The 461373-nt window shown below is 67.4% G+C and carries 399 protein-coding genes, 5 tRNA genes and 1 other annotated feature (2 of these 405 only partly in view); of the genes, 203 read left to right on the plus strand and 201 right to left on the minus strand.

All coding sequences use genetic code 11. The features are described 5' to 3' along the window. Positions 1-169 carry the beginning of a phosphomannomutase gene (locus H536_RS0102400; RefSeq protein ID WP_024348942.1) on the minus strand. The gene continues 1262 nt to the left of window position 1, outside the view, so 169 of the gene's 1431 nt are visible here — the first part of the coding sequence; it begins with the start codon at positions 167-169; its stop codon lies off the left edge, out of view. A gap of 231 nt (positions 170-400) precedes the next feature. On the opposite strand from H536_RS0102400, the gene H536_RS0102405 reads away from it, so the two are divergent. Continuing rightward, positions 401-1564 carry a glycosyltransferase family 4 protein gene (locus tag H536_RS0102405; protein ID WP_024348943.1) on the plus strand — a complete coding sequence of 388 codons (1164 nt, stop codon included), beginning with the start codon at positions 401-403 and terminating at the stop codon, positions 1562-1564. An 11-nt stretch (positions 1565-1575) separates the two neighbouring features. Here H536_RS0102405 and H536_RS0102410 read toward each other — a convergent pair. Next, positions 1576-1650, minus strand: a tRNA-Thr gene (locus tag H536_RS0102410). A 327-nt stretch (positions 1651-1977) separates the two neighbouring features. On the opposite strand from H536_RS0102410, the gene H536_RS0102415 reads away from it, so the two are divergent. Then, positions 1978-2053: transfer RNA gene (locus H536_RS0102415), tRNA-Phe, on the plus strand. A gap of 120 nt (positions 2054-2173) precedes the next feature. Here the strand turns inward: H536_RS0102415 and H536_RS0102420 are convergent. From H536_RS0102420 to H536_RS0102440, 5 genes are all read right to left on the minus strand, one after another. After that, positions 2174-4072, minus strand: coding sequence for a putative bifunctional diguanylate cyclase/phosphodiesterase (locus tag H536_RS0102420; protein WP_024348944.1), 1899 nt, complete (start codon positions 4070-4072; stop codon positions 2174-2176). Positions 4073-4078: 6 nt separating this feature from the next. After that, positions 4079-4903, minus strand: coding sequence for a substrate-binding domain-containing protein (locus H536_RS0102425; RefSeq protein ID WP_024348945.1), 825 nt, complete (start codon positions 4901-4903; stop codon positions 4079-4081). Between the two features lie 348 nt (positions 4904-5251). Beyond that, complete coding sequence (gene pcaF, locus H536_RS0102430; protein ID WP_024348946.1) at positions 5252-6460, minus strand: 3-oxoadipyl-CoA thiolase; 1209 nt, start codon at positions 6458-6460, stop codon at positions 5252-5254. A gap of 117 nt (positions 6461-6577) precedes the next feature. Then, positions 6578-7609 (minus strand): sodium:calcium antiporter, encoded by a 1032-nt coding sequence (locus tag H536_RS0102435; RefSeq protein WP_024348947.1) that lies wholly within the window; start codon positions 7607-7609, stop codon positions 6578-6580. A 79-nt stretch (positions 7610-7688) separates the two neighbouring features. Continuing rightward, positions 7689-8768, minus strand: a complete 1080-nt coding sequence (locus H536_RS0102440) for an endonuclease/exonuclease/phosphatase family protein (protein ID WP_024348948.1) — start codon at positions 8766-8768, stop codon at positions 7689-7691. A 361-nt stretch (positions 8769-9129) separates the two neighbouring features. On the opposite strand from H536_RS0102440, the gene H536_RS0102445 reads away from it, so the two are divergent. Next, a complete protein-coding gene (locus H536_RS0102445; RefSeq protein ID WP_035694423.1) occupies positions 9130-10149 on the plus strand; it encodes a PRC-barrel domain-containing protein in 1020 nt (339 codons plus the stop codon). A 237-nt stretch (positions 10150-10386) separates the two neighbouring features. On the opposite strand, the gene H536_RS0102450 is transcribed toward H536_RS0102445, so the two are convergent. After that, a complete protein-coding gene (locus tag H536_RS0102450; RefSeq protein ID WP_024348950.1) occupies positions 10387-11307 on the minus strand; it encodes a CHAD domain-containing protein in 921 nt (306 codons plus the stop codon). A 100-nt stretch (positions 11308-11407) separates the two neighbouring features. Then, on the minus strand, positions 11408-11884 hold the full coding sequence (locus H536_RS0102455) for a CYTH domain-containing protein (protein ID WP_024348951.1): 477 nt from the start codon (positions 11882-11884) through the stop codon (positions 11408-11410). 230 nt (positions 11885-12114) lie between these two features. Between H536_RS0102455 and H536_RS24890 the strand changes: the two genes are divergently transcribed. The 12 genes from H536_RS24890 to H536_RS0102515 all read left to right on the plus strand — a co-directional run bounded on the left by H536_RS24890 (position 12115) and on the right by H536_RS0102515 (position 21972). After that, positions 12115-12573, plus strand: a complete 459-nt coding sequence (locus H536_RS24890; RefSeq protein WP_156421782.1) for a twin-arginine translocation signal domain-containing protein — start codon at positions 12115-12117, stop codon at positions 12571-12573. Between the two features lie 152 nt (positions 12574-12725). Beyond that, complete coding sequence (lepA, locus tag H536_RS0102465; protein WP_024348953.1) at positions 12726-14537, plus strand: translation elongation factor 4; 1812 nt, start codon at positions 12726-12728, stop codon at positions 14535-14537. Between the two features lie 98 nt (positions 14538-14635). After that, positions 14636-14881, plus strand: coding sequence for a ribbon-helix-helix domain-containing protein (locus H536_RS0102470; protein WP_024348954.1), 246 nt, complete (start codon positions 14636-14638; stop codon positions 14879-14881). A gap of 2 nt (positions 14882-14883) precedes the next feature. Further along, positions 14884-15171, plus strand: a complete 288-nt coding sequence (locus H536_RS0102475; RefSeq protein ID WP_024348955.1) for a type II toxin-antitoxin system RelE/ParE family toxin — start codon at positions 14884-14886, stop codon at positions 15169-15171. Positions 15172-15680: 509 nt separating this feature from the next. Then, positions 15681-16010 carry a GIY-YIG nuclease family protein gene (locus H536_RS22340; RefSeq protein ID WP_035694518.1) on the plus strand — a complete coding sequence of 110 codons (330 nt, stop codon included), beginning with the start codon at positions 15681-15683 and terminating at the stop codon, positions 16008-16010. A 96-nt stretch (positions 16011-16106) separates the two neighbouring features. Beyond that, entirely contained in the window at positions 16107-16346 is a 240-nt protein-coding gene (locus tag H536_RS0102485; protein WP_024348957.1) for a hypothetical protein, read from the plus strand. A 332-nt stretch (positions 16347-16678) separates the two neighbouring features. Then, positions 16679-17527 carry a hypothetical protein gene (locus H536_RS24240; protein WP_155898359.1) on the plus strand — a complete coding sequence of 283 codons (849 nt, stop codon included), beginning with the start codon at positions 16679-16681 and terminating at the stop codon, positions 17525-17527. 880 nt (positions 17528-18407) lie between these two features. Then, positions 18408-19694 (plus strand): Hsp70 family protein, encoded by a 1287-nt coding sequence (locus H536_RS0102495; protein ID WP_024348958.1) that lies wholly within the window; start codon positions 18408-18410, stop codon positions 19692-19694. A gap of 136 nt (positions 19695-19830) precedes the next feature. Then, the gene (locus tag H536_RS22345; protein WP_024348959.1) at positions 19831-20163 is read left to right on the plus strand and encodes a hypothetical protein; all 333 of its coding nucleotides are present in this window, start codon (positions 19831-19833) and stop codon (positions 20161-20163) included. A gap of 54 nt (positions 20164-20217) precedes the next feature. After that, the gene (locus tag H536_RS0102505; RefSeq protein ID WP_024348960.1) at positions 20218-20643 is read left to right on the plus strand and encodes a GlcG/HbpS family heme-binding protein; all 426 of its coding nucleotides are present in this window, start codon (positions 20218-20220) and stop codon (positions 20641-20643) included. 191 nt (positions 20644-20834) lie between these two features. Then, the gene (msrA, locus tag H536_RS0102510) at positions 20835-21461 is read left to right on the plus strand and encodes a peptide-methionine (S)-S-oxide reductase MsrA (RefSeq protein WP_051141483.1); all 627 of its coding nucleotides are present in this window, start codon (positions 20835-20837) and stop codon (positions 21459-21461) included. Between the two features lie 46 nt (positions 21462-21507). Beyond that, a complete protein-coding gene (locus H536_RS0102515) occupies positions 21508-21972 on the plus strand; it encodes a DUF302 domain-containing protein (RefSeq protein ID WP_051141484.1) in 465 nt (154 codons plus the stop codon). A 22-nt stretch (positions 21973-21994) separates the two neighbouring features. On the opposite strand, the gene H536_RS0102520 is transcribed toward H536_RS0102515, so the two are convergent. Continuing rightward, on the minus strand, positions 21995-22669 hold the full coding sequence (locus H536_RS0102520) for an SDR family oxidoreductase (protein WP_024348963.1): 675 nt from the start codon (positions 22667-22669) through the stop codon (positions 21995-21997). 249 nt (positions 22670-22918) lie between these two features. On the opposite strand from H536_RS0102520, the gene dps reads away from it, so the two are divergent. Next, positions 22919-23419 (plus strand): DNA starvation/stationary phase protection protein Dps, encoded by a 501-nt coding sequence (gene dps / locus H536_RS0102525; protein WP_035694428.1) that lies wholly within the window; start codon positions 22919-22921, stop codon positions 23417-23419. 84 nt (positions 23420-23503) lie between these two features. Here dps and fsa read toward each other — a convergent pair whose 3' ends face one another. Next, the gene (gene fsa, locus H536_RS0102530; protein WP_024348965.1) at positions 23504-24157 is read right to left on the minus strand and encodes a fructose-6-phosphate aldolase; all 654 of its coding nucleotides are present in this window, start codon (positions 24155-24157) and stop codon (positions 23504-23506) included. 291 nt (positions 24158-24448) lie between these two features. Between fsa and H536_RS0102535 the strand changes: the two genes are divergently transcribed. From H536_RS0102535 to H536_RS0102575, 9 genes are all read left to right on the plus strand, one after another. Then, positions 24449-26641, plus strand: coding sequence for a primosomal protein N' (locus H536_RS0102535; protein ID WP_024348966.1), 2193 nt, complete (start codon positions 24449-24451; stop codon positions 26639-26641). Positions 26642-26664: 23 nt separating this feature from the next. Next, positions 26665-27264: a hypothetical protein gene (locus tag H536_RS0102540; RefSeq protein WP_155898360.1), complete on the plus strand. Its 600-nt coding sequence runs from the start codon at positions 26665-26667 to the stop codon at positions 27262-27264. Between the two features lie 125 nt (positions 27265-27389). Continuing rightward, entirely contained in the window at positions 27390-28370 is a 981-nt protein-coding gene (locus H536_RS0102545; protein ID WP_024348968.1) for a DUF808 domain-containing protein, read from the plus strand. 115 nt (positions 28371-28485) lie between these two features. Next, positions 28486-28881 carry an AGROH133_08824 family phage infection protein gene (locus tag H536_RS0102550; protein WP_024348969.1) on the plus strand — a complete coding sequence of 132 codons (396 nt, stop codon included), beginning with the start codon at positions 28486-28488 and terminating at the stop codon, positions 28879-28881. 213 nt (positions 28882-29094) lie between these two features. Further along, on the plus strand, positions 29095-29655 hold the full coding sequence (locus tag H536_RS0102555; protein ID WP_009208616.1) for a F0F1 ATP synthase subunit delta: 561 nt from the start codon (positions 29095-29097) through the stop codon (positions 29653-29655). Beyond that, positions 29655-31184, plus strand: a complete 1530-nt coding sequence (gene atpA / locus H536_RS0102560; RefSeq protein WP_024348970.1) for a F0F1 ATP synthase subunit alpha — start codon at positions 29655-29657, stop codon at positions 31182-31184. The genes H536_RS0102555 and atpA overlap by 1 nt, the downstream gene beginning before the upstream one ends. A gap of 67 nt (positions 31185-31251) precedes the next feature. Next, positions 31252-32121, plus strand: a complete 870-nt coding sequence (locus tag H536_RS0102565; protein WP_024348971.1) for a F0F1 ATP synthase subunit gamma — start codon at positions 31252-31254, stop codon at positions 32119-32121. Between the two features lie 21 nt (positions 32122-32142). Further along, positions 32143-33597, plus strand: a complete 1455-nt coding sequence (atpD, locus tag H536_RS0102570; protein WP_024348972.1) for a F0F1 ATP synthase subunit beta — start codon at positions 32143-32145, stop codon at positions 33595-33597. Positions 33598-33701: 104 nt separating this feature from the next. Further along, positions 33702-34106: a F0F1 ATP synthase subunit epsilon gene (locus tag H536_RS0102575; protein ID WP_024348973.1), complete on the plus strand. Its 405-nt coding sequence runs from the start codon at positions 33702-33704 to the stop codon at positions 34104-34106. 100 nt (positions 34107-34206) lie between these two features. On the opposite strand, the gene H536_RS0102580 is transcribed toward H536_RS0102575, so the two are convergent. From H536_RS0102580 to rsfS, 6 genes are all read right to left on the minus strand, one after another. Further along, positions 34207-34719, minus strand: coding sequence for an RNA pyrophosphohydrolase (locus H536_RS0102580; protein WP_024348974.1), 513 nt, complete (start codon positions 34717-34719; stop codon positions 34207-34209). 145 nt (positions 34720-34864) lie between these two features. Continuing rightward, positions 34865-35962 carry a divergent polysaccharide deacetylase family protein gene (locus H536_RS0102585; protein WP_244495400.1) on the minus strand — a complete coding sequence of 366 codons (1098 nt, stop codon included), beginning with the start codon at positions 35960-35962 and terminating at the stop codon, positions 34865-34867. Between the two features lie 194 nt (positions 35963-36156). Further along, positions 36157-37497 carry a S41 family peptidase gene (locus H536_RS0102590; protein ID WP_024348976.1) on the minus strand — a complete coding sequence of 447 codons (1341 nt, stop codon included), beginning with the start codon at positions 37495-37497 and terminating at the stop codon, positions 36157-36159. Continuing rightward, the gene (locus H536_RS23085) at positions 37487-39247 is read right to left on the minus strand and encodes a murein hydrolase activator EnvC family protein (RefSeq protein WP_162142642.1); all 1761 of its coding nucleotides are present in this window, start codon (positions 39245-39247) and stop codon (positions 37487-37489) included. Before H536_RS23085 ends, H536_RS0102590 begins: the two co-directional genes overlap by 11 nt. A 205-nt stretch (positions 39248-39452) precedes the next feature. Next, a complete protein-coding gene (rlmH, locus tag H536_RS0102600) occupies positions 39453-39935 on the minus strand; it encodes a 23S rRNA (pseudouridine(1915)-N(3))-methyltransferase RlmH (RefSeq protein ID WP_024348978.1) in 483 nt (160 codons plus the stop codon). A 112-nt stretch (positions 39936-40047) separates the two neighbouring features. Next, a complete protein-coding gene (gene rsfS, locus H536_RS0102605; protein WP_009208606.1) occupies positions 40048-40473 on the minus strand; it encodes a ribosome silencing factor in 426 nt (141 codons plus the stop codon). 604 nt (positions 40474-41077) lie between these two features. Here rsfS and H536_RS0102610 point away from each other — a divergent pair. Then, positions 41078-42694: a peptide chain release factor 3 gene (locus H536_RS0102610; protein ID WP_081651817.1), complete on the plus strand. Its 1617-nt coding sequence runs from the start codon at positions 41078-41080 to the stop codon at positions 42692-42694. A gap of 47 nt (positions 42695-42741) precedes the next feature. Here H536_RS0102610 and H536_RS0102615 read toward each other — a convergent pair whose 3' ends face one another. From H536_RS0102615 to H536_RS0102655, 9 genes are all read right to left on the minus strand, one after another. Further along, positions 42742-43530 (minus strand): SDR family NAD(P)-dependent oxidoreductase, encoded by a 789-nt coding sequence (locus H536_RS0102615; protein ID WP_024348980.1) that lies wholly within the window; start codon positions 43528-43530, stop codon positions 42742-42744. 67 nt (positions 43531-43597) lie between these two features. Further along, positions 43598-43966, minus strand: coding sequence for a DUF423 domain-containing protein (locus H536_RS0102620; protein WP_024348981.1), 369 nt, complete (start codon positions 43964-43966; stop codon positions 43598-43600). A 25-nt stretch (positions 43967-43991) separates the two neighbouring features. After that, positions 43992-44393, minus strand: a complete 402-nt coding sequence (gene mnhG / locus H536_RS0102625) for a monovalent cation/H(+) antiporter subunit G (protein ID WP_024348982.1) — start codon at positions 44391-44393, stop codon at positions 43992-43994. Beyond that, the gene (locus H536_RS0102630; RefSeq protein WP_024348983.1) at positions 44390-44764 is read right to left on the minus strand and encodes a cation:proton antiporter; all 375 of its coding nucleotides are present in this window, start codon (positions 44762-44764) and stop codon (positions 44390-44392) included. Before H536_RS0102630 ends, mnhG begins: the two co-directional genes overlap by 4 nt. After that, a complete protein-coding gene (locus H536_RS0102635) occupies positions 44761-45234 on the minus strand; it encodes a Na+/H+ antiporter subunit E (RefSeq protein WP_024348984.1) in 474 nt (157 codons plus the stop codon). The genes H536_RS0102630 and H536_RS0102635 overlap by 4 nt, the downstream gene beginning before the upstream one ends. After that, positions 45231-46931: a proton-conducting transporter transmembrane domain-containing protein gene (locus tag H536_RS0102640; RefSeq protein ID WP_024348985.1), complete on the minus strand. Its 1701-nt coding sequence runs from the start codon at positions 46929-46931 to the stop codon at positions 45231-45233. Before H536_RS0102640 ends, H536_RS0102635 begins: the two co-directional genes overlap by 4 nt. A 1-nt stretch (position 46932) precedes the next feature. Next, a complete protein-coding gene (locus tag H536_RS0102645; protein ID WP_024348986.1) occupies positions 46933-47310 on the minus strand; it encodes a Na+/H+ antiporter subunit C in 378 nt (125 codons plus the stop codon). Then, positions 47310-47729: a Na(+)/H(+) antiporter subunit B gene (locus H536_RS0102650; protein ID WP_005363582.1), complete on the minus strand. Its 420-nt coding sequence runs from the start codon at positions 47727-47729 to the stop codon at positions 47310-47312. Before H536_RS0102650 ends, H536_RS0102645 begins: the two co-directional genes overlap by 1 nt. Beyond that, the gene (locus H536_RS0102655; protein ID WP_024348987.1) at positions 47726-50083 is read right to left on the minus strand and encodes a putative monovalent cation/H+ antiporter subunit A; all 2358 of its coding nucleotides are present in this window, start codon (positions 50081-50083) and stop codon (positions 47726-47728) included. Before H536_RS0102655 ends, H536_RS0102650 begins: the two co-directional genes overlap by 4 nt. A 377-nt stretch (positions 50084-50460) precedes the next feature. On the opposite strand from H536_RS0102655, the gene H536_RS0102660 reads away from it, so the two are divergent. Beyond that, entirely contained in the window at positions 50461-52584 is a 2124-nt protein-coding gene (locus tag H536_RS0102660; RefSeq protein ID WP_024348988.1) for a S9 family peptidase, read from the plus strand. A 94-nt stretch (positions 52585-52678) separates the two neighbouring features. On the opposite strand, the gene H536_RS0102665 is transcribed toward H536_RS0102660, so the two are convergent. The 4 genes from H536_RS0102665 to H536_RS0102680 all read right to left on the minus strand — a co-directional run bounded on the left by H536_RS0102665 (position 52679) and on the right by H536_RS0102680 (position 55983). After that, complete coding sequence (locus tag H536_RS0102665; protein ID WP_024348989.1) at positions 52679-53635, minus strand: c-type cytochrome; 957 nt, start codon at positions 53633-53635, stop codon at positions 52679-52681. An 86-nt stretch (positions 53636-53721) separates the two neighbouring features. Next, positions 53722-54303 carry a c-type cytochrome gene (locus H536_RS0102670; protein ID WP_244495399.1) on the minus strand — a complete coding sequence of 194 codons (582 nt, stop codon included), beginning with the start codon at positions 54301-54303 and terminating at the stop codon, positions 53722-53724. A 77-nt stretch (positions 54304-54380) separates the two neighbouring features. Next, positions 54381-54983, minus strand: a complete 603-nt coding sequence (locus H536_RS0102675; protein ID WP_024348991.1) for a superoxide dismutase — start codon at positions 54981-54983, stop codon at positions 54381-54383. A 136-nt stretch (positions 54984-55119) separates the two neighbouring features. After that, positions 55120-55983 carry a branched-chain amino acid aminotransferase gene (locus H536_RS0102680; protein ID WP_024348992.1) on the minus strand — a complete coding sequence of 288 codons (864 nt, stop codon included), beginning with the start codon at positions 55981-55983 and terminating at the stop codon, positions 55120-55122. A 195-nt stretch (positions 55984-56178) separates the two neighbouring features. On the opposite strand from H536_RS0102680, the gene H536_RS0102685 reads away from it, so the two are divergent. From H536_RS0102685 to H536_RS0102695, 3 genes are all read left to right on the plus strand, one after another. Beyond that, positions 56179-56841 (plus strand): haloacid dehalogenase type II, encoded by a 663-nt coding sequence (locus H536_RS0102685; protein ID WP_024348993.1) that lies wholly within the window; start codon positions 56179-56181, stop codon positions 56839-56841. A 135-nt stretch (positions 56842-56976) separates the two neighbouring features. Then, complete coding sequence (locus H536_RS0102690; RefSeq protein WP_024348994.1) at positions 56977-57681, plus strand: L,D-transpeptidase; 705 nt, start codon at positions 56977-56979, stop codon at positions 57679-57681. Positions 57682-57844: 163 nt separating this feature from the next. Beyond that, complete coding sequence (locus tag H536_RS0102695) at positions 57845-59416, plus strand: FAD-dependent oxidoreductase (protein WP_024348995.1); 1572 nt, start codon at positions 57845-57847, stop codon at positions 59414-59416. Between the two features lie 42 nt (positions 59417-59458). Here H536_RS0102695 and H536_RS0102700 read toward each other — a convergent pair whose 3' ends face one another. Both H536_RS0102700 and H536_RS0102705 read right to left on the minus strand, forming a co-directional pair. Beyond that, positions 59459-59698, minus strand: a complete 240-nt coding sequence (locus H536_RS0102700) for an NINE protein (protein ID WP_155898361.1) — start codon at positions 59696-59698, stop codon at positions 59459-59461. A 111-nt stretch (positions 59699-59809) separates the two neighbouring features. Then, positions 59810-61480 (minus strand): helicase HerA-like C-terminal domain-containing protein, encoded by a 1671-nt coding sequence (locus H536_RS0102705; RefSeq protein WP_009208589.1) that lies wholly within the window; start codon positions 61478-61480, stop codon positions 59810-59812. Between the two features lie 199 nt (positions 61481-61679). Between H536_RS0102705 and H536_RS0102710 the strand changes: the two genes are divergently transcribed. The 7 genes from H536_RS0102710 to H536_RS0102740 all read left to right on the plus strand — a co-directional run bounded on the left by H536_RS0102710 (position 61680) and on the right by H536_RS0102740 (position 71942). Beyond that, complete coding sequence (locus H536_RS0102710; RefSeq protein WP_024348997.1) at positions 61680-62054, plus strand: hypothetical protein; 375 nt, start codon at positions 61680-61682, stop codon at positions 62052-62054. A gap of 179 nt (positions 62055-62233) precedes the next feature. Next, the gene (locus H536_RS0102715) at positions 62234-63961 is read left to right on the plus strand and encodes an HWE histidine kinase domain-containing protein (RefSeq protein ID WP_024348998.1); all 1728 of its coding nucleotides are present in this window, start codon (positions 62234-62236) and stop codon (positions 63959-63961) included. Between the two features lie 178 nt (positions 63962-64139). Continuing rightward, a complete protein-coding gene (locus tag H536_RS0102720) occupies positions 64140-65576 on the plus strand; it encodes a methylmalonyl-CoA mutase subunit beta (protein ID WP_024348999.1) in 1437 nt (478 codons plus the stop codon). Next, positions 65573-67735 (plus strand): methylmalonyl-CoA mutase, encoded by a 2163-nt coding sequence (gene scpA, locus H536_RS0102725; protein WP_024349000.1) that lies wholly within the window; start codon positions 65573-65575, stop codon positions 67733-67735. The genes H536_RS0102720 and scpA overlap by 4 nt, the downstream gene beginning before the upstream one ends. 94 nt (positions 67736-67829) lie before the next feature. Next, positions 67830-68876 (plus strand): magnesium transporter CorA family protein, encoded by a 1047-nt coding sequence (locus H536_RS0102730; protein WP_024349001.1) that lies wholly within the window; start codon positions 67830-67832, stop codon positions 68874-68876. 154 nt (positions 68877-69030) lie between these two features. Continuing rightward, entirely contained in the window at positions 69031-70968 is a 1938-nt protein-coding gene (locus tag H536_RS0102735) for a putative bifunctional diguanylate cyclase/phosphodiesterase (RefSeq protein WP_024349002.1), read from the plus strand. A gap of 251 nt (positions 70969-71219) precedes the next feature. Continuing rightward, positions 71220-71942 carry an N-acyl amino acid synthase FeeM domain-containing protein gene (locus H536_RS0102740; RefSeq protein WP_024349003.1) on the plus strand — a complete coding sequence of 241 codons (723 nt, stop codon included), beginning with the start codon at positions 71220-71222 and terminating at the stop codon, positions 71940-71942. Between the two features lie 54 nt (positions 71943-71996). Here the strand turns inward: H536_RS0102740 and pqqE are convergent, their stop codons facing one another. Genes pqqE through pqqA form a run of 5 tightly spaced genes read right to left on the minus strand, consistent with a single transcriptional unit; the run spans position 71997 to position 75221 of the window. Continuing rightward, the gene (pqqE, locus tag H536_RS0102745) at positions 71997-73139 is read right to left on the minus strand and encodes a pyrroloquinoline quinone biosynthesis protein PqqE (protein WP_024349004.1); all 1143 of its coding nucleotides are present in this window, start codon (positions 73137-73139) and stop codon (positions 71997-71999) included. Next, complete coding sequence (gene pqqD, locus H536_RS0102750) at positions 73136-73414, minus strand: pyrroloquinoline quinone biosynthesis peptide chaperone PqqD (protein WP_024349005.1); 279 nt, start codon at positions 73412-73414, stop codon at positions 73136-73138. The genes pqqE and pqqD overlap by 4 nt, the downstream gene beginning before the upstream one ends. Further along, entirely contained in the window at positions 73411-74184 is a 774-nt protein-coding gene (gene pqqC, locus H536_RS0102755; protein WP_024349006.1) for a pyrroloquinoline-quinone synthase PqqC, read from the minus strand. Before pqqC ends, pqqD begins: the two co-directional genes overlap by 4 nt. Continuing rightward, on the minus strand, positions 74181-75095 hold the full coding sequence (pqqB, locus tag H536_RS0102760) for a pyrroloquinoline quinone biosynthesis protein PqqB (RefSeq protein WP_024349007.1): 915 nt from the start codon (positions 75093-75095) through the stop codon (positions 74181-74183). The genes pqqC and pqqB overlap by 4 nt, the downstream gene beginning before the upstream one ends. 42 nt (positions 75096-75137) lie before the next feature. Beyond that, positions 75138-75221, minus strand: coding sequence for a pyrroloquinoline quinone precursor peptide PqqA (pqqA, locus tag H536_RS25470; protein ID WP_081451326.1), 84 nt, complete (start codon positions 75219-75221; stop codon positions 75138-75140). Positions 75222-75408: 187 nt separating this feature from the next. On the opposite strand from pqqA, the gene meaB reads away from it, so the two are divergent. Beyond that, positions 75409-76413, plus strand: coding sequence for a methylmalonyl Co-A mutase-associated GTPase MeaB (gene meaB / locus H536_RS0102770; protein ID WP_051141485.1), 1005 nt, complete (start codon positions 75409-75411; stop codon positions 76411-76413). A 108-nt stretch (positions 76414-76521) separates the two neighbouring features. Continuing rightward, complete coding sequence (locus tag H536_RS0102775) at positions 76522-77343, plus strand: NYN domain-containing protein (protein ID WP_024349009.1); 822 nt, start codon at positions 76522-76524, stop codon at positions 77341-77343. Positions 77344-77358: 15 nt separating this feature from the next. On the opposite strand, the gene H536_RS0102780 is transcribed toward H536_RS0102775, so the two are convergent. Beyond that, positions 77359-78360: an asparaginase gene (locus tag H536_RS0102780; protein WP_024349010.1), complete on the minus strand. Its 1002-nt coding sequence runs from the start codon at positions 78358-78360 to the stop codon at positions 77359-77361. 84 nt (positions 78361-78444) lie between these two features. Between H536_RS0102780 and H536_RS0102785 the strand changes: the two genes are divergently transcribed. After that, positions 78445-79191, plus strand: coding sequence for a DUF3750 domain-containing protein (locus tag H536_RS0102785; RefSeq protein ID WP_024349011.1), 747 nt, complete (start codon positions 78445-78447; stop codon positions 79189-79191). Positions 79192-79332: 141 nt separating this feature from the next. Continuing rightward, positions 79333-80757 carry a methyl-accepting chemotaxis protein gene (locus H536_RS23090; RefSeq protein ID WP_024349012.1) on the plus strand — a complete coding sequence of 475 codons (1425 nt, stop codon included), beginning with the start codon at positions 79333-79335 and terminating at the stop codon, positions 80755-80757. Between the two features lie 109 nt (positions 80758-80866). On the opposite strand, the gene H536_RS0102795 is transcribed toward H536_RS23090, so the two are convergent. Together H536_RS0102795 and pcaD are read right to left on the minus strand one after the other, a co-directional pair. Then, positions 80867-81937 carry a 3-carboxy-cis,cis-muconate cycloisomerase gene (locus H536_RS0102795; RefSeq protein WP_024349013.1) on the minus strand — a complete coding sequence of 357 codons (1071 nt, stop codon included), beginning with the start codon at positions 81935-81937 and terminating at the stop codon, positions 80867-80869. Further along, the gene (gene pcaD / locus H536_RS0102800) at positions 81934-82740 is read right to left on the minus strand and encodes a 3-oxoadipate enol-lactonase (RefSeq protein ID WP_024349014.1); all 807 of its coding nucleotides are present in this window, start codon (positions 82738-82740) and stop codon (positions 81934-81936) included. Before pcaD ends, H536_RS0102795 begins: the two co-directional genes overlap by 4 nt. Before the next feature lie 168 nt (positions 82741-82908). On the opposite strand from pcaD, the gene H536_RS0102805 reads away from it, so the two are divergent. After that, positions 82909-83859 carry a carbohydrate kinase family protein gene (locus H536_RS0102805; protein ID WP_024349015.1) on the plus strand — a complete coding sequence of 317 codons (951 nt, stop codon included), beginning with the start codon at positions 82909-82911 and terminating at the stop codon, positions 83857-83859. Positions 83860-83972: 113 nt separating this feature from the next. Here H536_RS0102805 and H536_RS0102810 read toward each other — a convergent pair whose 3' ends face one another. Beyond that, positions 83973-84755 carry an outer membrane protein gene (locus H536_RS0102810; RefSeq protein WP_024349016.1) on the minus strand — a complete coding sequence of 261 codons (783 nt, stop codon included), beginning with the start codon at positions 84753-84755 and terminating at the stop codon, positions 83973-83975. Between the two features lie 790 nt (positions 84756-85545). Between H536_RS0102810 and H536_RS0102815 the strand changes: the two genes are divergently transcribed. Further along, positions 85546-85989 (plus strand): c-type cytochrome, encoded by a 444-nt coding sequence (locus H536_RS0102815; RefSeq protein ID WP_024349017.1) that lies wholly within the window; start codon positions 85546-85548, stop codon positions 85987-85989. A 92-nt stretch (positions 85990-86081) separates the two neighbouring features. On the opposite strand, the gene H536_RS0102820 is transcribed toward H536_RS0102815, so the two are convergent. Both H536_RS0102820 and H536_RS0102825 read right to left on the minus strand, forming a co-directional pair. Beyond that, positions 86082-86498: a thioredoxin domain-containing protein gene (locus H536_RS0102820; RefSeq protein WP_024349018.1), complete on the minus strand. Its 417-nt coding sequence runs from the start codon at positions 86496-86498 to the stop codon at positions 86082-86084. Positions 86499-86587: 89 nt separating this feature from the next. Continuing rightward, positions 86588-87499 carry a class I fructose-bisphosphate aldolase gene (locus tag H536_RS0102825; RefSeq protein ID WP_024349019.1) on the minus strand — a complete coding sequence of 304 codons (912 nt, stop codon included), beginning with the start codon at positions 87497-87499 and terminating at the stop codon, positions 86588-86590. A gap of 241 nt (positions 87500-87740) precedes the next feature. Here H536_RS0102825 and H536_RS0102830 point away from each other — a divergent pair, with 241 nt between their 5' ends. The 8 genes from H536_RS0102830 (at position 87741) to H536_RS0102865 (ending at position 96732) form a co-directional block, all read left to right on the plus strand. Then, positions 87741-88160 (plus strand): hypothetical protein, encoded by a 420-nt coding sequence (locus tag H536_RS0102830; protein ID WP_155898363.1) that lies wholly within the window; start codon positions 87741-87743, stop codon positions 88158-88160. A gap of 154 nt (positions 88161-88314) precedes the next feature. After that, on the plus strand, positions 88315-89868 hold the full coding sequence (locus H536_RS0102835) for an ABC transporter substrate-binding protein (protein WP_024349021.1): 1554 nt from the start codon (positions 88315-88317) through the stop codon (positions 89866-89868). A gap of 257 nt (positions 89869-90125) precedes the next feature. Then, complete coding sequence (locus H536_RS0102840) at positions 90126-91424, plus strand: imelysin family protein (protein ID WP_081651791.1); 1299 nt, start codon at positions 90126-90128, stop codon at positions 91422-91424. A 146-nt stretch (positions 91425-91570) separates the two neighbouring features. Next, on the plus strand, positions 91571-93100 hold the full coding sequence (locus tag H536_RS0102845) for a di-heme oxidoreductase family protein (RefSeq protein ID WP_024349023.1): 1530 nt from the start codon (positions 91571-91573) through the stop codon (positions 93098-93100). Continuing rightward, positions 93097-94218, plus strand: coding sequence for an imelysin family protein (locus H536_RS0102850; protein WP_024349024.1), 1122 nt, complete (start codon positions 93097-93099; stop codon positions 94216-94218). The genes H536_RS0102845 and H536_RS0102850 overlap by 4 nt, the downstream gene beginning before the upstream one ends. Positions 94219-94277: 59 nt before the next feature. Further along, on the plus strand, positions 94278-95411 hold the full coding sequence (locus H536_RS0102855; protein WP_024349025.1) for a DUF1513 domain-containing protein: 1134 nt from the start codon (positions 94278-94280) through the stop codon (positions 95409-95411). 42 nt (positions 95412-95453) lie between these two features. After that, positions 95454-96035, plus strand: coding sequence for an NADPH-dependent FMN reductase (locus tag H536_RS0102860; RefSeq protein ID WP_024349026.1), 582 nt, complete (start codon positions 95454-95456; stop codon positions 96033-96035). Positions 96036-96117: 82 nt separating this feature from the next. Continuing rightward, complete coding sequence (locus tag H536_RS0102865; RefSeq protein ID WP_024349027.1) at positions 96118-96732, plus strand: glutathione S-transferase family protein; 615 nt, start codon at positions 96118-96120, stop codon at positions 96730-96732. Between the two features lie 6 nt (positions 96733-96738). Here H536_RS0102865 and H536_RS0102870 read toward each other — a convergent pair whose 3' ends face one another. The 5 genes from H536_RS0102870 to H536_RS0102890 form a co-directional block, all read right to left on the minus strand. Beyond that, complete coding sequence (locus tag H536_RS0102870) at positions 96739-97302, minus strand: sarcosine oxidase subunit gamma (RefSeq protein ID WP_024349028.1); 564 nt, start codon at positions 97300-97302, stop codon at positions 96739-96741. 61 nt (positions 97303-97363) lie between these two features. Then, a complete protein-coding gene (locus H536_RS0102875) occupies positions 97364-100345 on the minus strand; it encodes a sarcosine oxidase subunit alpha family protein (RefSeq protein ID WP_024349029.1) in 2982 nt (993 codons plus the stop codon). Continuing rightward, entirely contained in the window at positions 100342-100719 is a 378-nt protein-coding gene (locus H536_RS0102880; RefSeq protein WP_024349030.1) for a sarcosine oxidase subunit delta, read from the minus strand. Before H536_RS0102880 ends, H536_RS0102875 begins: the two co-directional genes overlap by 4 nt. Before the next feature lie 16 nt (positions 100720-100735). Continuing rightward, the gene (locus H536_RS0102885) at positions 100736-101989 is read right to left on the minus strand and encodes a sarcosine oxidase subunit beta family protein (protein WP_024349031.1); all 1254 of its coding nucleotides are present in this window, start codon (positions 101987-101989) and stop codon (positions 100736-100738) included. A 210-nt stretch (positions 101990-102199) separates the two neighbouring features. Continuing rightward, a complete protein-coding gene (locus H536_RS0102890; protein WP_155898365.1) occupies positions 102200-103129 on the minus strand; it encodes a hypothetical protein in 930 nt (309 codons plus the stop codon). Positions 103130-103359: 230 nt separating this feature from the next. On the opposite strand from H536_RS0102890, the gene H536_RS0102895 reads away from it, so the two are divergent. The 4 genes from H536_RS0102895 (at position 103360) to H536_RS0102915 (ending at position 106100) form a co-directional block, all read left to right on the plus strand. Continuing rightward, on the plus strand, positions 103360-103908 hold the full coding sequence (locus H536_RS0102895; RefSeq protein ID WP_024349033.1) for a DUF2380 domain-containing protein: 549 nt from the start codon (positions 103360-103362) through the stop codon (positions 103906-103908). 150 nt (positions 103909-104058) lie between these two features. Further along, positions 104059-104283 (plus strand): 30S ribosomal protein S21, encoded by a 225-nt coding sequence (gene rpsU / locus H536_RS0102900; protein ID WP_029702632.1) that lies wholly within the window; start codon positions 104059-104061, stop codon positions 104281-104283. Between the two features lie 180 nt (positions 104284-104463). Then, positions 104464-105366 carry a tetratricopeptide repeat protein gene (locus H536_RS0102905; RefSeq protein WP_228238072.1) on the plus strand — a complete coding sequence of 301 codons (903 nt, stop codon included), beginning with the start codon at positions 104464-104466 and terminating at the stop codon, positions 105364-105366. A 176-nt stretch (positions 105367-105542) separates the two neighbouring features. Then, on the plus strand, positions 105543-106100 hold the full coding sequence (locus H536_RS0102915; RefSeq protein WP_024349034.1) for a DUF992 domain-containing protein: 558 nt from the start codon (positions 105543-105545) through the stop codon (positions 106098-106100). Positions 106101-106193: 93 nt separating this feature from the next. On the opposite strand, the gene H536_RS0102920 is transcribed toward H536_RS0102915, so the two are convergent. The 5 genes from H536_RS0102920 to H536_RS0102940 all read right to left on the minus strand — a co-directional run bounded on the left by H536_RS0102920 (position 106194) and on the right by H536_RS0102940 (position 110315). Further along, positions 106194-107594 carry an NAD(P)(+) transhydrogenase (Re/Si-specific) subunit beta gene (locus H536_RS0102920; RefSeq protein WP_024349035.1) on the minus strand — a complete coding sequence of 467 codons (1401 nt, stop codon included), beginning with the start codon at positions 107592-107594 and terminating at the stop codon, positions 106194-106196. Between the two features lie 14 nt (positions 107595-107608). Beyond that, positions 107609-108037 carry an NAD(P) transhydrogenase subunit alpha part 2 gene (locus tag H536_RS0102925; protein WP_024349036.1) on the minus strand — a complete coding sequence of 143 codons (429 nt, stop codon included), beginning with the start codon at positions 108035-108037 and terminating at the stop codon, positions 107609-107611. Further along, positions 108037-109230, minus strand: coding sequence for a Re/Si-specific NAD(P)(+) transhydrogenase subunit alpha (locus H536_RS0102930; RefSeq protein ID WP_024349037.1), 1194 nt, complete (start codon positions 109228-109230; stop codon positions 108037-108039). Before H536_RS0102930 ends, H536_RS0102925 begins: the two co-directional genes overlap by 1 nt. A gap of 87 nt (positions 109231-109317) precedes the next feature. Beyond that, entirely contained in the window at positions 109318-109539 is a 222-nt protein-coding gene (locus H536_RS0102935) for an aa3-type cytochrome c oxidase subunit IV (protein WP_024349038.1), read from the minus strand. Positions 109540-109751: 212 nt separating this feature from the next. Next, on the minus strand, positions 109752-110315 hold the full coding sequence (locus H536_RS0102940) for a type 1 glutamine amidotransferase domain-containing protein (protein ID WP_024349039.1): 564 nt from the start codon (positions 110313-110315) through the stop codon (positions 109752-109754). 273 nt (positions 110316-110588) lie between these two features. On the opposite strand from H536_RS0102940, the gene H536_RS0102945 reads away from it, so the two are divergent. Next, positions 110589-110957, plus strand: coding sequence for a hypothetical protein (locus tag H536_RS0102945; RefSeq protein ID WP_024349040.1), 369 nt, complete (start codon positions 110589-110591; stop codon positions 110955-110957). A gap of 24 nt (positions 110958-110981) precedes the next feature. Here H536_RS0102945 and H536_RS0102950 read toward each other — a convergent pair whose 3' ends face one another. Then, a complete protein-coding gene (locus H536_RS0102950; protein ID WP_024349041.1) occupies positions 110982-111530 on the minus strand; it encodes a regulatory protein RecX in 549 nt (182 codons plus the stop codon). A 60-nt stretch (positions 111531-111590) separates the two neighbouring features. Beyond that, positions 111591-115049: an indolepyruvate ferredoxin oxidoreductase family protein gene (locus tag H536_RS0102955; protein ID WP_024349042.1), complete on the minus strand. Its 3459-nt coding sequence runs from the start codon at positions 115047-115049 to the stop codon at positions 111591-111593. Between the two features lie 378 nt (positions 115050-115427). On the opposite strand from H536_RS0102955, the gene H536_RS0102960 reads away from it, so the two are divergent. From H536_RS0102960 to H536_RS0102970, 3 genes are all read left to right on the plus strand, one after another. Next, complete coding sequence (locus tag H536_RS0102960; RefSeq protein ID WP_024349043.1) at positions 115428-116072, plus strand: TRAP transporter small permease subunit; 645 nt, start codon at positions 115428-115430, stop codon at positions 116070-116072. Next, a complete protein-coding gene (locus H536_RS0102965; protein ID WP_024349044.1) occupies positions 116069-118021 on the plus strand; it encodes a TRAP transporter large permease in 1953 nt (650 codons plus the stop codon). The genes H536_RS0102960 and H536_RS0102965 overlap by 4 nt, the downstream gene beginning before the upstream one ends. 96 nt (positions 118022-118117) lie before the next feature. Beyond that, entirely contained in the window at positions 118118-119131 is a 1014-nt protein-coding gene (locus tag H536_RS0102970; RefSeq protein ID WP_024349045.1) for a DUF4424 domain-containing protein, read from the plus strand. Between the two features lie 78 nt (positions 119132-119209). Here the strand turns inward: H536_RS0102970 and H536_RS0102975 are convergent, their stop codons facing one another. The 7 genes from H536_RS0102975 to H536_RS0103005 all read right to left on the minus strand — a co-directional run bounded on the left by H536_RS0102975 (position 119210) and on the right by H536_RS0103005 (position 127582). Continuing rightward, positions 119210-119923: a P-loop NTPase family protein gene (locus tag H536_RS0102975; RefSeq protein ID WP_024349046.1), complete on the minus strand. Its 714-nt coding sequence runs from the start codon at positions 119921-119923 to the stop codon at positions 119210-119212. A gap of 152 nt (positions 119924-120075) precedes the next feature. Then, a complete protein-coding gene (locus H536_RS0102980) occupies positions 120076-121197 on the minus strand; it encodes a TRAP transporter substrate-binding protein (protein WP_024349047.1) in 1122 nt (373 codons plus the stop codon). Positions 121198-121425: 228 nt separating this feature from the next. Further along, positions 121426-122544, minus strand: coding sequence for a TRAP transporter substrate-binding protein (locus tag H536_RS0102985; protein WP_024349048.1), 1119 nt, complete (start codon positions 122542-122544; stop codon positions 121426-121428). A 179-nt stretch (positions 122545-122723) separates the two neighbouring features. Continuing rightward, a complete protein-coding gene (locus H536_RS0102990; protein ID WP_024349049.1) occupies positions 122724-123881 on the minus strand; it encodes a winged helix-turn-helix domain-containing protein in 1158 nt (385 codons plus the stop codon). Between the two features lie 109 nt (positions 123882-123990). After that, a complete protein-coding gene (locus H536_RS0102995) occupies positions 123991-124662 on the minus strand; it encodes a spermidine synthase (protein ID WP_024349050.1) in 672 nt (223 codons plus the stop codon). 80 nt (positions 124663-124742) lie between these two features. Continuing rightward, complete coding sequence (locus H536_RS0103000; RefSeq protein ID WP_024349051.1) at positions 124743-126221, minus strand: protein adenylyltransferase SelO; 1479 nt, start codon at positions 126219-126221, stop codon at positions 124743-124745. A gap of 254 nt (positions 126222-126475) precedes the next feature. After that, positions 126476-127582 carry a TRAP transporter substrate-binding protein gene (locus H536_RS0103005; RefSeq protein ID WP_024349052.1) on the minus strand — a complete coding sequence of 369 codons (1107 nt, stop codon included), beginning with the start codon at positions 127580-127582 and terminating at the stop codon, positions 126476-126478. A 246-nt stretch (positions 127583-127828) separates the two neighbouring features. Between H536_RS0103005 and H536_RS0103010 the strand changes: the two genes are divergently transcribed. Both H536_RS0103010 and H536_RS0103015 read left to right on the plus strand, forming a co-directional pair. Continuing rightward, entirely contained in the window at positions 127829-128599 is a 771-nt protein-coding gene (locus tag H536_RS0103010; RefSeq protein ID WP_024349053.1) for a gamma-glutamyl-gamma-aminobutyrate hydrolase family protein, read from the plus strand. After that, a complete protein-coding gene (locus tag H536_RS0103015) occupies positions 128596-128964 on the plus strand; it encodes a thiol-disulfide oxidoreductase DCC family protein (protein WP_024349054.1) in 369 nt (122 codons plus the stop codon). Before H536_RS0103010 ends, H536_RS0103015 begins: the two co-directional genes overlap by 4 nt. Positions 128965-129485: 521 nt before the next feature. On the opposite strand, the gene H536_RS0103025 is transcribed toward H536_RS0103015, so the two are convergent. The 4 genes from H536_RS0103025 to H536_RS0103040 all read right to left on the minus strand — a co-directional run bounded on the left by H536_RS0103025 (position 129486) and on the right by H536_RS0103040 (position 132862). Further along, positions 129486-130532, minus strand: a complete 1047-nt coding sequence (locus H536_RS0103025; protein ID WP_051141507.1) for a nickel/cobalt transporter — start codon at positions 130530-130532, stop codon at positions 129486-129488. Between the two features lie 29 nt (positions 130533-130561). Next, positions 130562-131233, minus strand: coding sequence for a DUF1007 family protein (locus tag H536_RS0103030; RefSeq protein WP_024349056.1), 672 nt, complete (start codon positions 131231-131233; stop codon positions 130562-130564). 86 nt (positions 131234-131319) lie between these two features. Then, positions 131320-131838 (minus strand): L,D-transpeptidase, encoded by a 519-nt coding sequence (locus H536_RS0103035; RefSeq protein ID WP_024349057.1) that lies wholly within the window; start codon positions 131836-131838, stop codon positions 131320-131322. 88 nt (positions 131839-131926) lie between these two features. Then, positions 131927-132862: a LysR family transcriptional regulator gene (locus H536_RS0103040; RefSeq protein ID WP_024349058.1), complete on the minus strand. Its 936-nt coding sequence runs from the start codon at positions 132860-132862 to the stop codon at positions 131927-131929. 529 nt (positions 132863-133391) lie between these two features. Between H536_RS0103040 and H536_RS0103050 the strand changes: the two genes are divergently transcribed. The 3 genes from H536_RS0103050 (at position 133392) to H536_RS0103060 (ending at position 137867) form a co-directional block, all read left to right on the plus strand. Continuing rightward, entirely contained in the window at positions 133392-134525 is a 1134-nt protein-coding gene (locus H536_RS0103050; RefSeq protein ID WP_024349059.1) for a type III PLP-dependent enzyme, read from the plus strand. A gap of 142 nt (positions 134526-134667) precedes the next feature. Next, positions 134668-135273, plus strand: coding sequence for a GNAT family N-acetyltransferase (locus H536_RS0103055; protein ID WP_035694537.1), 606 nt, complete (start codon positions 134668-134670; stop codon positions 135271-135273). Between the two features lie 176 nt (positions 135274-135449). Beyond that, entirely contained in the window at positions 135450-137867 is a 2418-nt protein-coding gene (locus H536_RS0103060) for a PAS domain-containing sensor histidine kinase (RefSeq protein ID WP_024349061.1), read from the plus strand. Between the two features lie 62 nt (positions 137868-137929). Here the strand turns inward: H536_RS0103060 and H536_RS0103065 are convergent, their stop codons facing one another. The 3 genes from H536_RS0103065 to H536_RS0103075 all read right to left on the minus strand — a co-directional run bounded on the left by H536_RS0103065 (position 137930) and on the right by H536_RS0103075 (position 140996). Next, complete coding sequence (locus H536_RS0103065) at positions 137930-138907, minus strand: WD40 repeat domain-containing protein (protein WP_024349062.1); 978 nt, start codon at positions 138905-138907, stop codon at positions 137930-137932. Next, positions 138907-140046: a CobW family GTP-binding protein gene (locus H536_RS0103070; protein WP_024349063.1), complete on the minus strand. Its 1140-nt coding sequence runs from the start codon at positions 140044-140046 to the stop codon at positions 138907-138909. Before H536_RS0103070 ends, H536_RS0103065 begins: the two co-directional genes overlap by 1 nt. A gap of 101 nt (positions 140047-140147) precedes the next feature. Beyond that, on the minus strand, positions 140148-140996 hold the full coding sequence (locus tag H536_RS0103075; RefSeq protein ID WP_192844220.1) for a creatininase family protein: 849 nt from the start codon (positions 140994-140996) through the stop codon (positions 140148-140150). A 47-nt stretch (positions 140997-141043) separates the two neighbouring features. Here H536_RS0103075 and H536_RS0103080 point away from each other — a divergent pair, with 47 nt between their 5' ends. From H536_RS0103080 to H536_RS0103100, 5 genes are all read left to right on the plus strand, one after another. Further along, the gene (locus H536_RS0103080; protein ID WP_024349065.1) at positions 141044-141526 is read left to right on the plus strand and encodes a MarR family winged helix-turn-helix transcriptional regulator; all 483 of its coding nucleotides are present in this window, start codon (positions 141044-141046) and stop codon (positions 141524-141526) included. 94 nt (positions 141527-141620) lie between these two features. Continuing rightward, the gene (locus H536_RS0103085) at positions 141621-142640 is read left to right on the plus strand and encodes a LacI family DNA-binding transcriptional regulator (RefSeq protein ID WP_024349066.1); all 1020 of its coding nucleotides are present in this window, start codon (positions 141621-141623) and stop codon (positions 142638-142640) included. 52 nt (positions 142641-142692) lie between these two features. Beyond that, on the plus strand, positions 142693-143673 hold the full coding sequence (locus H536_RS0103090) for a 2-hydroxyacid dehydrogenase (RefSeq protein ID WP_024349067.1): 981 nt from the start codon (positions 142693-142695) through the stop codon (positions 143671-143673). A 137-nt stretch (positions 143674-143810) separates the two neighbouring features. Next, positions 143811-144272, plus strand: a complete 462-nt coding sequence (locus H536_RS0103095; protein ID WP_024349068.1) for a hypothetical protein — start codon at positions 143811-143813, stop codon at positions 144270-144272. Positions 144273-144598: 326 nt separating this feature from the next. Next, on the plus strand, positions 144599-145723 hold the full coding sequence (locus tag H536_RS0103100; protein WP_024349069.1) for an extracellular catalytic domain type 1 short-chain-length polyhydroxyalkanoate depolymerase: 1125 nt from the start codon (positions 144599-144601) through the stop codon (positions 145721-145723). Here H536_RS0103100 and H536_RS0103105 read toward each other — a convergent pair whose 3' ends face one another. From H536_RS0103105 to H536_RS0103120, 4 genes are all read right to left on the minus strand, one after another. Beyond that, the gene (locus H536_RS0103105) at positions 145724-146413 is read right to left on the minus strand and encodes a GNAT family N-acetyltransferase (protein WP_024349070.1); all 690 of its coding nucleotides are present in this window, start codon (positions 146411-146413) and stop codon (positions 145724-145726) included. After that, positions 146410-147327 carry an alpha/beta hydrolase gene (locus H536_RS0103110; RefSeq protein ID WP_244495396.1) on the minus strand — a complete coding sequence of 306 codons (918 nt, stop codon included), beginning with the start codon at positions 147325-147327 and terminating at the stop codon, positions 146410-146412. The genes H536_RS0103105 and H536_RS0103110 overlap by 4 nt, the downstream gene beginning before the upstream one ends. A 68-nt stretch (positions 147328-147395) precedes the next feature. Next, the gene (locus H536_RS0103115; protein ID WP_024349072.1) at positions 147396-147755 is read right to left on the minus strand and encodes a cell division protein ZapA; all 360 of its coding nucleotides are present in this window, start codon (positions 147753-147755) and stop codon (positions 147396-147398) included. 15 nt (positions 147756-147770) lie between these two features. Continuing rightward, on the minus strand, positions 147771-148055 hold the full coding sequence (locus tag H536_RS0103120; RefSeq protein WP_024349073.1) for a DUF4164 domain-containing protein: 285 nt from the start codon (positions 148053-148055) through the stop codon (positions 147771-147773). A gap of 316 nt (positions 148056-148371) precedes the next feature. Here H536_RS0103120 and tkt (H536_RS0103125) point away from each other — a divergent pair, with 316 nt between their 5' ends. The 8 genes from tkt (H536_RS0103125) (at position 148372) to H536_RS0103160 (ending at position 159307) form a co-directional block, all read left to right on the plus strand. Further along, complete coding sequence (tkt, locus tag H536_RS0103125) at positions 148372-150375, plus strand: transketolase (RefSeq protein ID WP_024349074.1); 2004 nt, start codon at positions 148372-148374, stop codon at positions 150373-150375. 145 nt (positions 150376-150520) lie between these two features. Next, the gene (gene gap, locus H536_RS0103130) at positions 150521-151537 is read left to right on the plus strand and encodes a type I glyceraldehyde-3-phosphate dehydrogenase (protein ID WP_024349075.1); all 1017 of its coding nucleotides are present in this window, start codon (positions 150521-150523) and stop codon (positions 151535-151537) included. Between the two features lie 388 nt (positions 151538-151925). Beyond that, positions 151926-152951: a TRAP transporter substrate-binding protein gene (locus H536_RS0103135; RefSeq protein WP_024349076.1), complete on the plus strand. Its 1026-nt coding sequence runs from the start codon at positions 151926-151928 to the stop codon at positions 152949-152951. 75 nt (positions 152952-153026) lie between these two features. Then, the gene (locus H536_RS0103140; RefSeq protein WP_024349077.1) at positions 153027-153626 is read left to right on the plus strand and encodes a TRAP transporter small permease subunit; all 600 of its coding nucleotides are present in this window, start codon (positions 153027-153029) and stop codon (positions 153624-153626) included. Next, complete coding sequence (locus H536_RS0103145; RefSeq protein ID WP_024349078.1) at positions 153627-154955, plus strand: TRAP transporter large permease; 1329 nt, start codon at positions 153627-153629, stop codon at positions 154953-154955. A 272-nt stretch (positions 154956-155227) separates the two neighbouring features. Further along, positions 155228-157033 (plus strand): potassium/proton antiporter, encoded by a 1806-nt coding sequence (locus H536_RS0103150; protein WP_024349079.1) that lies wholly within the window; start codon positions 155228-155230, stop codon positions 157031-157033. Positions 157034-157245: 212 nt separating this feature from the next. Beyond that, positions 157246-158439: a phosphoglycerate kinase gene (locus tag H536_RS0103155; protein ID WP_024349080.1), complete on the plus strand. Its 1194-nt coding sequence runs from the start codon at positions 157246-157248 to the stop codon at positions 158437-158439. Positions 158440-158533: 94 nt separating this feature from the next. Beyond that, positions 158534-159307 (plus strand): SGNH/GDSL hydrolase family protein, encoded by a 774-nt coding sequence (locus H536_RS0103160; RefSeq protein ID WP_024349081.1) that lies wholly within the window; start codon positions 158534-158536, stop codon positions 159305-159307. A 54-nt stretch (positions 159308-159361) separates the two neighbouring features. Here the strand turns inward: H536_RS0103160 and H536_RS23095 are convergent, their stop codons facing one another. Continuing rightward, on the minus strand, positions 159362-161347 hold the full coding sequence (locus tag H536_RS23095) for a sensor histidine kinase (protein WP_162142643.1): 1986 nt from the start codon (positions 161345-161347) through the stop codon (positions 159362-159364). Positions 161348-161878: 531 nt separating this feature from the next. On the opposite strand from H536_RS23095, the gene H536_RS0103170 reads away from it, so the two are divergent. Beyond that, positions 161879-162532 (plus strand): class I SAM-dependent DNA methyltransferase, encoded by a 654-nt coding sequence (locus tag H536_RS0103170; protein WP_024349083.1) that lies wholly within the window; start codon positions 161879-161881, stop codon positions 162530-162532. 93 nt (positions 162533-162625) lie between these two features. Here H536_RS0103170 and H536_RS0103175 read toward each other — a convergent pair whose 3' ends face one another. After that, positions 162626-163645, minus strand: coding sequence for a ligase-associated DNA damage response exonuclease (locus H536_RS0103175; RefSeq protein ID WP_024349084.1), 1020 nt, complete (start codon positions 163643-163645; stop codon positions 162626-162628). 135 nt (positions 163646-163780) lie between these two features. On the opposite strand from H536_RS0103175, the gene H536_RS0103180 reads away from it, so the two are divergent. Together H536_RS0103180 and H536_RS0103185 are read left to right on the plus strand one after the other, a co-directional pair. Further along, entirely contained in the window at positions 163781-164170 is a 390-nt protein-coding gene (locus H536_RS0103180) for a SpoIIAA family protein (protein WP_024349085.1), read from the plus strand. 3 nt (positions 164171-164173) lie between these two features. Continuing rightward, entirely contained in the window at positions 164174-164800 is a 627-nt protein-coding gene (locus tag H536_RS0103185; RefSeq protein ID WP_024349086.1) for a YitT family protein, read from the plus strand. Here H536_RS0103185 and H536_RS0103190 read toward each other — a convergent pair. Continuing rightward, positions 164785-166488, minus strand: a complete 1704-nt coding sequence (locus H536_RS0103190; protein ID WP_024349087.1) for a mechanosensitive ion channel family protein — start codon at positions 166486-166488, stop codon at positions 164785-164787. The genes H536_RS0103185 and H536_RS0103190 overlap by 16 nt on opposite strands. 168 nt (positions 166489-166656) lie before the next feature. Here H536_RS0103190 and H536_RS0103195 point away from each other — a divergent pair, with 168 nt between their 5' ends. Both H536_RS0103195 and H536_RS0103200 read left to right on the plus strand, forming a co-directional pair. Then, positions 166657-167505, plus strand: a complete 849-nt coding sequence (locus H536_RS0103195; protein ID WP_024349088.1) for a DMT family transporter — start codon at positions 166657-166659, stop codon at positions 167503-167505. A 39-nt stretch (positions 167506-167544) separates the two neighbouring features. Beyond that, complete coding sequence (locus H536_RS0103200) at positions 167545-170133, plus strand: ligase-associated DNA damage response DEXH box helicase (RefSeq protein WP_024349089.1); 2589 nt, start codon at positions 167545-167547, stop codon at positions 170131-170133. Positions 170134-170155: 22 nt separating this feature from the next. Here H536_RS0103200 and H536_RS0103205 read toward each other — a convergent pair whose 3' ends face one another. From H536_RS0103205 to H536_RS0103215, 3 genes are all read right to left on the minus strand, one after another. Next, positions 170156-170965: a transglutaminase-like domain-containing protein gene (locus H536_RS0103205; protein WP_024349090.1), complete on the minus strand. Its 810-nt coding sequence runs from the start codon at positions 170963-170965 to the stop codon at positions 170156-170158. Between the two features lie 203 nt (positions 170966-171168). After that, on the minus strand, positions 171169-172017 hold the full coding sequence (locus H536_RS0103210) for a universal stress protein (RefSeq protein ID WP_024349091.1): 849 nt from the start codon (positions 172015-172017) through the stop codon (positions 171169-171171). Between the two features lie 112 nt (positions 172018-172129). Beyond that, on the minus strand, positions 172130-173614 hold the full coding sequence (locus tag H536_RS0103215; protein WP_024349092.1) for a SulP family inorganic anion transporter: 1485 nt from the start codon (positions 173612-173614) through the stop codon (positions 172130-172132). Positions 173615-173692: 78 nt separating this feature from the next. Continuing rightward, positions 173693-173745: a sequence feature (sul1 is cis-regulatory element that is thought to sense ions involved in sulfur or methionine metabolism; They are found in Alphaproteobacteria), on the minus strand. Positions 173746-173871: 126 nt separating this feature from the next. On the opposite strand from H536_RS0103215, the gene pdeM reads away from it, so the two are divergent. Next, positions 173872-174591 (plus strand): ligase-associated DNA damage response endonuclease PdeM, encoded by a 720-nt coding sequence (gene pdeM / locus H536_RS0103220; RefSeq protein ID WP_024349093.1) that lies wholly within the window; start codon positions 173872-173874, stop codon positions 174589-174591. A 4-nt stretch (positions 174592-174595) separates the two neighbouring features. Here pdeM and H536_RS0103225 read toward each other — a convergent pair whose 3' ends face one another. The 4 genes from H536_RS0103225 to H536_RS22360 all read right to left on the minus strand — a co-directional run bounded on the left by H536_RS0103225 (position 174596) and on the right by H536_RS22360 (position 180820). Continuing rightward, positions 174596-175090 (minus strand): DUF3429 domain-containing protein, encoded by a 495-nt coding sequence (locus H536_RS0103225; RefSeq protein ID WP_024349094.1) that lies wholly within the window; start codon positions 175088-175090, stop codon positions 174596-174598. 51 nt (positions 175091-175141) lie between these two features. Then, positions 175142-175978: a TIGR02186 family protein gene (locus H536_RS0103230; protein ID WP_230785494.1), complete on the minus strand. Its 837-nt coding sequence runs from the start codon at positions 175976-175978 to the stop codon at positions 175142-175144. Positions 175979-176031: 53 nt separating this feature from the next. After that, positions 176032-176958 carry a sulfite exporter TauE/SafE family protein gene (locus H536_RS0103235; protein ID WP_024349096.1) on the minus strand — a complete coding sequence of 309 codons (927 nt, stop codon included), beginning with the start codon at positions 176956-176958 and terminating at the stop codon, positions 176032-176034. Between the two features lie 118 nt (positions 176959-177076). Next, a complete protein-coding gene (locus tag H536_RS22360; protein ID WP_024349097.1) occupies positions 177077-180820 on the minus strand; it encodes a peptidoglycan-binding protein in 3744 nt (1247 codons plus the stop codon). A 397-nt stretch (positions 180821-181217) separates the two neighbouring features. Between H536_RS22360 and H536_RS0103245 the strand changes: the two genes are divergently transcribed. The 3 genes from H536_RS0103245 (at position 181218) to H536_RS0103255 (ending at position 185165) form a co-directional block, all read left to right on the plus strand. Then, positions 181218-181688 carry a MerR family transcriptional regulator gene (locus H536_RS0103245; protein WP_035694435.1) on the plus strand — a complete coding sequence of 157 codons (471 nt, stop codon included), beginning with the start codon at positions 181218-181220 and terminating at the stop codon, positions 181686-181688. Positions 181689-181950: 262 nt separating this feature from the next. Continuing rightward, complete coding sequence (locus H536_RS0103250) at positions 181951-183747, plus strand: acyl-CoA dehydrogenase C-terminal domain-containing protein (RefSeq protein ID WP_024349099.1); 1797 nt, start codon at positions 181951-181953, stop codon at positions 183745-183747. Between the two features lie 209 nt (positions 183748-183956). Beyond that, entirely contained in the window at positions 183957-185165 is a 1209-nt protein-coding gene (locus H536_RS0103255; protein ID WP_024349100.1) for an acetyl-CoA C-acetyltransferase, read from the plus strand. A gap of 24 nt (positions 185166-185189) precedes the next feature. Here the strand turns inward: H536_RS0103255 and H536_RS0103260 are convergent, their stop codons facing one another. After that, positions 185190-185969: an EAL domain-containing protein gene (locus H536_RS0103260; protein WP_024349101.1), complete on the minus strand. Its 780-nt coding sequence runs from the start codon at positions 185967-185969 to the stop codon at positions 185190-185192. A gap of 150 nt (positions 185970-186119) precedes the next feature. On the opposite strand from H536_RS0103260, the gene H536_RS0103265 reads away from it, so the two are divergent. Together H536_RS0103265 and H536_RS0103270 are read left to right on the plus strand one after the other, a co-directional pair. Continuing rightward, positions 186120-188327: an FAD-dependent oxidoreductase gene (locus H536_RS0103265; protein WP_024349102.1), complete on the plus strand. Its 2208-nt coding sequence runs from the start codon at positions 186120-186122 to the stop codon at positions 188325-188327. Positions 188328-188589: 262 nt separating this feature from the next. Next, complete coding sequence (locus tag H536_RS0103270) at positions 188590-189585, plus strand: SH3 domain-containing protein (RefSeq protein WP_024349103.1); 996 nt, start codon at positions 188590-188592, stop codon at positions 189583-189585. A gap of 57 nt (positions 189586-189642) precedes the next feature. On the opposite strand, the gene H536_RS0103275 is transcribed toward H536_RS0103270, so the two are convergent. After that, complete coding sequence (locus H536_RS0103275) at positions 189643-191022, minus strand: L-serine ammonia-lyase (RefSeq protein ID WP_024349104.1); 1380 nt, start codon at positions 191020-191022, stop codon at positions 189643-189645. A 56-nt stretch (positions 191023-191078) separates the two neighbouring features. Continuing rightward, complete coding sequence (locus H536_RS0103280) at positions 191079-192143, minus strand: YihY/virulence factor BrkB family protein (protein WP_024349105.1); 1065 nt, start codon at positions 192141-192143, stop codon at positions 191079-191081. Positions 192144-192386: 243 nt separating this feature from the next. Between H536_RS0103280 and H536_RS0103285 the strand changes: the two genes are divergently transcribed. Then, positions 192387-193034 carry a LexA family transcriptional regulator gene (locus H536_RS0103285; protein ID WP_024349106.1) on the plus strand — a complete coding sequence of 216 codons (648 nt, stop codon included), beginning with the start codon at positions 192387-192389 and terminating at the stop codon, positions 193032-193034. Positions 193035-193098: 64 nt separating this feature from the next. After that, positions 193099-193803 (plus strand): thermonuclease family protein, encoded by a 705-nt coding sequence (locus H536_RS0103290; protein WP_024349107.1) that lies wholly within the window; start codon positions 193099-193101, stop codon positions 193801-193803. A 52-nt stretch (positions 193804-193855) separates the two neighbouring features. On the opposite strand, the gene H536_RS0103295 is transcribed toward H536_RS0103290, so the two are convergent. Next, the gene (locus H536_RS0103295; protein WP_024349108.1) at positions 193856-195520 is read right to left on the minus strand and encodes a lysine--tRNA ligase; all 1665 of its coding nucleotides are present in this window, start codon (positions 195518-195520) and stop codon (positions 193856-193858) included. A gap of 209 nt (positions 195521-195729) precedes the next feature. On the opposite strand from H536_RS0103295, the gene H536_RS0103300 reads away from it, so the two are divergent. Beyond that, positions 195730-196140 (plus strand): tellurite resistance TerB family protein, encoded by a 411-nt coding sequence (locus H536_RS0103300; protein ID WP_024349109.1) that lies wholly within the window; start codon positions 195730-195732, stop codon positions 196138-196140. Positions 196141-196150: 10 nt separating this feature from the next. On the opposite strand, the gene H536_RS0103305 is transcribed toward H536_RS0103300, so the two are convergent. Then, complete coding sequence (locus tag H536_RS0103305) at positions 196151-196978, minus strand: transporter substrate-binding domain-containing protein (protein ID WP_244495395.1); 828 nt, start codon at positions 196976-196978, stop codon at positions 196151-196153. Between the two features lie 249 nt (positions 196979-197227). Here H536_RS0103305 and H536_RS22365 point away from each other — a divergent pair, with 249 nt between their 5' ends. Next, positions 197228-199108: a glycosyltransferase family 2 protein gene (locus tag H536_RS22365; protein WP_024349111.1), complete on the plus strand. Its 1881-nt coding sequence runs from the start codon at positions 197228-197230 to the stop codon at positions 199106-199108. Between the two features lie 129 nt (positions 199109-199237). Here H536_RS22365 and H536_RS0103315 read toward each other — a convergent pair whose 3' ends face one another. Beyond that, positions 199238-199798 (minus strand): hypothetical protein, encoded by a 561-nt coding sequence (locus H536_RS0103315; protein WP_244495394.1) that lies wholly within the window; start codon positions 199796-199798, stop codon positions 199238-199240. A gap of 236 nt (positions 199799-200034) precedes the next feature. Between H536_RS0103315 and H536_RS0103320 the strand changes: the two genes are divergently transcribed. After that, positions 200035-200271: a hypothetical protein gene (locus H536_RS0103320; RefSeq protein ID WP_024349113.1), complete on the plus strand. Its 237-nt coding sequence runs from the start codon at positions 200035-200037 to the stop codon at positions 200269-200271. Between the two features lie 548 nt (positions 200272-200819). Then, on the plus strand, positions 200820-202565 hold the full coding sequence (locus H536_RS0103325; RefSeq protein ID WP_024349114.1) for a flagellin N-terminal helical domain-containing protein: 1746 nt from the start codon (positions 200820-200822) through the stop codon (positions 202563-202565). 152 nt (positions 202566-202717) lie between these two features. On the opposite strand, the gene H536_RS0103330 is transcribed toward H536_RS0103325, so the two are convergent. From H536_RS0103330 to H536_RS0103355, 6 genes are all read right to left on the minus strand, one after another. Beyond that, positions 202718-202792, minus strand: a tRNA-Gly gene (locus H536_RS0103330). A 147-nt stretch (positions 202793-202939) separates the two neighbouring features. Then, a complete protein-coding gene (locus tag H536_RS0103335) occupies positions 202940-203578 on the minus strand; it encodes a 2-dehydro-3-deoxy-phosphogluconate aldolase (RefSeq protein ID WP_009208474.1) in 639 nt (212 codons plus the stop codon). A 163-nt stretch (positions 203579-203741) separates the two neighbouring features. After that, positions 203742-204950, minus strand: a complete 1209-nt coding sequence (locus tag H536_RS0103340) for a cell wall hydrolase (protein ID WP_024349115.1) — start codon at positions 204948-204950, stop codon at positions 203742-203744. An 85-nt stretch (positions 204951-205035) separates the two neighbouring features. Next, positions 205036-206445, minus strand: coding sequence for a ribosome biogenesis GTPase Der (gene der, locus H536_RS0103345; RefSeq protein ID WP_024349116.1), 1410 nt, complete (start codon positions 206443-206445; stop codon positions 205036-205038). Positions 206446-206615: 170 nt separating this feature from the next. Continuing rightward, positions 206616-207713 (minus strand): tetratricopeptide repeat protein, encoded by a 1098-nt coding sequence (locus tag H536_RS25425; RefSeq protein ID WP_024349117.1) that lies wholly within the window; start codon positions 207711-207713, stop codon positions 206616-206618. Between the two features lie 118 nt (positions 207714-207831). Continuing rightward, entirely contained in the window at positions 207832-208407 is a 576-nt protein-coding gene (locus H536_RS0103355) for an NnrU family protein (protein ID WP_024349118.1), read from the minus strand. 217 nt (positions 208408-208624) lie between these two features. Between H536_RS0103355 and H536_RS23100 the strand changes: the two genes are divergently transcribed. Continuing rightward, entirely contained in the window at positions 208625-209026 is a 402-nt protein-coding gene (locus H536_RS23100) for an I78 family peptidase inhibitor (protein WP_162142644.1), read from the plus strand. A 50-nt stretch (positions 209027-209076) separates the two neighbouring features. On the opposite strand, the gene H536_RS0103365 is transcribed toward H536_RS23100, so the two are convergent. Further along, positions 209077-209997, minus strand: a complete 921-nt coding sequence (locus H536_RS0103365) for a DMT family transporter (RefSeq protein ID WP_024349120.1) — start codon at positions 209995-209997, stop codon at positions 209077-209079. Positions 209998-210063: 66 nt separating this feature from the next. Continuing rightward, entirely contained in the window at positions 210064-211620 is a 1557-nt protein-coding gene (gene guaA / locus H536_RS0103370) for a glutamine-hydrolyzing GMP synthase (RefSeq protein ID WP_024349121.1), read from the minus strand. 174 nt (positions 211621-211794) lie between these two features. Between guaA and H536_RS0103375 the strand changes: the two genes are divergently transcribed. Continuing rightward, positions 211795-212283 carry a YciE/YciF ferroxidase family protein gene (locus tag H536_RS0103375; RefSeq protein WP_024349122.1) on the plus strand — a complete coding sequence of 163 codons (489 nt, stop codon included), beginning with the start codon at positions 211795-211797 and terminating at the stop codon, positions 212281-212283. 54 nt (positions 212284-212337) lie between these two features. On the opposite strand, the gene H536_RS0103380 is transcribed toward H536_RS0103375, so the two are convergent. The 4 genes from H536_RS0103380 to H536_RS0103395 form a co-directional block, all read right to left on the minus strand. Further along, complete coding sequence (locus H536_RS0103380) at positions 212338-213009, minus strand: 5'-methylthioadenosine/S-adenosylhomocysteine nucleosidase (protein WP_024349123.1); 672 nt, start codon at positions 213007-213009, stop codon at positions 212338-212340. 49 nt (positions 213010-213058) lie between these two features. Then, positions 213059-213508: a TspO/MBR family protein gene (locus H536_RS0103385; RefSeq protein WP_024349124.1), complete on the minus strand. Its 450-nt coding sequence runs from the start codon at positions 213506-213508 to the stop codon at positions 213059-213061. Continuing rightward, complete coding sequence (locus H536_RS0103390) at positions 213508-214809, minus strand: RsmB/NOP family class I SAM-dependent RNA methyltransferase (protein WP_024349125.1); 1302 nt, start codon at positions 214807-214809, stop codon at positions 213508-213510. Before H536_RS0103390 ends, H536_RS0103385 begins: the two co-directional genes overlap by 1 nt. Positions 214810-215048: 239 nt before the next feature. Next, a complete protein-coding gene (locus H536_RS0103395) occupies positions 215049-216551 on the minus strand; it encodes a catalase (protein ID WP_024349126.1) in 1503 nt (500 codons plus the stop codon). Positions 216552-216662: 111 nt separating this feature from the next. On the opposite strand from H536_RS0103395, the gene H536_RS0103400 reads away from it, so the two are divergent. Further along, positions 216663-217565: a hydrogen peroxide-inducible genes activator gene (locus H536_RS0103400; RefSeq protein WP_024349127.1), complete on the plus strand. Its 903-nt coding sequence runs from the start codon at positions 216663-216665 to the stop codon at positions 217563-217565. A 74-nt stretch (positions 217566-217639) separates the two neighbouring features. On the opposite strand, the gene H536_RS0103405 is transcribed toward H536_RS0103400, so the two are convergent. Next, complete coding sequence (locus tag H536_RS0103405; RefSeq protein ID WP_024349128.1) at positions 217640-219004, minus strand: aspartate aminotransferase family protein; 1365 nt, start codon at positions 219002-219004, stop codon at positions 217640-217642. Positions 219005-219281: 277 nt separating this feature from the next. Here H536_RS0103405 and nthA point away from each other — a divergent pair, with 277 nt between their 5' ends. The 3 genes from nthA to H536_RS0103420 are packed head-to-tail and all read left to right on the plus strand — an operon-like array spanning position 219282 to position 220991. Continuing rightward, on the plus strand, positions 219282-219953 hold the full coding sequence (gene nthA / locus H536_RS0103410) for a nitrile hydratase subunit alpha (protein ID WP_024349129.1): 672 nt from the start codon (positions 219282-219284) through the stop codon (positions 219951-219953). Then, entirely contained in the window at positions 219950-220612 is a 663-nt protein-coding gene (gene nthB, locus H536_RS0103415; protein ID WP_024349130.1) for a nitrile hydratase subunit beta, read from the plus strand. Before nthA ends, nthB begins: the two co-directional genes overlap by 4 nt. After that, complete coding sequence (locus tag H536_RS0103420; RefSeq protein WP_029702657.1) at positions 220599-220991, plus strand: nitrile hydratase accessory protein; 393 nt, start codon at positions 220599-220601, stop codon at positions 220989-220991. The genes nthB and H536_RS0103420 overlap by 14 nt, the downstream gene beginning before the upstream one ends. Positions 220992-221066: 75 nt before the next feature. On the opposite strand, the gene kdgD is transcribed toward H536_RS0103420, so the two are convergent. The 3 genes from kdgD to H536_RS0103435 form a co-directional block, all read right to left on the minus strand. Then, on the minus strand, positions 221067-221957 hold the full coding sequence (gene kdgD, locus H536_RS0103425) for a 5-dehydro-4-deoxyglucarate dehydratase (RefSeq protein ID WP_029702658.1): 891 nt from the start codon (positions 221955-221957) through the stop codon (positions 221067-221069). A 57-nt stretch (positions 221958-222014) separates the two neighbouring features. Further along, positions 222015-222758, minus strand: coding sequence for a FadR/GntR family transcriptional regulator (locus H536_RS0103430; RefSeq protein ID WP_051141490.1), 744 nt, complete (start codon positions 222756-222758; stop codon positions 222015-222017). Between the two features lie 169 nt (positions 222759-222927). Continuing rightward, positions 222928-223917, minus strand: coding sequence for a 2-hydroxyacid dehydrogenase (locus H536_RS0103435; RefSeq protein WP_029702659.1), 990 nt, complete (start codon positions 223915-223917; stop codon positions 222928-222930). A gap of 193 nt (positions 223918-224110) precedes the next feature. Between H536_RS0103435 and H536_RS0103440 the strand changes: the two genes are divergently transcribed. The 5 genes from H536_RS0103440 to H536_RS0103460 all read left to right on the plus strand — a co-directional run bounded on the left by H536_RS0103440 (position 224111) and on the right by H536_RS0103460 (position 229217). Beyond that, complete coding sequence (locus H536_RS0103440; RefSeq protein WP_029702660.1) at positions 224111-225016, plus strand: dihydrodipicolinate synthase family protein; 906 nt, start codon at positions 224111-224113, stop codon at positions 225014-225016. Positions 225017-225137: 121 nt separating this feature from the next. Then, the gene (locus tag H536_RS0103445; RefSeq protein ID WP_024349134.1) at positions 225138-226121 is read left to right on the plus strand and encodes a Bug family tripartite tricarboxylate transporter substrate binding protein; all 984 of its coding nucleotides are present in this window, start codon (positions 225138-225140) and stop codon (positions 226119-226121) included. Positions 226122-226182: 61 nt separating this feature from the next. After that, positions 226183-226656 (plus strand): tripartite tricarboxylate transporter TctB family protein, encoded by a 474-nt coding sequence (locus tag H536_RS0103450; RefSeq protein WP_024349135.1) that lies wholly within the window; start codon positions 226183-226185, stop codon positions 226654-226656. After that, positions 226656-228176, plus strand: a complete 1521-nt coding sequence (locus tag H536_RS0103455; RefSeq protein WP_024349136.1) for a tripartite tricarboxylate transporter permease — start codon at positions 226656-226658, stop codon at positions 228174-228176. The genes H536_RS0103450 and H536_RS0103455 overlap by 1 nt, the downstream gene beginning before the upstream one ends. A 108-nt stretch (positions 228177-228284) precedes the next feature. Continuing rightward, the gene (locus H536_RS0103460; RefSeq protein ID WP_024349137.1) at positions 228285-229217 is read left to right on the plus strand and encodes an AEC family transporter; all 933 of its coding nucleotides are present in this window, start codon (positions 228285-228287) and stop codon (positions 229215-229217) included. Positions 229218-229237: 20 nt separating this feature from the next. Here H536_RS0103460 and H536_RS0103465 read toward each other — a convergent pair whose 3' ends face one another. Further along, complete coding sequence (locus H536_RS0103465; protein WP_024349138.1) at positions 229238-229561, minus strand: NIPSNAP family protein; 324 nt, start codon at positions 229559-229561, stop codon at positions 229238-229240. 297 nt (positions 229562-229858) lie between these two features. Between H536_RS0103465 and H536_RS0103470 the strand changes: the two genes are divergently transcribed. From H536_RS0103470 to H536_RS0103505, 8 genes are all read left to right on the plus strand, one after another. Continuing rightward, positions 229859-231487, plus strand: a complete 1629-nt coding sequence (locus H536_RS0103470) for a CHASE domain-containing protein (protein ID WP_024349139.1) — start codon at positions 229859-229861, stop codon at positions 231485-231487. Between the two features lie 308 nt (positions 231488-231795). Continuing rightward, positions 231796-232629, plus strand: a complete 834-nt coding sequence (locus tag H536_RS0103475; protein ID WP_024349140.1) for a FadR/GntR family transcriptional regulator — start codon at positions 231796-231798, stop codon at positions 232627-232629. 59 nt (positions 232630-232688) lie between these two features. Continuing rightward, on the plus strand, positions 232689-234002 hold the full coding sequence (locus tag H536_RS0103480) for an ABC transporter substrate-binding protein (protein ID WP_024349141.1): 1314 nt from the start codon (positions 232689-232691) through the stop codon (positions 234000-234002). A gap of 80 nt (positions 234003-234082) precedes the next feature. Then, entirely contained in the window at positions 234083-234979 is an 897-nt protein-coding gene (locus H536_RS0103485; protein ID WP_009208447.1) for a branched-chain amino acid ABC transporter permease, read from the plus strand. Beyond that, on the plus strand, positions 234976-235977 hold the full coding sequence (locus tag H536_RS0103490) for a branched-chain amino acid ABC transporter permease (RefSeq protein ID WP_024349142.1): 1002 nt from the start codon (positions 234976-234978) through the stop codon (positions 235975-235977). The genes H536_RS0103485 and H536_RS0103490 overlap by 4 nt, the downstream gene beginning before the upstream one ends. Further along, on the plus strand, positions 235974-236729 hold the full coding sequence (locus tag H536_RS0103495) for an ABC transporter ATP-binding protein (protein ID WP_024349143.1): 756 nt from the start codon (positions 235974-235976) through the stop codon (positions 236727-236729). The genes H536_RS0103490 and H536_RS0103495 overlap by 4 nt, the downstream gene beginning before the upstream one ends. Positions 236730-236732: 3 nt before the next feature. Next, positions 236733-237386 (plus strand): ABC transporter ATP-binding protein, encoded by a 654-nt coding sequence (locus H536_RS0103500; RefSeq protein ID WP_024349144.1) that lies wholly within the window; start codon positions 236733-236735, stop codon positions 237384-237386. Further along, positions 237383-239017: a class I adenylate-forming enzyme family protein gene (locus H536_RS0103505; protein WP_024349145.1), complete on the plus strand. Its 1635-nt coding sequence runs from the start codon at positions 237383-237385 to the stop codon at positions 239015-239017. Before H536_RS0103500 ends, H536_RS0103505 begins: the two co-directional genes overlap by 4 nt. 140 nt (positions 239018-239157) lie before the next feature. On the opposite strand, the gene H536_RS0103510 is transcribed toward H536_RS0103505, so the two are convergent. Continuing rightward, positions 239158-240153: a substrate-binding domain-containing protein gene (locus H536_RS0103510; RefSeq protein ID WP_024349146.1), complete on the minus strand. Its 996-nt coding sequence runs from the start codon at positions 240151-240153 to the stop codon at positions 239158-239160. A gap of 689 nt (positions 240154-240842) precedes the next feature. Between H536_RS0103510 and H536_RS0103515 the strand changes: the two genes are divergently transcribed. From H536_RS0103515 to H536_RS0103525, 3 genes are all read left to right on the plus strand, one after another. Then, complete coding sequence (locus tag H536_RS0103515; RefSeq protein ID WP_024349147.1) at positions 240843-241583, plus strand: ATP-binding cassette domain-containing protein; 741 nt, start codon at positions 240843-240845, stop codon at positions 241581-241583. 66 nt (positions 241584-241649) lie between these two features. Further along, entirely contained in the window at positions 241650-242648 is a 999-nt protein-coding gene (locus H536_RS0103520) for an ABC transporter permease (protein WP_024349148.1), read from the plus strand. A gap of 143 nt (positions 242649-242791) precedes the next feature. Continuing rightward, complete coding sequence (locus H536_RS0103525; protein WP_024349149.1) at positions 242792-243685, plus strand: NAD-dependent epimerase/dehydratase family protein; 894 nt, start codon at positions 242792-242794, stop codon at positions 243683-243685. A 99-nt stretch (positions 243686-243784) separates the two neighbouring features. On the opposite strand, the gene H536_RS0103530 is transcribed toward H536_RS0103525, so the two are convergent. Further along, positions 243785-245977, minus strand: coding sequence for a TonB-dependent siderophore receptor (locus H536_RS0103530; RefSeq protein ID WP_029702664.1), 2193 nt, complete (start codon positions 245975-245977; stop codon positions 243785-243787). Between the two features lie 286 nt (positions 245978-246263). Between H536_RS0103530 and H536_RS0103535 the strand changes: the two genes are divergently transcribed. From H536_RS0103535 to H536_RS0103565, 7 genes are all read left to right on the plus strand, one after another. Continuing rightward, positions 246264-247172: an ABC transporter substrate-binding protein gene (locus tag H536_RS0103535; RefSeq protein ID WP_024349151.1), complete on the plus strand. Its 909-nt coding sequence runs from the start codon at positions 246264-246266 to the stop codon at positions 247170-247172. Next, complete coding sequence (fhuB, locus tag H536_RS0103540) at positions 247169-249154, plus strand: Fe(3+)-hydroxamate ABC transporter permease FhuB (RefSeq protein ID WP_024349152.1); 1986 nt, start codon at positions 247169-247171, stop codon at positions 249152-249154. The genes H536_RS0103535 and fhuB overlap by 4 nt, the downstream gene beginning before the upstream one ends. After that, positions 249151-249927, plus strand: a complete 777-nt coding sequence (locus tag H536_RS0103545) for an ATP-binding cassette domain-containing protein (RefSeq protein WP_024349153.1) — start codon at positions 249151-249153, stop codon at positions 249925-249927. Before fhuB ends, H536_RS0103545 begins: the two co-directional genes overlap by 4 nt. Positions 249928-250090: 163 nt before the next feature. After that, on the plus strand, positions 250091-251296 hold the full coding sequence (exbB, locus tag H536_RS0103550; RefSeq protein WP_029702666.1) for a tonB-system energizer ExbB: 1206 nt from the start codon (positions 250091-250093) through the stop codon (positions 251294-251296). A gap of 4 nt (positions 251297-251300) precedes the next feature. Next, complete coding sequence (gene exbD, locus H536_RS0103555) at positions 251301-251768, plus strand: TonB system transport protein ExbD (RefSeq protein ID WP_024349155.1); 468 nt, start codon at positions 251301-251303, stop codon at positions 251766-251768. 4 nt (positions 251769-251772) lie between these two features. Further along, a complete protein-coding gene (tolA, locus tag H536_RS23105; RefSeq protein WP_155898369.1) occupies positions 251773-252699 on the plus strand; it encodes a cell envelope integrity protein TolA in 927 nt (308 codons plus the stop codon). Positions 252700-252820: 121 nt separating this feature from the next. After that, positions 252821-254566 (plus strand): ABC transporter ATP-binding protein, encoded by a 1746-nt coding sequence (locus H536_RS0103565; protein ID WP_024349157.1) that lies wholly within the window; start codon positions 252821-252823, stop codon positions 254564-254566. A gap of 58 nt (positions 254567-254624) precedes the next feature. On the opposite strand, the gene H536_RS0103570 is transcribed toward H536_RS0103565, so the two are convergent. Continuing rightward, positions 254625-255752 carry a siderophore-interacting protein gene (locus tag H536_RS0103570; protein ID WP_024349158.1) on the minus strand — a complete coding sequence of 376 codons (1128 nt, stop codon included), beginning with the start codon at positions 255750-255752 and terminating at the stop codon, positions 254625-254627. A 238-nt stretch (positions 255753-255990) separates the two neighbouring features. Between H536_RS0103570 and H536_RS0103575 the strand changes: the two genes are divergently transcribed. Both H536_RS0103575 and H536_RS0103580 read left to right on the plus strand, forming a co-directional pair. Beyond that, the gene (locus tag H536_RS0103575) at positions 255991-256839 is read left to right on the plus strand and encodes an SDR family oxidoreductase (RefSeq protein ID WP_024349159.1); all 849 of its coding nucleotides are present in this window, start codon (positions 255991-255993) and stop codon (positions 256837-256839) included. Positions 256840-256903: 64 nt separating this feature from the next. Continuing rightward, the gene (locus H536_RS0103580) at positions 256904-257869 is read left to right on the plus strand and encodes a glycosyltransferase family protein (RefSeq protein WP_244495393.1); all 966 of its coding nucleotides are present in this window, start codon (positions 256904-256906) and stop codon (positions 257867-257869) included. On the opposite strand, the gene H536_RS0103585 is transcribed toward H536_RS0103580, so the two are convergent. Both H536_RS0103585 and H536_RS0103590 read right to left on the minus strand, forming a co-directional pair. Beyond that, positions 257857-259050: a glycosyltransferase family 4 protein gene (locus H536_RS0103585; RefSeq protein ID WP_024349161.1), complete on the minus strand. Its 1194-nt coding sequence runs from the start codon at positions 259048-259050 to the stop codon at positions 257857-257859. The genes H536_RS0103580 and H536_RS0103585 overlap by 13 nt on opposite strands. Next, a complete protein-coding gene (locus H536_RS0103590; protein ID WP_029702670.1) occupies positions 259047-260093 on the minus strand; it encodes a glycosyltransferase family 4 protein in 1047 nt (348 codons plus the stop codon). Before H536_RS0103590 ends, H536_RS0103585 begins: the two co-directional genes overlap by 4 nt. A gap of 60 nt (positions 260094-260153) precedes the next feature. Between H536_RS0103590 and H536_RS0103595 the strand changes: the two genes are divergently transcribed. Then, a complete protein-coding gene (locus tag H536_RS0103595) occupies positions 260154-262235 on the plus strand; it encodes an HAD-IIB family hydrolase (RefSeq protein ID WP_024349163.1) in 2082 nt (693 codons plus the stop codon). Then, positions 262232-263095: a glycosyltransferase family 2 protein gene (locus H536_RS0103600; protein ID WP_024349164.1), complete on the plus strand. Its 864-nt coding sequence runs from the start codon at positions 262232-262234 to the stop codon at positions 263093-263095. The genes H536_RS0103595 and H536_RS0103600 overlap by 4 nt, the downstream gene beginning before the upstream one ends. Positions 263096-263131: 36 nt before the next feature. On the opposite strand, the gene H536_RS0103605 is transcribed toward H536_RS0103600, so the two are convergent. The 3 genes from H536_RS0103605 to H536_RS0103615 all read right to left on the minus strand — a co-directional run bounded on the left by H536_RS0103605 (position 263132) and on the right by H536_RS0103615 (position 265507). Then, positions 263132-264256, minus strand: a complete 1125-nt coding sequence (locus tag H536_RS0103605) for a glycosyltransferase (protein ID WP_024349165.1) — start codon at positions 264254-264256, stop codon at positions 263132-263134. A 241-nt stretch (positions 264257-264497) separates the two neighbouring features. Then, entirely contained in the window at positions 264498-265112 is a 615-nt protein-coding gene (locus H536_RS0103610) for a glycosyltransferase family 29 protein (protein ID WP_024349166.1), read from the minus strand. A 98-nt stretch (positions 265113-265210) separates the two neighbouring features. Next, the gene (locus tag H536_RS0103615) at positions 265211-265507 is read right to left on the minus strand and encodes an HNH endonuclease (RefSeq protein WP_024349167.1); all 297 of its coding nucleotides are present in this window, start codon (positions 265505-265507) and stop codon (positions 265211-265213) included. A gap of 267 nt (positions 265508-265774) precedes the next feature. Between H536_RS0103615 and dinB the strand changes: the two genes are divergently transcribed. Beyond that, positions 265775-266896, plus strand: coding sequence for a DNA polymerase IV (gene dinB, locus H536_RS0103620; RefSeq protein WP_024349168.1), 1122 nt, complete (start codon positions 265775-265777; stop codon positions 266894-266896). Positions 266897-267019: 123 nt separating this feature from the next. Here the strand turns inward: dinB and H536_RS0103625 are convergent, their stop codons facing one another. The 12 genes from H536_RS0103625 to H536_RS23110 all read right to left on the minus strand — a co-directional run bounded on the left by H536_RS0103625 (position 267020) and on the right by H536_RS23110 (position 277472). Continuing rightward, positions 267020-267844 (minus strand): manganese catalase family protein, encoded by an 825-nt coding sequence (locus tag H536_RS0103625; protein ID WP_024349169.1) that lies wholly within the window; start codon positions 267842-267844, stop codon positions 267020-267022. Positions 267845-267910: 66 nt separating this feature from the next. Further along, entirely contained in the window at positions 267911-268360 is a 450-nt protein-coding gene (locus H536_RS0103630; RefSeq protein WP_024349170.1) for a DUF2383 domain-containing protein, read from the minus strand. A gap of 362 nt (positions 268361-268722) precedes the next feature. Continuing rightward, positions 268723-268932 carry a hypothetical protein gene (locus H536_RS24245; protein ID WP_060576852.1) on the minus strand — a complete coding sequence of 70 codons (210 nt, stop codon included), beginning with the start codon at positions 268930-268932 and terminating at the stop codon, positions 268723-268725. 30 nt (positions 268933-268962) lie between these two features. Beyond that, the gene (locus tag H536_RS0103635; RefSeq protein ID WP_024349171.1) at positions 268963-270435 is read right to left on the minus strand and encodes a mannitol dehydrogenase family protein; all 1473 of its coding nucleotides are present in this window, start codon (positions 270433-270435) and stop codon (positions 268963-268965) included. A gap of 118 nt (positions 270436-270553) precedes the next feature. After that, positions 270554-271558, minus strand: coding sequence for an ABC transporter ATP-binding protein (locus H536_RS0103640; RefSeq protein ID WP_024349172.1), 1005 nt, complete (start codon positions 271556-271558; stop codon positions 270554-270556). Between the two features lie 12 nt (positions 271559-271570). Next, positions 271571-272401, minus strand: a complete 831-nt coding sequence (locus H536_RS0103645; protein WP_024349173.1) for a carbohydrate ABC transporter permease — start codon at positions 272399-272401, stop codon at positions 271571-271573. 13 nt (positions 272402-272414) lie between these two features. Next, positions 272415-273287, minus strand: coding sequence for a carbohydrate ABC transporter permease (locus H536_RS0103650; RefSeq protein WP_024349174.1), 873 nt, complete (start codon positions 273285-273287; stop codon positions 272415-272417). A 286-nt stretch (positions 273288-273573) separates the two neighbouring features. Beyond that, positions 273574-274908 (minus strand): ABC transporter substrate-binding protein, encoded by a 1335-nt coding sequence (locus H536_RS0103655; RefSeq protein ID WP_024349175.1) that lies wholly within the window; start codon positions 274906-274908, stop codon positions 273574-273576. Between the two features lie 256 nt (positions 274909-275164). Continuing rightward, positions 275165-275674, minus strand: coding sequence for a 2'-5' RNA ligase family protein (locus H536_RS0103660; RefSeq protein ID WP_024349176.1), 510 nt, complete (start codon positions 275672-275674; stop codon positions 275165-275167). Between the two features lie 86 nt (positions 275675-275760). Continuing rightward, entirely contained in the window at positions 275761-276111 is a 351-nt protein-coding gene (locus H536_RS0103665) for a hypothetical protein (protein ID WP_024349177.1), read from the minus strand. Between the two features lie 84 nt (positions 276112-276195). Then, positions 276196-276738: a sterol desaturase family protein gene (locus H536_RS0103670; RefSeq protein ID WP_024349178.1), complete on the minus strand. Its 543-nt coding sequence runs from the start codon at positions 276736-276738 to the stop codon at positions 276196-276198. A gap of 128 nt (positions 276739-276866) precedes the next feature. Further along, positions 276867-277472: a DUF2585 family protein gene (locus tag H536_RS23110; protein ID WP_024349179.1), complete on the minus strand. Its 606-nt coding sequence runs from the start codon at positions 277470-277472 to the stop codon at positions 276867-276869. Positions 277473-277665: 193 nt separating this feature from the next. Between H536_RS23110 and H536_RS0103680 the strand changes: the two genes are divergently transcribed. Then, positions 277666-278469: a fatty acid desaturase gene (locus H536_RS0103680; protein ID WP_202814795.1), complete on the plus strand. Its 804-nt coding sequence runs from the start codon at positions 277666-277668 to the stop codon at positions 278467-278469. Between the two features lie 45 nt (positions 278470-278514). Here H536_RS0103680 and H536_RS0103685 read toward each other — a convergent pair whose 3' ends face one another. The 7 genes from H536_RS0103685 to H536_RS0103715 all read right to left on the minus strand — a co-directional run bounded on the left by H536_RS0103685 (position 278515) and on the right by H536_RS0103715 (position 288126). After that, entirely contained in the window at positions 278515-279738 is a 1224-nt protein-coding gene (locus H536_RS0103685) for an MFS transporter (protein WP_024349181.1), read from the minus strand. A gap of 120 nt (positions 279739-279858) precedes the next feature. Next, positions 279859-283218, minus strand: a complete 3360-nt coding sequence (locus H536_RS0103690; protein WP_024349182.1) for a DEAD/DEAH box helicase — start codon at positions 283216-283218, stop codon at positions 279859-279861. 159 nt (positions 283219-283377) lie between these two features. Further along, the gene (locus H536_RS0103695) at positions 283378-284424 is read right to left on the minus strand and encodes an Ldh family oxidoreductase (protein WP_024349183.1); all 1047 of its coding nucleotides are present in this window, start codon (positions 284422-284424) and stop codon (positions 283378-283380) included. 3 nt (positions 284425-284427) lie between these two features. Further along, positions 284428-285297, minus strand: coding sequence for an ABC transporter permease (locus H536_RS0103700; RefSeq protein WP_024349184.1), 870 nt, complete (start codon positions 285295-285297; stop codon positions 284428-284430). Then, positions 285294-286103, minus strand: a complete 810-nt coding sequence (locus tag H536_RS0103705; RefSeq protein ID WP_024349185.1) for an ABC transporter ATP-binding protein — start codon at positions 286101-286103, stop codon at positions 285294-285296. The genes H536_RS0103700 and H536_RS0103705 overlap by 4 nt, the downstream gene beginning before the upstream one ends. Next, the gene (locus H536_RS0103710) at positions 286103-287131 is read right to left on the minus strand and encodes an ABC transporter substrate-binding protein (protein ID WP_024349186.1); all 1029 of its coding nucleotides are present in this window, start codon (positions 287129-287131) and stop codon (positions 286103-286105) included. The genes H536_RS0103705 and H536_RS0103710 overlap by 1 nt, the downstream gene beginning before the upstream one ends. Positions 287132-287193: 62 nt before the next feature. Next, positions 287194-288126: a fumarylacetoacetate hydrolase family protein gene (locus H536_RS0103715; RefSeq protein WP_024349187.1), complete on the minus strand. Its 933-nt coding sequence runs from the start codon at positions 288124-288126 to the stop codon at positions 287194-287196. Between the two features lie 238 nt (positions 288127-288364). Between H536_RS0103715 and H536_RS0103720 the strand changes: the two genes are divergently transcribed. Next, positions 288365-289045 carry a FadR/GntR family transcriptional regulator gene (locus tag H536_RS0103720; protein WP_024349188.1) on the plus strand — a complete coding sequence of 227 codons (681 nt, stop codon included), beginning with the start codon at positions 288365-288367 and terminating at the stop codon, positions 289043-289045. 7 nt (positions 289046-289052) lie between these two features. Here H536_RS0103720 and H536_RS0103725 read toward each other — a convergent pair whose 3' ends face one another. Continuing rightward, a complete protein-coding gene (locus tag H536_RS0103725) occupies positions 289053-289739 on the minus strand; it encodes a fumarylacetoacetate hydrolase family protein (protein WP_024349189.1) in 687 nt (228 codons plus the stop codon). 107 nt (positions 289740-289846) lie between these two features. Here H536_RS0103725 and H536_RS0103730 point away from each other — a divergent pair, with 107 nt between their 5' ends. Then, positions 289847-290563 carry a FadR/GntR family transcriptional regulator gene (locus H536_RS0103730; RefSeq protein ID WP_024349190.1) on the plus strand — a complete coding sequence of 239 codons (717 nt, stop codon included), beginning with the start codon at positions 289847-289849 and terminating at the stop codon, positions 290561-290563. A gap of 28 nt (positions 290564-290591) precedes the next feature. Here H536_RS0103730 and H536_RS0103735 read toward each other — a convergent pair whose 3' ends face one another. Continuing rightward, positions 290592-291575, minus strand: coding sequence for an ABC transporter substrate-binding protein (locus H536_RS0103735; protein WP_024349191.1), 984 nt, complete (start codon positions 291573-291575; stop codon positions 290592-290594). 116 nt (positions 291576-291691) lie between these two features. Between H536_RS0103735 and H536_RS0103740 the strand changes: the two genes are divergently transcribed. Then, positions 291692-292393, plus strand: coding sequence for a class II aldolase/adducin family protein (locus tag H536_RS0103740; RefSeq protein ID WP_024349192.1), 702 nt, complete (start codon positions 291692-291694; stop codon positions 292391-292393). Between the two features lie 4 nt (positions 292394-292397). Here H536_RS0103740 and H536_RS0103745 read toward each other — a convergent pair whose 3' ends face one another. Then, complete coding sequence (locus H536_RS0103745; RefSeq protein WP_024349193.1) at positions 292398-293624, minus strand: LysR family transcriptional regulator; 1227 nt, start codon at positions 293622-293624, stop codon at positions 292398-292400. Positions 293625-293875: 251 nt separating this feature from the next. Here H536_RS0103745 and H536_RS0103750 point away from each other — a divergent pair, with 251 nt between their 5' ends. The 6 genes from H536_RS0103750 (at position 293876) to H536_RS0103780 (ending at position 301466) form a co-directional block, all read left to right on the plus strand. Continuing rightward, positions 293876-295702 carry a thiamine pyrophosphate-binding protein gene (locus H536_RS0103750; protein WP_024349194.1) on the plus strand — a complete coding sequence of 609 codons (1827 nt, stop codon included), beginning with the start codon at positions 293876-293878 and terminating at the stop codon, positions 295700-295702. Positions 295703-295816: 114 nt separating this feature from the next. After that, the gene (locus H536_RS0103760; RefSeq protein ID WP_024349195.1) at positions 295817-296803 is read left to right on the plus strand and encodes a tripartite tricarboxylate transporter substrate binding protein; all 987 of its coding nucleotides are present in this window, start codon (positions 295817-295819) and stop codon (positions 296801-296803) included. A gap of 40 nt (positions 296804-296843) precedes the next feature. Further along, a complete protein-coding gene (locus H536_RS0103765) occupies positions 296844-297308 on the plus strand; it encodes a tripartite tricarboxylate transporter TctB family protein (protein WP_024349196.1) in 465 nt (154 codons plus the stop codon). An 18-nt stretch (positions 297309-297326) separates the two neighbouring features. Beyond that, a complete protein-coding gene (locus tag H536_RS0103770) occupies positions 297327-298868 on the plus strand; it encodes a tripartite tricarboxylate transporter permease (protein WP_024349197.1) in 1542 nt (513 codons plus the stop codon). Continuing rightward, the gene (locus H536_RS0103775) at positions 298865-300343 is read left to right on the plus strand and encodes an aldehyde dehydrogenase family protein (protein ID WP_024349198.1); all 1479 of its coding nucleotides are present in this window, start codon (positions 298865-298867) and stop codon (positions 300341-300343) included. The genes H536_RS0103770 and H536_RS0103775 overlap by 4 nt, the downstream gene beginning before the upstream one ends. Beyond that, on the plus strand, positions 300330-301466 hold the full coding sequence (locus tag H536_RS0103780; protein WP_024349199.1) for an AbrB family transcriptional regulator: 1137 nt from the start codon (positions 300330-300332) through the stop codon (positions 301464-301466). Before H536_RS0103775 ends, H536_RS0103780 begins: the two co-directional genes overlap by 14 nt. Positions 301467-301723: 257 nt before the next feature. Here the strand turns inward: H536_RS0103780 and H536_RS0103785 are convergent. Further along, positions 301724-301797: transfer RNA gene (locus H536_RS0103785), tRNA-Gln, on the minus strand. A gap of 809 nt (positions 301798-302606) precedes the next feature. On the opposite strand from H536_RS0103785, the gene H536_RS22375 reads away from it, so the two are divergent. Together H536_RS22375 and H536_RS0103795 are read left to right on the plus strand one after the other, a co-directional pair. Then, on the plus strand, positions 302607-303932 hold the full coding sequence (locus tag H536_RS22375; protein ID WP_244495397.1) for a Ppx/GppA phosphatase family protein: 1326 nt from the start codon (positions 302607-302609) through the stop codon (positions 303930-303932). After that, complete coding sequence (locus tag H536_RS0103795; RefSeq protein ID WP_024349201.1) at positions 303929-304696, plus strand: RlmE family RNA methyltransferase; 768 nt, start codon at positions 303929-303931, stop codon at positions 304694-304696. The genes H536_RS22375 and H536_RS0103795 overlap by 4 nt, the downstream gene beginning before the upstream one ends. A 31-nt stretch (positions 304697-304727) precedes the next feature. Here the strand turns inward: H536_RS0103795 and H536_RS0103800 are convergent, their stop codons facing one another. Next, a complete protein-coding gene (locus H536_RS0103800; protein WP_024349202.1) occupies positions 304728-306116 on the minus strand; it encodes an MFS transporter in 1389 nt (462 codons plus the stop codon). A gap of 193 nt (positions 306117-306309) precedes the next feature. Here H536_RS0103800 and H536_RS0103805 point away from each other — a divergent pair, with 193 nt between their 5' ends. Next, on the plus strand, positions 306310-307347 hold the full coding sequence (locus H536_RS0103805; protein WP_024349203.1) for an MBL fold metallo-hydrolase: 1038 nt from the start codon (positions 306310-306312) through the stop codon (positions 307345-307347). 67 nt (positions 307348-307414) lie between these two features. Here H536_RS0103805 and H536_RS0103810 read toward each other — a convergent pair whose 3' ends face one another. Then, entirely contained in the window at positions 307415-307654 is a 240-nt protein-coding gene (locus tag H536_RS0103810) for an excalibur calcium-binding domain-containing protein (protein WP_024349204.1), read from the minus strand. Between the two features lie 191 nt (positions 307655-307845). Between H536_RS0103810 and guaB the strand changes: the two genes are divergently transcribed. Next, entirely contained in the window at positions 307846-309351 is a 1506-nt protein-coding gene (gene guaB, locus H536_RS0103815; RefSeq protein ID WP_024349205.1) for an IMP dehydrogenase, read from the plus strand. Between the two features lie 54 nt (positions 309352-309405). Here guaB and H536_RS0103820 read toward each other — a convergent pair whose 3' ends face one another. From H536_RS0103820 to H536_RS0103860, 9 genes are all read right to left on the minus strand, one after another. Beyond that, the gene (locus tag H536_RS0103820; RefSeq protein WP_024349206.1) at positions 309406-309711 is read right to left on the minus strand and encodes a hypothetical protein; all 306 of its coding nucleotides are present in this window, start codon (positions 309709-309711) and stop codon (positions 309406-309408) included. Between the two features lie 133 nt (positions 309712-309844). Continuing rightward, positions 309845-310525, minus strand: a complete 681-nt coding sequence (gene rpe / locus H536_RS0103825; RefSeq protein WP_024349207.1) for a ribulose-phosphate 3-epimerase — start codon at positions 310523-310525, stop codon at positions 309845-309847. Between the two features lie 21 nt (positions 310526-310546). Further along, positions 310547-311488, minus strand: coding sequence for a CbbX protein (gene cbbX, locus H536_RS0103830; RefSeq protein WP_029702687.1), 942 nt, complete (start codon positions 311486-311488; stop codon positions 310547-310549). A 128-nt stretch (positions 311489-311616) separates the two neighbouring features. Beyond that, complete coding sequence (locus H536_RS0103835) at positions 311617-312039, minus strand: ribulose bisphosphate carboxylase small subunit (protein WP_024349209.1); 423 nt, start codon at positions 312037-312039, stop codon at positions 311617-311619. A 114-nt stretch (positions 312040-312153) separates the two neighbouring features. After that, complete coding sequence (locus H536_RS0103840) at positions 312154-313614, minus strand: form I ribulose bisphosphate carboxylase large subunit (RefSeq protein WP_024349210.1); 1461 nt, start codon at positions 313612-313614, stop codon at positions 312154-312156. A 174-nt stretch (positions 313615-313788) separates the two neighbouring features. Continuing rightward, entirely contained in the window at positions 313789-314871 is a 1083-nt protein-coding gene (gene fba, locus H536_RS0103845) for a class II fructose-bisphosphate aldolase (RefSeq protein ID WP_024349211.1), read from the minus strand. A gap of 34 nt (positions 314872-314905) precedes the next feature. Then, positions 314906-316906 carry a transketolase gene (gene tkt / locus H536_RS0103850; RefSeq protein ID WP_035694443.1) on the minus strand — a complete coding sequence of 667 codons (2001 nt, stop codon included), beginning with the start codon at positions 316904-316906 and terminating at the stop codon, positions 314906-314908. Positions 316907-316932: 26 nt separating this feature from the next. Then, a complete protein-coding gene (locus tag H536_RS0103855; protein WP_024349213.1) occupies positions 316933-317808 on the minus strand; it encodes a phosphoribulokinase in 876 nt (291 codons plus the stop codon). A gap of 55 nt (positions 317809-317863) precedes the next feature. After that, on the minus strand, positions 317864-318901 hold the full coding sequence (locus H536_RS0103860; RefSeq protein WP_024349214.1) for a class 1 fructose-bisphosphatase: 1038 nt from the start codon (positions 318899-318901) through the stop codon (positions 317864-317866). 129 nt (positions 318902-319030) lie between these two features. Here H536_RS0103860 and H536_RS0103865 point away from each other — a divergent pair, with 129 nt between their 5' ends. Next, entirely contained in the window at positions 319031-320023 is a 993-nt protein-coding gene (locus H536_RS0103865) for a LysR family transcriptional regulator (RefSeq protein ID WP_024349215.1), read from the plus strand. Between the two features lie 10 nt (positions 320024-320033). Here the strand turns inward: H536_RS0103865 and fni are convergent, their stop codons facing one another. Next, the gene (gene fni / locus H536_RS0103870; RefSeq protein WP_024349216.1) at positions 320034-321104 is read right to left on the minus strand and encodes a type 2 isopentenyl-diphosphate Delta-isomerase; all 1071 of its coding nucleotides are present in this window, start codon (positions 321102-321104) and stop codon (positions 320034-320036) included. 148 nt (positions 321105-321252) lie between these two features. On the opposite strand from fni, the gene H536_RS0103875 reads away from it, so the two are divergent. Then, entirely contained in the window at positions 321253-322209 is a 957-nt protein-coding gene (locus tag H536_RS0103875; protein ID WP_024349217.1) for a polyprenyl synthetase family protein, read from the plus strand. 109 nt (positions 322210-322318) lie between these two features. Here H536_RS0103875 and H536_RS0103880 read toward each other — a convergent pair whose 3' ends face one another. The 7 genes from H536_RS0103880 to H536_RS0103910 all read right to left on the minus strand — a co-directional run bounded on the left by H536_RS0103880 (position 322319) and on the right by H536_RS0103910 (position 331254). Continuing rightward, on the minus strand, positions 322319-323308 hold the full coding sequence (locus H536_RS0103880; RefSeq protein ID WP_024349218.1) for a phytoene/squalene synthase family protein: 990 nt from the start codon (positions 323306-323308) through the stop codon (positions 322319-322321). Position 323309: 1 nt separating this feature from the next. After that, positions 323310-324824: a phytoene desaturase gene (locus tag H536_RS0103885; protein ID WP_202814793.1), complete on the minus strand. Its 1515-nt coding sequence runs from the start codon at positions 324822-324824 to the stop codon at positions 323310-323312. Beyond that, the gene (crtY, locus tag H536_RS0103890; protein WP_024349220.1) at positions 324821-326005 is read right to left on the minus strand and encodes a lycopene beta-cyclase CrtY; all 1185 of its coding nucleotides are present in this window, start codon (positions 326003-326005) and stop codon (positions 324821-324823) included. The genes H536_RS0103885 and crtY overlap by 4 nt, the downstream gene beginning before the upstream one ends. Before the next feature lie 11 nt (positions 326006-326016). Beyond that, positions 326017-327294, minus strand: coding sequence for a glycosyltransferase (locus H536_RS0103895; protein WP_024349221.1), 1278 nt, complete (start codon positions 327292-327294; stop codon positions 326017-326019). Between the two features lie 206 nt (positions 327295-327500). Continuing rightward, on the minus strand, positions 327501-329060 hold the full coding sequence (locus H536_RS0103900; protein WP_009208337.1) for an ATP-binding protein: 1560 nt from the start codon (positions 329058-329060) through the stop codon (positions 327501-327503). 197 nt (positions 329061-329257) lie between these two features. After that, positions 329258-329941: a D-lyxose/D-mannose family sugar isomerase gene (locus H536_RS0103905; protein ID WP_024349222.1), complete on the minus strand. Its 684-nt coding sequence runs from the start codon at positions 329939-329941 to the stop codon at positions 329258-329260. After that, a complete protein-coding gene (locus tag H536_RS0103910) occupies positions 329938-331254 on the minus strand; it encodes a glycerate kinase type-2 family protein (protein ID WP_024349223.1) in 1317 nt (438 codons plus the stop codon). Before H536_RS0103910 ends, H536_RS0103905 begins: the two co-directional genes overlap by 4 nt. 218 nt (positions 331255-331472) lie before the next feature. Between H536_RS0103910 and H536_RS0103915 the strand changes: the two genes are divergently transcribed. From H536_RS0103915 to H536_RS24975, 3 genes are read left to right on the plus strand one after another with little or no spacing between them, the layout of a single operon-like run. After that, complete coding sequence (locus H536_RS0103915) at positions 331473-332894, plus strand: cytochrome ubiquinol oxidase subunit I (protein ID WP_024349224.1); 1422 nt, start codon at positions 331473-331475, stop codon at positions 332892-332894. A 13-nt stretch (positions 332895-332907) separates the two neighbouring features. Beyond that, positions 332908-333909 (plus strand): cytochrome d ubiquinol oxidase subunit II, encoded by a 1002-nt coding sequence (gene cydB / locus H536_RS0103920; protein WP_024349225.1) that lies wholly within the window; start codon positions 332908-332910, stop codon positions 333907-333909. Continuing rightward, complete coding sequence (locus tag H536_RS24975) at positions 333906-334058, plus strand: DUF2474 domain-containing protein (RefSeq protein ID WP_202814792.1); 153 nt, start codon at positions 333906-333908, stop codon at positions 334056-334058. The genes cydB and H536_RS24975 overlap by 4 nt, the downstream gene beginning before the upstream one ends. On the opposite strand, the gene H536_RS0103930 is transcribed toward H536_RS24975, so the two are convergent. From H536_RS0103930 to H536_RS0103950, 5 genes are all read right to left on the minus strand, one after another. After that, on the minus strand, positions 334055-335518 hold the full coding sequence (locus tag H536_RS0103930; RefSeq protein ID WP_024349226.1) for a UdgX family uracil-DNA binding protein: 1464 nt from the start codon (positions 335516-335518) through the stop codon (positions 334055-334057). The genes H536_RS24975 and H536_RS0103930 overlap by 4 nt on opposite strands. Before the next feature lie 103 nt (positions 335519-335621). Continuing rightward, a complete protein-coding gene (locus H536_RS0103935) occupies positions 335622-336866 on the minus strand; it encodes a putative DNA modification/repair radical SAM protein (RefSeq protein ID WP_024349227.1) in 1245 nt (414 codons plus the stop codon). Between the two features lie 203 nt (positions 336867-337069). Further along, positions 337070-337876 (minus strand): FAD binding domain-containing protein, encoded by an 807-nt coding sequence (locus tag H536_RS0103940; protein WP_024349228.1) that lies wholly within the window; start codon positions 337874-337876, stop codon positions 337070-337072. Positions 337877-338012: 136 nt separating this feature from the next. Then, positions 338013-340358 carry a xanthine dehydrogenase family protein molybdopterin-binding subunit gene (locus H536_RS0103945; RefSeq protein ID WP_024349229.1) on the minus strand — a complete coding sequence of 782 codons (2346 nt, stop codon included), beginning with the start codon at positions 340356-340358 and terminating at the stop codon, positions 338013-338015. Between the two features lie 94 nt (positions 340359-340452). Beyond that, positions 340453-340941 carry a (2Fe-2S)-binding protein gene (locus H536_RS0103950; RefSeq protein WP_024349230.1) on the minus strand — a complete coding sequence of 163 codons (489 nt, stop codon included), beginning with the start codon at positions 340939-340941 and terminating at the stop codon, positions 340453-340455. 560 nt (positions 340942-341501) lie between these two features. Between H536_RS0103950 and H536_RS0103955 the strand changes: the two genes are divergently transcribed. From H536_RS0103955 to H536_RS0104010, 12 genes are all read left to right on the plus strand, one after another. Continuing rightward, positions 341502-343403, plus strand: a complete 1902-nt coding sequence (locus H536_RS0103955) for an autotransporter assembly complex protein TamA (RefSeq protein WP_244877504.1) — start codon at positions 341502-341504, stop codon at positions 343401-343403. Continuing rightward, complete coding sequence (locus H536_RS0103960) at positions 343403-349678, plus strand: translocation/assembly module TamB domain-containing protein (RefSeq protein ID WP_024349232.1); 6276 nt, start codon at positions 343403-343405, stop codon at positions 349676-349678. The genes H536_RS0103955 and H536_RS0103960 overlap by 1 nt, the downstream gene beginning before the upstream one ends. A gap of 171 nt (positions 349679-349849) precedes the next feature. Then, positions 349850-350074, plus strand: coding sequence for a hypothetical protein (locus H536_RS0103965; protein WP_024349233.1), 225 nt, complete (start codon positions 349850-349852; stop codon positions 350072-350074). Between the two features lie 136 nt (positions 350075-350210). Beyond that, positions 350211-351572: an NAD-dependent succinate-semialdehyde dehydrogenase gene (locus H536_RS0103970; protein ID WP_024349234.1), complete on the plus strand. Its 1362-nt coding sequence runs from the start codon at positions 350211-350213 to the stop codon at positions 351570-351572. Positions 351573-351795: 223 nt separating this feature from the next. Next, positions 351796-353448 (plus strand): glucose-6-phosphate isomerase, encoded by a 1653-nt coding sequence (pgi, locus tag H536_RS0103975; protein ID WP_081651807.1) that lies wholly within the window; start codon positions 351796-351798, stop codon positions 353446-353448. An 8-nt stretch (positions 353449-353456) separates the two neighbouring features. Then, a complete protein-coding gene (locus tag H536_RS0103980; protein WP_024349236.1) occupies positions 353457-355943 on the plus strand; it encodes a glycogen/starch/alpha-glucan phosphorylase in 2487 nt (828 codons plus the stop codon). A 156-nt stretch (positions 355944-356099) separates the two neighbouring features. After that, the gene (gene glgC / locus H536_RS0103985; RefSeq protein WP_009208321.1) at positions 356100-357371 is read left to right on the plus strand and encodes a glucose-1-phosphate adenylyltransferase; all 1272 of its coding nucleotides are present in this window, start codon (positions 356100-356102) and stop codon (positions 357369-357371) included. Continuing rightward, positions 357371-358822, plus strand: a complete 1452-nt coding sequence (glgA, locus tag H536_RS0103990) for a glycogen synthase GlgA (protein ID WP_024349237.1) — start codon at positions 357371-357373, stop codon at positions 358820-358822. The genes glgC and glgA overlap by 1 nt, the downstream gene beginning before the upstream one ends. After that, positions 358819-360447, plus strand: a complete 1629-nt coding sequence (locus tag H536_RS0103995) for an alpha-D-glucose phosphate-specific phosphoglucomutase (protein WP_024349238.1) — start codon at positions 358819-358821, stop codon at positions 360445-360447. The genes glgA and H536_RS0103995 overlap by 4 nt, the downstream gene beginning before the upstream one ends. Positions 360448-360460: 13 nt before the next feature. Then, the gene (gene glgX / locus H536_RS0104000) at positions 360461-362515 is read left to right on the plus strand and encodes a glycogen debranching protein GlgX (protein WP_024349239.1); all 2055 of its coding nucleotides are present in this window, start codon (positions 360461-360463) and stop codon (positions 362513-362515) included. Positions 362516-362637: 122 nt separating this feature from the next. Next, complete coding sequence (gene mutL, locus H536_RS0104005; RefSeq protein WP_024349240.1) at positions 362638-364506, plus strand: DNA mismatch repair endonuclease MutL; 1869 nt, start codon at positions 362638-362640, stop codon at positions 364504-364506. 97 nt (positions 364507-364603) lie between these two features. Then, positions 364604-364816, plus strand: a complete 213-nt coding sequence (locus H536_RS0104010; RefSeq protein ID WP_024349241.1) for a DUF2093 domain-containing protein — start codon at positions 364604-364606, stop codon at positions 364814-364816. Between the two features lie 19 nt (positions 364817-364835). On the opposite strand, the gene lpxK is transcribed toward H536_RS0104010, so the two are convergent. From lpxK to H536_RS0104040, 6 genes are all read right to left on the minus strand, one after another. After that, complete coding sequence (gene lpxK / locus H536_RS0104015) at positions 364836-365864, minus strand: tetraacyldisaccharide 4'-kinase (protein ID WP_024349242.1); 1029 nt, start codon at positions 365862-365864, stop codon at positions 364836-364838. Further along, entirely contained in the window at positions 365864-367192 is a 1329-nt protein-coding gene (gene waaA, locus H536_RS0104020; protein ID WP_024349243.1) for a lipid IV(A) 3-deoxy-D-manno-octulosonic acid transferase, read from the minus strand. Before waaA ends, lpxK begins: the two co-directional genes overlap by 1 nt. Further along, a complete protein-coding gene (locus H536_RS0104025) occupies positions 367189-367962 on the minus strand; it encodes a lysophospholipid acyltransferase family protein (protein ID WP_244495391.1) in 774 nt (257 codons plus the stop codon). The genes waaA and H536_RS0104025 overlap by 4 nt, the downstream gene beginning before the upstream one ends. Before the next feature lie 54 nt (positions 367963-368016). Then, positions 368017-368253, minus strand: coding sequence for a DUF4170 domain-containing protein (locus tag H536_RS0104030; RefSeq protein ID WP_024349245.1), 237 nt, complete (start codon positions 368251-368253; stop codon positions 368017-368019). 110 nt (positions 368254-368363) lie between these two features. Further along, the gene (locus tag H536_RS0104035; protein WP_024349246.1) at positions 368364-369161 is read right to left on the minus strand and encodes a 3'(2'),5'-bisphosphate nucleotidase CysQ; all 798 of its coding nucleotides are present in this window, start codon (positions 369159-369161) and stop codon (positions 368364-368366) included. Further along, entirely contained in the window at positions 369158-370501 is a 1344-nt protein-coding gene (locus H536_RS0104040) for a TldD/PmbA family protein (RefSeq protein WP_024349247.1), read from the minus strand. The genes H536_RS0104035 and H536_RS0104040 overlap by 4 nt, the downstream gene beginning before the upstream one ends. Positions 370502-370620: 119 nt before the next feature. Between H536_RS0104040 and H536_RS0104045 the strand changes: the two genes are divergently transcribed. Beyond that, entirely contained in the window at positions 370621-372513 is a 1893-nt protein-coding gene (locus H536_RS0104045; protein WP_024349248.1) for a monovalent cation:proton antiporter-2 (CPA2) family protein, read from the plus strand. Positions 372514-372576: 63 nt separating this feature from the next. Here the strand turns inward: H536_RS0104045 and H536_RS0104050 are convergent, their stop codons facing one another. Beyond that, entirely contained in the window at positions 372577-372795 is a 219-nt protein-coding gene (locus H536_RS0104050; RefSeq protein WP_024349249.1) for a hypervirulence associated TUDOR domain-containing protein, read from the minus strand. Between the two features lie 176 nt (positions 372796-372971). Between H536_RS0104050 and H536_RS0104055 the strand changes: the two genes are divergently transcribed. Beyond that, positions 372972-374102: a DNA topoisomerase IB gene (locus H536_RS0104055; RefSeq protein ID WP_024349250.1), complete on the plus strand. Its 1131-nt coding sequence runs from the start codon at positions 372972-372974 to the stop codon at positions 374100-374102. 20 nt (positions 374103-374122) lie between these two features. Here H536_RS0104055 and H536_RS0104060 read toward each other — a convergent pair whose 3' ends face one another. The 5 genes from H536_RS0104060 to H536_RS0104080 all read right to left on the minus strand — a co-directional run bounded on the left by H536_RS0104060 (position 374123) and on the right by H536_RS0104080 (position 380128). Further along, complete coding sequence (locus tag H536_RS0104060; RefSeq protein WP_024349251.1) at positions 374123-374995, minus strand: patatin-like phospholipase family protein; 873 nt, start codon at positions 374993-374995, stop codon at positions 374123-374125. Between the two features lie 4 nt (positions 374996-374999). Beyond that, a complete protein-coding gene (locus H536_RS0104065) occupies positions 375000-376379 on the minus strand; it encodes a M16 family metallopeptidase (RefSeq protein ID WP_373279274.1) in 1380 nt (459 codons plus the stop codon). Further along, on the minus strand, positions 376360-377814 hold the full coding sequence (locus H536_RS0104070) for a M16 family metallopeptidase (RefSeq protein ID WP_024349253.1): 1455 nt from the start codon (positions 377812-377814) through the stop codon (positions 376360-376362). The genes H536_RS0104065 and H536_RS0104070 overlap by 20 nt, the downstream gene beginning before the upstream one ends. A gap of 109 nt (positions 377815-377923) precedes the next feature. Beyond that, positions 377924-378484 (minus strand): 16S rRNA (guanine(966)-N(2))-methyltransferase RsmD, encoded by a 561-nt coding sequence (rsmD, locus tag H536_RS0104075; protein ID WP_024349254.1) that lies wholly within the window; start codon positions 378482-378484, stop codon positions 377924-377926. 6 nt (positions 378485-378490) lie between these two features. Beyond that, positions 378491-380128 (minus strand): pseudouridine synthase, encoded by a 1638-nt coding sequence (locus H536_RS0104080; RefSeq protein WP_024349255.1) that lies wholly within the window; start codon positions 380126-380128, stop codon positions 378491-378493. 193 nt (positions 380129-380321) lie between these two features. On the opposite strand from H536_RS0104080, the gene H536_RS0104085 reads away from it, so the two are divergent. Beyond that, on the plus strand, positions 380322-380804 hold the full coding sequence (locus tag H536_RS0104085; RefSeq protein WP_024349256.1) for a nucleoside deaminase: 483 nt from the start codon (positions 380322-380324) through the stop codon (positions 380802-380804). A 69-nt stretch (positions 380805-380873) separates the two neighbouring features. On the opposite strand, the gene H536_RS0104090 is transcribed toward H536_RS0104085, so the two are convergent. From H536_RS0104090 to H536_RS0104105, 4 genes are all read right to left on the minus strand, one after another. Beyond that, complete coding sequence (locus H536_RS0104090; protein ID WP_024349257.1) at positions 380874-381557, minus strand: hypothetical protein; 684 nt, start codon at positions 381555-381557, stop codon at positions 380874-380876. Between the two features lie 181 nt (positions 381558-381738). Further along, a complete protein-coding gene (ileS, locus tag H536_RS0104095; RefSeq protein WP_155898372.1) occupies positions 381739-384738 on the minus strand; it encodes an isoleucine--tRNA ligase in 3000 nt (999 codons plus the stop codon). A 245-nt stretch (positions 384739-384983) separates the two neighbouring features. Next, the gene (locus H536_RS0104100; protein ID WP_024349259.1) at positions 384984-385964 is read right to left on the minus strand and encodes a bifunctional riboflavin kinase/FAD synthetase; all 981 of its coding nucleotides are present in this window, start codon (positions 385962-385964) and stop codon (positions 384984-384986) included. Then, positions 385964-386854: a TIGR01459 family HAD-type hydrolase gene (locus H536_RS0104105; protein ID WP_024349260.1), complete on the minus strand. Its 891-nt coding sequence runs from the start codon at positions 386852-386854 to the stop codon at positions 385964-385966. Before H536_RS0104105 ends, H536_RS0104100 begins: the two co-directional genes overlap by 1 nt. A 300-nt stretch (positions 386855-387154) precedes the next feature. Between H536_RS0104105 and groES the strand changes: the two genes are divergently transcribed. The 10 genes from groES (at position 387155) to H536_RS0104155 (ending at position 396745) form a co-directional block, all read left to right on the plus strand. Then, positions 387155-387451, plus strand: a complete 297-nt coding sequence (gene groES / locus H536_RS0104110) for a co-chaperone GroES (protein ID WP_024349261.1) — start codon at positions 387155-387157, stop codon at positions 387449-387451. 83 nt (positions 387452-387534) lie between these two features. Beyond that, positions 387535-389193 (plus strand): chaperonin GroEL, encoded by a 1659-nt coding sequence (groL, locus tag H536_RS0104115; protein WP_024349262.1) that lies wholly within the window; start codon positions 387535-387537, stop codon positions 389191-389193. Between the two features lie 133 nt (positions 389194-389326). Further along, a complete protein-coding gene (locus H536_RS0104120; protein WP_024349263.1) occupies positions 389327-389746 on the plus strand; it encodes an RrF2 family transcriptional regulator in 420 nt (139 codons plus the stop codon). 205 nt (positions 389747-389951) lie between these two features. Then, a complete protein-coding gene (locus H536_RS0104125; protein WP_024349264.1) occupies positions 389952-390722 on the plus strand; it encodes a sulfite exporter TauE/SafE family protein in 771 nt (256 codons plus the stop codon). Positions 390723-390817: 95 nt separating this feature from the next. Continuing rightward, positions 390818-391000: a CsbD family protein gene (locus tag H536_RS0104130; protein ID WP_024349265.1), complete on the plus strand. Its 183-nt coding sequence runs from the start codon at positions 390818-390820 to the stop codon at positions 390998-391000. 270 nt (positions 391001-391270) lie between these two features. After that, on the plus strand, positions 391271-391729 hold the full coding sequence (locus H536_RS0104135; protein WP_009208293.1) for a (2Fe-2S)-binding protein: 459 nt from the start codon (positions 391271-391273) through the stop codon (positions 391727-391729). 4 nt (positions 391730-391733) lie between these two features. Then, on the plus strand, positions 391734-393890 hold the full coding sequence (locus tag H536_RS0104140; protein WP_024349266.1) for a xanthine dehydrogenase family protein molybdopterin-binding subunit: 2157 nt from the start codon (positions 391734-391736) through the stop codon (positions 393888-393890). Positions 393891-393916: 26 nt separating this feature from the next. Then, positions 393917-394600 carry a hypothetical protein gene (locus H536_RS0104145; protein WP_024349267.1) on the plus strand — a complete coding sequence of 228 codons (684 nt, stop codon included), beginning with the start codon at positions 393917-393919 and terminating at the stop codon, positions 394598-394600. Positions 394601-394771: 171 nt separating this feature from the next. Beyond that, complete coding sequence (fumC, locus tag H536_RS0104150) at positions 394772-396160, plus strand: class II fumarate hydratase (RefSeq protein WP_024349268.1); 1389 nt, start codon at positions 394772-394774, stop codon at positions 396158-396160. A 204-nt stretch (positions 396161-396364) separates the two neighbouring features. Next, the gene (locus tag H536_RS0104155) at positions 396365-396745 is read left to right on the plus strand and encodes a DoxX family protein (RefSeq protein ID WP_035694448.1); all 381 of its coding nucleotides are present in this window, start codon (positions 396365-396367) and stop codon (positions 396743-396745) included. 441 nt (positions 396746-397186) lie between these two features. On the opposite strand, the gene hisG is transcribed toward H536_RS0104155, so the two are convergent. From hisG to H536_RS0104195, 6 genes are all read right to left on the minus strand, one after another. Further along, positions 397187-397888 (minus strand): ATP phosphoribosyltransferase, encoded by a 702-nt coding sequence (gene hisG, locus H536_RS0104165; RefSeq protein WP_024349271.1) that lies wholly within the window; start codon positions 397886-397888, stop codon positions 397187-397189. Beyond that, entirely contained in the window at positions 397885-399054 is a 1170-nt protein-coding gene (locus H536_RS0104170; RefSeq protein ID WP_373279275.1) for an ATP phosphoribosyltransferase regulatory subunit, read from the minus strand. The genes hisG and H536_RS0104170 overlap by 4 nt, the downstream gene beginning before the upstream one ends. Next, the gene (gene hisS, locus H536_RS0104175) at positions 399035-400597 is read right to left on the minus strand and encodes a histidine--tRNA ligase (protein WP_024349273.1); all 1563 of its coding nucleotides are present in this window, start codon (positions 400595-400597) and stop codon (positions 399035-399037) included. Before hisS ends, H536_RS0104170 begins: the two co-directional genes overlap by 20 nt. 433 nt (positions 400598-401030) lie before the next feature. Further along, complete coding sequence (locus tag H536_RS0104185) at positions 401031-401318, minus strand: GIY-YIG nuclease family protein (RefSeq protein WP_024349275.1); 288 nt, start codon at positions 401316-401318, stop codon at positions 401031-401033. A 391-nt stretch (positions 401319-401709) separates the two neighbouring features. Then, positions 401710-402354, minus strand: coding sequence for a DNA-3-methyladenine glycosylase I (locus H536_RS0104190; protein ID WP_035694588.1), 645 nt, complete (start codon positions 402352-402354; stop codon positions 401710-401712). 78 nt (positions 402355-402432) lie between these two features. Further along, positions 402433-402627, minus strand: a complete 195-nt coding sequence (locus H536_RS0104195; protein ID WP_024349277.1) for a hypothetical protein — start codon at positions 402625-402627, stop codon at positions 402433-402435. Between the two features lie 429 nt (positions 402628-403056). Between H536_RS0104195 and H536_RS0104200 the strand changes: the two genes are divergently transcribed. Together H536_RS0104200 and H536_RS0104205 are read left to right on the plus strand one after the other, a co-directional pair. Next, on the plus strand, positions 403057-403920 hold the full coding sequence (locus tag H536_RS0104200) for a L,D-transpeptidase (protein WP_029702714.1): 864 nt from the start codon (positions 403057-403059) through the stop codon (positions 403918-403920). Positions 403921-404068: 148 nt separating this feature from the next. Continuing rightward, complete coding sequence (locus tag H536_RS0104205) at positions 404069-404803, plus strand: L,D-transpeptidase (protein ID WP_228238449.1); 735 nt, start codon at positions 404069-404071, stop codon at positions 404801-404803. 64 nt (positions 404804-404867) lie between these two features. Here H536_RS0104205 and glcF read toward each other — a convergent pair whose 3' ends face one another. From glcF to H536_RS0104225, 4 genes are all read right to left on the minus strand, one after another. Beyond that, positions 404868-406211, minus strand: coding sequence for a glycolate oxidase subunit GlcF (glcF, locus tag H536_RS0104210; protein WP_024349280.1), 1344 nt, complete (start codon positions 406209-406211; stop codon positions 404868-404870). Between the two features lie 63 nt (positions 406212-406274). Beyond that, entirely contained in the window at positions 406275-407516 is a 1242-nt protein-coding gene (gene glcE, locus H536_RS0104215; RefSeq protein WP_024349281.1) for a glycolate oxidase subunit GlcE, read from the minus strand. Positions 407517-407518: 2 nt separating this feature from the next. Beyond that, positions 407519-409012: an FAD-linked oxidase C-terminal domain-containing protein gene (locus H536_RS0104220; protein WP_024349282.1), complete on the minus strand. Its 1494-nt coding sequence runs from the start codon at positions 409010-409012 to the stop codon at positions 407519-407521. A 79-nt stretch (positions 409013-409091) separates the two neighbouring features. Next, on the minus strand, positions 409092-410390 hold the full coding sequence (locus H536_RS0104225; RefSeq protein WP_024349283.1) for a DUF3422 family protein: 1299 nt from the start codon (positions 410388-410390) through the stop codon (positions 409092-409094). On the opposite strand from H536_RS0104225, the gene H536_RS0104230 reads away from it, so the two are divergent. The 6 genes from H536_RS0104230 (at position 410380) to H536_RS0104255 (ending at position 415158) form a co-directional block, all read left to right on the plus strand. Further along, on the plus strand, positions 410380-411330 hold the full coding sequence (locus H536_RS0104230; RefSeq protein ID WP_228238453.1) for a (Fe-S)-binding protein: 951 nt from the start codon (positions 410380-410382) through the stop codon (positions 411328-411330). The genes H536_RS0104225 and H536_RS0104230 overlap by 11 nt on opposite strands. A gap of 114 nt (positions 411331-411444) precedes the next feature. After that, positions 411445-412881, plus strand: coding sequence for a LutB/LldF family L-lactate oxidation iron-sulfur protein (locus H536_RS0104235; RefSeq protein ID WP_024349285.1), 1437 nt, complete (start codon positions 411445-411447; stop codon positions 412879-412881). Then, positions 412878-413552, plus strand: coding sequence for a LutC/YkgG family protein (locus H536_RS0104240; RefSeq protein ID WP_024349286.1), 675 nt, complete (start codon positions 412878-412880; stop codon positions 413550-413552). The genes H536_RS0104235 and H536_RS0104240 overlap by 4 nt, the downstream gene beginning before the upstream one ends. Before the next feature lie 135 nt (positions 413553-413687). Continuing rightward, positions 413688-414059: a VHL beta domain-containing protein gene (locus tag H536_RS0104245; RefSeq protein ID WP_024349287.1), complete on the plus strand. Its 372-nt coding sequence runs from the start codon at positions 413688-413690 to the stop codon at positions 414057-414059. Positions 414060-414189: 130 nt separating this feature from the next. Continuing rightward, positions 414190-414855 carry a LysE family translocator gene (locus H536_RS0104250; RefSeq protein ID WP_024349288.1) on the plus strand — a complete coding sequence of 222 codons (666 nt, stop codon included), beginning with the start codon at positions 414190-414192 and terminating at the stop codon, positions 414853-414855. Positions 414856-414945: 90 nt separating this feature from the next. After that, on the plus strand, positions 414946-415158 hold the full coding sequence (locus tag H536_RS0104255; RefSeq protein ID WP_024349289.1) for a hypothetical protein: 213 nt from the start codon (positions 414946-414948) through the stop codon (positions 415156-415158). Positions 415159-415271: 113 nt separating this feature from the next. On the opposite strand, the gene H536_RS0104260 is transcribed toward H536_RS0104255, so the two are convergent. Beyond that, positions 415272-416069: an SDR family NAD(P)-dependent oxidoreductase gene (locus H536_RS0104260; RefSeq protein WP_024349290.1), complete on the minus strand. Its 798-nt coding sequence runs from the start codon at positions 416067-416069 to the stop codon at positions 415272-415274. A 129-nt stretch (positions 416070-416198) separates the two neighbouring features. Between H536_RS0104260 and H536_RS0104265 the strand changes: the two genes are divergently transcribed. From H536_RS0104265 to H536_RS0104280, 4 genes are all read left to right on the plus strand, one after another. After that, positions 416199-416945, plus strand: coding sequence for a 16S rRNA (uracil(1498)-N(3))-methyltransferase (locus H536_RS0104265; protein WP_024349291.1), 747 nt, complete (start codon positions 416199-416201; stop codon positions 416943-416945). A gap of 130 nt (positions 416946-417075) precedes the next feature. After that, positions 417076-418449, plus strand: coding sequence for a glutamate--cysteine ligase (locus tag H536_RS0104270; RefSeq protein ID WP_024349292.1), 1374 nt, complete (start codon positions 417076-417078; stop codon positions 418447-418449). Positions 418450-418618: 169 nt separating this feature from the next. Further along, a complete protein-coding gene (locus H536_RS0104275) occupies positions 418619-419626 on the plus strand; it encodes a hypothetical protein (RefSeq protein ID WP_024349293.1) in 1008 nt (335 codons plus the stop codon). A gap of 111 nt (positions 419627-419737) precedes the next feature. Next, entirely contained in the window at positions 419738-421045 is a 1308-nt protein-coding gene (locus H536_RS0104280; RefSeq protein WP_024349294.1) for a hemolysin family protein, read from the plus strand. A gap of 100 nt (positions 421046-421145) precedes the next feature. Here the strand turns inward: H536_RS0104280 and H536_RS0104285 are convergent, their stop codons facing one another. Then, entirely contained in the window at positions 421146-421424 is a 279-nt protein-coding gene (locus H536_RS0104285) for a DUF1127 domain-containing protein (RefSeq protein ID WP_024349295.1), read from the minus strand. 175 nt (positions 421425-421599) lie between these two features. Between H536_RS0104285 and H536_RS0104290 the strand changes: the two genes are divergently transcribed. Then, entirely contained in the window at positions 421600-422553 is a 954-nt protein-coding gene (locus H536_RS0104290; protein ID WP_024349296.1) for a LysR family transcriptional regulator, read from the plus strand. A gap of 32 nt (positions 422554-422585) precedes the next feature. On the opposite strand, the gene H536_RS0104295 is transcribed toward H536_RS0104290, so the two are convergent. Then, positions 422586-423398: a pentapeptide repeat-containing protein gene (locus H536_RS0104295; protein ID WP_244877505.1), complete on the minus strand. Its 813-nt coding sequence runs from the start codon at positions 423396-423398 to the stop codon at positions 422586-422588. A 147-nt stretch (positions 423399-423545) separates the two neighbouring features. Here H536_RS0104295 and xseA point away from each other — a divergent pair, with 147 nt between their 5' ends. The 3 genes from xseA (at position 423546) to H536_RS0104310 (ending at position 427510) form a co-directional block, all read left to right on the plus strand. Next, positions 423546-425189 carry an exodeoxyribonuclease VII large subunit gene (gene xseA / locus H536_RS0104300; protein WP_024349298.1) on the plus strand — a complete coding sequence of 548 codons (1644 nt, stop codon included), beginning with the start codon at positions 423546-423548 and terminating at the stop codon, positions 425187-425189. A gap of 201 nt (positions 425190-425390) precedes the next feature. Then, positions 425391-426173: a glycosyltransferase family 25 protein gene (locus H536_RS0104305; RefSeq protein ID WP_051141492.1), complete on the plus strand. Its 783-nt coding sequence runs from the start codon at positions 425391-425393 to the stop codon at positions 426171-426173. Then, entirely contained in the window at positions 426170-427510 is a 1341-nt protein-coding gene (locus tag H536_RS0104310; RefSeq protein ID WP_024349300.1) for an O-antigen ligase family protein, read from the plus strand. The genes H536_RS0104305 and H536_RS0104310 overlap by 4 nt, the downstream gene beginning before the upstream one ends. A 107-nt stretch (positions 427511-427617) precedes the next feature. Here the strand turns inward: H536_RS0104310 and H536_RS0104315 are convergent. Continuing rightward, positions 427618-427694 (minus strand) — tRNA-His (locus H536_RS0104315). A 264-nt stretch (positions 427695-427958) separates the two neighbouring features. Next, complete coding sequence (locus tag H536_RS0104320) at positions 427959-428420, minus strand: phasin (protein ID WP_009208261.1); 462 nt, start codon at positions 428418-428420, stop codon at positions 427959-427961. Between the two features lie 322 nt (positions 428421-428742). Here H536_RS0104320 and H536_RS0104330 point away from each other — a divergent pair, with 322 nt between their 5' ends. The 4 genes from H536_RS0104330 (at position 428743) to H536_RS0104345 (ending at position 436678) form a co-directional block, all read left to right on the plus strand. Beyond that, on the plus strand, positions 428743-432756 hold the full coding sequence (locus tag H536_RS0104330; protein WP_060576850.1) for a PAS domain S-box protein: 4014 nt from the start codon (positions 428743-428745) through the stop codon (positions 432754-432756). 243 nt (positions 432757-432999) lie between these two features. After that, a complete protein-coding gene (locus tag H536_RS0104335; RefSeq protein ID WP_029702721.1) occupies positions 433000-434043 on the plus strand; it encodes a Fe(3+) ABC transporter substrate-binding protein in 1044 nt (347 codons plus the stop codon). 142 nt (positions 434044-434185) lie between these two features. After that, positions 434186-435877 carry an ABC transporter permease gene (locus tag H536_RS0104340; RefSeq protein ID WP_024349302.1) on the plus strand — a complete coding sequence of 564 codons (1692 nt, stop codon included), beginning with the start codon at positions 434186-434188 and terminating at the stop codon, positions 435875-435877. 144 nt (positions 435878-436021) lie between these two features. After that, positions 436022-436678, plus strand: coding sequence for a hypothetical protein (locus tag H536_RS0104345; RefSeq protein WP_024349303.1), 657 nt, complete (start codon positions 436022-436024; stop codon positions 436676-436678). An 88-nt stretch (positions 436679-436766) separates the two neighbouring features. Here H536_RS0104345 and H536_RS0104350 read toward each other — a convergent pair whose 3' ends face one another. Then, positions 436767-438728, minus strand: coding sequence for an acetoacetate--CoA ligase (locus H536_RS0104350; RefSeq protein ID WP_024349304.1), 1962 nt, complete (start codon positions 438726-438728; stop codon positions 436767-436769). A 189-nt stretch (positions 438729-438917) separates the two neighbouring features. Between H536_RS0104350 and H536_RS0104355 the strand changes: the two genes are divergently transcribed. Beyond that, positions 438918-440786, plus strand: coding sequence for an AsmA family protein (locus tag H536_RS0104355; protein WP_024349305.1), 1869 nt, complete (start codon positions 438918-438920; stop codon positions 440784-440786). Between the two features lie 88 nt (positions 440787-440874). After that, positions 440875-442071, plus strand: a complete 1197-nt coding sequence (locus H536_RS0104360) for a hypothetical protein (protein ID WP_024349306.1) — start codon at positions 440875-440877, stop codon at positions 442069-442071. Between the two features lie 33 nt (positions 442072-442104). On the opposite strand, the gene H536_RS0104365 is transcribed toward H536_RS0104360, so the two are convergent. From H536_RS0104365 to H536_RS24255, 8 genes are all read right to left on the minus strand, one after another. Further along, on the minus strand, positions 442105-442926 hold the full coding sequence (locus tag H536_RS0104365) for an ABC transporter permease subunit (RefSeq protein WP_024349307.1): 822 nt from the start codon (positions 442924-442926) through the stop codon (positions 442105-442107). 1 nt (position 442927) lies between these two features. Continuing rightward, positions 442928-443890, minus strand: a complete 963-nt coding sequence (locus H536_RS0104370) for an ABC transporter permease subunit (RefSeq protein WP_155898374.1) — start codon at positions 443888-443890, stop codon at positions 442928-442930. 2 nt (positions 443891-443892) lie between these two features. Next, complete coding sequence (locus H536_RS0104375; RefSeq protein ID WP_024349309.1) at positions 443893-445038, minus strand: ABC transporter ATP-binding protein; 1146 nt, start codon at positions 445036-445038, stop codon at positions 443893-443895. Between the two features lie 110 nt (positions 445039-445148). Then, positions 445149-446249, minus strand: coding sequence for a polyamine ABC transporter substrate-binding protein (locus H536_RS0104380; protein ID WP_024349310.1), 1101 nt, complete (start codon positions 446247-446249; stop codon positions 445149-445151). Between the two features lie 131 nt (positions 446250-446380). Then, a complete protein-coding gene (locus H536_RS0104385) occupies positions 446381-446893 on the minus strand; it encodes a GNAT family N-acetyltransferase (protein ID WP_024349311.1) in 513 nt (170 codons plus the stop codon). 34 nt (positions 446894-446927) lie between these two features. Beyond that, the gene (locus H536_RS0104390; protein WP_024349312.1) at positions 446928-447710 is read right to left on the minus strand and encodes an aspartyl/asparaginyl beta-hydroxylase domain-containing protein; all 783 of its coding nucleotides are present in this window, start codon (positions 447708-447710) and stop codon (positions 446928-446930) included. Positions 447711-447853: 143 nt separating this feature from the next. Beyond that, complete coding sequence (locus H536_RS0104395) at positions 447854-449272, minus strand: helix-turn-helix domain-containing protein (protein WP_024349313.1); 1419 nt, start codon at positions 449270-449272, stop codon at positions 447854-447856. Positions 449273-449390: 118 nt separating this feature from the next. Beyond that, the gene (locus H536_RS24255; protein WP_154653355.1) at positions 449391-449534 is read right to left on the minus strand and encodes a hypothetical protein; all 144 of its coding nucleotides are present in this window, start codon (positions 449532-449534) and stop codon (positions 449391-449393) included. 388 nt (positions 449535-449922) lie between these two features. On the opposite strand from H536_RS24255, the gene aceA reads away from it, so the two are divergent. The 9 genes from aceA to H536_RS0104440 all read left to right on the plus strand — a co-directional run. Beyond that, positions 449923-451227 carry an isocitrate lyase gene (aceA, locus tag H536_RS0104400; protein WP_024349314.1) on the plus strand — a complete coding sequence of 435 codons (1305 nt, stop codon included), beginning with the start codon at positions 449923-449925 and terminating at the stop codon, positions 451225-451227. 180 nt (positions 451228-451407) lie between these two features. Then, a complete protein-coding gene (locus tag H536_RS0104405) occupies positions 451408-451668 on the plus strand; it encodes an SMc00767 family acetate metabolism repressor (protein WP_024349315.1) in 261 nt (86 codons plus the stop codon). Between the two features lie 216 nt (positions 451669-451884). Continuing rightward, a complete protein-coding gene (locus H536_RS0104410; protein ID WP_024349316.1) occupies positions 451885-453426 on the plus strand; it encodes a glutamine synthetase family protein in 1542 nt (513 codons plus the stop codon). 3 nt (positions 453427-453429) lie between these two features. Next, the gene (locus H536_RS0104415) at positions 453430-454713 is read left to right on the plus strand and encodes an NAD(P)/FAD-dependent oxidoreductase (protein ID WP_024349317.1); all 1284 of its coding nucleotides are present in this window, start codon (positions 453430-453432) and stop codon (positions 454711-454713) included. A gap of 112 nt (positions 454714-454825) precedes the next feature. Further along, positions 454826-455215 carry a response regulator gene (locus H536_RS0104420; protein WP_024349318.1) on the plus strand — a complete coding sequence of 130 codons (390 nt, stop codon included), beginning with the start codon at positions 454826-454828 and terminating at the stop codon, positions 455213-455215. 117 nt (positions 455216-455332) lie between these two features. Then, positions 455333-456820: a glucose-6-phosphate dehydrogenase gene (gene zwf / locus H536_RS0104425; RefSeq protein ID WP_024349319.1), complete on the plus strand. Its 1488-nt coding sequence runs from the start codon at positions 455333-455335 to the stop codon at positions 456818-456820. Positions 456821-456831: 11 nt separating this feature from the next. Further along, complete coding sequence (gene pgl, locus H536_RS0104430) at positions 456832-457539, plus strand: 6-phosphogluconolactonase (protein ID WP_024349320.1); 708 nt, start codon at positions 456832-456834, stop codon at positions 457537-457539. 31 nt (positions 457540-457570) lie between these two features. Next, positions 457571-459388, plus strand: a complete 1818-nt coding sequence (gene edd / locus H536_RS0104435; protein ID WP_024349321.1) for a phosphogluconate dehydratase — start codon at positions 457571-457573, stop codon at positions 459386-459388. A gap of 77 nt (positions 459389-459465) precedes the next feature. Continuing rightward, a protein-coding gene (locus H536_RS0104440) for a polysaccharide biosynthesis protein (protein WP_228241185.1) crosses the window boundary here: on the plus strand, positions 459466-461373 show its 5' portion. Its footprint extends 54 nt past the window's final position; 1908 of the gene's 1962 nt are visible here — the first part of the coding sequence; it begins with the start codon at positions 459466-459468; its stop codon lies off the right edge, out of view.

The raw sequence follows: 461373 nt of genomic DNA on the forward strand, positions 1-461373 counted from the left end.
GACTGCTCGCCCGCAAATCGCGACCGAAGAACACCATCTGCTCGGCGCCCGGCCGATCGCCGTCCCGCACATGGCGCAGGAAAGCCAGCGTGTAGCCGAAGCTCGGCCAGCCGATGAGGTCGCTCACCAGCCCGCGCAGCCCGCTCGTTCCGAATTTCAGCGAATCCATCCGTCGTCTCCCGCTTGTCCGTCCCCCCGCGACCAGCCGTAACGACCCGGTCGCACAGCCATCGCGCACCCCCCTGTCCCGGCGCCAGCCTCGCTGCCTTCGATGGCGCGCGCAGCCCTTGCCCCTGCGACCGGTGTTTGCCCGGACCGACGCTCTGATCTAAGGGCGAGACCCGCGGCCCCGGCCCGCACATCCTGCCGCACAGCGGCGATAGCACGAGAAGGCCGTTTCGTGGAAAGACCCGCCGACACGACAAAGTCCCCGGCCCGCCCCAAGGTGGTGTTCATCATCACCGAGGACTGGTTCTTCGTCTCGCATTTCCTGCCCATGGCGCGGGCCGCCCGCGATGCAGGCTTCGAGACGGTGGTCGTCACCCGGGTTCGCAACCATGCCGGCCCCATCGAAGCGGTCGGCGCCCGCATCGTGCCGCTCGAGGCCGAACGCCGCGAGGTCGGCATCAAGGCCGTTGCCTCGGCGCTGTGGCGCATGACCAGGATTCTGAAACATGAGAAGCCGGCGATCGTCCATTGCATCGCCCTGCGCTCGATTCTCGTCGGCGGCGCCGCGGCCCGCCTCGCCGGCATCTCCCGCCGGATCTACGCTGTCACCGGCCTCGGCTATCTCGGCGCCCGCAGCGACACGGCCGGCCGCGCGATCCGCGCCGCCATCGCCGCCACCATCCGCGTCGCCCTCACCGGCAAGCGCACGCGATTCCTTCTGGAGAACACCGGCGATGCCGGCTTCCTCCGCCTGCCCGCCGATTCGCCGCGCATCCTCGTCGTCGGCGGCGCCGGCATCGATCCCGCCGCCTATCCGCAGGCACCGCTGCCTCCGGCCCCGCCCCTGAAGGTCGCCGTCGTCGCGCGCATGCTCTGGTCCAAGGGCATCGACACCATCGTCGAGGCGGTGCGCCTCGCCAGAGGCCGCGGCGTCGACGTAACCCTGTCGCTCTACGGCACGCCCGACCCGTCCAATCCGCGCGCCTTTTCCGCCGAGACGCTCGCGCAATGGTCGGCCGAGCCCTTCATCGACTGGCATGGCCGCACCGAGGATGTTGCCGCGGTCTGGGCGGACCATCACGTCGCCTGCCTGCCGTCGCGCGGCGGCGAGGGCCTGCCGCGCACGCTCCTGGAAGCCGCGGCCTGCGGTCGCCCGCTCCTGACCACGAAGGTGCCCGGCTGCGGCGACTTCGTGCGCGACGGCGAGGACGGCATCGTTCTGCCGGCCGGCGATTCGCAGGGCTTTGCCGCCGCGCTCGCCCGCTTCGCAAGCGAGCCGGAGCTCGCCGCCCGCATGGGCGCCTCCGCCCGCGCCCGCGTCGCCAGCGGCTACACGACCGACGACGTCGAACAGGCCGTGGCAAAGCTCTACCGCGACCTGGCCCAGACGATGTGATTTTGAAGAAATGGTGCTGCCGCGGGGATTTGAACCCCGGGCCTCTCCCTTACCAAGGGAGTGCTCTACCCCTGAGCTACGGCAGCGATGGGCGCTGTTTCCTTGATTTCGCCGCGCGCGTCAACCGTCATTTCGGCTCTTCCCGACGGATTTTGCACTGCAGCGTCTCCTCTCCCCATCGACGCCGCGTGCCAAAACCGGCGCGACCGTCGCCCCGCTGTCACGAAACCCTGTCCTCCTCGGACCGAACGCCCTCTCCGCGCCCTGTCGCTCAAGGGCCGGACGCCGGTTCGCAACGCCCCGCCAGACTTTTTCGCATTTGCGATGACAGAGCGCTGGACAGGGGCCGGGAGCTTTTCTATAAGGCCCGAGCTTTCGCCGGACGCCTCACGAGGCCGTCGCGGGTGGCAGGCGCCCAGGTAGCTCAGTTGGTAGAGCATGCGACTGAAAATCGCAGTGTCGGCGGTTCGACTCCGTCCCTGGGCACCACTTTTCCCAAAGCCATGATCTGAACGCCGCCAGCCGGTTCTCGTCGCGTCCGCCTGCGTTGCGTGCAGCCAGCAGCGTCCGCGTTGGTGACAGTCGTCGGAAGCACCGCCTGGTTCGGCGTCAGCTCGCCTGCGTCAGCTCGGGCGCGCACCGCGCGAAGGGCTGGGCCACGGTCTCCGGGGCGGCAGACTGCAGTTCGGCCGCCTTGGTCTTCCAGTCCGCCAGCAATTGCGCGATCGAAGCCGAGGGTACCGGCCGGCTGTAGAGGAAGCCCTGCACCTCGTTACAGCCCTGGGCGCGCAGCAATTCCGCCTGCTCGAGGGTTTCGACGCCCTCCGCATTCGAGACCATGCCCATCGCCGCGCCCAGATTGATCACCGCCGCCACGATGCTGTCGGCATCGAAACAGGTGCCGAGGTCGGAGGTGAACGAGCGGTCGATCTTGATCTTGTCGAAGGGGAACCGGCGCAGATAGCTGAGGCTGGAATAGCCGGTGCCGAAATCGTCCATGGCGATCCGCACCCCCATCGCCTGCAGCGCCCGCAGCGTCTCGATGGTCTCGTCCGTATGAGTGAGGAGCACGCTCTCGGTGATCTCGATCTCCAGCCGATGCGGCTCGACGCCCGCCTCCGCCAGCGCGCTGCGCACGGTCTCGACGAGATTGCCATGGCGGAACTGCACCGGCGAGACATTCACCGCAAAGGTCAGCTCCGGCCAGTCACCGGCCTGCCGGCAGGCTTCGCGGATGACCCATTCGCCGATCGGGATGATCAGGCCGGTCTCCTCGGCGAGCTGGATGAAGTCGTTCGGCTGGACGATCCCGTCCTCGCCCCGATACCAGCGGATCAGCGCCTCGACGCCCTTCACGCTGTTGGTCTTCAAGTCGATCTGCGGCTGGTAGTGCAGCTGCAATTCGTTGCGCGCGATGGCGTGGCGCAGCGCCAGCTCCAGCGTCTTGCGGGCCACCAGCCGGTCGTTCATCGCCTCTTCGAAATAGCGGAACGTGCCGCGCCCGTCGTTCTTGGCGCGGTACATCGCCATGTCCGCCTGCCGCAGCAGATCCTGCCCGTCGCGGTCTTCCGGGTCGCGGCGCAGCGCCACGCCGACGCTGACGCCGATCATCACCTCGTTGCCCAACAGGTCGAAGGGCTTCGACAGCTCCTCGATCAGGCGTTCGGCGAGGCGCGCCGAGCCGGCCGGCTGCGCGAAATGCTTCTGGATGATCGCGAATTCGTCGCCCCCCAGCCGCGCCAGGACATCGTTGCGCCGCAGGGTCGCGGTCATCCGTTCGGTAACCTGGCGCAGCAATTCGTCGCCGGCCGCATGGCCGAGGAGATCGTTGACCTCCTTGAAATGGTCGAGGTCGAGGCACAGCACCGCCATGCTGCCGTCCTGCCGGTCGACATCGGCGACCGATCGCACCAGCCATTCGTTGAACAGCGAGCGGTTCGGCAGCTGGGTCAGCGGATCGTGGCTGGCGAGGAACGAGGCGCGGTCCGCCGCCCGCCTGAGAAGCCGCAGCGGCAGCGTGCGCAGGGCGAAGAACACCCCCAGCGCACCGGCCGCGCAGACGAGGAACAGCAGGGCCGAGGTCTTGGCCAGCGCGACAAGGCTCTGGGTGATCAGGATGCGGCCGGCCACCGCCCCCGAATCATAGACCGGGTGGGCGGTCGTGACCGTCGGCCATGGCAGCGCCGCGGCGCCCATCCGGGTCACCTCCCCGCCCTCGGCATTCAGGAGGGTCTTGGTCATGGTCGCGTCGGTGAAGGCGATGATCTCGTCGATCCGCAGCGTCTCGAACTGCCACATCTGCGGATTACGCCCGACGATCTGCGACACCAGCCGAGAATTCAGCCGGGCTTCGGCGGCGAGGCTCCCCTCGGCATAATGCAGGCCGTAGTAGAAATGCAGCGCCGGCGGCACCACGGCGACGAGCACCGACACGACCAGCGCGAGGATGGTCGTGAAGCGCAGCATCGACGGCGCGATCACGTCCCGTTCGGTGGGCTGCGACATCATCGGCGGCTACTCGGCGGGCGTGTGGTCGTTCGCCGCCAGGATGGCCCGGCCCTCCGGCGAGAAGACGAAGTCGACAAACGCCTCGGCGGCCGGCGCGGTCTGCGCGGTGCTGACGATGTAGAGGCTCTTGATCAGCCGCTGGCTGCGCGGGTCGGTGGCGCCCGGCGTCGGCCGGATGCCGTCGAGTTCCAGCACCTTCAGCTTGCGGCCTTCCGTGGCGATCTGGCCGAGCGCGATGACGCCCACCGAGCCGGGCAGGCGCTCCAGCGTCTCGGCATTTTCCTGGTCGTTGGTGGCGCTGACGAGGCCCGGCCGTTTCAGCGCATCGTCGACCGCCGCGGCCATGTCGTCGGACAGGCCGCGCAGGATCTGCGTGTCGGATTCCGATTCCGGCCGCAGCACCACCCGGATCGCCTCGCCCGACGGCCATTCGCGCAGCGTACCGGCATAGATCTTCGCGAGGTCCGGCGTCGTCACCGCCTCAGCGTCGGTTCCGGTCGAGGTGACGACCGCCAGCGGGGTCGTCGCATAGAGCCGCGCGATGGCGCCCTGTTCCGTCTCGGCATCCTTGAGCGCCCGCGAGCTGACCGACAGGTCGATGGCCCCGGCCAGGAGCGCCTTGACGCCGCCGCTGCTGCCCAGGCTCGGCAACACGTCGATCTCGGTGTCGGGATGCGCCGCTTCGAATGCCTCGGCCAGGAGGCTCATCCCGCCCAGCGCGACGCCGGTGCCGCCGATGCGCAAGCTATCCGCCGAGGCCGCGGGGCCGAAGGCCACGAGGCCAAGCACGACCGACAGGCTGCGGATTCCGGCTTTCGTTACGTACTGCATCGGGCACTCCCCTGCGGCCATACTAAGGACGACTGAGTTATCGGGGAGTCTTACCACGCAGAATTGCATGCATCTGCAACCAACGACATAGTAATACTATGATATGATTGCGCCCAGAACATCGTCGCAAGGACCAGTTGCGCGGAAATCTGTTAAAAAACCTGCGCATGGACCGGGCGAATCTTTGTCGATCCGGCCGGTTTGATCCATGACGCTGCGCCGGGAGCACAGCCCGGCAATGGCCGCCAACATGCGGCCACCATCCGCGACGACCCGCCCCATGGGCCCCGGACATTGCCGCCGCGGGCGGAGTGCGACGGCGCATCCGCCGCCGCCGCTGTCGTACGGTCAGACCCGCTCGAGGCCGATGGCGATGCCCTGGCCGACGCCGATGCACATGGTCGCCAGGGCGCGGCGGGCGCCGGTCAGCGACAGCTCCAGCGCCGCCGTGCCGGTGATCCGCGCCCCCGAGGCGCCGAGCGGATGGCCGATGGCGATGGCGCCGCCATTCGGGTTCACATGCTCGGACTCCTCGGAAATCCCCAGTTCCCGCAGCACCGCGATGCCCTGGCTCGCGAAGGCCTCGTTCAGTTCGATCACGTCGAAATCCGTCGGGTTGAGCCCCAGCCGCACGCAGAGCTTCTGCGAGGCCGGCGCCGGCCCCATGCCCATGACCCGCGGCGAGACGCCGGCCGTCGCCCCGCCGAGAATGCGCGCGATCGGCTTCAGCCCATAGCGGCGCGCCGCCGGGCCTGAGGCGATGATCAGCGCCGCGGCGCCGTCATTGACGCCCGAGGCGTTGCCGGCGGTCACCGTGCCGCCCTCCTTGCGGAACGGTGTCGGCAGCCTGGCCAGCTTCTCCACCGTGGTGTCGCCGCGCGGATGCTCGTCGGTGTCGACCACCACCGGGTCGCCCTTGCGCTGCGGGATCGTCACCGGCGTGATCTCGCGGGCCAGCCGCCCCGAGGCCTGCGCCGCCGCGGCCTTGTGCTGCGAGCGCACGGCGAAGGCGTCCTGGGCTTCGCGGGTGACGCCGTAATCGGCGGCGACGTTCTCGCCGGTCTCCGGCATCGAATCGACGCCGTATTGCGCCTTCATCAGCGGATTGACGAAGCGCCAGCCGATGGTCGTGTCGTAGATCGCCGCATTGCGCGAGAAGGCCGTCTCGGCCTTGGGCATGACGAAGGGCGCGCGCGACATGGATTCGACGCCGCCGGCAATGGCGATCTCCATCTCGCCGGAGCGGATCGCCCGCGCCGCGGTGATCACCGCGTCCATGCCCGAGCCGCAGAGCCGGTTCAGCGTCACGCCCGGCAGGCTGGTGGGCAGCCCGGCCAGAAGCAGCGACATGCGCGCCACGTTGCGGTTGTCCTCGCCGGCCTGGTTGGCGCAGCCATAGAACACGTCGTCCACCGCCTCCCAGTCGACCGACGGATTGCGCTCCATCAGCGCCGCCATCGGCACCGCCCCCAGATCGTCGGCGCGAACCCCCGACAGGGAACCGCCGAAGCGGCCGAAGGGCGTACGGATATAGTCGCAGATGAAGGCGTCGATCATGTCAGGGGCTCCCAGTGTCGTTCGGCCGCTTTATGCCGGCTAAGCGCCGCCGAGGAAATGCCCCCGCCGGACGCCGCCCTCCGGCGCACGGTCCCGGCGCGCGGCACAGGCCGGCGATCACAGGAAGATCAGCACCACCGAGCCGGCATAGAGCAGCAGCACCAGCACGCTCTCGAAGCCGATCCCCGCCGGGCCGGTGCGCTCGCGCCGCAGCATGCCGAGCAGCAGCACGCCGGTCATCAGCATGGCGATGATCGCCGTGGTCCGGTCCTGCGGCTCCATCGCCGCATAGATCGAGCCGTCATAGAAGAAGTCGGCGGCGCTGAGGAACATCACCTCGAAGGCATTGCCGCCGATCACGTCGCCCACCGCCAGGCTCACCGCGCCGATCCGCACCGCGGCGATTGCCGTGACCAGTTCCGGCAGCGAATTGGCGACGGCCGAGAAAATCGTGCCGACCGCCGATTGCGAAAGGCCGGTGATGTCGACGAGGGCAAGGCTCGCCTCGCCAATGACGTAGCCGGCCACCGCGGTGATCCCGGCATAGAGCGCGAAGCGGCCCCACAGGGAGCGGCCGGATTCGCGATCCTCGCCCTCCTCCGGATCCGACAGCGATTCCCGCGTTTCCGATGTCTGGACCGGCTTCCACATCGGGTCGTCCTTGATGTCGGAAAGCAGCTTCAGGCCGAAGGCGTAGCTGATCAGGATCACCACCGAGGCCGGATGCACGCCCCAGATCGTCACCGGCGGCTCCGCCGAAGCGATCAGGGGGATGGTCAGCAGCACCACCAGAAGCACGCCCTGCGCCAGCCCGGTCACGCTGGCGGCGGCATGTTCGAGATTGGCCCGGCGATAGAACAGGTCGGCGATGGCGATGAAGGCCGTCTGGGCGGTCAGGCCGCCCAGCGCGTTGCCGACGGCGAGGCCCGGCGCGTCCTGCATGGCGGTGGAGATCGAGGTGATCGCCCCAGGTAGCGACGTCGCCGCGCCGACGAACAGCGCGCCGGCCACCACCTCGCCCATGCCCGTCCGGTCGGCCAGGGTGTCGGCCACATAGGACAGCCGGAACCCGGCAAAGCCGATGGCCACGGCCGCCGCGAGAAAGGCGCCGCCCACGAGCCAGATCGATGCATCCTGCAAGCCCAGCATGTGGCCTCCTTTCGTCGTGCCTCACCGGGCGGGTCCCGTGCGCCAGCGCCCCTCCGCGATTGCGGTCCCGCCTGGCGGCCTACATCTGCGCCGCGCGGTCGTGCGCGGCCTCGATCGCCCGGCGCAGTTCCTCCCGATCGCCGTCCTCTTCGGCGGGGGCGCCCTGCCGGGCCGCCATGTCGGGCGCCAGGCACAATTCGGCCATCACCGGGTAATGGTCGGAATCGACATTGGGCAGCGATGAGAAGCCGCGCAGGCCGATCGCGTCCTGGAACAGGATATGGTCGAGCGGCCAGGCGAGGATCGGGCTTTCCGCATCATAGGTCGCGACATAGCCGCGTCCGACCCGCGGATCGAGCAGCCCGCCCACCCGCAGCATGCGGCGGAAGGTGCGTTCCCAGGGCACGGCGTTGAAATCGCCGGCCAGGATCGTCGGCATGGTCGAATCGGCCGCCGCAAGGGCGGCCTGCGCCATCGTGCCGTCGCGCAGGGCGGTGGAATGCTCGAAGGATTGCGGCGGCCGCGGATGAATGCCGATGAAACGGACCGTGCCGGCCGGCAGCGTGACATCGGCGGTCACGCTCGGCGTGCCGGTCTCGAACCAGAATTCCACCGCCGGATCGGCCAGCGGATATTTGGAAAACAGATGCAGGCCGTAATATTCGACGGCCTGCGGCACGCTCTCGATGCTGGTCCGGTAGCGGTCCTGCAGGGCGGCCAGCTGGGTATCCCACCATTGGTCCGTTTCCAGGACCAGCAGGATGTCCGGGTCGGCGTCGGTGACCACGTCGCGGAAGGCCGCGAAGTCGCGGTTGCCCTTCTTGACGTTCGCCACCATCACCGAAAGCCCCGAGCCCGACGGACAGGTGGGGGAAGCGGCGGCCATGGGCGCCACGACCGGCATATAGACATGCAGCTTGGCGAGATGCAGCGCCGCCAGCACCCCGCAGATAGCCATGATTGCCGCCCCCGTTCGCCACCGCCAGGCCCTGGTGGCGCCGAGGAGGGCGATCAGCACGAGCAGCGCACCCCCGACATACAGGCGAACGAAATCGAGGTAGCGCACCCACCACGCATTGGTTTCCAGAAGCGGCAGCAGGGTCATCACGCCGAGCGCCAAGGTCAGGGCAACGGCAATCGTCAGACCGGTCTGTCTCATGGCGCGCCTTTCCCTTCGCCTCGGTTTCGCGGCCATTCCAGCTAGGACACGACCGAGGATCGGCGACCCTGCCCCTCGGAATCATGCCCGGCCCGCTCCGCCTCCTGTCCGGCGCCGGTTCGTCGCTCGGGTCGGCCGGCCCGTCGCTGCGCCGCCTAGAGCACGGGACGGCCGCTCCGGCCGCGCCCTCCCCGGACAGATCGCCCTGGGTCAGTGACGCCATTTTCACGTCGCGGCTACAAAAACCGAAAAACGAATAACGGAACAGACTGGTCCTGCCCCCGTTTTGCCATCATCCAGCAAGCGGGATCTCAATCGGAGATTTCGTTATGTTACCAATCGAATAGAAAGGTAATATTACATGCGTAATATTTTCGTCGTCACTCTTCTTGCAGGCTCGGCACTGACCGGAACCGCTTTCGCTCAGGACAACAACAGCGAGAACGCAAATTCCACCGCTGACGTTGTTGTCCAGCCGGATGCCCCCGCGGTGAAGGTCGACGTTCCCGAGCCCGACGTCCAGGTCAACCAGGCCGATCCCAACGTCTCGGTCTCGCAGCCGCAGCCGACCATTACGGTGAACCAGCCGGCGCCGACGATCAGCGTCGACATTCCGCAGCCGACCATCACCGTCCGCATGCCCGACCCGAATGTCGACGTCGAGATGGCGCAGCCGGAAGTCTCAGTCAGCCAGGGCGAGCCGCGGGTCTCCGTCGATGATTCCGGCAATGCCGCGGTCGAGACCTCGGACGATGGCGACGAGCAGGCCAATGTCACGGTCGACCAGGCCAACGCCAATGTTCAGGTCCGCCAGTCCGACCAGCGCCCGCAGATCCGCTATCAGAGCGAGGACGCCAAGGTCTCCGTCAACCAGGAGAAGGGCGAGCCGAAGATCATCTATCAGAACGCCGATGGTTCGCCGATGGACGGTTCGGAAGACACCGCCGCGGATCGTCAGCAGCAGGGCAACGCCGCCAGCCAGGACCGTCAGGAGCGTGTGACCGCCGAGGAGACGGCAGGCGAGCGCTCGGCGACCGACAACGAAACCATGGCGATCAATCCGGGCTCTTCGAGCGAGCGTGAGATGACCGTCGAGGAAGTCACCGATTACGACATCATCGGCGCCAATGGCGAAGTCCTCGGCGACATTCAGGAGATCGTGAAGGTCGACAACCGTCTCTTCGCCGTCATCGGCTCGGGCGGCTTCCTCGGCCTCGGCGAGAAGGAAGTGGCGATCCCGCTGTCCTCGCTGATGGCGACCGACCGCGGCATGATCGCGCCGAACGTCACTGAGAGCCAGATCGACGCGCTGAGCGAGTTCGACGACGATCAGTATCCCGAGCTCGAAGACGAGACGCGGATCACCGTCGGCCAGCAGTAAGCCTCGACGCTCCCGCATGAACGAAGGGCCGCCGGTTGATCCGGCGGCCCTTTTTGCGTCGGGCACGGATCGCCGGGTCGGGCATTGTCCTTCGAGCCGCGCCGCCAAACCGCCGACACCGGGCACCGCATGGCGCCCGGCCCCTACCGCGCAATGACGTCCGTCGGCCTCCACCCCCCGCTGCGATCACTCCGTCTGACGCAGGACCTCCAGCGGCGAGGCGACCGGCGCGCCGGGCTAGCTCGCCCCTCGAACTGGCCCGGCCCGGTACAGCCGCTTCACCCGCGTCTTCACGCCGTCCAGATCGTCGGCGAGGAGCCGCCGCGCCGTATCGAGCGCAGCGACGCGCAATTCCGCCTGCCGGCGATCGATCAGCGCCGCCAGGACGGCCAGTTCGCGCGGCGTGCCGAAGGCCTCCGGCGTCGCCGCGATCTCCTGGCGCATCACGGAATAATCATGGTCGAGGCCCAGCCCGTCGGCGACCGCCTTGGCGGCTTTGGTCAGCGGCGCGATCGCGTCCGGCCACAGCGGTGCGATCAGCCGCAGATGCATCCAGTGATATTTGACCCGCTTGCGCAGCTCGTGAAGGGCCTCGTCGTCGCCCTCCTTGCGCGCCGTCGCCAGCGCCGACCGCGCACGGTCATGGGTGCGGGCAAAGCCCTCGGCGATGATCGTCGCCGCGTCGCCCGCCCTGTCCTTGGGGGCGATGACGAAGCCGTCGAGCTTGTGGCGGGCCGCCCCGAGGCTGCGCGCCGCCGCCTCGATCGCCGGGCCGAGATCGCGCGTCGTCGCCGCCTCGCGCCGCGCCATCAGTTCGCTGCGCACATGCTCGAAGACGGCCGGCGCCACCTCTGCCCCGTAATGCTCCGCGAGCCGGTCGAGCGCCTCCACCAGCGCGCCGCTGTCGCGTGCCCCCGACAGGCTTCGCGCCAGGTCGCGGTAGCGGGCATTTTCCTTCGCATGGAAGGCCGGCCGCGCATCGCGGACCAGCCGCGTCAGCCCGCGCAGCTTCTTCAGCCGCTTGCGGGCCTCGTGCACGGCGGCATTCGGGTCGCCGTCGGTCGCCACCAGCACCCGCTCCGCCCGGCGCAGCTGCTCGCCGGCGATGCGCCGGAACTCGGCATCGAGCGGCGCGGCGGGGTCGAGCTTGTAGGCCATGGCATCTGCACCTTCGACTGGAATCTGCGGCGCACCGACCACGCCGGCCGCGCCTTTGCCAAGATGGCGCCGGGTTGCCGCCTGCCAAGCTGGCCCGGCGTCAATCCGGCGCCGACGGCATTCCCTCCAGCGCCAGCTGCGAGTTGAAATAGCGCGCGTCGCCCGTCACCTCGCGGCCGAGAAAATCCGGCAGCGGCGGCGCGTCGTCCATCGTCTTCAGCTCGATCTCGGCCATCACTAGCCCGTCCAGCGCACCGGCGAAGACGTCCACCTCCACCTGCCAGCCGCCCGCCAGCGGCACGATATGGCGGGTCTTCTCCACCAGCTTGCCGACCCGGCTCTCGCGCAGCTCCACCGCGTCCTGCAGCGGAATGTCGTATTCGAACTCGCCGCGCGACAGCCCGTCCCGGCCGGTCTTGATCGTCAGCCGCGCCGCCCCGCCATCGCGGATCCGCACCCGTACCGACGCGCCCTCCCGGCTGAACAGGTAGAATTGCTCGAGCTGCGCCGAGCCCGTGGCGAGCGCCCGCCAGCCGTCATGCGCCACCAGGAACTTGCGCTCGATCTCCTGCCCCATCAGCCGCCGCCCGCACGGCGCGGAACGCCGCAATTGCCGGCGCGACGGCCCAGAATCGACGCTCCGCCACACAACATTGCAGCAATCACCAACATTCCTCTGCGGAATAAAATGCCACCGCTGCGAGCATATCCGTCAGAATATGACATTTTTGACTGGACCATATCTCTCATACATCTATGTTTTCTTTCTGGCAGGGCTGCCTGGCCGACCGGATTGCCGCACCGGTCATGCTCGAAGCCGGCAGCGCGGCGCCATGCGGCGTCGACTTGGAGGACAGCATGCAATGGATGTTTTGGAAATACGGAGCCGGACGGCGTGATGCCGGTCCACCCGATGAGGACACCGTCGAGCCGTCGCGCCGCCGGTTCCTGATCGGTCTCGGCGTGGCCGGCGGTCTGGCGCTCGTCGCCCCGACGGTCATTCTGACGGCCCCTGCCGACGCGGCGGAGCCCGATCCGGATTCGGACCTGCCCGACGGGGAGGACGATGGCAGCTACGAGGTCGCCCAGCGCCGCGACGATCGGCGGCGCAGGCGTCGGCGGCGGCGTCGGCGGCGGCGGAACCGGCGCGAACGGCGGCGGGACCTGCGCAGGCGGCGGCGGCGCGAGCGGCGCAGGCGGCGTCGGCGGCGGCGGGATCGCCGCAGGGGCTGCGTGGATGTCGGCCCGGTCACCATCTGCGACTAGGCTGAACGCCCCATCCTGAGCTTGGCGGCGGCGGCACTTTCGGTGTCCGCCGCCGCGCCTTCGCGGCCACATATCCCCGCCCGCTGGCCGTCCATGCGAAACGGCGCTTCCAAGAACCGTTACAAATCTCTATATCGCGCGACATGAGCACCATGCCCGCGAATACGCCCCTCGACCACATCCGCAATTTCTCGATCGTCGCCCATATCGACCACGGGAAATCGACCCTTGCCGACCGGCTGATCCAGTCCACCGGCGGGCTGGAACTGCGCGACATGAAGGCCCAGGTCCTCGACTCGATGGATATCGAGCGCGAGCGCGGCATCACCATCAAGGCCCAGACCGTCCGCCTGCACTACACGGCGAAGAACGGCGAGACCTACGTCCTCAACCTCATCGACACGCCCGGCCATGTCGACTTCGCCTACGAGGTGTCGCGCTCGCTGGCCGCCTGCGAGGGCGCGCTGCTGGTCGTCGACGCGGCGCAGGGCGTCGAGGCGCAGACGCTGGCCAATGTCTATCTCGCCCTCGACGCCAATCTCGAGATCGTCCCGGTCCTCAACAAGATCGACCTGCCGGCCGCCGAGCCCGACAAGGTCAAGGAGCAGATCGAGGAGGTCATCGGCCTCGACGCCTCCGACGCGGTGATGATCTCGGCGAAATCCGGCCTCGGCATCGAGGACGTGCTGGAGGCCATCGTCCACCGCCTGCCCGCCCCCACCGAGGGCGACCGCAAGGCGCCGCTCAAGGCGATGCTGGTCGACAGCTGGTACGACGCCTATCTCGGCGTCATCGTCCTCGTGCGCATCATCGACGGCGAGCTGAAGAAGGGCCAGACCATCCGCATGATGGGCACCGACGCCCGCTACCCGGTCGACCGGGTCGGCGTCTTCACCCCCGCCATGGTCCAGGTCGAGGCGCTCGGCCCCGGCGAGCTCGGCTTCATCACCGCCTCGATCAAGGAAGTCGCCGACACCCGCGTCGGCGACACGATCACCGACGACAAGCGCCAGACGACGTCCATGCTGCCGGGCTTCAAGCCGGCCCAGCCCGTCGTCTTCTGCGGCCTGTTCCCGGTCGACGCCTCCGATTTCGACGAGCTGCGCGCCGCCATGGGCAAGCTGCGGCTCAACGACGCCAGCTTCTCCTACGAGATGGAATCCAGCGCTGCGCTGGGTTTCGGCTTCCGCTGCGGCTTCCTCGGCCTTCTGCATCTGGAGATCGTCCAGGAGCGCCTGTCGCGCGAGTTCGACCTCGACCTCATCGCCACCGCACCCTCGGTCGTCTACGACATCAAGCTCACCGACGGCTCGACCATCCAGCTGCACAACCCGGCCGACATGCCGGACGTGATGAAGGTCGCCGAGATCCACGAGCCGTGGATCAAGGCCACGATCCTCACCCCCGACGACTATCTCGGCAACATCCTGCAGCTGTGCCAGGAGCGGCGCGGCAACCAGACCGACCTCTCCTATGTCGGCAAGCGCGCCATGGTCTCCTACGAGCTGCCGCTCAACGAGGTGGTCTTCGACTTCTACGACCGGCTGAAATCCATCTCCAAGGGCTACGCCTCCTTCGACTACCACATGGCCGACTACCGCGAGGGCGACCTCGTCAAGATGTCGATCATGGTCAATGGCGAGCCGGTCGACGCGCTCTCCATGCTCGTCCACCGCAGCCAGGCCGAGCGCCGCGGCCGCGGCATGTGCGAGAAGCTGAAGGAGCTGATCCCCAACCACCTCTTCAAGATCCCGATCCAGGCGGCGATCGGCGGCAAGGTGATCGCCCGCGAGACCATCTCGGCCCTGCGCAAGGACGTCACCGCCAAATGCTACGGCGGCGACGCCTCAAGAAAGCGCAAGCTCCTCGACAAGCAGAAAGAGGGCAAGAAGCGCATGCGCCAGTTCGGCAAGGTCGACATCCCCCAGGAAGCCTTCATCGCCGCTTTGAAGATGGACAGCTAGGGCGGCGCATCACTGGCACCGGTCGCGGCCAGGCAGCCGGGCGACCGGATTGACAGATCGCGCCCGTCCCTCCCAGATGCGGGGCATGGAGAGATGCGATGGCGTCGGTGAAACTGTCCCTGTCTGATCCCATGAAGCAATGGGTGGAGGACCAGGCCAAATCCGGCCACTATGCCGACGCTGGCGACTTCGTGCGCGATCTCATCGACAGGGAAAAGCAGCGCCGGGACGCGATCGCGGCGATGCAGTGCAGGGTCGACGAGGCCCTCGCCAGCGGGATCGGCAACCGCTCCCCCGATGCCCTGTTCGCCGAAGCCGAGGCGCGCGCCGACCGACCGGACTGAGCATGGGCTTTCGGCTGACGCGTGCGGCGGAAGACGACCTCGTCGCGATCGCCGAAGCCGGCATCCGTCTCTTCGGCCACCGGCAGGCGCGCCGCTATCACGACGAACTGTTCGCGCGTTTTGCGCTGCTCGCCGCCAGTCCCCGAATGGCCCGTGAGCGTCAGGAAATCTCCCCGCCGGTCCGAATCCATCCCTTCAAGGCGCATCTCGTCGTCTACCTCGTCGAAGACGGCGACATCATCATATTGCGCATCCGCCACGCCCACGAGGACTGGCAGAGCGACGCGTGATGTTGCGGCCTGAACGTTGTACGATACCGCCGCCAGCCGCATGAAGCCTTCATAGCCGCCCTGAAGACGGCGAGCTGAGACGCCGGGCACCCCTCGTGGTTCGACAGGCTCACCATGAGGGGTTCCTGAACCGCCGCGTCTAGATGCCAGGTGCTGCCGCTTCCAGGCTCCCAAGCTCCCAACCACACCGGCACTCTGGCTCGCTGGCACGCTGGCAGCACCTTCGGCTTCCCGGCTCCTCGTCTATCGTCCAGACGCGAACCGCGCAGGCCGCTAGAGCCGGCACGCCATCCCCTTCACCCTCATGGTGAGCCTGTCGTACCACGAGGGTGACGCACCACCGCCCAGATCCCGATTGCCTCGCCCCGCCAGATCCCTCATCCTGAGCCTGTCGAAGGGTGAGCCTGTCGAAGGATGAGCTTGTCGAAGGATGAGCCTGTCGAAGGATGAGCCTGTCCAAGGATCAGCCCACCGAAGGCCGCACCCCGCCACCAGACCGGGACCAGCCCATGCCGCTCGAAGCCACGGTCTACATCCTGCGCTGCGTCGACGGCTCCTACTACACCGGCCTCACGAAACAGCCGGTCGAAGCCCGGCTGTGGGAGCACAATGAAGGCCTCTATGACGGCTACACGCGCAAACGCTGCCCCGTCGTCCTGGTCTTTACCGAAACCTACGATCGCATGCTCGACGCCATCGCCCGCGAGCAGCAGATCAAGGGCTGGACCCGCGCCAAGAAGGAAGCGCTGATCGCCCGGCGCTACCACTGCCTCCCCACCCTCGCCGCCACCCGCACCGGCCCGGACCTCCGCCGACAGCCACCCGCCACGCTTGACTGACGCAACGATCCGCCGCCCCCTGCACCCTCATGGTGAGCCTGTCGAACCATGGCGACAACGCACCAGCCTGCCGGCCAGCGATGAGGATACCCAACCGTGTTCGACATGATCGGCGACGTCGTCGGCTACACCACCGCTCGATACCTCCTGCCCGCCCTGAGTTTCGGCAAGCTCAGGGTCCAGACGCTCCGCAGCAGCGAGGGTGGCTTCAACTGGTTCGGCTTCCGACGCGAAACCGATGGCAGCATACTGGTCGAGTCCAACATGGCGGGCTGGTTCGGACTGTTCGTCTGGATCACCGCGCTCGTCGTGCTGATCGTCTTCGTTAAGGGTTGATTTGCGGGTCCCGGTACCAGAGCCACCAAATGAAACAGGTGCTTAGGGTGGTTGCGGACCGTCCGAAACCTCAAGAGGTCGTCTGTTCGCCTTCAAGATTCGTATGGATGGAGCGAGGGCGCAACTGGAGGCGCATTACTGGGGCACCCATTTGCCCGGCTATACGCATTGTATATCTGGATCTCTTCATTCAAGATCTAGGCAATTCATCATGCAACTTCGTAGTTGCGGATGAGTATATTCCGAACAGCAACCCTATATCATACTATCCACCAAATAATATCGATCAATAACAACCCACCATGCCGTAATATTAATCTGAGAGGCGGATCATGATCAGAATTTCTCTTAGCTACATTTACAATTTAGCAACTCGTATCGAACCACTCGGCGCCCTGACTGTTCAAGAGACACCATATCGAATTATTCAGCTTCCTGCACTGACGGCCCAGAACGCTATTCAAGAACTATATACAAACACGTTCTACGCCCCACACCTTCGCGTTTCGTACGGTTGGTCGCAAGACCTATTCAACCGGCTTCATTCCATAACCAGCGATCCAGATCTCGAACGAATGATTACGCATTTAGAGATGCTTGCACTTAAAACATCATTCGAACAGTATAAAGTAACACTATTGTCAGAACTCGCTATAATTCACGCATATTTCGTGTCTCAAAAGGGCGCCTACGACTCATGGTCTCTTCTGATCAATGGGGAAACCATGTTCCCTAATGATCTGGGAGTTAAAGTTCCTGATGCGATATTTGACGCACGTGAGGCTGGCAAGTGTCTCGCGTACGAGAATTCGACAGCTGCGGGGTTTCATGTTTTCCGCGTTCTAGAAACCGTCCTTAGGAGATACTACGCTCAAGAGGTAAGCGGTAAAGCGCCGCCGAAAGTTCGCAACATCGCTGTGTACGTGAATGCGATGAAACAGGCTGGGAAGGGCGACGAGAATATTCTCTTTTTGCTGCGGGAAATCTCCAACCGGTTCCGCAATCCCCTTATACATCCGGATGTGATCCTATCCACTGATGACGCAATCGCCATCTTTGGCTTGGTGGGGACTGCAGTGACTGAAATGCTTAAGTCGCTTTCAACCGTACCGCCGACGACCACTAGCCCACTTGCTGCACTTTACTCAGCGCCGGGCTCCGGGAAAGAGCCAGCTTCATAAAGTATAAATTTCTCGGCGAGAGGTTGCTACCAATTGCAGAGAAGTTACGGAACTTATTTGGATTACGCTTTGACAATGGCATCTGCCAGATCGGCACTTTGCAGCGCTTAAGCCTTCTTCGCCTAGGCAGATCACTGCAACGAGCCGTTGCACGCCCGCTAAACGCGGCTCCGGAGACGCAAGGACGTGCTGCATTTGATAATCCGGTTGGCTTACCCCACAAAAAACTTCTCCCCACCCTCCCCACCTCCCGCATCATCCTTTCACCGCCGGCCCGCGAAACGGGCGCGAATGATCACCGGGATCGTTCGGGGGCCAAGGGAGCAATCCTGGCGGGCGGTGCCGGTTCATGTCGCCTCCGGAGCGGCGGAACCGGGCCGGTGACGGCCGAGCCGGCCTTCCGTTCTGCGGGGAAGGCGGCACGTTGCCGGGCGGGAGGTCGTGCTCCTGCCGGCAGCTTCCCGGAACCCTTCGCCCCGGCTTAAGCCGGCGGCGGCGGGGGAATGGTTCGGCGGCGGACGGGTGACGAGACCCCGCCCGCGTTTCCGGCACCCACCGCGCGGCACGCCGGAGGCGGACCGTAAGACCAAGACATCGGAGGGTTCGCCTCCGGCGCGCCGTCGCCCGTCCCGCCCCATGGCGGAGCCCGGGGCGGCCAGACGATCCCGCCGAAACGGCCCCCGGCCGCCGCAGCGGGAGACGGGCCAGTCAGGCTCCGGCCCGGATCGGGCGCGGAAATGCGTCCGCGCGCCTTCATCTTGGGCCGCGCATCGGCTAGACACCGCGGCTTCCGATTCGCCGTCCCGCCCTGCCCCGACTGCTTTGCCTGCGCCCCGTCCCGTTCCGGGCGCGCGGGCGATTCCTTCCGCGAGTTTCACCAATGCCCCGCTTCCCCGGCCTCGATTTCGGCACCACCAATTCCACCCTGGCGCTTGCGGCGCCCGGCGGCGCGCCGGCGCTGGTGCCGGTCGAGGCGGACAGCCCGACCATCCCGTCGGCGCTGTTCTTCAGCCTCGAGGATGGCGGCACCTATTTCGGACGCGCCGCCATCTTCGAATATGTCGACGGCGCCGAGGGCCGCTTCATGCGAGCGCTGAAATCGATCCTCGGCACCTCGCTGATGGCCGAGACCACCCCGATCGGTCGCCAGCGCATGAGCTTCGAGGCGCTGATCGGCCGCTTCCTGAAACATCTGCGCGGAAAGCTGGAGGCCGAGGCCGCCCGCAGCGAGGGCGGGCCGGACGCCGTCGCCATCGACCGCGTCGTGCTCGGCCGGCCGGTGCATTTCATCGACGACGATGCGGGCGCCGACCAGACCGCCGAGGACCAGCTCGCCGCCGCCGCCCGCGCCGAGGGGTTCAGCCACATCGAGTTCCAGTTCGAGCCGGTCGCCGCCGCGCTCTATTATGAGAGCCGGATCGAGGCCGAGCAGCTCGCCCTGGTGGTCGACATCGGCGGCGGCACCTCGGACTTTTCGGTGGTGCGCCTGTCGCCCGAGCGCGCGAAATCCGCCGCCGGCGACCGGCTGGACGACATCCTCGCCTCGACCGGCGTTCATGTCGGCGGCACCGATTTCGACCGGGTGCTGTCGCTGGCCCGGGTCATGCCGGGTCTCGGCATGGGCAGCCACACCGCCGACGGCAAGCGCCGCATGCCGGTCTGGTACTTCAACGACATGGCCACCTGGCACCGGGTCAACACGCTCTATACCGCCAAGATCCTGCGCGACATTCGCGGTCTCGCCCGCGAGGCCGCCGAGCCGGAGAAGCTCGCCCGCTTCGAGCATCTGCTCGTCCACCGCTCGGGCCATCGCCTCGCCGGCGCCGTCGAGACCGCCAAGATCGCCCTCAGCGAGACCGATGCGACCACGATCCGGCTGCAGGAGCTCGGCCTGCTCCTGGAGGCGCCCGCCACCCGCGCCGAGTTCGAGGCCGCCTCCGCCGAGCTGGTCGGCCGGATCGGCGGCGCCATCGACGACGCGCTGACGACGGCCGGGGTCGGGCCGCAGGCGATCGAGACGGTGATCCTGACTGGCGGCGGTGCCCAGGTGCCGGCCGTCCGCGCCGCCGCCACCGCCCGCTTTCCCGCCGCCCGCATCGCCCAGTCCGACGCCTTCGGCTCGGTCGGCCTCGGCCTTGCGATCGACGCCGCCCGCCGCTTCGCCTGAGCCGGAACGGCCACCGGCGAGCGGCCGGCCGGCTGCGACCACAGGACGCGGTTTTCCGCCGGATTCTACCGGCCGGGTTGTGCCCGGTTAACGAATTCCGGCGATACTCTTGCAAGGAACAGACGCGGTGAGAGCTATGGGCAGTTTGCTGGCCAGATGGGGCAAGGCGACCGGCTTTCAGGGTCGCGACAAGCGCAGCGCCCGCCGGGTGCGCACGCGGCTGCGGCCCCAGCGCGTCCTCTCCATGCGCAACGCCATCATCGCCGATTGCGCCATGGTCGACCGCTCCGACAGCGGCGCCAAGCTGCAATTCATCGTCGATGTCGATCTGCCGCGCATCTTCCTCCTGCAGGATCTCGCCGAGGGGACCACCCACGAGGTCGAGTTGATCTGGAGCCGTCCGGGCCAGGCCGGCGTGCGCTTCACCCACCACCCGGCCCCGTGCGGCACGTCCTCCGCCAATAGGTGACTCCCTCCCCGCCTGTGCTATCTGCCGGGCGCAATCCATTTGGAGGGAAACACCATGCTGACACTCGACAAGGCCCGCATCATCATCGCCGAGGCCATGAAGATGGGCGCCGCCAAGGGCTTCAAGCCGCTGACCGTGGCCGTTCTCGACGCCGGCGGCGCGCTGATCGCGCTGGAGCGCGCCGACGGCTCGGCCCGCATGCGCCCCGACATCGCCACCGGCAAGGCCAATGGCGCCATCGCCATGGGCATGGGCTCGCGGGCGATCTGGCAGCGGGCCGAGCAGCAGCCCTATTTCATCCAGTCGATGAACGCCCTGGCCAAGGGCGTGCTGGTGCCGGTGCCGGGCGGCGTCCTGATCCGCGGCGAAGGCAATGTCATCCTCGGCGCCGTCGGCATCACCGGCGACACCTCCGACAATGACGAGGCCGCCGCCACCGCCGGCATCGAGGCCGCCGGCTTCACCGCCGACGGCGGCTGAGCCTTCCGTCCAGCGATTCCGATGCGGCGGGGAAATCTCGCCGCATCGACACCGCCCACCGATCTTTTTGTCGTCCCGCCTGAAACAATTCGCCCCGCCTCACCGAAGCTTGTGTTGAGCCCGCAGCCTCCGATCGCGCACCAATGGTGCCGACACGGGCGGCGGCCCCAGACCAGCAAGGGAACGAGACCATGGCAGGACGAACCGGATTCGCATTGGCGGGCCTCGCCGCCGCAGCCCTCGCGGCAGGCGCCAGCCTGATGCCGAGCGGCGTCGCCGCCCAGAGCACCGAGACCGCGATCTTCGCCGGTGGTTGCTTCTGGTGTGTCGAGAGCGACTTCGACCACGTCGCCGGCGTCCTCGACACCACCTCCGGCTATATCGGCGGGCAGAACCAGAACCCCACTTACCAGAACCACCCCGGCCACGTCGAAGCGGTGAAGATCACCTACGATCCGAAGCGCGTCAGCTACGATCAGCTGCTCAACGTGTTCTGGCATTCCGTCGATCCGACCGACGCCGGCGGCCAGTTCTGCGACCGCGGCCACGCCTATACGACGGCGATCTTCGCGACCGATCAGAGCCAGGTGCAGAAGGCCAAGGCCTCCAAGGCCGCCATCGCCAAGGATCTGCCGAAAGTGGTGACCCCCATCAACTCGGCCCCGACCTTCTGGCCCGCTGAAGGCTACCACCAGGATTACTACAAGAAGAATGCGCTGAAATATAAGTACTACCGCTTCAGCTGCGGTCGCAACGCCCGGGTCCGGGACGTATGGGGCGACAAGGCCTATCAGGGCATCAAGGACGCCATGGGCTGATCGCCCACCTGCGCCAAGCCTGTCACCCGTCTAGAGGATGAGCCCCATGCGATCTCCCATCGGCGCAATCGCCACCGTCACCGCCGCGCTGCTCGTCATAAGCATGCCGGCTAGGGCGGCGGATGACTGGGTGACGAAGCAGAGTGCCAGGTCGGTGGCGGACACGGTGTCCGCCCTGACCGCGGCGGTAAACAAGGCCGGTGCAAAGGTCATGGCGACCGTCGATCACCAGGCCAACGCCGCGACCATCGACACCGGGATCCCGGCGACGACACTGGTCATCTTCGGCAATCCGAAGCTCGGCACGCCGCTGATCGCCGAGAACCGGCGCGTCGCCATCGACCTGCCCCAGAAGGTACTGGTCTGGGAGGAGGACGGCGTCACCATGCTTGGCTATGTCGATCCGGCCGAGCTTGCCGAACGCTACGGCTTCGCACCCGACCATCCGTCGATCAAGGCTATGCAGGGCGCGCTGGACAAGCTGACGACCGCGGCATCGGCGGACCAGTAGCGGTCCGCCGCCCCGGCGCTGCTCAGCGCTTCATCGGCTCGATCCAGATCTCGCCCGTCAGCACGTTCTCCGGCTGCGAGATCGCGTATAGGACCGCACCGGCGACGTCGTCGGCCTGCATGGCGTCGGGTTTGCGCTGGTCGAAGAAGGGCGTGTCGACCATGCCGGGCTCGATCAGCGTCACCTTCACCCCGTCGTCGCGCAGTTCCTCGCGCAGGTTCTGGCCGTAGCCGGTGATCGCCCATTTGGTCGCGCCGTAGATCGACCCGGCAAGCACCTTGCGGCCGGCGATCGACCCGGTGAGGACGTAATGCCCCTTTGCTGCGACGACGGCATCATGAGTCGCCTTCACCGTGTACATGACGCCGAGCACATTGGTGGTCACCATCCGGTGCCAGTCCTCGACATCCCCCTTGGCCGTGCCGGACGAATTGGAACCGACCCCAGCATTCGCGAACACCACGTCGATGCTGGCGAAGCGCTCGAGCACCGCCGCAGTCATCGCCTGCTGCGCGGCGTAATCGCTGACGTCGCAGGCAACTGCCATCGCGTTGTCTTCGCCGAGTTCGGTGACGAGACCATCGAGCTTGTCCTTCGAGCGGGCCGCAAGGGCGACCCGATAGCCGGCCGCGACAGCACGTCGCGCCGTCGCGGCACCGATCCCGGTCGAGGCGCCAGTGATGAGCATGGTCTTCATTTTGATACTCCGTTGAATCCGTTCGGGTCGTTGCCGTCAGGGCAAGACCCGCATCGTCGCGGCAGTTGGGCATCGAACGGATTTTGGGAAGGGCGAGCGCCCGCCGAACGGCATCTTGAACGGGCGAAATCTCCTTGGCGGTTGGTCGCAGATGGAACCGTTATCGGCAGGATCGATTATCGAAGCGAACAACACATTTCGTCCCCCATCGCAGCGAGCGGCGGCGGGACCTGAGCGCAAGGAGCCACCATGGCCAAGACCACCAAGACGAAGATGCACAAGACCATGAACCCGATCTCGGAGAACATCCGCGGATCGATGGTCGAACTCCTGCAGACGCACCTCGCGACCGCCGTCGACATCACCTACCAGACCAAGCAGGCCCACTGGAACGTGAAGGGCATGAACTTCATCGCCGTCCACGAGCTGTTCGACGATCTGCACGAAGAGACCGAGGAATATGTCGACACCATCGCCGAGCGACTGACCGCGATCGGCGGCCAGGCCCACGGCACCGTGCAGGCGGCCTCCGAGAACTCGCTTCTCGACCCCTACCCGCTCGACCTCGTAAAGTCCGAGGATCACCTCAAGCGGCTGACCGAGAGCTACGCCAAGTGGAGCGCGGCCGTCGCGGAGGGCATCGAGGAAGCCTCGGAAGCCGGCGATCCGCTGACCGAGGACCTGCTCACCGCGATCGGCCGTGGCCTCGACAAGGGCATCTACTTCATGGAGAGCCATTTCCAGGCGTAAGCGCCGTCTGAGTGAGCGTGAAACACGAAAGGGCGGTGTCTTGCGACACCGCCCTTTCTCATATCGATGACCTGTGTGTTCGGATCAGGCGATCGTCTGGCCGGTCTTCTTCCAATCGGCCAGGAAGGCATCGAGACCCTTGTCGGTCAGCGGATGCTTCACGAGGCCCTTCAGGGTCGCGGGCGGGACGGTCGCCACGTCGGCGCCGAGCAGTGCGGCTTCACGAACATGGTTCGATGTCCGGATCGAGGCTGCGAGGATCTCGGTCTCGAAACCGTAATTGTCGTAGATCCGCCGGATGTCGGCGATCAGCCCCATGCCGTCGATATTGATGTCATCGAGCCGGCCGATGAACGGCGAGATGTAGGTGGCACCGGCCTTGGCGGCGAGCAGCGCCTGCACCGCCGAGAAGCACAGCGTGACATTGGTCTGGAAACCCTCGTCGGTCAGCTCCTTGCACGCCTTGAGCCCGGCGAGCGTCAGCGGCAGCTTGATGCAGACATTCTCCGCGATGCCGGCAAGGAGCTTGCCCTCGCGGATCATTTCGTCGGTCTCGACCGCGGTGACCTCGGCGGATACCGGACCGTCGACGATCTCGCAGATCTCGGCGATGATATCCTTCATCGGCCGGTCGGCCTTCATGATCAGCGACGGATTGGTGGTCACTCCGTCGATCAGACCCGTTTCGGACAGGTCCTTGATCTCGGAAAGATCGGCAGTATCGACAAAGAATTTCATGGCGCCCTCATTCGGCTCGGTGATCATTCGCGGGATGCATAACAGCCCGGCCCCGGTTCGCGCTACATGCGACCGGCTTCTTCTCTTCATATAGGGGCCGGCGGTCGGCCGAGAACATGCCGGGCGGACTTGCAGATCACCGTATCCGCCGCCAGTTGAGACGTGGCGCCGCCCTGCGAGCGCGGCTTTCCTTTCGAGGGGCCTCCCACCTGCATAGACTGGCCCGCGGCCGCAGCGATTCGAAACCTCGCAGCCCCGCCCACCCAAGTTCTTACGACCGGACGCAGTCATTTGAATCAGACCGGCCAGCTCTTTGCGACGACCACGGTGCCGGTTCTTGTCCCGCTGCCGGGCAATCGGCCGTACTCCTATGCGGTGCCGGACGGCATGTCCGTCCAGCCCGGGTCGATCGTCCAGGTGCCTCTCGGGCCGAGGCAGGTCGCGGGCGTCGTCTGGGATGGGGTCACCGACGATGTCGATCCGCGCAAGCTGCGGTCGATTACCAAGGTGTTCGATTGCCCTCCCCTCGACCACACCATGCGCCGGTTCATCGACTGGGTCGCGGATTATACGCTGTCGCCCCCCGGCCTCGTGGCCCGCATGGCCCTGCGCGCACCTGCGGCCTTCGATCCTGAGCCATGGATCGACGGCATCGCTCTCACCGACACACCACCAAGCCGCCTGACCGAGGCGCGCGAGCGGGTTCTGGCGACGGCAGCCGAAGCCCCGACCTGGGCACGGCTCGGCCTGGCTCATGCCGCGGGGGTCACCACGTCGGTGGTGGACGGGCTGATCAAGCAGGGCGTGTTCGAGCGCGTCCGCCTGCCTCCGCCCCCTGCCGTCGCAGAACCCGACACGACCTATGGCCGTGCCAACTTGAACGAGGACCAGAGAGCGGCCGCTGATGCGCTGGCGGCAACGGTCGCCGTCGATGGCTTCACCGCGACGCTGCTGGAGGGCGTTACCGGTTCGGGCAAGACCGAGGTCTATTTCGAGGCTGTCGCCGCGGCGTTGGAAAAGGGCCGCCAGGTGCTGATCCTGCTTCCGGAGATCGCCCTGACCCAGAGCTTCATCGACCGGTTCCATGCCCGCTTCGGAGCTCCGCCGGCGGAGTGGCATTCCGACGTCCCGCCGCGCCAGCGCGAGAAGGTCTGGCGCCAGATCGCCGAGGGCCGGGTCCGCATCGTCGCCGGCGCACGCTCGGCATTGTTCCTGCCGTTCAACGATCTCGGCCTCATCATCGTCGATGAAGAGCATGATCCGGCCTACAAGCAGGAAGATCGAACCTTCTATCACGCCCGCGACATGGCGGTGGTTCGCGCCTCGATCGGCGCATTTCCGATCATTCTCGCCTCCGCGACACCATCGGTGGAGACGCGCGTCAACGCGGCGTCCGGACGCTACGGTCATGTGCGCCTCACCGGCCGCTTCGCCGAGGCCGCGATGCCGGACCTTTCGCTGATTGACATGCGTAGCGCCCCCCCGGCCAGGGGCCGCTTCGTCTCCCCGGTGCTCGCCACTGCGATCGCGGAAACCGTCGCCAAGGGCGAGCAGGCGCTGCTGTTCCTCAATCGACGCGGTTATGCGCCGTTGACACTGTGCCGGGTCTGCGGCCATCGGTTCCAGTGCCCCGACTGCTCGACCTGGCTCGTCGACCATCGCCTGCGCGGTCAGTTGCAGTGCCACCATTGCGGTTTCGCAGTGCCCCGGCCCGAGGCCTGCCCGGAATGCGGGACGCTCGATCATCTGGTTGCCTGCGGCCCGGGGGTGGAACGCATCGCCGAAGAAATGCTCACCGATTTTCCGGACGCCCGGACGATCCTCCTGTCCTCGGACCTGCCCGGCGGCGCAAGGCGCCTTCGCCGCGAACTCGACGCCATCGCCGATGGGGAGGCCGACATCGTCATCGGCACCCAACTCGTCGCCAAGGGTCACCATTTCCCGATGATGACGCTCGTTGGGGCGATCGACGCCGATCTGGGGCTCGCCAATGGCGACCCGCGTGCCGCCGAGCGTACCTTCCAGCTCCTCCATCAGGTAACGGGCCGAGCCGGACGCAGCGGCGGGCGCGCCAGCCGCGGCATGATCCAGACCTGGCAGCCCGAACACCCGGTGATGCAGGCGATCGCTTCGGGCGACGCGAAGCGGTTCTACGAGCGCGAGGTCAACGAGCGTGAACGCACAAGCCTTCCCCCCTTCGGACGGCTCGCCAGCATCATCGTGTCGGCGAACAGCCGCAGGGAAGCGGAAGAATACGGCCGGGAACTGCGCCGCGCCGCGCCTCAGGATTCCGCGATCGAGGTTCTGGGACCGGCGGAAGCGCCCTTGGCCGTGCTGCGCGGCCGTCACCGGTTCCGGCTCCTCGTCCACGCGCCACGCAAGGCGCATATCCAGGGGTTCCTGCGGGCCCTGATCGCTGCCGCTCCCCGCCCGCGGGGATCGGTACAGATGCAGGTCGACGTGGACCCGCAAAGCTTTCTATAGGACAAGTGGAAGGACGAGCGGGCATGAGGGAGAGAACGATGCGCATGCGGGATGGTGGCACGAAGAAGATCATGGCGGTAGCGATGGCATGCGCGATCGGTCTGCCGGCTTGCGTGCCCGCACTGGCGCAGGACGCATCTTCCGAAAACGCTGTTCGCCTCGAGACATCGCCCTTTGCTCCGCCGAAGCCCGGACAGACGCCGTCGCTGAATGCCACTGAGACGCCACGCGTTCTGGTCCTCGGCCTGATGCACTGGTTTCCGCTGACCAGCCGCTGCACCTTCACCGACCCGAACCGTCATGGGGAAGACACGCTGGAGGGTGCGCCGGCGCCTTTCGTCTTCCTCACCATGGTCGATGGCAGCCAGGCCGGTCTCGAACGCGGCTATGTCATGGCCAACGGTCTCGTGCGTGAACTCGAGAAGGGCCGGACCGCCGCGACCAAGGATGGAGCCGTGGTCACCGTCTGGCGATCGGCCGGCGAACCGCGGATCAACGTCAATCTCGTCATCAGCGTCGTCCGCGACCGGGCCAACGAGACCCCGGAATTCGAGGGAAGCATGACCGTGTACTGGGGTGACAAGAAGGAACAGGTCGAGATCGTCGGCGAGTGCCGGAGCTAACGGGACCGCGCCGACCTGGACCCCACCACTGGACCTTTCCATGGAGCGCGCCAGCTTTGCGGCTTCGCGCCACGGCCGATCGGCTTCACGCGCTTGGATATTGATTCGGCTATGAGGCAGATGACGTGAGTATTGGACTGATCGCGCTGCTCGATGACCTTGCGGGTCTAGCCAAGGTGGCCGCAGCCTCGCTGGATGACGTGGCGGGTCAGGCGGCCAAGGCCGGCACCAAGGCCGCCGGCGTTGTCATCGACGATGCGGCCGTCACCCCGCGCTACGTCACCGGTTTCGCTGCAGAGCGCGAACTGCCGATCGTCGGCAAGATCGCCGTCGGTTCGCTAAAGAACAAGCTGATCTTCCTGCTGCCGATCGCCCTGGCGCTCAGCTACTTCGCCCCCTGGGCGATCACCCCGCTGCTCATGCTCGGCGGCCTCTATCTGTCCTATGAGGGGGCAGAGAAGGTCTATGAGGCCCTGTTCCCGCACAAGGCCCACGCTCACGAGGAAGAAATCGGCAAGGCCGTGAACGCGAAGACGCTGGAGGACCGCAAGGTCACCAGTGCCATCAAGACCGACTTCATTCTCTCCGCCGAAATCATGGCGATCACCCTCTCCGGCCTCGAGGTCGGCGGCTTCTGGACTCAAGTTGCCGTTCTCGCACTCGTCGGCATCGGGATCACCGCCGTCGTCTATGGCAGCGTCGCGATCATCGTGAAGGCCGACGACGTCGGCGTCGCGCTGGCGGGCAACCAGTCGGAATCGATCTTCGGCAGTCTCTTGCGCGGCATCGGTCGTGGCCTCGTGGTTGGCATGCCGTTCTTCCTCAAGGCCCTGACGGTCGTCGGGACCGCTGCGATGATCTGGGTCGGCGGTGGCATCATCGTGCATGGGCTCGAAGGCTATGGCGCGCCGTGGATCGGCCACACGATCGAACATCTGGCGGAAGTCGCTGCCCACGCGGTTCCGGTCCTCACCGGTGCCGTCCACTGGATCGTCTCCGCCACCGGCGCCGGCATCGTCGGCCTGGTGACTGGCGGGGCATTGATTCCCGTGATCGGCTATGTCGTCGCACCGACGTGGAAACGGCTGAACGGCCTCTTCGCCTGAGAGCACTCACCGGCCTTATCCAGGGTCCTCTGCACCGGCTCTTGACGGCCCTTTCACCTTGGCGGGTGCGCCTCTATAAGGCCGCGGGCCAGCCGATCCCGCCAATGGAGCCCCGATGGACTTCGCCCTGCCGCAGACCAACGCCGACATGCTGCCCTTCGGGGCCGCCTGCATCACCATCCTCATGGGCCTGGTCGCACTCTTTGCGCCACGAATCACGCTGCGATTTCTGCGGCTGGAGACACGTCAGACCCATCCGGAAGCACTGGCAGAATCACGCGCGACGATCGCCGGCTTCTGGCTGGGCGTCGGGATCGTCACGGTGGCCTTCTACAATCAGCCCTTCGTTCAGATGGCGCTGGGCGCCGGCTGGCTGTTCACCGGCTTCGGCCGCTTTGTATCGATCCTGTCCGACCGCGGCGCCACCCTGTTCAACTGGGTGTTCCTGCTCGTCGCGCTGGCACTGGCTGGGGCAGCGCTGGCGCCGGTTTTCGGCTTCATCCCCAACTGACGCCGGAATGCGCGAATTTGCGGCCCAAACCGCACCGAAGCCAAGTTGTCGCCGGGAAAACCCTATGCTAGAGGGTCCCCTGTCTTCGGAAGGACGGCGTGACTTGCTCGCGCGCCTCCCGGTATTCAATTAACGGTTTCAAGATTTTGGGGCGATCTCGCTTCGGGGCGCAACGAACAGCTTGAACGGAACGCGAAAGAGAAACGGTCGTCCGTGGCACAATCATCCTCTCCCGTTTCGGGGGTCGCAGACCGCTACGCCCAGTCCCTCTTCGAACTCGCACGTGACAACGGCGCGGTCGAAACCGTCGAGTCCGAGCTCGTCGCTTTTCAGGGACTGATCGACGAAAGCGCCGACTTCCGGCGGCTGGTTGAGAGCCCGGCCTTCACGTCGGGCGAGCAGCTCAGGGCGATCGATGCCGTCATGGCGTCGGTCCAGCCGAGCGAGCTCACCGGCAATTTCCTGCGCGTCGTGGCGGCCAACCGTCGCCTGTTCGCTTTTCCGGGCATGGTCCGCGGCTTCCGCAAGATGGCGGCCGATCACCGCGGCGAGATCGCCGCGGAGGTGACCAGTGCTCATCCCCTCACCGACGAGCAGCGCAGTCAGCTCGCCGAGGCTGTCGGCTCCTACGCCGGCAAGACCGTGACCATGCGCGAAAGCGTCGACCCGGCAATCCTCGGCGGACTCATCGTCCGGATCGGGTCGCGCCAGGTCGACACCTCGCTTCGCACCAAACTCAATTCGCTTAAGCTTGCACTGAAAGAGGTCGGCTGATGGACATCCGCGCCGCGGAAATTTCCGCAATCCTCAAGGACCAGATCAAGAACTTCGGTTCCGAGGCGGAAGTCTCGGAAGTCGGACAGGTTCTGTCGGTCGGTGATGGTATCGCCCGCGTCTACGGGCTCGACAACTGCCAGGCTGGCGAGATGGTCGAGTTCCCCGGTGGCATTCAGGGCATGGCTCTGAACCTTGAAGCCGACAATGTCGGCGTCGTCATCTTCGGCTCGGACCGGGCCATCAAGGAAGGCGACACCGTCAAGCGCACCGGCAACATCGTGGAAGTGCCGGTCGGCAAGGGCCTTCTGGGCCGCGTGGTCGATGGTCTCGGCAACCCGATCGACGGCAAGGGCCCGATCGAGTCCACCGAGCGCCGCCGCGTCGACGTCAAGGCGCCGGGCATCATCCCGCGCAAATCCGTGCACGAGCCGATGTCGACGGGCCTCAAGTCCATCGACGCTCTGATCCCGATCGGCCGCGGCCAGCGCGAGCTCGTCATCGGTGACCGTCAGACCGGCAAAACCGCCATCATTCTGGACACCTTCCTGAACCAGAAACCGGCGCATGACGAAGACCGCGAAGCCGACAAGCTCTACTGCATCTACGTCGCCGTCGGCCAGAAGCGCTCGACCGTCGCGCAGTTCGTTCGCACGCTCGAAGAGCGCGGTGCGATGGAGTATTCGGTGGTCATCGCCGCCACCGCGTCCGACCCGGCACCGATGCAGTACATCGCGCCGTTCACCGGCTGTGCCATCGGCGAGTTCTTCCGCGACAACGCGATGCACGCCGTGATCGCCTATGACGATCTGTCCAAGCAGGCCGTCTCCTATCGCCAGATGTCGCTGCTGCTGCGCCGCCCGCCGGGCCGCGAAGCCTATCCGGGCGACGTCTTCTACCTGCATTCGCGCCTGCTGGAGCGTGCCGCCAAGCTCAATGACGAGCTGGGCGCAGGTTCCCTCACCGCACTGCCGGTCATCGAGACCCAGGCCGGCGACGTGTCGGCCTACATTCCGACCAACGTGATCTCGATCACCGACGGCCAGATCTTCCTCGAGACCACGCTGTTCTTCCAGGGCGTCCGCCCGGCAGTGAACGTCGGCCTTTCGGTGTCGCGCGTTGGTTCGTCGGCGCAGATCAAGGCGATGAAGCAGGTTGCCGGTTCGATCAAGGGCGAGCTCGCACAGTACCGCGAGATGGCGGCCTTTGCGCAGTTCGGCTCCGATCTCGATGCCGCAACCCAACGTCTTCTCAACCGCGGTGCGCGCCTGACGGAACTGCTCAAGCAGCCGCAGTTCTCGCCGCTGAAGACCGAAGAGCAGGTCGCGGTGATCTTCGCCGGCACCCAGGGCTATCTCGACAAGCTCCGGGTCGACCAGGTCGGCGAGTTCGAAGAGGGTCTGCTGAATTCGCTGCGCAGCGAGCACAAGGCCGTTCTCGACCAGATCGCCACCGAAAAGGCGCTCTCGGACGACCTCCGCGCCAAGCTGAAGTCGGCGATCGACAGCTTCGCCAAGAACTTCGCCTGAGCCAGAAAACCTGCCTGAGCTTCGCCCATTGGGGCGAAGCCAAGCCAGCGGGAGATAGCGCCAAGCCATGGCATCCCTGAAGGATCTGCGGAACCGCATCGCGTCGGTGAAGTCCACGCAGAAGATCACCAAGGCCATGCAGATGGTCGCGGCGGCCAAGCTGCGCCGGGCGGAAGAGGCAGCGCAGGCCGCGCGGCCCTATGCCGACCGCATGGCAGCGGTCCTCGCCAACATTTCCGGCGCCATGGAGGGCGATGGTCCTCCGTTGATGGTCGGGAACGGCAAGGACGATGTCCATCTGCTCGTCGTCTGCACGGCTGATCGCGGCCTGTGCGGCGGTTTCAACTCGTCCATCGTCAAGCTGGCCCGCTCGCATCAGCGCGAGCTGGAGGCGGCCGGCAAGACCGTGAAGTTCATGGTCGTCGGCAAGAAGGGCTGGGACCAGATGCGCCGCGATCTGGCCTCCAAGGTCATCGAGCGCACTGACCTTCGCGAAGCCAAGCGTGTCGGCTTCGAGCACGCCGAGGAGATCGGCCAGACAATCATCGATCTCTACGAAAAGGGCGAGTTCGACGTCTGCTCGGTGTTCTACTCCGCGTTCCAGAACGTCGTGACGCAGATCCCGACGCGTCAGCGCCTGATTCCCGCATCGGTCGATACCGGCGCCGAAGAGAACGTCTCCACGATCTACGAGTACGAGCCTGAGCCGGGCGAGATCCTCGAGGACCTCATCCCGCGCAACATCAAGATTCAGGTCCTGCATGCATTGCTGGAGAACGCGGCATCCGAACAGGGTGCGCGGATGTCGGCGATGGACAACGCCACGCGCAACGCCGGGGACATGATCGACCGTCTGTCGGTCTCCTACAACCGGCAGCGTCAGGCGCAGATCACGACGGAACTGGTCGAAATCATTTCGGGCGCCGAGGCGCTCTAGGTATCTGAGAGGAGGCCACCGATGGCTGACAACACAAACACAACCGGCTCGACGGGCCGCGTCGCCCAGGTCATCGGCGCCGTCGTCGACGTGGAGTTCGACGAAGGCCTGCCGGCGATCCTGAACGCTCTCGAGTGCGACAACCATGGCAACCGCCTGGTGCTCGAGGTCGCGCAGCATCTCGGCGAGAACACCGTTCGCACGATCGCCATGGATCTGACCGAGGGTCTGGTTCGCGGCCAGCCGGTCACCGATACCGGCGGCCCGATCGAGGTGCCGGTCGGTGACGGTACGCTCGGCCGCATCATGAACGTCATCGGCGAGCCGATCGACGAAGTCGGCCCGATCAAGTACGAATCCAAGCGCGGCATCCACCAGGAAGCCCCGGCCTATATCGAACAGTCGCCGGAGAGCCAGATCCTGGTCACCGGCATCAAGGTCATCGACCTCCTGGCTCCCTATGCCCGCGGCGGCAAGATCGGCCTGTTCGGCGGCGCCGGCGTCGGCAAGACCGTTCTGATCCAGGAACTGATCAACAACGTCGCCAAGGCGCACGGCGGTTATTCCGTCTTCGCCGGCGTCGGCGAGCGCACCCGCGAAGGTAACGATCTCTACCACGAGATGATCGAATCCGGCGTGAACAAGGACCCGCACGAGAACAACGGTTCGGCCGAGGGTTCGAAGGCTGCGCTGGTCTACGGTCAGATGAACGAGCCTCCCGGTGCCCGCGCCCGCGTCGCGCTGACCGGTCTGACCATCGCCGAGCATTTCCGCGACCAGGGTCAGGACGTTCTGTTCTTCGTCGACAACATCTTCCGCTTCACCCAGGCGGGTTCCGAGGTGTCGGCGCTGCTCGGTCGTATTCCGTCGGCCGTGGGCTATCAGCCGACGCTGGCGACCGACATGGGCCAGATGCAGGAGCGCATCACGACCACCAACAAGGGTTCGATCACCTCGGTGCAGGCCATTTACGTGCCGGCCGACGATCTGACCGATCCGGCTCCGGCAACGTCCTTCGCCCATCTGGATGCGACGACGGTTCTCAACCGCGCCATCTCCGAAAAGGGCATCTACCCGGCCGTGGATCCGCTGGACTCCAACTCGCGCATGCTGTCGCCGATGATCATCGGTGAGGAGCATTACGATGTGGCCCGCCGCGTCCAGGAAATCCTGCAGAAGTACAAGTCGCTGCAGGACATCATCGCCATTCTCGGCATGGACGAGCTGTCCGAAGAGGACAAGCTGACGGTGGCCCGCGCCCGCAAGATCGAGCGCTTCCTGTCGCAGCCCTTCTTCGTCGCGGAAGTCTTCACCGGCGCGCCGGGCCAGCTGGTTCCGCTGGAAGACACGATCAAGTCGTTCAAGGGCCTCGTGGCCGGCGAATACGATCATCTGCCGGAAGCCGCCTTCTACATGGTCGGCTCCATCGAGATGGCCGTCGAGAAGGCTCAGCGCCTGGCTGCGGAAGCCGCGTAAGCCTGAACGACCGAACTGAAGGAAAGCGGGCAGCGTCCGCTTTCCCCATTCCATGAAGTGCTCTGCCGCCATTGTCGGTGCGGAGCCAGACAGGCAAGCGACAGATGGCTGACAGCTTCCAGTTCGAACTCGTCTCTCCCGAGCAGCTGCTCCTGTCGGAAGCAGTGACGGCGGTCAACGTGCCCGGCGCCGAAGGCTATTTCACGGTCATGGCGCATCATGCGCCGGTCATGACGACGTTGAAGCCGGGTGTCGTCGTTGCGACTCTCGAAGGCGGCGCGGAACAGCGGATCTTCGTTCTCGGCGGCTTCGCTGACGTCAACGAGAATGGCTTCACCCTGCTGGCCGAGCGTGCGACCCCGGTCGACCAGCTCGACAGTGCCGAGCTCGACGGCCAGATCCGCGACGCGGAAGAGGATGTCGCCGACGCCGTCACCCCGGAGGCGAAGGCCAAGGCGCAGCATTCCCTCGCGCAGCTTCGCGAAGCTCGGACCGCCGCCGGCGTCTGACGGCGACGACCAATTGATCGACAAAGGCCGGCTCTCAGCCGGCCTTTTTTTATGGCGTGTCGGCCCCGCGCTTTCCACGGCGCCGGTCACACGAGCCGATTCAGGCGGTGAAATCGCGGAACGCCTCGAAGACCCGGCCGTATACGTCGCGCTTGAAGGGGACGATCAGCTCGAAGACCTCGCTTGCCGGCTTCCAGGCCCAGTCGTCGAACTCGGCGGCGTGCCCATCAGGCGGCGGATTGATGGAGATCTCGCTTTCGTGGCCTTCGAAGCGGAATGCGAACCAGCGCTGGGTCTGGCCGCGATAGCGCCCCTTGAACGCGACGCCCACGAGCTGGGGCGGCAGATCGTAGTCGATCCAGTCCGGAGCCTCATGGAGCAGCGAGACCGATCGCATGCCCGTTTCCTCGAAGAGTTCGCGTTTCGCCGCTGGCAGGGGCTCCTCGTCCTTGTCGATGCCCCCTTGGGGCATCTGCCACAGTTGCGACGCGCCGGACATCTCGCCTTGGTCCTCGATCAACCGCCGGCCAACCCAGACGAGCCCTTCCTTGTTCAGCACCATGATCCCGACGCAGGGTCGGTAGGGCAGGTTCTCGAATTCGATAGGCTTCATCGTTCACCAGTGTTCGTTTGGCGGGAGCCATCGCTCCCCTCCCCTGCGATTATCGGGCAGGGTGCCATGCGAACAAGGGGAGCCGAGCCGAGCCGTGCGACGAACCCGTGAGTGCCACTCACCGCAGGCAGTCGAATCAACCGCGTCAGCGACGCTCGGGATCGTTGGCGAGGGCCGACAGGGGCACGATCTCGATCCCGCGTCCGCGTGCCTCGCCGATCCACTTCGCAATGGTGGCGACACTGACATCAAAGGCCGACGCAACGCCGATCGCGGTCCCTTCGGCGCGGGCGATCCGCTCCAGCGTGTCGAGCTGACTGCGGATATCCGCCGGATCCTGCGATCGGTCGATCGACAGGTCCGACACCGCCGCGGGCACGCTCTGCAGTTGCGCGGTGTCGGCCGCCACCGAACGCAGGGACGACGCGTCGTCGAAGAACATCAGGCCACGCCGGCCGAGTTCGGCGATCAACGGCTCCATGGCGGCGGGCTCGGCGACGAAGCGCCCACCCATGTAATTCATGATGCCGACATAGTTGGTGATGGTCGCAAGAGAGGCGTGGAGCGCGCTCAGGTCGCCGGCAGCGGCATCGTCGACAGTGAGCGTGTCCTCGCCCGGATCGACCTGCGGATAGCCGACAGGCTCCAGTGGCACCTGCAGAACCAGCTCATGGCCGCTGCGACGGGCCTCCTGCATCCACCGATCGAGACTGTTGCCGGATGGCGAAAAGCCGAATGTCACTCCGGGCGGCAGCGACTCGATGGCGTTCATCGTCCCCGTCTGGCTGATGCCAAGGCCACCCACGACGATGGCAATGCGCGTTCCGGGCTTTCCGCTCCAGGCCCCGGCGTAGACATCGTAGGGGCGCCGCCCGTCCGGCGCGCGCGCGGGCAGCGGCCCATAGGCGCTGTCTTCGATGAGCGCATCGTCGGGCATGTGGGCGGTACTGGGGTTCTGACGGAGCGACTGCGGATCCTCGACGCGAAAGCCGACACCGCCACGCGGTGGCGGTGCGGTATCCGAGCCGGAAATCACTACAGGGAGCTGTTCGCGCACGACAGGCGCCGGGCGCGCAGCAACGACGGTCGGGGCAGGTTCAGACGATGCCGCGACGGCAAAGCGATCCACCATCCGCGGTTCGGGTTGGCCGAACAGGGCGATGGCGGCGGAGCCGGCAATGATCGTCGTCGCCGCGCAGGCGAACCCAATGGTCGCGCCCGACAGCCGGCGCCGCCGGATCACGCCGTCGTCGAGGTCGAGACCGAGAGGCTGATAAAGGGGACCGCGCATTGATCTCGTTTAGCGAGCCAAGCTGGAACGGGGCTCGCGGGACGTAGCAGGACTACTGACCATCAGGCGATAGATAGCAGAAGGCCCGGCCGTCCAAGGGACGACCGGGCCTGTATTTCACCGGATCGCTGGAGGCAACGACCGGATCAGTTGGCCGCGTTGGCTTCCTGCTTGGGCGGGAACATCGCGTTCGACTTCACGCCGTTCAGAAGATCGAGGGCATACTGCAGCTGCAGATCGTCCTCTTCCTCCGGCGGCACGTAGTCGAGCGAACCGGAGCCCTCGTCGGTCTCCTCGTTGCCGGTGATGTGGCCACGCAGGGAGGATTCGCCCCGCGTCAGGTCGTCCTCGGCATCGAGGCCCATCTGCTCGCGGATTTCCGGCGGCAGCGGCTGCTCGACGGTGATGTCCGGATCGATGCCGCGACCCTGGATCGAGCGGCCGGACGGCGTGTAGTAGAGCGCCGTCGTCAGCCGCAAAGCACCGTTGGCACCAAGCGGGATGATGGTCTGCACGGAGCCCTTGCCGAAGGAACGCGAGCCGACGATCGTTGCGCGGCGCTGGTCCTGCAGGGCACCCGCGACGATCTCCGAGGCCGACGCCGAACCGCCATTGACCAGGACGACGAGCGGCTTGCCGTCGATCTCGTCACCCGAGCGCGCGTTGTAGCGGCGGGTCTCATCGGCGTTACGACCACGGGTCGACACGATCTCGCCCTTGCCGAGGAACGCATCGGACACCGAAACGGCCTCGTCCAGAAGGCCACCCGGATTGCGCCGCATGTCGAGAATGTAGCCCTTCACCTTGTCGGCGCCGATCTTCTCCTCGATGTCGGCGATGGATTCTTCCAGGCCGACCGTCGTCTGCTCGTTGAACTTCATCAGCTTGATGTAGCCGATGTCACCCTTCACCGAGTGGCGCACCGACGGCACCTTGATCTCGTCGCGCGTCACGGTCAGGCGTACCGGCTTATTGGCGCCTTCCCGGATGATGACCAGATCGACGCTGGTGCCGATGTCGCCCTTCATCCGGTCGACCGCTTCGCCGAGCGTCAGTCCGCGAACCTGCTCGCCGTCGATCTCGGCGATGAGGTCGCCGGCCAGGATGCCGGCCTTGTCGGCAGGCGTACCGTCGAAGGGAGAAACGACCTTCACCAGCTCGTCTTCCATGGTGACTTCGATACCAAGGCCACCGAACTGGCCACGGGTCTCGGTCCGCATGTCGGCGGCCTGCTCGGCGTTCATGTAGCTCGAATGCGGATCGAGCGACGTCAGCATGCCGTTGATCGCCGTCTCGACCAGCTTCTGGTCGTCCGGTTCATCGACATACTGGGCGCGAACCCGTTCGAACACGTCGCCGAAGATCGCGAGCTGCCGATAGGTGTCGGAACCTGCAGCATTCGCAGCACCGGCGTTCTGACCGACCACGGTCATTGCCGTTGCCCCCATCAGCGCCCCGGCAAAGAGTATCGAGAGCTTACGAATCATTCCTCGTCCTTCCAGAGGGTTGGTCGATCCACCAAGGTGACGGATCCACCGGCTTTCCGTCCTTTCGGAACTCGACGTAGAGCGCGGGCTCCGAGACACCGAATTCGGCAACTGCAATACTCGCCAGGCGCTTGGCCCCCATCGTCGCGACAGGTTCCCCGGCCGACACGAACGAGCCCGGTTCCACATCGATCCGGGCCATTCCGGCCAAGACCACATGATAGCCGTCGCCCGCATCAAGGATCAATAGTTGCCCGTAGGAACGGAAGGGTCCGGCGTAGAGCACATTCGCGTCTGCGGGGGCGGTGACGACGTCCTGCGCGCGGGCAGCGAATGATGCTCCGGTGGTTTCGCGGCCGATGTCGTCCTTCTCCCCGAATCCGATGAGCTGCTTGCCAGCTACCGGCCTCGACAATCGTTTTTTCATTGTCGAAAATGCGGCGGATGGCGCAAGTCGCGGCGCCTGACGGCGAAGTGACGCAATATCATAGCGTCCCGCGGACGACGGCCGGGCGACCTTGTCCGCGGACGTATCGAGCGCGGCAACCTCGACCGCCTCTTCGGCGTCCGGGTTCGAAGCGTCTGCGGCCGCTGTCTCCGTGTCAGCATCGGAGGACGTCTCGGCGGATGCGAGGGCAGGACCGTCCTGCGGCGCTTCGTCGCCAGGAAGCGGCACATCCGCCTGTGCAGTCACCAATGCCTCAGGATCGCCATCCGCGCCGATGCGCGCCGTTCGCCGCGTCTCGATGACGTCCTGCTCGCGTTCCAGCCGTTCGGCCTCCAGCCGGGTCGCCTGGCTGCGGGCCTCGGCCTCGGCTGCGACACGTGCCAGTTCTCGCGCTTTTTCCTGCGCAGCGCGACGCTCCGCTTCCGCCGCTTCGGTCGCCCTCGCCTGTTCGACATCGGCCTGCAGCGAGGCGATGAGATCCTTGAGATCGGTTGCCTTCGCCGCGAGATCGGCGGCACGCGCTGCTTCGGCTGCGCGACGATCGCGATTGGCCGCTTCCAGCCGCTGCTTTTCGGCGATCAGCCGTTCCAGCCGCTGCTCTTCCTTCCGATGGCGCGTGAGCTGTTCGGCGAAGCGCTGCTTCTCAGCGGAGATCTCGGCCCGCACGGATGCCAGCCGCTCCAGATCAGCGACCAGGGCGGTGGTCTGCTCGTGGATGGCCGGGACCACCGCGCCCAGCAGAATGGCACTGCGGACCGAGCCGAGTGCGTCGTTCGGCTTCACCAGCAACGCGGGGGGCGGCTTGCGTCCCATTCTCTCGAGCGCCGCCAGAACCTGTGCCAGAAGACCGCGGCGCTCGCGCAGCGACGCCTTGATCGTTCCCTCCTCGGTTGCCAGCCTGTCAACGCGCTCTTTCGTCGCCGCGATCTCCCGGCTGATACCCTTCTGGGCCTCGGCGGCCGAAATCATGGCAGCGCGAACACGACCCTGATCCTCGGACAGCGCGGCGATCTCCGCATCCAGCGACCTGATGGTCTCTTCCGACAGTTCGATGCTTTGCGACAGGGCGACGAGGTCGGCGGCAGTCTGGCGTCGCTGACGTTCCAGGACGTCGGAACTCGCCGGTTCGACCGAGCCGACCGCCATTGGATCGAGGTCCGAACGATCCGGCGAGGCTGCGCCATCTTCCGACAGAGCCAAGGATGGCAGCGGATGCAGCGCAGTCATGGCGCACAGCAGGGCAGCAGTGATGCGCCACCGCCGGTGTCTGCGTCCGTCGCCGCCTGTCCGCCCGTTGATCAAGACCGCCCTTTCCCGTGCAAATCGCAGGGATGTCATAGCTGATTTGGAGGATAGAATCAGGCCGTTAACAAGCAATCAACCATCGTCGGACGACAGGCTGCGAACGCCACCGTGCGGGCATATCCACAATCTTGGCTCGCACCTCCCGGCAGCTCCGGTTGAAGCCCCCCGGACCGCATCTCTCGTGCCTCTCCTGCCCCGAAGATCAGCTCCGGTGGTAGGGATGGCCCGCCAGGATGGTCGCCGCGCGGTAAAGCTGCTCGGCGATGAGAATGCGCGCGATCTGATGGGGATAAGTCAGGCGGCCGAGCGACAGCGTCAGATCGGCCGATGATCGGAGGGCCTCGTCATGACCGTCGGGACCGCCGATGAGGACCGCAGCGTCGCGCCGTCCCGCATCGCGAAAATCAGCCAATGCTGCTGCGAACTCTTCCGACGAAAGCGTTCGCCCCCTTTCGTCGAGAACGATCCGCACACTTGCCTCCGCCAAGGGCGCAATCAGCCGCGCCGCCTCGTCGCGCTTGCGTTCGGCCGTCGTGGACAGACGCGATTCGGGGAACTCGGAAAGGCCGGCATAGTCCAGCCCCAGCGCTCCGCCCGTCTTCTTGAGGCGATCGAGGTAGCGATCCGCGAGCTCACGCTCGGGACCGACCTTCATCCGACCGATGGCCGCAATGGTCAGCCGCATCGCCCGAGCTCCTTCTCGGCCGAAGCCTGCTCATCTTTATGTTCTGGCCTCGGGCAGCCTCGCCGCCGCGGTCCAGAAACTGCGGCGTCCCCTTCGGGGGACGCGCAGGGCTCTAGTGTACCGTCGAATCTCCAGCGTCGCCGACCGTCCACATCTTCTCGATATTGTAGAAGCTGCGGACTTCGGGACGGAAGATATGGACGATGATGTCGCCCGTATCGATCAGTACCCAGTCGCCATTCTGCAGGCCTTCCACCTTCATTTCGGACCCGAAGCCTTGCTGCTTGAGGTCGCGAAGGAGGTTGCCGGCGACGGCGCTGACATGACGGTTCGACCGACCGGAGACGATCACCATGTGATCGGCCAGTGCGGACTTGCCCTGCATGTCGATGGAGACGATGTCTTCGCCCTTCGAATCTTCCAGACTCGAGGTGACGAGTTCGATTGCGGACCGGCCAACCGTAGCATCGGTGGCGGGCGCGTCAGAAGGAGAGGTCTCGAAGACGTCCTTCGTTTCAGCCGCAGGTCTCAGTGTCAATTTCCCTTTCCACGGGCGCGGACCAGAGTCCCGATTGGCCCTGATCAGGTCTCATGTAGGCAGCCATCCGTGTCCGTTTCAAGACATCGGGCGCAATCAGCACAACTCCCGTTGCGGCAACAGCACAACGCAACACGGGTGCCAGCTCGTTCTCTGTCCCGGGTAGCAACGCGCCCGATCATTCGCTGTGTTTATGCGGGGCGACTGGGCGCACCCTAACGCACTACTGCACCCCATGGCCGGCACACCGCAGAACGAGCGACAGCGGAGCCGGGATACGCCTGCGCCCCGGTTGGCAGGGCCCGAACTATCGCCGACCTCGCAATCCTTCCATGACGACCCGTCCTGCCCTGCGGCTATCAGGCAATCGGCACGAGACCGATTGGAATTCCGCCACCGATACCTGCGCACCGATGCAGCGGGCGTGCAATTTGCACCGAAAGCGACTATCTGGCGGCATGCAGTTGCAGGAGCGCGCCACCGGCGACGTTCCGCGGGCAGAACCGAAGGGCGATCCGGCGTCCCGACGCGAGTGACCGCCAACCGGCGTTTGCCCCGCCGCCGCATGGCGCGGCAACACCATTTCGATCTGGAGAAGTTTCTCGTGAGCGCGACCGCCGATACCCTGCCGACCCGTGCCAATGCTTCGGCCACGCGATCCGATCATACGACCCGGCGCACCTTCGCCATCATCTCGCATCCGGACGCCGGCAAGACGACGCTGACCGAGAAGCTGCTTCTGGCCGGCGGCGCCATCGAGATGGCCGGTGCCGTCCGCTCCAAAGGCAACGGCCGGCGCGCCAAGTCCGACTGGATGGACATTGAGAAGAACCGCGGCATCTCGGTCACCTCGTCGGTGATGACCTTCGAGAAGCATGGCATCACCTTCAACCTGCTCGACACCCCCGGCCACAGTGACTTTTCCGAGGACACCTACCGGACACTGACGGCTGTCGACAGCGCGATCATGGTGATCGACGCGGCCAAAGGCATCGAGGCGCAGACGCGCAAGCTGTTCGAGATCTGCCGCCTGCGCGACATTCCGATCGTCACCTTCATTAACAAGATTGACCGCGAAGGCCTTGACCCCTTCGAACTGCTCGACGAGATCGAGGAGCAGCTCGCCCTGACCGTGGCGCCGGTGGTCTGGCCGGTCGGCCAGGGCGGCCTGTTCAAGGGCTGCTACGATCTGGCCGCCAACGACTTTCTCGTCGCCGGCAGCGACAAGACGGTGCATTTCGAGGGCGGCCTGGACGACCCCGGTCTCGCCAAGGTGATGCATCCCGACACCTATGCTAGCTTCCGCGATGCCGCGGAACTAGCGGCCGAGGGCTATGCCGATTTCGACCCCGTCGCTTATCGTCAGGGGCATCTGACCCCTGTGGTCTTCGGCAGCGCATTGCAGAACTTCGCTGTCGACCGCCTGATGGACCTGATCGCGGCGCATGCCCCGGCACCGCGGCCTCAGCCCTCCGACAAGGGACCCATCGCCCCGGAGGGCGACAAGGTCTCCGGCTTCGTCTTCAAGGTGCAGGCGAACATGGACCCCAAGCACCGCGACCGCGTCGCCTTCGTGCGGTTCTGCTCGGGCCATTTCAAGCGCGGCATGAAGCTCGACCATGTCCGCTCGGCCAAGCAGTTGGCCGTCTCCAACCCGATCTACTTCTTCGCCCAGGAACGCGCGCTGACGGAGGAGGCCTTCGCTGGCGACGTCATCGGCATTCCGAACCACGGAACGCTCCGCGTCGGCGACACGCTGACCGAAGGCGAGAACTTCCGGTTCACAGGACTTCCCGCCTTCGCGCCGGAAGTGCTCCGCCGCGTCCGGCTCGAAGATTCGATGAAGCTGAAACAGCTTCGCCGTGGCCTCGAGGATCTGGCCGAGGAAGGTCTCGTGCAGGTCTTCCGCTCGTCGATCGGTTCCGACTGGATCGTCGGCGTCGTCGGCCCCCTGCAGCTTGACGTGCTCGCCTCTCGCATCGCCGGGGAATACAAGGCGGATGTCAGCTTCGAGCCGGTGCCGTTCAACGTGGCGCGCTGGATCCGCTGCGAGAACGAGGCGACCCTGCAGGCCTTCGTCAAGGACAACGTCACCCATGTCGCGCGCGATCGCGACGAGCGGCCGGTCTATCTGTGCCGCGACGAATGGGACCTGCGCTACATCCAGGACCGCAACAAGGACATCGTCTTCGATTCCACCCGCGAGATCGTCGGACAGTAGCCGACCAGAGGCTCGCAAATGTCGTGAGAGGTGCGCCTCGGCGGGCCTCAGCCCATGAACTGGCCGCCATTCACCTCGATCACCTGTCCGGTGACATATCCGGACAGGATGGGACTTGCGAGAAACAGATAGGCCGGCGCGCAGTCCTCTGCAGTGCCGAGCCGCTTCAGCGGGATCGATGCCGCCGTTGCGTCGAGTTTTTCCTGGGTCGAGTAACGGCGGTGGAAGTCGGTCATGATGGTGCCCGGCGACACCGCGTTGACGCGAATGTGGTCGGGCGCGAGTTCGCGGGCGAGCGCACGCGTCCAGGTCGAGATGAACGCCTTCGACGCCGAATAGAGTGAGGAACCGGCACTGCCGCCGATCGTCGCCGAGATCGACGAGGTGTTGACGATAGACGCCCCTTTGGCCGCCTTCAGCGCCGGCAGCAGTGCGGTCGTGAGGGTGACGACCGAGCGGACGTTCAGATCGACGACCTGATCGTACTGGGCCTGCGTGACCTCACCGGCAGCAACCCGGCCGCCCATCGTGCCCGCATTGTTGACGAGAACGTCGATGCGGTCACCGACCTCCGCGAGGATGGCGCGCGCCAGCCTCTCGCCACCATCCGGCTGCGCCAAATCCCCAGTGAGCACTGTCAGCCGTGCGCGGTGCGCATCGAGCAGGTCTGCGAGAAGGTCGCTCTCCGCATGCTCCACGGTGCGGCCGACATGGGCGACAACTGCCGCACCCGTCGCAAGAAACGCCCGGGCGACTGCCGCGCCGATCCCCCGCCCTGCCCCCGTGACGACGACCGTTTGGTCGGCAAAAAGCGCTCTATCGAACCCGTTTGTCATGATCCTCTCCCATGAAATGGCCTGCGGCAGCTGAAACGGCGCTGCGACCTGCGCCCCGGTGCGTCGGCTACGATGTGGGGCGGCGTATCGCGAGCCCGATCCCGGCGGCGCCGACCAGGAGCCAACCGGCGATCAGCAGGGTTCCGCCGAGCGGCGCAGCATTGGCGAACAGTCGCTCGCCCCAGGCAATTCGGGCCGCCAGATCACCGGAAAACAGAAGCGTTCCGACAATGATCAGCAGGCCGGACAGCGGAGCGAGCCGCGGCATTCTGGAAACGAACGCTGCAAGGCCGAGAAGCGATGGCGCGTGGACGAGAGCAATCGCCGCGGCAGTTGCCGCCAACTGTGCGTTGCCACCGCCATGCGCCGCCACCGCAGCCCCGGCAACGCCTGCTGCTCCGAAGAGGCCGGCGAAGCCGACGAGGAGTGCGATCATAGGGACGCCTCTGTAAACCGACCTATCAGGCCGGCCCGCCGTGCCGGTCGGCAGGAACGGTTGGATGAGGCGTCTGGGACGCTTCCGTCGTCGGTTGGACCGGCGGCATTTCGTCGAGCACCGACTGGGGCCAGAGCTGATAGCCGACCGCATAGGACGCCTTGGCGAGAAGGTGGGCGGACAGCGGTGCTGTGAGCAGGAAGAACGCGACCGCAGCGAGCGCCCGAAGCGCGACCGGCGTCGAATCCGCAGTCAGCGCAAGTGCGATCAACAACATGCCCGATCCGACCGATCCGGCCTTCGAGGCCGAATGCATGCGGGTGTAGAGGTCCGGCAGCCGCAGGATGCCCAGCGCCGCGATGGCGGCAAAGGCGGCACCGGCCAGCATCAGGAGCGCGGAGACGATAAGGACGAGATCGGCGATCATTTCGTCTTCCCTTCCTCTAGCGGCTCGACGTGACGCGCTTGCGGATCGCGGAGCGGCAATGCCTCGAAGCGTTCTTCCTCGGTCTTTCCGCGTGCCTGGATGAACCGGGCGAAGGCTACCGTTGCGAGGAAGCCGACGAGGCCGAGCGCGATCGCGATATCCACATAGAGCGTGAAGCCCGTGTCGATGCCGATGACGGCGATGAAGCCGATGGCGACACTGGTCAGCATGTCGAGGCCGAGCACCCGGTCCGGCAGCGTCGGCCCCACCATGATGCGGATCACGGTAAAGAGAAAGGCGAGGCCCAAGAGCACCAGCGCGACATCCACGGAGATCGCGAAGAGGCCCACGGCGAAATCATGAAGGCTCATCGGAACGCCTCCAGGATCTTGGCCTCGAACCCGGTGGCGATATCCGTACGAGCCGCCTCAGGATCAGAACAGTCGATGGCGTGCACATAAAGGGTGGAACGATCCTCAGACACATCGACCGACAGCGTGCCCGGCGTCAGGGTGATGAGGTTGGCCAGCAGCGTGATCTCGAAATCGCTCTCCACCTTCAGCGGATAGGCGAAGATCCCGGGCTTCAGATCCATCCGCGGCTTCAGCACCAGGACCGCCACCCGCCAGGCCGACTTGATGAGCTCGACGAGGAACAGCAGGAACAGCGCGAAGATCCGGCGCGCGCGGCCGATATAGCCGACCGTGCCGACCTGTTCGCGGATGAGGTAGAGCGCGGCCGCACCGAGCGCGAAGCCGAACAGAAGGTTGATCAGCGTGAACGACCCGGAGACGATGACCCAGATCAGCGCCAGAACAAGATTGAAGAGCGAAAGCCTCACGACGCGCCTCCGAACACCGATTGCAGATAGGCAGACGGATCGAGGACGCCTGCCGCCGCCGCACTGGTCAGGTGCGCCAGCCATTCGGGCCACACACCGGCGGCAACCACGAACGCGGCCAGCGCCAGCAGCGGAATGAGCGACAACGGCTTGTCGCGTCCCGGCGCCTGGAATTGCTCCCTCTCGATCTGACCGGCCTCGGCATCGCTGCCTGCTGCGCTCATTGCCGGCAGCGGCCGCCAGAAAGCCAGGGCGAAGACCCGGGCACTGGCGATGGTCAGGAGGAAGCCGGACACCAGAATGGTCGCTGCAAGCCAAGGCAGATCGGCTAGGATCGTCGCGCGAACCAGCGCAACCTTGGGCCAGAACCCCGAGAACGGCGGCAGGCCCGACACGCCGAACAGGAACACCAGCATGAGAGCCGCCAGCAGCGGATAGCGGCGCCATAGCCCACCCATCTCGGCCAGAGACGAGGAGCCGTTCAAACGTGCCGCGACGCCTGCCCCCAGATAAAGCGCCGTCATCACGACGATCGAATGCAGCGCGTAGTAGATCGCCCCGGCAAGACCCGTCTGGGCCGCCGGGGCTGCAGCGGCGGTTGCGGCCATGGCAGCGCCACCGTCGGCCTGCGCGACCATCACGGACGCGACCTGCGGCACGGCGAGACCGGCAAGGATCGTACCAATGCCCGCAATCACCATGTAGTTCAGGAGCCGCCGGAGATCGGTCTGCGCAAGCGCGCCGAGCGCGCCCAGAAGCATCGTCAGGCCGGCGATCCAGGCGATCATCGGCACCAATACCTGATGCTCGGGCGGAAACAGCATAATCAGGACGCGCATGATGCCGTAGACGCCGACCTTGGTCAGCAGGCCCGCGAACAGCGCCGACACGACAAAGCGCGGCGTATGGTACGAGGCCGGCAACCACGCGTTCAGCGGGAAGGCCGCCGCCTTCAGCGCGAAGGCGACGAGATACATGACGGCGATGATGGTGACTGCGCTGTCCCCCTCCATCGTCGCGGCTTTCGCCGCGATGTCGGCCATGTTGAGCGTGCCGAACACGCCGTAGAGATAGGCGGTGGTGATCAGGAACAGCGTCGTGCCGACGAGGTTCAGGAAGCAGTATTTGGTCGCGCCGTCGAGCTGCTCGTGTTCGGAACCGAGGATCAGAAGCCCGAAGGATCCGATCAGCAGCACCTCGAGCCAGACATAGAGGTTGAAGATGTCGCCGGTCAGGAAGGCACCGGAGACGCCGCCGATCATCAGGAACAGGAACGGGTAAAAGCCGTAGCGCCGCTCGGTCGGGGAGATGGAGGCGACGGCATAAATGCCGCAGGCCAGCGCGACGAAACCAGTCACCGCAACGAACAACGCCCCCATCAGATCGACCGTGAAGGCGATGCCGAAGGGCGGCTTCCAGCCGCCCATCATCATGGTCTGCGTTCCCTCGGTCGCGACCTTGGCGAGAAGCGCGAGATCCACGGCGAACAGCAATGCGAGGCCGGGGATAGCAACCCAGGGCTGGCGCCCCGTGCGCTTGCGCATCATCAGGAGCCCTGCCCCGAAAATGAAGCAGATCACCACCGGCAGCACGATGAGATAGTCCGACGCGGCAACGGGCCCGGCCATCATCGCTTCGGCCTTCAGTGCCGCCAGTTCGCCGTATCCGCCCGTATCCGCGGTGCCTGTCGTCGCCATGTCAGTATCCCAGGGGCGGAAGCCCCTGGTCCTCGGGTTCTGCGATGCGCATCTGGTCGGTGTCGTCGGTGCCAAGGTCCTGATAGGCGCGATAGGTGAGCACCAGCAGGAAGGCGAAGAAGGAGAACGAGATCACGATCGCGGTCAGGATTAGTGCTTGCGGCAAAGGATTGGCGATCGGCCCATCCGGGGTGGCCAGTTCGGTCGGAATGATCGGCGGCGCGATCGGCCCGAGACGGCCGGCCGTGAAGATCAGGAGATTGACCGCATTGCCGAGCAGCACGACGCCCAGCAGCATGCGGATGATGTGCTTGGACAAGAGCAGGTAGAAGGCGACGGCAAAGAGACAGCCGACGACAAAGGCGAGTGCAGTCTCCATCAGTCCGTCTCCCTTTCCTCGAGGGCGAGCCCGATCGTACTGATCGCACCGACCACGACGAGATAGACGCCGATGTCGAAGAACAGCGGCGTCGAGATTCCGACGTCACCGCCGAGAAATGCCGGGAAGCTCCAGACGCCGGTCAGGAACTCGACGCTCACGACCATGGACACGACGCCGGACAGGACAGCGAGCATCAGCCCGCTGCCAGCGATCGCCATGGGATGGAAATAGAGAGCTCGCCGCACCGGCGCGACCCCGCAGGCGATGCCGTAGATCGCAAAGGCCGATGCGGCGATCAGACCGCCGATGAACCCGCCACCGGGCTCGTTATGGCCACGCAGCAGCACGAAGATCGAGAACAGCACCATCAGGCTGGTTAGATACGGCGCAGTAAAACGGAAGATGACCGTTCTCATGGCGTCACCTCCATCGGATCGGCGGGTCGCGGATTACGGCGCTTCACCCGGACGCGGATCAGCGCGAGGACGCCCAGCCCGGTGGTCATCACCACGGCGATCTCGCCCATCGTATCGATGCCGCGGAAGTCGACGAGGATGACGTTCACGATGTTGCGGCCATGGGCAATGGCGTAGCTGTAGCGTTCGAAGAAGTCCGAGAGGACGGAATCGAACGGCCGTTGAACGACTGCCAGCAGGAACAGGCCGAAGCCCGCGCCGGCCGCCGCTGCCAGCGCCGCATCCGGCAGCTTCTCGCGGGTCGGGCGATGATCGGTCGGCGACAGCTTCAACCGGGTGATCGCGAGGGCGAGGATCACCACCGACAAGGTTTCGACCATGAACTGGGTGAAGGAGAGGTCCGGCGCGCCCATCAGCATGAAGATTAGGGCGACGGCGAAGCCCTGGATACCCAGCGAAACGATCGCCGTCAGCCGGTTCTTGGCGACGACCACGGCGAAGAGACCGCAGAGGAGCAGCGCCAGTACGATCCACTCGTAATAGGTGACCTGCGGAAACTCCGGCATCGCCGGCCAACCGCCGGTAAAGGCCATAGCCCCGAACAGCGCTGCGGTCATCACTGCGACGGTCGCGGTCATGTAATAGTCGAGCCGGCCGGACTGCAGGAGGTTCGTGATCGCAAAGGCACCGCGGATCAGCCCGCGCATCGCCTGATCGAAGCCATGATCGGGCCCCCAGCCGATTGCAGCGAGCAATGCGGTCAGCCCGGCGCGCAGCCGTTCCGACAGAAGATAGATCACCACGCCCAGCGCGATGGTCGCCATCGACAGGGCGAAAGCGAGGTTCAGATGCGGCATCCAGCCGATCTCGATCGCCACCGGCTCACCGACGGCCGCCGACGCCATCGGCGACGAGAAGAACGCGTGATAGGCGCCGTAGAACAACCCGCCAACGAGGCCGCTGACACCTAGGACGAGAGGCCCGAGCCAGATGGTCGGCGCCCCCTCATGCGGATGGTGGATGGTCTCCGGCATGCGGCCGATAAAGGGCTTCAGAGCCACGATGAAGGCCGCCGCGAACATCAGCGCGTTGCCGGCGATCGCCGCGCAGATCAGGGCGATATGATACGGATCGCCATACTCCAGCGCATGATAGATTTCCTCCTTGGCGAGGAAACCGACGAAGGGCGTGATGCCGCCCATGGACAGCGCGCAGAGCAGCGCGGCCGCAAAGGTGATCGGCATCGCCCTGCCGAGGCCGCCCAAATGATCGATCTCGCGGGTGTGAGCGCCGTGGTCCACCGATCCGGCGACCATGAACAGGCCGCCCTTGAACAGCGAATGAGCGATCAGATAGAGCACCGCGCCGATGATCGCCGTTTCGGTTCCCACACCAATCAGCATCACCAGAAGGCCAAGCGAGGCAACCGTCGTATAGGCCAGCGTGATCTTGATGTCGGTCGCTCGCACGGCGAGAAGCGCGCCCACCACCAGCGTCACCGCGCCGAACAGCGGCAGGATCGTCGTCCAGAGCGCGGTGTCGCCGAGCGCCGGATGCAGGCGCAGCAGGAGGTAGACGCCGGCCTTCACCATCGTTGCCGAATGCAGATAGGCCGAGACCGGCGTCGGCGCCTCCATCGCGTTCGGCAACCAGACATGGAACGGCATCTGCGCCGACTTGGTGAAGGCACCTGCCAGGACGAGAATCAGGATCGGAACGTAGAAGCTGCTTTCGCGCAGCGCGTCACCGGCCGCGAGAACGTCGCTGAGCGAGGTCAGCCCCGTCAGCTCCCGGATTGCGATCAGCCCCGCCATCAGCGCCAGACCGCCGCCGCCGGTGATCACCAGCGCCTGGATCGCGCCGCGCCGCGCCGCGCCCCGCTCGTGGTCGAAGCCGATGAGCAGGAAGGAGGTGATCGAGGTAAGTTCCCAATAGACGATCAACGTCATCAGGTCGTCGGACATGACGAGCCCGAGCATGGCGCCCATGAACATCAGCATGAAGGACAGGAAGCGTCCCTGATCCCGATGCCCGGCAAGGTAGCCGCCGGAATACAGGATGATCAGCGTGCCGATACCGGTGATCAGCAAAGCGAAGGTCGAGGACAGGCCATCCAGCCGGAACGAGAACCGGACGTCGAAGGACGGGATCCAGTCGAGGCCGAAGAGAAACACGTTCCCGCCCGCCACTTCCGGCAGCGCGCCGAGGAAGATGAGGAACGCAAAGGCCGGTGCCAATGCCAGCACCCAGCACGAATGCTGCTTCAGGAAGCGGGTGAGGATGGGTGCCAGGGCCGCAGCGAGAAATGGCAGGGCGAGCGCGAGAAATCCGCTGTTGGCCTCGATCCCCGTCATGCGCTGCCTCGCTCCCCGTTTCCATCGATAGCGAAGCACACGCGTCGCATCATTGCCCCCTCATACGAAGCCAAGTTCGCTGCGGCAAGGCAACGTGTCTGACCAAGTTTTGATGGAATGGGCGTCCATCGATCATTGCGGGCCGCGGGTTGCGGCATCCCACCCCGGTGCATAGTTGGATGCGTAACCGCGGCCATCGGCATGAGGCGCCGCGAACGCGGACGAAATGCTGGGGATAGCCCGGCGCAGGACGAGGTGTACCTGCCAGTGAATGGGGCTCTTTCCCAATTGTCCTCCCCACGACGTTCCGCACCCCTATCGGTGCAGCATCCGCGATATTGTCCGCCCTTCCCAGAGACGTCAGCAAGACAGGCTCGATGACCGACACCAAGACACCGCCGCACATCCCCGCACCGCCGCAGGCCGAACGCCGTCCGGTGACCGACATCCGCCACGGGCGTGAACGTTCGGACGAATACGCCTGGCTGCGCGCGCCAAACTGGCAGGACGTGTTCAAGGACACGGCGGTGCTCGACCCGCAGATCCGCGATCATCTAGTTGCGGAGAACGCCTACCAGGAAGCCGTCATGGCCGGCACCACGGAGCTGCGCGAGGCGCTGGTCAAGGAGATGCGCGGCCGGATCAAGGAGGATGATTCCTCCGTTCCGGCACCTGACGGACCTTGGGCCTACGGCATCTCCTATGTGACCGGTGCGGAATATCCCCGCTTCGTTCGCCGGCCGCGGGACGGCAATGACGACGAGGAGACAGTGCTTCTGGACGGACAGGTCGAGGCTGCCGACCGCGCCTATTTCTCGCTCGGCGGCATTGCCCATTCCACCGATCATCGCTGGCTCGCCTGGACGCATGACGACAAGGGCTCGGAGTTCTACACCCTTTCGATCCGCGACCTCGATAGCGGTAAGGATCTCGACTACACGATCGAGGACACCAGCGGCGGCGCCGCCTGGTCGGCGCGTTCCGACGGCTTCTTCTACACGCGTCTCGACAGCAATCACCGCCCGAGCCGGGTCTTCTATCATCGCCTCGGCAGCGATCCGCATGATGACCGCCTGATCTACGAGGAGACCGACACCGGCTTCTTCATGGATGTCGACAAGACCCAGTCCGGCGATTTCATGCTCATCGACATTCACGACCACGAGACGTCCGAATGCTGGCTTCTGCCGGCGAACAACCCTGCCGCCGAGCCGCGGCTCGTGGCCGAACGCGAGACCGGCGTCGAATACGACGTCGACGAGGGTGGCGGCTACCTCTACATCCGCACCAATGCCGACGGCGCCCCGGACTTCAAGATCGTCACCGCGCCGACCGACGCGGCCAAACGCTCCGACTGGACGGACTATGTCCCGCATGAGAGCGGCCGGCTGATCCTCAACCACATGATCCTGAAGCGCCACCTCGTTTGGCTGGAGCGCAGGGACGGTCTGCCTCGGATCGTCGTCAAGCGCCTCTCGGATGGCGAGGAGCACGCCATAGCGTTCGAGGAGGAAGCCTATTCGCTGGGCCTTGCCGGCTCCTACGAATTTGACACGGACACGATCCGCTTCAGCTATTCCTCGCCGACGACGCCGAGCCAGACCTTCGATTACGATCTCGCCACACGCGAACGCACGCTCTTGAAGACGCAGGAAGTCCCCTCCGGCCACGAGCCGGCGGACTACGTGACCCGGCGCATCATGGCGCCGGCGAAGGACGGCGAGCTGGTGCCGATCTCGCTGCTCTACCGCAAGGATACGCCGCTCGACGGCTCGGCGCCGTGCCTTCTCTACGGCTACGGCTCCTACGGCATCGCGATCCCCGCCTCGTTCAACGCCAACGCGCTGTCGCTGGTCGATCGCGGTTTCGTCTATGCCATCGCCCATATTCGCGGCGGCAAGGACAAGGGCTTTGCCTGGTACGATGCCGGCCGCCGGCGCAACAAGGCCAACACCTTCACCGACTTCATCGCCTGTGCCGACCACCTCGTCACGCAGAATTACACACGCTACGAGCGCATCGTCGCCCATGGCGGTTCGGCTGGCGGCATGCTCATGGGCGCCGTCGCCAACATGGCACCGGAAAAGTTCGGCGGCATCATCGCCGTCGTGCCCTTCGTCGACGTGCTCAACACCATGCTCGACGACACCCTGCCCCTGACCCCGCCGGAATGGCCCGAATGGGGCAACCCGATCCTGTCCGGCGAGGACTACGAGGTGATCGCGTCCTACAGCCCCTATGACAACGTGAAGAAGCAGGCCTATCCGCCGATGCTGGTGCTCGCCGGGCTCACCGACCCGCGCGTGACCTACTGGGAGCCGGCGAAATGGGTCGCGCGCCTGCGCGACATGAAGACCGACGACAACCCCGTCATACTGCGGACCAACATGGATTCCGGCCATGGCGGCGCTTCCGGCCGCTTCTCCAAGCTGGAGGAAGTCGCCTTCGTCGATGCCTTCGCGCTGCGGCTGATGGGCAAGGATACGCTGACCACCGGCTGATCCGACCGAGCGCATGGCGGGCGGGACCGTTCCGCCCGCCATGCCTGGTGTCAGCGAATACGGCCGGCACCGACAGCACGGCAGCAGACTCAGCCTAATCCGACGGCAATGCCTCGGCGGCCCCTGCATCCCTCTCGACTGCGGGGATCGCCTTCAGATAGGCCGCGATCGCCTCCCGGTCTTCGTCCGGCAGTCGGGACATGTTCTCCTGTACGTCGACCATCGCGCCGCCGACGGAATCGAAGTCGGGCGTGAAGCCGCTTTCCAGATAATAGGCGATGTCGCTGGCCGACCAGCCGCCGATCCCCGACGGCGACGGCGTGATGTTGGGCACACGTCCCTCGCCTTCCGGGTTGGGCGCGCCGGCCAGCCATTGTGATAGTTCAAGCCCCCCGGCTCCGCCGAAGCTGCGCGGCGTATGGCACTGGCCGCAATGGCCCGGCCCCTCCACGAGATACTGCCCGTCATGCGCCGCCTCCGGAACATCCGCCGGCAAGTCTACCGCGGGCTCGCCATTGCCGAGGAAGGCGAGTTTCCACAGCCCGACCCCGCGGCGCAGATTGAACGGGAAGGTCAGCGCGTTCAACGGGGCCTTGCCCTCGACCTCTGGCAGACCTTGCAGGAAAGCCCAGAGATCGGCCACGTCGACCAACTGCATGTTGACGTAGGACGTATAGGGGAAGGCTGGATAGAGATGCCGGCCGGCGGGATCGACGCCCCGCTGCATTGCATTGGCGAAATCCGCGAAGCTCCAGCCCCCGATTCCGTCGACCGGATGGGGCGAGATGTTGGGCGCATGGAACGTGCCGAAATCGGTCTCGAGCGGCGCCCCGCCGCCGAGCTTCAGGAGATCGTCGTCCTTCGCCTTGGCCGGCGCGTGACACGACGCGCAGCCACCGGCCCAGAAGAGCCGTTCGCCCTTCGTGGCATCGCCGGCCGGAACCTCCTGTAGGGTCGCGGCATTAAGGCGCTGCGGCATGGTCAGGAGATAGAAGCCGCCCGCTCCCAGGATGACGAGGAGAAAGAGGCCCGTCAGGATCCGGTCGAGCATCGCACCGACCCCGGCTCATCCCGCCGGCCGAACAAACGGCCAGCCTCGCCCGATCGCAACCGCATCGGCCTCATGCCGCGAACCGCCTATTTGTCCTTGTCGATGCGGAAATCCTCGTGGCAGCCCTTGCAGTTCTGGGTAACCATGCCGAATGCCTGCTTGAAGGACTCCATGTCCTGCGGCGCGGCATCAATGGCAGCCTGGGTGTCCTCCTGGAACTTGACGAGTGCTGCCTCGAACTCATCCGGCTTTTCCCAGATCGCCGGCGCCGCTTCGGTGTCGTTGCCGGTCTTGCTGTCCTCGGGAAAGTAGTCGCCGAACTTCATCGCCACGTCGTGCATCTCGGTGAAGATCGCCGCGACCTTCGCGGCATCGAAGGGAGCCTCACCCTTGAGCATTGCGCCGCCGGCTTTGGCGGAGTCGCCGTTGTCTTCCATCAGCGCCTGGCGGGCCTCGATGGGTTCGACATTCTGCGCGAAGGCGGGGACCATGGTTGCGGCGGACAGGACGACACCCGCAGTGACGACGATGAGTTTGCTCTGCAGCATGTAAACTCTCCCGGTATTCCGGCCAGAACAGCCGGTGCGGTGAAAGTTGAAACCAGATCCGGCAACCGTGCAATCTTGAAAACCCGTCGTCGCGCTCACGATCACGTGGGGTGCAAACATGAAAAAGCCCCGCGACGGATGCCGCGGGGCCTTCTCGTGAACAACCGGTCAGGGTTGACCGGTAAGGATGGCCGCGATCAGGCGGTCGCCTTCTCGTAGCATTCGAGCACGTGATCCCAGTTGATCAGATTGTCGACGAAGGCCGACAGGTACTTCGGGCGCGCATTGCGGTAGTCGATGTAATAGGAATGCTCCCACACATCGACGCCGAGGATCGGCACGGCGCCATGAACCAGCGGGTTCTCGCCGTTCGGCGTCTTCATGATCTCGAGCTTGCCGTTCTTGACGGCAACCCAGGCCCAGCCCGAACCGAACTGGCCGGCACCGGCGGCCTCGAAATCGGCCTTGAACTTGTCGTAGCCGCCGAGATCGCTGTCGAACGCGGTCTGCAGCTTGCCCGGCAGGCTCTTGCCGCCACCGTTCGGCGTCATCCACTGCCAGAAATGGATGTGGTTGTAGTGCTGGCCGGCATTGTTGAAGAGCGCCTGATCGGTGCCGTAGGACTTCTTGACGACCTCCTCCAGCGACAGATCGGCCATGCCGGCCTTCTCGGCCAGCTCGTTGCCCTTGGTCACATAGGCCTGGTGATGCTTGTCGTGATGAAACTCGAGCGTTTCGGCAGACATGTAGGGTCCCAGCGCGTCATAGGCGTAGGGAAGCTCCGGAAGCGTGAAAGCCATGGTCCGTCTCCTTCTGTTGGTGTCGTTAGGGGCGCAACGGCTCAACACGGGGAGTGTTTCCGCCACGCGCAAAAATCGGCGAGAACGAAGCTAGTGCCAACGGTCGCATTTGCCACCGTTTTTCGGCCAGTCCTTCCTACGCTGCCCTGCGGGCGAATGACCAGTACAGTTCGCGCGCCTCGGCATAGACCGCGCCGGCCTGCATCTGCCGGTCCTCGATGCCCACGACCGGCACGACCTTGGAATGATTGCCCGTCGAGAAGATCTCGTCCGCGTCGCGAAACTGGGCGACGGTCAGGGTCGTCTCGACCACCTCGCGGCCGGCCTCGCGCAGCAGCGCAATGATGCGCTGGCGCGTGATCCCGTTCAGGAAGCAGCCATTCGGGACCGGAGTGAACACGACGCCGTCCTTGACCATGAAGAGGTTGGACGTGCCGGTTTCGGCGACATTGCCGAGCATGTCGAGAACCAACGCATTGTCGAAGCCGCGCGACTTGGCCTCCATGATCGCCCGACCGTTGTTCGGATAGAGGCAGCCGGCCTTCGCCAGCGTCGGCATGGTCTCCGGTGTCGGGCGGCGGAACGGCGACACGCCGAGTGTGAAGCCGGAGGATGCGATCATCGGCGATTCGTAGAGGCACAGGCAGAAGCGCGTGGTCGCGGCATCGGCCGGAACGCCCATATAGCCGCCGTCTTCGGCCCAGTACATCGGCCGGATATAGACCGCCGTCTTGCCGTCGAAATCCTGCAGACCCTCGTGGGTGAGGCGGACGATCTCGTCGGCCACCATCGTCGCCTTCAGGCCCAGCGCCTCGGCCGACCGGTTGACGCGCTCGCAATGAAGGTCGAGATCCGGCGCGACGCCTTCGAACCAGCGCGCCCCGTCGAACACCGAGCTCCCGAGCCACATGGCGTGGCTGCGCGGACCGATCAGGCCGGGGTTGCCGTCGTGCCAATGGCCATCGACGAAGGTGCGGGTACGGGAAAATTCCTGCGGCATGGCCGGCTCCGGATTGGCTCTGCATGAAGCGTGGGGCACGGCGCGGCCCCTGCCCGTCCATAGCGCAGCCGCAACGTCTCGTCACGCGCCGGGCCGAGGCGGCCGCGAATGCGATGGCGATGCTTCCTCGGCCTTTCAATCGCGAGACCCTGCCCATATGACCCAACGGGGCCCGGCAACCCGAGGGAGACGTCCTTGCATTCAGTCTATGTGTTCGACGCCTATGGCACGCTGTTCGACACCGGCGCCGCCGTCGCTCGCCTGGCAGGCGAGATTGGCGAGGACGGACGTCTGCTGGCGGACATCTGGCGCCGCAAGCAGCTGGAATATTCCTGGGTGCGCAGTCTGATGGGCGGCGCCCATCGCAATTTCTGGGATCTGACGGAAGACGCGCTCGACTACGCATTCCAGAAGGTCCCGACAGCCGATCCGTCGCTGCGCGGTCGTCTCCTGGAAGCCTACCGGGACCTCGATACCTTCGAGGAAGTGCCCTCGACGCTGCGTGCCTTGCGCGACCGCGGCGCCCGTCTGGCGATCCTGTCCAACGGCTCCCGCGACATGCTGGCGCGCGCCGTTCGCTCCGCCGGTCTCGACGACGTCTTCGACATCGTCTTTTCCGCCGAGGATTGCGGGACCTACAAGGCGGCGCCCGCCATGTACGATCTGGTGACGACGCATTTCCGGCTATACCCGGACGCGGTCTCGTTCCAGTCCTCCAACCGCTGGGACATCGCCGGCGCGGCTGCCTTCGGCTTCCATACGGTCTGGATCAACCGCGGCGGCGAACCGGACGAGTATCTGGACCTGCAGCCGGGCGGGGTCCTGCCCGATCTGCGGGATTTGCCGAAACTCGTTTGAGCGGCGTTTTCCTTCCTGGTCAAACAGCTGTGATGGCTGCGGAACCTCTCCGAAGTCCGCAGGTTTAGCCTGCGAATGCCAAAAAGCGGGGCGCGTCTACCGATCCCGCCAAGAAAAATCGAAGGCTGGACCACAATGGAAAATTCCGCACATTTCTCGCGGCGCAGGCTGCTCCTGGGCTTCGGCATCGGCGCAACTGCACTTGCTGCCGGCTGCACCAGCGGCTCGCGCGCGCGCATCGCCTCCGTCGCCCCCTACCCCGCACCGCAGGGCGGCGCTCCGGCACGGTATCGCGCGATGTACGACGCCGTGGTGGATGAAGGCTACCGAATCCCGGCCATCGATCTGAGCCGCGTCGACCCAATCTACTACCGGCAGGAAGTCGCCGATCCCACCGGTGAGAAGCCTGGCACGGTCGTTGTCGATACCGCCAACAAGTTCGCCTATGTCGTCGAGCCCGGCGGCCGCGCTATGCGTTACGGCGTCGGCGTTGGTCGCGAAGGCTTCGGCTGGTCGGGCCGGGCGAAGATCCAGTGGAAGAAGAAGTGGCCCACCTGGACGCCGCCGAAGGAGATGATCGCCCGCAAGCCGGAACTGGCTCAATATGCCGACGGCATGGAGCCGGGCATCGACAACCCGCTGGGGGCCCGCGCGCTTTATCTGTTCCAGAACGGCAAGGACACGCTGTATCGCCTGCACGGGTCGCCGGAATACTGGACCATTGGCACGTCGGGTTCGTCGGGCTGCATCCGCTTTATGAACCAGGACATCATCGACCTGTATGACCGCGTTCCGTCGGGTTCGCCGGTTCTGGTCCGCCAGGGCGGTCTCGTCGCCTGATCGCAGAGCGAATTTCCTACTGACATGAGGGGGTGAGCGGCCGGACCGCTCGCCCCTTTTGCTTGCCGGATCACTGCCGCGGCCCGAGGTCGCGGACGGAACGTCCCGACTTGCGCCCCGTTGGCTGGAAGACTTCCAGATCCGGCCAAGGGACCGCATTTTCATGAAACATGACGTCTGCGCACTCGCCGACCTGCCCGAAACCGGCATGACCGAAGTCGAGCTCGACGGCCTGAAGGTGCTGCTCATCCGCGACGGCGACACGGTCCACGCCACTGGCGCGATCTGCACGCACAAGGGCGCGCCGCTGAAGAACGGCACCCGCATTGGCAACCGGGTCATCTGCCCGTGGCATCATGCCATCTTCGACCTGACCAGCGGCGACCACATCGAGCCGCCGGGACAGGGCTGCCTCAACCATTTCACCACCGAGATCGCCTCAGGCCGGGTCCATCTCGACATTCCCGACGGCGCCGGCGTCCATCGGCCCGAGGTGGAGCCCGCGGCGCGCAAGGCGGGCGGTGACCGTCTCTTCGCCATCCTAGGTGCCGGGGCTGCCGGCGTTGCCTGCGCCCAGGAACTGGTGCGCCGCGGTTTCGACGGCCGTATCGTCTTGTTCGGCGACGAAGGCGAACCGCCCTACGACCGCACCGATCTGTCCAAGGCCTACATGCAGGGCAAGAAATCCGACGCGGACCTGCCGCTCCTTGGCGATGGCGGTCTCGACGCGATCGGGGTGGAGCGGATGACCGAGCCGGTCGCGCGGATCGACCGCGCCGCGCGGACCATCCAGTTCCGCGGCAAGGACGGCGTCAATGCGGGTCTCGTCTACGACAAGTGCTTCGCTGCGCCGGGCAGCCGTGCCGGCACGCTCCCGCTCGACAATGCCGGTCTGCCGAACGTCTTCACGTTGCGCAGCCATGACGACGCCAGGGCGATCAAGGACGCCGTCGATGCCGCCAATCGTGTCGTCATCATTGGCTCCGGTTTCATCGGCATGGAGATCGCTGCCGGTCTCGTCCAGAACGGCAAGACCGTCACCGTGATCTCCCGCGAGACCCTGCCCTTCGCCTCGAAATTCGGGGACGCGGTGGCCGGCCAGATCGCAGCCCAGCACCGGGCCAAAGGCGTCGATCTGCGCACCAATTCGGTCGTCTCCGAACTCGAGGCGAAGCACGGCAAGGTCGAGACGGTTCATCTGGCCGACGGCACCCGGATCCCGGCCGAGATCGTCCTCATCGCCGTCGGTGCCAGGCCTCGCCTGGAGATCTTCGGCGAGGACGTTGCAGGGGGGCTCGATGTCGCCGCCGATCTGTCGGTGGATGCGAGCCTGTTTGCCGGCGGCGACGTGGCGACCGTTCCGCTGGAGGGACGGGACTACAGCACGCGCATCGAGCATTGGCGGGTCGCCGAGCAGCATGGTCGCCACGCCGCCGCAGCGATGCTCGGGGAAGCCGGTACCTTCGACGGCGTGCCGTTCTTCTGGTCGGCGCAGTACGGCCCGATCCACTATGTCGGAAATGCTCGGACCTACGACGACGTCCACATCGAGGGCAATCTCGACGCAGGCAGCTACACCGCCTTCTACATCGTCGCCGGCCGCGTTGTGGCGGCACTGGGGCGGGGCAAGGCCGATACGACGGCCGATCTGCACGCGGTCATGCTGAGCGACCGCACGCCGGCCGTTGCGGATCTGGCTGCGGCCAGCTGGCAACCCGCAAGGCTGCTGAACTGACCCTGGACCGGACGGCGGCGCATCTGCGCCGCCCTCAACACCTTACGACAGGCGGCCCCGCTCGCGCTCCATCATGTCGATGCGGCTTTCGAGATTTTCCTCGCGGACCATGCCCGGGATCAGGAAGAGATCGATGATCTGCCCGATGCCGAGCAGACCAAGCGTCAGGAGCCACAGCAATCCGGTCCAGGGCCGGCCGAGATAGAACCGGTGCAGCCCGCATATCCCGGCGAAACAGAGAAGCCAGAGGATGTAGGATGCGAGTGTCGACTTCCGGTTCATGCCCATTCCTTCCATTCCGCGTCACCTGACAGATGGGAACCGGCGCGCCGGTTTGAAAGCCACCGCCCCGCCCCGACGCCGCCGCGGACGAGGCGCAACGCTCTTTTCGCGTCACTTCCCGCGTTTCAGGCTGCCGAGAACGCCGCGCAGGATCGCCCGGGTCACCGTCGAGGCGACCGTACGGCCGACCTGCTTCATGATGGTCTCGGTCACGGTCTGACGCTGATAGCCCGACGAACGCCGACGGGGCGCCGAGCGGCGACGCGGTGCGGGCTCTGCCTCCTCCACCTCCTGGGTGTCGTCGCGGCCATCGCCACCAAGGCCGAAGTCGGGAAGCTGGAAACCGGTTCGCGTCCGGCGAGGCGGCGGCGCGTCCCGCTCTTCCTCTTCACGGCGGCGCGCGGCGTCGGCGCGCCGTGCCGCTTCTTCCTTCCGCTCGGCTTCCAGCCGGCGCTGCTCTTCTTCCTGCGCGAGCTGATCCTCGGCCCGGCCGATCAGCATCTCATAGGCAGATTCCCGATCGACGGCATGGTCGTACTGGCCCGCGACGGGGCTCTTGGCCATCGTTTGCGCCCGCTCCGCCTCGGTCACCGGACCGAGCCGGCCGGCCGGCGGACGGATGAGCGTACGCTCGACCATGGAGGGCACGCCCTTCTTGTCGAGCGTCGAGACCAGGGCCTCGCCGACGCCGAGCTTGGTGATGGCCTCGAAACAGTCGAATTCCGGGTTCGGGCGGAAGGTCTCGGCCGCCGTTCGCACGGCCTTCTGCTCGCGCGGCGTATAGGCCCGCAGCGCGTGCTGAACCCGGTTGCCGAGCTGGGCTAGAACGCCCTCGGGCATGTCGAGCGGGTTCTGCGTTACGAAATACACGCCAACGCCCTTGGAGCGGATCAGCTTCACCACCTGCTCGACCCGGTCGACGAGGATCTTCGGCGCGTCGTCGAACAGCAGATGTGCCTCGTCGAAGAAGAAGACGAGCTTCGGCTTGTCCGGGTCGCCGACCTCCGGCAGTTCCTCGAACAGTTCCGACAGCAGCCAGAGCAGGAAGGTCGCGTAGAGCCGCGGGTTCATCATCAGCTGGTCGGCGGCCAGCATGTTGACGATGCCGCGCCCGTCCCGGTCCGTGCGCATCAGGTCGGCGATCGCCAGCGCCGGCTCGCCGAAGAAATTCTCCGCCCCCTGCTGTTCCAGGACCAGCAGCGACCGCTGGATCGCGCCGACCGAGGCCTTGGCGACATTGCCGTAGAGCTTCGAGACGTCGTCGGCATTCTCGGCCACATGGGCCAGCATCGCCTGCAGATCCTTGAGGTCGAGGAGCAGCATCCCCTCCTCGTCGGCGATCTTGAAGACGATGTTGAGGACGCCTTCCTGGGCGTCGGACAGGTTCATCAGCCGCGACAGCAGCAGCGGCCCCATTTCGGAAATGGTGGCGCGGATCGGGTGCCCCTTCTTGCCGAAGACGTCCCAGAACACGACGGGATAGAGGTCGTGGTAATAGGGATCGAGACCGATGGCCTCGGCCCGGGCGACGAGGAAATCCTTGCCTTCGCCGCGCTGCGACACGCCGGACAGATCGCCCTTGATGTCGGAGCAGAACACCGGCACGCCGGCCTCCGAAAACCCTTCCGCCAATATCTGCAGGGTCACCGTCTTGCCGGTACCGGTCGCCCCCGTCACCAGGCCGTGGCGATTGGCGCGTGTCAGGTCGAGATACTCACCCTTCTTGATCGCGTCCTTCGGGTCGCGGCTGGATCCCAGATATATCCGACCGTCTTCGAGCATGCGGCGTCCCCCTCTTGCGGAGGCCGGAGCTTACATGCCGGTCTTCCGGCGACACAAGCGCACATCAGGGCGCCGTCGCCGATTGCAATTGCGCGCCCCCGCCGGCTTTGCCAAAGTCCCGCTGATTCGCGCCGACCCCATAAGGGCCGGTTTTCAGCGGCATGTCCGAGGCCGAGCCTCCGATCCAAGAGGACCATCCATGCACGAGTTGTTCGCCAAGATTGCCGCCGAAACCGGTATCGACGAGGCCGCCGCCAAGAAGGCCGTCGGGCACATCCTCGCCTTCGTGAAGGCCGAAGGGGACGATCCGGCCGTCGGCAAGATGATCGCCGAGACGCCCGGCGCCGAAGACGCGATGGCGACCGCCGGCGAAGGTGGCAGCGGCGGCCTGATGGGCGGCATGCTCGGCGGCGGCATCATGGGCCTCGGCTCCAAGCTCATGGGCCTCGGCCTCGGCATGGGCGAGATCCAGACCGTGGCGCGCGAGCTGGTGGCTTTCGCCAAGACCCAGACCGACCCGGAGACCGTCGACAAGGCCCTCTCCTCCGTGCCCGGCCTGTCGCAGTATATCTGAGCGGCAGCGCCCCGGACGCCATGACATGGCCGGCCTCGCTACGGGGCCGGCCACCTTTCCGCGCAGACCGCCAGCCGCGCGCTGGATAAAGCCGTTGCCTTCGCCTATGGTCTTGGCGAACAACGGAAATGTGGCCGTGTTGAAGGAACACGACGTCATCGGGGGAGCGAGGTCCTTGAATGACATCTGATCCGATCAGCGCCGAACCGGGCGCCACCCCTCAGCATGTGTCCCGGCTGCGTTCTTCGCTGACGCGTTCGTGGGCTGCCGGGTCGTTCAACCTTTCCCGCCTGTTCCGGCGACCGCCGCTCCTCGCGCATCTGGTGCTGTTCGCGGTCATCGTCCTGATCCCGGCCCTTCTGTTCAGCGCATTCCTGATCCTGCAATTCTCCGCCCAGCAGCGCGAGATCGCCGCTGCCCAGGTCAACGACACCGCCGAGATCATCTCCAACGCGGTCGATCGTGAGATCTACGGCATGATCACCACCGGCCGGGTGCTGGCCTCCTCGCCGTCCCTGGCCGAGGGTGAACTGGCCGGGTTCCACGCCCGCACGGTCGCGGCGCTGAAAACCACCAACACCGATGCCGCGCTCGTGGAGCCGAACGGTCGGATCGTCGCCTCGACGCTGGATCCCTATCCGGCTCCGGTTCGCGCCATGAGCTACACCGAAACCGTCGATCGGGTGCGCAAGACCCGACAGCCGACCGTGTCCGGCGTGTTCTTCGGCGATCGCTCCGAACGCTTCGTGTTCCATGTCGCGGTGCCGGTGTTTCGCGGCAACGACGTCTCCTACGTCCTGATCATCAGCAAGGCCGCGGATACGCTCAGCGCAGTGATCGCCGATCGCAACCTGCCGCGCGAATGGTCCGCCATCATCAAGGATTCGAACGGCAAGCGGGTCTTCGCCGCGGTCACCAGCGAAGGCCGGATGGAGGCCCAGCAGGGCATTTCCTACGACAATCCCTCGATCATCGAAACGCTCGGCGCCCGCATGAGCCGCGACCTGATCGAAGCTTCCACCGTATCCAGCCTGACCGGATGGACGACGACGCTCGCCGTGCCCAACTCGGTCATCGTACAGCCGGTCCTGCGATCCTGGCTGTTGCTGATCAGCGCCGGCACGGTGCTCCTGATGTTCTCGATCCTGCTGGGCATTCTGCTCGGTCGTCGCATCGCCGCGCCGATCCTGCAATTGTCCAAGCAGGCTGCCGCCATCGGCGCCGGCGAGCCCGCGGCGACGATCGGCACCGACATCGCCGAGGTTGCCGAGGTGTCGAAGGTCCTCGCCCAGGCCTCCCGCGCGCGCCGCGACGCCGAGGAACAGAACCGCTTCCTGATGCGCGAGATGACCCATCGCGCCAAAAACCAGTACGCCCTGATCGCGGCCATCGCGCGCCGGGCGGCCAAGGAAAGCGCCGACACCACGCAGTTCCTGGCGACCCTTTCCGAGGCACTGAGTTCGCTGGCACGCTCAGCCGATCTCCTGTCGAGCCGCGCCTGGGAAAGCGCCATGGTCAAGGACCTCGTGCACGCCCAGCTCCATGCCTTCGGCGCCGGGGGCGAGCAGATCGAGGTTCGCGGGCCGTCGGTCCGGCTGAACCCGACGGCTGCCCAGACCCTCGGCCTGGCCCTGCACGAACTGGCCACGAACGCCGTCAAATACGGCGCCCTCTCGACGTCGGACGGCAAGGTCGTGATCTCCTGGTCGATGGATGCCGAGTTCACCATCACCTGGAGCGAGAGCGGCGGACCGCCGGTGATCGAGCCCAAGCATTCGGGATTCGGCACGTTGGTCACCCAGAAGATGACCTCGCGCGGCCTGAACGGGTCGGTCGAGATGGACTACGCGGTCTCGGGCGTGGTGTGGAAATTGCGAGCGCCCTCTGACGCCGTGATCCCGCACTAGCTCGCACGGGCAAGCGCGGGTCTGGCCAGACGCCATGGCAACGCCAGTTTCGTTTCCCGGCCGGACAGCCTATGGAAGCAACCGGATGAGTGAGAAGGACAGGCGGGGGAGCCAGGCCGCCTGACCTTCGCGACCGCCTTTCGGGGATGGCCGCGACCAGGCAGCACGAGGAGGGCCCATGACGGCGCTGACGATCGAAGCCATCGAGTTTCCGGAAGTCGACGAAGCCGGCTGGCGAGCGCGCGTCGAAAAGGGCCTGAAGGGGCGATCGTTCGAATCCCTCGTGACGACAGCCGAGGACGGGTTCGGCTACGGTCCCCTCTACGGGCGCCGCACCGCCGCGCCGCTCGGGCGCGCGACCTCCGGTCCCTGGCAGATCGTCCAGCGGGTCGACGACCGCGATCCGGCCCGCGCCAACCAGCAAGCGCTGGCCGATCTGGAAGGCGGCGCCAACGCACTGTCCCTGGTCTTTGCAGGCTCGGCCTCTGCCCATGGTTTCGGCCTGCCGATGGAGGCGGACGCGATCGCCCGCGCCCTCGATGGGGTCGATCTCTCCATGATCGCGCTGCGGATCGAACCGCATATGGATGCCCGGATTGCCGTGGATGCCCTGCGTTCGCTGGCGAAAACGCGGGACCAGGCATTCGAGACGCTGGCGATCGATCTCTGCCTCGATGCGGTCGGCCCCTTTGCCTTCACCGGCAGCTTTCCCGGTGCCGAGAGCGCCTTCCGGGCCCATGCCGGCCGCGCCACCAAGGGGCTGCGGGCCAGCGGTTTCACCGGCCGCGTCGCCGAGGCCGACGGCCGCCTCTACCACGACGCCGGCGCCACCGCCGCGCAGGAACTCGGCGCCGTTCTGGCGACCGCGCTGTATTACCTGCGCGCGATGACCGACGCCGGCTTGAACGTCGCCGACGCCGCCTCCGCGATCGGCTTCACCCTCTCCGTCGACCAGCGCCAGTTCGAGCAGACGGCCAAGCTGCGGGCGCTGCGCCTGCTCTGGGCGAAGCTGCTGGAATCCTGCGGCGAGGATGCGCCGTCCGCGACCCGTATCCATGCCGAGACGTCCTGGCGGATGATGGCTGCCATGGACCCGCATACCAACATCCTGCGCGCCACCGTTGCGGCCGTCGCCGCGGGCACCGGCGGGGCCGACAGCCTGGCCGTCCTGCCCTACACCGCGCCGCTCGGCCTGCCCGATCGCGCGGCGCGACGCCTTGCCCGCAATCTGCAGATCATCCTGCAGGAAGAGAGCTTCCTCGCCTTGGTCGCGGACCCCGCCGCCGGTTCGGGCAGCATCGAGACACTGACCGACCTGACCGCCGAAGCCGCGTGGAACGAATTCCGCGAGATCGAGGCCGAAGGCGGCATCGTCGCCAGCCTGAAGACCGGCGCCCTGCAGAGCCGGGTCATGGACGCCCGCCTGGAACGCCAGCGGCGGCTGGAGGAGGGCAAGACAATCGTCATCGGCGCCAGCCTCTACCCGCTCGAGAGCGAGCGCGATCACACGATCCTTGCCGCCGATCGAAGCGATCCCACGGCGTCCGACGGCGAGATGCGCTGCGAGCCCCTGCGTCCGCACCGTCTCAGCGAAACTTCGGAGGCCAGCCGATGAGCGCGATCCCGGATTTCAGGCAGATCGGCTGGAGCCGCCCGAACGCAGCCGCGCCGCAATCGCCGGCGACCGACGGGTTCGAAACGCCCGAAGGCATCACCATCGGCGGCGCCTACGGCTCCAAGGCACTGGAAGGCTACCCCTTCCTCGATACCCAGCCGGGCATCGCGCCTTATCTGCGCGGCCCCTACCCGACCATGTATGTCGAGAAGCCCTGGACCATTCGGCAGTATGCCGGCTTCTCCACCGCCGCGGCGTCGAACGCCTTCTACCGCCGCAACCTCGCCGCGGGCCAGAAAGGGCTGTCGGTCGCCTTCGACCTCGCCACCCATCGCGGCTACGATTCCGATCACCCGCGCGTCGCGGGGGACGTTGGGATGGCGGGCGTCGCCATCGATTCCATCATCGACATGCGCCAGCTCTTCGACGGCATCCCGCTCGGCGAGATGAGCGTGTCGATGACCATGAACGGCGCGGTGCTGCCCGTCCTCGCCCTCTACGTGGCTGCGGCCGAGGAACAGGGTGTCGCGCAGGCCGATCTGTCCGGGACCATTCAGAACGACATTCTGAAGGAGTTCATGGTCCGCAACACCTACATCTATCCGCCGGCGCCCTCGATGCGGATCATCTCGGACATCTTCGAGTTCACCTCGAAGAACATGCCGAAATACAATTCGATCTCGATTTCCGGCTACCACATGCAGGAAGCCGGGGCGACGGCCGACCTGGAGCTCGCCTACACCATCGCCGACGGCATCGAATATGCTCGCGCCGGCGTCGCGGCCGGGCTCGACATCGACCGTTTCGCGCCGCGCCTGTCCTTCTTCTGGGCCGTCGGCATGAACGCCTTCATGGAGATCGCCAAGCTGCGGGCCGCACGGCTGATCTGGGCGGCGCTGATGAAGGAGAACTTCGCGCCGCAGGATCCGCGCTCGCTCTCGCTGCGCACCCATTGCCAGACCTCCGGCTGGTCGCTGACGGCACAGGACGTGATGAACAACGTGGTGCGAACCTGCGTCGAGGCGATGGCAGCGACGCAGGGCCATACCCAGTCACTGCACACCAATGCCTTCGACGAGGCGCTGGCCCTGCCAACCGACTTTTCCGCCCGCATCGCTCGGAACACCCAGCTCGTGCTCGCCCATGAAACCGGCACGACGGGCCTGATCGATCCTTGGGGCGGGTCGGCCCATGTCGAGCGGCTGACCCATCTTCTCGCGCAAAAGGCGCTCGCGCATATCGCCGAGGTCGAGGCGATGGGCGGCATGGCGAAGGCCATCGAAAAGGGCCTGCCGAAGCTGCGGATCGAGGAAGCCGCGGCCAAGACCCAGGCGCGGATCGACTCGGGCACCCAGACCGTCGTCGGCATCAACCGCTTCCGCAATGCCAGCGACGACGAGGTCGATGTCCTGCGGGTGGACAATGCCGATGTGCGGCGTCAGCAGATCGAGAAGCTGCAGCAATTGCGGGCCGAACGCGACGATGCCGCGACCAAAGCGGCCTTGTCCGCACTGACCGCGGGGGCCGAGGGCAACGGCAACCTCCTCGAACTGTCCATTGCGGCGGCCCGGGCCAAGGCGACCGTCGGCGAGATGGCCGATGCGCTGGAGACGGTGTTCGGCCGCCATGTCGCCAAGGCGCAGGTCGTGGCAGGTGTCTACAAGCGGGAGGCGGGTCCCATGGCGGATCGTGTTGCGCAGGTTCAGGCGATGAGCGCGGCCTTTGCCGAGGCCGAGGGACGCCGTCCCCGCATCCTCGTTGCCAAGATGGGCCAGGATGGCCACGACCGGGGCCAGAAGGTCATCGCCTCGGCCTTTGCCGATCTCGGCTTCGACGTCGATATCGGCCCGCTCTTCCAGACGCCGGAGGAAGCGGCCCGCCAGGCCGTCGAGAACGACGTCCATATCGTCGGCGCCTCGTCGCTGGCCGCCGGTCACCTGACTCTGGTGCCGGAACTGAAGGCCGCCCTCGCCCGGGAAGGCGGCGAGAACATCATGATCGTCGTCGGCGGGGTCATCCCGCCCCAGGACGTCCCGGCGCTGAAGGAAGCCGGCGCGGCGGCGATCTTCATGCCGGGCACCGTCGTCGCGGAAGCGGCGGCAGATCTCCTGCAGTCCCTCGCCGCCCATCTCGGACACGGCAAGCTGGCGGCAGAGTAGAGCTCGTGACGACCCACGGCATCGGTGCGCTTGCGCCATCGAGCGGCGATCCCGGCAGGAAGCGCCGTTCCCGCGCCTTCGGCGGATGGCGCCCATGATCGAGGCCTACACGCCCTTGGGCCGGTTCATGCGCCCCCGTTCGGTGCAGGGCGACGCGATCCCGGCCGAGGCAGTTTGGCTGGATCTCCTCAACCCGACTGCGGACGATGTCTCCGCCGTCGAACGGCTCTGCGGCATCGACGTGCCCACCCGCGAGGAGATGGACGAGATCGAGGTCTCGAGCCGGCTCTATTCCGAGGATGGCGCCGACTTCATGACTGCCTCGGTGGTCTTCGGCCTCGACAGCGGCAAGCCGTCCTTCGCGCCGGTCACCTTCATCCGGACCGGCGACCGGCTGATCACCCTGCGCTACAGCGAGCCGAAGAGCTTCGCGATCTATGCCGCCAAGCTCTGCCGCGAGACACCCAGCGCCGCTCATATGTCGCCGGAGAGCCCGCAGCCGACGCAGACCGCCAAGACGGCAAGCCACCCCGGAACGCCGACGGCCGACAGCATCCTGATCGGCCTTCTGGAGACCGTCGTCGACCGGGTCGCGGATCTCCTGGAATCCATCTCCGCGGATCTCGACCGGATCGGCGACGACATCTTCTCTTCGTCAGCGAGAAAGAAGCCGACGGGCACCGCGGACTTCAAGTCGCTGCTGCGGCGGATAGGGGCGGCCGGCGATCTCACGTCGCGGGTCCGCGAGAGCCTCGCGACCCTCGACCGGCTGCTGCCCTTCCTGCAACTCGTCCTCGACGGCCGCAAGCCGTCGAGCCGGGACACCAGGCCGCGCGTCAAGGCGATGTCCCGCGACGTCCACTCGCTCAACGACTTCGTCTCGTTCCTGTCGAACAAGACGACCTTCCTGCTGGACACGACCGTCGGCATGATCTCGATCGAGCAGAACGCCATCATCAAGATCTTCTCGGTGGCGGCGGTGGCGTTCCTGCCGCCGACCCTCATCGCGTCGATCTACGGCATGAACTTCACGCACATGCCCGAACTCGGCTGGACGTTCGGCTACCCTCTGGCGCTCGCGGCCATGGTGGTCTCCGCAATCGTCCCGATGATCCTGTTCCGCTACAAGAACTGGCTCTAGCCGGGCGCAGGCGCCTACGCCCAACGTTTAGCGGCTTCGCAGGTCACCGATCTCGGTCGCGCGTGTATCGGCCGCACATGATCGCGCAGAAGTAGCTAAATGATGTCTTAACGAAATTCGATCAAGTTTCGCTGATGAAAGCGAGGCCGACGGTATGCTGCTGACCCGAGAATTGCAGCTGGGCGGATGGGAAGCGAGCGAGCGCGTCGAGATCGTCCGCTCGCTGCACGGCGATATGCTGTCCTTCGCCTATGCGTCGGTGGCCGTCGCGGTCGGCGCCTCCATGACCGCGATCCAGACCGGGCAGAACGCCCTGTGGAGCGTCGTCGCCTTCACCTCCCTGATTGCCGCAATCCGCCTGGTGACCATGCTGATGGTCCGCCAGCGCTCCCACAATGCCGACTTCGATGTCGTCTTCTGGGAACGGCTCTATCTCGTCCTCGGCACCGTCCACGTCGCCAGCGTCGGCGCCTGGACCACCATCGTCTTCCTCGTCGGCGGCGGCGCCTTCGCCCAGGTCGTCTCTTTCGCGACGGCGATCGGCTATCTGATCGGCATCCAGGCGCGCAATTTCCCGAGCCCGCTGATCGCCCGCGTCCAGACCGCAGCCGCAGCCGTGCCGATGGTCGCTGGCCTGCTCATCCAGGGCACGGCCTGGTACGTCGGCTACGCCTTCATCCTGCTGGTGTTCTTCGCCGGCATTCTCAGGACCAACGGACGGATCTGCGAGACCTTCCTCGGGGCGCTGCGCGCGGCCCGCATGAACGAGGAACTGGCGCATTTCGACACGCTGACGCATCTGCCCAACCGGGCCTACACCAATCGCCGCCTCGACGAGCTGACCCGCGACACCTACGAGCCCTTCGCAGTCCATTTCGTCGACCTCGACCGGTTCAAGCGGATCAACGACACGCTCGGCCACAAGGCCGGCGACGCCGTCCTGATCGAGACGGCACGGCGGTTCCGCGAGGTTGTCGGGACCAGCGGCTTCATCTCGCGTTTCGCCGGCGACGAGTTCCTGATCCTGCAATATGGCGCAGATGCCGAAGCGGCCGCCGGCCTCGCCGACCGGCTGGTCGAGGCGATGCGCGAACCCTTCATGATCCAGGGGGCGCCGGCCGCGACCGGCTGCAGTATCGGTACCGCCCTCTTCCCGCTGCATGGCGAGGACGCCGAGCTTCTCACCCGTCAGGCCGACACCGCCCTTTACCAGGCCAAGAGCGCCGGCCGCAGTACGGCCCGCATGTTCGTCGCCGACATGCTGGATCGCGAGACCAATCGCCTCCGGATCGAGACCGGTCTGCGTCTGGCCCTCGAGGACAATCAGCTCCGCCTGTTCTTCCAGCCGCTCGTCGAGCCGAACACCCTGCGGATTTCCACCTGCGAGGCGCTGATCCGCTGGATGGCGCCGGACGGGCGCATGATCTCGCCGGGAGAGTTCCTGCCGGTGGCCGAAGAAACCGGCCTGATGGGGATGCTGACGGACTGGACGCTCTACGAGGCGATGCGGATCGCCAGCGACTGGCCGTCTTCCGTCGCCGTTGCGGTGAACCTATCGCCGAGCCAGTTGCTGCGCGCCGACATGGTCGAGGTCATCTCCACCGCGTTGCGCGAGACGAATTTCGATCCGCGACGGCTGGAGATCGAGATCACCGAGAACCTGCTTCTCGGCGAGCACCAGCCCGTCCTTGCCAAGCTTGAAGCCCTGCGCGACATGGGTATCTCCATCGCGCTCGACGATTTCGGCACCGGCTTCTCGAACTTCAGCTACATCGCGCGTCTGCCGATCGGGAAGGTAAAGATCGACCGGTCCTTCCTCACCGGCATCATCGCCGACAAGCGACGCCAGTCGCTCCTGCGCGGCTTCGTGCACCTCGTCGCCTCACTGGACCTTCGCATCGTCGTGGAAGGTGTCGAAACGATCGAGCTCCTGGAGTTCGTCTCTTCGGACCCGCAGGTCACGCAGATCCAGGGCTTCGTCTTCGGCCGCCCCTTGCCCGAAACGGCCATCGGCACCCTGCTCCGGGCCAGCAGTTCGTCCAGCCGCGAGATGGCCGAGAGCCGCCCGCGGATCGCCATTGCCGGACAGTAAGCGGCGCTCGATTTCCCGCTCGCCCCACAAGTGGCGCTACGAATCCGTGAACAGAATCAACGCAACAGAGGATTCGTTAACGGAAATTAACTACTTTCCCAATATCAGCTTTGCATATATTTAGAAATGCGTAATCCTGTCTGCACAATTTGAACGATATCGTCGTCAAATGCAGCGGGGACTGACGAAGCATGGAACGAGGCACGAGCAAGTCTGGCAAACTCTCCGGTCGCTCTCAGATATCCAGCGTGATGAGAAGCGTCCGTTATTTCCAGGCCACCAGCGATACCGATCGCGAAAAGATCTATCGCCTGCGCTACGATGCGTATCTTGCCGAAGGGGCGATCGGCGAAGCACCGTCCCGCATGTTCTCAGATCGTCACGACGAGGATGTGAACGCATTCGTTCTGGGCATTGAGATCGATGACCGACTCGTCGCCTCGATCCGCCTGCATATCACCACCCCGGAATGCCGCGTCGGCCCGGCCATGGATGTCTTCGGCGCTGAATTGGCGCCGTTGCTCGACAAGGGCGAAAGCTTCGTCGACCCGACCCGCTTCGTCGTCGACCATAGCGTCCGGAAGATGACGACGCTCCTCCCCTTCGCCGGCCTCAGGCTCGGCTCCATGCTCGCCGACCATTTCGACGCCACCTACATGCTGGCGACGGTCCGGCCCGAACACGTGCCCTTCTACGACCGGATCTGCCTTCTGCACCCGCGGACCCCGGCCCGGCATTATCCCGGACTGAAGAAGCCGATCGCGCTCTGCTACAACGACATGCAGACGCTGCGCCGCGAACTCCACCCGAAGTTTCCGGTGTTCCAGTCGACAGCCGGCGAACGGGCGGAATTGTATGGTCCGTCGACGAGCCTCGTCGACCGCGCGCGCTGGGCAGGCTCGGCCAACGACAATGCCGCGCGGCGCTTCTCCTGGAAGCAGGCGACGGGACAGACGGCCGGCATGACGGCCTGACGAAACGCAGGGGCGCAACCGGCGCCCCGTCCCGGGGCCCGGTGACGGGGAAGGCTATCCGGCGCGGAATCCGCGATAGACCGCGGCGCCGGGGTCAACGACCGCCGAGGATTCCGTCGTGGCGATCTCGCCGAGCCGCTGATGCATATCCGACTTGATGCAGGCCGGATCGGTATTGGCCGCATCGCCCGTCAGCGCCAGCGCCTGGCAACGACAGCCACCGAAATCGATGTGCCGGCGCTCGCAGGAACGGCAGGGCTCCTTCATCCACGACGTGCCGCGATAGGCCTCGAAAGCCGGGGACGACGACCAGATGTCGGCGATCGAATGGTCCTGCACGGACCAGAATTCCAGATGCTTGATCGTCTCGGCCGCATGGCAGGGCAGTGCCCGCCCAGCCGGCGTCACGCTCAGCGTCCGCGCGCCCCAGCCGCCGTTACACAGCTTGGGATATTTGGCGTAATAGTCCGGGAACACCGCGTCGATGACCAGCGTGCCTTTCAGCCGCTCGCGGGCTTCCTCGACCTCGGTGATCGTCCGGTCGACGTCCTCGCGCGCCGGCATCAGCTGTGCCCGGTTCTTGAGGGCCCAGCCGTAATATTGCGTATGGGCGATCTCCAGGCGCTTGGCGCCGAAATCGACGGCCTTCTGGATCATCTGCGGCACCTGATGAATGTTCATCCGGTGGATGACCGCGTTCAGCGTCAGCGGGAAGCCACGCTCCACCACCGAACGGGCGAAGGCTTCCTTCTTCTCGAAGCCGCCGCGATAGCCGCCGACAAGCTCGGTGATCTGGGCATCCGCCCCCTGCAGCGAGAGCTGGATATGGTCGCAACCGGCCTCCAGCAGCGCATCCAGCGTGTCGTCGCTGACGCCGACGCCGGAGGTGATGAGGTTGGTATAGAGGCCCACCTCGCTGGCGTGGCGGGTCAGCTCGACGATGTCCTTGCGCGCCGTCGGCTCGCCGCCGGACAGGTGGATATGGATGACGCCGAGTTCGGCGGCCTCGCTGAACACCCGCTTCCAGGTCTCGGTGTCGAGCTCGCTGGACCGGCCGTCGAGCTGCAGCGGGTTCGAGCAATAGGTACAGCGCAGCGGGCAACGATGGGTGAGTTCGGCCAGAAGGCCCAGCGGTGGCGCCGGCGTCGGCTGCGCGACCGGCTCACCGGCCGGTTGGGGAAAGACGGCTTCGTTCATAACGTCACCATTTGCTTGTCGCTGAGATCGACAAGGAAGCTCGCGACATCGGGGCGGATGGTGGCTTCGTCAGCGGCGAAGACCTCGGCCAGCGAGCGGACGATCGTGCCGAAATCGGACTTGCCGTCGACCCGCTTCAGGATCTCGGTCGCAACGCCGTCGGCGTTGAAGATCCGCTCCGGGCCGACCAGGATGAAATTGCCGCGGACCTTGTCTTCGCGAAACTTCACGCCGTGCGGCAGCTTCGGAATCGTGGTGTCGGCAATCTCGGTCATGATCTCGGATTCTCTTTCTCTGCCGTGCCGGGCTGCCAGGCATCGGGCGGGGTCAGCCCCGGCGCGACATAGGCGAAATACAGGGCGTCGAGCTGCGCCCACAACACGTGGCACTTGAAGCGCAGGGCGTTGAGCACCGCCTCCTGCTCTTCCGGCCGGCGGGCGTTCTCCAGACAATACTCCAGCGCGAAATCGGAATCACGCTTGGCCTGCACGGGACGCTTGTCGAAATAGGCCAGCGTCTCGCGCGAGATGAAGTCGTAATGCTCGAGCATGCCACGCACGCGCGTGCCGATGACATTCGGCGAGAACAGCTCGGTCAGCGACGAGGCGATGGCCTCCAGCAGCGTCTTCTCCTGCACGAAATGCACATAGGCATCGACCGCGAAACGGGTGCCGGGCAGGATACCGGCTCCACTTTCCACATAGGCATGATCGAGGCCGACGCCATCGGTCAGGGCAATCCATTTCTCGATGCCGCCGCGCTGCGCCGGCTGCCCCTCGGACGCTTCCTGTCCGTCGTGGTCGATGATCCGCTGGCGCCATTCGCGCCGCAACTCCGTCGTCTGCAGACGTGCCAGGATGTGCGAATCCTTCACCGGGATCTGCGACTGGTAGTAGTAGCGATTGAGGGCCCAGGCCTGAACCTGCTCGCGGCTCAGCTCGCCATTCTGCAGCATCTGCTGGAACGGATGCAGATGGTGGTAACGCTCGGCGCCGATCTGGCGCAGCGCCGCCTCGAAGGCCTCGCGATCCATCATGGCCGTCATGGCGCGATCTCCATGCCATCCTTCGCAACCTGCCAGCCGGCTGCCTCGACAGCCTGCCGCTGGTCGGATCCCTCGATCAGGATCGGATTGGTGTTGTTGATGTGGATATAGGTCCGGTGACCGATCCCCAGATCGTCGAAGGCGTTCAGGCTGCCGCCCTCGCCCGAGATCGGGATGTGGCCCATGCGCCGGCCGGTCTTCGGACCGACGCCGGCCTGCGCCATCTCGTCGTCGTCGAACACGGTCCCGTCGAAGAGCAGCGCGTCGGCGCCGCGCACGCGCTCGCGCAGCGGTTCCGTCACCGCGGCGCAGCCGGGAATGTAATAGGCGGTCTGGCCATGCGCCGTCAGCCGGACGCCGACGGTCATCTCGCCTTCCTCGCCGACATCGACCTCGCCCTTTTCCAGGTAGAGCGGGACCTTGCCGGGAACCGAGAAGATCTCGACCTCCAGTCCGGGCACCGGCTCGAACGCCTGCCCGACCGCGACCGGCCGGCGCTCGACACAAGCGGGGTCAAGGACGGAAAAGATCGGGTTCTGCTGGATGACGTCGAGAACGCCTGCCGTTCCGTAGAGCGGGAAAGCCTGTTTCTCGCGCAATGTCAGAAGGCCGGCGACATGATCGACATCGCCATTGGTGACGAGCACCGCACCGATCGGCGACGCACGCCGCGTCGCATCGGCAGCCCCGGCCATCGGCGAGATCGGCGGGGATCGCATGATCTGCTCGCGCAGGTCGGGAGAGGCGTTCAGAAGAAGCCAGTTCTCACCGTCCGCCGTCGCGGCGATCGAGGATTGCGAGCGCGCGCTGACACGGGTGTCGCCGGTCCAGTAGAGGCGGCATACGTCACAGAGGCAGTTCCACTGGGGATAGCCGCCGCCGGCAGCGGAGCCCAATACAAAAAGCCGCAGGCGGGTCTGTGCCCGCCCGCGGCTATCATGTGCAGTCGACAATTAGAATTCGATCGGCATGTAGCCGTTGATTTCCATCGCGACGCAGACTTCCGTGATAACGGGCTTGTTCCAGGCCATTGTCATTCTCCCAAAGTGCCGCGACCGACAGAAGGTCGATCGCTGTACCCACCAACGGAAAGCTAGCAAAAGCGTTTCATCATCGAAAGCCACGCGGGGTCACAAAGACCGGTGCGAGCCGTTATCGGGAATGTTTCCTATACGGCGCCACTATGGTCGACAGCCACGCCGAGGCCCACTATTGCAGGCTCCCATGGCCGATTTCACCGATCCCGACACATTGGCGGCATCCTTGCTCGAAGGATCGCGCGCCGCGCTCTCGCGGGCGATCACCCTGGTCGAATCGACCCGCGCGGACCATCGCGCGACGGCAGCCGCGCTGCTCGATCGTCTCGCGCCGGAAACCGGACGGGCCATCCGCATCGGGCTCAGCGGCGTTCCGGGCGTCGGAAAGTCGACCCTTCTCGACGCCTTCGGCTCCATGCTGACGGCGAAGGGGCACCGGGTCGCGGTGCTGGCGGTGGACCCGTCCTCGGTCCGCAGCGGCGGCTCGATTCTCGGCGACAAGACCCGCATGGCGCGGCTGAGCGTCGATCGCAATGCCTATGTCCGCCCCTCCCCGTCCTCCGGCACGCTCGGCGGCGTCGCAGCCCAGACCCGCGAGACGATGCTTCTCTGCGAAGCGGCCGGCTTCGACGTGGTGATCGTCGAGACCATGGGCGTCGGCCAGGCCGAGGTCGCGGTGGCGGAGATGGTCGATCTCGTCCTTCTCCTGATGATCCCCGGCGGCGGCGACGAATTGCAGGGGATCAAGAAGGGCATTCTCGAGGTCGCCGACATCATCGCCATGAACAAGGCCGACGGCGGCAATGTCGACGCGGCGAAGACCGCCGCCTCCGAGATCCGCTCGGCGCTCAACATACTGGCGCCGCGTTCGGCCGCATGGCGCGTTCCCGTCGCCACGGTCTCCGGCATGACCGGCGCCGGGCTCGACGCGCTCTGGGGCGAGATCGAACGCTTCCGGCAGGTGCATGGCGACAACGGCGCCTGGGACGAACGCCGGGCCGACCAGCGCGTGCGCTGGCTGTGGTCCAGCCTCGACGCCGCGATCCGCCGGCGCGTCCTGTCCGGGCCGAACTGGCCGGCCGAGATCGCCGCCGGTGAAAACGCCGTGCGCACCGGGGAGCGGGCGCCCTCGGCCGTTGCCGAAGATATCCTCGACCATCTGGGTCTGCCCCGCTCCGGCGGGAACCGATGACGGCCGCCCCACCGTCGCAATCCTCCATTTCGCGCGTGTCGCAGCCAATGCCTGTGCACCGGCGCCGCGCGCCTTAGATCGCCTCTCACGAGAGCCAAGGATTTCTGCATGTCCAACACAAGACCAGACCGCACTGCGCGCCTAGCCGTGCTGATCGACGCCGACAACGCCTCATCGCGGATCGCCGACGGCCTGTTCGAGGAAATCGCCAAGATCGGCGAAGCCAGCGTGCGCCGCATCTACGGCGACTTCTCCTCGTCGCGCTCGAAGGGCTGGGCCGACGTGCTGTCGCGCCACGCCATCATCCCGCAGCAGCAATTCGCCTACACCACCGGCAAGAACGCCTCCGACATCACCCTCGTCATCGACGCGATGGACCTGCTCCACAGCGGACGCTTCGACGGCTTCTGCCTGGTGTCGTCGGACAGCGACTTCACGCGGCTGGCGGCGCGGATCCGCGAGCAGGGCGTCGACGTCTACGGCTTCGGCGAGCAGAAGACCCCCGAGAGCTTCCGCCAGGCCTGCCGCCGCTTCATCTACACCGAGAACCTGCTGCCCCAGCGCATCGCACCGGAAAAGGACGACGGCAAGCCGACCAGCGCACCGCTCGCCAAGCCGCAGGAAGCCGCCGAACTGCTCAAGCGGGTCATCGACCAGATGGACACCGAGGATGGCTGGGTGAATCTCGGCAGCTTCGGCAAGCAGCTCCTCAACCTGTCCTCGGACTTCGATCCGCGTACCTATGGCTTCAAGAAGCTGTCGGACCTCGTGCGCTCGACCGATCTGTTCGAGGTGGACGACCCGGAGGGCGGCAGCGTCGACATCCGGCTGAAGCCGACGACCAAACCGGCGCCGCGCCGGCGCTCCACCCGCAGCCCTGCCAAGAGCAGCGAGCGGACGCGGTCGGCGCCGAAGAGCGACTGGAGCTGAGCGCCTGACGCCGGACTAGTCGAGCGTCGCCCGGACGGCGCCGACCTCGGTCTTCTCCCAGTTGCGCAGGGTCGTCTCGGACAGCGCATCGAAACGGGCCGCCAGATCGGCATCGTGGCTGCGCAGCGCCGCGGCGATGACCGCTGCCGCTAGCACCTCACTGGCCCGCGTCGCCCCGTCATCGATCTTCAGCGCGAAGCCGAGGCCGAACTCCGGTAGCGCCCCGCAGAACACGCCCTCCGCACCGGTCTTGGCGAAGACCTTGCCGGGCGCGGCCTGCATCAGCGCCTCGCAGGCCCGGCCGGTGCCCGACATTTCCCAGGGATGGGCCATGCAGGCGTCGATGAGCCGCCGGCCGGCGGCTGCGCGCTCGGGGGCGATCCCATGTCCGCTGACCAGCTTGGCGAAGCCATGGGCGAAGCTCTTCAGCGGCGCAGCGAAGGTTGGGATCGAGCAGCCGTCGGTACCGCAGACATCGGAATTCAGATCGAAGCCGGTCAGATCCTCGATCACCGCCTTGGCGCGCTGCTGCACCGGATGACCAAGCCCGACATAGCCGCGGGTTTCCTCGCCCTGATGCACCGCCGTGCAGAGGAAGCCGGCATGCTTGCCCGAGCAGTTGTTATGCAGCGCCGTCGGCTTCTCGCCGCGCCGGGCCAGCTCGCGCGACACCGACGCGTCGAACGGCCAGTGGCAGCCGCATTCGAGCACCGTGCCGTCGAGCCCGGCTTTCGCCAGCATCTCCGCCGCCAGACGCGCATGGCCGTCCTCACCCGAATGGGAGGCACAGGCCAGCGCCAGTTCCCGGTCGCCGAAACCGTAGGCATCGGCGGCGCCCGTCTCGATCAGCGGAATGCCCTGGAACACCTTGATCGCCGAGCGCGGAAACACCGGCCGCAGGATGTCTCCGCGATGGTCGACCATCTCGCCCGAACCATCGACGAGCGCGAAACCGCCGCGATGGAAACTCTCCACGATACCACCGCGGGTCACTTCCACGAGAACCGGGTTTGCCATTGGGCACCTCGACCTTAAGCTGCTGTTTCGAAACGTCGCCTCAATATCAGTCCGATACGCCCCCCGCCACCTGCCCGCGAGCCGATGCGTCCCTTGAAATTGCTGCTGCTTCTCATTGCCGGGGTCTATGTGCTGCCGGCGGCCCTGTCCGCATTGCTCTGGTGGACCGGCGAACATCCCGGCTCGTGGCGCCAGGCGGACTGGAGCTCGGCCCAGATTCTGCCGGTGCCGGACGACGGCACGCCGGCGGCCCTCTACATTCTCGCCGCGCGCACCGGCGGCATGAAGGGCGCCGTTTCCCAGCATTCCTGGATCGTCTTGAAGGGCGATGGCGCCAGCCCCTACGAGCGCTGGGACAAGGTCGGCTGGGGCATGCCGATCCGGCAGAACCACCGGCCGGCCGATGGCCTGTGGTACTCCAATGTTCCCGAGATCGTCGTCGCCGTCACGGGAGAGCGCGCCGAACGCCTGATCCCGCAGGTCCGCGACGCCATCGCCTCCTACCCCTTCGCAGCGTCGGGCGGCTACCACATCTTCCCCGGGCCGAACTCCAACACCTTCGTCGCCCATGTGATGCGCGCCGTGCCCGGCATCGCCGCCACCCTGCCGGCCGCCGCGATTGGCCGCGACTACCCCTCCGAGGGCCGCCTCGTCGCGCTCGATCCCGACCGGGCGGAGTTCCGCCTCTCGCTGTGGGGCTATGCGGGCCTCGTCGTCGGCTGGGATTCGGGCTTCGAGGTCAATTTCCTTGGCCTCGTCGCCGGGCTCGACCCCCGCCGCCTGGCGATCAAGGTCCCGGCCTTCGGCACCTACGCCCTGCGCGGGACCTAGCGGAACGCCAAGAAGACCGGCGTGATCGCGAACGCAACATGCAATGCAGCCCGGCACCGATGCTTAACGCGCGGAAACAGCAACCTTTCGTTCACCACGACTTGCTAGGCTTCCCGGAATTGTTGCGGGGGAGACGCCGGCATGCTGCAGATGATGCGCAAACAGAGAAGCTATCGCGAGCAGTTCGCCGACGCGGTGATCGAAGTCTCGCCCGACGGCTACTACGTCCTGCAGGACGGCGTGATCCGCGACTGCAATCCCGCGACCGAGGCCATGCTGAGGGGCAAGCGCGAGGGCATCGTCGGCCTCACCCCGAAGGCGATTTCCCCGGACACTCAGCCCGATGGCAGTCGCAGCGACGCCCGGCTCCGCGACATTCTCGCCGAGGCGACGAAGAACGGCGCGGCGCGCTTCGAATGGACGACCAAGCGTCTCGACGGCACGACCTTTCCCGGCTTCGTCACCATCATGGCGACGAAAATCAACGGCAAACCCGCCTATGTCACCTTCCTCGTCGACCTCACGGTGATGGTCGAGATGCGTGAGGAGGGTGCGAAGGCGCAGGCCGCCGAAGCCAGGGCTGCGGAGGAGCAGACCCGCGCCATCGAGACACTGGCGACGGCGCTGAACCAGATCGCCGGCGGCGACCTTCGCGCCCGCCTCGCGACGAAGCTGCCGGCCGCCTTCGGCAAGATCGGCACCGATTTCGACAGCGCCATCGGCGCTCTGGCCGACGCGCTCGCCGAAGTGGCATCTACCGTCGGCAGCGTCGAGCAGGCGACGGGCGGCATCGCCCAGTCCTCCGCCGATCTGGCGCACCGCACCGAGCAGCAGGCGGCTTCCCTGGAGCAGACGGTCGCGGCCCTCGGCGAGGTGACGGCGGCAGTCAACCGAACGGCCGAGAGTTCCAGCCAGGCGCGGACCGTGGCGACGGCAGCCCGCGACAAGGCGGAAAAGGGCGGCGAGGTCGTCTCGCGCGCCGTTGCCGCGATGAGCCGCATCGAGACCTCCTCCCACAAGATCGGCGAAATCATCGGGGTGATCGACGAAATCGCCTTCCAGACCAATCTCCTGGCGCTGAATGCCGGCGTCGAGGCGGCCCGTGCCGGCGAGGCCGGCAAGGGCTTCGCCGTGGTCGCGCAGGAAGTGCGTGGCCTTGCCCAGCGCTCCGCCGATGCGGCGAAGGAGATCAAGCTGCTTATCTCGGCCTCCGGCGAGGAGGTGAAGAACGGCGTCGAACTCGTCACCGCATCAGGTCGCAGCCTCGACGAGATCGTCCAGGAAGTCGCCGCGATGACCGACGTCATCGGCCGGATCGCGGTCTCCGCGACCGAACAGGCGACGAGCCTGAGGGAGGTCTCCGGCGCTGCCGCCGAGATGGACCGGGCGACCCAGCAGAACGCCGCCCTGGTCGAGGAGACCACCGCCGCCGTGCAGGCGCTGGCGGCCGATGCCCGCAATCTCGGTGATGTGGTCGAACGCTTCCGCCTGGAGGACGATGCCGTCCATCAGCGCGGCGGCTCGCAGCAACCCGCTTCGCGCTCGCGTCTCGACCGCGCCGCCTGAACGGCAGCCAGACAAGGGCGCGTCGCCCGATCGTTGCGCCAGGCAACGCGTTCGCGTTTCGAAGAAGGCCGGAAACACGAGCGGAGTTTCCGTGCCGCTCGCGATCGGCTCAGCCTGTTCGTGCCGCCTCCGCCAGTGACAACCGGCCCAGCAGATCCTGCGCCGTGCGCGTCGCCGCGCCGGCGGCCATCGCCATCTGCGGCAGGATCATCCATTCCAGCGTCCAGGCCGCACCCGACCGCTCGTTCTCATGGACCAGCGAGTGGTGCAGACCCGAGACCAGCGTGGCGTTGAAGCGCGCCAGCGTGACCAGCACCTCCGCCCCGACGGGGTTCTGCTTGTGCGGCATGGCCGAGGATCCGCCACCTCCCTGCAGCGCCAGTTCGCCGACCTCGTTCTGCAACGACAGCACGACGTCCTGCCCGAACTTGCCGAGCGCGCCGGTGATCAGCGACAGCCAGGTACCGAACTCGACGATGCCGTCGCGGTCCGAATGCAGCGAGCCCGGCGCCGACCAGAGCCCCAGCGTCTCGGCGACGCGCGCGGCTATCGCGTCCCCCTTGCCGTCGAGACCGGCACGGTCCCCGACGGCGCCGCCGAACCGCAGCGCGAAGGCCCTCGGGGCGATCTCCTCGCGCCGCAGCCGGCACCGCACCAGCGGGTCCGACCACGCCGAAAGTTTACGCTGGAACCGGGTCGGGCGGGCCGCCTGCATGCGGGTATGGGCCATCACCTCAGCATCGCCGGCCGCGATGCTCCACTCTGCCAGCCCGTCGACCAGTGCCGCCAGCCGCCGATCGAGGACGAGGGACACCCCCTGCATGCGCATCGCCATGGACGCGTCGATCACGTCCTGGCTGGTCGCGCCCTTGTGCAGCGCCGCAGCATGATCGTCGGCGAGATCGGCCCTGAGCTGACGCAGCAGGTCCGGCACGACCACCCCGTCGCGGGCCGTTCCGTCCGCCAGACCGGCAATGTCCGGGGTGAAACCCGACGTCCGCGCCGCGATCGCGGCAGCTGATTCTGCGGCGATCAGCCCTTCCGCGGCCTCGGCCTCGGCCAGCGCCGTCTCGAAGGCCAGCATGGCTTCAATGTCCGATGCGGCGGTGAAGTAGGAGGAGAGCTCCTCGTCCCCCACGAGCCCGGCGAGGATCGGATTGGAGAAGACGGCTGCCGTCATTGGTTGCCCGCGCCGCCGAACACCTCGGCCGCGAAGTCCGCGACCAGGCGCGTCGTCGCCTGCGGCTGCTCGATGCATGGCAGATGCCCGGCATTCTCGACGATCTCGAAGCGCGCGCCAGCGATGAGATCGGCAGTCGAGCGCACGAGATCGGGCGGGGTCGAGCCGTCATGGTCGCCGACGACGCAGAGCACCGGCAGCGTCAGTGCTCCTGTCGCGTCTGTATAATCGGCATCGCGCAGGGCGCAGCAACTGCCCAGATAGCCGGCCAGCGGCGTGCGCAGCAGCATGTTGGAATAGCCCACGAAATCGGGCTTGCCGGGCGCGCGGAAGTCGGGCGTGAACCAGCGCTGCAGAATCTGGTCGGAAATGGCCGCGATGCCGTCCGCCTCGATCGCGGTAATCCGCTGGTTCCACAGCTCGTCCGAGCCGATGCGATGCGCCGTATCCATCAGCACCAGCCCCTTGGCGACGCCCGGATGCTGCGAGGCGAGCCCCTGCGCGATCATGCCGCCGATCGACAGCCCGACGACCAGCGGATCGACGAGACCCAGATGATCGATCAGCGCCTTCAGGTCGGCCACGTGGTCTTCCATCGCATAGGGGGACGGCGTTGCCTCCGACAGGCCATGACCACGCTTGTCGTAGCGAACGATCCGGTAATCGGCCGCCAGATCGGCCACCATGGCGTCCCAGATGCGGAAATCGGTCCCGAGCGAATTGGCGAAGACCAGCGTCGGCCCTGCCGCGTTCCCCTCGACCTTGTGATGGAGAACGACGCCGTTGACCCGTTCGAATGCCATTGCTGCGGTATCCTTGTTACTTGCTCCGTTCGGCGATCATAGGCGTGGCGGCCGCGGAAGAAAGCCCATTGCAGCGTCCGTCCCGACCGCCCCTCGCCTTCCCCGTTTCGCCGAGACCTGCTAGCCGCTAAAGGCACCAGAGTGGATCCGGGGTGCGGGAGGCCTGCCATGTTCCTCAGTTGCGGCGATGCGCTGTTCGATCTTTTCGTCGAAACCGGCGACGACGTGGCGCAGATCGCGCTTGCCGGCCGTGTCGGCGGCTCGCCGCTGAATGTCGCGCTCGGTCTGGCGCGCCTCGGACATCCCGCCGGCTTCTTCACCAAGGTCTCGCGCGACATCTTCGGCACCCGCATTCGCGGCTTCATGGAACGCGAGGCGATCGACCAGCAATTCCTGATCCCGACGGATCGCAACACCACGCTCGCCATGGTCTCGCTAGCGGCCGACGGCTCGGCGGCCTACGATTTCTACATCGAGGGCACGGCCGACCGTTCGGTCGAACCGTCGGACGTACCGGCCGAATTTCCCGAGGCGCTCGCCGCGATCCATGTCGCGTCCTATTCCACCGTCACCGAACCGACGGCATCCGCACTGATGAAGCTGGTGCGCCAGGAATCCGGGCGACGCTTCATCTCCTACGATCCGAACATCCGCACCGCGATCGAGCCGGACATCGACATCTGGCGCGCGAAAGTCGCCGAGATCGTCCCCTTCGCCGGTTTGGTGAAGGCAAGCGAGGAGGATCTCGAACAGCTCTATCCGGGACGCGCCGCCGAAGCCGTGCTGGCGGACTGGGTCGGCGCCGGAGCGGAGATGGCGGTGGTCACGCGCGGAGAGAACGGCGCTATTGCGCTGACGGGTGGCGGCGTCACCGCCACGGTCGCGGGGCAGCGGATCGTCGTCGCCGATACGGTCGGCGCCGGCGACACGTTTCAGGCCGCACTTCTGGCTGCGCTCAAGGAGCGCGGGCAATTGTCACGCGCCGCCCTGAAGCAGGCCGACCAGGCCAGCGTGGAATCGCTGCTTCGCTTCGCGGTCGGGGCGGCCGCGGTCACCTGCTCCCGTCGCGGCGCCGACCTGCCGCGCCGCGCCGATCTCGGGCTGCCGCCGCTGGCCTGACCACGGTCATTCCCGCCGGTTTCGGAAATCCACAAACGAAAAAGCCCGACGGATCGCGAGGATCCGCCGGGCTCTGAAGCGAAACCGGACGCCTGAGGCGTCCGGAACCGTTCTTAGTTGAAGCGATACGAGGCCTTGGCCCAGATCGTGTGGAAGTCCAGGTCGTCGTTGTTCGACTCGCTGGTGAAGCTGACGGTGTTGGTGCCGTTGGTACCGGTGACCGTCTGATCGTTCGAACCGAGGTTCGTGTAGAGATACTCGACGCCGAACGAGATGTTGTTCGTCGCCATCACGTCCACGCCACCGCCGACGGCATAGCCGATGTCGGTGTCGTCTTCGTCCTGGTCGAAGGTGTAGCCAGCGAAGCTACCCGACGAAGCCGGAGCGGTCGCGTCGTTGTCGACGCCGGCATAGGCGAGACCGCCCGTACCGTAGAGCAGGACGCTGTCCATGGCGTAACCAACGCGCGCCCGGACCGTGCCGAGGTAGTTGATGTCGCTGCTCGTCGAGAAGGTCGAGCCACCGGTCGTGTAGGAGCGGTTGGTCTCGGCGTCGATGTAGTTGATGTCGGCGACCGCACCCACGACGAAGTCGTTGATCTGGTAGTCGTAACCGATGTGACCACCGCCGATGAAGCCGGCATTGTCGTCATCTTCGGAATACGTGCCGGTGCCGAATGCGCCGCCGCCGCCCGGGTTGAACGTCGCGCCATCGGACTCGTTGCCGAATGCGACGCCAGCCTGGCCACCGATGTAGAGGCCGGTCCAGGTTGCGGTGGTGGCGACAGGCTCGATGGCCATCGGCGCCGGTGCCGGCGGCTCCTCATAGATGACGTCCGCGGCCAGGGCCGGGGTCACGAAAGCCGTGGTGGCGAGAAGCAATGCAAGGCGTTTCATAGTCGTACTCCATTATGTCGCTTGCGCGACCTTGTCTCCGGACCGACGCTGCCGTCGGCGCCGAATGCCGCACCCGTGTTGTCGGGTTCGGGAGGGTTATGGTTCGCATCCGTGCTCAGAAAATGGCAGGAATACGTTCTCCTTCGCCGTGTTGCCGATCCGCAACGAGGACCTGCAGGACCCGGCGTCGTGAATCCTTCGTAACGCCCGACCCTTTATTCTCCCTTAAAAACGATGGTTTACGTCAACCGCCCGTTCACGGACGCCCTTAATCAATGAGGCGAAGTTGTGTCGGAAGTTATTCCTAGACCGCGATGCAGCAACGTGCCCGCCGGGCCCCGACGCGGCCTGCCCCCCGCATAGCAGGGCGTCGACGAGGATTGCGGATCGGGCGACGACCGAGCGGAAAGCCGCCCCATTCCCGCCATGCTCAATCACCGATTTTCACCGATGGAGCATCGGTCCAGATCAGAGCGCAGATCGTCTGTCTGACACATCCGCATGGACATCCGCCGATCGCCGCGCCTCAGCTCTCGTTAGTCCGGCCGGTCATCGCGCTTCGGGAAACTGGAGCGTTGCCACCTTCCCTGCTTGGATACACTTCATCTGGGCAGGCCGGACCGCCGCATGAGCAGGCGCGCCAGGGCGGTGAGAGCCTGCCGCCCGCGCCGCGCCGCCATTCCATTCGCGCGACCACGCCGCCTGCGACCTGAATTCGCGGTCCGGCTGATTGCCCTCTCTGGAACCGTTCCATATCCTTCCGAAGGCACCGTCATTGGTTGGAGGACATATGAACAGGTTGATCGTCGCTGCGGGAGCCCTGCTCTCGCTGACACTGGCGAACGGGGCTCTTGCCCAGACCGCCGGAGATCCGGATGCCGGCAAGAAGGTCTTCCGCAAATGCATGGCCTGCCACGCCGTCGGCGAAGGCGCCAAGAACAAGATCGGCCCCGAGCTGAACGGCGTCATCGGGGAGAAGCCCGGCGCGGTCGAGGGCTATTCCTTCTCGCCGGCCTTCCAGGAATGGGCGGCTGATAAGGCGGCCTGGAACGAGGAACTGATGACGGCCTGGCTCACTAATCCGCGCGATGTGGTGAAGGGCACCAAGATGGTCTTCCCCGGCATCAAGAAGGAACAGGAGATGGTCGATATCATCGCCTATCTCGCCTCCTTCGACGAAGCCGGCGCAACGCGCGATCCGGCCGAGGCCCTGGCTGCCGCTGCGGCCCAGTAGGCTCACTTCCCGGAGACGCAGATCGCGGCCGCCCTCGGGCGGCCGCTGTCGTTTCGGCGCCGCCGGGCGTCAACGGCCTGCGAACGGACGCCTCATTCGGGAGCCGTTTCCGCCGCCGGCTCGCCGGCTGGCAGTCGGTCAATCAGGGCGTCGATTTCGGGATAGAACCATTTACGTCCCGGATAGCCCTCGAGCCGTCCGATTTCGCGGCCCTCGTCGTCCACCAGCACGAAGGTGGGCGTGAAGACGGCGGGCACCAGCGTATCGATGCCGCCGCGACGATCGTCATGGATGTCGACCCGGCGCAGCGGGGCCAGCCTCCCGGCGTTGCTGGCGGGATAGCCCGGTGCGATCTCGGCGTCGAAGGCCTCGCAGAACGGACAGCCAGCCTGCTCGAACATCAGGAGCTCGGCAGCATTCGCCTGTCCCTCGGCAGCGAACAGCACCGCCGCCAGCCAGACCGCCGCGAGAGCATCGAAGACCCGGCTTGATAGGAAGAGCGCCGACATGGCGTCACGCTAGCACGAACGCGCAGGTCCCGGAGGGCCCGGCAACTCCAATACCGGCGGCGCCTGTCCCGGCGCCGCCGAACATTGGTCTAGCGGTAGATGTCCATGACTTCGTTGAGAAGCGCCAGCGCCTCTTCCTTCGGGCGCTGGAAGGAGTTGCGACCGATGATCGAGCCGTTGCCACCACCTTCGCGGATAGCGCGCACTTCGTCGAGCAACTCGTCGGTGTTCTTCGCGGCGCCGCCCGAGAAGACCACGAGGCGCTTGCCGGCAAAGGCCGCCTGCATGATGTGGCGGACCCGCGCTGCGGCCGTGTCACCGGGGATCTCGTACTTGTCGTAGACCGTCTTGGCCGCGTCGAGATCGAGATGGCTGGTCGGCAGCTTCACCTTGATGATCGTCGCGCCCATCAGCGCCGCCATGTGCGCGGCATAGGCGATGATGTCGAGCGCGGTTTCTCCGTCCTTCGTCACCTTGCCGCCGCGCGGATACGACCACACCACCGTCATCAGGCCGCGCGACTTGGCCTCGTAGCTGATCTCGCGCAGTTCCTCGATCATGGCGTAGGAATTGTCGGCACCCGGATAGATCGTGAAGCCGACGCCGACACAGCCGAGACGCATGGCGTCCTCGACCTTCGCCGTCACCGCCTGGTCGGCGCCGCCGACCAGCGAATTGCCGCTGTTCAGCTTCAGGATCAGCGGCACCTCGCCGGCAAAGGTGTCAGCGCCCTGCTCGAGCAGGCCGAGCGGAGCGGCATAACCGGAAACACCAGCGTCGATGGCCAGCTGGTAGAGATAGTGCGGGTCGTAGCCGACGGGGTTCGGCGCAAAGCTGCGGGCCGGACCATGCTCGAAGCCCTGGTCGACCGGCAGGATCACGACGCGGCCGGTACCCGCCAGCTTGCCGTGCATCAAGAGGCGGGAGAGATTGCTTTTCAGGCCGGGCGTCTCGCCCTCGTACCAGGACAGGATCTCGCGGACGGTCTGCGTTCTTAGCATGTCTCTCCCCTTCGTGGCACCGGCGGCCACCCTGGCCCACCGGTTGGTTCGTCATCCCTATTGATGACCCGGACGCGTGACGTCCAGTACCGGGCGCATGCTCGCCGGTATTAAAATCGGTTGAATAGCCGGCGGCGTCGATCGCGCCCGTTTTGAGCCGACTAAAGAAACCGGATCAGTGACTTCGAGGGTTTGTCCGCGCAACGAAACGGCCGTTCGCGCGTTAACGGTTTGGAGGTCTGTGATGCTCGGTGTTTCTGCGTTCCCGCCTGGATTTGGTAGCGACGAATACATGATGTTCGCCTGCGGCGGCAGCGCGGCGCGGACGGATGCTGTCTCCGCCGATGTGCCCGTGACTGAAGCGGCGCCATCCGCAGCGGCAGACCCGATCACGACAGCCGCCCAGGCGGACGTCGTGCGCGAGCCCGTCCATGCCGCGGAGCCGGTACATTACACGCCGCAGGTCTGGGCGCAGGCCGAACCGACACGGCAGCAGGTCCGGCTGGGCAGACGGGGCTTCTATCTGGCCCGCTCGCAGCGCGACGATCTGGCGAGTGGCGCGGCCGTCGCCGACAACCGGATGACGAGCGTGATGATCCCGACGGCAGTGGTCGGAACCCTCCTCGCCATGGCCGGATATTTCTTCGACGTTCTCCTCTGAGCATTCCGCCCGGCCATGCCCGGGTACCTGCTCAAGGACAAAGACGCCCCAATCGGGCTGACGACACGCGCGGCGTCTCATTTCGGCCCGCCGGTTGATCCATAAGGCTGAATCAGCAACATCGCTTTTCCAGCCGATTGACCGGAGCAGTTTCATGAGATGGTTCGTCACCGTCCTCGCAGTCCTGTTGACTGTGTTCGCCGGACCGACCGCCGCGCAGACGTCCGACGAGACCCTCGTCGTCGGCCAGATCGCCGAGCCGAAATCGCTCGATCCGCAGACCGTGACGGCGACCAACGACTTCCGCATCCTGGTGAACGTCTTTGACGGGCTGGTGCGCTTCAAGCGCGGCACGCTCGAGGTCGAACCGGCGCTCGCGACCGACTGGACCGTGTCCGACGATCAGCTGACCTACACCTTCAATCTGCGCGAAGGCGTGACCTTTCACGACGGCACGCCGTTCGATGCGGAGGCGGTGAAATTCACCTTCGACCGGATGCTCGACCCGGACCACCCGCAGCACGGCACGGGCCCCTTTCCCCTCGCCTTCTTCTTTTCCATGGTCGAGGCCGTCGAGACCCCCGATCCGATGACCGTGACGTTCCAGCTGAAGGAGCCGTTCGCGCCATTCCTGTCCAATCTGGCCTACCCGACCGGCCTGATCGTCTCCCCGTCGGCCGTTGCAGAAAGCGGCCAGGGCTTTGCCCGCGCGCCCGTCGGAACCGGGGCATTCCGCTTCACCGAATGGACACCGGACGAGGCTGTCACCCTTGCCCGCAACCCCGATTACTGGGATGGCACGCCATCGATGGAGACGGTCGTCTTCCGACCGATCCCGGACGCCGCCGCCCGTGCTTCCGACATGCTGTCGGGGGGTATCGACATCATGGCCGAGGTGCCGCCCGCGAGCCTCGCCGCCTTCCGCGACAACCCCAATTTCGTCGTCCACGAGGAAACCGGCCCGCATCTCTGGTTCCTGATCCTCAACACAAGGGAAGGCCCCTTCTCGGACAAGCGCGTTCGCCAGGCGGTCAACTACGCCATCGACAAGGAGAGCCTCATCGAGGACGTCCTGCAGGGCACAGCGGAGATCGCCGCCGGCCCCATTCCGCCAGCCTTCGACTGGGCCAATGACGGTTCCGTTCAGCCCTACCCGCACGATCCGGAGAAGGCGCGCGAGCTGATCCGGCAGGCCGGCGTCGAGGGCGCTTCCCTCACCTTCTACGTTGCCGAGGGCGGGTCCGGCATGCTCGATCCCGTGGCCATGGCCGAAGCCATCCAGGCTGATCTGAAGGCGGTCGGGCTCAATGCCCGGATCGAGACCTATGAGTGGAATACCTTTCTTTCCAACGTCAATCCGGGGCTCGCGGGCAAGGCCGACATGGCCGAGATGGCGTGGATGACCAACGACCCCGACACCTTGCCCTTCCTGGCACTGCGCAGCGATGCCATGCCGGAGACGGGCGGTTTTAATGCGGGCTATTACGCCAACGCCGAAGTCGATCGCCTGCTCGCCGAAGCCCGCCGGACGACCGACCCCGCAGCTCGCGGCGCCCTCTACAACCGGGTGCAGGCGATCATCCACGAGGATGCGCCTTGGGCCTTCATCGCCAACTGGAAGCAGAACGCCGTCGCCACGACGGCGATAGAGAATTTCGACCTGGAGCCGAGCTTCCTCATGCTCCTGCGCGGCGTCTCCAAGGGGTAGCTCCCCCGGCAACCGGCATCGGCGGGCGGCGCGCTCGCCGATGCCGGACTCCGTGCGCCCTCGGCCGACAAATCATCTGCCGCAACACAAGCAAAACCAAGCAGATCGGATTCTTTGAACGACTCTAAACTGGACTTTAAGAGTTGACTTTACACCGGCCCAAGTTCTAGCCCGAAACGACAGTCACGGGCTGACGGCTCGCCCCTGGCAATTTGGCAGAAGCCGGACAGGCGTTCGGCCAGAACTGGAGCACGACCATGAACTCTCTCCGCCCGATGGCCCGAACCGGCCTCGCCGCCCTTTCCGGCGTCTTCCTGCTGGCAGTTGCCCCGTCGGCCCTCGCCGCCGACGACGCGCCGGACAAGGCCGCGGTTCTCGCGAACTATTCCGACATCGCGCTTGCCGGCTATCAGGACGCGCTGGCTGCGGCGAAGACGCTCGACGAGGCGACCGACGCCCTGATCGCCGATCCCAGCGAAGCGACCCTGAAGGCCGCCCGTGACGCATGGCGCGCTGCCCGGCCGAGCTACCAGGAGACCGAGGCCTTCCGCTTCGGCAATCCGATTGTCGACGACTGGGAAGGCCGCGTGAATGCCTGGCCGCTGGACGAGGGGCTGATCGATTACGTCGCGGGCACCTACGGCACCGAGTCCGACGCGAACAATCTCTACACCGCCAACGTCATCGCCAACCCGTCGATCACCATCGGCGGCGAGACCATCGACGCCTCGACCATCACGCCCGAACTCCTTCAGGACAAGCTGCAGGAAGCCGGCGGCGTCGAGGCGAATGTCGCCACCGGCTACCATGCGGTCGAGTTTCTGCTCTGGGGCCAGGACCTGAACGGCACGGATGCCGGCGCCGGCGAGCGCCCGCACACCGATTTTGCCAGCGGCGACGACTGCACGGGCGGCAATTGCGACCGGCGCGGCCAGTATCTCGACGCGGCCACAGACCTGCTGGTCACCGATCTGGAAGAGATGGTCGGCAATTGGGAAGAGGACGGCGCGGCCCGCAAGGCTCTGCTCGATTCCCCCGAGAACGGCATTTCCGCGATCCTCACCGGCATGGGGTCGCTCTCCTATGGCGAACTGGCCGGCGAGCGCATGAAGCTCGGCCTGCTGCTGCACGATCCGGAGGAGGAGCATGACTGCTTCTCCGACAACACCCACATCTCGCACCTCCACGACGCCATCGGCATTCGCAACGTCTATACCGGCCGCTACGAGCGCACGGACGGAACGATTGTCGAGGGCCCGTCCGTTTCCGACCTCGTTGCCGCCAGCGCGCCGGAGATCGATCAGGAGCTGCGCGCCAAGCTCGACGCGACGGTGTCCGCGATGGAGACGATGGCCAAGGCGGCCGAGGACGGCGAGGCCTACGATCAGCAGATCGGCGAAGGCAACGACGAGGGCAACGCCCGCGTCCAGGCCGCGATCGACGGCCTGGTCGACCAGACCCGCGCCATCGAGCGTGCCGTCGCGGCGCTCGATCTGGGCAATGTCAGCATCGAGGGCTCCGACAGTCTGGACAACGTCAACGCCGTCTTCCAGTAAGCTGCAGCGCCACCGCCGGCGGCCCCAGGGATCGTCGGAGGTGGCCTTGACCGCGCCGACGAGACCCTTCGCCGCAGTGCGGCTGGCGCGATAATCGACAATACCGGGGCGCGGCGGGTTCGCCGCGTCGATATCGGGAGAGGCGAATGCGCTTCGCCGCAGGCATGGCAATCTTCGCGGCGGCGCTGACCGTGCCGCTGGCGCTTCCGATCGGCGCCGCCATCGGGCTGGACCGGCCGGTCCGCGATGACCTGACCCCGAAGGATCTGGCCCGTGTCCGGGTGGTCACGGCCCCGACCAGCGACTTCACCAGACCGGAAGATTTCGAGGCGATGCCCGGCGGTGGCGCGACCTCGACCAAGCTCGTCAATCGCGATTCCTTCAGCCAGGTGTCGGCCAACCAGACCTTCGCCGGCGAAGACCGCTTCAAGCTGGGCAATGCCCTTTTCCGCAAGCTCTGGGTGTCCTCGCCCTCCTCGACCGAGGCGTCCGATGGTCTCGGGCCGCTGTTCAATGCCCGCTCCTGCCAGAGCTGCCATATCAAGGACGGTCGCGGCCGCCCGCCCCGGCCCGGCGAAGACGCGGTCTCCATGTTCCTGCGCCTGTCGGTGCCCCCCTCGACGGAAGAAGAGCGCCGCAAGCTCGCCACGCACGAACTCAGCCGCATTCCCGAGCCAACCTATGGCGGCCAGTTCCAGACCTTCGCCACGCCGGGCCTGAAGCCCGAGGGCCGCGTCGTCATCGACTATGACGAGCGCGACGTCACCCTTGCCGACGGCACCAACGTCTCGCTGCGCCACCCGACCTATTCCGTCGCCGATCTCGCTTATGGGCCGATGGCCGGGAATGTCCTGATGTCGCCGCGGGTCGCCCCGCCGATGATCGGGCTCGGCCTCGTCGAGCAGATCGAGCCCGCCGACATCCTCGCCTTCGCCGACCCGAACGACTCCGATGGCGATGGTATTTCCGGCAAGCCGTCCATGGCGCGTGACCCGAAGACCGGCGAGCCGGTCCTCGCCCGCTTCGGCTGGAAGGCGACCATCCCAACCATAGAGACCCAGACGGCCGAAGCCTTTTCCGGCGACATCGGGATCTCGACACCGCTGGTCACCGATGCCTTCGGCGAATGCTCGATTGCCCAGACCGTCTGCCGCGACGCGCCCTCCGGCGTGCAGCCGCGCCTCGGCGAGGTGGAGGCGCCCGATCCGATCCTCGGGCTCGTCACCTTCTATTCGCAGAATCTCGCGGTCCCGGCCCGGCGCGACGTCGATGCGCCGGAGGTCCTGAAGGGCAAGCAGCTCTTCTACGATGCCGGCTGCGCCGCCTGCCACACGCCGAAATTCGTCACCTCGCGCAATGCCGAGGACAAGGCGCTGCGCTTCCAGCTGATCTGGCCCTATTCCGACTTCCTGCTGCACGACATGGGTGACGGCCTTGCTGACGGCCGCCCGGTGGGCGACGCGAACGGCAAAGAATGGCGCACCCCGCCTCTGTGGGGCATCGGGCTCACCGAGACCGTCAACGGCCACACGATGTTTCTGCACGACGGCCGCGCCCGCAATCTGACCGAAGCGATCCTGTGGCATGGCGGCGAAGGCCAGGCCGCGCGCGACGCCTATGCTGCGATGGACAAGGCCGACCGCGACGCGCTGCACGCTTTCCTGGAGTCCCTATGATCGCCTCTCTGTCCCGCCGCGCGCTTGTCGGCCTTGCGCTCCTGTTTGCCGGCGCCACGGCCTCGCACGGCCAGGAGGACGGCACGGCCGAGCCGTCCCGCGCGACGGAGGCCGAGAAACTGGCGGTCGTCGCCAACGCCATCGACGGCTTCATCCGGCCCGGCTATGCGCGATTCCACGACCACGCCGCGGCCGCCGCGAGCGCCATGGATAGTCTCTGCAGCGAACCGGGCGACACCACGCTGCAGGACGCCCGCGACCGCTTCGCCGATCTCGCGGCGAGCTGGTCGCGCATCGAGTTCGTCCGCTTCGGCCCGGTCATGGACGACAACCGGCTGGAGAAGATCCTGTTCTTCCCCGACCGCCGCGGCATCGCCCTCCGCCAGATCCAGGGCATTCTCGGCGGCGAGGACGAGACAGCGACCACGCAGCAGCGCCTCGCCGACAAGTCGGTCGCCGTCCAGGGGCTGGGTGCGCTGGAATTCGTCCTGCACGGGACGGATGCCGAGACGCTCGCAACGGATCGGGGCGGCTTTCGCTGCATCTACGGCCGCGCCATCGCCCGCAACCTTTCCTCCATCGCCGGCGAACTCGACGCCGCCTGGTCCCCGGACGCTGGTATAGCCGCCCGCCTGACGGCGCCGGACGCCGCCGATCCGGCCTGGCGCAGCGCCGAGGATTCGCTGCAGGAAATCGTCGGCATCTTCATTCATGGCTTCGAGGCGATCCGCGACCTGCGGCTGCGCCCGGCAATGGGCGAAAGCGCCGAGGCTGCGAAGCCCAATCTCTTCCTGTTTCGTCGCTCCGAACTCGCGCTGGCGTCCCTGCGCGCCAATTTCGCCGGCATGAACGACCTTTTCGCCGCATCGAAGCTCGCTGCCCTCCTGCCCGCGCCGCAGGCCTATCTGGCAGATTCGATCCTGTTCGAATTCGCCAACGCCGACCGCACCCTGTCCGAACTCGCGCCGCCGCTGACGGACGTCGCAAGCGAACCCGACAAGCGTCAGGGGCTGACCTATCTCCTGATCGTCACCGACAGTTTGCAGAGCCAGTTCGCCGAACAGGTCTCGCCCATTCTCGGCCTGTCCGCCGGCTTCTCGGCCCTCGACGGCGATTGAGGGGCGCTCACGCCGAACCAACGCAGGCGCTGCCCATGGCAGGCGCCGGGAATTGTCTCATGTCCATCCGCCCGCATCCCGCCAGCCGCGGCATCCTTCTCGACCGTCGGCGCTTTCTCGCCGGTGCCGGAGCCGCCTTCGTCGGGGGCTTGACTGCCCGTTCTGCCGCTGCACTTGAGCGAACCGACGCCCTGTTCGGCGCCTCCTGCCGCCGGCCGGACGGCAGCTATGGCTGTGCGATCTTTTCCGAGCGCGGCGAGATCGTCTCGACCGTCTCCCTGCCCGATCGCGGCCACGACGTCGCCTACGATCCCGTCCGTCGCCGCGCGGTGGTCTTCGCCCGCCGCCCGCGCACCTTCGCCATCGTCTTCGATCCCGTCAGTGGCGAGACACTCCAGACCCTGACCTCGATCGAAGGCCGGCATTTCTTCGGCCACGGCTTCTTCTCGCCCGACGGCGCGCTGATGTACGCCACCGAAAACAACTACGACGCGGCGCACGGCGTGATCGGGGTCTACGACGTCGCGGCCGGCTACCGGCGCATCGGCGAGTTCGATTCCCACGGCATGGACACCCACGAGGCGCTGCTGATGCCCGACGGAGAGACCATCGTCGTCGCCAATGGCGGCATCGAGACCCACCCCGATTACGGCCGGCAGAAACTGAACCTTGCCACCATGGAGCCGTCCATCGCCTTCATCGATCGGCGCAGCGGCGACCTTCTCGACCGGCAGCTGCTGCCCTCGCATCTGCACAAGCTGTCGCTGCATCACATCGCCGTCGATGCGCAGCACCGGGTCTGGTTCGGCGGCCAGTATCAGGGCGCATCCGGCGACGCGCCGCCGCTGGTGGGCTTTGCCGAAGCCGGCAGGCCGTTGGCCCTCACCGCCATGCCGGAAACCGATCTCGCCGGCCTCGGCAATTATATCGGCTCGGTCGCCACCAGCCGCGACGGCGCCCGCGTCGCGGTCTCCTCGCCGGTCGGCAATACGATGCTGATCCTCGAGGCCGCCACGGGCGACATCCTCTCCCGCCATGCCCTGCGCGACGGCTGCGGCCTCGCCGCTGCCGGTTCCGGCTTCATGGCGACCAGCGGCGCCGGCGACATCGTCCGTCTCGAAGACGACGACACCCCGACCCGGGCCGACCTCGAATGGGACAACCACATCCTGACGCTTGACGCGGTGGGCTGACCCGGCGGACGATCCTCCTTCGCAATCAAGGAGGTCACGTCCATGTCCCTGCTCGTTCCCGTCATCCTCGGCTCGGTGCGCACCGAACGGCAGGGCATCAAGGCGGCGAAATTCGTCATCGCGAAGCTGCGCGAACGTGGGCACGAACCGGTGCTGGTCGACCCGATGGAGCTCGACCTGCCGCTCCTCGACAGGATGTACAAGGAATATCCGCGCGGCGAGGCACCGGAGAAGCTGGAGCGGCTGGCCGACCTCTATCGGCGGGCCGACGGCTTCGTCGTCGTCAGCGCCGAATACAACCAGTCGGTTCCGCCGGCGCTGAAGAACACGCTCGACTATTTTCTCGAGGAGTATTTCTGGCGCCCCTCGACGATCGTCTCCTATTCCGCCGGCCGGTTCGGCGGCGTCAGGGCGGCGATCGCGCTGCGCCCGATCCTCGCGGAAATGGGCATGCCCAGCCTGCCGTCGATCCTCGCCATTCCCTCCATCGGCAAGTCGCTGGGCGAGGACGGCGCCGCCACGGAGGACTGGATCGACCGCTCGGCTGCAAAATGGCTCGACGAATTCGAATGGTACGCCACGGCGCTGAAGGCCAAGCGCGAGGCCGACGGCACCCCGTCCTGAGCCAGGCCGGCAGTAACTTCCCCTCGTCATCGCACTCTGCCATGATCGCCCCGGATGCAGGGCCATGGTCGGGAGACGGACGATGCCGGGTCGGCTGACATTCTACCACAATCCACGCAGCCGGGCCGCGATGGTCCGGTGGATGCTCGAGGAAGTCGGCGCCGAGCACGACATCGTGCCGATCGATTTCGAAGCGGGCGACAATCGCCGCCCGGACTTCCTGACAATCAATCCCATGGGCAAGATCCCGGCGCTGGTGCTGGACGACGGCACCGTGATCACCGAGACGCCCGCCATCATCGCCTGGCTCGCCGATGCCTATCCCGCCGCCGGCCTCGCGCCCCGTCAGGACCGCCCCGAGCGCGGCAGCTATTATCGCTGGCTGTTCTTCGGCGGAAGCTGCTTCGAACCGGCGCTGACCGAGACGATGATGCGCAAGGATGCCGTCCCCCTGTCGAAATCCACCGTCGGGTGGGGCTGCTACAACGACGTGATCGACACGCTGGAAGCCGCATTGTCGCGCGGCCCCTACCTGCTGGGGGAGCATTTCTCCGCCGCCGATCTCTATATCGGCGCGCAATTGAGCTGGGCGGGCATGATCGGCGCACCCCGTATCGGCGACAGCACGCCCATCCAGGCCTATGTCGAGCGAGTCATCGACCGCGACGCCTTCCGGCGGTCGATGCGTCCGCTCTGACCCGTCTCACACCGCCGGAGCGCGGCTCGCCTCGGCCAGGAACGTCCAGACATAATCGGCGAAGGATCGCCAGCACTCGATCTCGAAGCGCTGTTCGCCGGTCCGCCACAACACAATCTCCGCCTTCGACAGCACCGTGCGGCTGCAGGCCCCGACCGGAAAACTGACCGGCCGGATATCCTGCGGACAGCCGGCGGCAACGACCGCTTCGGCGGCCGGCCCGTGGGCCACGATCGCGACATTGCGATGGGAAATATCGACCACGGCGATACCGGAGACCGCGACGAGCGACTCGGCCAAGGGCCCATCCGACGCGGCGAGGGATTCCGCCGCCTCGCTCTCGTCAATAATCAGCCATTCGTCCGGTCCGAGCCAGAGCGCCGATACGCCGCCCTGCCGGGCGCTCGTCTTCGGCCGCACGGGCAGTTCCAGGCCGAGCGCGGTACCGGCGACGGCGATGGCATCGCCCCTCGCCCGCAGGATCAGACGGCGGCGTGGCGCGGCCGGAACCAGCGTCACGCCGGGCCCGCTGGCCTGGCGACCGTCGAGCGGCGAGAGCCGCCGCGGCATGTCGCCGGTCCTGCCGGCCCCATGCGCCGGCGTTGCCCCCTTCGGTCCATCCGTCTGCGCATCAACCATGCAGTCGCTCCCCGTCCGGATCGAAGAACACCGGCTCCGTCACTTCCACCGCGATCGTCTCCGTAGGCATGGGCACGTAGAGGGTCTGGCCCACCAGCCTGCGCCCGTCCTTGACCATCGCCAGCGCGATGGACCGCCCCAGCGTCTGCGAGCGATAGGCCGAGGTCACATGGCCGAGCATCGTCATCGGCACGCGCTGGTTCAGGTCGGCAACGAGCTGCGCGCCCTCTTCCAGAACCGTCAGCGGATTGGCGGTCTTCAGGCCGACAAGCTGCTTGCGGCCCGGGCCCGAGAGGTCCGGTCGCTCCAGCCCGCGCTTGCCGACGAAATCCGCCTTCTTGCGCGACACCGCCCACGCCATGCCGGCGTCGGCCGGCGTTACCGTCCCGTCCGTCTCCTGGCCGACGATGATGTAGCCCTTCTCGGCCCGCAGCACATGCATGGCCTCGGTGCCGTAGGGCTCGACGCCCAGGCTGCGTCCCCGTTCGCGCAACGCATCCCAGACGCTGCGGCCGTAATCCGAAGGCACGTTGATCTCGAAGCCGAGCTCGCCGGTGAAGGACACCCGGAACAGCCGGCAGGGCAGACCCATGAAGCGGCATTCGGCGACGGACATATGCGCGAAGGCGTCCGGCCCGATGTCCAGCCCTTCGACGAAGGGCGCGATCAGGTCCCGCGCCCGCGGCCCCTGCACGGCGATCACCGCCCATTGCTCGCTGATCGAGCTTGTCCAGACTGCCATCTCCGGGAATTCGGTCTGGCGGTAATCCTCCATGAGGTTGAGCACGCGCGGCGCACCGCCCGTCGTCGTGGTGACGTGAAAGCGGTCCTCGGCGATCTTCGCAACGATGCCGTCGTCGATGATGAAGCCGGCCTCGTTCAGCATCAGCGCATAGCGGCACTTGCCCACGGCGAGCCGCGACAGCGGCGTCGCATACATCAGATCGAGAAACGCTCCCGCATCGGGGCCGACCAGTTCGATCTTGCCGAGCGTCGAGGCATCGAAGAGACCCGCCGCCTCGCGCACTGCGCGGCATTCGCGGTCCACCGCCGCGTGCTTGTCGGCGCCGCGCGGGAAATACCAGGCGCGCTTCCACATGCCGACATCCTCGAAGACCGCGCCGTCTGCCGCCGCGCTCTCGTGGATCGGCGTCTGCCGGGTCGGATCAAACAATGCCCCCTGTGCAAAGCCCGCAATGGTGCCGAAGGACACCGGCGTGAAGGGCGCGCGGAAGGTGGTCAGCCCCACCTCCGGCATTGGCCGGCTGAGTGTCTCGGCCGCGACCCCAAGCCCGTGAATGTTCGACGTCTTGCCCTGGTCAGTCGCCATCCCGGTGGTGGTGAAGCGCTTGATATGCTCGACCGACCGGAAACCCTCGGCGACCGCGAGACGGATGTCGCGGGCCGTCACGTCGTTCTGGAAGTCGACAAAGGCCTTCACGGCCTTGCCTGGACCGGCCGCCGGCGTCGCCCCGGCCATGCCGCCCCCGAACCCGGCCGCGCCGTCAACCGTGACCGACTCCGCCGCAGCGTCATCACCGCCAGCGGCGGCGCGACCGGCGCGGCGTGCGCCCGCAATGGTTTCGGCGAGATCGAACTGGCCGGCAGCCGCCCCGACGCTGACGCAGGCCTGCACCGGCTCGGAGGGCACATAGGCCTGCAGGTCGGCGTCGAAGGCGAGCTTGCCGCGCGATTGCGAGAACAGATGCACCGACGGCGTGAAGCCGCCCGACATCAGCAGCGCATCGCAGTCGAAGCTGCGATTGTCGTGGCCCGAGCGCAGCTCCTCGATGGTGATCCCGCGGATCCGGCGCCGGCCGCGTACGCTCTTCACGCCATAGCCGCAGAGCACCTCGATGCCCTCAGCCCGCGCTGCGCCCGTAAGACCCGCCCCCGGTTCGTCGCGCAGATCGACGATGGCCGGCACGTCCACACCGGCGCGCTTCAGATCCAGCGCCGTGGCATAGGCGGCGTCATGGGCTGTGAAGACGCAGACCCGCTCGCCCACCGCGACGCCGTAATGGTTGAGATAGAGCCGCGCCGCACCTGCCAGCATGATTCCCGGCCGGTCGTTGTCCGGAAACACCAGCGGCCGCTCGATGGAGCCGGTCGCCAGCACCACCTGTTTCGCCCGCACCTGCCACAGCCGCTCGCGCGGCAGGGCCGGGTCAGGCTGCGCCAGATGCTCGGTCACCTGTTCGCAGAGCGCGACCATGTTGTGATTGTAATAGCCGAAGGCGGTGGTGCGGGGCATCACCCGCACATTCGGCATCGCCGCGAGACGGGCCACCGCATCGGCGACCCAGTCCATCGCCGGCACGCCGTCGATCGTCGTGCCGCTTTCGGCCCGCAGCCAGCCGCCGAAACCGGCATTCTCGTCGCAGATCAGGACGCTTGCCCCGCTCGCGCCGGCCTCGAGCGCCGCGGCAAGACCCGCTGCGCCCCCGCCCGCAACGAGCACGTCCACATGCGCGAAGCGATTGGCGTAAGTGTCGGTGTCGGGCGCATCCGGCGCCCGGCCAAGCCCCGCGGCGGCCCGGATATAGGGCTCGTAGACCCGGTGCCAGAAGGTCTTCGGCCACATGAAGGTCTTGTAGTAGAAGCCCGCCGTCAGGAAGCGCGAGAACAGACCGTTGACGGCGCCGACATCGAAATCGAGCGACGGCCAGCGATTCTGGCTGACGGCCTCCAGCCCGTCATGGAGCGGCTGCATGGTGGCGCGGATATTGGGCGTGCGCCGTGCCGCGTCGCGGCGGATCTCGACCAGCGCATTGGGCTCCTCCGGCCCCGAGCCGACGATGCCGCGCGGCCGGTGATACTTGAACGAGCGGCCGGTCAGATGGATGCCGTTCGCCAGCAGCGCCGAGGCCAGCGTGTCGCCTTCGCGGCCCGCATAGCGCTGGTCGTCGAAGCTGAAGGCAATGCGCCGGGCATTGCCGAGACGGCCGGCCTCGGGAAGTCGCCGCGACGTCATTGGCCCGTCTCCCTGCCACCGACATTGAGCCCGTCGGCGCCGATGGTTGCCGGCGTGGCGCCCGCGCCGAGAGGATCGAGGGCAAGGCCATGCTCGGCGGCGATGTCCGGCTTCGGCTCGCCGGCCTTGTAGAAGGCGAGAAACCGGTCGGACACGGAATGCCGGGCGGCGTTGAAGAAGCGACCGCAGCCATGCACATGCCGCCAGCGCTCGAACACCACGCCGCGCGTGTTGGTGCGCAGATAAAGGGATTCCGCGACCGCCCGCCCGGCGTCGAGCTCCGCGGAGGGCCGCGCGATATGCGCTTCGCCGGCATGGCGGAACTCCGGTTCCGGCCGGTCGTCCTCGCAATAGGGGCAGTGGATCAGCAGCATCGTCCGCCTTTCCGCGCTAGTGGGCGACGGCGGCCGCGGCCGCCTCGTCGATGAAGCGCCCGGTCTCGTAGCGGTCGAGGCTGAAGGCGGCATTGATGGGATGCGGCTCGTCCCGCGCGATCGTGTGGGCGAAGACATGCCCGGAGCCCGGCGTCGCCTTGAAGCCGCCGGTGCCCCAGCCGCAATTGACGTAGAGCCCCGGCACGGGCGTCTTCGACAGGATCGGCGAGCGGTCCGGCGTCACGTCGACGATGCCGCCCCAGGTCCGCAGCATCCGCATGCGCCGGAAGATCGGGAACATCTCGGCGATCGCGTCGAGCGTGTGGTTGAAGATCGAGAGGCTGCCGGTCTGCGAATAGGACGGATACTGGTCGGTGCCCGCCCCGATCACCAGCTCGCCCTTGTCCGACTGGGAGACATAGGCGTGGACGGTGTTCGACATCACCACGCAGGGAAAGCACGGCTTCACCGGCTCGGAGACCACCGCCTGGAGCGGGAAGCTCTCGATCGGCATGCGCACGCCGGCCATGTCCATGACGACGGAGGTGTTGCCCGCCGCCACGACGCCGACCTTGCGGGCGCCGATGAAACCGCGCGAGGTCTCGACGCCCGCCACACGGCCGTCGGCGCTGCGCCGGATGCCGGTGACCGTGGTGTTCTGGAGGACATGCACGCCGCGGGCCGAGGCCGCGCGGGCATAGCCCCAGGCGACGGCGTCATGCCGGGCGGTGCCGCCGCGCCGTTGCAATGCGCCGCCGATCACCGGATAGCGCGTGTTCGTCGAGATGTTCAGCGGCGGGCAATAGGCCTTGCACTCGTCCGGCGTCAGCCATTCGTTGTCGACGCCGTTCAGCCGGTTGGCGTGAATGTGGCGCTGGGCGCCCTGCCGGTCGTGCTCGTTGTGCGACAGCATCAGGACGCCGCGGGGCGAGAACATGACGTTGTAATTGAGGTCCTGGGAGAGGCCCTCCCACAGATTGACCGCGTGGTCGTAGAGCGCGGCGGATTCGTCATAGAGATAGTTGGAGCGGATGATCGTGGTGTTGCGGCCGGTGTTGCCCCCGCCGAGCCAGCCCTTCTCGATCACCGCGATGTCGGTGATGCCGTGCTCCTTGGCGAGATAATAGGCCGTGGCCAGCCCATGGCCGCCGGCGCCGACGATGACCACGTCGTAGGTCTTGCGCGGTTCGGGCGAGGCCCATTGCTCGGTCCAGCCGGAATGGCTGCGCATCGCTTCGCGTGCCAGCGCAAAGGCCGAAAATCGTCGCATAATTCGCCCCGCATCCGAATGGCGCACGATCAAGGACACCGTCCGCCCGTCAGGTGTAGCGCCGCCCTGCCCGCTGGAGCAATGGCCGCACTCCTCATGTCTAGCGGGGATCGCGCCGCACCATGCTCCGATTGCGACGGCCGGTGACGCAGCGACGAAATGCCGGCGGCGACGGCGCGGGGTCCGCGATCGCCGCCGGCCCTGGCGCTCTTACATCACCGGTCGGCGGGACCGGCCGACGAAACCGCCGGCCGCGCCGACCAGCAGCCCGAGCAGCAATGCGACGAAGGCACCGAAGGAGGCGGAGGACACCACCTGCGCCGCCTCGGCCGCGGCGCGCCGGGCATCGCGCTGCGCCTCGTCGAAACGCTGCTGGAACGCCTGCAGCCGCTGGCGCGCCTGCGCCGTCGGGATGCCCGCTCCGTCGGCAATCGCCTGCACGGCGGCCGTGCGCTCGTCGGACGTGGCATCCTCGGCAAGTCCGGCGGCGATCGTCGTCACCGCGCCGGCAAGATCGACAGACCCGGCCGGCGCAGCGGGGCTCGCTACATTCGCCTCACCGTCGCCCGCCACGCCGTCTTCGCCGTCAGGTCCTGCGGCGTCGGTCGCCGCCTGCGGGGCCGGGGCGGCCGCCGCGCGATCGAGAAGCTGCGCGACCTCGCGGCGGATCGGATCGGGAAGCCCCGAATCCGATCGCGGTGCGGCCGTGGCGGCGGCCTGGGTCAGCCCCTGAATCGAGCTGCCGATCGCACCGAAGGCGCCGCCCACCACGGCCGAGGCACCGCTGGTCAGGAGAAACACCACCACCAGCGTGGAAGTGGCCCAGGTGATGACGCCGTGCAGAACTGCATCGGTTCGAGAGACGCTGCCGGACAGGCGGCCGGCAGTATAGGCGCCGACGAACAGGCCGATCAGGACCACCGCGATGGTCCACAGCCCCCCGGCGGACAGGAGCGCACCTGCATCCCCGGCGGCGGCAGCCTCGATGCTGGAAAGGCCGATGCCCAGGCCCAGCAGGCCGAGCATGAACTGCAGCGCCATCGCCAGCAGCGAACCCGCGACGATCGCCCCCCAGGAGATGCGCGGCAAGGCCTGTGCAGAGGCCGAAGCCATTGTCCGCTCGCGTCGAATGTCACTCATGTTATGTTGTGTCCCGCTCAGGTGGCCTAGGGTCAGTTTCGCAACCCTAGGCAATTTTGCACTGCACTTGAAGCAGCGAAGGCTGCGCGGGCGCATATACTCTTGGTGGATACGATATCCATCGTGAAATCGCGATTGCCTGCCGGCCCCTGTTCTGGGGCGGACACGGCGAGACCGATGCAACATGGCCGGAACACCGGCGGGTGGGCGAAAGGACGGAGAAACCAGGAATGAACGGATTTCCACGCAAGCTCGCCATCGGCCTCGCCGCCGGCCTCATCGCCGTATCGGCCACGGGATCTGCCGCGGCAAACAGCGATACGCCCCGGATCGCACTCGCCAACATCTACTATCTCGATACGTCCGGCGAGCCGGGCGACAGGACGGCGGAACATGCCGCACGGATCGCGCTGTTCGAATCGAAACTCGGCGAGGGCCTCGCCGACCGCGCTGCCTACGAGGTCGTCGCGCTGACCTGCGGCCAGCCCGAATGCAGCGTCGGCACGCTCAGTGTCGAAAAGGCGGTCGAGGCCGCGGCGGCGCTCGAGGTGGACTATCTCCTGCTCGGGGCCTTCCAGAAGGTCTCGACGCTTGTCGGCATGGGCCGCGTCGACATCATCGACATCGAGGATCGCAGGGACGTCTTCAGCCGCGTCCTCTCGTTTCGCGGCGACACCGACGAGGCCTTCGTCAGGGTCGCCGACTTCGTGGTGACGAATGTCTCCCAGGCCGATTTCGATGCCGCTGGCCCCGGTCCCGCCGGCGCTGCGAACCGCTGACGCGATTCGGCACGGCCAGTGTGGCCGGACGACCTCGACAAGAAGGCGATCATCTGCTATCGGCCAGCGCGCTTCGAAGCAACACGCTCCGCGGCACAGCTTTTCTCGTCCCTATACGGCCCGTCCACACTTCAGAAACGGAACACCCCTGTGCAGGTAGTTGTACGCGACAACAACGTCGACCAGGCGCTTCGCGCGCTCAAGAAGAAGATGCAGCGCGAAGGAATCTTCCGCGAAATGAAGATGCGCGGCGCGTTCGAGAAGCCCTCCGAGAGGCGGGCCCGCGAGAAGGCCGAGGCGGTCCGCCGCAGCCGCAAGCTGGCCCGCAAGCAGGCCCAGCGCGAAGGCCTGCTGGCCGGCGGCCGCGTTCACTAAGCAGCCGTAATTTCGACCGTTTTGGCGATTCAAGTGCGGCGGCCGGCCTCCGGCCGCCGCCTTTCGTCGTTTGCGGCGCAACCGCATGCATGGCATAGGACAGTTCGGTTTGCCGTCGCGCGGGGCGAGCGTCCCAGGCGATCCGAACGTCCGAACCGTCTCTTGAGGAACAGTCCGTCGATGCCGCAGCTTTCCCACCCGATCGCCCTTCACCCGGCCGACCATTGCGCGCCGCATGAACCCGCCGGTCGCGCGGCTGGACTTCTGCGGGCAACCGCGGCGCTCGGGCTGATCGCGATTCTCTCCGCCTGCCAGACCGCCGACGGCCCCGCCGTGACCGCGATCGCGCTCGACCAGAACCAGGGTCTCGAGCAGAACCTGGCTTCGCTCAGCCAGACGGTGGACGCCAATCCGCGGGACCCCGAAGCCTACAATGTGCGCGGCACCGCCTATGGCCGCGCCGGCAACTACAAGGCCGCGATCGCCGATTTCACCATGGCGTTGCAGCTCGACCCGAATTTCCATCAGGCCTATGCCAACCGCGCGCTGGTCTACCGTCAGACCAACGAGCCGCTGAAGGCCGTCGAGGACTACAACGCCGCCCTGCGGATCAACCCGAACTACGATTCCGCCTATATCGGCCGTGGCAATGTCTACCGCGTGGCCGGTCGCAACCGCGAGGCGCTGGCCGACTTCCAGCGCGCCATCGACCTGAACACCACAGACCCGCGCGCCTATCACAATCGCGGCCTGCTCTATCAGAAGGACGGCCAGCACAAGCAGGCGATCGAGGACTTCTCGACGGCCATCTCGCTGCAGGCCAACGCCTCGGAGCCCTATTCGGGACGCGGCGTCTCCTATCTCGCCCTCGGCGACGAGGAGAATGCCTTCACCGACTTCAATACCGCCCTGAAGCTCGACGACACCAAGGCCGAGTACTGGACCAACCAGGCGCTGGTCTATGAGCGGCGCGGCGAGACCAAGCGCGCCTTCCAGTCCTATGCGCGCGGCGCGCAGATCGACCCTAAATACGTGCCGGCCAAGGACGGCATGGCCCGCACGCGCGGCGGCAACGCCGCCTGATCAATACGAAGCCCGGCCGCGCAAGCGGTCGGGCCGGCTCTCCCCGGCGATCGGGAGAGCGTCCGTGACCTCCGCGATCACGGCCATTTCAAAATGACATCATCCGTCACGGAACAGGAAGGCTCCTGCGCTGTTCTCCCCGGCGAACGGGACAGAACAATGCAAGGAATGCCCTTATGATTTCCAGAATTTCGAGCCTCGCCATCGCAGCCACGCTCGCCGCGGCACCGTTCGCCGCAACCTCCGCCCAGGCGGCAGAAGTGAAGGCCGGCGTGCTCGGCTGCCACAGCGACGGCGCGACGGGCTTCATCGTCGGATCCTCCGAGGATCTGGTCTGCGAGTTCACGCCGGCCGGTGACGGCCCCGTCGAGCTCTATGCCGCGACCCTCGACACCTTCGGCCTCGATGTCGGCGTCACCGGCCGCACGGTCATGACCTGGGCCGTCGTCACGGCCGACGGCTACACCTACCAGCCGAACGGCCTCCAGGGCACCTATGTCGGCGCCACGGCGGATGCCTCGACCATCGTCGGCGGCGGTGCCAACGTGCTCGTCGGCGGCGCGCAGGACAGCTATTCGCTGCAGCCGGTCAGCGTCCAGGCGCAGGAAGGCATTAACGCCGCGATCGGCGTGTCGAAGTTCACGCTGACGCCGGCCGAGCCGGTCGTCACCGAGCCGGCCACGGTCGCGGTTCCGGCCGTCCCGGCAGGCCCGGGCGAAGTCCGCCCGAAGTAAGCCGCCCGACCCACGGTCCAGAAACGGAAAAGGCCCTGCCGGCATCGCCGGCAGGGCCTTTTCACATGGGCAGAGCGAAGGGTCGCGAAGACCCTAGTCGTTCAGCGACTTGACGATGTCCTCGACCATCTTCTTGGCGTCCGAGAACAGCATCATCGTGTTGTCCTTGTAGAACAGCGTGTTGTCGATGCCGGCATAGCCGGAGCCGAGCGAGCGCTTGATGAACAGGCAGGTCTGCGCCTGGTCGACGTTCAGGATCGGCATGCCGTAGATCGGCGAGGCCTTGTCGTCGCGCGCCGCCGGGTTGGTCACGTCGTTGGCGCCGATGACGAAGGCGACGTCGGTCTGGGCAAACTCGGAGTTGATGTCCTCCAGCTCGAACACGTCGTCATAGGGCACGTTGGCTTCTGCCAGGAGCACGTTCATGTGCCCGGGCATGCGGCCCGCCACCGGATGGATGGCGTATTTCACCTCGACGCCCTCTTCCTTCAGCTTGTCGGCCATTTCGCGCAGCGCGTGCTGGGCCTGTGCCACCGCCATGCCGTAGCCCGGGACGATGATGACCCGGCCGGCATTCTTCATCAGATAGGCAGCGTCCTCTGCCGAGCCCTGCTTGACCGTGCGGTCGCCCAGATCGTCGGCCCCGGCCGGACCGCTCTCGCCGCCGAAGCCGCCGAGAATGACCGAGATGAACGACCGGTTCATGCCCTTGCACATGATGTAGGACAGGATGGCGCCGGACGAGCCGACCAGCGCACCGGTGATGATCAACGCCAGGTTCTGCAACGTGAAGCCGATGCCCGCGGCGGCCCAACCCGAATAGGAGTTGAGCATCGAGACGACCACCGGCATGTCGGCGCCGCCGATCGGCACGATCAGCAGCACGCCGAGCGCCAGCGCCACCAGGACGATCAGCCAGAACATCACGTGGCTCTCGGTCACGGCAAAGCCGATGACCAGCGCCACCATGACCACGCCGAGCGCGATGTTGATGAGATGGCGCGACGGCAGCATGATCGGCTTGCCGCTCATCCGGCCGTCGAGCTTCAGGAAGGCGATGATGGAGCCCGTGAAGGTAATCGCACCGATCGCCACGCCGATCGACATCTCGACCAGCGCCTGGCCGTGAATGGCGCCGACCGTGCCGATGCCGATGGCTTCCGGCGCATAGAGCGCCGCGGCGGCGACCATCACGGCGGCCAGACCGACCAGCGAGTGGAAGGCTGCGACGAGCTGCGGCATCGCCGTCATCGGAATGCGCTTGGCGACGATCGCGCCGCCGGCACCGCCGATGGCGATACCCAGCACGATCAGCACCAGGCTACCGAAGGACGGACCGGCCAGAAGCAGCGTGGTGACGATGGCAATGGCCATGCCGACCATGCCGAACATGTTGCCCTGACGACTGGTCGTCGGGTGGGAAAGGCCCCGCAGCGCGAGGATGAAGAGCACCCCCGAGACGAGGTACAGGAAGGCGGCGAAATTCTCTGTCATCGGTCGCTACCGCCTCACTTTTCTTTTTTCTTGTACATCGCCAGCATGCGCTGGGTGACGAGGAAGCCGCCGAAGATGTTCACCGACGCCAGGATCAGCGCGATGAAGCCGAAGGTCGTCGCGATGCCCGAGGCGGAGATGCCGACGGCGAGGATCGCGCCGACGATGATCACCGAGGAGATGGCGTTGGTGACCGACATCAGCGGCGTGTGCAGCGCCGGGGTCACCGACCAGACCACGTAGTAGCCGACGAAGATCGCCAGGACGAAGATCGCCAGGTGAAAGACGAAGGGATCGATGCCGGACACGGCATGGCCGACGGCGCCTGCCGCCTCGCCATAGCCTTCGCCGAGCATGCGTTCGACACCGGTGCGCGCGTCGCGGATGGCAACACTGGCATCGTTCAGACGCTGCAGCGTCGCCTGAGCGGTTTCCTCGGCCATTACGCCTCTCCCCCTTCGGTCTTCTCTGCCGCGTCACTTGCCGGCGTGGCAGGTGCGGCCGGCGCCTCGGCGGCGGCGAAGTTCGGATGCACGACCTTGCCGTCGCGGGTCAGCAGCGTCGCCTGCACCAGCTGATCGTCGAAGTCGATCTTCAGCGCCTTGGTTTCCTTGTCGATCATCGTCTCGAGGAAGGTCGCGAGGTTCTTGGCATAGAGCAGCGAGGCGCTCGCCGCGATGCGACCCGGGACGTTGAGATGGCCGATGATCTTGGCCGGCCCGACCTGCGTGACGGTGCCAGCTTCGGCACCCTCGATATTGCCGCCGCGCTCGACGGCGAGATCGACGAGCAGCGATCCCGGCTTCATCGATTCCACCATCGCACGGGTCACGAGGCGCGGTGCCGGCCGGCCCGGGATGAGTGCCGTGGTGATCACCACGTCCTGCTTGGAGATGTGCGATGCGACGAGCTCGGCCTGCTTGGCCTGATACTCCTTCGACATCTCCTTGGCGTAGCCGCCGGCAGTCTCGGCGGCCTTGAACTCGTCGTCCTCGACGGCGATGAACTTGCCGCCCAGGGACTCGACCTGCTCCTTCGCCGCCGGCCGCACGTCGGTGGCCGTGACGATGGCGCCGAGGCGCTTGGCGGTCGCGATGGCCTGCAGACCGGCAACGCCGGCGCCCATGACGAAGACGCGCGCGGCCGGAACTGTGCCCGCCGCAGTCATCATCATCGGAAAGGCCCGGTCGAACTCGGCCGCCGCGTCGATCACCGCCTGGTAGCCGGCGAGATTGGCCTGCGACGACAGGATGTCCATGGACTGGGCGCGGGTGATGCGCGGCATGAACTCCATGGCGAAGGCGAGGACGCCGGCCTCGGCCATGGCCTTGACCTCATCGTCGCGGCCATAGGGGTCCATCGCGGCAATGACCAGCGCGCCCGACTTGTATGACTTCAGCTCATCGGCCGACGGGCGGCGGACCTTCAGCACGACATCGGCGTCGCCGGCATCAGCGGTCGAACCGATGGTGGCGCCGGCGGCCTCGAAGGCCGCGTCGGTAATACGCGAATCGGCGCCCGCGCCGGTTTCCACGACGACCGTGGCGCCCAGACCGGTGAGTTTCTTCACCGTGTCGGGCGAGGCAGCGACACGGGGCTCGCCCGCCTCGCGCTCCTTTGGCACGAACAGTTTCAACGCGTAGGCCTCCCGGAATTGTATTCAGTCATGGGGCAGCCGGCGCGCGGATCGCACCGCTGGCTGCCCGAAGTCGCAACGATCGTCTCAGGCGACGAAGTAGGCGATCACCATGAGGGCGATGAAGGTGCCGAAACCGCCGATGAAGCCACCGCCGGCGAGCAGGCCGACGAGCATACCAAGCATGATCGCGATGACGGCGATCGAGCCCCACTTGGTCGCGACGAGGAAGCCCTCATAGGTCCGCTCGTGCTCGGGATAATCCATCTCGGCCGGATGATCGGTGTCGTAGGTCGGCAGGCCTGCCATTCGAAATTCTCCTGATCGTCAGTCGCTCGGCACATACACGATCCCGCCACAATGTGGCAATGGCAACCGCAATGCAGCATGATCATCCACCGATGCGAAAGCGACCCCTTCCACCTGCGACGGGCTCCGCAACCAAGCGACTGGCATACAAAAATGGCCGGCGCCCGAAGACGCCGGCCATGACGATCGCGGTTGCAATCGGCTGAGAGAGATCAGGCGACCTTGCGGTCCTCGTGACGCCCCTCTTCCACTTCTTCGATGATCTTGGCGACGAAGGCCGGGATGTCGCCCGGGTTGCGCGAGGTGATCAGCGCCTCGTGGACGACGACCTCCTGGTCGAGCCAGTTGCCGCCGGCGTTCTTCACGTCGGTCTTGATCGAGTTGTAGGAGGTGATGTCGCGGCCGCGCACGACGTCCGCCTCGATCAGCAGCCACGGTGCATGGCAGATCGCGGCGAGCGGCTTCTTGGAGTTGAAGAACTCGCGCACGAAGCTGACCACCTTCGGGTCGGCGCGCAGGGCGTCCGGGTTGATCTGGCCGCCCGGCAGGACCAGTGCGTCATAGTCGGTCACGCGCACTTCCGAGAGCGTCTTGTCGACCGTGATCTCCTTGTCCCAGTGATCCTGGTCCCAGCCCTTGATGGTGCCGGATTTCGAGGAGATCACATGAACCTCGGCGCCGGCTTCCTTCAGCTTGGCCAACGGTTCGGTCAGTTCCACCTGCTCGAAGCCGTCGGTGGCCAGAATGGCGATCTTGGATTCCTTGATGCTTGGCATGGTCGTGTCCCTTTCATTCGGCCGAGCGCCGACACGCCATCCTTGAGGGAAAGGCTGCGGACCGGCTCGGCGAGATGTGACGTTCCCCCACCAAACGGGGCCTGGGGCGCCAAGTTCCGCTACTCAACGATCCTGAACGTGTCCGGTGCGTTGAAGATCAGCGAACACGTCTTGGCGTGCAGCGATGTTCCCGCGATAAGCTGTAAGAGGAGGGGGCAGCCGCTGCCGGATTCGGCGGCCGTCCCGAACACGCCAATGCCAGGGGACCGGCCTTTGGGTTTCTCGGATCTCTCGCTGGTTCTGCAGATCGTCGCGGGCCTCGCGTCGCTGTGGGTCAGCTTCGCCTTCGTCGCCGTATGCTTCGTGAATATCCTCGAAGTCCGGCGCCGGCCGACGGCCGTGCCGCGGACGGCGCGCACGATACTGTCCCTGGCTCCGGTCTGGCTGTTCGCGCAGGGCTACATCGCCGCACTGGCCAAATGGTTCACCATCCGCAACGACATCAGCCTTCCGGCCGTCGGCGAACTGGTCCTCGCCCTGACGCCGGGCGTGAACGTCGTCTATGGCTGGGACTGGTTCGTCGACATCCTGTGGTTCAACGGCAAGCTGCTCGCCGCGCTCTTCGGCGGCGATTTCGGCTGAGGAGTTGAAGCGCCACCGGCCTGCTCACTCCGGATCCGGCAGATCGTCGATCGCCGCCACCGCATCGGCAAAGCCGAAGCCCGCCCGTACCATGGCGGCAACGTCGCGATCGCGGCGCTCGGCGCGGTTGCGCAGCCGGTGCGGACCCAGCCGCCGGCGCCGTGCATAGGCAAACGCCGCCTGCCGGTCGCTGGTCTCGTCGGCGGCGAGGAGTTCCTCCACCAGATCCCGCTCGACGCCCTTTTCCGACAGCTTGGCCGCGACCATGCGCTGCGAGGTGCCGCGCCGCCGCAGGCTGAGCACCCGCGCCTCGCCATAGGCGCGGTCATCGACCAGCTTCAGCTCGACGAACTTGGCGACCGTTTCGTCGATCTCGTCCGAAAACGCGCCCGCATCCTCGCCGCGTGCATGGGCGCGGCGCATCACCTTGCGCTCCAGCACCCGGCGCAGATTGGCGGTCGAGGAGGAATAGCGTTCCAGGTAATACGCCGCGGCCCGGAACAGCCATTCGCGCGTTATCGGCCGTGGCGGCTTGGGCGTATCGCCGGCAGTGTCGGCCCGTTTCGAGGTCATGGGGCCTTCTAGCCCTTGGCAAGCGGCAGCCGCAACGCCGCCGCTCGCTTGCTCCTCGCTCTATTCCGCCGCTTCCGCCATCCGTCCCGCATGGTCGAAGGCCGACAGCGCCGCCTCGCGCCTGGTCGCGGCCTCCGCGGCAAAGCGCCGACGCACCGGCCCGAAGCCCTTCAGCGTCTCCGGCCAGCGCGCCAGCGCCACCGCGGCGTCGTGATTGCCCGGCGAAAGCTCGGCCAGAATGCGATCGAGCGTTGCCTCGTACTGTGCCCGTTCCCCGCGCTCGGCCCGCCGCTCTGCGGTGCGCGCGAAGGGATCGAACAACGTGCCGCGCAGGCCCTTCATGGCCGCCAGCACCTTGAAGCCGGTCATCATCCAAGGCCCGAAGGCGCGTTTTTTCGCGCGCCCCTTCGGCCCGGTCTCGCCCATGATCGGCGGCGCGAGATGGAATTCCAGCCGGTCGTAGCCGTCGAAGCGGTCGGAGATCTGCGCCGCGAAGCTGCCGTCCGTGTAGAGCCGCGCGACCTCATATTCGTCCTTCACCGCCATCAGCCGGTAGAGCTGGCGGGCGACGGCGTCGGTCAGGTCGCTCCGGCAGGGCGCCATCCGCTGCTCGGCGGCCCGGACCGCATCGACGCGCCGGCGGTAGCGCTCGGCGAAGGCCACATCCTGATAGGCGGTCAGATCGGCAATGCGCCGTGCAATCGCCTCGTCCAGGGTCTCGGAGACGCGGCGATGTTCCAGCCGCTCATCGCCGCTGTCCTGCGCGACCGGCATGTTGGCAGGATCATGGGAGATGGCCCGGCCCCATTCGAAGGCCGAGAGATTGGCCGCCACCGCAACCCCGTTCATCTCCAGCGCCTTGCGGATCGCTGCGCGCGACACCGGCAACGCGCCGGTCTGATAGGCCATGCCCAGCATCAGCATGTTGGCGAAGATCGCGTCGCCGAACAGCGCCACAGCCAGTTGTTCGGCGTCGACGATATGCAGATGGTCGTCGCCTGCCGCCTCGCCCAGCGCCGAGATCAGTCGCCGCGTCGGGAAGGAGAAGTCCACATTGCGGGTGAACTCGCCCGACAGGGTCTCGTGGCTGTTGACGACGACCTCGGTCCGCCCCGCCGCGATGGTGGCGCGCACCTTGGCCGAGGCGGCGGTCACCATGTCGCAGCCGATCACCAGCCCGGCGTCGCCGGCCGCGATGCGGATCGACTTCAGCTCCGCCGGCGTGCGCGCGATCCGCACATGGCTCATCACCGCGCCGCCCTTCTGGGCAAGGCCGGCCATGTCGATGATCCCGGCGCCGCGTCCGTCGAGATGCGCCGCCATGCCGATGATCGCGCCGATCGTCACGACGCCGGTGCCGCCGACGCCGGTGATGACGATGCCCACCGGCTGATCGAGGTCGCGGGCCGCCGGCTCCGGCACCTCAGGAGCCTCGGCGCTCCTGCGCGCGCCCTTCTTCAACGCGCCGCCATGTACGGTGACGAAGGAGGGGCAGAAGCCTTCGAGGCAGGAGAAATCCTTGTTGCAGGCCGACTGGTCGATCTGGCGCTTGCGTCCGAACTCGGTCTCGACGGCGGTGATCGCCACGCAGTTGGACTGGACGCCGCAATCGCCGCAGCCCTCGCAGACCCGCTCGTTGATGACGACGCGCTTGTCCGGATCGGGAAACCTGCCGCGCTTGCGCCGGCGCCGCTTCTCGGCGGCACAGGTCTGGTCGTAGATCAGCACCGTCAGGCCCTCGACCTCGGCCAGATCGCGCTGCACGGCGTCGAGCTCGGATCGATGGTGGATGGTGATCCCCGCCGGCAGACCGGCATTGCCGCGGTGCTTCTCCGGCTCGTCGGAGACGATGGCGATCCGCTTCGCCCCCTCGCCGGCCACCTGCGCGGCGATCGAGGGTACCGTCAGCCCGCCCTCATGGGCCTGACCGCCGGTCATGGCGACGGCGTCGTTGTAGAGGATCTTGTAGGTGACGTTGGCGCCCGAGGCCGCCGCCGCCCGCAGCGCCAGCGCGCCCGAATGGTTGTAGGTGCCGTCGCCGAGATTCTGGAAGACGTGGCGACGCGACGAGAAATGATGCTCGCCGATCCAGTTGGCGCCCTCGCCGCCCATCTGGGTGTAGCCCTCGGTCGACCGGTCCATGGCCTGCGCCATGAAGTGGCAGCCGATGCCGGCATAGGCTCGCGCGCCTTCCGGCACATGCGTCGACGAGCTGTGCGGGCAGCCGGCGCAGAAATACGGCGTGCGCAACGCGATTTCGGATGTCGCCGCGGTGTGGCCGCACAGGGCTTCGAGGCTTGCCAGATGTCCCGCCAGCGCTTCGCTCGGGCTGCGCTCGACGACGCGCCGGCCGATCGCCACGGCGATGTCGTTGGCGTCGAGCGAGGCCTTCGGGGTGAACAGCGTCCCGCCCGCTTCGTCTGTCTTGCCGATCACCAGCGGCGCATTGGCCGTGCGGTAGAGGATCTCCTTGACCTGCCCTTCGACGAGCCCGCGCTTTTCCTCCACCACGATGATCCGGTCGAGCCCGGCGGCAAAGCGCCGCACGAAGTCCGGATCGAGCGGCCAGGGCAACGCCACCTTGCCGAGCCGGACGCCGAGATCGGCGGCCGCCACTTCGTCGATGCCGAGGCTCGCCAGCGCCTGCTCGACGTCCAGCCAGGACTTGCCAAGCGACAGGATGCCGGTCTTTGCCCCGCGCCCGCCGGAATGCACGATCCGGTCTAGGCGGTTCGCCGCGATGAACGCCCGCGCCGCCGGCAGGCGGAAATCGTGCAGCATCGCCTCCTGCTCCAGCGGATGGGCGGCGCGGCGGATGTTGAGCCCGCCCGGCGGCATGTCGATCTCGGGAAATTCGAACCGCAGGCCGGACGGGTCACAATGGATCGTGGCGGTCGATTCGATGTTGTCCTTCACGCACTTCATCGCCGTCCACAGGCCGGAGAAGCGCGACAGGGCGAATGCCGCGAGGCCGTAGTCGAGGATCTCCTGCACGCCGGCCGGATTGAAGATCGGGATCATCGCGTCGACGAAGGCGAACTCCGACTGGTGCGCCGTCGTCGAGGATTCGCAGGTGTGATCGTCGCCCATCAGCGCCAGCACGCCACCATTGCGCGAGGTGCCCGACAGATTGGCGTGGCGGAAGGCGTCGCCGGAGCGGTCGACGCCCGGCCCCTTGCCGTACCAGATGCCGAAGACGCCATCGTGGCGGCCCTCGCCGCGGATCTCCGCCTGCTGCGCGCCCCACAGGGCCGTCGCCGCCAGATCCTCGTTCAGCGCCGGCTCGAAGATGATGCCGTTCTTCGACAGCACCGGCTTGGCCCGGGCGAACTGCTGGTCGAGACCTCCCAGCGGCGAACCGCGATAGCCGGTGACATAGCCGGCCGTGTCGAGCCCGGCCCGGCGGTCCCGCGCCGCCTGCATCAGCGCCAGTCGGACGATCGCCTGGCTCCCCGACAGGAAGACGTCGCAGACGTCGAGATCGTACTTGTCGTCGAGCGAAACGGTGCGTGTGGTCATGGCGCGATGTCCTCCCCTGGCCGACATGCCGGCGAAGGATCGCCGACACGCTCCAAGCATTCTGCCTTGCTTACTGTTTTGCAGCCCGGCGCCGTCTCCGTCAAAGCCTTTCGGGATCATCCCGCAAGGGACCCGGCGGGGCTGCCCGCCAGCCGGCGAAAAGCCTGTTCGTCCGACATGGTATCACCGGGCGCGGCTCTTGCGCTGCTTCGGGATTTTCCTTAACGACGGGCGAATTCCCAGGCTTCGGGCAGACTGTCGGCGCAGCGCTTTCGAGCGGCTTCGCCCGTCGAACGCGTCGCGGGGACAGAAACGGGGGCGAACCGGGCCGAAGCTCACTTCACGGCGCGCCAGGGCACCATGGGGAGATCCGGCCGGATGTCAGCTCTTCTATCGTTTTCGCGCGGCGTCGATCGCGTCACCACCTTCGTCGGTCGGGGCGTCTCCTGGCTCGTCCTGCTGGTGGTGCTGGTCAGCGCCGGCAATGCGGTGATCCGCAAGCTCTTCGACATCTCGTCCAATGCCTGGCTCGAGCTGCAATGGTACCTGTTCGGCGCCATATTCATGCTCGCCGCGGCCTGGACGCTGCTGAAGAACGAACACATCCGCGTCGACATCGTCTCGAACATCCTGTCGAAGCGCACCCGCGACTGGATCGACTTTCTCGGCCACATCCTCGCATTGCTGCCCTTCACCGGCCTGATGATCTGGCTGCTGACCCCTTACGTCCTGCAGTCGTTCAATCGCGGCGAATATTCGCCGAATGCCGGCGGCCTGATCCTGTGGCCGGCCAAGGCGCTGCTGCTGGCGGGCTTCATTCTCCTGTTCCTGCAAGGGCTGTCCGAGCTGATCAAGCGCGGCGCGATCCTGTTCGGCGGGATGGAGGACACCACCCCCATGGCCTCCAGCCATGCCGAGCCGGTCGAGCTGGCGGCGCTCGCCCCCGACCGTCCGGAAGGCGGCACCGAACCTCCACCCCTTGATGACGACGCCCGCAACGGCGGTTCGGGAGCCATCCGATGATCGAGTTCGTCGCCCACAATCTGGCGCCGATCATGTTCGGCTCGCTGGTGATCTTCCTGCTGCTCGGCTACCCGGTGGCGTTCTCGCTGGCTGCCAACGGCCTGTTGTTCTTCATCATCGGCGTCGAACTGGCGCCGCTGTCGCCCGACATCAACCTGTTCTGGCCGCTGCTCGGCGCCCTGCCCGACCGCTTCTTCGGCGGCGTCATGGCCAACGAGACGCTGCTGGCGATCCCCTTCTTCACCTTCATGGGACTGATCCTCGAGCGTTCCGGCATGGCCGAGGACCTGCTCGACACGATCGGCCAGCTCTTCGGCCCGCTGCGGGGCGGCCTCGCCTATGCGGTGATCTTCGTCGGCGCGCTCCTGGCGGCCACCACCGGTGTCGTCGCCGCCTCGGTCATCGCCATGGGCCTGATCTCGCTGCCGATCATGCTGCGCTACGGCTACGACCGCCGGCTGGCCAGCGGCGTCATCGTCGCCTCCGGCACGCTGGCGCAGATCATTCCGCCGTCGCTGGTCCTGATCGTCCTCGCCGACCAGCTCGGCCGCTCGGTCGGCGACATGTATTCCGGCGCGCTGGTGCCGGCGCTGGTGCTGACGTCGCTCTATGTCGGCTACGTCTTCATCCTGACCATGCTGCGGCCCAATGTGGCGCCGGCCCTGCCGCCCGAGGCCCGCACGCTCGGCCGCGGCGTCACCTCCCTCGCCATCGCAGCGGCAGCCGCCGTCGTCATCGCCTATGGGATGACGGTCTATCTCGACGGCAAGGTCGCGCAGGGCGCCGGCATCTGGGGCGCAACGGTCGCGGTTCTGGCCGTCTACGTCGTGGCCGTCGCCAACAAGGCGCTCAAGCTGCCGCTGATGTCCTACCTCACCCAGCAGGTGATCATCGTCCTGATCCCGCCGCTGGCCCTGATCTTCCTTGTGCTGGGCACGATCTTCCTCGGCGTCGCCACGCCGACGGAGGGCGGCGCCATGGGCGCGGTCGGCGCGCTCATCCTCGCCTTTGGCAAGCGCAAGCTGAACCTGTCCCTGATGACCCAGGCGATGGAATCGACGACCAAGCTGTCGGCCTTCGTCCTGTTCATACTGATCGGCGCGCGCGTCTTCTCGCTGACCTTCTACGGCGTCAACGGCCATATCTGGGTCGAGGAACTCCTGACCTCGGTGCCCGGCGGCGAGACCGGCTTCCTGATCGTCGTCAACATCCTGGTCTTCTTCCTGGCGTTCTTCCTCGACTTCTTCGAGCTCGCCTTCATCATCGTGCCGCTGCTGGCGCCGGCGGCGGACAAGCTGGGCATCGACCTGATCTGGTTCGGCGTGCTGCTCGGGCTGAACATGCAGACCTCGTTCATGCATCCGCCCTTCGGCTTCGCGCTGTTCTACCTGCGCTCGGTCGCGGCCCGCGTGCCGTATCTGGACCGCATCACCGGCAAGCGCATGGAGCCGATCACCACGGGCCAAATCTACTGGGGCGCGGTGCCCTTCGTCTGCATCCAGATCATCATGGTCGCCCTGACGATCATGTTCCCGCAGATGGTCATGCGCTACAAGACCGAGGTCCCACAGATGGACCCGTCCGAGATCCGGCTGCAGATGCCGTCCTTCGACGGCGGCCTCGGCCTGCCGCCCTTGGGTGGCGCATCGGGAACCGGCGGAAATCAGCAGAACAACCCGCTCGGCCTGCCGCCCCTGGGCCTGCCGCCCATCGGTGAACCCGGCGCTCCGGCGGGTGGTCCGTCGGCCCCGGCACAGCCTGGCGCGACCGCTCCCGCCCAGCCGGCCTTCGGCCTGCCGCCACTGGACTTCAATTCCGGCCTTGGCGGCGGCCAGGCTCCGGCGACGGGCACCGCACCGGCAGCGCCCGCAGCCGAACCCGCAGCACCGGCCGCCCCGAGCGGCGAGCCCGCTCCGGTCGACCTGTCGCAGCCGCCGGTCATCCAGTAACCGGCGGCGCGTCATCCTCCGCGTTGGCGGAATGACGCTTCCGGCCGCTCCCGCTGCAGGCTAGTCTCGGCCCCAAACGGGCCGGGAGACACGCGCATGACGATCACGCCAGACCGGGCAACGGCCCTTGCCGCCGTCGCTATTCTCGCCCTTACGAGCAGCGCGCAGGCCAACGACACGACGGCCAATCTGGCGGCGGGCGGGCTGGTCTTCACCACCACCGACGCCATCGCCATGCAGCGCGAGGAGCTGTTCATCTCCGAGGAGCGCATTTCGGTGCGCTACGAGTTCGTGAACGCCGGGGCCGAACCGGTGACGACGACCGTCGCCTTCCCCATGCCCGATATCCGCATCGATCCCTATGGCGGCGACGTCTCCATCCCGTCGGGCGACCCGGACAACCCACTGGCCTTCTCGACCCGCGTCGACGGCGAGCCGGTCGCCATGCGCCTCGAGCAGAAGGTCTTCGTGGACGAACGCGACGTGACGGCGACGATGCGGCAACTGCGCCTGCCCCTCGCCCCGCAGGCAAGTTCGGCGCGCGACGCACTCGACGCACTGCCGCCCTCCGACCGCGCCATCGTGCTCGACCTCGGCATCGCGATCGAGGAAACCTACGATATCGGCCAGGGAATGGAGACGCATCTGGCGCCCGACTGGACGCTGCGCGCCACCTATCACTGGGAGCAGACCTTCGCCCCGGGCAGGACGATCGTCGAGCATGACTACGTCCCGTCGGTCGGTGGCGGCGTCGGCGCCATGCTGGGCCAGCCATGGGCCGGTCCCGACGATGTCGCCGCCCAGCGGGAGCGCTACTGCATCGACGACGACTTCATGGCCACCGTCGAGCGACGGACGCGGGCGGCCGGTCCCGATGCCATGCCCTTCCAGGAGCGCTGGATCGACTACATCCTGACGACGGGCGGCAACTGGGCGGAGCCGATCGGCGACTTCAGCATGGTCATCGACAAGGGCGCGCCGGAGAACCTCGTCAGCTTCTGCGCCACCGGCGTCACCAAGATCGCGCCGACCCGCTTCGAGGTCCGCAAGCGCGACTACACGCCGACGGAAGACCTGCACGTCCTGATCCTGATCCCCACCGGCCGCTGAATTTCGTCGAGGGCCAACGCAAAACGGCCCCGCGCGTCGCCGACGCCGGGGCCGTTTCATGGCGAAGTCTGCCGATGGTCAGGCGGCGGTGCGCAGACGGGCTTCGGCGGCCGGTACGACCGGTGCGGCCGGCGTCTCGGCGACCCGGCCCAGAATGCCGAGCTCGTAGGCGAGCGATGCCGCTTCCGCGCGGGCGCGGTCAAGGCCGGGCGCGACCTCGTCGGGCAGGGTGAAGATCGTGCCGCCATGCAGGAACGGCGCCTCGTAGGCGGCGCGCTGAACGAGACCGATCGGCAGGCGGCGGGTCTCGCTGGTGCCGATGATCGCCTCGACACTGCGGGCCACGCGGCTCGGGATCGCCGTCACGGCGCTGGCCACGAAGCAGCGGTCGCGGCCCTTGCGGCCGGTTCCGGCATCGGCCGCCAGAAGCTGGTCGGTCAGGAGCGCCGAATAGGCCGACAGCGGCGAGAACCGCACCGGGATCAGCGCATGATCGGCAAGACGCGCGCAAAGCCGGATCATCTCACCCTCGTCCCCGGCGTCGATGATCGCCGCGTCGCCGCGGCGGCGCGCCGCGCGAACGAGCTGCTCGATGACCAGCGGATCGTTGGTCCGCTCCACCGTGACCTTGGCGGGCAGGCCGGCCTGTGCCCAGGCGGCCAGATCGCCGTCCCGCGCGGCGTCGATGACGATGACCGGGATCTCGGCGGCCGCAGCGACGCCCGCGAGCGTCATGGCCAGGGTGGACGTGCCGGAGGTCTTCAGGGAGCCGACGGAAATGACAGGGATCATGGGAAAGCCTCGTAGCGGAACGCGAAGCGATCATTGTCCCGACATGGTTAACAGCCGGTTAACGGGCCGGCCGCGGCTTAATCATTCGGCAAGGAAAAGGCCCGGCGCGCTGACGCACCGGGCCTTCGGTCTCGGATCGGATCGTCAAGCGATCAGTTGCCCTGCGGCACCAGCGCACCTTCGCGCTGCTTGATCATCATGAAGGTGTCGAAGGTGTATTCGGCCACCTGCTGCCAGAGATAGGTATCGTTGCGATAAGCAACCATCGAATCGTAGATCTTCTTGAAGGCCGGGTTGCTGCCGTTGATCTCGGCATAGACCTCCTGCGTGGCGTCGAAGCTCGCCTGCATGATCTCCTGGCTGAACGGGCGCAGCTGCGCGCCGCTCTGGACCAACGTCTTCAGCGCCGTCGGATTCTTGTAGTCGTATTCCGACAGCATCTCGAGCGTGACGGCGCGCGACGCGGTGGCGAGGAGGCTCTTGTAGGCCTCGGGCAGCTTGTCGTACTCGGCCTTGTTGGAGAAGAAGCACAGCGCCAGGCTGCCTTCCCACCAGCCGGGATAATAGTAGAACGGCGCGACCTTGTAGAAGCCGAGCTTCTCGTCGTCATAGGGTCCGATCCACTCGGCGGCGTCGATGACGCCCTTTTCCAGCGACGGGTAGATGTCGCCGCCGGCGATCTGCTGCGGCACCACGCCGAGCTTCTGCAGCGCCTGACCGGCGAGACCCGCAATGCGCATCTTCAGGCCGTTGAGGTCCTGGACCGTGTTGATCTCCTTGCGGAACCAGCCGCCCATCTGCGTGCCGGTGTTGCCGCCCGGCAGATAGTGCAGGCCCTCGGTGTTGAAGAACTCGTTCAGCAGACCGAGGCCGCCGCCATAGTAGAGCCAGGCGTGCAGGCCGCGGGCGTTCAGCGTGAACGGCACGGTGGCGCCCAGCGCGTAGGTCGGGTCCTTGCCGACATAGTAATAGGATGCGGTGTGGCACATCTGGACGGTGCCGTCGCTGACCGCGTCGGCGGCCTGCAGGCCCGGCACGATCTCGCCGGCCGCGAAGACCTGGATGTCGAAATTGCCGTCGGTCGCCTCGCGCACGAACTTCGCCATGTCCTCAGCACCGCCATAGATGGTGTCGAGCGATTTCGGGAAGGACGAGGTGCAACGCCACTGCACCTTCGGCGTCGACTGCGCAATGGCCGGGGCTGCGAGCGAGCCGGCGCCGGCAACGCCCAGGGCGCCGACGGTGGAATTCCTGATGAACTTACGACGATCCATATCGAACAAGACCTTAGACTGCGCCAGGGGACACGGGGGTCCGGCGCTGGGGAGCGAACGTCTGGCCTCGGGCCGGCGCGAGCGGCCGTCCATGCCAGCACGACAATCCCGCCGGCGGGTGCCGACGGGCATTACGGTCGGACAACGGCCCGCCACGGCGGGTGCCATGGCGGGCCGTTGCCCGGAACCATCGATCGGCGCCGCCTCGGGCGGCACGCGACCTTTCGATCAGAGCGCGCCTTCGCGCTGCTTGACCATCATGAAGGTGTCGAAGGTGTATTCGGAGATCTGGCTCCACAGATAGGCGTCCCGCTTGAAGGCGTTCTGGCTCTCCAGAAGCTTGCGGTAATCCTCGTTCTCGGAGGCGATCTCCTCGTGGAGTTCCTGCGCGGCCGCGAAGCTCGCCTGCATGATCTCCTGGCTGAACGGACGCAGTTGAGCGCCACCCTCTGCCAGCCGCTTCAGGGCCAGCGGATTGCGATAGTCGTAGCTGGCCATCATCGAGCAGTTCACCGCCCGGCTGGCCGCGCTCAGCATCGCCTTGTAGCTGTCCGGCAGGCTGTTCCACTTGTCGGCATTGACCATCAGGTGCAGCGCGGCGCCACCTTCCCACCAGGCCGGATAGTAGTAGTAGGGCGCCACCCGGTAGAAGCCGAGCTTCTCGTCGTCATACGGACCGACGAACTCGACGGCGTCCAGCGTGCCCCGCTCCAGCGCGGCATAGATGTCGCCCGCCGCGATCTGCTGCGGCACGACGCCGAGCTTTTCCACCACGCGGCCGGCGAGACCGGCGATCCGCAGCTTCAGACCCTTCAGATCCTCGACGCTGTTGATTTCCTTGCGGTACCAGCCGCCCATCTGCGCGCCGGTATTGCCGGCCGGCATCGCATGGACGCCGCTCTTGGCGTAGAATTCGTTCAGCAGTTCGTTGCCGCCGCCCTCGTAGAACCAGGCGTTCTGCTGGCGTGCGTTCAGGCCGAACGGCACCGCCGTGCCGAAGGCGAAGGCCGGGTTCTTGCCGACGTAGTAGTAGGACGCGGTGTGGCCGAGTTCGACCGTGCCGCCCTGCACCGCGTCGAGCACCTGGCCGCCCGGCACGATCTCGCCGGCGGCGAAGAGCTGGATGTCGAACTGGCCGTCGCTGATCTCGCGCACATGGTTGGCGAGCGCTTCGGCCGTCCCGTACAGCGTGTCGAGCGACTTCGGGAAGGACGAGGTGAGGCGCCACTGGATCTGCGGGCGCTCCTGCGCGATGGCGGGAGCCGCGAGGCTCGACGCGCCAAGGCCGGCCACGCCGGCGCCGATCGCGCCCTTGGCCGCACCACCGATGAATTTGCGTCTGTCCATGAGATGCCTCCCCGAATGCAAGGCGCCGCCTCGTCGGCGGCGTGAATCCATGCTGGCCGGGTCCTCCCGCCAGCCGTCGCGCGGGATCGTAAGCATCGAGGATCAAAAGGCAAGCGCGCATCGCGATGCTCGGGTGCCCGGCCGGGAGAGCTGCCGGCAGGACGCCCCCGCCCCGCGCCTCAGCCCTGGAGCTGAAACGCCTCGAAACTGTGCAGCGCGTCCTCGATCGGCTGCGTGTGGCGAGACGGCTCACCCTCCCCCACCCAGCTCCATTGCTGCGTCAGCAGCCTGCCTTCGGTGCGGTCGGTCTTCAGGTCGATGGCCGCAACGATCCGGTCGCCGACGAGAACCGGCAGGGCGAAATAGCCGAGAACCCGCTTCTCCTTCGGAACATAGGCCTCGAAGCGGTGCTCGTAATCGAAGAACAGGGCCAGTCGCCGACGCTGGATGATCAGCGGGTCGAAGGGCGACAGCACATGGACCACCGGCGCGGTGGCCTCGGGGATCGTCGCCAGCGTCTCCGGCTCGGCCCAGTGCTCGACCTTGCCGGCGTCCTCGACCGCCACCGGGACCAGCTCCCGGCTGCGCACGCGCGCCGCGATCAGCTCGCGGATCGCCGGCTTGCGGGCCGCGGAAAGATGGCAGACAGAATCGAGGCTGACGAGACCCTGCGCCCGCAGCGCCCGATCCAGCATATAGGCGGCGACCTGGCGCTCGCTCGCCGGGCGCGGCCGCCGCTCCCAGCCGAAATGCCGGTCCATCAGCTCGTAGGTCTTCAGCATGCCGGTGCGCTCACTGACCGTCAGCGCGCCGGTGTAGAACGCCATCTGCAACGCCCGCTTCGACGGCTTGCGGCTGGCCCAGGCATGATCCTTCTCGACCAGAACGTCGTCCTCGATATCGCGGATCGACAACGGCCCCTCCTTGCGGATGAGCGTCAGCACCTTCTTCAGGTCGGCAGGGCTCACGCGCTCGAACCAGCGCGACGGCGCTTCCCGATGCCGTTTCATCTCCGGCAGGAAGAAGCGGATGTCGCGCGTCGGGACATAGGACAGGGCGTGCGTCCAGTATTCGAAGACGCTCTTGTCGAGGCTCTGGGCCCGGTGCAGATCCGCCCGGCGATAGCCGGGAATGCGGCTCCACAGGATGTGATGGTGGCAGCGCTCGATGACGTTGATCGTGTCGATCTGGACGTAGCCGAGATGCTCGACGGCGGCGCGGGTCGCGTCCGGCCCGTCGCCGAACGGCGCGGCGACGTCCAGCCGCTGGGCGCGCAGCCAGATCCGCCGGGCTTCGGCCTTGCTCAGGGAAACGGGCGGTCGGGAGGCAGGCGGCATGGGGCGTGTAGTCTCTCGGCAGGCAAAGCGGCGGCGCGGCAAGTCTAGCCTTCGCCAACGCCCCATTGCCAGCACGGTTGCCGCAGCCGGGCCACCCGGAAACCCGGCGTCATGGCCGGGTGGCGAGCCAGATGACATGGCGCGCACCGCGCTTTGTCTGCCGGGCCCGCACCTTGACCTCCTCGACCGCAAAGCCCGTGCGCTGCAGCCGCGTGGTGAAGCTGCTGTCGGGTCCCGACGACCAGACGGCGAGAACGCCGCCCGGCCGCAGCGCCGCATAGGTCCGCGCCAGGCCCTTGGTGTCGTAGAGCCTGTCGTTCTCGCGGCGCGTCAGCCCTTCGGGGCCGTTGTCGACATCCAGGAGAATCGCGTCGAAGGCTTCCTTCTTCGCGGCGATCAGCTCGCCGATGTCGCCCTGCGAGATCGACACGCGCGGATCGTCGAGGCAACCGTCGAACAGATCGGCCATCGGCCCCCGCGCCCAGGTCACGATCGCCGGAACGAGTTCCGAGACGGTCAGGCGGACCTTCGGCCCGGCGACGGCGAGCGCGGCGCGCAGGGTAAAGCCCATGCCGAGCCCGCCGATCAGCACATGCGCCTCGGGCCGGTCGGCGATCCGCTCCTGCGTCAGCGTCGCCAGCGCCTCCTCCGACCCGCTGAGACGGCTGTTCATCAATTCGATGGTGCCGACCATGATCGAATATTCGGCGCCGCGGCGCGACAGCTTCAGCTGGCCGCCAGCCGGCACCTCGGCCGTATCGAGACGTTCCCAGGGGATCATGCGTCACTCATCGTTCGGGCGGTCAAAGGGCTGTTCGTGCACGCGCGCTAGCACAGCCCAGCCGGTTTGGCGAAGGCCGATCAGGTGCCGCAGAAGGTCTGCGTCACCCGTTCCTCGGCCCGTGGCGCCTCGGCATAGGCGGCATGCTCGGGCTGGTCCTCATAGGGATTGGCCAGCACTGCCAGCAATTCCTCGAAGGGCGCGTAGTCCTGCCGCTCGACCGCCGCGACGATCGCCGCCTCGACGCGATGATTGCGCGGGATGAAGGCCGGATTGACCCGCCGCATGGCAGCGGCCCGCTCGCCGGCCGGCCGGGTCTCTTCGGACAGTCGCGCACGCCAGCGCGTCGCCCATTCGTCATAGGCCGCCGGATCGTCGAAGAGCGCCCGAACGCCGGCATCCGTGTCCTCGCTGTCCGCCGCATTGCAGAGGCGGCGGAAGGTCAGCGTGTAGTCGGCGGTATTCGCGGCCATGCGCTCCAGCAGGTCCTGCGCCAGTTCCAGATCGCCCTCGCGCGCTTCGCCGAGGCCGAGCTTCGCCTGGAGCCCGCCGACATAGGCGGCGTTGAAGCGGTCCGAGAAGCCGGACAGCGCGTCGCGCGCCTTGGCGATCGCCGCCTCCTCATCCGTGTCGATCAGCGGCAGCAGCGTCTCGGCAAGCCGCGTCAGGTTCCACAGCGCGATGCTCGGCTGGTTGGCATAGGCATAGCGGCCCTGCCGGTCGATGGCGCTGAAGACCGTGCCGGGATGATAGGCGTCGAGGAAGGCGCAGGGACCGTAATCGATGGTCTCGCCGGAGATCGCCATGTTGTCGGTGTTCATCACGCCGTGGATGAAGCCGAGATTGAGCCAGCGCGCCACCAGTTCGGCCTGCCGGCCGGCCACGGCCGCGATCAGCGCCAGATACGGGTCCTCGGCCTCCGCTGCTTCCGGGTAGTGGCGGGCTATCGCATGGGCGCTCAATTCCCGCAGCGCCGCCTCGTCGCCGCGGGCGGCGAAATACTGGAAGGTGCCGACCCTTATGTGGCTCGACGCCACCCGCGTCAGGACCGCGCCGGGCAGCAGCGTTTCGCGAAACACGCTCTCGCCCGTGGTCACGGCGGCGAGCGCCCGCGTTGTGGGAACGCCCAGCGCCGCCATCGCCTCGCTGACGATATATTCCCGCATCACCGGGCCGAGCGCCGCGCGCCCGTCGCCGCCGCGCGAAAACGGCGTGCGCCCCGCGCCCTTCAGCTGCAGATCGCGCCGCCGACCGGCCGTGTCGACCACCTCGCCCAGAAGGATCGCCCGGCCGTCGCCGAGCTGCGGCACGAAATGCCCGAACTGGTGTCCGGCATAGGCCATGGCGATCGGCTCGGCGCCCTCGGGCAGCCGCTTGCCGGCCAGCATGTCGACGCCCTCGGGCGTTTCCAGCATGTCGGCATCGATGCCGAGTTCGGCGGCCAGTGCGCGATTGACCTTGATGAGCTGCGGCGCGTCCACGACGGCCGGTGCAACCTGCGCGTAGAAGTCGGCCGGCAGACGGGCGTAACTGTTGTCGAAGGGGATCTGGGCGTTCACGGGGCCGCTCCGTGGTCTGGGCGATCACGGCGTCCGGCGGCGGCTGCAGTCTCGTTGCAGCACGCGGCACCTGCGCCGGTCACAAGATGGCGGCGCGATGTCGTCAGGATCATGCGCGCGCGTTATCCCGGACATGGCGTCCGCCCGGCCCGATTTCCAGACATCGCGTGGCCGGGCACAGATGATGTCGGCCATCCCCCATGGCATTGCCGGGCGCCGGCACATGCCGGGCCCGGCCATGATCACTGCATCGGCTACATCGTGCCGTTGCGCTGCTGGATCATCATGAAAGTGTCGAAGGTATATTCGCTGAGCTGCGCCCAGAGAAAGGCGTCCTTCTTGAAGGCCAGCTGGTTCTCGTAAATCTCCTTGAACTTCGGATTCTCGGCGGAGATTTCCGCATAGGTCTCCTTGGCCGCATCATAGGCCGCCTGCAGAATCTCCTGGCTGAACGGCCGCAGCTGCGCGCCCTGCTGCACCAGGCTCTTGATCGCTGCCGGATTCTTGTGGTCGTAGGACGCCATCATGTCGCAATTGGCCGCCTGGCAGGCGGCGCGCACGATCTCCTGATAGTGCTTGGGCAGGCCGTTCCACTTTTCCAGATTGATCATGGTGTGCAGCGCCGGGCCGCCTTCCCACCAGCCAGGATAATAATAGAACGGCGCGACCTTCACGAAGCCGAGCTTCTCGTCGTCATAGGGGCCGATCCATTCGGCGGCGTCGATGACCCCCTTCTCCAGCGACGGGTAGATGTCGCCGGCGGCGATCTGCTGCGGCACCACGCCGAGCTTCTCGATGATCTTGCCGCCCATTCCGCCGATCCGCATCTTCATGCCCTTGAGATCGTCGAGGGTGTTGATCTCCTTGCGGTACCAGCCACCCATCTGGACGCCGGTATTGCCGCAGGGCAGACCATAGAGACCCTCGGTCTCGAAGAACTCGTTCATCAGCCGCGTGCCGTCGCCGTAATAGAGCCAGGCGTTGGTCTGGCGCGCGTTGAGGCCGAAGGGTACCGCGGTAGCGAGCGCATAGACCGGGTTCTTGCCCCAGTAATAATAGGACGCCGTGTGGCACATCTCGGTGGTGCCGGAGGCGGCGGCATCGGCGGCTTGCAGCCCCGGCACGATCTCGCCCGAGGCGAAGACCTGCACGTCGAACTTGCCGTCCGATGCGCCCTTGATGAAGGCGGCCATTGTCTCGGCGGCGCCATAGATCGTGTCGAGCGACTTGGGAAAGGACGAAGTGCACCGCCAGGTCAGCTGCGGGCTTTCCTGCGCGATGGCCGGCGCCGCGAGCGTCGAGGCCGCGGCCGCGCCAAGGCCGGCACCGCCCGCCTTCTTGATGAAAGAACGACGATCCATATCATACCCTCCACTTATTGTTCACATCGCAGAACAATTCTGCCGACCGGAAGTCACGGCGATCACTCCTCCCGATCGCACCCGACATTTACTGATTAGCTTACTGCGGAGATCAGCGAAAGCACCGCGCGCGAAAGCTCATTCCGGCCCCGCCTTCGCAGCGTCACCGCCTGCGGCAGCACGGCATTCGACATTCGGCGGCGGTCACCTTATCTGCCGGGAAACCCTGTCGCCGAAGGCCCCTTCATGACCGCCTCCCCCATCCTCGTCGCCGTGCCCGCCGACGTTCGCAGCTTCGAGAACTACGACTGGCACGCCACGCCCGACACCTATCTGAAGGCACTGACGCGGGTTGCCGGCGCCACTCCGGTGATCGTGCCGGCCCTGTCCGGCGAATTCGACGTCGACGCCCTTCTGGGCCGCGTCGACGGGCTGCTGATGACCGGCTCGGCCTCCAATGTGCACCCCGATCGCTACGGCGTTCCGCCGAGCCGGGCCCACGAGCCCTTCGACCCGGCCCGCGACCGGCTGACCGAGGCGATGATCCGGGGGGCATTGGCGGCCGGCGTGCCGATGCTGTGCGTCTGCCGCGGGCACCAGGAACTCAACGTCGCCCTGGGCGGAACGCTGGCGACCGAGATCCAGGAACTGGATGGCCGCATGGATCATCGGGCAACGCCCAACAAGGACCAGCGCGAGCGCTATGCCACGCGCCATGCCGTGGCGGTGACGCCGGGCGGCGTGCTCGCCGGGATCGTCGGCAGTAACGAGATCCGCGTGAACTCGCTGCACCGGCAGGCGATCGACCGGCTGGCCGACGGCCTCACCGTCGAAGCGAGCGCCCCGGATGGTACCGTCGAGGCCGTCTCGGTCGAGGGCGCGAAGGCTTTCGCCCTCGGTGTCCAGTGGCACCCCGAATACTGGGCGGAAACGGACGCTGCCTCCACAGCGATCTTCAAGGCCTTCGGCGATGCCTGCCGCGCCCATGCGGCGCGACGCGCCGACGCGCCGCGATGAGCGAGCTGACCGTCTGGTACGATGGCGGCTGCCCGCTCTGCCGCCGCGAGATCGCGATGATGCGGCGGCTCGACACCGCGCAGGCGATCGACTTCATCGATGTCGATGATGCGAGCGCCGATTGCCCGATCGACCGCGGCGACCTGCTGGCAAGGTTCCACGCCCGCGAGGACGGCACGCTTCTGTCGGGCGCCGCCGCCTTCGCGGCCATGTGGCGCGCCATCCCGCGCCTGCGGCCCTTGGGCCTCGCCGCCCGCAACGGCGCCGTCCTCTGGGTGCTCGAACGCGCCTACCGGCAGTTCCTGCGGATCAGGCCGCGGCTGCAGGGGCTGGCCCGGCGCGCGGACAGTTCCGCCCGCATCTAGGACGGCACCGGGTCAGCCGCAGATGTCCGCCTTGCAATCGCGGAATTCGGCGCGGGCATCCTTCTTGCAGTCGCGCCGGTCGCGGCCTGTGAATGTCTCCTGACACGCATCGATCGCATCCCGCTTCATCTCGCGGCATGTCTTCCGGCATTCGCGAGTCAGCCCTCGCGCGCACCGGCGAGCCTGCCTGTTGCAATACCGCCATTCCGACCGTGACGTTGAGTCTCCGATGCATTCCATCACGCTGGGGCACGTTTGCGCGAATGCAGGCATACTCGACTGCGGCAGGATGAACATAAAAGCCAATAACGAGGCAATAAAATAAGTCTTCATTGCGAATATTCCCAATATTGATTGCAATACGGGAACACAGAGAGCGCAACACCGGAACGTCAACTGTTGATCAGGACGTTTTCCCTTGGGTCATAAAAGGCGCATATCGGGTTGACTTCACCTGATGTGCGCCAGACAGCCCGCCGTCAGGTCTGCTGCACGGTGTTTCACCTGAAAGACCCGTCGGATCACACGGTCTGCAGCGCACCGCCGAGCAGGAGCAGGCCGACCAGCATCAGGAACAGCGCGCCGGCGATTTCCAGGCCGGCCCCGATCCAGCGTCCGCGGGCTCCATCGCCGCCGAAGCGCAGCGCCGTGCCCTTGGCGAAAACGGCGAGGGAGGCGATGGCGGAAACGGTGATCGCAGTGCCCAGCGCCATGGCGAACACCGAGAGAATGCCGCCGAGATACAAGCCGTTGACCAGCCCGAAGGTCAGAACGACGATCGCGCCCGAACAGGGTCGCAGCCCCACGGCGATCACCGCGGACAGGGCCGAGCCCAATGTCATCCGGTCGTTCAGCGCCTTCGGATCGGGCATGTGGGACCGCCCGCACCCGCAGAGTTCCGCATCGTCGGTACAGATCTCCGCGGCAAATCCCGACGAGGCCGGCTGCATCAGCGGCGCCGATCGGGTCCGCTCGGGGGCCGCGAAGGCGAGGCCTCCGACCGCCCCGCCGCTTCGCGAGGCGGCGAAACCTCCGGGCGATGCAAATGCAAGCGCGCCGCCCGTCGGCCGCATCCGCCGCGCCAGCCCGACGAGCTTGCGGATCAAAAGCCACGCACCGAAGCCGGCGATCAGGGCATAGGAGGCGATCTCCAGAAGATCGGTCGCGTCGGTCATCGACACTGCGGTGCCGCGCAGCAGGAACCAGCCGGCGCCCACGACGACGATCGCCGAAATCGCCTGCACCAGCGACGAGGCGAAGGAGAGGACGATCCCGCGGCGCAATTGCACCTCGTTGGCCAGCATGTAGGCCGAGATCACCGCCTTGCCGTGTCCCGGGCCCGCGGCATGGAAGACGCCGTAGACGAAGGACAACCCGACGAGGAACGGCAACGCCGCGCCATCGGTCTTCAGCGCCACCAGCGCATGGCGCAGCGAGGTGAAGAACTGGCGCTGATAGACGGCGATCTCGGTGAAGATCGCGCCGAAGAAGCCGCCGGATGGCTGCGCCGTCACTTCGGCGCTGCCGATGCCGAGCGACGATTTGGCCAGCGCCGGATCCACCGCCATCGCGGCGAGGAGCACGGCGCAGAGGACGATCAGCTCGCGGCCGCGCACGACACCTCCACCCGCGTCGCCAGCGCCTGCGAGTAATTGATGCCGTCCTCGGGAATGCTCTCGTCGGGCCCGAGGCTCGCGACCGATTCCATCCATTCCTTGGCGGCGGCATCCTGGTCCGGCACGACCAGCTGCTTGGCGCAGCTCTTCGGCATGTCGATCATCAGGAAGTCGTCGGCGCTGGTGAAATCGAAGGCGACGAAGAAGGTCTCGTCGAAATTCGACACGGTCAGCTTCGACTTGGAGAGATCGACGGTTTCGGCGGCCGGCATCTCGAAGAACATCAGCAGCTGACCGTTCTCCCAGAGGGTGCGGATCTCGTCCGGCGGCGACATCGCCACCTTCTTTCCGTCGGCCTCGACGAAGGTGTAGAAATCCCACTCCGCGATGGATTCCTTCACGGTGTCGCCCACCGCGACGAGCTCGCCATCCTCGAGCTGACCATTGGCGTTGGTGTCGAAATCCACCAGCACCGACGAGGAGAAGAGTTCGTCCATGCGCCAGATGTTGCGGATCGCCCCAAGGTGTCCGTCCGGCGTGCCGACGATCTCGACATTGGCCTCGGCGAAGACATGCGGATGGGCAACAGCAATCGTCGGCGTCAGTGACACCGCCATCACTGCCAGCGCAGCAGCCAAACCTCGGTCGATCATCGCCATCCCTCGTGAAGTCCCGCCAACCAGAACAGGACAAGCATGGCCGAAATTTGAACCGGGAGGCTTTCGCGAAGCCGAAGCCGTTAGCGCAGGACGAGGACCTGGGCGCCGACATGCACCCGTTCGAACAAATCCTTCACGTCGGCATTGCGCATCCGGAAGCAGCCGGACGAGGCGGCGCTGCCGATCGAGTTCGGCGAATTGGTGCCATGGATGCGGTAGGCACCCCAGCCCAGATTGATCGCGCGCTCGCCCAGCGGGTTCTTCGGACCCGGCCCGATCGACTGCGGCAGCCGCGGGTTGCGCGCCCGCATCGAGGGCGTCGGCGTCCAGGTCGGATGCTCGCGCTTCTTCGACACCCAGCTCTTGCCGAACCATTGCTCGCTCGGCTTGCCGACGGCGATGTCGTAGACCAGCGCCCGGCCGCCTCCGGTCACCAGGTAGAGCTTGCGCTCCCCGGTCTTGACGATGATCGTGCCGGAATCGTGCTCGGCCGCGAAACTGATCTCGCGTGCCGCGCCGCCTGCAAGGCTGTAGGCGGGCGACGACGCGGTGGTGAGGACGACGGCCGCGAAGGCCGCGAGAAGGGCGCGGTTTTGCATGCCGCCAGACTAGGCCGACATCGCTGAATCTTCGGTAAAGGCCGCGGTGCTAGAGCCCCCTTGGGAATGGCCTCTCAACTGTCCGCCGTCAGGTCCGGTCGTCGCAGCTGAGGCCCTGCAGGCGCCGGGAATCGCACTTCTTGAACCAGTTGGCGAGGTAGTCGACGAACAGGCGGACGCGGGCCGGCAGATGCCGGCGATGCGGGAACACGGCATAGATGCCGGCCTCGCTCGGCATGTAGTCGTCGAGCACCGTCACCAGCCGGCCGCTTTCCAGATCGCGCCGGACGACGAAGGTCGGGCTGAGCGCCAGGCCGAGCCCGGCAATCGCCGCAGCCCGCACGGTCACCGGGCTGTTCGCGGTGAACTGGCCCGACACCGTCACCGGGATGGTTTCCTTGGTCTGCGGATCGCGGAAGACCCAGTTGGAGAACATCCGCGAATTGGAATCGATGACCGCCGGATAGCCGGCGATCTGCGAAGGGTGATTCGGCCGCCCGAGACGCTGCAGCAGTTCCGGGCTCGCCACGATGGCGAAGTCGAGCGAGGCCAGGCGGCGGGCGATCATCGCGGAATCGGCCAGGCGCGTCATGCGGATGGCGACGTCGAACCCTTCCTCCACCAGATTGACGAAGCTGTCGTCCAGGTGGATGTCGAGCCCGATATCGGGATGATCCTTGGCGAAGTCGACGAGGCTGAGGCCGAGCTCGGCGTCGCCGAAGGTGCGGGCCGCCGAGACCCGGATCGTCCCCTTGGCCTCGCCGGTCGCCTCGCGGGCCTCCTCGTTGAGGCTTTCCAGATCCGACAGGATCGCCGAGGCGCGCGACAGATAGACTTCGCCGGCGGCGGTCAGCGCGATCTGCCGCGTCGTGCGGTTGATCAGGAGCGCGCCGAGTTCGTCCTCCAGCTCACGGACATATTTCGACAGCAGCGCCTTGGATCGCCCGGTCTTGCGGGCCGCCGCCGAGAACCCCTCGTTCTCCACGACCGAGATGAAGGCGCGCATCCGCGTCAGAGTATCCATGGTGCACCTTCTGAAGGCTTGGCATCGCTGCTGCCGATCGGCGGCCGGCCCCCTTCCTTGATCGGACCGGACCAAAAATCAACTCCGGGAACTTTTTCCACTTGCATATGACGAATCCCGGGCATAGGTCTCGCCTTGCCCCAAGTCGCACGTGCCTGTGGGCGTCCCCCGGTCCTCGAATGCGAGGGTTGCCGGGACGGTACCTGGATCTGACGATCCAGTCGGTTTCGCTGCTGGCGAAATCGTGGACGCCTTGAAGCAACGACGGTCCGGGCCTTTCTGGTCTCTCCTGGTCTCCACCGCCGGGAAAACTGAAGAGGCACACCATCATTGCCTGAAGTGCGGCGGGTCCAAGCCCTCCAATCCATGGCAGACTTTACCCGGCAACGGCGCGTAGCGCTTGCAGCCGGTCATCGTCGCGTCTCGCAAGGGACCGCTGCGGCAGCCTTTCGGCGGCCATCGCGGGCCTGTGCGTGCGCACACCATCGATTGCCCGGTCCGTGACGGCCGGGACCATGGGAGAGACCCAATGGCCACGCAGCGCATCCTCGACTTCCTCGCCACCCGACGTCCGGACGGCCCCTGCCTCATCGTCGACCTCGACATCGTCGAGGACAATTTCAACGCCTTCCGCAAGGCGCTGCCGGACTCCGCGATCTTCTACGCCGTCAAGGCGAACCCGGCCCCCGAAGTGCTGAAGCTGCTCGCCGGTCTCGGCTCGAACTTCGACTGCGCGTCGGTGGCCGAGGTCGAGATGGCGCTGAACGCCGGCGCCACGCCGCGCCGCATCTCCTACGGCAACACCATCAAGAAGGAGCGCGACATCGCCCGCGCCCATCAGCTCGGTGTGTCGCTCTTCGCCGTCGATTGCGTCGAGGAAGTCGAGAAGGTCGCCCGTGCAGCGCCCGGCGCCCGCGTCTTTTGCCGCGTCCTGACCGATGGCGAGGGCGCCGAATGGCCGCTGTCGCGCAAGTTCGGCTGCGTTCCGGCCATGGCAATCGACGTGCTGGTCCACGCCAACGCCCTCGGCCTCGTCGCCACCGGCGTGTCCTTCCATGTTGGCTCGCAGCAGACCGACACTGGTGCCTGGGATGCGGCGATCGCCGATGCGCGCTTCGTCTTCGAGGCGCTGGCCGAGAAGGGCATCGTCCTGACCCTGGTCAACATGGGCGGCGGCTTTCCGACCCGCTATCTCAAGGACGTCCCGGCAGCCGCCGAATACGGCCGCGCGATCTTCGCCAGCCTGCGCAAGCATTTCGGCAACCGCCTGCCCGAGACGATCATCGAGCCGGGCCGCGGCATGGTCGGCGACGCCGGCGTGGTCAAGGCCGAGGTCGTGCTCGTGTCGAAGAAGTCCGACACCGACGCCAATCGCTGGGTCTATCTCGACATCGGCAAGTTCGGCGGCCTCGCCGAGACCATGGACGAGGCCATCCGCTACCCGATCGTCACCCGGCATGACGGCGGCGACACGGAGCCCTGCGTGATCGCCGGCCCGACCTGCGATTCGGCCGACGTCCTCTACGAGAAGACCCCCTACCCGCTGCCGCTCGCTCTGACGGTCGGGGACGAGGTGCTGATCGAGGGCACCGGCGCCTACACGACGACCTACGCCTCGGTCGCCTTCAACGGCTTCGAGCCGTTGCGGTCCTACGTGATCTGAGCGCCGCGATGATGCTCTCGACCCGACGACGGAGCCTGGAACTCCGAAGCTGACCCGGCGCTGCGGCGCCGGGGTTTCAACCCGCGTCGCCCGATCTCCGGCTCCGCTCCTGTTCGCCTCCTTCCATGTCGTGGGGGTCTTCATGTCCGCTTTTCCGCACGCCGCTGCCTTCGAGAATGCCGCCCGGCTGTTCGCCATCGGCGCCGAACAGCCCCACCAGATCGACGCGCGCGAGGCGCTTCTCGATCGGGCCATGGGTCCGGGTCGCACGCGCAAATCCTCGGAAGCGATCCGCCAGGGTCGCCTGCCGGCCGAAGGCCTCGCCTTCAGCGCCACCGCCGCGGACGGCGCGCTGATGGGCACGGTGCGCCTGTGGAACATCGAGGCCGGTGCCCGCGACGGCAGTCCCGTTCCGGCGCTCCTGCTCGGGCCGCTGGCGGTCGATCCCCAGCTGGCCGGAACCGGCATCGGGGCGGCGCTGATGCGCCACGCGATCGCCGAGGCGGCACGGCGCGGCCACGCCGCGATCCTCTTGGTCGGCGATCCGGAATATTACGCGCGTTTCGGCTTTTGCGCCGACGCCACCGCGACACTGGCCATGCCCGGCCCCTTCGAGCCGCGGCGTCTTCTGGCGCTCGAACTTGCGCAGGGGCATCTGCATGGTGCGTCCGGCATCGTCGCCCCGTCCGGTCGCCCGGCACTGCCGGCGCGCGCGAGCGGCCGGACGCCTCTTGCCGACGTGGCCTGAGGCCGCGCAGGCTTCCATCGCCTGAGCGAATTGTCGTTTGAAATGAGGCCTTTGCGTTCACGAGTTGCTTGTCCGACTATTGCGGAAATGCGATACGACAGAACGTAAGCGAAACAGATGGCGTTTCGGAGGGGCACCTTCCCTCGCGCCGGTTTCCGGTGCGCAGATTGGGCGGCATGGCGTTCGCAGATGAAGACCGGGTGGCCGCCCTCCTGGCCGAGAACGAAGCGCTGCGTCGCAGGCTCGACGAGCGCGAGTCCGGCGTCCAGCCGGAGCTCGATAGCGCCCGCGACGAGATCGCCGCGCTCAAGCGCACCCTGCATGGCACCGAATCCCGCTACCGCCTGATCGTCGAAAGCGCCGTCGATCACGCCATCATCGTCGCCGACCTCGATGGCGTGATCTCCACCTGGAACGACGCCGCGCAGCGGGTCCTCGGCTGGACCGAGGCTGACATGATCGGCCAGCCCATCGCCAGGATCTTCACGCCGGAAGACATCGAGGCCGGGGTCCCCGCCAAGGAAATGCGGCTGTCGCTGGAGCGCGGAAAGGCCCAGGACAATCGCTGGCATCTGCGTTCGGACGGAGGACGCTTCTTCGCCAGCGGCGAAATGATGCCGCTACTGGGCGATGACGACGCGCCGGCCGGCTTCCTCAAGATCCTGCGCGACAAGACCCGCGAAGTCGCCGAACGCGAGGAGCTGGAAGCCAGCCGCGAACGGCTGCGGCTCGCCCTGGAAGCCTCGGATCTCGTCGGCACCTGGGACTGGGACATCCCCGGCGACATCGTCTATGCCGATGCGCGCTTCACGCGGCTGTTCGGCCTCGACCCCGAACAGGGCGAAAGAGGGCTGCAGGTCCAGGACTTCATCGCCGGCATCCATCCCGAGGACCGCGAGCGGGTCGCAGCGGCGATCACCGTTGCAGTCGAGGAATGCGGCAGCTTCGCCCAAGAATACCGGACCGTCGATCTGAACGGTGACAGCCACTGGATCTTCGCCCGGGGGCGCTGCTTCGCCGACGCGCAGGGCCGCGCGGTCCGCCTGCCCGGAGCGATCGTCGACCGCACCGTCGAGCGCACACGCGAAATCCGCCAGGCCGCGCTCCTGCGACTGAGCGACGAGCTCACCCGCAGCGAGGGCGCCGGCAGCGCCACGCTGAAGGCCTTGCAGATCCTTGGCGAGACGCTCGGCGCGTGCCGGGTCGGCTATGCCACGGTCGATCCGCAGGACATGTCCGCCCGCATTCTCGGCGAGTGGACAGACCGGCGCACGCCGCCCCTGTCCGGGCGCTATCCGCTGGCCCATTACGGCCAGCAATTCCTCGACGAGCTGCATTCCGGCATCGTCGTCATCGAGGACACCGCCGACTATTCGCCGATCCCGGAACAGGCGGCAGCCTGGGCCGCCATCCAGGTGCGCTCGCTGGTCAACATTGCGGTCATCGAGAACCAGACGGTCAAGGTTCTGCTCTATCTGCACTCCGACACGCCGCGCCGCTGGGTCGAGGAAGAGATCGCCTTCATCCGGGAGGTTCTCAACCGGGCCTGGGCCTTCAGCCAGCGCCGGCGCGCCGAGCAGACGCTGATCGAGACCGAGACGCGGCTGCGGCTCGCACAGGAAGCGGCGCAGATCGGCACCTTCGACTTCGACGCCCGCACCGGCGCGCTGGTCTGGGACAACCGGTGCCGGGCGATCTTCGGCCTGTCGCCCGACGTGCCGGTGACCTACGAGACCAGCTTCCTGGAGGGGCTGCATCCCGAGGATCGCGCGCGCATTGCGGCCACCGTCGAACGGGTCCTCGACCCGGCCTCGAACGGCATCTTCGACGTCCTCTATCGCACGATCGGCCACGAGGACGGCGTCGTCCGTCACGTCAAGGCGAACGGCCAGACCATCGTCGAGAACGGAGCGACCACGCGCTTCGTCGGCGCCGTGCGCGACGTGACCGACGAGAAGGAAGCCGAGGAACGCCAGCTCCTTTTGACCCGGGAATTACAGCACCGTGTCAAGAACACCCTCGCCATGGTCAATGCGCTGGCCAACCAGACCCTGCGCCGCGCGGCGAATGTCCAGGACGGGCTGGCCGCCTTCTCGGCGCGGCTCATTGCCCTCGGCCATGCCCACGACATCCTGACCCAGACCAGCTGGACCTCGGCCCCGATCGCCGCCATCGTCGACAATTCGCTCAAGACCCATTCGGCCGACGACAACACCCGCATCGTCGCGTCCGGCCCCGATCTTCGGCTGACCGCACGCCAGAGCCTTGCCTTGGCGCTGGGTCTGCACGAGCTGGCGACCAATGCGATCAAATACGGCTCGCTGTCCAACGATACCGGGCGTGTGGCGATCGAATGGGAGCTGGCGCACCAGGCAGGACAGAAGCACCTCAGCTTCGTCTGGCGCGAGATGGACGGTCCTGTCGTCGAAAAGCCGGCCACCCGGGGCTTCGGTTCGCGGCTGATCGAACAGGCCATGGCCGCCGAGTTCGGCGGCGAGGTGACCATCGACTACAAGCCTGACGGTCTCGTCTGCACCATCTCTGCCGACATCAGCAGCGACATGGCCGAGGCCGACAGCCCCAACCTCATCTGACGGCGGGCGGCGGACGCAAGGCCGCGCCGCCGCTCCCGCCGATAGGTGAACTGCGTCCGGGATCAGCCGGCGATGTCGATGATTCCGGCTTCGCCGCCCTCGCTGCCGAAGGCCAGCCGCTCGCCCTTCGCGTCCCATGCCAGGGTCCGCACCGGGCTGGCGCCGCCACGGCGCAGCAGCGCTTCCTTGGCGTCGGCGAAACGCACCGCCAGCACCATGCCGTCGCCATAGCCGATCGCCATCATGTCCTCGGCCGGGTGACAGGCAACGGCGGTGACCATCGTGTCGCCGCGGGTGCCGAGTTCGAGCGGCGCCTTGCCCATGGGCCCGTCCTTGCCGGAGAACGGCCACAGGATCGCCGCCGGTGCGCCGGAGGTGGCCAGGAACTTGCCCTTGGCCGACCAGGACCAGTCCTTCACCTTGGAAGGATAGCCGGTCATCCGCATGTGCTTGCCGTCCTCGATCCGCCAGCCATGCAGGGCATTCTCCTGCATGGTGGTGACGAGGAAGCGTCCGTCCGGCGAGAAGTCGACGCCCAGATGGGCGCCCTTCCACTCCAGCGTGGCCGGTGCCGCACCGGTGGCGGGAAAGAACATCGAGGCGCCATCATAATGGGCGGTCGCCGCGCGCACCCCCTTGGGGGCGAAGGCGATGTCCTCGACGGTACGCTCGTGGCGGATTTCCTTCAGCTCGCCGGCGCCGAGCCGCACATAGGCGGTCTTGCCGGACGCGAAACCGACCGTGTTCTTCGGCCCGCCGGCCACCGCGTCGATCCATTTGCGACCGATGGAGGCGAGTTCCTCGACCGCGCCGTCGGCGGCGATGGCAAGCACCCGCCCATCCTCGCCGCCGGTCAGAAGACGCGGCGCATAGCGATCGAGCCGCGCGGTCAGGAGGCCGCCGGCATGGGCTTCCACCGTCCGGTCGCCGCCAGCCGGAAACCGCACCGTACCATCGGCGACCGCGAAGACCGCCTGGTCCTTCAGAAAGACCGCGGTCTCGACGAAGTCGCCGAAATCATAGGACGCGATGGACGGCATCAGGCATCGGCCCGCTGGCGGGCGGAACAGGCTTCGAACTCCGCCGACAATTCGTCGGCGTCGAGATTGCGGCCGATAAACACCAGCCGGCTCTCGCGCTTTTCGTCGTCGCGCCAAGGGCGCTGGTGGTCGCCCTCGACGATCATGTGGACGCCCTGCACGACATAGCGCTCCGGATCGTCCTCGAAGGCGATGATGCCCTTCAGCCGGAGGATGTTCGGACCCTGCTCCTGGGTGAGCGCCTGGATCCAGGGGAAGAACTTCTTCGGATCGAGCGTCGCGCCGCGCAGCGACACCGACGTCACGGTCACATCGTGCAGCTCGGCGACCTTGCCATGGTGATGATGGCCGTGATCGTGGCCCGCATGGTCGTGACCGGAATGATCATGCCCGTCGCCGTGGTGATGATGATGCCCGTGATCGTGATCATGGCCGCAATCCGGCCCGCAGGTCTCGTCGTGGACGTGTTCCGCTTCCGTCAGGAACTCCGGATCGGCGTCGAGCACGCGCTTTAGATCGAACGCCCCCTGCCCAAGGACACGCTTCAGATCGATGCCGGCGCGCTCGGTCCGGTGGATGACGGCGTAGGGGTTGATCGCCCGTACGGTCGCCTCGACCGCGGCCAGTTCGTCTGGGGTCACGAGATCGGTCTTGTTGAGCAGCACCACGTCGGCGAAGGCGATCTGGTCCTCGGCCTCGCGCGAATCCTTCAGCCGCAGCGGCAGGTGCTTGGCGTCGACCAGCGCGATCACCGCATCGAGCTGGGTCTTGGAGCGCACGTCCTCGTCCATGAAGAAGGTCTGCGCCACCGGCACCGGATCGGCGAGCCCCGTGGTCTCGACGATGATCGCGTCGAAGCGGCCCTTGCGCCGGGTCAGCCCTTCCACCACCCGCACGAGATCGCCGCGCACCGTGCAGCACACGCAGCCATTGTTCATCTCGTAGATTTCCTCGTCGGATTCGACGATCAGATCGTTGTCGATGCCGATCTCGCCGAATTCGTTGACGATGACGGCATAGCGCTTGCCGTGGTCTTCCGAGAGGATGCGGTTGAGGAGCGTCGTCTTGCCGGAGCCGAGATAGCCGGTGAGGACGGTCACGGGAATCTGGTCGGGCGTCACGCTGGGCGTATCGGACATGGAAGCTCTCCGTCTTGGGTCGGGCACGATATAGGCGCCACGCGGCGAGAATGCACGGGGGTGGTGAACGCCCGAAAGCAACTCCCCGCCGGCGGCGAAAATCAGACGAGCCGCGCCGTATCGAAGGCGAGGACATCGTCGAGAAGCGCGGTGAAGGCGTCGGCCTGATGCGCGGCGATGGCGGCGCCGATCTCGGCCGTCGCCAGACGGGCATCGCCGACGACGCCGGCCGGGTTGAGATCCTGGGCCATCCAGCCAAAGCCGATCCGGCCATGGGCCCTCAGATGGGCCGCCGAGCCGCCGAGCTCGTCCTGCAGCGAATCGAAAGCCGCGATCGCCTGCCGCCGGACCATGTCGGGGCGCAGATGCAGCATCAGCGCGGTCTCGACCGCACCGCCATGGATGCCCGAGGCGATCTCTTCCGGCGGCAGAAGGCCGTCGGGGTAGCCGAAGCGCAGCCAGGAGCAGGTCGCGACCAGAAGCCCGTGGCGACGGCGCAGTTCGAGGGCCGCCGTGTCCATCACCGGCGTGTTTCCGCCATGAGCGTTGACGATCACCAGCCGCCGGAACCCCGCGGCGGCCAGGCTCGCCCCGACGTCGATCAGCGCCGACGTCGCAGTCTGCCATTCATGACTGAGCGTGCCGGGAAAGGCCGCATGTTCGCAGGATTTGCCGATCCGCAATGTCGGCAGGAAGGTCACCGGCCGGTCTTCCGGCAGGCGCGCGATGACCGCCTCGACCATCGCATCGGCCAGCATCGCGTCGGTTCCGAGCGGCAGATGCGGCCCGTGCTGCTCGATGGCCGCGATCGGGACCACGGCGACGGCACCGGCCAGACCGGCGCCTTCGGCGCTCATCTCCGTCGTTGTCATCTCCTCGTAGCGACGCCGCATCATTCCTCCGCAAGGGTCGACAAGCCACCGCGCAGCGGCCAACAAGGTGGACAACATAGCGGGGCTTCGTCATTTTTGCCCCCGTGAAATCGGATCGGGGTTCCATGGCCAGCAAGAAAACCGGGAAGCGCTCCGTGACGACGCAGTTGAGCTTGGCGGCGCGCGGCGCCCGCACGGCCCTGTCCCAGCGCCTGGCGCTGCTCGACGTCTATCCCGGCCAGGATGCGGTCCTGCTGGCGATCGGCGAGGAAGACGGGATTTCCCTGCGCGATCTGGCCGAACGCCTGTCCGTACGCCCGCCGACGATCACCAAGACCGTGACCCGGCTGGCGGCGCAGGGCCTCGTCGAAAAGCGCCTCTCCAACAGCGACGGAAGGCAGAATCACGCCCACCTGACCGAACGCGGTGCGGCGCTCGTCGATGCGGTGGGCAAGTCCCGCAAGCGGGTCGAGCGTGATGCGCTGAAGGGATTTTCCAACAAGGAGCGCAAGACCCTGCGCAAGCTCCTCGAACGCGTCACCGCCAATCTCGGCAATGCCGCCCCGGCGCCTGCCGGCTCCAGCTCCACCGCCGAGGACGATGACTGACGCAACCATTCCGTCCTGCAACGACATCTGCGGGCTTTGCGTGGCGGCCAGTCTGGGCCATAGATCGACTGGGCGTCGGGAGGAGCCCGCGTAAGTGGCGCAAAAGGTCAAACTTTCGACGATTGCCGATTCGCTGGGCCTGTCGACGGCGACAGTCTCGCTGGCGCTGCGCGACAGTCCGCTGGTGGCCGAGGTCACCCGCGAACGGATCAAATGCGCGGCCCGCGAACTCGGCTACATCTACAATCGCCGCGCCGCCTCGCTGCGCACCTCGCGCTCGGGCATCGTCGGTGTCTGCGTCCACGACATCATGAACCCGTTCTTCGGCGAGATCCTGAAATCCGTCGAGAACGAGTTGGACCGGCAGCGCCAGACCTTCATCCTGTGCAATCACCATGACGACCTCGCCAAGCAGCGCTCCTTCGTCGACACGCTGCTGCAGCTGGGCGCCGACGGGCTGATCCTGTCGCCGGCGATCGGCACACCGGCCAGCGACATCCGCCTTCCCGAGGAGAATGACCTGCCGGTCACGCTGATCGCCCGCACCGTCGAGGGCTCGGGCGTCCTCGGCTTTCGCGGCGACGATTCCTACGGCATGGGGCTGGCGGTCGATCATCTGGTCGCCCTCGGCCATCGCCGCATCGCCATGATCGGCGGCACGGCGCTGACCTCGACCGGCCGCGATCGCGAGGCCGGATATCTGGCCGCGCTGGAGCGCGCCGGCATCGAATTTCGCCCCGAATGGCGGATCGAGGGACCGCGCAACCGTCATTCCGGCTTCGACGCGGCCGCGACATTTCTTCAGATCGAGAACCGCCCGACGGCCGCGGCCTGTTTCTCCGACCTCGTCGCCCTCGGCTTCATGTACGGCCTGTCGCGGGCCGGACTGCGTCCCGGCGTCGATATCGCGGTCACCGGCTATGACGACATCGACGAGGCGGCGATCGCCACCCCGCCGCTATGCACCGTGTCGAATGGCCAGAGCGAGGTCGGCCGCCGCGCCGCCGAAGCGCTGCTGGCTCGCCTGGCCGGCCAGCCCGCCGCCGACGAGACCATCCTCATTACCCCCGAGCTCCGTGTTCGCCAGTCCAGCGACTACAGCTGGCCCGACTGAGCCTGTCCGGGTTTCACCACACGAACGACAACACGCAGAAGAGGAAGCCTACATGTCAGACCTGTCCGCCGTTACCATCCTGGTCCCCGGCAAGATGAACCCCGATACGCTGGATACCCTGAAGGCGACGTTCGACGTGGAGCATCTCGCCGGCCGCAAGCTGGAGGATCTGTCGGAGGAGCGCCGTCAGGCGATCCGCGGCATCGCTCAGATGGGCCAGGTGCCCGCCGCGATGATCGACGCGCTTCCGAATCTCGAGCTGATCGCCAATTTCGGCGTCGGCTATGACGGCGTCGACACGGCCCATGCCACAAAGAAGGGCGTCGTCGTCACCAACACGCCGGAGGTCCTCACCGAGGAGGTTGCCGACATCACCCTCGCCCTCGTCCTGATGACGACGCGCGAACTCGGCGCCGCCGAACGGCACCTGCGCGAGGGCAAGTGGGAGAGCGAGGGCCCGTACCCGCTGACCCAGACGACCCTGCGCGGGCGCACGGCCGGCATCATGGGCCTCGGCCGCATCGGCCTTGCCATTGCCCGCCGTCTGGAAGGCTTCGACGTCAAGATCGAATACCACAACCGGTCGAAGCGCGACGACGTGGCCTATCCTTATCACGCCGACCTCCTGAGCCTGGCGAAGTCCGTCGACACGCTGATCGTGGCAGCCCCGGGCGGCGCGTCGACAGAGAAGGCGGTCAATGCCGAGGTCCTGAAGGCGCTCGGCTCCGACGGTATCCTGGTCAATATCGGCCGCGGCACCACCGTGGACGAGCCGGCGCTGATCGAGGCGCTGGAGAACGGCACGATCCGCGCCGCCGGCCTCGACGTCTTCGAGAAGGAGCCGCATGTGCCCGAGCGGCTGAAGGCGCTGCCGAACACCGTGCTCCTGCCGCATGTCGGCTCGGCCTCGCGCCACACCCGCGCCGAGATGGGCAAGCTGGTCGTCGGCAATCTGGTCGAATGGTTCTCGGGCCGCGCGCCGGTAACCCCGGTCTCCGAATCGGTCGAGGCCGGCATCGCCCGCAAGGGCTGAGCCATGCGGCACCGCACCCGTCGAAGGGTGCGGTGCCGAACCAGACCTGAACACATTCCTAAATTCGAGGGTGGTCATCAACCTTCGCTTAAGGTTGTTCGCATCATAATGGGTCCTGACGAAGAAAAGGGCCCTCCATGAACTTCGCCGCAACCGCTCTTGGCGCCGGAATTGCCGCCGCCGTAGTCATCGCGCATCTGCAGGGTGCCCTGACGCCTGCGTCCGACGCCTTCACCGGAGCGACGGTCATCGACGCACGGCTCGATCCCATGACCACGGCCTCCATCGCGCCTGCCGCCAGCGACACGTCGCGTCCGGCCGCGATCCGGCTGATCGACCTGCGGAGCGGCGTGACCTGCAAGATGGCGACGCCCGAGAGCGCGGCACGGCATTTCGCGCCGGCGCCGATCGGCCCCGACTGCGCCGGCTCGCCCGATCTGCAGAATGTCGCCCTCTGGCGCTCCAGCAGCGACGGCTCGCTGGAACTGGCCGACAGCGATGGCCAGACGATTCTCCGCTTCATGCCCGGCGATGGCGTTCTCTACGAATCCATCTATCCGTCCGAGGCGATGGTGACGATCGTCCGTTCGCGCGGCTGACCGGAACGCGCCTTTCGCGCATTCCCGTCCATTTCGCTCCTGCTGAGCTCGCCCCGACTGGCGGGGCGCGCGCAGACGCACACGCACTAGAGCAGGCCGGCGACAGTTTTTGCTGCAATGCAGCATCGGGCCATTGAACCGGCCTGACCACCCTTCCATTTACCGCTCTGGCGAATGGTGATGTGAAGCACGATCCATTGGCCGCAGGAGGCCGGCGCGTGGGACGATCGAAGGATCGTCCGCCCCGTCCCTTCACGAAGCCACGCACCATCCGTGAGGCCTGGGGTCTCGATGGTGACGCGGCGCGGCAGCAAAGGATCGAGCCCATGCATATTCCCTCCCCGTCCGACATGGCGGAAGTCACGCGCCTGACCCGCAGCGGCCGCCTGCGCGAGGCGATGGCGCTGCTGCGCAAGGGCCAGGCGCCTGCATCCGACGCTGCGCACACGCCGGAGGCTTCGAATAGCGACACCGCCATGCCCGATCCCGGCGAAGTCGCCCGGTCCATGATGGGTGCGATGTTCGGCAACGCGCCGGATGCCGCGGCGTCGCCTACGGCCGCACCGGCACAGTCGCGTTTCCGCAGGGCCAGGGCCAAGCCTGCCCAGGACGATCCGCGCTTCCGCACGCGCCGCTACAGCGCCGTCGCCGGCAGCCGCGACTACAAGCTCTATGTCCCGGCCAGTCTTCCCACGGGCCCGGTGCCGCTGGTCGTGATGCTGCATGGCTGCACCCAGTCGCCGGACGATTTCGCCGCCGGGACCCGCATGAACGAACTGGCCGAAGAACAGGGCTTCCTCGTCGCCTATCCGGCCCAGTCCAAGGCGGCGAACGTCAAGAAGTGCTGGAACTGGTTCTCCGCTGCCGACCAGATGCGCGAACAGGGCGAACCGTCGCTCATCGCCGGCATCACCCGGGAGATCATGGCCGAGCATGCGGTGGATCCGGACCGGGTCTATGTGGCCGGCCTTTCCGCCGGCGGCGCTGCCGCGGCGATCATGGGCGCGGTCTATCCCGAACTCTACGCGGCCGTCGGCGTCCATTCGGGGCTGCCACGCGGCGCGGCTCGCGACATGGCCTCGGCCTTCGCCGCCATGCAGGGCGCGAATGTCGCGACGGTTCCGGTCTCCGGACAGGTGGTCCGCACCATCGTCTTCCATGGCGATGGCGACAAGACCGTGCATCCCGCCAATGCCGAGAGTGTCATCACGCAGGCCAGCGCTGGAAACCGCTTTACCGTCACAAACGAGGACGGCCGGGCCGCAGGCGATGTCGCCTGGCAGCGCACCCTCCATACCGACGCCGATGGTCGCGCCGTGCTGGAAAACTGGACGATCAGGGGCGCGGGCCATGCCTGGTCCGGCGGCAGTTCGGCCGGAACCTACACCGACCCGAACGGCCCCGATGCCAGCCGCGAAATGCTGCGGTTCTTCTTCGCCCGGACGGACTGATCAGCGATCTGCGACAACGGCACGGCGCATGTCTTCGAGACTGCGCCGTTGCCGTCCTGCAGCGTCGAAATTCTCCGGCGCCAGCCAGGCCTCGAAACCGGCGCGCAGCGCCGGCCATTCGCCGTCGAGGATCGAGAACCACGCGGTATCGCGGTTGCGTCCCTTGACGATCATGTGCTGGCGAAAGAGCCCCTCATGGGTGAAGCCGAGCCGCAGCGCGGCGCGCTTGGACGGCGCGTTGCCATCGTCGCATTTCCATTCGAAGCGCCGGTAGCCGAGTTCATCGAAAACCCGGCCCATCAAAAGGAAGAACGCTTCCGTCGCTGCGACCGTGCGCTTCAGCGACGGCGCCAGGCAGATATGGCCGATCTCGATCACGCCGTTCGGCCGGTCCATCCGCATCAGTGCGGCGACGCCCTCCGCCCTGCCGCTCGTCGCCGGCACTAGCGCATGGAACAGCATCTCCCCGGACAGATAGGTGCGGTTTGCCCATTCCGAGAACGCCGCCGCATTCGTGAAGGGCCCGTAGGGCAGGTAATCGTAGAGGGTTTCGTTGCCCGGTTGGCCGTAGGCGGCGAAGAGTTCGCCGAACCGACGGTCGTCGGTGATCGGCTCGACGGTCACCGATCGCCCGACCAGCGGCGTCGTTCCGGGCGCCGCCCGGCTCCCGTAGCTTGAAAGCGCACTCACCGGGCGGTCTCCTGATGGCTGCGCTCGCGGATGAACAGCAGCGTGCGGTCGCGGATCGTCTCGTCGTTCAGCGGCAGGGCCGTGGCAAAGGACGTGATCGCCCCGATATGATCGACGCCCGGATAGATGATCTCGGTGGCATCACCGCCCTGTGCGCGCACCTTGGTGGCCAGCGAGCGGGTGTTCTGCGGATTGACCGTGGTGTCGTCCTCGCCGGCGATCAGCAGCATCGGCGGCTCGTCACCATCGACGAAGTTCACCGGCTGGCTGGCCGAGCGGGTCTCCTGCGGGAAGATCTGCTTGTAGCGATCCTCGGTCAGCGGCAGGAAGTCGTAGGGTCCGGCAAGGCCGATGAAGCCGGCGAGCGTCTCGATCTCGGTGCCCTCGCGTGCCAGCCAGTCGCCATTGGTCGCCAGCAGGCCGGCGATCTCCGCTCCCGCCGAATGCCCCATCAGGAAGACCGGGTGCGCCCCGCCCGGCATGCCGTAGGCCCCGCCGCGCACCGTGGCGATCGCCCGCGCCGTGGCCTCGGCGGCGTCCTCGACGAAGCCGGGAAAGCGGACCTCGGGATAGAGCCTGTAGTCGGGGATCGCGACGATGATGCCGGCGCTGGCCAGCGACTGACCGACGAAGAGATAGGTCTCCTTGTCGCCCGAATCCCAGCTGCCGCCATAGAGGAAGACGACGAGCGGCGTCGTCTCGGTGACGGTCGCGGGAATGTAGAGGTCGTAGCGGCCGCGCTCGCCGCTGCCATAGGGAATGTCGCTGACGACGCCGTAGCCGTCGCCGCTGGTCGCCGCGTTGAGAACGGCCGCACACCCGGACAGGGCCAGCCCAACCGCAAGCGACAGAAGAATCGCGGCGCGCCGCGGCCAGCGAGACGGCAATGCACGAAGGAACAGGTCAGCTCTCATGACGCCGTGATGTAGCGCCGCGCCCGACCGCAGCAATCCTGCCATCGGGTTGAATTGATTGAACTTCCTTAATTCTCGGCAAGATGGGTGCCGATCCGCTCCAAGGACGCTGCGGCTTCGTTCAGCGTTTCCACGAAACGCGCCCGTTCGGCCTTCAGGCTATCCTCGTTCTCGCCCGACTGCGCCGCGTTCGCGGCAATACCGGATTCCAGCTCGGCGATCCGCCGCCTTGCTTCCGCCAGTTCGTCCATCGCCATGATCGCGGCCATGACGGTCAGCCGCAGATCGCCGATCTGTCCGAAACTGTCGCGCAGTCCGGCAATCTTGCGGTCCACCTCCTTCGCCAGCTCGGTCAGATGGGCTTCCTCGCCATCACCGCAGGCCATGCGATAGGTCTTGTCGTCGATGGTCACGACCACCTGGGGCATGCGACGCTCTCCCGCTTAAGCCGATTTGTGCCGGTCGAGGACGGAGCGCACGCGCTCCATCGCATCGACCAGACGCCGCGAGACGTCCCGGTTGGCGCGGTCCAGCCGTTCGCCACGCGCCAGCGCCGTGTCCAGCTCCTTCGCCAGCCGGCCCCGGTCGGCGGTCATGCGCTGGATCTCGACCTCGGCGTCGCGCACCGCGGCCTCCCGCTCACGGCGCAGCTCGACCAGATCGTCCAGACGTTGGATCGCGGTTCGAAGGCGCTGTTGCGCCGCCTCGAAACCCTCCTCGGCCGACATGGCTCCATCTCCCCTCGCGACCGGACAGGCCGGTCCCCAAACGCATTTCCATCATGTTCCGCCGTCCCTTGCCGGCGAATGTCCATGTGGAGCACTAAACCATTGCCGCCAAAAGTGCAGGCGATTTTCGGGCGGTGCAATCTCTTCGTCCCGCGCTTTCGCAGCCACCCGCCTGGCGAATGGCATCACCCGACCGGCGCGGCTGCGGCGCGATCTGCGACTTTGCCTTTGTTGACAGCACGATGCCCGTATGATGTTTGCCGCCGGTCTCGGCACCGCCGGAACGCCCAGCTTCCAAGCGCTACCGGAGCAGAACATGACGTCACCCGACACGCACCGCGACATGGCGAATGCCATCCGCTTCCTGTCGGCCGACGCCGTGGAAGCGGCGAATTCCGGCCATCCCGGCCTGCCCATGGGCGCGGCCGACATCGCCACCGTCCTGTTCTCGCGATTCCTGACCTTCGATCCGCGCGCCCCCCACTGGGCCGACCGCGACCGCTTCGTCTTCTCGGCCGGCCACGGCTCGATGCTGCTCTACAGCCTGCTCTATCTGCTCGGCTATGACGGCGTCGGCATCGACGATCTCAAGGCCTTCCGCCAGCTCGGCTCGAAGACCGCCGGCCATCCCGAATACAAGCATTGCGAGGGCATCGAGACGACCACCGGCCCGCTCGGCCAGGGTCTCGGCAACGCCGTCGGCATGGCGCTTGCCGAGCGGATCATGAACGCCCGCTTCGGCGATGCGATCGTCGACCACCGCACCTATGTGCTCGCCGGCGACGGCTGCCTGATGGAGGGCCTCAGCCAGGAATCCATTGCGCTTGCCGGCCATCTGCGCCTGTCGAAGCTGATCGTCCTGTGGGACGACAACGGCATCACCATCGATGGCGACGTCGCCCTGTCGGATTCCACCGACCAGATGGCCCGCTTTGCCGCCTGCAACTGGAACACCCTGCGCTGCGACGGCCACGACCCGGAAGCCATTGCCGAGGCGATCACCGCCGCGCAAGGCAGCGACCGCCCGACCCTGATCGCCTGCAAGACCACCATCGGCCATGGTGCGCCCACCAAGGCCGGCAGTGCCAAGGCCCATGGCGCGCCGCTCGGCGCCGATGAGATCGCCCAGATGCGCGAGGCGCTCGGCTGGGAGCACGCGCCGTTCGAGATTCCCGCGGCGATCCTCGATCGCTGGCGCCTCGCCGGCCTGCGCTCGTCGACCCACCGAAAGGAATGGGAGCGTCGCTTCGCCGAGATCGACGCCGAGACCCGCGGCGAGTTCGAGCGCCGGGTCCGCGGCGACCTGCCCAGCGGCTTTACCCAGGCGCTGCAGCGCTGCAAGCGACGCTTCAACGAGGAGCGGCCGGAGATCGCCACCCGCAAGGCGTCGGAACTGGCGCTCGAGGTTCTCAACGCCGTCGTCGTCGAGACCATCGGCGGCTCGGCCGATCTCACCGGGTCCAACAACACCCGCACCAGCCAGACCGAAGCGATCGTGCCCGGCGACTATGCCGGCCGCTACGTCCATTACGGCATCCGCGAACACGGCATGGCCGCCGCGATGAACGGCCTCGCCCTGCATGGCGGCATCATTCCCTATGGCGGCACCTTCCTCGTCTTCTCCGACTATGCCCGCGGCGCCATGCGCCTGTCGGCCCTGATGGGCCTGCGGGTCGTCTATGTGCTGACCCATGATTCCATCGGGCTCGGCGAGGACGGCCCCACCCACCAGCCGGTCGAGCATCTGGCCTCGCTGCGCGCCATGCCGAACATGCAGGTGTTCCGCCCGGCCGACGCGGTGGAAACGCTGGAATGCTGGCAGCTCGCGCTGGAATCGCGCGATGCGCCGTCGGTGCTCGCCCTCAGCCGCCAGAACCTGCCGACCCTCCGGCTCGACCAGCACGACGAGAACAAGAGCGCCCGCGGCGCCTACGAGATCAGCTCGACCTCGGGCGACGCCGAGGTCACGATCTATGCCACCGGCTCGGAGGTCCAGATCGCGCTGGCCGCCAGCACCATCCTGGAAGCAGACGGCATCCCCACCCGCGTCGTCTCCGTGCCCTGCTTCGAGCTGTTCGACAGGCAGAGCCCGGAATATCGCAGCGCCATGCTCGACAATGGCGGCCTGAAGGTCGCCATCGAGGCCGGCGTGCGGCAGGGCTGGGATCATTTCGTCGGCCGCAACGGCATCTTCATCGGCATGGACGGCTTCGGCGCCTCGGGCCCCGCGTCCGAACTCTACGAGCATTTCGGCATCACCACCGAGGCGGTGGTCGCGGCCGTGCGTGCGCGCCTGGCCCCGGAGCCCGAGGAAAGCTGACGCTTTCCGTCATCACGGAAAGTCATCCGGACCATAAGAATTGCTGACCGCCGGCAATATTGATCCCGGCCGCCCGCTTCTGTAGAGGCCATGGCGAACGAGATGCCCGGCGGGTACGGCCGCGCGCCACCACAGGAGACGGATCATGACAGTTCGCGTTGCAATCAATGGCTTCGGCCGCATCGGCCGCAATGTGCTGCGTGCCATCATCGAATCCGGCCGCACCGACATCGAGGTCGTCGGCATCAACGATCTCGGCCCGGTCGAGACCAATGCGCATCTGATCCGCTTCGACAGCGTCCATGGCCGCTTCCCGGGCACCGTCACGGTCGATGGCAACACCATCGACGTCGGCCGCGGCCCGATCCGCGTGACCGCCGAGCGCGACCCGAAGAACCTGCCCTGGAAGGAACTCGGCGTCGACATCGCGCTCGAGTGCACCGGCATCTTCACCGATCCCGCCAAGGCCTCGGCCCATCTGGAGGCCGGCGCGAAGAAGGTGCTGATCTCCGGCCCCCTCTCCGGCACGGCCGGCGCCGAGAAGACCATCGTCTACGGCGTCAACCACGACACGCTGACCGCCGACGACACGATCGTCTCCAACGCCTCCTGCACGACCAACTGCCTGGCCCCGGTCGCCAAGGTCCTCAACGACGCCATCGGCATCGACAAGGGCTTCATGACGACGATCCATTCCTATACCGGCGACCAGCCGACGCTCGACACCATGCACAAGGATCTCTACCGCGGCCGCGCCGCCGCCCTGTCGATGATCCCGACCTCGACCGGTGCCGCCAAGGCCGTCGCGCTGGTGATGCCCGAGCTCAAGGGTCGCCTCGACGGCGTTGCCATCCGCGTCCCGACCCCCAACGTCTCGGTCGTCGACTTCAACTTCATCGCCAAGCGCGAGACCACCGTCGAGGAAGTGCAGAACGCCATCCGCACCGCCGCCGACGGCCCGCTGAAGAACATTCTCGGCTACACCGACGCCCCGAACGTCTCGTGCGACTTCAACCACGACCCGCATTCCTCGGTCTTCCACATGGACCAGACCAAGGTCATGGACGGCACCTTCGTGCGCATCCTGTCCTGGTACGACAACGAATGGGGCTTCTCCAACCGCATGTCCGACACCGCCATCGCGCTCGCCAACGCGGGCTGAGCGAGGCGGGTCGCGACCGGCGATGAGTGTGCGGGGCTGTCCTGACGGGCGGCCCCGCTTTCACGTCCCGGCCCGGCCCGTCCGGTCTCGCACAGGCCGCCGGAGCAGCGCCAACGGGACGGATTCGCGGCGGATATATTACTCTTGCTTGGATGTTTCTGTGCGCAGCTGCGCAATTAAGCAGCAATGGCGCGGATTTATACTATTCAGGGCGGGCGACTTAACCACGGATGTGGGAAACCAAGTTTTCCGTTGACGCCACAGCCGACCGCCGTATGGTGCGCGGCCAGCTACGGAATTCCGGATCGGCGCGGAGGTTGCGCACCGGATGTCATTGCTCGCGAAAGTGGGTTTCGTAGACGACACAAGACGCTCAGGGAGAAGCAACTTGCTCAATACAACTATTAAGGCCCTTCTGACCGGCGCGGCATTTGCCGTTCTGTCCACGGGCGCCATGGCGCAGGAAGTCGCGCTGAAGTTCCAGTCGAGCGATCCGGCCGGCGATGCGAACTACCAGCTCTACAAGGAATGGGCTGACGGCGTCAGCGAGGAGACGGGTGGCAAGGTTTCCATCGAGCTCCTGCCGGTCGGCGCAGTCGTCGACTTCCAGGAAACCCTCGACGCGGTCGGCGCCGGCATCCTCGACGGCCACATCACCGACACCTCCTATTTCGCCGGCAAGGACGCGGCCTTCGGCCTGATCGCCAACCCGGTCGGCGCATGGTCGGACCCGCAGCAGATGCTGAAGTTCCTCAACGAGGGCGGCGGCAAGGAGCTGATGAACGAGCTGGTCGAGCCCTATGGCACGCACTTCTTCGGCGGCACCACCCCGGGCCTGGAAGCCTTCGTTTCGTCGGTCCCGCTCGAGGGCGTCAATGACCTGAAGGGTCTGAAGCTGCGCGCTCCGGCCGGTCTCGTGCAGAACATCTTCGCGGCCGCTGGCGCCTCGCCGGTGAACCTGCCGACCTCGGAAGTCTTCACCGCCCTCGACAAGGGCGTCGTCGACGCGGCCGACTACAGCGTCTTCCACGTCAACCAGGCGCAGGGCCTCAACGAGATCGCCAAGCACCCGGTCTTCCCGGGCTTCCACTCCATGCCGCTCATCGAGTTCTCGATGAACAAGCAGAAGTGGGATGCGCTGTCCGAGGACGTCCAGAAGACCCTCGAGGAATCCGTGGTCGAGCTGGCACAGCGCCAGAACGCCGCGCTGGCCGACAAGAACAGCAAGGCTGTCGAGGAAGCCAAGGCGCAGGGCGCCACGATCCACGACTGGTCCGACGAGGAGCGTGCGAAGTTCCGCAAGATCGCCATCGGCGAGTGGGAGAAGCAGGCCAGCCAGTCCGAGAACGCGCAGAAGGTGTACGACACCCTAACGACGTATCTCGAGAAGGAAGGCCTTCTCGCCGCACAGTAAGCAGACCGAGTATGACCGGCGGACGGGGCAGCGCGCCCCGTCCGCCTTTTTTTCCTCACCAAGGACGATCCGAGCATGACTCGTGACCCCATTGCCGTGGACGGACGCGATCCGGACCTCAGCGCCACCAGCGAAGGCACCGGAGACACCACGCCCGAGGCGGGGTTTCTCGGGCGCAGCATCGAGCGAGTCGGCATCATCTTTGCCGCAGCCATCGTCCTTGCGGCGGCCATTCTGCTGTTCGAAATCTTCATGCGCTACGCGCTCGACAGCCCCACCAACTGGGTGCACGAGCTGAGCATCTTCCTGTGCGCCATCGCCTTCATCTACGGCGGCCTGTTCTGCGCCGCCCGCGACAGCCACATCCGTGTCGTGCTGATCTATGACGCGCTCGGCCCTCGCCTGCGCACCATTTTCGACGTGATCATCTACGTCATCAGCGCGATCTCGGCGGCCTTCTTCGCCTGGGCCTCCTGGCTCATGGTCAAGGGTTCGTTCTGGACCCCGAGCGGCGCTTTCCACATGGAAGGCACCGGGTCCGCCTGGAACCCGCCGACCCCCGCCCTTCTGAAGGGCTTTCTGTTCATCGTCATGATCATTCTGGCCGTCCAGTTCGTGGTGCTGGCCGTCAATCATGCTCGTCGCGCGCGGCGCGGTTCCAAGCAGGACGCATAAATGGCCGAAATTCTCGACCTCGGCATCAATCTCAAGGCGCTTGGCATCGGCTACGGCACCCTGGTGATGTTCCTCATGCTGTTCGGGTTGCTCCTGACCGGCATGCCGCTCGCCTTCGTCACGCTTCTCGTGGCGCTGATCTTCGCTCTCGGCTGGTTCGGTCCGATGGCGGTGCCGCTGATCACCAGCCGGGTGTTCAGCTTCGTCTCGTCCTTCATCTTCGTCTCGGTGCCGATGTTCGTCCTGATGGCGGCGATCCTCGATCGATCCGGCATCGCGCGCGACCTGTTCGACGCCATGAAGCTGATCTCCAACCGCATTCGCGGCGGCGTGGCGATCCAGACCATCTTCGTGGCCGTCATCCTGGCGGCAATGAGCGGCATCATCGGCGGCGAGATCGTGCTGCTGGGCCTTCTGGCGCTGCCGCAGATGCTGCGTCTGGGCTACGACCGCAGTCTGTCGATCGGTGTCGTCTGCGCGGGTGGCGCGCTCGGCACGATGATCCCGCCGTCGATCGTCCTGATCGTCTACGGCCTGGCGGCCAACGTCTCGATCGGCGCGCTGTTCACCGCGTCCTTCCTGCCGGGCGTGATGCTGGCCAGCTTCTACGTGCTCTACATCCTCTTCCGGGCGTATTTCACCACGGGCGCCGTGCCGGATCCCGATCCGGAGATCATCCCGCTGTCGCAGAAGATCTCGCTGCTCAAGGGCCTGATCCTGCCGCTTCTGGTCGTCACCTTCGTGCTCGGCTCGATCTATGGCGGCATCGCCTCGGTCACCGAAGCATCGGCCATCGGCGTCGGCGGCGTGCTGCTCGCCACTATCGTGCGCGGCGAGTTCACCTTCGAGCTGCTGCGCGGCGCGGCCATGCAGACGCTGGCCACCGTCGGCATGATCGTCTGGATCGGCATCGGCGCCAGCGCCATCGTCGGCGTGTTCAACCTGATGGGCGGCATCGACTTCGTGTCGTCGCTGATCATCGGCATCTCGGACGAGCCGCTCTACGTGCTCCTGTTCATGATGCTGATCCTGTTCGTGCTCGGCATGTTCCTCGACTGGGTCGGCATCGCGCTGCTGACGCTGCCGATCTTCGTGCCGATCATCGTCGAGCTGGGCTACGATCCGATCTGGTTCGGTGTCCTGTTCTGCATGAACATGCAGGTGTCGTTCCTGTCGCCGCCCTTCGGCCCGGCCGCCTTCTATCTGAAGAGCGTCGCGCCGCCGGAGATCTCGCTCGGCGACATCTTCAAGGCCCTGCTGCCGTTCATCGCGCTGCAGATCCTGGCGCTTGCCGTGCTGATCATGTTCCCGGGCATCACCGGGCGCTAGACCGCAGCACAGGCCTGCAAGGCATTGAGGCCGGTCCGCCATCTTGGCGGGCCGGCCTTTTTCATGTGACGGCAACCATCTTCGCCGAACCCGGCGCCCGTTCGGCGCCCTGGCGAACATTTTGGACGTCAGGGTGGCCGTGCGAGTGGATACTGGCGGCAGGCCGGCTATATGCTGGCCTTCGTGGCCCTGCGGCCGCCGGCGGCGCGGCGTTCAGCCCCGGAGGCGACGCGCGGGCTCAGCCCTCGTGAGAAGGACTGCCGATCCCGCCGATGCTCGAATCGCTTTACCTCGTCATTCTCGTCGGCACCGTCCTCATCCTGCTGGCCGCGTTTTCCAGCCTCCTCGCCTTCCGCTTCGGCGCACCCCTCCTGCTCCTGTTCCTGTCGATCGGTCTTCTGACCGGCGTCGACGGGCTGGGCATCGACTTCGACAATGCCGACCTCGCCTATTTCGTTGGCACGCTGGCGCTGGCGATCATCCTGTTCGATTCCGGTTTCGGCACGTCCCTGCAATCCTTCCGCCAGGCTGCGGTGCCGGCGGTCATGCTGGCGACGGTCGGCGTCCTCATCACCGCGATCCTGTTCGGTTTCGCGGCATCATGGCTCCTGGGCCTCCCGATCCTCGAAGGCATGCTGCTCGGCGCCATCGTCGGCTCGACCGACGCGGCGGCCGTGTTCTTTCTCCTGCGCGTCGGCGGCATCACCATCCGCGAGCGCGTCCGTTCGCTGCTGGAGATCGAATCCGGCACCAACGATCCGATGGCGATCTTCCTGACCATCGCGCTCGTCGAGCTGCTGTCGTCGGGCACGGGACTGGACGAACTCGGCGCGGACGTCTTTCTCGGCTTCGTGCGCCAGATGGGGCTCGGCGTGGCCTTCGGCTTTGCCGGTGGCTGGCTGATCCGCACGCTGGTCTCGAAGCTGGCGATCGATCGCGGTCTCCTGCCGATCTTCACCCTCGCTCTCGCCATGCTGGTCTTCGCCGCAACGGGAGCCGTGGATGGCTCGGGCTTCCTGGCCGTCTATATCGCCGGTCTCTATGCGGCCAATAGCGGCCTGCGCAGCGCCCCCAGCCTGAAGCGCTTCCAGGACGGGCTGACCTGGCTCGCGCAGATCGTCATGTTCCTGATCCTCGGCCTGCTGGCGACGCCGTCGGAGTTCGGCGCCATCCTCCTGCCGGCCATCGCGCTGGCGGCCTTCCTGATCTTCGTCGCGCGGCCCTTCGCGGTCTGGCTCTGTCTCCTGCCCTTCGATTTCCAGCGCCGCGAAGGCGCCTTCATCTCCTGGGTCGGCCTGCGCGGTGCGGTCTCGATCCTGCTCGCCATCGTGCCGCTGATCGGCGGCCTCGACGAGGCGCGGCTGTTCTTCAACACCGCCTTCATCATCGTCCTCGCCTCGCTGCTCGTGCAGGGCTGGACGCTGGGCCTCGTCGCGCGCCGCCTCGGCCTCGTCGTGCCGCCGCGGATCGGGCCGATCGAGAAGGTCGAGCTCGAACTGCCGGGCACCGCCAATCATGAGCTCCTGTCCTACCGTGTCGTCCCCGACAGCCCGGTGGCCCGCGGTGAGCGCATTCCGCGCTGGGCCCGCCCCTCGCTGGTCATTCGCGACGGCCAGTCCATGCGCTATCAATATGCCGGGCGGCTGCGGGCCGGCGACTACGTCTATCTCTTCATCTCCCAGCGCTATCCGCCGCTGCTCGACCGGCTCTTCGCCAGCCCCGCGCGGGTGAGCCCGGACGATGCCGAGTTCTTCGGCGAGTTCACCGTCGATCCCGCCTCGCCGGCCAGCGGCCTTGCCGTCGCCTATGGTGCCCGCGTCTCGGACGCCGAGGCGGACCTGTCGATCTCGCAGATGATGATCGCGCGGCTCGGTGGCCGCGCCGAATATGGCGACCGGGTCACGGTCCGGCCGGTGGAACTGATCGTCCGCGAGGTCGGCGTCGACGGCAACGTCGTCAGTGCCGGCCTGTCGCTGGAGCCCGAAGGCGGGCGCGGTGGCCAGATCCCGCTCTTCCTCAATCTCCGCGATCTCCTGGCACTGGCGCACAAGGTGCTGGGCCGACGCAGGGCGGACTGAGGGCTAGGGGCGAAAACCGGCCGCTGGCGCGCCAACGCCGTTGCCCTCGCTCGGCCTCCCGCGCTACATCGCCTTCGGCGCCCGCGGCACGGCCCGGACGCTTTCGACGGGGCACCCGCTTATCGACGGGACGCGGACGGTCCGCCAGGATCGCTGGCGTCCTTCTGGCCTGATCCGGCGCCCCTCGGCGTGTTTCCATGAGGAGAACCACCATGACGCAGTTCAAGACGCTCGACGATGCCGACGTCACCGGCAAGCGCGTATTGCTGCGGGTCGACCTGAACGTGCCGATCAAGGATGGCGAGGTCGGCGACCGCACCCGCATCGAGCGAATCCTGCCGACCATCCGCGAGATCGCCGACAAGGGCGGCCGCGTCATCCTTCTCGCCCATTTCGGCCGCCCCAAGGGACAGCCGAACCCCGACATGTCGCTGGAGCCGCTGGCACCCGTCCTGTCGCAGATGCTCGGCACGCCCGTCGGCTTTGCCGATGATTGCGTCGGCCCCGTCGCTGCCGGCATCGTCGCGGCCTTGAAGGACGGCAATGTCGTCCTCCTCGAGAACACCCGCTTCCATGCCGGTGAGGAGACGAACGACGAGGACTTCGCCAGCCAGCTCGCCTCGCTCGGCGACATCTTCGTCAACGATGCCTTCTCGGCCGCCCATCGCGCCCATGCCTCCACCGAGGGTCTGGCGCGCCATCTGCCGTCCTATGCCGGCCGCACCATGCAGGCCGAGCTGGAAGCGCTGGAAAAGGGCCTCGGCAATCCCGAACGCCCGGTGGTGGCCGTGGTCGGCGGCGCCAAGGTCTCGACCAAGATCGACCTCCTCAGCAATCTGGTGACGCGTGTCGATGCGCTGGTCATCGGCGGCGGCATGGCCAACACCTTCCTCGCCGCGCAGGGGATCGATGTCGGAAAATCGCTCTGCGAGCATGATCTGGCCGACACCGCCCGGTCGATCCTGAACGCGGCGAAGTCCGCCGGCTGCGAGATCGTCCTGCCGGTGGATGCGGTCGTTGCCCGCGAGTTCAAGGCCGGCGCCGCCAACGAGACCGTCGCCGTCGATGCCGTACCCGCCGATGCGATGATCCTCGATGCCGGCCCGAAGACCGTCGACCTGGTCTCCGGCTGGCTCGACAAGGCGAAGACGCTGGTCTGGAACGGCCCGCTCGGCGCCTTCGAGATCGAGCCCTTCGATGCCGCCACCATGGCGGCCGCCCGCCATGCCGCCCGTCGTACGAAGGCCGGCGACCTCGTCTCGGTCGCCGGCGGCGGCGATACCGTCGCGGCGCTCAACCAGGCCGGTGTCGCCGACAATTTCACCTATGTCTCGACCGCCGGCGGCGCCTTCCTGGAATGGATGGAAGGCAAGCCCCTGCCCGGCGTCGAAGTGCTGAAGGCCTGATCTGACCCTCGCCGCGGCGGTGAGCCGTTGCGGCGGGTCCGTCTCGGACCCATCCTGACCCGTTATCGACTTCACAACACGACGGAGCCGCCGCATGGCCATTGGCGACGCCTTCCTCTCCTGGCTCCTGTTTCCCGTCTATGTCTGGCAGGGCCTCGGCGTGCGCCAGCGCGTCGAGCGCATGGTGCCGCCAGCCGGCCGCCACAGCGGTCTCTGCGGAACGTCCTCCGGGACAGACGTCCCGATCCGCCTGCTGGTCATCGGCGACAGCTCGGCCGCCGGTGTGGGCGTGGACGTGATCGAGGACAGCCTGGCGCCGAAACTTGCCGAGCGGCTCTACGCCTTGTCCGGTCGGGACGTCTTCTGGCGCGCTGCCGGCTCCAATTCCGCCGTCTCGGCGGACATCCGCGACCACGTGGTGCCGCATTTGGATGAGCCCTTCACCCATATCGTCCTGATGATCGGCACCAACGATGCCAAGAACTTCCACGGCGCCCTGCGCTTCAAGAAGGCGTTCGGCACCCTGCTCTACGCCCTCAAGGCCAAATGGCCGGACGCCCGCATCGTCTGGTCGCCGCCCGTCGATTTCGAGAGGGTCCCGGCGCTGCCCCGCGGCCTTGCCACGGTGCTGGAACTGCGCGCCCGCATCGTGCGCCGCATGGGCGCGCGCCTCTGCGCCGAGCGCGGCGCGATCTCGGCCACCACCCTGCCCCGTGTCGAACCCGCCGGCTTCTCGCGCGACGGCTTCCATGCCTCGATCGAGGGCTACGCCTATGTGGCCAACCATCTGGTGACCTATGTCGTCGGCGATGCAGCTGCGTGGGGCTCCGGTGCCTCGGCCGGTTCAACCGAGACCGCGTCGGACTGAACGGCAGATCACGCCCTCAGAAGTGCGCGCTGCCATGCGCGATCGGTCCTGCCCTCAGGCATCGACGCTTTCGGGTCGCGGCCCGGCATGCTCCTCCAGCTTCTCCATGGTCAGGATCACCCGCAGGCCTTCCGGGCTGATCTGTCGCTGGATACCTGCATTCAGGCGGCTGGCCATGGCGTCGAGCATCACCGAGCCGAAGCCGGTATGTTGCGCCTGATCGACATCATCGCCCGTCGGCGGCTCGGTCGGCGTTTCCGCCCACACCATCCGCACCGCGCCATCGCCGGCCGCCGACCAGCGAACCTCCAGGACGCCGCCGCTCCCGCGCAGCGCGCCGTATTTGGCCGCATTGGTCGCCAGTTCGTAGAGGATCAGGCCAAGCGGCGTGACGGAGGACGAGGAAACCGTCACCGGGTCGCCCTCGATGGTCAGCTTCACCTCGTCGATCCCCGCATAGGGCTTCAGAACGCTGGTCACGATCCCGGCGAGCTGGGTTTCGCGGGCGCTCTGCGTATCGGCATGGGCCCGGGCCAGCGCGTTGATCCGCCCGCGCGCCTCGTCCGCCGCCTCCATGGGGGTGGTGGCATGCTTGGCCGCAAGCGTGACCAGCGAGGCGGTGATGGCGAAGAGGTTCTTCACCCGGTGATCGAGCTCGTGGGTCAGCATCTCGGCATTGCCATGGGCCTTTTCGAGCCCGCGATTGGCCACTTCCAGTTCCTCGGTGCGCTCCTCGACGCGGCGCTCCAGCACACGGCCAGCCTCGCGCAGCTGTTCGGTCAGCGTCTCGTTCTCGCGCCGATAGTCCCGTAGCCAGCTCGTCGCCCGGCGCATCGCCTGCCGGGTCCCCGCCAGCTCCTTGGTCCACATGGACGGCAGCGGGATATCCCCGAAATCGCCCTCGGATATGCGCTCCGCCTGGGACGCCAGGGCGCCGAGGGGCCGCGTCAGGGCCCGTGCGAGGAGCACGCCAAGCAGCGCGGTCAGTGCCGCCACGCCCGCGACCACGGCAATACCGATGTTGCGGACGCTGTGGATCGGTCCGAGAATGTCGCTCTCCGGCAGGTAGGTGACCACCGCCCAGGGGGTCCGCGACCCGGCCAGCCGCTTGACCGCGCCGCGCCAGTTCTCCCCGTTGGCCTCGAAACGGGTGAGCCGCGTCTCGCCCGGTTTCACGCTGGCGAGCCCGCCTGGCAGGGTGCTGACCGCCTGGGCCAGTGCCGGATCGTCGATTTCCCAGACCCGGGCAAAGCGCTGCCCGCCGGAGACGTCCTCGGCCAGCAGGAAGGAGGAGTCGCGGTGGGCGATCACTTCGCCCGACTGCGAGACGATTGCCGCGGACCCGCGCTCGCCGATCCTCAGCCCGTCCAGGAATTTCGACAGCGCATGGATCTCGATGTCGATGCCGACCGCCCCGCGCATGCCCAGCCGATCGTCCGCCCGCACCGGTGTCGCCACCGTGATCCCCGGCCGCTGCGACGAGAAGAAGATGTAGGGGTCCGTCCAGACCACCTCTCGGCTCATCGACGCCTTCACGTACCAGGGCCGCGTGCGCGGATCGTAGGTATCGGCATCGTCGCGGCGCCGCGATACCGGCCGCAGATCCTCCGTCAGATAGACCAGCTCCACCGTCCGGGTCGGTTGCGTCGCGATCCGCTTCACCCGGTACTGGGCGCCCTCCACGGTGGTGTCGCGGCTGACATAGATGAACGAGCCATCGGCGGCACCGTAGAAGATGCCGGCGAAATCGATGCGCGAGCGCAGGATTTCGTAGAAATAGCGCTCCAGCGCCGGACGGTCCGACGTGCCGAGGACCGGGCTTTCGGCCAGACGCTGGGACAGCGCCGCCGCGTCGTCCGCAGGGTTGAGGAAGTTCTGGGTGAAGGTGGTGGTGTCGTCCGCGACCCGCTGCGTCAGCTGTTCGGCATAGGACAGGAGTACGTTCTGCGACGCGAAATAAGTCAGCGCCAGGATCGCCAGCAGGGCAACGACCTGCAGCGCGACGAGCGTCGACGTCAAAACCGTTCGAAAGGACCACATGCCGTTTTGTCCCCCCCACCCCAATGGCAGGACAGGGGCAAGTTTGAACGCACCGGCCACGATCCACAACCCGCCTGCCTGACGGACATGACAGCGTTCCGACGCGCGCGCCATGCCGGAAGCGCTGGCACCAAGTGCAGCCCGAGCAGCACCGGACCTCGTCGAAGACAAGCGGATGACCCCGCGCCGGTCAGGGCGAGAACACGGACGCTAAGCCGATGATATAGAACCTCTATCGCGGCCGATCCGATAGTCATCGAAAAGATACGAATATCGCGGCGCGTGGACAAGACAATATCGCATCAGCAAATTTTCAGAGCGCTGCGGAGCCCCGGATGCATCTGCGAAGCTTGCAATCGCCGATAAATTTGCGGGACGCCGATCAATGGTTCGCGATCAATCGCTTATCGATGACGCGGGCCGGATATTACTCGCTGAACGGACATCGTTTCGCGCCACAACGGTTATAACCATTTGCGTCCCGTGGTATGTGCAGTGCGTCATGGCACCGCAATCGACAGGAGACGACATTTGCACGATTCCGTCAGCACGATTCATGCCTCACACGCCCTTGAGGGCGATCCGGACAAGCTGAACGATTATTACGCCGGCTGGGCCGGCCGCTACGACAAGGATGTCGGCGACCAGGACTATGGCTGTCCGCGCGTCGTCGCCTCGACCGCCCTGCTCGTGGCCGAGGCCTATCTCAACAAGGCACCCGGCGAGGTGTCGGTTCTCGACGCGGGCTGCGGAACCGGCCTTGCCGGCGAGGAACTGCGCAAGCGCGGCTTTCGCCATGTCGACGGCTTCGACCTGTCCAACGAGATGGTCGACATCGCGGCGAAGACCGGCGTCTACGGCAAGCTCGCCGGCGGCATCGACCTCAACGAGGATCACGAGAACCCGCTCGAGCAGCAATACGACATCATCGTCTGCGCCGGCGTCTTCACCCTCGGCCATGTCGAACCCCGGGCCCTGACCCGGATGGCGCGATATCTCAAGGCCGACGGCCTGATGGTGATCTCGACCCGCAACAGCTATCTCGACGCGTCCGACTACGCCGCCGTCAGCAGGCAGTTGGAGGAAGAGGGCCTCGTCAGACTGGTGATGGAGATCCCCAACGCCCGCTACATCGCCGAGGAAGGCGCGCATTACTGGATCTACGGCCGCGGTCCGCGGGCCTGAGGCCGTCGGCCGAACTGAACGCATGAGGGCGCCCCTGCACTGGCCGGAGCGCCCTTTTTCTTCAGGCCAGAGCCCGGTCCACGCAAGCCCGCTCTATTCGGCCTCGTCCTCATAGCCGACCAGATGCAGCGGCCGGGCGCGCGTCTGGCGCAGTTCGCACCAGCGCACCAGCGCCTCCTCGCGGCCATGGGTGACCCAGACCTCCTGCGGCCCGATCTCGTCGATCGTCTCGGTCAATTCGTCCCAGTCGCAATGGTCCGAAATGATCAGCGGCAGTTCCACGCCGCGCTGCCGGGCGCGCTGGCGCACCCGCATCCAGCCCGACGCGAAGCACGAGACCGGATCGGGAAACCGCCGGGCCCATTTGTCCGCAAAGGCCGAGGGCGGCCCCACCACCACCGTCCCGGCAAAGGCCGCCTTCGCCGTGCCCGCCTTGGCGTCGACAGTCGCGGGGCGCAATTCACCGAGGTCGATGCCTTCGCTCTGGTAGAAGTCGCAGAGCTTCTTCAGCGCGCCGTGGATGTAGATCGGGGCGTCGTAGCCCGCATCGCGCAGATGTTTGATCACCCGCTGCGCCTTGCCCAGCGCATAGGCGCCGACCAGATGCGCGCGCTCGGGAAACTGCGCCACGGAGGTCAGCAGCTTGTCCACCTCCCCCGCCGTGTCCGGATGGCGGAAGACCGGCAAGGCGAAGGTCGCCTCGGTGATGAAGACGTCGCAGGGCACCGGCTCAAAGCCGGCGCAGGTCGGATCGGCACGCCGCTTGTAGTCGCCGGACGCCACGATGGTCAGCCCCTTGTGAGACACCGCGATCTGCGCCGAACCCAGCACATGGCCGGCCGGGTGAAACGTCACGTCGACATCGCAGATGCGGACCGTCTCGCCGATCGCCGCCTCCTGCCGTTCGACGCAGAACTCCTCGCCGTAGCGCACGGCCATGATCGCCAGAGTCTGGCGGGTCGCCATGACCTTGGTGTGGCCGGAGCGGGCATGGTCGGCATGGCCATGGGTGATCAGGGCCCGCTCGACCGGGCGCACCGGATCGATGAAGAAATCGCCCGGCGGGCAGTAGAGCCCCTCCGGCGTCGGTCGCAGCAATTCGTCGGGACGCATGCGAAATTCCTCGTGGCGATGCTGCAGTGTCGGCGGCGCCGGCAAAGCCAAATCGCCGGGCGCGCATCGTGGTTCCTTTCGCAGCGCAACAGATTATGCTGGAAAGAGCGATCCGCCACCATTCGAGTCCGACCGATGCTGACCATCATTCCCGAATCCGACGCCGTCATCGCCTTCGAGATCGACGGGCGCATCGACAAGGACGACGTCGAACGCGTCATCGCCGTCGTCGACACCAAGCTCACCGAACGGCCCGGCGCGCTGTCGATCCTGGTCATCGTGCGCGAGGTCGGCATGTTCACCCCGGCGGCGATCGCCCGCGACCTGCAATATTCTCTCGGCCGTTTTCGCGACCTGTCGCGCTTCCGCCGCGTCGCGGTGGTCACCGACAAGAGCTGGGTGCGCTCGCTGGTCGGGCTGCAGGACCTCGCCATGCCCCTGGTCGACATCAAGGCCTTTGCACTCGCGGACGATGACATCGCCCGTCTCTGGGTGAAGAACGGCAACCCCGCGGCGACCTTCTGAGCCATGACGTCAGGTTTCGGACGCTGGTCGGCAACGGCCACCCACCATTCGCCGCTCGAGGATGCGCAGGGCATCCTGACCGGCGCCCTCATGGTCACGATCGGCCTGTCGATCCTGGCCCATCTCGGCTTCGTCACCGGCGGCACGGCCGGCCTGGCGCTGATCGTCTCCTACGCCACCGGCTGGAACGTCGGTATCGTGTTCTTCCTGATCAATCTGCCCTTCTACGGCCTGGCGATCACCCGCCTCGGCTGGGCCTTCACCATCAAGACCTTCCTCGCCGTCGCCTGCCTGTCCGTACTAACGGCGTTGCAGCCGGAATATTTCACGCTCGGCGCGGTGAACCCGCTCGTCGGCGCCGTGCTCGGCGGCGTCCTGATCGGCTACGGGCTTCTCGCCCTCTACCGCCATCGGGCCAGCCTTGGCGGCGTCGGCATCCTGGCGATCTACCTGCAGGACCGGCTGGGCTGGAAGGCGGGGCTGACGCAGCTCGCCGTCGATCTGGTGATCCTGGTCCTGTCCTTCGCCGTCGCCGACCCGGTCGCCATCGTCTATTCGATCATCGGCGCCTTGGTGCTGAACCTGTGGCTCGCCGTCAATCACCGGCCTGACCGCTACATCGCCGCCTGACGCGAACTATTGCCATCGCGGGAGTCGACGGCGGCCACCAGCTCCTCACGCTCGCGCGGCAGGTAAACGGCGTGGTCCGTGCCAGGTCCGCCATTCTCCGCCTCCAGCCGAACCACGGCCTTCAGCATCGTCTCGCGCAGGCGGCACTGCATCGTCCAGCCGGTGGAGGGATCGGAGGCCGCCGCGAGGAACCAGACCAGCATGCCGGAACGGTCCTGGTCGACCACATAAACGTCGGCCGTCTCCCGGTTGATGACGTCATCGTCGTTCTGGACGAACTCCTGGAAGGCCTCGCGCAGCCGGTCGACATCGGCCCGGTGGTCGAGCCGCAGCGCCACGATCTTGGTGATGCTGGAATCCTGCTTGGTCCAGTTCTCGAAGGTGTGGGAGACCAGCTCGTTGACCGGCACGATCAGCCGCCGGTTGTCCCAGGTCTGAAGCTGAATGTAGGTGAAGTTGATCTTCTCCACGTAGCACCACTGGTCGTCATAGAGCACCGCGTCGCCGATGCGGGCGGTCTTGGCCAGCGCGATCTGCAGGCTCGCCATGATGTTGGCCAGCACCGAGCGGGCGGCGAAGGCGAGCACCAGGCCGATCACCCCGGCCGAGGCCAGCAGCGAGAAACCGAGGGACTCGAACGCATTCGTCTGGATCAGCACCAGCGACACGCCGGCGCCCAGCGCCAGCACGATGGCGACGCGCCGGGCCGCCGAGATGTTGGTGTAGAGATCGCGCTGCTCGGCCGCTTCGGAATCGCCGAGCGCCTCGACGTTGCGCTGAACGACGCGGTCGAGGACGGCATCGACGATCCGCACGCCGATCATGGCCAGCGCGATGACGAACAGGGTCGATTGCAACGGCGTCAGGAACCGGTTCACCGCCCCGGAGAAGGTGAACAGCAGCGTGTTCACCAGCGAGAAGGTGCCGACGCAAGCCATCAGCGCGACCGGCATCTGGATGGAGTCGAGGATCCGCCGGGCGATGCGTGAGGGCTGCCGCCACTTCACCCGGCCGACCCAGGCATGAACCAGGAAGGCGGCGCCGATGGCGATCAGGAGAACCAGCGGCAGCGCCACCACCTCCCACCAGGCCAGCGTCCAGAAGGCGCGTTCCCGCAAAAAGCCCGGCAGCGACTGCTCGAACCGGGTCGGCCCATAGATTTCATGGAGGGCCAGAATGTTGCCGACGGTCTGCCGGGAGAACAGCCAGACCGGCTCTCCATCCGCAGGCTTGACCCGCGCGATCCGCACCGAGACCGGCCGATCCGGCAGTTCGAGGATCGCCAGCCGGATGTTGCGCCGTGGCTCTCCGGCCATCGGGTTCTCTGCCGCGACGTTGGTCGCCATCGCGTCGGGCCGGTCCGACAGATCGCCCCAGTCGAGCCACATGCCGTTCTCGGCGATGTCGAACATCCGCTTCGCCAGCACCGGTCCCATCTCGGCCTGCAGCGCCGGGTCGATGTCGGAAAGGTCCAGCATATGGGCCGCCATCTCCCAGTTCCGGGCATTGGCGGCGGCGACGAAGCTCTCCATCATCCCCTGCGGGGTCTCGTGACCGATATAGGCCTCGGCCGGGGGCAGCCCGCTGTTCAGCGTGTCGATCTCGTAGTAACGGGTCGGCGCACTGTCCTGCGCGGCGGCACCGGTCAGCGTCGCGAGAAGGATGAAGAAGACGGCAAGCAAGCGCATCGGCGGGCCCGGAATGAGGGTTCGTGGTCGAGAAGTCTGCCTAACTAGGCAGCCGGGCCCCTTCGCCTAGCTTAGCAATTGCAGCAATGGCGATCCGGCACGCCGGAGCCCCTCCGCGAAACCGGTCCGCGGACGGATGCGGCCCATGAAACAAGGCAGCGCATTTCCATGACAGCGACCATCTGGCTGACCGTTGCGGCAATGATCGCCTTTGCCGGCAACTCGCTGCTGGCGCGCCTTGCTCTCGCCGACGGCGCCATCGACGCGGCGGGCTTCACCGGCCTGCGGCTTCTCTCCGGCGCGCTGGTTCTGGCGTTCATCCTCCTGAAGGCGCGGGGCCACACACCGGTGCGCTGGCGCACGCTGGAAGGGAGCTGGGCGTCCGCACTGGCGCTCTTCATCTACGCCCTCGCCTTTTCCCTTGCCTATCTGAAGCTCGGCGCCGCCGTCGGTGCGCTGATCCTCTTCGCCGCGGTGCAGGCCTCGATGATCGGCTGGGGTCTCGTCCGGGGCGAGCGGCCCGGCACCCGCGAGGCGCTGGGTCTCGTCGTGGCGGCCGGGGCCTTCGTCTGGTGGCTGGTCCCCGGCCTTACCCGGCCCGATCCGCTCGGCACCGCGCTGATGATCGTCTCTGGCATCGCCTGGGGCGTCTATTCGCTGCGCGGTCGGGGCGCGGCCGACGCGACCCGCGCCACCGCCGGCAATTTCATCCGCACCGTTCCTTTAGCTCTTCCGCTCGTTGCGCTCTCGCTGTTCCAGGCGGGCATCGGCGGCGCCGGCGTCCTCATTGCCATCGTCTCGGGCGCCGTCACCTCCGGTCTCGGCTATGTCCTGTGGTACCGGGCGCTGAAGGGCCTGACGGCACTGTCGGCGGCCATCGTGCAATTGTCCGTGCCGATCATCGCCGCCCTGGGCGGCGTCCTGTTCCTCTCCGAGGATCTCGGCCTGCGCTTCGTCATCGCGGCCGGCCTCGTTCTCGGCGGCATCGCCTTCGCGCTTTCGACACGCCGACGCTGAGACGGGACATCGGCGGGACGCGACACTATCTGAAGCGCTGTGACCGTTAGACCCGACCCCTTCCTGCCCGGCTCCGCGCCGTTCCCCCTGCCCGCGCCGTTCCTGGAATGGTTCGCGCGCAATGGCTGGAGCCCGCGTCCGCACCAGCTCGACCTCCTGGCCCGCGCCGAATCCGGCGCGTCGTCGCTGCTGATCGCGCCGACCGGGGCCGGCAAGACGCTGGCGGGCTTCCTGCCGTCCCTCGTCGATCTGCACCGCCGCGGCCGGCCGAAGCCCGGCACGCGGCCCTATGGCGTCCACACGCTCTACATCTCGCCGCTGAAGGCACTGGCCACCGACATCGCCCGCAACCTGGAAAAGCCCGTCACCGAGATCGGCCTGAAAGTGACCCTGGAGACCCGCACCGGCGACACCTCGCAGGTCCGCCGCCAACGCCAGAAACTGAAGCCGCCGGACATCCTCCTGACGACGCCCGAGCAGATCGCCCTGCTGATCGCCGGCAAGGATGCGCGCGGCTTCTTTTCGGACCTGCGCTACGTCATCTTCGACGAGCTGCATTCGCTTGTCACCTCCAAGCGCGGGCACCTTCTGTCGCTCGGCCTCGCACGCCTGCGCATGCTGCGCCCGGACATCCAGACCATCGGCCTGTCGGCGACCGTGTCCGAGCCCGACGATCTGCGCCGCTGGCTGGTCTCGCAGGCGCCCGGCGGCGGCGTGGAGGAAATCGCGGACGCGGACGGCGTCCTGCCGGACGTCGCCCCAGACGCCGATCCTCGCCTGTCGGAGCTGATCACCGTCGCCGGTGGCGCCAAGCCGGAGATCACCATCCTGAAATCCTCCGAACGTGTGCCCTGGCAGGGGCACACGTCGCGCTACGCCATGCCGGAGATCTACGAGGCGATAAAGGCCCACAAGACGACGCTGCTCTTCGTGAACACCCGCTTCCAGGCCGAGATGCTGTTCCAGGAGCTGTGGCGGATCAATGACGAGACGCTGCCGATCGCGCTGCATCACGGCTCGCTGGATGTCGGGCAGCGGCGCAAGGTCGAGGCCGCCATGGCCGCCAACCAGCTGCGCGCCGTCGTCGCCACCTCGACGCTCGATCTCGGCATCGACTGGGGCGATGTCGACCTTGTCGTGCATGTCGGCGCGCCGAAGGGCGCCTCGCGTCTTGCCCAGCGGATCGGCCGCTCCAACCACCGCATGGACGAGCCGTCCAAGGCGATCCTCGTGCCGGCCAACCGCTTCGAGGTGCTCGAATGCCAGGCCGCACTCGACGCCAACTATCTCGGCGCGCAGGACACCCCCGCCATGCGCGACGGGGCGCTCGACGTCCTCGCCCAGCATGTCCTCGGCATGGCGGTGGCCGAACCGTTCCGGGCCGACGACCTCTATGCCGAGGTCACCACCGCCGCGCCCTATGCGAGCCTCGATCGCGAGACCTTCGACCGGGTGGTCGACTTCGTCGCCACCGGCGGCTACGCGCTTCGGGTCTACGAGCGCTACGCCAAGATCGTCCTCACCGAGGACGGCACCTGGCGGGTCAGCCATCCGCGCATCGCCCAGCAATACCGCATGAATGCCGGCACGATCCTCGACGCGCCATCGCTGCAGGTTCGGCTGATCCGGCGTCGCACCAAGAGTGCCATCGCCCGCGGCGGGCCGATCCTCGGCAAGATCGAGGAGGGCTTCGTCGAGGCGCTGGCGCCGGGCGACACCTTCTCCTTTTCCGGGCAGGTGCTGCGCTTCGAGACGATTCACGAGAACCAGTGCCTCGTCACCAAGGCGGTGTCGGAGGATTCCAAGATTCCTACCTATGCCGGCGGCAAGTTCCCACTGACGATCTTTCTGGCGGCGCAGGTCCGGGCCATGCTGGCCGACCCGACGCGCTGGGGCGAACTGCCCGAGCAGGTGTCGGATTGGCTTGCCATCCAGCAGCGCAAGTCGCTGATCCCCGGCCCTGACGAGCTGCTGATCGAGACCTTTCCGAACGGCAAGCGCTTCTTCCTCGTCGCCTATCCTTTCGAGGGGCGGCTGGCGCACCAGACCCTCGGCATGCTGCTGACCCGCCGGCTGGAGCGGGCCCGTGCCAAGCCGCTCGGCTTCGTCGCCACCGACTATGCCATCTCGATCTGGGGCCGCGGCGACATGGGCGCGATGATCGCCGACGGCCGCCTGTCCCTCGATGCGCTGTTCGACGAGGACATGCTGGGCGACGATCTGGAAGCCTGGATGGCCGATTCCTGGCTGCTCAAGCGGACCTTCCGGCAATGCGCGGTGATCTCGGGCCTGATCGAGAAGCGTCATCCGGGTCAGGAAAAGACCGGCCGCCAGGTCACCGTCTCGGCCGATCTGGTCTACGACGTGCTGCGCGCCCACGAGCCGGATCACATCCTGATGCGCGCCACCTGGGCCGACGCCGCGACGGGCCTTCTGGACGTCTCGCGGGTGTCGGACCTACTCGGCCGGATCAAGCACCACATCGTCCACAAGGACCTCGACCGGGTCTCGCCGCTGGCCGTGCCGATCATGCTGCAGATCGGCCGTGAGAGCGTCATGGGCGAGGCGCGCGACGACCTTCTGGCCGAGGCTGCGGAAGAGGAACTCGTCCGCGCCGCCCTCGACTGAGCCGCGGCGCTGGCGATTCCGGCTAGGTCCGGATCTCGTCGGTCCAGACCTTGAAGCCCGTCAGCGTGTTCGGCCCGAAAGTATGGGTCAGCGGCACGTCGGAAGCGTCGCGCCCCTGCGCGATCAGGACGCGTCCCCAACGGGGCGCGTTGTTGCGCGGATCGAAGGTCCACCAGCGGCCCCCGAGATAGACCTCCATCCAGGCGGCGAAATCCATCTCCCCATGGGGCGGCGCCAGCCCGATGTCGCTGATATAGCCGGTGCAGTAGCGGGTCGGGATGTTCATCGCCCGGCACATGGCGACGGCGAGATGGGTGTAGTCGCGGCACACCCCCACCCGCTCCGAATAGGTTTCGGCCGCGGTGCGTGTCGGCCGGGAATATTCGTAGCCGAAGCGCACATGGTTGTGGACGAAGTCGCAGATCGCCTGCACCCGCGGCCAACCGAGCGGCGTGTTGCCGAACAGCCGCCACGCTTCCTCCGACAGGAGATCGGTCTCGCAGTAGCGGCTGCCGAGGAGAAACAGCAGCGTATCGGCCGGCAGATCCTCGACGGCGTGTTGCACGGCGTCGAGGCCGACCGGATCGGACAGGCCGTCGTCGTGAATGATCCCGTCCGTGCCGAGCGTGAACGCCCCGGCGGGCGCGACCAGCCGGTTGCACCAATTGCCGAAACTGTCGCGGTAGTTCTCGATGTTCACCGATGGCGTGGTGACCAGATGGTCAGGCCGCTCGAGCGACCCGGCGCGCGAATAATGAACGTTGAGATTGATGATCATCGGCGTCGGCATCGGGAACTGGTAATTCAGTTCGCAGCCCAGTCGAATGCGCATGCGCGCCCCTTTTCCCGAGCCTTGCCCACCCCGTTCCGCCCGGCCACGGCGGCGACGGTCTTCAGCTGTTGCAGGCCGCACTGCCATGCAGCAGGACGCCGGACCCGGCGCCTCCGGCGGGGGCTCGGCCAACCTCTTCGGACCCTAGGCGCTCGCCAGGGGTTTGGCGAGGCATCGTTATTGCGGCGGGCAGCCAGCTCGGCCTAGCGGAACATCAGCACCGGCCGCAGGCAGGAGCGGACGATCTCGCTGGTGGTCGAGCCGATGAAATAGCTGCGGATGCGCGAATGGCCGTATGCACCCATGACGATCAGATCGATCTCGTCGCGCTCGACATGGGCGGCGATGACGGCGTCGGGCTCGCCCTTTTCCAGGATGCCGGTGGCGTCGTAGCCGGCAGCGTTCAGCGTCTCCACGGCCCGGTCGAGCCGGGGATCGCTTGTCTTGTCGGAGACCATCAGGAGTTCGCAGGCTGCGCCTTTGAGAAGCGGGCTGGCGACCAGATGGTCCAGCGCCTTGGCAACGCTCGGACCGCCGTCGAAGGCGACGAGGAAGCGCTTGACCGGCCGGAACGCCCGGGCGCTGACCAGCACCGGGCGTGTCGCACCGCGCAGGACGCGCTCCAGATTGGAGCCGAGATGCAGCTTGGCGAAATCGGCCGCCTCGCCGCGCTTGCCGATGACCAGCAGCTCCGCGCCGCTTTCCTGCTCGCGAACCGTATCCACCAGATCGCCCGACAGGAGCCGTTCCGAGACGGTCTCGACGCCGCGGTCGCGCAGCCGCGCGGCGCCTTCCGAGAGCACCAGCCGGCCGCGCTTGCGGGCCAGCCGGCCCTTCTGCTCGTCGAACTCGGCCAGTTCCTTCAGAAGCTGCTCGCGCTCGCCGAGATCGAGGCTGCCGGAATAGTCCGCCGGCGCCGACGCCGTGTCGCGCCGCCCGATGACGTGCAGGAGATCGACCTCGGCCGACAGCCGTTCCGCCGCCCAGGCGGCGTTGTCGCAGACACTCTGCGAATATTGCGAACCGTCGACGAGTGCCAGGATCTTGGTCATCTGGGTCCTCCCTTGCGCGGCGAGTGTTCTCGCCTGTCCTTCCGACGCGACCCGCAGGGCGGCCCCCGTCACAGTGACGGGAACCGGCCGGGTTCGCCCGCTTCCATGGGTATTAGTGGCCCGGGGCCGTGTCCAGCGCGCCCGGCTTGTCGGCGACGCCGAGCCGGTCGACCAGGGTCGTGCTGGCCTCGTTCATGCCCAGCACCTCGACCTCGGTGCCCTCGCGTCGGAACTTGATCACAGCGCGGTCGAGCGCGCCGACCCCCGACAGGTCCCAGATATGGGCCCGCGAGACGTCGATGATCACCTTGTCGAGGGCTTCCTTGAAGTCGAAGGCGGCGGCGAAGTCCTCCGCCGAGGCGAAGAACACCTGCCCGATCACACGGTAGGTCCGCTCGCGGCCATCGCCCGACAGGGTCGAGGTGACCGAGAAGATCTGCGCCACCTTGGAGGCGAAGAAGATGCCCGAGAGCATCACGCCGACAATGACGCCGATGGCGAGATTGTGCGTCCACACGACCGTGATGACGGTCGCCAGCATGACGATCGACGAGCGCCGCGGATGGGTCTTCAGATTGACGATGGATTCCCAGGAGAAGGTACCGATCGACACCATGATCATGATGGCGACCAGCGCCGCCATCGGGATCACCGCCACCCAGTCGCCGAGAACGACGATCAGGAACAGAAGCGTGACGCCGGCGAAGAAGCAGGACAGCCGCCCACGGCCGCCCGATTTCACGTTGATCACCGACTGGCCGATCATCGCGCAGCCCGCCATGCCGCCGAAGAAGCCGGTGACGGTGTTGGCGATGCCCTGGCCGTAGCATTCCTGGTTCTTGTTCGAACCGGTGTCGGTCAGATCGTCCACCACCTGGGCCGTCATCAGCGACTCCAGCAGGCCGACCACCGCGATGCCCGCCGAATAGGGCAGGATGATCTGCAGCGTCTCGAGCGTGAACGGCACGTCCGGGATGAAGAAGGTCGGCAGCGAGGACGGCAGGTCACCCATATCGCCGACGACGCGCAGGTCGAGGCCGAAGGTCAGCGACAGCGCGGTCAGGACGACGATCGTCACCAGCGGCGACGGCACCGCCGTGGTGATGCGCGGCAGCAGGTAGATGATGGCCAGACCCAGCGCGACCATGGCGTAGGTGATCGACGGCACCCCGACGAGTTCGGGGATCTGCGCCATGAAGATCAGGATCGCCAGGGCGTTGACGAAGCCGGTCATCACCGAGCGCGAGACGAAGCGCATAGCGTTGCCGAGCTTCAGGACGCCCGCCAGCAGCTGCAGCAGTCCGGCGAGGATCGTCGCGGCAAAGAGATACTGCAGGCCGTGATCGGCCACCAGCGTGATCATCAGGACGGCCGTGGCCGCCGTCGCGGCCGAAATCATGCCCGGTCGGCCGCCGAAGATCGAGGTGAGGACGGCGATCGAGAAGGAGGCGTAGAGGCCGACCTTCGGGTCGACGCCGGCGATGATCGAGAAGGCGATGGCCTCGGGGATCAGGGCGAGCGCCACGACGAGACCGGACAACAGGTCGCCGCGGATATTGCCAAGCCAGTCGGCGGAAAGGGTGCGAGTCGAGAACATCGGCTCCAGGAACATCTGCACGTCGTGCGCCTACAGTGGCCCCGGCGATGCCGGCCATGCGTGATCTGCACGAAATGTGATTGGCCGAGGGATAGGCGCCCGGCATAGCCACCTGCCGGGGCAGGTCCATGTTGCGGCGCAAACATCGCCGATTGCGGCGGGCAAATCAACCCGCGACGAAATCCGCCTTGCCTTTGCCGGAATGCTCGGCTCCATAGAACGAAACGCGAATCAAACGGCAAAACGGGACCTTGCGGATGAATGCGCTGGCGCGGCGGCTGCGGCAGACGGAGTGCGACGGCGTGGAGATGTCCCTCGCCGGCGCGCGGATCGTGTGCGATCCGTCCGGCGTCCTCTATGCCCCGGATGAACGCCTGCTGATCGTCTCCGACCTGCATCTGGAAAAGGGCGCCGCCTTTGCCCGGCGCGGCATGATGCTGCCGCCCTACGACACCGCCGCGACCCTGACGCTGCTGGAGGCGGCCCTGACGCGCTACGCCCCGCAGCGGGTCATCAGCCTCGGCGATTCCTTCCACGACCGGACCGGCGCGGCGTTGATGCCGGAAGCCTCCCGCGAGACGCTGCGCCGGCTGATGGCGGGCCGTGACTGGATCTGGATTTCCGGCAATCACGACCCCGAGCCGCCGGCCTTCGTCGGGGGCGAGACCCGCGAGGAGATCGCGGTCGGGCCCTGGACCTTCCGGCACGAGCCCAGCGCCGCCTATCGCGCCGGCGAGGTCGCCGGCCACCTGCATCCGGTCGCCCGCGTCGCCAATGGCGCGCGCTCGACCCGCGGCGCCTGCTTTGCCAGCGACGGATCGCGCATGATCATGCCGTCCTTCGGTGTGACGACCGGCGGCCTCAACGTCCTCGACAGGGCCTTTCAAGGCCTGTTCGATCTGGCGACGGCCAAGGCCTATGTGATCGGCCTGACCCGCATCTACCCGATCGGCTTTCGCTCGCTCAGCCCCGGATAGGGCTTTAGAAGGTCGAGGCGAAGGCGACGATCTGGCAGAGGACCACGACGATCGTCAGCACCAGCCGCAGCCGGCCGAACCAGTCCGGCAGCGCGCGGTGGCGCGCCGCCAACACATCCCAGACCCCGACCAGCGCGAAGGCGATGGCGAAGCCGGCGAACATCCACGGCGTCGGGACGAACAGCAGCGCCCAGCCGACCAGCGACGCCAGCACGGACAGAACGAGGATGTGGCGCTGGCCCTCGTCGCGCCACAGCGCCGCGCCCCAGCGAATGCCGCCGAGAAAGGCGAGGATCGTCGCCGAATAGCCCGACAGCGCGAGGACCAGCTGCGGATAGGCGATGAAGGCGCGGCCCGCATAGGCAAGCGCCGCGGTCATCGCCACGAAGGGGATCAGCCCCGCCAGACCGAGGATCCACGCGGTCTTGTGGGTGATGTCCGTTGCCGCCAGCGCCGCGTCGGAGGTCGGCGCGTCGCCGTGTCGATCGATATCCGTCATGCCGATCCAACTAGGTCAGGAAGGGGAAAAGCGTAAAGCGCCGGCCGCGTATCAGTCCCGCTTGAACACGACGCGGCCGAACCAGCCCATGAAGATCGCCAGCGCGACGGCGAACAGCCCATAGAGAAACGCGTAATTGCGGGCGAAATCGTCGACCACCGCCTCGAAGCCGGTCTTGATGACCAGCAGCGGCTCGCTGCTCTGGCGGATGAAGACGCCGTTGCGAAACAGGAAGGCACGGACCGTGTGATTGCCCACCGGCAGATCGGCCGGCAGTTGCAGATCGGCGCGGAACAGGGTGGCGCTGACGAATTCGACGCTGCCGATCGTCTGGTTGTAGAGGCCGCGCTCGCGGCGGATCCGGCGCAGCGCGGTCGCATATTCGTCGCGGTTGGGCACCAGCGCCGGAGCATCGTCGGTCGGCGCCGAGATCACCAGGCTTTCCGGCTCCGGGAACACGTGCGAGCGGCCGCCCTCGCTGGTGCTCAGCCGCAGATCGTCGATGCCCATGGAGAGGCTGACCCGGAAGCTCTCGCGGGTGATGTCGCTGAGCGGGCGCGTCGAGGCCAGTGCGTAGGAGGCCGGCGCGATGTCGAAGGTCTCCGATCCGCGATTGATCCACAGGCCGAGCGTGCGTTCCTTCTTGCGCACCACCACCGGCTGGCGCGGACCGACCAGCGAGACGACGATGTCGTAGCGCTGCTGGCGCAGGATCCGGGCATCGGCATTGTCGAGCGCGCCGAAGATGACCAGCCGGGTGCCGGAAAAGTCGGAGGTGATGCCGATGCGGTCGGTGGAGAGCCCGATCTCGAAGGTTTCCAGCGCCTGCCCCGCCACGGGACCGGGCACGGCCACCATCAGGGCGCATGCCGCGACGAGGCCGGTCAAGCGTTGCCCCGCAAACCGGCGGCAGCGATCGAGAAGGGAGGAGACGGCCGCCCTCATCCGATCTCTCCGCTCGGCATGCTCGTGGAATAGGGCTCGGTCGGCGTCGACACCAGCTCGAAGCCGAGCCGCAGGGCGACCGCCAGAACGAGCAGCGCCAGCAATGCCCGCAACTGGTCGCCGCGCAGCTTGCGGCCGGCCTCGGCCCCGAACTGCGCGCCGATCACGCCGCCGAGCATCAGGAAGAAGGCCAGCACCACGTCGATCGTGTGATTGGTCGAGGCCTGCAGCACGGTGGTCACGGCCGCGGTGAAGATGATCTGGAACAGCGAGGTGCCGATGACGACGTTGGTCGGCACCCGCAGGAGATAGATCAGCGCGGGCACCATGATGAAGCCGCCGCCGACGCCCATGATGCCGGCCAGCGTGCCGATCAGGAAGCCGATGCCCAGCACCGGAATGACCGAGACGAACAGCTTGGAGCGCTGGAAGCGCATCTTCAGCGGCAGGCCGTGGATCCAGTTGTGCTTGCCGGAGCGGCGGATTTCGCCCGACCCGCCGCTCGAGCGCCGAAGCGACTGGATGCTCTCGACCAGCATCAGCCCGCCGACGCCGCCCAGAAACACCACGTAGAGAAGCGACACGACCAGATCGAGCTGTCCGATCCGCCTGAGCAGCGTGAACAGGGCGACACCCGCCGCCGAGCCCGCCGTACCGCCGATCAGCAGCACCGTGCCGAGCTTCAGATCGACCGTGCCGCGCTTGTAGTGGGCGAGCGCCCCGGAGAAGGACGACGCGATCACCTGGTTGGCGCCGGTGGCCACGGCCACCGCCGGGGGGATGTTGTAGAAGATGAGCAGCGGGGTGATCAGAAAGCCGCCCCCGACCCCGAACAGGCCCGACAGGAATCCCACGGCGGCGCCCATCCCGAACAGGACGACCAGATTGACCGAAAGTTCCGCGATCGGGAGATAGAGGTTCACGTGCGGTCCGGCTCAAGGGGTTGATGGAGCCAAGGAAAAGGGGGCCGAACCGTCTTGGCCCGAACCCCCTTGCCTGTCAAATCCGCGATGTCGGCGACGCGCCCCGCAGCACGGTGTCTCAGCCGTCCTTGCGCGCCAGCAGGGCCCGGATCAGCGTCTCGTCGATGCTGCCGTCCGCGGTCAGCCCGGCTTCCTTCTGGAAGGCCTTGATGGCGGCCGTGGTCTGCTGGCCGACGACGCCGTCCGGCTCCCCCGGCTCGTAGCCGAGCTTGATCAGGATAGCCTGGATGTTGCGGATCGCCCGCTTCATGTCGATGGACGAGGTCTGCATCGGTGCGGTGCTGTCGGCCCAGTCGGCCGGAACGTCCACGGTGTTCACCGCCTCGTCGCGCGGCTTCGGCGTGAAGCCCGCGACCTTCTCTTCCGCCGACTTCAGCCGTTCCGGCGTCAGCGACTTGGCAACCTCGTCGCGCTTGCGACCGGCATCCTCGTCGCCGGCCGTGGCGACGATCGAGAACCATTTGAAGGATTCCGTCAGGTCCTGGTCGACGCCGGCCCCTCGGGCATAAAGAATGCCGAGATTGTACTGGCTGTCGGTCATGCCGTATTCGGCGGCCTTTTCGAACCACTGCGCCGCCAGCTTCGGCTCCGACTTGCCGTCGACCCCGGTGGCGAACAGCACCGCCAGATTGTGCATGGCGCGCACGTTGCCCTGCTCGGCGGCCTTGAGATACCAGTCGCGCGCCGCGATCGTGTCGCGCTCGACCCCGTTGCCCTTCTCGTAGAGCGTGCCGAGGCTGTACTGGGCCGGCGCGAAGCCGCGCTCGGCGGAACTGGCGAACCATTCAGCCGCGACCGCCGGCTTCGGCTCCGAGTCGCGGCCTTCCATCAGCCGCAGGCCGATCTCGAAGATCGCCTTGGGGTCGCCGGCTTCTGCCGCATCGGTCAGGGCCGCATTGCCGATACCGTCCGGGATCGGCGGAACCGGGCCGACCGAGCTCATGGCCGCAGCGGCCCCGGCATTGGCGACGTCGGCGCCGCTGGTGGGGGTGAAGCCGGCAGCGCCCGGTGCGCCCGACAGGGAACGGCTGATCAGCGTGTCGGCGGCCTTGGCCGGCGTCGCCGTCGCAACCTCGTCGTCGATCGCACGCGGTCCGGCCGGTGTCGGCGACAGCGCCGCGGGCGACATCAGGGCATCGCTGCCATCGGTGCCGGCCTCGGCGGTGCGCGTGTCGTCCGATCCGGCGCTCGCGGGCGCCGTGCCATCGGTCCGGTCGGCAGCCGCAGACGCCGCAGGCGCGGCCGCCTCAGGGGTACTGTCCGCGACGAGCGGTGTCGTGGTCGCCTGCTCAACGAGAATTTCGGGCTGGCTGGTGTCGGCGACCAGTTCGTCGCCATCGGATGGCGCGTTCAGCGCCTGGCCGAGCGGCAGCGCCATCAGTGCCAGGAGCACCGCGCCGATCGCCATGAGGATCGGCTTGCGCCGGCGCGCGATGAAATCGGTGACGCCCCCGCCGCGCTCGTCGCTGTCATCGGCCTCGCCGGAGCGCAGGCCCTCGGCTTCGGAGGCGGCGGCCATGGCGGCGCGCCGCGCGGCGGCGATGAAGTCGGCGCGGCCGCCCTCGTCCGCCTCGCCGGTCTGGCCAGCCTGCTGGGCCCGCACCCGCTGCAGCAGCGCGGCGATGTCCGGCGTGCCGGAGCCGATGGCGAGCGGCCGGTTGGCCTCGTCGGATTCGAAGATGTCGGCAGCGTCCAGCGACGGGGCCTCGACCGGCGGCACCGGGCTCGACACCGCGTCACGGTTCCCCGGGAACTCGGCGACCATGACCTCCGGGTCGTCCCCCTGCCGTGCCGCGTCGGCACGTCCGGTGACGGCATCGGCATCGACCGCTGCCCTGCCGGCACCGAGCTTGCGGCCGAGAAGTCCGCGCAGGCCACGCGGCGCCTGCGGTTCGGCGGCAGCGGCGACCTTCGGCTCGGCCTGGACGAAGCGCGCCTCGCCGGCGGCGGCGCCCGCGCCGTCCTCGCCGCGATCCCTGCGCTGCATCTCGTTGTCGATGGTGTCGATCCGCTCGACCAGCCGGATCAGCGTCGCATGGACCGTCTTGTAGAATTCCTGCGACTGCTCGCCGGTCTGGCGGGAGAAGGCTTCCAGCGAACGCAGGTCCTCGGACAGCTGCGCCACATGCCGGCCCTGGCGCAGATCGCCGGATTCCATCATCTGGCGGATCGCCTCGTCGGCGGCGGCGCGGGCGGAAACGACGATGGCGTCGCGGTTCTCGTCCAGCCGGCGCTCGATGTCGGCCAGGCGCTCGTCGAGTTCCGGATCGATCATGGCACCGGACATGCCGCCCTCGCCGATCTGGTCCGACAGGCGGGCGATCTGGGCGCCCAGCGAACGCACCATCTCGTCATTGACGCGCGAGGCGGAGGTGGTCTCGATCTGCTCGGCCAGCGTCTGCAGCCGGTTCTCGATGGCGACCGCTTCGAGGGACGATCCCTCGCTGGCATTGAGGAGATGCTCGAGCCGCGTCGAGAAGCGCTCGATCCGCTCCGCCAGATCGGCGGCGGCGGTTCCGTCGGCGAGCGATTCGATCCGGTCGGACAATTCGCCGATGCGGCCGGACAGCAACTGGGTATCGCCCTCTTCGGCGAGGTGGTCGACGCGGGCGGTCAGGCTCTGCAGCCGGGCCTCGATCCGCTCGACCGGGCTCATGTCGATCGCCGGCGTCCGGCTCGCCGCCGCGACGATGGCGCGGGAGATCTCGTCGAGACGCTCCTCGAGCTGGGCGAAATGATCGAGTTCGAATTCGTCCTGCTGCTGCTTGGCGATCGCCTCGATGCCGACGGCCAGCGCGTGTACCCGCTGCTCCAGTGGGGCGATGGCCAGCGTCTCGGGCAGCTTGGCAAGCGCGGCCTCGAGCTGCTCCATGCGGCCCGACATCGCCTCGATCTTGCCTTCGATCTCGCGCGAGGCGAACTTGTCCTCCAGCGCGTCCCAGCGCTCCTCGACGGCCCGCATCGACTTTTCGGACGCCAGCGTCTCCAGCTTGCCGCGCAGACCGTTGATCTCGGTCTTGAGCATGTCGGAAATGCCGCCCTCGGCAAACTCCTGGAACACCGCCGTGTGGCGCGCCTCGAACTCGTCCAGCCGGCGCTCGACCGACTTGACGTGATCCTCGCTGGCGAGCGACCCGAGCGACACGCGGATGCGCTCCAGCTCGTCCTTCAGGTCGCGGCGGGCCCGGGTGTCCTCTTCGGCCCGGTCGCTGAATTCGGTGCCGACCGCGTCCCAGCGCCGGCCGAGATCCTTCACGGTCTCCTCGCGGGCCATCTCGCCGACGAGCGAGCGCATGGCTTCCAGCTCCTTGCGCAGCGACTGCACGGCTTCGCGATCGGCGCCGCCATCGGCCATCCGCGACAGCCCGTCATCGACCCGGGCGATCTCGGCGTCTATCGTCTCGGCGCTGGCGCGGTCGGCGATCATGGTGCGCAGGTCGTCGAAGGCGTGCCGCATGTCGTCGAATCGCGACTTCAGGCTGCGGTCCATGTCGGCGCGCAGTTCGGTGCGCAGACGCTCGAGGTCGCGGGAGATATCGGAGCCCGGTGCCGCGTCGCGGGTCTGGCGGCGGGGAGCCGGCGCGGCCGCCGCCGCACCGTCGCGCACGTCGCCGTTTTCGCGGTCGAGCATCTGCTGGCGCATGACGATCTGCGACACAGCTTCGGAGAGTGTCGGCCGGTTCGGCCGCTGGCCGTCGGCGGACTTGGCGACGGATTTCAGGCGGGTTGCGGTCCGCGGAGCAGCCGCGGGCTCCGCCGCGACGTCGGCGACAGGTCGCGGCGCCGCCTTGGCGGAACTCATCTGGGTCAAACGGAGTTCTAGTTCTTCCAGGGTACGGCTGAGCGTATCGAGGGACGAATCGTCGCGGGGCGATCCACCTTGCGCCAATTTCGACTTCTTCTCGGCCATATCACATTCCCGATCGGCTTGAGCCTCGCTGGGCCGGCTCCGGTGCCTGCTGGTGTCTGGAGCAAATTCGTCCAACAGGGTTAATTGCGGGTTAACCCCATTACCGCTTTGTTAGTGAATAACACCGGAAGCCGACCCGAGGCTGGACCGTCAATTGACGCTACGTCTTGTAACAGCCTCAATTCGCGCGTTATTCGCCGCACAATGGCCTATGTAGCCGAAACAGGATGAGTCGCCGGCCCTCGGGTGCGAGCCGTTCAAACGAATGCGCAGTTACGGAATTCAAGACATGACCAATCTGAAGCTCGCCGAACGCGAAGACGACACGACGTCGATCGACATCGGCTTTCTGCTCAACCTCGACGATCAGGCGGCGACCGATAAGGAGCTGTTCAAGATCGGCGACCTGTCGAAGGAATTCGGCGTCACGCTGCGCACCCTCCGCTTCTACGAGGATCGCGGTCTTCTGGCGCCCGAGCGCCGCGGCACCACGCGCCTCTACAGCCGTCACGACCGGACCCGGCTGCGGCTGATCCTGCTCGCCAAGACGCTGGGCTTCTCGCTGACCGAAGCCAAGCAGATGATCGAGATCTATCATCAGCCCAACGGCAAGCGGAAACAGCTCGAGGTCGTGCTGGAGCGCTTCGAGGAGCAGCAGGAGATCCTGCAGGACCAGAAGCGCGAGATCGAGGATTCGATCCACGCCATGGACGTCTCCATCAACTATGTCCGCGCCCGGCTGAACGAAGTCACCGACTGATTATCCGGCGGGCGCGTCTGACGATGCGCCCGCCGCTTCCCTGCCCGGTCAGGCCGCCGCCGCGCTTCGCGCCGCCGCATCAGCCCTGGTCCCGGCTTCGCGCACGCCGCGCGTTTCCTCGCCGCTCTCCATATCCCCTTCCGCGACATCGCGCGTGTCACCCACCCATGCGACATCATGGGGGTCCGTCGCCGTCGATCAGCCGTTGACGTTTACGTCAAAGTTAGCGATAAGCCGCCGACGCTCGAGACGGAGGAATCGCATGCCGACCTACCAGGCCCCCACCGAAGACACGCTGTTCGTCCTGAACGACCTGCTCGGCTTCGACCGCTACAACAATCTTCCCGGTTTTGCGGACGCGTCGCCCGACGTCGTCGAAGCAATCCTCGGCGAGGCCGGCCGCGTCGCCAGCGAAGTGCTGCAGCCGCTGAACCGGGTCGGCGATCTCGAGGGCTGCACCCGCGCCGCCGACGGTTCGGTGACGACGCCCAAGGGCTTCAAGGCCGCCTACGACACCTTTCGCGAAGGCGGCTGGGGCAGCCTGCCCTTCGATCCCGAATATGGCGGCCAGGGCCTGCCGCACACGCTCGCCACCGCCGTGTCGGAATACATGTCCTCGGCCAACATGGCCTTCGCCATGTATCCGGGCCTGACCGCCGGCGCGATCGCCGCGATCTCGGTTCACGGCTCGAACGAGCAGAAGCAGACCTACCTGCCGAAGATGATCGAGGGCTCGTGGACCGGCACCATGAACCTGACGGAGCCGCATTGCGGCACCGATCTCGGCCTCTTGCGCACCAAGGCGGTGCCGCAGGATGACGGCAGCTACCGCATCTCCGGCCAGAAGATCTTCATCTCCGCCGGCGAACACGACATGGCCGACAACATCGTCCATCTGGTCCTCGCCCGCATCGAGGGCGCGCCGGAGGGCGTGAAGGGCATCTCGCTCTTCATCGTACCGAAATTCGTCCTCGACGCCGACGGCAATCCGGGCGAGCGCAACGGCGTCGTCTGCGGTTCGCTCGAAGAGAAGATGGGCATCCACGGCAACGCCACCTGCGTCATGAACTACGACGACGCGACCGGCTACCTCATCGGCGAGGCCGACAAGGGCCTGCGCGCCATGTTCACGATGATGAACGAGGCGCGGCTCGGCGTCGGCGTCCAGGGCCTGGCGATCTCGGAAGTCGCCTACCAGAACGCCGTCACCTATGCCCGCGAACGCATCCAGGGCCGCTCGCTCGCCGGCGCCAAGGCACCGGAGAAGAAGGCGGACCCGATCATCGTCCATCCGGACATCCGCCGCATCCTGATGACCATCCGGTCGATCAACGAGGCCGGCCGGGCGCTGGTCCTGTGGACCGCGCTGAAGGGCGACCTGTCGCATCGCGCCGAGGAGGAGAAGGATCGCCAGGCCGCCGACGACTGGATGGGCCTGATGACCCCGGTCATCAAGGGTGTCCTGACCGACAAGGGCTTCGACAACGCCGTGATGGCCCAGCAGGTCTATGGCGGCCACGGCTATATCGGCGAATGGGGCATGGAGCAGTTCGTCCGCGACGCCCGCATTGCCCAGATCTACGAGGGCGCCAACGGCATCCAGGCGCTCGACCTCGTCGGCCGCAAGCTCGGCCTGAACGGTGGCCGCGCGGTGCAGTCCTTCTTCGCCGAGGTCGGCCAGTTCTGCGAGGAGAACCGCGCCAACGAGGCGATGGCGCCCTTCACCAAGGCGCTGAAGAAAGGTCTGAACGACCTGCAGCAGGCTACCATGTGGCTGATGCAGAACGCCATGGCCAAACCCGACAACGCCGGCGCCGCCTCGACCGACTACATGCATCTCTTCGGCCTCGTCGCCATGGGGTACATGTGGGGCCGCATGGCCAAGGTCGCGCAGGAAAAGATCGCCGCCGGCGCCAATGGCCGCTCGGAGTTCATGGAGAAGAAGCTCCTGACCGCGCGCTTCTACATGGAGCGGGTGATGCCGGAGAGCGCCGCCCATCTGGCGCGCATCTCCACCGGCGCCGATTCCATGATGGCGATGGACGCCGACGCCTTCTAGGCGGCGACCGCCCGGGAGGGCGTCCGGCAGCGGCGGCCATTGCCTTGGCGCTGCCGGGTGGCCATGTCGGAGGCGACCGGACACTGCACCCGTCGCGCCCTGGCGACGGGCCGACCCGGCCCAAACGGCCGGGTCCATGAGGATTTCATCGCGGCATACGGCGCGCCGCCCGCAGGCGGCCTGGGCGCGCGGAACACGGAGGAACATCAATGACCGAAGCCTATATCTACGATCACGTCCGCACGCCCCGCGGCCGCGGCAAGAAGGACGGCGCGCTGCATGAGGTGCCCGCCGTGCGCCTCGGCGCCAAGGTTCTGGAAGCCCTGCGCGACCGCAACGGCATCGACACCCGCACCGTCGACGACATCATCTTCGGCTGCGTCGATCCGGTCGGCGAGGCCGGCTCGGTGATCCCGCGCGCCAGCGCCTTCGAGGCCGGCTACGACTTCGCCGCTCCGGGCATGCAGATCTCGCGCTTCTGCGCCTCCGGTCTCGACGCGGTGAATCTCGGCGCCGCCAAGATCGCCCAGGGCGCCGAGGACATCGTCATCGCCGGCGGCGTGGAATCCATGTCGCGGGTCGGCATGGGCATGTCCGGCGGCGCCTGGATCATGGATCCGTCCGTGGGCATTCCGTCCTATTTCATGCCGCAGGGCGTCTCGGCCGACCTGATCGCCACCAAATACGGCTTTTCGCGCGACGACGTCGACGCCTATGCCGTCGAGAGCCAGAAGCGTGCCGGCAAGGCTTGGGAAGAGGGCCGCTTTGCCAAGTCCGTCGTCCCGGTCAAGGACCAGAACGGTCTGACCATCCTCGACCGTGACGAGCACATGCGCCCGTCCACCGACATGCAGTCGCTCGGCAGCCTCAACGCCTCCTTCGCCATGCATGGCGAGATGGGCGGCTACGACGCCGTCGGCATCCAGGCCCATCCCGAGATCGAGGGGGTCAATCACGTCCATCACGCCGGCAATTCCTCCGGCATCGTCGATGGCGCCGGCGCCGTCCTGCTCGGCTCCAAGGCCGGCGGCGAGGCCCTCGGCGTCAAGCCGCGCGCCCGCATCAAGGCCTTCGCCAATATCGGCTCCGATCCGGCGCTGATGCTCACCGGCCCGGTCGACGTGACGGAAAAGCTCCTGAAGCGCGCCGGCATGACCATCGGCGACATCGACCTGTTCGAGCTGAACGAAGCCTTCGCGGCCGTCGTCCTGCGCTACATGCAGGCCTTCGACATCGACCATGACAAGATCAACGTGAATGGCGGCGCCATCGCCATGGGCCATCCGCTCGGCGCCACCGGCGCGATGATCTTCGGCACGGTGCTCGACGAGCTCGAGCGTCAGGGCAAGCAGACCGCGCTGGTCACCCTGTGCATCGGCGCCGGCATGGGCACCGCCACGATCATCGAGCGGGTCTGAGGCGACATGCTGCCGGGGCTGGGGTCAGGCGACGTGCTGGACACCGATCTCATGCGGATGCACCGCGAGCGCCGGCAGCGTCTCGAAGGCCGGCTTGGCGAAGTAGTAGCCCTGGAACAGGGTGACGCCAGCCGCCTTCAGCGCCGCGAACTCGGCCGCCGTCTCGACGCCCTCGGCCAGCACCGTGATGTCGAGCTCGCGGGCGACAAACAGGGTCGCCGCGAGGATCGCCTGGCGGGCGCGGCTGGTGTCGATGCCGCGCACGAGATGCATGTCGATCTTGATCAGGTCGGGCTGGAAATCGGCGAGGAGGCCCAGCCCGGCATAGCCGGCGCCGAAATCGTCGAGGGCCGTGATGAAGCCCATCTTGCGGTACTCGGCGATGATGTTCTGCAGATGCGCGACGTCGGTCATCTGCTCGCTCTCGGTGAACTCGAACATGATCGAGGTCAGCGGGAAGCTGCTCTTGCGGGCGGCCGCAAGGGTCGCGCGCAGGCAGGCGGACGGCTCGTAGACGGCGTTGGGCAGGAAGTTGATCGACAGATGCGGCAGCTCGCCGGCGGGGAACAGCTGCGACGCCAGCGAGATCGCCTTCACCCGGCAGGCCTGGTCGAAGCGGTATTTCTGGTCGGCCGAGACCTGCGACAGAATGTTGTAGGCGCCCTCCCCGTTGAGGCCCCGCACCAGGGCCTCGTAGCCCCAGACCCGCTCCGACGCGATGTCGAGGATGGGCTGGAAGGCCATGGAGAACTGGAAGTCCAGCGGGCGGGAAGTCTGGCAGCCGGGGCAGGCGGTTTCGGACATGGGCAGCAACTCGTCGGTGCGTATGAAGGCCCGTATTGTAAGGGTCGAGTGGTTTAACAACCCTGAAAGTTTCACACCCCTGCCGGTGGCAACGCCTTGGCGGGACATGGAAAATGATAGACGGCAAGCGTCCGATCTGGGAGCGAATTGATGAACAGCGAGAACTTCACCATCGAGATCGACGGCGACGGCCTGGCCCTTGTCACTTGGGACATGCCCGGTCGCTCGATGAACGTCTTCACCCAGGAGGTCACGGGTGAGTTCGACGCAATGGTCGACGAGATGGTCGCCGACGCGGCGGTCAAGGGCGTCGTCATCACCTCCGGCAAGACCGGCTCCTTCACCGGCGGCGCCGACCTGAAGATGCTCTCCGGCATGTTCGAGAGCTTCGAGGCGAAGAAGCGCGAGAACCCCGACGAGGCGATCCGCGAGCTCTTCGACGGCGCCGGCCGCATGTCCTGGATCTGGCGCAAGCTGGAGACCTGCGGCAAGCCCTTCGTCGCGGCGATCAACGGCACCTGCATGGGCGGCGGCTTCGAACTGGCGCTCGCTTGCCACGGCCGTGTCGCCACCACCAGCGCCAAGATGGGCCTGCCCGAGGTCAAGGTCGGCATCTTCCCCGGCGCCGGCGGCACCCAGCGCGTACCGCGTCTGACTGACACCCAGAGCGCCCTGCAGATGCTGCTCAAGGGCTCCACCCTGACCGCCGACAAGGCCAAGGGCATGAAGCTGATCGACGCGGTCGTGTCGCAGGACGAGCTCGTCGCCACGGCCAAGGAGATGCTGAAGTCGGGCCTCTCGGCGGTGAAGCCGTGGGACCAGAAGGGCTTCAAGCTGCCCTCCGGCCCGGTCTACTCGCCGCAGGGTGCACAGGTCTGGCCGGCGGTCGCCTCGCTCTACCGCAAGGAGACCAACGACAATTATCCCGGTGCCCGCGCCATCGTGAAATGCGTCTATGAGGGACTTCTCGTCCCCATGGACACCGCGCTGACCATCGAGCAGCGCTACTTCACCGAGGTCCTGCAGACGACCGAGGCGGCGATGATGATCCGCTCGCTCTTCGTCTCCATGCAGGAACTCAACAAAGGCGCCCGCCGGCCGAAGAACGTGCCAGCCAGCGATCTGAAGACGGTCGGCATCATCGGCGCCGGCTTCATGGGCGCCGGCATCGCCTATGTCGCGGCCCAGGGCGGCCTCGACGTCGTCCTCATCGACCGCGACCAGGAGGCCACCGACAAGGGCAAGGCGCATTCGCGCAAGCTGATGGAAGGCCTCGTCTCCAAGGGCCGCGCCACCAAGGAACAGGCCGAGGCCGTGCTGGCGAAGATCACCGCCACGCCGGACTATGACGCTCTGAAGAATGCCGACCTCGTCGTCGAGGCAGTGTTCGAGGACCGCGACGTGAAGGCCGAGGTGACGAAGAAGGTCGCCGCCGTCCTGCGCAAGGATGCGATCTACGCGTCCAACACCTCCACCATCCCGATCACCAGCCTGGCCGAGGCCTTCGAGGACCAGGAGCGCTTCATCGGCATCCACTTCTTCTCGCCGGTCGACCGGATGATGCTGACCGAGGTGATCCTCGGCGAGAAGACCGGCGACAAGGCCCTGGCCGTCGCGCTGGACTTTGTGCGGGCCATCAAGAAGACGCCGATCGTCGTCAACGATACCCGCGGCTTCTTCGCCAATCGCTGCGTGCTCCGCTACATGTCGGAAGCCTACGACATGCTGGTCGAGGGCGTGCCCCCGGCGATGATCGAGAATGCCGCCAAGTTCGCCGGCATGCCGGTCGGCCCGCTCGCCCTCAACGACGAGACCGCGGTCGATCTGTCGCTGAAGATCATGAAGGCGACCATGCGCGACATGGGCGAGGATTCGGTCGATCCGCGCCACTTCAAGCTGGTCGAGCAGATGAACGGCGACGGCCGGCTCGGCCGCAAGGCGGGCAAGGGCTTCTACGACTATCCGGCCAAGCCCGCCAAGAAGTCGCTGTGGCCCGGCCTGAAGGACATGTTCGAGCAGCAGCCGGCCGACCAGATCGACTTCGAGGAGCTCAAGCAACGCTTCCTCGCCACCATGGCGCTGGAAGCGGCGCGCACCATGGAGGAAGGCGTCGTCGTCGACCCGCGCGAGGCCGATGTCGGCTCGATTCTCGGCTTCGGCTACGCGCCCTATACCGGCGGCACGATCAGCTACATCGACGGCATGGGCACCAAGGCCTTCGTCGCGCTCTGCGAGAAGCTGGCCGCCAAGCATGGCGAGCGCTTCGAGCCGACGCCGCTGCTGCGCGAGATGGCGAAGACCGGTGAAACCTTCTACGGGCGCTTCCCGCCGGAAGGCTCGAAGGCCGAAGCCGCCTGATCAGGCTTCCTGCAAGGCCAGCCAGACATGGGGGAGGACCGGAACCGGTTCTCCCCCTTTTTCTTGCGCGCGAGCGGCGAATGCTTTTCATTCAGTGACGAAACGGTTTGCAACGCCGAACGGCCATAATTTAAAGCTTTAAGACAAGACGAGGGACGTTCGCACCGACGCGCCAGCCATGGCGCGCAGAAATTTGCGGCAGGCGCGCCCCGGAGCTGCCATCGGCGCCCGGCGCGGCACGCGGCCGACGAGGAGAAGCAGGATGACGAGGGGGCCGCGCAATCGACATCGGCCGAGCGAGGAGGCGATCCGCAGGCGCCTCGTCGAGCGTCGTTCGGATTACGATCGCCGGCAGGCCGATACTGGCTGGGTCGACCGTCTGGTCCAGGGCAGGCAGCCGAGCGGACGGCTGTCGAACCGCGGCCGGCCGCCCGGCTTCTTCACCCGCCTGCGGCGGCGGCCCATCACCGCCTATATTCTGGCGACGATCGCCTCGGTGGCCATCGTCGCCGCGCTGACGCCGACGCTCCTGCGCACGAGCACTCCGGCCGGCAACGCCCCGCAGGTCTCGCAGTCGACGCCCGCGGCATCCGACGACGCGGCCATCGCCCGGCGCATGGCCGATGCCATGACGCCGGTGGCCGAACGGGTCGCCTCGGCCGAGACCGGCGGTCGCCTGCGCCCCGCCATCGCCGCGATGCCCGAAACCGTCGCCCGCCCCCCGGCCATGAGCGAGGCCGCCGTGGCCGCAGCACTTAATCTGCGCCTGCCGCCGGATGCGGCCCAACTTATCGCAGCCGTCGAGAATCCCGATTATCTGAGCACGACCGGCAGCGTCGGCCCGATCATCGCCGACGCCGACAGCATCGAACCGCCACGCCCCGGCGCGATCGATCTGGACACCGTCGCGCCGCTCGGGCCGATCGTCCCGCAGGTCCCGACAGCGCAGACGCCGCCGTCGACCGATTCCGCCCCCCTCACCGTCGAGGAAGCCCTGCGCGGCACCACCCCCGCGGTCCCTGTCGACGGCGCCCCCGCGCAGGAGGAGCTCGCGGCCGCACAGCCTGAGGACGGCCCGGGCGGCATCGTCACGGCCAGCGTCAACATGCGGGCCAAGCCGGAGAACAACGCGACCATCGTCGCCGTCCTGGAAAAGGGCATGGCGGTCACCGTCATCGCCTGCACCTCCTGGTGCGAGGTCTCGGCGAATGGCCAGCGCGGCTTCGTCTTCCGCGATTTCGTCGACCAGCGCGGCTGATAGGCCAGCCCATGCCCGGTCACGGGCATGGCGACCATTGGCAATGCGGCCCCGGCCTCAGCAGATGGTGACGTTGACGGCGAGCCCGCCCATCGCGGTTTCCTTGTACTTCTCGCTCATGTCGTTGCCGGTCTGGCGCATCGTCTCGATGACATTGTCCAGCGAGACGAAATGCGTGCCGTCGCCTTTCAGGGCCAGGCGCGCGGCGTTGATCGCCTTCACCGCGCCCATCGTGTTGCGCTCGATGCAGGGGATCTGCACGAGCCCGCCGATCGGGTCGCAGGTCAGGCCGAGATTGTGCTCCATGGCGATCTCGGCGGCGTTCTCCACCTGTCGCGGCGTCCCGCCGAGGACGGCGCAAAGACCGGCCGCCGCCATCGAGCAGGCGACGCCAACCTCGCCCTGGCAGCCCATCTCGGCCGCCGAGATCGAGGCGTTCTGCTTGTAGAGCGCACCGATCGCCGCGGATGTCGCCATGAAGGTGATGACGCCGTCGTCCGTCGCGCCGTGCACGAAGCGCTCGTAATAGGCCAGCACCGCCGGGATGACGCCGGCCGCCCCGTTGGTCGGCGCGGTGACGACCCGGCCGCCGGCGGCGTTCTCCTCGTTCACGGCCAGCGCGTAGAGATTGACCCAGTCGAGCGTCGTCAGCGGATCGCGCAGCGCCTTTTCCGGCTTTCGCAGAAGCTCGTTGTGGAGCTGCTTGGCCCTCCGACGCACGTTCAGCCCGCCCGGCAGGATGCCGTCCATCCGGCAGCCGCGCTCGATGGAATCGAGCATCGCATCGCGAATGCCCAGAATGCCGTCGCGGATCTCGGCCCGCGAGCGCCAGGTCTCCTCGTTGGCGAGCACCGCCTCCCCGATCGACAGGCCATGCGCCTCGCACAGCGCCAGAAGCTCGTCGCCGGAGCTGAATTCGTAGGGTGCGCGGGCATTGGTCAGCACCGGTGTCTCTCCGGCAGCGTCTTCTGCCGACATCACGAAACCGCCGCCAACGGAGTAATAGTCCGCCCTGTCGATCTCCCGGTCCGCCGCGTCGAAGGCGGTGAAGCGCATGCCGTTGGAATGGTGCGGCAGCCGCTCGCGCTTCAGGAAGATCAATTCCTCGCCGTCGCGAAACGGCACGCGTTGGCCGCGGTCGAGCTGCAGCTCGCCCTTGTCGCGGATATAGGCGAACAGGTCCTCCGCATCGTCGGGGTCGAGCGTGTCGGGCTGCAGGCCGGCCAGGCCGAGCATCACCGCCTTGTCGGTGCCGTGGCCCGTGCCGGTGAGCGCCAGCGAACCGTAGAGATGCACGACGACCCGCGCCGTCTCGCCCTTCAGCCCGCGATCGTCGAGCCGGTCGAGAAAGCGGCGCGCCGCCCACATCGGCCCCACCGTGTGGGACGATGACGGCCCGATCCCGATCTTGAACAGCTCGAACAGGCTGATGGACATGCGGCCTCCCCCTCAACCTCGCAAAAAGAGACTGCTTTGGCCGGCCATGCAAGCCGTCAGGCGGGATGCTTGTGCTTGCGCCGGAACAGGCCGCGCTTCTCCGCCGTGGGGGCGGGATCGCGCCGCGAGCTCTTGCCCAGCGTGTCGGCGACCCGGGCGCCGCGTTCACCGATCGGCCTGGGCGGGTCGTTTACCGTGTCGTGCGCCGTCTGGTGCTCCATCTCGGCATTGATCTCGGCGCCGATGATGAAGATCAGCGAGGAAATCCACACCCACATCATGAAGCCGATGACGGCGCCGAGCGAGCCGTACATGGCGTTGTAATTGGCGAAGTTCTGCAGGTACCAGGAGAAGCCGAGCGAGGCGAGCAGCCAGACGACGGCCGCCAGGAGCGCGCCCGAGACCACCCATTTCCAGCGGGCGCGCCGGCGGCTGGGCCCATACCGATAGATCATCGCGATGGCGACGACGATCAGCCCGAAGACCACCGGCCAGCGCATCGCCGCAATCATCATCTCCGAAAAGCTCTGCAGGCCGAAGACGGCCATGACCACCGGAACGACGCCGACGGTGACGATCAGCACGATGCCGATGAAGATCGCGCCGAGGGTGAAGCAGAAAGCGACGAGGTTCAGCTTGAAGAAGCTGCGCTGCTCGCGCTCGCCATAGGCGACGTTCATCGCCTCGAACAGGGTCTTGATGCCGTTGTTGGCGCTCCACAGCGCAAACAGCAGGCCGCTGACGAAGCCCAGCGACAGCGACGAGGAATCCTGGCTCACCAGGCGCGCCAGCTGCGATTCCAGGAGCTCGGTGCCGGCCGTCGGCAGGAACTGGCCGATGAAGGCGATATGTTCGCCGATCGAGACCGGGTCGGCGACGAAGCCGTAGAGCGAGACGAAGACGGCGAAGGCCGGAAACAGCGCCAGCAGCAGGTAGAAGGTCGCGCCGGCGGCGATCAGCATGACGCGATCGTCGAAGAACGAGGCGTAGATGCGCAGGCTGATGTCCTTCCACCCCTTCCAGGGGATCGACATCGGTCCGCCGGCGCTGCGGCCGCGCCCCGGCTCGCTGGCCCGGCGGCGGGTTTCCTCGCTGGTATGCGCCGCGAACTTCAGATCCATGCCGTCATTCCGTCCCTGCCATCGCATGCCGCCGCGATACGCCGCGCGTCGGCAGCCCCGTCCATAAGGCTGGAAGAGCATATGGCACCAACCATGGCCGCTGCCCAGCGGCGCACGGACGCGCAAAGGCAGACCTAGCTGCTTCCGAAGAATTTGACGCTACGATATGGACAGCGGCACGATGGCGCTTTAAGACCGGTCAGAGGTATTTATTCCTCTGACGCAGACCGGGCTTCGCACACGATGTTTTCCCATGACCGGATATGGCTGGCGATCGACGCCCTGGCGACCCGCCACCGGATGTCGCCCTCCGGCCTCGCCCGGCGCGCCGGCCTCGATCCGACGACCTTCAACAAGTCCAAGCGCAATGCCAGTGACGGACGCCCGCGCTGGCCCTCGACCGAATCCATCGCCAAGGTCATCGCCGCGACCGACACCAGCATCGAGGAATTCGCCGCGCTGATGCGCGGCGAAACGCCGGGCGGTCCCCGCTCGCCCAGCCCCGCCATGAGCGTGCCGCTGCTCGGCTTTGCCGAGGCCGGTGGCGGCGGCTTCTTCGACGATTCCGGATTTCCGGCCGGCCAGGGCTGGGACGAGATCGCCCTGCCCTCGACCGGCGACGAGACGGTCTATGCCCTCGAGGTATCGGGCCAGTCGATGATGCCGCTCTACCGCGATGGCGACATCCTCATCGTCTCCCCGGCCGCCGCCGTCCGGCGCGGTGACCGGGTCGTGGTGCGCACCCGCGAAGGCGAGGTGATGGCCAAGATCCTGCAGCGCCAGACCAGCCGCACCATCGAGCTGGCGTCGACCAATCCGGATTTCCCCGACCGCCAGTTCCAGATGGACGAGGTGGAATGGATGGCGCGCATCCTGTGGGCCAGCCAGTGATCCTGCAGCCGCGTCCCGGCGGCGGGACGAGCCGGCCCTGCGCGGGATCGGCGGTCGTCGGCGCGTGATCCGCACACTGCTCGCAGCCCTCGGCCTTGCGGCGCTGGCCGCTCTCCTCTTTTGGCTGTTGCCGTCCCCCGACGAACTGCAGGAGCCGGCCCGCATTGTCCCGTCGGCGGCGGAGCAATCGGCCGAACCGGCAGCGCCCTCCGCTCCCGGGGCGCCCGAGCCGGCACGCGCCCCGAACGACGACGGCCTAGCGCCCCGCCTCGGCCGGAACGTCACGCCCGACGGCATCACCAGCGGCCCCGCGACGGACGGCCCGCTGCGCCGCCTGCCGCCGCGCGCGCCCGACCCGTCGCCGCAGCAAGCCACCGAGCCCGAAAACGCCGAAACCCGGCAGATCCTGTTGCCCCGCCCGATCGCGCGCGACACCGCGCATCTCACAATCGGCCGCGGCACGATCGCCCTGCCCGGCATCGCCGCGCTCCCGCTGGAACGCAGTTGCGGCGAGGGCGCGAACGCCTGGCCCTGCGGCATGCGGGCGCGCACAGAGCTGCGCAATTACCTGCGCTCGCGCTCGATCCGCTGCGAGGTCCCGGAGGATTTCGGCGAGCGCGACGAGACAATCACCAGCGCCTGCACGCTGCGCGGCGACGATGTCGGGGCATGGATCGTGCGCAATGGCTGGGCCGAGGCGGCGCCCGGCGGTCCCTATCAGGACGCCGAGGCCGAAGCCCGGCGCGAGAAGCGCGGCATCTGGCGATAGACGGCGGCGAACGCCCGCCACCGGTTTGTTCGCGTGGGGACGGGGCCGGGCGTCAGGCGCCCGAAGCCAGCCGGCCTTCCAGTGCGTCGCGGATCAGGGCGCGGGTTTCAGCAAGGCCGTAAAGCGCCGCGAAGGAGCCGAAACGCGGACCTTTTTCCTGTCCGATCAGGATCTGGTAGAGCGCCTGGAACCACTCGCCGGAGACGCCCGGCCCGCCCTGCGGCCCCGACTTCTTGTGGTCCTGATACCGCTCGATCGGCCGGGCGACGTCCAGCAGCGCGTTCTGGATCGCCTCGCCATCGGCATCGGCCGGCAGCGCCGCAAAGGCGGCATCGAGCGATTCCAGCGCCTCGCGCTCGACCGCGTCAGGGGCCCGGAACGTCTTCGCCGGCCGGACGAAATCCTCGTAATAGCGCAGCGCATAGCCGACGAGCTGGTCGAGTTCGGGATCGGTCTCGGCGGTCACCCCCGGCGCGTAGCGGGTGATGAAGCCCCACAGGGTCGACGCATTCGACGCGTTGGAGGCCGAAACGAGGTTGATCAGCATGGCGAAGGGCACCGGCACGCCCTTGGCCGGCGGCGTTCCGTTGTGGATGTGCCAGACCGGGTTCTGCAACTGCTGGCGCAGTTCCTGGCGCTGATAGGCGGAGACGAACTGGTAGTAGTCGTCCACCGCCTTCGGGATCACGTCGAAGAACAGCCGCTTGGCCGCGCGCGGCTTGCCGAACATGTAGAAGGCCAGGCTCTGCGGCGAGGCATAGGACAGCCATTCGTCGATGGTCAGGCCGTTGCCCTTCGACTTGGAGATCTTCTGCCCGCTCTGGTCGAGGAAGAGTTCGTAATTGAACCCCTCCGGCGGCGCCGAGCCCATCGCCCGGCAGATCTTCGACGACAAGGTGACGGAATCGATCAGGTCCTTGCCGGCCATCTCGTAGTCGACGCCGAGCGCCGCCCAGCGCATGGCCCAGTCGGCCTTCCACTGGCACTTCACTGCGCCGCCGGTCACCGTGGTCTCGATCCGCTCGCCGGTCTCCGGGTCGAGATAGGCGATCATGCCGCGCTCGACGTCGCGTTCGACGGTCGGCACCTGCAGGACGATGCCGGTGCGCGGATGGATCGGCAGGAAGGGCGAATAGGTCGCCTGCCGCTCGGCACCGAGCGTCGGCAGGATGATCGCCCGCACCTCGTCATAGGCGGCGAGCATCTTCAGAAGCGTCGCGTCGAAGCGGCCGGAGGCGTAGTAGTCGGTGGCCGAGGCGAATTCGTAGTCGAAGCCGAACCGGTCGAGAAAGGCCCGCAACCGCGCATTGTTGTGGGCGGCAAAGCTCGGATAATCGTCGGAGAACGGGTCGGGCACCCGCGACAGCGGCTTGCCGATATGGGTCGCCAGCATCTCGCGGTTCGGCACGTTGTCCGGCACCTTGCGCAGGCCGTCCATGTCGTCGGAGAAGCACAGGAGCCGCGTCGGCACCGCGCCGTCGGTCAAGACCGTGAAGGCGTGGCGGACCATCGAGGTCCGCGCGACCTCGCCGAAGGTGCCGATATGCGGCAGCCCCGACGGGCCGTAGCCGGTCTGGAACAGGACTTCCGCCGGCATGCCGCTCTTCTCGAAGCGCTTCAGGAGCTTGCGCGCTTCCTCGAAGGGCCAGGCATTCGACGCCATGGCTTCGGTCCGCAAGAGATCGACGTCGACGGTGTCCGGCTGCGGGCTCGGCATGAAGGCATTCCTCGAAAATCCGGGTCCCGGGCGTCCGCGCGCACTGCGAAGGGGACGCGCAGATTGCCGGGGGACCGTCAGGTGCCGCCCGGTCTAGAAAGAAGCCGGCGGCGCGTCAACAAAAGCCGCCCGCGCCGAATGACGGCTTGTTGCAGCCGCCCCGGGTGCATAGCTTGCCGAGGGTAGCCCTGAAGCAAGGAAGGCAGACAATGTCGGATCTCGGACCGCGCGAAGCCCTGGTTCATCTCATGGTGTCGATGGCCGCGGCGGATGGCGCGATCAGCGACCACGAGCTGCGGGAACTGCAGGCCATCCTCGACACTCTGCCGGTCTTCGAAGGTTTCGACCGGGGCCGGCTGAACGGCATTTCCGAGCGCTGCAGCCATATTCTCGAACAGGAAGACGGGCTGCAGACGATCATCGACAACCTGATGTCGGCGCTGCCGCAAAAGCTGTACGAAACGGCCTATGCGCTGGCGATCGAGGTTGCCGCCTCCGACGTCCACGCCAGCCAGCCGGAACTGCGCTTCCTGGAAATGCTGCGCGACGCCTTCGAGCTCGACCGGCTGACCGCGGGCGCGATCGAGCATTCCGCCCGGGTGCGCTACCGGCGCCTCTAGCGGCGCGCCGTCAAAAGGCGCTGACCGGGAAGTAGCGCAGCAGCAATTCGGAAAACCGCTTGCTCTCGACGAGCTGGCCGATCGCGTAGTCGAAGGCCCGGGCGAGTTCCTCGTCCTTCGGCGCCACGGCGATCGACAGTCCTTCGCCCAGAAAGCGGTCCGACAGGAACGGTCCGCCGGAGAACCCGCAGCAATCCTCGGCGGCGTTGCTCTCCAGCCAGAAGGACAGGCCGACGCCGTCGCCGAAATGGGCGGCGACCTCGCCCTTGCGCAAAGCGGCAAGTCCGTCGTCGCGGGTAGGATACAGCCGCCGGTCAATCTGCGGAAAGAAGCTGCGCAGCATGGCCGCATGGGCGCCGCCCTCGGCAACGCCCACCGGCTTGCCGGCCAACGTGTCGGCGACCGGCTCCTTCACCGGCGCCTCCTTGGTGGTCACGAAGCGTGCCGGGTACCGGAAATAGGGTTCGGTGAAGGCGAGCTCGCGCCGGGTGTCGGGGGTCATCGACAGGCCGGCAACGATCGCCTCGCCGTCGCCGCGCTGAAGTGCGGGCACCAGGTCGCGAAACGCCATCGCCTCGATCTGACAGCGCGGCAGGATATCCAGCTCCTCGCAGATCGCCCGGACGAGATCGACATTGAACCCCGCCAGCCGGCCACGCCGGTCGAGGAAGTTGAACGGCGGGTAGTTGGTCGTCGTCAGGAAGCGGATGCGCGTGCGCGCGCCGAGATCGGGCTTGGTCATGCGCTGGCGCTGGTCGAAGAAATTCGGCGTCGCCACCTGGGCCTTCACGGTTGCGGCGCCGGTCACCACATCCCCGAGGAATCCAGCGGCGGACACGAGTATTCCAACCAGCAACAACCCTGACGCGAAACATACCCGCATAGATTTCTTTCCCTTGCGTCATCACTCGCGCACGATGCAACCGGGTGCCGGCCGGCGCCCCGGCACTTCATCCTGGAGCGGGTCGTTTGCGTGCGTGACGATCAGACCGATCCTCGAACGGCTTATGCGGCGGGACCTTATGGCCCGCAACCGGCCATACGCAAGAATGCCCGCTTCACGCGTCCGAAACCGCTCGATACTCCGTTGCAACCGCCGGGCGGCGCCCGCTTCGCCGGAGGCGTCACCGGCCGCGTGATCGCCCGGCTGGGCCTGACCGCGGAAGCCCTCGGACGCGCCCGCCGCGCGGCAGCCGAGAACCGGACCGACCTCGCCGCCGAACTGATCGCCGGCCGGCACGTGACCGCCGATCGCCTCACACGCCTGATGGCGGAGGCGCTGGATCTGCCCCACGAGCCCATCGGCCCGGACGAGCGGATCATCGGCCTTCGCGATCTCCAGCCTGCCGGGTCTCCGCGCCTTCTGAAGACTTGCGGCGCGGATCTGGAGACCAAGCTGTTCCTGCGCCCGCGCCTTGAAGATCTCGACCGGGTCGCCGCACTGCTCGCCCTGCAGCCGGACGTCCGACGCAGAGCGCGCTTGACCACTGAGGCCGACATCGGCGCGGCCCTGGCGTCCCGCAGCGCCGCGCGGCGCATAGAGGATGCCACGCTCAGCCTCGCCCGGAGCGCGCCGCGCCACTCGGCCCGGACCGTCGTCGAGGCCGGCCAGGCAGCGATACTGGCCTTTGCCGCCTGCGCCGTTCTCGCCGCCTTCGCTATGGCCCCGTCCGCAACCGCTGCGGTCCTGCATCCGCTGTTCGGCATCGCCTTTGCCGCCTGTCTCGCCATCCGCATCGTCGCGGCGCTGCCGGCCCCTCCCAAGCCCAAGCCGAACGCGGATATGGAGACAGGCCCCCTGCCCGTCTATTCGGTCCTCGTCGCGCTGTATCAGGAGACGGGGGTGATCGAGCGCCTCGTTGCGTCCCTGTCGCGTCTCGACTGGCCAACCAGCCGCATCGAGATCAAGCTGGTCTGCGAAGCCGACGATCCGGCGACCATCGCCGAGGCGCGCCGCGCCACGGCCGGACTGCCGCAGTTCGAGATCGTCGCCGTGCCGCCCGGCGAGCCGCGCACCAAGCCGAAGGCGCTGAACTTCGTCCTGCCGCTCTGCCGCGGCGAGTTCATCGCGCTCTACGACGCCGAGGACGAGCCGGACCCCGGCCAGTTGCGCGAGGCCTTCCACAGCTTCCGGAGCGGCCCCGGTGACCTCGCCTGCCTGCAGGCGCCGCTCGTCGTGCGCAACGGCCAGCAGAACTGGCTGGCCGGCCTGTTCGCGCTGGAATATGCGGCGCTGTTCCGGCGGCTGCTGCCGTGGCTTGCGCGCCATCGCCTGCCGATGCCGCTGGGCGGCACCTCGAACCATTTCCGCCGCCATTGCCTGACGGCGGTGGGCGGGTGGGATTCCCACAATGTCACCGAGGACGCCGATCTCGGCATGCGGCTGTATCGCGAAGGCTGGGCGATCGGCACGCTGACACGGCCGACGCTGGAAGATGCCCCCGAGCGCTGGCCGGTCTGGTATCGCCAACGCACGCGCTGGACGAAGGGGTGGCTGCAGACCTGGTTGGTCCACATGCGTCAGCCGCTCAGGCTGTGGCGCGAACTCGGCCCGGTTAGCTTCGCGGTGTTCCAGATGCTGTTCGTCGGCATGCTGGCCTCGGCGCTGATCCAGCCGGTGTTTCTCGTTCTGGTGCTGTCGACACTGGTGTCGGCGCTGAATCACGGCCTGCCCAGCGGCCTCGCCGGCCTGATCTTCGCGCTCGACCTGTTCAACGCGACCGGCGGCTTCATCGCCTTTATCGCGCTGTCACTGCCGGCGCTGCAGCGGGAGGAACGCGCCGCCTTGCCGAAATATTACGCGCTCGTTCATCTCTACTGGCTGCTGATCGCGCTCGCGTCGCTGCGCGCGGTGGTCCAACTCGCGCGCGATCCCCACCGCTGGGAGAAGACCCATCACGATATCCGCGCCCGGGCCGACCTCTGCGACCAGCGCTACCGCACCGAACCGCATTTCAGCGCCAGCTAGGCGTCTCTGCCCCTGCGTGTGAAAGGTCCCGTGGGCGGGCCTCTCTCAACGCAAGACGGGCGGCCATACCGACCACCCGTCTCTTGAAAGTCGCCTGCGCCGACCCGGCGGTCGCACCGCCGGATGGCGTCAGTGCCCCTTGAGGCCATCCCGCAGGCGCTGAGCCTGGATGGCTGCGCGGGCATACTGTTCCCAGGCGGAGCGGACAGCCATCAGATTGACGTTCATTGCCTCGGCAAGGCTTTCGAGTTCATCGAGCTTGGCCGCGCTCTTGGTGAACTTTCCGGCCAGATCGCCGCTCACGTCGCCCTTGCGCGCGCTTTCGATCATCCCGGCGAGACTGCGGCCGTGTTCCTCGATCTCCGGCAGGATCCGCGTCAGCGCCTGGTTCAGGCGGAGCCGTTCGGCTTCCGCCGTCTCGAGCTGGGGACGTAGCTGCTCCATCAGCCGCGCCGCGTTGCGGCATTCGCGGCCGTGCCGGTCGAGATCACGGCCGAGCCCGGTGAAACCACCCTCGATGCGGCGCGGCAACCGCGGCACCGGTTCGTCCATAATCAGCGGCGGTCCCGACAGCACATTCGACGCCGCACTCGGCTTGTCGCTGCGATCAGCGAAGTCTCTCGACAGTTCCTCGGTGAGAAAGTCGCTCATATCTGGGGTGGTATCCTTGGCTGCCGTCATCGTGGACATGCTATTCTCCCGCAATGCCGCTGGATTGCTTGTTGATGATTAAATATGCACGGCTGCGAGCGGCCGGCCACCGTTTTGTTAACGGATGGTTAAGACTTGCAGGCGCTTAGCCCTCGAAGATGACGCAACGACCTCTCGGGGACGCCCTGCGACATTCCCCGTTATCCCCACTTGTCCACCGGAAACTGCAGGCCGCCCCGCAGTCATCCGGCGATTCCCCATGCTAGGCTCGCGCCATGAAGGACAGACGCGATTCCCGTTCCGTGCCGGTCACGGCAGCGCCGCTGACAGCGGCGACGATCGACCACCTCGAAGCCTGCGCGAGCGGGCTTTGGGAGCATGCGCGGGATTTCGACCGCTGGGGCCTGGCGCTCGACGCCGAGGCGACCCGCAGCCAGGCGATCGCCTGCCGCGTCGAGGCGATCATCGCCCGCGCCACGGCCGGAGCGACGGATCATCTGCAGGCGTCCTGACCCGACTGGCCGAGGCCGCGATCGTCTCGCCTGAGACTGTTTACGACGAATCCAGTTTAGCCGGTCTTCGCCGCGCAATGCGCAGCGGAGCGAGGGGCGCAGGCGAGTCGCGGCCGTGTCACCGTGTTTCCCGCACCCGCGCCCGTACCCACGATCGGCACCGCACCAACACCGCGCGGCTCCGCGGCTTATAGCCTGCTCTACCCCACGTTGCTCTTCAGCACCTTCCCGCGGCCCCAACCAAGCGTGCCAACGACCCGGCATGGTCGGGCCGTCTGAACGTCACTGGCGGAACATAGGCAGTGCCAGGCCCCGGTCAGACGCACAGCGTCGCGGGCACCGGTCAGCCCTCTTCCATCTCCCGCTGCACACTGCCGCCGAGACGCCCTGCGGCCCCGGCCCGACCCCCTCGCGTGACGCGCTCCCGCGCCGAGCGATAGCCGGCAATGCATTCCGCGAACACCACTCCTGATGGGGATAAGGCTCTGTTAAGCAACCGGAACCTATATCGTTAAACATAACTAAGCCCGCCTTACGAGGCCCTCCACATGATCAGTATACGGACCAACGGCGCCGCGATGACGGCGCTTGCCAACCTGCGTTTGCTGCAATCTGCATCGGACGCGAATCAGACTGCGATGGCCACGGGCTACCGGGTCGGCTCGGCCGCCGACAATGCGTCCTACTGGTCGATCGCGACCGGCATGCGTTCGGACGTCAAGGCGCTTGGTGCCGTCGCCGACGCGCTGGGCCTTGGCTCGGCCACGACCGACGTCGCCTACACGTCAATGGTGCAGGTCGGCGACATGCTGGCTGACATCAAGGAGCGGCTGGTGGTCGCCATGGAGCCCGGCGTCGACCGCCAGAAGGTGCAGGCCGAGATCAGCCAGCTTCAGGCCGCGATCGTCGCCACCTCCCAGGCCGCGAGCTTCTCCGGCCAGAACTGGCTCCAGACCAACGTGCCCGACATCTACGAGACGCCGGTGGACCGCCGCTCGACCATGCTGGTCGCCTCGCTGTCGCGATCCAGCACGTCGGGGCTGTCGGTCGGCACGATCGGCGTCGATCTGCAGAAGACGTCCCTGTTCAACGTCGATGGCGGCGGCATGCTGCAGCCCGATCCCCGCAGCCCCAGGAACATTGGTGGCTTGCGTTCGATCGCCGCCGTCTATCCGCCGTCCTATACCCCATCCAACACCGCCAGCTCGGTCGACCGCACCTTCACATTCAGCGGTCCGGTGACCTTCGGCCTCAGCGACACGATGACCTTCACCATGACGGTCGACGCCGACAACCCCGGCACCCCGGGCCTGCCCGGCCCCTATGATCTTGGCCAGGACATCTCCGTCGTCATCGACCGGGCCCTCGTCGACGCCACGACCGGACGGACCGACGGCGTGGTCGCGGACTACCACGAGATGATCCAGGTCCTCGACGCGGCGATCACGGGCAATGAAGTCTCGGTCGGCCATGTCACCGTCTGGAATTCCACGACGCAGACATACGATCTCGTCCCGAACGCCATCAACTTCCGTGACCGCGAGACCAGCGGAAAGCCGGGCGCCTCCTTCGCCATCAAGGATTTCGCCACCACGGCCTCCGGCACGGGCGGTCTTGGCAACACCGCAACGATCTATGGCGAGCGCGCCTCGACCGTCACGCTGGATTTCCAGCCCTTCCGCATCTACCGGGACGTCGAGGTCTCATACTCGCTGACCGCCAACAGCGTTTCGCGGTCCTATCTGATCGACCGCGATCTCGTGGACCGGGTGCTGGGCACCGACGACGGTTGGGTGAACACGGCCGCGGACATGCACGCCATCCTGACGGATCTGAACGACATTCCGGACCTGCTGATCGAGGAGACGGCCGGCGATATCGTCCTGCGCCTCGATCCCGCAGCCAATCGTGAGGCGGGCACCAAGTCACGCATGGTTGTCAGCGGGCTGCAGGTGAACATCGAGCCCCTCACCGCGATCGGCATTCTCGACGTGGACGTGGCCGCCAATCCGAACGCGATCGAGGACTATCTGCAGCAGGTCGACACCATGCAGCAGCGCGTCGTGTCAGGGGCTGCCGTCCTCGGCGCCATCAGCAAGCGGCTGGAGATGCAGACGGAGTTCACCCGGACTGTCACGCAGACGCTGGAACAGGGCATCTCGCGGCTGGTCGACGCGGACATGGAAGAGACCTCGACCCGCTACCGTGCGCTCGAGGCCCAGCGCCAGCTTGCCGTGCAGAGCCTGTCGCTTGCCAATTCGACCCCGGACATCGCCCTCAGCCTGTTCAGATAACCGACGACGCCGGCACCCGACATCCCGAGACGCCAGCCCTCGCGGCTGGCGTTTTGCGTCGCGCGACCCGCTTCATGCGCTCGACGTCCGAAACGACTGCGAAAAAGCAGCCGGCAAGGCCGGAACGATACCGGGACAGGCGCTGATGGGGTTGGAGCGGGCGATGGGGGTCGAACCCACGACATCAAGCTTGGGAAGCTTGCGTTCTACCACTGAACTACGCCCGCGCAGGCGGGACAATGCTCGCCGGACGCTGCCGCGTCAAGATGATTTGCCAGGGCCCCGTGCGATCATCGACGCAAAGCCGCCGGCCCGATGGGCCGGCACCGTGCCCCGGCTTGCAGAGGTTGCCTGGCGCGGCAACGGAGCGAGCGCTAGCTGCGCAGCGCGACGGCCTCGCGGGCGAGTGCGGTGATCGCGTCCCAGTCGCCCGCCTCGACCGCAGCCTTGGGCGCGACCCAGGAGCCGCCGACACAGATGACGTTCGGCAGGGCCAGATAGTCGCGGACATTCTTCATCGAGATGCCGCCGGTCGGGCAGAAGCGCAGGCTCGGAAACACCGGCGAAATCGACTTGAGGAACGCAGCCCCGCCGATCTGTTCGGCCGGGAAGAACTTCAGCACCTCGTAGCCCTCTTCCAGCATCGCCATCAGCTCGCTCGGCGTCGCCGATCCTGGCAGCATCGGCGCTTCGGACGAGCGCGCGGCGTCGAGCAGCTCCATGGTCGCCCCCGGCGACACGATGAACTGCGCGCCGGCCTTGGTTGCGCGGTCGAACTGGCGGGGGGTGAGAACGGTGCCGGCGCCGCACAGCGTCTCCGGGACCTCACTGGCGATCGCCATGATCGCTTCCAGCGCGGCCGGGGTGCGCAGGGTCACCTCGATCGCCTTCAGGCCGCCGGCGGCCAGCGCACGGGCCAGCGCGACGCCCTCGGCGGCGGATTCCACGGCGACCACCGGAACCACCGGCTGCGCGCTCAGCATTTCCAGAAGTCGCTTGCTGTTCTGAGCCATGATGTCTTCCCCGAACCGTACCGCTGTCTTAACGGCGCTCTACAGCATCGCTTCGCCAAGGGAAATGGTTCGGGTCGAAAACCTCGCCGCGGAGACGATCCGCCGGCGCATGACCGCGCTCATGGCAGCCGCGGCGAACGGGCCTTCGCAAAGGCCGTGTCGCTTACCAGCCGCCGTTGAAGGTGCGGTAGAAGATGTGCTTGCCGATCTTGTCGACCCGCTCCATCGCGCCGGCCCAGCGGGGGCGGACGTAATTGGCGTGGTAATGGGTCGCGGAGCCGACCTCGTTGATCCAGATCTCGCCGCGCGTGACCTGTTCGGCGATGCGCTTGGCCTTGGCCCAGGAGCCGCTGTCGGACACGCGGTCGCGCGCGCCGTCGCAGGCAAAGGAGAACTGGCAGCGATTGCGCCAGTTCTTGTTCTGGTAGACGACACCGCAGATCGTGTTCGGGAAGGCCGGGTTGCGGACGCGGTTGAGGATGACCTGCGCCACGGCGGCCTGCCCCATGGTGCTCTCGCCGCGCGCCTCGAAATAGAGGCCGTTGGCAAGGCAGCTCTGCTCCTTCTTCGACATGGTCTCCGCCGGCAGCGGCGTTGCTGCCCAGGCATGGTCCTTGTCGCCGATCGGCGGGATGAAGGCTTCCGGCGTATCCTTGAGGATCGTCTCGAACAGCGAGGAGGTCCGTGCGCTGCCTGTCGACGGCGCGTAACCAAGGGCATTGGTGTCGCCGGCCGAGGGCTTCAGCGAGGCCAGCATGATCTTGTCGTTCGGCGTCAGCGTCTTGGCGCCCGGAATCTTCGGCGGGCCCTGAAGCTGGAAGTTCATGGCGACGGTGATCGCCTCCTTGGTCGTCTGGGTGACCTTGGAGAAGGCGGTGCGGATGCGCTCCTGGCCACCGACGACGCGCGATCCGAGCAGCGACTGGCGCTCGAGGATCGAACCGGCGGAGAAGCCGCGCGGCGGCAGGTTGCTGGCCGGAACGAGGGACAGGACGCGGGCGCCCTTGTCCTCTCGCATGATCCGGGTTTCCTCAGGCGTGACGATCGCCGCCTCGACCCGCGGCGCGGCGACGGCTTCCATTCCCTCGGGCAGCTTCAGCCCGGCCGGGATCGGCTCGCGCAGATCGGATCCGGCAAAGGCGATGGCCGCCGTTTCCGTGGTGCCGATTTTCGATGGAACGAAATAGGCCCGCCACTGGTTTGCATGACCGGAACCGCCGAGAAGGCTGGTCATGTCCTGACGGGCGACCGGGCTGGTCACCATCGCGAGGGAAGCGAAACAGCCAGTGGCCAGAACCACGGCCTTGGCCGCCCGAGCCTTCGACAGTTTCTGCAGGCGTGTCCCCGCGTGCTGTTCAACAGCCGTCATCATTCCCCCATCAAGCCTGCGTCATATAACGGGCGTCACCCAACGTCCCCCATTAACCTTGTTTCTTGGTTAACAGACGATGGCGATTTCAAGACGGACGCTTGCGTTTTCCGGCGTAGGGATTGTCCGGTTTGCGCAGACCGAGGCGGATCGGCACGGCGAAAAGCCCGAAGCTCTCGCGTAACCCATTGATAAGATAGCGCGTATACGACGCGTTCAGCGCATCCGGGCGGCTCGTGGAGATCATGAACGTCGGCGGACGCGATTTGACCTGCGTCATGTATTTTATGTTGATCCGGCGCCCCGCGACGGCCGGCGGAGAATGTCTGGTAACCATACGGTCGAGCCACTGATTCAGCTTGGCTGTCGAGATCCGCTTGTTCCAGACCTCGTGGGTATCGACGATCGCCTTCATCAGCCGCTCGACGCCCTCGCCGGTTTCACCCGACACGGTGATGGCTCGGATGCCCCGCGCCTGCGGCAGCAGCCGGTCGGTCTTCTCGCGCAGATCGGCGAGCACTTCCTGGCGGTCTTCGATCAGATCCCACTTGTTGAAGGCGATGACCGGCGCCCGGCCTTCACGCATGACCAGGTCGACGATCGACATATCCTGGCGCTCGAAGGGGATCGTCGCGTCGAAGACGACCACCACCACCTCGGCGAACTTGATCGCGCGCAGGCCGTCGGCCACCGACAGCTTCTCCAGCTTTTCCTGGACCTTCGCCTTGCGACGCATGCCGGCCGTGTCGAAGACCTTGATCGTGCGGCCGCGCCATTCCCATTCGCTGGCGATGGAGTCGCGGGTGATGCCGGCCTCGGGGCCGGTGAGCATCCGGTCCTCGCCGAGGAACCGGTTGATCAGAGTCGACTTGCCGGCATTCGGACGGCCGACGATAGCGATCCGCAGGGGCTTGGTGGCGTCGTAGACGGGCTCGACCTCGTCACCCTCGACCGGCACGTCCACCAAGGCTTCCTCGGGCTCCGGCGTGTCGTCGGCGAAGGTCTCCTCGCCCAGCGCCTCGAGGATGGCATCGCGCAGCTCGCCCATGCCGACGCCATGCTCGGCGGAAATGCCGATCGGCTCGCCCAGACCCAGTTCGAAGGCGTCGAGCATGCCGGCTTCCGCCCCGCGGGCTTCCGACTTGTTGGCGACGAGGATCACCTTGCCGGCAGTGCGGCGCATGATCTCGACGAAGGCCCTGTCCTGGGGCATCACGCCGGCCTTGACGTCGATCATGAACAGGCACAGGTCGGCCGAGGCGATTGCCGTCTCGGTCTGGGTGCGCATCCGGCCTTCCAGCGTGTCGGCGCCGGCTTCTTCCAGGCCGGCCGTATCGACCACCTCGAAGTCGAGGTCGAGCAGCGTCGCGTCGCCGGTGCGGCGGTCGCGGGTCACGCCAGGCCGGTCGTCGACCAGCGCCAGACGCTTGCCGACGAGGCGGTTGAACAGGGTGGACTTGCCGACATTGGGTCGGCCGATAATGGCGATGGTGACCATGACGGTCTCCGCGCTCCTCCGGAGCGATGGGGCACACCGGTACGAAGCCGGGGCCGGTTGCGATCGGGGCGCCGGCCGTGTGTCACGTGCGAGCTCTGCCCCGATCCGATCGGTTTGCGGCGACGTCCGGGCCGGGTGAACCCGGCCGCAGGCGTCGTCGCCGCAGCGGTTCAGTCGGCGCTGGCGGGCGCCGGAGCGGCCGGCGCGCTCTGCGGCGCGTCGGTCGTAGTCGGCTCGGCCTGTTCCGGGGCGGCAGCCTCGGGAGCGGCCGCGGGATCGGTGATGCCGAGCCCGGTCGTGGGAACGGCGACGCTCGGTGCGGCAGCACCCTCGGGCAGCGCCGCATCGGCGGCCGGGGCAGCCGGCGCTTCGCCGTTGGCCGCATCCGGGCTCGCCGGAGCCTCGCCCGCTGCACCCTCGGTGGCTGCTCCCTCGGGATCTGCTCCGTCGCTGGCAGCGGCCGGCGCCTCGGTCGCCGGCGCCGCAGGCGTGGCCTCCGGGGCGGTCGTTTCACCGCCCGCGACGGGCGCGGCCGCGTCCGCCGGAGCGGCGTCCGTTGCCGGCCCGGTTGCAGTACCGATCTCCTCCGGCATCACCGTGCCCTCGGGCATCGGCTTGCCGGCGGCGATCAGGTCGAGCATCAGCCGGGCCCGGCTGATGATGCCGTTCGGCGCACCGGGATCGTCGACCAGCTGCTGGAACAGCGTCGTCGCGGTTTCCGTGTCCTCGGCCTTCCAGGCGGCCAGCGCCACGGCTTCGCGGGCCGGGAAGCGCAGGGCCTCGCTGTCGCCGGTCAGCCGTTCGACACGGCTGCGCACATCGCTGAGCGCGCCATGGTCGACCAGCACATAGGCGGCGCGCACGGCGGCCATGTCACGCAACGCATCGGGCGCGCCGGCATCCGCCGCCACCTTGTCGAAGGCGGCGACCGCCGCGTCGAACTTGCCCTGCGCCTGATAGACGCCGCCAATGCTCATGCGGGCAAGGTCCGGATAGGCGCCGTAGCTGTCGGCAGCCAGCGCCTCGAGCGCGGTGATGGCCTCGTCGGGCTTGCCGTCACGCGCCAGCTGCAGCGCGGCGAGATAGGCATCGCCCGAGGCGTTGGCCTGGGCGGTCTGGTACCGGTCCCAGCCGACGACGGCCGCGGTGATGACGACCACCAGAATGACCGCGGCCAGGATATAGGTCCCGAACCGCGTCCAGATGGCTTTCACCCTGTCCTGGCGAAGCTCTTCGCTGACTTCGCGAAAGAAACTGTCGTCGCTCATCCATCCACTCTTCGAAAACCGGCCGTGGCCGGGACCATCGGCCCGGCACGCAAGAACACTTGGGGTCTTCTAACGATTTTTGCCGCAGGTGAAAGGGCGTGCGCGCCGTGATGAACCGCTAAGCGATCGGCGCGACGCCGAAGAACCAGCGATGCAGCCACAGGATGAACGCCGCAGCGAGGCCGAGACCGACGACGACCGCCAGGAGATCTCCGCGCAGGCTGGGCGCCCTCCCCGCCGACGCCGGGACCGGACGGCGGATCGCGCTGGCATAGTCGAGGACCGCCCAGACGAGGAAACTGCCGAAGAGCACCACATCGGCAATCGTGCCGTTGGCCAGAAGATGCCCCAGCGCCCACAGGCCGACGCCCAGCACCATCGGGTGCCGGACCGCCGTCTTGATCCGTCCGGTCGGCAGATAGGCGCTGGCGACGAGGACGAAGGCCACCGGCACCAGGAGCAGCGCGAGATGGCCGAGGCCCGGCGGCGGCGTGTAGAGCGGCACCGTCGCCATGCGCGCGGCGCCATAGCCGTAGATGATCAGCATCAGCCCGACGAGCGACAGCACCGAGTAGATGCCCTTGAACCGGTTCTCGCCAAACCGCGCCAGCAGCCGGTCGCGCGTCGGCTCCGCAATGATCCGCAGGGAATGCACGCCGAGGAAGATGACCAGGCCGAGAATGAGAATGGCCATGTGGATTTTACCCTGTGCCGGACCGGCGACGGCGTGCGCGCCGGTCGGAGCGTAGCAGAAATGTCCCGATCTGACGCGATCCTGGCGACGACTTCGCGGTTTTCGCCGCCTTGCCGCTTCCTTCCCTGCCGGTGCCTGCCCTAGGGTTGCGGCGAATCGACCAGAATCGGGCCGGTCTTCACGCCGCCCGAGCAAGACCATGATGAAGGATGTCTCGATGATGCGCCCCATGTCCCTCGCCCTTTTGACGAGCGCCGCGCTGCTGGTGGCCGGCTGCGCCACCGAGCGCCCCGATCCAGCGGGCCTGAGGGCGCAGTCGGATGGCCGCATGGGCGGCGGGACTGCATTGCCGCCGATGCCGGGCGGCGGCACCGCCGGCACCAACGGCCGGCTGGCGCCGGGCGGCCCGGCCATCGGCAGCTGTAATCCGGAAGCGGCCCGGTATCTCATCGGCGAGATCGCCAATGTCGAGACGGTGGAAGCGGCAAAGGCGGCCACCGGTGCCGAGACCGTGCGGGTTCTGTATCCGAACCAGCCGGTCACCCAGGAGTTCGTCTCCGGCCGCCTGAACATGGAAACCGACAACGCCAACCGCGTCACGCAGGTCCGCTGCGGCTGATCCGCCTGCGGGCCTGAGCGGCCCGCTCTTCTCGTCGAACCGCCGGGCGATCAGCCCGGCGTCACCGGCTGGGCCGAGCTTACCCTTCGGGCGAGCTGGCGTTCGCGGAAGAAGATGAACAGCCCCGCCCCCATGATGATCGCCGCGCCGAACAGCATGGTCAGCCGCGGCACGTCGCCGAAGACCAGGTAGCCGAACAGGATCGCCCAGACGAGCATGGTGTATTGCAGCGGCGCGATGTCGGCGGCGTCGCCGAGCTTGAACGCCCGCGTCACGCACATATGCGCCGCCATCGCCACGACGCCGAGGACCGCCAGCAGCCCCAGATCCAGCGGGTCCGGCGTCACCCAGCCGAACGGCGCCAGGATCGCCCCGCCGACGAGCGCGCCGACCGTCTGCCAGAAGACCAGCGCCTTGTCGGACGTGCCGCGCAGGCTGCGCGCGGTGATCATCATCAGCGCGAAGGTCAGGCTGCCGCCAATGGCGATGAAGGCCGGCGCGGTCAGGCTCGCCTGCGACGGCTGCAGCACCACCAGCACGCCGACGAAGCCGATGACGATCGCCGTCCAGCGCCTTATGCCGACGCGCTCCTTCAGGAAGATCGGCGAGAGCGCCGCCACATAGATCGGCGCGGCGAGCCAGTAGGCCATGGTGTCGGCGAGCGGCAGATAGGCGACTGCGCCGTAGAAGGCGAGCACCTCGACGGTGGCGAAGACCACCCGCAGCACCTGCATGCCGGGACGTTCGAGGCTCACGAGGGGTTTCAGTCCCGTGCGCGCGAGGAACGGCGCCAGGATGACCAGCGCCGCCACCGAGCGGATCAGCAGCACCTGGCCGACCGAATAGGTCGAGACCAGCCATTTGCCGAGCGTGTCGTTGACCATGAACAGGAAGATGCCGAACAGCATGATGCCCATGCCGAGCGTGTTGGTGCTCGGCCGGCCTGTCGCGGCGGCGCTGGCTCCGGTCATCTCTCGTCCATCTGTGGCTGGTCTCCGCCCGGCCCGGGCGATCGCGGCCCGGTCAGGCGCGCGGCATCATTCCCATTCGATCGTGCCCGGCGGTTTCGAGGTCACGTCGTAGACCACCCGGTTGATGCCGCGCACCTCGTTGATGATGCGGGTCGCGGTGTTGCCGAGGAAGTCCATGTCGTAATGGTAGAAATCGGCCGTCATGCCGTCGACCGAGGTGACGGCCCGCAGCGCGCAGACGAATTCGTAGGTGCGACCGTCGCCCATGACGCCGACGGTCTGCACCGGCAGAAGCACGGCGAAGGCCTGCCAGATGGCGTCGTAGAGACCGGCCTTGCGGATCTCGTCGAGATAGATCGCATCGGCCTGGCGCAGGATGTCGAGCTTCTCGCGGGTCACGCCGCCCGGGCAGCGGATGGCGAGGCCCGGTCCCGGAAAGGGCTGGCGGCCGACGAAATGCGCCGGCAGGCCGAGTTCCTGACCGAGCAGACGCACCTCGTCCTTGAACAATTCGCGCAGCGGCTCGACGAGCTGCATGTTCATGCGCTCCGGCAGGCCGCCGACATTGTGGTGCGACTTGATGGTCACCGATGGACCGCCGGTGAAGGAGACGCTCTCGATCACGTCGGGATAGAGGGTCCCCTGCGCCAGGAAGTCGGCGCCGCCGATCTTCTTGGCTTCCGCCTCGAAGGTCTCGATGAACAGCCGGCCGATGGTCTTGCGCTTGACCTCCGGGTCCATCTCGCCTTCCAGCGCGTCGATGAACATATCCTGCGCCTGCACGTGGACGAGCGGGATGTTGTAGTGGTCGCGGAACATCGCGACGACCTCGTCCGCCTCGTTCATCCGCAACAGGCCGTGATCGACGAAGATGCAGGTCAGCTGGTCGCCGATCGCCTCGTGGATCAGCACCGCCGCAACGGAAGAATCGACACCGCCGGACAGGCCGCAGATCACCTTGCCGTCGCCGACCTTGGCGCGGATCTCCTCGACCGCCTGCTCGCGGAACGCCGCCATGGTCCAGTCGCCGGACAGGCCGGCGATACGGTGGACGAAGTTCGACAGAAGCCGGGCGCCGTCGGGGGTGTGAACCACCTCGGGATGGAACTGCACGCCGTAGAAGCGGCGCGCCTCGTCGGCGATCGCCGCGAAGGGCGCGCCGGACGACTGGCCGATGATCTCGAAGCCCTCGGGCAGCGCCGTGACGCGGTCGCCGTGGCTCATCCACACCTGGTGGCGGGTGCCTTCGGCCCAGATGCCCTCGAACAGCGGCGAGGCCTTCTTGACCTCCATGAAGGAGCGACCGAATTCGCGGTGCAGACCGCCTTCGATATTGCCGCCGAGCTGGGCGCACATGGTCTGCTGGCCGTAGCAGATGCCGAGCACCGGCACGCCCGCCTCGAGGATTTCCGTCGGCGCCGTCGGGGCGTCGGCGTCCGTCACCGAAGCCGGCGATCCCGACAGGATCACGGCCTTCGGCGCCAGGCGGCGAAAGCCTTCGGCAGCCGACTGGAACGGCACGATTTCGGAATAGACGCCGGCTTCGCGGATGCGCCGCGCGATCAGCTGGGTGACCTGGGAGCCGAAGTCGACGATGAGGACGGTGTCGGGGTGCGCTGTCATGGCGAGGCTTTAGAAAAGCACGGGCGCAATGTCCAGCACCTCGCGCGGCATTGCCCGTATGCGGCTGACGCATCGGTAGCCACCTGTGCATTACCGCCGCAGGCAGGCGGAACGCCGGTCGTGCAGGGCCGTTCTGGCGCCGCGGTACTGATGCCGCGATCCGGAGCAACTGACATGAGCGTCAAATCGCTGGACGACCTCTTCCTGCACACGCTGCAGGACATCTACTATGCCGAGAAACAAATCGCCAAGGTTCTCCCCAAGATGGCGAAGAAGGCGGCGAGCGAGGATCTGAAAGCCGCGTTCGAGACCCATCTGGAAGAGACCAAGGAGCAGGTGACGCGGCTCGAGGAGGTGTTCGAGAGCCTCGACAAGAAGCCCCGCGCCGTGAAGTGCGACGCGATCATCGGCATCATCGACGAGGCGACCGAGCTGATGGACGAGGTCGAGGATCCCGAAACCCTCGACGCCGCGATGGTCGCCGCCGCCCAGGCCGTCGAGCATTACGAGATCGCCCGCTACGGCACGCTGATCACATGGGCCGGGATCCTCGGCCACAAGGACGCCGTCGCAAAGCTGCAGGAAACCCTGAAGCAGGAAAAGGCGACCGACGAGAAGCTGTCCAAGCTCGCCGACGTCAAGGTCAACAAGAAGGCCGCCTGATCCTGTCGATCGTCGCCTGGCCTCGGGGAAGCCGATTCCCGGACCGGGCGGCGGTCACGACGAACCGACCTCCAGCAGCCCCGAATCGAGCGCGATCTCCAGCCGGTCGACGGCATCGGCGAGCTTCTCGTCGATGACGTGCAGCAGCGTCGTCCAGTCGTCGTAGTGATGCAGGTCCCCCGCCCCGTCGGAGATGCCGCGCAGGCCCACCAGCTTGACGTCGAAACGCTGGCAGGCGCGCAGCACCGCGAAGGTCTCCATGTCGACCATGTCGGCGTCGATCGCGTCGTAGCGCGCACCCGAGACGATGTCGGACCCCGTCGACAGCCGCGCCGTCGGCAGGCTCGGCACCGGTGTCGGCAAGGCGGTGTGGACGGGATGATCGAGAAACGGTGTGACGCCCTTGGCAAATCCCAGCGGCGACGCGTCGATGTCGCGCCAGGCGACCGACGAGACCTGATAGATCTCGCCCTGTTCGAGCGTGCGCGACCCCGCCGAGCCGAGCGAGACCACGAGGTCCGGGCGATGGCCCGCCAGTGTCAGCGCATGCAGGGCGATTCCGGTGCCGAGCGCCGCCTCGATCGGCCCGACCCCGGTCATCAGGGGCGCGATGCGGCGGCGCAGCGCCGGGCCGTATTCGGCCGGGGCCGCCATGACGAACAGCACCCGGGCGCCGCCCAGCTCTTCCGTCGCGGCGTCGATCTTCGTCGGGTCGTAGTCGCTCATGCTGCCGTCCGTCCGGTGCTCCGAGCGTGGGCGCCCGGCGATGCTCTGCTCAGTTCAACCACCAGATGGCAGCGTTGAGAAGCGTCGCATAGGCGACCCAGGCGCCATAGGGCAGGAACAAAAGGGCCGAGACCCGATCCTCGCGCCAAGTATAGGCGACGAAGCCGCAGATCGCGGCGAACAGCGCCACGATCTCGACCAGCGCAAGGCCCGGCATCTGCGCGGCGAAGAACAGGAACGGCCAGACAAAGTTGAGGCCGAGTTGCACCCACCAGATCCGCGCGGCCTGCAGCTCGCCCCGGTGCCAGACGCGCCAGCCGGCGATGCCGATCAGAACGTAGAGCATGCCCCAGGCCGGTCCGAAGACCCAGCCCGGCGGATTGAACCAAGGCTTCTGCAGCGCCTGGTACCATTCGCCCGGCGCCGTCGCCGCACCCACCAGCGCCCCGCCGCCCACGGTCAGGGCGAGGAACAGCGGCAGAGCCACATAGCCCCGCATCAGCGACGCTCCAGGACCGCGAAGAAGAAGCCGTCGGTGCCCGTGGTACGCGGCGTCAGCGTCAGCGTCGTGCCGTCGCCGAGCGCGCTGGCATGGTAGGCCTTCGGCGCCTCCGGCAGGGCCTCGGCCCAGCGTCCCGCGGCATCGGCGACCCTGAACTGAGCACCCGCATCACGTTCCAGGAAGGCCGCGACGCGGGCCCCGTTCTCCTCGGGCAGCAGCGAACAGGTGATGTAGACCAGCCGGCCACCGGGCTTGACGAAGCGCGCCGCCGCGTCGAGCACCGCGTCCTGCTCTTCCAGCCGCTTGTCGAGCTGGCGCTCGGCCAGCCGCCACTTGGCGTCCGGGCGGCGACGCCATGTGCCGGTGCCGGTGCAGGGCGCATCGACCAGCACCAGATCCATCCGGCCTTCCAGTTCGCCGATATCGTCGCGCGGCGCATGGACCTGGACGTTGCGGACCTCGGCCCGCTTCAGCCGGTCGTGGATCGGCGCCAGCCGCTGGCGGTCGCTGTCATAGGCGTGGATCTGGCCGGTATTCTCCATGGACGCAGCCAGCGCCAGCGTCTTGCCGCCGGCCCCGGCGCAGAAATCCAGCACCTGCATGCCGGGGGCTGCCCCCGCCAGAAGCGCTACGATCTGCGAGCCCTCGTCCTGGATCTCGAACCAGCCCTTCTGGAAGCCGGCCTCCACCTGCACGTTGGGATGGCGGCCGTCGCCGGCGATCGGCGGGATGCGAAGGCCCTGCGGCGCCAGCGCCGTGGCGGTCGCGGCAAAGGGCGTCAGCGCCTTGGCGACCTTGTCGCGATCGGCGCGCAACGTGTTGACGCGCATATCGAGCGGCGGACGGTCGGACAGCGCCGCGGCCTCCGCGATCCAATCCTCGCCGAAGGCGGCTTCCACCCGGGTCGCCAGCCAGTCCGGCACGTCGGCCTGCACGGCGCCGGGCGCCGCGCTCAGCTCGCGGGTGCGGAAGGCGGCGAAATCGTCGGTCGACGGCATCTGGGGCGCGAAGCGGTCGCCATCCAGCGCGATGGCCAGATCCTTGACGCCCATGCCCTTGCTGTCGAGGATCGCGGCAAAGACCATGGCCGTCGGCGTCTCGTCTTCCATGCGCCAGGCCAGCGAGCGCCGCCGCCGCAGCACGTCATAGACGATGTTGCCGATGGCCGCCCGATCGCCCGAGCCGGCGAAGCGATGGGAAAGCCCCCAGTCCTTCAGGGCATCGGCCACCGGCCGGCGCCGTGCCTCGATATCGGCCAGAATCTCGATGGCCGCTGCCATCCTGCCGCCCAGGCGCATGATCGTATCCTTGCTGTGTCTTGCCGGACGATGCCGGGCGTTCCGTGCGCAGGCCGAATAGCCGATGGATGGCCTGTCGGGTCGACAGGTCGTCTTCGGTCGCAGTGCCTCGCGGATTGAGCGCAGTCCTGCACCACGCGACGGCACCCCCGCAAGCAAAAAGGGCCGGGATCGCTCCCGGCCCTCTCCGTCCGGCGCACGTAGCGCCGACGTTTCATGTCGCGGACAATGGCGTCCGGTTACTCCGCAGCGGCGCTGTGGCTGGTGCTGAGGCTCGCCTCGGCATCGTCGCGCGTCTGCGCTTCGAGTGCCTTGCGGACGCCCGCGCCGTACTCGGCATGCACCTTGTCGAAATGCGCCAGCTGGCGATCGACGATGAACTGCGGCACGCCCTGCATCGCACCGGCGATGTTGGCGCAGAGCCGCTCACGCTGGCCGGCGTCGAACATCTCGAACAGCGCCCGCGGCTGGCTGTAATGGTCCGCCTCGCCACGGAAGTCGTAACGACCCACCTGACCGCTGTAGCGATGCGGCGGCTCTTCGACGCTCGGATCCTCGACCGGACCGCCGAAGCTGTTCGGCTCGTAATAGGCGTCCGGGTTGGTGCGCATGCCGAACGGCATCTCGCCGTCGCGGTGATAGTGATGCACCGGGCTCTTCGGCTTGTTCACCGGCAGCGCGTCGTAATGCGTGCCGATCCGGTAGCGATGCGCGTCCGGATAGGAGAACAGGCGGCCCTGCAGCATCTTGTCCGGCGAGAAGCCGATGCCCGGGACGACGTTGGACGGGTTGAAGGCCGACTGCTCGATATCGGAGAAATAGTTCTCCGGATTGCGGTTCAGCTCCATCTCCCCGACCTTGATCAGCGGGTACATGCCATGCGGCCAGACCTTGGTCAGGTCGAAGGCGCTCCAGCCGGTCTTCTCCTCGAACTGGACCTCTTCACCCTCGGGCATGACCTGGATGTACATGGTCCACTTCGGGAAGCGGCCGTCCTCGATCATGCCGTAGAGAGCTTCCTGGTAGCTCTCGCGCGACTTGGCGATGACCTTCTCGGCCTCTTCGTTGACGAAGTGCTCATGGCCCTGCTGGGTCTTGAAGTGGAACTTCACCCAGAAGCGCTCGCCCTGGTCGTTCCACAGCGAGAAGGTGTGGCTGCCGTAGCCGTTCATGCGGCTCGGGTCGGTCGGGATGCCGCGGTCGGACATCAGGATCGTCACCTGGTGCAGCGATTCCGGGCAGAGCGACCAGAAGTCCCACATGGCGGTCGCCGAACGCAGATTGGTGCGCGGATGGCGCTTCTGCGTATGGATGAAGTCCGGGAACTTGTACGGGTCGGCGACGAAGAACACCGGGGTGTTGTTGCCGACGAGGTCCCAGTTGCCTTCCTCGGTGTAGAACTTCAGCGCGAAGCCGCGCACGTCGCGCTCGGCATCGGCCGCGCCCTGCTCGCCGGCAACGGTCGAGAAGCGGGCCAGCATGTCGGTCTTGGAACCCGGGCGGAACACCTTGGCGCAGCTGTATTTGGTGATGTCCTCGGTCACCGTCAGCGAACCGAAGGCACCCCAGCCCTTGGCGTGGACCACGCGCTCGGGAACACGCTCGCGGTTCTGGTGCGCCAGCTTCTCGATCAGCTGGAAGTCCTCGAGCAGCACCGGACCGCGCGGCCCGACCGTCTTGGAGTTCTGGTTGCTGGACACCGGCGCGCCAGCCGTTGTCGTCAGTCTCTCGCGATCAGCCAAGTGTGGCCTCCCTTCGCCGTGTTTGGAATTCTTCCAGACCGATAATAGGGATGCGCCCCATAATCTCCAATCGTATTTCCATGCGACGCCAATCAGTTTATCCTATCGCGCATGCTCACCATCCGACAGCTCCGCTATTTCAGTACGCTCAGCGAAACACTGCATTTCGGGCAGGCCGCCAAGCGCCTCAATATCAGCCAGCCCGCCCTCTCGGCGCAGATCGCCCAGATGGAGGAGTTCTTCGGCGGACCGCTGTTCCAGCGCGCATCCTCCGGCGTCACCCTGACCAGCGACGGCGCGCTCATCGGCGCCCGGGTACGGCGCATCCTCGCCGAGATGCAGGAGCTGGAAAGCCTTGCGACCAGCGGCGAGACGCTGCTGTCGCGCCGACTGCGCCTCGGCATGATCGCCTCGGTCGCCCCTTACGTGCTGCCGACCTTCCTGCAGGCGCTGGCGAGCGAATATCCGAGCCTCGTATGCGAGATTCGCGAAAGCGTCACCGACCGGCTGGTCGCGGATCTGGCGGTCGGCGAGATCGACTGCGCCGTCGTCGCGCTGCCGCTGGACGACCCGCTGCTCGAATCGATCGCGCTGTTCGAGGATCGCTTTTACCTGGCCCTGCCGGCCGCCGAGGCTTCGCGCCTGCCGCAGCCCGTGCCCCTGTCGGCGCTGCGCAACGAGCGGCTGATTCTCCTCGAGGAAGGCCATTGTCTGCGCGCCCAGGCGCTGGACATCTGCCGCATCGCCGATGCCGGCGAGATGGCCGGGCTCGGCGCCACCAGCCTGACGACGATCCTTCGCATGGTGTCGGGCGGGCTGGGAGCGACGCTGATTCCCGAGATGGCGATTCCCGACGAGACCCGCAGCGGCGGCATCGCCATCCTGCCCTTCGAGGCGCCGACGCCCTACCGCACCATCGCCCTCGCCTTCCGTCCGTCGACCGCCCGCCGCCGCGACTTCGAGGCGCTGGCCGACCTTCTGCGCCGTTCGCAGCCGCCGGCCGGCGCCGCCTGACACAAGCGCAGACGCAGGCGGCCCCGCACCGATCGGATGCGGGGCCGACCGTCGTGACGTGCGAGGCCGTGCCTTCAGAGGCTCGCCTGCAATTCGTCGAGGCTGCGCGCGGTGGTCTCGACGATGGTGTCGATATGCTGCTTCTCGACGATCAGCGGCGGACAGAAGGCCAGCGCATCGCCCATGGCGCGGGAGATGACGCCGTTCTTCTGCATGATCGCAAAGCCGCGCGCGGCCAGGTCCCCCGGCGGCTGGGCGGAGAGCTTGGCGGCCTTGTCGGTGACGAGTTCGATCGCGGCGATCAGCCCGACGCCGCGCACTTCACCCACCAGCGGATGATCGGCGAGCGTGCGCAAACCGGCCTGCATGAGCTCGCCCATCTCGCGCGCATTGGCGACGAGGTTGCGCTCCTCGATGATCTTCAGGTTTTCCAGCGCGACGGCCGCCGCCACCGGATGCCCGGACGCCGTATAGCCATGGCCGAAGGTGCCGATTTCGGAGGACTGGTCGGCCACCGGCGCATAGACCCGCTCGTTGATCAGCAGCGCCGAGATCGGCAGATAGGAGGACGACAGCGCCTTGGAGAGCGTCATGATGTCGGGCTCGATGCCGTAGGTCTGGCTGCCGAACATCTGGCCGGTGCGCCCGAAGCCGCAGATCACCTCGTCGGCGACGAGCAGGATGTCGTAGCGCTTCAGCACCGCCTGGATCTTCTCCCAGTAGGTCGCCGGCGGCACCACGACGCCGCCTGCGCCCATCACCGGCTCGGCGATGAAGGCGGCGACCGTGTCCGGCCCCTCGGCCTGGATCATCGCGTCCAGATCCTCGGCGCAGCGCGTCGCGAAAGCCTCCTCGCTCTCGCCGTCGCGGCCTTCGCGCCAGTAATGCGGGCAGGTCGTGTGCAGGACGCCCGGCATCGGCAGGTCGAAGGCGCGGTGGTTGTTCGGCAGGCCGGTCAGGCTCGCCGAGGCCAGCGTCACCCCGTGATAGCCACGGGTCCGGCTGATGATCTTCTTCTTCTGCGGCTGGCCGAGCGCGTTGGAGCGGTAGCGCACCAGCTTCATCATCGTGTCGTTGGCTTCGGAGCCGGAATTGGTGAAATACGCCTTCGACATCGGCACCGGCGCCATGCCCACCAGCTTCTCGGCCAGCTCGATGGCCGGGCCGTGCGATTTGTGGGTGAAGGTGTGGTAGTAGTTCAGCTTCTGCATCTGCCGCGCGGCGGCATCCACCAGCCGCTGTTCACCGAAGCCGACGGCCACCGACCAGAGCCCCGACATCGCCTCGATATAGCGATTGCCGTCGGTGTCGGTGACATGCACCCCCTCGCCCGATTCCATGACGATCGGCCCGTTGGCCTCGTGCTTGCGGGCATTGGTGTAGCTGTGGAGATGGAACGCGATATCGCGTCCCTCGATCGAATTCGGCTGGACGGTCATGGGTGCAGAACTCCGGGTATCGGGCTTGAGCGGCGGGCCGTGCTTGCGCCGCCACGTCGCTCCATCGGCCTGTGGTGCGCCTCAATACCCGTCCGGGTCAACGGGGGAATGCGAGCCGCTGTCCGCTATGCGCCGCACGCTCGCGCACGGGTCCTGGAACGGCTGGTAATTCCCCCTGCCGGGCTTATCATCGCAGCAGGGAGCGCGGCCGCCGGCGCGAGGCCGCGACACCGGTCGATGCGCGGCGAGGCCAGCGAAGACAGATCCGGGAGGAACCATGACGGGATCGCACGGCAGGGACGGTGATCACCACGCCCACGGGCATCACCACGACCATGATCACGACAATCATCTCGACCCGATGACCGCCCGGGTCATGGCGCTGGAGACGATCCTCATCGAGAAGGGCATGGTCGACCCGGACGCCCTCGACGCCATCATCGACACCTACGAGACCAAGGTCGGGCCGCGCAACGGCGCCAGCGTCGTCGCCAAGGCCTGGAGCGACCCGGCCTACGCCGACTGGCTGGCGCGCGACGCCACCGCCGCCATCGCCTCGCTCGGCTTCACCGGCCGCCAGGGCGAGCACATGCAGGCGGTGTTCAACACGCCGGAGCGCCACAACCTCGTCGTCTGCACCCTGTGCTCCTGCTATCCGTGGTCCGTCCTCGGTCTGCCGCCGGTCTGGTACAAGTCGCCGCCCTATCGCTCGCGCGCCGTCTCCGATCCGCGCGGCGTCCTGCGCGAATTCGGCGTTGCGCTGCCGGAGGGCGTCACGGTGCGGGTCTGGGACTCCACCGCCGAGCTGCGCTACCTCGTCGTGCCCGAGCGCCCGGCCGGTACCGAGGGACTGTCCGCGGCGGCGCTGGCCGCCCTCGTCACCCGCAATTCCATGATCGGCACCGAGCGTGACCTGAGCCCGCATGCCGCGCCGGAGACGCCGGCATGAACGGCCCGCACGATCTCGGCGGCCGGCACGGCTTCGGGCCCATCGCGCCGGAGGCGGACGAACCGCTGTTCCATGCGCCCTGGGAGCGTCGCGCCCTCGCCCTGACGCTCGCCGCCGGCGCAATGGGCCATTGGTCGATCGACGAAAGCCGCGCCGCCCGTGAGGATCGCCACCCCGCCGACTATTACGGTTCGTCCTATTACGAGATCTGGACCAAGGGCCTCGAGACGCTGCTCCTGCGCCACGGTCTCATCAGCTATCGCGAATTGCGCGCCGGCCGGCCCCTCGACCTGACCGTGCCGCCGAACCGTGTCCTGAAGGCCGACGCCGTTGCGCCGGCTCTCGCCAGGGGCAGTCCGGCCAACCGCGATCCTGAGGGCAGCACGCCGGCCTTCGCGCCGGGTGACAGGATCCGCACGCTGAACCTGCAGCCGCGCCACCACATCCGCCTGCCCGCCTATGCCCGCGAAAAGACCGGCACCATCGAGCGGGTACAGGGCTTCCATGTCTTCGCCGACGCCAGTGCCAAGGGCGACGACCATGTCGCGCACTGGCTCTACACGGTGGTTTTCGACGCATTCACGTTGTGGGGCGGCGACGCCTCGCGGAGCGACACCGTCTCCATCGATGCCTGGGAGCCCTATCTTGAGCACGCCTGAGACCGGCATCGCCGCGGCCTCGCCCGGCCTGCCGCGCGACGCGGCGGGTGAACCCGTCTTTTTCGCGCCCTGGCAGGCCAAGGCCTTCGCCATGACCGTCGCGCTGAACGAGCGCGGCATCCTCGCCTGGACCGACTGGGCCGCCGCGCTCGGCCGGGCCTGCGCCAATCTGCCCGCCGCCGGCCCCTCGCCCGAAGCGACAGCGGACGCCTATTTCACGGCATGGCTCGCGGCGCTCGAAGAGATCCTCGCAGCACGGGCGCTGGTAAGCGCCGATGCCGTCGATGCCGCGCAGGCCGTCTGGCACCGCGCGGCCGAAGCCACGCCCCACGGCACGCCGATCCGCTACGAGGCCGGCCTGCCGACCGAGCGCGACTGACCGACCCGACGCAGAACGGCCCCGCGATCGCGGAGCCGTCCGGCAGGTCTGGACAGGGTGCGAGTTGAAGGAGCGCTAGATCAGCGCCTTCAGCATCGTCTTCTCCTCGGCCGTCAGATCGGTGAGCGGCGGCCGGACCGAACCGGAACCACGGCCGATCAGTTCGACACCCGCCTTGATAATCGACACCGGATAGCCGACCTCGCGGTCGCGGATCTTGGCGAAGGGGAAGAAGAACTCGTCGAGGATCGTCGCCATGGTCGCCGTGTCGTCGGCCCGCATCGCCCGGTAGAAGCGCTGCGCCAGCTCCGGCACGAAATTGAACACCGCCGAGGAATAGGTGGTCACGCCGATGGCGTTGTAGGCCTCGGCGAAGAGTTCGTGGGTCGGCATGCCGCCGATATAGCAGAAGCGGTCGCCGAGCTTGGCGGTGATCTGGCGCACGACCCCGATCTGGCCGGTGCCGTCCTTGAAGCCGACGAGGTTCGGGCAGGCATCCGCCAGCCGCGCCAGCGTGTCGGCGGTGACGATGGAATTGGCGCGGTTGTAGACGATGACGCCGAGCCCGGTCGCGTCGCACACCGACTTGATGTGCCGGTAAAGGCCTTCCTGGGGCGCACCGATCAGATAATGCGGCAGGAGCAGCAGGCCGTCGGCCCCGGCGGCTTCGGCGCGCCGGGCGATGTCGCGGGCCAGTTCGCCGCCATAGCCGCAGCCGGCGATGATCGGCACGTCGCCCGCCACCTCCTTGGCCGCCGCCGTCACCGTGCCGACCTCTTCCGGCGACAGCGAGAAGAACTCACCGGTGCCACCGGCCGCGAACAGCGCCGCAGCATCGAAGCCGGCCAGCCATTCGACATGGCTGCGGTAGCTGTCCAGATCGAGCGACAGGTCCTCGTGGAAATGCGTGACCGGGAAGGACAGCAGGCCGGAAGCCAGCCGGCGCTTGAGTTCACTGGGCGACATGGGCTCTCCAATCATACGACGTCTCGCAGATGACGTATGATGACTTGAGCCTTGCTGTCAATCGCTGGCGGGCGTCGGCCGGGTTGCGCGGGTGATGGCGCGGTAGCGCTTGATGCCGCCCTGCAGATGCCGCCGCATGGCGTCGCGGGCGGCCTCGGGATCGCGCGCCCAGATCGCCTCGGCCACCTGCGTGTGCTCGGCCAGGAGCTGTTCATCCCGGTTCGGCAACGGATCGATGCCGCCCATCGCCTTGCGAAACTTGACCCGCGGGATGATCCGCCGGCCGACATGCTCCAGAAACGCTTTGAAGCGCTGGTTGTTGGTGGCCGTGGCGATGGTCATGTGGAAGGCGAAATCGGCATTGTCGGTGGGGCGCCCCTCGGCCACCAGCCGCTCGAAACTCTCGAGCTGCGCCTGGATCTCTGCCTCCTGGGCCGGCGAACTGCGCAGCGCCGCAAGCCCCGCGGCCTCGACCTCGATGCCCAGCCGCAGCTCCAGTTCCTCGATGATGTCGGAGATCTTGTCGGTCGCATCCGCAAACAGCGTCGGCAGCTGCTCGCGCTGGCGCGGACCCAGCACGAAGACACCGACGCCCTGCCTCGATTCCACCAGGCCGTCGGCGCGCAGGGCTGCGATTGCCTCGCGGATCACCGTCCGGCTGTAGCCGAAACGCTCGACCAGCACCGGCTCGGTCGGCAGCTTGTCGCCCGGGGCGTAGTCGCCGGCTTCGATCCGCTCGCGCAATTCCTCCGTGACGCGCACCGTCAGCGGCCGGCTGTCCTTGGCTTGTCCTGTCACCACCCTGCCTGCTTCCTCCCTGCGATCCGCCTTGGGGTCGCCATCTGCGGCTCTGCATCGTGCCATGCAGTTCGCGCGCGTCGCCACCTCAACATATGATGACATACCGCGTCGATGACCACGATCACGGCTTTCGTCGCACGCCCGCCGTTCCGGTGAATTGTGCGAGAGCTCAGCCGGCGGGCCGCACGACGTTGCTGCAGGCCCGGCCGGTGAAATGGCGATTGATGTTGTCCGCCATGGTCGCCTGGCGCCGTCTTATGGTGCCGTCCGTCCAGGCCGACATGTGCGGGGTCATCACCACATTGTGGAGCGCCGCGAAATCGAAGCGGGACGGCGCAGTCACGTCGCCTTCGGCCTCCGGATAGCGGTACCAGTTGTCGATGACGGCTCCGCCAATGCGGCGATGGGACAGGGCCTCGTACAACGCCGCCTCGTCCACCACCGGGCCGCGCCCGACATTCACCAGCACCGCATCCGGCCGCATCTGGTCGAAGGCGGCCGCATCGATGAGACCGCGCGTTTCAGGCAACAGCGGCAGCGACACGACGACGAAATCCGCCGCGGCGTAGAACGCCGACAGGTCGCCAAGGCCATGGCTGGCATCGACGTCGCCGGCTACCGGCACCGGGCTGCGATTGGCGACGTGGATCGTCATGTCGAATGCCTTCGCACGCGCCGCCACCGCCCGGCCGATATGGCCGAAGCCGAGCAGCCCCAGCGTCCTGCCGCCGATCTCGCCATGAATATTGGCCGCCGCACCGGCGCGATAGGGCCATTCGCCCTTGCGCAGGCGTCGGTCCGCATCGAACAGCTTCACCTGATGGGACAGGAGCGCCGCCATCACATATTCGGCCATGGCGGGCTCGTGTCCGAAGCAATTGCAGACGGTTGCGCCGGGCGGCAACGCGTCGAGGACGATGCCGTCGGTGCCCGTGGCCGAGACGTGATAGAGCCGCAGCCGCTCCGGCCTTGGCTGCGAAGCCTGGAAGCGATTACCGATGATCACGTCGGCCTGTCGCAGCGCCTCCGCATCGGCCTCGGTCGCCGGCTCGTCCGGCACGCGCCGGATCGTCGCCTCGACCTCGAGCAGGGCGTCGAAGCCCTCGACGAAGGAGGCGGCGTTGCGCCCGTGAAAGACGATTTCGATCGCGTCGGCCATGCGTCCCCGCTGTGCTGCACCGGCGGCGGCGCGCGAGCGTCGTCCGCCGGTGACCTCTCGGCCGATTGACAGGCCGAACCATCAGTGTCTTTATGCAGTGATCATATGGCATCGGCAAGAGATCATATGATGAGCGGCAGGGAGACGGGCCGCCGCATCTGCCATGCGAATTCGAGGCACGCCGGGAGGCACAATGCTCGCAGCCATGAAGGGCGTCTACATCGTCGCCCAGACGCCGTTCGACGCGGATGCCGGGATCGACCTTGCGAGCGTCGACACGCTGGTCGACTTCTACTGCCGCCATGGCGCGGACGGCTTCACCGTGCTGGGCGTCAGCGGCGAAGCGGGCAAGCTGACGGAGACGGAATCGCTGGCCGTCGCCAAGCGCTACATCGCCCGCGCCGGCGGCCGTCCGGTCATTGTCGGGGTCAGCAGCCCCAACCTCGCCCAGCTTTCCCAGCTCACCGCGAAGGTCATGGATGCGGGCGCCGCGGGCGTGATGATCGCGCCAGCCAGCGGCATCCGCACCGACGACGAACTCGCCCGCTATTTCGATCACGTCTTCACCGCCATCGGCGACGTGCCGGTGGTGCTGCAGGATTTCCCCGGCGCGACGAATGTCGGCATGTCGGTGCCGGCGATCCTGTCGCTGGTCGAGCGCCACCCGCAGATCCAGGCGATCAAGCAGGAAGACCTGCCGAGCCTCAACAAGATCACGCGCCTGCGCCAGGGCGGCGGCCGCCGCGTCGCCATCCTGACCGGCAACAACGCCATGTATCTGCCGCTCGAACTGGCGCGCGGCGTCGACGGGCCGATGGCCGGCTTTTCCTATCCGGAGATGCTGTCGGGCGTGTACCGCCTGCACACGCAGGGCGACATGGACGCGGCCAACGATCTCTTCGAACGCTACCTGCCGCTGCTGCGCTACGAGGCGATGGGCTTCTGGGGCGTGGCGGCCCGCAAGGAGGTCATGCGGCGACGCGGCGCCATCCGTCACGCCACCATGCGTCAGCCCGGCCCCGCTCTGACCGCCGAGGACCATCGCGAGATCGACGCGCTGGTGGCACGGGTCGAGGCGCGGCTGGCCGAGGCCGCCTGACGGCCGGGCGCCGCCCCGCGGGGACGGTCGCAGGAATCGGGGAAGACGGTCCGGCGGCACGCGGCGCCGGATCGACGAAGCGGGGGCGACCCCTTCAGTTTCAACATGGGAGGACAGACGCATGCATCATCTCAGGACCCTTGCCGCCACGGCGGCGACCGCAGCCATCGTGGCCATCGCCGCGCCGGCCGCGGCGCAGGACTACCCCACCAAGGACATTCGCCTCGTCGTGCCCTGGGGCGCCGGCGGCGGCACCGACGGCATCTCGCGCAAGGTCAGCGCGATCGCCGAGAAGGAGCTTGGCCAGACCATCTATGTGGAGAATGTCGAAGGCGGCATGAGCGCCAACGGCATCATGAACGTCATGTCGGCGCGCCCCGACGGCTACACGATCGGCGTCCTGACCTATGACAGCGTCATCACCGTGCCCTACCAGCAGCTGCTGCCGGGCTACGAGCTCGACAAGCTGCAGATGATCGGCCGCCTGACCAACGAGTCGGACGCGATCATCGTCGCCGACGACGCGCCCTACCAGACGATCGACGACCTGATCGCCGCCGCCAAGGAAGCGCCGGGCGACGTCAAGGTGGCGATCCAGAACACCGGCTCGCGCACCCATCTGGCGATGCTCGAACTGGAGAAGCTCGCCGGCATCGATCTCGACCTCATCCCCTATCCGGGCGGCGCCGGTCCCCAGAAGGAGGCCATGCTGTCGGGCGAGGTCGTGATCGCCGTCACCAGCCTCGGCGATTTCGCCAACCTCCTCGACGAGGGCGACGCACGCGGGCTGGTCGAGTTCTCCGACGCGCCGAACCCGACCTACAGCGACGTGCCTGATGCCAAGTCCGCCGGTCTCGACCTGCGGTCCGGCAGCTTCATCATCGTCGCCGCACCGGCCAAGACCCCGGATGACGTCGTCGCCAAACTGGCCGAGGCCTACCAACAGGCGCTGGAAGGCGAGGAGTTCCAGGAATGGGTCTCCAAGGTCGGCGTGACGCCCGGCTGGCTCGGCCCCCAGGAGGTCACCGACTGGGTCGCAGAGCAGCAGGAAGCCGTCTTCGCCCAGTTCGACAAGCTGAAGGCTGACGGCGTCATCGCCCAGTAACCCCCGTGCGGCGGCGAAGCCTCGGCCTCGCCGCCGCACTACCCTGTCGCATGGACATCCGATGCTGCAAAAGCCCACCGTCATCCGCCAGCTGATCCTGCCGGCCGTGCTCTTCGTCGTCACGACGATCTATCTCGTCGCGGCGCTGGGCATCCGGCCGCAATATGACGAGGGCCTCGTCGGCCCGTCCTTCCTGCCGATCGTCATCAGCGTCGTCATGTATCTCGGCCTCGCCGCCGTCGCGCTGAACATCGTTCGCGCCGCGCCCGCCGACGACGAGGCGCCGCGCGAGCCGCTGAACCTGCGGCCGGCCATTCTGGTGGTCGCGGCGACGGCGATCTACATCGCGGTCTTCGAGCCGCTCGGCTACGCGCTGTCGACGCTGCTCTACGTCTTCGCGCTGCTCCACGTTTTCCGCATGGACGCCAACATCCTCTGGCGGCTGGTCTACGCGGCCGTCATCACCGCCGTCTTCTACCTGCTGTTCCAGGTCTTCTTCCATGTCCGGCTGCCGACCCTGACGGAGTGGCTGTAATGGAATTCGCGCTCCATATTCTCGGCGGCTTCGCCGCGCTGACCGACCCGACCGTCCTGTTCTACATGATCGTCGGCTTCCTGATCGGCACCTTCTTCGGCGCCGTCCCCGGGCTCACCGCCGTCCTGGCGATCGCCCTCCTCCTGCCGATCACCTACAGCCTCGACGTGACCGCGGCGCTGGTCATGTGCGCCAGCATCTTCATGTCCGGCATGTATGCCGGCAGCATCACTGCCACGACCATCAACATCCCCGGCGCGCCCTCCTCCATGATGACCGGCGTCGAAGGCTATCCGCTGATGCAGCAGGGGCACGGCGCCAACGCGCTCGGCCATGCCGCCCTCGGCTCGATGATCGGCGGCACCATCGGCGCGATCTTCCTGATCCTGTTCACGCCGGTCGCCGCAAGCCTCGCTCTGCTCATCCAGACGCCCGGCAAGTTCTCGCTGATCCTCTTCGCGCTGGTCGTCATCGGCATCTCCCAGCGCGGCGCCATCGCCAAGAGCGTCGTCACCACCGCCCTCGGCGTGATGATCGCCACCATCGGCATCGACGTCATGCAGCCGGTGGCACGCTTCACCTTCGGCACCTCGACGCTGGTCGAGGGCATCGGGCTGATGTCCGTCGTCATCGGCACCTTCGCCATCAGCGAGCTGCTGATCCAGGCCCGCGACGTCATGCATGCCCGCACCGTGGACAAGGACCATGTCGCCAGGCTCGCCATCAGGCGCCGCGACTTCGTGCCCTTCCTCGCCGAGATCCGCGAGATCGGCGTCTGGACCTATCTGAAGAGCGCCATCATCGGCTTCTTCATCGGCGTTCTCCCCGGGGCCGGCGGTTCGATGGCGTCCTTCGTGTCCTATGCCGACGCCATGCGCCGCTCCAAGCGGCCCGAGCTCTACGGCAAGGGCAGCCGCGAGGGCATCGCCGCGGCTGAGACCGCCAACAATTCCATGTGCGGCGGCGCCTTCGTGCCGATGCTGATGTTCGGTATTCCCGGCGACCCGACCACCGCCATCGTTCTCGGCGTCCTGATCATCAACGGGCTGCAGCCTGGGCCCCGCCTGCTCGACAACCAGATCGACATGATCGCGCCGATGTTCGCCTCGCTCCTCGTCAGCGCGCTGATCCTGATCCCGGTGACGCTCTATCTGCTCGGGCCGTATTTCGTCCGCATCGTCTCGATCCGCAAAGCGCTGCTCTATTCCTCGATCGCCGTCGTCGCGCTGGTCGGCAGCTATGTCGCCACCTTCTCCAGCTTCCAGATGCTGCTGGCGCTGGTCTTCGGCATCATTGCCTTCTTCCTGCGCACGGCGGGCTATCCGACGGTCACCCTGCTGCTCGGATTCATTCTGGGGCCGGATCTCGAGCAATATCTGCGGCGCTCGCTGCAACTGGCCAAGGGCGATCCGACGACCTTCCTCACCAGTCCGGACAGCCTGTTCTTTCTGGTGCTGACGGCGCTCTTCTTCTACTTCATGGTGATCAAGCCACCCCGAACGCCGGCAACGGCCTCCTGACTCGCCTCCCCATTTTGATCATCGCAACCACCAACGCCGCGGACCACGGGTCTGCGGCGTCGGTCGTTCGCCCCGCGGTCCGGATATCCGGCCAGACACGGTAACCCGATGCTCCTGTCGCTCGTCGACCGGCTCGCCCCGATCTTCCTTCTGATTGCCGTCGGCTACCTGCTGGTGCGCCGGGGCATCCTGACGCCGGACGGCCTCGACGGGCTGACCAAGCTCGCATTCTGGGTGCTGATCCCGGGAACGATGTTCCTGACGGTGTCCTCCATCCATGTCGGCGAGGTGCTGAACCTGGAAGTCTGGGGCGTCTATTTCGGCAGCATCGCCGTCACCGCCCTGGTCATCTACGCGGCGCTGATGCTGCGGCCCGAAACCGGGCGCGCCGAACGCATCGTCCTCGCCTTCGGGGCGGTCTATTCGAACCTGGCGATCGTCGGCATTCCGGTGATCGGCATCCTGTTCGGCGACCGCGGGCTGGTCGTCCTCACCGCCCTGATCACCATCCATGCGGCCGCCCTGATCACCCCGACGGTGATGCTGATGGAAGGCACGAAGCGCGCCGACGGGCCGCGGCGCTCGCTTCTCGGCGCCCTCGGCAACCAGCTTGCCAACCCGATCCTCCTGTCGATCGTCGTCGGTCTCGTGGTCAGCGGCACAGGCCTGCCGGTTCCCGGCTGGCTGCAGGCTTTCACGGGAATGCTCAAGGCGGCGATGCCGGCCATCGCGCTGATCATCATCGGCGCCGGTCTTCACGGCCAGGAAATCCGCGGCAATGTCGCAACGAGCGCCGTAGGGGTGGCAGGCAAGATGGTTCTCCTGCCACTGGTCGTCTTCGGCGTCGGGTCGGCCCTCGGCATGACGCGGGAGGTGCTGGCGCCGCTGGTCGTCGCAGCCGGCCTGCCGCCGGGCATCAACGCCGTGATGATGGCCGCCGCCTACCGGACGGCGATCGACCGGACCTCGACCATGATGCTGGCCTCGACCATCCTGTCGCTGGTGACGATCCCGCTGCTGGCCCTCTTCCTCACGGCGTGAGGGCCGGCAACGGGACAGGCTCAGCGCTTGGCGGGGGCGAAGGCCACCGGCGTCATCAGCTTGTTCTCCTGGCTCACCAGATATCCCGCCTCGGCGCTCTTGCCGAGATAGGCCTGCCAGTCCGGATCGGCCTGCAGCGCGGCGCGCCGGGCCTCGCGGTCGGCCGCGTCGTCATAGCACCAGATATGGGTGTAGGAATTCACCGGGCCTGTTTCGGTGACCATGTAGGCCAGCGGCTCGCCCAGATGCCGGCTCTGCGGCCCGTAGCCATGCGCCTCGTAGAGCGCCAGATGCTTCTTGATGGTGCCCGGCCGGCAGCTGTAGGTGCGAACGTCGTAGAGCATTGCGGCTCCTCCCTCTTGCTATGATCATGGACGCGGGATCCGTTCGGTTCCCGTCCCCCGCCCGGCTTCCTTCTGACCGGTTGGCAGCCCCATGCCAAGGCGTCGGCCACGCCCCGCGCCCCGCAACATCGCCTCCTTGGGTGCCCCGCCAGCATGGGAAAAGCCCCGCCGCACCGGCGACCGCCGCTTTCAGCCTTACGAAGGACGTTTTTTGGCCGAAAAGGGGCCGGATCACACTTCCCGCCGCGAGAGCTGCACTATAGGGAAGCCGATCTGCTCCGATCCGGGTCTCGCCTCTTGCGCAAGCATCTCGTTCCGGCGGCCATTCTGGTCGTCTCCTGCGCTTTCGCGCTCGCGCTTGCGGCCCTCGTCTGGCGGTCGAGCACGGAGAGTGACCGGCTGCGCTTCGAGAGCTTCGCCGACGATGCGGTCGGTCGCATCGAGAGCCGCCTCGACCTGCATGTCTCGCTCCTGGAATCTACCCGCGCCTACATGGGCGTCGCCAATGCCGGACGGGACCGCGACAGCTTCGCCGCCTTCGTTGGAGAGCTCGATCTCGATGGCCGCTACGACGGCATCCAGGGCATCGGCTTTGCCGACGCCATCGCGGTCGCCCAGACCGGCGAGACCGCCAGCACCATCGCGGCGAGCTATGGCCTCGACCGCGGTGTCTGGCCGGTGGAGACCGACCAGGCGGTCCGCACCCCGATCCTGCTGCTGGAGCCGCAGGACCGCCGCAACTTCGCGGCGATCGGCTTCGACATGTTCTCCGATGCAACGCGCCGGGACGCCATGCGCCGCGCCGCCCGCACGTCCCGGCCCTCCGCCACCGCGCCGGTGCAGCTGGTCCAGGAGATCGACGAGAACCGGCAGACGGGCTTCCTCGTCTACCTGCCGCTGCGCGAGGCTGAGGACGGCAACGACGAGGGCGACGCCATCCGCCGCACCGGCGGCTTCGTCTATGCGCCGTTCCGGGCGGGCGATCTGGTCTCGGCTGCACTTGCCGCCGGCCGCGACCTGCCGGTCCATGCCAAGGTCTACGACACCGAGGTCGCGCCGGATCGGCTGCTCGTCGCCTATGGCCAGGCGCGCAGCTCGACCCTCGCGACCGATTTCGCCACGGTCCGCGAGGTCGATTTTGCCGGCCGCCGCTGGGTCATCGAACTTGCGCCCGGCACGGCGTTTCCCCGCACCGCCTCGGACCTGCCGGCCCTGCTGCTCGCGCTTGTCGGCGTGGCACTGTCGGTGCTGATGGCGCTGCTTGTCCTGTCGCAGACGCGGCGCGCCGAAGCCGTTGCCGCCCTGGCGGATTCCAACGCGCGCAGCCTCGATCAGAAGGATCTGCTGCTGCGCGAGATGAACCATCGTATCAAGAACTCGATCACGCGGATCCTGGCGATCGCCCGCCAGACCGCGCGCTACTCGGCCGATCTCGACGCGTTCATGGCCTCGTTCAGCGCCCGGCTCGCGGCGATGACGACCTCGCAGGAACTCCTCACCGAATCCGACAGGAAGCTCGCCCGCATCGGCGATCTTCTGGCGGCCGAACTCGGCCAGGTCTTCGGCGAGGACATGCGCAACTGCACCCTTGCCGGCCCGACCATCGAGGTCGATGCGACGGCGGCCCAGTCGCTCGGCCTGACCTTCCACGAACTGGCGACCAACGCCCTCAAATACGGCTCGGTCGCCGATGGGGACGGTGCGCTGCGGGTCGAATGGTGGCGCGAGGGCGACGAGGTCGCGATTGACTGGATCGAGCAGGGCAAGAAGGATTTCACCGCCTTCGAACCGGCCCGCAAGGGCTTCGGCACCCGCCTGATCAACATGAACATCGAGCGCGAGCTCGGCGGCCGGATCGGTCGCGAATTCGGCGCACGCGGCCTCACCGTCCGGCTGCGCTTTCCGGCGATGCGGATCCACGGCTGACGCGAACCGCCGGGCCTCTCTGCCCCCTCGCCCGCCCCTGCCGCCGCGCCTGCCCCCGTCCGCCACAACATAAATCACGCCATGCGTGCACTGCCGCAAGTGCGTCGCAGCAGAAACTGCACTTCCTCTTCGGTCAGGGGAATACCACTCCTTACGAACGCAAATTCGCAACGCAGCAAGTGCGGTGCAATGCGGATTTATGACTGACGGTTACTTGACCGACCTGTGGCAAAGACGGATTGTCCGACAAACAAGACGGATGAGGAAACCGTCGCCGGGCTCAAAGGCCCACAGGGAGGAAGACTGGATTGACGACGCCCGCGTCGCATCGATCCGTCGCAGCCGGACCGTCCAGCCTGGGAGAGCCGGACGGATCGCAGCAGACGGACACCCGGTTCTCGGCCGTCGAGAGCACGCCGACCTATCGGCTGGTCTTCGAGAGCATCGAGCGGGCCATTCTGGATGGCCGTCTGCGCCTCGGCGACCGCCTGCCGACCGAGAGCGAATTGTCCGCCCAGTTCGGCGTGCATCGCTCGACCACGCGGGAAGGCCTGCGCCTTCTGGAGCAAAGCGGCCTGGCCGAGCGCGGTGACGGGCGCCGGCTCTATGCCGCCGCGCCCCGGGCCGGCGACCTGAGCACCCGAGCCAGCCGCGCGCTTCTTCTGCAGCGCGTCACATTCGACGAATTGTGGGCGCTGCTGCACGCCATCGAGCCGGCCGCCGCGGGGGAAGCGGCCCGGGCGATCGGTCCCGATCAGATCGCCGCGCTGGAAGCCAATGTGCAGGCCACCCGGGCAGCGGTCGAGGCGGGCGAGATCCTCACCGCCTGGGACATCGAGTTCCACGCGCTCGTTGCCGAGGCGACCGGCAACATCGCATGGCAGCTCGCCCGCGAGCCGGCGGCGATGCTGCTGTTCCCCGCCAATGAGCGGATGCTGCCGAAGCTGCCCGGTGCCGGTCATCGGCTGGTGACCGCCCATGCGGCGATCCTCGACGCCCTGAAGGCCGGCAGCGTCGCCGACGCCGTCCTGTGGATGCGCCGGCATATCGAGGACTTCCGCCGCGGATGGCTGGTGGCCGGGCTCGATCCCGGCGCGCCGGTCGGAGAGGAGAGCGCGGCGGACGGCACACAGGGACGATAGGCCGGACCATTGCGGCCCGGCCTTGAGCGCAAACAAGCAGCAAAGGGAGGAAAGTGTTCATGTCGAAGACCCCGAAATCCAGGACGGCCCGGCTTCTCGCCGGCGTCATGTCCGCCGCCATCGTCGTCGGATGGGCGGCCCCGTCCGCGGCGCAGGAGGAGACGTTCAAGATCGGCGTCGTGACCTTCCTGTCCGGCCAGGCTGCGCAGAGCTTCGGCGTACCCGCCTGGAACGGCGGCCAGGTGCTGATCGAGAAGCTGAATGCCGGCGAGGCCCCGGCGCCATACGCGACCAAGGGCTTCGGCGGCATGACCATCGAGGCCGTGGTGCTCGACGAGGCCGGCGGCGCCACCACCCAGGTCCAGGAGTACCGCAATCTCGTCCAGCGCGAGAAGGTCGACGCCGTGGTCGGCTATGTCGGTTCGGGCGACTGTCTCGCCGTCGCGCCGGTCGCCGACGAGCTCAAGCAGTTCACCATCCTCTACGATTGCGGCACGCCCCGCATCTTCGAGGAGAACGACTACGACTACGTCTTCCGCACCGCCGCCAACGCGACGATGGATAATGTCGGCCTCGCCCTCTACCTGAAGGCGCTCGGCGAAGAGGTCTCGACCTATTCCGGCATCAACCAGGACTATGCCTTCGGACAGGACAGCTGGGCCGACTTCAAGGCGGCGATGAGCCAGGTCTATCCGGACGCGACCGTCACCGCCGAGCTGTTCCCGGCCTTCGGCGCCGGCCAGTACGGCACCGAGATCTCGGCCCTGATGCAGAAACGCGCCGACGTGGTGCACTCCTCGCTGTGGGGCGGCGACCTCCAGGCGCTGATCCTGCAGGCGCTGCCGCGCGGCCTGTTCCAGCGCAGCCAGGCCGTGCTGTCGGCCTCAGACCACGTGCTGCCGCCGCTCGGCAACACCATGCCCGAGGGCGTCATCATCGGGGCCCGCGGCGCCTATGGCTACATGGCCCCCGAGAGCGAACTCGATACCTGGTGGAAGGACATCTACGAGACCAAATACGATGTCTTCCCGGTCCAGGCGCCCTACCGCATGGCGCAGGCGATCCTTGGCCTGAAGGCCGCCGTCGAAAAGGCGATGGCCGAGAATGGCGGCAAGAAGCCGAACAGCGACGAGCTGGCCGCCGCCATGAAGGGCCTGAGCTGGGAGAGCCCCGGCGGCCTGATCGAGATGACCAACGGCAACGGTCATCAGGCGATCCAGCAGATCGGTTTCGGCCGCACCGTCAAGAACGACGAGGGTGACATCATCCTCGGCGACGTCATCCGCTTTCCCGCCCGCTGCGTGAACGCACCGGAAGACGTCAAGGGTCTCGACTGGATCAATGGCGGCTTCGAGGGAGCCCAGTGCGACTGATCCTCGCGCCCACCATCGCCGGACCGGGGCCTCGCGCCCCGGTCCGCATACCAGCGTCGTAAAGCAGCGGGTACATCCGGATGGACATCGTCCTCACCATCATTCTCGACGGCCTGATCTACGCCTCGTGGCTGTTCATCGTCGCGCTCGGCCTGACTTTGGTCTTCGGCGTCCTGCGCATCCTGAACTTCGCCCATGGCGGGCTCTACGCGCTCGGCGCCTACAGCGCCGCCGTCGCGGTGCCCTTCTTCGCCAGCTGGGGCCTGCCGCCCGCCTTCAGCCTGATCGCCATGTTCATCGCCGCCCTGGCGGTCGCCATCGTCATCGCTCCGCTCATCGAGCGCGGCCTGCTGCGGCTGTTCTACGGCCGCGACGAAGTCCTGATCCTGCTCGTCACCTACGCCGTCTTCCTGATCCTCGAGGACGCCACCAAGATGGTCTTCGGCGTCGACCCCTATTACGTCTTCGAGCCGCGCAACCTCCTCGGCAATGTCGAGGTCGGCAGCCTCTTCTATGTCGGCTACGACCTCGCACTGATCGGCCTGGCCATCGTCTGCGGCCTCGGCGTCTGGCTCGGCCTGCACCGCACCCGCATCGGCAAGGTCACCGTCGCGGTGATCAACGAGCCCGAGGTCAGCGCCGCGATGGGCGTGAACATCGCCCGCATCTACCTCCTGGCCTTCGGCCTCGGCGTGTTCCTGGCGGCCCTCGGCGGCGCCTTCACCAGCCCGCTCATCTCGGTGCAGCCGGGCATCAGCGTCAGCGTCATCGTCGTCAGCTTCGCCGTCGTCATCATCGGCGGTCTCGGCTCCATTCCCGGCGCGGCGATCGGCGCCCTCATCGTCGGGCTGGCCCGATCCTTCGCCGTCTACGAGGCGCCGGAAGCGGAGATCTTCATCATCTATCTGGTGATGGTCATCGTGCTGATCTTCCGGCCCGAGGGCCTCTTCACTCCGGTTCAGGCACGCAAGATATGACCACCACGACCCGTATCCTGGCCGTCGCGTTCGTGGCCGCAATCGCCCTGATCGCACTGGGCGCCGTCCTGCCGCTCTGGCTCCTCTTCACCCTGACCAAGGTCGCCGCCTTCGGGCTGGTGGCGCTGGGCATCGTCACGCTCATGCGCGGCGGGCTCGTCTCCTTCGGCCAGGGCATGTTCTACTGCGTCGGCGCCTATGTCGCCGGCCTCGTCGCCCTGCATGTCGGCATCGAGGACGTCTTCGTGCTTCTCGCCGTCGGCGGGCTGGCCGGCGGCCTCGTCGCGGCGATCATCTCGCCGCTCGTGGCACGCTATCGCGGCATCTTCTTCGCCATGCTGACCATGGCCCTGTCGATGGTGCTCTACGGCGTCCTCGCCAAGTCCACTGCCATCGGCGGCTCCGACGGCTTCAACGTGCCCGAGCCGACCTTCCTCGGCTTCGCCCCGGCGCAGGCGGCATCCGACTTCGCCCTCTACGGCGTGGCCGTCGGCGTGGCGGCGCTGGCCGCCGCTCTCTGCCGGATGTATTTCGACAGCGGTCCCGGCCTCGTCGCGCTGGCCGCCCGCGAGAACGAATTGCGGGTCGAATATCTCGGCGCCTCGGTGTTCTCGGTCACCCAGCGCAACTTCATCATCGCCGGTACGCTGGCCGGCCTCGGCGGCACGCTGAACGGCTTGGCGCTCGGCCATATCGACCCGTTCTTCAGCTACTGGACCACCTCCGGCGAGGTCGTCTTCATCGCCATTCTCGGCGGCTACATGAGCGTCATCGCCGTCTTCGGGGCCGCGCTCCTGACCGAACTCGTGCGCTCCTTCGCCAACCAGTATTTCCCCGACAGCTGGCAGATGGCCCTCGGCATCTTCCTGCTGCTGGTGATCCTGTTCCTGCCGAAGGGTTTCGGCTCGCTCTGGGCCCGCCCGGTCAAGCGCGCCGAGACGCAGCGCCCCGGCAACGCAAAGCCCGTATCGTCCCTCGAAGGCGAGGCAGCCCGATGAGCGAAGAGATCGTCCTCCACGTGAAGGGGCTGAAAAAGGCCTTCGGCGCCGTCATCGCCGCCGACGACCTCGACGTGCAGGTTCCGGCCGCCGCCCGCCTGTCGCTGATCGGCTCCAACGGTGCCGGCAAGACCACCTTCGTCAACATGGTCACCGGCTACATGAAGCCGGATTCCGGCGAGATCCTGCTTTACGGCGACAATGTCGTCGGCTTCTCGCCGCGGCGCATCAGCCGGATGGGCGTCTGCCGCTCCTTCCAGATCCCGCAATTGTGCGAATCCATGACCGCGGTCGACAATCTGATCGTCGCCGGCACCATCGCGTCGAAACAGAAGGCGTCCTTCTTCCGCCCGGTCCACGACCGGCAGAACGTCGATCGCGCCCTGGAGATGCTCGCCCGCTTCGGCCTCACCGACTATGCCGACCAGCCGGTCGAGCAACTGCCCGGCGGCGTGCGCAAGCTGATCGACATCGCCATGGCGCTGGTCAGCCAGCCGCGGGTGCTGCTTCTCGACGAGCCGACCTCGGGCGTCTCCTCGGAGGAGAAGTTCCCGCTGATGGACCGCGTGATGGCGGCGCTCGCCGGCGAAAAGGCGGCGGTGATCTTCGTCGAACACGACATGGAGGTGGTCACCCGCTACGCCGACCGGGTGCTCGCCTTCTATTCCGGCGACATCATAGCCGACGACACGCCCGAACGCGTTCTTGCCGACCCGAAGGTCCAGGAATTCGTCACCGGAACGGCGAGGTAGACCATGCTGACCTTAGAAAACATCCAGGTGAAGATCGGCCCCGTCGAGGCCGTGCGCGGCTTTTCGATGAGTGTCGAGCCCGGCGCCATGGTCGGGCTGGCCGGCCGCAACGGCGCCGGCAAGACCACCGTCATGCGCGCCATCATGGGCATCGCCGCCGTCTCCAGGGGCCGCATCCGCTTCAACGGGCAGGACATGGCCAAGCAGCCGGTCCACGCGCGCGCCGCCGAGGGCATCGGCTACATGCCGGAGACCCGCGGCCTGATCCCCGAACTGTCGGTGGAAGAGAACATGCTGTTGCCGAGCTGGGTCATTTCCGGCCTCGACGGCAAGGCGCGGCTCGACTTCGTCTACGAGGTGATGCCCGAACTGAAGGACATGGCCAAGCGCAAGGCGCTGCAGCTTTCAGGTGGCCAGCAGAAGATGGTGGCGCTCGGCCGGGCATTGACCGCCGGGCACCGGCTGCTGCTGCTCGACGAGCCCTTCGAGGGTGTCGCGCCGGCACTGGCACAGCGCCTGTCCGACGTCATCTCGGCGCTGAAGAGCGAGAAGCTCTCCATCGTCATGAGCATGTCGGAGATGACCCATTCGCACACTGTCCTCGACCATGTCTTCGGGATCGAGCGGGGTGCCAACGCCATGGACGCGGCCGCGTGAGCCGGGACGATTTCTTCTGGCCCGACGCCCCGGCCCTGCGGCAGGAGCCGCATTTCGGCGATCGCACCCTGAGTGCCTTTGCCGACCGTCCCGGCGACCTCGATGCCATGCTGGCGGCAGCCGCCGCCGCCAATCCGCACGGCGACGCCGTCATCTGCGGCAGCGTCCGCATCTCCCACGCGCGCCTGCGCACCATGGCGGATCAGGTCGCATCGCTCCTGGCGGCCAAGGGCATGTCGCGTGGCGATCGGGTCGGCCTTCTCGTCGGCAATCGCTGGGAATTCGTCGCCGCGCTCGTCGGCGCGGTGCGGGCCGGGATCGTCATCGTGCCTCTCAGCACAAGGGCAAGCGCGCCGGAGCTCGCCTACATCCTCACCGATTGCGGCGCAGCGCTGACCATCTGCGAGGCCGAGCTCGCCGACCGCCTGCCGGAGGGCGCGCGCCGGCTGGCCATCGGCGCCGAACCGAATGCCACCGGCGACGCCCGCGACTCCTTCGCCGAGATCCTCGCCACGGCCCCGCAGGCGCCCGCGACAGCTGCGCCGTCGGTGCCGCTTGCCGAGGAGGATCTTGCAGTCATCCTCTACACGTCCGGCACCACCGGAAACCCCAAGGGGGCGATGCTCACGCATCTGAACATCGTTCATTCCTGCCTGGTCTATCGCCACTGCATGCGACTGACCGCGGCCGACCGCACCATCGTCGCCGTGCCGGCCAGTCACGTCACCGGGCTGATCGCCAATGTCTTCGCCCTGCTCGGCGTCGGCGGGGCCGTGGTCATGATGCCCCGGTTCGAGGCCGATGCCTTTCTCGCATTGGCGACGGCCGAGCGCATGACCTTCACCATGATGGTGCCGGCCATGTACAATCTCTGCCTGCTGCGCGCCGATTTCACCCGCCACGACCTCAGCCACTGGCGGGTCGGCTCCTTCGGCGGCGCGCCGATGCCGGTCGCGACCATCGAGCGGGTGGCGCAGCTTCTGCCCAATCTCGATCTCGTCCAGGCCTATGGCGCCACCGAGACCACCTCGCCCGCAACGATCATGCCGGCCGGCGGCCAGATCGCCCGCCCGGCCGGCGTCGGCGCCCCCGTGCCGGGCGCCGACATCCGCATTATGGACAGCGAGGGACACGAGGTCCTGCGCGGTCAGTCCGGCGAGATCTGGATCGGCGGGCCGATGGTCGTGCCGGGCTACTGGAACCTGCCGGAGAAGACAGCCGAATCCTTTATCGACGGCGCTTGGCGGTCCGGCGATGTCGGCCGGCTCGACGATGCCGGCTATCTGTTCATCCACGACCGCCTGAAGGACATGATCAACCGCGGCGGCTACAAGGTGTTCAGCGCCGAGGTCGAGAACGTCCTCGCCTTCCACCCCGGGGTCGCCGAAGTCGCCGTCGTGCCCTACCCCGACCCCGTCCTCGGCGAGAAGGTCCAGGCTTTCGTCCACCGCCGCGACGCCGACATCGACGAAACCATTCTAGCAGCCTTCTGCCGCGAGCGCCTCGCCGACTACAAGATCCCCGACCGCTTCGTCTTCACCACAGATCCCCTGCCCCGCAACGCCAATGGCAAGCTGATGAAGGCCCCCTTGCGCGAACAGGCCAGAACCGACGCCGCCCGGGACATCTGAGGCGAGTTCGAGGCTTTCCACGTGGTGCAAAAGCTCGCCCCAACAGGCAACGGGGCATCCGCGATCACTCGCAGGCGCCCGTTCGGACTCTCAGGCCAGTGGACCGACAAGGAGGGCCCGAGCGGCCCTCCCGTGCGGCGTTACTTCTGGATGCAGGTGTCGACAGTGTCCTTGGTGCATTCGTCGAGGCCGGTGAAGACCGGGTCATCGACATCCTTGCCCTCGATCAGGTCGATCATCACCGAGGGCGCGAGATAGCCCATCTCGAAGGGCCGTTGGCCGACGAGCGCGGTCACGAGGCCTTCGCCGGCGATCGCCACCTCTTCGCCGATCGTGTCGGCGGCGCCGACGACGAAGTCGTTGCTGGCGATCCGCTCGGCATAGGGGCCGATGAGATCGCGATAGGGCTGCGGGGCGCCGAAGAGCGGCCAGCCTCCCATGATGCCGAAGGCATCGAGGTCGGGATTGGCGGCGAGGATGTCGGTCATCGCCTGGACACCCTTGGCGCCGTCGTCATTGGTGAAGACGGGACAGCCGGCCACCTCGGTCCAGCCGCCCTCGCCGGCCAGTGCCGGAAGACCTTCCTCGCCCGACAGCGCGTCGCGCATGCCCTGGGCGCGGCGCAGGATGTTGTCGGCGCCCGGATTGCCCTGGATGGAGCAGATCGTGCCACCATCCGGCTTCGCCTCGGCGATGTATTCGCCGATCCGCTTGCCCATCAGGTAATTGTCCGTGCCCAGATAGGTCATGCGCAGGCCGGCATCCTCCTCGGCCAGATCCGCGTCGATGGTCATGATCGGCACGGTCGGGTTGGAGATCTTGATGGTCTGGGCGATCAGCTTGGCGTTGGACGGCGAGATCGCCATGGCGGCCGTGTCGGCCTTGCCCAGCATGTCCTGCACGATCTGCGCCTCGCCGGCCTCGTCCGACGTCGAGGCGGGACCGGTGTAGAAGCACTCATATTCGGAATCGGGGTTCTCGCCGTTCCACTTCTGACAGCCCTGGTTGATCGCCTCGAAGAACGGATTGTCGAGACCCTTCACCACGATGACCAGCTGCTTCTTGGCCAGCGCCGGTGCCGCCCCGACGGCCAGCGCCGTCACCGCTGCCGCGGCCAGTAACGTCAGTTTCCTCATGTCGTCCTCCCCAGTGATGGACCGCGCCTCTCGCAAGAAGGACAACGGCTCCCTTTCGGCTGCGGCGCTGCGTCCGCAATCCGGTACCTGCTGCGTGATGAAAGCCCCGGGACGAAGGCGGACCGAACGGATGGCCCCTGCAGTCGGCCCGTGGCCGCCGATCCGGGGCGCGCCTCCCGCGTGCGCCCTTGAAGATGTCCGCGCCGCCCGTCCGGCCAGCGAAGGTCACGTCGCAAACGAATTCGCCCCGGCCTGCACCGCGCCGAAGCAAGCCTGCCTGTTCACGAGACCAGGCTCCCATCCCGACACACGGACCATGGCAGATCGCGTCGCGCCGACCCGACGACAACCGTCGGGCGGCAGCAAAACAAACAACTGCACCGCACCATGAAAGTTATTGCGCCGCACTTGCTCGCGGCGAATTAACGTCATCTAAGCGCGCGGCGCAAAACCGGTCAACCGCATTTTTCCTGACGAAGTAAAAACTGGGATTCCGCCCAAAATTGCTACGGCGCGTCGTTGACGGAGACGCCCCGAGCGTGCCTTATCGCCCTCGAAACGCGGCACAGATGCGCCGTATGCGCCCATATTCCCTAGCGGAATATCGATGTCGCAACAGGTGCATCGCCGTGTTGGCGGGCGGCAGGCGGACGGAGACGGCGGCCGGGAAACGGGGGGAATGGTCTGACGTGTCGGTTCTCGAACTCAGCAACATATCGAAGCATTTCGGCGCCATTCACGCCGTCAACGACGTGTCCTTTTCCCTGATGCCGGGCGAGGTCGTCGGGTTGATGGGCGACAACGGCGCCGGCAAGTCGACGCTGGTCAAGATGATCGCCGGCAATTTCCGTCCCACCCACGGCACCCTGCGCATGAACGACAAGCCGCTGGTCATGCACCGGCCGGTCGAGGCCCGCGAACACGGCATCGAGATCGTCCATCAGGATCTCGCCCTCTGCGACAATCTCACCGCCGCCGCCAATGTCTATCTCGGCCGGGAATTGCGGCGCGGCGTGTGGCCGTTCACCATTCTCGACTATGCCGGCATGTACCGGCGCGCCGCCGAGATCTTCGCCGAGCTGAAATCGGAAACCCGGCCGCGCGACCTGGTGCGGAAGATGTCCGGCGGCCAGCGCCAGGCCGTCGCGATCGCCCGCACGCGGCTGTCCGATGCCAAGATCGTCCTGATGGACGAGCCCACCGCCGCGATCTCCGTGCGCCAGGTTGCCGAGGTGCTCAGCCTCATCCGCCGGCTGCGCGACCAGGGCATCACCGTCGTCCTGATCAGCCACCGCATGCCGGACGTCTTCACCGTCGCCGACCGGGTCATCGTCATGCGCCGTGGTCGCAAGGTCGCCGACAAGCCCGTCGCCGACAGCTCCCCTGAGGAAGTGACCGGGCTCATCACCGGCGCCATCGAACATGCCTGAGGCGGGCTGACACACCCCACCGACCGCCGCTCGCCCCACCCATCGCCGACCTGCAGGACACCGCCCATGGCTTTCACGCTGGAACAGCCCGTCGAACACAAGCAGCCGAGCTGGCTGAGTTCGATGGTTGCGAGCCAGACCTTCTGGGTCGTCGTCGCGCTCCTGGCCGCCTGCCTCTATCTGTCCCTCGCGACGGATTCCTTCGCCACCAGCAGGAACCTCTACAATATCAGCCGGAACGTCACCTTCACCGCGATCATCGCGCTGGGCATGACGCTGGTCATCATCAGCGGCGGCATCGACCTGTCGGTGGGCTCGGTCCTCTGCCTGTGTTCGATGGTCCTCGCCGTGGTCATGCATGCGGGCTATTCCATCGAGATCGGCATCGCCGCGGCCATCGGCACGGCGCTTCTCGTCGGCGCCTTCAACGGCGTCCTAATCGCCTATCTCGATTTTCCACCCTTCGTAGTCACGCTCGGCATGCTGTCGCTGGCCCGCAGCCTCGCCATGGTCGTGTCGAACAACACCGTGGTCTTCGAGTTCGGCCCGGACCACGACCAGCTTCTGGCGCTGGGCGGCGGGGCGTTCTTCTTCGGCATTGCCAACCCGGTCATCTACATGGTCGTGCTGGCGCTGATCACCGGCTTCGTCCTGCGCTGGACGCGGTTCGGCCGGCATGTCTTCGCGATCGGCGGCAACGAGCATGCCGCCACCCTCACCGGCGTCCCGGTGCGCCCGATCAAGGTCGCGGTCTACATGATCTCGGCGCTGACCGCGGGCATCGCCGGCATCATCCAGACCGGCTGGCTCGGGGCCGTGACGACCAATATCGGCGCCGGCATGGAACTGCAGGTCATCGCCGCGGCGGTGATCGGCGGCGCCAACCTTGCCGGCGGCGTCGGCACCGCCTTCGGCGCCCTGGTCGGCGCGGCGCTGATCGAGGTGATCCGCAACAGTCTCGGCCTCCTCGGCATCAACGCCTTCTGGCAGGGCGCCTTCATCGGCGGGGCGATCATCCTGGCGGTGCTGTTCGACCGCATCCGCAATCTCAGACTGCGGGAATAGCCGGCCGGAACGGGACTGCGCACTGGCCGCGGGACCGATCCGCCCCAACTCGGCGGAAGGCGCGCCGGCGGCCTTGCGGGTGCCATGGCCGCGGAGGCGGCCCTCCGTCCGGCGCCAAGAGATTTCGACAGGGAGTTCCAGAAATGAGCAAGCGCATCGTCTTCACCGGCGGCACCGGCAAGGCCGGCCGCCACGTCGTCCCCTATCTCGTCGACAAGGGCCACAAGGTGCTGAATGTCGATCTCGTGCCCTTCGAGCATGAGGGCGTCGAGAACCTGAATGCCGACATCACCGACAGCGGGCAGATGTACAACGCCCTCTCCAGCCATTTCGGGCTCGACGAATTCGCCACCGGCACCGGGCCCGCGCCGATCGACGCCGTGGTGCATTTCGCGGCAATCCCGCGCGTGCTGATCCGGCCGGACAACGAGACCTTCCGCGTCAACACGATGGGCACCTACAATGTCATCGAGGCGGCGGTGAAGCTCGGCATCCGCAAGATCGTCATCGCCTCCAGCGAGACGACCTACGGCGTCTGCTTCGCCGAGGGCGACAAGGATTTCCACCACTTCCCGCTGGAAGAGGATTACGACATCGACCCGATGGACAGCTATGGCCTGTCCAAGGTCCTGAACGAGAAGACGGCCCGCGCCTTCGCCATGCGCTCGGGCGCCGACATCTATGCCCTGCGCATCGGCAACGTCATCGAGCCCCACGAATACGACATGTTCCCCGCCTTCCTCGCCGACCCGATGTCGCGCAAGCGCAATGCCTGGAGCTATATCGACGCCCGCGATCTCGGCCAGATGGTGGATCTGGCGATCGCCAGGGACGGGCTGGGCTTCCAGGCGTTCAACGCCACCAACGACACCATCACCGCCACCATGCCGACGGCCGAATTCCTGAAGACCTATTGCCCGCAGATCCCGATCACCCGGGAGCTCGGCGAATACGAGGCGCCGCTGTCGAACCGCAAGATCCGCGAGGTCCTCGGCTTCAAGGAGGAGCACGACTGGCGCAAATACGTCTCGGTCTGATCGCCGGCCTCGACGGGACCCTGGCCCCCATCCGGCAACGAAAAGGGGCGGCCCGCCGGGCCGCCCCTTTTCCATATCGTGCTGCGTTTGCCGGAGTTCTCAGAACCGGTAGCGCACGCTACCGATGACCTGGCGCTCCTGCTCGGCATAGCAGAAGCCCTCGGTGCACAGCGCCGCATCCTCGTCGAAGATGTTGGTGGCGTTCACCTGCACGCGCAGCCCCTCGACCGCCTGCGCGTCGTAATGCAGCGCCGCGTCGACATAGGCCCGGGCATCGTTCTTGAAGCTGTTGCGGTCGTTGCCGAAGCTCTCGCCGACGAAGCGCACGCCGCCGCCGATGCCGAAGCCCTTCGCGAAGCCGTTCTGCACCGTGTAGTCGAGCCAGGCCGCGGCGGTGTGCTGCGGGCGCGAGGACAGCGTGTTGCCCTCGGTGCCGGGCACGCCCTCGATGATCTCCATGTCGAGATAGGCATAGGACAGGGTCAGGTTCAGCCCGTCGGCGAGGCCCGCCGCTGCTTCGATTTCGAAGCCGCGGCTGCGCAGCTTGTCGAGCTGCACCTGCACGCTGGTCGAGAAATCGGCGCTCGGCTGCAGGAAGACGCCCTTCTCCTGCTCGATCTGGTAGATCGCGGCCGACACCAGCAGATTGACGTCCGGCACCTGATACTTGACGCCCAGCTCGTACTGCTCGGCCGTCGTCGGCACGAAGGCCGATCCGTCCGGGTTCAGGCCGATATTGGGCGAGAAGGACGTCGAGTAGCTGGCATAGGGCGCAATGCCGTTGTCGAAGAGGTAGCTGACGCCGACGCGGCCCGTGAAGGCATCGTCGCTCTGGTCTTCCGCATCGCCGAGATTGCCGGGGGCGCCGGTCGCCGTCTCGGTCTTCACCCAGTCGTGGCGCGCGCCCAGCGCGACGGTCAGGCGGTCGATCTCGATGATGTCCTGCAGATACAGGCCGAGCTGGCGCTGGGTCTGCTCCTCGGCGACCGTATAGTCAGGGCGGTCGATGCCGCGGCTGTAGTCGAGGCTGGCAAGGTTCAGGGACGGCGCGGTGCCGTAGCCTTCCTTGTTGGTGAACTCGGTGTAGTAGCCGTCGATGCCGCCGGTCATGGTGTGCCGCAGGATGCCGGTGTCGAACTTGGCCTCGAGCTGGGTGTCGGCGACGCCGCCGTGCAACGTCTGCGCCACGACGCCCGAGCCGCGGGCAAGCACCCCGTTCACCGCCGCCCCATACGGGTAGAGATACTCGCCGTAGATATCCATGCCCTGGTAGCGGGCCTTCTGGCGGAAGGTGAAGACGTCGGACAGGCGCTGCTCGAACTCGTAGCCGATGCGGCCCTGGGTCTGGTCGAGATCGTTGAAGTTCGGATCGGCATAGGGCACGTCGGTCACGTCCCGGTTGCCCTGGACATAGGCGGCGGTGCCGCCGGTGTGGACCCGCTGCAACTCGCTGAGAACCGTGAGGCTGGTGTCGGCATCCGGCGCATAGGTGATCGCCGGTGCTATCAGCAGCTCGTCGTCCGACACGAACGGGTTGTCGGTGTCCGAATCGCGCGCGACACCGGTCATCCGGTAGAAGGTCGAGCCGGACCCGCCGAGCGGCCCCGAGGCGTCGAAGGTCGCCTGGTAGCGGTTGTTGGTGCCGTATTCGGCGCCGATCTCGCGGAAGCTCTCCGTGGTCGGCCGCTTCGACGTCAAGTCGATGATGCCGCCGGCATTGGCCGAGCCGTAGAGGCCCGAGGAGGGACCCTTGAGAACCGACAGCGACTGCAGGCCGTAAGGCTCGACCTGGCTCAGGAGGAAGCTGTTGGAGAAGTCCCGCAGCCCGTCGCGGAAGACGCCCGTATAGGTCGCGTCGAAGCCGCGGATGTAGAAGGAATCGAAGCGGGGATCGAGGCCGAAGGCGCCCGCCCGCGCCGACGCCGAATAGGTCAGCGCCTCGGTCAGCGACTGGACGTTGCGATCGTCGAGCTGCTCTTCGGTGATCACCGCGACCATCTGCGGCACTTTGACGATCGGCAGGTCGGTCTTGGTGGCCGATGCGGTGGTGTCGGCGACGTAGCCGTCCACGGCGTAGTCGGCCCCTGCCGCCCCGGCAATCGCGCCGCCCAACATGCCGTCCGCCTCGCCGCCCGCCGCCTCGATCGTCACCGTGTCCAGCACCACCGGCGCGTCCTGCGCCTGCGCCAGCCCCGGAGCGAGGGCGAGACCCGCGGCCGACAGGGACAGGAACCGCGCCAGCCGGCGGGTCGCGTTCGATGAAAAGCCTCGGTCGGCCGGTGAGTTACGCATGTCGCACATCCATTCTGTCGAGGACCCCTTGCCCTCGGAACGGACCGAGCGATAGATAAACATGAATTGCAGAGTCAACATTAAGCGAATGAGGCTCGAACGGGCCGAAACCGCCGTCGCAGGCACGAATGGACTGCGCATCAGGCGGTTGAACGGGTGCCGGAACAGACATGCCGAAGGGCCGGGCCGGCGAACTGTGTCGCGGCTGTGTCGAAAAAGACACTGAATTTGGAATGATTAAAATCTCTGAGGCCAATCAATACGATACACCGAAGGCCGCGGCCCGATGGTGATCGACAGACGTGCGCTTCTGGGGGGAATCGCCGCAACGGCCGCCACCATTCGCACCGCCCGGGCGACGATGCTGCCGGCTGCCGGTCCCCGTATCGCCTCCCTCGATTACGCGCTGACGGAGACCCTGCTGGCGCTCGGCCACCCGCCGATCGCCCAGACCGCCGCAAGCGACTGGGACGAGTGGGTCGTCGAACCGGCGCTGCCGGCGGGGGTCGCCGATCTCGGCTCCAGCCTGCAGGTGAATTTCGAGCGCCTCGCGCTGCTCGAGCCGGACCTGATCCTCACCACCGACTATGTCGCGCGCCAGGAGACGGCGCTTTCCCGCATCGCGCCGGTCGAGCGCCTGACCATCTATCAGGAGGGCACCGATCCCCTGCAGCGCGCCCGCGACGTGACGCGCACCCTGGCCGAACGCACCGGACGTCAGGACGCGGCCGACGCCTTCCTGGAGGAGATCGACGCGACCTTCGCGGCCTGCGCGGACCGGCTGGCCGCGCTGTCCCTGCCGCCGGTCTATCTCGTCGCCTTCATGGACACGCGCCATGCGCGGATCTTCGGCCGGCATGGCCTCTACCAGTCCGTCCTCGACCGCCTCGGCGTGACCAACGCCTATGAAGGCGAGACCAATTACTGGGGGTTTGCAACAGTCGGTGTCGAGACGCTGGCCACCGCCCGCGACGTGCGGCTCTTCGCCTTCGAGCCGCTGCCGCCGACCTTGATGCAGACGCTCGGCGCCAGCCCGCTCTGGCGGCAGCTTCCTTTCGTAAAGGCCGGGCAGGTCACCGTGCTGCCGCCCACGCTGATGTTCGGCGCACTGCCCTCGGCGCTGCGCTTTGCCGAGCTTCTTACCGAGGCGCTCGCCGGTCCGGCGGGCCAGGCCGGGGACGGCGCCCCCGCATGATCCTGTCGCAGAGCCTGACCGGCCCGGCCCGCTTCAGCGCGGCGCTGGCCCTCGTTGCCGCCGTGCTGACGGTCGCTGTAGTCGCCGGCCCGATCGCGCAATTATGGGCGGGCGCGCCGACCGGCGGCTACGATCCCGCCCGCATCCTGTTCCTTCATGCCGAACTGCCACGGCTTGCGATGGCGGTGCTGTGCGGCGGCGCCCTGTCGGCATCCGGCGCGATCCTGCAGCAGGTGCTGCGCAATCCCCTCGCCGCCCCGACGACGCTTGGCATCGATGCCGGTGCCCGACTGGCGCTGGCCCTGGCGACCTTGTTCGCGCCGGCCCTCTTCGGCTTCGGACGCGACCTGGTGGCGATCGCTGGCAGTGCCGCCTCGACGCTGATCGTCTTCATGTTGGTGCGGCGCAATTTTTCCGCGGTCTCGCTGATTCTCGCCGGCCTGGTCGTCAGCCTGTACTGCGGCGCGCTGTCGGCGATCCTGATCATGATCAAGGACCGCTATCTGGTCAGCCTGTTCATCTGGGGCGCCGGCTCGCTGGCGCAGCAGAGCTGGCAGCCGACCATCGACCTGGCGATGCGGCTCGCCGTTCTCGTCGTCCCGGCGTGGCTGCTGGTGCGGCCACTGTCGCTTCTGGAACTCGGCGATGCCAGCGTCGCCTCGCTCGGCCTGAACGTCACCCGGATCAGGATCGGCGCGATCGGCCTTGCCGTACTCCTCGCCGGCTTCGTGACCAGCGCCGTCGGCGTCATCGGCTTCATCGGCCTTGTTGCCCCGATCCTGGCGCGGCTGGCCGGCGCCCGGCAGTTCGGCGAGCGACTCGTCTGGTCGAGCATCATCGGCGCCCTCCTCTTGCTGGCGACCGATTGCGCGGTCACGCTGCTGTCGGGGGTCTCGGCGGAATTCCTGCCGACCGGCGCGGTGACCGCGATCTTCGGCTCGCCGCTGCTGCTCTTTCTGCTGCCGCGCCTGCGCGCCAGCGTCCGCCCTCCCTTCGAAGCCTCCGTCCCGCAGGCGGCCGCCCGCTTCTCTCCTGCCCTCAGGCTCGCCCTCTGCGTGACCCTCGCGCTTTCTCTCGTCGCAGTCCTCTTTCTCGGACGCGATGCGACCGGTGCCTGGCAGATCCTGCCTCCGGACGCCTGGGCGGAGATCCTGCCTTGGCGCGCGCCGCGCCTCATCGCGGCGGCCGCCGCCGGTGCCATGGTCGCGGTGGCGGGCTTCATCCTGCAGCGCCTCACCGGCAACGAGATGGCGAGCCCGGAGGTTCTGGGCGTCAGCGCCGGCGCCGCCTTCGCCTTCGCCCTGTCGCTGTTCATCTTCGATGATCTCGGCCTTCTCGGCGAAAGCCTGGTGACCAGCCTCGGCGGGCTCGCCGTCCTCGTGGCGATCATCTTCTATGCCCGGCGCACCGGCTTTTCCCCGGAGACGATCCTTCTCGCCGGCATCGCGCTCAATGCCCTTCTCGACGCCTTTGTCGGGGTGCTGGCGGCCGGCGGCGACCCGCGCGCCTTCATCCTGGTGGACTGGATGGGCGGCTCGACGCAGGGCCTGACCATGACCGACGCGATCCCGGTCGCCATCGCCACCCTCGTTCTCGTCGCAGCAAGCCTGCCGGTGTTGCGCTGGCTGGCGATCCTGCCGCTCGGCGACCGGCAGGCGGCCGCGCTCGGCGTGCCGCTGGCCTATGCGCGGCCCTGCCTTCTGGTGCTGGCCGCGCTGCTGACCGCCGCCGCCACGCCGATCATCGGACCGCTGACCTTCGTCGGCCTGATGGCGCCGCATGTCGTCCGCATGCTGGGGATTCGCCGTCCCCTGCCGACGCTGCTCGTCGCGGCGCTGGCTGGCGCCGCGATCATGGCGGTCGCCGATTTCCTCGCCCGCACCATCGCCTTTCCCTACCAATTGCCGACCGGGCTGGTCGCCGCCCTCGTCGGCGCCCCCGTCTTGCTGATCCTTCTCGGCCGAAGAGGTTCGACATCATGACCGCCGCCTTCACCCTGGACGCTGCCAGCCTCAGCGTGCCAGCGCGCACGCTGCTGGCGCCGCTGTCCCTCGAACTCGGCCAGGGCACCGTGACCGGGCTCGTCGGTCACAACGGCTCCGGCAAGTCGACGCTCCTGAAACTTCTTGCCCGCCAGCTTCGGCCCACTACCGGCGGCATCGGCTTCGACGGTCGCCCGCTCGACGCATGGGGTGACCGGGAACTTGCCCGCCGGATCGCCTATCTGCCCCAGCACACGCCGCTCGCGCCGGGCATGCTGGCGCGCGAACTCGTCGCGCTCGGCCGTTACCCCTGGCACGGCGCCCTCGGCCGATTCGGCCCCGCCGACCGGGACAAGGTCGAAGAGGCGATGGCGCTGACCGACACCGCGGCCTTCGCCGACCGCTTCGTGGAAAGCCTGTCGGGCGGCGAACGCCAGCGCGTCTGGCTGGCAATGCTGGTCGCCCAGGATGCAGGCTATCTGCTGCTCGACGAGCCGATCTCGGCCCTCGACGTCGCCCATCAGATCGAGGTCCTGTCGCTGGTGCGCGACCTCTGCGATCGTCGCGGCGTCGGCGTCATCGTCGTCCTGCACGAGATCAACATGGCGGCGCGCTTCTGCGACGAGATCATCGCGCTGAAACAGGGACATCTCGTCGCCCGCGGCGCCCCGGCCCAGATCATGACGCCGGCCTGCCTCGAGGCGATCTACGGCATTCCGATGGACGTCCTGCCGGAGCCTTCCGGCACCCGCAAACTGGCCTTCGCACGGTGAGTGGGAGACCCGTGGACAACCACCGGGCGCAAAGTTGACTATTACTATCAGATTATATTAAGCGCTGCGCAACGCGCCCATTTCCGTGCCCGGCAGCCGACCGCGTCCGGCCGGTCCTGGCGGGACAGTGACCGGGCAATGCCCGAAAGACGAACGGCCGATCATGACCCATCTTTCTGCCCGCAGGTCTGCCCTGCCCCGGCTTTCCATCGCAATCGCTCTGGCCCTCGCCGTCGTGGCGACGCCGCAAGTGGCGGATCGGGCCATGGCGCAGGACGCCCTCGACAAGTCGCCCGCGGCGGCCGAGCCGACCCAGCCGGCGCCGACCGCAACGCCTGAAGCAGCACCCGGGGCCGCGTCCGAAGCCCCGACCGGGGCCCCCGCTGCAGAGACCGAGGCAACCCAAACCGCACCGGCAGCACCGGCGATACCAGCGACGCCGGCAGCCCCTGCCGAAGCGCAGCCGGCCGCTCCCGCCGCGGCCGATCCGGACAACGCTATGACGGATGAGGCCACGGCGCCCGCTCCGTCCACAGCCGCGCCGTCAGTCCCGGCCGCCGGCACAGCGCCGGTCGAGCCCGCCGAAGCAGCCGCAGACGCCCCGTCGGCTGAGCCGGCCCTCGCACCCGCTTCGCCGATCGCTCCCGGCGAACGCAACGCGGCGCTGCCCCACGATCTTTCGCCCATGGGCATGTTCATGGCCGCCGACTGGGTGGTGAAGGCCGTGATGATCGGCCTCGCCTTCGCCTCGCTGGTCACCTGGACCATCGGCCTGTCCAAGGCGATGGAACTGGCGCTGGCCAAGCGCCGCGCACGGGTCGGCGTGCGCCGTCTCGCCCGCGCCGAGACGCTGAAGGAGGCCCTGACCGCGAACCGCCGCCGCTGGCGCGGCCCCGTGGCAGCCCTCGCCCAGAGCGCGGAGGCCGAGCTAGCACGGTCCGCTGACCTCTCCGATGAGGGCATCAAGGAGCGCGTCTCGGTCGCGCTGTCGCGCATCGAGGCCGGCGCCGGCCGCTCGATCTCCCGCGGCACCGGCATTCTCGCGACGATCGGCTCGACCGCCCCCTTCGTCGGCCTGTTCGGCACCGTCTGGGGCATCATGAATTCCTTCATCGGCATCAGTCAGGCCAACACCACAAATCTCGCCGTCGTCGCGCCGGGCATCGCCGAGGCCCTCCTGGCCACCGCCATCGGCCTCGTCGCCGCCATTCCTGCGGTCATCGTCTACAACGTCTTCGCCCGCTCCATCGCCGGCTATCGCGCCGTCCTGTCCGACGGCTCGGCGCTGGTCCTGCAGCACCTGTCGCGCGACCTCGACCGTCGTCACACGACCCGGGAGGCGGCGCCGTTGATGGCCGCCGCGGAGTAGGCCGATGGGGATCAACCTCAACCAGGGTGGCGGCGACGATCTGGGCGGCGCCGGCGAAGTCTCCGAGATCAACGTCACACCCTTCATCGACGTCGTGCTGGTGCTGCTGATCATCTTCATGGTCGCCGCGCCGCTCTCCACGGTCGATGCGCCGGTCGACCTGCCGCTGTCCAACGCCGAGCCGCAGGACCGGCCCGACGAGCCGATCTATCTGACGGTCCAGGCCGACAATACGCTGCTGATCGGCGACGACGAGGTCGATCCCGCGGCACTGGCCCAAGGGCTGGACGCCGCCACCGGCGGCAATCGCGACGAGCGCATTCTCCTGCGCGCCGACGGCGCCATTGCCTATGGCGACCTGATGGAGGTGATGAACCAGCTGCGGACCGCCGGCTATCTGAAGATCGGTCTCGTCGGCCTCGAGGATGCAGGCGCCGGCGCCGCCGGGGCGGCAGCCGCGGGACGGACCTGAGCCCATGGCCCGCCACGGCGATCGCATCCCCTTCGGCGACGGCACCCGGCCACTGCGCGCCGGCCTCGTGCGCTGGCCGCTGGCGGCGCTGCTCGTGGTCGCGGCCCATGGCGTCGTCGCCTATGCGGTGCTCGCACGGGTTCCCGACGAGCCGCCGGCCGGCAACGAGCAGGCGCCGATCCTGATCGAACTCGCTGCGCCCGCGGCAACCCCCGACATCGCCTCCACCGAAGCCGTCGCCGAGCCGGAAGCCACCGAGCCGCCGCCCGAGGTCGAGACGCCCGAGCCGGAGCCGGAGCCCGAAATCGAGCCTGAGCCTGAGCCGGAAGAGCAGGTCGAGCCCGAGCCGACCCCCGACCCTGTCCCTCCCGAAGTCGAGGAACCGGAGGTCTCGGAGCCCGAGCCGACGCCTGAGCCCGCGCCCGAACCGGAGCCCGTCGTCGAGGCGGCGCCGGATGTCGTGCCGGTGCCCACCTTCCGCCCGACACCGCCGCCCAAGGTCCGGCAGGCCGTGCGCGAGAAGAAGCAGGAGATCAAGCCGCGCAAGCCCCGCCAGAAGGTCGAGCGCAAGAAGCAGCGACGGCAGGTGAAGAAGGCCGCGCCGCCGCCCTCGACCGCCACCAAGGGGCGCAAGCAGCGGCAGGTCTCGCAAGGAGCGACGGTCTCGCGCTCGGCCCTGACAAGCTGGCGCAACGCGGTGCAAGCCCGGCTCAACCGCTACAAGCGCAGCCCGCGCGGCGGCGGGTCCGGCACCGTGACGGTTTCCTTCCGCATGGATGGCAACGGTCGCGTCACCTCGGTGCGGGTCGCCCGTTCGGCGGGTCGTATCCTCGACGATGCGGCGGTCTCGCTGCTGCGACGGGCCAGCCCGTTCCCCGCGCCGCCCGGCGGCAAGGGGGTTTCGCTGACGGTGCCGATCCGCTTCCGGTAAGCTCGCATTGCCGCGCGGACCGGCGTGCCCGCCCCAATCGAAGAAACACGCGACCGGACGGGCGCCGCGGCAGCCGCCGTGTCGTCCGTCACGGCGCTCCAGAGATGAAGACGAGGCCCCGATGCTTGCGCGGTTCTTTTCCTATTATGCCCCGTGGCGCGGCCTGTTCGTTCTCGATTTCGGCTGCGCGGTGCTGGCCGGCCTTCTGGAGCTCGCCTTCCCGATCGCGGTGAAGGTGTTCATCGACACGCTGCTGCCCAGCGGCGAATGGAACCTGATCATTGCCGCGGCGATCGGGCTCCTGGCGATCTATCTGCTCAATACGGGCCTGATGGCCGTCGTCACCTATTGGGGCCACATGCTCGGCATCAATATCGAGACGGAGATGCGCCGCCGCGCCTTCGACCATCTGCAAAAGCTCTCCTTCGGCTATTTCGACAACCAGAAGACCGGACATCTGGTCGGCCGGCTGACCAAGGATCTGGAGGAGATCGGCGAGATCGCCCATCACGGGCCCGAGGACCTGTTCATCGCGGTGATGACCTTCCTCGGCGCCTTCGTCCTGATGCTGTTCGTCCATGTCGAGCTGGCGCTGATCACCGCCATCGTCGTGCCGGTCGGCACGATCCTGACCGTGCGCTACGGTGCCCGCATGACCGACACCTGGCGCGCGATCTACAGCAGCGTCGGCGCCTTCAACGCCCGCATCGAGGAGAATGTCGGCGGCATTCGAGTCGTCCAGGCTTTCGCCAACGAGGATCACGAGCGCGCGCTCTTTGCCCGCGACAACGCACAATATCGCGGCCGCAAGCTGGACGCCTATCGCATCATGTCGGTCAGCCAGTCGCTGAACTACCTGTCGATGCGGCTGACCCAGGTGATCGTCATGGTCGCCGGCACCTATTACGTCATCGAGGGCGACCTGACGAATGGCGGCTTCGTCGGCTTCCTGCTTCTGGTCGGCGTGTTCTTCCGCCCGGTCGAGAAGATCGCCGCCGTGCTGGAGAGCTATCCGAAGGGCATTGCCGGCTTCCGCCGCTATTGCGACTTCCTCGACACCGAGCCCGACATCGTCGACCGGCCCGGCGCCCGCGCCGTCGACAGGCTCGCCGGCGACATCCGCTTCTCGAACGTCCACTTCACCTATTCGACGGGCCACCCGGTGCTGAACGGCATCGACCTGTCGGTGAAGGCCGGCGAGACGATCGCCTTCGTCGGCCCCTCCGGCGCCGGCAAGACGACGATCTGCGCGCTGGTGCCGCGCTTCTACGATCTGGTCGAGGGCGCCATCACCATCGACGGCATCGACATCCGGGACATGCAGCTTGCGGCGCTGCGCAGCCATATCGGCGTCGTGCAGCAGGACGTCTTCCTGTTCGGCGGCACCATCCGCGACAACGTCGCCTATGGGCGGCTCGATGCCGGCGACGCCCAGATCTGGGAGGCGCTGGAACGCGCCCATCTCGCCGACACCGTGAAGCGCCTGCCGGACGGCCTTGAGACCATCGTCGGCGAGCGCGGCCTGAAGCTGTCGGGTGGCCAGAAGCAGCGGCTGTCCATCGCCCGCATGTTCCTCAAGGATCCGGCGATCCTGATCCTCGACGAGGCGACCTCGGCGCTCGACACGGCGACGGAGCGCGCCATCCAGACAGCGCTCGCCGAGCTCGCCAGGGGCCGCACCACGCTGGTCGTCGCCCACCGCCTGTCGACCATCCGCCACGCCGACCGCATCGTCGTCGTCGAGGCCGGCCGGATCGTCGAGGAGGGGGCGCATGACGCCTTGCTGCAGCAGGACGGAGCGTATCGCCGGCTGGTGCTGGCGCAGGAACAGGACGTCCTGCGGCCGGCGATCCTCGCAGCGGAATGACAGGTCCGGGCGGGCTGCGGCCCGCCCCTCTCAGGCCGTTCGGAAGATGCCTCTACGGCTAGCGATGCACGCCGCCGGCCGCCGGCTCGGCCTCGCCGCGCCAGTAGGCAACGACCAGATGGTCGCGCGCCTTCAGGCCCCAATGGCGGCGGCAATGGTGGCGCAGCCGCTTGAACGCCTTGAACTCGCAGCCGATCCACACCGACGTACCGGCCTCCGACGGCCAGTCGAGCGCCACGACGGCCTCTTCCAGGAGCGTTGTCGTCCCGGCAGCCCGGCCTTCGCGGTTCAGCCAGACCACTTCGAAGCCCGCCGGATGGGCGAGCGGCTGGATCTCGCCGGCATCCTCGACCTCGATGATCGCCGTGCCGACGGCATCGGCCGGCATTTCCTCCAGCATCCGGGCGATCGCCGGCAGGGCGGTCTCGTCGCCGGCCAGCAACATGCGCTCGGCCGGGACCGCGCCGCCGCCGCCCGGACCGATCATTCCCACCGGATCGCCGGGCCGGACGGTGCGGGCCCAGTCGGACCCAGGGCTTTCGCCGTCATGCAGCACGATATCGATGTCGACGAAGCCGGCACCGGGGTCGATGTGACGGATCGTGTAGGTCCGCAGCACCAGCTTGTCCTCGCCTTCCGGCCAGGCCGGAATGCCCGACGGCACAGCACTCGGCCACACCGGCTTGCGCCCCTTCGGCGGGATCAAGATCTGGATGTGCAGCCCGCCGCTTTGGAACCGCGCCAGATCATGGCCGGTCAGGCGCACCCGGCGCAGCTTCGGCGTCACCTGCCACGCATCGACGACCCGCATTTCGCGGAACTGCGGCAGCTCGGACGTGCCCTCGCCGTCGCCCGACCATGCGATCTCGACATCGGGGCCGAAGAATTCGCGCATGTTCCAGGCGATGAGATATTTCATGTTGGCAAGCGCGCCGCGGTCGCTGGCATCGGCGCAGGCGGCCAGCGCCTCGCCCCGGCCCTCGATCCGCGCCCGCGCGCCATAGAGGTCCAGCGCCAGACCGTCGCCCGGCTGGCGGGACGGCGGCATGTGATCGGCGAGAATGCCGGCGAGATGATCGAGGAAGCCGGCGGGGGTCTGGGTGGCGATCTCCACCGCGGCGCAGAACTTGGTTTCCGCGTCGCGCGCGGGGTCGTCGTCACCGTCGGGCACGCGAGACGTCACCATGTGAGGCCTCGAAACCGGACCGCCGCACAGGACCGGACGCGGATGCTGCACGGCCGTTTCGACCAGCCGATGCCGCTCCGATGAATGTCGGTCATGTCCGTTCCCCGTGTTTGCCCCCGTCAGGGCGGGTATAATAACATGACTTTCATAGTCAAGTTCGAGAGACCAACGAGGGAACGGACCGCCGGCCTTCTGCGTCTTCCCCCCAAAAGCGGACGTCGAACAGAAGGATAGCCAGATGACGAGTTCCATTCCCGCCCAGCACCAGGACGCCACGCCGGGCCGCGAGACCGAGATGACGCCGGCGCCGGACTACATGCCCCGCTACCCGAGCTCCGGGCGGCTGGACGGCAAGGTGGCCCTGATCACCGGCGGCGACAGCGGCATCGGGCGCGCCTCGGCGGTGCTGTTCGCCCGCGAGAAGGCCAATGTCGCAATCCTCTATCTTGAGGAGGACGAGGACGCCGAGGAGACGAAGAACGCCATCGAGGCGGAGGGCGCCGAGTGCCTGCTGATCCGCGGCGACGTGCGCGAAAAGGCGTTCTGCACCGACGCCGTGAAGCGGACCGTCGAGGCGTTCGGCGGGCTGGACGTGCTGGTCAACAACGCCGCCCACCAGATGGAGGAGAACGACCTGCAGAACCTCTCGCAGGCCGAGCTCGCCAAGCATTTCGAGACCAATGTCTACGGCTATGTCTACATGATGCAGGCGGCACTGGATCACCTGCCGGACGGCGCGGCCATCGTGAACGTGACCTCGGTGAACAGCTACAAGGGGAACGATTCCCTGATCGCCTATTCCTCCACCAAGGGTGCGATCACCGCCCTCACCCGTTCGATGGCCAGCAACCTCCTCGACCGCAAGATCCGCGTGAACGGTGTTGCGCCGGGGCCGGTCTGGACGCCGTTCATTCCCATGTCGATGCCGGCCGACAAGGTCGAGGGGTTCGGCGAGCAGGCCCCGATGAAGCGGGCCGGGCAGCCCAACGAGATCGCCCCGTCCGTGCTGTTCCTCGCCTGCCAGGACTCCTCCTACATGACCGGCCAGGTCCTTCACCCGAATGGTGGCTACATCGTCGGGGCCTGACGGCGTGACGCTCCCGGACGGGACACGAGGCACGGTTCCGATGGCCGCTGCGCCAGAGAAACGGTTGCCGCGTTGTCCCGTCTGCCGCGCCCGCGACATGCGGGTCACCGAACGCGCCGCCCGCCATGATGCGGCCTGGCGCGAATGCGGCCATTGCGGTCTTCTCGCAGACGTGGACGCCCTCGCATCGGGGCGGTTGCCGGCCCTGATCGATGCCCGCCTGGGCGGCGAGCGCTTCATCCTTGCGCCGAACGATCCGTTCTTCGTCGAAAGCTACAGCGCACGGACACTGGCGCTGTCACGTGGGTTCGTCGCCAGTCCCGTAGGCGACGAACAGCGGGCAGCCCTGCGCAATCCCTATACGGACTGCCCGGCCATCGCCGACCTCCGTCCGCTCGCCGCGTCTCCGGCGGTCCCGGTCTCGCTCGTCGTCATCTGCCGTCCCGGCGACTTGAGCAATCTGCGCGATCAGCTCGGCCCGGTCGCCAGCGTCCTCGACGATCTCTGCCTCGTCGTCGACGAACCGGCCGCGGCCGACCTCATGCCGCCGGCCGACTGGCCCGACACGATCAGCATTCTGCAACGACCCCTCGCCGGCGATTTCGCGGCCCAGCGCAATGCCGGACAGGAGATGGCCCGGCACGACTGGGTGCTGCAGCTTGACGCCGACGAAACCGTGGAGGGGGAAGCGCTCGCGACCCTCGGCCATGTCGCGGCCCTTGCCGACGCGGGCGGTAGCCTCTCCGTCGGGCTGGCGCGCCGCAACCGGGTGGACGGAGTCTTCGCCGACCTCTTCCCCGACATCCAGTACCGCCTGAACCGTCGCTCCGTGTGCTACGCGGGCAAGGTGCATGAACGGCCGGCACTCGCCGGCGGCTGGCGCGACAGCTTCATCGCCCCGAACCTCGTCATCGAGCACCATCTGTCCCGGGCCCATGTCGAACGACGCTCCGAGCGCTACGAGGCGTTGCAGCCCGGCAAGGGCCGCCTGTTCGAGCGCGACGCGCTGCTGACGCCCTATGCCGACTGACGCCGGAACGCCCTCGCCGCTTCGTAGAGCGCCAGCGTCTCCTTGCCGAGCGTTTTGCGGGTAAAGCGCCCCGCCGCCGCCACCGCCCGGCGATGGAGTTGCAGGCGCAGGTCGGCATCGCCCAGGGCCGGGCGCAGGACATCGGCAAGGGCCGCGCCGGAGGCGTCGGCGGCCAGGAGACCGGCCCCACTGTCGCCGACGACCTGACGGGCGGATGGGTCCGCGGACAGCCCGATCACCGGTCGCCCGAAGGCCAGCGCCTCCTGGTAGACGAGGCCGAAGGATTCGTAGCGCGATGGCGCGACGACCAGGTCGGCCTCCCGGTAGGCCGCATCGAGCGCAGCGTCGTCGAGCCGGCCGTGCAGCATGAGGCAGGACCGGGCGCGATCGTCGAGAGGCGGCAGCTCTTCCGCGCCGATCCCGACGAGATCGAGCCGGAAGTGCGGCAACGCTCCGGTGGAGACGTCGTCGGCAAGGATCGACAGCGCCCCCATCAGGCAATCGAAGCCCTTGCGCGCCTCCACGCGGCCGACAAAGAGCAGGCGCAGCTCCTCTCCCGCCGGCGGATAGGGCGCCCCGGCCGCGCGCGCCAGACGCTCCGGCGGCAGCGACAGGCCGATGACCGCCTGCGGCGAGGCCGCGTCGAGCTCGTAGAGGGCCCGCACCTTCTCGCCATGGCTTTGCGTGTTGAAGATATGGCCGGCCGAGCGCCGGGCGGTCGCCGCCTCCAGCCGGCAGGCATAGCGCCCGTCGAACCGATCGCGCAGGCCGCCGGAGATGGCCCCGGTCGAGATCGCCGGGGTGGAATGGCGGGTGACGAAGGGCAGGTCCGGGATGCGGCTGGCGAACGCCCCCGGCGCGTACCAGTTCGTCGCCTCCAGGCAGTCGAAGGGCCTCTGTCGATGATCCGCCGCGATGCGGGCCGCGAACCAGCGCGGCGCCACCAGATGGCCGATCGCTGCCCGTCGCCGCAGCCAGGGGCCGGCCCCGCCTTCGGGCGGCAGGCAGCCGATCACCCGCACGCCCCCGATCACTTCGCTGCCCTGCCGGTCCAACGTGTAGACATGGGCCTCCGCGCCGGCCGCCGCGAGGCTTTCGGCGATCTCGCGGGCGGCGACGGCAAGGCCGCTGGCGCTCGGCGGATAGTCCCAGGCGATCAGCGCGGTGCGAAGCCGGCTCATCGGGCCAGAAGCTCGCGATAGAGCCGCAGATAATCCTCCGCCATCCGCCTGGCGGTGAACCGCGCCTCGAAGCGCGCACGGATCGCATCACGGTCGAGAGTGCCGATTTTCCGCAGCGCCGCCGCCGCCTCGGCCTCGTCACGCACCACGAAGCCGGTGACGCCATCCTCGACGATCTCGGGCACCGAGCCCCGGTCGAAGGCGATCACCGGCGTGCCGCAGGCCATTGCCTCGATCATCACGAGGCCGAAGGGTTCGGGCCAGTCGATGGGAAACAGCAACGCCGTCGCCGCCCCGAGCAGTGCCTGCTTGCCCGCATCGTCCACCGGACCGACGAACCGGGCGTCCCCGCCGAGCAGCGGCGCGACCCTCTCGTCGAAATAGGTGGGATTGCCGACGTCGACGGCCCCGGCCAGCCGGATCGGCATGCCCGCAGCCTGTGCGATGCGGATGGCGGCATCCGGCTGCTTCTGGTCGGTCATCCGGCCGACGAAGGCGGCATAGCCCCCGTCGCCCGGCCCTGCGCGATAGCGGCTCTCGTCGAGGCCATGATGCACCACGCCGGCGCGGTTGGCGGCCGGAATCCGGTCGAGCTGGCTTTGCGAGATGCCGGCCACAGGCAGGTCGGGGAAGGCCGCGAAGAACAGCTCCCGGTCGAGTTCGTCGACACGCCAGTGAATGGTGGTCAGCGAATGCCGCCGCCGCTCGCCCAAGAGCGCCGCATGGAAGAACTCGCCATGGCAGTGGACGATGTCGAAATCGCTTAGCCGTCTGCGCAATTCCTCCATCTGGACCGCCTCGAGAACCTGCGGGATCGAGGGCGGCACCGCCCCGTGGCGCTCTTCCAGCCCCTTGAGGCTCGGCAGCGTGCCGATGCGCGGAATGTCGCACCTGCTGTCGGAGGGGGCGAAGAGGGTGACGGAGACCCCCAGTGAATCCAACGCCTTGGACAGATCGTGAACGATCCGTTCCGTCCCGCCGGACAGATCCGGGGGCGTAGGAAAAATGTTAGGGGCGACCTGAGCGACTCGAAGCGGTTTCATCGCCGGCCATATGGGCGGTCAGACCAATTCGTCAGTATCCAAACGGAAGAGGTAGGCGCCTTGTTCGTCGTACACGTCGCTCTTCAGGGCTGCCTCCGGGCAACCGATGTCAGCTATGGCCTGACCCCGGACACGGGCGGCCACATCAAATATCTGCTCGAGCTTGTGGCGGCCCAGGCCAGGACGCCCGGCATCGACCGTATCGTCATCGCCACGCGCGGCTTCGACAGCGAGTATGGCGACGAGTACCGGCCGGGCTGGGAGCGGATCGACGACAAGGTCGAGATCCTCCGGCTGCCGACCGATCGTCCCGAATATCTGGCGAAGGAAGAACTCTTCACCGAGACCGCGAGCTTCGCCGAGCATCTGCTGGAATGGCTCGGCGATCAGCCCGAGGCGCCGACCTGCCTGCACGCCCATTACGCCGATGCCGGGACCGTCGCCGAGCTGGTGCGCGCGAAGACCGGCATTCCGTTCCTGTTCACCGGCCATTCGCTCGGTCGCGTCAAGCGCGCGGCGATGAGGACCGGCGAGATCCCGGCGGAAACCGCCGCCGTCCTCGACCGGCGCATTGCCATCGAGGAACGGACCTTCGCGGCCGCCGACCTCGTCATCGCCTCGTCGCGCGACGAGGCCGAGGTCCAGTACGCCGCCTATGACAGCTACGAGCCGGGCAAGATCCGGATCATCGAGCCCGGCAGCGATCTCGACGCCTATCGCGGCGCGACCACCACCGAAGCCGTCGACGCGATGATCGCGCCCTTCCTGCGCGAACCGGACAAGCCGGTCGTCCTGGCGATCGCCCGCCCGGTCGCCAAGAAGAACCTGCCAATGCTCGTCGAAGCCTTCGGCCGCGATCCCTGGCTGCGCGAGAACGCCAATCTGGTGATCGTCGCCGGCACCCGCGGCGATCTCTGCGAGCTCGGCGAGGAAGCCGCCGGCCAGATGCGGGCGATCCTCGAGGCCATCGATCGCCACGACCTCTATGGCCGCGTCGCGGTGCCCAAGACACATCGACCGGCAGACATCCCGGCCCTCTACGCCCATGCCCGCGCCCGCGGCGGCATTTTCGTCAATCCGGCGCTGAACGAGCCCTTCGGCCTGACGCTGCTCGAAGCGGCGGCAAGCGGGCTGCCGCTCGTGGCCACCGACAGCGGCGGGCCGAACGACATCATCGAGCGCTGCAACAACGGCCGCCTCGTCAACCCGCACGAACCTGACGCCATCGCCGGCGCCTGCCGCGCCATTCTCGAGGAACCGGCGCTTCACGCGACCTACGCCGCCAACGGCGCCAGGGCCGTAGATGCCTATGACTGGACGCGGCATGCCGAGCGCTGCCGGCAACTGGTCGAACGGCTGGTCGCCGGTGCGAAGCCGGCGCAGATCATCCACCAGCCGCAGCTGCTCGTCTGCGACATCGACAACACGCTGACCGGCTCGGACGCCTGCATCCAGGCCTTCACCCGCTGGCATGCCCGCGAGACCGCGCTCGACTTCGCGGTCGCGACCGGACGCTCGCTGCACAGCGCGCTCTCGATCCTCGAACAGCAGGCCGCGCCGAACCCCAAAATCATCATCTCCTCGGTCGGCACCGAGATCTATTTCCTCGAGCCGAACGGCGTCACCTACCGCCGCGACCGCGACTGGAGCCGGCGCATCGCCACCGGCTGGCAGCGCCGGCGGATCGCCGCGGCGCTGGCCGACTATCCGGGCATCGCTCCGCAGGCGCCGCTGGAGCAGCGCGCCTTCAAACTGAGCTATCTGGCCGAGGGCGACCGCAGCATCGTCGCCGGCATCCGGGCGCATCTCCAGCGCCGCGGACTGGCCGCCGCCGTCATCCACAGCCATGGCCGCTATCTCGACATCCTGCCGGTCACCGCGTCGAAGGGCGCGGCGATCACCTATCTGCGCCAGCGCCTGTCCCTGCCCGACGAGGCGGTCTTTGCGGCCGGCGACAGCGGCAACGATATCGAGATGCTGCGCTCGGTGCCGCAGTCGATCATCGTGGCGAACTATTCCGACAGTCTCGCCAGCCGGTCGGACCTTTCCCATTCCTATGTCGCGCGGCAGAGCCATGCCCGCGGCATCATCGAGGGCGTGACCCATTTCCGGAGCCGCGCCGGACGGGCGCCGATCCAGTGACGACCAGCCTTCTCACCCTGACGCGCAACCGGCGGCGGCATCTGTTGAACCTGATGGAGAGCCTGCGCCGGCAAAGCCGCAAGCCGGATGAACTCGTCATCGCCTGCATGCAACCGGCGATCGAGCCGGACCTGCCGGAGATCGGCATCCCTGTGCGCCAGTTCACGGTGCCGGGCGACGACCTGCCCCTGGCCGCCGCGCGCAATCGCGCCGCCGAGGCGGCGACGGGCGAGACGCTGATCTTCCTCGATGTGGACTGCGTCGCCGCACCCGGCCTCGTCGACCGCTTCACCGATGCCTGCGCTGAGACCGACGGCTTCTTTCTCGGCGAGGTCCTGTATCTGCCGGGCGGCGCCATCGACGGCGCGCTGGATTTCGACGCGCTCGACGCCGTCGGCATCGTGCACCCGTCCAAGCCCGACATGCCTCGCACCGGCCTGCGGCGCGAGGCGAATACGGGCGAGTTCTGGGGTCTGTCCTTCGCGGTGCGCAAGGCCACCTGGGCGCGGCTTGGCGGCATGGACGAACGCTTCGTCGGCTATGGCGGCGAGGAGACCGACCTTGCCGCGCGTCTCGATCCGGCCGGCGTGCCGCTCTACTGGACGGCCGGGGCCCGTGCCTATCATCAGCACCACACGGTCCATGTGCCGCCGCTGCCGCATTTCGACGCCATTCTGGCCAATGCCCGCCGCTTCCACGCCAAGCATCGGCGCTGGTGCATGGATTATTGGCTCGGCCAGTTCGCCGAGCGGGGCCTGATCGAATGGGACCCGGCCGGCGACGAGATCGTCGCGCGGCGCCGGCCGACACCCGAAGAGTTGGCAGCCGCCCGCCAGCCGGACAGCGTCCGCTTCAGCTAGGGCACGAAGCGGACGCCGGACGGGGCTTCCTGCGTCCTAGCCGGTGGCCGCCAGCGGCTGCTGGCCCTCGCCCCACAATTCGTCTGTCAGGCTTTCCAGCCAGTTTGCCGCTCTCTGTGCGGCATCCTTGCGGTAGAGCGGTGCGATCCGCGCCGGGTCGAGCTGTCGCGCCTCCTCCATCAGGCCCTGCCAGCCGGCGAGATCGCCTGGCCAGCGCTGTGCGTGAACGGCGGCGCCCACCGCGGCCATCGCCTCGGCCTTGCGGGTCTGCTCGTTGAAGTAGCGCCATTCCGGGGCGATCACGAGCGGCCGGCCGACCCGCGCGATTTCGGTGACCGTATTGTCCCCCGCCGACGCCACGACGATATCGGCCGCCGCCAGATAGTCGGTGACGTTCGACACCCAGCCGAGTTCGCGCAGATTGGAAAAGTCGGTCTCGTGGCCCTCCTTGAGCGTCGGCCCGAGCACCAGCCAGTCGGCCTCCGGCAGGGCGCGCGCGCCGACGGTGAGCGGCGCATAGGGCGTGCCGGCGCCGCCGCCGCCGGTCAGGACGACGATGGTTTCGCGCTCCGGATCGAGGCCCAGCTTGCGCCGCGCCGCCTCGCGCGTCGGCACCGGATCGCGGGTCGTGCAGAGACCGCCCGAATAGAAGGTCTTGGCGCGCAGATGCGCCGGATAATCGTCCTGTTCGAGGCTCTCGTCGAAAGGCGCCAGCATGCCGACGCTGGATTCGTAGCTGGCGATGTGGCCGGTATCCGAGCGGTCGCCATGCATGCGGATCTGCACCGCCGGGACCGAGGCGATCCGCGACAGGAGCGCGATCTCCGACGAGACGTCCACGACGAACAGCCCGACGTCACGTGCATCGAGATGATCGATAATGGCGCGCATCGTGCCGCGCATTTCCTTCAGACCCAAGGGCACGCAGTGCAGCGCCGGCGGTGTCGGCTCGGCATAGAGCCGCTCCGTCGGCACGCCGGCGCCGATCATGTTCGGCAGCGTGATCAGCTCGATGTGCCGCGAGAAGCCCTCGAACAGATGCGGTCCCGCGGTCAGCACGGAGACCGGCCGCGTACGCGAAAACGCCTCGACCAGCGCCATCGTCCGGTTGGCATGCCCGCGCCCCTGGTGATGCACGAAAAACGCGATCGGCCTGGTCATGCCCGGCCCTCCCGCTGGATGAGGGACCGCGGGTCGGTGCGGCTCGCGAAATGGATGTCGAACGCTGCCATGTCGTGCTTTCGATCAATGGGAAACAGGACATGGCAGGTAGCGCGGCGGCCCGGCACGGCTGCCGATTCATGGTCGCGGCAAACGAAAATTCCGCATCGCGGGAGCAGCCAGAACACGAATATGCCGCCGCAACGGCAGGACACTTCGCGAAAGCGACGATGCGTCGCGGTCAGGAAAGCGGATGCAGCCGCGCCCGGCCCTCGTCCTGCATCCGCTCGAAAAACGCCCGTTCGCGGTTCCAGCGATGTCCGTCCCAGCCGTCGAAGCCGAAGCCGTAGACGTCGATCGGGCCGCCGAACGTCTCGAGCGCCCAGAGGAGCGCGATGAGACCGGTGGACGGTGCGCTCATGTCGCGTTGCGGCCGCGTATAGCCGATGACGCCGCATGCCCGCAGGAAAATGTCGACGCCGACCGGTGTCACGGCCCGGCCATCCGCACGCAGCATCGCTTCCGCCTCCGGCGCCCAGTTGCGCGCATCGGGGACTTTGCGTTCGGCCTCGGTGAGGGGCGGCGCGATCAGATCGTCCTTCGCCGGATGGATCGGCAGCAGGATTTCGCCGGCCTGCGCCAACGCCGCACGTGCGAGAAAGTCCGGATCGTCCAGCCATTCCCGCATCTGCCCGCCGCAATTGATCAGGAAGAGATGGGTCGTGCGACTGCCATTGACCCCGCCGAGGCCGAAGCAATTGTTGATGCGGATGACGCTGTCGCTGGCGTCGATCGCGGCGGAGCGGTCCCGCTCGTGCGGGGCGTTGCCGACAAGGCTGATGCTGGGCTGGGTCATGGCAGGCCGGGTTTTTCGATTGCGGGCGAAGGCGCGTGGCAACAGCGATGCAGCGCGCGCTAGGTTCCACGCGGATGTGCGGCCCGCTGTCGCCGTCCTCAGCTCTTCTTGCGGGTCGGCGCGTGGAAATCCGGCGGCTTGCCGGCGATCCACCCGAGGAACCGCGCAATGTCGGGATGCTGCGACAGGGGGATCCCGTCCGCCGTCATCCGGTCGAGCTCCGCATTGGTGAAGCTGGCATGGATGGTGCGATGGCAGATCGGATGGACCGGAACGACCTGTCGTCCGCCGCGGCTCTTGGGCTGCGGATGATGCCATTCGATGCGGCGGCCCAGCGGCCGGCCGCACAGCCAGCACTCCTCCGCCTCGTCACGCCTGCCCTTCTGCCCCGCCATGCGCGCTATCTAGGTGCGGCGTGCCGTGGCGCCAATCGCCGGAGGCGACGCGTTCGGCAGGACATGATGTCACGGTTTTGCTGCAGCCAGTCCGGCGTGTTTCTGCTAGGTCGAACAAACGCCGAACCGCCACGCCCAGGTGCGCGCCGCGCGGAGCCTTAGCCCGCCGGCGCGACCGCGCAGGGCGGAATGTCGGACGGATGTGGTGACGACGGCAGGCGGATGGACGAGGCGCCCCCAGACAACGCGATCGTGCGGGAAACGCACATGCCGGCGGTGGACGACGCGCCGGACGCGCAGCCCGTCGCGACCGTCAGGCAGCGCAAGATCATCCATATCGACATGGACGCCTTCTATGCCTCGGTCGAGCAGCGGGACGATCCGTCCCTGCGCGGACGCCCCGTCGCGGTCGGCGGCTCGCGCGAACGCGGCGTCGTGGCGGCGGCAAGCTACGAGGCGCGGGTGTACGGCGTGCGCTCCGCCATGCCCTCGGTCACCGCGCGGCGGCGCTGCCCCGACCTGATCTTCGTCAAGCCACGCTTCGAGGTCTACAAGGCGATCTCGGCCGAGATCCGGGCGATCTTCGCCGAGCACACGCCGATCATCGAGCCACTGTCTCTGGATGAGGCTTATCTCGACGTCACCGAGAACCTCCACGACATCCCCTCCGCCACGCAGATCGCGGAGATGATCCGCGCGCGCATCCGGGAGGTGACCGGGCTGACCGCCTCGGCCGGCGTGTCCTACAACAAGTTCCTCGCCAAGCTGGCCTCCGACTACCGCAAGCCGGACGGGATCTTCGTTGTCACGCCGGCCATGGGTCCGGGCTTCGTCGAGGATCTTCCGGTCGGCCGATTCCATGGCGTCGGTCCGGCAACGGCCGCCAAGATGCAGCGCTTCGGCATTCACACCGGGCGCGACCTCCGCGACAAATCGCTGCCCTTCCTGCAGGAGCATTTCGGCAAGACCGGCCCCTATTACTATTCCATCTCGCGCGGCGTCGACGAACGCCCGGTGCGCGCCAATCGCATCCGCAAGTCGGTCGGCGCGGAAAACACCTTCGGCGCCGATCTCTTCGCCTTCGACGAGATGCGCGAGGCGCTGCAGCCAATCCTCGACAAAGTCTGGCGCTATTGCGAAACCAGCACCATTCGCGGCCGCACGGTCACGCTGAAGGTCAAGTTTGCCGATTTCCAGCAGATCACCCGCGCCCGCTCCGCGGTCCAGCCGGTTGCCTCGCGCGACGATCTCGAGCGCATCGCCCTGGCTCTCCTCGGCGCGGCCATGCCCTTCGACAAGGGGGTGCGGCTCCTCGGCGTCGCCCTCTCATCGCTCATACGCGAGGGTATGCCGGACGACACGCCGACGCAGTTCAGCCTGCCGCTTTGAACCAGAGCGCGCGAACGACAACGCCGGCCCCGTCGCCGCCAAGGGCGGTACGAGACCGGCGCGTGCCGCATCGGATATCAAGGAGTGCCGGGTGGGAATTGTCCCGCCCGGCACGTTTCAGGCTCAGATCTGTTCGGTCTGGGCGCCGGAATTCGGCTTGGCCTTGCCGAGCGTCGGCTTCTGGCCGAGCGGCTCCGGCTGCGCCTTGACCGAGAACTCGCCGCGGCCGTCCAGGGACGGACCGGAGGCCCAGCGACCCTGCGGGGCGTCTTCGTCGAGATGCGTGTTGAGGTAGTAGTAGGAGTGCTCGGTCGCCTCGTGGCTCTCCGGCGTGGAGTTCGGCACCGGCAGCGACGCCGTCAGGCCGCCCATCTCTTCCAGCACGGCCAGCCACTGCTGCTGGTGCATGGTGTCGCGGGCGATCAGGAAGGACAGCATGTCCTTCATGCCGGCATCCTCGGTCCAGTTGTAGAGCCGCGACGCCAGCACGCGGCCGCCGGCCTCTGCGGTGACATTCGCCATCATGTCGGCGGCGATGTTGCCGGTGGCATAAACATGGCTGAGGTCGAAGGGCACGCCGTTCGCGTTCACCGGCATGGCCGACAGGCCCGAGGACAGGAGATGGCGCGGATTGGCGCCGCCGAGAATGGCGTGGACCACCGGATCCTTGGCCGCTTCCTCCTGCGCGCTCACCGGGGCGCCCTCGAGGTTCAGCGCGACCGCATGGCCGAGGAACTCGATATGGGACAGCTCTTCCGTCGCGGTCGACATCAACAGATTGCGGATGCGGTCGTCACCGCGCGCGCCCATGGCCTGGAAGAAATACTGCATGGCGACGCGGATCTCGCCCTCGATGCCGCCGATCGCCTGCTGCAGGAGCTTGGCGAACTGCGGATCGGGCTTGTCGACGCGGACGGTGTACTGGAGCTTGGACGAATGGTGAAACATGATCTGTCCCTTCAGTTTCAGTGAATCTGGTTCAGTGGGGCCGGCGGATGCCGGGATATCCTGAGATCAGAGGCTGGCCGCCGTGCTGTCCATCCAGGCGCGGTGACGCTCCTCGTCGGCCAGCGCGCTGGCGAAGAACGCCTTGGACTTCGGCACCGCATCGCCATGGTCGGCGGCGCGCTGATAGGCAGCGACGGTGTCGTCCTCGTTGGTCTTCATGGCCTTGAGGATCGTGGCGTCGCCCATGAGGCCGGCCAGCGCGACCTTGCCCGTGGTCAGGACCTGCTTCATGTCGCCCGAGGTCGGCGGATCGAACGAGAGTTCGCGGGCCATCTCATGCAGCACGTCGAGATGCTGCTGGTGATCCTTGCGGAAGGCCGCAACCTGCGTCGCAAGGCTCTTGTCGCTCAGATTCTCGATGCAGGTTTCATATGCCGCGATGGCGTCGTGCTCGAGAATGATGAGATCGCGAACCAGCGACTTGATGTCGGTCTCTGTTCCAACTGTCGTAACCATGATCGTCTCCTTTGTCGGCGCATGCGCGGTTCACCCTGCGAACTGGCGGGTTGATGCGCGGATCGCTCAGCCGAGCGTTCCTCGTTGCCTGACCCGAGAAAGGCGGTGACCGCGTCGAACGTTTCATCCGAGTTGCTTGTGCGGCTAAAGGAAAGGGCATCCGCGGGACGGATAGGTGCCTACGGAGCTGGCGCGCATGCGCGACTAAACTTCCAAGCCGGTAATGAATCCGAGTAGCTCTGAGGAATATATTCGCGTAGGCCGCGACTATACCGGCAGCGCTCTGCGCGGGGCACCATCAAGCGCGGTCGGCGATGGACCATCGCCGACCGCGGATCATAACATGACAAATTTGATCATGATTAATCGCCCAGCGCGCTCGTGGCGCCCTGCCACGGCGATCCGTAATCCTTGCGAAACCTTGCGGGCCGGCAGCGTAGCCGACCTGATCCAAGGATGCGGAAATCGGCATGAAGAAGCGATCCGCCGGCTACGGGTTCGACCGGATCGACCGGATCGACCTGCATGGGGAAGCTCGACGGGGTGGCGCCCGTGTCCGTATCCTCGCCCATGTCCGCGTCCGCAAGCGGGGAACGCGTCAGTCAGTTTTGCCCGAGATAAGTCCGGAGCGTGTCGGCGGTGCCTTTCGCCGCCAGCATGCGCAGCCACTCCGCGAAGGGCTCGGCAAAGCGCGGCTCGTCCTTCAGCCTGCCATAGACGGCTTCCATCGACAGCCAGGCCATCGGGTCGGTTTCGGCGGCCCGGGCCCGTTCGGTCAGGTGATCCCAGTCGGGATCGTTCGGCGCGATCGCCGCGCCGGAATCGGTCACGCCCCGGCAGTAGCGGCACCACAGCGCGCTTTCGAGCGCCAGGCCCGTGGGGCTGCGCCCGGCCTGCAGATTGTCGAGCACCGACGGCACGATGAATTTCGGCTGGCGGTTCGAGCCGTCGAGGCACAGGCGGCGGATGGTATCGCCGATCTTCGGATTGCCGAACCGGCGCTTGATCAGGGCGTAATAGGCGCCGAGATCGGTGTCGGGCACCGGCGGCAGGATCGGCAGGATGTCCTCGGTCTCGACCTTGTCGAGAAAGCGCGCGACGAGATCGGTCTGCATTGCCTCATGGACGAAATGCACATCCAGCAGCCCCGCCGGATAGGCGATGATCGCATGGCCGCCATTGAGGATGCGGATCTTCATATGCTCGTAGGGTGTGACGTCGGGCACGAACTGCACGCCGACCTTCTCCAGCGCCGGGCGGCCGGCGGGAAAATCGTCCTCCAGCACCCATTGCTTGAATTCCTCGCAATAGACCGGCCAGGCGTCGTCGATGCCCAATGTCTCGCGGCAATGGTCGATCTCGCGCTGGCTGGTCGCCGGGGTGATGCGGTCCACCATGCCGTTCGGAAAGGCGACATTCGCCGCGATCCATTCGGCCAGCGCGCCATCCACCAGCCGCGCCATGCCGATGACGGCGCCCGCGCAGACCTTGCCGTTATGGGGAATGTTGTCGCAGGACATCACCGTGAAGGGCGGAACGCCGCGCGCATGCCGCGTCCTCAGCCCCGCGCAGATCAGGCCGAACACCGTCGTCGGCGCCTCGGGGTTCTGCGCGTCGGCGACAATCGCCGGATGGGCCGGATCGAATTTGCCGTCCGGGTCGATGAAATAGCCGCCCTCGGTCACCGTCAGGGAGACGATCCGGATCGCCGGATCCGCGAGCTTTTCGACGATCGCCGGCGTGTCGCCCACCGGCAGCATGTCGATCATCGCGCCGGTCACCCGGGCGCTGGTGCTGGCATTGTCCTGCTCGACGACGGTGGTCAGGTAATCCTGCCCCGCCAGCCTGTCGCGCATGGCCTGGTCGGAGGGCATGACGCCGGCGCCGAGGATCGCGAAATCGTGCCCCTCCCCCATCTCGAACAGGGCGTCGAGATAGACCGCCTGATGGGAGCGATGGAAATTGCCGATGCCGAAATGCACGATGCCGGCACGCAAGCCCGAGCGGTCGTAGCTCGGCACCGCGGCCTTGCCGGCGATGTCGGGAAGATTGGCGGCGCAAAGCCGGACGCTCATGGCAGGTCTCCTCGGGCTGATCGTCGTGGCTGCCAGACGCTCGGCGTGCGCAGGAACGGCAGGACATTGTGCGGGCGCAAACGGTTGCGGGGCGGAGGTCCCGCCGGCCGCCCTCCTCCTAGCGGACGGCCAGACCCTGGCCGTCGAAGCGGTGCAGCTTGTCTTCCTGCGGGGTCAGATAGACCGTGTCGCCGTGATGGACAGGGAACTCGCCGCCCGCGCGAACGGTCAGCGGCTCGTGGTGAATGGGCGATTCCACGTGCAGGAAGGTGTCGGAGCCCAGATGTTCGGCGACCTTCACGGTGCCCGTCCAGCTTCCTTCCGTGGTCGACAGCGTGACGTGCTCCGGCCGGATGCCGATCGTCTCGACGCCGTAGCGCTGCGCCTCCGCACCCGTCACGAGATTCATCTTCGGCGAGCCAATGAAGCCGGCGACGAAAGTGTTCTGCGGCGCCGTGTAGAGGTCGAGCGGCGAGCCCACCTGCTCGACCTTGCCGGCGCGCAGGACGACGATCTTGTCGGCCATGGTCATCGCCTCGACCTGGTCGTGGGTCACGTAGACCATCGTCGTCTTCAGCCGCTGGTGCAGTTCGGAGATCTCCAGCCGCATGCCGACCCGCAGCGCCGCATCGAGATTGGAGAGCGGCTCGTCGAAGAGGAACGCCGCCGGCTCGCGCACGATCGCCCGGCCGATGGCGACGCGCTGGCGCTGACCGCCGGACAATTGCCCCGGCCGCCGGTCGATATAGGCGTCGAGATTGAGCGTCTTCGCCGCGTAGTCCACCCGCCGGTCGATCTCCGACTTGTCCATATTGGCCATCTTCAGCGGAAAGGCGATGTTCTTGCGCACGCTCATATGCGGGTAGAGCGCATAGGACTGGAACACCATGGCGAGGCCGCGCCTGGCCGGCGGCAGCTCGGTGGCGTTCTGGCCGTCGATCATGATCTGCCCGGCGGTGACATCCTCCAGCCCGGCGATCAGCCGCAGGAGGGTGGACTTGCCGCAGCCGGACGGGCCGACGAAGACCACGAACTCGCCGTCCTCGATCTTCAGGTCGAGTTCTGGAATGATGACGACGTCGCCGAAGGTCTTGCGAACCTTTTCGAGGTGGATCTGTCCCATGGCGGAAGCTCCTTACTTGACGGCGCCGAAGGTGAGGCCACGCACAAGCTGTTTTTGCGAGAACCATCCGACGATGAGGATTGGCGCGATGGCAAGCATCGAGGCCGCGGAGAGCTTGGCGTAGAAATTGCCCTGCGGGCTGGAGAACGAGGCGATGAAGGCAGTCAGCGGCGCCGCGTTCGAGGTCGTCAGGTTCAGCGTCCAGAACGCTTCGTTCCACGACAGGATGATGTTTAAAAGCACCGTCGAGGCGATGCCCGGCACCGCCATCGGCGCCAGCACCTGGGTGATCTCCTTGCGCAGATTGGCGCCGTCCATGCGGGCCGCCTCGAGGATCTCGCCGGGGATCTCCTTGAAGTAGGTGTAGAGCATCCAGACGATGATCGGCAGGTTGATCAGGAACAGGACGACGATCAGGCCGAGCCGGGAATCCAGAAGGCCGAAACGCACGAACAGCAGGTAGATCGGAATCAGCACGCCGACAGCCGGCAGCATCTTGGTGGACAGCATCCACAGGAGGATGTCCTTGGTCCGCTTGGTCGGCGAGAAGGCCATCGCCCAGGCCGCGGGAATGGCGAAGATCAGCCCCAGCGCCGTCGAGCCGAGCGACAAATAGATCGAGTTCATCATGTAGTGGAGGTAGTTCGACTGGGTCTGGATGGTCCGGTAGTTCTCCAGCGTCCATTCGAAGCCGACGAAGACCGCCGGGGTGGAGATCGCCTGCAGCTCGGTCTTGAACGAGGTCAGGAAGGTCCACAGGATCGGGAAGAAGATCACCAGCCCGACGAACCATGCGAGTACCGACATCGAGATCTTGCGGCTCGTGGTCATGCGACGTGACATCTGGCAGCCCTCCTCAGGCGTCGAGATTCTTGCCGATCAGGCGGACGAGGAAGATCGCGACGATATTGGCAAGGATCACCGCCACGATGCCGCCGGCCGAGGCCGCGCCGATATCGCCGTAGGAGGTCGCCTGCTGCGCCACGAGATAGGTGATGTTGGTCGATTGCGATCCCGGCCCGCCCTGCGTCGTCACCAGGATCTCGGCATAGATCGACAGGAGGAAGATCGTCTGGATGAGGATCACCACGGTGATCGCCCGGCTCATATGCGGCAGGGTGATGTAGAAGAAGATCGACAGCGCCCCCGCCCCGTCCATCTCGGCCGCCTCCTTCTGGTCGGTCGACAGGGACTGCAGGGCGGTCAGGAGGATCAGCGTGGCGAAGGGCAGCCACTGCCAGGCGACGATGATGATGATCGACAGAAGCGGCACGTCGGTCATCCAGTCGATCGGCGTGAAGCCGAGGCCGGTCAGGAACTGGCCGATCACCCCGTAGACCGGGTTCATCATCATGTTCTTCCAGACCAGCGCCGCCACGGTCGGCATGACGAAGAACGGCGCAATCACCAGAAGCCGGACGAAGTTCACCCCGTAGACGTCGTGGTCGAGCAGCAGGGCGACGAGGATGCCGCCGCCCACCGTGATGGCGAGAACGCCGAGCACCAGCACCAGCGTGTTGCCGAGGGCTGCGAGAAAGGTCGGATCGGTAAGGAAGTAGCTGTAGTTCTCGAAGCCGACAAAGGGCTGCGAGAGCGGGTTGTAGAGCGTGTAGTTCAGCGTCGAGAAGTACAGCGTCATCGCCAGCGGCACGATCATCCAGATCAGGAGGACGATCACCGCCGGCGCCATCATCGCGCGGGCCGCGGCTTTGGTGTGCAAGGTGGCCATGACACTCCCCCCTCTGCCGCACCGGGTGATGCGGAGCCTGAAGTTCGAACCCGGTCGCCGGCCACGCGGACGGCGTCACGGCTTTCCTGGCAGGTCGCACGGGCCCGGCGATGGTGTCGGGCCGCGCGTATATTGCAGGGCGGGCCAACGGAGAAATCTGCGGACGCGGTCGGGGCGGTTTCGCGCTCCCGTCATCGCCCGCGAACCGGCGGCCCTGTCGGCAGGGCGGCTCGTTCGGCGGCCGCCCTTGCCCATGATCGTCCGCCGGGCGTCGCGCGCGCCGGGATCAGTTCTTGATGTAACCGCCGCGGGTCATCTCGCGGACCGCGATCGCCTGCGACTGCTGCAGCGCCTGCTCGACGGTCGATGCCCCCGACAGGGCCGCGGCCATCTGCTGGCCGACCGCCGTGCCGAGCCCCTGGAACTCGGGGATCGCGGCGAATTGCAGACCGACATAGGGCTTGTCGTCCGTCATCGACGGATCGGCATTGTTGATCGCCGTCAGGGTTGCGTCCGCGAAGGGCGCAGCCTCGGTGTATTCCGAGTTCTCATAGAGCGAGGTGCGGGTGCCGGGAGGCACGTTGGCCCAGCCTTCCTTCTCGGCGACGAGGGCGAGATATTCCTTGGAGGTCGCCCAGCCGATGAAGGTCTGCGCGGCGTCGGCCTTTTCCGACGATGCCGGGACCGCCAGCGACCAGGCCCACAGCCAGTTGTAGCCGTTGTTCGGGCAGTTCTCGATGCCGCAGGGCGCCGGCGCGAAACCGACCTGATCGGGCACCTGGCTCTGCTTGGGGTCGGTCACGAAGGACGCGGCGACCGAGGCGTCCATCCACATGCCGCATTTGCCCTGGCCGAACAGCGAGAGATTCTCGTTGAAGCCGTTGGAGGCGGCGCCCGGAGGACCGTATTTGTTCATCAGGTCGACATAGAGGGTGATGGCCTTCGTCCAGCCTTCGCCCTCGAATTGCGGCTGCCAGTCGGCATCGAAATAATTCGCGCCGAACGAGCGGGCCATGTTGCCGAGGAAGCCCATATTCTCGCCCCAGCCGGGCTTGCCGCGCAGGCAGAGGCCGTAGACGCCGGCATCCTGATCGGTGATCTTCTCGGCCGCCTCGGCGATGAAGTCCCAGGTCGGCTGCTCGGGCATCTCCAGCCCGGCCTTCTCGAACAGGTCGGTGCGATAGAGCGTCAGCACGCTCTCGGCATAGAAGGGTGCCGCGTAGAGCGTGCCGTCGACCGACAGCGCGTTGCGGATCGCCGGGATCAGATCGTCCGCGTCGTAATCGTCTCCGAGACCGTCCAGCGGCTTCAGCCAGTCCTGCTTGGCCCAGATCGGCACTTCGTAGGTGCCGATGGTCATGACGTCGAACTGGCCGCCATTGGTGGCGATGTCGGTCGTCACGCGCTGGCGCAGGATGTTCTCCTCCAGCGTCACCCAGTCGAGCTTGATATCGGGATGGGCCGCCTCGAATTCCGACGACAGCCCCTGCATGCGGACCATGTCGCTGTTATTGACGGTACCAATCGTCAGGGTTGTCTGGGCATGGGCCGGCGCCTGCCAGGCGAAGGCCGCCAAGGCAGTTGCAGCTGCAAGTACCGTCTTGGTCGTCGAATAGTTCATCTCGGTCCTCCCGGTTCACTCGACTGGCCGTTGACCGGCTCTCTTCCGATTTGCGAACCAGTCTGCCTTGGGAATACCGGAACGGCAATACGTCCATCGCCGATGAGTTGGCCGCCGCGGGCGGCGCAGTTTGGCGCAACCGCAAGATGGTATCGTTTGAAACGGCATCGTCCGTCGACCTTACGGCTGGCATCGGCCTCGGTCGGAACGCCTGCGAGGCGACGGTGACGTTGTGGGACGCAGCCCCGGTTCGCGGTCAGCCCGCAAAGGCAAACTCGCCGGCGGCCTCCCATGGCCCTCCCCGGTAATGCCACAGCAGCAGGCCGGTGGCCGTCACCTCGAACGGCTCGAACGCCGCCGACATCGCGGCATGAAGCGCCCTGGCTTCGGCAGCCCGGACCTTGTTCTGGATCGTGACATGCGGGCGAAAGCCCTGCGCGTCCTGCCGTGTCAGATGCCCGGACCAGAGCCGTGCGAGATCCTGCCGGAGCCCGGCCAGGGCGGGGCTGTCGATGGCATAGGCCGTGCCCTGCCCGAGGAACCGCAGCGACGTCACAGGCATTGCAAAGGCCGGTCGCTCCGCCGCCTGCGCGGCAAGCACATCGCAGATCTCCCGGTATTGTCCGCCCGGCAGATGATGGAACAGGGTGAGATGCGCCGGGATCAGATTGCGCTCCGGCGGAAAATGCTGCCGCCGCTCCCGGTCGAAACGCGCAAAGCTCGCCGCATCGAAGCGCAGTGTCAGGATCAGCGGCGCGTCATCCATGGCGTCGATCGTCACAACGCATGGCGGGTCGTGCCGCGAAAGGCCCGCAGCCCTGCCCACCAAGACGGTGGCGGCACCCGGCTTCGCTACCCGTCGCCAAGGCTCTCATACCATTCGGCATAGGCGGTCCCCGCCACCATCCGCCGATTGAGGTCGGGCGCGCCGTCCGTCCACCAGACGGGCCCGCGTTCGCCGAGGCTCGTCTTCGCCGCGTCCACGCGTTGGCGCGCCTCCGCCTTCAGGGCGGCATCGTCCTTGGCGTCGCGGACCGCACGCCGGGCAGACATCAGTTCGTTGACGAGATGCTGGCGCCGTTCGGGATCGAGCGACGGGTCGCTCGATCGCCAGAGCCGGCCCCGCACGACGAAATAGCGTCCGTCCGGCGTGGTCGGATACGTCTTGCCCGATGCCGCGGCGGCCTTGCCGTTCTGCGCCATTACGACACCACGGGCAGGTGCCGGACACACCGCCGGCTGCCGATGGCAGCCCTCCGCGCCTCGCGATCCGGCATGGTCGGGTGCCTAGTTGCGCACGGGTGCATGGGCCGAGCCCTGCGCCGTCACTGAGCGGTCGATCCGCTCGCGATCCAGCACGCCGGAGGCGCGCAGCTCCGCCTTCAGCTTGTCGATCGGCGGGGCGTAGAGAAACCCGAAGGAGACGCAATGGTCGCGCCCCTCCACCGCGTGGTGAAGCCGGTGGGCCTGCACGAGGCGCTTGGCATAGCCGCGATGCGGCACGTAGCGGAACGGCCAGCGCTGGTGCACCAGCCCGTCATGGGCGACGAAATAGAGAAGCCCGTAGAGCGTGATGCCCCATGCGATCGCAAGGAGAACGGGCGAAAGCGCCTGTCCGACGAAGAACAGGGCGACGGCCATGAGGCTGAAGACGACGGCGTAGAGGTCGTTCTTCTCGAAGAAGCCTTCGGTCTCCTCGTGGTGGGATTTGTGCCAGCCCCATCCGCTGCGCCCGTGCATGACGAATTTGTGCATCGCCCAGGCAAACGCTTCCATCGCGGCCACGGTGGCGATCACGATCAGGGCGTAGAGGAGAATCTCGAAAAACATGGCGGCTCTGCAGGTTGCGGGCTCGCGCTCTGGCGCGCGCCCATGCTGTCAATATGGCGAGGAGGTACCGTGCTGCCAAGCACCGGCCGGACGCGTAAAAACCGCGCAAGGGCGATGGCGCGGACGGCTCAGACGGCGCCCAGCACCCTCAGCGTGCCGAGCACCAGACCGTCATGGATCGACACGACCAGCGCGATCTCGACCATTACGGCCGCCAGCAGCGTGGCGCGCCAGCCCAGCAGCCGGGCGATGAAGAAGCCGAGGGTCACGCAGGCCGTATCGCTCAGCGAATTGACGATACTATCGCCGGCATAGGCTCCGGGCTGGCTCGTTTCGTTGAACAGCCGGACGACCGGCGGCGTGTTCTCGACGATCTCCCAGACAACGCTTCCCAGAACGACGACCACCAGCTTGGAGCGAGCCGGCCATCCGGGCTTGAGCCCGTCGACGAAGACATAGAGTCCCGCCCCGAACAGGACATGCATGAAGGAATAGGGGTCGGTCAGATGCTGGGAATTCGCCACCAGCTCGAAGCTCGATGACCAGAGGCGCAAGGGCTCCTGCACCGGCACCAGCGGACGCCCGAACAGCCAGAGGGACAGCGCCGCGAGGGCGTTGGCGGCAAGGCAGAGCAGCACGCAGAGCGCAAGCGATGGCCGGCCCGCACCTCCGGGTCCGGTGGTGGCGAGCGCATCGAGCGAACTGTCTCTGGCATTCGGATAGGCGAGTTTCATGCCTGCCTGGATATGGGAGGTTCGGCGCAATGGTCACGCCCGATGCGACAGTGTCGCATTCAAGGACGCGTCATTCTCCGGATCTCGGCTGCGAGGCCGCCTTGTACCTCCCGTGATCGGCTGGGAGGCGCACCCCGGCCCGAGTCCCGCAGCAAGGGCGAAACGCCGCAGTCCGCTTTCCATGGACGACCGGATGTTTAGCTTTGCCCCGATGAACGATGTCGCCATCCCGGCCGGACAGGCCCCCTCCTCCGCGCGCACGCGCAAACCGGTGCTGCGACCGTTCCAGGCGGCGATCGGCCTGACGCTGGCGGGCTGCGTTCTGGCGGCATGGATCGCCATCCATGTCGGCGCGGTGTTCTTTCTCGATGTCGGATGGCGGACGCTGCCCCTCGTGCCCGTCCTCATCGCCGTGCAGTGCTGGCTGACCGTCGGGCTCTTCATCGTCGCGCATGACGCCATGCACGGCTCGCTCGCTCCCGGATGGCCGCGCCTGAACGCCGCCATCGGCGCCTTCATCCTGACGATCTATGCCGGCTTTGCCTGGCGCCGGGTCCGGGGCGCGCATATGGCCCATCACGACGCGCCGGGCACGGCCAACGATCCGGATTTCTTCGTCGAAGAGCCCGACCGCTTCTGGCCCTGGTTCCGCGCCTTCTTCCTGCGCTATTTCGGCCGGCGCTCGATCCTGTTCGTGTGCACAGTGGTCGCCGTCTACATCCTGGTCCTGGGTGCGCCCGTGCTCAACGTCGTCCTGTTCTACGGGCTTCCGTCCCTGCTCTCGTCGCTGCAGCTCTTCTATTTCGGCACGTTCCGTCCGCACCGGCACGAAGAGGACGGTTTCGTCGACGCGCACAATGCGCGCTCCAACGAGTTCGGCTACATCGCCTCGCTGCTGTCCTGCTTCCATTTCGGCTACCACCACGAGCACCATACCGAACCCTGGGTGCCGTGGTGGGGGCTGCCCAGCCAATGGCGGCAGCGCCAGACGTCCTGAGGCCGGCCCGGCAGACGTGCCCTGCCGATGCAGTGATGGCCAGCGTCAGCCGGCGGGTCGATACCGGTCGGTGTCGAGCCTTGGCAGGAACCAGGCCAGGAGCCCCGCCAGCGGCAGGAACGAGCAGATGCGGTAGACGGTCTCGATGCCGTAGCTGTCGGCAAGGCCGCCGAGGATCGCCGCGGCGATGCCGCCCAGGCCGAAGTTCAATCCGTAGAACAGGCCGCCGATGAGGCCGATCCGGTTGGGCAGCAACTCCATGGCGTAGATCAGGATCGAGGCGAAGGCGCTGGCCATGACGAGGTTGATCGCGATGGTCAGGACGCCCGTCCAGAACAGGTCGGCATAGGGCAACAGCAGGGTGAGAGGCAGCGGCCCGAGCACCGAGATCCAGATGATCCGGTAGCGGCCGATGCGGTCGCCGACGATCCCGCCGATCAGCGCGCCCGCGGCGGCCGAGATCAGGAAGATGAACAGCATCATCTGCGACTGCGGGATCGACAGGCCGAACCGCTCGATCAGGTAGAAGGTGTAGAACGACCGGAAACTCTCCGCATAGGCGTTCTTGGAGAACATCAGCAGCGTCAGCACCGTCAGGCCGATGGCGATCGTCGCCGTGCCATGCCGCGGCAGGTCGGCCTGCTGGCTGGCCAGCGACGCGCGCAATTCGGAGAAATGCCGGCTGATCGTCGCCTGCTGCCGGCCGATCCAGGTCAGGAGCAGCATGGCCGTCAGCGCCGCGGCGGTGAACCAGGCAAGGCTCGGCTGCCCCAGAGGCACGATGATCAGCGCGGCGAAGACCGGGCCGAGGGCACCGCCCGCCTGCCCGCCGACCTGGAAGATGCCCTGTGCCAGCCCCTGCCGGCCGCCGGCCGCATAGCGGGCCATGCGCGTCGCTTCCGGGTGGAAGATCGAGGAGCCGATGCCGATCAGCGCCACGGCGAAGAGAATGGCTCCGTAGCTCGTCGCGAAGGCGAGGCCGAGCAGGCCCGACAGGGTGAACATCATCCCCATGACCGGCGAATAGGGCGCCGGTCGGCGGTCCGTATAGAAGCCGACCAGCGGCTGCAGCAGCGATCCGGCGATCTGGAAGGTCAGCGTGATCATGCCGATCTGCCAGAAATCAAGCCCGTAGCTGCGCTGGATGATCGGGTAGATGGCCGGGATCAGCGACTGCATGAGGTCGTTGAGGAGATGCGCGACACCCAGAACGACCAGAACGCCCGTGTAGGTCCGGGGCTTCAGGGACATGGCAGGAGCGGTGTTCATTCGGGCAATCCGTCATTCGCCGACGCAGGCCGCAACGATTACAGCAAACGGCGGCGGCAGACAGTATCAGATCGTATGCTCCCCTGAATATCGCCGGGGGGTGAGAAATCCCGGCCCGGCTTACGCTTCGTCCGATCCCTCGGCCGCCGGCATCGCTGCCGCCAGGCGATCCAGCAGATCGTTCGCGTGCGCCAGCGGGTCGGCTTCGTCGTCCTCGGGCGCCGGGAAGATCAGCCGGCTCTTCGACCATTCGGCATCGTCGAGCCGGTCTTCGATCCCGGCATCCTGCAGCGCCGCAGACATTGCCGGCGTAAAGCTCAACGCCGTCGCCTTCGGGCCATGGTCGAGCTTCGCGACCCCGGCCGCGCGGCAGCGAAGCCGGAGCTCCGCGAGCCCGAAATGGGTCAGGAGCGTTGCCGGCATCGGCCCGAACCGGTCCACGATCTCCACCCGCAACGCGTCGAGCGTCGCCGCGTCCGAGACCCGTTCGAGCAGCAGCGCCAGCTCGATCCGCATATCCGGTTCGGGAACGTAGTCGGACGGGATCGTCGCCGGCAGCCCAAGGGAAATCACCGGCCGGACATCGTCCGGCTCCGGCCGGCCCTGCGCAAGCGCGACGGCGCGTTCCAGGATCTTGCGATACAGCCCGATGCCGATCGTCTGGACGTGACCGGCCTGCTCGTCGCCCAGGAGTTCGCCCGTCCCGCGCAGATCGAGGTCGCGCGCGGCGATGTCGAAGCCTGCACCGAGCGTGCTGAATTCCTCCAGTGCCTCGAGCCGGCTTCGGGCGTGCTCGCCGAGCTCCCTGCCAGCTTCGGTGGTCAGGAGGACGTGGCCGCGGCGGGCGCCCCGGCCGACCCGGCCGCGCAACTGGTGCAGTTCGGCCAGACCGAAGCGGTCGGCATGGCACACCACCATGGTGTTGGCATTGGCGACATCGAGCCCGCTTTCCACGATGGCCGTCGCCAGAAGAATGTCGTGCTCGCCATGGGCGAAGGCCAGCATCGCGTCCTCCACCTCGTCGGGCTTCATCTTGCCGTGCAGCGTGACCGTCGTCTGCTCCGGCACCAGCGCCTGCAGCTTCGCCGCCATCGGCTCGAGATCCTCGATGCGCGGGCAGACGACGAAGCTCTGCCCACCGCGCGCGCGCTCCGCCGCCAGGGCGTCGCGAACGGCGGCGTCGTCGAACGGCCCGACCCGCGTCTTCACCGGGCTTCGCCGGTTGGGCGGGGTCGCGATGATGCTGAGATCGCTCAGCCCGACGAAACCGGACTGGAGGGTGCGCGGAATGGGCGTCGCCGTCATCGTGAGAATATGGACGCCGTCGGCCAGCCCACGCATGGCGGTCTTCTGCTCGCTGCCGAAGCGCTGTTCCTCGTCGATGATCACCAGCGCCAGATCGTCGAAGGCGAGATCATCGGCGAGGATGGCGTGGGTCCCGACGATGATCTTCGCGGTCCCGTCCTGCATGGCGGCCTTGGCGGCATCGGCCTCGTCCTTGCCGACGAGGCGCGACAGCCGGACGATCTCGACGCCCTGAGCACCGAAGCGGACAGAAAACTCGCGAAAATGCTGCTGGGCCAGAACCGTCGTCGGCGCGATCACCGCAACCTGCCTGCCGGAGAACACCGCGGCGGCGGCGGCGCGCAGCGCCACCTCGGTCTTGCCGTAGCCGACATCGCCGCAGACCAGACGGTCCATCGGACGGCCGGAGGCCAGATTGTCGAGCACGTCCAGGCACGCATTGTTCTGGTCCGCCGTCAGTTCGTAGGCGAAGCGCGCACAGAACCGCTCGAAGGAGACCCGGTCGGGCACGATCTTCGGCGCCTTCGCCTCGGCCTTTTCCTTCAGCCGTTCGACCATGCGGTCGGCGGTCACCGAAATCGCCCCGAAGATCTCGTCACGGCGCTTCTGCCACGTCCGGCCCTTCAGATCGTCGAGCGTCACGTCGGTGGACGCACCGCCATAGCGCCAGACCGCGCCGATGTCGGACATTGGCACCAGCAGCGCCTCGTCATTGCGGTAGCGCAGGCTCAGGGCCTCGCCTTCCGGATCGCCGCCATTGCCGTTCGGATCGATGGGCACGAGGCCGTCGAGAACCGCGACCCCGTGTTCGATATGAACGACCCGGTCGCCGGTCAGGAAGGTATCGACCTGCGGCGCGAACCCGTCCGACGGGCCGGCGACCGCGGCAGCTGCCTTCTGGCCTTCGAGGTTGCGGAGGCTGATGACGGCGACACCGCTTTCGGCGGCGACGAACCCTTCCGTGATCGGTGCGTCGAAGAGCAGCAGCGACGACGGCGCGGCGTTGCAGATGGCATCCCAGTCCGCGGCCGGCTCGAAGGCGCCGTCGAGCGCCGTGCCGGCCTTGCGGGCGGCCGATCGCATGACGCGGCCGTCCGGCCCCGCCAGAACGATGCGGTAGCCGTCGTCACGCAGCGGCGTCACGAAGGAGGCCAGTGCCTTGTAGGGCTGGCGCTCCGTCGCGAAGACCGGCACGGAATAATCCGCCTCCAAATCGTCGACGAGCGCCGTCACCCGCTCCGCGACGAGCGTGTCCCATGTCTCGCGATCCAGATGATCGGCGTGAACGGCGTGCCGGTGCGGATCGTCCGCATCGATCCGCTGCAGGGCATCGAAGACCTCGTCGGCGCGGATCTCGGCGCCGGTCTCCAGCACCATGTCCGCATCCTGCAGATAGTCGAAGACCGTCTCAGCCCGTTCGTATTGCCGGCAGAGGAACCGTTCGCTGTCGGCCGCGCCGGTCTGGAGCGTTTCGCCATCGATTTCCTGCCGGCCCGTGGCGCCGTCGTCGGCTCCGACGATCTCGCTGGCGGGATCGACGATGAGGCAGTCGGTTTCGGTGACGGATCGCTGGCTGACCGGATCATAGGAGCGGATCGCGGTCACCACCCCGTCCTCATGCTCGATCCGGCACGGCCGCGGCGCCGCGGCAGGGAAGATCTCCAGCACCTTGCCGCGAAACGCCGCCTCGCCCGGCTCGTCGACCCGGTCATCGAGCCAGTAGCCGAGATGCTGCAGCTTCGCCTGGAGGGCCGTCTGGTCGAGCGTCTCGCCGACCCGGATTTCCAGATGCAGCCCCTCCCAGACCGACTTCGGCGGCACCTTGCGGATCAGCGCCGCCGGGGTGGTGATCAGGACGGAGGGACGCTTCTCCTCGTCGAGAAGCCAGCGCAGCATCGCCATCCTGTTGCCGGCGGTCGCCACCGTCACCGGCAGGCCGTCGCCCGGAAACCCGTCCGGCGCGTCGAGCTCGCAGACCGAGCCGGGACCCGCCAGAATGCTGGCCAGGGCGAAGATGTCGTGCCGGCGCCGGCCGGTCTCGGCGATGTAGATCAGCGGGCGCCGGTCGTCCGAGACCCGCCTTGCGATCATGGCGGCGACGACCCCGATGGGATGCAGCGGGAAGACCCGTTTGTTCCCGCTCCTGCGATCCTGGCTCGTCGTCGAATGATGCATGTCCCGCCCTTTGAAAAATCCGCACCATCGAACGGGCGGGAGGGCAAAACGATCCGCGACATATTGCTCCGAATGATGGACCGCGCGAACGGCGTGCCGATCGATTGGCAGTCGGCGCAGCCGTGGGGAGGCTGGGTAAAAGCGTCGAAGCAACCGTCCTCAGAGCGAGGCGATGGCCAGATCCTGCGCGATGCGGTCGAGCTCGCCCCGCAACGCCGGGTGCAGGGCGATGCCGTCGGCCACGCGCTGCGTGCGCGCCGCCTCGCGTCCGTCGCCGGGCACGCGAACCGCCGGATAGCCCGGCAGCGGCGTGGAGGCGCGCATCTCGGCAAAGACGCGGTTCGCCGTCGCGGTGAAGTCGCCAAGGTCGCCGAAGGCCGCAATGTCGATGGCTGCGACGAACTGGCCCGTATTGGTCGGGCTCTCGGTGTCCTTGGTGAAATCCACCACGTCCCCCCCGAAGGCGGCACCGTTCAGGACGCCCGCCAGAAGCCCTATGACCATGGCGAGACCGTAGCCCTTGGGTCCGCCGATCGGCAGGAGGAACCCCTCGTCCTTCCGGTTCGGGTCGGTCAGGGGCTTGCCGTCGCGGCCGACCATCCAGCCCTCGGGCATCGGCTCGCCCTTCTGGGCAAGGGTCTTGATCTTGCCCATCGCGGCGACGGTGGTCGCCATGTCCAGAACGAAGGGGTCCGCCCCGCCCGGCGTGGCGAAGGCGATGGGGTTGGTGCCGAGAAGCAGGTCGGTACCGCCATAGGGCGCGACGTGGTTGGCGCTGCCGACGGCGGCGCAGATGCCGATCATCCCGGCCTTTGCCTGGGGGCGCACATAGAGGGCGGCGGGCCCGGCATGGTTGCCGCCGCGCACGCCCACCCAGCCGATCCCCGCCTGTCGCGCCTTGGTAATCGCCATGTCGCAGGCCTGCGCCATCGCCAGCTGGCCGAGGCCGTTGTCACCATCGATCAGCGCCGTGGCGACGGTCTCGCGCAGGACATGCGGGTTCGCGGCCGGGTTGCAGCCGCCGTCCCGCAGGCGGTTCACATACTGGCGCAGACGGAACAGGCCATGGGTGTCGTAGCCGAGAAGATCCGCCTCGACCATCAGCTCGGCCACCGAGCGGGCATCCGCTTCGGGAACCCGGAGGCTGGTGAAGGCACGGGCGGCGAAATCCGCCAGCGCCGCCCCCGAAACAGGTGCCCCGGTCACGCCCTAGCCCTCCGTGACGGTCGAGACACGTTCCTTGTGCCAGAACACGAAGCGGCGCTGGACCCAGCTCACGAAGGCGAAGAGGCCGAGCCCCACGAAGGACAGGTAGAAGATCAGCGAGAACACCCGCGGCGTGTTCAACTGGCTGGCCGCGATGCGGATCAGCTCGCCGAACCCCTTGCCGCCGCCGAGAAACTCGGCGGTGATCGCCCCCGCCATCACGCCGACCGAGCCGATCTTCAGGCCGGTGAAGATCTGCGGCAGTGCCATCGGCAGCTTCATCTTGGTCAGCGCCTGCCAGCGGGTGGCGCCCATCGTCTTGAACAGGTTGCGGCTGTTGGTGTCGGCGGCATGCAGCCCGGCCGCGGTTCCCACCACGATGGGGAAGGTCGCGATGAAGGCACCCAGCGCCACCTTGCTGTCGATGTCGAAGCCGAGCCAGGCGACGAAGAGCGGCGCGAAGGCGACCTTGGGCATGGTGTCGATGGCCACGAGATAAGGCATGATCGCCCGCTCCCCGAAAGCCGTCTCGCCGACGATCACGCCGAGGCTGAAGCCGATCGCGATGGCGAGGAGGAAGCCGTAGAACACCTCCTTCAGCGTGATCCAGAGCGCCGGCAGCATGTAGCCGCCGGTCAGGATGTTCTTGCCGACGAAGATCATGTCGGCCAGCGTCTCGCCGGGCGTCGGCAGGATGATCGGGCTGACCAGACCGAAACGGGTGATGAGGTCCCAGACCAGCACGAAGACCCCGAACACGAACAGCATCTGGATGCTGCGCGGCACGCTGTCCAGCCAGCCGACATGGACCGTCCAGACCGTATCGTCTTCTGCCGTCGGCGCCCGGTCGGCGATCCGTTCGAGACCCGTCATATGAATGCCTCCTTGTCCAGACGGCTCCGGATATGTTCGACGATCTCGCCGAATTTCGGCGTCGTCATCATGTCGAGCGTGCGGGGACGGGGCAGGTCGATCTCGACCACTTCGGCAATTCGGCCGGGGCGCGGCTTCATCACATAGACCACGTCCGACAGGATCACCGCTTCCTGGATCGAGTGGGTGACCAGGAAGGCGGTCGCGTTGCGCGACATGCAGATGCGCTGCAGCTCCATGTTCATGAAGTCGCGGGTCAGTTCGTCCAGCGCACTGAACGGCTCGTCGAGCAGCAACACGGCCGGCTCGGTGATCAGCATCCGGCAGATCGAGGCGCGCTGCGCCATGCCGCCGGACAGATCGCCCGGATAGGAATTCTCGAACCCCTTCAGGCCGACCAGTTCGAGGAGTTCGCGGGCCGGCTCCTGCGCGGCCTTGGCCGCCGCCCGTCCGTCACGGATCTCGATCGGCAGCACGATGTTCTGCAGCGTGGTGCGCCAGGGAAACAGCGTCGCCTGCTGGAACATCATGCCGATGTCGCGGCGTGGGCCGGTCACGGGGCGGTCCTGGAGAACCACCCGCCCCGTGGATGGCGGGATCAGCCCCGACATGATCTTCAGCAAGGTCGACTTGCCGCAACCACTGGACCCGATCACGGCCGAGAAACTGCCCCGGGTCAGGGTCAGATTGACCCCTTCCAGTGCCGTGATCGCATTGCGGGCGTAGGTCTTGCCCACGTTTCGGAGCTGATAGACGAGCTCGCTATGGCTCTCCGTCGGCTCGATCAGGGTTGCGGCAGCCTGCATTACTGTGCGCTCCCGTTGACCTTCATCGTGAAGTCATTGGTGTACGCTTCGGTCAGGTCGGCCAGCGGCTCGGCCATTTCACCACCGGTGACCTGGACCTCCTGCCATTCTTCCCAGACTTCGGGCGGCTGGTAACCGAGGCCCTTGGACTGGTCGACCGGGACGGTCTTGCTGCGCACCGCATCGAACAGGGCCGCGGCGAAGTCGCGATCCTCGCTCTCCTGCGGATTGCCGGCCGCCATGTGCTCCAGCACCTTGTCGCGATTGGCATCGTCGAGGGCGAAGACATGCCCCTTGTGGATCGCCCGCACGAACTTCTCGACCAGCTCCGGATCGTCGCGGATCAGCTCGCCGGTCGTGGCGAAGCCGTTGCCGAAGAAGCGCGCATATTCCGACGGCGTGATGTCGCGCACCGCCTGCCCGCGCTGGTTCAGGATCGCGGCATCCGCGGTCGAGGACGAATAGGCGGCAATGGCATCCTGCGAAAAGGCCGCGACGGCCGGGCCGCCATCGCCGACGGTCAGGAAGGTGTAGTCAGTGCCTTCGGTCAGGCCCGAACCCGACAGTACGTTGCGGGCAAATCCGACCTCGGCCCCGTCCGCGGTGCCGGTGCCGACGACCTTGCCCTTCAGCTCTTCCGGAGCCTGGATCTCGCTGGCTTCCGGCACGACGATGCCGAAATTGGACCGGGCGGCGAAATTGTAGATGAACACGACGTCGACGCCGCGGCTGCGGGCGGCGAGGACCGGTCCCGGACCCGGCCGGCCGAACTGGGCCTGGCCCGAGGACAGGGCCTGCAGGACGGCGCCGGAGCCGTTGATCGCCTCGACCGAGACGTCGAGACCTTCCTCCGCGAAATATCCTTCGCCGATGGCGACGAACACGTTGAACGAGTTGATGGCGGAGGGGCTGGGCTGGACGAAGGTGACCTTCGTCATGTCCTGTGCGGATGCGGGCCCTGCCATGGCCAGCGGTGTCGCCGCCATGGCCCCGGCCAAGAGCGCTGTGAAGATTCGTCTGTTCAGCATGTCATTCCTCCCAGAATGTTAGATGCGCAGTCTCCTACCTCCAGCTCTGTCGGCCGGTTGGTTCATGCAGGGCGGACCGTGTTGGTCAGACGCCCGATTCCATCGATTTCGCAGACCACCTCGTCGCCATCCGTCAGGAAGCGGGGCGGCTCCATCGCATAGCCGACGCCCGACGGGGTGCCGGTCGCCAGGACATCGCCCGGCTCCAGCGTCAACCCTTCCGAGAGCGACGCGATCAGCGCGGGAATGTCGAAGATCATCTGCGCCGTCGTGCTGTCCTGGCGGCGCTCGCCATTCACGAACAGCCGCAGGCCGGTGTTCTGCGGGTCGGGAAATGCGTCCTTCGTCACCACCACCGGCCCCATCGGGCAGGACCCGTCGAGCCCCTTCCCCTTGAAGTACTGCCCGCCATGGCGGCGCTGCACGTCGCGCGCGGTGACGTCGTTGAGGATGGTGTAGCCGAAGACATGCGCATAGGCGTCGTCCCTGGCGATGTCGCGGCCCGCCTTGCCGATGATGACCGCAAGCTCGACCTCGTAGTCGATATGGGTCGAGACATGGGGAAACAGCGGAATGGTCGCGCCCTCCCCGATCACCGCCGTCCTCGGCTTGGTGAAGAAGACCGGCACTTCGGTGACGTTCACGACGGCGTTCTGCGCCCGGGCGCCCTCGGCGATATGCTCGGCGTAATTGCGCCCGACGCAGAAGACGTTCTTTTCCGGACGCGGCAGCGGCGCGAGGAGGTCCGCATCGCCCGGCGCAACGATCAGGGCGCCAAGCGCCGCCTCGCCGGCCTCGGCCGCGGAAACCAGCCTGGCCAATGCCGCCAGCGTCGCATCCCCGCCCTCGATCAGCGCCTGGAGGCGCCCGTCCAGCAGCGCAGGCTCGCTCGATCCCGCCGCCGCGGCGGCCGCCGCCACCGGCAGATACCCTCCGGCAGGCATCTCCACCGCGCAGGCCGGTCCCGAAGAGAGCTTGATCGTAGCAAGACGCATTGGTTCAGATGTCCATCGTTTTGAAGGCGTACAGGCAGTTGGCGATGTCACGATGCCGGACAGGCGACCACCGGACGAAAAGGCGCCATGTCACGGCGAATACACAGCAATTACAGTGCGCCGGACCCTGTTGGCCGGCCCGGCGGGCGTCTGACTTGACGAAGCGATGCTAGCAGGTTTTCTGGCGCCGGATAGTTTTCGCATTTAACCAATGCGACAATTGGTCTAGCATCGCGCCATGATCACCGTGTCCCTGGCCGAGCAGATCAAGCAGTACATCGCCGAGCGGCGCTTCCGTCACAACGAACGGCTGCCGCCGGAGCGCGAGCTGAGCCGGGAGTTCGGCGTCACGCGCGGCGAGCTGCGCAAGGCCCTGGCCGAACTGGAAAGCGACGGCCTGATCTGGCGGCATGTCGGCCGCGGCACCTTCATCGGCGCGCGGTCCGTCCTGAACCTCGCCGACATGGCCTATCTGGGTGAACTGGCGAGCCCGGCCCAGGTGATCGCCGCGCGCCTCGCGGTCGAGCCGGAACTGGCGCGGCTTGCGGCGGTCCACGGGACACGGTCGGATTTCGAGGAAATCGATGCCTGCCGGGTCCGCTGTCGTACAGCTTCGGACTGGCGCAGCTACGAGGCATGGGACAACAAACTCCACCACGCCGTCGCCAAGGCGACCCACAACAAGCTGCTGATCCACCTGTTCGACATGTTGAACGTTGTGCGGCGGTCCACGGTCTGGGGGCAGCCGCGCACGACCAGCCTGCCGTCCCGCGACCACAAGAGTTTCCCGGAACACGACGCGATCTGCGCGGCCATCGAGGCCCGGGATGCCAATGGCGCCGCGCAGTGCATGCGCGCCCATCTCGATTCCGTGCGCGACCGGGTGCTGCCGGCCATTTCGGGCCGACAGCCGGTCTGAGCGATGATCAGACGACGGTGACTTTCAGATCGCCGACGCCGGCGACATGGCATTCCATGACGTCGCCCTTGACCACGGCGCCGACGCCCGAGGGCGTGCCGGTCATGATGACGTCGCCGGCCGCGAGCTCGAAATAGTCCGACAGGTAGGAGATCATCTCGGGCACCTTCCAGATCATCTGGTTGAGGTCCCCGGTCTGCTTCGCTTCGCCATTCACCTTGAGCTCGACCAGGCCGGACGCGGGATGCCCGACCTCCGACACCGGGCGCAGGGCGCTGACCGGGGCCGATGCCTCGAACGCCTTGCCGATTTCCCAGGGGCGGCCCATCTTCTTGGCCTCGCCCTGCAGGTCGCGCCGCGTCATGTCGAGGCCAACGCCATAGCCCCAGACGTGATCGAGCGCCGCATCCACCGGGATGTTCACGCCGCCAGACTTCAGTGCCACGACCATTTCGATCTCGTGGTGCACGTCCTCGGACTTGGGCGGATACGGGAAACTGTCGCCGACCGTCAGATTGTTCGGGTTCTTCTGGAAGAAGAACGGCGGCTCCCGGTCCGGATCATGCCCCATCTCGATGGCATGGGCAGCGTAGTTGCGGCCGATGCAATAGACGCGGCGAACGGGGAACTCCGCGTCCGACCCTTCGATCGGAAGGGTGACGACCGGGGACGGATTGATCGCGTAGTTCGGCATGAAGACGGCTCTCCTTGAAGCAACGATGTCCTTGCATCCCAGATTCCACCCGGCTAATCAATCGAAATCAATCCGCGTTTAGCGAACCAATAGAGACCGTTTTGGCCATGCTCGACGATTCCAGCCCGCCGGCACAGCGTGCGGATGCCCCGGATGCGCAATTGTCGGGCCAGTCGGCACTGGCGCAATTGCGCGCCTTCATCGCCGACCGCAGGCTGCAGCCGGGCCAGCGCCTGCCGCCCGAACGCGTCCTGTGTGTCGAACTCGGACTGAAGCGCAGCGATCTGCGCCAGGCGCTGGGCGTGCTGGAGCAGGAAAACCGGCTGTGGCGGCATGTCGGCAAGGGCACCTTCCTGACCGATCAGGAGCCCGATGACGCTGCCGGCCCCTTCGACCAGCTGGCCCGCAAGGTCAGCCCCGCCGACGTGATGCGCGCCAGGGCGGCGTTGGAGCCGGCGATCGCCCGCGACGCGGCGCTGCACGCCTCGGCCTCGGCAATCGGCCGGCTGCAACTGACCACGGACCGCACGCGGCAGGCCGCGACATGGCGGGAATACGAGGCGCTGGACAACGAGTTTCACCGCCAGATCGCCGAGGCCAGCGGCTCGACCACGCTTCTGGCGCTGTTCGACCAGCTGAACACCCTGCGGCGCATGGTGTCCTGGGGCCGCGTGGTGCGCGAAGGCCCGCGTCCGCCCGCCGAGCACGGCAGTTTTGCCGAACACGACCGCGTCGTCGACGCCATTGCCCAGCGCAGCCCCGACGCCGCCCAGAACGCCATGCGCACCCATCTGCGCTCCGTCGAAGACCGCCTGCTGCGCTAGCCGATCGGAGCCGGCGCAGCCCAGGCGCTCAGATCAGGAATGCCTCATGCGTGGAGGGGTGGAACAGCTCTTCCGGCGTCAGCTGGCGGCTCGACAGACCCTGGGCGTGGTGCTGCTGCAGGAAGGCATCGAGCGTCGGCCGATTGGCAGCGATGCCGTAGGACCAGAAATCCTCGCCCATCAGGTCGCGCGCCCGCGCCAGTTGCTCCTCCACGAAGGGCAACGTCACCTTGGTGGCCGAGGTGTCAGCCAGCTGCACCAGCGCCAGTGCCTTCGCCTCGGTCATCGCCTTGAGCACCGCGCCCGGCAGCCAGGGATGCGCGTCGGCAAGTTCCTTGCGGACCCCGACAATGTGCATGATCGGGAAGATCTGCGTGCGCTCGTACCAGTCCATCGCCGCGGCGGTGGGATCCGGGAACAGCCAGCCGACATTGTTCTCGGCCCCATGGCATGACGGCATGCGCGGCGTGATGATCGCCTCGATCTCGCCGTCGAGCAGCAGCTGCGACAGCGACTTGTCCTCCGGCGCCGTTTCGATGCGGATCGCATCCGGCAGCTTCAGCGCGATCTTTTCCGGCCGCCCCGGCTGCTCCAGCCCGCCGCGCACCCAGGTCACGTCCTCCGGCTCGACGCCATGTTCCTGCAGAATGGCGCGCACCCAGACATTGGCGGTGAGCTGATATTCGGCGACGCCGATGCGCTTGCCCTTGAGGTCGGCGGGAGACTTGATCCGGTCGGTGCGGACGTAAAGCGAGGTGTGGCGGAAGGCGCGGGAGAGGAACGCCGGCACACCGACATAGGGGCAGTCATCATTCGCCGTCTTCACCGTGAAGCTCGACAGCGACAATTCGCAGATGTCGAATTCGGCGTGGCGGAAGGCGCGGAAGAAGATCTCTTCGGGCGACAGCACCATGCAGGTCGGCTCGACGCCGTCGATCTGGACGCGGCCGTCGACGATGGGCCGGGCGCGATCGTAGTCGCCGACGGCGACGGACAGGTTCAGCTTGGACATGCGGGGATTCCTCCTGTTGTTTCCGGATTGTGCTGGGGAATGGCGCAGGTGCGGCCGCTTGCGTTCGCGCGTCGCATCGGCTCCCCTGCCGCGCCATGGGACGGAGAGGCGGGCAGATGAACAAGGCAGTGCTGATCGACGAACTGGTTCTGGCGAACCGCATCCTCGCGCATGAAGGCGTGCTCGACGCGTTCGGCCATGTCAGCGTGCGCGATCCCGACGACGCGAACGCTTTCTATCTCTCCTGCTCGCGCAGCCCGGGCCTCGTCGCGGCCGGCGACATCATGCGCTTCGATCTCGACGGCAAAATCCTGGAGGGCGACGGCAAGCCCTATCTGGAGCGGGTGATCCACGGCGCGATCCTGAAGGCCCGGCCCGATGTCGCCTCGGTCGTCCACCATCACGCGCCATCGGTGCTGCCCTTCGCGCTGGTGGAGACAAGGCTCAGGCCGGTCTTCCATCTCGGCGCCGTCGCCGGCGAGACGGTGCCGGTGTGGGACAGCCAGGACGCGTTCGGCGATACGAGCCTTCTGGTCTCCGACACGCCGATGGCCGCCTCTCTCGCGGCCGCGCTCGGCGATCGGCCGGCGGTGCTGCTCAAGCGCCACGGCGCCGTCTGCGTCGGGCGCGATATCGCCCAGGCGGTCTTCGTTTCGATCTGCATGCGCGACAATGCGGAGCTTCTCGCCAAGGCGCTGGCGCTCGGCGGGCCGTCCTATCTGACGCCCGGCGAGATCACGCAGGCCGCAGCCAAGCACGATGACGGCGCGCCCGTCGCCCGCGCCTGGGAGTACTGGGCGTCGCGCGTTCGAGGGTGACACCTCAGGCCGGAGCATGGGGCCGCGCCTCGCTGATCTCGGAGGCGACCCCGCGCAATTCGTCGAGCAACGCCGCGGCCAGCGGGGTCGGCACATAATCGGCCCGCATGGTCAGGCCGACCTGCCGGTTCGTGCACTCGATCCTGACCGGCAGGATCGTCAGCGTGCCGGCCTCGACCTCGTGATGCACCTGATGGCGCGACAGGATCGCGACCCGCTCGCCATTCATCAGCAGTGTGCGCACGGCAACGACGGAATCGGTCTCGATCACCCGCTTGGGCGCGTCCAGCCCGAAGGCGCGCAGCGCCGCCTCGAACTGCAGACGCAGCGGCACACCCTTGAAGGGCAGCACCCACGGAAAACCCAGACAGTCGGCAAGGTTCACCCTGCGGCGTCCGGCGAGCGGGTGGCGCGCACCGACGACCATCACGACGTCGTCCTCGAACAGTTCCTCCGACACGATGCCTTCGACCGGCGCCGGGCGCCGGATCGTGCCGACCAGCACGTCGATGTCGCCCTGGCGCAGCGCCATCAGCAGTGAGCCATAGGTCCCGTCGACGATCGCGATCTCGGCTTCCGGGTAACGCATCAGCAGGCGCTCGACCGCGACGGGCGCAAGGCGGACACGGGTCAGCGGCAGCGCGCCGATGCGGATCTGCCCACCGGTCGCGCCTTTCAGGATCTCCACTTCCTCCAGCCCCTGTCGGATCTCGGAGAAGCACAGTTTCACCCGGCGCAGCAGCGCCTCGCCGGGCGGGGTCAGCCGCATGCCCGCGGTCGCGCGGTGAAAGAGCGGCAGGCCGGCACGGTTCTCCAGCGCCCGGAGTGATCGGTTGAGAGCCGGCTGGGACAGGCCGGCATGGCGCGCGCCGGCGCTGACGGTGCCATGCGCGGCGACAGCCAGTAGGGCGGCAAATTCGTGGTCGGCGGCATGGATTGTCAGCGACGGCCGGGGACGGGCCGCCTCGCCGGACATCGCCGGCAGTTCGAGTTCTGCGATCCGCAATTGCTCCTGCGCCCGGCCGATACGCCTGACGAGCAGGATGCCGGCCTCGCTGGCGGCCAGGCGGCGCGAGGAGCGATGAAACAGCGTGATGCCGAGCTCGGCTTCCAGCGATTGGAGCGCGCGCGAAACGGCCGGCTGCGACAGCCCAAGCTGCCGCGCCGCATTGGCGATGGCCCCGCCCTCTGCGATTGCGAGCGCCACCCGAAGCTTGCGCAGCTTCGCCAACCGATCCTCCCCTCAAGCCGAAAGTGCATCCGATTGATGCCGATCCGCCATTGTTTTCAGAATGATGTAGCATCGCGGAAATCGCCAGCACATCTGGCTATAACTGTTTCGCATGGATGAAATGCAGAAGGCATTATCCCTCAGCCGGCTGCGGCCGCACAGTGTCGACAGAAGACAACGACAAGCGAGCGTCGCGGGGCCTTTCAAACCCGTTTCGACAGCGCGCGGTTCTCGGGGGGAATGCGGACTTCATGGACGACGCCGGCCGACACACGCCTGCAACCCGGCACGCGAGCGACCTCATCGAGCGGCCGGCGGGACACGAGGATCGCCCTGCGGAATGGGGCAGCGACGTCGTGGCCGCGACCGTGCGGGCGCTCGGCCTGCCCTACGTTGCCATGGTGCCGGGCTCGAGCTTCCGCGGCCTGCAGGATTCCATCGTCAACTATCTCGGCAACAGCGACCCCCAGATCGTGCTCTGCCTGCACGAGGAGCATGCCGTGGCGATCGCCGACGGCTATGGCCGCGCGACCGACAGGCCGATGGCGGTGGCGCTGCATGCCAATGTCGGGTTGATGCATGCGGCCATGTCGGTCTTCAACGCCTGGTGCGATCGTGTGCCGATGGTGATCCTCGGGGCCACCGGACCCGTCGATGCCCACAAGCGTCGGCCGTGGATCGACTGGGTCCACACCGCCGCCGACCAGGGTGCGCTGGTGCGCTCCTACGTCAAATGGGACAACCAGCCGGGTTCCGCCGAGGCCGCCGTGGAGGCGGTGCTGCGCGCGCATCAGATCGCCACAACGGCCCCCTTCGGCCCGACCTATGTCTGCCTCGACGTATCGATGCAGGAGGAACGGCTGGGCCGGGAGGTGCAGGTGCCGGCGCCGGGCCGCTTTGCGCCGCCGGACCTGCCCTCGGCCTCGCGCACCACGCTGCGTTCGGTCGTCGCGGCACTGGCGGGTGCCAAGAAGCCGCTCTTCCTGTTCGGCCGCATGTCCCGGTCGCAGGCCGACTGGGACGCCCGCATCGCGCTGGCCGAAGCGACCGGTGCGGCGGTGATGACGAGCATCCACAACCCGTCCTGTTTCCCCACCGACCACCGGCAGCATCTTCTTGCACCCTGCGGGGAGCAGCGCTCGGCGCGCGAGCGCGCCCTTGTCGCCGAAGCCGATCTGATCGTCAGCTTCGACTGGCTCGATCTCGCCGGCTATCTGCGCAGTTGCACCGACAATGCCCAGACCCAGGCGCCGATCGAAACGACCATCGTCAGCTGTTCGCTCGATGCCACGATGACCAATGGCTGGAGCATGGACCACCAGGCGCTCGCCGCGGTCGACATCTCGGTGATGGCGCATCCGGACGCCTTCGCCGCCGACCTTCTCGACATGCTGCAGGAGGCGCAGCCACCCGCGACCGACTGGGATTTCTCCGGCCCGCACTGGACGTCGCGCCTGCCCACCGCACCGCTCGGCGACAGGGACGGCTGCATCTCGCTCGGCGACTTCGCCATGGCGATCCGCCGGCACGGGATCGACAACGATGTCACCTTCGTCCGCCTGCCGCTCGGCTGGCCGCGCGCTGCCAGCCATTTCACCCATCCCCTCTCCTATCTCGGCAAGGACGGCGGCGCGGCGGTCGGCGTCGGCCCGGGCCATGCGGTCGGCGCCGCCCTCGCCCTGCGCGATACCGGCCGCATCGTCACTGCGGTGCTGGGCGACGGCGACACGCTGATGGGCATCAACGCCCTGTGGACGGCGAGCCATTTCGGCCTGCCGCTGCTGATCGTGGTCGCCAACAACGCCTCATACTTCAACGACGAACTGCATCAGGAGCGCGTCGCCAACAGCCGCGAGCGGCCGGCGGAAAACCGCTGGATCGGCCAGCGCCTGACCGATCCGGAGATCGACGTCCTGGCGATGGCCGGCGCGCAGGGCTTCCAGACCATCGGCCCCGTTCGCACACGCGCCGCACTCGACGACGCGCTGCAGGCCGGCGCGAAGACGGTCGCATCCGGCGGCCGGGTCATCATCGATGCCCGTGTCGAGCCCGGCTATGCCGGCGACTTCGGCGAATGATCCGGGCCCGGCACCGAAGACGGAGGAATTGCTGCCGGCCTTGAGCACGCAGCGAACGCAGAAGCCGGCGAACCAGAAGATCGGCATCGACAACAACATCCAGGGGAGGTGACCATGAACGGCAGACACATCACGAAGCGGCTTGCAGCCGCGGCGCTTACGGCGACCATCGTCGCTGCGGCAAGCCCGGCATTCGCGGAATTCCCGGACAAGCCGATCACCATGTATATCGGCTTCAACCCGGGCGGCGCCGTCGATACGACCGCCCGGCTCCTGCAGAAGAACCTGGAGGCAGCGCTCGGCGTCCCGGTGATCGCGGTGCAGAAACCCGGCGGCGGCGGCACCGTCATGGCGACCACGCTGATGCATCAGAAGGCCGACGGCTACACCATCGGCATGGGCGCGAGCGCCGCCTACGCGCTGGCCCCGCTGCTCAACACCGACATCCAGTACGACATGATCGACGACTTCGCCCATATCGCGACCGTCTCGATCCCGCAGGACGCCCTCGTCGTGAAGAAGGACGCGCCCTGGAACACCTACGAGGATCTGGTCAAGGACGCCAAGGACAACGGCAAGGCGCTGTCGCTGTCGTCCCAGGTCTCCGTCTCGCGCCTCATGGCCATCGCCATCGAGGAGAAGGAAGGCATCGAGATCGAGGTGGTCCCGGTCAAGGGCGGCTCGGCCGGCATCCAGCAGGTGCTCGGCGGCCACACCGACATGACCTGGGGCGCATCCGGCTGGCACGCGCAGGTCGAGGCCGGCGAGATGAAGCCGATCCTCTCGCTCGGCTACGAGCGCAATGCCGACTTCCAGGACATCCCGACCGCCAAGGAACTCGGCATCGACTATGCCTTCGTCGACACCTTCATGCTGTCGGCGCCCAAGGGCCTGCCGGAAGACGTCGAGAAGAAACTCGCCGATGCCGTGAAGACCGCGCTGTCGCCGGATCTCGTCAAGGAACTGCGCGAGAAGATGTATCTGTCGGCCGACTATCGCGGGCCGCAGGAAACCGACGACTATCTCACCATGCAGCGCGATGAGGTGAAGCCCTTCGTCGACAAGATGATGGCCGAGGGCGGCGAGAAGCCGGCCGAGTGATCGGCCGGGCCTGACGAACGAAAAGACGGGAGGGGAGTCCGTGCGCAAGGCCGACATGTTCGCCGGCGTGTTCCTGATCGTCGCCGGGCTGATCGCGATCTACGTGGTCATCCCGGCGGAGATCGGCGGCCGTTCAGCCTACGGCCTCGGGCCGGACTTCTTCCCCCGCGTCCTGATGTGGCTCTTCGTCCTGTTCGCCGTGCTTCTGGTCGGCCACAGGGCGTGGACCGCCTGGCGCGGCAGGCCCGAGACCGAGGGCCCCGCACCGATGAAGCGTGCGGACTGGATGTTCATCACCGGCATCTCGGTCTTCCTCGCCGTGACCTGGCAGCTGATGGTGCATTTCGGCTTCGTCGTGGCCGGCATTTTCGTTCTGGGCGTCGTCGGCGTGCTGATGGGTAGCCTGCGGTCCAACCCGGTGCGCCTCGTCCTCGTCACGCTCGCCGCACCGCCGGTCATCTTCTACGGCTTCAAGCACCTCTTCCTCGTCTATCTGCCCAGCTGATCTCGAAGGCGAACGACAATGGACACGATCCTCGCCGGCATTGGCGACGCCTTCACCCTGATGAACTTCGCCTACATCGCCTTCGGCGTGTTCATGGGCATCATGGTGGGTGCCATTCCCGGCCTCAACGGGCCGATGGCGATCGCCGTCGCCGTGCCGCTGACCTACTACATGGACCCGCTCGCCGCCGTCGCCTTCCTGATCGGCATCAACAAGGGCGGCACCTTCGGCGGTTCGATCTCCGCAATCCTCCTCAATACGCCGGGCTCGCCCGAATCCACCTCGACCGCCTTCGACGGCTACCCGCTCGTCAAGAAGGGCAAGGGCATGAAGGCGCTGAAGATGGCGCTCTATTCCTCGGTCACCGGTGACATCTTCTCCGACCTCGTGCTGTTCACCGTCGCCGCGCCGCTCGCTCTCGTCGCGCTGCGCATGGGCCCGCCCGAAATGGCGGCCGTCTTCGCCTTTTCGCTGACGATCATCGCCGGCCTGTCGGGCAAGTCGATGCTCCGCGGCCTGCTCGCGGCGATCCTCGGCGCCTTCGTCGCCTGCGTCGGCCTCGACATCGAGACCGCCCAGCCGCGCCTGACCTTCGGCATGGGCGAACTGATTGAGGGCGTGCCGATCATACCGCTGACGATCGGCCTTCTCGCGCTGTCCGAGATCATCATCCAGGTCGAAGCCCGCGTCCTTGGCCGCGAGAAGAATGTCGGCACCTACAACGTGTTCGGCAAGGACATCCCGCCGGAGGACAAGCGCGTCAGCTGGGCCGAATATCGCAGTTGCCTGCGCACCATCATCCGCTCTGCCGTGATCGGCACCGGTGTCGGCGCCATGCCCGGCATCGGCGCGATCGTGGCGGGCTTCCTCGGCTACGGCGCGGCGCGCCGCGCTTCCAGGAATCCCGAGGAATTCGGCACCGGCAAGCTCGAGGGCGTCGCCGCGACGGAAGCCGCCAACAGCGCGGTGGTCGGCGCCAATCTGATCCCGCTGCTCGCCCTCGGCATTCCCGGCAGCCTGTCGGCGGCGATCCTGATCGGCGCCTTCCTGATGCACGGCGTCGATCCGGGGCCGCTGATCTTCCGCGAGCATGGCCGCCTCGTCTACGGCATCTTCGCGGCCATGTTCATGGCGAACTGGATCAATTTCGTCATCGGCAATCTCGGCCTGCGGCTCTTCGCGCTGATCGTCAGCGTGCCGAAATCCGTCATCCATCCGGTCGTCGTTCTGCTCTGCATCGCCGGCGCCTATGCCAATGGCAACTCGATGTTCGCGGTCGCGGTCATGATGGTGGCCGCCGTCTTCGGCTATCTGATGCGCAAATTCGACTTCTCCTTCGCCACCTTCATCATCGGCTTCGCCCTCGGCGAAACCTTCGAGCAGTCGGTGCGCCAGTCGGTCATCCTGTTCAAGGACCAGCCGCTCGACCTCTTCACCCGGCCGATCGTGGTGTTCTTCGTGGCGCTCACGATCTTCTCGGTCTGGCGCATCCTGCGATCCAATCTGAGCCGGCCCCTGCGGCCACAAGCGGCCGGCGCCCCCCAGGAAGCCACCTCATGACCGCCGCAACGAACCCCGCGAGACGGACCGTGACACTGCCGGAGCATCGCGATCTCTATTACGGCGGGCGCTGGATGCCGGCGCTGTCGGGCGAGACGCGCGACACGATCAATCCCGCGACAGGCGAGAGTTTCTGCACCGTCGCCTATGGCGGAGCCGCCGACATGGACGCGGCGATCGAGGCCGCGCACGCCGCCTTCCCCGCCTGGCGCGACACCGCCCCGCTCGAACGCGCGCGGTGTCTGCGGAAGATCGCGGACATCATGCGGGCGAACCGCGACGCGCTTGCCCTCATCGACGCGGCCGACAGCGGCAATCCGGTCACCGCCATGGCGAGGGACATCGACATCGCGACGTCGCAGCTCGACTTCTTCGCCGGCCTCGTCACGGAGATGAAGGGCGATACGATCCCGATGGGGCCGGACGCCCTGAACCTGACCGTCCGCGAACCGGTCGGCGTGGTCGGTCGCATCGTCGCCTACAACCACCCGCTGATGTTCTGCGCGGCGAAGATGGCGGCACCGCTCGCCGCCGGCAACACGGTCGTCATCAAGCCGGCCGAGCTCGCGCCGCTCTCCGTCCTGCGCTTCGTCGAGCTGATCGAAGGCGTGCTGCCGCCGGGCGTGTTCAATATGGTGCATGGCGGCGTCGCGGCCGGCCAGCGGCTCGCGAGCCACGGCAGGATCGCCAAGGTCGGGCTGATCGGCAGCGTCGCCACGGGCCGCGCCGTCATGCGCGCTGCCTCGGACACGCTGAAGGGCGTGATGCTGGAGCTCGGCGGCAAGAACGCGCTGATCGGATGCCCGGACGCCGATGTCGAGCGCACCGCGCGCGGCGTCGTCGCCGGCATGAACTTCGCCTGGTGCGGCCAGTCCTGCGGCTCGACCAGTCGCGCCTTCCTGCACGAGGACATCCACGACGCGGTTCTGGCTCGCGTCGCGGAATTGTGCGCCGACTTTGTGCCCGGCGACCCGACTGATCCCGCCACCAATATGGGCGCCCTCGCCTCGAAGGCGGCGCAGGAAAAGACGCTGCGCTATATCGAGATCGCCAGACGCGAAGGCGCACGCCTCGTCTGCGGCGGCAAGGTGCCGGACGTGCCGGGCCTTCGGAGCGGCTTCTTCGTCGAGCCGACCGTCTTCGCCGACGTCACGCCCGACATGACTATCGCCCGCGAGGAGATCTTCGGCCCGGTCCTCTCCGTCCTGAAATGGCGCGACGAGGCGGCGATGATGGAAGCGATCAACGCCGTCGAGTTCGGCCTGACCTGCGCGATCTTCACGAAGGATCTTGCCCGGGCGCATCGTCTGGCACGGCAGGCGGAAGCCGGCTTCGTCTGGGTCAACAAGGCCGGTCCGCATTTCCTCGGCGCCCCCTTCGGCGGCGTGAAGCAGTCGGGCATCGGCCGCGAGGAATGCATCGGCGAAATGCTCGATTTCACCCGCGAGAAGAACATCCACATTGCGCTCGACTGACAGTGTCGAAGCTTCGGACGGCTCGGCGCCGACGGGATCCGAGCTGAAGCCGGACGCGCCGAAGGGCGGCGTGAAGACGGCGCTCGCAACGCTCGCCGTCGCTGCGACCGGCGGCTGGCTGGCAAGCCTTGCAGGGCTGCCGCTGCCGTGGCTGATCGGCGCGCAGCTCGCGCTCTGCATCGTCGCGCTGATGCGCATCGAGCTGTTCGGCGCGCCGCCCCACTGGCCCCGCGCCAGCCGCGACATTTTCCTGCCCGTCCTCGGCGTGATGATCGGCAGCGCCTTCACCATGGAGATCCTCGCCCAGGTGCCGGAATGGTGGCCGAGCCTCGTCGTGCTGTCGGTTTTCCTGGTGGTGGCGCACGCGCTGGTCTTTGCGATGTTCCGGCGGATCGGCGGCTACGATCTGCCGACGGCGTTCTTCGCCTCCTTCCCCGGCGGCTTCGTCGAGGCGACGCTGATGGGTGCGGAAGCCGGCGGCAACCAGCGCATCATCCTGGTGCAGCACTTCCTGCGCATGTCGCTGATCGTGCTGCTGGTGCCGCTGCTGTTCTGGTGGGCAAGCGGCCATGCGGTCGGCAGTGCCTCCGGCACGGCGATGGGGACGCGCGGCAGCATTGCGCCCGTCGAACTCCTGATCCTGATTGTCGCCGGCATGGCGGGAACGCTGATCGGACGCAGGCTGAGATTCCCGGCCCCCGACATATCCGGCGCGATCGCCGCCAGCGCCATAGTCCATCTCGCCGGCTGGTCGGACGGCCAGCTGCCGCAGATCCTGATTGCGCTGACGCAGCTCATGGTCGGCACGTCGCTCGGTGTCGGCTTCGTCGGCATCGGGCGCGGCGAGATTGCGCGGGCCATCGGCCTGGCGTTCGGCGCCTTCGCACTGGTCTTCGCCATGGCCTTCGCGGTCGCCGTCGCCATCCACGCTTATGTCGACCGCGACGTCCAAACGCTGATTCTCGCCTTCGCGCCGGGCGGCCTCGCCGAGATGAGCCTCGTCGCCCTGTCGCTGCATCTCAGCGTGCCCTTCGTCACGCTGCACCACATCTACCGCATCTTCTTCGCCGTCGCCGTCCTGCCCCGGGCCTACCGCTGGCTTACCCGCGATGGAGCATCATGACGCGCCGCTCCGAAATGCCGTGGCGCAACAGCAAAGCGCGGGCGGGACATTCCGCATCGAAGCTGAGTGGCCGCGTCGTTCGAGATTGCTGATGTCATGCCGTCGAGCCACTGCCCGGATCCCTTGAGCTTGGAGCCCGGGATCGGCCGCATGGGCATCACCTCTGGGCTACAGGTTTGGGCCCAAAGCACGCAGATGGCACCGAGAGGATTCTCAGCGACCAAAAACAATAGCGATTACAATGACTTGAGATAGACTGGCTGGGGAACCTGGATTCGAACCAGGACTAACGGAGTCAGAGTCCGTGGGTCTACCGTTAACCTATTCCCCAACGGTCAGCCGAGCGTCGCCGCGGCGTGACGGCCTCCATATACTCATGTGAGGGGCGGCTGTGAACCCTTTGTCGGGGAAAATTTCGCATCCGGCGTCATGCGCGCGTTCGGCGGCCCTCCAGATGCCTGGCACCGGGGCTTCCGGCGGCAATCGTCGCCCCGTTTTTCGCCTGCCCTTGCACCTCACCCCCGGCTTGGTACACTCGCCTTAACCAAGCAACCTGAGGCGTTGCCCGTTCGAGCGCGGCGCCGGAGAGACAGTGTGAGTGACCATGAAATCGGTGGGAGAAACCGTCCATCGTTGATTCCAGCCGGAAGGCCCAGAGCCCCGGCCTATCGTCCGCATGCCGAGACGCCCTCGCCCGACGCCGCGACGGGTCCGGAACGCCGCACGGCGGTGCATTCGTCGGCGAAGGCGCCGGACAGCGCCGACAGCCCGGCGCGGAGCGCGGGCAGGTCGGCTTCTGCACCGGACGAAGGAGCCCGGCACGGGCATGAGCGCGGGACGGCGGACACCCTGAACGACCGCCCTGCCCCTGAACCCGGCAATGCCGATGGGCCGGGCGACAATGGTCCGCGCGGCCCGTCCGGCTCCGGACGGAAGGATCAGCGAAAGGAACGGGCCCGCCCCGGCCAAGGAGCCGCGTCCGGGCAGCGCGCCTCCGCGCCCGAGACATCCGGGTCGAGCGAGCCGGCGACGCCGCACGCCCGCAAGGATGAAGCCGCCCCTCGCGGAGCATCCGCCGATGCGCCACCGACGGGCGCGCAGGCTGATTCTGCCTCCTCGACTACCGTCGACGGCGCGCCGCTGACCAAGCGCAAGCGCCGCCGGCGGCGCAAGGCTGGCAAGAACGCTGCGGCCCCGCCCGCGGCCCGCGTCGACGCGCCTGCGGACACCGCCGCGAACGAGGCGCCGGCGGATCCACCCGCGCGGCCTAAGCCGGGGCGCAAGCCGCGTCGGCGCCGGTCGCGGCGCTTTGCCGGGGCCAGCGGACCGCCCGCGCCGGCCCATGAAGATACCGGCTCGCCAGCCGCGCCGCTCAGTCAGCCTGCCCCCCGCCCCGCAGCCAACGACCACGCGGCGCCCGCGGTGCCTGCCGCGCCCATGCCGCCGCCCGTGCGGCGGGCGCCGGTCTATGCCGCCCTCGATCTCGGCACCAACAATTGCCGGCTCCTGATCGCCATTCCGACCCGGCCCGGCCAGTTCCGGGTGATCGACGCCTTCTCGCGCATCGTGCGCCTCGGCGAAGGCCTCAGCCGCACCGGCAGCCTGTCGCGCGGCGCCATGGACCGGGCGATCGCAGCGCTGGCGATCTGCGCCCAGAAACTGTCGGCGCGCGATGTCGTGCGTTGCCGCCTGATCGCGACGGAAGCCTGCCGCGCCGCGGCCAACGGCGCCGAATTCATCGAGCAGGTGGCGCGCGAGACCGGGCTGGAACTGGAGATCGTCTCCCGCGAGACCGAGGCGCGGCTGGCCGTGTCGGGCTGCGGATCGCTGATCGAGCGCTCGGCCCGCGGCGCGGTGCTGTTCGACATCGGCGGCGGCTCGTCGGAGATCGCGCTGCTCGACCTGCGCGGTCGCGACACCCGCCGGCTGTCGAAGCAGATCGTCGCCTGGACCTCGCTGCCGGTCGGCGTGGTGACCCTGGCCGAACGCCATGGCGGCCGCGATGTGACGCCCGAGATCTTCGAGGCGATGATCCAGGAAACCGTCGAGATGATCCGCGGCTTCAAGGGCCGCGACAAGCTCGGCGCGCTGGTCGGCACCGATCGCTTCCACCTCCTGGGCACCTCCGGTACCGTCACGACGCTGGCCGGCGTGCATCTGAAGCTGGAGCGCTACGACCGGCGCCAGGTCGACGGCCTCTGGCTGACGGATCTGGAAGCCGACGAGCTGGTCGCCCGCATTGCCGGCTGGAGCTTCGAGGAACGCATCGCCAACCCTTGCATCGGCAGCGATCGCGCCGATCTGGTACTGGCGGGCTGCGCGATCCTGCAGGCGATCCGCAGGGTCTGGCCGGCCCCGACGCTGCGCGTGGCCGATCGCGGCCTGCGCGAGGGCCTTCTGATGGAAATGATGGTCGCTGACGGCGTCTGGCGCCGCAGGGATCCGACAAGGAATACCGGGACATGAGCGGCGGACGCAGCGACAGTCGAGGCATGACCGTCAAGGTCAAGAAGAAGCGCGGGCTCAAGCTCTCGTCCCGGCGCTGGCTCGAGCGCCAGCTCAACGACCCCTATGTGCGGCGCGCCAAGGCCGACGGCTATCGCTCGCGCGCGGCCTACAAGCTGATCGAGATGGACGACCGCTACAAGCTGCTGAAGCCCGGCCACCGGATCGTCGATCTGGGCGCGGCGCCCGGCGGCTGGTGCCAGGTCGCCGTCGATCGCACCGGCTCGACGGCCGCGGACGTGCGGGTCGTCGGCATAGACTATCTGACGGTCGAGCCGGTCGCCGGCGCGACGATCCTGCTGATGGACTTCCTCGACGATGCAGCGCCCGACAAGCTGATGGAAACCCTCGGCGAGGCGCCGGACATCGTCCTGTCGGATCTGGCCGCGCCGACCACCGGCCATCGTCCGACCGATCACATCAGGACCATGCATCTCTGCGACGTCGCCGCCGACTTTGCCATCCGCACCCTGAAGCCGGGCGGGCACTTCCTCGCCAAGACCTTCCAGGGCGGCACCGAGCGCGAATTGCTGACGCTGCTGAAGCGCCACTTCGTCAGCGTCCATCACGTCAAGCCGCCCGCCTCCCGCGAGGGCTCGGTGGAGCTCTACATCCTCGCCAAGAGCTTCAAGGGCAAACGCGCCGAAGCCGAGGAATTGGGCGACGAGGTCGAAGATCCCCGGATCCATGACCAGGCCGACGAGGACGCCGGCCCGCTCGGCTGAAGCTTTCTGACGTGTCGGGAGCCGTGCCGCCCTACTCGGCCGGCACCCGGCGGCCCGACACCTCGCTGCCCGCCTCGCGCCCCATCGGGATGAAGGCGAAGGCCGCCGACATGGTGACCAGCCCGACGACGAGGAAGGCGGCGGAGAAATCCACCGGCGCGGCCATGTCGCGGCCCGACATCACCATGCCGATCTCGAGGACTGCTCCGGCCAGCGCGACACCCGTGGCGATCGCCACCTGCTGCAGTGCGCCCATCATCGCGGTGGCGTCGCCCGTCGATTCGCGCGGCACGTCGGCAAAGGCCAGCGCGTTGATCGAGGTGAAGAACAGCGAGCGGAAGAACCCGCCGACGAGCAGCAGCGGGATCAGGACGGCCAGCGATATGTCGGGCCGGTAAAGGCCCAGCGCCGCCGTCAGCGCACCGCCGACGATGGTCGTCACGACCAGCGTGGTGCGGAAGCCGAAGCGCTGCAGGATCGGCTTGGCCAGGAGCTTCATGGCCATGGCGCCGCCGATGGCAACGCAGGTGACGAGGCCCGATTCCAGCGGCGTATAGCCGAAGCCGAGCTGCAGCATCAGCGGCAGGAGGAAGGGCACCGCGCCCGAGCCGATGCGGAACAGCGCACCGCCGGTGACGGCCGCGCGCAGCGTGGTGATCCTGAGCAGCGACAGCCGCAGCACCGGCTGGTCGATGCGGCGCGCATGGCGCACGAACAGGCCCGCCGCGACCGCGCCGGCGAGCGCCATGGCGACACCGAAGGCCGGCGGCAGTGCCGGCAGCGACACCACCGACAGGCCGAAAACGATGCCGGCGCAGGCAAAGCCCGACAGGAGGAAGCCCGGCCAGTCGAAATGCACGCCCGACACCCGGTCGACCTTGGGCAGGAACCGCCCGGCCAGCCAGATGCCGACAACGCCGATCGGCAGATTGATCAGGAAGATCCAGCGCCAGTCGGCATAGGTCGCGATGGCGCCGCCCACCGGCGGTCCGATCAGCGGCCCCATCAGCGCCGGAATAGTGAACCAGGCCATGGCGCCGACGAGGTCGGATTTCGGCACGGCCCGCACCAGCAGCAGCCGCCCGACCGGCGTCATCATCGCGCCGCCCATGCCCTGCAGGAAGCGCGCGACCACGAAGGCGCCGAGCGAATCCGCCATGGCGCAGGCGAGCGAACCGAGAACGAACACCGCGATCGCCAGCCGGAAGACGAGCTTCGGTCCCCAGTGATCGGCGATCCGCCCGGAGATCGGGATGAACACCGCCAGCGACACGTAATAGCTGGTCAGGGCGAGCTTGAGCGCGATCGGGCTCGTGCCGATGTCTGCGGCGATCGCCGGAAGCGAGGTCGCGATGACCGTCGAGTCCATGTTCTCCATGAACAGCGCGACGGCGAGCACGACCGGAACGATGCGGTTCAACTGCGGTCCTCGGGGTATGGGTAAGGCGGGCTTAGGGACGCTGGGAAGACATAGGCCGAAGCCGGCGAAATGGCAGCCCGTCCGCCCGGCGCCTCTTCAACAAGCCGTGCGAATGGTTGCCGGCCGTCTTCGACGGGCCAGTTGGCATGCGTGCACCCATTCTCATTCCGATCTTCGACGATACGAGGTTTCCATGAGCAAGCCCACCGATGCACGATCTCTCTTCAGCCGCCGCACGGCCCTGCAACTCGCAGCCGCCGGCGGCGCGGCCATGACCGGCATCATGCAGGGCCGCGAAGCCCATGCGCAGGACCAGTCGACGGCCGCAGCGGCGGCCAGCGAACGGGCGCGCATGCCGTCGCCGGGCTGGCACCGGATCGAACTCGGCGATGCCCGCATCACCACCATCCTCGACGGCCTGCGGCCCGGCGAAGGCCCCTACCCCACCTTCGGCGCCGACCAGAGCCAGGAGGCGATGGCCGAGCTGATGCGGGCGAACTACCTGCCCGAGACCCAGTTCGTGAACGGCTTCACCCCGGTTCTCGTCGAACTCGACGACAATCTCGTCCTGTTCGACACCGGTTTCGGCGAGTCCGGCAAGGAGAACGGCTTCGGCAAGCTGGTCGAGCGGATGGCGGAAGCCGGCTACGGCCCCGACGACGTCACCATCGTGGTCCTCACGCATTTCCACGGCGACCACATCCAGGGCCTGATGACCGGCGGCGAGCCGACCTTCCGCAATGCCCGCTATGTCGCCGGCCAGGCCGAGTTCGACTGGTGGACGTCGGACGAAGCCAGGAACGGCGATCGGGCCGGTGGCGCCAAGCTGGTCGAACAGATGGTCGTGCCGCTCAAGGACAAGATGACCTTCGTCGCCGAGGGTGACGAGGTCGTGTCCGGCATCACCGCCATAGAGGCCTTCGGTCACACCCCCGGCCACCTGATCTTCGAGATCGCGTCCGGCGACCGCCGCCTGTGGCTGACCGCCGACACCGCCAACCATTTCGTCGCCTCGCTCCAGAAGCCGGACTGGGAGGTCAAGTTCGACCAAGACAAGGACGCGGCGGCCGCAACCCGCAAGCGTGTCTTCGACCGGATCGCCGAGGAACGCATTCCGTTCATCGGCTACCACATGCCCTTCCCGGCCATCGGCTATGCCGAAAAGCTGGACGGCGGAGGCTACCGGTTCATTCCGGAAACCTACCAGCTGGATGTCGACGCGGACGCCTGATCGGCGATCCGACGTTTCCAGACCGGGGCGGAGCCATCGGCTCCGCCCCGGTCCTTGATGCTCAGAATCAGCGCGAACAGCCGATCTCGGCCATGATCGCCACGACATCGGCACGCGACCGGCAGACATTCTCGCAAGGGATGCCGTCATTGTCCCCGTCGGCCCGCGGATGCTGGCCGGCGCACCATGCGATCACGGCTTCACGGCAGCTTCGATAGCTCTTGCAACTGGCGGCATGGGCTTCGGCGCCGAGCGCCAGAATCATCAGGGCTGCCAGCCCCAATGCGCGGAATTGTCCGATGGTCATGTCTGGAAGATACCGTTCCTAAGCTGTCCTTACGACCATCTCCCAGAGCCGGCACACCGCGTCAAGCGGACGGGGGTGCCGAATGTCAGCCCCGCTTTCCAATGTCATGATGGCGTGCTAGCAGCCCTTGCCAATCCTTCTCCCGCCGACTCGCGCTCCTGCCGGCGGACGCATCGTTCAAGAGGACTGGCATGGCCCGCATCATCGACACCGCAACCGGCGGCACAGCACTGACTTTCGACGACGTCCTGCTGCAGCCGGGGCATTCGGAAGTCATGCCGGGCCAGGTCGACGTGCGCACCGCGATCACCCGCACGCTGAAGCTCAACATCCCGATCCTGTCTGCGGCGATGGACACGGTCACCGAGGCGCGGCTGGCCATTGCGATGGCGCAGGCCGGCGGCATCGGCGTCATCCACCGCAATCTCACCCCGGTCGAGCAGGCCGAAGAGGTTCGCCAGGTCAAGAAGTTCGAAAGCGGCATGGTGGTCAATCCGGTCACCATCGGGCCCGACGCGACGCTGGGCGATGCTCGCGCGCTGATGACCCAACACAACATCTCCGGCATTCCGGTGGTCGAGAATGGCGGTTCGGGCGGTCAGAACCGCGGCAGGCTGGTCGGCATCCTGACCAATCGCGACGTGCGCTTCGCTTCCGACGATCGCCAGCCGATCCACGAGCTGATGACCAAGGAAAAGCTGATCACGGTCCGCGACAATGTCGATCAGGACGAGGCCAAGCGGCTCCTGCATCATCACCGCATCGAGAAGCTGCTGGTCGTCGACGACCAGCACCATTGCATCGGGCTGATCACCGTCAAGGACATCGAGAAGTCGCAGCTCAATCCGAGCGCCTCGAAGGACGCCCATGGCCGGCTGCTCGCGGCAGCCGCCACCAGCGTTGGCGACGACGGCTTCGAGCGCGCCGAGCGGCTGATCGACGCCGGCATCGACCTGCTCGTCATCGACACCGCCCATGGCCATTCCCAGAAGGTGCTGGACGCCGTCGCGCGGGTGAAGCGCATGTCCAACGAGGTCCAGATCCTCGCCGGCAACGTGGCGACCCCGGACGGCACCAAGGCGCTGATCGACGCGGGCGCCGACGGCGTCAAAGTCGGCATCGGCCCCGGCTCGATCTGCACCACCCGCATCGTCGCCGGCGTCGGCATGCCGCAGCTGTCCGCCATCATGGGCGCCGCCGAGGAAGCCAACAAGGCGGGCATCCCGGTCATCGCCGATGGCGGCATCAAGTTCTCGGGCGATCTGGCCAAGGCGCTGGCCGCCGGTGCGTCGGCCGCGATGATCGGCTCGCTGCTGGCCGGCACCGACGAGAGCCCCGGCGAGATCTACCTGCACCAGGGCCGTTCCTACAAAGCCTATCGCGGCATGGGCTCGGTGGGTGCCATGGCGCGCGGCTCGGCCGACCGCTACTTCCAGGCGGAAGTGCGCGACACGCTGAAGCTGGTGCCCGAGGGCATCGAGGGGCAGGTTGCCTACAAGGGGCAGGTCGCGGCCGTGCTGCATCAGCTGACCGGCGGCCTGCGGGCGGCCATGGGCTATGTCGGGGCGGCGACGCTGGAGGATTTCCGGCGCGATGCGCGCTTCGTGCGCATCTCCAATGCGGGCCTGCGCGAGAGCCACGCCCATGACGTGACCATCACCCGCGAGAGCCCGAACTATCCGGGCCAACTGGTCTGAGAAGAGAAGTCGGCGCTTCCTGCTTATCGCGGGAGCGCTGCAGCGGTCCGAGTGTCAGACCCGGGCGACCCGCTCGGTCTGCTGCACCGGCGGCACCAGGTTCGAATTGGCGATCGGCTTCGGCCAGGTCCGCGCATGGGACAGATGGCCGTCGGCATAGGCGATCAGGACGTCGCCCGGTCGCGGGATCGAGCGCATGAAGAAGCTCTCGCGTACCGGAACGATCCGCGGGCCTGCGGCATCGCGCACCGTGATCTCCCGCCTGGCGATATCGACCTGCAGGATTTCCGTCACATCGACGAGATTGTCGAGGTGCCGCGTCCGCCCGGTTCCGTTTCTCAGCTTCTGAACAGGCATCATCAACTCTCCATCCCGGATATAGCCAAGGACGGAACGAGAGAATATTCCTGTCGGTTCCCTTGCTAAACTCGCCGAAATCACTGTCCGGCTAACGACGCTGGCAGTCGAGACAACTCCTCCGTTCGCCATCCGCTCAGGCGGCGACGGCCCCGCTCCCCGCCGCGCGGATCGCCGCGATATTTGCGCGGTAATGCTCGGGCGTGCCGCCCTTGAACACCGCCGATCCGGCGACCAGCACGTTCGCGCCGGCCTCGACGACCAGCGGCGCGGTCTCCGGCGTCACGCCGCCGTCGATCTCGATATGGATGTCGCGGTCGCCGATCATCGCCTTCACACGCCGCACCTTTTCCACGACTGAAGGAATGAAGGCCTGGCCGCCGAAGCCCGGATTGACGGTCATCAAGAGCACCAGGTCGAGCCGGTCGAGCACATAGGCGATGACGTCCTCGGGAGTCGACGGGTTGAGCGAGACACCGGCCTTCTTGCCGAGATTGCGGATCGCCTGGAGCGACCGGTCGAGATGCTTCGTCGCCTCGGCATGGACGGTGATGTAGTCGCAGCCGGCTTCGGCGAAGGCTTCCAGATACGGATCGCACGGCTCGATCATCAGATGGCAGTCGAAGATCTTCTGCGAGGCGCCGCGCACCGCCTTGATGACCGGCGGGCCGAAGGTGATGTTCGGCACGAAATGGCCATCCATCACGTCGAGATGGATCCAGTCCGCCCCGGCCTGGTCGACGGCCACCACCTCTTCGCCCAGGCGCGCGAAATCGGCCGAGAGGATCGAGGGGGCGATGATGACGGGCTTGGCCATTTCAGTCTCCTGCCTGTTCTGTCAGCCCGGCGCCGAGGCCGGTTCCGGGTCCGCGCCGGCGAAGACGCGGCTGGCGGCGATGTCAGCTGCTTCGATGCGCGAAAGCGCCTCTGCGTTCAAGGGCCCCCCGTCCAGCTCGAACAATCGGTTGGCCTGGCGCAGCCGCGCCCGGTCGAGGGCGTTGCGGATCGAGCGGGCATTGGCGAAATGCGGCTGCGTCCGGCGCCGCGCGATATAGCGGGCGAGAACCGCCTTCGCGTCCCCGGTGAGATGGTAGTTCTGGCGCTCCAGCATGCCGACCGAGATCTCCAGCAATTCGTCGTCGGAATAGTCCGGAAAGTCGATGTGGTGGGCGATGCGCGACCGGAAGCCGGGATTGCTCGCGAAGAAGGTGTCCATCCGGTCGGCATAGCCGGCGAGGATCACCACGAGGTCGTCGCGCTGGTTCTCCATCACCTGCAGCAGGATCTCGATCGCCTCCTGGCCGTAGTCGCGCTCGTTCTCCGGCCGGTAGAGATAATAGGCCTCGTCGATGAACAGGACGCCGCCCATCGCCTTCTTCAGGATGTCGCGGGTCTTGGGAGCCGTATGGCCGATATACTGGCCGACCAGATCGTCGCGGGTCACCGACACCAGATGCCCCTTGCGGATATAGCCGAGGCGGTGGAGGAGGTTCGCCATCTTCATCGCCACCGTGGTCTTGCCGGTGCCGGGATTGCCGGTGAAGCTCATGTGCAGCGTCGGCGTGTCGTGGGCGAGGCCCAGCCGCTTGCGGGCCCGCTCGACGAGCAGCAGCGCCGCCGTCTCGCGAATGCGCTTCTTGACCGGCGCCAGGCCGATCAGTTCGCGGTCGAGCTCGTCCAGAACATCGGCCACGCCGGCATCGCGATATTCCTGCCGGAGATCGATGGCCGTGGGCGTGTCCTCGCCCGGCGCGTCCTGGGTCTCGGATTCTGCATCCATCGTCCTGCTCCTCAATCCATCGCGCAGCGGTCACAGGCTGGAATGGCGGGCGAAGCCGCCCTCCCCGTCTGCTGCTCTACCCGCATCCTCCCTCTCCCCGCCGGGAGAGGGAGCGGCTCAACCGACGACTACTCGGCGTAGCGGGCGCCTTCCGGCCTGTCGGCAGCGTAGGATTCCGTCGTGTAGCGGATGGTGCGGCCTTCCATTTCCGAGCGGCGAAGCCGGAAGCCCGGTTCGTTGGCCGGCCGGTTGACGATGAAGGACAGCTTCACCGACTCCCATCCCGCGGTGGAATCGAAGGCCGACATGCGAATGTAGCGGTCGCCATGGACCTTGCGGCACTCGGTGAACTCCATCATCACGCCGGCCGCATCGGCGATGTCGAACATCGGGTGGCCCCACATGTCCCAGTAGGTATTGCGCGGATGCGGGTCGTCGGTGTGCTCCAGATTCACCGCCCAGCCATTGTCGAGGCAGTACTGGATCTGCGCGGTGATCTGCGTGTCGGTGAGGTCGGGCAGGAACGAGAAGGCCCCTTGGGTGATGCGCATGGTTGATATCCTCTTCGAGTTGCGGCGCCGGGCTTCGCAAGCCGCGCCGGCCGGGTTCGAACGATGGGGAGGACGGGGCGTTGGGAGGCTCGCCCCGTCCTGACGCGGGATGGATCAGGCCGAGGCCGTCGCCGTCACCGCGTAGTCGGGGGAATCGGTCGAGGTGTAGTTGAAGGTCACGTCCTTCCACGTCTCGAGCGCCTGCTGCAGCGGCGTGCAGCTTCGGGCCGCCTCCTGCAGGATCTCCGGTCCCTCATTGACGATGTCCCGGCCCTCGTTGCGGGCGAGAACCATGCATTCCAGCGCCACCCGGTTGGCGGTCGCGCCGGCGGCGATGCCCATGGGATGGCCGATCGTGCCGCCGCCGAACTGCAGCACGGTGTCCTCGCCGAGAAGATCGAGGAGCTGGTGCATCTGGCCGGCATGGATGCCGCCCGAGGCCACCGGCATCATCTTGTTCAGCGAGGCCCAGGGCTGGTCGAAGAAGATGCCGTTCTCGAGCTTCCGGTGGGTGAACTCGTCCCGGCAGATGTCGTAATAGCCCTTGGTCGTCGCCGGATCGCCTTCCAGCTTGCCGACGACCGTGCCGGCATGGATGTGGTCGACACCGGCCAGCCGCGCCCATTTGGCGATCACGCGGAACGACACGCCGTGGGTCTTCTGGCGGGTATAGGTCGAGTGGCCCGCCCGGTGCAGATGCAGGATCATGTTGTTGCGCCGCGCCCATTTGGCCATGGACTGCATGGCGGTCCAGCCGATGACGAGGTCGATCATCACGATGTTTGAGCCGAGATCCCGGGCGAACTCGGCGCGCTCGTACATGTCCTCCATGGTGGCGGCGGTGACATTGAGATAGGTGCCCTTGATCTCGCCGGTGGCGGCCTGGGCCTTGTTCACCGCCTCCATGCAGTAGAGAAACCGCTCGCGCCAATCCATGAAGGGCTGCGAGTTGATGTTCTCGTCGTCCTTGGTGAAGTCGAGCCCGCCCTTCAGCGCCTCGTAGACGACGCGGCCGTAATTGCGGCCCGACAGGCCGAGCTTGGGCTTCACCGTGGCGCCGAGCAGCGGCCGGCCGAACTTGTCGAGCCGTTCGCGCTCGACGACGATGCCCGTCGCCGGCCCCTGGAAGGTCTTCACATAGGCGGTGGGCAGGCGCATGTCCTCCAGCCGCAGGCCCTTCAGCGGCTTGAAGCCGAAGACATTGCCGATGATCGAGGCCGTCAGATTGGCGATCGAGCCGTTCTCGAACAGGTCGAGATCGTAGGCGATATAGGCGAAATACTGGTCGCCGGTGTTCGGCACCTGGTCGACGCGGTAGGCCTTGGCCCGGTACTTCTCGGCCGCCGTCAGCCGGTCGGTCCACACGACGGTCCAGGTCGCGGTGGAGGATTCGCCGGCCACCGCCGCCGCCGCCTCGATCGGATCGACGCCGTCCTGGGGCGTGATCCGGAAACAGGCGATGACGTCCGTCTCCTTGGGTTCGTAGTCGGGCTCCCAGTAGCCCATCTTGCGGTATTCCATGACACCGGACTTGTAGCGGTCCTTGCCCTTGATGGTCTGCGAGCCCTGATCCATGACGGTCCTCCTTCGTTGATCCCGGTTGCGTCCGCAGCGCCGTTTCCGGCGGATTTCGGACAAGCGTCTCCCTTCGGCGCGAAAGGGGTTTCGCGCCGTCCATTCAGGCAATGCTGTCAGTTTCGGTGCCGCAGGGCCCGGCCGGTCAGGTTACCGGCCGGGAGAGTTGTCGCCTCAGGCGGCGGCGGCGTGCGCTTCGATGCGCGGGTCGAGTTCGCCGCCGGCATAGCGGGCGGCCATGGCGTCGAGCGACAATACGCGGATCTTCGAGGCCTGACCGGCACAGCCGAAGCGCTCGTAACGGTCGAGGCAGAGGGTCTTGAGCGCGTCCATGGCGGGGATCATGAACTTGCGCGGATCGAACTCCTCCGGCTTCTCCATGGCCACCTTGCGGAACTGCCCGGTCATCGCCATCCGGCAGTCGGTGTCGATGTTGACCTTGCGCACGCCGTGCTTGATGCCGCGCACGATCTCGTCCACCGGCACGCCGTAGGTCTCGCGCATGCGGCCGCCATACTGGTTGATGATGGCCTGCAGCTCTTCCGGCACCGAGGACGAGCCGTGCATGACGAGATGCGTGTTCGGCAGCTTGGCGTGAATCTCCTCGATGATGTTCATGGCGAGGATGTCGCCGTCCGGCTTGCGGGTGAACTTGTAGGCGCCGTGCGAGGTGCCCATGGCGATCGCCAGGGCGTCCACATGGGTCTGCCGCACGAAGTCCACCGCCTGGTCCGGATCGGTGAGCAGCTGGTCTTCCGACAGCTTGCCCTCGAAGCCGTGGCCGTCCTCCTTCTCGCCCTCGCCGCTTTCCAGCGAACCGAGGACGCCGAGCTCGCCCTCGACCGAGGCGCCGACCCAGTGCGCCATGCGCGTCACCCGTTCGGTGATCGCGACGTTGTACTCGTAGGAGGCCGGCGTCTTCATGTCGGCCTCGAGCGAGCCGTCCATCATCACCGAGGTGAAGCCGTGGCGGATCGCCGTCAGGCAGGTCTGCTCGTCATTGCCATGGTCCTGATGGATGCAGACCGGGATCTGGGGGAACATCTCCACCAGGGCCTCCATCATCTTTTCCAGCATGATGTCCTTGGCGTAGGACCGGGCGCCGCGCGACGCCTGCATGATGACGGGGGCGTCGCTCTTCGCGGCCGCCTCCATGATCGCCAGACCCTGCTCCATGTTGTTGATGTTGAAGGCAGGCACGCCGTAGCCGTTCTCGGCGGCGTGATCGAGAAGCTGGCGCAGTGTGATCTTTGCCATGTCTAGATGTCCCTCCTGAACCGGTCCGGTGCCATCACGCGATCTCCAGCGCCGCGTCGACGACGGCCTGCGGCGTGATGCCGAACTTCTCGTAGAGCTGCGGCGCGGGTGCCGAGGCGCCGAAGCCGGTCATGCCGATGAAGCGGCCGTTCTCGCCGATCCAGCGATCCCAGCCGAGCCGGGCGGCCGCCTCGATGGCGATGCGCGGCGCCGTGCCGAGGACCGACTTGCGGTAGGCCTCGTCTTGCTCCTCGAAGAGATCGAGGCAGGGCATCGACAGCACCGCCGCCTGCTTGCCGGATTCGGCCAGCGTCTTGGCCGCGGCGAGCGCGATCTCGACTTCCGAACCGGTGGCCATGATGGTCACGTCGCGCGGGCCGTCGGCCTCCTTCAGGACGTAACCGCCGCGGGCCGAGCGGTTTTCGCCGACATCGCCGGCGCGCACCGTCGGCAGGCCCTGGCGGGTCAGCGCGAGCACCGATGGGCGATGGCGCTCGGTCAGCGCGATTTCCCAGCACTCGGCGGTCTCGATCGCGTCGGCCGGACGGAAGACCAGAAGGTTCGGCGTCGCCCGCAGCATCGCCAGATGCTCGATCGGCTGATGGGTCGGGCCGTCCTCGCCAAGGCCGATGGAATCGTGGGTCAGCACGTAGACGACGCGCAGCCCCATCAGTGCCGACAGGCGGATCGCCCCGCGGGCATAGTCGGCGAAGACCAGGAACGTGCCGCCATAGGGCACGAAGCCGCCATGCAGGGCCAGACCGTTCATCGCCGCGGCCATGCCGTGCTCGCGCACGCCGTAATGGATGTAGCGGCCGGAGAAGTCGTCCGGGGTGATCGACTGCATGCCCTTGGTCAGGGTGTTGTTGGAGCCGGTCAGATCGGCCGAACCGCCGATGGTCATGTCGGTGACGCGGTTGATGACCTCCAGCGCCATCTCGGACGCCTTGCGGGTGGCGACCTTCGGCGCGTCGGCCGACAGGGCCTGCCGGAAGGAGGCGAGCTCACCGGCCAGGCCCGACGGCAGCGTGGTGGCGACGGCGGACTGGAAGCGCTCGCGATCGGCGCTCGACGCCAGCCGCTTCTCCCAGATCTCGCGAGCCTCGCGGCCGCGGGTGCCGACCTCGCGCCAGCCCTTGACGACCGCCTCGGGCAGCTCGAAGGGCTCGGACTTCCAGACCAGCTGCTCGCGGGCCAGCGCGATCTCCTCGTCGCCCAGTGCCTCGCCATGAGCCTTGGCGGTGCCGCCGCGATTGGGCGCGCCGTAGCCGATGATGGTCTTGCAGGCGATAAAGGCCGGCTTGTCGCTCTTGCGCGCCTCGGCGATCGCCGCCTCGACGGCGTCCGCGTCGTGGCCGTCGACGGCCCAGGTGTTCCAGCCGGCCGCCTTGAAGCGGGCGATCTGGTCGGTGGCGGTGGCGATGTCGACCTTGCCGTCGATGGAGATGCCGTTGTCGTCCCACAGGACCACGAGCTTGGACAGCTTCAGCGTGCCGGCCAGATCGATGGCCTCGTGGCTGATGCCCTCCATCAGGCAGCCATCGCCGACGATGGTGTAGGTGTAGTGGTCGACGAGGTCACCGCCGAAGCGGGAATGCATCATGCGCTCGGCGAGCGCCATGCCGACGGCGGTGGACAGGCCCTGGCCGAGCGGCCCGGTGGTCGTCTCGATGCCCAGCGCATGGCCGTATTCGGGATGGCCGGCGGTGCGGCTGCCGAGCTGGCGGAAATTCTTCAGCTGCTCGATGTCCATGTCGGCATAGCCGACCAGATGGTGCAGCGCGTAGAGCAGCATCGAGCCGTGGCCGGCCGACAGGACGAAGCGGTCGCGGTCCGGCCAGTCGGGGCGCGACGGGTCGATGTTGATGAACTTCTGGAACAGGACGGTGGCGACGTCGGCCATGCCCATCGGCATGCCGGGATGACCGGACTTCGCCCGCTGCACGGCGTCCATGGCGAGGGCGCGGATGGCGTTGGCCATGTCGCGGGGATTGCGGTCGGTGGTTTCGGGCGATGGTTTCGCGGTCGAAGACATGGTTTGCATTCCTTTCGTCGAAGGCCTCAGGAGGCCCGTCGGCGTCTTTCCATCAGCTGCAGGATCAGCGGCGTCAGGATCAGTTGCATGGCGATGTCGAGCTTGTTGCCAGGCGCGACGATGGAGTTGGCGCGGGACATGAAACTGCCGTGGATCATCGAGAGCAGATACGGAAAGTCTATCCCGCGCGGGTTGGCGAAGCGAATGACGATCATCGACTCGTCGGCCGTCGGAATCCAGCGAGCGATGAACGGATCGGATGTATCGACGATGGGCACCCGTTGAAAGTTGATATCGGTCCGCGCGAATTGCGGGCAGATATATTTCACATAGTCGGGCATCCGACGCAGGATGACGTCCATCACCGCATCCGTCGAATAGCCCCGGCTGGCCTTGTCCCGGTGGATCTTCTGGATCCACTCCAGATTGATGACGGGCACCACGCCGATCTTCAGATCGGCCAGCGGCGCGAGATCGACTGTATCGGTCTTCACGCAGCCATGCAGGCCCTCGTAGAAAAGTAGGTCGGACTCCTCGCCAAGCGAGCTCCACTGCGAGAAGGTGCCGGGCGCGCTGCCGTAGATCTTCGCTTCCGCCTCGTCGTGGATGTAGTGCCGGGTCTCGCCGCGCCCCTTGCGACCGAACTCCGAGAACACCTCCTGCAGCCTGTCGAGGATGTTCGCCTCGGGGCTGAAATGGGAGAAGTTGCGGTTTCCGTTCCTCTCCTCCTCGGCCATCTTCTCCTTCATCGCCTGGCGGTCGTAGCGATGGAACGCGTCTCCCTCGATATAGGCCGCCTTGACGTGCTCGCGGCGGAAGATCTGGTCGAAGATGTTCTTGACCGACGTCGTGCCCGCTCCGGACGAACCGGTGATCGCGATGATCGGATGCTTGGTCGACATGCGATGTCCTCCCCCCGGCCCGACACGCTCCCTCGCGCCGGGCCATTCCTCCTGCCTAGGTCCTGAACAGGCTGCGTTTGCCGAACAGCGGCGAGCGATCGGTCAGCGCCGACGGATCGGCCACGTAGCGGGCGACGCGGTCCACCTCGTGCTTCGAGCCGAAGACCAGCGGCGTGCGCGCATGCAGGTCACGCGGCACGATGTCGAGAATGCGCGACGACCCGTCGGTGGCGGCGCCGCCGGCCTGCTCGACGCAGAAGGCGACCGGATTGGCCTCGTAGACGAGGCGCAGGCGCCCCTCGGTGTAGCCCTTCCGGCCGTCGCCCAGATACAGGAAGATGCCGCCGCGCACGAAGATGCGGTAGCAGTCGGCCACCATCGAGGCGATCCAGCGCATGTTGAAATTGCGCTCGCGCGGGCCTTCCTCGCCGGCCAGGCAGTCGTCGATATAGCTGCGGATCTGCGGGTCCCAATGGCGGTAGTTCGCGGCATTGGTGGCGAACTCGCTGGTCTCCTCGGGGATCGCCACCGAGCCGATATGCTCGACGAAGCCGCCGAAGCTCGGCGAGAACAGGAACACCCGCGTTCCCTTGCCGACCGACAGCACCAGCAGGAGCTGCGGCCCGTAGATGAAGAAGCCGGCGGCAAGCTGCCGGTTGCCCGGCTGCAGCAGCGCGCTGGTCGGATCGGAGCGATGCTCATCGCCCACCGGCAATAGCGAGAAGATCGTGCCGATCGAGACATTGGTGTCGATGTTGGACGAGCCGTCCAGCGGGTCGATCGCCAGGGCGAGCGGCGCGGCCGGGTCGATCACCACCGCGGCGTCCTGCTCCTCCGAGCCGTAGACGGCGATCGCCGAGGCCTTGGCGGCATCGAGGAACATCTGGTCGGCGACGATGTCGAGCGGCTTCTGCACGTCGCCGCCGGCATTGGTGTCGCCGCCGCCGGACCGGGCTTCGACGCCCCCCGCGATGATCGTGTTGCGAAGCTTGATCGAGGCGGCGCACAGCTGGCGAATGGTATCGGCGACCTGCCGGCCGATCGGGTCGGACCCGCATTCGGATCCCAGATGTGCGTCGAGAGACGATGACATGCATTCCTCCTGAGTGGCGTCGAGCGCTTCGGCTCCGTCCACTCGTCTATGGGTGGATGGTGGATTCTGCGAGCGCATAAGTAAAATTCATTCTCTTTACGGCATCAATAAATTCTTTTAGAAGAGGCCATGCGAACCCTGACACTGCGCCAGTTGCGATCGATCCAGGCGATCAACGAGCACCGTACCATCGCCGCGGCTGCGCGCCAGTTGGGCCTGACCCCGCCGGCCGTGACCCTGCAGGTGAAGCAGCTGGAGGACGATTTCGGCCTGGCGCTGTTCGACCGCACGAATGACGGCATGCGCCTCACCGCCGCCGGCGCCGCGGTGCTGGGCGCGGCCAACGCCATCGAGACGACCCTGCGCGCGCTCGCCGACGAGATCCAGGCGATCAAGGGCGTCAGGTCGGGCACCATCCGGCTCGGCGTCGTCTCCACCGCGAAATATTTCGCGCCCCGGCTGATCGCCGCCTTTCGGCGGGACTATCCCGACATCGAGATCCGGCTGATCGTTGGCAACCGGCTGGAGATCATCGAGCAATTGCGCGCCTACCGGCTGGACATCGCCCTGATGGGGCGCCCGCCGGTCGAGTTCCCGGTCGAGGCGACGGTGTTCGGCGACCATCCGCTGGTGATGATCGCGCCGCCCGACCATCCGCTGGCCGCCGCCCGCGAGATCACCCGCGAGCGCCTGCTCGAAGAGACCATCATCATCCGCGAGCCCGGCTCGGGCACGCGCGCGGCACTGGCGATCTTCTTCGGCGACCATCCCGACGCGCTGGAGACGCGCACGGCCGAGATGGGCTCCAACGAGACCATCAAGCAGGCGGTGATGGCCGGGCTCGGCATCGCCTTCATCTCGGCCCACACCATCGCCTTCGAGGTGGAGACCGGACGGCTGGCGATCCTCGACGTGTCGCACATGCCGATCCGCCGGCAATGGTTCGCCGTCAGCCGCAAGGAGCGCATTCCGGCGCCCGCCGACATCGCCTTCAAGAATTTCCTGATGCAGCGCGGCGCCAGCTATCTGCCGCTGCTCGACCGGCTCTATCCCGCCGAGGCCGGCGATGCGGCTTCACCGCCAGCAACAGACGAGACCGCAGGGGCGTCGTCCCCCGCGTAAGACCGGCAGGTCAGAGCGATCCCGGGCCAGCGGGCGACAGCAGCACGGCGCGCCGCAGCGCCGCCAGATCGGCCGATCCGGTGCAGAAGCAGGCGATCCGCAATTGTGCGATCACCTGCCGGAAATGCGCCACGGCGGCTTCCGGCGATGCGTCCGCGCTGCCGAGCGAGGCGGCGGCCTGGCCGGCGAGATCGGCGCCGAGGCGGATCGCCTTGGCGGCGTCCAGCCCGTCGCGGATGCCGCCCGAGCCGATGACGACGGTCTCAGGACAAGCGGCCCGCACGTCGACGATCGCCCGCGCCGTGGAGATGCCCCAATCGGAGAAGGCCAGCGCCGTGGCGCGTTGCGCCGGGTCCGGCGAACGCTCGGCCTCGACGGCCGCCCAGCTCGTGCCGCCGGCCCCGGCAACGTCGATGGCGTGGGCGCCCGCATCGACCAGCCGCCGCGCGACCGTCGCCGAAATGCCGGCCCCGACCTCCTTGACCACGATCGGTACCGGCAACGTGCGCGCCAGCTCGCCGATGGCCGCAAGGACGCCGCGCCAGTTCGTGTCGCCGCCCGACTGCACCGCTTCCTGCAGCGGGTTGAGATGCACGATCAGCGCGTCGGCATCGATCATGTCCACGGCCCGCCGCACCTCCGTCAGGCCGTAGCCGAGCACCAGTTGCGCCGCGCCGACATTGGCGAGGATCGGCACGTCCGGCGCCGCATCGCGCAACTGCCGGTCGAGCCCGCCCGAGGCGCGGCCCTCGATGGCGATGCGCTGCGAGCCGACCGCAAGGGCGATGCCGAGAGCCTGCGCCGCCTCGGCGAGATTGCGGTTGATGCGCGCCGCCCGTTCCGGCCCGCCGGTCATCGACGAGATCAGCAGCGGCGCTGCGAGCCGGCGGCCGAGAAACTGCGTCGACAGGTCGATCTCGGCCAGCGAGATCTCCGGCAGCGCGACATGTTCGAAGACGATCTGCGACAGGCCGCTGTCGGCCCGCCGCGCCGCCAGCGAGGGATGCAGCACGATGTCGAGATGATCGCTCTTGCGCGCGGCGATGTCGCCGGCGGCCGATGTGTCTCCTGAGACGCTCACGTAACCCTATGTCCTATCGTCGCAGATTGCGAAACCGGACGCTCCCCGGTCGTCGCGTTTGCCAATGATCGTGTTAGCATCAGTTGCAACGTTACGTGTAGCGAATGACCCGTGACAAAATGCCAGAACCGAAGGCGACCCTCCCGGCATGACGTGCAATGAAACCGACGGCTTCAGGACCGAGGCTGCCGCCCTGATCGCCAGGATCGATGCGCGGCTGGCGGTGCTGGTGCCCCGCGCCCTGCCCGGCCAGACCGGGCTCGACCTGGCGATCCGCGAAAGCGTGCTGGCGCCCGGCAAGCGCCTGCGGCCGATGATGGCGGCGCTGACGGCAGGCGATCTCGGCGGTGACGAGGCCGTGGCGGTCGATGCCGGCTGCGCCGTGGAGATGGTGCATGCCTCCTCGCTGATTCTCGACGACCTGCCCTGCATGGACGACGCCACGATGCGCCGCGGCAGACCGGCCGCCCATGTCACCCACGGCGAGGATGTCGCCGTCCTGTCGGCGATCGCCATCCTGTCCGGCGCCTACGAGATGCTCGCCAGGGTAGAGGGCCTGTCGCCGGCCGCGCGGCTCGAGGCGGTGACGGTGCTGACCCGCGCCGTCGGCGTCGAAGGCCTCGTCGGTGGCCAGTTCGCCGACCTGCGCGGCGGCCGCGCCGAACGGCCGCTCCACGAGATCGCGGCCACCAACGGCCGCAAGACCGGCGCGCTGTTCCTGGCCGCCGTGGAGATCGGCGCGATCGCGGCGGGTGCCGGCGAGACGACCCGCGCGCATTTGCGCGGCTTTGCCACCGAGCTCGGCCACGCCTTCCAGCTTCTCGACGATCTGCTCGATGGCGGTCCGAGCGCCGCGACGATCGGCAAGGACGTCAACAAGGATGCCGGCAAGTCGACCATCGTCTCGATGCTGGGCCGTGCCTCGGTGGAGCATCGGATCGAACGGCATGTGGAAGCTGCCCATGGCGAGCTGACCCTGGTGTTCGGGGCGTCGAGCCGGCTGCATCGCCTCACCGACGCGATCGTTGCCCTGCCCGGCGGAGCCGCCGCCGACACGGCGTGCGACAAGACGCGTTTTCGCGAACCCGAAGCCGGCGCGCGCTGACGATCCCGTTCGCTGGGCCGACACGCGTCGCCGAATGCGCTCTCGCCGATCTCGTTCGCGTCCGAAGCCTGCGCCAGTGCAGCAGAACTGTCCGCCGGGCTGAGCCGGCCTAACTCGCGGGGCGCGTCAGCCTCGGCCGGGTCCACAGCGCCTCGGAGCGACCCGCCGGCCCGCCACGCCGCGCCAGCGCCGCCTTGGCTGCGCCGCGGGCGACATGGCCGAGTTTCTGCCGCCGCCCGGTGGAGACGCGTGCGTCCCAGGCATGGGCGCCCAACCCCTTCACCTGCATGCCGATCTCGCGATAGACGCCATGCGCCGTCGCGACCGCCCAGGCCGAGCGTGGCGGCAGTTCCCGCAGGCCGTGGAAGGCCGAGGCGTAATAGGGCTCGGCGAGATCGATCAGCCGGTTGGCGACCAGCGACACCACCGGCCGCTGGCGCGGATCGGCGAGATCGCCGGGTTTCAGATCGGCGTCGGCCAGCCATTCCGCCGGCAGATAGACCCGCCCGACCCGGGCATCCTCGACGATGTCGCGGGCGATGTTGGTGAGCTGGAAGGCGATGCCGAGATCACTGGCGCGGTCGAGGGTCATCTCGTCCTTCGCCCCCATCACCATGCTCATCATCACGCCGACGACGCCTGCGACATGGTAGCAATAGGTCAGCGTATCGGTGACGGTCGCATAATGCCGCTCCTCGACATCCATCCGGTAGCCTTCGAGATGCTGCAGCAGCAGCTCCTGCGGCAGGCCGTGCCGGGCCACGACATCGGCGACGGCACGAAAGCTGGGATGCGAGGTCGGCTCGCCGCGCAGGGCCGCCAGCGTCTCCGCCTCCAGCAGCGCCAGCCGCTCCGCGCCCGAGCCGAGCGGGCCGAGCGGCCGCCGGGCAAAGCCCAGCACCTGGTCGTCGATGGTGTCGTCGCAATGCCGGCACCAGGCATAGAGCATCATGGCGCTGCGCCGGGTCTCGGCATCGAACAGCCTGGCCGCCGCCGCGAAGCTCCTGGAGCCCTTGGCGATCGTATCCTCGGCCATGGCCGCCAGATCGGCCCGCGCCGCCGGATCGAGCGGCACGGCGATGGGTTGGGAGGCGAGCATCTCAGGCTCTCGAATCGGCGATCATCAGCCCGGCCGTCGCCTTGGCGGACCCGACGACACCCGGCACGCCGGCGCCCGGATGGGTGCCGGCGCCGACGAAATAGAGATTGGGGATGTCGGCATCGCGATTGTGCGGCCGGAACCAGGCGCTCTGGGTCAGCACCGGATCGAGCGAGAAGGCCGAGCCGACATGGGCGTTCAGCTCGTCGCGGAAATCGAATGGCGTGAAGATGCGGCTGGTCACGAGGTCGGCCCTGAGATCGGGAATGTAGCGTTCTTCGAGATAGTCGAGGATGCGGTCCCGATATTTCGGCCCCTCGATCTCCCAGTCGATGTCGGTATTGCCGAGATGCGGAACCGGGGCGAGGACATAATAGCTGCCCGCGCCCTCCGGGGCCAGCGAGGGATCGGTGGCGCATGGGCTGTGCAGATAGAGCGAGAAATCGCCCGGCAGTTCCCCGCCCTTGAAGATCTCGTCGATCAGCGGCCGATAGCGCGGCCCGAAGCAGACCGTGTGGTGCTGCAGCTCCGGCCGGTGACGCTTGAGGCCGAAATAGATCACGAAGAGCGACATGGAGAAGCGCCGCGCCTTGAGGCGCTTGGCCTCCTTCTCGCCGCGCCGGGTGCCCGCCATCAGCGTGCCGTAGGTATGGACCACGTCGGCATTGGAGGCGATGCGGTCGGCCTCGAAGCGGCGACCGTCCTTCAGCACCACGGCCTTCGCCCTGTCGCCCTCCACCTCGATCTGCGCCGCTTCGGCCGACAGTTCGACCCGGCCGCCCATATCCTCGAACAGCCTGACGAGGCCGCGGACCAGCGCGCCGGTGCCGCCGCGCGGAAACCAGACGCCCCATTCGCGCTCCAGCGCATGGATCAGCGCGTAGATCGAGGAGGTGGCGAAGGGATTGCCGCCGACCAGCAGCGAGTGGAAGGAGAAGGCCTGCCGAAGCTGCTCGTCCTCGATATATTGCGCCACCTTGGAATAGACGCTGCGCCACGCCTGCAGCTTCGCCAGCTGCGGTCCGGCCTTGACCATGTCGCGGAAATTGAGGAACGGCACCGTGCCGAGCTTCTCGTAGCCCTCGCGGAACACCTCCCGCGAATAGGCCAGGAACTTGCGATAGCCCTCGATGTCCGCCGGGTTCTTCGCATGGATCTGGCGATCCAGCTCGTCTTGGTCGTTGGCATAGTCGAAGCTGTAGCCGTCTTCCCAGCACAGGCGGTAGAAGGGCTTCACCGGCAGGAGCTCGACATAGTCCGCCATCTTCCGGCCGGCGGCCGTGAACAGCTCTTCCAGCGCCGAGGGATCGGTGATCACCGTCGGGCCGGCATCGAAGACGAAGCCCTGATCCTCGTAGACATAGGCGCGGCCGCCCGGCTTGTCGCGCTTCTCCAGAAGCGTCGTCTGGATGCCGGACGCCTGCAGGCGAATGGCCAGCGCCAGCCCGCCGAAGCCGGAGCCGATGACGATGGCCGTGCGCTCGCCCGCTCCCGCGCCGTTCATCGTTGCGCTCATGCCAGTTCCCCTGTGAGGCGGTGCCGTGCCAGCACCTTCAATGCGTTGCCGACGGGCACGGGCGGCCGCCCCGTCATGATGCGGACCATGTCCAGCCGTGAGAGCCGCGCCGCGTAGAAGCGGCCGATCAGCGTGTCGGGCAGCCGGTGGAAATGCTGCAGGATCTCGTAGCGCTTCGACGGGACACCGGCGAAGAACAGGAGACGGTTGAGCAGGCGAAAGAAGCCCCGCCCCCGCCAAGCCGCCATCGAATGCGCCCGCGTCGCGGCAAAGACCGCGCCGGCCGACAGGTCGGTGAGGCCCGCGAGCCGGTCGGCGAGACGCACCGCGTCGGGCAGCGAATAGCCGGTGGTCGGATGGAACAGCGCCGCCGCAAGGCCCGTCGCCGGCACACCCTTTCTGTCGGCCCAGAAGGCCTCGATGTCGCCGTCGAGCGCGATCGGCAGGACGCCGCGTTCCTCACGCAGCACCGCTTTCGCCGTCCAGCCATGGGTCGCGAGGTAATCTGCGATGGTCGCGCGCAACCGGTCCTCCGACAATGCCGGCCCGTCGGCGTAATAGGTGTCCTCGACGAGCAGCGTCGTCGCCGTCAGCGGCAGCACGTAGACGAAGCGATAGCCGTCCTCCTGCGCCACCGTTGCGTCCATGATGATCGGCCGCGACAGGCCATGCGGCGCTGCGAGTTCGATCTCCTGACCGAGAAATTTCTGGAAGCCGAGGGTCAGATGCGGGCTCGGCGCATGGCCGCGGCCGTCGATGACGCAAGCAGCGGCGATCTCGCGCCCGTCCTCCAGGCTGAGCGTCGTCGGCGTGACCGCCCGCACTGGGGCCTGCGTCTCGATCCGGTCGCCGAGTTCTGCGTCGATCTCCGCCCGGAACTGTTCCGAGGACACGCTGCGATAGCCCGTTGCGATCCGGCGTCGGCGCTGGGGAAAGCGCACGTCATAGGCATCCCAGCGATAGCGGACGAAGGGTGCCAGCCAGTCATGTTCGGCGGCGCTGAGGTCGCCGGCATGAAACGACCATGTGTGGTTGCCGCCGACTTTCTCGCCGGCCTCGAAGACGCGGATCGACAGCTCCGGGCGCGCCCGCGCCAGCCGGTATGCCGCAAGGCCATTGGCCAGGCCGCCGCCCACGAACGCCACGTCGATCGGTCTGTCGTGGCGCTCGACGCCGTTCATGCGTTGCCTTCCTACCCGGTGACGGCAGATCTGCCGGCCACCGCATCCTCGATGATGTCCGCCGCGCGCCGCGTGCCGCCGGACATGCGGATGTCCCGGCCGATCCGCTGCGCCGCGTTGCGGAACCTAGGCTCCGCCAGCAGCCGCTCAAGCGAATTGCGCAGTTTCGCGCGGGACAGAAGGACGCGGGGCAGCCGCTCGCCGACGCCGTGATGGACGATCCGCGCGCCGATCCCCGGCTGGTCGAAAGCGATCGGCAGGGCCAGCATCGGCACGCCGGCTTCCAGCGAATCCAGCACCGTGTTCATGCCGGCATGGGTCACGCAGACCGCAGCGCACGACAGCATCGCCCGCTGCGGCACGAAATCGGTGACGATATCGGCATCGATGCGCGCCGCGGACCGCGCATCCAGCCGGCCGCAATGGGCGACGACGCATTGCGCGCCCAGATCGCGGCAGGCGCCGGCCACGGCGCGAAAGATGCCGGCGCGGTGGCCCTGCAACGTGCCGAGCGAGGCGAAGACGAGCTGCCGTTCCGGGTCGAGCCGCGCCTGAAGCTCGGCCGGCAGGTCCGGCGCGCCTTCCGATGGCGGGCGGATCGGGCCGACGGCGTGGCGGTGGGCGTCGTCGGGACGCGGAAAGTCGAAGCTTGGTACGAGCTGCGAAATCTGCGCCAGCGAGGACAGGCAATCGGCATGCCCGGCGTGGGGTCCAAGACCAAACCGCTCCGCCCAGCCAGCGATCATTCGGCGCTGCGCGGTCATCAGGAGGTCGGCGACGCGTTCGCCGCCGCGATTGCGCTTCAGGCCCTTTTCGCTCGGATCATAGGGCCATGGCAGGAAGGGCAGCGGCACGGCGGGATCGGCATGCACCGGCAGGGCGGCGGCGACCGAAACGAAGGGCAGGCCGAGATGCCGGGCGAGAAGCCCGGCCGCCGGCTCCATCTGGTCGCCGAGGATGGCCGTCGCGCCGATCCGGCGCAGGATGTCCGGGGCAAAGCGGCAGAGCTGGTCGGTCAGGCCGGCCGCGTCGGAGACCGTACGCAGGATGCCGAGCGGCCCGCTCGGCCGCGCCGCCCGGGCGATGATCCGCTCCAGGCGATCCGGGCCGCCCGCCCCGGCCTCGTGGATCGCGATGCCCTCCGGCGCCTTAGCCGCGAGCAGCTCGCCCGCCCCGCCATTGACGACGAAGCTCGCCCGGTGTCCGCGCCGGACCAGTTCCGCGCCGAGCACCGCGAAGACCTGCAGATGGCTGTAGTAGGGCGGACAGATCAGCGCGAAATGAGCCATGGCGGCGAATTGCGTCCGGTTCAGCGTGAATGGCGAAAGACATGCGGCGACGCGTTGCAGCCCGGCCGAGCACCGGCACCCGCAGGATCGGCTGCCCCGTCTGCTACCACGTTTCTGTCCCGAGCCATCCCTGCGACGTCCGGTCCCAGCGTGATGATTGCAGGACCGCGGCTCGGCGTATCAAGGCGAGCGCGGCCGTCCCGGTGTCAGCCGCGCGCCAGCCGCGCCGCCCGGCGGGCCCGCGCCTCGTCGGCCGCATCCAGCTTGACCTGCGGCAGCTTGGTCCGCCAGTCGGTGCCGGTGATGCCGACGACGCGGTTGCCGCGGAAATCGGCTTCGGCGGTGATCAGCCCGCGCTCGGCCATGAAGGACAACAGGAACCGGCCGCGCGACGGCGAATGGCTGCCATAGGCGCGGGCCAGCGCCGCATCCTCGGGGCATTCCGCCTCGTCGCGGGCGGCGCGCGCCAGCATCATGAAGACGCCCTGCATCTCCTCCGGCAGATCGGCGGCCCGGTCGACGACCCCCTGCCATTCCTCGTCGTCGGTCTCGCAGGACACGCCCGCCCGTGCCAGCGACAGGCGCCGGCGGAAGGCCGCCATATCGGTCTCGGCACCGCGCAGACGCTTCAGCCGGCAATGGGTGAGGAAGTCCTGGTAGAGCACCGGCACCGGCCGGAAGGCCGCGTCCGGGTCCTGCAGCATCTCGGCGAAGATCGCATCGACGGCGGCGGCGCGCTCTTCCGGCGAGCGGGGATCGTCGTCGATCGGCTCGTGCCGCTCCGAGACGGACGGGGCAGCGGCCACCCGCTCCAGAAGCTCGCGTGTGGCGATCGCCGCGGCGGCGCCCTCGATGCGCGGCGCGGCGTTGGATTGCGGGCGCTCGATGGCGCGCCGTTCGGCCGCCTTGTCCTCTTCCGTGGCAGTGAAGATCAGGTCTTCCATCGCCTCGCGCGGCGTCTCCGGCAGCGGCATCAGCGACGGCCGCCCGCTGCGCCCCGCCGTCTCGACGGGACCGATGCGGATCGGCATGGGCCGCCGCGACAATGCCGGTCCGAGCGCCACGAAATTGCCGGTCTCCAGATCGCGGAAACGTTCGGCGGCGCGCCGGTCCATGCCCAGCAGGTCGGCGGCGCGCTGCATGTCGATGTCGAGGAAGGTCCGGCCCATCAGGAAGTTCGACGCCTCAGCAGCGACGTTCTTGGCGAGCTTGGCCAGGCGCTGGGTGGCGATGACCCCGGCCAGGCCGCGCTTGCGACCGCGGCACATCAGGTTGGTCATCGCGCCGAGCGAGGCGCGACGGGCTTCTTCCGAATGCTCGCCGGACATGGCCGGCGCGAAGAGATGCGCCTCGTCGACGGCGATCAGCATCGGGAACCAGTGCGCCCGGTCGGCATCGAACAGGCCGTTCAGGAAGGCCGCCGAGCACATCATCTGCACCTCGGCGTCGAGCCCTTCCAGATCGAGCACCACCGAGGCGCGATGCTCGCGGATGCGCCGCGCGATGCGGGTCAGCTCGGCCGGCGTGCGATTGGCGTCGACGACCACATGGCCGTAGCGCTCGGCCAGCGACACGAAGTCGCCTTCCGGATCGATCACCGCCTGCTGCACCCAGTCCGCGCTGCGCTCCAGAAGGCGGCGCAGCAGATGCGACTTGCCCGAGCCCGAATTGCCCTGGACGAGCAGACGCGTCGACAGCAGCTCCTCCAGATCGAGCTCCGCCGGTTCGCCGGTTTGGGTCGTGCCGAGATCGACGGCAACGGTCATTGCAGGCCTTTCGGTGCTGGCGATGTCGTGAACGACCGCCTGCCTTGGCGGCGCGGTCCGGTCGTCGAGGGGACGTGGCCGGAACCTATCACGCCCGCCCCGGCGAGAGTCGAGACGGCGAGGACCTGTCCACAGGAAGGCGCGACTGTCGGACGGCGTCCCGCGCCGAAGCAGGCTTCAACGAAGCCGTGGCAGGCTCAGAGCCATGTGTCGTAGTCGGAGACCAGCAGCAGCATCGGGTCCTCGTCCTCCTCGATCTCGGAAAACCGGCCGAGCGGCTCGCGGAAGACATTGTCGGTCAGATCGTCGTTGACGGTGGAGACCTCGCCGATCAGGACGTCGCCGCCCTCGCCCCAGAAGGCGTGCCAGTTGCCGGGCAGCAGCGTCACGCTTTCGCCGGGCTCCAGCATCAGGACGCCGCCGGCCGGCAGCCGCCGAGTGATCCCGTCGGTGACGACGGTGACCTCGGCGCTCTCGTCGACGGAGCCGTCGGGCGCGCTTTCATGCATTTGGATCGCCAGCTTGGCGCCGCCGCGATTGATGATGTCCTCGGCTTTGACGATGTGCCGGTGCATCGGCGAATACTGGTCGTGGCGGGAGATCATGATCTTCTCGGCATAGAGCATGCCGCCGCCGGCCTTCAGATCCGCCGCGTCGCCGTTGCGCGTGGTGAACAGGAACAGCCCCATCCGGTCGAAATCGCCCTTGCCGTAATCGGTCACGTCCCAGCCGAGCCGGCGCTCCACGATGGTCGACAGATCGGCCCGCCGCGCCTTCATCTCGTTCGGGGAGAGATAGGCGAAGGGCGGCATGACGTAGCCGAAGGAACGGATGTAGGAATCCGCTTCCCTGAGGATTTCGTTGACGCGGGAACGCTTCATGCCGGCCTCCCTTCGGAGCTCGCCGCCGGATCGACGAGGATGATCCGGCAGTCGTTGACATTGGTGTGGGTCGGGCCCGGCACGAACAGGCCGTCGATGGCCTCGAAGAAGCCGGTCGAATCGTTCGCCGCCAGTGCCGCCTCGGCGTCGAGCCCGGCGGCCGCCGCCTTGGCGAGCGTGTCCGGCAGGACGAAGGCGCCGGCCGGATCGCTGGCAAGGCCGGTCCCGCCATCGGTGCCGTCCGTGTCGCCGGAGAGCGCCGCGATGCCGGGATGGGCGCCAAGCGCCAGCGCCAGGGCCAGGGCATATTCCTGGTTCGGCCCGCCGCGGCCCTCGCCGCGGATCGTCACCGTCAGTTCGCCGCCCGACAGGATCGCGACCCGGTCGCCGGCCTCAACGGCCTCCAGCGCGATGCGGGCATGTTCGGCCGCCACGTCCCGCGCCTCGCCCTCCACGTCGGCGCCGAAGCTGACCACCCTGTAGCCGAGCCGCTCGGCGGTCTTCGCGGCGGCGTCGAGCGAGGCCGCAGGGGTCGCCACGATCTTGTATTCGGCCTGCTCGAAGACCGGATTGCCCGGCTTCGGCGTCTCGTTGGCCGGATCGTCCAGCGCGGCCTTGCAGGAGGCCGGCAGGTCGATGCCGCGCTTTTCGATGATTGCCCGCGCATCAGCGAGCGTCGTTGCGTCCGGCACGGTGGGTCCGGAGGCGATGACGCTCGGATCGTCGCCGGGCACGTCGGAGATCGCCAGGGTGATCAGCCGCGCGTCGCCGCAGGCATGGGCGAGGCGCCCGCCCTTGATCTGCGACAGATGCTTGCGCACGCAGTTGATCTCGCCGATGCCGGCGCCGCTGCGCAGCATCGCCTTCGTCACGGCCTGCTTGTCGGCAAGCGAGATACCCTCGGCCGGCAGCAGCCAGTTGGCCGAGCCGCCGCCGGAGATCAGTGCCAGCACGAGGTCGTCCGGCCCGGCCGCTTCGGCCAGCGCGACGACCTTCGCCGTCGCCTCCAGCCCATGCGCGTTGGGCAGCGGATGCCCGGCTTCGACCACCGGGATCGGCCCGGCGTCGAGCGCATAGCCGTCGCGGGTGACCGCGATGCCGGTGAGCCGGTCGGCCGGCACGCCGTGCGTCTGCGTGTAATGGGCGACCGCGGCGGCGGCCATCGAGGCCGCGGCCTTGCCGGCGGCGAGGATGACGATGCGCCCCGGCGGCGGCGGCGGCAGATGCGCGGCGAGAATGCTCGCCGGATGGGCCGCCGCAACGGCCGCCTCGAAGATCGTCGTCAGGTCCCCCGACCATCCCGTCGTGTTCATGCAAATCCCTCCCCGCATCGTCCCGGGGCATCCATACCAGAAGAACGGCACGGGGAAACCGCACAAGTGGGGATCGAGATCGGGTCACGGCGCGCGGAAAAAGCCGCACGGCCTCGCGCCCATACGCTGGCAAAATGGTCGCAGAGGCCTACTCTGACCTTGTCGCAGCGTCCATCTTGGGTGCATCCACGCGCCAGATAAATGTTGAAGGCAAAACCATGTTCGAAGGTTTCGACCCGGTCACCCTCGCCCGCTTCCAGTTCGCCTTCACCATCTCGTTCCACATCATATTTCCGGCCTTCACCATCGGCCTCGCCTCGTTCCTCGCGGTTCTCGAGGGCCTGTGGCTGGCGACCGGGCGGTCGGTCTACATCGACACCTTCAACTACTGGATCAAGATCTTCGCCCTGAGCTTCGGCATGGGTGTCGTCTCCGGCATCGTGATGAGCTACCAGTTCGGCACCAACTGGTCCGTCTTCTCCGACAAGACCGGGCCGATCCTCGGCCCCATGATGGGCTACGAGGTGCTGTCCGCCTTCTTCCTGGAAGCCGGCTTCCTCGGCATCATGCTGTTCGGCCGCAAGCGCGTCGGCGACAAGCTGCACTTCGCCGCCACGGTCGTCGTCGCCCTCGGCACGCTGTTCTCGGCCTTCTGGATCCTCTCGGTGAACTCCTGGATGCAGACGCCGGCCGGCTTCAGCTACAATGCCGCCGGCCAGTTCGTGCCGGAGGACTGGTGGGCGATCGTCTTCAACCCGTCCTTCCCCTACCGGCTGGTGCACATGGTGCTGGCCGCCTATCTCACCACGGCCTTCATCGTCGGCGCGGTCGGGGCGTTCCATCTGCTGCGCGACCGCAGCAACCAGATGGCCCGCACGATGTTCTCGATGGCGCTGTGGATGGCGACCATCGTCGCGCCGATCCAGATCGTTGCCGGCGACCTGCACGGCACCAACACGCTGGAGCACCAGCCCGCCAAGATCGCCGCGATCGAGGGGCATTTCGAGACGAATTCCGACGGTGCGATGCCGCTCACCCTGTTCGGCATCCCGAACATGGAGGAAGGCCGGACCGACTATGCCGTCAACGTGCCCTATCTCGGCTCGCTGATCCTCACCCATTCGCTCGACGGCGAGGTGCAGGGCCTCGACGCCTTCCCGCGCGAGGACTGGCCGAACTCGACGGTGATCTTCTGGACCTTCCGGGTGATGGTCGGCATCGGCTTCGCCATGCTCGGCATCGGCCTGTGGTCGCTGTTCAAGCGCTTCCGCGGCTCGCTCTACGATTCGCCCTGGCTTCAGCGCGCCATGATCGCCATGGGGCCGATGGGCTTCGTCGCGGTGATCTGCGGCTGGGTCACCACCGAGATGGGGCGCCAGCCCTTCACGGTCTTCGGCCTGCTGCGCACCGCCGAGAGCCATTCGCCGATCGCCGCCGAAGCGGTAGGCACCTCGCTGGTGGCGTTCATCGTGGTGTATTTCGTGCTGTTCGGCGCCGGCACATTCTACATCATGCGCCTGATGTCGAAGCTGCCCAGCCCGGCAGAGGACGACACGCCGGATCACCATCCGACGCGCTCGGCCGGCATCACGCCCGCCTTCTCGCTGGAAGGCCGCAACAAACCCGAACCGGCGGAATAGGAGGCCGACGCAGATGGATCTCGCTGTACTCTGGGCCTTCATCATCGCCTTTGCGGTCATTGCCTATGTCATTCTGGACGGCTTCGACCTGGGCACCGGCATCCTGTTCCCGCTGCTCGGCCGGCACGAGAACCGCGACACCGCCATGAACACGGTGGCGCCGATCTGGGACGGCAACGAAACCTGGCTGGTGCTGGGCGGCGGCGGCCTGTTCGCGGTCTTCCCGCTGGCCTACGCGATCATCATGCCGGCCATCTACGCGCCGGTCATCGCCATGCTCCTGGCGCTCATCTTCCGCGGGGTGGCCTTCGAGTTCCGCTTCAAGACGGTGCGCGGTCGCTGGATGTGGGACGTGTCGTTCTTCGTCGGCTCGATCGTCGCCGCCTTCAGCCAGGGCGTTGCCCTCGGCACGCTGGTCCAGGGCATCGACATCGACGGCCGCGCCTATGCCGGCGGCTGGTTCGACTGGCTGACGCCCTTCTCGTTGATGACCGGCGTTGCCGTCGTGGTCGGCTACGCGCTGCTGGGCGCCACCTGGCTGGTCATGAAGACCGAGGGCGAACTGCACGACATCGCCCGCCGCTACGCGTGGATCTCGGCGGTCGGCACCATGGTCCTGATCGGCGTGGTCAGCCTGTGGATGCCGTTCATGGAAGACCAGTTCTATCTGCGCTGGTTCACCTTCCCGCAGATCTTCTACGTGGCGCCGGTGCCGATCCTTGTCGCGCTGGCCACCTTCAGCCTGTTCCAGTCGCTGGCGACCGGCAAGGAGATCCGGCCGTTCCTGTCGGCGCTGGCGATCTTCGTCCTGTCCTTTGCCGGGCTCGGGATCACCTTCTATCCCGACATCATCCCGCCCCATGTCACCATCTGGGAGGCGGCCGCACCGGAATCCTCGCTGATGTTCCTCCTTGTCGGGGCGACGGTGCTGATCCCGCTGATCCTCGCCTATACCGGCTATTCCTACTGGGTCTTCCGCGGCAAAGTCCGCGAGGGCGAAGGATACCACCATTGACGGCGCGGCACGGCGACCGCCCGGAGACCGGGGACGCGGCGCCGGGTAGCCTGAAAAGCCGGCTCGGCTGGTTCGCGCTCCTGTGGCTCGGCGGCGTCGCCGCCGTCGCCACGGTCGGCTACGGCATCCGTCTCGTCCTGATCGGCTAGAGCGCCAGTTCCGGCACCGTCTCGCGCACCAGCGCCATGTCCGCGTGGAAGGCTTCGCGCTCTCGCTCCTGCGTGGCCTTGTCGGGCAGCCTCAGGATGTAGGACGGATGCACGGTGACCAGCGCCCGGGTCCCCTCGTCGAGGTCGATCAGCTTCGACCGCGTGTCGCGGATCGTCACGGTCTTGCCGAGGACGGCGGAGGCCGCCGTCGCGCCCAGCGCGACGATCAGCTTCGGCCGGATCAGGTCGCGTTCGAGGTCCAGCCACCAGCGGCAGGCCCGCACCTCGCCGCCATTCGGCTTGGCGTGGATGCGCCGCTTGCCGCGCGGCGCGAACTTGAAGTGCTTCACGGCATTGGTCACATAGGCGCGGCTGCGGTCGATCCCGGCCTCGCTCAGCGCCGCGTCGAACACCTTTCCCGCCGGCCCGACGAAGGGCTCGCCGGCAATGTCCTCCTGGTCGCCCGGCTGCTCGCCGACGAAGATGACCGGTGCATCCTCCGGCCCTCGCCCGAATACCGTCTGCGTCGCCGGCTCCCACAGCGGGCAGGCGCGGCAGTGGCTGGCCGCCTCCCGCGCCGCGGCGATCGATGTCGGGCGCTCGCCCGCAGGCTGCGCCGCCAGCTCGGGTTGTCGTGCCATGTCGCGCTCCTTCTGGCGTTCGTGCCGCAGGCTGGGCAAGGTCGGCGCGGTCTCGATCATTCGCCGCGACGCGGCCTCGGCCCTGGCGATCAGCGGCTTGATCAGCGCCGTCTCGGGCATGTTCGCCCAGTATTTCTTCGGCATCTCGGCGCGCATGGCGTTCACCTTGAGCCGCGCCGGGTTGAAGATCGACGCGTAATAGGTGAGCCACAGCGCCTCCATGTCGTCGCCCTCCGGCCGCATGTCCTTCGTCGCGCCGGGCAGGAAGGTCAGCTCGCTGCCGTCCCAATGGGCGCTGCGCTCCGGCGTCAGGATGGTCCAGACCATCCCGGCGAAGCGCCGGGCGAAGAACGGCGCGGTGTGTTCGACGATGTGGTGGAACGGCTCGAACCAGGCGACGTAGTGGCGGCGGCCTTCGTCGTCCTCGATCTCGCGAAAGCGCACGAAGGCCTTCATCTTGTGGCTGTCGCGGCGGACCGCCTTTTCCATCTCGGCGGCGCGCAGGATGTCCGGGTCCGACGCGATCTCCAGGAGCTTCTTTTCGCGTTGCAGGCGCCACAGCAGGCGATAGGCGAAGACGAAGCGGTCGGCATCGGCATGGCAGACCAGCTTGGCCGCCAGTTCGGGAAACGCCTTCGGCGCGGTCGGCTGCGGCGCGCCGGCGGGCGCCGGGGGCAGCGGCTCGGCGAAGAGGCCCGCGGTTTCGTCACCGACCGTGAAGCTCATCTCATCCGGCGGCACGCCGAGCGCCAGCGCCGTGCGCGCCGCCTGGCGCCACGCGTCGAAATCGGCGGAGAAGGAAAGACACGCAACATACATGGGATCGGGCTCGCCTGCGGGACGAAATGAAACCTGCATGACGGTGCCGCGGTTCCCGCCGATGCCCCGCGGCCCGGTCGGCGGCTTGTGTAAGGCGCGACGCTCAGAACAGTTCGAGCTGGGCCGTCCGCTGCACCTTCGGCACGAAGCGTTCGCGCAAACCGGCGCTGTCCGTCGCCGCGCCCGGCGACCAGTCGAGCGCCTCGATGAACGGCCGAACCTTGTCCACCGACTGGCAGAGCCGCGCCACGTCGTCGAGGCGCAGGCTGCGATGCCGCCGCGTCGACAGGATGCGGTTCACCGCCCGCGTGCCGAGACCCGGCACCCGCAAGAGCATCTCGCGGTCGGCACGGTTGACGTTGACGGGAAACCGCTCGCGATGCTTCAGCGCCCAGGCGAGCTTCGGGTCGATCGCCAGATCCAGCATGCCCCCGTCGCCGCCCGCGACGATTTCGCCGCGGTCGAAGCCGTAGAAGCGCATCAGCCAGTCGGCCTGGTAAAGCCGGTGCTCGCGCATCAGCGGCGGCTTGGAGAGCGGCAGCCGGCTCGAGGCGTCGGGGATCGGCGAGAAGGCCGAGTAATAGACGCGCTTCAGATGATAATTGCCGTAGAGATTTTCCGACCGGCCAAGGATCGCGTCGTCGTCCGATCCGTCGGCGCCGATGATCATCTGGGTCGACTGGCCGCCGGGCGAAAAGCGCTTCGGCTTGGCACGGTCCCGCTTCTCGCCCTTGTGCTCCTCGATCTTGGCGCGCAGATGCCCCATCGACCTGCGGATATCGCGCGGGTTCTTTTCCGGCGCGAAGGCTTCCAGTGTCACGTCGGTCGGCAGCTCGATGTTGATCGACAGGCGGTCGGCGAACAGCCCCGCCTCCTCGATCAGCGCCGGTGCGGCGTCGGGGATCGTCTTCAGGTGGATGTAGCCGCGGAAATTCTCCTCCAGCCGCAGCTTGCGGGCGATCCGCACCATCTCCTCCATCGTGTAGTCGGAGCTGCGGATGATGCCGGAGGAGAGAAACAGCCCCTCGATGTAGTTGCGCCGGTAGAAGGACATCGTCAGGTCGACGACCTCCTGCACCGAAAAACGCGCCCGCGGCACGTTCGACGACGAGCGATTGACGCAATAGACGCAGTCATAGACGCAGAAATTCGTCATCAGGATCTTGAGCAGCGAGATGCAGCGCCCGTCCGGAGCGTAGGCATGGCAGATGCCCGAGCCTTCGGTCGAGCCGATGCCGCCGGACTTCGACGAGTCGCGGCGGGTCGAGCCGCTGGACGCGCAGGAGGCGTCGTATTTGGCGGCGTCCGAGAGGATCGCCAGCTTGTCGATGAGTGTGGTCTTGGCCATCCCGCCTGTATAGGGTTCTCGGAATGTTCCTGCGAGCGGTCGCGGCCGGATTGCCCTGCTACAGGCTGTCGCAGGTGGTCACTCCGGAGCCGCTCCAAGCGCTTCGGGCTGCGCTAGATGCGAGGCGCCATCCTGTACGAGCCCACAAACGAAAACGGCCGGGCTGAAGCCCGGCCGTCGCATCATGGAAGGGTTGCCGAAGCCTAGTGCGACTGCGCCTTGGCGACCGCGCGCTTGGTGACGACCTTGACGAGGTTGGCCCGGTAATCCGACGAGCCGTGCAGATCGGCCAGCATGTCGCTCGGATCGACCGACAGCCCCTCAATGGCGGAGCCGTCGAAATTCGCCGACAGCGCCTGCTCGGCGGCTTCCCAGCGGAACGTGCCGTTCGAGCCCGCGCCGGTGACGCCGACCTTCACGCCATCGCCACGCTTGGCGACGAATACGCCGCACATGGCGTAGCGCGAGGCCGGGTTGCGAAACTTCTCGTAGCCGCACTGGTCCGGCGCCTCGAAGGACACCGCGGTGACGATCTCGTCCTCTTCCAGCGCGGTCTCGAACAGGCTGACGAAGAATTCGTCCGCCGGCATTTCGCGCTTGGAGGTGTGGATCGTCGCGCCCATCGCCTTCAGGGCGGCCGGATAATCGGCGGCCGGATCGTAATTGGCGACCGAGCCGCCGATCGTGCCCATGTGGCGCACGGCAATGTCGCCGATCAGCCCGGCCAGCGAGGCAAAGCCCGGACAGGTCGACTTGATGCCCTCATGGGCAGCGATCTCGGCATGGGTCGTGCCACCGCCGATGCGGATCGAGCGGCCCTCGACGCTGATGCCCTTGAGCTCGGCGACGTGGCGCAGATCGACCAGCGCCGTCGGGGCGGCGAGGCGTTGCTTCATGGTCGGGATCAACGTCATCCCGCCGGAGAGGAACTTGCCCTCCCCGCCGCTGTCGCCGACCAGCCGGACGGCCTCGTCGAGGGTCGAGGGGCGATGATAGGTGGTCTCGTACATCTCAGGTCTCCCTTGGCGCCGGGTCGCGCCTGTCCTGTCCAGGCGCGGGCCGCGCGGCGCGGCTGTCTCGATGGGACCAGGGGTCCCGGAAGGCTGCCGGCGGCCAGTCTGCGGCCGCCGGACGATCAGGCCGCCGTCAGGTGACGGCGTGGAGCGCCCGCCACACCTTCTGCGGCGTCGCCGGCATGGTCAGGTCGTTGTTGCCGATGGCATCGGTGATGGCGTTGATGACGGCCGGCGGCGAACCGATCGCGCCGGCCTCGCCGCAGCCCTTCATGCCGAGCGGATTGCCGGGGCACAGCGTCTCGTTGGTCGACACGTCGAACATCGGCAGATCCCAGGCCCGCGGCATGGCATAGTCCATGTAGGACGCCGTCACGAGCTGGCCGGTCTCGTCGTAATGGGCGCCTTCCAGCAAAGCCTGGCCGATGCCCTGGGCGAGACCGCCATGCACCTGTCCCTCGACGATCATCGGATTGATAACCCGGCCGAAATCGTCGGCCGCGACGAACTGCACGATCTCGGTGGTGCCGGTCTCCGGATCCACCTCGACCTCGCAGATGTAGCAGCCGGCCGGGAAGGTGAAGTTGGTCGGATCGTAGAACGCGCCCTCCTTCAGGCCCGGCTCCATGCCGTCCGGCAGATTGTGGCCGGTATAGGCGCCGAGACAGACCTCGTGCCAGCCCAGCGACTTGTCGGTGCCCGCGACCTTCACCTCGCCATTCTCGATGACGATGTCGCCCTCGTCGGCTTCCAGGAGATGCGCGGCGATCTTCTTGGCCTTGGCCTCGACCTTGTCGAGCGCCTTGTGGATCGCCGACATGCCGACCGCGCCGGAGCGCGAGCCATAGGTGCCCATGCCGAACTGCACCTTGTCGGTGTCGCCATGGATCACCTGGACGTTGTCGACCGGCAGGCCGAAACGCTCGGCGACGAGCTGGGCGAAGGTCGTCTCGTGGCCCTGGCCGTGGCTGTGCGAGCCGGTGAGAATCTCGATCGTGCCGACCGGATTGACCCGGACCTCGGCCGATTCCCACAGGCCGACGCCGGCGCCGAGCGAGCCCACCGCCTTCGACGGCGCAATGCCGCAGGCCTCGATGTAGCAGCTCATGCCGAGGCCGCGCAGCTTGCCGCGGGACTGGGCCTCGGCCCGGCGGGCCTCGAAGCCGGCGACGTCCGCCGCCTGCATGCCGGCATCCAGCGTCGCGTCGAAATCGCCGGCGTCATACGCCATGATGACCGGCGTCTGGTGCGGGAAGGAGCGGATGAAGTTCTTGCGGCGCAGTTCCGCCGGCGAAACACCGAGCTCGCGCGCTGCCGTCTCCATAGTCCGCTCGATGACGTAGGTCGCCTCGGGCCGGCCGGCGCCCCGATAGGCGTCCACCGGCACGGTGTTGGTGTAGACGGCCCTGACATTGGCGTGGATCGCCGGGATGTCGTACTGGCCCGACAGCAGCGTCGCGTAGAGATAGGTCGGGGTCGCCGACGAGAACAGCGACATGTAGGCGCCCAGATTGGCCACCGTGTCGACCTTGAGGCCGAGGATCTTGTTGTCGGCGTCCAGCGCCATCTCGACTTCGGTCACGTGGTCGCGGCCGTGGGCGTCGGTCAGGAACGCCTCGGTGCGATCGGACGTCCACTTCACCGGCACGCCTGTGCGCTTGGATGCCCACAGGCAGACGATCTCTTCGGGATAAATGTAGATCTTGGAGCCGAAGCCGCCGCCCACATCCGGCGCGATCACCCGCAGCTTGTGCTCCGGCGCGACATTGTAGAAGGCGCTCATCACCAGCCGGGCGACATGCGGATTCTGCGAGGTGGTCCAGCAGGTGTAGTGGTCGTCGGCGGCGTCGTAATGGCCGAGTGCCGCGCGCGGCTCCATCGGGTTCGGCACCAGCCGGTTGTTGACGATGTGCAGCCTGGTGACGTGGGCGGCATTGGTGAAGGCCGCGTCGGTCGCGCCCTTGTCGCCCAGCTCCCAGTCGAAGATCAGGTTGTTCTCGGCTTCCGGATGGAGTTGCGGCGCGCCATCCTTCAGCGCCTCGACGGCGCTGACCACGGCCGGCAGCTCGTCATAGTCGACCATCACCGCTTCGGCCGCGTCGCGCGCCTGCATCTGGGTTTCGGCGACCACCACCGCGACGGCCTGGCCCACATGGCGGATCTTCTCCACCGCCAGCGCCGGCCAGGCGCCCATCTTCATCGGCGTGCCGTCCTTGGAGGACACCGCCCAGCCGCAGATCAGATTGCCGATGCCGTCGCCCTGCAGCTGCTCGCCGGTCAGGATGCCGATGACGCCCGGCATTCCCTTGGCCTCGTCCATGTCGATGCCGGAGATCGTCGCATGGGCGTGGGGCGAGCGCACGAACGCCGCGTATTTCATGCCCGGCACGACCATGTCGTCGACATAGCGGCCACGTCCGGTGATGAACCGGCGATCCTCCTTGCGCAGAACCTTTGCGCCGATGCCTTCGATACCCATAGAAAACCTCCCAATTTTCGCCGGGGGCCGGGATCACCGTCGGGATCGCTGCGGCCGCCCTGATCCGTGGCGACCCGAAGGCCGCCCTGCCTCCCTATTCGGCCGCGACCTGCTGCGGCTGCGATGCGCCGGCGGCGGCCAGGATCGCCTTGACGATGTTGTGGTAGCCGGTGCAGCGACAGATGTTGCCCTCCAGGCCGTCGCGCACCGCCTTCTCGTCGAGCGCGCTGCCGTGCTGGCGGATCAGGTCGACCGCCGTCATGATCATGCCCGGGGTGCAGAAGCCGCACTGCAGGCCGTGATGCTCGCGGAAGGCCGTCTGCACCGGATGCAGCTCGGCGCCGTCGGCCAGTCCCTCGATCGTCGTCACCGAGGCGCCCGAGGCCTGGACGGCCAGCATGGTGCAGGACTTCACGGCCTTGCCGTCCACATGGACCACGCAGGCCCCGCACTGCGAGGTGTCGCAGCCGACATGGGTGCCGGTCAGGCCGAGATTTTCGCGCAGGAAGGTGACGAGCAGTGTGCGGTCTTCGACCGCGCCCTTCATCTCCCGACCGTTCACCGTGATCGTCACGTCACTCATCGATATCCTCCCCGGGGGTCTGATCGCATCGTCCCGCATCGCTGCCGGACGGGCGAATGTCTGCGAGGCGTCGACTACCCACGCCACGGCTCCGGCGCGAGCTTGCCCTTTGCCGGGGATCGCTTCAAGCGCTTTTCAGAATCGTTCCATGGTACGGCGTCGCCGGCGCGGGTCTGGTTGCAGCCGAAACCACCGGTGCGGAGAGGCCGGCGCCTGCCCTTCAAATCGTCTGCCGCCCGACCTCGCGGCCAAGCGTCGCAATGACGTTCCGACAGGTGTGACCCCGGCGGCACGGGACCGGCGGAAATCAGCTACACGTTAACGTCACCGGACGAAATATCCCCGCCAGTAGGTTGTTATTTCATCAAATCCCAGCATGCTGACCGCCAGCCCGAGGAGGGGTCGCGGCAGCCTTTCGTGCGCCGTCACCGGACATCGTGAAGCCGGCTTCGGGTGCCGCTCCAACGGTCAATGCGGTCAACGGGAAACTGGCGTCTTTGCGGTATCGGTTCCACACCAGCCACATGCTTGCACGCGCTGCCCTCGGGGCGGTGCTCGTCATGGCGGCTCCGCAGCGCGCCGCGGCCTTCGAAATCTTCGGATTCAAGTTCTTCGAGGACGAGACCGACGACGCCACCGATATCATCAACCCGATCTCCTACACGGCATCCTTGTCGCTGGCGCCGGGCGTGACCGCTGACGGCGACATCGAAACCGCCCTGAAGGATGCCTCGGTCCTCGTCTCCGACGCCAGCGATCCGGTCTCCGGCTCGCTGGGCCTGATCGCCAAGGCGAAGACCGACCGCAAGCGCCTCGTCGCGACGCTCTACGAGAACGCCCGATACGACGGCCTCGTCGACATCTTCATCGAGGGCCGCAACCTCGCCGACCTGCCGCCGGACACGAAATTCGACACCTCGCGCCCCGTGCCGGTGACGATCCGCGTGACGCCCGGTCCGGTCTACGAACTCGGCCGCGTGGCGATCACCACCGGCGGCCTGCCCGTCGATCCGGCCGAATACGGCCTGGTGCGCGGCGGCTCGGCGAACTCCGTCGATGTCCTGGAAGGCGAGGCGAAGCTCCTGCGCGACCTGCGCAACCAGGGCCGCCCCTTCGTCGCCGTGACCGGCCGCGAGACCGTGGCGGACGCCGCCACCGACGAGCTGGACTATTCCCTTGACGTGTCGCCCGGCGACATCGTCCCCTTCGGCGAGACCTGGGTGGACGGCACCACCGACGTCGATCCCGGCTTCGTCGCCTACATGGCCGGCGTGAAGGCCGGCGAGGTCTTCTCGCCCGACGAACTGGCCGCGGCCCGCAAGCGCCTCGTCGAGCTCGGTGTGTTTTCCAGCGTGACGGTGAAGCCCGGCGCGGCCCAGGCCGCCGACGGCACCCTGCCGGTGCAGGTCGAGGTGGCCGAGCGCAAGTTCGGCTTCTACGGCCTCGGCGCCACCTACTCCAACACCGAGGGCGCCGGCGCCTCGGGCTATGTCGGCTATCGCAACCTGTTCGGCCGGGCGGAATCGATCCGCCTCGACGCCTCGATCTCGCGCATCGGCGCCACCGCGATCAGCGACGAGGCCCGCGAGATCAGCGGCCCGGACTACGCCACCTCGCTGGTGTTCAAGAAGCCCGGCGTGCTCGGTCCCGATTCGGTCTATATCGGCTCGATCGAGGCCGGCCGGCAGCAGCCGCTGGCCTATGACCGCGAATTCGTCGCCGTCACCAGCGGTGTCGAATACAAGATCGACGAGCAGCAGAAGCTGAGCGCCACGGTGCGCGGCGAATACGAGACCATCGGCGACTTCCTCGGCGAGCGGGACTATCTCCTCGCCTCGGTGCCGGTCACCTACACCTTCGACAGCCGCGACAACGAGTTGAACCCCACCGAGGGCATCTTCGCCAAGGCCTTCGCCGAGCCGACCTACAATGTCGACGACGGCGCCGCCTTCGTGAAGACGCGCGTCGATACGTCGAGCTACCTGTCACTGACCGAGAACGACAGGCTCGTTCTCGCAGGCCGCGTCGGCTACGGCACCATCTTCGGCGCCGATCTCGGCGAAGTGCCCAACGACCGGCGCTTCTTCGCCGGCGGCGGCGGCTCGGTCCGCGGCTACGAATTCCAGTCAATCGGCCCCTATTATCCGTCCAGCGTGCCGGCCGGCAGCGGCTTCAATCCCGACTTCACCGACACGCCCACCGGCGGCCTGTCGCTGTTCGAAGCCTCGCTCGAAGCCCGCGTGGCGGTGACCGACAAGATCCAGATCGTACCCTTTGTCGACGGCGGCACGGTGTCGGACGACCTCGTGCCCGACTTCAACGAGTTCAAGCTCGGCGCCGGCGTCGGCCTGCGCTACCTGACCAGCTTCGGGCCGATCCGCGTCGACGTCGCGGTACCGCTCGATCCGGGCCCGCGCGACGCCAGCTTCCAGTTCTACGCCGGAATCGGACAGGCCTTCTGATGATACGTGCCGGACGCTTCCTGCAGATCGCGGCGACCCTCGTCCTGGGTGGCTTCGTGGCGCTTGCCCCGAGCCGCCCGGCGCAGGCCCAGCAGTTCCTCGCGACCCAGATCGAGAACCTCGTCTCGACCGACACCATGCAGGTGAAGATCGAGGGACTGTCGGGCGCGCTGAGCGGCGACATCCGCATCGAGAACGTCACCGTCTCCGATCCGCAAGGCGTCTTCCTGACAGCCAGCGACCTCGCCATGGACTGGTCGCCGCTGTCTCTCGTTCGCTCCAACGTCTCGATCGACGCGCTGACTGCCGGCAGCATCGTCCTGGAACGCCTGCCAACCGGCCAGCCGGAAGCCGCGCCCGGCGAGGAATCCGGCGGTTTCTCGCTGCCTTCGATCACCGCCGATATCCGCCGCCTGGCGATCGACGAATTCGTGCTCGGCGAGGCGATCGCCGGAACCCGTGCCCGGCTGCGCGCCGAAGCCAGCCTGCAGCTTGCCGCCGATCCGACCGATCTGAACGTGAAGGCCGACATCGAGCGGCTTGATCAGCCCGGCCAGATCGCGCTGGAGATCGGCTATGCGCCGGCCGAGAACCAGCTCAAGATCGACGTCAAGGCCAGCGAGCCGGCGGGCGGCCTCGTCGCGACGCTGCTCGACATTCCCGACCGCCCGGCCGTCGACCTGACCATCAACGGCTCCGGGCCGCTGTCGGCCTTCATGGCCAACGGCTCGCTGGAGGTCGGCGCAGAGACCGCGGCCACCCTCACCGCCCGCGCCGACGATGTCGATGCCGGTCTGCGCGTCTCGGCCTCGCTCAACGTCGCCGCCGAACGCTTCGTACCCGAACAGTTCCAGCGCTACGTCGCCGGCGGCACGGCGCTCGACCTGCAGATGGTGATCCGCGACGACGGCACCTACGCCATCGAGCAGGCGGTCCTCTCCTCCGACGCACTGTCGGCAACGGCCGGCGGCACGCTGGACCTGTCGGGCACCGCCAACGACCTGAATCTGTCGGTCGCCTCGCGCGACAGTGATCCGATCCCCTTCGTGTTCGGCGAGGCGCCGGGCGAGACGAGGATCGAGCTTGCCGGCATCGACGGCACGCTGAAGGGCGCCCTCTCCGCCGCAGCGCTCGACCTGACGCTGCGCCTGCCGCGCGCCGGCTCCGGCGAATATCAGGCCCAGGGGATCAGCGCGAAGATCGCCAGCGCCGGCTTCGACCTCACCGGCTTCCGGGGGGCCTTCGATGCCGATCTGGAGGCCCAGTCCGTCGCGGCGCCCGACGGCATCCAGCAGCGCTTCCTCAACGGCCCGGTGAAGATCGCGCTTGCCGGCGACCTGACCGACACGGGACTGACCTTCCGGCCGAGCGAGGCGGTAACCGATGTCGCCAATCTGCAGATTGAAGGCCAGGCCGCGCTGAATTTCTCGACCTTTGCCCTCGATGTGCAGTCGCGCTTCCAGACCAGCGCCCTCTCGGCCGCCGTGGTGCCGCTGGCCGGCGAGGAACTTGCCGTCGGCGGCCGCTTCGCCCGCACCCCGGACGGCGCGCTGAGCGCCGAGGCGCTGACCGTGCGCGGCGACGGCCTGACGATCGATGGCACCGCCGCCCTCACAAATGATGCGGTCTCCGCCGATATTTCCGGTTCCCTCAACGAGGCCGGCTCCGTCAGCGGTGCCCTCGCCGGTGCCGCGACATTCAGCCTGACCGCCTCCGGCCCGGTCGAAAAACCCGACCTCGATCTGCAGATCTCCGGCAACGGCCTGTCGATCAATGGCCGCGAACTCGCCGACCTGAAGGTCGAGGCCCGCGGCACGCTCAACCCGGCCTCGCCCTCGGGCAGCGTCGCCATCACCGGCACCCTCGACGGCCAGCCTCTGTCGGGCAACGCCACCGTCGAGACGCTGGACAATGGCGACCGCCGGATCACCGACCTCGCCATCCGCCAGGGTCCCAACAGCATCACCGGCGATCTGCGCCTGACCGACGCCTTCGCCCCGGTCGGCACCCTCGCCATCGACGTCAGCGACATCGGCCCGCTGGCAGCGCTCGGCAGCCTCGACGCGTCCGGCGACGTCGTCGGTCAGGTCGACCTCACTGTCGAGAACGACGGCATGCCCGTCGCCGCCATCGACCTGACCGGCGAGCGCCTCTCCGTTGCCGGCAACACGCTCGACGGCGCCCGCATCGACCTGTCGGTGAAGGACTATCTCGGCATTCCGCGCCCGACCGGCACTGTCACCGCCCGCACTATTGCAGCACCCGGCATTGCCGTCAGCGACCTCGAGGTGGCGCTGCGCGAAGACGAACAGGGCACCGATCTCGTCGCCGAGGCGAAGGTCAACGCCGTGCCCTTCGCCCTGGCCGGCAACGTGCTGTTCGAGCCCGACACGACGCTGGTCCGCCTGACCCGCTTGACCGCCGACATCGAGGACGCCGCGATCCGTCTCGCCGAAGAGGCCATCGTTCGGATCGAGGACGGCGTGACGACCCTTTCCGGCATCCGCGTCGATGTCGGGGACGGCGACCTTTCCCTGGATGGCAGCGCCGGCGAAACCCTCGACCTCGCGCTGCGCCTGACCGACGTGCCGGCCGCCGCCGCCAATCCCTTCGTGCCGGGCCTTGCCGCCGCCGGCACCATCGGCGGCACCGCCACCGTCTCCGGCGCGGCAAACGATCCCGCCGCGACCTTCGCCATTATCGGCACCGACCTCGCCGTCGCCAGTTCGCGCGCCGCCAGCGTACCCGCGATCCAGGCGAACCTCACCGGCAGCTATGCCGGCGGCACCCTGACCCTGCAGACCGCAAGGCTCGATCTCGGCGACGGCTCGCTCGACGCGTCCGGCACGATCGGTGACCAGCTCGATCTTGAGGTCGCGATGGATGCCGTCCCGGTGGCGCTGGCCAACGGCTTCGTCGACGGGCTCGACGCCGAAGGCACGCTGACCGGCACGGCGACCGCCACCGGTCCGCGCAGTGATCCCCAGGCGACCTTCGCCCTGTCCGGAACCGGCATCACCGCCGAGGAGATCGCCGCGGCCGGCATCGATCCGCTGACCCTCGATGTTGCCGGCGCCTATGCCGACGGCACCACGACCCTCGACCGCGCCGAACTGATCGTCGGCGATGGCTCGCTCAGCGCCTCCGGCACAATCGGCGAACAGCTCGACATCGAACTGGCCATGCGCCGCCTGCCGGTCGGCCTGGTCAACGGTTTCGTCCCCGGCCTCGACGCCAGCGGCACCCTGTCCGGCACCGCCTCGGCGTCGGGTTCGACCATCGAGCCCGAAGCCGTCTTCGACGTCTCGGGCACCGGCATCACCACCCGGCAGATCGCCCGCTCCGGCGTTGCGCCGCTGGCCCTGCGCCTGACCGGCACCTACGCCGACGCCACCGCCGCGCTGGAAACCGCCGTCATCAATGTCGGCGACGGTTCGTTGGTTGCCACCGGCCGCGTCGGCCAGAATCTCGACCTCGACGTGACCATGACCAATCTGCCGGTCGGGCTCGCCAACGGCTTCGTCGATGGCTTGGCCGCCCGCGGCACGGTCTCCGGCAAGGGAACGGCCACCGGCACGCTCGACAATCCGACCGCCAGCTTCGACCTGACCGGCACGGGCATCACCGCCGACGCCATCGCCGAGAGCGGCATCGACCCGCTGACGGTGGACGCCGCCGGCCGCTATGCCGACGGCACGCTGACCCTCTCGGAAGCCGAGATCGCCGTCGGTGACGGCTCGCTGACCGCCGAGGGCACCGTAGGCGAGACCCTCGACCTGCGCGTTGCCGTCAATGCCATTCCGGTCGGGCTCGCCAATGGCATCGCCCCCGATCTCGGCGCCGAGGGCACGATCTCCGGCACCGCGACCGCCACCGGTTCGCTTGCCGATCCGCAGGCCCGCTTCGACCTCACTGGCTCTGGCATCACGACTCGCCAGATCGCCCAGTCGGGCGTCGCGCCCTTCGCCCTCGACGCCGCCGGCGCCTATGCGAACGGTACCGCCACCATCGAGCGCGCCGACCTGACCGTCGGCGACGGCTCGCTCAAGGCCACCGGCACCGTCGGCGAGCAGCTCGACCTCCGCCTTGCCATCGACGCCCTGCCGGTCGGCCTTGCCAACGGCTTCGTCGACGGCCTCGACGCCGAAGGCACGATCACCGGTTCGGCCACGGCCACCGGCTCCCTGTCCGATCCGCAGGCTCGCTTCGATCTCGCCGGCAGCGACATCACCACCCGCCAGATCGCCCAGTCCGGCGTCGCGCCCCTCGTCCTCGACGCCGCCGGCTCCTATGCCGATGGGACGGCCACCATCGAGCGCGCCGACGTCACCGTGGGTGACGGCTCGCTCCGGGCCACCGGCACGGTCGGTGAGCAACTGGACATCGATGTCGCCATCGACGCCTTGCCCGTTGGGCTTGCCAACGGCTTCGTCGACGGCCTCGGCGCCCGCGGCACCATCTCCGGCTCGGCCTCGGCCACGGGCTCGCTCACCGATCCCGACGCCAGCTTCGACATCACCGCCTCCGACGTGTCTGTCGCCCAGAGCCGCGCCGCCGGCGCGCCGGCGCTGCAGGCGGTCGCGGAAGGCCGCTATGCCGGCGGCACGCTGAACCTCGGCAATGCCCGTATCGACGTTGGCGGCGGCGCCATCACCGTCACCGGTTCGGCCGGCGCCAATGCCCTCGACATCACCGCCGAGATCAGCGCCCTGCCCGCCTCGATCGCCAGCGCCGCGGCGGCCGGCATCGCCCCGCAGGGCACCATCAACGGCACAATCCGCGCCACCGGCGCCCCGTCCAACCCGTCGGTCACCTACGACATCAATGCCAGCGGCGTGTCGATCCAGCAGACCCGCGCCGCCGGCGTCGGCGCCCTGGCCGTCACCACCAGCGGCCGCTTCGCCGACCAGGTGGTCACCACCGACACCAGCCTGACCGGCGACGGCCTCGACTTCAGCGCCAGTGGTTCGGTGAACCTTGCCGGCGGGCCGCAGCTCGACCTGTCGCTGAACGGCTCGGCGCCGCTGTCGCTCGCCAACCGGATCCTCGCCGAAGGCGGCCGCTCCGTGCAGGGCACCGTCCTCGTCGATGCCCGCGTGACCGGCCCCGTGTCCCAGCCCGCGATCGTCGGCACGGTCTCGACCACCGGCGCCCGCTTCATCGACACCGGCGCCAACCTCGCCCTCAACGACATCTCGACGACCATTTCGCTCGACGGACGCACCGCGACGATCCGCGCCTTCGACGCGAACCTGTCCGCCGGCGGCACGCTCGACGTATCCGGCACGGTTGGTCTCGACGGCGGTTTCCCGGCCGACATCACGATCCGGCTCGACGGCGGCCGCTACAACAAGGGCGAACTCGTCACCGCCAGGCTCGACGCCGAACTGACCATCACCGGGCCGCTGACGGGCACGCCGCGTCTGGCCGGCACCATCAATGCCGAGGAGATCAACGTCCTCGTGCCGGAAAACCTGCCGAGCTCGCTCGCCCGCATCGACGTGACCCATCGCAACGCCGCCCCCGCCGTCTACGAGCAGCAGCGCGAGATCTCGCCCGAGCGCGCCGATGGCGGCAACAGCGGCGGCGGCATCGATCTCGACCTGACCTTCAACGCGCCCAATCGGGTGTTCGTGCGCGGCCGCGGCCTCGACGTCGAACTCGGCGGCCGGATCTCCATCACCGGCTCGGCCGCCTTCCCGAATGTCGTCGGCGGCTTCGACCTGCAGCGCGGCCGCTTCTCCATCCTCGGCAAGCGCCTCGATTTCGACCGCGGTCGGCTGAGCTTCACCGGCGGCCTGACGCCCTATCTCGACCTCGTGGCCCGCTCCACCGCCGGCGACGCCACCGTATTCATCACCGTCACCGGTCCGGCCGACGATCCGAGCTTCAACTTCTCCTCCGAGCCGACCCTGCCCCAGGACGAGGTGCTGGCACGGCTGATCTTCGGCCAGGGCACCTCCGACCTGTCGCCGCTGCAGATCGCCCAGCTCGCCGAAGCCGCGGCCTCGCTCGCCGGCGTCGGCGGCAGCAGCGGCCTTCTGGAGAATCTGCGCTCGCAGCTCGGCGTCGACGATCTCGACATCCGCACCGCAGCCGACGGCACCACCGCGGTGGGTGTCGGCAAGTATCTGAACGAGAACACCTATGTCGGCGTCGACACGAGCGGCCGGGTGACCATCGATCTCGATCTCGGCTCGGGCCTCAGCGCCCGCGGCGCGGTGACCTCCTCCGGCGGCGGCGAGGTCGGCGTCTTCTACGAAGGCGAGTTCTAGACGTCCGACCCGGATCGCGGTGACGCAGTGTCGCCGCCGCCAGGCGTCTCGCGACGACATTCTCGGATGAACCTTTCTCGCCGTCGGCCCGTTGGGGACCCAGAAGGCACGAGCGCGCCGGCATGTCCGGCCCGCCGCGCCCGCCCCGAAACGACAGGCAGGAGACCGACAATGATGTCGTCGAAATTCGATCACCCGACCCATGGCTCGTACGACAAGCCCGAGGACGTCCTGAAGGACGACCGGCTGTCCGACGGCGAGAAGGAAACCATCCTGTCGGAATGGCGCTCCTCGCTGCAGCAGATCCTGAAGAACGACCCGAACGTGCCCGAGGTGAAGGCCACCAGCGAGTCCCTCGATGCCGCGATCGAGAAGCTGTCGGCCGCACGCACCTGATCCGTCGCCGTCGGCTTCGCCCGACGGTCCGATCCGCGCCTCTGTCCGGGCGCCGGCTTCGTGCTAACTAGCGAAGCGGCCCGGCCGGACGGCGCGGACCGGTGCATGAAACGACGCGTGACCATCAGGAGAGACCATGCCCACGAGCATCAATCCGGCGACGGGCGAGACCATTGAGGAATTCGCCGCGCACACCGACGCCGATATCGAGCGCACCCTCGCCAATGCCGATCTGGCCTTCCGCGACTGGCGCAAGACCTCCTTCGCCCGGCGCGCCGAGGTCCTGATGCGGGCTGCCGACCAGATGGACAAACGCAAGACCGAGCTCGCCCGCATCGCCACCATGGAGATGGGCAAGCGGCTGAAGGAGGCCGAGGCCGAGGTCGGCAAATGCGCCAACGCCCTGCGCTTCTATGCCGAGAACGCCGAGAAATTCGTCGCCGACGATGTGCGGGACGGTCCCGCCGGCCGCAATTTCGTGACCTATCTGCCGATCGGCCCGGTTCTGGCGGTCATGCCGTGGAACTTCCCCTACTGGCAGTGCATGCGCTTTGCCGCCCCGGCGATCATGGCCGGCAATGTCGGCATCCTGAAGCACGCCTCCAATGTCAGCCAGTGCGCGCTGGAGATCGAGCGCATCTTCCTCGACGCCGACGCGCCGCAGGGCGTCTTCCAGACCCTTCTGATCTCCTCCTCCAAGGTCGAGGGGATCCTCAAGGACAGCCGCGTGCGCGCTGCCACCCTGACTGGCAGCGAGGGCGCCGGCTCGGCCGTCGCGTCCACGGCCGGCTCCGAGATCAAGAAGACCGTGCTCGAACTTGGCGGCTCCGACCCCTTCATAGTCATGCCCTCCGCCGACATCGCCAAGGCGGTCGAGGTGGGCGTCACCGCCCGCATGCAGAACAACGGCCAGAGCTGCATCGCCGCCAAGCGCTTCATCGTCCATGAGGACGTCTACGAGGATTATCTCGGCCGCTACACCGAGGCCGTCGAAGCCATCAAGCTCGGCGACCCGATGGCCGACGACACCGGCATGGGCCCGCTGGCCATGAAGGCCGGCGTCGACGACCTGAAGGACCAGATCGACAGATCGGTCAGCGCCGGAGCCAAGCTCGTGACAGGCGGCAAGGCGCCGGAGGGTCCGGGCTATTTCTTCCAGCCGTCGATCCTCGCCGACGTGCCGGAGAGCGCGCCGGCCTATCGCGAAGAGCTGTTCGGCCCCTGCGCGATCATGTTCAAGGTCAAGTCGATCGACGAGGCCATCGGCCTCGCCAATGATTCCGAATTCGGTCTCGGCGGTTCGGCCTGGACCACCGAGCCGGCAGAGCAGGAACGCTTCATCCGCGAGCTCGACCAGGGCGGCACCCACATCAACCGCATGACCGCATCCGACCAGCGCCTGCCCTTCGGCGGCGTCAAGCGCTCCGGCTACGGCCGCGAACTGGCGCACGAAGGCATGCTGGAATTCATGAATGTGAAGACCGTCACGATCGACTGAGACGACAGCGGAAGGGGTCGGCAGGTTTCGCAGCTGCCGGCCCTTCTTTCACGAAATCGAGCGCCGCGAATTGCAGCATCGCCAAAATGTGCCCTATAATAGGGCACATCAGGCCATGAGCGGCGCCGACCCGGCGTTTGCCTCCTATCCACAACCGGCATAAAAGGCCGCAGGCAGGCGCTTTCTTGCGACGACCGCATCACACATCATGGCAGGGCAATTCATGAGCCAGACGTCCGATTCCGGCGCTCCTCCTGCGGCTGCGGAACTGACCGGCATGGCCCGGCAGGCCGCCGATCGCGGCATCCGCTCGCTGTTTTCCGACGATCCGAGCCGCTATTCGGAATTTTCCGCCGCGCTGGGCGATCTCGTCCTCGACTATTCCAAGACGGCCATCGACGACGATACCCGTGACGCCCTGATCGCATTGGCCCGCAGCCGCGGTGTCGAGGTCCGGCGCGACGCCATGTTCGCCGGCGAGCCGATCAACTTCACCGAAGACCGCTCGGTGCTGCACATGGCGCTGCGCGCCGAGCCGATGGACGGCTTCCGCGCCGCCGGCAACCCGGTCAGCGGCGCCGTGGCGGACGTTCTGAAGGCGATGAGCGCCTTCGCCGAGGGCGTGCGCAACGGCACCATCACCGGCGCCCGCGACACGCAGATCACCGACGTGGTCAATATCGGCATCGGCGGCTCCGATCTCGGCCCGGCCATGGCGACCCTGGCGCTGGCGCCCTATCACGACGGGCCGCGCACGCATTTCGTCTCCAATGTCGACGGCGCGCATATCGCCGACACGCTGAAGACCCTGGACCCCGCCTCCACGCTCTTCATCATCGCGTCGAAGACCTTCACCACCATCGAGACCATGACCAACGCCGCCGCTGCGCGCCGCTGGATCAGCGACGCGCTGGGCGAGGACGCGGTGGGCGAGCATTTCGTCGCCGTCTCCACCGCGCTGGACAAGGTCGCCGATTTCGGCATCGCCTCGGAGCGCATCTTCGGCTTCTGGGACTGGGTCGGCGGTCGCTACTCGATCTGGTCGGCGATCGGCCTGCCGCTGATGATCGCCATCGGCGCATCTGGCTTCCGCGACTTCCTCGCCGGTGCCCGCGAGATGGACACCCATTTCCGCACTGCGCCGCTGGACCAGAACCTGCCGGTCCTGCTCGGGCTCGTCGGCTATTGGCACCGGGCGCTCTGCGACTATCCGACCCGCGCTGTCATCCCCTACGACCAGCGGCTCTCGCGCTTCCCCGCCTATCTCCAGCAGCTCGACATGGAATCGAACGGCAAGCGCGTCGGCCTCGACGGCGAAACCGTTCCCGTGAGCGGTCCGGTGGTCTGGGGCGAGCCCGGCACCAACGGCCAGCACGCCTTCTTCCAGCTCATCCACCAGGGCACCGACATCATTCCCGTCGAGTTTCTGGTCGGCGCCAATGCCCACGAGCCGGCCGAGATGCGGGTCCATCAGGATCTGCTGCTGGCCAATTGCCTGGCCCAGAGCGAGGCGCTGATGCGCGGCCGCACGCTCGACGAGGCGCGCCGGCAGCTTCTCGACGGCGGCATGGAGCCCGAGCAGGCCGAGCGGATCGCGCCGCATCGCGTATTCCCGGGCGACCGGCCGTCGATCACCCTGCTCTACCGCCAGCTCGACCCGGCCACGCTCGGCCGCCTGATCGCGCTCTACGAGCACCGGGTCTTCGTCGAGGCCCAGCTCTACGGCATCAACGCCTTCGATCAATGGGGCGTCGAACTCGGCAAGGAACTGGCCAACCGGCTGGTTCCCGTCATCACCGGCGAGACCTCGGCAGAGGGGCGCGACAGCTCCACCGCCGGTCTCGTTGCAGCAATCCACAAACTGAGGGGGTCATGATGGCCGACATGACGAACGAGGTCGATTCCGCCCTGGACGGAACCGGTGCCCCGACACCTGCACCCCGCAAGAACGACCCGGAGACGCTGGCCCGGCAGATCGTCGAGAAGCTGACCTACGCCGTCGGCAAGACCCCGGCCGAGGCGCGGCGCTACGACTGGCTCGAAGCGACGACACTGGTCATCCGCGACCGGATCATCGACCAGTGGATGGAATCCTCCCAGCGCGCCAAGACCAGCGGCGAGAAGCGCGTCTGCTACCTGTCGATGGAATTCCTGATCGGCCGCCTGCTGCGCGATGCGATCAACAATCTCAACCTGACCGAGCCGATCCGCGAGGCGCTGTCGCGCTACGGCGTCGATCTCGATCTCGTCGAACTGCTGGAGCCCGACGCCGCGCTCGGCAATGGCGGCCTCGGCCGCCTCGCCGCCTGCTTCATGGAGTCGATGGCCTCCACCGACATTCCCGGCTTCGGCTACGGCATCCGCTACGTCCACGGCTTCTTCCGCCAGGAAATCGCCGACGGTGCGCAGGTGGAGTTGCCCGAAACCTGGCTCGCCCATGGCAATCCCTGGGAGTTCGAGCGCCGCGAACTCGCCTACGAGATCGGCTTCGGCGGCAAGGTCACCACCATCCAGGAGCCCGGCCGCCCGGCCCGGCAGGTCTGGCGCCCGGCCGAGCGCGTTCTCGCCGTCGCCTACGACACGCCGATCGTCGGCTGGCGCGGACGCCGCGTGAACACGCTGCGCCTGTGGAGCGCCCAGCCGCTCGACCCGATCCTGCTCGACGCCTTCAATTCCGGCGATCACATCGGCGCCCTGGTCGAATCCAACAAGGCCGAGGCGATCACCCGCATCCTCTATCCGGCCGACTCCCACCAGGCTGGCCAGGAACTGCGCCTGCGGCAGGAGTATTTCTTCTCCTCCGCCTCGCTGCAGGACATCATCCGGCGCCATCTCCACGCCAACGAGAATCTGTCGAACCTCGCCGACAAGTTCTCGATCCAGCTCAACGACACCCATCCGGCGGTCTCGGTCGCCGAGCTGATGCGGCTCCTGATCGACGTGCACGGCCATGAATGGGCCGAGGCCTGGGAGATCACCCGCAACACCTTCTCCTATACCAACCACACGCTGCTGCCCGAGGCGCTGGAGCACTGGCCGATCCATCTGTTCGAGCGGCTCCTGCCGCGCCAGATGCAGATCATCTACGCCATCAATGCCGGCGTCATCCGCGAGGCGGCGCAGGAAAAGGGCTTCGACGACTCCCGGATCGCCGCGATCTCGCTGATCGACGAGGGCAATGGCCGGCGCGTGCGCATGGGCCAGCTCGCCTTCGTCGGCAGCCATGCCGTCAACGGCGTCTCGGCCCTGCACACCGAACTGATGAAGGAGACGGTGTTCCACCATCTCCACCTGCTCTATCCCGACCGCATCGAGAACAAGACCAATGGCGTGACCCCGCGCCGCTGGATCATGCAGGCCAACCCCGGCCTCACCGAACTCGTGACCGATGCGATCGGCCCGGCCTTCCTCGACGATATCGAGAAGATAGCCGATCTCGATCCGCTGGCCGACGATGCCGCCTTCCGCGAGCGCTTCGCGGCGGTCAAGCGCCGCAACAAGGAGCAGCTCTCCAACCTCATCGGCGAGCGCATGGCGACGCAGGTCGATCCGGGCGCGATCTTCGACATCCAGGTCAAGCGCATCCACGAATACAAGCGCCAGTTCCTGAACATCATCGAGGCGATCGCCCTCTACGACCAGATCCGCTCGCATCCCGAGCGCGACTGGTCGCCCCGCGTCAAGATCTTCGCCGGCAAGGCGGCGCCGAGCTACGCCCAGGCCAAGGAGATCATCCACCTCGCCAACGACGTCGCCCGCACGATCAACAGCGATCCGGCGGTCCGCGACCTCCTGAAGGTGGTGTTCATCCCGAACTACAATGTCAGCCTCGCCGAGATCATCATGCCGGCGGCCGACCTGTCGGAGCAGATCTCGACAGCCGGCCTCGAGGCGTCCGGCACCGGCAACATGAAGTTCGCCATGAACGGCGCGCTGACCATCGGCACCCTCGACGGCGCCAATGTCGAGATGCTGGAGCATGTCGGCGAGGACAACATCTTCATCTTCGGCCTGACCGCCGAGGAAGTCGCCCAGCGGCGGCGCGAGGCCCATAGCGGCCGCTCGATCATCGCCGAGCTTCCGCTGCTGCGCGAGGCGCTGGACGCCATCTCCTCGGGCGTCTTCTCGCCGGAGGACCCGGCGCGCTACCACAACCTGGTCTCGAACCTCTACAACAACGACTGGTGGATGACCTGCGCCGACTTCCAGGCCTATTGGGACACCCAGCGCCGTCTGGACGTGCTCTGGCAGGACCAGGACGAGTGGCAGGCCAAGGCCGTGCGCAACACCGCGCGCATGGGCTGGTTCTCCTCCGACCGTTCGATCCGCGAATATGCCCGCGACATCTGGAAGGCCGGTCCGGACGCCTGATTCCCATAGCTGAGGCGATTGATCGCGATCCGGCATGGCGTCGGGCCGCGTCTGCGCTATGTTCGACATGCGTGGGGGAAGAACGATCGGGTGCCGGGCCAGTCAGCCGGCCATCCGGAGAGCCGTCTGCCCCATGGATGATCCAGGGAGGAGTTCATGGCAGAGAACAGACGCGCCGGACCGCTGGCCCGCGAGACGATGGCCTACGTACTGGCCGGCGGACGCGGCAGTCGGCTGATGGAGATGACCGACAGCCGCGCCAAGCCGGCCGTCTTCTTCGGCGGCAAGACGCGGATCATCGACTTCGCGCTCTCCAACGCCATCAATTCCGGTATCCGCCGCATCGGCGTCGCCACCCAGTACAAGGCCCACAGCCTGATCCGGCACCTGCAGAACGGCTGGAACTTCCTGCGGCCGGGCCGCAACGAGAGCTTCGACATCCTGCCCGCCAGCCAGCGCGTGTCCGAGGACCAGTGGTACGCCGGCACCGCCGACGCCGTGTACCAGAATATCGACATCATCGAATCCTACGCGCCGCGCTACATCGTCATCCTGGCCGGCGACCACGTCTACAAGATGGACTACGAGATCATGCTCCAGCAGCATGTGGATTCGGGTGCGGACGTGACGGTCGGCTGCCTCGAAGTGCCGCGCATGGAGGCTGTCGCCTTCGGCGTCATGCATGTCGACGAGAACTACAACATCACCGATTTCGTCGAGAAGCCGGCCGATCCCCCCGCCATTCCGGGCCGTCCCGACACGGCGCTGGCCTCGATGGGCATCTATGTCTTCGAGACCAACTTCCTGATGGACCAGCTGCGCCGCGACGCCGCCGATCCCGGATCGAGCCGCGACTTCGGCAAGAACATCATCCCGCATATCGTCAAGCACGGCCGCGCCGTCGCCCATCGCTTCAACCTGTCGGTGGTGCGCTCGGAGAACGAGCCGGACGACGAGGCCTACTGGCGCGACGTCGGCACGGTAGACGCCTACTGGCAGGCCAATATCGACCTGACCGACATCATCCCGCCGCTCGACATCTACGACCGCGACTGGCCGATCTGGACCTATGCCGACGTGGTGCCGCCGGCCAAGTTCGTCCATGACGAGGACGGCCGCCGGGGCTCGGCGATCTCCTCGCTGGTCTCGGGCGACTGCATCATCTCCGGCGGTCAGCTGCACCGCTCGCTGCTGTTCACCGGGGTGCGCCAGCGCTCCTATTCCATGCTCGACCACGCGGTCGTGTTGCCCCAGTGCCGTATCGGCCGCCACGCCCGCATCACCAGGGCGGTGCTCGACCGCGGCGTGGAAATCCCCGACGGCCTGGTGATCGGCGAGGATCCCGAGCTCGACGCCAAGCGGTTCCGCCGCACGGCGAACGGCATTTGCCTCGTCACCAAGCCGATGATCGACAGGCTCACCTACTGATGACCACCGGCGTGCTCTCCGTCGCCTCGGAAGTCTTCCCGCTGATCAAGACCGGCGGGCTGGCGGACGTGGCGGGGGCGCTTCCCGCCTCGCTGGCGGCCCACGACTTTGCCGTGCGCACGCTGATGCCGGGCTATCCCGATGTCATGCGGCAGATCGACAACGCCGACATCGCCTGCCGTTTCGACGATCTCTTCGGCGGGCCGGCGCGCGTCCTTGCGGCGACCGCCGGCGGGCTCGACCTTCTCGTCCTCGACGCGCCGCATCTCTTCGACCGGACCGGCGGTCCCTATGTGTCGAGCGCCGGCCACGACCACGCCGACAACTGGGCCCGCTTCGCGGCGCTGTCGAAGGCCGGCGCCGAGATCGGCCAGGGTGCGATCCCGGGCTTCGCACCGGCGATCGTCCATGCCCATGACTGGCAGGCGGCGCTGACGCCGGTCTATCTGGCGGTGTCCGGCAAGCCGCGGCCGCGCACCGTGGTGACCATCCACAACCTCGCCTTCCAGGGCAATTTCCCCTATCAGATCTTCCCGCGCCTTGGCCTGCCGCCATCCGCCTGGTCGATCGAGGGCGTCGAATATTACGGCAATGTCGGCTATCTGAAGGGCGGCCTGCACGCTGCCGACGCGGTCACCACCGTCAGCCCGACCTATGCCGAGGAGATCCTGACGCCGGGCGGCGGCATGGGGCTCGACGGCCTGTTGCGCGGGCGCGGCGAGCGGCTGGTCGGCATCGTCAACGGCATCGACACCGAGGTCTGGAACCCCAAGACCGATCCCGACATCCCGCATCATTACAGCGCCCGCTCGCCCAAGGCGCGCCAGCGCAACAAGCGGGCGCTGGAGACCGAGTTCGGCCTCGCCCATGAGGACGGCCCGATCGTCGCCGTGGTCAGCCGCCTGACCTGGCAGAAGGGCCTCGACCTCGTCGCCGACGCCTGCGACGACCTTGTCGAACGCGGCGTGCGCATGGTCGTGGTCGGCTCCGGCGAGCCGATGATCGAGGGCAGTTTCCAGGCCGCCCATACCCGGCATCCGAACAAGATCGGCGTGCGCATCGGCTATGACGAGGCCTTGTCCCACCGGGTCCAGGCCGGCGCCGACGCGATCCTCGTGCCGTCGCGCTTCGAGCCCTGCGGCCTCACCCAGCTCTACGGCCTGCGCTATGGCTGCATTCCGGTGGTCGCCAAGGTCGGCGGCCTCGCCGACACGGTGATCGACGCCAACCACGCCGCCATCACCGCCGGCGTTGCCACCGGCTTCATCTTCGCGCCGCCCACGCGCGACGACCTCATCGACGCCGTCGACCGGATGCAGCGGCTGTATGCCGACCCGGCCGCCTGGCGCCAGCTACAGCTCAGCGCGATGCAATCCGACGTATCCTGGCGCAGCAGCGCCGGGCACTACGCCCAACTCTTCCGCGATCTTATCGGAGACCAGCGGCCATGATCGAGACGATCGCCACCAAGCCCTTCAACGACCAGAAGCCCGGCACCTCGGGCCTGCGCAAGAGCGTCCCGCACTTCCGCCAGGCCAATTACGCCGAGAATTTCATCCAGGCGATCTTCGACGCCGCCGACAGCCATGACGGCGAGACCCTGGTGATCGGCGGCGACGGCCGCTTCTACAATCGCGAGGTGATCCAGACCGCGATCCGCATGGCTGCCGGCAACGGCTATGGCCGCGTCGTCGTCGGCCGCGGCGGCATCCTGTCGACGCCAGCCGCCTCCAACCTGATCCGCATCCGCAAGGCGGCCGGCGGCATCATCCTGTCGGCCAGCCACAATCCCGGCGGCCCGAAGGGCGATTTCGGCATCAAGTACAATGTCGCCAATGGCGGTCCGGCGCCGGAGAAGATCACCTCCGCGATCTTCGAGCGCACGCGGACGATGTCGCAGTACCGCATCTGGTCCGGCGACGCCCCGAGCCTTGCCGAACTTGGCGAGACAAAGCTTGGCGACATGGTGGTCGAGGTCATCGACCCGGTCGCCGACTATGCCGCGCTGATGGAAAAGCTGTTCGATTTCGGCCAGATCCGCGACCTCATCGCCTCCGGCTTCACCCTGCGCTTCGACGCCATGCACGCCGTGACCGGCCCCTATGCCAAGGAAATACTGGAGAACCGGCTCGGCGCACCGCTCGGCACGGTGATCAATGGCGAGCCGCTGGAGGATTTCGGTGGCGGACATCCCGATCCCAACGCGGTCCACGCCGCGACGCTGATCAACCAGCTGATGGCGCCCAACGGACCGGATTTCGGTGCGGCTTCCGACGGCGACGGTGACCGCAACCTGATCGTCGGCAAGGGCATCGTCGTTTCGCCCTCGGATTCGCTGGCGGTCTTGGCCGCCAACGCCCATCTGGCGCCGGCCTACACGGACGGTATCGCCGGCATCGCCCGCTCCATGCCGACCAGCCAGGCCGCCGACCGGGTCGCCGCCAAGCGCGGCATCGGCATGTACGAGACGCCCACCGGCTGGAAGTTCTTCGGCACGCTGCTCGATGCCGGCAAGGTGACCATCTGCGGCGAGGAGAGCGCCGGCACCGGCTCCGACCATGTCCGCGAGAAGGACGGCCTGTGGGCGGTGCTCTTGTGGCTCAACATCCTGGCCGTGCGCCGCGAGAGCGTGCAGGCGATCCTGGAAAGCCACTGGGCCGAGTTCGGGCGCAATTACTACCAGCGCCACGACTACGAGGAGGTCGACGCCAAGGCGGCCGAGGGGCTGATGGGCTCGCTGCATGATCGCCTCGCCTCCATGGCCGGCCAGCGCTTCGGCACGCTTGTCGTTTCCGAGGCCGACGATTTTTCCTACAAGGACCCGGTCGACGGCTCGGTCGCCACCGGCCAGGGCGTGCGGATCGTCTTCTCCGGCGGCTCGCGCATCGTCTACCGCCTGTCGGGCACCGGCACCAAGGGCGCTACCCTGCGCGTCTATATCGAGCGCTACGAGCCCGACCGCACCCGCCACGACATTGCCCCCGAACAGGCGCTGGCCGAGCTCATCGACACGGCCTCGGCGATCGGCGAGATCGGCAAGCGCACCGGCCGCACGGCGCCGGACGTCATCACCTGACCGCAGGGACGGCATGACCTACGCAATCACGGCCGAGCGCGGCAGGCCCGCCGCGCTCGGCGCGACGCTCGACGGCGACGGCGTCCATTTCGCCGTCCACTCCGAGAATGCCGACGCCATCCAGCTCTGCCTCTTCGACCCGACCGGCACGCGGGAAACCGCGCGGCTCGTCCTGCCCGGCGAAAAGGACGGCCGGCACTACGGCTTCGTGCCGGGCCTTGCGGCCGGCGCCCGCTACGGCCTTCGTGCGCTTGGCCCCTACCGACCGAAGGACGGCCATCGCTTCGACCCGTCCAAGCTCCTCGCCGATCCCTATGCGGTGCAACTCGACCGCCCCTTCCTCTATCATCCGGTGCTCGCAGCCCCGCCCGAGCGCCAGCTCGACAGTGCGCCCTACATGCCGCGGGCGCTCGTCACTGCGCTCGATCGCAGCGCCGCGCCCCTGCCCTTTGCCGCCCCCGGCCTGACCTACGAGGTGCTGGTCCGCGCCTATTCCCAGCGCCATCCGGATGTCCCGGCCGAGATCCGCGGTACCGTCGCCGCCCTCGCCGAACCCGTCTTCCTCGATCACATGGAGAAGCTCGGCGTCGAGACCGTTGAGCTGATGCCCCTCGCCGCCTGGATCGACGAGGGCCATCTCTCGGCACACGGCCTGACCAATGCCTGGGGCTACAATCCGATCACCCACATGGCGCCCGACCCGCGGCTTGCGCCGGGCGGCTTTGCCGAGATCCGCCGGGTGGTCGATGCGCTCCATGCGCGCGGCATCAAGGTGCTGCTCGACGTCGTGCTGAACCATTCCGGCGAGGGCGACGAGAACGGGCCGACGGTCTGCTATCGCGGCCTCGACAATCTCCTCTACTACCGCCACGCCGAGGACGAGCCGGGCCTGCTCGTCAACGACACCGGCACCGGCAACACCCTTGCCACCCACCGCGAACCGGTGGCGCGGCTGTGCATCGACGCACTGCGAACCTGGGTCGAGGCGACCGGCCTCGACGGCTTCCGCTACGATCTCGCCCCGGTGATGGGACGGCTGGACGACGGCTTCTCAGCCGACGCGCCGTTCTTCCGCATGCTCGCCGCCGATCCCGTCCTGAAGCACCGCATCCATGTCGCCGAACCCTGGGACATCGGTCCCGGCGGCTACCAGGTCGGCCGGTTTCCCAAGCCCTGGTTCGAATGGCAGGACAAGTTCCGCGACGATGTCCGCCGCTTCTGGCGCGGCGATGCCGGCATGGTCGGGGCGCTGGCGACGCGCCTCGCCGGCTCGGCCGATCTCTACGACCGCGACGGCCGCCGCCCGTCGAGCGGCGTCAATTTCATCGCCGCCCATGACGGCTTCTCGCTGGCCGATATCGCCGCCTATGCCGAGAAGCACAACGCGGCCAATTGCGAGGGCAATCGCGACGGCCACAACGACAACCACTCCTGGAACAACGGCGTCGAGGGTGAGACCGACGATCCGGCCATCCTCGACGCGCGCGGCAAGGACATCCGCGCCATGCTGGCGACGCTGATGGTCGCGCGCGGCACGCCGATGCTGGTGGCCGGCGACGAATTCGGCCGCAGCCAGGGCGGCAACAACAATGGCTATGCCCAGGACAACGAGATCACCTGGCTCGACTGGGCGCGGGCCGACACGGATCTCGCCGCCTTCGTCGCCCGGCTGTCGCAACTGCGCCGTGCCCATCCGGCCCTCAACGCCGACCGCTTCCTCACCGGCCGCCCGGTCGAGGGCGGCGACGTCGAGGACGTCGTCTGGCTGCGCGAGGATGGCGCCCCCATGGAGCCCGGCGACTGGTCCGATCCGGAAAGGCGCTTCCTCGGCATGTCGGTCTATGCGCCGCGCGGCGAAGACGACATCGAGAGCGAGCGGGCGGTGATCTATCTCAATGCCGGCGACGCCGACATCGCGGTCACGCTGCCGCCGCCGCGCCCCGACCACGCCTATTGCCTGCATCTCCAGTCGGACTGGCCGCAGCTCGAACCCCGGCGCATCGACGCGGCGGACGGGCTCATCGTCCAGTCCCGTTCGGTGTTCGTCATCCTCGAGGAGCGGCTCTGATCGCCGCGCCGTCCACAGGCGTGGCACCGGACCGGTTTGCTGCGGCCCCGGCGAGCCGGTAAGAACGGCAGGCGCGCGGCGATGCTCCGCGCCCCCTTGACCGCGAACCGGGCCCGTATCCCATGCCCATCCAGCAGCTCTCCGATGCCCTGATTGACCAGATCGCTGCCGGCGAAGTCGTCGAGCGGCCGGCCAGCGTCGTCAAGGAGCTGGTCGAGAACGCCCTCGATGCCGGCGCAAGGCGCATCGAGATCGCCACGGCCGGCGGCGGCAAGAATCTCATCCGGATCAGCGACGACGGCTGCGGCATTCCGGCCGCCGAGATGCCGCTGGCGGTGCGCCGCCATTGCACCTCCAAGCTCGCCGGCGGCCTCGACGCTATCGGCACCCTCGGCTTTCGCGGCGAGGCCCTGCCCTCGATCGGCTCGGTCGGCCGGCTCAGCCTGAAGTCCCGGGCCGCCGGCAGCGACGAAGCCTACGAGATCTGCGTCGAGGCGGGCCGCCCCTCCGAGCTGCGCCCCACCGCCCTGTCCCGGGGCACGGTGATCGAGGTCCGCGATCTCTTCCACGCCGTGCCCGCCCGGCTGAAATTCCTGAAGAGCGACCGGGCCGAATCCAGCGCGATCACCGAGATCGTCCGGCGCATCGCCATCGCCTTTCCGGGCGTCCGCTTCGAGCTGTCCGGCCCCGACCGCACGACGACGGTGTTCGAGGCGGTGCCCGGCGACGCACCGCTGCCGCGCATCGCCGACGTGCTGACGCAGGACTTCGCCGACAATGCCATCCCGGTGGACGCCATGCGCGAGGACGTGCGGCTGCGCGGCTTTGCCGGGATCCCGACCTACAATCGCGGCAATGGCCAGCAGCAATTCTTCTACGTCAATGGCCGGCCGGTCCGCGACAAGACGCTGCATTCGGCCCTGCGCGGCGCCTATGCCGACGTTCTGGCCCGCGACCGCCATCCCGTCGCGGTCCTGTTTCTCGACCTCGACCCGGCCCTCGTCGACGTCAATGTCCATCCGGCCAAGGCCGATGTGCGGTTCCGCGATCCAGGGCTGGTGCGCGGCCTGATCGTCGGCTCGCTGCGCCAGGCCTTCAACGAGGCCGGCCTGCGTTCGGCGACCACCAACGCCTCCGGTCTGATGGCCCGCTTCCGGGGCGCCGCCCCCGCCGAGCCGGCACCGGTGACGCCGGCCCCGCGCCGTTTCGACGGCTTCGCGCCCGGCGGCTTCGCCGCGCCGCGCCAGGCCGCTTATGCCGCCGAGGCCTCGCCCTACCGGCCCCTCGATATGGGCGCCGATGCCGCGACCCTCGACCGCGCAGCTGACGCCGGCTCCGCCGCCACGCCGGCGCCCGCCGCCTACGCTGCCGCCAACACCGAGCCCACCGAGGACGGGGCGAACGGGGCCGACCATCCGCTGGGTGCGGCCAAGGCGCAGTTCCACCGCAACTTCATCGTGTCCGAGACCGAGGACGGCATCGTCATCGTCGACCAGCACGCCGCCCATGAGCGCCTCGTCTACGAGGCGTTGAAGACGGCCCTGCACGGCCGCCCCCTCGCCTCGCAGCTGCTGCTGATCCCGGAGATCGTCGATCTGCCGGAGGACGACGTCGATCGCCTCGCCGAGCAGGCGGAGACCTTCGCCCGGCTCGGCCTCGGCATCGAGCGCTTCGGTCCCGGCGCGGTGGCCGTGCGCGAGACGCCGGCGATCCTCGGCAGCGTCGATTGCCAGCGTCTGGTGCGCGACCTCGCCGACGAGCTCGCCGAGGCCGGCACCGCCGACGCCGTGCGCGGCCGCATTGACCATGTCGCCGCGACCATCGCCTGCCACGGCTCGGTGCGCTCGGGACGGCTGATGAAGCCGGAAGAGATGAACGCGCTCCTGCGCGACATGGAGGCGACGCCCGGCTCAGGCCAGTGCAATCACGGCCGGCCGACCTTCATCGAGCTGAAGCTCGCCGACATCGAGAAGATGTTCGGCCGCCGCTGAAGGCGAGGCGGTGCCATTTGACGGCTCCCCGGCCCGGCGTTAGTCAGAAGCCGACCGACCGGCTGGCAATGCCGGTCCACCGACAGCGGAGACATCCATGAACCGCATGGAGAATGGCGGCGAGGCGAAGCTGCGCTACGGCACGCCCGATTTTCAGGTCGTGCGGCCCGGCGCCTATGTGCGCTGCGCCGTGACCGGCGAGGCGATCCCGCTCGACCTGTTGCGCTACTGGAGCGTCGAGCGCCAGGAAGCCTATGTCGACGGCGAGGCCTCGTTCCGCCGCGAAAAGGAAGTCGCCAGCAAGGGCTGAGACGGACCGCTCCGGCCGCTCAGCCGAATTTGCGACGACGGAAGGCGCGCCGCGTATCGCGGATGATGCGGGCGCCGAGGCTCTGCGGCGCGAAGCCGAGCGCCACGTCGAGCACCTCGCATTCCTTCAGGAACAGCTGCATCGCGGCGGATCCCGTTGCCAGCCGCACCGCATCCTTGCGCGTCGTCACCATCTGCAGGCCTTCGCGCCAGGCCGAGGCCGACAGATCGTCCATGTCGTCGCTGGAAAAGACATGGTGGTCGGGAAAGTCGCGGGTCTCGACGATCTCGGCGCCGAGCGCGGTCAGGCTGGCGTAGAATTTCGCCGGATCGGCGATGCCGGCGAAGGCCAGCACCCGCAGCCCGGCGAAGCGGGCGCCGTTCTCCGGCTCCAGTGCCGCCTCGAAGATCGGCTTGTTGCCCCGCGCCGTCTGCCGGATGACGGCATCGCCGGCGCTGCCCTCGCCGATCACCAATAGTGCGTCGGCATAGCGGATCTGGTCGATGAGCGGCGCGCGTACAGGCCCGGCCGGCACCACGGCGCCATTGCCGAGACCACGCCGCGCATCCACCGCGATCAGCGCGAAGTCGATCGCCAGCCGGGCGCTCTGGAAGCCGTCATCCATGATGATGAAGTCGACGCCGCGCTCGGCGAGCAGCTTCTGCGCGGCCTGCCGGCGGTTCACCGCGACGCAGGTCGGCGCGACGCTCGCCAGGAGCAGCGGCTCGTCGCCGACCTCGGCCGCGCTGTGATGGGCCGGATCGACCAGCACGGCGCCGCGGCTGGCCCGCCCGTGGCCGCGCGACACGAAGCCGGGGCGCAGCCCCTCGGCGAGCGCGGCGCGCCCGAGCGCCATGGCGGTCGGCGTCTTGCCGCCTCCCCCGACGGTAAAGTTTCCGACGCACAGTACTGGCACCCCGACATCGGCGCGCTCGCCGTGCTCCAGATTGCGCCGGGCCACGCGCCCGTAGACCGCCGCCGCCGGTGCCAGCATCAGGCTCTGCCAGGCTTTCGGCCGCCACCAGAAGGGCGGCGTCTCGGCCCGCATCATCGCGGCGCCGCCGGACGGTTGCAGCGGTCAAGGCCCACCGACAGCTTCAGCGGATGCAGGAACGGCTGCAGTGCCTGCATGGTCCGCGGCAGCGCGCCGCGCATCTCCTCCACCGTCGTCGCCGAGGCCCGCTTCATGCGGGCAAGCGCGGCGGGATCGTCGAGGATCTGCACAAGGCAGGCGGCCAGCGTGTCGCCGTCGCGCACGATCTTGGCGCCGCCATTCTTCAACAGCCGCTGATAGGCGTCGCGGAAATTCTGGACATAGCGGCCCGACAGGATCGCGGTGCCCAGCATCGCCGCCTCGAGCGGGTTCTGGCCGCCCTCGCCGGTCACCGACTTGCCGAGAAAGGCGATGTCGGTGAGCCGCAGATAGAGCCCCATCTCGCCCATCGTGTCGCCGAGCAGGATATCGGTTTCCGCATCGGGAAGGTCGCCCCGGCTGCGCCGCGCGACCTTGAGGCCGGCGCCGGTCAGCTCGGCCTCGATCTCGTCGCCGCGCGTCGTGTGGCGCGGCACCACAATCGTCAGAAGGCCGGGATGGCTTGCGGCCAGCTTGCGATGCACCTCGCCGGCCAGCGTCTCCTCGCCGGCATGGGTGGAGAGCGCCGCCCAGCGGGGCCGCTCGCCCAGCGCCGCGATCATCTCGTCCAGCGCCGCGCCGGGGCTTGGCGGCGGAGCGGTATCGGCCTTCAGATTGCCCGCCACCGAAACGGCCCGCGCGCCCAGGAGATGGAAGCGCTCGCCGTCCACATCCGACTGGGCGACCACATGCGCCAGTGTTTCCATCAGCGCCTCGGCGAGCCACGGCGCCGACTTCCAGCGCTTGAACGAGCGGTCCGACAGGCGCGCATTGACCAGCACCTGCGGAATGCGCCGCCGGTTCAGCTCCATCAGCGTCGTCGGCCAGATCTCGCTTTCCGCCACGATCGCCACGTCCGGGCACCAATGGTCGAGGAAGCGATGGATGGAGGGGCCGAGATCGAGCGGCACATATTGGTGGATGACGCAGTCGCCGAGCCGTTCGGCGACCAGCGTCGCCGAGGTCATCGTGCCGGTGGTCATCAGGACGGAGATGCCGTCGGCCGCGATCGCCCGCACCAGCGGCGTGACCGCGGCGCTTTCGCCGACGCTCGCCGCATGCACCCAGACCAGCGGACCGGCCGGGCGCTCGACACTGGCATGACCGTAGCGTTCGCGGCGGCGCAAGGGGTCTTCCTTGCCCCGCGAGGTGCGGTAGCCGACATAGGGGCCGAGCAGCGGATAGACGAGCGTGCCGGCCGCCCGGTAGGAGGCGAGTGCGGCGCGGGCCAGGAAATCGCTCACGCAACCCTCCCGACCAGCCGCTCGGCCGCGACATTCGCCGCCTCGATCGCCAGCGTGATCTCGCGCCGCTTGGCCTCCATCTCCTCCGCGTCGGCATCGGCCGCCACATGGATCGGTTCGCCGACCACCACCGCAATGCGGCCGAAGGGCAGCGGCACCGTCGTCTTGTCCCAGGAACTCTCGACCACGTAGCGCCGGCTGGTGACCGCCGCCGACGGCAGGACCGGCCGGCCGGAAATCCGCGCCAGCGTGACGATGCCGAGCCCCGCGTCGCGCGGCACGCCCTTCGGCACGTCGGCGATCATGCAGACGCCGAAGCCGCGGGCGAGATAGCGGCGCAGCGCGATCAGCGCCTTGGCCCCGCCCTTCTGGGCCCGCACCGGTCCGGCGCGTCCGCCCGAGCCGCGCACCGTCTCAATGCCGAAGCGCGCGACCACGGCGGCGTTCATCTCCGCGTCGGCATTGCGCGACAGGAGCGCGACATAGGGCAGTTCGGCCGGCCGGAAGAACGGCGCCAGAAGATGCTGCCCGTGCCACAGGCCGACGATCGCCGGATGCTCGGCGGTCAGCCGGGCCCGCCAGTCGGTCGAGCCAGGCGCTTCCCTCTGGGTCGCATGGACGAGGCGCAGACCGCGATAGATCGCGCTGCCGCCGACCGCCATGGTCGCCGGGCTGCGGAGCAGGCGCCGGACGCGCTTGCGCCACGCGCGCAGGGTCCCCCGCGGGCGTTTCGGCGGAGCGCCGTCCTCGCCGGTTCGAGCCTGTGCCATCAATTCATCCGACATCGACGTCAGCCTGACCGCCTGTCCGGGGACAGACCGGCCTCACTGCTTGTCCGGGTCCATCAGCCGGTGCATGTGGACGATGAAATACCGCATGGCGGCGTTGTCCACGGTCTGCTGCGCCTTCGACCGCCAGGCCGTCAGGGCCGAGGCGTAGTCGGGAAAGATGCCGACGATGTCGAGATTGTCGAGGTCCTTGAAATCGACGCTCTGGAGATCGTCCAGTTCGCCACCGAAGACCAGGTGAAGAAGCTGCTTGGGTTTCTGCTCTTCCATCATGTCCTCTTTCGTCCTGCACCGCGCCGCGCGCGGCGCAGACTGGGGTGTTGTTACCGGGTGCAGCCTTGTCCTGCACCAAAATACCGTCCGCTCCAAGGCGGCGGCGCCGTTCAGTCGGGAACGGCCTCGGCGAGCCTTTGCAGCCGCGGCATCGCCGCCAGCGAGGCGGCCATCAGGATCTCGTGCCGCCGCCCCTCGCTGCGATAGACGGTCGGCAGGCCGGCCCGGCCGCACAGGAGGCCGCCCGCCCGCTCGATCAGGAGATCGGCGGCGGCGATGTCCCAGTCGCTGGCGCGCGGCCGGATCAGCGTCCCGTCGAGCCGCCCGCAGGCCACCAGCGCCAGCCGGTAGGCCAGCGACGGCACGGCCTTCTCGCTGGCGAAGGCTTCGCCATCGGAGGCCTCGACGCGCTTGCGCATGGAATCGGGCATCGCCAGCCGCATCCGCTCGCCCGGCCCCGGCTCGGCAACGGCGCAAGGGGCCCCGTTCATCAGCGGCGTGCCGTCGGCGGTCACTTCGAAGATCTCGCCCATCGAGGGCGCCACGATGACGCCGACCACCGGACGGCCGTTCTCGACCACGGCGATCGACACGCACCAGGTGTCCTCGCCGCGCAGATAGGCCCGCGTGCCGTCGATCGGATCGACCACGAAGAAGCGGCTGCCGGTGCCCGTCCGTGCGTCGCCCGGCTGCATCTCCTCCGACACCCAGCCATAGTCCGGCCGGGCGCCCACCAGCGTGTTGCGCAGCATCAGATCGACGGCGAAATCCGCCTCGCTGACCGGGGAATTGCCCTCCTTCCACCAGACCTTGGGGTCGCGGCGAAAGAAGCCGAGCGCGATCTCGCCGGCCTCGACGGCCGCCGCCTTCACCAGTTCCAGATCGTCCTGGTAGCCCGACAAGATCACGCGCCCGCCACGGTCATGGAGCCGATCCGCAGGGTCGGCACCACGGTGGAGAACCGTTCGTCGAGATCGTCGGCCGCCGTCAGCGAGGCCAGCATGTCGGTGAGGTTGCCGGCGATGGTCAGCTCGGATACCGGCGTGGTCAGCTCGCCATTCTCGATGAGATAGCCCGAGGCGCCGCAGCTGTAGTCGCCGGTCACCAGATTGGTGCCGTGGCCGATCAGCTCGTCGATATAGAGCCCGGTGCCGGTCTCGTGGATCAGCGCCTCGCGCGACATCCGCCCGGGCGACAGGAGGACGTTGCTCGACGAGGGCGACACGCCGTTGCCGCCGCGTGCCGCGCGGCCGTTGCTCTGAAGGCCAAGCTCCGTCGCCGTCGCCGTGTCGAGCAGCCAGTTGCGCAGGATGCCGTTCTCGACCAGCGCCATCGGCGCGCCGCGCACGCCCTCGCCGTCGAAGGGGCGCGAGCCCGGCCGCCGCGGTAAAAGCGGGTTGTCGGTCAGCGTGAAGCTTTCCGGCAGGATCGCCTGCCCCATGCGGTCCTTCAGGAAGCTCGTGCCGCGGGCGATCGCGGCGCCGTTGACCGCGGCCACGATGCTGCCGATCAGCCCCCGCGCGATGCGCGGATCGTAGAGGATCGGCATGCGGCCGGTGGCCGCCGTGCCGGGGTTGAGGCGCCGCACGGTCCGCTCGCCGGCGCGCCGGCCGATGGCCTCGGGGTCGTCGAGATCGGCGTAATGGATGCGGGAATCGAAATCATAGTCCCGCTGCATGCCGACGCCGGTGCCGGCGATGACGCTGATCGAGCGCGAAAAGCCCGAGCGCATGCGGTGGCCGGCAAAGCCCGAAGAGGTCGCCAGCACGAGGCCGGCCGCGCCTGCCGAGACCGAGGCCCCACCGGAATTGGTCACGCCGGCAACGCCGCGCGCGGCCTCTTCCATCGCCAGCGCCTCGTCGATCATCGCCGTCGTGGCCAGATCGGTGTCGTCGTAGAGATCGAGACCAGGATCGTCGCGGCCGTCGGCCAGGCGGTCGGCATCGGCGAGCCGCGCGAAAGGATCCTCCGGCGAGACCTTCGCCATGGCGATCGCTCGCTCGACCAGCGGCTGCGGATCGCTGTGGATGTCGCCCGAGACGGTGGCGACGCGCCGACCGACGAAGACGCGGAGCGACATGTCCTCGCTCTCGGAATTCTCCGTGTCCTCGACTGCGCCGAGCCGGACCGAAACCGATCGCCCGAAGGAGCGGACCACCGCCACGTCGCAGGCGTCGGCCCCGGCCTTTCGTGCGGTCTCGATGAGCCGCTCGGCGACCGAAAGGAGCCGCGTGCTGTCGTCGTCCATGAACCTGCCTGCTGGTGTTCGTCACCGAACCATTTATTGTGCGATGCCATAGCCATCAAGGCGTCATTGCACGCGATTGCAGCCGGCCGCGCGTGCAGCAACCGGGAACGGGAGCTTCGGTGGAGCACACAACCTCGATCTTTCTGGAAGTCGTGCTGCTTCTGGGCGGCGGAATCGTCGCAGGTACGCTGTTCCAGCGCATCGGGCTCGGCACGGTTCTGGGCTATCTGTTTGCCGGCATTCTGCTCGGCCCGGTCTTCCGCGTCGTCGCCGATGGCGAGGAGATCCTGCATATCGGTGAGCTCGGCGTCGTTTTCCTGCTGTTCATCATCGGACTGGAACTGAAGGTCGGCCGCCTGTGGGCGATGCGGCGCCAGATCTTCGGCCTCGGCCTTGCCCAGGTGGTGCTGTCCGGCCTGGTGCTGGCGGGCGTCGCCTTCCTGTTCGACTTCTCGTGGCAGGCGAGCGTCCTGATCGGCTTCGGCCTCGCTCTGTCCTCTACCGCCTTCGGCCTGCAATTGCTCGACGAGGCCGGCGAGACCAATACCCGCCACGGCCAGTCGGCCTTTTCGATCCTCCTGTTCCAGGATCTGGCCGTCGTACCGCTTCTGGCCGCGATCCCGTTCCTGGCGCCGGCCTCGGGCGACACGGCGATCGACCCGGTCGAGATCGCCATCTCGGTCGGTGCCGTCGCGGCCCTGGTGGTCGGCGGCCGCTATCTGCTCAATCCGCTGTTCCGCCTCATGGCCACCTCCGGCGCCCGCGAGGTGATGCTCGGCGCCGCGCTCTTCGTGGTACTGGGATCGGCCATGCTGATGGAGGCGGCGGGCTTCTCCATGGCCATGGGCGCCTTCATAGCCGGCGTGCTCCTGGCCGAATCCACCTATCGCCACGAGCTCGAAGCCAATATCGAGCCGTTCCGAGGCCTGCTGCTGGGCCTGTTCTTCATGGGGGTCGGGCTGTCGCTCGACCTGGCCGTCGTGATGCGCGACTGGCTGGCGATCCTCGCCCTGACGCCGGCGCTGATGCTGGCGAAGGCGGCGATCATCTATCTTCTGTCGCGGGCCTTCGGCGAGACCGGCAACACCGCCACTCGCGTCTCCGGCCTGCTGGCCCAGGGCGGCGAGTTCGGCTTCGTGCTGTTCACCGCGGCCTCGGCGGGGCTGCTCATCTCCGAGGCGACGGCCTCGTTCCTCATCGCCATCGTCACCCTGTCGATGATGCTGACGCCGCTGACCACCTGGCTCGGACGCCGGCTCAGCACCGAGGCGAATGGCGACGAGGAGGTGCTGGACGAGGATTTTGCCGGCGCCGGCGCCTCGGTCCTGATGATCGGCTTCTCGCGCTTCGGGCAGATGACGGCACAGGTGCTGCTGTCGAGCGGTACCGACGTGACCATCATCGATTCCTCGGCCGAACGCATCCGCACGGCGGAGGCCTTCGGCTTCCGCATCTATTTCGGGTCGGGGCTGCGCAAGGACGTCCTGGAAGCGGCCGGCATCCGCAAGACGCGGCTGGTCGCCATCTGTACCAACAAGCGCGAAACCACCGACCGGATCGTCGACCTGATCCGCGCCGATTTTCCCAATGTCCGGCTCTATGTCCGCGCCTATGACCGCAGCCACGCTTTGTCGCTGCGCGCCCGCGGCGTCGACTACGAGATCCGCGAGACGGTGGAATCCGCCCTCGCCTTCGGGCGGGCGACGCTCGACGCCCTGGGCATCGAGGACGAGCTGGCCGACCGGATCACCGAGGATGTGCGCCGGCGCGATCTCGCCCGTCTCAAGCTGCAGGAGGCCGAGGGCTTCTATGCTGGCACCGACATGATCACGAACCGCGTCGTCACGCCTGAGCCGCTGGTCAAGCCGCGCCCGGCCCTCAAGGACATCGAGCGCTCGCCAACCGATGATGACGCCGGCGCGAGCCCGGAAGACGGGGCGCCGATCAAGCGCCGCCGCGGACGCCCCTTTCGCGGGCGCCGTCGCGACTTCGGCAAGATCCAGTCGCGCTGACGCGCGACGGCCGCAGCGTCATCCACCGAGGGCGGCGCTATGATGGCGCCGGAAAGCCGGAGCTCAGTCCGGCTTGGACAGCTCCGATTCCGACTTCAGCACCCGGCTGCCATCCTCCTGCTCGATCATGTAGGCGGGGTTGTCCGCGTCGGCATTGCGGGTGATCTCGCTGCCCTCGATGGTGCGGGTGACCTTTTCGGTGAAGGTGTCGCTGACCTTCCCGGTGCCGGTCCCGGCTCCCCAGTTCCATTCGACCCATTCGCCCTTGCGGTACTTGGCCATCGGCTCGCCTCCTGTTGATTGGATAGGCGCGAAGCGATCTCGCGGCGGATGCGTTCCCGCAGGGCTTTGCGTCCGGGCCGGCCAAATCGCCGCAGAGCGGGCGCGGAACCGGAATCCGAAGGCCGCCGTTTGCAGACTCGTCCCGGCCTTGCGGCCTTCCATCCATCGGCCCCGTCATGAACCCTCGCCTTGCCTATCACGCCGAACAATTCGGCCTCGCCCTCACCGATCCGCACCGGTTCGAGGTCGAGCGCCGCAAATGCGGCAAGGGGTTCAAGATCTGCTTTTCCAACGGCGAGCCCATCGCCGACAAACGCCTGCGCAAGCGGGTGAAGGCCCTCGCCATTCCCCCGGCCTGGACCGAGGTGAAGATCTGCATGGACGAGAGCGGCCACATCCAGGCGATCGGTCGCGACGAGAAGGGCCGGCTGCAATATCGCTATCACGACGAATGGGTGAATGTACGCGACGCGGTAAAGACCGAGCGGCTGCTGCGCTTCGGCCATGCCCTCCCCCGGCTGCGCCGCCGCGTCGAGAAGGACATGCGCCGCCGCAAGCTCGACCGCCTGACCACCTCGGCGATCGCCACCCGGCTGATCGACCTGACCGCCATGCGGCCCGGCCACGAGAAATATGCCAGCGATGGCGGGCGCGGCGTCGCGTCCCTGCGCAAGGACAATCTGCGTATCGTCAAGAAGGCGGCGGTGCTGAAGTTCGTCGCCAAGTCCAACAAGCCGCAGCGCATCGAGATCGTCGACCGGCCGATGGTCAAGTCGCTCAAGCGGGTCCGCAAGGGCAAGGGCAAGCGCCTGTTCCGCTTCCCCGATGCCCGCAAGGAGCAGCGCGAGCTGACCGCCAACCTCCTCAACGACTATCTGCACGAGGCCGCCGACGCGCCGGTCTCGGCCAAGGACTTCCGCACATTCCACGGCTCGGCCGAGGCGCTGCGCTATCTGGTCGAGGATGCCGGGGACAAGGTGAACAGCAAGTCGAAGCGCAAGCGCGCCGTGGCCGCGGCCATGCGCTCGGTCTCCACGGTGCTGCGCAACACGCCGGCCGTTGCCCGCGCGTCCTATGTCCACCCGCAGATCGTCGCCGCCTTCGAGGCCGGCGAATTGTCGCCCGACCTCCTGAAGGGTCGCTGCCGCGAGGGGCTCACCCGCGTCGAGACCGGGCTGATGCGCTTCCTCGAACAGGCAGCGCGCAAGCCGGTCACGGCCGGGCAGAACGAGACCCTGAACGAGGCAGCGGAAACGCCGCCACAAACCGGTCGGCTGGACGAGCGGGTCCTCGAAGCCGCCGAGTAGGCGGCCGCCGACAGTGTGGCCTATCCGGCCTTGACCGACGTGATCCCGTGCTGACGCCGACCGCTGTTCCTGGACGAGAGCAGCGCGTCGAGCGACCGCTTGGTCTCTTCCTTCACCGGGCTGGTCTCGTCGAGGATCTGTTTGGTGCGCAGGAAGTCGAGGACGCCGTAATGCGACACCGGCGGGCAGATCAGGAGGTCCGGCGGATGCATGTGGACCTTGGTGTCGATGATCGACTGCATCATCAATTGCGAGGCCCCGAACAGCGCCTCCAGCGGCGTCGGCATGATGTCCGGCCCGCCCTTCGGGCCGCCATTGACGTCCACGGCGATGACCTTGTCCACCTTGCCCTGCAGCCGGTCGAAGGGCAGCGGGTTGAAGATGCCGCCATCGATCAGGATCCGCCCGTCCCGGCGCACCGGCCGGAACACCGCCGGCAGGGCGGCCGTCGCGGCCAGCGCGCTGAACAGTTCGCCGGAATCGATCTCGCACTCCAGCTTGCCGTAGAAATCGGTGGCCATCACCCCGAGCGGAATCTTCAGCTCGCTGAAATGCAGCGGCAGATCGAGCGGCAGGAAGGCCCGCACCACGCGCTCGGCATTGAGCTGGCCGAGGCGCAGCCCACCATCGGCAAGGAATTCCTGGAAGCTGCCCGGACGGGTGCGCCAGAGCCGGCCGAAGACGAGGCTCTTGCCGGCAAAGCAGTCGAGGACGAAGTCGCGGACGTCGCGGCCGCTCATGCCGGAGGCGCGGCCGGCCCCCATGATGGCGCCGATCGATGAACCGACGATGCGATCCGGCACGAGCCCGAGTTCGTCGAAGGCTTCGAGCACATGGATATGGGCGAGCCCGCGCGCGCCGCCGCCCCCTAGGGCGAGCCCGAGCGTCGTCACGCCGTCAGGCTCCCGCGGGACCGACGGTGATGATCGTCGGCGGCGCCGACAACAGCGCCTCGGCCTGCGCCTTGACGTCATCGAGCGTGACCGCGTCAATCAGGTCCTGGCGCTTGTCGATATAGTCGATGCCGAGATCGTCGAGCTGGATGCCGAGCAGCGTCGAGGCGATCGCCGCCGAGGAATCCAGATTGCGGATGGCGTAGGCGCCCTTCACATAGGCTTTCGCCTTCGCCAGCTCCTCGGCCGTCGGGCCGTTTTCGGCGAGATCGGCCAGCTGCTCGCGGATGATCGCGATGCTTTCCTCGGCCTTTTCCGCCCGGGTCGCGGTGCTGATGCCGAGCACCGCCGCATGGTCGTAGCTGGCCAGGAACGAACCGGCGCCATAGGCGAGGCCGCGCTTCTCGCGGATTTCCTCGTAAAGCCGCGACGTGAAGGAGCCGCCGCCCAGGATGTGGTTCATCAGATAGGCGGCGAAGAACTCGTCATCGTCGCGCATCACGCCCGGCAGGGCCATCTGGATCGTCGTCTGCGGCACCGCCAGGTCGACGGCCTCGGTCTTGCCGAGGACCGGCTGGATATCGGCCACGGGCTTCAGCTCGGGCGTTTCGGGCAGCGCGCCGAAGACTTCGTCGAGCCGCTTGCCGAGTTCGTCCGGCGTGATGTCGCCGACGACGCCGACATAGAGATTGTCGCGCGCGAAGATGCGCTTTCTGAATGCCTCGAGGTCGGCGGCGCCGACGGTTGCCAGCGTCTCCAGCGTGCCCTTGGTCGGCCGCGCATAGGGATGATCGGCGAAGACCGTGCGCGAGAAGGCCTTGCCGGCGAGCTCGCCGGGATCGTTCTGCTCGGCGAGGATCCCGGCCATGATCTGGCCGCGGATCCGCGCCACCGGCTCCTCGTCGAAGCGCGGATCGTTGATCGATGCCTTCAACAGGGCGAAGGCGTCGTCATTGACCTCGGTGATGGTCCGGAAGCTGCCCGAGAAATTGTCCAGGCTGGCGTCGTAGCTCAGCGACACGCCGAGATCGTCGAGCCGCGCCTGGAATTCCTGGCTGTCGATGTCGCCGGCCCCCTCGTCGAGGAGACCGGACATCAGGTTCGCAGTGCCTTCCTTGCCGGGATCGTCCTGGGTCGAGCCGCCGCCCTTGAAGGCGAATTTCATCGCGATCAGCGGATTGGTGTGATCCTCGACGAGCAGCGCCTTGATGCCACCGGGACTGGTGACCGTCTGGATATCGACGGCCTCGGCGGTGCCGACCGATGCGAAGGACAGGCTGAACGACAGGGCCAGGGCGGCGATCGTGCCACCGAGCGCGGGGACGAATGACTTCAACGGGAGATTCCTTCTGCGAAGGGGAAGATCAGGAGCGCGTGTCGGCATCCGGCTGGGCCTCGGGTCTGAGATAGCCGGTGACCGAGCGCTGCGGCCGCAGATATTTGCGGGCGACGGCGTTGACGTCCTCGACGGTCACCGCCTCGATGCGCTCGGGCCATGCCTCGACATCCTCGATGGTGCGGCCGGTGGCCAGGGCCGCGGCATAGCGGCGGGCCATGGAGGTCTGGCTGTCGCGCAGATAGATCATGTTCTTGCGCACCCGGTTCTTGGCCCGGTCCAGTTCCGCCTCGGTAACGCCGTCTTCGATCAGCGTTGCGATTTCCTCGTCGAGCGCCGCCTCGACGGCATCGAGGGAAGCGCCGTCGCGCGGCGTGCCGTAGACGACGAACTGGGCCTCTTTGAGCGCGGTGCCGCCGTAATAGGTGCCGGTGGCGGCCGCCAGCGCCCGGTCGACGACCAGCCCGCGATAGAGGCGACTGGTGGTGCCGCCGCCCAGAATGTCCGCCAGAATGTCCAGCGCCTCGGCCTCGCCGTTCTCGTCCGTCGTTTCCGACGGCACCAGATAGGCGGTCTGCAGCGACGGCTGTGTGACGCGCGGATCGGTCAGCGTCACGGTGCGCTCAGCCAGCGGCTCCGGCTCGACCGGACGAACCCGGTCGCCCGGATCGGCCCGCCGCTCGACCTTGCCGTAGGTCTCCGCGACGAGATCGCGGACCTCGGCGACGTCGACGTCACCGGCGATCAAAAGGGTCGCGTTGTTCGGCGTATAATATTTGTCGTAGAAGGCGATCGCGTCGTCGCGCGTCAGGCCTTCCATCTCCTGCCGCCAGCCGATCACCGGCGTGCCGTAGGGGCTGTTCTGGAACAACGCCGCCTGCACGGCTTCCGAGAGCTGCGAGCCCGGATCGTTGTCGATCCGCATGCGGCGCTCCTCCAGGATGACGTCGCGTTCCGGCAGGACCGCCTCCTCGGAGAGTACGAGGTTCTCCATCCGGTCGGCTTCCATCTCCATCACCATCGCCAGCGCGTCGGCCGGCACCTGCTGGTAGTAGCCGGTATAGTCGGAGGTGGTGAAGGCGTTCTCCTGGCCGCCGATATCGGCGACACGGCGCGAGTACTCGGCGGTGGGGTGATTCTTCGTGCCCTTGAACATGAGGTGTTCGAGGAAATGCGCGATGCCGCTCTTGCCGGGCGCCTCGTCCGCCGAGCCGACATGGTAATAGACCATCTGGGTGACGATCGGCGCCCGATTGTCGGGCAGCACTACGACCTGCAGGCCGTTGTCGAGGGTGAAGGTGGTGAGATCCGGCCCGTTTTCGCGCGCCGCGGTCTCGGGCGTCGTCGGCGCCGTGTCGGACGGATCGGTCACCTCGGCCTGCGCCGGGGCCGGCTCTGTCTGGGCACCGGCCGACAGCGTCAGGGGCAGCACGAAAGCGACGGCGAGCGCCGGCAGGCCGATGGGGCGGAAGTGATGCGTCATCGTTCGGTCTGATCCTCGTTGTTGCACCCTGTTGCAAGCCTCGCGACTATGCCGGATGCCGAGAATCCTTGCCAATTAAGGTTTGTTTAGGTCGCCGTGAGGATGGCGGTCAGCGGCCCGGGGCGACAAGAAAGCGCAGCACCGTCTCGCCCATGGCGCGTTCGTCGGTCTGCTCGAACCCGCCCGGCACCTCGAACGGCGCGGCCAGCGCTTCCTCGACGATCACCAGCGCCCCCGGCTTCAGCCAGCCGCCGTCGCGCGCCGAGACGAGCGCCGCCGTGCCGAGCCCGCGCCCATAGGGCGGATCGGCCACGACGCAGTCGAACGGCTCCATCGTTCCCACGATGCCGAGGCTGGTGGCGTCGCGCCGGAAGATCTTGGACCGCCCCTGCAAGCCGAAGGCCTCGATGTTCTCGCGGATGAGACCGCGGCCCTCGACGCCCTCCTCGACGAACAGGCAGAAGCGGGCGCCGCGCGACAGCGCCTCGATGCCGAGCGCCCCGGTGCCGGAGAACAGGTCCAGCACCCGGGCGCCGTCGAGCTGGAAGCCTGCCCGGTGCGTCAGGATGTTGAACAGGGTCTCGCGGTTGCGGTCCGTAGTCGGCCGGATCGTATCGGTCTTCGGGACGGCCAGCCGCCGCCCCTTCAGTTCACCCCCGACGATGCGCATGCCGGATCAGCCCTTGCGCGGCGGACGCGGCGGGCGCCCCGGACGCTGCGGGGCATCGCCGCCGGAGCGCGGCGGACGACCGGCGGGCTTGCCAGCCCCACCACGCGGCGCCGACGGGCCGGACGGCCGTTCGCCGCGGGACGGGCCCCGGTCGGGCCGGCCAGCCTGCGAGCCCAGCGCTTTCTTGGTTCCCTGCGGCCGTGCGCCCGGCGCCATCCAGACATTGGCGCTGCGCTTGGGCGCATCGATCGGCCGCTTGGGCGGGCTGGCCGCGTCGTCGCGGCCGCTGGCTGCGTCGCGATCGCCATAGGGCTTCTTCGGCCCCTCGAAGCGCTTGCCCGGACGCTCGCCGAACGGCTTGCGGTCGCCGCGATCGTTACGCTCGGGCCGTCCGGCACGGGTATCGAGCCGGCCCAGCGCATCCTCGCGCTTGGCCTCGCGGACCCGCTTCTTGTTCGGCGCGGTCTCGCTGGCGGAAATCCACTCGTCGGCCTTCTTCGGCCGCTCCGTGCGCTCGGCCTCGACCGGGCGGTTGGAGAAGGGCTTGGCCACGGGCGCGTCGAAATCGGCGCCTGATTCCTCGATCAGCCGCTCGCCGAGCTGGTCGCGCAGCATGCGGCCCTTGATCTCCTGCACCGACCCTTCCTTGAGGTCGCCGAGCTGGAACGGGCCGAAGGACAGCCGGATCAGCCTGTTCACCTCGAGGCCGAGATGCGCCAGCACCTTCTTGACCTCGCGGTTCTTGCCCTCGCGCAGACCGAGCGTCAGCCAGACATTGGAGCCCTGCTCGCGGTCCATCGTCGCCTCGATGGCGCCGTAGAAGACCCCGTCGATGGCGATGCCCTGGCGCAGCTCGTCGAGGCGCGCCTGGGTGATCGCGCCATGGGCGCGCACGCGGTAGCGCCGCAGCCAGCCGGTCGCCGGCAGCTCCAGGATCCGGGCGAGCCCGCCATCATTGGTCAGGAGCAGCAGCCCCTCGGTGTTGATGTCGAGGCGTCCGACGGTGAGCACCCGCGGCATGTCGCCGGGCAGGCGGTCGAAGATCGTCGGCCGGCCCTCCGGGTCGCGGTTGGTGGTCACCGTGCCCGCGGCCTTGTGGAACAGCCACAGCCGTGTCCGCTCGATAGCCGGCAGCGGCGCATTGTCGATCTCGATCCGGTCGGAGGCCGTGACGACGACGGCCGGCGTGTCGAGGACCTTGCCGTTCAGCTTGACGCGGCCATCGGCGATCATGCCTTCGGCGTCGCGGCGCGAGGCGATGCCCGCACGCGCCAGGCGCTTGGCGATCCGCATCTCGCCAACGGCGGATTCGGTCTCGGCGCGCGGCGCACGATCGTCGCGCGGCGCCCGCTTCGGCCGGTCGTCACGCACCGGGCGGCGCTCGCCGCCGGGCCGCTCCGTGCGATCGCCTCTCGGCGCATCATGCTGCAGCCGTCCGAAGCTGCGGGGCTTCGCCCCCTCGCCCTTGTCGTCGCGCGCGCCGCCATGGGAGAACATGCCGCGGCTCTTCGGCGTGAAGGGCTTGCCACCCTCGCGCGGCTTCGGCCGGTCACCGCGCTCGCGGTCACCGCCACCTGCGCCCCGTTTGCCACCGGGTCCGCGTCCGCGACCTTTTCCGTCGTCGCCGTTCGTCGTATCGCTCATGCAACTGCCTCTCATGCGGCGGCTATCTGCTCGGACCGGCGCTCGGCGCCGGCTCACCACCGTCGAGATGGTGAAAGGATCGGTGGCGCGGTTCGCCCCTGAGGAGCTGGAACGCTTGCGCCGACCCGCGAATGGATTAGCAGGTGGCTCTACAGCATCGCCCGTCAAAGGGGAACGGGATTCGGACCGCGCCATGCGGCCGGATCGACAGACCAAGGAGCCGCCTCTGCCCCGCCCGACCTTCATGGACATCGCCCTCGAGGAAGCCCGTCTGGCCGCGGCGCGGAACGAGACGCCCGTCGGTGCGGTCATCGTGCGCGGCGACGAGGTCATCGCCCGCGGCGGCAACGAGACCCGCCAGCGCAACGATCCCACCGCCCATGCCGAGATCGTCGCGATCCGTGCGGCGGGTGCCCGCCTCGGTTCCGAACGCCTGCCGGACTGCGATCTCTACGTGACGCTGGAGCCCTGCGCCATGTGTGCGGCGGCGATCTCCTTTGCGCGCATCCGGCGGCTCTATTACGGCGCGGCCGATCCCAAGGGCGGCGGCGTCGATGCCGGGCCGCGCTTCTTCAGCCAGCCCACCTGCCACCACGCGCCCGAGGTCTATTCCGACATCGCGGCCCGCGAGAGCGCCGAGCTTCTGCGCGGTTTCTTTCGAGCGCGGCGGTCCTGACCGCGCCCGCCTACCGGCGACACCGCATGCGCGTGTCTCAGGAACGAACCGCCCGGCGAACGGGCGTGATCAGAACGGCAGGAGGTCGCGGATCTTCGAGCCGAGGCCCTCGCCGCTGCCGCGCAGGCGCCGTTCCTTGACGCTCTCGTCGACGCCCGGATCGCCGACCGGGGCGGTGGCCGCGGGCTGGCGATAGGCGACCGGCGGCTCGCTCAGATATTTGCGCTGGGCCGGGCTGCCCTGTGCGCGCTCCTTGAGGCGGGCACGCACGAGTTCGCCGCGACTGCGCAGCTGCTGCGGCGTCAACAAGGGCGCGTCGTCGTTGTTCTTACCGAAATCGAAGCCGTCGCTGCTGGTGCGATCGAGATAGGCCTGCGTCACGCCTTCCTTGCGGGCGGTCGCGACATCCGCCGGGATCGGTCCATCGCCCTGATAGGCGGCGGCCTGCAGGCGGGCGCTGCGCTGTTCGGGCGATTCCGGCCAGTTCGGATCACCGGTCGTGTTGCGCGCCGTCTGCGGCGCCGGAAGGACACCGGTGTTCTCGGGCTTCACCAGCTCGGGGCGCGGCGCATAGGCGATCTCGGCGCTCTTGTTGTCGCCGCCGAGGCTGACGACGTTGTTGAGATCGTCGAACAGCGTCTCGCCCTGCGACTTGCCGGTGCCGTAGGTCGGTCCCAGACAGCCGGTCAGCGCCAGGCTGGCCGCTCCGATAGCCGTAGCGCGAAGCGCATTGCGGACTGTCTTCGATGTCATCCGGTACGGCCCCCTAGCCGATCATTTCCGCCCCCCATACCGGCATGCGGCCGGTCGGGCAGACCCTGCGCATGTCACGGAAATCTGGCGAATTCCGGGCGCAGTTCTAGGCTGCTGCAATGGGTTCTGCAAGCGTGCGGCCACCGCCGGGGCCGCCGCACGCTGTGATTGACCGCCGCGTTCAGGCCGCCGTCAGCCGCCGCGCCGCCTTCAGCTCGTGCAGCGCCGCCGCATCGCGCGCCGACACGTCCGGGAAGGCCGGGTCGGAACCGACATCGCCGGTGATCTTCCACGAGCGGGCGCATTTGGTGCCCTCCGCCTTGCGAAAGACGACGGCGACGCCCGGCGTGTCGGCCAGACGGAAGGCATCCGCCGGGGCCGGCTCGGCCGAGATGACGACACCCGAGGTGATGGCGATCTCGGCGAAGTCGACCGAGGCCGCCTCTGCCCGCAATTCGGCATCCTCGACATGGACCACCGGCGAGGCTTCCAGCGACGAGCCGATCACCTTCTCGCGGCGCTTTTCCTCCAGCGCGCCCATGACGACGCGGCGCACCCGGCGCAGCTTCTGCCAGCGGGCGGCCAGCTCGCCGTCGCGCCAGGCCGGATCGACGTCGCGGAAGCTTTCCAGATGCACGGACTTCGCCTCCGGATAGCGCGACAGCCACGCCTCCTCCATGGTGAAGGGTAGCATCGGCGCCATCCAGGTCACCAGGTGGTCGAACAGGATGCGGACCACCTGCAACGACGCCTTGCGGCGCGTCGAGGACAGCGGATCGCAATAGAGCGCGTCCTTGCGGATGTCGAAATAGAACGCCGACAGCTCCACCACCACGAAGTCGAGCAGCGTCCGGCTGATCCGCTTGAAGTCGAAGGAATCGTAGCCCTTGCGCACGATCTCGTCGATCTCGGCCAGCCGGTTGAGCATCAGCCGCTCCAACTCCGGCATCTCGGCCAGCGGCACCGTCTCCCCCTCGTCGTGGGAGAGCGTGCCCAGCATCCAGCGCAGCGTGTTGCGCAGCTTGCGGTAGCTGTCGATGTTGGTCTGCAGGATCGTCTTGCCGAGCCTCAGATCCTCCGAATAGTCGGAGCTGACCACCCAAAGCCGCAGGATGTCGGCGCCGGACTGCTTGATGACATCCTGCGGGGTGACGACGTTGCCGAGCGACTTCGACATCTTGCGCCCTTCCTCGTCCATGACGAAGCCATGGGTGAGGACGGCGTTATAGGGCGCCCGGCCGCGGGTGCCGCAGGATTCCAGCAGCGAGGAATGGAACCAGCCGCGATGCTGGTCCGAGCCTTCCAGATAGAGGTCGGCCGGCCATTTCAGGTCGGGCCGCTTCTCCAGGCAGAAGGCGTGGGTGGAGCCGGAATCGAACCACACGTCGAGGATGTCGCGGACCATGGTCCACTTGTCGGCATCGTGCTCGTTGCCGAGGAAGCGCTCCTTGGCGCCGTCGGCGAACCAGGCGTCGGCGCCCTCGGCCGCGAAGGCTTCGAGGATGCGGGCGTTGACCGCCTCGTCCTTCAGCACCTCGCCATTCTCGTCGGCGAAGACGCAGATCGGCACGCCCCAGGCGCGCTGGCGCGACAACACCCAGTCCGGCCGGTCGGCGATCATGCCGCGCAGCCGGTTCTGGCCCGACGCCGGCACGAAGCGCGTCGCGTCGATGGCGCCGAGCGCACGGTTGCGCAACGTGTCCTCGGTGCCAGCGTTTGCCGACTGGCCGTCGAGGCCGTAGCCGCCGAGGTCCTTGTCCATATGGACGAACCATTGCGGCGTGTTGCGGAAGATCACCGGCTTCTTGGACCGCCAGCTATGCGGATAGGAATGCTTCAGCCGCCCGCGAGCGAGCAGATTTCCGGCCTCGATCAGCGCGGCGATGATCCGCTTGTTGGCGTCGCCCTTCTTGCCCTTGTCGTCGATGACCCGTGCAGGCCCGCCCTCGGCGTCCGGGCCGAAGCCCGGCGCGTCCTTGGTGTAGAAGCCGTCGTCGTCGACGGTGAAGGGGATGGTTGTGTCGATGCCGCGCTTTTCGAGGTCGCGGCGCGCATCCATCCAGGCGTCGAAATCCTCGCGGCCATGCCCCGGCGCGGTGTGGACGAAGCCGGTACCGGCATCGTCGGTGACATGGTCACCCTCGAGCAGCGGCACGGCGAAATCGTAGCCGCCGCCGACACCCTTCAGCGGATGATCGCAGACGAGGCCCGCGAGATCGCCGGCCGGAACGTCCGCCACGCGGCGATAGCCGTCCTCCGGCACCCGCGCCTTGGACAGGACGTCGGCGGCCAGTGCGTCGGCCAGCACCAGCCGGTCGCCGGCCTTCGCCCAGCGCGGATTCTCCGCGTCTTCCCCGGCCGTCACCTCGTAGAGGCCGTAGGCGATGCGCGGCGAATAGGCGATCGCCCGGTTGCCCGGGATCGTCCAGGGGGTGGTCGTCCAGATGACCACGGCCGCACCGGCAAGCGCCTCGCTGCCGCGCACCGGGAACTTGGTCCAGATCGTGTCGGACTCATGGTCGTGATACTCGACCTCGGCCTCGGCCAGCGCGGTCTTTTCCACCACCGACCACATGATCGGCTTGGAGCCGCGATAGAGCTGGCCCGACATGGCGAATTTCAGGAGCTCGCCGGCGATCACCGACTCCGCCCCGTAGGCCATGGTCAGATACGGGTCCTTGAAGTCGCCCTCGACGCCGAGGCGGCGGAACTCCTCGGTCTGCACGCCCACCCAATGGGCGGCGAAGTCGCGGCATTCCTTGCGGAACTCGTTGACCGGCACCTCGTCCTTGTTCTTGCCCTTGGCCCGGTACTGCTCCTCGATCTTCCACTCGATCGGCAGGCCGTGGCAGTCCCAGCCCGGCACGTAATTGGCGTCGTAGCCGCGCATCTGGAACGAGCGGGTGATGACGTCCTTCAGCACCTTGTTCAGGGCGTGGCCGATATGGAGGTTGCCGTTGGCGTAGGGCGGCCCGTCATGCAGCACGTATTTCGGCCGGCCGGCCGATTCCCGGCGCAGGGTGCCGTAGAGGTCCATCGCGTCCCACTTGCCGATCCATTCCGGCTCGGCCTTGGGCAGGCCGGCGCGCATGGGAAACGGCGTTTCGGGCAGGAACAGCGTTTTGGCGTAGTCGATCCCGGTGGCGGAACCGGCCGCAGTGTCGTTCTTGGTGTCGCTCATGAATTCAGCCATGTCGTCTGCCGCGGTCGTGACGGCGGCGCGAGAAAAGGAGGCGTGGTGGCGCAAATGGCCGGCAACCCGGACCTTCTCCGGCCTGGCCGGTCAGAAGGCCGGGCGACTAATTCGGCCCGGACGGAGTATTGCGCGTGGATCCAACATGGCGTGGCTTTAGCAACTCCGCGCCCAGATGGAAAGAACGCGCCGCCGCAGGGCGGGCGTCGCCGCCCCTGGGCGAGGGTGAAGGCTCAGAACGCCATGCGGCGGTCGAGGCCGCCGAGCGGCGCGACGCCGGCGAGCATCGCGCGGGCTTCTTCCGCGTCGCGATCCATCTGGGCAATCAGCGCCTCGGCGCCGTCGAAGCGCTCCTCGCCGCGCAGGAAACCGAACAGCGACACCGAAACGGTCTCGCCATAAAGATCGCCCGAAAAGTCGAACAGGAAGGTCTCGAACAGCGCCGCGCCATTGTCGAAGGTCGGGCGGCGGCCGAAGCTCGCCACGCCGTCATGCAGCGTGCCGTCGGCACGGCGCAGGCGCACCGCGTAGATGCCGTGCTTCAACAGGCTGTCCGGCTCGATCACCATGTTTGCGGTCGGATAGCCCAGCGTGCGGCCGAGCCTGGCACCGCCGACCACCTCGCCGGCAATCGTCCAGCGGTAGCCGAGCAGCCCCGCGGCCTCGGCGACGGCGCCCTCCCCGAGGCGGTCGCGGATCCGGCTCGACGACACCGTCTCGCCGCCCTCGTCGACGAAGGCCGGCACAAGGGTGGCGCCGAAGCCATGCATCCGACCCGCCCCGGCCAGCGTCTCGGGCGTGCCGCCACGCTTGGCGCCATAATGGAAGTCGAAGCCGGCGACCACGTGATGGGCGCCCATCGCCTCGACCAGCACGGTCTCGACGAAGGCTTCCGGCGCGAGGCCGGCAAACTCGCGGGTGAACCCCTGTTCGACCACCGCGTCGAAGCCGAGCATCTCCAGAAGGCGCGCCTTCATCGGTGCCGGTGTCAGCCGCGCGACAGGCTGGTCGGGCCGGAACACCGAGCGCGGATGCGGCTCGAAGGTCAGGCAGACGAGCGGTCGTCCTTCGGCCGCCGCGATGGTCCGGGCCTCTCCCAGGACGGCCTGATGGCCGCGATGCACGCCGTCGAAATTGCCCACCGCCACCACGGCGCCGCGCAGATCCGCCGGCACGTCCGCGACCGAGCCGAGACGCGCGATCGCGTCTGGCATCATGTCAGGGCAGCCATGAAGTAGCGCGCCGTCAGGCCGCGTTCCGACAGGACGGCGGCGACGGTCTGCGTCGCCGAATCCGCCGACGCCAGTTCCTCGCCATGGATGCCGTCGGTGATCAGCAGTGCGTCGGCGCCGAAATCATTGGCGCCCTTCACGTCGGTCATCAGCCCGTCGCCGATCGCCAGCACCCGCGACGACGCCCCGAGATCGAGGACGCGCGACGCGACGTCGTAGATCGGCCGGTGCGGCTTGCCGGCAAGGCGCACCGTGCCGCCGATCAGGCCGTAGTCGCGCGCCAGCGCCCCGGAACACGGGATCAGCCGTTCGCCGCGATGCACGACGATGTCCGGATTGGCGCAGATCATCGGCAGGTCGAGCGCCTGCAGCCGGGCCAGCATGTCGGCATAGTCTGCCGGCGTCTCGACCTCGTCGTTGTAGAGGCCCGTGACGATCACCGCCCTCGCCTCGGCCTCGCCGACCAGATCGACGTCGATGCCGGCGAAGAGGTCGTAGTCACGCTCCGGCCCGATATGGAAGACCGGACCCGCGACATCGGCGATCAGGGCGCGCGTCGCGTCGCCGGAGGTGACGATGGCGTCATAGGCGTCGTGGGAGAAATCCATCGTGCCGAGCTGCGCGACCACCCCGGCCGACGGGCGCGGCGAGTTGGTCAGGAGCACCACCTTGACGCCCGCCGCACGCGCCGCCGTCAGCGCCGCCTCGGCGGCCGGATGCTTGACGACGCCATTGTGGACGACGCCCCAGACGTCGCAGAAGATCGCGTCGTAGTCGCCGGCGATCTCGGCCAGCGCGGCGATCGGCCGGACGTCCTGCGGCGGTCGGACGGTATCCGTCCCGCGGCCGGTGTCGGAGAGAGAAGTTTCCATCGGTGTCCACGCTGCCATTGCCTGTCCCGTGCCGATAGAGGCGGCCTGCCGACCGGTCAAGGCGAAGCGCTGTCGCAAGCGCCCGCACCTGCCGCGTCAACCCCGCCCAGGGATGCCGGGCCGATCCCGGACGGCGATTAACGAAACTTCGATGACGCGATGCGCCGACCGCTTGACACCGCGCCGGCTGCGACACTATCTCCATCGTCGTTAGCACTCGCCCCAGGTGAGTGCCAGTTGTTCACGCCGGATGCCGAAAAGCGGGTCCGGCCATATCCGTCAACGAAGGGTTCAACGAACATGGCAGCTGTGAATTTCCGTCCTCTGCACGACCGCGTCGTGGTCCGTCGGGTGGAATCCGAAGCCAAGACGGCTGGCGGCATCATCATTCCGGACACCGCCAAGGAGAAGCCGCAGGAAGGCGAGATCGTCGCCGTCGGTTCCGGTGCTCGTGACGATTCGGGCAAGGTCGTGCCGCTGGACGTGAAGGCGGGCGATCGCGTCCTCTTCGGCAAGTGGTCGGGCACCGAGGTCAAGCTGAACGGCGAAGACTTCCTGATCATGAAGGAATCCGACATCATGGGCGTCGTCGCCTGATCAGGCGCCTGCGATTTCCGTAATTCCACGAAACTTCGAAACGGCGCGGCCTGATCAGATGGCGCGCCCGGGAGAATACGAACATGGCAGCTAAAGAAGTAAAGTTCGGCCGCGACGCACGTGAGCGCATGCTGCGTGGCGTCGACATTCTTGCCGACGCGGTCAAGGTGACCCTCGGCCCGAAGGGCCGCAACGTCGTCATCGACAAGTCCTTCGGCGCCCCGCGCATCACCAAGGACGGTGTCTCGGTCGCCAAGGAGATCGAGCTCGAGGACAAGTTCGAGAACATGGGCGCCCAGATGGTGCGCGAAGTGGCCTCGAAGACCAACGACAAGGCCGGTGACGGCACGACCACCGCGACGGTTCTCGCCCAGGCGATCGTCCGCGAGGGTGCCAAGGCCGTTGCCGCCGGCATGAACCCGATGGACGTCAAGCGCGGCATCGACGCGGCCGTTCTGAAGGTCGTCGAGGCGCTCGGCGTTGCCGCCCGCTCGATCGACACCTCGGACGAAGTCGCCCAGGTCGGCACCATCTCCGCCAATGGCGAGAAGGAAATCGGCGAGATGATCGCCTCGGCCATGCAGAAGGTCGGCAACGAGGGTGTCATCACCGTCGAGGAAGCCAAGACCGCCGAGACCGAGCTCGAAGTCGTCGAAGGCATGCAGTTCGACCGCGGCTACCTGTCGCCGTACTTCGTGACCAACCCGGAGAAGATGGTCGCCGAGCTCGAGGATTGCTACATCCTCCTGCACGAGAAGAAGCTCTCCAACCTCCAGGCGCTGCTGCCGGTCCTCGAGTCCGTCGTGCAGTCCTCCAAGCCGCTCCTCATCATCGCCGAGGACGTCGAGGGCGAGGCCCTGGCCACGCTGGTCGTCAACAAGCTGCGTGGCGGCCTGAAGATCGCGGCCGTCAAGGCACCGGGCTTCGGCGATCGCCGCAAGGCCATGCTCGAGGACATCGCCGTCCTGACCGGCGGTACGGTCATCTCCGAGGACGTCGGCATCAAGCTCGAGAACGTCACCCTCGACATGCTCGGCCGCGCCAAGAAGGTCTCGATCACCAAGGAAAACACCACCATCGTCGATGGTGCCGGTGAGAAGACCCAGATCGAAGCCCGCGTTGGCCAGATCAAGGGTCAGATCGAGGAGACCACCTCGGACTACGACCGCGAGAAGCTCCAGGAGCGTCTCGCCAAGCTCGCAGGCGGCGTCGCCGTCATCCGCGTCGGCGGTGCGACGGAAGTCGAAGTCAAGGAGAAGAAGGACCGCGTCGACGACGCCCTCAACGCGACCCGTGCGGCCGTCGAAGAAGGCATCGTGGCCGGTGGTGGCGTCGCGCTGCTGCGCGCTTCCAACGCCGTCACCATCAAGGGCATCAATGCCGACCAGGACGCCGGCATCGCCATCGTCCGCAAGGCGCTTCAGGCTCCGATCCGTCAGATCGTCCAGAACGCCGGCGCGGAAGGCTCGATCATCGTGGGCAAGATCCTCGAGAACGAGTCCCTGTCCTTCGGCTACAACGCCGCGACGGGCGAGTATGGCGACATGATCCAGATGGGCATCGTCGATCCGGTCAAGGTCGTTCGCTCGGCTCTCCAGGACGCGGCATCGGTCGCCGGCCTGCTGGTCACCACCGAAGCCATGATCTCGGAGGCTCCGAAGAAGGAGTCGGCCGGCGGTGGCGGCGGCGGCATGCCCGGCGGCATGGGCGGCATGGGTGGCATGGGCGGTATGGACTTCTAAGAAGTCCGAACCGGCCGGACATTCATCCGGACTATCGAGGGGCTCGGCATCGCCGGGCCCCTTTTTCATGTGCCCTGCCCGCCTGCGGCAGCACCGGCTTGCCCGGCCGCGCCCGCCTTGCGATAGACATGCCATGATCTCGCAGCGCGCCCGCTACGCCATCCGCTCCCTGAGGAACATCGCGCCGCGGGCCGCGCCCGTATCGGCCGCCGTCATCGCCGCCGAAGAGCAGATTCCGCGCAAGTTCCTCGAAGCGATCCTGGCCGAACTGAAACAGGCCGGCCTCCTCGTCAGTCTGCGGGGGGCGCGTGGCGGCTACCGACTGGCGCGGCCCGGCGACCAGATCAGCTTCGCCGATGTCCTCCGCGTCGTGGACGGTCCGCTGGCGCTCGCCCCTTGCGCGTCCCGCACCGCCTATCGCCGCTGCGAGGATTGCCGCGACGTGGAGACCTGCGAGACCCGCACCGCGCTTCTGGCGGTGCGCGACGCCACCGCCGCCATTCTGGAAGCCCGGCATTTCGGCGAAGGGGAGCGGGCCGACGATCCTGCCTAGTCCGGGACGCGCCCCGTCCGCCCGGGCATCCGCCCTGGCATGTGCAGTCACACCACCGCCCCGCAGGCGTCGAAGATGTCCGATCTCATGGGTCGGCGAAATACGCACAGGATGTGCGCGCGGCAGGCCCTCCGCCGAACTTCTATTCCTATCCACGAGATAGGAATAAGATAGCCTGATCCGGTCTCCAACGACCGGGTCTTCCATGAGCGACTTCCTCCTGTTTCTTGCCGTCGGCTTCCTCGCCCAGCTCGTCGATGGCGCGCTCGGCATGGCCTACGGCATCGTCTCCTCCACCGTGCTCCTGTCCTTCGGCGTCGCGCCCGCCGCGGCCTCGGCCTCGGTCCACACGGCCGAACTCTTCACCACCGCGGCGTCGGGCACCGCGCATCTCGCCAACCGCAATGTCGACTGGAAGCTGTTCTGGCGCCTCGTGCCCCTCGGCATTCTCGGCGGCGTTCTCGGCACCTACGTCCTGACCAGCATCTCCGGCAGTATTCTGCGCCCCTATGTCGGCGCCTATCTGGCGGTGATCGGCGTCTATCTCCTCGTCCGCTCGTTCCGGAAGATCCCCAGCAGGCCGGTCTCGCCCGCGACCTCCATGCCGCTGGCCGCCTGCGGCGGCTTCCTCGACGCGGTCGGCGGCGGCGGCTGGGGACCGATCGTGACCTCCGGCCTGCTCGGCGCCGGCGGCCAGCCGCGCTACGTCATCGGCACGGTCAACACGGCCGAGTTCCTCGTCACCCTCTCGGTCTCGCTGACCTTCGTCTTCGCGCTCGTCACCGGACATTGGGAGGAGGCCGGCGACCTGACGACCCACGGCCTCGCCATTCTCGGCCTGATCGTCGGCGGCGTCGCGGCGGCGCCCTTCGCCGGCGTGATCGTGCGCCGGATCCCGGAGACGGCGCTGTTGCGCATCGTCGGTCTTCTCGTCTGCGGCTTGGCCATCACCCAGATCGTCGGCCTCATCCGCTGAACTTGCCGCAGTTTTCCCGGAACAACCGCACCCGAAAACCGTTTGGATATCGAAGCTTGGCAGACACTGCCGGCAACGAAGCAAAGGAATGTCCAATGGTCGACAAGAACGAAGTCAAGGGTGCCGCCACCGAAGCCGGTGGCAAGCTCAAGCAGGCTGCCGGCGACCTGACCGGCAACGAGCGCCTGAAGGGCGAGGGTGCGGCCGACGAAATCGAAGGCAAGACCCAGAAGAATTACGGCAAGGTCAAGGACGCGGTGAACGACCAGACCAGCTGATCGCGCTACGAGCCGCAGACGTTTCGAGAGGCCGTCCCCATGGGGCGGCCTTTTTCATGTGCAGACCCCGCCGCACGTCCACCATTGGGCCCCGCGTGACGCACTGTGTGCGCCGCAGCAATTCCGAACCCTCCTCCCCTCTCGACGACGGTGCGGCCACCCGATTGTGGTTGCCGTTTCCCGCTGTTCGGCTATTTTGGAATCAATCCAAATCATGACGGAGCCGCGTGGCGGCACCTGCCTGACCGGCCGCCCTGAAGGAGGCTTCCCTTGATCAGTTTCACACTCAACGGCGAACAGAAGACGTTCGACGGCGATCCCGACACGCCCCTGCTCTGGGTCATCCGTGACGCCGAGCGCCTGACCGGCACCAAATATGGCTGCGGCATCGCCCAGTGCGGCGCCTGCACCGTGCATCTCGACGGCATGACCCGGCGCTCCTGCATCACGCCGATCTCCACCGTCGACGGCTCCAGCGTCACCACCATCGAGGGCGTCGAGGGCGCGGAAGCGGAGGCCGTGCAGGCCGCCTGGACCGCCATCGACGTGCCGCAATGCGGCTATTGCCAGTCCGGCCAGATCATGTCGGCGGTCTCGTTGCTGCAGTTCAATCCGACGCCGAGCGACGAGGACATCGACAACGCCATGGCCGGCAACATCTGCCGCTGTGCCACCTATCAACGCATCCGCCAGGCGATCCACGACGCCTCCGACACGCTGGAGGGCTGATCCCATGGGTATCCAGACCATCAACCCGACCCGCCGCAACTTTCTGATCGGCACCGGTCTCGTCATCGGCGTGGCGCTGGCCTCGCGGACCAAGGCCGCCGCTGCCCTGATCCAGGGCGCACCGGCCGGTCCCGCCGGCCCGGCCAGCGAATTCAACGCCTTCGTGCGCATCGCCCCGGACAGCACGGTCACGGTCCTGTCGAAGCATATCGAGTTCGGCCAGGGTCCCTATACGGGCCTGACCACGCTGGTCGCCGAGGAACTCGACGCCGACTGGAGCCAGATGCGCGCCGCCGCGGCGCCCGCGGACGAGACCTACAAGAACCTCGCCTTCGGCCTGCAGGGCACCGGCGGCTCGACGTCGATTGCCAATTCCTACGAGCAGATGCGCAAGGCCGGCGCCACCGCACGGGCCATGCTGGTCGCCGCGGCGGCCGAGGAATGGGGCGTACCGGCCGAGGAGATCACCGTCTCCAAGGGTCGCATCGCCCATGCGGCCTCCGGCAAGGAATCCGGCTTCGGCGAACTCGCCGACAAGGCCGCCACCATGGATGCACCTTCCGATCCGGTCCTCAAGGATCCGAAGGACTTCGTCCTGATCGGCACCGACCGGCCGAAGCTCGACACGCCGGAAAAGACCAATGGCAAGGCGGTCTTCACCCTCGACGTCCTCGCCGACAACATGATGATCGCCATGGTCGCGCATCCGGCCCATTTCGGCGCCACGGTGCAGAGTTTCGACGATACTGCGGCTCGCCAGATCCCCGGCGTCGTGGACATCCAGCAGATTCCGCAGGGCATCGCGGTCTATGCCGAGAACACCTATGCCGCCCTGAAGGCGCGCGATGCGCTGAAGATCGTCTGGGACCTGACCACCGCCGAGTCGCGCTCCAGCGAGGAGATCTACGAGGATTACCGCGCGCTGTTCTCCGGCGAAGGGCTCGAGGCGGCCAATGAAGGCGATGTCGACGGCGCCTCCTCGGCGAACGGCATCACCACGATGCACTCCGACCTCGTCTTCCCCTTCCTCGCCCATGCCCCGATGGAGCCGCTAGATGCGGTGCTGATCAAGCAGGAGGACGGCTCGATCGACTGCTACAACGGCTCGCAGTTCCCCGGCCAGGACAAGGCCGCGATCGCCGAGGTCTGCGGCGTCGACGCGTCGAAGGTGCGGGTGAACATGCAGCTTGCCGGCGGCAGCTTCGGCCGCCGCGCCCAGTTCGGCTCGCCCTACATGCGCGAGGCGGCAGCCGCCTTCAAGGCGTCCGGCATGGACCGTCCGATCAAGCACATGTGGACCCGCGAGGACGACATTCGCGGCGGCTTCTACCGTCCGATCTACGTTCACGCGATCAAGGGCGCCATCGATGCTGAGGGCAACATCGTCGCCTGGGACCACAAGATCGCCGGCCAGTCGATCATGAACAAGACCGAGCTCGACGAGACGACGGTCGAGGGCGCCTCGGACCTGCCCTATGCGATCCCCAATCGCCGGGTCTACGCCCATCAGACCGAGCTGCCGGTGCCGATCCTGTGGTGGCGCTCGGTAGGCCACACCCACACCGCCTTCGCCGTCGAGACCTTCCTCGACGAGATGCTGGAAAAGGCCGGCAAGGATCCCGTCGAGGGGCGCCTGGCGCTGCTCGGCGAACACCCGCGCCACACGGCCGTCCTGAAGAAGGTCGCCGAGATCGCCGGCTGGGGCACGCCCGCGCCGGAAGGCCGTCAGCGCGGCGTCGCGGTCCACAAGAGCTTCAACACTTATGTCGCGGAGATCGCCGAGGTCTCCATCGGCGAGGACGGGGCTCCCAAGGTCCACAAGGTCTGGTGCGCGGTCGATTGCGGCGTTGCCGTCAATCCGAACATCATCCGGGCCCAGATGGAGGGCGGCATCGGCTACGGCCTCGGCGCGATCCTCTACGACCAGATCACGCTCGGCGACGGCGGCCGCGTCGTCCAGTCCAACTTCCACGACTATCGCTCGCTGCGCATCAACGAGATGCCCGAGGTCGAGGTCGCCATCATCCCTTCCAGCGAGCCGCCGACGGGTGTCGGCGAACCCGGCACTCCGCCGATCGGACCGGCCGTCGCCAATGCCTGGCGTCGCCTGACCGGCCAGCCGGTGCGCCGCCTGCCGATCGTCGGCAATCTCGTCTCGTGAACGACAGGACAGCATCTGTGACGTCAATGACATCCCTGGCCGGCCGCTTCGCCGGCATCCTCGTCGCCGCTGGCCTCGTCATGGGTCCGGCCGGTGCGCAGGAACGCGCGCCCGCGGCGCCCGAACCCTCGACGCCTGCCGTCGCGCCCCAGGCCGATCCCGAGCGGACCCTGAAGCCGGTCTCGGCCTTCGACGGGATCGCCGACGAGACCCAGCGCTCGATCGCCATCTTCGAGGAAACCGGCAAGGTGCTCCTGCATCCGCGCTGCGTGAACTGCCATCCGGCGGGCAATTCGCCGCTCCAGGGCATGGAGATGCGCGAGCATCAGCCGCCCGTCGTGCGCGGCGATTCCAATTTCGGCGCCCCCGGCATGATGTGCAACACCTGCCATGGTCCCGAGAATGTCGAGGTGGTGGCGCAGGCCGAGGGCATCCGCTCGATCCCCGGCAATCCGAACTGGCATGTCGCGCCGATCGAGATGGCCTGGGAGGGCCGTTCGCTGGCCGAGATCTGCGTGCAGATCAAGGATCAGGACCGCAATGGCGGCAAGACCCTGGCCGAGCTCGTCGAGCACATGGCCGCCGACGATCTGGTCGGCTGGGGCTGGAATCCGGGCCAAGGCCGCGAGAAGGTGCCGGGCACGCAGGAGCAGTTCGGCGCGCTCTACGAGGCCTGGGCCGCGACCGGGGCCCATTGCCCGGCCGGCTGACCGGCCAGCATCCATGACGAGATCTTGCAGGCGGGTCCCCAGGGCCCGCCTGTTTCGTTTGGGGCTTCGCCGCCGGCCTAAACCGATTTTACCCTGCGTCCGCCCCTTCCGATCCGGCGGCGCGCCCGGTAAGCCATGCCCGACCTGTACACGAGCTGCGAAGGGCAGAAGATGAGCACCCGTACCGAAACCGATTCCATCGGCGCCATCGAAGTCGAGGCCGACCGCTACTGGGGCGCCCAGACCGAACGGTCGCGCAACAATTTCCGCATTGGCGGGGACCGCCAGCCGTTGCCGCTGATCCACGCCCTCGCCCTCGTCAAGAAGGCTGTGGCCCGGGTGAACACCTCGATGGGCCGCCTCGACGGCCAGATCGCCGACGCCATCGAGAGCGCCGCCGACGAGATCGTCGCGGGCAAGCTCGACGACCACTTCCCCCTCGTCGTCTGGCAGACCGGCTCGGGCACCCAGACCAACATGAATGTCAACGAGGTCATCTCGAACCGGGCGATCGAGATGCTCGGCGGCACCATGGGCAGCAAGAAGCCGGTGCATCCCAACGACCACGTCAACATGAGCCAGTCGTCCAACGACGTCTTCCCGACGGCCATGCATGTCGCGACCGTCCTGGAGACCCGCCGCCTGCTGCTGCCGGCGCTCGACCGGCTGCACGGCTCGCTGGACGCCAAGGCGAAGCAGTATGCGTCGATCATCAAGATCGGCCGCACCCACACCCAGGACGCCACGCCGGTGACGCTCGGCCAGGAATTCTCCGGCTACGCCGCGGCGCTGGAACTCTCCAAGAAGCGCATCAACGACGCTCTCGACGGTGTCCTGGCGCTGGCCCAGGGCGGCACCGCTGTCGGCACCGGCCTCAACGCGCCCGAGGGCTTCGATACGGCGGTCGCCGCCGAGGTCGCCAAGCTCACCGGCGAGGCGTTCCGCACCGCGACCAACAAGTTCGAGGCGCTGGCCTCGCACGGCGCACTGACCTTCTTCCACGGCGCGCTCAACTCGCTGGCCGCCGATCTGATGAAGATCGCCAACGACATCCGCTTCCTCGGCTCCGGCCCGCGCTCCGGTCTCGGCGAACTCAACCTGCCGGCCAACGAGCCCGGCTCGTCGATCATGCCGGGCAAGGTCAACCCGACCCAGGCCGAGGCCATCACCATGGTCGCCACCGAGATCTTCGGCCACGACACCACCGTGACGGTGGCGGCGTCGCAGGGCCATTTCGAGCTGAACGTCTTCAAGCCGGTCATTGCCAATGCCGTCCTGTCCTCGATCCGGCTCCTGGCCGATTCCATGGTCAGCTTCGCCGAACATTGCGTCGACGGTATCGAGGCGAACGAGGAGCGCATCCAGAGCTTGATGGAGCAGTCGCTGATGCTGGTGACCGCGCTGGCGCCGACCATTGGCTACGATGCGGCCGCCAAGATCGCCAAGACGGCGCATCAGAACGGCACGACCCTTCGCGAGGAAGCCGTCGCGAGCGGCCTCGTCTCCGAGGCGGATTACGACCGGATCGTCGATCCGCGCACCATGATCGCGCCGGGCTGATCCGGGTGACAGACGGCGACGATCGATGCCTGCCTATCGGTCGTCGCCACCAGAACTGCGATTGTATCGTTTTTGGTTGACGAATTGTCGGCGCCGGGCCGGGATGCAAGTTCCGGCGCGGCAGTTTACCTGTGCATCGGTTCAACCGACAAAGGCACTGCGGAACATCATCCACCGCAACGACGCCGCCCAGGAGACATCGCCATGAACGCCAATCTCATCCTTCTCGGCAGGGTTCTCCTGTCGATCATCTTCATCTTGTCGGGCTTCGGCAAGCTCGCCGGTGCCGCAGGCTTCTCCGGCTATCTGTCCAGCCTCGGCGTGCCCGCACCGCTCGTGATGGCCTATGTCGTCGGCGCCTTCGAGCTTCTGGCCGGCATCGCGGTCCTCGTCGGCTTCCAGACGCGGGCCGTGGCGATCGCGCTGGCCGCCTTCTGCGTCGCCACCGGTCTCCTCGCCCATATCGACGACCAGACCGCGCTGCTCAAGAACATTGCCCTCGCCGGCGGCTTCCTCGCCCTTGCCGGCGCCGGTGCCGGCGCGCTGGCCGTCGACAAGCCGAAGCGCGAAAGCCGCTACGCCTGACGAGCCCAAAGGTCCGAAGAACGGCCCAGCCGCTCCGGTCGCCAACGCGCCGGGGCGGCTTTTTCGTGCGCACGCCCCAAAACCGGCATCCGCCGAACGGGGATTCCTTTACGTAAGTTCTGTTGCCTTATAGAATTCTCTTCTTATAGCATCGCGGCGCGTGAGATTCGCCACGTGAGCCAGCAGGTTCGATGGGGGAAATATGACGGAACGTGTCAGTATCAATTCCGGTCAGGTCAGCCGGGAATACGTCGCCTGGATGTTGATGGAAAAGGTCATCCATTCGGAGGCCGACATCAGACGCAACAGTCCTGACCGGAAATATGTTCTCGATCTCTTCGTAGAATGCCTGCAGGCGACGGGCGGCCACAGACCCGGATAGTCTTGATCAGAACAGACCGCCGCTTCCCTACCGGGAGCGACGGTGCCACCGGGCTGATGTCAGTCCGGCGCCGAACCGAACCGGGCGGCCAGGGCGTCCGCTTCGGCCACATCCTGGCGGTCGCGCGCAACCAGCGAGCGGATCAGGCAGGCCTGCGACCGCAAAATCACCCCGTCGGACAGGATCTTGAGATGGTTCGCGGTCAGGGTGGAGCCGGTCGAGGTGATGTCGACGATGACATCCGCCGAGCCCGCAGCGGGGGTGCCCTCGGTCGCGCCGAGGCTCTCCACGATACGGTAGCTCTGGATCCCGTTGCGCCGCGTGAAGAAGCTCTGGGTCAGCCGCCAGTATTTCGTTGCCACCCGCAGGCGGCGCCCGTGCCGGGCCCGATAGCCGCCGGCCACGTCGTTCAGGTCTTCCATCGTCTCCACGTCGACCCAGGCATCGGGCACGGCCACGACCACGTCGGCATGACCGAAGCCGAGGCGGGCCACCGTTTCCACCATTTGGTCGGGCTCGGCGATGGTCTCGCGGATCAGATCCTCGCCCGTGATGCCGAAATCGATCGCCCCGTCGCGCAATTCGCGGGCGATCTCCGAGGCCGACAGCAGCAGTACTTCCAGTCCCGGCGCACCGGTGACGCTGGTGCGGTAGCTGCGCGAATCCTCGGCCGACGCCACATGGATGCCGGCCCCGGCCAGCGCCGCGACGGCCTTGTCCTTCAACCGCCCCTTGGACGGGATCGCGAGGGTGAGCGTCATGCCGCGTCTCCCGTCCGGCTGGCGATGCGGTCGAGCCAGAGCGAAAAGCCGACGGCCGGCACCGGCCGCTCGGCGCCGAGAATGCTCAACAGCCGGTCATAGCGCCCGCCGCCTGCCAGCGGCTCGTCCGACCCCTTGCGGCGCGCCTCGAAGACGAGGCCGGTGTAATAATCGATCGGCCGACCGAAGGCGGCGCGATAGCGCACTGCGGCGAGATCGACGCCGGCCGCCCGCAGCGCGAGATTGCGGGTCTCGAAGAAGGTCAGCGCCCGGCCGAGATCGAGCCCGGCCGCGCCGGCAAGATCGCCGATCACCGTGCCGGCCTCCGACAGGGGGGCGTCGATGGCCAGGAACCGGCGCAGGAGCTGCAACGAGCCCTCGCTGAGCCGGGCCTCGGCGATCGCTACCTTCTCGATCAGCCGCGCCGCGACCTCGCCCGGCGAGCGCCCGGAATGGGGCGGCAGCCCCGCTTCCTCCATGCGTTCGCGAATTTTGAAAGTCAGCGCGCCCTGCTCGCCGAGACGGGCGAGTTCGGCAAATTCCGGATCGAGCGTGTCCAGCGCGCCGCTGCCGCCACGTGCGAGCGCGGCGAGCGCCGCTTCCAGCTGATCGTCATGGCCGAAGGTGCGCACCAGACGGCGCTGCCAGCCCTCCGGCAGGCCGAGCGCCCGCAGGAACGCCTCGAACAGGCCTTGGTCGCCGAGAACGAGATCGAGCTCGCCGGCTTCGAGACCGCAGGTCTCCAGCCCCGCCAGGGCGTCGGCCAACGCCCGCGCATCGGCGGTCGCGGCGTTCTCTTCGCCCAGATCCTCGATCCCGGCCTGGTAGAACTCGCCCGGTCCGGTCGGCCGCTGGCGGAACACCAGCCCGACATAGCTGTAGCGGCGCGGCAGCGTCGCGCCGTGGCCGACATGGTCGCGGCAGACGGGGATGGTGAAGTCGGGCCGCAGGCACAGGGTCTCGCCGGCCTCGCCCCGGGTCAGGAAGATGCGCCGGCGCAGCGCCTCGCCGGCCGTGTCGAGATAGGGGTCGGCCGGCTGGATGATCGGCACATCGACGCGCGCCGCGCCGCGTGCGGCGAACAGAGCGCCGAGCTCGGCTTCGTAGGGCGCGCCCGTTCCGGCGCGTGTCTCGGCGCTCACGGTCTCAGGCTCCGCTGCCGGCATCGCCGCCGGAACGGCCATTCTGACGCGCCAGGATCGCCTTCACCGCCGCGACCATGTCGGCCTCGTCGACCATTTCCTGACCGGCCCGCGCCTCGCGCCATTCGGCATTGTCGGTGATCTCGGCGGACAGTTCCTTGCCGAGCGCCAGATCCTTGACCTGCACCTTGCCGGCCGCCTTCTCGTCGCCGCCCTGGATGACCACCACGGGAGCGTTGCGCCGGTCAGCATATTGCAGCTGCTTGCCGAACTGCTTGGGGTTGCCCTGGAACACCTCGACCGGCACCGGCGTCGCCGTCGGATTGCCGTTCTCGTCGGTGTTCAGTGCCGCGCGCAGCGTCGTCGCCATGGCCTGGTAGTCGGCCATCCGGTCGCGGTCCATCACGGTGACCACCACCGGCCCGGTCCGCTCGGCAGCATCCAGGCGGCCGAGATTCTTCAGCGCCGTCATCAGGCGGGAAACGCCGATGGAAAAGCCCGTCGCCGGCACCGGCTGGCTCATGAAGCGCGACACCAGCCCGTCATAGCGCCCGCCGCCGCCGACCGAGCCGAACTGGACCTTCTGGCCCTTCTCGTTGGTGACGTCGAACAGCAGCTCCGCCTCGAAGACAGGCCCGGTGTAATATTCGAGACCGCGCACGACGGAGGGGTCGATCGAGACCCGGCCCAGATAGCCAGCACCGTCCAGATACGCCTGGATATCGTTCAGCTCGGCAATGCCCTCGCCCATCCGTCCTTCGCCGGCCTCACCGGGGAATATGCCGGCGAGCTCATCGATCTTCGATGCGCCGACAAAGCCGAGGATCTTTCCCGTCTGCGCGTCGTCCAGCCCGGCGCCCGGCGTGAAATCGCCCTCGCCTTCCTGCCCGCCGTCCCAGCGTCCCTTGCCGAGCAGCAGCTTGACGCCATCGGGGCCGAACTTGTCCAGCTTGTCGATCGCCCGCAGCACCGTCAGGCGGCGGCCGGCATTCTCGTCGCCGCCAAGGCCGATCGCCTCGAGGACACCGTCGAGCACCTTCCGGTTGTTGACGCGGATGACATACTGGCCGCGCGGGATGCCCAGCGCCTCCATCGTGTCGGCCATCATCATCGCCATCTCGGCATCCGCCGAGACGTTCGGTGCACCGACGATGTCGGCGTCGAACTGCATGAACTGGCGGAAGCGGCCCGGCCCCGGCTTTTCGTTGCGGAAGACGTAGCCGGCACGGTAGCTGCGATAGGGCTTGGGCAGGCTCTCGTAGTTCTCCGCCACATAGCGGGCGAGCGGCGCCGTCAGGTCGTAGCGCAGGCTCATCCACGCCTCGTCGTCGTCCTGCAGCGAGAACACGCCGGCATTCGGCCGGTCGGCATCCGGCAGGAACTTGCCCAGCGCGTCGGTATATTCGAACACCGGCGTCTCCACCGGCTCGAAGCCGTAGGTCTCGTAGACCCGGCGGATCTTCGCCAGCATGGCGTCCTGGGCGCGCAGATCGCTGGCGTCGCGATCGACGAAGCCGCGCGGCACCCGTGCCTGGACCCTCGACGGTTTCTTCTTCTTGTCGGCCATGAATGCGCTGCGTCCAAACGGTTTGACGGGCGCTCGGATGCACCCTTTCCTGCGGGCGATCCCCTACCCCGTGCGCCCGATTTCGGCAAGGCAAGGCGGTTTTGCAAGGCGCGTGGTGGCGGGGGACGGCGTAAGCGCGGCGAGACGGCAGATCGGAGAAGTGGAGGGCAACGTCAACGATTTGGCATGGGTCCTCGGGTCAAGCCCGAGGATGACGACCTTGTTGGAGGTCTTCGCTACACTTCAGCGGCTGTGACCTTTGCAGGGGCTGAGGACCTTTCGGTGCCACCGGTTTCGGCGCGTGCACAGACGGTGGCGATTGGCAGCAAAGCTCAAATCTCGGCGTCATCCTCGGGCTTGACCCGAGGACCCATGCCTCGCCATCTCAGCTTCCGCTCCGGTGAAAACCACCAACGCACCCCCGCGCAACGCCTCACCACCCCATGCCGCGATAGAGTTCGTTCCACTCGGGGTTCATCGCCTCGATCAGGTCGATCTTCCATTGCCGCCGCCAGCGCTTGAGGGATTTCTCCCGCTGGATCGCGCTGCCGATGTCGACATGGTCCTCGTACCAGACCAGCCGCGTCACCCCATGAGCCTTCACGAAGCCTCGGGTCAGGCCGCTCTTGTGCTCATACACCCGCCGCGACAGGTCCGACGTGACTCCGATATAGAGCGTGCCGTTCTTCTGCGACGCCATGATGTAGACGGTGCCGGCCATGGGGTGGAGCGTCGATGGTCACAGCGGCGGCGTCAAGCGGGTGAGGGTTCTGAGGCGTATGTGGCGGCGGAACCGGCTTGGCATGGGTCCTCGGGTCAAGCCCGAGGATGACGACCTTGTTGGAGGTTTTTGCTAGGCTTCAGCGGCTGTGACCTTTGCAGCGGCTGCGGGCCTTTTGATGCCACCGGTTCTGGCGACTACACAGACGGTGGCGGTTGGCGGCATCGCTAAAATCTCGGCGTCATCCTCGGGCTTGACCCGAGGACCCATGCCTCGCCATCTCAACTTCCGCTCCGGTGAGGCTCACCGCGTTAGCCTGCCGTGATACCGTAACCACCGCTACCGCGACGTTCACCACTAACGCAACGCCGCTTATGCCCACGCCCCCCCCTCACCCCGGCGCCGTGAACGCATCCCGAGCCGTCTCGCAGTCATCGCGCATGCAGCAGCCGTCGATGTGGTCGTTGACGAAGCCCAGCGATTGCATGAAGGCGTAGACGGTTGTCGGGCCTACGAAAGTGAAACCGGCCTTCTTCAGCGCCTTCGACAGGCGTGTCGAGGCGGGGGTGACGGGGTTGGCGCGCAGCCATTCGGCGGTCACCGTCGCCGGCCGCTCGTCCGCATCCGGCGCGTGGCGCCAGAGGAATCGTGCCAGCGAGCCGTGCTCGGCGCGCAGCGCATCGGCGCGCCGGGCATTGTTGATCGCCGAGACGATCTTGCCGCGATGCCGGATGATGCGGGCGTCGAGGACGATCCGCTCCACGTCCGCCTCGTCCATCGCCGCCACCCGCGCGATCGTGAAGCCATGGAACAGTTCGCGGAAGGCCTCGCGCTTGCGCAGGATGGTCAGCCAGGAAAGCCCCGCCTGAAATCCTTCCAGGCAAAGCTTTTCATAGAGCCGGTCGTCGTCAGCGGTCGGCCGGCCCCATTCCTCGTCATGGTAGCGACGATAGAGATCGTCGCCGCCGTGCCAGGCGCAGCGCAGCAGGCCGTCCGGGCCGCGGATCAGGCCGTCCGGCGGCGGCGCGTCTTGCATCGATGGGTCCATGGCGCATGTTTTCGCAGGCGCCCGTCGAAGTGGCAAGCTACCGCAGCGATGCGCCGCCCGCCGGCTTCAGGCGTTGGTCGAGCGGCCCGACGCGCAGCGATAGCGCTTCAAATGCCATTTCGGCCGCGCCTTCAGATGCTCGACGGCGGCAGCCTGGCCGAACAGGGCGCATTGCATGATGGAACCGTCGAAGGCGACCTGCTCGGGGCGGCAGTCGGCAGGGGCGGAGTTGAGGCAGACGATCAGGGTCAGAGCGATCATGGCAGGGCTCCTATGGCCGGTCCAGCGGCCATGGCGAAGGGGTTGCGATCGCAGCCTTGTGCGACCGGTTCATGCCATTGCGTGCGTTCGTCCCGCATCCGGGTTCTGGTGCCCGTCATGACGACCTTTGGACGCCGGTATCGAATCTAGCAAGAATGCTGCATTGCACAATGCCTGAAATTTCGGCGTGCGCTTTAATTCGGCACAGTGTGGCAGGCGTGCTGCATCACCTCGGCGCGCCGCCCCCGCGCCGGCCTCACAACGCGCCCTTAACCACGCTCCGAAACCGCTGCTTAACCTTATGAAACTGTTTCCGTTTTCGAGGGCGTTTCGGACCGGCGCGTTTACCATTCCCTTGCCCTTTGCAGCGAGGCTCGGTGTCGAGGCGGCAGGCGCAAGCCGGCCCCGATCCGGCAATCGAGGGACATCATGGCGATACCGATATCCGCCCGGCGCGCACTCGTCGGCCTGCTGGCGATCCTGGCATGCCCCGCGGCGAGCGAGGCGCAGGAGCGATACCGCAGCTTGCCGCCGGTCGAGATCGCGCCCGATCTGGCCGACCGCTGGCTACTGCAACTGTCGCCCGGTGACGGCGTCGCCCGCAGCTATCAGCGGGCCGCCGCGTCGGGTGTCGTCCTCGGCGGCCGCCGCGGCGCTGCGGCGCCCTCGGCCGGCGCCCGCGTCGTCGTGCGTCCGGGCTCCGCGCAGCAGCGCGTCCTCGGCCAGGCGCCCGGCGTGCGGGGCGGCTATCTGCCCGGAACGCGCAGCGCCGCACCGGTGACCGGACGCCAGCAGGCCGCGCTGGCGACCCGCAATCTTCCGGCTCCGAACGCCATCGACCCGCAATTCCTGCCCCAGACCGTGCCGTACCGCGGCAAGGAGGCGCCCGGCACCATCGTCGTCGATACCAGGGCGAAGTTCCTCTACCATGTCGGCCGCGACGGCACGGCGCGCCGCTACGGCGTCGGTGTCGGCAAGCCCGGCTTCGGCTGGAAGGGCCGGCATCCGATCACCCGCAAGGCCGAATGGCCGAGCTGGACGCCGCCCAAGGCGATGATCGCCCGCGAACGCAAGAAGGGGCGGATCCTGCCGGCCCACATGAAGGGTGGCGAAGCCAACCCGCTGGGCGCCCGCGCGCTCTATCTCGGCTCCACACTCTACCGGATCCACGGCACCAACCAGCCCTGGACCATCGGCCGCGCCGTGTCCTCGGGCTGCATCCGCATGCGCAACCAGGACGTGATGGATCTCTACGAACAGGTGAAGGTCGGAACGAGGGTCGTTGTGCTCTAACGGCAACAGCCCCGACTTTCCTCAACGGAATGCGGAACTCGATGCGACCAACGCGGCGAGAATGCGTTCAAACCATGGCACAATGACGACAACGAGGCGCGGGACACGGTGGGCTTTGCTCCGCCCCGCCAAACGAGAGGAGCCTCCCATGCAGAACTGGACACGATGGGCCGGAGCCGGCCTGACGGCGATCATGGCCCTGGCGGTGACCGGACAGGCCAGCGCCGAAGACGTGCGCCGCTACGACCACGCGACCAACAAGTGGGTGACGGTCAGCGCCGAGCGCGTTGCCGCCCGCACGCAGCACCGGGCCCTCGCCCAGCGCGGCCCGGCGGCCCAGTATCACCGCCGGCAGGTGCGCATCGAGACGCGCGAGAAGCCGGGCACCATCATCGTCGATTCCCAGCGCAAATATCTCTACTTCGTCGAGGGCAACGGCATGGCGACCCGCTACGGCGTCGGCGTCGGCCGCGAAGGCTTCGGCTGGTCGGGCCGGATGAGCGTCGGCCGCAAGGCCGAGTGGCCGGGCTGGACGCCGCCGCCGTCGATGATCAAGCGCGAGCGCGCCAAGGGCCGCATTCTGCCGGCCCACATGAAGGGTGGCCCGGCCAACCCGCTGGGTGCACGCGCGATGTATCTGTATCGCGGCGGTCGCGATTCGCTGTTCCGGATCCACGGCACCAACCAGCCCTGGACCATCGGCCAGAACATGTCCTCGGGCTGCATCCGCATGATGAACCAGGACGTCGAGCACCTGTATGAGCGCGTGCCGAACGGCACCAAGGTCATCGTCATCGGCCCCAGCGGCCAGGGCCCGAAGAACGTCTATACCGAAGTCGGCGTCGTGCGCGAAAACGTCATCGCCTCGATCTTCGGCGGCTGAGTCCAGCGCCCGGTCGCTTCGACATCACGGCCCGCCGGCGACGGCGGGTCGTTTTGCGTTAGGGCTACTCCGCCGCGACGAGGCCGGGCTCGCCGCGGGGCTGGACGGCAGCGAGGCTTGCCGGCTTCTCGCCGCCAAAGGCCCAGTCGAGGAGCTCGATCGTGTGCAGGATCGGAATGCCGGTGCCCGAACCGATCTGCGTCATGCAACCGATATTGCCGGTGGCGATCGCCTGCGGCGCGATGCTCTCGATGTTCTTCACCTTGCGGTCGCGCAGGGTGGCGGCGATCTCGGGCTGCAGGATGTTGTAGGTGCCGGCCGAACCGCAGCAGATATGGCCCTCGGGCACGTCGCGAACGGTGAAGCCGGCCTGCGCCAAGAGCACTTTCGGAGCTTTCGTGATCTTCTGGCCGTGCTGCATCGAGCAGGCCGAATGATAGGCCACCACCAGATCGGTTGCGTTGACCGGCAGCGGCAGTTCCAGCTCGGAGAGGAACTCGGTGACGTCCTTGGCCAGCCCTGAGACCCGTGCCGCCTTCTCGGCATAGGCCGGGTCCAGCCGCAGCATATGGCCGTAATCCTTGATCGTCGTGCCGCAGCCCGACGCGGTGATGATGATCGCGTCGAGGCCGTCGGCGTCTGCCGTGCGCGACCAGACGTCGATGTTGCGGCGGGCGAAATCCAGCGCCGGCTCTTCCTGGCCCATGTGATGGACCAGCGCGCCGCAGCAGCCCTCCCCTTCCGGCACCACCACCTCGACACCGAGCCGGTTCAGAAGCCGCACCGTCGCCTCGTTGATCTTCGGATCGAGCACCGACTGGGCGCAGCCGCGCAGCAGCGCCACCCGCTTCCTGCGCGCCCCCTCGGCCGGCCGCACGCCCGGCGCGTTGACCTGCGACTTCGCCGGCACGGCGCCCGGCGCCAGCTTCAGCATCGCGGCCAGCGGCTTCAGCGGCTTGATCGCATCGAACAGCCCGGCGAAGGGCCGGCCGATGCGCGCCATGACGAGGCTCGCGCGGAACCGCTCGGGATAGGGCAGCGTCATCGCCAGGATCCGGCGGATCATCCGGTCGGCCAGCGGCCGCTCATAGGTCCGCTCGATATGGGCGCGGGCATGGTCAACGAGATGCATGTAGTTCACGCCCGACGGGCAGGTCGTCATGCAGGCGAGGCAGGACAGGCAGCGGTCGATATGGGTGACGGTCTTCTCGTCGGCCGGCCGGTCGTTCTCCAGCATCTCCTTGATCAGGTAGATGCGCCCGCGCGGGCTGTCGAGCTCGTTGCCGAGGGTGACATAGGTCGGGCAGGTCGCGGTGCAGAAGCCGCAATGCACGCATTTTCGGATGATCTGCTCGGAATGCGCGGTCTCGGGATCGGCGAGCTGCGCGGGGGAGAAGGTGGTTTGCAAAGGTCTGGCCCATGAAAGAGTCTGGAAACGTCGTCGATGCGAACCGCCGGCGCGGCAGCCCGCCTAGCCCATCCGCCCCGGATTGAGCACGCCGGCGGGGTCGAACTGCTGCTTCAGCCGGCTGGCGAGGCCCGCCAGCGGCCCCGGCTGCGGCTGGAAGACGGCGGTCGCCGCCCGCACGCTTTCGGAGGCGCGCACCAGCGTCGCATGGCCGCCGCCGAAGCGCCGGATCGTCTCGCGCACCAGTTCGGCCTCCGGCTCGCCTTCCATGCGCAGCCAGACGAGACCGCCCTGCCAGTCATAGAAGGCGTCGATCGCTGCCTGCATGCGCAGGCTCATGACGATCTCGTGGCCGCGGGTCGGGGTGACGGACAGGCGCCAGACCGGCTTGTCGGTGCCGTCGACGAAGGGCCGGATGTCGCGCACGTCGCGCCAGACCGCCCGCGATGCCTCACCCTCCAGATGTTCGACCTTGCCGACCTTCTCGAGCGCGGCGCTGAGATAGGCCGAACGCGCCGCGACGGACGGGCCGAAGCCCTCCAGCCGGATCAGCGTCGCCGCGTCGTTGCCGAGATGGCCGTCGGCAACGCGCGAGGCGACATACATCGGCAGATGCGCCGCGCCCGAGGCCTCCGCCGACGAGCCCATCGCCGCCGCCATGGCGCCGGTCGCCGCGTCGTCGGCGAGACCGCGCAGCACGATCGTCGTCTCGGTCTCGGTCTTCGGCAGCACCTTCAGCGTCACGTCGGTCATCACCGCCAGCGTGCCGAAAGAGCCGGTGAGCCCCTTGGAGAGATCGTAGCCGGTGACGTTCTTCACCACCCGGCCGCCGGACTTGAACATCTCGCCACGGCCGGACACTGCATGGACGCCGAGGATGTGATCGCGGGCCGCGCCGTGCTTCAGCCGCCGCGGCCCGGCGAGATTGCAGGCGACGACGCCGCCGATCGTGCCGAGGCCCGGCTCCAGCCCATGCAGCGGACCGTAGTCGAGCGGCTCGAATTCCAGGCGCTGGCCGGCCTCGTCCAGAAGCCTCTCGATCTCGGCGATGGGCGTGCCGACGCGTGCCGACAGGACCAGCTCTTCGGGTTCGTACAGGGTCACGCCGGCCATCGCCGACAGCGACAGGGTGCACGCCGCCTGCACCGGCCGTCCAAGACCGCGCTTGGAGCCGGTGCCCTCGACCGCCAGCGGCTCTTCCTGCGACACCGCCGCCGCGACGATGTCGCGGAGCTGGATCGCGGTCTCGGGGCGCAGGATGGACGCGGCGGGGCCGGCCGCGCCGGTTGAACGCAACTCGCTCATGGTCAGAACCTCGGCAGGTCGGGAAAAGCCACCTGCCCCTTGTGGACATGCATCCGGCCGAGTTCGGCGCAGCGATGGAGCTGCGGGAAGACCTTGCCGGGATTGAGCAGATGCTTGTCGTCGAAGGCGCATTTGACCCGCTGCTGGTGGCGCAGATCGTCCTCGCTGAACATTTCCGGCATCAGGTCGCGCTTTTCCACGCCGACGCCGTGCTCGCCGGTCAGAACGCCGCCGACCTCCACGCACAGGCGCAGGATGTCGTTGCCGAACTCCTCGGCCCGGTGCAGCTCGCCCTCCTTGTTGGCGTCGTAGAGGATCAGCGGATGCAGGTTGCCGTCGCCGGCATGGAAGACATTGGCGACGCGCAGATCGTATTTTTCCGAGAACGCCTTCATGCCGGCCAGCACCCGCGGCAGCTCCTTGCGCGGAATGGTGCCGTCCATGCAGTAATAATCCGGCGAGATGCGGCCGACCGCCGGGAACGCCGCCTTGCGCCCCGCCCAGAACGACGCACGCTGTTCTTCCGAATTCGAGACCTTGGTGACGGTGGCGCCATTGGCGTCGGCAATTGCCGCAACCTCGGCCAGGAGATGATCGACCTCAGCGCCCGGCCCGTCGAGCTCGACGATCAGCAGCGCCTCCACGTCGCGCGGATAGCCGGCATGGACGAAGTCTTCCGCCGCATGGATGGCCGGCCGGTCCATCATCTCCATACCCGCCGGTATGATGCCCTTGGCGATGATCGCGGCCACGCACTCGCCCGCCTGTTCGGAGGTGGGAAAGCCGATCAGCACCGCCCGCGCCGTCTCCGGCTTCTGCAGGATGCGGACCGTGACCTCGGTCACGACGCCGAGCAGGCCTTCCGAGCCGGTCATCAGGCCGAGGAAATCGTAGCCCTCGGCCTCCAGATGCTTGCCGCCGAGGCGCACCACCTCGCCCTCGATGGTGACGAACTCGATGCCGAGGACGTTGTTGGCGGTGAGTCCGTATTTCAGGCAGTGCACGCCGCCGGAATTCTCCGCGACATTGCCGCCGATCGAGCAGGCGATCTGCGAGGACGGATCGGGCGCGTAGTAGAACCCCTCGCCTTCCACCGCCTTGGTGATGCCGAGATTGGTCACGCCCGGCTGCACCACGGCGCAGCGATTGTCGTAGTCGATCTCCAGCACCCGGTTGAACTTCGACAGGACCAGGAGCACGCCGTCCTCGAGCGGCAGGGCGCCGCCGGACAGCGAGGTGCCGGAGCCGCGCGGCACCACCGGGATCTCGTTGGCGTGACAATATTGCAGGACCCGGGCGACCTGCTCCACCGTCGACGGCAGCACGACCACCAGCGGCATCTGGCGATAGGCGGTCAGGCCGTCGGATTCGAACACGGCCATCTCGTTGGCGGCATCGACCACGCCCTCGCCCGGCACGATCGCGCGCAGGGCGTCGACGATCGACTGGCGGCGGCCGAGGATCGCCTCGGACGGCTTGGGCATCATCACGGACATCGGCTCACTCCCATTAGAGAGGCGAAACTAGGCGCCGCACGGGCCGGCGTCCACAGAAGGAACGATAGGCGTCTGCGGCTCAATGACCGTCCTCGCCGCCCTGCATGTGATGCTTGCGGATACTGCGCACGACCAGCCAGACCCCGAGCAGCGCGATCGGCACGAAACCGGCGACCAGCACCGTCGCGGAGACCGGCAGTCCCTGATATTCCAACGCCTTGGCGACATAGCCGAACAGCCCGACGACGTAGTAGCCGATCGCCGCGACCGACAGGCCCTCGACGGTCTGCTGCAGGCGCAATTGCAGCCGCGCCCGCCGGTCCATGGAGGCCAGCAGGTCGCGGTTCTGGTGCTCCAGTTCCACGTCGATGCGGGTGCGCAAAAGGTTTGCGGCGCGGCTGAGCTTCTCCGACAGATTGGCCTGCCGCTCCTCGATGGCGCGGCAGGTGCGCATGGCCGGCCCCATCCGGCGCTTCAGGAAGGCGCTCCAGCTCTCCTGCCCGGCGATCGGCTGCTCGCCCACGGAGACGAGGCGCTCGCTGACGATCTCGTCATAGGCCCGGCTGGCCCCGAACCGGTAGAGCACCGAGGCCGCGGAGGCCTCGACCTCGGCCGCCGCCAGGGTGATCTCCTGAAGCAGTTGCCGACTGTCCTCGTTGCCGCCCTTCATCTCCTCGGTGATCGACATCAGCCGGCTTTCGAGCGAGGCCACCATCGGCCCCACCGAATGGGCGAGCGGCAGGCCGAGCAGCGCCAAAGTGCGGTAGATCTCGACTTCCACCAGGCGCATGGCGAGCGCGCCGGCGCGTTGCGGTGGCAGCCCGTCGTCCAGCACCAGCATGCGCGTCATGCCGTCGCCGTCCTGGCGAAAATCCGTCGCCGCATGGGCGAGCCCGCTCTCCATGATCGAATGGCAGTAGCTGGACTTGTCGAAGCTCTCGAGCGCCGCCTGGCCGGCAGCGTCGTTCGGCCGCAACTCCAGATGGACACCGGCGATGAAGGGTCCCGGCGCCTGGAACTCGGCGCCGAAGGGATGGCCCTCGACCGGGTCGCCGAAATGTTCGGGCGGCGGCCCTTCCCAGGAATAGGTGCAGAATTCGGTGTGCCGCTCCCAGCGCAGCTTGCCCTTGCCGAAGGCGAAGGAATGGGTCCGGGCGTCCTTGGCCGGCGGCGGCACGCCGCGGCGCACCGACATTTCGGCGAGGATCGCCAGATCGCTTTCGCCGTGATCCTCGTTCATGAAGGCCAGCACCACGAGCGCCCGCGGCAGCTCGATCAGCGGAAACGGCCTGGCATGCAGTTCGCCGAGGACGGCGGCCCGGCGCGGATCGGTGGGAAAGCGGTCGAGCGACGCCTGGCGTAACGTGATGCGGCCCATCTTTTCCCCTTTGTGGTGCCGCTCTTGCTACCCGATCGGCCAAGTCCGGTCCAAGCAGGAATTGCGATTGTCGACAAACCGGCTCAGAACGTTTCCAAACTGCAACGTTGCCGACGCCGCCGCCAATGTGCGACGAAGGACGTACGAGGAGAAGCCATTGAGCGAGAATGCCGTTCGCAGCGAGACCCGTCCGCAAGTCGCGCTGTTCGTTACCTGTCTGGTCGATCTGTTCCGTCCGAGCGTCGGCTTCGCGGCCATCAAGCTTCTGGAAGAATCGGGCTGCGACGTCGTCGTCCCGACGGCCCAGACCTGCTGCGGCCAGCCGGCCTACAATTCCGGCGACCGGGCCGACACGAGAGCCATCGCCGAACAGGTGATCGCCACCTTCGAGGGGTTCGACTATGTGGTCGCCCCGTCGGGATCGTGCGGCGCCATGCTGAAGAAGCATTATCCCGAGCTCTTCGCCGGCGATGCCGAGTGGGAGGCGCGCGCCCTCGCCTTTTCCGACAAGGTGTTCGAACTCGTCAGCTTCCTGGCGGACGTGCGCGGCATGACCGGCGTCACCGCCAGGGTCGAGGGCACCGCCACCTATCACGATTCCTGCTCGGGCCTGCGCGAGCTCGGCGTCAAGGCGCAGCCGCGCATGCTGCTCGACAGCGTCGAGGGGCTGGAACTGACGGAACTGCGCGATTCGGAAGTCTGCTGCGGTTTCGGCGGCACCTTCTGCATCAAATATCCCGACGTCTCCAATGCCATCGTCACCAAGAAGGCGCGCAATGTCGGCATGACCGGCGCCGACATGCTGCTTGCCGGCGACCTCGGCTGCCTGATGAACATGGACGGCAAGCTGAAGCGCGAGAATATCGGCGTCGAGGTCCGTCACGTGGCCGAAGTCCTCGCCGGCATGACCGACGCTCCGCCGATCGGCGGCAAGCTGTGAGGCGTCAACGCCTGCAGCAAAGCGGCAGAACGCTCGTCCCGGTGGCGGCCGCCGCCCCGTGGACGGCCGCGCAGCGTCGCGCCCCAGACTTCATGCCCGAATAGGCTCCGCCCCATGCAGATCACTTCGCATACGTTCAAGGCCAATACCGTCAAGGCGCTCGCCGATGTCGAGCTGCAGCGGGCTCTCGGCCATGTCGAGAAGGGCTTCATCGACAAGCGCCAGACCGCCGTCGACGCCCTGCCCGAATTCGACGCCCTGCGCGACAACGCCGTCGCCATCAAGAATCACACGCTGAAGCATCTCGACCTCTATATCGAGGCCTATGTGGCCAAGGTCGAAGCCTCGGGCGGCATCGTGCATTTCGCCGAGGATGCGGACCACGCCCGCAAGATCTTCCTCGACATCGCCCGCAAGCGGAACGCCAAGACCGTCACCAAGGGCAAGACAATGATCTCCGAGGAGATCGGCCTCAACGCCTTCTTGGAAGAGAACGGCATCGTGCCGGTCGAGACCGATCTCGGCGAATACATCATCCAGCTGCGCGGCGAGCATCCGAGCCACATCATCGCCCCGGCCGTCCACGTGACCCGCGACCAGGTCGAGGCGGATTTCCGCCGCGTCCATGTCGATCTCGACCCGAACCGCAATCTGGTCGAGCCGGAGACGCTGCTTGGCGAGGCCCGCCAGATCCTGCGCCGCAAATATGTCGAGGCCGACATCGGCGTGACCGGTGCGAACTTCCTGATCGCCGAGACCGGCTCGTCGGTCATCGTCACCAACGAGGGCAATGGCGACCTCACCCAGCTTCTGGGCAAGTGCCACGTCGTGCTGGCCTCGATCGAGAAGCTGGTACCGACGCTGGAGGACACCGCCCAGATCCTGCGCATCTTGGCGCGATCGGCCACCGGCCAGGACATGAGCGTCTACACGACGCTCTCGACGGGGCCGAAGCGGGACGCCGATCTCGACGGGCCGGAGGAATACCACGTCATCCTCCTCGACAACGGCCGCTCCAACATGCTGGGCACCGAGTTCGAGGAGATGCTGCGCTGCATCCGCTGCGGCGCCTGCATGAACCATTGCCCGGTCTATCACGCCGTCGGCGGCCACTCCTATGGCTGGGTCTATCCCGGCCCGATGGGCGCGGTGCTGACGCCGTCGCTGATCGGTGTCGACAAGTCCGGCCATCTGCCGAACGCCTCGACCTTCTGCGGCCGCTGCGAGAGCGTCTGCCCGATGCGCATTCCGCTGCCCAAGATGATGCGGCACTGGCGCGAGAAGGAGTTCGAGAGCCATCTGCAGCCCAGGACCCAGCGCACCGGGCTCGGCGTCTGGGCGTTCTTCGCCCGGCGGCCGGCGCTCTACCGGGCAGCGGTGTCGATGGCGATGCCGCTCCTGAAGCTGGCGGCGGGCCGCAAGCGGCGCTTCGCCTCGCTGCCGCTGGCCGGCGGCTGGACCAAATGGCGCGACCTGCCGGCGCCCGAAGGGCGGACCTTCATGCAGCAATACGCCCAGAAATCCCATGCGACGACGGGGGACAAACGATGAGCGCATCCACCCGCGAAGCCGTCCTCGGCCGGATCCGCCGCTCCAACGGCGCCCGTCCCAACGACCCCGAGCGCAGGCGCATCGTCGAGGAGCGCATGGCCGGCGCACCCGTCGGCATCGTGCCCCAGCGCGGCCAGCTGCCCCAGGACGAGCAGGTGGCGCTGTTCATCCGCATGGCCGAGCGGGCCAACGCCACCACCGCGCGGATCGCCGGCTATGGCGACTTGGCCGGGGAGGTCTCCCGCTGGCTGCGCGAGAACAATTTCCCCGCCGATCTCAGAATGTCCGAAGACCCGCGCTTCGCCGACGCCGATTTCGACGCCACGTCCCTCACCATCCGCAAGGGCGTCAGCGACGGCGACGATCTCAATGGCCTCTCCCATGCCGAAACCGCCATCGCCGAAACCGGCACGCTGGTGCTCGTCTCCGGTCCTGAGAACCCGACGAGCCTCAACTTCCTGCCGGAAAACCACATCGTCGTGGTGAAGGCCGACAGCATCGGCGGCGAGATGGAAGCCGTCTTCCCCATGCTGCGCGCGCGCTACGGCAAGGGCGAGATGCCGCGGTCGCTGAATTTCGTCACCGGCCCGTCGCGCTCCGGCGACATCGAGCAGACGCTGCTTCTGGGCGCCCATGGCCCGCGCGCTTTGCACATCGTCATCGTCGACTGACGCGGCGCGCGGCGGTTTGCACCGACCGTGCATGACGCTGGGGAAATATTTCCGCCGGACGGGATGAGCTTTGACACAAACCGGGCTAGGCTTTCCCTCCCGCGCCCGTACCGGGCGCGGCCAGGGGAGGCGGCGATGACCGGATGGACATGGACGGGCCTTGCGGCAATCGCGGTCACGGCAGCGCTTCCCATGGGATCCGCCAGCGCGGCGTCCTGCCGGGACTTTCCCGGCCTGCGCTCGCAGGAATCGGCACGGTCGGTCACGGTGACCTTCGTAAACCGCACCGAGGAATATCGCAGCGTCGACTGGCTCGACTTCGACGGACAGCCGGTCAGTTACGCCAACCTCAATCCCGGCGAGAGCTTCCGGGTCGAGACCTATCGCACCCATCCCTGGATGCTGACCGACGGCCCCGGCAATTGCATCGAGATCTTCATGCCCGGACGCCGCGACGCGCAACGCTTCGACATCACGGTCCCTTCGGACGGCAGCGGCGGCGACTGACGCTTCTAGAGCGGTGGAACCGGGCGACGGCCCAAATTCCAGGGGGCCAGCCCCGCGCAGGCGCAGCCCCGCTTGACCGCGGCGCGGCCGGGTGGCTCTCTTCCGCATCCCGGTCGCCAGCGGAGCGTTCATGCCCATTGATCCCGCCACGCTTGCCGCCTTTGCGCTGGCCTCGTTGATCCTTCTCGTGATCCCCGGACCGACGATCATCATGGTCGTCGGCCAGGCACTGGCGCATGGCCGCAACGTCGCGCTGGCCAGCGTGCTGGGTGTGGGACTTGGCGATCTCGTGGCGGCCAGCCTGTCGCTGATCGGCGTCGGCGCGCTTCTTTCGGCGTCGGCCACGGCCTTCGTCGCCCTGAAATGGGCGGGGGCGCTCTATCTGGTCTGGATGGGCCTGCGCATGTGGCGCAGCACCCTGTCGCGCGCTTCGCAGGCGCCGAACGATTTCGATCCCGTCGCCGCGGGACTGCCGGAGACAGGTACGGTGCGGCCCAGCCACATCTTCCGCGACGCCTTTCTGGTCACCGTCTTCAATCCCAAGGGGATCGTGTTCTTCGTGGCCTTCGTGCCGCAGTTTCTCGATCCCGCCCGGCCTTACTGGCCACAGGCCAGCATCCTCGTTACGCTCTTCGTGCTCCTGGCAGCCGGCAACGCCTTTCTCTATGCGCAGCTCGCCGTGCGGGCCCGCGATCTCATCCGACGCCCGTCGGTGATGCGCTTCGTGGTCCGCATCGGCGGCTCCTGCCTGATGGGCGCCGGCATCGCCGCGGCACTGGTCGCCCGGCCGGTCTGACGCGCCGCCCGCCCCGGCAGAATTCGCTCCCGCGTGGAACAGGGTGCCGGTGACGCCGTTTCGTTGGCAATTCCGAATGGAGCATCCGAGATGAAGACGCTGAACGAATCCGCCATGGACAATGCCATGCACGCAGGCCCGCGCGACCGCGCCGAGGACAAGGATGCGAAAGACAACGCGGCCTCCGGTGGCGGCGATCGGCCGATGACCGACGAGGAAGAACTCGACGAGGCGCTGGATGAGACCTTCCCGGCCTCCGATCCGGTCGCGCCGAGCCGCATCGACGGTCCGATCAAGCCGTAACACCAACAGACGCAGACAAGCGCCGCGCCACCTCGAGGGCTGCGCGGCGCTTTTCATTTGCGAAAACAGACAAAGGCCGGCGGGAGCGATCCCGCCGGCCTTTGTCGGTCCGGTCAGTTCTGGACGGCCTGCACCGAGCCGCCATCGACCCGCATGTTCGAGCCGTTGATGAAGGAGCCCCGCTCCGAGACGATCAGCGCGATCGCGGCGGCGACCTCCTCGGCCCGGCCGCGACGCTTCAGCGCGATGCCCGGACGCTCCTCCTCCAGGAAGCTCTCGACGGCTTCCTCGAAGGAGACCCCCAGTTCCTTGGAGCGCTTCTCCATCATGCCGTCGGTCATCTGGGTCTCGATGAAGGCCGGCGAGACGGTGTTGCAGAGGATACCGTGCTCGGCTTCCTTGTAGGAGAGGTTCTTCACGAAGGCCGCCAGCGCTGCCTTGGCGGTGTTGTAGGTCGCCTCATCCCAATAGGGCTGCACGGCGTTTTCCGAGGTGATGCAGACGAAGCGGCCCCAGCCATTCGCGCGCATGGTCGGGAAGGTCGCCCGGGCGACGCGCACCGCCGACATGAAGTCGATCTCCCAGGCTTCCAGGTAATCGGCGTCGGCGACCTCCAGCGGATGCCCCTTGGCGCCGGTGATGCCGGCCGTATGCAGGACGATGTCGATCCGGCCGAAGCGATCCAGCGCCTGCCTGGCCATCGCATCGACCGCGGCCTGGTCGGTCACGTCGGCGGCCACGCAGATATAGTCCGCGTCGAGGGAGGCGGCGTCCTTTTCGAGCCGCGTGATCTCCTTGTCGGAGAGCACCAGCTTGCAGCCTTCCGCGGCGAGGATGCGGGCGGTTTCGAAGCCCATGCCGTCGGTGGCGCCGGTGATCAGCGCGACGCGATCCTTGATCTGGAGATCCATGCGGTGTCCTTGCTTTGTGTCTGAGGGTTTCGCGTGACAATGACTGCGGGGAGATTAGGTTTCGCCGCCATGCGGACACGATGCCGCATCCGGGCCGTGCCACGGCCCGAGGGAAGGACGATTCGAGACATGCCCAACCACGACTTCAAGAGCCCGCGCCTGTATCTCGACGCGGATCTGGTCGCCAAGACCCCGGTGCCGGCAACGCCGGTGCAGGCCAACTACCTCCTCAACGTCATGCGGCTCGGCGAGGGCGCGAAGGTGCTGGCCTTCAACGGCCGCGACGGCGAATGGCGCTGCGATCTGGTCAAGGCGGCCAAGAAGAAGCTCGACCTCGTCCCGCGCAAAAAGGTGCGGGACCAGACCCCGCCGGCCGACCTGCATTACCTCTTCGCACCGCTCAAGCACGCCCGTCTCGACTACATGGTCCAGAAGGCCGTGGAGATGGGGGCCGGCGTGTTGCAGCCTGTGATGACCCAGCATGTGCAGGCGACCCGCCTCAACACCGAGCGCATGCGCGCCAATGCGATCGAGGCGGCCGAGCAATGCGGCATCCTGTCGATCCCCGAATGCCGTGAGCCGGTCAAGTTCAACGACATGCTCGACCGCTGGGACAGCGGCCGGCGGCTGATCTTCTGCGACGAACGGGCCGATGCGGCGAGCCCCATCGATACGTTGCGTGCGCTGCCCGAAGGCCTGCACGCCCTGGTGATCGGCCCGGAAGGCGGCTTTTCGGCCGACGAGCGCGAGCGGCTGAACGCCGCCGACTTCGTCACCGCCATCTCGCTCGGCCCCCGCATCCTGCGGGCCGACACGGCGGCGGTGGCCGCCATGGCGGTGCTGCAGGCCGCCATCGGCGACTGGCGGCAAGGTTGAGGCACGCCGCACTGGCCACACCGTCAACACGAATTATGTTGCGGTCCGAGGGGAAAATCGGCAGTGCCGATATTCCCGTGGCGGGACTCCGCTTGCCGGCAGGACCGGCTGAACCATTCGAAGGACGAGCATGGCGCGCGATACGACCGATCTGACGCCGGTCACCTCGGTCGAGGATCTGACCGCTCATCTGGCGACAGGCGAAAAGCCGGCCTCGCAGTTCCGCATCGGGACCGAGCACGAGAAATTCGGCTTCTACACCGAGGATCTGTCGCCGGTGCCCTACGAGGGCGAGCGCGGCATCGGCAAGCTTCTGGAGCGCATGCAGGCGCTGTCTGGCTGGGAAGCGATCATCGACGACGGCCGCATCATCGGCCTGTTCGGCAGCGCCGGCCAGGGCGCGATCTCGCTGGAGCCCGGCGGCCAGTTCGAGCTGTCCGGCGCGCCGCTGGAGACGATCCACGAGACCTGCCGCGAATCCAACGCGCATCTCGCCCAGGTCCGCTCGGTCGCCAAGGAGCTCGGCATCGGCTTCCTCGGCATCGGCTCGTCGCCGACTTGGACCCTCGACGAGACCCCGGTCATGCCGAAGTCGCGCTACGAGATCATGCGCCGCTACATGCCCAAGGTCGGCACCCGCGGTCTCGACATGATGTTCCGCACGGCGACCATCCAGGTCAATCTCGACTTCTCGTCGGAAGCCGACATGCGTCGCAAGATGCAGACCAGCATGAAGCTGCAGCCGATCGCGACGGCGCTCTTCGCCAACTCGCCCTTCACCGAGGGCAAACCGAACGGCCTCTGCTCCTGGCGCTCCGACGTCTGGTCCGACGTCGACAACCAGCGCTCCGGCCTTCTGCCCTTCGTCTTCGAGGAGAATTTCTCCTATCGCGACTATGCCGAATGGGCGCTCGACGTGCCGATGTATTTCGTCACCCGCGACGGCCGCTACACCGACGTCACCGACGTCACCTTCCGCCAGTTCATGGACGGCGCCCTGAAGGGGCGCATTCCCGATCCCGAGCCGCAGCTCGGCGACTGGACCAACCATCTGTCGACGCTGTTCCCCGATGTGCGGCTGAAGACCTTCCTGGAAATGCGCGGCGCCGATGGTGGACCGTGGCGGCGCATCTGCGCCCTGCCCGCCTATTGGGTCGGCCTGCTCTACGACGAGGCGACGCTCGACGCCGCCGAGGCCCTGACGAAGGACTGGACCTTCGAGGAAGTCTCGGCGATGCGCGAAGCGGTACCGCGCGACGGCTTCCGCACCCCGTTCCGCGATTCCAGCGTCCTGGAACTGGCCCGCGAGACGGTCCGGCTGTCGCGCCAGGGCCTCGTTGCCCGCAACCGGCGCAACGAGGAAGGCAATGACGAGAGCCATTTCCTCGCCCCGCTCGAAGAGGTCGTCGCTCGCGGCACCACGTCGGGCGAAGAGCTGGTCCGGCTGTTCGAGGAACAGTGGGACGGTTCGATGGAGCGCGTCTTCAAGCATCTGACCTACTGAGCGCCTGCCGGCCGAGCGGCCGCAGCCCCGCCCTTCGACTGTTCCCGCCTGTTGCAGTCCGACGCTGCAACAGGCGGTCTTGCTTTGTGATTGGCTTTCCCCCGGCGGTTTGACAGGATGATCGGTCTGTGCCCCGTTCTGCCTGGGCACGCCTGCGAGCGAGGTCGCCATGACGGACTTTTTCGACTGGTTGACGGTGAATGACGGCGGTCTCGGCACCGACAGGCTCGCCGATGCCTTCAAGCTGAGCCGCAAGGAGATCCGCCAGACCACGGAAGCCCTCGCCCCCGCCTTCACCCTGGCGCTGCAGCGGGCGATGTCGGACCCGAATGCCTGGTCCGAGGTGTCCCGGCACTTCCTGCCCTTCATGAACGCCGTCGGCACGCCCGGGCCGGAGACCGCCCGCAGCCCGGCGGCCAAGAACCTTGCCGACAATCTGTTCGGCTCGCGCGACATCTTTCTGGAGGTGGCGCGCAAGGTCTCGACCATGAGCGACATCGCGCCCGACACGGTCGAGAAGCTGATGCGCAGCCTCTCGGTGATGAGCATCCAGACGATGATGCAGATGATGCTGGCCAACATGGCGCGCCAGCAGCCGGCCGGATTTGCCGAAGGCAACTACCCGGTCGCCATGGCCGAGATGATGCGGCGCAGCGCCAACGCCATGGAAGCCATAGGCCGGCCCTCCGACGAACCGCATCGGCGCAGCGGCCCCGGCACCATGGGCTCGGACTATCTCACTGGCCTGTTTTCCGACGCGCTCAATGGCCGCCTGCCCTGGCTGCCGCCGAGCACCGGCGAGACCGGCGCCCGCGCCAGGCCTGCGGACCGCACGAACGAGACGCCGGCGGCCTTCGACCCCTTCCAGCCCTTCGACGCCATGATGGCGCATTTCGCCAGCGGCATGTCGGGCGCGGATACGAGCGGCAGCGCAGGCTCGCAGCCCACCGAACCCGAGGCCCGTACGCCGGCGCAGGAGCCGGCGCCCGAAGCGACGAGCGAGGCCAAGGCGTCGGACGAGGCAGCTGGTGGCTTCGACGATCTCGCCCGGGCCGGCATGACCATGCAGGAAGAGTTCGCGCGGCAGATGCTCGACCTGTTCCAGGGCACCGGATCGGAAAAACCCGCCGACGACGCCAGCGACGGACCGGCCTCCGGCGACAGCCGCAAGACCTAGCCGGCGGGAGGGCCGAGCCGGGCGCTGCGTTTCCCTCGCGCCGCGGCGCGCTAGGTCACAGCGTCCAGGGCCGCCCGTCCGGCGGCCTGCCCCGACAACACGGCCATCTCCTTGCTCATCTTCTACGCCTTCATCATCGTCCTCCTGGTTCTCATCAACGGCTTCTTCGCCATGTCGGAGCTCGCCGTGGTCTCGGCGCGAAAGTCGCGTGTCGAGCAGATGCGCGACGAGGGTCGGCGCGGCGCCGCCAGCGCCCTCAAGCTGATCGAGGACCCGACCGGCTTCCTGTCGACCGTCCAGATCGGCATCACCCTTGTCGGCATCTTCGCCGGCGCCTTCGGCGGTTCGACCTTTGCCGGGCCGCTGGCCGGGATCATCGAGGACTGGCCGTTGATCGGCCCCTATGCCGGCACCGTCGCCTTCGTCGCAGTGGTCATGGTCATCACCTATCTGTCGCTGGTGGTCGGCGAACTGGCGCCCAAGCGTTTCGCCCTCAGCCGGGCCGAGGCGATCGCCATCAAGGTCGCCCCGATCATGGCGGTCATCGCCAAGGTCGGTGCACCCATCGTCTGGCTCCTGCGGGTCTCGACCAACGCCATCACCAGTATCTTCAGCGACGGCGAGCGCGACGATGGCGTCACCGAGGAGGACGTGCGGGCGATGATCGCCGAGGGCACGCAGATCGGCGTCTTCAAGCCGAAGGAGCGCGAGCTTCTGGAAGGCGTGATCCGCATGGCCGACCGCAATGTGCGTTCGATCATGGTGCCGCGGCCGGGCGTCGTGTGGGTGGCGGTGGACGATGGTCCCGCGGCGGTCTTCGAAAAGATCCTGGAGGCCAACCATTCCCGCTATCCGGTGATCGACACGGAGACCGACGACGTCGTCGGCGTCGTCCAGACCAAGGACATGCTGGAGCAGCAGCAGGAGACCGGCACGGTCGATGTCGCCTCGGTGATGCGCGAACCGCTCTATGTCCACGAGACGATGCCGATCTTGCAGCTTCTGGAGCGCTTCCGCGCGGCGCAGATCCACATGGCCATCGTTCTCGACGAATATGGCTCCTTCGAAGGCGTCGCCACGCCGACCGACATTCTGGCGGCCATCGCCGGCTCGCTGCCCGAGGGCGACGACCACGACCCGCATGTCGTCGAGCGCGAGGACGGCTCGCGCCTGATCGACGCCGCGATCCCGATCCACCTCCTGGAAAGCGCCATCCCGGAACTCGAATTCCCCAAGAAGCGGGATTACGAGACCATGGCCGGGCTCGTGCTGGACCGGCTGGGCCGCATCCCCGAAGTCGGCGAACACTTCCAGTGGAAGGGCTGGCGCATCGAGGTTGTCGACATGGACGGGCACCGCATCGACAAGCTCCTGATGATGGCAACCGACCAGGCACCGGCCAGGCCGACCGAGGGCTGATCCTCGCCCGCCTGCACTGGCGGGCTGAACGCAAAACGCGGCGACCGGACTGGCCGGCCGCCGCGTAAATGTCTCGAAGAATATCGGGCGGGGCTTGGCCCTATTCCCAGTCGTAGCCGCCGCGACGGCGCCGCGCGGCCGCGACCGCCAGCCGCCACGTCGGGTCCTCGCGCCAGTCGGTATGGAGGGCGTCGTGAATATCGTCGCGCCGCAGGCCGATATCCTTCAGCATATAGTCGGACATCTCGCTCATCGCGCGGACCTTGCGGCGATTGAGCATGGTTTTGACGATCGCACGGGCCGCCACGACGAGCAGCTTGGCTGCCTGCGCCGGGTGAGCAAGGGTCGGGCTGAGCCGCGTCTTCGTTGTGATCGCCATGGCCGTGTCTCCTTTCGTGCCATCGGGGGATCGGGAAAAAGGCGGGAGGCCCTCCGCATGCGACGGACCGGCGCTCCCAAGTTCTTCCTGACAGCGACGAAGATATGCGCCCGCTATTGATCAGACCAACGAATGTTAATAATCTCAGCCATCATCATCGGTGATGGGAAAAGCCATGAGCACGCCCCTCGATCTCGACCATCTGCGCACCTTCGTCGCCATCGTCGACGCCGGCAGCTTCACCCGTGCGGCGGACGACGTGTTCAAGACCCAGTCGGCCGTGTCGATGCAGATGCGGCGGCTGGAAGAGCGCCTTGGCGTCAGCCTGTTCGAGCGCAACGGCCGCACCATCCGCATCACCAGCGAGGGCGCCCGGCTGCTGACCTATGCAAGGCGCATGCTGGCGCTGAGCCAGGAAACCCTGTCGGCCTTTGACGACGAGGCCATGCAGGGTCATGTCCGGATCGGCCTGCCGGACGATTATGCCGAGCGCTTCCTGCCGGAAATCCTCGCGCGGTTCTCGCGTTCGAACCCGCTGGTGGAACTGCAGATCGCCTGCGAGCCCTCCTCCAACCTGGCCGAACATATCGACAAGGGCCGCCTCGACGTGGCTTTGGTGTCGGACTGCTACCCCGGTGCGTCACTGCCGGAGATCGTGCGCCGCGAGCCGCTGCATTTCGTGACCTCGGCCTCGCACGACACCCATAACGAGGAGATCCTGCCCCTGGCGCTCGGCCGGCCGGACTGCGTCTGGCGCCGTGAGGGCTGCGAAGCCCTCGGCCGGATCGGCCGGCGCTACAAGGTGCTGTTCACCTCCTGGTCGGCGCAGATCGTCACCTCGGCCGTCCTCTCCGGCCTGGCGGTCAGCGTGCTGCCCGAATGCGCGCTGCGACCCGGCATGCGGGTGCTGGGCGAATATGAGGGCTTCCCAACCCTGCTCGACACCGAGATCGGCGTCGTGAAGTCGCGCAATGCCGACGGGCCGGTGATCACCGCGCTGGTCGAGCATATCCGCGAGAGCCTCGCCAATCTGTCGCCGCCCGACGGCAAGGCCCGCCCGTCACGCCTGCCGGAACTGCGCCCCATGCGTCCGGCGCTGGGGAATGGCCGGCTGAAGGTCGCCGGCTGACGGCAGAGCAGAACGGCACGAACGGGGGCCGCCTAGCGGCGCAGATTCTTCGCCGTGCCGCGAATTTCGTCCAGCTTTGCCGATCGCAGTTCGGCATCGGCAAAGTCGGCGCCTTCGACCATCGTGCCGTTGAAATTGGCGCCCGAGGCTTCGAAACGCGTCAGATCCGCGCCCGACAGATCGGCGTCGGTGAAGTCGGCAAACTCGGCCGCGGCGCGCGACAGATTGGCGCCGGAAAGGTCCGCTTCGGTCAGATCGGCGGAGTTGAGGACGCCGCGCATCAGGCCCATCGACTGGTTGCGCATGTCGGCGGAAAAATCCGCGCCGCTCATGTTCGCCCGCACGAAGGAGGCGCGACTGAAATCGCCGGCGATCCGCGCCGCCGACAGATCGGCGCCGTCGAATGTCGCGTCCTGCATCTGCGACTGGAACAGGCTGGCGCCGGACAGATCCGCCCCGGTGAAATTCGCCCCAAGGCCCCAGGCCTGGTCGAGCTTGGCCCCGGCGAGACCGGCGTTCGAGAGATCCGTGCCGTTGAGATAGGCGCTGGTCAGGTCGGCGCCGGCCAGATCGAGCCTTGAGAGATCGAGGCCATTCAGTTCGGCCCGGCTGAGATCGGCGGGCTCGGCTTTCGTCGCCCTCGCCAGTAGCGCCTCGACCTCGGCGCGGGTCATCGCGGCTTCGGTCATGCGCGGCGAGGTCAGGTCGAGACCCCGCATCATGTCCTGCCCCGAGGCCGGCACCACCAGCAGCGACACCGCCAGGAGAATGAAGAGAATCAGGGAGAAGACGGCCGGACGCACATGGCGCCGCCGCCGCTCCGTCGCACCGGGCCGTTCCATCATGTGCTCCCAATCGGCCAGATCGTCAGACGACCCTGACACCCGACCTGCCCCAGGGTCAAAGCGCATCGCGGTGATCAGCCAGGCTTGGCATCGGGCATTCTCGGCACATTCGCTTGACCCGGGCGCCGTGGTCCTGACACTGGAGGCATGAGCCGCAGCCCCGAATCCGCCCCCATGTCGAACGTCGCCGAATACAGCGTCTCGGAAATCTCCGGCGCGCTGAAACGGACCGTCGAGGAGCGCTTCGGCCATGTCCGCCTGCGCGGCGAGGTCTCCGGCTATCGCGGTCCGCATTCGTCCGGCCACGCCTATTTCTCGCTGAAGGACGACCGCGCCCGGATCGACGCCGTGATCTGGCGCACTGCCTTTTCCAAGCTCGCCTTCAAGCCCGAGGAAGGGCTGGAGGTCGTCGCCACCGGCAAGCTGACCACCTATCCGGGCTCGTCGAAATACCAGATCGTCATCGAGCAGATCGAGCCGGCCGGCGCCGGCGCGCTGATGGCGCTGCTCAACGAACGCCGGCGCAAGCTCGAAGCCGAAGGCCTGTTCGCCGCCGAGCGCAAGCGGCCCCTGCCCTTCATGCCCCGCGTCATCGGCGTCGTCACCTCTCCGACCGGCGCCGTCATCCGCGACATCCACCACCGCATCGCCGACCGCTTTCCGGTGCATCTCCTCGTCTGGCCGGTGCGGGTGCAGGGCGAGACCTCCGGCGAGGAGGTCGCCCGCGCCATCGAGGGCTTCAACACCTTTCCCGAAGGCGGAGCCATCGCCCGACCGGACCTGATCATCGTCGCGCGCGGCGGCGGCAGCCTGGAGGATCTCTGGGGTTTCAACGACGAGGTGGTGGTGCGGGCCGCCGCGGCCTCGGCGATCCCGCTGATTTCTGCCGTCGGCCACGAGACCGACTGGACGTTGATCGACCATGCCGCCGACATGCGCGCGCCGACGCCGACCGGTGCCGCCGAGATGGCGGTGCCCGTGCGCGCCGATCTCGTCGCGGCGGTCGCAGCGCTCGCCGCCCGTCATTCGGGCGCGATCTCCCGCCGGCTCGACCAGGACCGCCGCGCCGTCGCCGCTACCGCCCGCGCCCTGCCCTCGCCCGACATGCTGCTCGCGTTGCCGCGCCGCCGGCTGGACGAGGCATCGACCTCGCTCGGCCAGTGCCTGCGGGTGAACCTGTCGGAGAAGCGCCGGGCCTATGGCGAGGTCGCGACCCGGCTGGCGCCGTCCAGCCTCGAGGCGCTGCTGCGCGAAAAGCGCGCCGATCTGCGCCATCACCAGAGCCATGCGGCCCATGCCGTGACCGGGCTCGTGCAGCGCAAGCGTCAGCGTTTCGAACGCATTGCCGCCGACCTGCAGCCGCACCGCATCAATGCCCGGGCCGAGGCCGCGCGCCTGCGTCTCGGCACGCTCGGCGAGCGGCTGACCGCCGCGCAAGCCTTGGCCGCCACCGGACGGCGCCAGGCCCTCGCCTCCGCATGGCGGGTCGCCGACAGCCTCAACCCGATGCGGGTGCTGGAGCGCGGCTACACCATCGTGCGCGGACCGGACGGCGAGCCGATCGTGCGGGCGTCGGGGCTGGAGCCGGGCATGGCCTTCGAGGTGCAGTTCGCCCATGACCAGCGGCGCAGCGCGGTGGCGACCGGCGAGTCCGGTGCAATTGTCGCGCCGATCGGTCCGGGCGATGCGGCACCAGAGCCCGCGGCAGCGGAAACGGAACCGCCAAAACTGCGGGCGAAGCGACGTCCGGCCGCCAAAGCCGCCGAAGAGGATCAGGGCACGCTGTTCTGAGGCCGGGCCGGAGCGCTTGGCGCAACAACGGCCCGAGGAACAGGACGCCGCCGGGTCGGGCGCTCCGGCTCTGGATTCATCAGCCGGAATCTGCTTTTCCACGCCCCGAGGCTTGCGGCGCGGCGGCAAACGGTTCCAACACCTTTTCGCGCTAGCACGGAACATGCTCTGAAGCGGCACGGGACCCGGCAGGGCGGTCGGATGCGATCCACCGGATGCCGGTCCCAGCATACAATCGAGGCGAAGGCACTGCGGTTTTTCGTTATCAATCTCGACCGGTCGACCGAGCGATGGCACGAGATCGCCCAGTCGGCCGCTGACATCGGCGTTGACGTGACCCGGGTTCCCGGCACCGACGGCGCGGCCATTCCGGTGGCCGAATGGCGCGATGTCGATCACGACCGCTTCCGACGCAGCCATGGACGGATCATCCTTCCGGGCGAATATGGCTGCTATCGCAGCCACCTTGCGGCCCTGCAGGCGGTGATCGATTCCGGCGAAGCGGTCGCGGTGATCTGCGAGGACGACATCGTCCTGAAGCCCGAGACGCCTGCCGCCGTCGCCGCCATCCTCGAACAGAAGCCGGACCTGCACGTCCTCAAGCTCGCCAATCATCGCATCCGCGGCTTCGTCTCCCATGGTGGCGAGGGCATCGGGAAATTCGGACGTTGCGTTCACGGCCCGCAGGGATCGGCCGCCTGCTACGCCGTCACCCGCGAGGGCGCCCGGATCCTGCACGACGCCCTCCAGACCATGTGGCTTCCCTGGGACATCGCCTTCGAGCGGGGCTGGGCGCTGAACGCACGGATTTACACGGTTCCGCGCAAGGTCATCGGCTTCAGCAAGCTGAGCCGCGGCTCGACCATCACCACCAGCCGGAGTTCCGACTACAAGAGCTCGAAGATCCCCCTCTTCCAGCGCACGCCCACCCTCCTGTTCCGCGCCGTGGATTATGTGCGCCGCGCGGCCTACGCCTTGAGATGAGCGACGGCCTGACACGGGCAGCGCAGGCGGCGATGCCGACGCTCACGGTTCTACTGATGCTCGGCCTGGTCTCGGCCGTCTGGGTGGAGAGCGACCTCTATCGCTATTGCGCGCCGTTTCTCCTGCTCCAGGCCCTTGTCACCTTCGTCAGAACCGACCAGCGGCCGGCAATCGGGATCATGGGCTGGCTGTGCATCGCCTGGGTGGTCTACATCCTCCTGCGCAATGCCGCCGTCTTCGTGATGACCCCCGACATGGCGGGGGGCTCGGCCGAGGGGATCTATCTCTTCCCGCTGATCTACCCGACGCTGGGCTACGCCTTCTTCCTGAACTGGCAGCGGATGCCCGCGACGGCCTGGGCGTTCCTGGTGATCAGCCTCATCGCCCTTCTGGCGAGCCTCGAGCCGCAAACGATGCTGTCGGGCGATCGCGCGCCGCTGCTCTTCCACGGCAATCCCATCCATGCCTCGGTCGGCGCCGGCCTGATCGCGCTGGCCGCCATCTGCTTCGGCCTCTATCTCGCGCGGCCGGGACCGCGCCACCGGGGCCTGCGGATCGGCGGCATCGCCCTTTGCGTCATCGTCGCCGGCCTGTGCTTCCTCGGCATCGCCGGCGCGTTTTCCAAGGGCGTCTGGCTGGCGCTGCTGGGTGCCCTTCCGGTCCTGTTCGCCATGGTCTTCACCGAGCGCACGCAATTGCGGCACTGGCTGCTCCTGGCCGCGGTCATGGTCGCCGCGGCGATCCCGTCGGTGCTGTTCTATCCGGAGATCTCGGCCCTGATCGCGCCGAACATCGCCACCGCCGTCGCGTTCGTCGCCGGGGCGACCGGCAGCGGCGATCCGCTAGCCGCGGTGGACGCACTGATCGCCTCGGGCAATGTCCCGTTCAGTCTCCACGAGCGGCTGATGATCTGGATGAATGGCTGGGAGATCTGGCGCACGAACCTCGTCCTGGGAACCGGGATCGCCTGGGAAGCGCTCTGGGAGACAACAAGCTACGCGGGCGTCGGCTACCACCTCATGCACAATGGCTATCTGGAGGTGGCCGTGCGCTACGGCCTCGTCGGCCTCGGCTTCTATGCCGTTCTCATGGTCTGGAGCCTCCGCCAGGCCTTTGCCTGCCGCGCCCGCGGCCTGATCCCGTCATCGGCGTTGGTGCTCTACGTGACGGCGACGGCGTTCTTCGCCCTGACCATGCTGACCAATTCCAACAACCGGCTGGCGATCGGCGAATCCTTCATGCTGGTCGCGGCCGGCTTCGGCTTCTGCTGCTTCTACCGCCTGCAGCAGGCGGCGCGGGAGGCAAACTCCGCCGGGCGTGCAGCCCGGGCCGGATAGGCGCACGCACTCTCGCCGCCGCCATGGAAGGCAGCGCGCGCAGGCCTGCTGCGCCGAGACGCAGCCATTCGCTGCGTCACCGAACCGATATCAATGTGGAAAAGGGATGGTACGGTTGGGTGGTCTCGAACCACCGACCTCCGGAGCCACAATCCGACGCTCTAACCAACTGAGCTACAACCGCACAACGGGATTTCGCCCGCGCAGTGACGAGATAAAATCTTTCGCCCCGCGGTGCAAGCCCGGATCGGAGCGAAGGTCGGAAAAGTCCGTCATCGGTTTTCGCCAATGGGACAGACCGGCTTTCCTGACCCGCATGTGGCCGCGGGGTAGGCATTATCGAGCGCCCGGTGCCTATGAAGACGTCGGGCGCCTGTCGCCGGGACGAGGCCCGGCTTCATCGCTCAGCCGGCGGAAGGCAGATGCCCCGCCGGCCCATGGCGAAGAATCAGCGGGCGTTCTTCGAGGCCTTCTCGAAGGCATCGCGGCCCGGCTTCATCATGTCCTTGGCGACCGACTGGGTCAGCGCCTGCATGTCCTTGGACTGATCCGTCGCCATCTCGATCTGCTTGCGGACATAGGCCGTCTGCATCTCGATCACTTCGGCGAAGGACTTGGCGGACATCATCTTGTCGAGATGCTGGAAGCCGGCCTCGGCGTTCGAGCGCATCGCGTCGATGGCCTTCTTCGACAGCTGGAGCGAACCCTGATGGGCGTTCTCCATGGTCGATTCCAGTGCCTTGGTCGCCTCGTCGGCCGCCGACTTCATGCGGCTGTAGGCTTCCTTGGACTGCTCCATCGACTTCTGCGTCATGGCGCGGAAGGTCTCGTTCATCTGCGAGGGATCCATGCCCATCATCTGCGGGTTCGGCATGGCGAAAGGATCCTGGGAATTCTTGGCGTCGGCCATCTGGGTGTCTCCTCTATCTGGGTAACTATCATTTGGCCGCTGCGTCCCAAAACGCCTGCGACTGCCTTTTACTTAATCACTATTTTTGTGCAGTGCAACATTCAGCGTCCGGATATTCCGCAAACTGCCCACTCGTTAACCCTCAATCGCAACTCCTCGCCCCGCAAGCCGGAAGAATCTGGATTCGTCGGAAGCCGGCTATTATGAATCCATTCTTAAGATCGGCTCTGGAACCGTCCCTCACGACTCAACATATGAGCGTGAAGAATGTTTGGAAGCGTTGCTTATGGCGACATCAACGGTGCCAATCGCAGTGGCGATCATGGCCCATCGGACGCTGCGCGAGGCCAGTGACGCGGGCATGCCGCTTGCTGTCTTCACGTCCGACCTGATCCGTCTCCTGTGGGTGAACACCACCGCGGCCGAGCTACTGGGCCTGTCCGCGGCCGGGCCGCAATCCTCCGACGCCATGCCGAATACCGCCATCATCCGCCAGATCCGCGCCTCCGGCCGCATGCTCGCCCGCACCGGCGCGGCGAAAGCGCGGGTCACCTCGCCGGCGCGGTCCGGACTGGGCCGTCCGCTGAACGCCGAACTCGTCGCAATCACCGACGACACCTTCGGCGAGGCCGTGCTGGTAACGATCGCCGATCCGTCCGCGACGCCCCGAAACGCGGCAGAGACCGCCCGCGACCTTCTGTATGAAAGCGGCATGACCAACGCGACGGTTCTCTCGGCCAGGGGTGACGTCGCCGCGGCCGGAGACGACGCTGCGGCCGTCGCGATTGACGCCTCGCAGATCGCCGAATTCCTCGCCTCGGCGGACGACCACCGCACCATTGCTGCGAGCGACGGGAGCAGCACCGTCCTCGCACGCCTTGCCGGCGGCCATGTTCTGGCCTGGACGCAGAGCCCGTCCGAGGCTTCGGCTTCCGGCGCTTCGTCCGCCGACGCCGACGCTGCCGAGATGACCCAGCCGGTCGCCGACCCGCCGGAGGCCGCTGCACCGGAGCGCGAGCTCCAGTCTCCCGAGCACGACCGCAAGATCGGTATGAGCGCGATCCTGCAGCGCTGGTACTTCCGCAACACCGGCGCAGCCGATGCGGAGCGCACGCAAGCCGCCGAACAGGCCGAACAGTCCGGGTCTCCCGGAGAAAGCGAATCCATGCCATCCGGCGACGATCGTATGGCGACGCCCGCCGAGACGCCCGGCCCCGGCCCGCAGCAGCCCTACGGCGCGCGCTCCGGCCACAGCGGGTCCATCGACCGCCCGGCGGACGCGGCCCCGTCCGAGCCCCGCCGCATGCGCTCCATCTGGGGCCCCGCGCCGACGCCGCCGACCGACGAGCGCGAAAGCGGGACGCCGACCGAGGCACAGGAAACGCCAGAGACGCTGGCGCCTGCAGCCGAGGGACCGGACGATGTGGAGTCGGAGGTTACGGAGTCGGCCCCGATGGCGACTGAGCCCCACTCCGAGGCTGTGGCCATTGATGCGCCCGACGCCGCGGCGCCGGCCATTCCCGACACAGAAGACGACGCGGCGGAGCCGGCAATGCCCGACGTCGAAGACGACACGGCCGATGAGGATGCGGCGCCAAGCCCGCCCGCCCCCCGCGGGGCCCGGCCGGTGCTGGCCTCCGATTTCCGCTCCTATCCCGACACCGGGAGCGCGGCGGACGGTTCCGGCCCCGCCTTCGAGCCGCGTTTCGACGTGGCGCCGGTGCGCTTCGTCTGGCGCATCGACAGCGAAGGCCGCTTCCGCTCGCTCTCGCCGGAATTCGCCGCCGCCGTCGGGCCGCGCTTTGCCGACGTGATCGACCGCCGTTTCGAGGAAGTCGCGGAAGAATACGGGCTCGATGCGGATGGCGACATTCGCCGGCTGCTGGCCAAGCGCGACACTTGGTCCGGGCGCACGCTGGAATGGCCGGTGGAGAATTCGACCCGGCGCGTCCCGGTCGAGCTGGCCGCCCTGCCCGTCTATGCCCGCGACCGCAGTTTCGATGGTTTCCGCGGCTTCGGGATTGTGCGCCTTGCCGACGCGGTCGAGGCACCCGTTGCGGTGGCGCAGGAAGAGCGCGTCGAAGAGGCCGCGCAGGAGCGACAGGATCTGACGCTGGAGGGCGGGGCCCGGGCTCTCCTGAAGCGCATCTCGGCGGAGGAGCCGCCGGCACCCTTCGGGCGCCGCGATCCCGACGCCCGACCGACGCCGGAGACCGGCGACCGTGCCGAGAAGATCATTCGTCTCGAGGAGCGCCGCCGCTCCAAGGACAGCCATCTCAGCCAGTCCGAGGAAGCGGCGTTCCGCGCCATCGGCGAAACCCTCGGCGACGAGGACCGCATCGGCGGGCTGGAAGGCGCGATCCGCACCGCCAGCCGCCGCATCGGCGAGTTCGAGGACGAGGCCCGCGACGCCGAGCCCATAGAAGCTGCCTTGGATTCGAATGACGATCTCGAATCGATCGACGCACCCGACGCAATCTCGGCAGGCGACGATGACGCGCCGACTGCCGAGACCGAGGACGCGGCGTTGAACGCCGATTCCGGCGATCAGTCCCACGATGCCGCCAGTGCGCCGGAGCAGGAGGACGCGGACGCGTCCGCGCCGCTGCCCGAAGCGCCGCGCGGCATCGCACCGGCCGAACAGCCGTCCCTGCCGGATGTCGCCGCGCAGGCCGACGACAACGAGCCAGCTTTGGTCGCCCCCGTCGAAGCCTCGGCGCAGCCCGCCGATGAGGCGGCCGCGGAGCCCACCGTCACCGAGGGCGCGGACGAGCCGGCCGACCCGGTCGACGCAGACGAGGACGACACGGACGAGCCTGAACTGCCCGATCACGCCCAGCTCCTGGCCGATCTCGCCACCGTCTATGGCTGCCTGCCGCTGCCGGTTCTCGTCCAGATCCGCGAGACCCTGGTCTACGGCAATCGCGAATTTTTCGACCTGACCGGCTATGACGACATCCCCGCCCTTGCCGAGGCCGGCGGTCTCGCCCGCTTGTTCGACGGCGACGACCGGGCGGCGGGTTCGGGCGAGGTCGCGATCCGCCGGGTCACGGGCGAGACGCTGGCGGCGCGCAGCCACATGCAGCGCTCCACCATCGCCGGCCGTTCCTGCCTGGTCATGTCCTTCTTCGCCTCGCCCAGCCTCAGCGCCGCGGCGCTGCGTTCCGAGCAGGATGCCCCGCCGCAGACCGCCGACGCGGTCGAGACGGACGCCGGCCTGGTTGCCGAGGTGGAAGAGCTGCAGGCGGTCCTGTCGGCGGCCACCGACGGGGTCGTCCTGGTCGATCGGGAGGGCATGATCCGCTCCATGAACCGGGCGGCGCACGCCCTGTTCGGCATCGGTGCGGACGATGCGGCCGGCCGGCCGTTCGTCACGCTGCTTGCCCATGAAAGCCAGAAGCCGACGCTGGAGCACATCGAGACGCTGCGCACCGCCGGCGCCACGGCGCCGCGCGACGAGGGACGCGAAGTCATCGGCCGCGTCGCCGAAGGCGGCTTCGTGCCCCTGTCGGTCAGCTTCGGCCGGCTGCCGGAAGAGCGCGGCTGGTGCGCCGTCATCCGCGACATCTCGAGAGCCAAGCGCGTCGAGCAGGAGCTGATCAAGGCGCGCAGCGAGGCCGAGGCGGCCAGTCTGCAGAAGAGCCAGTTCCTGGCCAATGTCAGCCACGAACTGCGCACGCCGCTCAACGCCATCATCGGCTTTGCCGACGTGATCGCCACCGAGTGCTTCGGCCCCATCGGCAACGAGCGCTACCTGGAATATCTCGACGACATCAAGCGATCGGGCCATCACGTGCTTGATCTGGTCAACGACCTTCTCGACATCTCCAAGATTGAGGCCGGCAAGCTCGAACTCGCCTTCGAGGCGGTGTCGCTGAACGAGGTGATCGGCGAGGTCGTCGCGCTGATGCAGCCCCAGGCCAATCGCGAACAGGTCATCGTGCGCTCCAACCTGCCCTCCTCGGTGCCGCCGGTCGTCGCCGACCGCCGTTCGATGCGGCAGATCGCCCTCAATCTCGTCTCCAACGCGGTGCGCTTCACCCCGGCCGGCGGGCAGATCATCGTCTCGACCAGCTATTCGCCCGAGGGCGACGTGGTGGTGCGCTTCCGCGACAGCGGCATCGGCATGAGCGAGGACGAGATCGAGATTGCGATGATGCCGTTCCAGCAGGTCAATCCGGGTAACCGGCGACGCGGCGAAGGGACCGGTCTCGGCCTGCCGCTGACCAAGGCGCTGGCCGAAGCCAACCGCGCCGGCTTCGCCATGTCCTCGACGCCGGGCGAAGGCACGCTGGTGGAAATTTCGTTTCCGTCCCAGCGGGTTCTCACCGACTGACGCCTCCGCGACCGGCCGCCGGAACCGGGCCGTCGCCGACAGCCTAGTTTAGAATTCTTCTAATACATTGATTTTACTGGCCTATCGATCGGCAGGGTGTTGCGCTGGCCGGCGCCATCCGGCATAGGTGAGTGGCTGCCGCAAGATTTAGCGGCCATCGCCATTCAACGATCTCCGGATCGCCTGCCTGTCAACGTCGCGTTCGCCGCCTATCGGCATCGCGCAGCATGGGAAGAGATTTTCATGATGCCCAGCATCTCCCGCCGCCTCGCCCTGTCGACGGCCGTTCTGGCCTCGGCCTTCGCGCCGGCTGTCGCCAGCGCCGCCGACGTCAACATCTACACCTCGCGCCAGCCCGAACTGATCCAGCCGCTGCTCGACGCCTTCACCGAGGAGAGCGGCCTCACCACCGCGACCATCTTCATCGACAAGGGCCTGGAAGAGCGGATCGCGGCCGAGGGCGCCAATTCGCCGGCCGACGTGATCATGACCGTCGACATCGGCCGCCTCGACGCCGCCAAGCAGGCCGGCGTCGTCCAGCCGGTCGAGGACGAGATCCTCGAGAAGAACATTCCGGAAGCCTATCGCGACAGCGAGAAGGAATGGTTCGGCCTCACCGCCCGCGGCCGCGTCGTCTACGCCTCCAAGGAGCGCGTCGATGCCGATGCACTGACCTACGAGGAACTGGCCGATCCAAAGTGGAAGGGCCGGCTGTGCACCCGCTCGGGCCAGCACCAGTACAACATCGCCCTGATCGCGGCCTATATCGCCCATAACGGCGAAGAGGCGGCGCGCGAATGGGTGACGGGCCTGCGCGACAATCTCGCCCGCCGGCCCGAAGGAGGCGACCGCGACCAGGCCAAGGCGATCTTCGCCGGCGAATGCGACGTCGCGCTGGGCAACACCTACTATGTCGGCAAAATGGCGACCAACGAGAAGGAGCCGGAGCAGAAGGAGTGGGCGGACGCCATCAAGGTGATCATGCCGACCTTCGAGAACGGCCTGACCCACGTCAACATCTCCGGCGTCGCGCTGGCCAAGAACGCGCCGAACCGGGACAATGCCGTCAAGCTGATGGAATTCCTGTCCGGCGACGAGGCGCAGAAGATCTACGCCGAGCTGAACTACGAATATCCGCTGGAGCCGGGCATCGAGGCGTCCGAACTGGTGAAGTCCTTCGGCGACCTGAAGCCCGACACGCTGCCGCTCGACGAGATCGCCAAGTTCCGCACCAAGGCCTCCGAGATGATCGACGAGGTCGGCTACGACAACGGGCCGCAGAGCTGAGCCCATCTGACATGCTAACAGGACGGCGCCCGGGCGGGTTTTCCGCTGCGGGCGCCGCTCCGTTGTCTCCACATGGCCCGGCCGCGACGCGCCTTCATCCAGGTGCATTCGCGAGACCGGGCCTCATCGCGTCAAGCCCGCCATGTCCGCCACCGCCCCGCTCCTGAGACCCGGCATCCGGGCCCGGTTCCGCCTTCGGCGGGGGCGCGACCGTGGCTATCTGGTGGGCGCGTCGGTGGTCGCGCTGACGGTGATCCTGCCGCTGATTGCGCTTCTGGTCATCGCCCTGTCGGGCACATCGGCCAACTGGCGGCATCTGGCCGAGACCATCCTGCCGGAAGCCAGCCGCGTGACGCTGCTCCTGATGGCGGGCATCGCGATGCTTGCCGGTTCGGTCGGCGTCGTCACGGCCTGGCTGGTGGCGACCTTCCAGTTTCCCGGCCGGCGGATCTTCTCCTGGGCGCTAGTGCTGCCGCTGGCGGTGCCGACCTACATCGCCGCCTATTGCTTCGTGGAATTCCTGCATTTCGCCGGCCCGATCCAGACCGCCATCCGCTCGGTCTTCGGCTTCCAGTCCTCGCGCGACTACTGGTTTCCCGAGGTTCGCTCCCTGCCCGGCGCCATCGTCATTCTCTCCTCGGTCCTCTACCCCTATGTGTTCCTGACCGTGCGCATGGTCTTCGTCATGCAGGGCCGCAAGGCCGGCGACGTCGCCCGTACACTGGGCGCCTCGCCCGCCGCGGTCTTCGGCAAGGTGCTGTTGCCCATGGCGCGGCCGGCGATCGCCATCGGCGTCGCACTGGCGCTGATGGAAGCCGTCAACGACATCGGCGCCGTGGAGTTTCTGGGTGTGCGCACCCTCACCTTCGCGGTCTATTCGACCTGGCTGAACCGCGGCGATCTCGCCGGCGCGACCCAGATCGCTCTGTTCATGCTCCTGGTCATCGTCGCCCTCGTGCTGGTCGAACGCTACGCCCGGCGCCAGCAGCGCTTCAGCATCCAGCGGGCCGACCGGCCGCAGACCGGCCGCGAGCATCTGGCCGGCTGGAAGGCGGCGCTGGCGATGCTCGCCTGCTTCGTGCCGATTGCCGCCGGCTTCGGCGTGCCGCTGCTCGTCCTCGGCGATTTCGCGATCAACCGGCTGGACCAGCTCGCCGATCCGCAGCTCTGGCGGGCCCTGCGCCATACGGTGTCCATCGCCGCCGCCACCGGCGTCGTCACCGTGGCCGCCGGCTTCGCCATGGCCTACGGCATCCGCCTGACTGGCTCGAACCGTCTCGCCAGCCTCGTGCGGGTCGCTGCCCTCGGCTATGCGGTGCCCGGCACGGTGCTGGCCATCGGCATCCTCATCCCGCTCGCCGCCTTCGACAATGCCGTCGATGCGCGCATGCGCGAATGGTTCGGCATCTCCACTGGCCTGCTTCTGTCCGGATCGGGCTTCGCCATCGTCTATGCCTGCTTCGTGCGCTTCATGGCGATGGGCCACGGCGCGCTGGAAAGCGGCTTTTCCAAGCTGTCGCCGCATCTCGACATGGCGGCCCGCACCCTGGGCCGCGGCCCCGGCGGCGCTTTACGACAGGTGCTGCTGCCGCTGATGCAGCCGGCGCTGCTGACCGCCTTCCTGCTGGTCTTCGTGGATGCCAGCAAGGAGCTGTCGGCGACGATCCTCCTGCGGCCCTTCGACTTCGAGACCCTGGCGACCTTCGTCTATGCCCAGACCTCGCGCGCCGCCTTCGAGGACGGCGCCATCGCGGCCCTCCTCATCGTGCTCGTGGGGATCCTGCCGGTGGTGATCCTCAACCGCTCGATCGTGCGCGAAACCGAGCGCGGATAGCGCGCCGCGCAACGCCTCCAATCTGTTTCGGCTTCCTGACGGAATTCCGTAACGGCATGATAAAAAACGATCATTCCTTACGGAACCTGCGCCCCGGCGCTCACGTTCTCTCCGCCAGTTGCCAACAATAGGAGGAAACAAGTCATGAAACGCATGTCTCTTCTGCTCGGAAGCGCCGCCCTTATAGCCCTGCCGATCAGCGCGGCCTCGGCCGACTGTCGCGAGGAAATCGCCATGCTCGGTGGGACCGGCACGACGGCTTCCATCTCCGGCTCCGCAGGCGATATGGCCGGCTCGGCCAGTGCCTCCGGCACGGCCGACGGCAAGACCACGAACTTCGAAACCGGCGCCGGCCTCGACACCGGCGATGGCGAGGTGACCAAGGACGGCAGCATGGCGCCGCTGCAGAGCGACGCGGACGCTTCGGCCACAACCGGGACCGGGACCGGCGGCGCTGCGAGCGCTGAATCCACGAGTTCGGCCGCATCCGGTCAGGCCGGGGCTTCCGGCAGTGCATCCGGTGGCGCGATTGCCAAGGACGGCTCGACCATGCCGATGGAGAGCGAGACCAGCGGCGACACCGCCATGTCCGGCCAGGACAGCGCGTCGCAGCAGGACGGTGCCGAGACCGCGGCCAATGCCGCGGCCGGCACCGACCAGGCTGCGGGCGAGTCCTCTATGACCGCCGACGCCTCCGCAAGCGGCACGCCGCTGGAGCGGGCCGAGATGGCGCTGGCCAAGGGCGACGAGGAAGCCTGCATGGCCGCGATCGAGGAAGCCAAGGCTGCCAAGGCGCAGTAATCTGGCCTCCTGCACATGACGAGGGCGCCGGCATCGCTGCCGGCGCCCTTTTTCATGGCACGCGCAAAATTGCTATGACTGCCGCGCCTCAGGTCGTCAGCTCTTCCCGCCCCGCAAATTCCTCCAGCGCTTCGGGGTTGGCGAGCGCTTCCTTGTTCTTCACCGGCCGGCCCTCGACGACTTCGCGCACCGCGAGTTCGACGATCTTGCCGGATTTCGTGCGCGGGATGTCCTGCACCTGCAGCACCTTGGCCGGCACATGGCGGGGCGACGCCCCCTCCCGAACGACGCTCTTGATCCGCTTGATCAGATCCTCGTCGAGGGTCAGCCCCTCCGCCAGGCGCACGAACAGCACGACGCGCACGTCGTCGTCCCAGGGCTGGCCGATGCAGATCGCCTCGATCACCTCGTCCATCTGCTCGACGACATTGTAGATCTCGGCCGTGCCGATCCGCACGCCCTGGGGATTGAGCGTGGCGTCCGAGCGGCCGTGGATGATCATGCCGCCATGCTCGGTCCATTCGGCGAAATCGCCATGGCACCAGATGCCGGGGAAGCGCGCGAAATAGGCGTCGTGATAGCGCGAGCCGTCCGCATCGTTCCAGAAGCCGATCGGCATCGACGGGAAGGCCTTCGTGCAGACGAGGTCGCCCTTTTCGCCGCGCACCGGCTCGCCGTCGTCGTTCCAGACGTCGGTGGCCATCGCCAGCGCCGGTCCCTGGATCTCGCCGACATAGACCGGCAGCCAGGGCACGCCCATCACGAAGCAGGCGGCGATGTCGGTGCCGCCGGAGACCGAGGCGAGATGCAGATCGGGGCTGATGTCGGAATAGACATATTCGAAGCCTTCCGGCGACAGCGGCGAGCCGGTCGAGGACAGCACCTCGACCACCGACAGATCGTGGGTCTCGGCCGGCTTCAGGCCGAGCTTGCGCGAGGCGTCGATGAACTTGGCGCTGGTGCCGAAGAAGGTAGCCTTCTCCTCGGCCATGTAGTCGAAGATCACCTCCGGCTTCGGATGGAAGGGCGAGCCGTCGTAGAGCAGCAGCGTCGCGCCCGAGGCGAGCGCGGTGACCAGCCAGTTCCACATCATCCAGCCGCAGGTGGTGAAGTAGAAGAACCGCGCCCCCGGCCGCACGCCGCAATGCAGCTGATGCTCCTTCAGATGCTGGACCAGCAGCCCACCCGCGCAATGGACGATGCATTTGGGCACGCCGGTCGTGCCGGAGGAAAACAGGATGTACAGCGGATGCGAGAAGGGCAGCCGCTCATAGGCGATCTCCCTTGGCGCGTAGGGCGCGATGAACGCGTCCAGCGAAACCCCGCCCGGCGTCGCCCCGGCCACCTCCTCGGCCTTGCCGAGATACGGCACGACGATGGTTTTCGCGGCGCCCAGCTTGCCGGCGATGGCGGCCAGCTTGTCGGCGATCTCGATGGTCTTGCCGGCGTAGTAGTACCCGTCGCAGGCGATCAGCAGCTTGGGTTCGATCTGGCCGAAGCGGTCGAGCACGCCGCGCTCGCCGAAATCGGGCGAGCAGGACGACCAGACGGCGCCGATGGAGGTCGCCGCGAGCATGGCCGCGATGGTCTCGGGCATGTTCGGCATCATCGCCGCGATCCGGTCGCCGGCGACGATGCCCTCGGCGCGGAACGCCTGAGCAAGCCGTGACACCAGCGCCTCGAGCTCGCGCCAGCTCAGCCGCCGGCGCACCTTGTCTTCGCCGCGAAAGACCAGCGCATCGGCGTCGGGCCGGTCCCTGGCGTGGGCCAGGAGGTTCTCGGCAAAGTTCAGCCGCGCTTCGGGGAAGAACCGGTCGTCGCGCATCGTGTCACCAGCCACGAGGCTCGGTCCGGCCTTGTCGCCGACGACGCCGGTGACATCCCACAGAACGTCCCAGAAGGTCGCTCGGTCATCGACGGACCAGCGGTGCAGCGCCGTGTAATCGGCAAAGTCCCGGCCGGTCCGCGCGCCGGCTTCCTGTGCGAAGCGCGTGAGCGGATGCTGCGCCACCCGCGCCGCGTCCGGTTTCCAAAGCAGCCGTCCAGCCATTCCCGCCTCCCAGTGATCGTGCCTTGCTGGTGCCACACCGCCTTGCCATTGGCAACGCTGGCGAATTCGCCGCCGGCGCCCGCCCGTCCACCGCCCGTATCCACATCCGAACGTTCCGTAAGGGCGCGCTCCCTCTGGTTTCGCGCGACGCCTTGGACTAGAACGGCTCGAAAATCTGAAAGGAAATCGGTGGCGCGCAATTTCTCCCTGGACCGGCTCGCGAAACGGGCTGATGCTCCCGGCGGGAGACGGCGGGGAACGAAACGACTGGCCGCTGCCGGCGTCATTCTCGTCACGCTGCTTCTGACGGCGTTTCTGACCCTCCCGCAGCTGGCGATCGACACCGATGCGGCGCGCGACGATCTCGTCGCGCGGCTCCAGACCATGACCGGCGAGACCGTCACGGTCGAGGGCGACGTCACCTTTTCACTCCTGCCACGCACCCGGCTCGTGGCACGTCATGTGCGGATCGGCACGGCCAACGCCTTTACCATCGACACCGTCGTTGCCGATCTCGATGCGGTGGATGCCCTGATCGGCACCGCCTCGATCGCGCGCGTCGTTCTGGTGCGGCCTGAGTGGCGCCCGCTTCCCGAGACCGAGCCGGCGCTCGAAACTGCCGAGCCTGTGCTTGTTCCGGCCGCCAACGGCATGGCGGCGCCGCACCAGGGCGGGCCGCTGGACGGCCCGCGACGTTTGGTGCGCACGCTGCTCGAGCGGTTTCACGATCTGGAAACGCTGGAAATCCGTTCCGGCGTGTACCGGCCGCGGGCCGGCGACAGCCGCGCCGGCATCAGCAACGCCAATCTGATCGTGGCGCAGGCCTCCTCCACGTCGGCGATCTATGTGTCCGGTTCCTTCATCTGGAACGGCCAGCCAAGCGAGCTCGATCTCCGCCTTGCCGCGCCCAAAGCGCTGCTGTCCGGGGACCCGAGCGAGGTCCGGATCGCCCTGTCGTCTCCGCCTCTCACCGCCAGCTTCGACGGCGAGGCGACCCTCGATCGCAACGCGACCATCTCGGGCGCACTGCGCATCGATGCGCCGTCGCTCAGCCGCAGCATCGAATGGCTCGGCGAGTCGCGACCCGACACGCCCGATATCGGCCCGGTCGCCCTCGACGGCACGCTGCTTCTGGCCGGCAGCCGCGCCAATCTGCAGGACACCCGCATCACCATTGCCGGCAGCCGCGGCCAGGGTGTGATGGAAGCCGAGTTCGGCGGCGACAAGCCACGGGTGCGGGGCACGCTGGCCTTCCAGACGCTGGATTTCGATCCCTTCACCCGATCCATCGCGCCATTGCCGCGCAACGTCCTCGACTTCAACCGTCCCATCGACCTCGCCTTTGCCGACGAGATCGACCTCGACGTGCGGCTGTCGGCGGCGCAGGCGAATTTCGCGCATGTGCCGATGTCCGAGATCGCGGCGGTCGTTGCCCTCGACGACGGGATCGCCAAGCTCGACATCGGCGACGCGCAGGTTTTCGGTGGCCGCGGCCAGGCCAGCCTGACCTTCCACTCCACCTCCGAACGCCCGACGGCGACGGGCAGCCTGACCCTCAGCGGGATCGACACCGACGCGTTTCTCGGCGCCCTCGACGTCACCACCCTCGGCGTCGGCGGCCGGTCGGATCTCTCCGTCAGCATGAAGACGCCGGTCAGCGACTGGGAGACGATCATCCGCCATGTCCGCCTGGAGGGGCAGATCAGCGCCCGGGGCGGCGCCATAAGGGGCCTCGCTCCACAGGTCTTCGCGACCCCCGAAGCGCGGCCCCTGCTTGCCGGCACGGCGGGGGCGACGGTGCCCTTCGACACCATGGAACTGGGTCTGTCGGCCGCGGGCCCGCGACTGCGGATCGACGATCTGGCGATCGCCAACGGCGCCGGCCTTCTGACCGCCGTCGGCAGCGTCGCCCTCCATGACGAGGAGATCAGTCTGCGCGGCACCTACAATGCGGATGCGCAGCAGACCGCCTCGGCTGAGCGCGAATTCACCACATCGAAACCGGTTGCGTTCATCCTGCAGGGGCAATGGCCCAACCCGAGCGTCACGACGCGGTAGAGCCCTCCCCGGTCCGCCGACAAGGCGTATGAGGCACCGGTGGCGGCGATCCGCGGGTCCGCGCTCGGCCAGCAACGGACGCTCCGACATGCTTCGCGCACCGCTCATCCTCATTTCCGCAACCCGCTGCTGGGGGCCGCTTCTGCCCCTCGCCGCCGCCCTGATGCTGTCCGCGGCCGCCCATGCCGCGCCCGCCGCGGATGCCGGGGCGGGCGACCGCCCGGACTGTGCGATGCGCTATCATTCGGCCCTGCAGACCATCCGGACCGGCGCCTTCGCGGCGATCAAGCCGGCCCGCGCCATTGCGTTCAAGGGCGACGATTCGCTCCCCGAGGGCCCGATTTTCCGCGCCTCCGCCAGGCGTGGCTCGGCCGAGGCGAAGGCACTGGCGGAAGCCTCCGGCATTGCCCGCAACCGCGGCCGCGCAAGCTGGGTCGGCAGCGCCAACGACCGCTGGATCGCCGATCGCATCGTCACCGATCTCGGCGAATATGTGAGCCAGGGCCCCTCGCCCTATCTGTGCAGCGGCGTCGCCAACTATCTCGAGACGCTGAAGAGCTACATGGACCGCATCGCGACCAGCCCGGCCAAGGCTGCCGGACACCGCGCTGTCCAGACGGCGGCGACGCAGGACAGCGTCCGGGCCGCATTGGTCGCCATGGGTCCGGTGCCCACGCCCCGCTTCGCGCCGCCGCTGCGCGGTCATCCGCTGGTCTTCGACCTGCGGCAGTCCAAGGGCCTCGAACGGTCCGCGCAGGCCGTCGCCTTCGGCCCGCATTTCGATCCAGCGCTGCCGCCGCTGGCGATGGCGGAGACCGCGCGTCCGGCCCTTGAGACCGACGCCGACCGGCTGGCCGTCCTCGATATGCTGATCGACACTGCCCGGACCAACGGCTTCCTGGCCGGCCCTTCCGCCGTCGCCGAGACGGCCGCCGAACCGGTTGCGGGCGCCCGGCTGAAGGCCGATCCGGCGATCACCGGCGCCATCGGTGGCGAACGCGCGAAACGCCCGGTTCTGGCCCGTCTGGAAGCGCTGCAGCCGCGGGTCGTCGGCCGCTCCGCCGAGATCGGCGACGCGCTGGTGCGCAGCGCCCTGACCGAAGCCTTCGCCGATATCGAGGCGCTCGACCATCTCGCCCACCGCCCGCGCGGCGGCTACGACCCGATGCTCGCCGCCATCGCCGCCACGATGGACGCGATCACCACGGCGCATGGCGAAGCCTGCGACTGCACCGGCGCCAACATGGCCGCCGCCACTGCTGGCACGGCATCGGCGAACCGCTGAGCCTGTCGAACCGTCGCCAGGACTGCCGGCAGATCAGCCGGCGGTCGCCGCCAGATGGGCGTCGCGGGCCTTCTGCACCTCGCGGCGCTTGTTGAGGATCGCCGCGATGATGACGCCGACCGAGACCACGGCGATCAGCAAGGTGCAGACGGCGTTGATCTTCGGCGTCACGCCCAGCCGCACCTGGCTGTAGATCTTCATCGGCAGCGTCGTTGCGCCCGGCCCCGAGGTGAAGCTGGCGATGACCAGGTCGTCCAGCGACAGGGTGAAAGCGAGCATCCAGCCGGCGGCGACGGCCGGCCAGATCACCGGCATGGTGATTAGGAAGAAGGTCTTCCAGGGCGGGCAGCCGAGATCCTGCGCCGCTTCCTCGAGGCTGCGGTCGAAGCTGATCAGCCGCGACTGCACGACCACCGCGACGAAGCACATCGAGAAGGTGATGTGGGCGATGGTGACGGTCCAGAAGCCGCGGTCGAAATCCATCGCCACGAACAGGAGCAGCAGCGACAGGCCGGTGATCACCTCCGGCATGACCAGCGGCGCATAGACCATGCCGGCAAAGAGCAGCCGGCCGCGGAAATCGAAGAAGCGCACCAGCGTCGTCGCCGCCAACGTGCCGAGGATCGTCGCGACGCTGGCCGACAGCAGCGCCACGCGCAGCGTCACCCAGGCCGCGTCGAGCAGCGCCTGGTCGTTCCACAATTCGCGGTACCAGACGGTCGAGAAACCGGCCCAGACCGTGACCAGCCGCGAGGCGTTGAAGGAGTAGATCACCAGGAGAAGGATCGGCAGGTACAGGAAGGCGAAGCCGAACACGACCGAGACGATGTTAAAGGGCGACCAGTTCCGCGTCACGTCAGCCGTTCCCCGTTGTCTTGGCCTGTGCCCGCTGGAACCAGACGATCGGCAGCACCAGCACGATCAGCAGAAGGATCGCCACCGCCGACGAGACCGGCCAGTCGCGATTGGAGAAGAACTCGTTCCAAAGGGTGCGCCCGATCATCAGCGTGCGCGAGCCGCCGAGGAGATCGGGAATCACGAACTCGCCCACCGCCGGAATGAAGACCAGCATGATCCCGGCCAGGACGCCCGGCCGCGACAGCGGGAAGGTGATCGTCCAGAACGCCTTCACCGGCGGACAGCCGAGATCGTTGGCCGCCTCGATCAGGCGGTAGTCCATCCGCTCCAGCGAGGCGTAGATCGGCAGCACCATGAAGGGCAGGTAGGAATAGACGATGCCGATATAGACGGCGATATTGGTGTTCATGATGACCAGCGGATCGGAGATCACGCCGAGCCACATCAGGAACTGGTTCAGGAGCCCGTCGGTCTTCAGGATGCCGATCCAGGCATAGACGCGGATCAGGAAGCTCGTCCAGAACGGCAGGATGGTCAAAAGGATCAGCACCGGCCGCAGGCCGCCCGGCGCCCGCGCGATGCCATAGGCCAGCGGATAACCGATCAGCAGCGTGATCGCCGTGGCGATCCCGGCGATCTGCAGGCTCGACAGATAGGAATTGATGTAGAGCGGGTCCGACGTCAGCCAGACATAATTGTCGATCGTGAACTGCTGGAGATTGTCCCAGAAGGTCGACAGGTTCTCCAGCGAGAAGGACGGCACATAGGGCGGCTGCGCCAGCGCGATCTGCGACAGCGAAATCTTGAAGACGATCAGGAACGGCGCCAGGAAGAACACCAGCAGCCAGACGAAGGGAACGCCGACGACGAGGCTGCGATAGAGCCGCGCGCCGCGGCTGCGCAGCTTGTCCCGTGCAGGTTCCGGTGGCGCGTCGGCCGGGATCAGGGGTTCTACCGCCATGGCTAGCCGGCCAGGACGATGCCGGAATCCGGCGCGAAGGTCAGCCAGACCGCCTCGTCGTAGCCGATCTGCTCGGACGCCCCGCGCACCGAATTGAGCGTCGCGGCGCGCACGATGTCGCCGCTCTCCAGCCGGACGTTGAACAGGGTCATGTCGCCGAGATAGGCGATGTCCCAGATTTCGCCGTGGAGCGCGTTGATCGACACGTCCGCCGGCTTCTGCCGGGACAGCCGCATCTTCTCGGGGCGAATGGCGAAGAACGCCTCGCTCCCGGTGGCGAGATCGCCGGCGGTCTCCGCCTCGATGGTCACGCCGCTGGTGGTGGCGATCCGGGTGGTGCCGCCGGCACTGCTCTCGATCGTGCCGGCGAGGATGTTCACCGAGCCGATGAAATCCGCCACATAGCGGGTGGCCGGCGCCTCGTAGATGATCTCGGGAGTGGCGACCTGGACGATGCGCCCCTGGTCCATGACGGAAATCCGGTCGGCCATGGTCATGGCCTCTTCCTGGTCGTGGGTCACGATCAGGAAGGTCAGGCCCATTTCCTGCTGCAGATCCATCAGCTCGAACTGGGTCTCTTCGCGCAGCTTCTTGTCGAGCGCGCCCAGCGGCTCGTCGAGGAGCAGCACCTTCGGCCGTTTGGCCAGCGAGCGGGCGAGCGCCACGCGCTGCTGCTGGCCGCCGGACAATTGCTGCGGCTTGCGCGCGGCGAAACCGTCGAGCTTGACCAATTTCAGCATCTCGGCGACGCGGTCGTCGCGCTCCGACTTCGCCATCCCGTCCTGCTTCAGGCCGAAGGCGATGTTGCCGGCAACGTCCATATGGGGAAACAGCGCGTAGCTCTGGAACATCATGTTGACGGGCCTGCGATGCGGCGGGATGCCGATCAGGCTCTGGCCGTCGAGGCGCACGTCGCCCTCGCTCGGTTCCTCGAAGCCGCCGAGCATGCGCAACAGGGTGGACTTGCCGCAGCCGGACGGCCCCAGCAGCGCGTGGAACTCGCGCCGGTAGATGCCGAGCGACAGGTCGTCGACAGCCTTGAACTCGCCGAAGCGCTTGGTGACGCGATCGAACTCGATAACCGGCGACTGCGTCGCGTCGGCCCAGGGCGCGAAGCTGCGACGGATGTTGCCGAGGGATTTCTGCACCGTCGCCACCTCGTCCGTGAATCGACCCGTTGCACCGCCCGGTGATCATGGCGATGGCCCGCTCCCGGCCAGAGGCCGGAAGCGGGTGCGCTCATGTCGGGCGAAGCGCCTTACTGACCGGTCTGGACCGTCGTGAAGGCGCGGTTGATGAGCCGCTGCGTGCGGGCGTCGTAGGCTTCCTTGGTGTAGAGATTGGCGAGAACCTCGTCGCTCGGATACACCGCCGGATCGTTGATGATCGCGTCATCGACGAATTCCTGGCTGGCCTTGTTGCCATTGGCGTAGACGACGTAATTGGTCGCCTTGGCGATGACCTCGGGGCGCATCAGATAGTCGATGAAGGCGTGGGCGTTCTCCGGATGCGGCGCGTCGGCCGGGATCGCCAGCTGGTCGAACCACATGCGGGCGCCCTCCTTGGGAATCGAATAGGCGATCTCGACGCCCTGCCCGGCTTCGGCCGCGCGGTCGCGGGCCTGGAAGATGTCGCCCGAATAGCCGTAACCGACGCAGATGTCGCCATTGGCCAGCGCGTTGATGTATTCCGACGAGTGGAACTTGCGCACGAAGGGGCGCACCTTCAGCAGCATCTCCTTGGCCTGCTCGATCTCGCCCGGATCGGTCGAGTTCGGATCGAGGCCGAGATGGTTGAGCGCCGCCGGCATCACCTCGGTTGGTGCGTCGAGCATCATGATGCCGCAATCTGCCAGCTTCTTGGCATATTGCGGATCGAAGATCAGGTCCCAGGAATCGGTCGGCGGATTGTCGATCCGCTCCGCGACCATCTTCTTGTTGTAGCCGATCCCGGTGGTGCCCCACATGTAGTTGACCGAATAGTCGTTGGCGTCGCCATATTCGCCGACGCGGTCGCTGATCACGTCCCACATCTTGTCGAGATTGCTCAGCTTCGACTTGTCGAGCTTCTGGATCAGGCCGGCCTCGATCTGGCGGACCAGATATTCGGAGGACGGCACGACGACGTCGTAGCCGCTGCCGCCGGCAAACAGCTTGGTGTCGAGGATGTCGTTGGAATCATAGACGTCGTAGACGACCTTGATCCCGGTCTCCTCGGTGAAGTCCGCCAGGATGGAATCGTCGATATAGTCCGACCAGTTGTAGACATTGACGACCTTCTCTTCCTGAGCGGTCGCCGTTCCGGCGCCTATGGCGAGGGTTGCGGCAGCAGCCCCCAGCATCGCGATCAGTCGTGTCATTCGGTCAGGACCTCCATAAGATGTGTATCGGAAGCGGGCATCGTCCCCGCCGGGTGTCGGCGCCAAGTTAAGAACATCGGCGCGCCAATTCCTAGCCCTTGCGCGCCCTTCCGGCGTGTTGCCGGGCCGCTTCAGCTTTCCCGTGGGCGGATCATGAAGCGGGCGTCGCTGCCATAGTCCGCAAGGGCCCCGGCCGGCAGCGTGTCCGACGCATCGATGAAGCCGAAGCGGGCCCAGAAGGGCACCGTGCCATAGACCGAGACCAGCGCCGCCGACGGATAGGACGCGGCCTGTTCGAGCAGCAGTTCGACACCCGGCGCGGCCAGGCCCTGCCCGCGCATTTCGGGCGCCACCACCACGTCGTGGATGAAGAACCGGTCGGCGGGCGTCGGCAACGTGCCGAGCAGCGTGTTCAGCTTGGGTGGCGGGCCCTTCGTCCAGGGATGGGCGAGCGTGTAGCCGCAGACGATGCCGGCCGGGTCGGCGAGAACGAGGCAGCCTGCCGGACAGAGATTCAGGCGGTCGGTGAAGACCGCCTCCTCCTCCGGCAATCCGGGGTGGACCCGGTCGGCCAGCGCGATCGCGGCGCGCAGATCGGAGCGCGCCATGGGGCGCCACCGGGCCGTGTCGTTCCGCGCCGTCATCCGCATGCCGTCCCGTCCTACAGCCGACCGCCGGTCAGCGGTGCTTCGTGCCCTCGCCGTAGAACAGCTTTTCCCAAGCCTTGTGGGCCTTGTAGCCCTCGCGGATGAAGGGCGTGAAGACCGCCATGTTGAGGACCGCCTTGTTGGTCGTCTTGGCCGGCTGCTTCAGCGGCTTCTCAAAATCGACGAACAGCACCACCCGCACCTTGTCCGAGTGGTTCCAGGCCTCGTGCTCATAGGCGTCGTCGAAGATCAGCGCCTTGCCCTCTTCCCAGTGGCAGGTGCGGTCGGCGACCCGGATGCCGATCTTGTCCGGCTCGTCGGGGACCAGCAGGCCGAGATGGAAACGCAGGACGCCGTTATACGGACCGCGATGCGGCGGCAGGTGCTTGCCCGGCTCGAAGATCGAGAACATCGCCGATTTCATGCCGGGGATCTTCTGCAGGATGCGCCAGGTCTCGGGACACTGGCGGATCGCCTCCTCCGACTTGATGCCGTAGCCGCACAGGAAGAAGGTCTTCCAGTTCTGGTCCGACGAGATCGAGCGCACTTCCGACGAGATCTCGTGGAACGCCGGCAGTTCGCCCTTGCGCACCAGGACATTGTCGAGCTCGGCGCGGATCGCCTTCCACTCGGCCTCGACCTCGCGCGCCCATGGAAAGTCGTCGGTCTCGAAGACCGGCGGATTGCCGACGGCCGAATGCTTCAGATTGAGCTTCTCGGCGCCATCGACGAGCCGCTGCACCGAGCGTGCGACGAAGCCGTCGCGGGTCATCGTATCGTCCAGACCTTCGGTCTTCTGCTTCTGCTGGCTCACAGGCTTGTCTTTCGTTGTGTTCGCATTCCCGCCGGCCACCGCCGGGCGATGTCCGCCTTCGCCGCAGGTCCCCGCGCTCGCCCGCTAATTGTGACGGTACGCTGACACCTGCAAGGGCGCGTCGCGCTGCATCTGGCCCCTGTTCACTGGAAATCAAATGCCGACAGGCCGGTGACCATTTCGTCGAGACCCAGCGGGCGGGTCAGCGGCGGCTCGGCGCGGGCAAGGCACGCCTGCCGCTCGCACAGCCGGCAGGCCGGGCCGATGCCGACCGTGGCGGGCTTGGTTCCCAGATGCCGGCCATAGACCGTCTCGTCCTTGTAGCCAATGTCGCAGCCGATCAGGATGGCCGTCCGCCGCGGACGCTCGGCAAATCCGGCCTGCAGCCCTTCCAGCGTCCGAGCGACGAGCAGGAACTCGGCGCCGTCGGGCATTTCGGCGCTCTCGACCAGGATCTGCCCCGGCTGGGCGAAGGCCGCGTGGATCGGCAGCTTGGGACAGCCGCCGCCAAAGCGCTGCACCGGAAAGCCGCGGGCGCCGGCCCGCCGGAACCGGTTGCCGGCATTGTCCACCTCGAGCAGGAAGAACGGCACGCCCGGCGCGCCCTGGCGCTGCAGCATGGTCAGCCGGTTGGCGGCCTGCTCGAAGGACACCTGGAAGCGGCCGCGCAGGACGTCGATGTCGTAGGCCGAGCGCTCGGCGGCGGCCTGGAAGGCGGCATAGGGCATCATCAGCGCATGGGCGGCGTAGCGCAGCAGCTCGAACCGTGCCAGCCGGCGCGCCTCGTCGCTCGAAAAGGCGAAGGTCGCGGCCTCCGCCGAGATCACCTCACCGAAGGCCAGGAGGCAGGATTCCAGCGCCACCTCGCGCAGCCGGTCGGCCGGGGCGAGACGCTCGGACAGGAACAGCCGGCGCGAGTGCCGGTCGAAGCGGCGGCGCCAGTTCGGCATGGTCTGCACCGGCAGCACCCGCACGGAAATGTCGTGCTCCTTGCGCAGCCAGGTCTTCAGCGCTCCCATCAGGTCGTCGCCGGCGGTCAGTGTCTGGTGCAGGGCCTCCGCGGCACTTTCCAGCGCGGCGAAATAGTTCGGCCGGGTCTCGAACACCTCGCGGACCTCGTCGATCGGCAGCCGCGCGCCGGCCAGCCCGGTGCCGCGCCCCTCCCGCGCCAGGAGGTCGGACAGGTCGGAGAGCCGCCCATGCTGCTCGCGATAGGCGCGATAGAGCTTGATCACGCCGGCCGCCGCGTTCGGCGCGGCTTCGGCGATCTCCAAGAGTTCCTGCTCGCCGGGAAGTTCGCCGGCGAGCAGCGGGTCGGAGAAGACCCCGCGCAATTCGGCGACGGAGCCCTGCTGCTCGCCCCGCAGATCGCCGATATCGACCTCGTAGGTCTGCGACAGCTTGAGGATGAGCTGCACTGTCAGCGGGCGCTGGTTGCGTTCGATGAGGTTCAGATAGGACGGCGAGATGCCGAGTTCCTCGGCCATCGCGGTCTGGGTCAGGCCGAGACCGTTGCGGATGCGGCGGATGCGCGGTCCGGCGAAGATCTTGTTCTCGGCCATCAGGCGCCTCCCGGGAAGAAAGAGCGCGCCGGATCGTCAGGGGCCAAGGAATCGTCAGGGGTAAGGGAGTGGAAGGGGTGCGGCCGGGTGCACCGGCCACCGGGTGCGGAACGGCCGTTCAGGCGCCCAGATGCGTGCCGCCGCCCTGCATGCGACGCAGGCAGGCAGGGCCCGGTCCGCGCATGTAGTGACGCTCGGGATGGTAGGCCGCCAAAGCGTTGCTCAGGCCCAGAAGACGCAAAACCACACGCACCGCACTCATCGTCCGCTCCAAATCTCGACCGGTCGTCCGCCGACAATTGGCAGCATGACCGGGAAAGGTTTCGATTGATGGAATCCAAGGCGATATTGTGTTGGTGGATCATGTCTTTCACGAAAATCCATACCCCTGTGACGCCACAGCAACGGCCTTGAGCGCCCCGCGCCGACGGCCGCGGGCGACCGCAATGCGCCATCCCGGCCTATGACAATTTTTACATCGTGACAATCGCAGCCTGTGAAGGTCCTGACAAGACGACCCGAATAAGCCTGCGATCCGACCGCCGGGCGCTTCTCAGCACATACTGGCGATGTCATGTCTCTCCCCAGGCGCTGCCAGTGGCTTGTCACAGTCGCATCGGCAGCCGGAATTCAGGAGAGGATCGACCGCCATGACCGATTTTTACAATCTCGTCCCGTCTGCCCCCGAAGGCCGCTTCGACAATGTCGAGCGCAACTACACGCCCGAGGACGTCCAGCGCCTGCGCGGTTCGGTCCAGATCCGCTACACGCTTGCCGAGAACGGCGCCAACCGGCTCTGGGAGCTGATCCACTCGGAAGACTTCGTCAATTCGCTCGGCGCGATGACCGGCAACCAGGCCATGCAGCAGGTCCGCGCCGGCCTGAAGGCGATCTACCTCTCCGGCTGGCAGGTCGCCGCCGATTCCAACACCGCCTCGTCGATGTATCCGGACCAGTCGCTCTACCCGGCCAATGCCGCGCCCGAGCTCTGCCGCCGCATCAACCGCACCCTGCAGCGTGCCGACCAGATCGAGCATGCCGAAGGCGCGAAGTCCGTCGACACCTGGTTCGCCCCGATTGTCGCCGACGCCGAGGCCGGCTTCGGCGGCCCGCTCAACGCCTTCGAGATCATGAAGGCCTTCATCGAGGCCGGCGCGGCGGGCGTGCATTTCGAGGACCAGCTCGCTTCCGAGAAGAAGTGCGGCCATCTCGGCGGCAAGGTGCTGATCCCCACCCAGGCGCATATCCGCAACCTGACCGCGGCGCGGCTGGCGGCCGACGTGATGGGCGTGCCCTCGCTGGTGATCTGCCGCACCGACGCCGAGGCGGCCAAGCTGATCACCTCGGACATCGACGAGCGCGACCAGCCCTATGTCGATTATGACGGCGGCCGCACGCCGGAAGGCTTCTACCGGGTCAAGAACGGCCTCGAGCCCTGCATCGCCCGGGCGATCGCCTGCGCGCCCTATTCGGACCTGATCTGGTGCGAGACCTCCAAGCCCGACCTCGAACAGGCCCGGCGCTTCGCCGAGGCGGTGAGGAAGGAGCATCCGAACCAGCTCCTGGCCTACAATTGTTCGCCGTCCTTCAACTGGAAGAAGAACCTCGACGACGCGACCATCGCCAAGTTCCAGCGCGAGCTGGGAGCCATGGGCTACAAGTTCCAGTTCATCACCCTGGCCGGCTTCCATCAGCTGAACCACGGCATGTTCGAACTGGCCCGCGGCTACAAGGACCGGCAGATGGCCGCCTATTCGGAGCTGCAGGAAGCCGAGTTCGCCTCCGAGGCCGACGGCTATACGGCGACGAAGCACCAGCGCGAGGTCGGCACCGGCTATTTCGACGCCGTCTCCATGGCCATCACCGGCGGCCAGTCCTCGACGACCGCCATGGGCGAATCCACCGAGAGCGCGCAGTTCAAGAAGGACCAGCATCTCAGCGTGGCAGCCGAGTAGCCCCCTCGCGCAAGTCGGTTGGCCAACCTCCGGCCACTTGCGCAAACGGAGCGGGACACGCGCGGGAGTTTCTCTTCCCGCTTCCGCGGCCCCCAGTCTCCCGCTCCCCCGGAACGCTCCCCCGAGCGGCGTTCCGGGACCCCACGACACCGACATGACGACCAACCAAGGAGACAGACGATGAGTGCAGTCGCTATCGACGAAAGCCGCCCCCGCACCCGCGTCAAGGAGCGGGCGGAGGAGCAGTCCTCTTCCATGGACGAGGCCCAGCAGGCCGCGATCCGCATGCTGGCCAATGACCTTCACCGGCTGAACCAGTCCGTGATGAAGGCGGTCGAGGCCGGCGTCTCTGTCGAACTCGTGCGCTCCGCCCGCCACCATTCCGGCAACGGCAATTGGGGCGACCTGCTGATCCCGGTCGTGGTCAAGACCGGGGGCTGAGTACCCGGCGGACGCCCGCCGAACGGTGTCGGCCGAGATCACGCAAGCGACGCCCGTTCCCTGCACAGCCGGGGAGCGGGCGCTTTGCGTCGGGGATGCGGGGCTGATCATCGCCAAGACGGCGCATCCCGGCGCGGGCCCCGCCTTCCCTCACCCCCGTCCGGCACGCTACACTCCGGCCCAATCCGCCCGAGAGGCGCTTCCCCGCAGGATGGCATGACCAGCACGAAACCTCCGAAATCGCCGCGTCCGAGCGGACCCGCACGGATCGATTACGGCCGCAAGACCGGCCGCGTCGGCGGCAACGAGGCCAGCGCCGTCAAGGGCGCGCCGAACGCCAAGCGCGATCCCGCGCCGGTCAAGGTGCCGGCGAATGACGGCGCCCATCTGGAATCCAAGCGCGGCGTCGCCTCCATGCACGAGGCCTCGGGCTGGCTCGCCGCACGCGGCATCGACGATCTGGAATGCATCACCCCGGATCTGGCGGGCGTCGCCCGCGGCAAGATGATGCCGGCCAAGAAGTTCACCGCCAACACCTCGCTGGCGCTGCCGTCGGCGCTGTTCATGCACACGATCTCCGGCGAATATCCCGAGGAAAGCGGCGAGTTCCGCTATTCGCCCGGCGACGGCGACCTCAAGCTCGTGCCCGACCTCTCCACCCTGTGCCGGGTGCCCTGGGAGAGCGACCCGACCGCCCAGGTGATCTGCGATCTCGTCGACCAGAACGGCGTCGCCGTCGGCTACACGCCGCGCAACGTTCTGAAGCGGGTGATGGCGCTTTATGACGCCAAAGGCTGGAAGCCGGTCGTCGCACCGGAGATCGAATTCTACCTCGTCTCCAAGAATGTCGACCCGGACTACCCGCTGGTGCCGCCGATCGGCCGCTCCGGCCGGCAGATCCAGTCGGGCCAGTCCTATTCCATCGGCGGCGTCAACGAATTCGACGAGCTGATCGACGACATCTACGACTATTCCGACGCGCAGGGGCTGGAGATCGACACGCTGATCCACGAGGAGGGCGCCGCCCAGCTCGAGATCAATCTGCGCCATGGCGACCCGCTGGAGCTCGCCGACCAGGTCTTCATGTTCAAGCGCACCATCCGCGAGGCGGCGCTCGGCCAGGACATCTACGCCACCTTCATGGCCAAGCCCATTCAGGGCCAGCCGGGCTCGGCCATGCACATCCACCAGTCGGTGATCGACAAGGAAACCGGCCGCAACGTCTTCTCCAACGAGGACGGCTCGGCCTCCGACCTGTTCTTCGCCTTTCTCGGCGGCATGCAGCGCTACGTGCCGGCGGCGCTGATCATGATGGCGCCCTATGTGAACTCCTATCGCCGCCTGACCTACGGCATGGCCGCGCCGACCAACACCGCCTGGGGCTACGACAACCGCACCACCGCCTTCCGGGTGCCGACCTCGGACGCTGCCGGCCGCCGCGTCGAGAACCGCCTGCCTTCCTCCGATACCAATCCCTATCTCGCCATCGCGGCCTCGCTCGCCTGCGGCTATCTGGGCATGGTCAACAACCTCACGCCCGAGGGCCCGACCGACCGGACCGTTAATGAGGACGGCGTCATCTCGCTGCCCCGCGGGCTCCTGGAAGCCCTGGCGATCTTCGAGGCCGAGAAGGATTTCGACACTGTCTTCAGCCCGGAATTCGTCGGCACCTATGCCGGCATCAAGCGCGGCGAGCACGAGACCTTCATGCAGGTGATCAGTCCCTGGGAACGCGAGTTCCTGCTCCTGCAGGTCTGAGCCTTGCCCGCCTATCAGTCTCCCATCGCCCCCGGCCGCTCCTGGTACGAGGACAGCATCGATCGGCCGAGCTATCCGGCTCTGGACGGCAGCCGCAAGGCAGACGTGCTGGTCGTCGGCGGCGGCTTCACCGGCCTGTCGGCGGCGCTGCATCTCGCCCGCACCGGCGTCGACGTGGCGGTGCTGGAAGCGCATCGCTTCGGCGATGGCGCCTCGGGGCGCAATGGCGGACAGATGGGCACCGGCCAGCGGCTCTGGCCGATGGAGATCGAGGCGGCCTACGGCTTCGAGCGATCCAAGGCCCTGTTCGATCTCGCCGAGGAAGCCAAGGCCCATCTGACCGAGTTCATCACCGCCAACGGCATCGACGCCGACTACCGCGAAGGCCAGCTTTCGGTCGTCCACAAGCGCCGCTACCTGAAGGATTACCGCGCCCAGGTCGAGGAGCTGACGACCCGCTACGCCTATCCCCATGTCAGCTTCATGGACGCCGACGAGACCGCCGACCGGCTCGGCTCGCGCCGCTATCTCGGCGGCATTCGCGACACCGGCACCGGCCATATCAACCCGATGAAGCTGGTCGTCGGCAGCGCCCGGGTCGCGGCCGAGGCCGGGGCGCAGCTCTTCGAGAACAGCCATGTCGAGCGGCTCGACCGGCGTGATGGCCGGATCGTCGCCGTCACCGCCCATGGCGAGGTCAGCGCCGAGCGCGTGCTGATCGCCACCAATGCCTATGGCGGGGGCCTCGATCCGCAGGTCGACGCCCATGTCATGCCGATCGGCTCCTTCATCGGCGCGACCGAGCCGCTGGCCGATCCCGACGCGGTGCTGCCCGGCGGCGAATCCTGCGACGATTCCCGCTTCGTCGTGCGCTATTTCCGCAAGAGCCGCGACGGCCGCCTGCTCTTCGGCGGCCGCGAGGCCTACACCTCCGCCACCGGCGACATCGGCCGGCACATCCGCAAGCAGATCGCCGAGGTCTATCCGCATCTGGCCGATGTGCGCCTCAGCCATGCCTGGGGCGGCTCTGTGGGCATCACCATGGAGCGCCTGCCCTATGTGCGCAGCCTGGCACCGGGGATCACCACCATCGGCGGGTTTTCCGGACATGGCGTCATGCTCGCGAACTTCGCCGGCCGCCTCTATGCCGAGCGCGTCAACGGCAATCGCGACCGCCTCGCCGACTTCGAGGCGCTGCGCATTCCCGCCTTTCCGGGGGGGCGGCGACTGCGCGCACCACTGCTTTTCCTTGCAATGACCTGGTTTTCCCTGCGCGACCGCTTCTAAAACCCGGCCCGCGCGACATATTCGGATCGTGCGCGGCAGGACCCATCGCCCGCAACCGGCAGGCAGGCAGCCCAACCGACGCACCATGACGGCCCCAGGAGCAGACGACACGATGCCAGATCTCGACATTCTCAAGGGCCGCACGGGGCTGATCGTCGAGGACAACATGATCATCGCGCTCGATGCCGAGCAACTGCTGCTCGACAACGGCATGGCGCGGATCCTGACCGCCGCGAATGTCGCAGAGGCCCTGCGTCTGATCGAGGCTGAAACGATCGATGTCGCGCTGCTCGACGTCAATCTCGGCTCGGAAACCAGTTTTGCGCTGATCGCGCCGCTGAATGCGCGGAGCGTGCCCTACATCTTCGTCACCGGCTACGGCGAGAATCTCGATCTGCCGCCGGAGGCCGGCGCCAGCGAAGCGATCAACAAGCCCTATGACGACGTCCGCATGCTGGAGGCGGTCACACGGGCCTTTGCCAGGCGCGAGGCCGCGGCCTGAGCGCCCGGCGCGAATGATTTTCGCCGGCCCGCCGCGGCTATGGAATAATTCAATCGATTAGATTACACAGCGGACGGAACGGCTTCCCCCGCTCATTGTCTTGCAGAGGGACGATACATGTCCAGCCAGATCATTCCCGTCGACCCGTTCGACTATGTCGTCTTCGGCGGCAATGGCGACCTTGCCGAACGCAAGCTGCTGCCGGCGCTCTATCATCGCGATCATGACGGGCAGATGCCGCAGGATTCGCGGATCATCGGCGCCTCGCGCACCCATATCTCCGACGAGGAATACCGGGCCTTTGCCCGCGAGGCGATCGCCAAGCACGTCAAGCCCGAGGACACTCACACGACGTCCGTCGAGCGTTTCGTCTCGCGCCTGCACTACCGCCAGGTGGATGCCCGCGCCGACGAGGGCTGGGACGAGCTGAAGGCTCTTCTGGAAGGCGCCGAGGATGGCAACGGCACGCGCGTGCGCGCCTTCTACCTGGCGGTCGGCCCGGCGCTGTTCGCCGATCTCGCCTGCCGTATCGGCGAGAAGGGTCTGGTCCACGCCAACACGCGGCTGGTCGTCGAGAAGCCCGTCGGCCGCGATTTGGAATCGGCCCGTGAACTGAACGACATCATCGGCCGCTACTTCACCGAGGATCAGGTCTTCCGTATCGACCATTATCTCGGCAAGGAGACGGTGCAGAACCTGATGGCGCTGCGCTTCGCCAATGCGCTGTACGAGCCGATCTGGAACTCCGCCCATATCGACCACGTCCAGATCACCGTGGCGGAATCGGTCGGGCTGGAAGGCCGCGCCGGCTATTACGACAAGGCCGGCGCGCTGCGCGACATGGTGCAGAACCACATCCTGCAGCTGATGTGCCTGGTCGCCCTCGAGCCGCCCCCGACGCTGGACGCCGACGCCCTGCGCGACGAAAAGCTGAAGGTGCTGCGCGCCCTCACCCCGATCGATGCCTCGAATGTCGAAAGCCGCACCGTGCGCGGCCAGTATAAGGCCGGCGCCTCCGATGGCGCCGCCGTGCGCAGCTATCTCGACGATCTCGGCGAGGCCCAGAGCGACACCGAGACCTTCGTCGCCATCAAGGCCGAGATCGGCAACTGGCGCTGGGCCGGCGTGCCCTTCTACCTGCGGACCGGCAAGCGCCTGTCCGAGCGCATGTCGGAGATCGTCGTCACCTTCCGGCCGATCCCGCATTCGATCTTCGCCGGCCTCTCGGGCAGCATCCAGCAGAACCAGCTGGTCATGCGGCTGCAGCCCAATGAGGGCGTCAAGCAATGGGTGATGATCAAGGACCCCGGTCCCGGCGGCATGCGCCTGCGCCACGTCCCGCTGGACATGAGCTTTGCCGAATCCTTCCGGGTGCGGAACCCGGACGCCTATGAGCGGCTGCTGATGGACGTCATCCGCGGCAACCAGACCCTGTTCATGCGCCGCGACGAGGTCGAGGCGGCCTGGAACTGGATCGACCCGATCCCGCAGGCCTGGGCCGAGAAATCCATGAAGCCGCAGGGCTACACGGCCGGTACCTGGGGCCCCTCCTCCGGCGTGGCGCTGATCGAGCGCGACGGCCGCACCTGGCACGAACCCGACTGAGGCGATCCGGAATGAGCACAGCCCCCGTCCTGCACCGCTACCGCGATGGCGACGCTTTGGCCGAGGCCCTCGCGGTCGGCGTGGCCGCCGTCCTCGCCGGCGCCATCGCTACCCGCGGCACGGCGACCCTGGCGGTCTCCGGGGGCTCGACGCCGAAGCGCTTCTTCGAGCGTCTGTCGCAGGCCGAGATCGACTGGCCGAATGTCAACGTGCTCCTGGTGGACGAACGCTGGGTGCCGGCAACGAGCGATCGCTCGAACGCCGCGCTGGTCGCCGACAAGCTCTTGAAGAACCTCGCCGCGGCGGCGCATTTCATTCCCTTCTATCTCGACGCCGAAACGCCGGAGGACGCGCGCGAGGATCTCGCCGAGCGCTTCCGGCGGCTGGCCCGCCCGCTCGACGCCGCCGTGCTCGGCATGGGCACGGACGGCCATACCGCCTCCTTCTTTCCGGGCGGCGACAATCTCGATGCCGCCATCGACCCGCAGACCACCGAGCCGGTCGTCGCCATGCGTGCGCCCGGGGCCGGCGAGCCCCGCGTCACCCTGACCCTGCCGATGCTGGTGGAAGCGCGGCTCCTGGCGATCCACATCGAGGGCGAGGAGAAGCTCGCCGTCTACGAAAAGGCATTGGCCGGCGGCCCCGTCGAGGAGCTGCCGATACGCGCGGTCCTCGAAGCACCGCGCAAGGACCCGGCCAACGTCTTCTGGTGTCCCTGACGCCCCTTTCACCGTCCAGGAGGTCAATCCCATGACCGTCGATCCGCGCATTGCAGAGATCACCGACCGCATCCGAGAGCGTTCCGCGCCGACGCGCGAACCCTATGTGGCGCGCATCATGGCCAAGGGCGCCGAGGGACCGAAGCGCTCGACCCTGACCTGCGGCAACCTCGCCCATGGCTTCGCCGCCTGCGGCCCGCTGGACAAGTCCCGGCTGTCGGGCGACCAGACGCCCAATCTCGGCATCATCACCGCCTATAACGACATGCTCTCGGCCCATCAGCCCTTCGAGCGCTATCCCGAACTGATCCGCGAGGCGGCCCGCGCCATGGGCGGCACCGCGCAGGTGGCGTCCGGCGTTCCGGCCATGTGCGACGGCGTCACGCAAGGCCAGGCCGGCATGGAGCTGTCGCTGTTCTCGCGCGACGTGATCGCCATGGCGACCGCCGTCGGCCTCTCCCACGACATGTTCGACGCCGCAGTCTATCTGGGCGTCTGCGACAAGATCGTGCCGGGCCTGACCATCGCTGCTTTGACCTTCGGCCATCTGCCGGCGATCTTCGTGCCGGCCGGGCCGATGACCTCGGGCCTGCCCAATGACGAGAAGAGCCGCATCCGCCAGCTCTACGCCGAAGGCAAGGTCGGGCGCGAGGAACTGCTCGCCGCCGAATCCCAGTCCTATCACGGCCCCGGCACCTGCACCTTCTACGGCACCGCCAATTCCAACCAGATGCTGATGGAGATCATGGGCCTGCACACGCCGGGCTCGTCCTTCGTCAATCCGAACACGCCGCTGCGCGATGCGCTGACGCGGGAAGCGGCTAGGCGCGCCCTGTCGATCACCGCGCTGGGCAACGAATACACGCCGGCCGGTCTGGTGGTGGACGAGCGCGCCGTGGTCAACGGCGTCGTCGGGCTGCACGCCACGGGCGGCTCGACCAACCACACCATGCATCTGGTCGCGATGGCCGCGGCCGCCGGCATCAGGCTGACCTGGCAGGACATTTCCGACCTGTCGGACATCACGCCGCTGCTGGCCCGCGTCTATCCGAACGGCCTCGCCGACGTGAACCATTTCCAGGCGGCCGGCGGCATGGGCTTCCTGATCCGCGAACTGCTCGATTGCGGCCTCCTGCACGAGGATGTGCGGACCGCATGGGGCCATGGCCTGCGCGCCTATACGGTCGAGGCGCGGCTGGCGCCGGACGGCGAGACCGTGCTGCGCGAAGCCGCCCCCGCCCACAGCGGCGATCCCAAGGTGCTGACCACCGCCGACCAGCCCTTCTCGTCCAATGGCGGCTTGCGCATGCTCAAGGGCAATCTCGGCAAGGCCGTCATCAAGGTTTCCGCCGTCCGGCCCGAACGCCGCATCGTCGAGGCGCCGGCGAAGATCTTCCACGACCAGAACGACATGAAGGCCGCCTTCGATTCCGGCGAGCTCAACCGCGACTTCGTCGCCGTGGTCCGCTTCCAGGGCCCCAAATCCAACGGCATGCCGGAACTGCACAAGCTGACGCCGCTGCTCGGCGTCCTCCTCGACCGCGGCCACAAGGTGGCGCTGGTCACCGATGGGCGGATGTCGGGGGCCAGCGGCAAGGTGCCGGCGGCGATCCACGTCACGCCGGAAGCCAAGGCAGGCGGGATGATCGCCAGGCTGGTCGATGGCGACATGGTGCGCCTCGATGCCGATGGCGGCACGCTGGAAATCCTCGTGGACGCCGACGAACTGGCAGCGCGGCCCCTCGCCGACCCCGATCTCAGCGGCAACGAATTCGGCATGGGCCGGGAATTGTTCGCCACCTTCCGGGCGGCAGTGGGCACGGCCGACGCAGGCGCCAGCGTCTTTTGACGGCTTCCGCAGCGCGCGTTCGCATGATAGCGCACTAAATGGTCTGCCCGAGGAGGCGGAACCATGGATTCCTGTTGATGAATTTCGCCAAGAGCATGCTGGCCATCTCCCTGCGACAGCTCGGTATCGTCCACGACATCCTGATCGCCGCGGTATCGATGACCATCGCCATGTCGATCGCCTGGGGATGGCAGCCGCTGTTCAGCGTCTGGCAGATCTGGCTTCTGATCGGTGCCTATACGGCACTGAGCGCGGTCTGCTTTCCGTTCTTCTCGCTCAACAGCGGCGCCTGGCGCTACGCCTCGCTGCTCGACGTGCTGTCGATCGTCAAGGCGGTCACCTTCATCAACCTCGCCTTCCTGCTGCTGCATTTCCTGCTGTTTCGCGGCGCCTTCCTGCCCCGCTCCACGATCGTGATCTCCTGGTTCATCATGATCGTCGGCCTGGGCGGCCCCCGCCTCGCCTACCGGCTGATGAAGGAGCGCCGCCTCGACCGCCGCAGCCTCGCCGCCTCGGCCATCGCCGGCACCAAGCGCGACCTCCTGCTCTACGGCTTCAACGACAATGCCGACCTGTTCATCCGCAACAGCCGCCGCAACCGCCGGCAGGACGCCATCGTCGGCATCATCGACGAGAAGTCCAAGAACCGGCGCCGGCAATTGCATGGCATCCGCGTGCTCGGCACGCTGGCGGAACTGGAACAGACCATCGCCTGGGCCGAGAAGCGGGGCACGCCGGTCGGCGAACTGGTGGTCACCGAGGTCGACATTCCGGCCGCGCGGCTGTCGCGCATCGTCGCCACCTGCGCGCCGCTTGGCGTGACAGTCAAGCGGCTGCCCGACATCAGCCAGACGGGCATCGTCGACGAGAACCGGCCGATCGAGCCGCTTCCGATCGCGCTGGAAGATCTTCTGGGGCGCCAGGAGGTGGATCTCGACATCGCCGAGGTCGAGCGGCTGATCAAGGACCGGCTGGTCATCGTCACCGGCGCCGGCGGGTCGATCGGTTCCGAACTCGTGCGCCAGATCGCGCGCTTCGCGCCGCGCCGTCTCGTCCTCGTCGACAATTCCGAATTCAATCTCTGGTCGGTCACCCGGCAGATTTCCGATGAATTCCCCGGCGTCCCGATCCTGCCGCGGATCGTCGACGTGCGCCACGGCAACCGCATCCGGGCGCTGTTCGCCGAAGTCGGGCCCGACGTCGTCTTCCACGCCGCCGCCCTCAAGCACGTGCCCATCGTCGAGGACAATCCGGTCGAGGGGATCGACACCAACCTCCTGGGCACCCGCAACGTCGCTGATGCCACCCTTGCCGCCGGCGCCTCGGCCTTCGTGATGATCTCGACCGACAAGGCGGTGAACCCGTCCAACGTCATGGGCGCGACCAAGCGGGCCGCCGAAGCCTATTGCCAGGCACTGGATCTCGATCAGGACGCGACCCGCTTCATCACGGTGCGCTTCGGCAACGTCCTCGGCTCAACCGGCTCGGTGATCCCGCTGTTCCGCTCGCAGCTGGAAAAGGGCGGGCCGCTGACGGTCACCCACCCGCACATCACCCGCTTCTTCATGACCATTCCCGAGGCGTCGCGGCTGATCCTGCACGCGGCGGGCCACGGCATGACCGACACCCGCGCCAAGGGCCAGATCTTCGTGCTCGACATGGGCAAGCCGATCCGCGTCGCCGAACTCGCCGAGCGGGTGATCCAGCTGGCCGGGCTGAAGCCGCATATCGACATCGACATCCGCTTCGTCGGCTTGCGCAAGGGCGAGAAGCTCTACGAGGAACTGTTCGGCGAGGGCGAGACGCGCGAGGAGACCGGCCGCGCCGGCCTGCTCATCGCCGGCTCTCGCGTCAGCGACGTGAAGCTCCTGTCGCGCAGCTTCGCCAATATCGAGGGTGCGGTCGCAGCCGGCGATGCCGAGCGCGCGCTGGAGATCCTCAGGCGCATCGTGCCGGAATACCAGCCGGCCATCATCGACGACGAT

The organism is Aurantimonas coralicida DSM 14790, assembly GCF_000421645.1.
Classification (GTDB): Bacteria; Pseudomonadota; Alphaproteobacteria; order Rhizobiales; family Rhizobiaceae; genus Aurantimonas; species Aurantimonas coralicida.

Excerpts from the sequence above, each read along its gene's own strand:
- H536_RS0102825 (WP_024349019.1), bottom strand. The coding sequence starts at position 87,499 with ATGCTAAGAACGCAGACCGTCCGCGAGATCCTGTCCTGGTACGAGGGC.
- H536_RS0102985 (WP_024349048.1), bottom strand. The coding sequence starts at position 122,544 with ATGGACAGACGCAAATTCATCGGTGGTGCGGCCAAGGGCGCGATCGGC.
- H536_RS0104120 (WP_024349263.1), top strand. The coding sequence starts at position 389,327 with ATGATCTCGCAGCGCGCCCGCTACGCCATCCGCTCCCTGAGGAACATC.
- H536_RS0103340 (WP_024349115.1), bottom strand. The coding sequence starts at position 204,950 with ATGATGACGGCTGTTGAACAGCACGCGGGGACACGCCTGCAGAAACTG.
- H536_RS0103835 (WP_024349209.1), bottom strand. The coding sequence starts at position 312,039 with ATGCGCATCACCCAAGGGGCCTTCTCGTTCCTGCCCGACCTCACCGAC.
- H536_RS0103530 (WP_029702664.1), bottom strand. The coding sequence starts at position 245,977 with ATGCGTAACTCACCGGCCGACCGAGGCTTTTCATCGAACGCGACCCGC.
- H536_RS0103640 (WP_024349172.1), bottom strand. The coding sequence starts at position 271,558 with ATGGGACAGATCCACCTCGAAAAGGTTCGCAAGACCTTCGGCGACGTC.
- H536_RS0103875 (WP_024349217.1), top strand. The coding sequence starts at position 321,253 with ATGACGTGCAATGAAACCGACGGCTTCAGGACCGAGGCTGCCGCCCTG.
- H536_RS0104030 (WP_024349245.1), bottom strand. The coding sequence starts at position 368,253 with ATGATGGAAGAGCAGAAACCCAAGCAGCTTCTTCACCTGGTCTTCGGT.
- H536_RS0103710 (WP_024349186.1), bottom strand. The coding sequence starts at position 287,131 with ATGCTGAACAGACGAATCTTCACAGCGCTCTTGGCCGGGGCCATGGCG.
- der (WP_024349116.1), bottom strand. The coding sequence starts at position 206,445 with ATGGTCACCATCGCCATTATCGGCCGACCCAATGTCGGCAAGTCCACC.
- H536_RS0103190 (WP_024349087.1), bottom strand. The coding sequence starts at position 166,488 with ATGCGCTTGCTTGCCGTCTTCTTCATCCTTCTCGCGACGCTGACCGGT.
- H536_RS0103315 (WP_244495394.1), bottom strand. The coding sequence starts at position 199,798 with ATGTCCACGATGACGGCAGCCAAGGATACCACCCCAGATATGAGCGAC.
- H536_RS0103040 (WP_024349058.1), bottom strand. The coding sequence starts at position 132,862 with ATGGATACTCTGACGCGGATGCGCGCCTTCATCTCGGTCGTGGAGAAC.
- H536_RS0102710 (WP_024348997.1), top strand. The coding sequence starts at position 61,680 with ATGCACGAGTTGTTCGCCAAGATTGCCGCCGAAACCGGTATCGACGAG.
- H536_RS0104260 (WP_024349290.1), bottom strand. The coding sequence starts at position 416,069 with ATGGATCTCCAGATCAAGGATCGCGTCGCGCTGATCACCGGCGCCACC.
- H536_RS0104040 (WP_024349247.1), bottom strand. The coding sequence starts at position 370,501 with ATGGACGACGACAGCACGCGGCTCCTTTCGGTCGCCGAGCGGCTCATC.
- H536_RS0103365 (WP_024349120.1), bottom strand. The coding sequence starts at position 209,997 with ATGACCGGAGCCAGCGCCGCCGCGACAGGCCGGCCGAGCACCAACACG.
- H536_RS0103270 (WP_024349103.1), top strand. The coding sequence starts at position 188,590 with ATGACGAGGGGGCCGCGCAATCGACATCGGCCGAGCGAGGAGGCGATC.
- H536_RS0103485 (WP_009208447.1), top strand. The coding sequence starts at position 234,083 with ATGGACATCGTCCTCACCATCATTCTCGACGGCCTGATCTACGCCTCG.
- H536_RS24240 (WP_155898359.1), top strand. The coding sequence starts at position 16,679 with ATGATCAGAATTTCTCTTAGCTACATTTACAATTTAGCAACTCGTATC.
- H536_RS0102925 (WP_024349036.1), bottom strand. The coding sequence starts at position 108,037 with ATGGCCGAGGAAACCGCTCAGGCGACGCTGCAGCGTCTGAACGATGCC.
- H536_RS0103385 (WP_024349124.1), bottom strand. The coding sequence starts at position 213,508 with ATGCGGGGCTATGTGGCTCTGCCGCTGTTCCTCGCCCTGACCGTGGGC.
- H536_RS0102630 (WP_024348983.1), bottom strand. The coding sequence starts at position 44,764 with ATGAGCCTTCATGATTTCGCCGTGGGCCTCTTCGCGATCTCCGTGGAT.
- H536_RS0103615 (WP_024349167.1), bottom strand. The coding sequence starts at position 265,507 with ATGGCGGGGCAGAAGGGCAGGCGTGACGAGGCGGAGGAGTGCTGGCTG.
- H536_RS0103525 (WP_024349149.1), top strand. The coding sequence starts at position 242,792 with ATGAGCAAGCGCATCGTCTTCACCGGCGGCACCGGCAAGGCCGGCCGC.
- H536_RS0102975 (WP_024349046.1), bottom strand. The coding sequence starts at position 119,923 with ATGATCCCTGTCATTTCCGTCGGCTCCCTGAAGACCTCCGGCACGTCC.
- H536_RS0103185 (WP_024349086.1), top strand. The coding sequence starts at position 164,174 with ATGACGTCAGGTTTCGGACGCTGGTCGGCAACGGCCACCCACCATTCG.
- atpD (WP_024348972.1), top strand. The coding sequence starts at position 32,143 with ATGGCTGACAACACAAACACAACCGGCTCGACGGGCCGCGTCGCCCAG.
- H536_RS0103760 (WP_024349195.1), top strand. The coding sequence starts at position 295,817 with ATGAACGGCAGACACATCACGAAGCGGCTTGCAGCCGCGGCGCTTACG.
- H536_RS0103955 (WP_244877504.1), top strand. The coding sequence starts at position 341,502 with ATGGCGGCTCCGCAGCGCGCCGCGGCCTTCGAAATCTTCGGATTCAAG.
- H536_RS0102705 (WP_009208589.1), bottom strand. The coding sequence starts at position 61,480 with ATGCTCGAAGACGGTCGGATATATCTGGGATCCAGCCGCGACCCGAAG.
- H536_RS0103445 (WP_024349134.1), top strand. The coding sequence starts at position 225,138 with ATGCATCATCTCAGGACCCTTGCCGCCACGGCGGCGACCGCAGCCATC.
- glgC (WP_009208321.1), top strand. The coding sequence starts at position 356,100 with ATGGCAGAGAACAGACGCGCCGGACCGCTGGCCCGCGAGACGATGGCC.
- H536_RS0104090 (WP_024349257.1), bottom strand. The coding sequence starts at position 381,557 with ATGACATCGAAGACAGTCCGCAATGCGCTTCGCGCTACGGCTATCGGA.
- H536_RS0104350 (WP_024349304.1), bottom strand. The coding sequence starts at position 438,728 with ATGGCTGGACGGCTGCTTTGGAAACCGGACGCGGCGCGGGTGGCGCAG.
- H536_RS0104335 (WP_029702721.1), top strand. The coding sequence starts at position 433,000 with ATGATGCCCAGCATCTCCCGCCGCCTCGCCCTGTCGACGGCCGTTCTG.
- H536_RS0102715 (WP_024348998.1), top strand. The coding sequence starts at position 62,234 with ATGACATCTGATCCGATCAGCGCCGAACCGGGCGCCACCCCTCAGCAT.
- H536_RS0102840 (WP_081651791.1), top strand. The coding sequence starts at position 90,126 with ATGAACTCTCTCCGCCCGATGGCCCGAACCGGCCTCGCCGCCCTTTCC.
- fba (WP_024349211.1), bottom strand. The coding sequence starts at position 314,871 with ATGGCAAAGATCACACTGCGCCAGCTTCTCGATCACGCCGCCGAGAAC.
- H536_RS0104195 (WP_024349277.1), bottom strand. The coding sequence starts at position 402,627 with ATGATCGCTCTGACCCTGATCGTCTGCCTCAACTCCGCCCCTGCCGAC.
- H536_RS23110 (WP_024349179.1), bottom strand. The coding sequence starts at position 277,472 with ATGAAACTCGCCTATCCGAATGCCAGAGACAGTTCGCTCGATGCGCTC.
- H536_RS0102655 (WP_024348987.1), bottom strand. The coding sequence starts at position 50,083 with ATGACGGGGATCGAGGCCAACAGCGGATTTCTCGCGCTCGCCCTGCCA.
- H536_RS0103905 (WP_024349222.1), bottom strand. The coding sequence starts at position 329,941 with ATGAAGCGTTCCCGCGTCAACGAAATCCTCAGGGAAGCGGATTCCTAC.
- H536_RS0103355 (WP_024349118.1), bottom strand. The coding sequence starts at position 208,407 with ATGGCCATTCTCATTCTCGGCCTGGTCATCTTCCTCGGCGTGCATTCC.
- H536_RS0103500 (WP_024349144.1), top strand. The coding sequence starts at position 236,733 with ATGCTGACCTTAGAAAACATCCAGGTGAAGATCGGCCCCGTCGAGGCC.
- H536_RS0103025 (WP_051141507.1), bottom strand. The coding sequence starts at position 130,532 with ATGGCGGTGGATCCGGCGCTGGCCAAATCGTCGCTCGGCATCGGCAGC.
- H536_RS0103250 (WP_024349099.1), top strand. The coding sequence starts at position 181,951 with ATGCCGACCTACCAGGCCCCCACCGAAGACACGCTGTTCGTCCTGAAC.
- H536_RS0103070 (WP_024349063.1), bottom strand. The coding sequence starts at position 140,046 with ATGTCCGATACGCCCAGCGTGACGCCCGACCAGATTCCCGTGACCGTC.
- H536_RS0104220 (WP_024349282.1), bottom strand. The coding sequence starts at position 409,012 with ATGTCCGTGATGATGCCCAAGCCGTCCGAGGCGATCCTCGGCCGCCGC.
- nthB (WP_024349130.1), top strand. The coding sequence starts at position 219,950 with ATGAACGGCCCGCACGATCTCGGCGGCCGGCACGGCTTCGGGCCCATC.
- H536_RS0103725 (WP_024349189.1), bottom strand. The coding sequence starts at position 289,739 with ATGCCGAACTACGCGATCAATCCGTCCCCGGTCGTCACCCTTCCGATC.
- H536_RS0103005 (WP_024349052.1), bottom strand. The coding sequence starts at position 127,582 with ATGGATCGTCGTTCTTTCATCAAGAAGGCGGGCGGTGCCGGCCTTGGC.
- H536_RS0102785 (WP_024349011.1), top strand. The coding sequence starts at position 78,445 with ATGCGTCCCTTGAAATTGCTGCTGCTTCTCATTGCCGGGGTCTATGTG.
- H536_RS0104080 (WP_024349255.1), bottom strand. The coding sequence starts at position 380,128 with ATGAGCGATACGACGAACGGCGACGACGGAAAAGGTCGCGGACGCGGA.
- H536_RS0103630 (WP_024349170.1), bottom strand. The coding sequence starts at position 268,360 with ATGGTTACGACAGTTGGAACAGAGACCGACATCAAGTCGCTGGTTCGC.
- zwf (WP_024349319.1), top strand. The coding sequence starts at position 455,333 with ATGTCCAGCCAGATCATTCCCGTCGACCCGTTCGACTATGTCGTCTTC.
- mutL (WP_024349240.1), top strand. The coding sequence starts at position 362,638 with ATGCCCATCCAGCAGCTCTCCGATGCCCTGATTGACCAGATCGCTGCC.
- H536_RS0103390 (WP_024349125.1), bottom strand. The coding sequence starts at position 214,809 with ATGCGCCTGGGCGGCAGGATGGCAGCGGCCATCGAGATTCTGGCCGAT.
- H536_RS0103265 (WP_024349102.1), top strand. The coding sequence starts at position 186,120 with ATGAACAGCGAGAACTTCACCATCGAGATCGACGGCGACGGCCTGGCC.
- H536_RS0103610 (WP_024349166.1), bottom strand. The coding sequence starts at position 265,112 with ATGACCCAGCCCAGCATCAGCCTTGTCGGCAACGCCCCGCACGAGCGG.
- H536_RS0104185 (WP_024349275.1), bottom strand. The coding sequence starts at position 401,318 with ATGGCCGGCACCGTCTACATCATGGCGTCGCAGAAGAACGGCACGCTC.
- H536_RS0102590 (WP_024348976.1), bottom strand. The coding sequence starts at position 37,497 with ATGATTCGTAAGCTCTCGATACTCTTTGCCGGGGCGCTGATGGGGGCA.
- glgA (WP_024349237.1), top strand. The coding sequence starts at position 357,371 with ATGACCACCGGCGTGCTCTCCGTCGCCTCGGAAGTCTTCCCGCTGATC.
- H536_RS0104310 (WP_024349300.1), top strand. The coding sequence starts at position 426,170 with ATGAGCGACGGCCTGACACGGGCAGCGCAGGCGGCGATGCCGACGCTC.
- H536_RS0102890 (WP_155898365.1), bottom strand. The coding sequence starts at position 103,129 with ATGAGTGACATTCGACGCGAGCGGACAATGGCTTCGGCCTCTGCACAG.
- pgl (WP_024349320.1), top strand. The coding sequence starts at position 456,832 with ATGAGCACAGCCCCCGTCCTGCACCGCTACCGCGATGGCGACGCTTTG.
- H536_RS0103995 (WP_024349238.1), top strand. The coding sequence starts at position 358,819 with ATGATCGAGACGATCGCCACCAAGCCCTTCAACGACCAGAAGCCCGGC.
- H536_RS0102865 (WP_024349027.1), top strand. The coding sequence starts at position 96,118 with ATGCCGGGTCGGCTGACATTCTACCACAATCCACGCAGCCGGGCCGCG.
- H536_RS0102805 (WP_024349015.1), top strand. The coding sequence starts at position 82,909 with ATGTTCCTCAGTTGCGGCGATGCGCTGTTCGATCTTTTCGTCGAAACC.
- groES (WP_024349261.1), top strand. The coding sequence starts at position 387,155 with ATGGCAGCTGTGAATTTCCGTCCTCTGCACGACCGCGTCGTGGTCCGT.
- dps (WP_035694428.1), top strand. The coding sequence starts at position 22,919 with ATGGCCAAGACCACCAAGACGAAGATGCACAAGACCATGAACCCGATC.
- H536_RS0104070 (WP_024349253.1), bottom strand. The coding sequence starts at position 377,814 with ATGACGCATCACTTCCGCCCCATCGGCCTGCCGGCGCTCGCCGTCGCT.
- meaB (WP_051141485.1), top strand. The coding sequence starts at position 75,409 with ATGGCCGATTTCACCGATCCCGACACATTGGCGGCATCCTTGCTCGAA.
- H536_RS0103115 (WP_024349072.1), bottom strand. The coding sequence starts at position 147,755 with ATGCCCCAGGTGGTCGTGACCATCGACGACAAGACCTATCGCATGGCC.
- H536_RS0103735 (WP_024349191.1), bottom strand. The coding sequence starts at position 291,575 with ATGTCCAAGCTGAACCTGTCCGTCGCCGTCGGCGACTACGATCGCGCC.
- H536_RS0104285 (WP_024349295.1), bottom strand. The coding sequence starts at position 421,424 with ATGGCGATCACAACGAAGACGCGGCTCAGCCCGACCCTTGCTCACCCG.
- tolA (WP_155898369.1), top strand. The coding sequence starts at position 251,773 with ATGGCCCGCCACGGCGATCGCATCCCCTTCGGCGACGGCACCCGGCCA.
- edd (WP_024349321.1), top strand. The coding sequence starts at position 457,571 with ATGACCGTCGATCCGCGCATTGCAGAGATCACCGACCGCATCCGAGAG.
- H536_RS0103570 (WP_024349158.1), bottom strand. The coding sequence starts at position 255,752 with ATGGTGACGTCTCGCGTGCCCGACGGTGACGACGACCCCGCGCGCGAC.
- H536_RS0102680 (WP_024348992.1), bottom strand. The coding sequence starts at position 55,983 with ATGCCGCAGGAATTTTCCCGTACCCGCACCTTCGTCGATGGCCATTGG.
- H536_RS0102730 (WP_024349001.1), top strand. The coding sequence starts at position 67,830 with ATGATCGAGGCCTACACGCCCTTGGGCCGGTTCATGCGCCCCCGTTCG.
- H536_RS0102810 (WP_024349016.1), bottom strand. The coding sequence starts at position 84,755 with ATGAAACGCCTTGCATTGCTTCTCGCCACCACGGCTTTCGTGACCCCG.
- H536_RS0102520 (WP_024348963.1), bottom strand. The coding sequence starts at position 22,669 with ATGAAGACCATGCTCATCACTGGCGCCTCGACCGGGATCGGTGCCGCG.
- H536_RS0103205 (WP_024349090.1), bottom strand. The coding sequence starts at position 170,965 with ATGCGCATTCGACTGGGCTGCGAACTGAATTACCAGTTCCCGATGCCG.
- H536_RS0103885 (WP_202814793.1), bottom strand. The coding sequence starts at position 324,824 with ATGAGCGCAACGATGAACGGCGCGGGAGCGGGCGAGCGCACGGCCATC.
- pqqA (WP_081451326.1), bottom strand. The coding sequence starts at position 75,221 with ATGACAATGGCCTGGAACAAGCCCGTTATCACGGAAGTCTGCGTCGCG.
- H536_RS0103520 (WP_024349148.1), top strand. The coding sequence starts at position 241,650 with ATGGCTTTCACGCTGGAACAGCCCGTCGAACACAAGCAGCCGAGCTGG.
- rlmH (WP_024348978.1), bottom strand. The coding sequence starts at position 39,935 with ATGCGGCTGACCATTGCGGCCATCGGTCGGATGAAGGTCGGTCCCGAG.
- pcaD (WP_024349014.1), bottom strand. The coding sequence starts at position 82,740 with ATGGCATTCGAACGGGTCAACGGCGTCGTTCTCCATCACAAGGTCGAG.
- xseA (WP_024349298.1), top strand. The coding sequence starts at position 423,546 with ATGAGCCGCAGCCCCGAATCCGCCCCCATGTCGAACGTCGCCGAATAC.
- H536_RS0103450 (WP_024349135.1), top strand. The coding sequence starts at position 226,183 with ATGCTGCAAAAGCCCACCGTCATCCGCCAGCTGATCCTGCCGGCCGTG.
- H536_RS0102960 (WP_024349043.1), top strand. The coding sequence starts at position 115,428 with ATGTCAGCTCTTCTATCGTTTTCGCGCGGCGTCGATCGCGTCACCACC.
- H536_RS0103670 (WP_024349178.1), bottom strand. The coding sequence starts at position 276,738 with ATGTTTTTCGAGATTCTCCTCTACGCCCTGATCGTGATCGCCACCGTG.
- H536_RS0102445 (WP_035694423.1), top strand. The coding sequence starts at position 9,130 with ATGCGTAATATTTTCGTCGTCACTCTTCTTGCAGGCTCGGCACTGACC.
- rpe (WP_024349207.1), bottom strand. The coding sequence starts at position 310,525 with ATGGCCAAGCCCGTCATCATCGCCCCCTCGATCCTCTCGGCCGATTTC.
- H536_RS0102795 (WP_024349013.1), bottom strand. The coding sequence starts at position 81,937 with ATGACGGCAGCCGTCTTCTCCAATCCGATCCTCGCCGGGCTCGTGGGG.
- H536_RS0102495 (WP_024348958.1), top strand. The coding sequence starts at position 18,408 with ATGCCCCGCTTCCCCGGCCTCGATTTCGGCACCACCAATTCCACCCTG.
- H536_RS0103080 (WP_024349065.1), top strand. The coding sequence starts at position 141,044 with ATGGCCAGCAAGAAAACCGGGAAGCGCTCCGTGACGACGCAGTTGAGC.
- H536_RS0103635 (WP_024349171.1), bottom strand. The coding sequence starts at position 270,435 with ATGAGCGTCCGGCTTTGCGCCGCCAATCTTCCCGACATCGCCGGCAAG.
- H536_RS0103175 (WP_024349084.1), bottom strand. The coding sequence starts at position 163,645 with ATGCGTCCCGACGAATTGCTGCGACCGACGCCGGAGGGGCTCTACTGC.
- H536_RS0102450 (WP_024348950.1), bottom strand. The coding sequence starts at position 11,307 with ATGGCCTACAAGCTCGACCCCGCCGCGCCGCTCGATGCCGAGTTCCGG.
- H536_RS23095 (WP_162142643.1), bottom strand. The coding sequence starts at position 161,347 with ATGTGGTCCTTTCGAACGGTTTTGACGTCGACGCTCGTCGCGCTGCAG.
- H536_RS0103465 (WP_024349138.1), bottom strand. The coding sequence starts at position 229,561 with ATGCTCTACGACGTTCGCACCTACAGCTGCCGGCCGGGCACCATCAAG.
- H536_RS0102855 (WP_024349025.1), top strand. The coding sequence starts at position 94,278 with ATGTCCATCCGCCCGCATCCCGCCAGCCGCGGCATCCTTCTCGACCGT.
- H536_RS0102995 (WP_024349050.1), bottom strand. The coding sequence starts at position 124,662 with ATGATCCCCTGGGAACGTCTCGATACGGCCGAGGTGCCGGCTGGCGGC.
- H536_RS0102990 (WP_024349049.1), bottom strand. The coding sequence starts at position 123,881 with ATGCCGCCTGCCTCCCGACCGCCCGTTTCCCTGAGCAAGGCCGAAGCC.
- H536_RS0103495 (WP_024349143.1), top strand. The coding sequence starts at position 235,974 with ATGAGCGAAGAGATCGTCCTCCACGTGAAGGGGCTGAAAAAGGCCTTC.
- H536_RS0103950 (WP_024349230.1), bottom strand. The coding sequence starts at position 340,941 with ATGAGTGACGTGACGATCACGGTGAACGGTCGGGAGATGAAGGGCGCG.
- fumC (WP_024349268.1), top strand. The coding sequence starts at position 394,772 with ATGAGCACCCGTACCGAAACCGATTCCATCGGCGCCATCGAAGTCGAG.
- H536_RS0104145 (WP_024349267.1), top strand. The coding sequence starts at position 393,917 with ATGACATCCCTGGCCGGCCGCTTCGCCGGCATCCTCGTCGCCGCTGGC.
- H536_RS22345 (WP_024348959.1), top strand. The coding sequence starts at position 19,831 with ATGGGCAGTTTGCTGGCCAGATGGGGCAAGGCGACCGGCTTTCAGGGT.
- H536_RS0103605 (WP_024349165.1), bottom strand. The coding sequence starts at position 264,256 with ATGACCAGGCCGATCGCGTTTTTCGTGCATCACCAGGGGCGCGGGCAT.
- H536_RS0102905 (WP_228238072.1), top strand. The coding sequence starts at position 104,464 with ATGCCGCAGCTTTCCCACCCGATCGCCCTTCACCCGGCCGACCATTGC.
- H536_RS0103795 (WP_024349201.1), top strand. The coding sequence starts at position 303,929 with ATGAGCGGCGGACGCAGCGACAGTCGAGGCATGACCGTCAAGGTCAAG.
- H536_RS0104345 (WP_024349303.1), top strand. The coding sequence starts at position 436,022 with ATGAAACGCATGTCTCTTCTGCTCGGAAGCGCCGCCCTTATAGCCCTG.
- cbbX (WP_029702687.1), bottom strand. The coding sequence starts at position 311,488 with ATGGATGCAGAATCCGAGACCCAGGACGCGCCGGGCGAGGACACGCCC.
- H536_RS0103895 (WP_024349221.1), bottom strand. The coding sequence starts at position 327,294 with ATGGCTCATTTCGCGCTGATCTGTCCGCCCTACTACAGCCATCTGCAG.
- H536_RS0103730 (WP_024349190.1), top strand. The coding sequence starts at position 289,847 with ATGCTCGACGATTCCAGCCCGCCGGCACAGCGTGCGGATGCCCCGGAT.
- tkt (WP_024349074.1), top strand. The coding sequence starts at position 148,372 with ATGACGTCACCCGACACGCACCGCGACATGGCGAATGCCATCCGCTTC.
- H536_RS0103840 (WP_024349210.1), bottom strand. The coding sequence starts at position 313,614 with ATGGATCAGGGCTCGCAGACCATCAAGGGCAAGGACCGCTACAAGTCC.
- H536_RS0102455 (WP_024348951.1), bottom strand. The coding sequence starts at position 11,884 with ATGGGGCAGGAGATCGAGCGCAAGTTCCTGGTGGCGCATGACGGCTGG.
- gap (WP_024349075.1), top strand. The coding sequence starts at position 150,521 with ATGACAGTTCGCGTTGCAATCAATGGCTTCGGCCGCATCGGCCGCAAT.
- H536_RS0104085 (WP_024349256.1), top strand. The coding sequence starts at position 380,322 with ATGCGGCCGGATCGACAGACCAAGGAGCCGCCTCTGCCCCGCCCGACC.
- H536_RS0103010 (WP_024349053.1), top strand. The coding sequence starts at position 127,829 with ATGACCGCCTCCCCCATCCTCGTCGCCGTGCCCGCCGACGTTCGCAGC.
- H536_RS0104200 (WP_029702714.1), top strand. The coding sequence starts at position 403,057 with ATGGCGATACCGATATCCGCCCGGCGCGCACTCGTCGGCCTGCTGGCG.
- H536_RS0102420 (WP_024348944.1), bottom strand. The coding sequence starts at position 4,072 with ATGATGTCGCAGCCCACCGAACGGGACGTGATCGCGCCGTCGATGCTG.
- lpxK (WP_024349242.1), bottom strand. The coding sequence starts at position 365,864 with ATGCGGGCCGAGACGCCGCCCTTCTGGTGGCGGCCGAAAGCCTGGCAG.
- H536_RS0103255 (WP_024349100.1), top strand. The coding sequence starts at position 183,957 with ATGACCGAAGCCTATATCTACGATCACGTCCGCACGCCCCGCGGCCGC.
- H536_RS0103140 (WP_024349077.1), top strand. The coding sequence starts at position 153,027 with ATGACTCGTGACCCCATTGCCGTGGACGGACGCGATCCGGACCTCAGC.
- H536_RS0103100 (WP_024349069.1), top strand. The coding sequence starts at position 144,599 with ATGCATATTCCCTCCCCGTCCGACATGGCGGAAGTCACGCGCCTGACC.
- fsa (WP_024348965.1), bottom strand. The coding sequence starts at position 24,157 with ATGAAATTCTTTGTCGATACTGCCGATCTTTCCGAGATCAAGGACCTG.
- H536_RS0104250 (WP_024349288.1), top strand. The coding sequence starts at position 414,190 with ATGCCCATTGATCCCGCCACGCTTGCCGCCTTTGCGCTGGCCTCGTTG.
- H536_RS0103065 (WP_024349062.1), bottom strand. The coding sequence starts at position 138,907 with ATGCCGTCCATCGCGTCCTATGATTTCGGCGACTTCGTCGAGACCGCG.
- H536_RS0103480 (WP_024349141.1), top strand. The coding sequence starts at position 232,689 with ATGTCGAAGACCCCGAAATCCAGGACGGCCCGGCTTCTCGCCGGCGTC.
- H536_RS0102850 (WP_024349024.1), top strand. The coding sequence starts at position 93,097 with ATGATCGCCTCTCTGTCCCGCCGCGCGCTTGTCGGCCTTGCGCTCCTG.
- H536_RS0103405 (WP_024349128.1), bottom strand. The coding sequence starts at position 219,004 with ATGACCGTCCAGCCGAATTCGATCGAGGGACGCGATATCGCGTTCCAT.
- H536_RS0102920 (WP_024349035.1), bottom strand. The coding sequence starts at position 107,594 with ATGACAGAGAATTTCGCCGCCTTCCTGTACCTCGTCTCGGGGGTGCTC.
- H536_RS0102965 (WP_024349044.1), top strand. The coding sequence starts at position 116,069 with ATGATCGAGTTCGTCGCCCACAATCTGGCGCCGATCATGTTCGGCTCG.
- H536_RS22340 (WP_035694518.1), top strand. The coding sequence starts at position 15,681 with ATGCCGCTCGAAGCCACGGTCTACATCCTGCGCTGCGTCGACGGCTCC.
- H536_RS0102875 (WP_024349029.1), bottom strand. The coding sequence starts at position 100,345 with ATGACGTCGCGGCGACTTCCCGAGGCCGGCCGTCTCGGCAATGCCCGG.
- exbD (WP_024349155.1), top strand. The coding sequence starts at position 251,301 with ATGGGGATCAACCTCAACCAGGGTGGCGGCGACGATCTGGGCGGCGCC.
- H536_RS0102700 (WP_155898361.1), bottom strand. The coding sequence starts at position 59,698 with ATGAACCGGAAGTCGACACTCGCATCCTACATCCTCTGGCTTCTCTGT.
- H536_RS23100 (WP_162142644.1), top strand. The coding sequence starts at position 208,625 with ATGATGCGCCCCATGTCCCTCGCCCTTTTGACGAGCGCCGCGCTGCTG.
- H536_RS0103460 (WP_024349137.1), top strand. The coding sequence starts at position 228,285 with ATGCTCCTGTCGCTCGTCGACCGGCTCGCCCCGATCTTCCTTCTGATT.
- H536_RS0103860 (WP_024349214.1), bottom strand. The coding sequence starts at position 318,901 with ATGTCATCGTCTCTCGACGCACATCTGGGATCCGAATGCGGGTCCGAC.
- H536_RS0104385 (WP_024349311.1), bottom strand. The coding sequence starts at position 446,893 with ATGACGGCGCGGAACGACACGGCCCGGTGGCGCCCCATGGCGCGCTCC.
- H536_RS0102665 (WP_024348989.1), bottom strand. The coding sequence starts at position 53,635 with ATGCTCGACCGGATCCTGACGGGCCTCTTTCTCCTCGTCATCCTGGGA.
- H536_RS0102955 (WP_024349042.1), bottom strand. The coding sequence starts at position 115,049 with ATGACCACACGCACCGTTTCGCTCGACGACAAGTACGATCTCGACGTC.
- guaB (WP_024349205.1), top strand. The coding sequence starts at position 307,846 with ATGGCCCGCATCATCGACACCGCAACCGGCGGCACAGCACTGACTTTC.
- H536_RS24245 (WP_060576852.1), bottom strand. The coding sequence starts at position 268,932 with ATGGGCGAGGATACGGACACGGGCGCCACCCCGTCGAGCTTCCCCATG.
- H536_RS0104380 (WP_024349310.1), bottom strand. The coding sequence starts at position 446,249 with ATGACACGACTGATCGCGATGCTGGGGGCTGCTGCCGCAACCCTCGCC.
- H536_RS0102690 (WP_024348994.1), top strand. The coding sequence starts at position 56,977 with ATGGAAAATTCCGCACATTTCTCGCGGCGCAGGCTGCTCCTGGGCTTC.
- H536_RS0102550 (WP_024348969.1), top strand. The coding sequence starts at position 28,486 with ATGGACTTCGCCCTGCCGCAGACCAACGCCGACATGCTGCCCTTCGGG.
- H536_RS0104330 (WP_060576850.1), top strand. The coding sequence starts at position 428,743 with ATGGCCCATCGGACGCTGCGCGAGGCCAGTGACGCGGGCATGCCGCTT.
- H536_RS0102915 (WP_024349034.1), top strand. The coding sequence starts at position 105,543 with ATGATTTCCAGAATTTCGAGCCTCGCCATCGCAGCCACGCTCGCCGCG.
- H536_RS0104320 (WP_009208261.1), bottom strand. The coding sequence starts at position 428,420 with ATGGCCGACGCCAAGAATTCCCAGGATCCTTTCGCCATGCCGAACCCG.
- H536_RS0103575 (WP_024349159.1), top strand. The coding sequence starts at position 255,991 with ATGACGAGTTCCATTCCCGCCCAGCACCAGGACGCCACGCCGGGCCGC.
- groL (WP_024349262.1), top strand. The coding sequence starts at position 387,535 with ATGGCAGCTAAAGAAGTAAAGTTCGGCCGCGACGCACGTGAGCGCATG.
- H536_RS0103810 (WP_024349204.1), bottom strand. The coding sequence starts at position 307,654 with ATGACCATCGGACAATTCCGCGCATTGGGGCTGGCAGCCCTGATGATT.
- H536_RS0103645 (WP_024349173.1), bottom strand. The coding sequence starts at position 272,401 with ATGTCACGTCGCATGACCACGAGCCGCAAGATCTCGATGTCGGTACTC.
- H536_RS0103225 (WP_024349094.1), bottom strand. The coding sequence starts at position 175,090 with ATGACGGATATCGATCGACACGGCGACGCGCCGACCTCCGACGCGGCG.
- H536_RS0104240 (WP_024349286.1), top strand. The coding sequence starts at position 412,878 with ATGAGCGCATCCACCCGCGAAGCCGTCCTCGGCCGGATCCGCCGCTCC.
- H536_RS0103215 (WP_024349092.1), bottom strand. The coding sequence starts at position 173,614 with ATGTTCTCGACTCGCACCCTTTCCGCCGACTGGCTTGGCAATATCCGC.
- H536_RS0103455 (WP_024349136.1), top strand. The coding sequence starts at position 226,656 with ATGGAATTCGCGCTCCATATTCTCGGCGGCTTCGCCGCGCTGACCGAC.
- H536_RS0103320 (WP_024349113.1), top strand. The coding sequence starts at position 200,035 with ATGAAGGACAGACGCGATTCCCGTTCCGTGCCGGTCACGGCAGCGCCG.
- pqqE (WP_024349004.1), bottom strand. The coding sequence starts at position 73,139 with ATGAACGAAGCCGTCTTTCCCCAACCGGCCGGTGAGCCGGTCGCGCAG.
- H536_RS0103380 (WP_024349123.1), bottom strand. The coding sequence starts at position 213,009 with ATGAGCGACTACGACCCGACGAAGATCGACGCCGCGACGGAAGAGCTG.
- H536_RS0103680 (WP_202814795.1), top strand. The coding sequence starts at position 277,666 with ATGTTTAGCTTTGCCCCGATGAACGATGTCGCCATCCCGGCCGGACAG.
- guaA (WP_024349121.1), bottom strand. The coding sequence starts at position 211,620 with ATGACAGCGCACCCCGACACCGTCCTCATCGTCGACTTCGGCTCCCAG.
- H536_RS0102470 (WP_024348954.1), top strand. The coding sequence starts at position 14,636 with ATGGCGTCGGTGAAACTGTCCCTGTCTGATCCCATGAAGCAATGGGTG.
- H536_RS0103195 (WP_024349088.1), top strand. The coding sequence starts at position 166,657 with ATGACAGCGACCATCTGGCTGACCGTTGCGGCAATGATCGCCTTTGCC.
- H536_RS0103715 (WP_024349187.1), bottom strand. The coding sequence starts at position 288,126 with ATGCGTCTTGCTACGATCAAGCTCTCTTCGGGACCGGCCTGCGCGGTG.
- H536_RS0103965 (WP_024349233.1), top strand. The coding sequence starts at position 349,850 with ATGATGTCGTCGAAATTCGATCACCCGACCCATGGCTCGTACGACAAG.
- H536_RS0102645 (WP_024348986.1), bottom strand. The coding sequence starts at position 47,310 with ATGGAGACTGCACTCGCCTTTGTCGTCGGCTGTCTCTTTGCCGTCGCC.
- H536_RS0102425 (WP_024348945.1), bottom strand. The coding sequence starts at position 4,903 with ATGCAGTACGTAACGAAAGCCGGAATCCGCAGCCTGTCGGTCGTGCTT.
- H536_RS0102650 (WP_005363582.1), bottom strand. The coding sequence starts at position 47,729 with ATGAGAACGGTCATCTTCCGTTTTACTGCGCCGTATCTAACCAGCCTG.
- H536_RS0103120 (WP_024349073.1), bottom strand. The coding sequence starts at position 148,055 with ATGTCGGCCGAGGAGGGTTTCGAGGCGGCGCAACAGCGCCTTCGAACC.
- H536_RS0103275 (WP_024349104.1), bottom strand. The coding sequence starts at position 191,022 with ATGTCCATCAGCCTGTTCGAGCTGTTCAAGATCGGGATCGGGCCGTCA.
- mnhG (WP_024348982.1), bottom strand. The coding sequence starts at position 44,393 with ATGATCGCCGATCTCGTCCTTATCGTCTCCGCGCTCCTGATGCTGGCC.
- H536_RS0102815 (WP_024349017.1), top strand. The coding sequence starts at position 85,546 with ATGAACAGGTTGATCGTCGCTGCGGGAGCCCTGCTCTCGCTGACACTG.
- glcE (WP_024349281.1), bottom strand. The coding sequence starts at position 407,516 with ATGAGCGAGTTGCGTTCAACCGGCGCGGCCGGCCCCGCCGCGTCCATC.
- H536_RS0103750 (WP_024349194.1), top strand. The coding sequence starts at position 293,876 with ATGGACGACGCCGGCCGACACACGCCTGCAACCCGGCACGCGAGCGAC.
- H536_RS0103880 (WP_024349218.1), bottom strand. The coding sequence starts at position 323,308 with ATGCTCGCCTCCCAACCCATCGCCGTGCCGCTCGATCCGGCGGCGCGG.
- H536_RS0103015 (WP_024349054.1), top strand. The coding sequence starts at position 128,596 with ATGAGCGAGCTGACCGTCTGGTACGATGGCGGCTGCCCGCTCTGCCGC.
- H536_RS0102660 (WP_024348988.1), top strand. The coding sequence starts at position 50,461 with ATGACCGACACCAAGACACCGCCGCACATCCCCGCACCGCCGCAGGCC.
- H536_RS0102515 (WP_051141484.1), top strand. The coding sequence starts at position 21,508 with ATGCGATCTCCCATCGGCGCAATCGCCACCGTCACCGCCGCGCTGCTC.
- H536_RS0103930 (WP_024349226.1), bottom strand. The coding sequence starts at position 335,518 with ATGTATGTTGCGTGTCTTTCCTTCTCCGCCGATTTCGACGCGTGGCGC.
- H536_RS0102615 (WP_024348980.1), bottom strand. The coding sequence starts at position 43,530 with ATGACAAACGGGTTCGATAGAGCGCTTTTTGCCGACCAAACGGTCGTC.
- H536_RS0103770 (WP_024349197.1), top strand. The coding sequence starts at position 297,327 with ATGGACACGATCCTCGCCGGCATTGGCGACGCCTTCACCCTGATGAAC.
- kdgD (WP_029702658.1), bottom strand. The coding sequence starts at position 221,957 with ATGTCGCCCAGTGAACTCAAGCGCCGGCTGGCTTCCGGCCTGCTGTCC.
- fhuB (WP_024349152.1), top strand. The coding sequence starts at position 247,169 with ATGATCCTGTCGCAGAGCCTGACCGGCCCGGCCCGCTTCAGCGCGGCG.
- msrA (WP_051141483.1), top strand. The coding sequence starts at position 20,835 with ATGGCAGGACGAACCGGATTCGCATTGGCGGGCCTCGCCGCCGCAGCC.
- H536_RS0103740 (WP_024349192.1), top strand. The coding sequence starts at position 291,692 with ATGAACAAGGCAGTGCTGATCGACGAACTGGTTCTGGCGAACCGCATC.
- H536_RS0104295 (WP_244877505.1), bottom strand. The coding sequence starts at position 423,398 with ATGATGGAACGGCCCGGTGCGACGGAGCGGCGGCGGCGCCATGTGCGT.
- H536_RS0103910 (WP_024349223.1), bottom strand. The coding sequence starts at position 331,254 with ATGAACACGACGGGATGGTCGGGGGACCTGACGACGATCTTCGAGGCG.
- H536_RS0104420 (WP_024349318.1), top strand. The coding sequence starts at position 454,826 with ATGCCAGATCTCGACATTCTCAAGGGCCGCACGGGGCTGATCGTCGAG.
- pqqC (WP_024349006.1), bottom strand. The coding sequence starts at position 74,184 with ATGACGGCCATGATGGATCGCGAGGCCTTCGAGGCGGCGCTGCGCCAG.
- H536_RS0104130 (WP_024349265.1), top strand. The coding sequence starts at position 390,818 with ATGGTCGACAAGAACGAAGTCAAGGGTGCCGCCACCGAAGCCGGTGGC.
- H536_RS0104025 (WP_244495391.1), bottom strand. The coding sequence starts at position 367,962 with ATGGCACAGGCTCGAACCGGCGAGGACGGCGCTCCGCCGAAACGCCCG.
- scpA (WP_024349000.1), top strand. The coding sequence starts at position 65,573 with ATGAGCGCGATCCCGGATTTCAGGCAGATCGGCTGGAGCCGCCCGAAC.
- H536_RS0103900 (WP_009208337.1), bottom strand. The coding sequence starts at position 329,060 with ATGACCGTTGCCGTCGATCTCGGCACGACCCAAACCGGCGAACCGGCG.
- H536_RS0103295 (WP_024349108.1), bottom strand. The coding sequence starts at position 195,520 with ATGCCGAGCCCGCAGCCGGACACCGTCGACGTCGATCTCTTGCGGACC.
- aceA (WP_024349314.1), top strand. The coding sequence starts at position 449,923 with ATGACCGATTTTTACAATCTCGTCCCGTCTGCCCCCGAAGGCCGCTTC.
- H536_RS0103565 (WP_024349157.1), top strand. The coding sequence starts at position 252,821 with ATGCTTGCGCGGTTCTTTTCCTATTATGCCCCGTGGCGCGGCCTGTTC.
- exbB (WP_029702666.1), top strand. The coding sequence starts at position 250,091 with ATGACCCATCTTTCTGCCCGCAGGTCTGCCCTGCCCCGGCTTTCCATC.
- H536_RS0103490 (WP_024349142.1), top strand. The coding sequence starts at position 234,976 with ATGACCACCACGACCCGTATCCTGGCCGTCGCGTTCGTGGCCGCAATC.
- H536_RS0104395 (WP_024349313.1), bottom strand. The coding sequence starts at position 449,272 with ATGGCCGAGAACAAGATCTTCGCCGGACCGCGCATCCGCCGCATCCGC.
- H536_RS24890 (WP_156421782.1), top strand. The coding sequence starts at position 12,115 with ATGCTCGAAGCCGGCAGCGCGGCGCCATGCGGCGTCGACTTGGAGGAC.
- H536_RS0103590 (WP_029702670.1), bottom strand. The coding sequence starts at position 260,093 with ATGAAACCGCTTCGAGTCGCTCAGGTCGCCCCTAACATTTTTCCTACG.
- H536_RS24255 (WP_154653355.1), bottom strand. The coding sequence starts at position 449,534 with ATGAGTGCGGTGCGTGTGGTTTTGCGTCTTCTGGGCCTGAGCAACGCT.
- H536_RS23090 (WP_024349012.1), top strand. The coding sequence starts at position 79,333 with ATGCTGCAGATGATGCGCAAACAGAGAAGCTATCGCGAGCAGTTCGCC.
- H536_RS0102980 (WP_024349047.1), bottom strand. The coding sequence starts at position 121,197 with ATGGATCGTCGTAAGTTCATCAGGAATTCCACCGTCGGCGCCCTGGGC.
- H536_RS0102845 (WP_024349023.1), top strand. The coding sequence starts at position 91,571 with ATGCGCTTCGCCGCAGGCATGGCAATCTTCGCGGCGGCGCTGACCGTG.
- H536_RS0103435 (WP_029702659.1), bottom strand. The coding sequence starts at position 223,917 with ATGGCCGACGCGATCGAAATCGTCTTTCACGGGCGCAACGCCGCCTCC.
- H536_RS0103030 (WP_024349056.1), bottom strand. The coding sequence starts at position 131,233 with ATGATCGACCGAGGTTTGGCTGCTGCGCTGGCAGTGATGGCGGTGTCA.
- H536_RS22360 (WP_024349097.1), bottom strand. The coding sequence starts at position 180,820 with ATGAGTTCCGCCAAGGCGGCGCCGCGACCTGTCGCCGACGTCGCGGCG.
- H536_RS0103545 (WP_024349153.1), top strand. The coding sequence starts at position 249,151 with ATGACCGCCGCCTTCACCCTGGACGCTGCCAGCCTCAGCGTGCCAGCG.
- H536_RS0104360 (WP_024349306.1), top strand. The coding sequence starts at position 440,875 with ATGCTTCGCGCACCGCTCATCCTCATTTCCGCAACCCGCTGCTGGGGG.
- H536_RS0103945 (WP_024349229.1), bottom strand. The coding sequence starts at position 340,358 with ATGGGTATCGAAGGCATCGGCGCAAAGGTTCTGCGCAAGGAGGATCGC.
- H536_RS0104270 (WP_024349292.1), top strand. The coding sequence starts at position 417,076 with ATGGCGCGCGATACGACCGATCTGACGCCGGTCACCTCGGTCGAGGAT.
- H536_RS0102475 (WP_024348955.1), top strand. The coding sequence starts at position 14,884 with ATGGGCTTTCGGCTGACGCGTGCGGCGGAAGACGACCTCGTCGCGATC.
- H536_RS0104065 (WP_373279274.1), bottom strand. The coding sequence starts at position 376,379 with ATGCCGACACGCGCTCCTGATCTTCCCCTTCGCAGAAGGAATCTCCCG.
- H536_RS0103865 (WP_024349215.1), top strand. The coding sequence starts at position 319,031 with ATGCGAACCCTGACACTGCGCCAGTTGCGATCGATCCAGGCGATCAAC.
- H536_RS0103940 (WP_024349228.1), bottom strand. The coding sequence starts at position 337,876 with ATGTACGAGACCACCTATCATCGCCCCTCGACCCTCGACGAGGCCGTC.
- H536_RS0103805 (WP_024349203.1), top strand. The coding sequence starts at position 306,310 with ATGAGCAAGCCCACCGATGCACGATCTCTCTTCAGCCGCCGCACGGCC.
- H536_RS0104265 (WP_024349291.1), top strand. The coding sequence starts at position 416,199 with ATGCCCAACCACGACTTCAAGAGCCCGCGCCTGTATCTCGACGCGGAT.
- H536_RS0102940 (WP_024349039.1), bottom strand. The coding sequence starts at position 110,315 with ATGCCAAGCATCAAGGAATCCAAGATCGCCATTCTGGCCACCGACGGC.
- H536_RS0102565 (WP_024348971.1), top strand. The coding sequence starts at position 31,252 with ATGGCATCCCTGAAGGATCTGCGGAACCGCATCGCGTCGGTGAAGTCC.
- atpA (WP_024348970.1), top strand. The coding sequence starts at position 29,655 with ATGGACATCCGCGCCGCGGAAATTTCCGCAATCCTCAAGGACCAGATC.
- H536_RS0103210 (WP_024349091.1), bottom strand. The coding sequence starts at position 172,017 with ATGACCAAGATCCTGGCACTCGTCGACGGTTCGCAATATTCGCAGAGT.
- H536_RS0102575 (WP_024348973.1), top strand. The coding sequence starts at position 33,702 with ATGGCTGACAGCTTCCAGTTCGAACTCGTCTCTCCCGAGCAGCTGCTC.
- H536_RS0103820 (WP_024349206.1), bottom strand. The coding sequence starts at position 309,711 with ATGATGCCTGTTCAGAAGCTGAGAAACGGAACCGGGCGGACGCGGCAC.
- H536_RS0102735 (WP_024349002.1), top strand. The coding sequence starts at position 69,031 with ATGCTGCTGACCCGAGAATTGCAGCTGGGCGGATGGGAAGCGAGCGAG.
- H536_RS0102740 (WP_024349003.1), top strand. The coding sequence starts at position 71,220 with ATGAGAAGCGTCCGTTATTTCCAGGCCACCAGCGATACCGATCGCGAA.
- H536_RS0102775 (WP_024349009.1), top strand. The coding sequence starts at position 76,522 with ATGTCCAACACAAGACCAGACCGCACTGCGCGCCTAGCCGTGCTGATC.
- H536_RS0104370 (WP_155898374.1), bottom strand. The coding sequence starts at position 443,890 with ATGGCGGTAGAACCCCTGATCCCGGCCGACGCGCCACCGGAACCTGCA.
- H536_RS0102720 (WP_024348999.1), top strand. The coding sequence starts at position 64,140 with ATGACGGCGCTGACGATCGAAGCCATCGAGTTTCCGGAAGTCGACGAA.
- H536_RS0103055 (WP_035694537.1), top strand. The coding sequence starts at position 134,668 with ATGTCCGCTTTTCCGCACGCCGCTGCCTTCGAGAATGCCGCCCGGCTG.
- H536_RS0104245 (WP_024349287.1), top strand. The coding sequence starts at position 413,688 with ATGACCGGATGGACATGGACGGGCCTTGCGGCAATCGCGGTCACGGCA.
- H536_RS0103775 (WP_024349198.1), top strand. The coding sequence starts at position 298,865 with ATGACCGCCGCAACGAACCCCGCGAGACGGACCGTGACACTGCCGGAG.
- H536_RS0103440 (WP_029702660.1), top strand. The coding sequence starts at position 224,111 with ATGCTCGCAGCCATGAAGGGCGTCTACATCGTCGCCCAGACGCCGTTC.
- H536_RS0102540 (WP_155898360.1), top strand. The coding sequence starts at position 26,665 with ATGAGGGAGAGAACGATGCGCATGCGGGATGGTGGCACGAAGAAGATC.
- H536_RS0103110 (WP_244495396.1), bottom strand. The coding sequence starts at position 147,327 with ATGAGAGCTGACCTGTTCCTTCGTGCATTGCCGTCTCGCTGGCCGCGG.
- H536_RS0104190 (WP_035694588.1), bottom strand. The coding sequence starts at position 402,354 with ATGCAAGACGCGCCGCCGCCGGACGGCCTGATCCGCGGCCCGGACGGC.
- H536_RS0104255 (WP_024349289.1), top strand. The coding sequence starts at position 414,946 with ATGAAGACGCTGAACGAATCCGCCATGGACAATGCCATGCACGCAGGC.
- H536_RS0103155 (WP_024349080.1), top strand. The coding sequence starts at position 157,246 with ATGACGCAGTTCAAGACGCTCGACGATGCCGACGTCACCGGCAAGCGC.
- H536_RS0102870 (WP_024349028.1), bottom strand. The coding sequence starts at position 97,302 with ATGCCGCGGCGGCTCTCGCCGCTCGACGGTCGCCAGGCCAGCGGGCCC.
- H536_RS0104050 (WP_024349249.1), bottom strand. The coding sequence starts at position 372,795 with ATGGCCAAGTACCGCAAGGGCGAATGGGTCGAATGGAACTGGGGAGCC.
- glgX (WP_024349239.1), top strand. The coding sequence starts at position 360,461 with ATGACCTACGCAATCACGGCCGAGCGCGGCAGGCCCGCCGCGCTCGGC.
- H536_RS0102835 (WP_024349021.1), top strand. The coding sequence starts at position 88,315 with ATGAGATGGTTCGTCACCGTCCTCGCAGTCCTGTTGACTGTGTTCGCC.
- H536_RS0102620 (WP_024348981.1), bottom strand. The coding sequence starts at position 43,966 with ATGATCGCACTCCTCGTCGGCTTCGCCGGCCTCTTCGGAGCAGCAGGC.
- H536_RS0104125 (WP_024349264.1), top strand. The coding sequence starts at position 389,952 with ATGAGCGACTTCCTCCTGTTTCTTGCCGTCGGCTTCCTCGCCCAGCTC.
- H536_RS0103510 (WP_024349146.1), bottom strand. The coding sequence starts at position 240,153 with ATGAGGAAACTGACGTTACTGGCCGCGGCAGCGGTGACGGCGCTGGCC.
- H536_RS0102695 (WP_024348995.1), top strand. The coding sequence starts at position 57,845 with ATGAAACATGACGTCTGCGCACTCGCCGACCTGCCCGAAACCGGCATG.
- H536_RS0103720 (WP_024349188.1), top strand. The coding sequence starts at position 288,365 with ATGATCACCGTGTCCCTGGCCGAGCAGATCAAGCAGTACATCGCCGAG.
- H536_RS0103260 (WP_024349101.1), bottom strand. The coding sequence starts at position 185,969 with ATGTCCGAAACCGCCTGCCCCGGCTGCCAGACTTCCCGCCCGCTGGAC.
- H536_RS0103160 (WP_024349081.1), top strand. The coding sequence starts at position 158,534 with ATGGCCATTGGCGACGCCTTCCTCTCCTGGCTCCTGTTTCCCGTCTAT.
- H536_RS0102970 (WP_024349045.1), top strand. The coding sequence starts at position 118,118 with ATGACGATCACGCCAGACCGGGCAACGGCCCTTGCCGCCGTCGCTATT.
- H536_RS0104100 (WP_024349259.1), bottom strand. The coding sequence starts at position 385,964 with ATGCCAGACGCGATCGCGCGTCTCGGCTCGGTCGCGGACGTGCCGGCG.
- H536_RS0103915 (WP_024349224.1), top strand. The coding sequence starts at position 331,473 with ATGTTCGAAGGTTTCGACCCGGTCACCCTCGCCCGCTTCCAGTTCGCC.
- H536_RS0103075 (WP_192844220.1), bottom strand. The coding sequence starts at position 140,996 with ATGTTGTCCACCTTGTTGGCCGCTGCGCGGTGGCTTGTCGACCCTTGC.
- lepA (WP_024348953.1), top strand. The coding sequence starts at position 12,726 with ATGCCCGCGAATACGCCCCTCGACCACATCCGCAATTTCTCGATCGTC.
- H536_RS0102435 (WP_024348947.1), bottom strand. The coding sequence starts at position 7,609 with ATGCTGGGCTTGCAGGATGCATCGATCTGGCTCGTGGGCGGCGCCTTT.
- H536_RS0103665 (WP_024349177.1), bottom strand. The coding sequence starts at position 276,111 with ATGGCGCAGAACGGCAAGGCCGCCGCGGCATCGGGCAAGACGTATCCG.
- H536_RS0104235 (WP_024349285.1), top strand. The coding sequence starts at position 411,445 with ATGCAGATCACTTCGCATACGTTCAAGGCCAATACCGTCAAGGCGCTC.
- H536_RS0103705 (WP_024349185.1), bottom strand. The coding sequence starts at position 286,103 with ATGCAGGCTGCCGCAACCCTGATCGAGCCGACGGAGAGCCATAGCGAG.
- pcaF (WP_024348946.1), bottom strand. The coding sequence starts at position 6,460 with ATGATCGACGCCTTCATCTGCGACTATATCCGTACGCCCTTCGGCCGC.
- H536_RS0102640 (WP_024348985.1), bottom strand. The coding sequence starts at position 46,931 with ATGGCGACGACAGGCACCGCGGATACGGGCGGATACGGCGAACTGGCG.
- H536_RS0104230 (WP_228238453.1), top strand. The coding sequence starts at position 410,380 with ATGCGGCCCATCTTTTCCCCTTTGTGGTGCCGCTCTTGCTACCCGATC.
- rsmD (WP_024349254.1), bottom strand. The coding sequence starts at position 378,484 with ATGCGCATCGTCGGGGGTGAACTGAAGGGGCGGCGGCTGGCCGTCCCG.
- H536_RS0103095 (WP_024349068.1), top strand. The coding sequence starts at position 143,811 with ATGAACTTCGCCGCAACCGCTCTTGGCGCCGGAATTGCCGCCGCCGTA.
- tkt (WP_035694443.1), bottom strand. The coding sequence starts at position 316,906 with ATGTCTTCGACCGCGAAACCATCGCCCGAAACCACCGACCGCAATCCC.
- H536_RS0103050 (WP_024349059.1), top strand. The coding sequence starts at position 133,392 with ATGGCCACGCAGCGCATCCTCGACTTCCTCGCCACCCGACGTCCGGAC.
- H536_RS0103035 (WP_024349057.1), bottom strand. The coding sequence starts at position 131,838 with ATGCAAAACCGCGCCCTTCTCGCGGCCTTCGCGGCCGTCGTCCTCACC.
- H536_RS0104275 (WP_024349293.1), top strand. The coding sequence starts at position 418,619 with ATGACGGACTTTTTCGACTGGTTGACGGTGAATGACGGCGGTCTCGGC.
- H536_RS0102885 (WP_024349031.1), bottom strand. The coding sequence starts at position 101,989 with ATGCGACGATTTTCGGCCTTTGCGCTGGCACGCGAAGCGATGCGCAGC.
- H536_RS0104405 (WP_024349315.1), top strand. The coding sequence starts at position 451,408 with ATGAGTGCAGTCGCTATCGACGAAAGCCGCCCCCGCACCCGCGTCAAG.
- H536_RS0103700 (WP_024349184.1), bottom strand. The coding sequence starts at position 285,297 with ATGACGGGTCTCGAACGGATCGCCGACCGGGCGCCGACGGCAGAAGAC.
- cydB (WP_024349225.1), top strand. The coding sequence starts at position 332,908 with ATGGATCTCGCTGTACTCTGGGCCTTCATCATCGCCTTTGCGGTCATT.
- H536_RS0103300 (WP_024349109.1), top strand. The coding sequence starts at position 195,730 with ATGTCGGATCTCGGACCGCGCGAAGCCCTGGTTCATCTCATGGTGTCG.
- H536_RS0102860 (WP_024349026.1), top strand. The coding sequence starts at position 95,454 with ATGTCCCTGCTCGTTCCCGTCATCCTCGGCTCGGTGCGCACCGAACGG.
- H536_RS0102950 (WP_024349041.1), bottom strand. The coding sequence starts at position 111,530 with ATGACCTCGAAACGGGCCGACACTGCCGGCGATACGCCCAAGCCGCCA.
- H536_RS0103625 (WP_024349169.1), bottom strand. The coding sequence starts at position 267,844 with ATGTTTCACCATTCGTCCAAGCTCCAGTACACCGTCCGCGTCGACAAG.
- H536_RS0103960 (WP_024349232.1), top strand. The coding sequence starts at position 343,403 with ATGATACGTGCCGGACGCTTCCTGCAGATCGCGGCGACCCTCGTCCTG.
- H536_RS25425 (WP_024349117.1), bottom strand. The coding sequence starts at position 207,713 with ATGAGCGACGACAGTTTCTTTCGCGAAGTCAGCGAAGAGCTTCGCCAG.
- pdeM (WP_024349093.1), top strand. The coding sequence starts at position 173,872 with ATGAATGCGCTGGCGCGGCGGCTGCGGCAGACGGAGTGCGACGGCGTG.
- H536_RS0103655 (WP_024349175.1), bottom strand. The coding sequence starts at position 274,908 with ATGAACTATTCGACGACCAAGACGGTACTTGCAGCTGCAACTGCCTTG.
- H536_RS0104170 (WP_373279275.1), bottom strand. The coding sequence starts at position 399,054 with ATGCCGGCAGCGGAGCCTGAGACCGTGAGCGCCGAGACACGCGCCGGA.
- H536_RS0103145 (WP_024349078.1), top strand. The coding sequence starts at position 153,627 with ATGGCCGAAATTCTCGACCTCGGCATCAATCTCAAGGCGCTTGGCATC.
- H536_RS0102505 (WP_024348960.1), top strand. The coding sequence starts at position 20,218 with ATGCTGACACTCGACAAGGCCCGCATCATCATCGCCGAGGCCATGAAG.
- crtY (WP_024349220.1), bottom strand. The coding sequence starts at position 326,005 with ATGAACGGCGTCGAGCGCCACGACAGACCGATCGACGTGGCGTTCGTG.
- H536_RS0104205 (WP_228238449.1), top strand. The coding sequence starts at position 404,069 with ATGCAGAACTGGACACGATGGGCCGGAGCCGGCCTGACGGCGATCATG.
- H536_RS0103685 (WP_024349181.1), bottom strand. The coding sequence starts at position 279,738 with ATGAACACCGCTCCTGCCATGTCCCTGAAGCCCCGGACCTACACGGGC.
- H536_RS0104305 (WP_051141492.1), top strand. The coding sequence starts at position 425,391 with ATGCGATCCACCGGATGCCGGTCCCAGCATACAATCGAGGCGAAGGCA.
- H536_RS0104225 (WP_024349283.1), bottom strand. The coding sequence starts at position 410,390 with ATGGGCCGCATCACGTTACGCCAGGCGTCGCTCGACCGCTTTCCCACC.
- H536_RS0104340 (WP_024349302.1), top strand. The coding sequence starts at position 434,186 with ATGTCCGCCACCGCCCCGCTCCTGAGACCCGGCATCCGGGCCCGGTTC.
- H536_RS0103090 (WP_024349067.1), top strand. The coding sequence starts at position 142,693 with ATGTCAGACCTGTCCGCCGTTACCATCCTGGTCCCCGGCAAGATGAAC.
- H536_RS0103335 (WP_009208474.1), bottom strand. The coding sequence starts at position 203,578 with ATGGCTCAGAACAGCAAGCGACTTCTGGAAATGCTGAGCGCGCAGCCG.
- hisG (WP_024349271.1), bottom strand. The coding sequence starts at position 397,888 with ATGACGCTCACCCTCGCGATCCCGTCCAAGGGGCGGTTGAAGGACAAG.
- H536_RS0104055 (WP_024349250.1), top strand. The coding sequence starts at position 372,972 with ATGAACCCTCGCCTTGCCTATCACGCCGAACAATTCGGCCTCGCCCTC.
- dinB (WP_024349168.1), top strand. The coding sequence starts at position 265,775 with ATGCCGGCGGTGGACGACGCGCCGGACGCGCAGCCCGTCGCGACCGTC.
- H536_RS0104290 (WP_024349296.1), top strand. The coding sequence starts at position 421,600 with ATGAGCACGCCCCTCGATCTCGACCATCTGCGCACCTTCGTCGCCATC.
- H536_RS0104105 (WP_024349260.1), bottom strand. The coding sequence starts at position 386,854 with ATGGAAACTTCTCTCTCCGACACCGGCCGCGGGACGGATACCGTCCGA.
- H536_RS0104410 (WP_024349316.1), top strand. The coding sequence starts at position 451,885 with ATGACCAGCACGAAACCTCCGAAATCGCCGCGTCCGAGCGGACCCGCA.
- H536_RS0103400 (WP_024349127.1), top strand. The coding sequence starts at position 216,663 with ATGCTCACCATCCGACAGCTCCGCTATTTCAGTACGCTCAGCGAAACA.
- H536_RS0103245 (WP_035694435.1), top strand. The coding sequence starts at position 181,218 with ATGACCAATCTGAAGCTCGCCGAACGCGAAGACGACACGACGTCGATC.
- H536_RS0102670 (WP_244495399.1), bottom strand. The coding sequence starts at position 54,303 with ATGTTTGCACCCCACGTGATCGTGAGCGCGACGACGGGTTTTCAAGAT.
- H536_RS0103285 (WP_024349106.1), top strand. The coding sequence starts at position 192,387 with ATGTTTTCCCATGACCGGATATGGCTGGCGATCGACGCCCTGGCGACC.
- H536_RS0103970 (WP_024349234.1), top strand. The coding sequence starts at position 350,211 with ATGCCCACGAGCATCAATCCGGCGACGGGCGAGACCATTGAGGAATTC.
- H536_RS0102895 (WP_024349033.1), top strand. The coding sequence starts at position 103,360 with ATGAACGGATTTCCACGCAAGCTCGCCATCGGCCTCGCCGCCGGCCTC.
- H536_RS0103180 (WP_024349085.1), top strand. The coding sequence starts at position 163,781 with ATGCTGACCATCATTCCCGAATCCGACGCCGTCATCGCCTTCGAGATC.
- H536_RS0104010 (WP_024349241.1), top strand. The coding sequence starts at position 364,604 with ATGAACCGCATGGAGAATGGCGGCGAGGCGAAGCTGCGCTACGGCACG.
- H536_RS0103585 (WP_024349161.1), bottom strand. The coding sequence starts at position 259,050 with ATGAGCCGGCTTCGCACCGCGCTGATCGCCTGGGACTATCCGCCGAGC.
- pgi (WP_081651807.1), top strand. The coding sequence starts at position 351,796 with ATGAGCCAGACGTCCGATTCCGGCGCTCCTCCTGCGGCTGCGGAACTG.
- nthA (WP_024349129.1), top strand. The coding sequence starts at position 219,282 with ATGACGGGATCGCACGGCAGGGACGGTGATCACCACGCCCACGGGCAT.
- H536_RS0102820 (WP_024349018.1), bottom strand. The coding sequence starts at position 86,498 with ATGTCGGCGCTCTTCCTATCAAGCCGGGTCTTCGATGCTCTCGCGGCG.
- H536_RS0102780 (WP_024349010.1), bottom strand. The coding sequence starts at position 78,360 with ATGGCAAACCCGGTTCTCGTGGAAGTGACCCGCGGTGGTATCGTGGAG.
- H536_RS0104155 (WP_035694448.1), top strand. The coding sequence starts at position 396,365 with ATGAACGCCAATCTCATCCTTCTCGGCAGGGTTCTCCTGTCGATCATC.
- H536_RS0104140 (WP_024349266.1), top strand. The coding sequence starts at position 391,734 with ATGGGTATCCAGACCATCAACCCGACCCGCCGCAACTTTCTGATCGGC.
- H536_RS0102880 (WP_024349030.1), bottom strand. The coding sequence starts at position 100,719 with ATGCTGCTGATCCACTGCCCCTATTGCGAGGACGACCGGCCGGAACCG.
- H536_RS0103150 (WP_024349079.1), top strand. The coding sequence starts at position 155,228 with ATGCTCGAATCGCTTTACCTCGTCATTCTCGTCGGCACCGTCCTCATC.
- H536_RS0102935 (WP_024349038.1), bottom strand. The coding sequence starts at position 109,539 with ATGGCAGGCCTGCCGACCTACGACACCGATCATCCGGCCGAGATGGAT.
- H536_RS0102580 (WP_024348974.1), bottom strand. The coding sequence starts at position 34,719 with ATGAAGCCTATCGAATTCGAGAACCTGCCCTACCGACCCTGCGTCGGG.
- ileS (WP_155898372.1), bottom strand. The coding sequence starts at position 384,738 with ATGAGCGACACCAAGAACGACACTGCGGCCGGTTCCGCCACCGGGATC.
- pqqD (WP_024349005.1), bottom strand. The coding sequence starts at position 73,414 with ATGACCGAGATTGCCGACACCACGATTCCGAAGCTGCCGCACGGCGTG.
- H536_RS0103690 (WP_024349182.1), bottom strand. The coding sequence starts at position 283,218 with ATGCATCATTCGACGACGAGCCAGGATCGCAGGAGCGGGAACAAACGG.
- H536_RS0103060 (WP_024349061.1), top strand. The coding sequence starts at position 135,450 with ATGGCGTTCGCAGATGAAGACCGGGTGGCCGCCCTCCTGGCCGAGAAC.
- H536_RS0103660 (WP_024349176.1), bottom strand. The coding sequence starts at position 275,674 with ATGGATGACGCGCCGCTGATCCTGACACTGCGCTTCGATGCGGCGAGC.
- hisS (WP_024349273.1), bottom strand. The coding sequence starts at position 400,597 with ATGGCCGACAAGAAGAAGAAACCGTCGAGGGTCCAGGCACGGGTGCCG.
- H536_RS0102675 (WP_024348991.1), bottom strand. The coding sequence starts at position 54,983 with ATGGCTTTCACGCTTCCGGAGCTTCCCTACGCCTATGACGCGCTGGGA.
- H536_RS0103855 (WP_024349213.1), bottom strand. The coding sequence starts at position 317,808 with ATGTCGACCAAGCATCCGATCATCGCGATCACCGGTTCGTCCGGAGCG.
- H536_RS0103325 (WP_024349114.1), top strand. The coding sequence starts at position 200,820 with ATGATCAGTATACGGACCAACGGCGCCGCGATGACGGCGCTTGCCAAC.
- H536_RS0103980 (WP_024349236.1), top strand. The coding sequence starts at position 353,457 with ATGACGAACGAGGTCGATTCCGCCCTGGACGGAACCGGTGCCCCGACA.
- H536_RS0103535 (WP_024349151.1), top strand. The coding sequence starts at position 246,264 with ATGGTGATCGACAGACGTGCGCTTCTGGGGGGAATCGCCGCAACGGCC.
- H536_RS0103280 (WP_024349105.1), bottom strand. The coding sequence starts at position 192,143 with ATGGATCTGAAGTTCGCGGCGCATACCAGCGAGGAAACCCGCCGCCGG.
- H536_RS0103650 (WP_024349174.1), bottom strand. The coding sequence starts at position 273,287 with ATGGCCACCTTGCACACCAAAGCCGCGGCCCGCGCGATGATGGCGCCG.
- H536_RS0103375 (WP_024349122.1), top strand. The coding sequence starts at position 211,795 with ATGAGCGTCAAATCGCTGGACGACCTCTTCCTGCACACGCTGCAGGAC.
- H536_RS0103935 (WP_024349227.1), bottom strand. The coding sequence starts at position 336,866 with ATGGCCAAGACCACACTCATCGACAAGCTGGCGATCCTCTCGGACGCC.
- H536_RS0102440 (WP_024348948.1), bottom strand. The coding sequence starts at position 8,768 with ATGAGACAGACCGGTCTGACGATTGCCGTTGCCCTGACCTTGGCGCTC.